Annotated in this window: 426 protein-coding genes, 16 tRNA genes, 9 rRNA genes, 2 other RNA genes, 4 pseudogenes and 5 riboswitches (2 of these 462 running past the window's edge); of the genes and pseudogenes, 235 read left to right on the forward strand and 222 right to left on the reverse strand. The window is 50.8% G+C overall.

Going from position 1 to position 461,373, the window contains the following annotated elements; genetic code table 11:
* Positions 1-1,288, reverse strand: the 5' portion of a protein-coding gene (locus VK70_RS20950) for an NAD(P)-dependent oxidoreductase (protein ID WP_025694562.1). It extends 104 nt beyond the left edge of the window; only the first 1,288 of its 1,392 coding nucleotides appear in the window; the start codon lies at positions 1,286-1,288; its stop codon lies beyond the left edge, outside the window.
* Between the two features lie 306 nt (positions 1,289-1,594).
* Between VK70_RS20950 and VK70_RS20955 the strand changes: the two genes are divergently transcribed.
* Entirely contained in the window at positions 1,595-3,286 is a 1,692-nt protein-coding gene (locus tag VK70_RS20955; RefSeq protein WP_025694563.1) for a PucR family transcriptional regulator, read from the forward strand.
* On the opposite strand, the gene VK70_RS20960 is transcribed toward VK70_RS20955, so the two are convergent.
* The 6 genes from VK70_RS20960 to VK70_RS20985 form a co-directional block, all read right to left on the reverse strand.
* The gene (locus VK70_RS20960; RefSeq protein ID WP_025694564.1) at positions 3,252-4,619 is read right to left on the reverse strand and encodes an aspartate aminotransferase family protein; all 1,368 of its coding nucleotides are present in this window, start codon (positions 4,617-4,619) and stop codon (positions 3,252-3,254) included. The two genes, VK70_RS20955 and VK70_RS20960, sit on opposite strands and share 35 nt — an antisense overlap.
* 33 nt (positions 4,620-4,652) lie before the next feature.
* Positions 4,653-6,116 carry a CoA-acylating methylmalonate-semialdehyde dehydrogenase gene (locus tag VK70_RS20965; protein WP_025694565.1) on the reverse strand — a complete coding sequence of 488 codons (1,464 nt, stop codon included), beginning with the start codon at positions 6,114-6,116 and terminating at the stop codon, positions 4,653-4,655.
* Between the two features lie 191 nt (positions 6,117-6,307).
* Complete coding sequence (locus tag VK70_RS20970) at positions 6,308-7,402, reverse strand: ABC transporter substrate-binding protein (RefSeq protein ID WP_025694566.1); 1,095 nt, start codon at positions 7,400-7,402, stop codon at positions 6,308-6,310.
* Between the two features lie 152 nt (positions 7,403-7,554).
* Positions 7,555-8,472: an ABC transporter permease gene (locus VK70_RS20975; RefSeq protein ID WP_052756023.1), complete on the reverse strand. Its 918-nt coding sequence runs from the start codon at positions 8,470-8,472 to the stop codon at positions 7,555-7,557.
* Entirely contained in the window at positions 8,472-9,284 is an 813-nt protein-coding gene (locus VK70_RS20980) for an ABC transporter permease (protein WP_046723719.1), read from the reverse strand. The genes VK70_RS20975 and VK70_RS20980 overlap by 1 nt, the downstream gene beginning before the upstream one ends.
* 3 nt (positions 9,285-9,287) lie before the next feature.
* Positions 9,288-10,070 (reverse strand): ABC transporter ATP-binding protein, encoded by a 783-nt coding sequence (locus VK70_RS20985; protein WP_025694102.1) that lies wholly within the window; start codon positions 10,068-10,070, stop codon positions 9,288-9,290.
* A gap of 345 nt (positions 10,071-10,415) precedes the next feature.
* Between VK70_RS20985 and VK70_RS20990 the strand changes: the two genes are divergently transcribed.
* Positions 10,416-11,273, forward strand: a complete 858-nt coding sequence (locus tag VK70_RS20990) for a DUF72 domain-containing protein (protein WP_025694103.1) — start codon at positions 10,416-10,418, stop codon at positions 11,271-11,273.
* A 55-nt stretch (positions 11,274-11,328) separates the two neighbouring features.
* Positions 11,329-12,864 (forward strand): alpha-amylase, encoded by a 1,536-nt coding sequence (locus VK70_RS20995; protein WP_025694104.1) that lies wholly within the window; start codon positions 11,329-11,331, stop codon positions 12,862-12,864.
* Positions 12,865-13,089: 225 nt separating this feature from the next.
* Here the strand turns inward: VK70_RS20995 and VK70_RS21000 are convergent, their stop codons facing one another.
* Positions 13,090-13,692: a biotin transporter BioY gene (locus tag VK70_RS21000; protein ID WP_025694105.1), complete on the reverse strand. Its 603-nt coding sequence runs from the start codon at positions 13,690-13,692 to the stop codon at positions 13,090-13,092.
* A gap of 141 nt (positions 13,693-13,833) precedes the next feature.
* Here VK70_RS21000 and VK70_RS21005 point away from each other — a divergent pair, with 141 nt between their 5' ends.
* The gene (locus VK70_RS21005) at positions 13,834-14,658 is read left to right on the forward strand and encodes an ATP-binding cassette domain-containing protein (RefSeq protein ID WP_046723721.1); all 825 of its coding nucleotides are present in this window, start codon (positions 13,834-13,836) and stop codon (positions 14,656-14,658) included.
* On the forward strand, positions 14,643-16,466 hold the full coding sequence (locus VK70_RS26725; RefSeq protein ID WP_052756024.1) for an ATP-binding cassette domain-containing protein: 1,824 nt from the start codon (positions 14,643-14,645) through the stop codon (positions 16,464-16,466). Before VK70_RS21005 ends, VK70_RS26725 begins: the two co-directional genes overlap by 16 nt.
* A gap of 223 nt (positions 16,467-16,689) precedes the next feature.
* On the opposite strand, the gene mprF is transcribed toward VK70_RS26725, so the two are convergent.
* The 4 genes from mprF to VK70_RS21030 form a co-directional block, all read right to left on the reverse strand.
* The gene (gene mprF, locus VK70_RS21015) at positions 16,690-19,332 is read right to left on the reverse strand and encodes a bifunctional lysylphosphatidylglycerol flippase/synthetase MprF (RefSeq protein WP_025694178.1); all 2,643 of its coding nucleotides are present in this window, start codon (positions 19,330-19,332) and stop codon (positions 16,690-16,692) included.
* Positions 19,333-19,542: 210 nt separating this feature from the next.
* Entirely contained in the window at positions 19,543-20,091 is a 549-nt protein-coding gene (locus VK70_RS21020) for a DJ-1/PfpI family protein (protein ID WP_025694179.1), read from the reverse strand.
* A gap of 352 nt (positions 20,092-20,443) precedes the next feature.
* Positions 20,444-21,328 (reverse strand): DMT family transporter, encoded by an 885-nt coding sequence (locus VK70_RS21025; protein WP_046723723.1) that lies wholly within the window; start codon positions 21,326-21,328, stop codon positions 20,444-20,446.
* A complete protein-coding gene (locus VK70_RS21030; protein WP_025695453.1) occupies positions 21,325-22,557 on the reverse strand; it encodes a multidrug effflux MFS transporter in 1,233 nt (410 codons plus the stop codon). Before VK70_RS21030 ends, VK70_RS21025 begins: the two co-directional genes overlap by 4 nt.
* 228 nt (positions 22,558-22,785) lie before the next feature.
* Between VK70_RS21030 and VK70_RS21035 the strand changes: the two genes are divergently transcribed.
* Entirely contained in the window at positions 22,786-24,513 is a 1,728-nt protein-coding gene (locus VK70_RS21035) for an MptA/MptB family glycosyltransferase (protein ID WP_025695454.1), read from the forward strand.
* A gap of 90 nt (positions 24,514-24,603) precedes the next feature.
* Here the strand turns inward: VK70_RS21035 and VK70_RS21040 are convergent, their stop codons facing one another.
* The 6 genes from VK70_RS21040 to VK70_RS21065 all read right to left on the reverse strand — a co-directional run bounded on the left by VK70_RS21040 (position 24,604) and on the right by VK70_RS21065 (position 28,977).
* A complete protein-coding gene (locus VK70_RS21040) occupies positions 24,604-25,347 on the reverse strand; it encodes an SDR family oxidoreductase (RefSeq protein WP_025695455.1) in 744 nt (247 codons plus the stop codon).
* Between the two features lie 185 nt (positions 25,348-25,532).
* Positions 25,533-26,120, reverse strand: coding sequence for a TetR/AcrR family transcriptional regulator (locus tag VK70_RS21045; RefSeq protein ID WP_025695456.1), 588 nt, complete (start codon positions 26,118-26,120; stop codon positions 25,533-25,535).
* Positions 26,121-26,414: 294 nt separating this feature from the next.
* A complete protein-coding gene (locus VK70_RS21050) occupies positions 26,415-27,026 on the reverse strand; it encodes an alpha/beta hydrolase (protein WP_025695457.1) in 612 nt (203 codons plus the stop codon).
* Positions 27,023-27,973 carry a ring-cleaving dioxygenase gene (locus tag VK70_RS21055; RefSeq protein WP_046723724.1) on the reverse strand — a complete coding sequence of 317 codons (951 nt, stop codon included), beginning with the start codon at positions 27,971-27,973 and terminating at the stop codon, positions 27,023-27,025. The genes VK70_RS21050 and VK70_RS21055 overlap by 4 nt, the downstream gene beginning before the upstream one ends.
* Positions 27,974-28,019: 46 nt before the next feature.
* A complete protein-coding gene (locus tag VK70_RS21060; RefSeq protein WP_025695641.1) occupies positions 28,020-28,415 on the reverse strand; it encodes a DoxX family protein in 396 nt (131 codons plus the stop codon).
* 85 nt (positions 28,416-28,500) lie between these two features.
* Positions 28,501-28,977, reverse strand: a complete 477-nt coding sequence (locus VK70_RS21065) for a MarR family winged helix-turn-helix transcriptional regulator (protein ID WP_025695642.1) — start codon at positions 28,975-28,977, stop codon at positions 28,501-28,503.
* 286 nt (positions 28,978-29,263) lie between these two features.
* Here VK70_RS21065 and VK70_RS21070 point away from each other — a divergent pair, with 286 nt between their 5' ends.
* The 3 genes from VK70_RS21070 to VK70_RS21080 all read left to right on the forward strand — a co-directional run bounded on the left by VK70_RS21070 (position 29,264) and on the right by VK70_RS21080 (position 31,315).
* Positions 29,264-29,896 carry a futalosine hydrolase gene (locus tag VK70_RS21070; protein WP_046724472.1) on the forward strand — a complete coding sequence of 211 codons (633 nt, stop codon included), beginning with the start codon at positions 29,264-29,266 and terminating at the stop codon, positions 29,894-29,896.
* 8 nt (positions 29,897-29,904) lie between these two features.
* Positions 29,905-30,744, forward strand: a complete 840-nt coding sequence (locus VK70_RS21075) for a 1,4-dihydroxy-6-naphtoate synthase (RefSeq protein ID WP_025694864.1) — start codon at positions 29,905-29,907, stop codon at positions 30,742-30,744.
* 283 nt (positions 30,745-31,027) lie between these two features.
* On the forward strand, positions 31,028-31,315 hold the full coding sequence (locus tag VK70_RS21080; RefSeq protein WP_025694865.1) for a hypothetical protein: 288 nt from the start codon (positions 31,028-31,030) through the stop codon (positions 31,313-31,315).
* A gap of 719 nt (positions 31,316-32,034) precedes the next feature.
* Here VK70_RS21080 and VK70_RS21090 read toward each other — a convergent pair.
* From VK70_RS21090 to VK70_RS21105, 3 genes are all read right to left on the reverse strand, one after another.
* Entirely contained in the window at positions 32,035-32,580 is a 546-nt protein-coding gene (locus VK70_RS21090) for a GrpB family protein (RefSeq protein WP_025694867.1), read from the reverse strand.
* A gap of 153 nt (positions 32,581-32,733) precedes the next feature.
* On the reverse strand, positions 32,734-33,117 hold the full coding sequence (locus tag VK70_RS21095; RefSeq protein ID WP_025694868.1) for a hypothetical protein: 384 nt from the start codon (positions 33,115-33,117) through the stop codon (positions 32,734-32,736).
* A gap of 322 nt (positions 33,118-33,439) precedes the next feature.
* Positions 33,440-34,309: a class I SAM-dependent methyltransferase gene (locus VK70_RS21105; protein ID WP_051505022.1), complete on the reverse strand. Its 870-nt coding sequence runs from the start codon at positions 34,307-34,309 to the stop codon at positions 33,440-33,442.
* A gap of 305 nt (positions 34,310-34,614) precedes the next feature.
* Here VK70_RS21105 and VK70_RS29275 point away from each other — a divergent pair, with 305 nt between their 5' ends.
* Positions 34,615-34,698: a putative holin-like toxin gene (locus VK70_RS29275; protein WP_220687457.1), complete on the forward strand. Its 84-nt coding sequence runs from the start codon at positions 34,615-34,617 to the stop codon at positions 34,696-34,698.
* A gap of 307 nt (positions 34,699-35,005) precedes the next feature.
* The gene (locus VK70_RS21110) at positions 35,006-35,827 is read left to right on the forward strand and encodes a class I SAM-dependent methyltransferase (protein ID WP_025694871.1); all 822 of its coding nucleotides are present in this window, start codon (positions 35,006-35,008) and stop codon (positions 35,825-35,827) included.
* A gap of 74 nt (positions 35,828-35,901) precedes the next feature.
* Here the strand turns inward: VK70_RS21110 and VK70_RS21115 are convergent, their stop codons facing one another.
* Genes VK70_RS21115 through VK70_RS21130 form a run of 4 tightly spaced genes read right to left on the reverse strand, consistent with a single transcriptional unit; the run spans position 35,902 to position 39,691 of the window.
* Positions 35,902-36,975, reverse strand: coding sequence for an ABC transporter substrate-binding protein (locus VK70_RS21115; protein WP_025694872.1), 1,074 nt, complete (start codon positions 36,973-36,975; stop codon positions 35,902-35,904).
* A complete protein-coding gene (locus VK70_RS21120; protein ID WP_025694873.1) occupies positions 36,972-37,793 on the reverse strand; it encodes an ABC transporter permease in 822 nt (273 codons plus the stop codon). Before VK70_RS21120 ends, VK70_RS21115 begins: the two co-directional genes overlap by 4 nt.
* Positions 37,783-38,592, reverse strand: coding sequence for an ABC transporter permease (locus tag VK70_RS21125; RefSeq protein WP_025694874.1), 810 nt, complete (start codon positions 38,590-38,592; stop codon positions 37,783-37,785). Before VK70_RS21125 ends, VK70_RS21120 begins: the two co-directional genes overlap by 11 nt.
* Entirely contained in the window at positions 38,582-39,691 is a 1,110-nt protein-coding gene (locus tag VK70_RS21130; protein ID WP_025694875.1) for an ABC transporter ATP-binding protein, read from the reverse strand. Before VK70_RS21130 ends, VK70_RS21125 begins: the two co-directional genes overlap by 11 nt.
* 248 nt (positions 39,692-39,939) lie before the next feature.
* Between VK70_RS21130 and VK70_RS26730 the strand changes: the two genes are divergently transcribed.
* Positions 39,940-41,037 (forward strand): FUSC family protein, encoded by a 1,098-nt coding sequence (locus VK70_RS26730; RefSeq protein WP_025694876.1) that lies wholly within the window; start codon positions 39,940-39,942, stop codon positions 41,035-41,037.
* A 48-nt stretch (positions 41,038-41,085) separates the two neighbouring features.
* On the opposite strand, the gene VK70_RS21140 is transcribed toward VK70_RS26730, so the two are convergent.
* Together VK70_RS21140 and VK70_RS21145 are read right to left on the reverse strand one after the other, a co-directional pair.
* The gene (locus VK70_RS21140) at positions 41,086-41,694 is read right to left on the reverse strand and encodes a flavin reductase family protein (protein ID WP_025694877.1); all 609 of its coding nucleotides are present in this window, start codon (positions 41,692-41,694) and stop codon (positions 41,086-41,088) included.
* Positions 41,691-42,608: a DMT family transporter gene (locus tag VK70_RS21145; RefSeq protein ID WP_025694878.1), complete on the reverse strand. Its 918-nt coding sequence runs from the start codon at positions 42,606-42,608 to the stop codon at positions 41,691-41,693. Before VK70_RS21145 ends, VK70_RS21140 begins: the two co-directional genes overlap by 4 nt.
* 125 nt (positions 42,609-42,733) lie before the next feature.
* Between VK70_RS21145 and VK70_RS21150 the strand changes: the two genes are divergently transcribed.
* Both VK70_RS21150 and VK70_RS21155 read left to right on the forward strand, forming a co-directional pair.
* The gene (locus VK70_RS21150; RefSeq protein WP_025694879.1) at positions 42,734-43,711 is read left to right on the forward strand and encodes an aldo/keto reductase; all 978 of its coding nucleotides are present in this window, start codon (positions 42,734-42,736) and stop codon (positions 43,709-43,711) included.
* Positions 43,712-44,014: 303 nt separating this feature from the next.
* Positions 44,015-45,472: a S8 family serine peptidase gene (locus VK70_RS21155; RefSeq protein WP_025694880.1), complete on the forward strand. Its 1,458-nt coding sequence runs from the start codon at positions 44,015-44,017 to the stop codon at positions 45,470-45,472.
* Between the two features lie 170 nt (positions 45,473-45,642).
* Here VK70_RS21155 and hcp read toward each other — a convergent pair whose 3' ends face one another.
* Positions 45,643-47,298 (reverse strand): hydroxylamine reductase, encoded by a 1,656-nt coding sequence (gene hcp / locus VK70_RS21160; protein WP_025695570.1) that lies wholly within the window; start codon positions 47,296-47,298, stop codon positions 45,643-45,645.
* A 145-nt stretch (positions 47,299-47,443) separates the two neighbouring features.
* On the opposite strand from hcp, the gene VK70_RS21165 reads away from it, so the two are divergent.
* Positions 47,444-48,130, forward strand: a complete 687-nt coding sequence (locus VK70_RS21165; protein WP_025695571.1) for a Crp/Fnr family transcriptional regulator — start codon at positions 47,444-47,446, stop codon at positions 48,128-48,130.
* Between the two features lie 99 nt (positions 48,131-48,229).
* Here VK70_RS21165 and VK70_RS21170 read toward each other — a convergent pair whose 3' ends face one another.
* The 4 genes from VK70_RS21170 to tnpB (VK70_RS21190) all read right to left on the reverse strand — a co-directional run bounded on the left by VK70_RS21170 (position 48,230) and on the right by tnpB (VK70_RS21190) (position 54,329).
* Positions 48,230-49,150: an HD domain-containing phosphohydrolase gene (locus VK70_RS21170; RefSeq protein WP_025695572.1), complete on the reverse strand. Its 921-nt coding sequence runs from the start codon at positions 49,148-49,150 to the stop codon at positions 48,230-48,232.
* Between the two features lie 15 nt (positions 49,151-49,165).
* Positions 49,166-49,783 (reverse strand): hypothetical protein, encoded by a 618-nt coding sequence (locus VK70_RS21175; protein WP_025695573.1) that lies wholly within the window; start codon positions 49,781-49,783, stop codon positions 49,166-49,168.
* A gap of 109 nt (positions 49,784-49,892) precedes the next feature.
* Positions 49,893-52,898 carry an ABC transporter substrate binding protein gene (locus VK70_RS26735; RefSeq protein WP_025695574.1) on the reverse strand — a complete coding sequence of 1,002 codons (3,006 nt, stop codon included), beginning with the start codon at positions 52,896-52,898 and terminating at the stop codon, positions 49,893-49,895.
* A gap of 342 nt (positions 52,899-53,240) precedes the next feature.
* The gene (gene tnpB, locus VK70_RS21190) at positions 53,241-54,329 is read right to left on the reverse strand and encodes an IS200/IS605 family element RNA-guided endonuclease TnpB (protein ID WP_082210253.1); all 1,089 of its coding nucleotides are present in this window, start codon (positions 54,327-54,329) and stop codon (positions 53,241-53,243) included.
* Between the two features lie 260 nt (positions 54,330-54,589).
* Between tnpB (VK70_RS21190) and gtfA the strand changes: the two genes are divergently transcribed.
* Entirely contained in the window at positions 54,590-56,044 is a 1,455-nt protein-coding gene (gene gtfA, locus VK70_RS21195; RefSeq protein WP_025699836.1) for a sucrose phosphorylase, read from the forward strand.
* A gap of 103 nt (positions 56,045-56,147) precedes the next feature.
* Positions 56,148-57,125, forward strand: coding sequence for a LacI family DNA-binding transcriptional regulator (locus tag VK70_RS21200; protein WP_046723728.1), 978 nt, complete (start codon positions 56,148-56,150; stop codon positions 57,123-57,125).
* A gap of 42 nt (positions 57,126-57,167) precedes the next feature.
* Here the strand turns inward: VK70_RS21200 and VK70_RS21205 are convergent, their stop codons facing one another.
* Positions 57,168-57,422 (reverse strand): YciI family protein, encoded by a 255-nt coding sequence (locus tag VK70_RS21205; protein WP_025693830.1) that lies wholly within the window; start codon positions 57,420-57,422, stop codon positions 57,168-57,170.
* 230 nt (positions 57,423-57,652) lie between these two features.
* Here VK70_RS21205 and VK70_RS21210 point away from each other — a divergent pair, with 230 nt between their 5' ends.
* Complete coding sequence (locus tag VK70_RS21210; RefSeq protein WP_144415284.1) at positions 57,653-58,675, forward strand: LLM class flavin-dependent oxidoreductase; 1,023 nt, start codon at positions 57,653-57,655, stop codon at positions 58,673-58,675.
* A gap of 62 nt (positions 58,676-58,737) precedes the next feature.
* Complete coding sequence (gene pepT, locus VK70_RS21215; RefSeq protein ID WP_025693926.1) at positions 58,738-59,970, forward strand: peptidase T; 1,233 nt, start codon at positions 58,738-58,740, stop codon at positions 59,968-59,970.
* 99 nt (positions 59,971-60,069) lie between these two features.
* Here the strand turns inward: pepT and VK70_RS21220 are convergent, their stop codons facing one another.
* From VK70_RS21220 to hxlA, 7 genes are all read right to left on the reverse strand, one after another.
* Positions 60,070-60,450, reverse strand: a complete 381-nt coding sequence (locus tag VK70_RS21220) for a winged helix-turn-helix transcriptional regulator (protein WP_025693927.1) — start codon at positions 60,448-60,450, stop codon at positions 60,070-60,072.
* Between the two features lie 87 nt (positions 60,451-60,537).
* Positions 60,538-60,708 carry an aspartyl-phosphate phosphatase Spo0E family protein gene (locus tag VK70_RS28040; protein WP_144415285.1) on the reverse strand — a complete coding sequence of 57 codons (171 nt, stop codon included), beginning with the start codon at positions 60,706-60,708 and terminating at the stop codon, positions 60,538-60,540.
* Between the two features lie 106 nt (positions 60,709-60,814).
* A complete protein-coding gene (locus VK70_RS21230) occupies positions 60,815-61,411 on the reverse strand; it encodes a response regulator transcription factor (RefSeq protein WP_025693928.1) in 597 nt (198 codons plus the stop codon).
* Between the two features lie 24 nt (positions 61,412-61,435).
* Positions 61,436-62,818, reverse strand: a complete 1,383-nt coding sequence (locus VK70_RS21235) for a sensor histidine kinase (protein ID WP_025693929.1) — start codon at positions 62,816-62,818, stop codon at positions 61,436-61,438.
* 3 nt (positions 62,819-62,821) lie between these two features.
* The gene (locus VK70_RS21240) at positions 62,822-63,454 is read right to left on the reverse strand and encodes an HAD hydrolase-like protein (protein ID WP_025693930.1); all 633 of its coding nucleotides are present in this window, start codon (positions 63,452-63,454) and stop codon (positions 62,822-62,824) included.
* A gap of 155 nt (positions 63,455-63,609) precedes the next feature.
* Complete coding sequence (hxlB, locus tag VK70_RS21245) at positions 63,610-64,167, reverse strand: 6-phospho-3-hexuloisomerase (RefSeq protein ID WP_025693931.1); 558 nt, start codon at positions 64,165-64,167, stop codon at positions 63,610-63,612.
* Positions 64,168-64,174: 7 nt separating this feature from the next.
* A complete protein-coding gene (gene hxlA, locus VK70_RS21250) occupies positions 64,175-64,807 on the reverse strand; it encodes a 3-hexulose-6-phosphate synthase (protein ID WP_025693932.1) in 633 nt (210 codons plus the stop codon).
* A gap of 249 nt (positions 64,808-65,056) precedes the next feature.
* Here hxlA and VK70_RS21255 point away from each other — a divergent pair, with 249 nt between their 5' ends.
* Positions 65,057-66,469: an MATE family efflux transporter gene (locus VK70_RS21255; RefSeq protein WP_025693933.1), complete on the forward strand. Its 1,413-nt coding sequence runs from the start codon at positions 65,057-65,059 to the stop codon at positions 66,467-66,469.
* A 166-nt stretch (positions 66,470-66,635) separates the two neighbouring features.
* Here the strand turns inward: VK70_RS21255 and VK70_RS21260 are convergent, their stop codons facing one another.
* The 9 genes from VK70_RS21260 to VK70_RS21300 all read right to left on the reverse strand — a co-directional run bounded on the left by VK70_RS21260 (position 66,636) and on the right by VK70_RS21300 (position 73,761).
* A complete protein-coding gene (locus VK70_RS21260; protein WP_025693934.1) occupies positions 66,636-66,914 on the reverse strand; it encodes a hypothetical protein in 279 nt (92 codons plus the stop codon).
* 404 nt (positions 66,915-67,318) lie between these two features.
* Positions 67,319-68,875, reverse strand: coding sequence for a histidine kinase N-terminal 7TM domain-containing diguanylate cyclase (locus VK70_RS26740; protein ID WP_025693935.1), 1,557 nt, complete (start codon positions 68,873-68,875; stop codon positions 67,319-67,321).
* Between the two features lie 200 nt (positions 68,876-69,075).
* The gene (locus tag VK70_RS21270) at positions 69,076-69,324 is read right to left on the reverse strand and encodes a type B 50S ribosomal protein L31 (protein WP_025689371.1); all 249 of its coding nucleotides are present in this window, start codon (positions 69,322-69,324) and stop codon (positions 69,076-69,078) included.
* A gap of 114 nt (positions 69,325-69,438) precedes the next feature.
* Entirely contained in the window at positions 69,439-70,452 is a 1,014-nt protein-coding gene (locus tag VK70_RS21275) for a potassium channel family protein (RefSeq protein ID WP_324607961.1), read from the reverse strand.
* Between the two features lie 95 nt (positions 70,453-70,547).
* Positions 70,548-70,940 (reverse strand): DUF350 domain-containing protein, encoded by a 393-nt coding sequence (locus tag VK70_RS21280; protein WP_025693937.1) that lies wholly within the window; start codon positions 70,938-70,940, stop codon positions 70,548-70,550.
* A complete protein-coding gene (locus VK70_RS21285) occupies positions 70,937-71,614 on the reverse strand; it encodes a hypothetical protein (protein ID WP_025693938.1) in 678 nt (225 codons plus the stop codon). Before VK70_RS21285 ends, VK70_RS21280 begins: the two co-directional genes overlap by 4 nt.
* A 1-nt stretch (position 71,615) precedes the next feature.
* Positions 71,616-72,812 (reverse strand): glutathionylspermidine synthase family protein, encoded by a 1,197-nt coding sequence (locus VK70_RS21290; protein ID WP_046723736.1) that lies wholly within the window; start codon positions 72,810-72,812, stop codon positions 71,616-71,618.
* Entirely contained in the window at positions 72,809-73,513 is a 705-nt protein-coding gene (locus VK70_RS21295) for a hypothetical protein (RefSeq protein WP_046723740.1), read from the reverse strand. The genes VK70_RS21290 and VK70_RS21295 overlap by 4 nt, the downstream gene beginning before the upstream one ends.
* A 32-nt stretch (positions 73,514-73,545) precedes the next feature.
* Positions 73,546-73,761, reverse strand: coding sequence for a hypothetical protein (locus VK70_RS21300; RefSeq protein WP_025693083.1), 216 nt, complete (start codon positions 73,759-73,761; stop codon positions 73,546-73,548).
* Positions 73,762-74,000: 239 nt separating this feature from the next.
* Between VK70_RS21300 and VK70_RS21310 the strand changes: the two genes are divergently transcribed.
* The 4 genes from VK70_RS21310 (at position 74,001) to VK70_RS21325 (ending at position 76,077) form a co-directional block, all read left to right on the forward strand.
* On the forward strand, positions 74,001-74,558 hold the full coding sequence (locus tag VK70_RS21310) for a TetR/AcrR family transcriptional regulator (protein WP_052756025.1): 558 nt from the start codon (positions 74,001-74,003) through the stop codon (positions 74,556-74,558).
* Positions 74,559-74,562: 4 nt separating this feature from the next.
* Positions 74,563-74,949: a DMT family transporter gene (locus tag VK70_RS21315; RefSeq protein ID WP_025694716.1), complete on the forward strand. Its 387-nt coding sequence runs from the start codon at positions 74,563-74,565 to the stop codon at positions 74,947-74,949.
* Positions 74,950-74,951: 2 nt separating this feature from the next.
* Positions 74,952-75,371: a YvaD family protein gene (locus tag VK70_RS21320; protein WP_025694715.1), complete on the forward strand. Its 420-nt coding sequence runs from the start codon at positions 74,952-74,954 to the stop codon at positions 75,369-75,371.
* Positions 75,372-75,441: 70 nt separating this feature from the next.
* A complete protein-coding gene (locus tag VK70_RS21325; protein WP_025694714.1) occupies positions 75,442-76,077 on the forward strand; it encodes an NAD(P)-dependent oxidoreductase in 636 nt (211 codons plus the stop codon).
* A 16-nt stretch (positions 76,078-76,093) separates the two neighbouring features.
* On the opposite strand, the gene VK70_RS21330 is transcribed toward VK70_RS21325, so the two are convergent.
* Entirely contained in the window at positions 76,094-77,419 is a 1,326-nt protein-coding gene (locus VK70_RS21330; protein WP_025694713.1) for an MFS transporter, read from the reverse strand.
* Between the two features lie 231 nt (positions 77,420-77,650).
* On the opposite strand from VK70_RS21330, the gene VK70_RS21335 reads away from it, so the two are divergent.
* A complete protein-coding gene (locus VK70_RS21335; RefSeq protein ID WP_025694712.1) occupies positions 77,651-78,616 on the forward strand; it encodes a Gfo/Idh/MocA family protein in 966 nt (321 codons plus the stop codon).
* A gap of 51 nt (positions 78,617-78,667) precedes the next feature.
* Here the strand turns inward: VK70_RS21335 and VK70_RS21340 are convergent, their stop codons facing one another.
* The 5 genes and pseudogenes from VK70_RS21340 to VK70_RS21360 form a co-directional block, all read right to left on the reverse strand.
* Positions 78,668-78,988, reverse strand: a complete 321-nt coding sequence (locus tag VK70_RS21340) for an ArsR/SmtB family transcription factor (RefSeq protein WP_046723741.1) — start codon at positions 78,986-78,988, stop codon at positions 78,668-78,670.
* Positions 78,989-79,423: an SRPBCC family protein gene (locus tag VK70_RS21345; protein WP_025697435.1), complete on the reverse strand. Its 435-nt coding sequence runs from the start codon at positions 79,421-79,423 to the stop codon at positions 78,989-78,991.
* 102 nt (positions 79,424-79,525) lie between these two features.
* Positions 79,526-80,452: an AEC family transporter gene (locus VK70_RS21350; RefSeq protein ID WP_025697436.1), complete on the reverse strand. Its 927-nt coding sequence runs from the start codon at positions 80,450-80,452 to the stop codon at positions 79,526-79,528.
* Between the two features lie 221 nt (positions 80,453-80,673).
* Positions 80,674-80,964 (reverse strand): DUF6509 family protein, encoded by a 291-nt coding sequence (locus VK70_RS21355; RefSeq protein WP_025697439.1) that lies wholly within the window; start codon positions 80,962-80,964, stop codon positions 80,674-80,676.
* Between the two features lie 336 nt (positions 80,965-81,300).
* A pseudogene (locus VK70_RS21360) lies at positions 81,301-81,824 on the reverse strand (hypothetical protein); the annotation flags it as partial.
* Positions 81,825-82,099: 275 nt separating this feature from the next.
* On the opposite strand from VK70_RS21360, the gene VK70_RS21365 reads away from it, so the two are divergent.
* Positions 82,100-82,414, forward strand: a complete 315-nt coding sequence (locus VK70_RS21365) for a hypothetical protein (protein ID WP_025697443.1) — start codon at positions 82,100-82,102, stop codon at positions 82,412-82,414.
* A 103-nt stretch (positions 82,415-82,517) separates the two neighbouring features.
* Here VK70_RS21365 and VK70_RS21370 read toward each other — a convergent pair whose 3' ends face one another.
* The 4 genes from VK70_RS21370 to VK70_RS21385 all read right to left on the reverse strand — a co-directional run bounded on the left by VK70_RS21370 (position 82,518) and on the right by VK70_RS21385 (position 85,022).
* Positions 82,518-83,366: an EcsC family protein gene (locus VK70_RS21370; RefSeq protein ID WP_025697445.1), complete on the reverse strand. Its 849-nt coding sequence runs from the start codon at positions 83,364-83,366 to the stop codon at positions 82,518-82,520.
* A gap of 169 nt (positions 83,367-83,535) precedes the next feature.
* Positions 83,536-83,805 (reverse strand): hypothetical protein, encoded by a 270-nt coding sequence (locus VK70_RS21375; protein ID WP_025697446.1) that lies wholly within the window; start codon positions 83,803-83,805, stop codon positions 83,536-83,538.
* Between the two features lie 123 nt (positions 83,806-83,928).
* On the reverse strand, positions 83,929-84,447 hold the full coding sequence (locus VK70_RS21380) for a DJ-1/PfpI family protein (RefSeq protein WP_025697447.1): 519 nt from the start codon (positions 84,445-84,447) through the stop codon (positions 83,929-83,931).
* A gap of 146 nt (positions 84,448-84,593) precedes the next feature.
* Positions 84,594-85,022 carry a winged helix-turn-helix transcriptional regulator gene (locus VK70_RS21385; RefSeq protein WP_025697449.1) on the reverse strand — a complete coding sequence of 143 codons (429 nt, stop codon included), beginning with the start codon at positions 85,020-85,022 and terminating at the stop codon, positions 84,594-84,596.
* Positions 85,023-85,457: 435 nt separating this feature from the next.
* Between VK70_RS21385 and VK70_RS21390 the strand changes: the two genes are divergently transcribed.
* Together VK70_RS21390 and VK70_RS21395 are read left to right on the forward strand one after the other, a co-directional pair.
* The gene (locus VK70_RS21390; RefSeq protein ID WP_025697451.1) at positions 85,458-86,018 is read left to right on the forward strand and encodes a zinc metalloprotease; all 561 of its coding nucleotides are present in this window, start codon (positions 85,458-85,460) and stop codon (positions 86,016-86,018) included.
* Between the two features lie 22 nt (positions 86,019-86,040).
* Positions 86,041-86,727, forward strand: a complete 687-nt coding sequence (locus VK70_RS21395) for a hypothetical protein (RefSeq protein WP_025697453.1) — start codon at positions 86,041-86,043, stop codon at positions 86,725-86,727.
* 214 nt (positions 86,728-86,941) lie between these two features.
* Here the strand turns inward: VK70_RS21395 and VK70_RS21400 are convergent, their stop codons facing one another.
* From VK70_RS21400 to VK70_RS21415, 4 genes are all read right to left on the reverse strand, one after another.
* Positions 86,942-88,363, reverse strand: a complete 1,422-nt coding sequence (locus VK70_RS21400; RefSeq protein WP_046723743.1) for a radical SAM protein — start codon at positions 88,361-88,363, stop codon at positions 86,942-86,944.
* A gap of 77 nt (positions 88,364-88,440) precedes the next feature.
* Complete coding sequence (locus VK70_RS21405; protein WP_025693663.1) at positions 88,441-89,241, reverse strand: prolipoprotein diacylglyceryl transferase; 801 nt, start codon at positions 89,239-89,241, stop codon at positions 88,441-88,443.
* Between the two features lie 19 nt (positions 89,242-89,260).
* Positions 89,261-89,521 (reverse strand): hypothetical protein, encoded by a 261-nt coding sequence (locus VK70_RS21410; protein ID WP_025693664.1) that lies wholly within the window; start codon positions 89,519-89,521, stop codon positions 89,261-89,263.
* 125 nt (positions 89,522-89,646) lie between these two features.
* Positions 89,647-90,231, reverse strand: a complete 585-nt coding sequence (locus VK70_RS21415) for an NAD(P)H-dependent oxidoreductase (protein WP_025693665.1) — start codon at positions 90,229-90,231, stop codon at positions 89,647-89,649.
* Positions 90,232-90,377: 146 nt separating this feature from the next.
* On the opposite strand from VK70_RS21415, the gene VK70_RS21420 reads away from it, so the two are divergent.
* Together VK70_RS21420 and VK70_RS21425 are read left to right on the forward strand one after the other, a co-directional pair.
* Positions 90,378-90,809 carry a MarR family winged helix-turn-helix transcriptional regulator gene (locus VK70_RS21420; protein WP_025693666.1) on the forward strand — a complete coding sequence of 144 codons (432 nt, stop codon included), beginning with the start codon at positions 90,378-90,380 and terminating at the stop codon, positions 90,807-90,809.
* A 176-nt stretch (positions 90,810-90,985) separates the two neighbouring features.
* Positions 90,986-92,056, forward strand: coding sequence for an SDR family oxidoreductase (locus VK70_RS21425; RefSeq protein ID WP_025693667.1), 1,071 nt, complete (start codon positions 90,986-90,988; stop codon positions 92,054-92,056).
* A gap of 34 nt (positions 92,057-92,090) precedes the next feature.
* Here the strand turns inward: VK70_RS21425 and VK70_RS21430 are convergent, their stop codons facing one another.
* Positions 92,091-92,471 carry a winged helix-turn-helix transcriptional regulator gene (locus tag VK70_RS21430; RefSeq protein WP_025693668.1) on the reverse strand — a complete coding sequence of 127 codons (381 nt, stop codon included), beginning with the start codon at positions 92,469-92,471 and terminating at the stop codon, positions 92,091-92,093.
* A 271-nt stretch (positions 92,472-92,742) separates the two neighbouring features.
* Between VK70_RS21430 and nudC the strand changes: the two genes are divergently transcribed.
* Entirely contained in the window at positions 92,743-93,585 is an 843-nt protein-coding gene (gene nudC, locus VK70_RS21435) for an NAD(+) diphosphatase (protein WP_025693670.1), read from the forward strand.
* 66 nt (positions 93,586-93,651) lie between these two features.
* Entirely contained in the window at positions 93,652-94,323 is a 672-nt protein-coding gene (locus VK70_RS21440) for a cupin domain-containing protein (protein ID WP_025693672.1), read from the forward strand.
* A 175-nt stretch (positions 94,324-94,498) separates the two neighbouring features.
* Here the strand turns inward: VK70_RS21440 and VK70_RS29380 are convergent, their stop codons facing one another.
* The 13 genes from VK70_RS29380 to VK70_RS21510 form a co-directional block, all read right to left on the reverse strand.
* Complete coding sequence (locus VK70_RS29380) at positions 94,499-95,308, reverse strand: histidine kinase N-terminal domain-containing protein (protein WP_025693673.1); 810 nt, start codon at positions 95,306-95,308, stop codon at positions 94,499-94,501.
* A gap of 126 nt (positions 95,309-95,434) precedes the next feature.
* On the reverse strand, positions 95,435-95,863 hold the full coding sequence (locus VK70_RS21450; RefSeq protein ID WP_025693674.1) for a hypothetical protein: 429 nt from the start codon (positions 95,861-95,863) through the stop codon (positions 95,435-95,437).
* Positions 95,864-96,064: 201 nt separating this feature from the next.
* Positions 96,065-97,153, reverse strand: a complete 1,089-nt coding sequence (tnpB, locus tag VK70_RS21455; RefSeq protein ID WP_046723744.1) for an IS200/IS605 family element RNA-guided endonuclease TnpB — start codon at positions 97,151-97,153, stop codon at positions 96,065-96,067.
* 107 nt (positions 97,154-97,260) lie between these two features.
* Entirely contained in the window at positions 97,261-97,872 is a 612-nt protein-coding gene (locus VK70_RS21460; RefSeq protein WP_025697512.1) for a DUF1835 domain-containing protein, read from the reverse strand.
* Between the two features lie 131 nt (positions 97,873-98,003).
* The gene (locus VK70_RS21465) at positions 98,004-98,513 is read right to left on the reverse strand and encodes an SRPBCC domain-containing protein (protein ID WP_025697511.1); all 510 of its coding nucleotides are present in this window, start codon (positions 98,511-98,513) and stop codon (positions 98,004-98,006) included.
* A gap of 18 nt (positions 98,514-98,531) precedes the next feature.
* Positions 98,532-98,888 carry an ArsR/SmtB family transcription factor gene (locus tag VK70_RS21470; protein ID WP_025697509.1) on the reverse strand — a complete coding sequence of 119 codons (357 nt, stop codon included), beginning with the start codon at positions 98,886-98,888 and terminating at the stop codon, positions 98,532-98,534.
* A gap of 286 nt (positions 98,889-99,174) precedes the next feature.
* The gene (locus VK70_RS21475) at positions 99,175-100,236 is read right to left on the reverse strand and encodes an LLM class flavin-dependent oxidoreductase (RefSeq protein WP_046723746.1); all 1,062 of its coding nucleotides are present in this window, start codon (positions 100,234-100,236) and stop codon (positions 99,175-99,177) included.
* 173 nt (positions 100,237-100,409) lie between these two features.
* Positions 100,410-101,968, reverse strand: a protein-coding gene (locus VK70_RS29600) for an IS3 family transposase (protein ID WP_411431684.1) whose coding sequence is annotated in 2 segments (ribosomal slippage) — positions 100,410-101,335 and positions 101,335-101,968 — 1,560 coding nt in all. Because the reading frame shifts where the segments join, the coding sequence is not laid out codon by codon here.
* Positions 101,969-102,058: 90 nt separating this feature from the next.
* Positions 102,059-103,285: a phosphorylase family protein gene (locus VK70_RS21490; RefSeq protein WP_144415287.1), complete on the reverse strand. Its 1,227-nt coding sequence runs from the start codon at positions 103,283-103,285 to the stop codon at positions 102,059-102,061.
* A gap of 293 nt (positions 103,286-103,578) precedes the next feature.
* Positions 103,579-103,803: a hypothetical protein gene (locus VK70_RS21495; RefSeq protein WP_025695421.1), complete on the reverse strand. Its 225-nt coding sequence runs from the start codon at positions 103,801-103,803 to the stop codon at positions 103,579-103,581.
* A gap of 2 nt (positions 103,804-103,805) precedes the next feature.
* Positions 103,806-105,032, reverse strand: a complete 1,227-nt coding sequence (locus VK70_RS21500) for a Ger(x)C family spore germination protein (RefSeq protein WP_025695420.1) — start codon at positions 105,030-105,032, stop codon at positions 103,806-103,808.
* 22 nt (positions 105,033-105,054) lie between these two features.
* Complete coding sequence (locus tag VK70_RS21505; RefSeq protein ID WP_025695419.1) at positions 105,055-106,590, reverse strand: spore germination protein; 1,536 nt, start codon at positions 106,588-106,590, stop codon at positions 105,055-105,057.
* Positions 106,591-106,665: 75 nt separating this feature from the next.
* Entirely contained in the window at positions 106,666-107,772 is a 1,107-nt protein-coding gene (locus VK70_RS21510) for a GerAB/ArcD/ProY family transporter (protein ID WP_025695418.1), read from the reverse strand.
* A 134-nt stretch (positions 107,773-107,906) separates the two neighbouring features.
* Between VK70_RS21510 and VK70_RS21515 the strand changes: the two genes are divergently transcribed.
* A complete protein-coding gene (locus tag VK70_RS21515; protein ID WP_025695417.1) occupies positions 107,907-109,004 on the forward strand; it encodes a GerAB/ArcD/ProY family transporter in 1,098 nt (365 codons plus the stop codon).
* Between the two features lie 79 nt (positions 109,005-109,083).
* On the opposite strand, the gene VK70_RS21520 is transcribed toward VK70_RS21515, so the two are convergent.
* The 3 genes from VK70_RS21520 to VK70_RS21530 form a co-directional block, all read right to left on the reverse strand.
* Positions 109,084-110,175 carry a type II asparaginase gene (locus VK70_RS21520; protein WP_081754832.1) on the reverse strand — a complete coding sequence of 364 codons (1,092 nt, stop codon included), beginning with the start codon at positions 110,173-110,175 and terminating at the stop codon, positions 109,084-109,086.
* Between the two features lie 300 nt (positions 110,176-110,475).
* Entirely contained in the window at positions 110,476-111,123 is a 648-nt protein-coding gene (locus tag VK70_RS21525) for a histidine phosphatase family protein (RefSeq protein WP_025695415.1), read from the reverse strand.
* Between the two features lie 108 nt (positions 111,124-111,231).
* Entirely contained in the window at positions 111,232-112,446 is a 1,215-nt protein-coding gene (locus VK70_RS21530; protein ID WP_025695414.1) for a chromate transporter, read from the reverse strand.
* A 129-nt stretch (positions 112,447-112,575) separates the two neighbouring features.
* Here VK70_RS21530 and VK70_RS27475 point away from each other — a divergent pair, with 129 nt between their 5' ends.
* Positions 112,576-112,746, forward strand: coding sequence for a hypothetical protein (locus tag VK70_RS27475; protein ID WP_233277721.1), 171 nt, complete (start codon positions 112,576-112,578; stop codon positions 112,744-112,746).
* A 27-nt stretch (positions 112,747-112,773) separates the two neighbouring features.
* On the opposite strand, the gene VK70_RS21535 is transcribed toward VK70_RS27475, so the two are convergent.
* Positions 112,774-113,688, reverse strand: coding sequence for a LysR family transcriptional regulator (locus tag VK70_RS21535; protein WP_025695413.1), 915 nt, complete (start codon positions 113,686-113,688; stop codon positions 112,774-112,776).
* A 145-nt stretch (positions 113,689-113,833) separates the two neighbouring features.
* Here VK70_RS21535 and VK70_RS21540 point away from each other — a divergent pair, with 145 nt between their 5' ends.
* On the forward strand, positions 113,834-114,574 hold the full coding sequence (locus VK70_RS21540; RefSeq protein ID WP_025695412.1) for an SDR family NAD(P)-dependent oxidoreductase: 741 nt from the start codon (positions 113,834-113,836) through the stop codon (positions 114,572-114,574).
* 363 nt (positions 114,575-114,937) lie between these two features.
* Here VK70_RS21540 and VK70_RS21545 read toward each other — a convergent pair whose 3' ends face one another.
* The 3 genes from VK70_RS21545 to VK70_RS21555 all read right to left on the reverse strand — a co-directional run bounded on the left by VK70_RS21545 (position 114,938) and on the right by VK70_RS21555 (position 119,410).
* Positions 114,938-115,969 (reverse strand): Cfr family 23S rRNA (adenine(2503)-C(8))-methyltransferase, encoded by a 1,032-nt coding sequence (locus tag VK70_RS21545; protein WP_025696075.1) that lies wholly within the window; start codon positions 115,967-115,969, stop codon positions 114,938-114,940.
* A gap of 242 nt (positions 115,970-116,211) precedes the next feature.
* Positions 116,212-117,696, reverse strand: coding sequence for an Lsa family ABC-F type ribosomal protection protein (locus VK70_RS21550; protein ID WP_025696073.1), 1,485 nt, complete (start codon positions 117,694-117,696; stop codon positions 116,212-116,214).
* Positions 117,697-118,003: 307 nt separating this feature from the next.
* A complete protein-coding gene (locus VK70_RS21555) occupies positions 118,004-119,410 on the reverse strand; it encodes an MFS transporter (protein ID WP_025696072.1) in 1,407 nt (468 codons plus the stop codon).
* A gap of 147 nt (positions 119,411-119,557) precedes the next feature.
* Here VK70_RS21555 and VK70_RS21560 point away from each other — a divergent pair, with 147 nt between their 5' ends.
* On the forward strand, positions 119,558-120,526 hold the full coding sequence (locus tag VK70_RS21560; protein WP_025696070.1) for an AraC family transcriptional regulator: 969 nt from the start codon (positions 119,558-119,560) through the stop codon (positions 120,524-120,526).
* Positions 120,527-120,651: 125 nt separating this feature from the next.
* Here VK70_RS21560 and VK70_RS27480 read toward each other — a convergent pair whose 3' ends face one another.
* Together VK70_RS27480 and VK70_RS21565 are read right to left on the reverse strand one after the other, a co-directional pair.
* Positions 120,652-120,852, reverse strand: a complete 201-nt coding sequence (locus VK70_RS27480) for an SDR family oxidoreductase (protein ID WP_081754885.1) — start codon at positions 120,850-120,852, stop codon at positions 120,652-120,654.
* A gap of 223 nt (positions 120,853-121,075) precedes the next feature.
* Positions 121,076-121,783 carry a DUF421 domain-containing protein gene (locus VK70_RS21565; RefSeq protein WP_025696069.1) on the reverse strand — a complete coding sequence of 236 codons (708 nt, stop codon included), beginning with the start codon at positions 121,781-121,783 and terminating at the stop codon, positions 121,076-121,078.
* A 124-nt stretch (positions 121,784-121,907) separates the two neighbouring features.
* Here VK70_RS21565 and VK70_RS21570 point away from each other — a divergent pair, with 124 nt between their 5' ends.
* Together VK70_RS21570 and VK70_RS21575 are read left to right on the forward strand one after the other, a co-directional pair.
* The gene (locus VK70_RS21570; protein ID WP_081754884.1) at positions 121,908-122,726 is read left to right on the forward strand and encodes a MerR family transcriptional regulator; all 819 of its coding nucleotides are present in this window, start codon (positions 121,908-121,910) and stop codon (positions 122,724-122,726) included.
* Entirely contained in the window at positions 122,719-124,176 is a 1,458-nt protein-coding gene (locus tag VK70_RS21575) for an alpha-L-fucosidase (protein ID WP_025696066.1), read from the forward strand. The genes VK70_RS21570 and VK70_RS21575 overlap by 8 nt, the downstream gene beginning before the upstream one ends.
* Positions 124,177-124,234: 58 nt before the next feature.
* Here VK70_RS21575 and VK70_RS21580 read toward each other — a convergent pair whose 3' ends face one another.
* From VK70_RS21580 to VK70_RS21635, 12 genes are all read right to left on the reverse strand, one after another.
* Positions 124,235-125,332: an ABC transporter ATP-binding protein gene (locus VK70_RS21580; RefSeq protein ID WP_051505105.1), complete on the reverse strand. Its 1,098-nt coding sequence runs from the start codon at positions 125,330-125,332 to the stop codon at positions 124,235-124,237.
* Positions 125,329-126,165 (reverse strand): ABC transporter permease, encoded by an 837-nt coding sequence (locus VK70_RS21585; RefSeq protein ID WP_025696062.1) that lies wholly within the window; start codon positions 126,163-126,165, stop codon positions 125,329-125,331. Before VK70_RS21585 ends, VK70_RS21580 begins: the two co-directional genes overlap by 4 nt.
* On the reverse strand, positions 126,166-127,041 hold the full coding sequence (locus VK70_RS21590; RefSeq protein ID WP_025696059.1) for an ABC transporter permease: 876 nt from the start codon (positions 127,039-127,041) through the stop codon (positions 126,166-126,168).
* Between the two features lie 21 nt (positions 127,042-127,062).
* Positions 127,063-128,226 carry an extracellular solute-binding protein gene (locus VK70_RS21595; RefSeq protein ID WP_025696057.1) on the reverse strand — a complete coding sequence of 388 codons (1,164 nt, stop codon included), beginning with the start codon at positions 128,224-128,226 and terminating at the stop codon, positions 127,063-127,065.
* 14 nt (positions 128,227-128,240) lie between these two features.
* The gene (locus VK70_RS21600) at positions 128,241-129,047 is read right to left on the reverse strand and encodes an HAD-IIA family hydrolase (protein WP_025696055.1); all 807 of its coding nucleotides are present in this window, start codon (positions 129,045-129,047) and stop codon (positions 128,241-128,243) included.
* A complete protein-coding gene (locus VK70_RS21605; protein WP_025696053.1) occupies positions 129,004-130,389 on the reverse strand; it encodes an alkaline phosphatase family protein in 1,386 nt (461 codons plus the stop codon). Before VK70_RS21605 ends, VK70_RS21600 begins: the two co-directional genes overlap by 44 nt.
* A gap of 149 nt (positions 130,390-130,538) precedes the next feature.
* Positions 130,539-131,120: a glycerol-3-phosphate responsive antiterminator gene (locus tag VK70_RS21610; protein ID WP_025696051.1), complete on the reverse strand. Its 582-nt coding sequence runs from the start codon at positions 131,118-131,120 to the stop codon at positions 130,539-130,541.
* Between the two features lie 130 nt (positions 131,121-131,250).
* Positions 131,251-132,153, reverse strand: a complete 903-nt coding sequence (locus tag VK70_RS21615; protein WP_051505103.1) for an aldo/keto reductase — start codon at positions 132,151-132,153, stop codon at positions 131,251-131,253.
* A 49-nt stretch (positions 132,154-132,202) separates the two neighbouring features.
* Complete coding sequence (locus VK70_RS21620; RefSeq protein WP_025696047.1) at positions 132,203-133,405, reverse strand: MDR family MFS transporter; 1,203 nt, start codon at positions 133,403-133,405, stop codon at positions 132,203-132,205.
* Positions 133,402-133,794 carry a MerR family transcriptional regulator gene (locus VK70_RS21625; protein ID WP_025696045.1) on the reverse strand — a complete coding sequence of 131 codons (393 nt, stop codon included), beginning with the start codon at positions 133,792-133,794 and terminating at the stop codon, positions 133,402-133,404. Before VK70_RS21625 ends, VK70_RS21620 begins: the two co-directional genes overlap by 4 nt.
* Positions 133,795-133,859: 65 nt before the next feature.
* Complete coding sequence (gene dpsA, locus VK70_RS21630; protein WP_036640968.1) at positions 133,860-134,729, reverse strand: dipicolinate synthase subunit DpsA; 870 nt, start codon at positions 134,727-134,729, stop codon at positions 133,860-133,862.
* A 39-nt stretch (positions 134,730-134,768) separates the two neighbouring features.
* Complete coding sequence (locus VK70_RS21635) at positions 134,769-135,065, reverse strand: sensor histidine kinase (RefSeq protein ID WP_081754881.1); 297 nt, start codon at positions 135,063-135,065, stop codon at positions 134,769-134,771.
* 204 nt (positions 135,066-135,269) lie between these two features.
* Here VK70_RS21635 and VK70_RS21640 point away from each other — a divergent pair, with 204 nt between their 5' ends.
* A complete protein-coding gene (locus tag VK70_RS21640) occupies positions 135,270-135,992 on the forward strand; it encodes a type 1 glutamine amidotransferase domain-containing protein (protein ID WP_025696041.1) in 723 nt (240 codons plus the stop codon).
* 43 nt (positions 135,993-136,035) lie between these two features.
* Here VK70_RS21640 and VK70_RS21645 read toward each other — a convergent pair whose 3' ends face one another.
* The 3 genes from VK70_RS21645 to VK70_RS21655 all read right to left on the reverse strand — a co-directional run bounded on the left by VK70_RS21645 (position 136,036) and on the right by VK70_RS21655 (position 137,779).
* Positions 136,036-136,476, reverse strand: coding sequence for a DUF6526 family protein (locus tag VK70_RS21645; RefSeq protein ID WP_025696040.1), 441 nt, complete (start codon positions 136,474-136,476; stop codon positions 136,036-136,038).
* A 29-nt stretch (positions 136,477-136,505) separates the two neighbouring features.
* Positions 136,506-136,847 (reverse strand): zinc ribbon domain-containing protein YjdM, encoded by a 342-nt coding sequence (locus VK70_RS21650; protein ID WP_025696038.1) that lies wholly within the window; start codon positions 136,845-136,847, stop codon positions 136,506-136,508.
* 83 nt (positions 136,848-136,930) lie between these two features.
* The gene (locus VK70_RS21655; RefSeq protein WP_025696036.1) at positions 136,931-137,779 is read right to left on the reverse strand and encodes a helix-turn-helix transcriptional regulator; all 849 of its coding nucleotides are present in this window, start codon (positions 137,777-137,779) and stop codon (positions 136,931-136,933) included.
* A 202-nt stretch (positions 137,780-137,981) separates the two neighbouring features.
* On the opposite strand from VK70_RS21655, the gene VK70_RS21660 reads away from it, so the two are divergent.
* Positions 137,982-138,809: an SDR family oxidoreductase gene (locus tag VK70_RS21660; protein WP_051505102.1), complete on the forward strand. Its 828-nt coding sequence runs from the start codon at positions 137,982-137,984 to the stop codon at positions 138,807-138,809.
* A gap of 64 nt (positions 138,810-138,873) precedes the next feature.
* Positions 138,874-139,746, forward strand: coding sequence for an SDR family oxidoreductase (locus VK70_RS21665; protein WP_155986923.1), 873 nt, complete (start codon positions 138,874-138,876; stop codon positions 139,744-139,746).
* A 111-nt stretch (positions 139,747-139,857) separates the two neighbouring features.
* Here VK70_RS21665 and VK70_RS21670 read toward each other — a convergent pair whose 3' ends face one another.
* Together VK70_RS21670 and VK70_RS21675 are read right to left on the reverse strand one after the other, a co-directional pair.
* Entirely contained in the window at positions 139,858-144,735 is a 4,878-nt protein-coding gene (locus VK70_RS21670) for an OmpL47-type beta-barrel domain-containing protein (RefSeq protein WP_046723751.1), read from the reverse strand.
* An 84-nt stretch (positions 144,736-144,819) separates the two neighbouring features.
* Positions 144,820-144,906, reverse strand: a riboswitch (cyclic di-GMP riboswitch).
* 183 nt (positions 144,907-145,089) lie between these two features.
* The gene (locus VK70_RS21675; protein ID WP_025699631.1) at positions 145,090-145,986 is read right to left on the reverse strand and encodes a DUF2167 domain-containing protein; all 897 of its coding nucleotides are present in this window, start codon (positions 145,984-145,986) and stop codon (positions 145,090-145,092) included.
* Positions 145,987-147,002: 1,016 nt separating this feature from the next.
* Here VK70_RS21675 and VK70_RS21680 point away from each other — a divergent pair.
* Positions 147,003-148,667: a histidine kinase N-terminal 7TM domain-containing diguanylate cyclase gene (locus VK70_RS21680; protein ID WP_025699633.1), complete on the forward strand. Its 1,665-nt coding sequence runs from the start codon at positions 147,003-147,005 to the stop codon at positions 148,665-148,667.
* An 8-nt stretch (positions 148,668-148,675) separates the two neighbouring features.
* Here VK70_RS21680 and VK70_RS21685 read toward each other — a convergent pair whose 3' ends face one another.
* A complete protein-coding gene (locus VK70_RS21685) occupies positions 148,676-149,914 on the reverse strand; it encodes an ATP-binding protein (RefSeq protein ID WP_025699635.1) in 1,239 nt (412 codons plus the stop codon).
* Positions 149,915-149,974: 60 nt separating this feature from the next.
* Here VK70_RS21685 and infC point away from each other — a divergent pair, with 60 nt between their 5' ends.
* Complete coding sequence (infC, locus tag VK70_RS21690) at positions 149,975-150,490, forward strand: translation initiation factor IF-3 (protein WP_046723753.1); 516 nt, start codon at positions 149,975-149,977, stop codon at positions 150,488-150,490.
* Positions 150,491-150,506: 16 nt separating this feature from the next.
* Here infC and VK70_RS21695 read toward each other — a convergent pair whose 3' ends face one another.
* Positions 150,507-150,791 carry an alpha/beta-type small acid-soluble spore protein gene (locus tag VK70_RS21695; protein ID WP_025695307.1) on the reverse strand — a complete coding sequence of 95 codons (285 nt, stop codon included), beginning with the start codon at positions 150,789-150,791 and terminating at the stop codon, positions 150,507-150,509.
* Positions 150,792-150,998: 207 nt separating this feature from the next.
* Here VK70_RS21695 and VK70_RS21700 point away from each other — a divergent pair, with 207 nt between their 5' ends.
* The 4 genes from VK70_RS21700 (at position 150,999) to VK70_RS21710 (ending at position 156,585) form a co-directional block, all read left to right on the forward strand.
* Positions 150,999-154,268, forward strand: a complete 3,270-nt coding sequence (locus VK70_RS21700; protein WP_025695308.1) for a DEAD/DEAH box helicase — start codon at positions 150,999-151,001, stop codon at positions 154,266-154,268.
* A 145-nt stretch (positions 154,269-154,413) separates the two neighbouring features.
* Positions 154,414-154,698: a transporter gene (locus VK70_RS27485; protein WP_081754817.1), complete on the forward strand. Its 285-nt coding sequence runs from the start codon at positions 154,414-154,416 to the stop codon at positions 154,696-154,698.
* 145 nt (positions 154,699-154,843) lie between these two features.
* The gene (locus VK70_RS21705) at positions 154,844-155,671 is read left to right on the forward strand and encodes a MerR family transcriptional regulator (protein WP_025695309.1); all 828 of its coding nucleotides are present in this window, start codon (positions 154,844-154,846) and stop codon (positions 155,669-155,671) included.
* A 149-nt stretch (positions 155,672-155,820) separates the two neighbouring features.
* Positions 155,821-156,585: an SDR family oxidoreductase gene (locus VK70_RS21710; protein WP_025695310.1), complete on the forward strand. Its 765-nt coding sequence runs from the start codon at positions 155,821-155,823 to the stop codon at positions 156,583-156,585.
* A 63-nt stretch (positions 156,586-156,648) separates the two neighbouring features.
* Here the strand turns inward: VK70_RS21710 and VK70_RS21715 are convergent, their stop codons facing one another.
* The 3 genes from VK70_RS21715 to VK70_RS21725 form a co-directional block, all read right to left on the reverse strand.
* On the reverse strand, positions 156,649-158,202 hold the full coding sequence (locus VK70_RS21715; RefSeq protein WP_025695311.1) for a malate:quinone oxidoreductase: 1,554 nt from the start codon (positions 158,200-158,202) through the stop codon (positions 156,649-156,651).
* A 276-nt stretch (positions 158,203-158,478) separates the two neighbouring features.
* The gene (locus VK70_RS21720; RefSeq protein ID WP_051505033.1) at positions 158,479-159,699 is read right to left on the reverse strand and encodes a sensor histidine kinase; all 1,221 of its coding nucleotides are present in this window, start codon (positions 159,697-159,699) and stop codon (positions 158,479-158,481) included.
* Between the two features lie 25 nt (positions 159,700-159,724).
* Positions 159,725-160,408, reverse strand: coding sequence for a response regulator transcription factor (locus VK70_RS21725; protein ID WP_025695313.1), 684 nt, complete (start codon positions 160,406-160,408; stop codon positions 159,725-159,727).
* A 145-nt stretch (positions 160,409-160,553) separates the two neighbouring features.
* On the opposite strand from VK70_RS21725, the gene VK70_RS21730 reads away from it, so the two are divergent.
* The 3 genes from VK70_RS21730 to VK70_RS21740 are packed head-to-tail and all read left to right on the forward strand — an operon-like array spanning position 160,554 to position 162,830.
* Positions 160,554-161,105: an FMN-binding protein gene (locus tag VK70_RS21730; protein ID WP_025695314.1), complete on the forward strand. Its 552-nt coding sequence runs from the start codon at positions 160,554-160,556 to the stop codon at positions 161,103-161,105.
* Positions 161,098-162,009: an FAD:protein FMN transferase gene (locus tag VK70_RS21735; protein WP_025695315.1), complete on the forward strand. Its 912-nt coding sequence runs from the start codon at positions 161,098-161,100 to the stop codon at positions 162,007-162,009. Before VK70_RS21730 ends, VK70_RS21735 begins: the two co-directional genes overlap by 8 nt.
* A complete protein-coding gene (locus VK70_RS21740; protein WP_025695316.1) occupies positions 162,006-162,830 on the forward strand; it encodes an RnfABCDGE type electron transport complex subunit D in 825 nt (274 codons plus the stop codon). The genes VK70_RS21735 and VK70_RS21740 overlap by 4 nt, the downstream gene beginning before the upstream one ends.
* Positions 162,831-163,101: 271 nt before the next feature.
* On the opposite strand, the gene VK70_RS26745 is transcribed toward VK70_RS21740, so the two are convergent.
* Complete coding sequence (locus VK70_RS26745; RefSeq protein WP_025695317.1) at positions 163,102-163,893, reverse strand: DUF2785 domain-containing protein; 792 nt, start codon at positions 163,891-163,893, stop codon at positions 163,102-163,104.
* An 18-nt stretch (positions 163,894-163,911) separates the two neighbouring features.
* On the reverse strand, positions 163,912-164,202 hold the full coding sequence (locus VK70_RS21750; RefSeq protein WP_025695318.1) for a MazG nucleotide pyrophosphohydrolase domain-containing protein: 291 nt from the start codon (positions 164,200-164,202) through the stop codon (positions 163,912-163,914).
* Between the two features lie 348 nt (positions 164,203-164,550).
* On the opposite strand from VK70_RS21750, the gene VK70_RS21755 reads away from it, so the two are divergent.
* On the forward strand, positions 164,551-165,375 hold the full coding sequence (locus tag VK70_RS21755) for an SDR family oxidoreductase (protein ID WP_233277722.1): 825 nt from the start codon (positions 164,551-164,553) through the stop codon (positions 165,373-165,375).
* A gap of 114 nt (positions 165,376-165,489) precedes the next feature.
* A complete protein-coding gene (locus tag VK70_RS21760) occupies positions 165,490-166,104 on the forward strand; it encodes a TetR/AcrR family transcriptional regulator (RefSeq protein WP_025695320.1) in 615 nt (204 codons plus the stop codon).
* Positions 166,105-166,379: 275 nt separating this feature from the next.
* On the opposite strand, the gene helD is transcribed toward VK70_RS21760, so the two are convergent.
* On the reverse strand, positions 166,380-168,806 hold the full coding sequence (gene helD / locus VK70_RS21765) for an RNA polymerase recycling motor HelD (protein WP_036639607.1): 2,427 nt from the start codon (positions 168,804-168,806) through the stop codon (positions 166,380-166,382).
* 306 nt (positions 168,807-169,112) lie between these two features.
* Here helD and VK70_RS21770 point away from each other — a divergent pair, with 306 nt between their 5' ends.
* The 3 genes and pseudogenes from VK70_RS21770 to VK70_RS21775 all read left to right on the forward strand — a co-directional run bounded on the left by VK70_RS21770 (position 169,113) and on the right by VK70_RS21775 (position 170,125).
* Positions 169,113-169,352 carry a hypothetical protein gene (locus VK70_RS21770; protein WP_025694968.1) on the forward strand — a complete coding sequence of 80 codons (240 nt, stop codon included), beginning with the start codon at positions 169,113-169,115 and terminating at the stop codon, positions 169,350-169,352.
* A gap of 95 nt (positions 169,353-169,447) precedes the next feature.
* Positions 169,448-169,507: pseudogene (locus VK70_RS29605) on the forward strand (hypothetical protein); the annotation flags it as partial.
* Positions 169,508-169,633: 126 nt separating this feature from the next.
* Positions 169,634-170,125 carry a GyrI-like domain-containing protein gene (locus VK70_RS21775; protein ID WP_233277723.1) on the forward strand — a complete coding sequence of 164 codons (492 nt, stop codon included), beginning with the start codon at positions 169,634-169,636 and terminating at the stop codon, positions 170,123-170,125.
* A gap of 172 nt (positions 170,126-170,297) precedes the next feature.
* Here the strand turns inward: VK70_RS21775 and VK70_RS21780 are convergent, their stop codons facing one another.
* The 6 genes from VK70_RS21780 to VK70_RS21805 form a co-directional block, all read right to left on the reverse strand.
* Positions 170,298-171,275 (reverse strand): phosphotransferase, encoded by a 978-nt coding sequence (locus VK70_RS21780; protein ID WP_082210255.1) that lies wholly within the window; start codon positions 171,273-171,275, stop codon positions 170,298-170,300.
* A 689-nt stretch (positions 171,276-171,964) separates the two neighbouring features.
* The gene (secA2, locus tag VK70_RS21785) at positions 171,965-174,241 is read right to left on the reverse strand and encodes an accessory Sec system translocase SecA2 (RefSeq protein WP_025695005.1); all 2,277 of its coding nucleotides are present in this window, start codon (positions 174,239-174,241) and stop codon (positions 171,965-171,967) included.
* Between the two features lie 234 nt (positions 174,242-174,475).
* On the reverse strand, positions 174,476-175,186 hold the full coding sequence (locus VK70_RS21790) for an ABC transporter permease (protein ID WP_025695004.1): 711 nt from the start codon (positions 175,184-175,186) through the stop codon (positions 174,476-174,478).
* Positions 175,183-176,028, reverse strand: coding sequence for an ABC transporter ATP-binding protein (locus VK70_RS21795; protein WP_025695003.1), 846 nt, complete (start codon positions 176,026-176,028; stop codon positions 175,183-175,185). The genes VK70_RS21790 and VK70_RS21795 overlap by 4 nt, the downstream gene beginning before the upstream one ends.
* Positions 176,029-176,166: 138 nt before the next feature.
* On the reverse strand, positions 176,167-177,102 hold the full coding sequence (locus VK70_RS21800) for a LytTR family transcriptional regulator DNA-binding domain-containing protein (RefSeq protein WP_025695002.1): 936 nt from the start codon (positions 177,100-177,102) through the stop codon (positions 176,167-176,169).
* 484 nt (positions 177,103-177,586) lie between these two features.
* A complete protein-coding gene (locus VK70_RS21805) occupies positions 177,587-178,414 on the reverse strand; it encodes a DNA-binding protein (RefSeq protein ID WP_052756029.1) in 828 nt (275 codons plus the stop codon).
* 189 nt (positions 178,415-178,603) lie between these two features.
* On the opposite strand from VK70_RS21805, the gene VK70_RS21810 reads away from it, so the two are divergent.
* Positions 178,604-178,963: a helix-turn-helix domain-containing protein gene (locus tag VK70_RS21810; protein ID WP_025700687.1), complete on the forward strand. Its 360-nt coding sequence runs from the start codon at positions 178,604-178,606 to the stop codon at positions 178,961-178,963.
* 191 nt (positions 178,964-179,154) lie between these two features.
* On the opposite strand, the gene VK70_RS21815 is transcribed toward VK70_RS21810, so the two are convergent.
* Both VK70_RS21815 and VK70_RS21820 read right to left on the reverse strand, forming a co-directional pair.
* Complete coding sequence (locus VK70_RS21815) at positions 179,155-180,528, reverse strand: amino acid permease (RefSeq protein ID WP_025700688.1); 1,374 nt, start codon at positions 180,526-180,528, stop codon at positions 179,155-179,157.
* Positions 180,529-180,664: 136 nt separating this feature from the next.
* Positions 180,665-180,745, reverse strand: a riboswitch (glycine riboswitch).
* Between the two features lie 219 nt (positions 180,746-180,964).
* Positions 180,965-182,437 (reverse strand): GGDEF domain-containing protein, encoded by a 1,473-nt coding sequence (locus tag VK70_RS21820; protein WP_025700689.1) that lies wholly within the window; start codon positions 182,435-182,437, stop codon positions 180,965-180,967.
* Between the two features lie 19 nt (positions 182,438-182,456).
* On the opposite strand from VK70_RS21820, the gene VK70_RS21825 reads away from it, so the two are divergent.
* Complete coding sequence (locus tag VK70_RS21825; protein WP_025700690.1) at positions 182,457-182,681, forward strand: hypothetical protein; 225 nt, start codon at positions 182,457-182,459, stop codon at positions 182,679-182,681.
* A 526-nt stretch (positions 182,682-183,207) separates the two neighbouring features.
* Here the strand turns inward: VK70_RS21825 and VK70_RS21830 are convergent.
* From VK70_RS21830 to VK70_RS21845, 4 genes and pseudogenes are all read right to left on the reverse strand, one after another.
* Positions 183,208-183,542, reverse strand: a pseudogene (locus VK70_RS21830) (alpha/beta hydrolase); the annotation flags it as partial.
* Positions 183,543-183,556: 14 nt separating this feature from the next.
* Positions 183,557-184,924, reverse strand: coding sequence for a sensor histidine kinase (locus VK70_RS21835; RefSeq protein WP_025699956.1), 1,368 nt, complete (start codon positions 184,922-184,924; stop codon positions 183,557-183,559).
* Positions 184,921-185,595, reverse strand: a complete 675-nt coding sequence (locus VK70_RS21840; protein WP_025699954.1) for a response regulator transcription factor — start codon at positions 185,593-185,595, stop codon at positions 184,921-184,923. The genes VK70_RS21835 and VK70_RS21840 overlap by 4 nt, the downstream gene beginning before the upstream one ends.
* Positions 185,596-186,192: 597 nt before the next feature.
* Positions 186,193-186,894, reverse strand: a complete 702-nt coding sequence (locus VK70_RS21845; protein ID WP_025699952.1) for an ArsR/SmtB family transcription factor — start codon at positions 186,892-186,894, stop codon at positions 186,193-186,195.
* A 93-nt stretch (positions 186,895-186,987) separates the two neighbouring features.
* Between VK70_RS21845 and VK70_RS21850 the strand changes: the two genes are divergently transcribed.
* Positions 186,988-187,608, forward strand: a complete 621-nt coding sequence (locus VK70_RS21850) for a flavin reductase family protein (protein WP_025699950.1) — start codon at positions 186,988-186,990, stop codon at positions 187,606-187,608.
* 424 nt (positions 187,609-188,032) lie between these two features.
* On the opposite strand, the gene VK70_RS21855 is transcribed toward VK70_RS21850, so the two are convergent.
* Both VK70_RS21855 and VK70_RS21860 read right to left on the reverse strand, forming a co-directional pair.
* On the reverse strand, positions 188,033-188,431 hold the full coding sequence (locus VK70_RS21855) for a hypothetical protein (RefSeq protein WP_025699949.1): 399 nt from the start codon (positions 188,429-188,431) through the stop codon (positions 188,033-188,035).
* A gap of 127 nt (positions 188,432-188,558) precedes the next feature.
* Positions 188,559-189,365, reverse strand: a complete 807-nt coding sequence (locus VK70_RS21860; RefSeq protein ID WP_144415290.1) for a DNA-binding protein — start codon at positions 189,363-189,365, stop codon at positions 188,559-188,561.
* 165 nt (positions 189,366-189,530) lie between these two features.
* Here VK70_RS21860 and VK70_RS21865 point away from each other — a divergent pair, with 165 nt between their 5' ends.
* Positions 189,531-189,887: a helix-turn-helix domain-containing protein gene (locus tag VK70_RS21865; protein WP_025697729.1), complete on the forward strand. Its 357-nt coding sequence runs from the start codon at positions 189,531-189,533 to the stop codon at positions 189,885-189,887.
* Between the two features lie 273 nt (positions 189,888-190,160).
* On the opposite strand, the gene VK70_RS21870 is transcribed toward VK70_RS21865, so the two are convergent.
* The 4 genes and pseudogenes from VK70_RS21870 to VK70_RS21880 all read right to left on the reverse strand — a co-directional run bounded on the left by VK70_RS21870 (position 190,161) and on the right by VK70_RS21880 (position 192,685).
* Positions 190,161-190,922, reverse strand: a complete 762-nt coding sequence (locus VK70_RS21870) for a leucine-rich repeat domain-containing protein (protein ID WP_025697728.1) — start codon at positions 190,920-190,922, stop codon at positions 190,161-190,163.
* 213 nt (positions 190,923-191,135) lie between these two features.
* Entirely contained in the window at positions 191,136-191,852 is a 717-nt protein-coding gene (locus VK70_RS21875; RefSeq protein WP_025697726.1) for a restriction endonuclease, read from the reverse strand.
* 33 nt (positions 191,853-191,885) lie between these two features.
* Positions 191,886-192,101, reverse strand: a complete 216-nt coding sequence (locus VK70_RS28055; protein ID WP_155986949.1) for a DNA/RNA helicase domain-containing protein — start codon at positions 192,099-192,101, stop codon at positions 191,886-191,888.
* A 231-nt stretch (positions 192,102-192,332) separates the two neighbouring features.
* A pseudogene (locus tag VK70_RS21880) lies at positions 192,333-192,685 on the reverse strand (helix-turn-helix domain-containing protein).
* Positions 192,686-192,826: 141 nt separating this feature from the next.
* Here VK70_RS21880 and VK70_RS21885 point away from each other — a divergent pair.
* The 3 genes from VK70_RS21885 to VK70_RS21895 all read left to right on the forward strand — a co-directional run bounded on the left by VK70_RS21885 (position 192,827) and on the right by VK70_RS21895 (position 198,481).
* On the forward strand, positions 192,827-193,219 hold the full coding sequence (locus tag VK70_RS21885; RefSeq protein WP_025698248.1) for a HEPN domain-containing protein: 393 nt from the start codon (positions 192,827-192,829) through the stop codon (positions 193,217-193,219).
* 264 nt (positions 193,220-193,483) lie between these two features.
* A complete protein-coding gene (locus VK70_RS21890; RefSeq protein WP_025698250.1) occupies positions 193,484-194,074 on the forward strand; it encodes an isochorismatase family protein in 591 nt (196 codons plus the stop codon).
* Positions 194,075-194,581: 507 nt separating this feature from the next.
* On the forward strand, positions 194,582-198,481 hold the full coding sequence (locus VK70_RS21895) for a reverse transcriptase domain-containing protein (protein WP_025698253.1): 3,900 nt from the start codon (positions 194,582-194,584) through the stop codon (positions 198,479-198,481).
* A gap of 85 nt (positions 198,482-198,566) precedes the next feature.
* On the opposite strand, the gene VK70_RS21900 is transcribed toward VK70_RS21895, so the two are convergent.
* The 3 genes from VK70_RS21900 to hsdR are packed head-to-tail and all read right to left on the reverse strand — an operon-like array spanning position 198,567 to position 204,726.
* Entirely contained in the window at positions 198,567-199,958 is a 1,392-nt protein-coding gene (locus VK70_RS21900; protein WP_233277724.1) for a restriction endonuclease subunit S, read from the reverse strand.
* A 20-nt stretch (positions 199,959-199,978) separates the two neighbouring features.
* On the reverse strand, positions 199,979-201,481 hold the full coding sequence (locus tag VK70_RS21905) for a class I SAM-dependent DNA methyltransferase (RefSeq protein ID WP_025698256.1): 1,503 nt from the start codon (positions 201,479-201,481) through the stop codon (positions 199,979-199,981).
* On the reverse strand, positions 201,481-204,726 hold the full coding sequence (hsdR, locus tag VK70_RS21910) for a type I restriction-modification system endonuclease (protein ID WP_025698257.1): 3,246 nt from the start codon (positions 204,724-204,726) through the stop codon (positions 201,481-201,483). Before hsdR ends, VK70_RS21905 begins: the two co-directional genes overlap by 1 nt.
* A gap of 511 nt (positions 204,727-205,237) precedes the next feature.
* On the opposite strand from hsdR, the gene VK70_RS29655 reads away from it, so the two are divergent.
* Entirely contained in the window at positions 205,238-205,381 is a 144-nt protein-coding gene (locus VK70_RS29655) for an HTH-like domain-containing protein (RefSeq protein ID WP_428829536.1), read from the forward strand.
* Positions 205,382-205,537: 156 nt separating this feature from the next.
* Here the strand turns inward: VK70_RS29655 and rlmH are convergent, their stop codons facing one another.
* Positions 205,538-206,017 (reverse strand): 23S rRNA (pseudouridine(1915)-N(3))-methyltransferase RlmH, encoded by a 480-nt coding sequence (gene rlmH, locus VK70_RS21915; protein ID WP_046723761.1) that lies wholly within the window; start codon positions 206,015-206,017, stop codon positions 205,538-205,540.
* A 154-nt stretch (positions 206,018-206,171) separates the two neighbouring features.
* Here rlmH and VK70_RS21920 point away from each other — a divergent pair, with 154 nt between their 5' ends.
* Positions 206,172-206,879: a DUF4386 domain-containing protein gene (locus tag VK70_RS21920; protein ID WP_025695424.1), complete on the forward strand. Its 708-nt coding sequence runs from the start codon at positions 206,172-206,174 to the stop codon at positions 206,877-206,879.
* On the opposite strand, the gene VK70_RS21925 is transcribed toward VK70_RS21920, so the two are convergent.
* From VK70_RS21925 to VK70_RS21965, 10 genes are all read right to left on the reverse strand, one after another.
* A complete protein-coding gene (locus tag VK70_RS21925; RefSeq protein WP_025695425.1) occupies positions 206,836-207,432 on the reverse strand; it encodes a Crp/Fnr family transcriptional regulator in 597 nt (198 codons plus the stop codon). The two genes, VK70_RS21920 and VK70_RS21925, sit on opposite strands and share 44 nt — an antisense overlap.
* Before the next feature lie 227 nt (positions 207,433-207,659).
* Entirely contained in the window at positions 207,660-208,040 is a 381-nt protein-coding gene (locus VK70_RS21930) for a VOC family protein (RefSeq protein ID WP_051505057.1), read from the reverse strand.
* 75 nt (positions 208,041-208,115) lie between these two features.
* Entirely contained in the window at positions 208,116-208,283 is a 168-nt protein-coding gene (locus tag VK70_RS27500; protein ID WP_081754833.1) for a CxxH/CxxC protein, read from the reverse strand.
* Positions 208,284-208,456: 173 nt separating this feature from the next.
* Entirely contained in the window at positions 208,457-210,439 is a 1,983-nt protein-coding gene (locus VK70_RS21935; protein ID WP_025695427.1) for an amino acid ABC transporter ATP-binding/permease protein, read from the reverse strand.
* Positions 210,436-212,328: a thiol reductant ABC exporter subunit CydD gene (gene cydD, locus VK70_RS21940; protein WP_025695428.1), complete on the reverse strand. Its 1,893-nt coding sequence runs from the start codon at positions 212,326-212,328 to the stop codon at positions 210,436-210,438. The genes VK70_RS21935 and cydD overlap by 4 nt, the downstream gene beginning before the upstream one ends.
* Positions 212,328-213,347 (reverse strand): cytochrome d ubiquinol oxidase subunit II, encoded by a 1,020-nt coding sequence (cydB, locus tag VK70_RS21945; protein ID WP_025695429.1) that lies wholly within the window; start codon positions 213,345-213,347, stop codon positions 212,328-212,330. Before cydB ends, cydD begins: the two co-directional genes overlap by 1 nt.
* 4 nt (positions 213,348-213,351) lie before the next feature.
* Positions 213,352-214,740, reverse strand: a complete 1,389-nt coding sequence (locus VK70_RS21950) for a cytochrome ubiquinol oxidase subunit I (RefSeq protein ID WP_046723762.1) — start codon at positions 214,738-214,740, stop codon at positions 213,352-213,354.
* A gap of 210 nt (positions 214,741-214,950) precedes the next feature.
* Complete coding sequence (locus VK70_RS21955) at positions 214,951-215,181, reverse strand: cold-shock protein (RefSeq protein ID WP_025694252.1); 231 nt, start codon at positions 215,179-215,181, stop codon at positions 214,951-214,953.
* An 89-nt stretch (positions 215,182-215,270) separates the two neighbouring features.
* Positions 215,271-215,471: a cold-shock protein gene (locus tag VK70_RS21960; RefSeq protein ID WP_025692494.1), complete on the reverse strand. Its 201-nt coding sequence runs from the start codon at positions 215,469-215,471 to the stop codon at positions 215,271-215,273.
* A 289-nt stretch (positions 215,472-215,760) separates the two neighbouring features.
* Entirely contained in the window at positions 215,761-216,999 is a 1,239-nt protein-coding gene (locus tag VK70_RS21965; protein WP_025694253.1) for a S1C family serine protease, read from the reverse strand.
* A 302-nt stretch (positions 217,000-217,301) separates the two neighbouring features.
* Here VK70_RS21965 and VK70_RS21970 point away from each other — a divergent pair, with 302 nt between their 5' ends.
* Positions 217,302-217,508 (forward strand): hypothetical protein, encoded by a 207-nt coding sequence (locus VK70_RS21970; protein ID WP_025692496.1) that lies wholly within the window; start codon positions 217,302-217,304, stop codon positions 217,506-217,508.
* Here VK70_RS21970 and VK70_RS21975 read toward each other — a convergent pair.
* The 22 genes from VK70_RS21975 to rpsF form a co-directional block, all read right to left on the reverse strand.
* Positions 217,477-218,283, reverse strand: a complete 807-nt coding sequence (locus tag VK70_RS21975; protein ID WP_025694254.1) for an MBL fold metallo-hydrolase — start codon at positions 218,281-218,283, stop codon at positions 217,477-217,479. The genes VK70_RS21970 and VK70_RS21975 overlap by 32 nt on opposite strands.
* 37 nt (positions 218,284-218,320) lie before the next feature.
* Positions 218,321-219,052, reverse strand: coding sequence for a two-component system regulatory protein YycI (yycI, locus tag VK70_RS21980; RefSeq protein ID WP_025694255.1), 732 nt, complete (start codon positions 219,050-219,052; stop codon positions 218,321-218,323).
* Positions 219,053-219,079: 27 nt separating this feature from the next.
* Positions 219,080-220,372, reverse strand: coding sequence for a YycH family regulatory protein (locus VK70_RS21985; protein WP_025694256.1), 1,293 nt, complete (start codon positions 220,370-220,372; stop codon positions 219,080-219,082).
* Complete coding sequence (walK, locus tag VK70_RS21990; protein WP_025694257.1) at positions 220,369-222,198, reverse strand: cell wall metabolism sensor histidine kinase WalK; 1,830 nt, start codon at positions 222,196-222,198, stop codon at positions 220,369-220,371. Before walK ends, VK70_RS21985 begins: the two co-directional genes overlap by 4 nt.
* A complete protein-coding gene (gene yycF / locus VK70_RS21995) occupies positions 222,198-222,929 on the reverse strand; it encodes a response regulator YycF (protein WP_025694258.1) in 732 nt (243 codons plus the stop codon). Before yycF ends, walK begins: the two co-directional genes overlap by 1 nt.
* 187 nt (positions 222,930-223,116) lie before the next feature.
* On the reverse strand, positions 223,117-224,652 hold the full coding sequence (locus VK70_RS22000; RefSeq protein ID WP_025694259.1) for a M23 family metallopeptidase: 1,536 nt from the start codon (positions 224,650-224,652) through the stop codon (positions 223,117-223,119).
* A 329-nt stretch (positions 224,653-224,981) separates the two neighbouring features.
* A complete protein-coding gene (locus VK70_RS22005) occupies positions 224,982-225,644 on the reverse strand; it encodes a hypothetical protein (RefSeq protein WP_046723763.1) in 663 nt (220 codons plus the stop codon).
* Positions 225,645-225,890: 246 nt separating this feature from the next.
* Positions 225,891-227,177, reverse strand: a complete 1,287-nt coding sequence (locus tag VK70_RS22010) for an adenylosuccinate synthase (protein WP_025694553.1) — start codon at positions 227,175-227,177, stop codon at positions 225,891-225,893.
* Positions 227,178-227,390: 213 nt separating this feature from the next.
* The gene (dnaB, locus tag VK70_RS22015) at positions 227,391-228,752 is read right to left on the reverse strand and encodes a replicative DNA helicase (protein ID WP_025694552.1); all 1,362 of its coding nucleotides are present in this window, start codon (positions 228,750-228,752) and stop codon (positions 227,391-227,393) included.
* Position 228,753: 1 nt separating this feature from the next.
* Positions 228,754-229,200: a 50S ribosomal protein L9 gene (gene rplI / locus VK70_RS22020; RefSeq protein WP_025694551.1), complete on the reverse strand. Its 447-nt coding sequence runs from the start codon at positions 229,198-229,200 to the stop codon at positions 228,754-228,756.
* Entirely contained in the window at positions 229,197-231,203 is a 2,007-nt protein-coding gene (locus VK70_RS22025) for a DHH family phosphoesterase (RefSeq protein ID WP_025694550.1), read from the reverse strand. Before VK70_RS22025 ends, rplI begins: the two co-directional genes overlap by 4 nt.
* A gap of 11 nt (positions 231,204-231,214) precedes the next feature.
* Positions 231,215-232,132: a DUF2232 domain-containing protein gene (locus VK70_RS22030; protein WP_025694549.1), complete on the reverse strand. Its 918-nt coding sequence runs from the start codon at positions 232,130-232,132 to the stop codon at positions 231,215-231,217.
* Between the two features lie 6 nt (positions 232,133-232,138).
* On the reverse strand, positions 232,139-232,441 hold the full coding sequence (locus tag VK70_RS22035; protein WP_025692509.1) for a MazG-like family protein: 303 nt from the start codon (positions 232,439-232,441) through the stop codon (positions 232,139-232,141).
* Positions 232,442-232,632: 191 nt separating this feature from the next.
* Positions 232,633-233,058, reverse strand: coding sequence for a CBS domain-containing protein (locus VK70_RS22040; protein WP_025694548.1), 426 nt, complete (start codon positions 233,056-233,058; stop codon positions 232,633-232,635).
* 204 nt (positions 233,059-233,262) lie between these two features.
* Entirely contained in the window at positions 233,263-234,297 is a 1,035-nt protein-coding gene (locus VK70_RS22045) for an LCP family protein (RefSeq protein ID WP_025694547.1), read from the reverse strand.
* Between the two features lie 325 nt (positions 234,298-234,622).
* Positions 234,623-235,492: an ABC transporter permease gene (locus tag VK70_RS22050; protein WP_025694546.1), complete on the reverse strand. Its 870-nt coding sequence runs from the start codon at positions 235,490-235,492 to the stop codon at positions 234,623-234,625.
* On the reverse strand, positions 235,492-236,472 hold the full coding sequence (locus VK70_RS22055; protein WP_025694545.1) for an ABC transporter permease: 981 nt from the start codon (positions 236,470-236,472) through the stop codon (positions 235,492-235,494). The genes VK70_RS22050 and VK70_RS22055 overlap by 1 nt, the downstream gene beginning before the upstream one ends.
* Before the next feature lie 15 nt (positions 236,473-236,487).
* A complete protein-coding gene (gene opp4A, locus VK70_RS22060) occupies positions 236,488-238,224 on the reverse strand; it encodes an oligopeptide ABC transporter substrate-binding protein (RefSeq protein ID WP_025694544.1) in 1,737 nt (578 codons plus the stop codon).
* A gap of 169 nt (positions 238,225-238,393) precedes the next feature.
* Positions 238,394-240,349: an endonuclease MutS2 gene (locus tag VK70_RS22065; protein WP_025694543.1), complete on the reverse strand. Its 1,956-nt coding sequence runs from the start codon at positions 240,347-240,349 to the stop codon at positions 238,394-238,396.
* A 562-nt stretch (positions 240,350-240,911) separates the two neighbouring features.
* Positions 240,912-241,184, reverse strand: coding sequence for a 30S ribosomal protein S18 (gene rpsR / locus VK70_RS22070; RefSeq protein ID WP_025692516.1), 273 nt, complete (start codon positions 241,182-241,184; stop codon positions 240,912-240,914).
* A 21-nt stretch (positions 241,185-241,205) separates the two neighbouring features.
* Positions 241,206-241,700 (reverse strand): single-stranded DNA-binding protein, encoded by a 495-nt coding sequence (gene ssb, locus VK70_RS22075; RefSeq protein WP_025694542.1) that lies wholly within the window; start codon positions 241,698-241,700, stop codon positions 241,206-241,208.
* Positions 241,701-241,750: 50 nt separating this feature from the next.
* Positions 241,751-242,035, reverse strand: a complete 285-nt coding sequence (gene rpsF, locus VK70_RS22080) for a 30S ribosomal protein S6 (RefSeq protein WP_025694541.1) — start codon at positions 242,033-242,035, stop codon at positions 241,751-241,753.
* Positions 242,036-242,255: 220 nt separating this feature from the next.
* Here rpsF and VK70_RS22085 point away from each other — a divergent pair, with 220 nt between their 5' ends.
* Positions 242,256-242,453 (forward strand): YjzC family protein, encoded by a 198-nt coding sequence (locus tag VK70_RS22085; RefSeq protein ID WP_025694540.1) that lies wholly within the window; start codon positions 242,256-242,258, stop codon positions 242,451-242,453.
* A gap of 392 nt (positions 242,454-242,845) precedes the next feature.
* Here the strand turns inward: VK70_RS22085 and VK70_RS22090 are convergent.
* From VK70_RS22090 to VK70_RS22130, 9 genes are all read right to left on the reverse strand, one after another.
* Positions 242,846-242,936 (reverse strand) — tRNA-Ser (locus VK70_RS22090).
* Between the two features lie 60 nt (positions 242,937-242,996).
* Entirely contained in the window at positions 242,997-243,677 is a 681-nt protein-coding gene (locus VK70_RS22095) for an ABC transporter permease (protein ID WP_025694539.1), read from the reverse strand.
* Entirely contained in the window at positions 243,670-244,590 is a 921-nt protein-coding gene (locus VK70_RS22100) for an ABC transporter ATP-binding protein (protein ID WP_025694538.1), read from the reverse strand. The genes VK70_RS22095 and VK70_RS22100 overlap by 8 nt, the downstream gene beginning before the upstream one ends.
* Positions 244,591-244,734: 144 nt before the next feature.
* Positions 244,735-245,670 (reverse strand): sensor histidine kinase, encoded by a 936-nt coding sequence (locus VK70_RS22105; protein WP_025694537.1) that lies wholly within the window; start codon positions 245,668-245,670, stop codon positions 244,735-244,737.
* Entirely contained in the window at positions 245,667-246,386 is a 720-nt protein-coding gene (locus VK70_RS22110) for a response regulator transcription factor (protein WP_025694536.1), read from the reverse strand. Before VK70_RS22110 ends, VK70_RS22105 begins: the two co-directional genes overlap by 4 nt.
* A 229-nt stretch (positions 246,387-246,615) precedes the next feature.
* Positions 246,616-246,706, reverse strand: a tRNA-Ser gene (locus VK70_RS22115).
* Between the two features lie 43 nt (positions 246,707-246,749).
* Entirely contained in the window at positions 246,750-246,962 is a 213-nt protein-coding gene (locus VK70_RS22120; protein ID WP_025691481.1) for a DUF951 domain-containing protein, read from the reverse strand.
* Positions 246,952-248,046: a mechanosensitive ion channel family protein gene (locus tag VK70_RS22125; RefSeq protein WP_025694535.1), complete on the reverse strand. Its 1,095-nt coding sequence runs from the start codon at positions 248,044-248,046 to the stop codon at positions 246,952-246,954. Before VK70_RS22125 ends, VK70_RS22120 begins: the two co-directional genes overlap by 11 nt.
* A gap of 13 nt (positions 248,047-248,059) precedes the next feature.
* Positions 248,060-248,317: a putative Se/S carrier protein gene (locus tag VK70_RS22130; RefSeq protein ID WP_025694534.1), complete on the reverse strand. Its 258-nt coding sequence runs from the start codon at positions 248,315-248,317 to the stop codon at positions 248,060-248,062.
* Positions 248,318-248,432: 115 nt separating this feature from the next.
* Between VK70_RS22130 and yyaC the strand changes: the two genes are divergently transcribed.
* Positions 248,433-249,038, forward strand: a complete 606-nt coding sequence (gene yyaC, locus VK70_RS22135) for a spore protease YyaC (protein WP_025691484.1) — start codon at positions 248,433-248,435, stop codon at positions 249,036-249,038.
* On the opposite strand, the gene VK70_RS22140 is transcribed toward yyaC, so the two are convergent.
* From VK70_RS22140 to rpmH, 12 genes are all read right to left on the reverse strand, one after another.
* Positions 249,013-249,513: a DUF4446 family protein gene (locus VK70_RS22140; protein WP_025694533.1), complete on the reverse strand. Its 501-nt coding sequence runs from the start codon at positions 249,511-249,513 to the stop codon at positions 249,013-249,015. The two genes, yyaC and VK70_RS22140, sit on opposite strands and share 26 nt — an antisense overlap.
* 21 nt (positions 249,514-249,534) lie before the next feature.
* On the reverse strand, positions 249,535-250,698 hold the full coding sequence (locus VK70_RS22145; protein WP_025694532.1) for an aminotransferase class V-fold PLP-dependent enzyme: 1,164 nt from the start codon (positions 250,696-250,698) through the stop codon (positions 249,535-249,537).
* A 104-nt stretch (positions 250,699-250,802) separates the two neighbouring features.
* Positions 250,803-251,645 carry a ParB/RepB/Spo0J family partition protein gene (locus VK70_RS22150; RefSeq protein WP_025694531.1) on the reverse strand — a complete coding sequence of 281 codons (843 nt, stop codon included), beginning with the start codon at positions 251,643-251,645 and terminating at the stop codon, positions 250,803-250,805.
* Positions 251,638-252,399 (reverse strand): ParA family protein, encoded by a 762-nt coding sequence (locus VK70_RS22155; protein WP_025694530.1) that lies wholly within the window; start codon positions 252,397-252,399, stop codon positions 251,638-251,640. Before VK70_RS22155 ends, VK70_RS22150 begins: the two co-directional genes overlap by 8 nt.
* A gap of 153 nt (positions 252,400-252,552) precedes the next feature.
* Complete coding sequence (gene noc, locus VK70_RS22160) at positions 252,553-253,368, reverse strand: nucleoid occlusion protein (protein ID WP_025694529.1); 816 nt, start codon at positions 253,366-253,368, stop codon at positions 252,553-252,555.
* 778 nt (positions 253,369-254,146) lie between these two features.
* Positions 254,147-254,866 (reverse strand): 16S rRNA (guanine(527)-N(7))-methyltransferase RsmG, encoded by a 720-nt coding sequence (gene rsmG / locus VK70_RS22165; RefSeq protein ID WP_025694528.1) that lies wholly within the window; start codon positions 254,864-254,866, stop codon positions 254,147-254,149.
* Between the two features lie 9 nt (positions 254,867-254,875).
* The gene (gene mnmG, locus VK70_RS22170; RefSeq protein WP_025694527.1) at positions 254,876-256,762 is read right to left on the reverse strand and encodes a tRNA uridine-5-carboxymethylaminomethyl(34) synthesis enzyme MnmG; all 1,887 of its coding nucleotides are present in this window, start codon (positions 256,760-256,762) and stop codon (positions 254,876-254,878) included.
* A gap of 47 nt (positions 256,763-256,809) precedes the next feature.
* Positions 256,810-258,186, reverse strand: coding sequence for a tRNA uridine-5-carboxymethylaminomethyl(34) synthesis GTPase MnmE (gene mnmE, locus VK70_RS22175; RefSeq protein ID WP_025694526.1), 1,377 nt, complete (start codon positions 258,184-258,186; stop codon positions 256,810-256,812).
* Positions 258,187-258,286: 100 nt separating this feature from the next.
* Positions 258,287-259,021, reverse strand: a complete 735-nt coding sequence (jag, locus tag VK70_RS22180) for an RNA-binding cell elongation regulator Jag/EloR (RefSeq protein ID WP_025694525.1) — start codon at positions 259,019-259,021, stop codon at positions 258,287-258,289.
* The gene (locus VK70_RS22185; protein ID WP_025694524.1) at positions 259,018-259,854 is read right to left on the reverse strand and encodes a YidC/Oxa1 family membrane protein insertase; all 837 of its coding nucleotides are present in this window, start codon (positions 259,852-259,854) and stop codon (positions 259,018-259,020) included. Before VK70_RS22185 ends, jag begins: the two co-directional genes overlap by 4 nt.
* 85 nt (positions 259,855-259,939) lie before the next feature.
* Positions 259,940-260,290, reverse strand: coding sequence for a ribonuclease P protein component (gene rnpA, locus VK70_RS22190; RefSeq protein ID WP_025694523.1), 351 nt, complete (start codon positions 260,288-260,290; stop codon positions 259,940-259,942).
* A gap of 272 nt (positions 260,291-260,562) precedes the next feature.
* Positions 260,563-260,697 carry a 50S ribosomal protein L34 gene (rpmH, locus tag VK70_RS22195; RefSeq protein ID WP_025337168.1) on the reverse strand — a complete coding sequence of 45 codons (135 nt, stop codon included), beginning with the start codon at positions 260,695-260,697 and terminating at the stop codon, positions 260,563-260,565.
* A 667-nt stretch (positions 260,698-261,364) separates the two neighbouring features.
* Here rpmH and dnaA point away from each other — a divergent pair.
* The 6 genes from dnaA (at position 261,365) to gyrB (ending at position 267,673) form a co-directional block, all read left to right on the forward strand.
* Positions 261,365-262,711: a chromosomal replication initiator protein DnaA gene (dnaA, locus tag VK70_RS22200; protein ID WP_025694522.1), complete on the forward strand. Its 1,347-nt coding sequence runs from the start codon at positions 261,365-261,367 to the stop codon at positions 262,709-262,711.
* A gap of 169 nt (positions 262,712-262,880) precedes the next feature.
* Positions 262,881-264,023, forward strand: a complete 1,143-nt coding sequence (gene dnaN / locus VK70_RS22205) for a DNA polymerase III subunit beta (protein WP_025694521.1) — start codon at positions 262,881-262,883, stop codon at positions 264,021-264,023.
* A gap of 47 nt (positions 264,024-264,070) precedes the next feature.
* Entirely contained in the window at positions 264,071-264,298 is a 228-nt protein-coding gene (yaaA, locus tag VK70_RS22210; RefSeq protein ID WP_025694520.1) for a S4 domain-containing protein YaaA, read from the forward strand.
* A 32-nt stretch (positions 264,299-264,330) separates the two neighbouring features.
* Positions 264,331-265,449 (forward strand): DNA replication/repair protein RecF, encoded by a 1,119-nt coding sequence (recF, locus tag VK70_RS22215; protein WP_025694519.1) that lies wholly within the window; start codon positions 264,331-264,333, stop codon positions 265,447-265,449.
* A 17-nt stretch (positions 265,450-265,466) separates the two neighbouring features.
* A complete protein-coding gene (gene remB, locus VK70_RS22220; RefSeq protein ID WP_025691500.1) occupies positions 265,467-265,715 on the forward strand; it encodes an extracellular matrix regulator RemB in 249 nt (82 codons plus the stop codon).
* Between the two features lie 47 nt (positions 265,716-265,762).
* Positions 265,763-267,673: a DNA topoisomerase (ATP-hydrolyzing) subunit B gene (gene gyrB / locus VK70_RS22225; protein ID WP_025694518.1), complete on the forward strand. Its 1,911-nt coding sequence runs from the start codon at positions 265,763-265,765 to the stop codon at positions 267,671-267,673.
* 121 nt (positions 267,674-267,794) lie between these two features.
* On the opposite strand, the gene VK70_RS22230 is transcribed toward gyrB, so the two are convergent.
* The gene (locus tag VK70_RS22230) at positions 267,795-268,658 is read right to left on the reverse strand and encodes a YheC/YheD family protein (RefSeq protein ID WP_025694517.1); all 864 of its coding nucleotides are present in this window, start codon (positions 268,656-268,658) and stop codon (positions 267,795-267,797) included.
* 285 nt (positions 268,659-268,943) lie between these two features.
* On the opposite strand from VK70_RS22230, the gene gyrA reads away from it, so the two are divergent.
* From gyrA to VK70_RS22260, 6 genes are all read left to right on the forward strand, one after another.
* Positions 268,944-271,502, forward strand: coding sequence for a DNA gyrase subunit A (gene gyrA, locus VK70_RS22235; RefSeq protein ID WP_025694516.1), 2,559 nt, complete (start codon positions 268,944-268,946; stop codon positions 271,500-271,502).
* A gap of 176 nt (positions 271,503-271,678) precedes the next feature.
* Positions 271,679-272,776 carry an HD-GYP domain-containing protein gene (locus tag VK70_RS22240; protein WP_025694515.1) on the forward strand — a complete coding sequence of 366 codons (1,098 nt, stop codon included), beginning with the start codon at positions 271,679-271,681 and terminating at the stop codon, positions 272,774-272,776.
* Positions 272,777-273,082: 306 nt separating this feature from the next.
* A 16S ribosomal RNA gene (locus VK70_RS22245) occupies positions 273,083-274,637 on the forward strand.
* Positions 274,638-274,853: 216 nt separating this feature from the next.
* Positions 274,854-277,780, forward strand: a 23S ribosomal RNA gene (locus VK70_RS22250).
* A 124-nt stretch (positions 277,781-277,904) separates the two neighbouring features.
* A 5S ribosomal RNA gene (rrf, locus tag VK70_RS22255) occupies positions 277,905-278,021 on the forward strand.
* The 16S, 23S and 5S rRNA genes sit together here, the layout of an rRNA operon.
* A gap of 362 nt (positions 278,022-278,383) precedes the next feature.
* Positions 278,384-278,797, forward strand: coding sequence for a hypothetical protein (locus VK70_RS22260; protein WP_025696522.1), 414 nt, complete (start codon positions 278,384-278,386; stop codon positions 278,795-278,797).
* A 106-nt stretch (positions 278,798-278,903) separates the two neighbouring features.
* Here the strand turns inward: VK70_RS22260 and VK70_RS22265 are convergent, their stop codons facing one another.
* Positions 278,904-279,425 carry a hypothetical protein gene (locus tag VK70_RS22265; RefSeq protein ID WP_025696520.1) on the reverse strand — a complete coding sequence of 174 codons (522 nt, stop codon included), beginning with the start codon at positions 279,423-279,425 and terminating at the stop codon, positions 278,904-278,906.
* 211 nt (positions 279,426-279,636) lie between these two features.
* On the opposite strand from VK70_RS22265, the gene VK70_RS22270 reads away from it, so the two are divergent.
* The 11 genes from VK70_RS22270 to VK70_RS22320 all read left to right on the forward strand — a co-directional run bounded on the left by VK70_RS22270 (position 279,637) and on the right by VK70_RS22320 (position 288,057).
* Positions 279,637-279,828 (forward strand): sigma factor G inhibitor Gin, encoded by a 192-nt coding sequence (locus VK70_RS22270; protein WP_025696519.1) that lies wholly within the window; start codon positions 279,637-279,639, stop codon positions 279,826-279,828.
* Positions 279,829-280,039: 211 nt separating this feature from the next.
* Positions 280,040-281,599 (forward strand): aminotransferase class I/II-fold pyridoxal phosphate-dependent enzyme, encoded by a 1,560-nt coding sequence (locus VK70_RS22275; RefSeq protein WP_046723765.1) that lies wholly within the window; start codon positions 280,040-280,042, stop codon positions 281,597-281,599.
* A gap of 107 nt (positions 281,600-281,706) precedes the next feature.
* Positions 281,707-282,348, forward strand: a complete 642-nt coding sequence (gene tmk, locus VK70_RS22280) for a dTMP kinase (protein ID WP_025694066.1) — start codon at positions 281,707-281,709, stop codon at positions 282,346-282,348.
* Between the two features lie 73 nt (positions 282,349-282,421).
* The gene (locus VK70_RS22285; protein ID WP_025691745.1) at positions 282,422-282,751 is read left to right on the forward strand and encodes a cyclic di-AMP receptor DarA; all 330 of its coding nucleotides are present in this window, start codon (positions 282,422-282,424) and stop codon (positions 282,749-282,751) included.
* A 105-nt stretch (positions 282,752-282,856) separates the two neighbouring features.
* Positions 282,857-283,300, forward strand: a complete 444-nt coding sequence (locus VK70_RS22290; protein WP_025694067.1) for a YaaR family protein — start codon at positions 282,857-282,859, stop codon at positions 283,298-283,300.
* Positions 283,301-283,318: 18 nt separating this feature from the next.
* Positions 283,319-284,293 (forward strand): DNA polymerase III subunit delta', encoded by a 975-nt coding sequence (gene holB / locus VK70_RS22295; RefSeq protein ID WP_025694068.1) that lies wholly within the window; start codon positions 283,319-283,321, stop codon positions 284,291-284,293.
* 252 nt (positions 284,294-284,545) lie between these two features.
* Positions 284,546-285,349: a PSP1 domain-containing protein gene (locus VK70_RS22300; RefSeq protein ID WP_025694069.1), complete on the forward strand. Its 804-nt coding sequence runs from the start codon at positions 284,546-284,548 to the stop codon at positions 285,347-285,349.
* 29 nt (positions 285,350-285,378) lie between these two features.
* Positions 285,379-285,747 carry a DNA replication initiation control protein YabA gene (yabA, locus tag VK70_RS22305; RefSeq protein ID WP_025694070.1) on the forward strand — a complete coding sequence of 123 codons (369 nt, stop codon included), beginning with the start codon at positions 285,379-285,381 and terminating at the stop codon, positions 285,745-285,747.
* A 65-nt stretch (positions 285,748-285,812) separates the two neighbouring features.
* A complete protein-coding gene (locus VK70_RS22310) occupies positions 285,813-286,580 on the forward strand; it encodes a tRNA1(Val) (adenine(37)-N6)-methyltransferase (RefSeq protein ID WP_036638405.1) in 768 nt (255 codons plus the stop codon).
* On the forward strand, positions 286,577-287,476 hold the full coding sequence (gene rsmI / locus VK70_RS22315; RefSeq protein WP_025694072.1) for a 16S rRNA (cytidine(1402)-2'-O)-methyltransferase: 900 nt from the start codon (positions 286,577-286,579) through the stop codon (positions 287,474-287,476). The genes VK70_RS22310 and rsmI overlap by 4 nt, the downstream gene beginning before the upstream one ends.
* Positions 287,476-288,057, forward strand: a complete 582-nt coding sequence (locus VK70_RS22320) for a hypothetical protein (protein ID WP_046723768.1) — start codon at positions 287,476-287,478, stop codon at positions 288,055-288,057. Before rsmI ends, VK70_RS22320 begins: the two co-directional genes overlap by 1 nt.
* 264 nt (positions 288,058-288,321) lie before the next feature.
* On the opposite strand, the gene VK70_RS22325 is transcribed toward VK70_RS22320, so the two are convergent.
* Positions 288,322-288,576: an AbrB/MazE/SpoVT family DNA-binding domain-containing protein gene (locus VK70_RS22325; protein WP_025693331.1), complete on the reverse strand. Its 255-nt coding sequence runs from the start codon at positions 288,574-288,576 to the stop codon at positions 288,322-288,324.
* A gap of 311 nt (positions 288,577-288,887) precedes the next feature.
* Between VK70_RS22325 and VK70_RS22330 the strand changes: the two genes are divergently transcribed.
* The 13 genes from VK70_RS22330 to VK70_RS22390 all read left to right on the forward strand — a co-directional run bounded on the left by VK70_RS22330 (position 288,888) and on the right by VK70_RS22390 (position 301,260).
* Positions 288,888-290,174, forward strand: coding sequence for an HD domain-containing protein (locus VK70_RS22330; RefSeq protein ID WP_025694086.1), 1,287 nt, complete (start codon positions 288,888-288,890; stop codon positions 290,172-290,174).
* 40 nt (positions 290,175-290,214) lie between these two features.
* Complete coding sequence (locus VK70_RS22335; RefSeq protein WP_025694085.1) at positions 290,215-290,985, forward strand: TatD family hydrolase; 771 nt, start codon at positions 290,215-290,217, stop codon at positions 290,983-290,985.
* A gap of 197 nt (positions 290,986-291,182) precedes the next feature.
* A riboswitch (cyclic di-AMP (ydaO/yuaA leader) is annotated at positions 291,183-291,417 on the forward strand.
* Positions 291,418-291,694: 277 nt separating this feature from the next.
* The gene (locus VK70_RS22340) at positions 291,695-292,825 is read left to right on the forward strand and encodes a resuscitation-promoting factor (RefSeq protein ID WP_025694084.1); all 1,131 of its coding nucleotides are present in this window, start codon (positions 291,695-291,697) and stop codon (positions 292,823-292,825) included.
* Positions 292,826-292,987: 162 nt separating this feature from the next.
* The gene (gene rnmV / locus VK70_RS22345) at positions 292,988-293,539 is read left to right on the forward strand and encodes a ribonuclease M5 (RefSeq protein ID WP_025694083.1); all 552 of its coding nucleotides are present in this window, start codon (positions 292,988-292,990) and stop codon (positions 293,537-293,539) included.
* Positions 293,536-294,420: a 16S rRNA (adenine(1518)-N(6)/adenine(1519)-N(6))-dimethyltransferase RsmA gene (rsmA, locus tag VK70_RS22350; protein WP_025694082.1), complete on the forward strand. Its 885-nt coding sequence runs from the start codon at positions 293,536-293,538 to the stop codon at positions 294,418-294,420. The genes rnmV and rsmA overlap by 4 nt, the downstream gene beginning before the upstream one ends.
* Before the next feature lie 69 nt (positions 294,421-294,489).
* Entirely contained in the window at positions 294,490-295,389 is a 900-nt protein-coding gene (yabG, locus tag VK70_RS22355; protein WP_025694081.1) for a sporulation peptidase YabG, read from the forward strand.
* A gap of 151 nt (positions 295,390-295,540) precedes the next feature.
* Entirely contained in the window at positions 295,541-295,816 is a 276-nt protein-coding gene (veg, locus tag VK70_RS22360; protein WP_025694080.1) for a biofilm formation stimulator Veg, read from the forward strand.
* A 172-nt stretch (positions 295,817-295,988) separates the two neighbouring features.
* On the forward strand, positions 295,989-296,165 hold the full coding sequence (locus VK70_RS22365; protein WP_025693323.1) for a small, acid-soluble spore protein, alpha/beta type: 177 nt from the start codon (positions 295,989-295,991) through the stop codon (positions 296,163-296,165).
* 230 nt (positions 296,166-296,395) lie between these two features.
* Positions 296,396-297,250, forward strand: a complete 855-nt coding sequence (ispE, locus tag VK70_RS22370; RefSeq protein ID WP_046724498.1) for a 4-(cytidine 5'-diphospho)-2-C-methyl-D-erythritol kinase — start codon at positions 296,396-296,398, stop codon at positions 297,248-297,250.
* A 96-nt stretch (positions 297,251-297,346) separates the two neighbouring features.
* Positions 297,347-298,174, forward strand: coding sequence for a pur operon repressor (purR, locus tag VK70_RS22375; protein ID WP_025698329.1), 828 nt, complete (start codon positions 297,347-297,349; stop codon positions 298,172-298,174).
* A gap of 185 nt (positions 298,175-298,359) precedes the next feature.
* Complete coding sequence (spoVG, locus tag VK70_RS22380; protein ID WP_025332586.1) at positions 298,360-298,644, forward strand: septation regulator SpoVG; 285 nt, start codon at positions 298,360-298,362, stop codon at positions 298,642-298,644.
* Between the two features lie 167 nt (positions 298,645-298,811).
* A complete protein-coding gene (gene glmU, locus VK70_RS22385; protein WP_025698328.1) occupies positions 298,812-300,212 on the forward strand; it encodes a bifunctional UDP-N-acetylglucosamine diphosphorylase/glucosamine-1-phosphate N-acetyltransferase GlmU in 1,401 nt (466 codons plus the stop codon).
* Positions 300,213-300,306: 94 nt separating this feature from the next.
* Complete coding sequence (locus VK70_RS22390; protein WP_046723771.1) at positions 300,307-301,260, forward strand: ribose-phosphate diphosphokinase; 954 nt, start codon at positions 300,307-300,309, stop codon at positions 301,258-301,260.
* Positions 301,261-301,386: 126 nt separating this feature from the next.
* Here VK70_RS22390 and VK70_RS22395 read toward each other — a convergent pair whose 3' ends face one another.
* Positions 301,387-301,587, reverse strand: a complete 201-nt coding sequence (locus VK70_RS22395) for a hypothetical protein (protein WP_025691375.1) — start codon at positions 301,585-301,587, stop codon at positions 301,387-301,389.
* 108 nt (positions 301,588-301,695) lie between these two features.
* Here VK70_RS22395 and pth point away from each other — a divergent pair, with 108 nt between their 5' ends.
* The 48 genes from pth to VK70_RS22630 all read left to right on the forward strand — a co-directional run bounded on the left by pth (position 301,696) and on the right by VK70_RS22630 (position 353,446).
* A complete protein-coding gene (gene pth, locus VK70_RS22400; RefSeq protein ID WP_025700456.1) occupies positions 301,696-302,256 on the forward strand; it encodes an aminoacyl-tRNA hydrolase in 561 nt (186 codons plus the stop codon).
* Positions 302,257-302,373: 117 nt separating this feature from the next.
* The gene (locus tag VK70_RS22405) at positions 302,374-302,604 is read left to right on the forward strand and encodes an anti-sigma-F factor Fin family protein (RefSeq protein WP_025691373.1); all 231 of its coding nucleotides are present in this window, start codon (positions 302,374-302,376) and stop codon (positions 302,602-302,604) included.
* Positions 302,605-302,766: 162 nt separating this feature from the next.
* Positions 302,767-306,291 (forward strand): transcription-repair coupling factor, encoded by a 3,525-nt coding sequence (gene mfd, locus VK70_RS22410; RefSeq protein ID WP_025700458.1) that lies wholly within the window; start codon positions 302,767-302,769, stop codon positions 306,289-306,291.
* Positions 306,278-307,309, forward strand: a complete 1,032-nt coding sequence (locus tag VK70_RS22415) for a peptidylprolyl isomerase (protein ID WP_025700459.1) — start codon at positions 306,278-306,280, stop codon at positions 307,307-307,309. Before mfd ends, VK70_RS22415 begins: the two co-directional genes overlap by 14 nt.
* A 290-nt stretch (positions 307,310-307,599) precedes the next feature.
* On the forward strand, positions 307,600-308,142 hold the full coding sequence (gene spoVT / locus VK70_RS22420) for a stage V sporulation protein T (RefSeq protein ID WP_025700461.1): 543 nt from the start codon (positions 307,600-307,602) through the stop codon (positions 308,140-308,142).
* Between the two features lie 135 nt (positions 308,143-308,277).
* Positions 308,278-309,957 carry a putative polysaccharide biosynthesis protein gene (locus VK70_RS22425; protein WP_046723773.1) on the forward strand — a complete coding sequence of 560 codons (1,680 nt, stop codon included), beginning with the start codon at positions 308,278-308,280 and terminating at the stop codon, positions 309,955-309,957.
* A 197-nt stretch (positions 309,958-310,154) separates the two neighbouring features.
* Positions 310,155-311,657 (forward strand): bifunctional methyltransferase/pyrophosphohydrolase YabN, encoded by a 1,503-nt coding sequence (gene yabN / locus VK70_RS22430; RefSeq protein ID WP_025695380.1) that lies wholly within the window; start codon positions 310,155-310,157, stop codon positions 311,655-311,657.
* 160 nt (positions 311,658-311,817) lie between these two features.
* A complete protein-coding gene (locus VK70_RS22435) occupies positions 311,818-312,090 on the forward strand; it encodes an HU family DNA-binding protein (RefSeq protein ID WP_025693280.1) in 273 nt (90 codons plus the stop codon).
* Positions 312,090-312,368: an RNA-binding S4 domain-containing protein gene (locus VK70_RS22440; protein WP_025693281.1), complete on the forward strand. Its 279-nt coding sequence runs from the start codon at positions 312,090-312,092 to the stop codon at positions 312,366-312,368. Before VK70_RS22435 ends, VK70_RS22440 begins: the two co-directional genes overlap by 1 nt.
* A 137-nt stretch (positions 312,369-312,505) precedes the next feature.
* Positions 312,506-312,790 carry a sporulation protein YabP gene (yabP, locus tag VK70_RS22445; RefSeq protein ID WP_025695381.1) on the forward strand — a complete coding sequence of 95 codons (285 nt, stop codon included), beginning with the start codon at positions 312,506-312,508 and terminating at the stop codon, positions 312,788-312,790.
* A complete protein-coding gene (gene yabQ, locus VK70_RS22450) occupies positions 312,787-313,350 on the forward strand; it encodes a spore cortex biosynthesis protein YabQ (RefSeq protein ID WP_046723774.1) in 564 nt (187 codons plus the stop codon). The genes yabP and yabQ overlap by 4 nt, the downstream gene beginning before the upstream one ends.
* 24 nt (positions 313,351-313,374) lie before the next feature.
* Positions 313,375-313,710: an FtsB family cell division protein gene (locus VK70_RS22455; RefSeq protein ID WP_025700129.1), complete on the forward strand. Its 336-nt coding sequence runs from the start codon at positions 313,375-313,377 to the stop codon at positions 313,708-313,710.
* A gap of 123 nt (positions 313,711-313,833) precedes the next feature.
* The gene (locus VK70_RS22460; protein ID WP_025700127.1) at positions 313,834-314,322 is read left to right on the forward strand and encodes a S1 domain-containing RNA-binding protein; all 489 of its coding nucleotides are present in this window, start codon (positions 313,834-313,836) and stop codon (positions 314,320-314,322) included.
* Positions 314,323-314,903: 581 nt separating this feature from the next.
* A complete protein-coding gene (spoIIE, locus tag VK70_RS22465; protein WP_025700126.1) occupies positions 314,904-317,414 on the forward strand; it encodes a stage II sporulation protein E in 2,511 nt (836 codons plus the stop codon).
* A gap of 108 nt (positions 317,415-317,522) precedes the next feature.
* On the forward strand, positions 317,523-318,263 hold the full coding sequence (locus VK70_RS22470) for a vWA domain-containing protein (RefSeq protein ID WP_025700124.1): 741 nt from the start codon (positions 317,523-317,525) through the stop codon (positions 318,261-318,263).
* Positions 318,247-319,188 (forward strand): serine/threonine-protein kinase, encoded by a 942-nt coding sequence (locus tag VK70_RS22475; RefSeq protein ID WP_025700123.1) that lies wholly within the window; start codon positions 318,247-318,249, stop codon positions 319,186-319,188. Before VK70_RS22470 ends, VK70_RS22475 begins: the two co-directional genes overlap by 17 nt.
* Positions 319,189-319,280: 92 nt before the next feature.
* Positions 319,281-320,705, forward strand: coding sequence for a tRNA lysidine(34) synthetase TilS (gene tilS, locus VK70_RS22480; protein WP_025700121.1), 1,425 nt, complete (start codon positions 319,281-319,283; stop codon positions 320,703-320,705).
* 58 nt (positions 320,706-320,763) lie between these two features.
* Complete coding sequence (hpt, locus tag VK70_RS22485) at positions 320,764-321,303, forward strand: hypoxanthine phosphoribosyltransferase (protein WP_025700119.1); 540 nt, start codon at positions 320,764-320,766, stop codon at positions 321,301-321,303.
* 110 nt (positions 321,304-321,413) lie between these two features.
* Positions 321,414-323,465 carry an ATP-dependent zinc metalloprotease FtsH gene (gene ftsH, locus VK70_RS22490; protein WP_025700117.1) on the forward strand — a complete coding sequence of 684 codons (2,052 nt, stop codon included), beginning with the start codon at positions 321,414-321,416 and terminating at the stop codon, positions 323,463-323,465.
* A 278-nt stretch (positions 323,466-323,743) separates the two neighbouring features.
* Complete coding sequence (gene nadA / locus VK70_RS22495) at positions 323,744-324,682, forward strand: quinolinate synthase NadA (RefSeq protein ID WP_025700114.1); 939 nt, start codon at positions 323,744-323,746, stop codon at positions 324,680-324,682.
* Positions 324,683-324,721: 39 nt separating this feature from the next.
* Complete coding sequence (nadB, locus tag VK70_RS22500; RefSeq protein ID WP_046723776.1) at positions 324,722-326,338, forward strand: L-aspartate oxidase; 1,617 nt, start codon at positions 324,722-324,724, stop codon at positions 326,336-326,338.
* Positions 326,328-327,203, forward strand: coding sequence for a carboxylating nicotinate-nucleotide diphosphorylase (gene nadC, locus VK70_RS22505; RefSeq protein ID WP_025699596.1), 876 nt, complete (start codon positions 326,328-326,330; stop codon positions 327,201-327,203). The genes nadB and nadC overlap by 11 nt, the downstream gene beginning before the upstream one ends.
* On the forward strand, positions 327,200-327,967 hold the full coding sequence (locus tag VK70_RS22510) for a type III pantothenate kinase (RefSeq protein ID WP_025699595.1): 768 nt from the start codon (positions 327,200-327,202) through the stop codon (positions 327,965-327,967). Before nadC ends, VK70_RS22510 begins: the two co-directional genes overlap by 4 nt.
* Before the next feature lie 38 nt (positions 327,968-328,005).
* Positions 328,006-328,887 carry an Hsp33 family molecular chaperone HslO gene (gene hslO, locus VK70_RS22515; RefSeq protein ID WP_025699593.1) on the forward strand — a complete coding sequence of 294 codons (882 nt, stop codon included), beginning with the start codon at positions 328,006-328,008 and terminating at the stop codon, positions 328,885-328,887.
* Between the two features lie 12 nt (positions 328,888-328,899).
* Positions 328,900-329,835, forward strand: a complete 936-nt coding sequence (locus tag VK70_RS22520; RefSeq protein ID WP_025699591.1) for a peptidylprolyl isomerase — start codon at positions 328,900-328,902, stop codon at positions 329,833-329,835.
* Positions 329,836-330,070: 235 nt separating this feature from the next.
* Entirely contained in the window at positions 330,071-331,009 is a 939-nt protein-coding gene (gene cysK / locus VK70_RS22525) for a cysteine synthase A (RefSeq protein ID WP_025699589.1), read from the forward strand.
* A 207-nt stretch (positions 331,010-331,216) separates the two neighbouring features.
* Positions 331,217-332,839 (forward strand): anthranilate synthase component I family protein, encoded by a 1,623-nt coding sequence (locus VK70_RS22530; RefSeq protein ID WP_233277725.1) that lies wholly within the window; start codon positions 331,217-331,219, stop codon positions 332,837-332,839.
* 2 nt (positions 332,840-332,841) lie between these two features.
* Entirely contained in the window at positions 332,842-333,423 is a 582-nt protein-coding gene (pabA, locus tag VK70_RS22535) for an aminodeoxychorismate/anthranilate synthase component II (RefSeq protein WP_025700715.1), read from the forward strand.
* A complete protein-coding gene (locus tag VK70_RS22540) occupies positions 333,420-334,301 on the forward strand; it encodes an aminotransferase class IV (protein WP_025700713.1) in 882 nt (293 codons plus the stop codon). The genes pabA and VK70_RS22540 overlap by 4 nt, the downstream gene beginning before the upstream one ends.
* The gene (folP, locus tag VK70_RS22545) at positions 334,298-335,173 is read left to right on the forward strand and encodes a dihydropteroate synthase (RefSeq protein WP_025700711.1); all 876 of its coding nucleotides are present in this window, start codon (positions 334,298-334,300) and stop codon (positions 335,171-335,173) included. The genes VK70_RS22540 and folP overlap by 4 nt, the downstream gene beginning before the upstream one ends.
* Complete coding sequence (gene folB / locus VK70_RS22550; RefSeq protein ID WP_025700709.1) at positions 335,161-335,523, forward strand: dihydroneopterin aldolase; 363 nt, start codon at positions 335,161-335,163, stop codon at positions 335,521-335,523. Before folP ends, folB begins: the two co-directional genes overlap by 13 nt.
* Before the next feature lie 10 nt (positions 335,524-335,533).
* Positions 335,534-336,082, forward strand: a complete 549-nt coding sequence (gene folK, locus VK70_RS22555; RefSeq protein WP_025700708.1) for a 2-amino-4-hydroxy-6-hydroxymethyldihydropteridine diphosphokinase — start codon at positions 335,534-335,536, stop codon at positions 336,080-336,082.
* Positions 336,049-336,246 carry a helix-turn-helix domain-containing protein gene (locus tag VK70_RS27505; RefSeq protein ID WP_324607963.1) on the forward strand — a complete coding sequence of 66 codons (198 nt, stop codon included), beginning with the start codon at positions 336,049-336,051 and terminating at the stop codon, positions 336,244-336,246. Before folK ends, VK70_RS27505 begins: the two co-directional genes overlap by 34 nt.
* Positions 336,247-336,275: 29 nt before the next feature.
* Complete coding sequence (gene dusB, locus VK70_RS22560) at positions 336,276-337,298, forward strand: tRNA dihydrouridine synthase DusB (RefSeq protein ID WP_025700707.1); 1,023 nt, start codon at positions 336,276-336,278, stop codon at positions 337,296-337,298.
* Between the two features lie 202 nt (positions 337,299-337,500).
* Entirely contained in the window at positions 337,501-337,980 is a 480-nt protein-coding gene (gene greA, locus VK70_RS22565) for a transcription elongation factor GreA (protein ID WP_025700705.1), read from the forward strand.
* Between the two features lie 311 nt (positions 337,981-338,291).
* Complete coding sequence (gene lysS / locus VK70_RS22570; RefSeq protein WP_025700703.1) at positions 338,292-339,812, forward strand: lysine--tRNA ligase; 1,521 nt, start codon at positions 338,292-338,294, stop codon at positions 339,810-339,812.
* A gap of 370 nt (positions 339,813-340,182) precedes the next feature.
* A 16S ribosomal RNA gene (locus VK70_RS22575) occupies positions 340,183-341,737 on the forward strand.
* Between the two features lie 211 nt (positions 341,738-341,948).
* A 23S ribosomal RNA gene (locus VK70_RS22580) occupies positions 341,949-344,875 on the forward strand.
* 124 nt (positions 344,876-344,999) lie between these two features.
* Positions 345,000-345,116, forward strand: a 5S ribosomal RNA gene (gene rrf / locus VK70_RS22585).
* Between the two features lie 375 nt (positions 345,117-345,491).
* Positions 345,492-346,949 carry an IMP dehydrogenase gene (guaB, locus tag VK70_RS22590; protein WP_025698738.1) on the forward strand — a complete coding sequence of 486 codons (1,458 nt, stop codon included), beginning with the start codon at positions 345,492-345,494 and terminating at the stop codon, positions 346,947-346,949.
* A 160-nt stretch (positions 346,950-347,109) separates the two neighbouring features.
* A complete protein-coding gene (locus VK70_RS22595; protein WP_046724500.1) occupies positions 347,110-348,468 on the forward strand; it encodes a D-alanyl-D-alanine carboxypeptidase family protein in 1,359 nt (452 codons plus the stop codon).
* 106 nt (positions 348,469-348,574) lie between these two features.
* Positions 348,575-349,456 (forward strand): pyridoxal 5'-phosphate synthase lyase subunit PdxS, encoded by an 882-nt coding sequence (pdxS, locus tag VK70_RS22600; protein ID WP_025691812.1) that lies wholly within the window; start codon positions 348,575-348,577, stop codon positions 349,454-349,456.
* Between the two features lie 19 nt (positions 349,457-349,475).
* Complete coding sequence (pdxT, locus tag VK70_RS22605; RefSeq protein WP_025698733.1) at positions 349,476-350,060, forward strand: pyridoxal 5'-phosphate synthase glutaminase subunit PdxT; 585 nt, start codon at positions 349,476-349,478, stop codon at positions 350,058-350,060.
* 83 nt (positions 350,061-350,143) lie between these two features.
* Positions 350,144-351,433, forward strand: a complete 1,290-nt coding sequence (gene serS, locus VK70_RS22610; protein ID WP_025698731.1) for a serine--tRNA ligase — start codon at positions 350,144-350,146, stop codon at positions 351,431-351,433.
* 65 nt (positions 351,434-351,498) lie between these two features.
* Positions 351,499-351,587 (forward strand) — tRNA-Ser (locus tag VK70_RS22615).
* 165 nt (positions 351,588-351,752) lie between these two features.
* The gene (locus VK70_RS22620; RefSeq protein ID WP_025698729.1) at positions 351,753-352,094 is read left to right on the forward strand and encodes a hypothetical protein; all 342 of its coding nucleotides are present in this window, start codon (positions 351,753-351,755) and stop codon (positions 352,092-352,094) included.
* 18 nt (positions 352,095-352,112) lie between these two features.
* Positions 352,113-352,265 carry a small acid-soluble spore protein P gene (locus VK70_RS22625; protein ID WP_025698728.1) on the forward strand — a complete coding sequence of 51 codons (153 nt, stop codon included), beginning with the start codon at positions 352,113-352,115 and terminating at the stop codon, positions 352,263-352,265.
* A gap of 89 nt (positions 352,266-352,354) precedes the next feature.
* On the forward strand, positions 352,355-353,446 hold the full coding sequence (locus tag VK70_RS22630) for a hypothetical protein (protein WP_025698726.1): 1,092 nt from the start codon (positions 352,355-352,357) through the stop codon (positions 353,444-353,446).
* Positions 353,447-353,524: 78 nt separating this feature from the next.
* On the opposite strand, the gene VK70_RS22635 is transcribed toward VK70_RS22630, so the two are convergent.
* Together VK70_RS22635 and tadA are read right to left on the reverse strand one after the other, a co-directional pair.
* A complete protein-coding gene (locus VK70_RS22635) occupies positions 353,525-354,103 on the reverse strand; it encodes a GNAT family N-acetyltransferase (protein WP_025698724.1) in 579 nt (192 codons plus the stop codon).
* Positions 354,104-354,109: 6 nt separating this feature from the next.
* Complete coding sequence (tadA, locus tag VK70_RS22640; protein WP_025698723.1) at positions 354,110-354,628, reverse strand: tRNA adenosine(34) deaminase TadA; 519 nt, start codon at positions 354,626-354,628, stop codon at positions 354,110-354,112.
* Positions 354,629-354,939: 311 nt separating this feature from the next.
* Between tadA and VK70_RS22645 the strand changes: the two genes are divergently transcribed.
* Complete coding sequence (locus VK70_RS22645; protein WP_025698722.1) at positions 354,940-357,261, forward strand: ATP-binding protein; 2,322 nt, start codon at positions 354,940-354,942, stop codon at positions 357,259-357,261.
* Between the two features lie 10 nt (positions 357,262-357,271).
* Positions 357,272-357,973, forward strand: coding sequence for a 23S rRNA pseudouridine(2604) synthase RluF (gene rluF, locus VK70_RS22650; protein WP_025698720.1), 702 nt, complete (start codon positions 357,272-357,274; stop codon positions 357,971-357,973).
* 118 nt (positions 357,974-358,091) lie between these two features.
* On the opposite strand, the gene motB is transcribed toward rluF, so the two are convergent.
* Both motB and motA read right to left on the reverse strand, forming a co-directional pair.
* Positions 358,092-358,898, reverse strand: coding sequence for a flagellar motor protein MotB (gene motB, locus VK70_RS22655; protein ID WP_025698719.1), 807 nt, complete (start codon positions 358,896-358,898; stop codon positions 358,092-358,094).
* Positions 358,891-359,685 (reverse strand): flagellar motor stator protein MotA, encoded by a 795-nt coding sequence (gene motA / locus VK70_RS22660; RefSeq protein ID WP_025698717.1) that lies wholly within the window; start codon positions 359,683-359,685, stop codon positions 358,891-358,893. The genes motB and motA overlap by 8 nt, the downstream gene beginning before the upstream one ends.
* A 198-nt stretch (positions 359,686-359,883) precedes the next feature.
* Here motA and VK70_RS22665 point away from each other — a divergent pair, with 198 nt between their 5' ends.
* Both VK70_RS22665 and VK70_RS22670 read left to right on the forward strand, forming a co-directional pair.
* Positions 359,884-360,177, forward strand: a complete 294-nt coding sequence (locus VK70_RS22665) for a hypothetical protein (RefSeq protein ID WP_025698715.1) — start codon at positions 359,884-359,886, stop codon at positions 360,175-360,177.
* A 223-nt stretch (positions 360,178-360,400) separates the two neighbouring features.
* Complete coding sequence (locus VK70_RS22670) at positions 360,401-360,694, forward strand: 4a-hydroxytetrahydrobiopterin dehydratase (protein WP_025698713.1); 294 nt, start codon at positions 360,401-360,403, stop codon at positions 360,692-360,694.
* Between the two features lie 98 nt (positions 360,695-360,792).
* Here VK70_RS22670 and VK70_RS22675 read toward each other — a convergent pair whose 3' ends face one another.
* From VK70_RS22675 to VK70_RS22700, 6 genes are all read right to left on the reverse strand, one after another.
* Positions 360,793-361,149 (reverse strand): c-type cytochrome, encoded by a 357-nt coding sequence (locus tag VK70_RS22675; RefSeq protein WP_025698711.1) that lies wholly within the window; start codon positions 361,147-361,149, stop codon positions 360,793-360,795.
* A 97-nt stretch (positions 361,150-361,246) separates the two neighbouring features.
* Entirely contained in the window at positions 361,247-361,753 is a 507-nt protein-coding gene (locus VK70_RS22680; RefSeq protein WP_025698710.1) for a GNAT family N-acetyltransferase, read from the reverse strand.
* Between the two features lie 220 nt (positions 361,754-361,973).
* Positions 361,974-362,465 carry a C40 family peptidase gene (locus tag VK70_RS22685; RefSeq protein WP_025698707.1) on the reverse strand — a complete coding sequence of 164 codons (492 nt, stop codon included), beginning with the start codon at positions 362,463-362,465 and terminating at the stop codon, positions 361,974-361,976.
* Between the two features lie 5 nt (positions 362,466-362,470).
* Positions 362,471-362,612, reverse strand: a riboswitch (cyclic di-AMP (ydaO/yuaA leader).
* Between the two features lie 355 nt (positions 362,613-362,967).
* A complete protein-coding gene (locus tag VK70_RS22690; protein WP_025698705.1) occupies positions 362,968-363,435 on the reverse strand; it encodes a C40 family peptidase in 468 nt (155 codons plus the stop codon).
* A gap of 21 nt (positions 363,436-363,456) precedes the next feature.
* Positions 363,457-363,596: riboswitch (cyclic di-AMP (ydaO/yuaA leader) on the reverse strand.
* Positions 363,597-363,826: 230 nt separating this feature from the next.
* Entirely contained in the window at positions 363,827-364,657 is an 831-nt protein-coding gene (locus VK70_RS22695; protein WP_025698704.1) for a hypothetical protein, read from the reverse strand.
* Between the two features lie 9 nt (positions 364,658-364,666).
* Positions 364,667-366,661, reverse strand: a complete 1,995-nt coding sequence (locus tag VK70_RS22700; protein WP_025698702.1) for a M1 family metallopeptidase — start codon at positions 366,659-366,661, stop codon at positions 364,667-364,669.
* Between the two features lie 206 nt (positions 366,662-366,867).
* Between VK70_RS22700 and VK70_RS22705 the strand changes: the two genes are divergently transcribed.
* A complete protein-coding gene (locus VK70_RS22705) occupies positions 366,868-367,374 on the forward strand; it encodes a YwhD family protein (protein ID WP_025698700.1) in 507 nt (168 codons plus the stop codon).
* Positions 367,375-367,499: 125 nt separating this feature from the next.
* Here the strand turns inward: VK70_RS22705 and VK70_RS22710 are convergent, their stop codons facing one another.
* From VK70_RS22710 to VK70_RS22725, 4 genes are all read right to left on the reverse strand, one after another.
* Complete coding sequence (locus VK70_RS22710) at positions 367,500-367,973, reverse strand: AbrB/MazE/SpoVT family DNA-binding domain-containing protein (RefSeq protein ID WP_025698698.1); 474 nt, start codon at positions 367,971-367,973, stop codon at positions 367,500-367,502.
* A gap of 64 nt (positions 367,974-368,037) precedes the next feature.
* Positions 368,038-369,234 (reverse strand): copper amine oxidase N-terminal domain-containing protein, encoded by a 1,197-nt coding sequence (locus tag VK70_RS22715; RefSeq protein WP_025698696.1) that lies wholly within the window; start codon positions 369,232-369,234, stop codon positions 368,038-368,040.
* A gap of 146 nt (positions 369,235-369,380) precedes the next feature.
* Positions 369,381-370,193: a DNA-3-methyladenine glycosylase gene (locus VK70_RS29610; protein ID WP_459167170.1), complete on the reverse strand. Its 813-nt coding sequence runs from the start codon at positions 370,191-370,193 to the stop codon at positions 369,381-369,383.
* Positions 370,181-372,256 (reverse strand): transglycosylase domain-containing protein, encoded by a 2,076-nt coding sequence (locus tag VK70_RS22725; protein WP_025695697.1) that lies wholly within the window; start codon positions 372,254-372,256, stop codon positions 370,181-370,183. Before VK70_RS22725 ends, VK70_RS29610 begins: the two co-directional genes overlap by 13 nt.
* Positions 372,257-372,394: 138 nt before the next feature.
* Between VK70_RS22725 and VK70_RS22730 the strand changes: the two genes are divergently transcribed.
* The 3 genes from VK70_RS22730 to argS all read left to right on the forward strand — a co-directional run bounded on the left by VK70_RS22730 (position 372,395) and on the right by argS (position 375,840).
* Positions 372,395-373,576: a beta propeller repeat protein gene (locus VK70_RS22730; RefSeq protein ID WP_046723782.1), complete on the forward strand. Its 1,182-nt coding sequence runs from the start codon at positions 372,395-372,397 to the stop codon at positions 373,574-373,576.
* Positions 373,577-373,714: 138 nt separating this feature from the next.
* The gene (locus VK70_RS22735) at positions 373,715-374,158 is read left to right on the forward strand and encodes a YwiB family protein (protein WP_025697861.1); all 444 of its coding nucleotides are present in this window, start codon (positions 373,715-373,717) and stop codon (positions 374,156-374,158) included.
* A complete protein-coding gene (gene argS, locus VK70_RS22740) occupies positions 374,155-375,840 on the forward strand; it encodes an arginine--tRNA ligase (protein WP_025697863.1) in 1,686 nt (561 codons plus the stop codon). Before VK70_RS22735 ends, argS begins: the two co-directional genes overlap by 4 nt.
* Before the next feature lie 249 nt (positions 375,841-376,089).
* Here argS and VK70_RS22745 read toward each other — a convergent pair whose 3' ends face one another.
* Positions 376,090-377,283 carry a S8 family peptidase gene (locus tag VK70_RS22745; protein ID WP_046723785.1) on the reverse strand — a complete coding sequence of 398 codons (1,194 nt, stop codon included), beginning with the start codon at positions 377,281-377,283 and terminating at the stop codon, positions 376,090-376,092.
* A 514-nt stretch (positions 377,284-377,797) separates the two neighbouring features.
* On the opposite strand from VK70_RS22745, the gene rpoE reads away from it, so the two are divergent.
* The 34 genes from rpoE (at position 377,798) to VK70_RS22910 (ending at position 404,448) form a co-directional block, all read left to right on the forward strand.
* Positions 377,798-378,361 carry a DNA-directed RNA polymerase subunit delta gene (rpoE, locus tag VK70_RS22750; RefSeq protein ID WP_025695939.1) on the forward strand — a complete coding sequence of 188 codons (564 nt, stop codon included), beginning with the start codon at positions 377,798-377,800 and terminating at the stop codon, positions 378,359-378,361.
* A 320-nt stretch (positions 378,362-378,681) separates the two neighbouring features.
* On the forward strand, positions 378,682-380,289 hold the full coding sequence (locus tag VK70_RS22755; RefSeq protein WP_025695938.1) for a CTP synthase: 1,608 nt from the start codon (positions 378,682-378,684) through the stop codon (positions 380,287-380,289).
* Between the two features lie 337 nt (positions 380,290-380,626).
* On the forward strand, positions 380,627-381,013 hold the full coding sequence (locus tag VK70_RS22760; protein WP_025691121.1) for a response regulator: 387 nt from the start codon (positions 380,627-380,629) through the stop codon (positions 381,011-381,013).
* A 224-nt stretch (positions 381,014-381,237) separates the two neighbouring features.
* Positions 381,238-382,092, forward strand: a complete 855-nt coding sequence (fba, locus tag VK70_RS22765; RefSeq protein ID WP_025695937.1) for a class II fructose-1,6-bisphosphate aldolase — start codon at positions 381,238-381,240, stop codon at positions 382,090-382,092.
* A gap of 261 nt (positions 382,093-382,353) precedes the next feature.
* On the forward strand, positions 382,354-383,607 hold the full coding sequence (locus tag VK70_RS22770; protein ID WP_025695936.1) for a UDP-N-acetylglucosamine 1-carboxyvinyltransferase: 1,254 nt from the start codon (positions 382,354-382,356) through the stop codon (positions 383,605-383,607).
* Positions 383,608-384,062: 455 nt separating this feature from the next.
* Positions 384,063-385,418, forward strand: coding sequence for a transcription termination factor Rho (gene rho, locus VK70_RS22775; RefSeq protein ID WP_046723788.1), 1,356 nt, complete (start codon positions 384,063-384,065; stop codon positions 385,416-385,418).
* 25 nt (positions 385,419-385,443) lie between these two features.
* Positions 385,444-386,742, forward strand: coding sequence for a radical SAM family protein (locus VK70_RS22780; protein WP_025695903.1), 1,299 nt, complete (start codon positions 385,444-385,446; stop codon positions 386,740-386,742).
* Positions 386,743-386,853: 111 nt separating this feature from the next.
* A complete protein-coding gene (gene rpmE / locus VK70_RS22785; protein WP_025695904.1) occupies positions 386,854-387,051 on the forward strand; it encodes a 50S ribosomal protein L31 in 198 nt (65 codons plus the stop codon).
* Between the two features lie 169 nt (positions 387,052-387,220).
* Positions 387,221-387,488: signal recognition particle sRNA large type (ffs, locus tag VK70_RS27510), an RNA gene on the forward strand.
* A gap of 137 nt (positions 387,489-387,625) precedes the next feature.
* Positions 387,626-389,380 (forward strand): DNA polymerase III subunit gamma/tau, encoded by a 1,755-nt coding sequence (gene dnaX, locus VK70_RS22790; RefSeq protein WP_046723790.1) that lies wholly within the window; start codon positions 387,626-387,628, stop codon positions 389,378-389,380.
* Positions 389,381-389,433: 53 nt separating this feature from the next.
* Entirely contained in the window at positions 389,434-389,745 is a 312-nt protein-coding gene (locus tag VK70_RS22795; protein ID WP_025698824.1) for a YbaB/EbfC family nucleoid-associated protein, read from the forward strand.
* 3 nt (positions 389,746-389,748) lie between these two features.
* Entirely contained in the window at positions 389,749-390,348 is a 600-nt protein-coding gene (recR, locus tag VK70_RS22800) for a recombination mediator RecR (protein WP_025698826.1), read from the forward strand.
* Between the two features lie 186 nt (positions 390,349-390,534).
* Positions 390,535-390,792, forward strand: coding sequence for a DUF2508 family protein (locus tag VK70_RS22805; RefSeq protein WP_036642307.1), 258 nt, complete (start codon positions 390,535-390,537; stop codon positions 390,790-390,792).
* A 30-nt stretch (positions 390,793-390,822) separates the two neighbouring features.
* Entirely contained in the window at positions 390,823-391,089 is a 267-nt protein-coding gene (locus VK70_RS22810) for a pro-sigmaK processing inhibitor BofA family protein (protein WP_025698828.1), read from the forward strand.
* A 296-nt stretch (positions 391,090-391,385) separates the two neighbouring features.
* A 16S ribosomal RNA gene (locus VK70_RS22815) occupies positions 391,386-392,940 on the forward strand.
* Between the two features lie 106 nt (positions 392,941-393,046).
* A 5S ribosomal RNA gene (gene rrf / locus VK70_RS22820) occupies positions 393,047-393,163 on the forward strand.
* Positions 393,164-393,204: 41 nt separating this feature from the next.
* Positions 393,205-393,281 (forward strand) — tRNA-Ile (locus VK70_RS22825).
* Positions 393,282-393,305: 24 nt separating this feature from the next.
* Positions 393,306-393,381 (forward strand) — tRNA-Ala (locus tag VK70_RS22830).
* 120 nt (positions 393,382-393,501) lie between these two features.
* A 23S ribosomal RNA gene (locus tag VK70_RS22835) occupies positions 393,502-396,428 on the forward strand.
* Positions 396,429-396,535: 107 nt separating this feature from the next.
* A tRNA-Ser gene (locus VK70_RS22840) sits at positions 396,536-396,627 on the forward strand.
* Positions 396,628-396,654: 27 nt separating this feature from the next.
* A tRNA-Met gene (locus VK70_RS22845) sits at positions 396,655-396,731 on the forward strand.
* Positions 396,732-396,738: 7 nt separating this feature from the next.
* Positions 396,739-396,814: transfer RNA gene (locus VK70_RS22850), tRNA-Val, on the forward strand.
* A gap of 32 nt (positions 396,815-396,846) precedes the next feature.
* Positions 396,847-396,922: transfer RNA gene (locus VK70_RS22855), tRNA-Thr, on the forward strand.
* A 13-nt stretch (positions 396,923-396,935) separates the two neighbouring features.
* Positions 396,936-397,012: transfer RNA gene (locus VK70_RS22860), tRNA-Asp, on the forward strand.
* Positions 397,013-397,029: 17 nt separating this feature from the next.
* Positions 397,030-397,102, forward strand: a tRNA-Phe gene (locus tag VK70_RS22865).
* Between the two features lie 7 nt (positions 397,103-397,109).
* Positions 397,110-397,195, forward strand: a tRNA-Tyr gene (locus tag VK70_RS22870).
* A 6-nt stretch (positions 397,196-397,201) separates the two neighbouring features.
* A tRNA-Lys gene (locus VK70_RS22875) sits at positions 397,202-397,274 on the forward strand.
* Between the two features lie 140 nt (positions 397,275-397,414).
* Entirely contained in the window at positions 397,415-398,512 is a 1,098-nt protein-coding gene (locus VK70_RS22880) for a PucR family transcriptional regulator (RefSeq protein WP_025696537.1), read from the forward strand.
* Positions 398,513-398,614: 102 nt separating this feature from the next.
* Positions 398,615-399,736, forward strand: coding sequence for an ABC transporter ATP-binding protein (locus VK70_RS22885; protein ID WP_025689011.1), 1,122 nt, complete (start codon positions 398,615-398,617; stop codon positions 399,734-399,736).
* Positions 399,737-400,031: 295 nt separating this feature from the next.
* Complete coding sequence (hprK, locus tag VK70_RS22890; protein ID WP_025696534.1) at positions 400,032-400,970, forward strand: HPr(Ser) kinase/phosphatase; 939 nt, start codon at positions 400,032-400,034, stop codon at positions 400,968-400,970.
* 12 nt (positions 400,971-400,982) lie between these two features.
* A complete protein-coding gene (gene lgt, locus VK70_RS22895; RefSeq protein WP_025696532.1) occupies positions 400,983-402,017 on the forward strand; it encodes a prolipoprotein diacylglyceryl transferase in 1,035 nt (344 codons plus the stop codon).
* 7 nt (positions 402,018-402,024) lie between these two features.
* Positions 402,025-402,678 (forward strand): pyrophosphatase PpaX, encoded by a 654-nt coding sequence (gene ppaX, locus VK70_RS22900; RefSeq protein ID WP_025696531.1) that lies wholly within the window; start codon positions 402,025-402,027, stop codon positions 402,676-402,678.
* Positions 402,675-403,202 carry an acyltransferase gene (locus VK70_RS22905; RefSeq protein ID WP_025696529.1) on the forward strand — a complete coding sequence of 176 codons (528 nt, stop codon included), beginning with the start codon at positions 402,675-402,677 and terminating at the stop codon, positions 403,200-403,202. The genes ppaX and VK70_RS22905 overlap by 4 nt, the downstream gene beginning before the upstream one ends.
* Positions 403,203-403,266: 64 nt before the next feature.
* Positions 403,267-404,448, forward strand: coding sequence for an acyltransferase (locus VK70_RS22910; protein WP_025696527.1), 1,182 nt, complete (start codon positions 403,267-403,269; stop codon positions 404,446-404,448).
* A gap of 111 nt (positions 404,449-404,559) precedes the next feature.
* Here VK70_RS22910 and gntK read toward each other — a convergent pair whose 3' ends face one another.
* The 4 genes from gntK to gnd form a co-directional block, all read right to left on the reverse strand.
* On the reverse strand, positions 404,560-406,104 hold the full coding sequence (gntK, locus tag VK70_RS22915; protein ID WP_046723792.1) for a gluconokinase: 1,545 nt from the start codon (positions 406,102-406,104) through the stop codon (positions 404,560-404,562).
* Positions 406,105-406,222: 118 nt separating this feature from the next.
* Positions 406,223-407,584 carry a GntT/GntP/DsdX family permease gene (locus tag VK70_RS22920; RefSeq protein ID WP_025694504.1) on the reverse strand — a complete coding sequence of 454 codons (1,362 nt, stop codon included), beginning with the start codon at positions 407,582-407,584 and terminating at the stop codon, positions 406,223-406,225.
* Positions 407,585-407,748: 164 nt separating this feature from the next.
* Entirely contained in the window at positions 407,749-408,420 is a 672-nt protein-coding gene (locus VK70_RS22925) for a GntR family transcriptional regulator (RefSeq protein WP_025694505.1), read from the reverse strand.
* 132 nt (positions 408,421-408,552) lie between these two features.
* On the reverse strand, positions 408,553-409,452 hold the full coding sequence (gnd, locus tag VK70_RS22930) for a phosphogluconate dehydrogenase (NAD(+)-dependent, decarboxylating) (RefSeq protein ID WP_025694506.1): 900 nt from the start codon (positions 409,450-409,452) through the stop codon (positions 408,553-408,555).
* A gap of 345 nt (positions 409,453-409,797) precedes the next feature.
* Here gnd and VK70_RS22935 point away from each other — a divergent pair, with 345 nt between their 5' ends.
* The 12 genes from VK70_RS22935 to trxB all read left to right on the forward strand — a co-directional run bounded on the left by VK70_RS22935 (position 409,798) and on the right by trxB (position 421,764).
* Positions 409,798-411,012, forward strand: coding sequence for an ATP phosphoribosyltransferase regulatory subunit (locus VK70_RS22935; RefSeq protein ID WP_025694507.1), 1,215 nt, complete (start codon positions 409,798-409,800; stop codon positions 411,010-411,012).
* Positions 411,013-411,099: 87 nt separating this feature from the next.
* Positions 411,100-411,735: an ATP phosphoribosyltransferase gene (hisG, locus tag VK70_RS22940; protein ID WP_025694508.1), complete on the forward strand. Its 636-nt coding sequence runs from the start codon at positions 411,100-411,102 to the stop codon at positions 411,733-411,735.
* A gap of 202 nt (positions 411,736-411,937) precedes the next feature.
* Positions 411,938-413,245 (forward strand): histidinol dehydrogenase, encoded by a 1,308-nt coding sequence (gene hisD, locus VK70_RS22945; RefSeq protein WP_046723794.1) that lies wholly within the window; start codon positions 411,938-411,940, stop codon positions 413,243-413,245.
* On the forward strand, positions 413,235-413,840 hold the full coding sequence (hisB, locus tag VK70_RS22950; protein WP_036640772.1) for an imidazoleglycerol-phosphate dehydratase HisB: 606 nt from the start codon (positions 413,235-413,237) through the stop codon (positions 413,838-413,840). Before hisD ends, hisB begins: the two co-directional genes overlap by 11 nt.
* Positions 413,841-413,843: 3 nt before the next feature.
* Complete coding sequence (gene hisH, locus VK70_RS22955; RefSeq protein WP_025695834.1) at positions 413,844-414,461, forward strand: imidazole glycerol phosphate synthase subunit HisH; 618 nt, start codon at positions 413,844-413,846, stop codon at positions 414,459-414,461.
* 136 nt (positions 414,462-414,597) lie between these two features.
* Positions 414,598-415,329: a 1-(5-phosphoribosyl)-5-[(5-phosphoribosylamino)methylideneamino]imidazole-4-carboxamide isomerase gene (hisA, locus tag VK70_RS22960; RefSeq protein WP_025695835.1), complete on the forward strand. Its 732-nt coding sequence runs from the start codon at positions 414,598-414,600 to the stop codon at positions 415,327-415,329.
* A 472-nt stretch (positions 415,330-415,801) separates the two neighbouring features.
* Entirely contained in the window at positions 415,802-416,560 is a 759-nt protein-coding gene (gene hisF, locus VK70_RS22965; RefSeq protein ID WP_025695836.1) for an imidazole glycerol phosphate synthase subunit HisF, read from the forward strand.
* Positions 416,557-417,282, forward strand: coding sequence for a bifunctional phosphoribosyl-AMP cyclohydrolase/phosphoribosyl-ATP diphosphatase HisIE (gene hisIE / locus VK70_RS22970; protein WP_025695837.1), 726 nt, complete (start codon positions 416,557-416,559; stop codon positions 417,280-417,282). Before hisF ends, hisIE begins: the two co-directional genes overlap by 4 nt.
* Positions 417,283-417,300: 18 nt before the next feature.
* A complete protein-coding gene (hisJ, locus tag VK70_RS22975) occupies positions 417,301-418,128 on the forward strand; it encodes a histidinol-phosphatase HisJ (RefSeq protein WP_025695838.1) in 828 nt (275 codons plus the stop codon).
* A 24-nt stretch (positions 418,129-418,152) separates the two neighbouring features.
* Positions 418,153-419,103, forward strand: coding sequence for a ribose-phosphate diphosphokinase (locus VK70_RS22980; RefSeq protein WP_025695839.1), 951 nt, complete (start codon positions 418,153-418,155; stop codon positions 419,101-419,103).
* A gap of 215 nt (positions 419,104-419,318) precedes the next feature.
* A complete protein-coding gene (locus VK70_RS22985; RefSeq protein WP_025695840.1) occupies positions 419,319-420,701 on the forward strand; it encodes a tetratricopeptide repeat protein in 1,383 nt (460 codons plus the stop codon).
* Between the two features lie 109 nt (positions 420,702-420,810).
* Positions 420,811-421,764, forward strand: a complete 954-nt coding sequence (trxB, locus tag VK70_RS22990; protein WP_025695841.1) for a thioredoxin-disulfide reductase — start codon at positions 420,811-420,813, stop codon at positions 421,762-421,764.
* Between the two features lie 113 nt (positions 421,765-421,877).
* Here trxB and VK70_RS22995 read toward each other — a convergent pair whose 3' ends face one another.
* Positions 421,878-423,719, reverse strand: a complete 1,842-nt coding sequence (locus tag VK70_RS22995) for an ABC transporter substrate-binding protein (RefSeq protein ID WP_158454085.1) — start codon at positions 423,717-423,719, stop codon at positions 421,878-421,880.
* A 136-nt stretch (positions 423,720-423,855) separates the two neighbouring features.
* Here VK70_RS22995 and VK70_RS23000 point away from each other — a divergent pair, with 136 nt between their 5' ends.
* The 9 genes from VK70_RS23000 to VK70_RS23040 all read left to right on the forward strand — a co-directional run bounded on the left by VK70_RS23000 (position 423,856) and on the right by VK70_RS23040 (position 431,349).
* Complete coding sequence (locus VK70_RS23000; protein WP_025695843.1) at positions 423,856-424,038, forward strand: hypothetical protein; 183 nt, start codon at positions 423,856-423,858, stop codon at positions 424,036-424,038.
* Between the two features lie 244 nt (positions 424,039-424,282).
* Positions 424,283-425,233 (forward strand): ROK family glucokinase, encoded by a 951-nt coding sequence (locus VK70_RS23005; protein WP_025695844.1) that lies wholly within the window; start codon positions 424,283-424,285, stop codon positions 425,231-425,233.
* Between the two features lie 52 nt (positions 425,234-425,285).
* Entirely contained in the window at positions 425,286-426,185 is a 900-nt protein-coding gene (gene rapZ, locus VK70_RS23010) for an RNase adapter RapZ (RefSeq protein WP_025695845.1), read from the forward strand.
* Between the two features lie 57 nt (positions 426,186-426,242).
* Complete coding sequence (locus VK70_RS23015) at positions 426,243-427,184, forward strand: gluconeogenesis factor YvcK family protein (RefSeq protein WP_144415355.1); 942 nt, start codon at positions 426,243-426,245, stop codon at positions 427,182-427,184.
* Between the two features lie 5 nt (positions 427,185-427,189).
* The gene (whiA, locus tag VK70_RS23020) at positions 427,190-428,119 is read left to right on the forward strand and encodes a DNA-binding protein WhiA (RefSeq protein WP_025699201.1); all 930 of its coding nucleotides are present in this window, start codon (positions 427,190-427,192) and stop codon (positions 428,117-428,119) included.
* A 96-nt stretch (positions 428,120-428,215) separates the two neighbouring features.
* Positions 428,216-428,485, forward strand: coding sequence for an HPr family phosphocarrier protein (locus tag VK70_RS23025; protein WP_025332700.1), 270 nt, complete (start codon positions 428,216-428,218; stop codon positions 428,483-428,485).
* A gap of 246 nt (positions 428,486-428,731) precedes the next feature.
* Positions 428,732-429,487 carry an SIMPL domain-containing protein gene (locus VK70_RS23030; RefSeq protein WP_025699203.1) on the forward strand — a complete coding sequence of 252 codons (756 nt, stop codon included), beginning with the start codon at positions 428,732-428,734 and terminating at the stop codon, positions 429,485-429,487.
* A gap of 35 nt (positions 429,488-429,522) precedes the next feature.
* Positions 429,523-430,608, forward strand: coding sequence for a DUF3298 and DUF4163 domain-containing protein (locus tag VK70_RS23035; protein WP_025699205.1), 1,086 nt, complete (start codon positions 429,523-429,525; stop codon positions 430,606-430,608).
* Positions 430,609-430,710: 102 nt separating this feature from the next.
* On the forward strand, positions 430,711-431,349 hold the full coding sequence (locus VK70_RS23040; protein ID WP_025699206.1) for a GDSL-type esterase/lipase family protein: 639 nt from the start codon (positions 430,711-430,713) through the stop codon (positions 431,347-431,349).
* A gap of 80 nt (positions 431,350-431,429) precedes the next feature.
* Here VK70_RS23040 and clpP read toward each other — a convergent pair whose 3' ends face one another.
* Together clpP and VK70_RS23050 are read right to left on the reverse strand one after the other, a co-directional pair.
* Complete coding sequence (gene clpP, locus VK70_RS23045; RefSeq protein WP_025690091.1) at positions 431,430-432,026, reverse strand: ATP-dependent Clp endopeptidase proteolytic subunit ClpP; 597 nt, start codon at positions 432,024-432,026, stop codon at positions 431,430-431,432.
* Between the two features lie 214 nt (positions 432,027-432,240).
* Positions 432,241-432,315: transfer RNA gene (locus tag VK70_RS23050), tRNA-Arg, on the reverse strand.
* Between the two features lie 261 nt (positions 432,316-432,576).
* On the opposite strand from VK70_RS23050, the gene VK70_RS23055 reads away from it, so the two are divergent.
* The 14 genes from VK70_RS23055 to VK70_RS28140 all read left to right on the forward strand — a co-directional run bounded on the left by VK70_RS23055 (position 432,577) and on the right by VK70_RS28140 (position 449,078).
* On the forward strand, positions 432,577-433,653 hold the full coding sequence (locus VK70_RS23055) for a sugar-binding transcriptional regulator (protein WP_025699208.1): 1,077 nt from the start codon (positions 432,577-432,579) through the stop codon (positions 433,651-433,653).
* Between the two features lie 91 nt (positions 433,654-433,744).
* Positions 433,745-434,755 carry a type I glyceraldehyde-3-phosphate dehydrogenase gene (gene gap, locus VK70_RS23060; protein WP_025699210.1) on the forward strand — a complete coding sequence of 337 codons (1,011 nt, stop codon included), beginning with the start codon at positions 433,745-433,747 and terminating at the stop codon, positions 434,753-434,755.
* A gap of 240 nt (positions 434,756-434,995) precedes the next feature.
* A complete protein-coding gene (locus VK70_RS23065; protein WP_025699212.1) occupies positions 434,996-436,177 on the forward strand; it encodes a phosphoglycerate kinase in 1,182 nt (393 codons plus the stop codon).
* A 26-nt stretch (positions 436,178-436,203) separates the two neighbouring features.
* The gene (tpiA, locus tag VK70_RS23070) at positions 436,204-436,959 is read left to right on the forward strand and encodes a triose-phosphate isomerase (protein ID WP_025690096.1); all 756 of its coding nucleotides are present in this window, start codon (positions 436,204-436,206) and stop codon (positions 436,957-436,959) included.
* Positions 436,959-438,503, forward strand: a complete 1,545-nt coding sequence (gene gpmI / locus VK70_RS23075) for a 2,3-bisphosphoglycerate-independent phosphoglycerate mutase (protein ID WP_025699214.1) — start codon at positions 436,959-436,961, stop codon at positions 438,501-438,503. The genes tpiA and gpmI overlap by 1 nt, the downstream gene beginning before the upstream one ends.
* 75 nt (positions 438,504-438,578) lie before the next feature.
* Positions 438,579-439,865 (forward strand): phosphopyruvate hydratase, encoded by a 1,287-nt coding sequence (eno, locus tag VK70_RS23080; protein ID WP_025699215.1) that lies wholly within the window; start codon positions 438,579-438,581, stop codon positions 439,863-439,865.
* 218 nt (positions 439,866-440,083) lie between these two features.
* Positions 440,084-440,317, forward strand: coding sequence for a preprotein translocase subunit SecG (gene secG / locus VK70_RS23085; RefSeq protein WP_025690100.1), 234 nt, complete (start codon positions 440,084-440,086; stop codon positions 440,315-440,317).
* A 170-nt stretch (positions 440,318-440,487) separates the two neighbouring features.
* Positions 440,488-443,310, forward strand: a complete 2,823-nt coding sequence (rnr, locus tag VK70_RS23090) for a ribonuclease R (RefSeq protein WP_046723802.1) — start codon at positions 440,488-440,490, stop codon at positions 443,308-443,310.
* Between the two features lie 279 nt (positions 443,311-443,589).
* Positions 443,590-444,111, forward strand: coding sequence for a sigma-70 family RNA polymerase sigma factor (locus VK70_RS23095; RefSeq protein ID WP_025699465.1), 522 nt, complete (start codon positions 443,590-443,592; stop codon positions 444,109-444,111).
* Positions 444,108-445,241 carry a DUF4179 domain-containing protein gene (locus tag VK70_RS23100; protein ID WP_025699466.1) on the forward strand — a complete coding sequence of 378 codons (1,134 nt, stop codon included), beginning with the start codon at positions 444,108-444,110 and terminating at the stop codon, positions 445,239-445,241. The genes VK70_RS23095 and VK70_RS23100 overlap by 4 nt, the downstream gene beginning before the upstream one ends.
* Before the next feature lie 248 nt (positions 445,242-445,489).
* Positions 445,490-445,969 (forward strand): SsrA-binding protein SmpB, encoded by a 480-nt coding sequence (gene smpB / locus VK70_RS23105; protein ID WP_025699468.1) that lies wholly within the window; start codon positions 445,490-445,492, stop codon positions 445,967-445,969.
* Positions 445,970-446,198: 229 nt separating this feature from the next.
* Positions 446,199-446,563: a transfer-messenger RNA gene (ssrA, locus tag VK70_RS27515) on the forward strand.
* Positions 446,564-446,926: 363 nt separating this feature from the next.
* Positions 446,927-448,786 (forward strand): hypothetical protein, encoded by a 1,860-nt coding sequence (locus tag VK70_RS23110; protein ID WP_025699470.1) that lies wholly within the window; start codon positions 446,927-446,929, stop codon positions 448,784-448,786.
* 196 nt (positions 448,787-448,982) lie between these two features.
* Positions 448,983-449,078, forward strand: a tRNA-Ser gene (locus VK70_RS28140).
* A gap of 135 nt (positions 449,079-449,213) precedes the next feature.
* On the opposite strand, the gene VK70_RS23115 is transcribed toward VK70_RS28140, so the two are convergent.
* Positions 449,214-449,915, reverse strand: a complete 702-nt coding sequence (locus VK70_RS23115; RefSeq protein ID WP_051505206.1) for a LysR family transcriptional regulator substrate-binding protein — start codon at positions 449,913-449,915, stop codon at positions 449,214-449,216.
* Positions 449,881-449,997 (reverse strand): helix-turn-helix domain-containing protein, encoded by a 117-nt coding sequence (locus VK70_RS29615; RefSeq protein ID WP_411431687.1) that lies wholly within the window; start codon positions 449,995-449,997, stop codon positions 449,881-449,883. Before VK70_RS29615 ends, VK70_RS23115 begins: the two co-directional genes overlap by 35 nt.
* Positions 449,998-450,219: 222 nt before the next feature.
* On the opposite strand from VK70_RS29615, the gene VK70_RS26755 reads away from it, so the two are divergent.
* Entirely contained in the window at positions 450,220-450,783 is a 564-nt protein-coding gene (locus tag VK70_RS26755) for an RBBP9/YdeN family alpha/beta hydrolase (protein ID WP_025699472.1), read from the forward strand.
* Positions 450,784-451,053: 270 nt separating this feature from the next.
* Here the strand turns inward: VK70_RS26755 and VK70_RS23125 are convergent, their stop codons facing one another.
* The 5 genes from VK70_RS23125 to VK70_RS23150 form a co-directional block, all read right to left on the reverse strand.
* A complete protein-coding gene (locus VK70_RS23125) occupies positions 451,054-451,449 on the reverse strand; it encodes a VOC family protein (RefSeq protein ID WP_025699474.1) in 396 nt (131 codons plus the stop codon).
* Between the two features lie 264 nt (positions 451,450-451,713).
* A complete protein-coding gene (locus VK70_RS23135; RefSeq protein ID WP_025699476.1) occupies positions 451,714-452,481 on the reverse strand; it encodes a DUF817 domain-containing protein in 768 nt (255 codons plus the stop codon).
* 16 nt (positions 452,482-452,497) lie between these two features.
* Positions 452,498-452,716: a helix-turn-helix domain-containing protein gene (locus tag VK70_RS23140; protein ID WP_025699478.1), complete on the reverse strand. Its 219-nt coding sequence runs from the start codon at positions 452,714-452,716 to the stop codon at positions 452,498-452,500.
* Positions 452,717-452,726: 10 nt separating this feature from the next.
* Positions 452,727-453,200, reverse strand: coding sequence for a DUF2975 domain-containing protein (locus VK70_RS23145; protein ID WP_025699480.1), 474 nt, complete (start codon positions 453,198-453,200; stop codon positions 452,727-452,729).
* A 200-nt stretch (positions 453,201-453,400) separates the two neighbouring features.
* The gene (locus VK70_RS23150) at positions 453,401-453,763 is read right to left on the reverse strand and encodes a winged helix-turn-helix transcriptional regulator (RefSeq protein WP_025699482.1); all 363 of its coding nucleotides are present in this window, start codon (positions 453,761-453,763) and stop codon (positions 453,401-453,403) included.
* 139 nt (positions 453,764-453,902) lie between these two features.
* Here VK70_RS23150 and VK70_RS23155 point away from each other — a divergent pair, with 139 nt between their 5' ends.
* The 4 genes from VK70_RS23155 (at position 453,903) to VK70_RS23170 (ending at position 457,745) form a co-directional block, all read left to right on the forward strand.
* Positions 453,903-454,775: an alpha/beta fold hydrolase gene (locus tag VK70_RS23155; RefSeq protein ID WP_025699484.1), complete on the forward strand. Its 873-nt coding sequence runs from the start codon at positions 453,903-453,905 to the stop codon at positions 454,773-454,775.
* A 14-nt stretch (positions 454,776-454,789) separates the two neighbouring features.
* Positions 454,790-455,305, forward strand: a complete 516-nt coding sequence (locus VK70_RS23160; protein ID WP_025699485.1) for a dihydrofolate reductase family protein — start codon at positions 454,790-454,792, stop codon at positions 455,303-455,305.
* Positions 455,306-455,515: 210 nt separating this feature from the next.
* Positions 455,516-456,781, forward strand: coding sequence for an acyltransferase (locus VK70_RS23165; protein ID WP_025699487.1), 1,266 nt, complete (start codon positions 455,516-455,518; stop codon positions 456,779-456,781).
* Between the two features lie 289 nt (positions 456,782-457,070).
* Positions 457,071-457,745: a TetR/AcrR family transcriptional regulator gene (locus tag VK70_RS23170; protein WP_025699489.1), complete on the forward strand. Its 675-nt coding sequence runs from the start codon at positions 457,071-457,073 to the stop codon at positions 457,743-457,745.
* Positions 457,746-458,069: 324 nt separating this feature from the next.
* Here VK70_RS23170 and VK70_RS23175 read toward each other — a convergent pair whose 3' ends face one another.
* Both VK70_RS23175 and VK70_RS23180 read right to left on the reverse strand, forming a co-directional pair.
* On the reverse strand, positions 458,070-458,906 hold the full coding sequence (locus VK70_RS23175) for an oxidoreductase (protein ID WP_025699490.1): 837 nt from the start codon (positions 458,904-458,906) through the stop codon (positions 458,070-458,072).
* A gap of 46 nt (positions 458,907-458,952) precedes the next feature.
* Positions 458,953-459,753 carry an SDR family NAD(P)-dependent oxidoreductase gene (locus tag VK70_RS23180; protein WP_025699492.1) on the reverse strand — a complete coding sequence of 267 codons (801 nt, stop codon included), beginning with the start codon at positions 459,751-459,753 and terminating at the stop codon, positions 458,953-458,955.
* Between the two features lie 574 nt (positions 459,754-460,327).
* Between VK70_RS23180 and VK70_RS23185 the strand changes: the two genes are divergently transcribed.
* Positions 460,328-460,744 carry a hypothetical protein gene (locus VK70_RS23185; RefSeq protein WP_025699495.1) on the forward strand — a complete coding sequence of 139 codons (417 nt, stop codon included), beginning with the start codon at positions 460,328-460,330 and terminating at the stop codon, positions 460,742-460,744.
* A gap of 210 nt (positions 460,745-460,954) precedes the next feature.
* Positions 460,955-461,042, forward strand: a tRNA-Leu gene (locus VK70_RS23190).
* A gap of 72 nt (positions 461,043-461,114) precedes the next feature.
* Here VK70_RS23190 and VK70_RS23195 read toward each other — a convergent pair.
* Positions 461,115-461,373: the 3' portion of a winged helix-turn-helix transcriptional regulator gene (locus VK70_RS23195; protein ID WP_025699947.1), read on the reverse strand. 134 nt of this gene lie beyond the right edge of the window; only the last 259 of its 393 coding nucleotides appear in the window; the start codon falls outside the window, past its right edge; its stop codon occupies positions 461,115-461,117.

A 461,373-nucleotide genomic window follows, 5' to 3' on the forward strand; every position in this document is an offset into this window, starting at 1 on the left:
CGCCTTTGCCGAAGCCGAAGACGATGTCACCAACGGCATAAATTTGCGGATCGGAGGTCCGATGGGTCTCCTCGTCGATCTTCACGACGCCCCATTCATGGTCCAGGCCGAGATGCTCGATCAGGCCGGTATGGCGCTTCTGCCCGATGGCCAGCACAACTGCTTCTACCGGCATAATGAATTCGGAGCCTTCCACCGGCACCGGCTTAAGTCTGCCGTCGCTGCCAGCCTCGCCGCTCAGCTTCATCGTTACACATTCAAGGCCCGTCACCTTACCGAGCTCGTCGCCGATAATGCGCTTAGGCAGCGTCAGCCAGCTGAACTCGACGCCTTCCTGCTTGGCGAATTCATACTCGAAGTCGTAGGCTGTCATCTCCTCGCGGGTGCGGCGGTAGACCATCTTCACATTGGCCGCGCCAAGCCGTACGGAGCAGGTTGCGGCGTCAATCGCCGTGTTGCCCGCGCCGATAATGGCAACGCGCTGTCCCATCAGCTGCACATCGGACACGCCCGTCTTCGTCGATTCCACCAGCTTGATCGCGTCGTACACGCCTTCCAGCTCCTCGCCAGGGATGCCCAGCTCGGGCACGTAACCCATACCAGCAGCAAGCACGATCGCGTCATATTCCGCCTTCAGCTCATCCACCGTTACATCAATCCCTACCTTTACGCCTGTGCGGATGTCCACGCCAAGCTTCTCGACCTGCTCCACTTCCCACAGGGAGACGGACTGCGGCAGACGGAAGGATACGATGCCATGTGTGTCCAATCCTCCGGCCAGTTCCCTCGCTTCGTAGATCACGACGGAGAAGCCTTCGCGGGCCAGCTCTCTGGCAGCCGACAATCCGGCCGGGCCGCCGCCGATCACGGCAACCTTTTTCCCGCTCGGAGCACCCGCCTTGAACAGCTTCACGTCATTATTCATTGCCCAATCGGTCGCATAGCGCTGGAGGAGGCCGATCTGGATCGGCTCAGAAGCGTCGTTCAGGACGCAGGCTCCTTCGCACAGCTCTTCGGTCGGACAGACGCGCGAGCAGCTTGCGCCTACCGGGTTGGATTCCATTATCGTATGCGCGGCGCCCCGCAGGTTGTCCGTGGCAATACGCTTAATAAAGGAGGGAATGTTAATGCCCGTCGGGCAAGCCTTGATACAAGGAGCGTCGTAGCAGTAAAGACAGCGGTTGGATTCTTCGGCAGCGCCCTTGCGGGTAAGCCCCGGTTCGGCCTCAGCGAAATTTCGCATGAACATGTCAGGTGAAAATGCAGTCAACGGTGAAGCGTGTTCCATCAGTTATCCCTCCTAGATGTATGTTACATAATATAACACAATTACGATTTTTGCCTTATAATTCTACATACTTCGACAGATTTATATAGTAAAATAAGCTGTATCCCTTTTAAAACAAGCTTATCTCTGCCTATTTAGGTTAGTTATTCTAACATTTATATTCACACTATAGTCAATTCATTTTTTCGTTACATTAGACATAATGTCTAATTTCAAAAGTGTATTTTTTACGTGAGGGAACTAGGCTCAAAATGGACTTCGGTACAAGAAAAATATACGGCGTCTGCCAAGACGAGGAGGATGACTATGGACTGGGAACTTGTGTTTACGATTCGGGAAGCGCTGAAAAGACCGCTGTTTGCCGACGCCAAAGTCGTCGGAGGAAGCTCGGGCCAGGGCCGGGCGATCCGCTGGGTGCATGTGCTGGAAAGCTCCAGCATCGAGAGCCTGATTCACGGACAGGAAATGATACTCACAACAGGCATCGGGATGAGCGCCGATCTCCCCGCCTCACTTGAGTTTCTGGAGTACCTGATCCACAAGAACGCCGCTTGCCTGTGCATCGAGCTGGGGACTTATTTCAACACCGTACCAGAAGAGCTGGTCTCCCTGGCGGATCAGCATGATTTTCCACTTATTGTCTTCAACCGCACGGTTCGGTTCGTCGACATTACGCTTGATCTGCATTCACTTATTATCAACCGCCATCACCGCATGCTCGGGGAGCTGGAGAGCATCTCCCGCGAGTTCCACCGGCTGACGCTGACCTCGCAGGGAACGGTAAAGGTGCTGCAGCTGCTGTCCAGAAGCACGCGCACGCAAATTCTCTACATGCAGCTCCAAGGCAAGCCGCAGTTCTTCCCTTCGCTGCCGCCGGAAGAGCAGGAGCCTCTGCTGCGCTTCTTCTCGGCTTTTTATGAAGAAATGGAAGGAATTCACCAACCGGACGCAGCCCCGAGCTTCCGCGAATTCGGCGGCAAGACGGTCGTGCTCAAGCCGGTCGGCGCTCTGGACCAGACATGGGCCTACATTCTGATGATATGCCCCCATAAACCGCAGGAGTTCGATTGTCTGCTGCTTGACTCCGCCTCGCTGTCCATCGCCCAGGAGCTGCTGCGCACACGCTACATGGAGGAGCGCAAGCTTTTTTCCGAAAATTTGTGGGTCGACGAATTGATCAACGGGCGCATTGACGATGAAAACCGGCTCAAGAGCTTGATCGGACCGGATTTCGGCGTTGTCAACGAGCTTGCTTACCGTGTATGTCTGATCGAGATCGAAAATCCCCGAAACGTAAAATGGAACAGCTCGGAAAATGAATGGGAGTCGATTACGTTTCACCTTTCACTTGTCCTGCGTTCCATTTTCGAGAAATATTCGCTCCGGCCGCTCATTACGCTAAAGAACAACCGCCTGACCGTCATTGCGCTGGACATTCAGTCCAAGGTACCCGGGCGGACCCGGCTGCAGCAGGCGCTGGAAGCCCTGCAGAATATCCGCTCCGACGAGAAGCTGAAGGATCTTCAGCTCGTCATCGGCGTCGGCAAATCGCATACTCAGCTTAAAAATGCTCCAACCGGCTACCGGGAAGCGGTGCAGGCGCTGTCGCTCTACCCCTGCCACCAGAAGCCGACCCTGTTCTACGAAGAGCTTGGCGTCTTCCAGCTGCTGCTGAGCCTGAACGACGGCAAGACGCTGCAGAACTTTATCCGCACCTATCTCGGTCCGCTGATCGACCATGACCAGCAGAAGGGCAGCGAGCTGCTGCTGACGCTGCGGGTCTATCTGGATCATGACGGGTCGAAGCAGATCGCGGCGCGGAAGCTGTTCATCGTCAGACAATCGCTGTACTACCGTCTGGACAAAATTACAGAGCTGCTCGGCGAGGACTTTATGTCGCCGGAGAACCGCATATCCATTCAGGTCGCGCTGCGGGCCTATCAGTTCCTGTACCCGGAGAAGCTTACTTTGCCCAGTTCCCGTTCAGTACCTCTGTGAACGTGTCCAGGATGAACTGGATGTCCTCGTCGGTTGAGGCGAGCGGCGGGGCGAAGGTCAGTACGTTATTGTAACCCGCTACCGTATCGCCGTTCTTGCCGATAATCAGACCCTTGGCCTTGCAATCGGCGATGATACCCTTCACCGTATCCAGCGGAGCCGGCTCCTTGGTCGTCTTATCCGCCACAAGCTCGACGCCGGTGATCAGGCCGAAGCTGCGGACATCGCCGACCAGCTTGTGCTCCAGCAGCCCGGACAGTCCGGCGCTCAGCCGCTTGCCGAGAAGATCGCCGCGTTCGACGAGGTTCTCCTGCTCCATGATTTCCAGATTCCGCAGCCCCAGGGCGCAGGCGGCCGGATTGCCGCCGAACGTATTGATATGCCGGAAGTAGCCGTAGTCGTCGCTGTTATCCTTGAAGACCTCGTAAATCTCCTTGCGGACGGCGGTCGCCGACAGCGGAAGATAAGCGCTGGTCAGCCCTTTGGCCATCGTCACGATATCCGGCTTCACGCCGAAGTTGTGGTGGCCGAATTTACGCCCCGACCGGCCGAAGCCGCAGATGACTTCGTCGATAATGAGCAGCACGCCGTGTTTCTTGCAGATTTCCTGCACGCGGTCCATATAGACCTGATGCGGCACAATGACGCCGCCGCCGGTAATCACCGGCTCCATGATAACGGCCGCTACCGTCTCTGCGCCCTCCCAGACAATGGTGTCCTCAATCTGCTGGGCCATCAAGAGGTTGAATTCCTCTACGGACTGCCCAGCGGGACGGCGGTAGCTGTCGGGCGGCGCCACATGCAGGAAGCCCCCGCTGAGCGGTTCGTATTTGTATTTGCGCTGGGCCTGACCTGTCGCGGACAGGGCGCCGAAGGAGTTGCCGTGATAGCCCCGGTAACGGGCAATGAACTTGTGCCGGTAATGCTGTCCGCTCTGCTGGTGGTACTGCCGCACCATTTTAAAGGCGGCTTCATTCGCTTCCGATCCGCTGTTGGAGAAGAAGATCACATACTCATCTCCCAGCCATTCGTTCAGCTTCTCCGCCAGCAGAATGGCCGGCATATGGCTCTGCGTCAGCGGAAAATAAGGCAGGCTGAGCAGTTGATTATATGCGGCTTCCGCCAGTTCCTTACGTCCGTAGCCCACATTAACGCACCACAGGCCCGACATGCCGTCCAGATATTTCTTTCCGTCGATATCGGTAACCCAGGAACCGCTGGCGGACGCGGCGATCATCGGCGGATTGGCTTCGCTGTAAGGCGAAATGTGATGCCACAGATACTTCCGGTCTTTGCTGATTGCAAGTTCGCTCTCTATCCCCGTTTCGAGCATTGCACTTATCCCCTCTCCATGGCCCGCGCGGCTTTAGTAGCGGGCTGTAATCATTTTTTTGCGTGTATAGAACTCTACGCCGTCGCGTCCGTTCGCATGCAGGTCCCCGTAGAACGATTTCTTGTAGCCCGAGAACGGGAAGAACGCCATTGGCGCGGGTACGCCCAAATTGACCCCCAGCATGCCTGCGTCGATCTCTTCGCGGAATTCGCGGATGGCCTTGGCGCTGTCAGTATAGATGCAGGCGCCGTTGGCGAACGGCGACTGATTGGTAACGGAGATCGCCTCCGCCAGATCCTTCACGCGAACGACGGCCAGCACCGGTGCAAAAATCTCATCCCGCCAAATCGTCATCCCCGGCTTCACATGATCAAATATCGTCGGGCCGATGAAATAGCCCGCTCCTTCAGTCGCGGCGTCTTTCCGGCCGTCCCGGACAAGCGTCGCCTGCTCCCGCTCCCCGGTTTCAATATACGACACGGTCCTTTCCTTGTTGGACCTCCGGATAACCGGCCCCAGGAACACCCCGGCGTCCAGGCCGCTGCCGATTTTGAGATTGTCGGCAGCAGCCTGGAGGCGCGTAACCAGCTCGTCGGCGATCTCTTCATGAACAACTACAACCGAGCAGGCCATGCAGCGCTCGCCGGCGGAGCCGAAGGCGGCGGAGGTGATGTTCTTGACCGCATTATCCATGTCGGCATCCGGCAGAACGATCGAGTGATTCTTCGCTCCGGCCAGCGCCTGAACCCTTTTGCCATGCGCGCTTCCGTTCTTGTAGACGTATTCCGCGACCGGCTGGGAGCCGACAAAGGATATCGCCTTGATGTCCTCATGCTCCAGCATTCCGTTAACGACCTCATGCGCCCCATGAACAACATTCAGCACGCCGGGCGGGAACCCCGCTTCCATGAACAGCTCGGCGAGACGGCCCACAAGAAGCGGCGTCCGCTCTGACGGCTTCAGCACGAATGTATTGCCGCAGGCAATCGCCAGCGGGAACATCCAGCACGGGACCATCATCGGGAAATTGAACGGCGCAATCCCGCCCACAACGCCGAGCGGATAGCGGTACATTCCCGACTCGATGCCTGTGGCAATGTCCGGCAGCTGGCTGCCCATCATCAAGGTGGGAGCGCCTGCGGCAAATTCGACGCATTCGATGCCGCGCTGAACCTCTCCGCGCGCTTCTTCAAGGCTCTTGCCATTCTCCAGCGTGATCAGTTCAGCAAGCTCTTCCGCATGCTTCAGCAGCAGCTGCTGGTATTCGAAGAAGTAACGGGCCCGGCGGGGCACAGCAACCTTTTTCCAGTTGTAAAACGCCGCCTTTGCCGCAGCAACCGCGGCATCCAGCTCCTCACGGCTGGACAGCGGTACATAAGCGATCACTTCCTCCGTTGCCGGATTGAATACTTCTTCCTCCCGCCCGGAAGACGACTCCACCCATTGCCCGTTGATAAAATTTCTCACTTTCTCAGTCTGTCTGACCAGCAGAGACATGCAAGGCACCTCTTTTTCCATAAAATTACCCCCGATAACCGGAGCTTGGCGCTTCAACGCTATCCATTGACATGACGGCTCTGAAAAAAACCGCCTCCGCAAAATCAGATCCGCTTCAGGCAAGGCGGGCTGTCAGGAATTTCGCGGAGGCTCCAGGATCAAGCCCAGAGGGGCTTATCCTGCGGATTGCATTATTTTGAAGCCATGTCCATAATTTCGTTCGTGTACGCCTCGGACAGATTGGCCTCTTTCTTGATTACACCGAACTTAAAGGCGATGTCTGCGGTTTGCTTGAATGCGGCTTCGTCCGTGTAGCCCAGCTTGGAGATGTCGAAGCCTTCCGGTTGAATCAGCTTGGCGACTTCCTCCATCATTTTCAGCTGATGCTCTTTCGTTGTGCTGCCGGCTTCCGCTTGTTCCATCACAATATCGACTGCCGCCGCCGGATCGGCGATGGCATCCTTCCAGCCTTTAAGCGAAGCGCGGACGAATTTCGCCGCCGTCTCTTTATTGGCTGCCAGCCATTCCTTGTTGGCGAACAGATTGTCTTCCAGCATGGCGACGCCCTCGTCGTTCATGTCGATGACATTCAGATCTTCGGCTTTGACGCCCGACTCAAGCACAACCTGATATTCGTTGTACGTCATCGCGGAAGCCGCGTCCAGCTCACCGCCGAGGAATTGGTCCATGGTAAAGCCTTGTTTCGTAAATTTGATATCCTTGTTCGAATCGAGCTTGTATTTGTCGAACAGCGCCAGCAGCTCGAACTCGTTGCCGCCCATCCAGTTGCCGACCCGTTTGCCTTTTAGATCAGCCGGGCTGTTGATATTCGCCGATTTCTTGGAGACCAGCACAAGACCGCTCTTTTGGTAAATTTGAGCGATTTGCACCAGCGGCATTTCCTGCTCCTGGCTCGTCAGCAAGCTCGCTACCCAATCGACGCCGATGTCAGCCGATCCGCCCGCAACCTGCTGCTCAGGCACGATATCCGGTCCGCCAGGCAGGATTTGAACGTCCAGACCTTCGTCCTTGTAGTAGCCTTTGCTGAGCGCGACGTAGTACCCGGCAAATTGAGCCTGCGGCACCCATTTCAACTGCAGCTTAACCGGAACAAGGTCCGCTGAAGGCGCCGTGCTTGCTGCCGGAGCAGCCGAGCTTCCTGTGGAAGCAGTTGGCTCACTTCCCGAAGAACTATTGTTGCCTCCACAGCCTGCAAGAATCGACAATACCAACGCCATTACCGCCAATAACAGCACACCGCGAAATTTTCTGTTTTTTACGCTCATCAAACGAATTCCCCCCGCTGAAAATTTTGAATAGATTTGAGAAAATGATTTCTGGAACAATGTGGCTACCTCATGATGCGCTGTATGCAAACGGCCGGTCCCGATTCCTCAGGGGTAAGCCTAGCGGCCGATTGTACCGTTTATTCCTTTGCCTATGAAGCCCGCCGCGAAGGATGCCAGCGAATGAACACCTTCTCCAGCCTTTCCACCACCAGGTAAAAAATGACGCCGGCAACCGCCGCAAGCACGATGCATGACCAGCCGAGCGGCATTTTGGCGACCTTAATGGAGTTGGACAGCAGATAACCGAGCCCTCTCGAGGAGAAAAAGAATTCGCCGACAATCGCCCCGATCATGCTTGCCGTCGCGTTGATTTTCAGCGCGGTGAACACATAGGGCAGGCTGTTCTTGATCCGCAGGTGGCGGAACACCGCAGATTTGGGCGCGGCGTACGAATGCATCAGATCCAGCGCCAGCGGATCGATTGCCGCCATTCCTTTATAGGCGTTGATCGCCATCGCGGCCATCGTCGTCGCCGTTACAATGGCGATGCGGGAGCCCAGCCCATCGCCGAACCACAGGTTCATGATCGGCGCAAGCGCCACGATGGGAACGGCGTTCAGCGCGGCTACCAGCGTCAGGCTGCCGCTGCCCCATCTTGGCCAGGCCGTGGCGGCCAGGGCAATGATGAAACCAAGCGCCGAGCCGACAAGCATGCCTAGCACCGCTTCAGTGAGCGTATATCCCGTATAGGACAGCAGCAGGCTGATATTATCGCCCATCGCCTTCGCAATCGCCGACGGCAGCGGAAGCTGGTATTTCTTCAAATCAAATATCTTATGGATGACCTGCAGCTCCCACAGCGCCAGAAACAGGACGCCCGCGAGCACAGGAAGGATGACGCGAAAGATCGCGGCTTTCCGCGCACGGCGGCGCGGCTTGCCGTTCTGCGCGGGGGCCGCCGAAGGCGGCGGAGCCGGTTTAGCCGTCATAGCGGCTTGCGGACGGCTTCCATCCTCTTGGCTGCGAGCAGCAACCAGCGCTGCTTCACCAACTGTGTTGCCTTCCATCAGCGGCTGCCCCCTTTCGGACGGAATTCAGGCTGCCAAGGAGCAACAAGCCGCTCGATCAGGCTCATGAGCCCATAGCTGGCCATGCCGAGAAATGCACCGACCAGAATGGTCGACCAGAACATGTAAGTATGCGAAGGACCGTAATACAGATTGCGCAGCATAATGACGCCGATTCCATGCTGCGCGCCCATCAGCTCGACGAGAATCGCGCCGGTAACCGCAAGCGGAGCAGCGATCTTCAGTCCGCTGAACAGGCCGGGAAGGGCGGCGGGAAGCCGAAGCTTCCAATAGACGGCCCAAGGTTTGGCCGCGTAAGAATGCATCAGCTCGAGAGCCGAGAGATTGACGCTTCTGAGTCCCCGCAGCATATTGAGCGATACAGGGAAGAACGTAATATAACCCGAGATAATGATCCGCGAAATCTGCTCGTCGCGGACGATGCCGTAGATGATCGGGGCGAGGCCCAGGATCGGAATCATCTGTGATGCCACTGCGTAGGGGAAGGTAAGCTGCTCAATCGTCTTCGATACGCTCATCAGCACCGCGAGCAGCACCCCTGCGGCGGCGCCGAGCAGGAAGCCGATGGCGGCGTTCCCGAAGGTCGCGGCCCCCTCTTTCAGCAGTGTGCCTGCGTACTGAAAGAGCGTCGCAACCAGCTCATGCACATAGGGCAGCTTCGATTGGGCCAGCGGCGTATGCACTACATTCAGCAGCACCCACGAAAGGGCCTCCCAGACAATCAGCAGCCCTGCTACCCAGACAAACAGAGGCAGGAACCGCCCTTTGGCCAGCATGCTGTTTCCTTTCATAAATTACACTCCCTCGAAGCTGTCGCGAATGCCTGCGATCAGATCAAAAAATTCCGGACTGTTTCTCATCTCGGCCGTCCGCGGACGCGGCAGAGGAATATCAACTACCGCCGACAGGCGGCCCGGATGCGGGGACAGTACGAAGACCCGGTCAGACAGGAAGATGGATTCGGGAATGCTGTGAGTAACGAATACAACCGTGTTGCCTACCTTGCTCCACACGGATAACAGCTCTTCATTTAGACGCTCGCGTGTGAATTCATCGAGGGCCGAGAACGGCTCATCCATCAGCAGGATTTCCGGTTCCATCGACAACGCCCGGGCGATGGCCACCCGCTGCTGCATCCCTCCGCTCAGCTGCCAAGGGTATTTGTCGGCGAAGCCCTTCAGGCCGACAAGCTCCAGCAGCTCCAGCGCCTTCTCGTCGCGGCGGGCTTTCTTGACGCCCATTAGCTCCAGCGGTAGCGTGATATTGTCCTTCACCTTGCGCCAGTCGTACAGCACGGGGCTTTGAAAGACGATGCCGTATTTCTGGGCGAGCCGCGCCTCCTTGGCGCTCTTGCCGGCGACCGTTACCCGGCCTCCCGTCGGCTCGATCAAATCGGCCATCAGCCGAAGCAGCGTTGTCTTGCCGCAGCCGGACGGGCCAAGCAAAGAGACAAATTCTCCCTTGGCGATATCCAGGCTCACCTGATGCAGCGCCAGAACTTCCGCCGTATCCGTCTGATAGCGCATCTCCACATTTTCCAATTCAATTTCAGGAACCTTTGCCGCAATAAGTGACATCGATATTCCCCCCATTCCCGAATTATTTGTATAAATGGCATGTAAGTTAACACCATATTGATATTTACGGAAAAGTCACATCGTCCATGTAGCTTTAACTAACATGTTACACTGTGCTCTTGCCCCTCACACTAGACAAAAAGTAAAATAGCTTTGAGGAATTTCCGTCATTTTGTCCAGCACGTCAGTTTGAGTAACACGATTTCACTTTTTCGAGGCTGATCAAGCCCGCAGCCGGGCTTTAGCCCCCTCTTTTTTGTTTTTCACCTGCTGTATTCAGTTTAAATAGAAGGTATCCGGGTACTACCCGCATTCATTTGTGTTAAGAATAGGAGGAGATCGCCTGTGATCAAGGTCGGTTTGACGGGATTTGGCGACCATGATGAACTGTATGGAAAGATTAAACCCGCAGACCGTTTGTCCGCATACAGCGCACATTTTTCCATCGTGGAGATCGACAGCTCCTTTTACGCCGTGCAGCCGGTTAAAAATTACATCAACTGGGTAAATCAGACCCCCGATGATTTCGGTTTTATTGTCAAAGCCTATCAGGGTATGACCGGGCATCTGCGGGACAAAAAGAATTACTTCGATACCGCCGAAGACATGTTTCGGGCGTTTCATACCTCCATTGAACCCGTCATAGAGGCGGGCAAACTGACGATGACGCTTTTCCAGTTCCCGCCCTGGTTTAACTGCACGAAAGAAAACGTGGATGTGCTGCGGGAGACGAAAGAAAGGATGCTGGATGTGCCCTGCGCGCTCGAATTCCGCAACTCCACCTGGTACAGCCCGGAATACCAGGAGCGGACGCTGGCTTTTATGAAAAAAGAAGGCTGGATTCATACGGTGGTTGACGAGCCTCAGGCCGGAATCGGCTCCATTCCGATCGTGTCCGTGGCAACTTCGCCGGAAGCAACTTATGTGCGGATGCATGGGCGAAACGCCCAAGCCTGGCATCAAAGCAGCCATCCCGAATGGCGCAAGCTGCGCTATTTGTACCGCTACAGCACGGAAGAACTGACAGAATGGCTGGGCCGGCTGAAAGAATTGGAGAAGGACTCTAAGAATGTGTATGTCGTCTTCAACAACAATTCGGCGGGCGATGCCACGCCTAACGCTAAAGAGCTTCAGGCTCTCCTTGGCGGAGAAGACAGCGGACTGGCGCCGCTGCAGCTTGACCTATTTGACCATCCGTCATGATTTGCATATATTAACTACGTCTATGCCGGATCAAACATTCAGGAGGCCGATCATGATGAAACGCAATCATACGATGATGCAGTTTTTTGAATGGCATGTGGCAGCCGACGGCCAGCACTGGAAGCGTCTGGCAAGGCTGGCGCCGGAGCTGAAAGCGGCGGGAATCGACTCCGTCTGGATTCCTCCGGTGACGAAGGGCCAATCTGCCGAGGACACCGGATATGGGATATACGATCTGTACGATCTTGGGGAATTCGATCAAAAAGGCACCGTCCGGACGAAGTACGGCACGAAGCAGGAGCTGATCGACGCGATTGCGGAATGTATGCGGCACGGTATTGCGGTCTATGTGGATGTGGTCATGAACCACAAGGCCGGCGCGGATGAAACGGAGGCGTTCAAGGTCGTTGAGGTTGATCCGGCCAACCGCCTAAAGGTCATATCGGGGCCGTTCGAAATCGAAGGCTGGACGAAGTTCACGTTCCCGGGACGCGGCGATGAGTATTCCTCGTTCAAATGGAATTTCGAGCATTTTAATGGTACGGACTATGACGCCAGGAAAGGACGGACCGGCATCTTCAAGATTATCGGCGAGAACAAGGATTGGAACCGCAATGTGGACGATGAGTTCGGAAATTACGATTATCTGATGTTCGCCAATATTGATTACTGCCAACCTGTCGTCCGCTCCGAAATGCTGGAATGGGGAAAATGGCTCGTCGATACGCTTCAGTGCAGCGGCTACCGCCTGGATGCGATCAAGCATATCAACTATGATTTCATCAGGGAATTCGCGGCGGAAATGACCCGCAAGCGCGGAGAGGACTTCTATATTGTCGGCGAATTCTGGAACCCGGATGTGGAGGCCTGCCGCCAGTTTCTGGATACGGTCGATTATCAGATCGACCTGTTCGATGTGGCGCTCCACTACAAATTCCAGGCCGCTTCGCTGGGCGGCAGGAACTTCGACCTGACGACTATTTTCCATGACACGCTGGTGCAGACGCATCCCACCAATGCCGTCACTTTTGTCGATAACCATGATTCCCAGCCCCATGAATCGCTGGAGTCCTGGGTCGGCGACTGGTTCAAGCCCAGCGCGTATGCGCTGATCCTGCTCAGGCTGGATGGCTATCCGGTCGTATTCTACGGCGACTATTACGGCATCGGCGGACCGTCGCCGATTAACGGCAAACGCAAAGCGATTGACCGGCTGCTGTACGCCCGCTACCACAAAGCCTACGGGGAGCAGAACGATTACTTCGACCATCCGAATACCATCGGGTGGGTTCGACGGGGTGTGGATGAAATTCCGGGCTCGGGCTGCGCGGTCGTCGTATCGGGCGGAGACGACGGCGAGAAGCGCATGTTCGTCGGAACGAAGCGCGCCGGAGAGTCCTGGACCGATCTGACGCTGAACCGGGACGACACGGTAGTGATCGGGAGGGACGGATGGGCCGTTTTTCCGGTAAATAGCGGCAGTGTGTCCGTATGGGCGCTGCCGGTGGAGCAGCCGGACGGAGACGAAAGCGCCTTGGAAAATACCCTTGAGACGGATACGACGGCAGAAGCGGCAGCCGGGGAGAAATAAGCAACAGAGGTTAGATGTGAAGAGCTCCGGCAGAGGGGAGCTCTTTTTTATTGAATTCGATTATCAATGCAGAAATATCGAACTCCGCTTGGAGTGTAGGCCGTTCAGGAAGCAGACATACGTGTGAAAAACGGAAAGCCCCGCTGTCCGCGCAGGATGCATGCGGACAGCGGGGCTATTTGTTATAAGTGCGTGATATACTTCATTTGTGGCTTAGGACAAGCCTTATTCGTGCGCGCTCTCGCCAACCCAATCCGAGCTTCTTTTGCCGACAATCCGTTCGATCGGATAGACTCTCCATACGGCGGTGACAACCGAAGCGCATAAAGCGGCCTTGAGGAAGTCTCCCGGCAGGAACGGCAGCATGCCCGCAGTCAGCGCTTTGGTCAGCGTGTCCAAGCTGGGAATGGAGTGAGCCAGCCAGGCTACACCGGTCGGATAGACAAGCAGGGAGCCGAACAGGAAGTTCACCCCGAGCAGCTTGCCGAAGGTGAATTTGCCCTGCGACATCCGCTCTGCGGACCATCCGATCAGGAAAGCCGCAAACGGCCAAGTGATGATGTAACCGGCGGTCGGTCCGACCAGGACGGACATTCCTCCTCTTCCCGCCATTACGGGAAACCCGGCGGCGCAAAGGCCAATGACGATCAGGACAGCGAGCGCTCCATATCTGGCGCCCAGTACGGAACCAGCCAGCATGACAGCCAGCGTCTGCAGGGTAATCGGCACCGTTGAGAACGGAAGCGATACTTTCATCGAGCTTAACGCGATCATCACACCTGCAAAGAGCGCGCTGAAAATAAGTCCGCGCAAGGACCATCTGTTCATGAGTTGATTATTCCTCTCCATTTTTTTAAATTAATATAACATCTCACGTCAAATACATCAATCCGTCAATCCGTTAATCCGTTAATTTGTTATAATCGATAACGCAAGTGTGAGACACTCTCTACGAAAGCGAGCGTAAATATGATTCATGCCAATCAATTGACCCTGTCGCTGCGGGACGGCCAGCAAAGCCTGACGGTGCTTCAGGATATTCATATACATATCAAAAAAGGGGAATGGGTCGCGCTGACGGGCGCCAACGGCAGCGGCAAATCCAGCCTTGTCCGGACCTTCAACGGTCTGCTCATCCCATCCGGCGGCAGCCTGACGGCGGCCGGGCTGGATTTGCGGTCGGCCGCAAACCGCAGTGCCGTCAAGCAAAGCATTCAGCTCGTCTTCCAGAGCCCGGAAGCCCAAACCATCGGCTCGACGCCGGAGGAAGACGTAGCCTTCGGCCTAGAGAACCGGGGAATTCCCCGGGAAGAGATGAAGGCGCGGACGCTGCACGCGCTGCGGCAGACGGGCCTCGGGCATAAAGCCGCTGTTCCCGTATCGGACCTGTCGGGTGGAGAGCGGCAGCGCCTGGCGATCGCCTGCTGCCTTGCGCTGGAGGCGGAGATGATTATCTTTGACGAGGCGACCTCCATGCTGGACCCGGTCTCGCGCAAAGAGATTTTCGCGTTCAGCCGAGAGCTGTGGCGGCGGGGAGTAACCGTGCTGTGGGTCACGCAGCGGATGGAGGAACTGGCGGCCGGGGAACGCGTAGCCGTTATGGACAAGGGGCGGCTGGTGTACGACGGCGATCCGCGTACGCTGTTTTACCGCTCCGGGCTGCCTGCCGCGCTACGCTGGGAAGATCCCCCCGTCATCGGCATTGGCCGAATGATGCAGGATAACGGCTGGCCGGCTGAGCTTCTGCCGCTTACGGAGCAGGAACTGGAGGAAGCGCTATGGCGGTACAGTTAACCGGGGTGTTCTACCATTACGGCCAATCCCCCGCCCTAAGCAATATCGATCTGCTGATTCCGGAGGGCGGCGTTACGGTTCTGTGCGGAGTAACGGGCAGCGGCAAATCGACGCTGCTGCGGCTGCTGTCCGGACTCGCGAAGCCTACTTCGGGCAGTATTGACTATCCGCCGGAAAGCTCTGCCGCCTCCGTCTCCATCGTCTTCCAGCAGCCGGAGAGCCAACTCTTCGCAGGAAGCGTCAGACAGGATGTCGAGTACGGCCTGGAGCAGCGTGATGTTCCGGAGCCCCGGCGAAGCGAGGCGGCGGCCCGGGCGATGGAGCAGGCCGGACTCGATCCTAAGCGATACGGCCAGCGGTCGCCGTTCCTGCTGAGCGGCGGCGAGAAGCGGCGGGTCTGCATCGCAGGCGCCATCGCCCCGCTGCCAAGGCTCCTGCTGCTGGACGAGCCGACGGCCGGGCTTGATCCCCCCGCCGCCCGCGCGCTGCTGGATACCGTCAAGGAATTGAAACAGGGCGGCTATACCATTGTGATCGCCACCCATGACCTGGACAGCTTCTTCCCCTTGGCGGATCAGGTCGCGGTCCTGTCGCACGGGGCCTTGCGGTACAGCGGCCCGGCCCCCGGCTTATGGACCAAGGCCCGCGTGCTCGAAGACGCGGGCCTGGAACCTCCGGCCTACATCCGGATCGGCCGGATGCTTATGCGCCAAGGCAGGCTGGACGCCCTGCCCGCCAGCGCCGGGGAACTGCTGGCCAGGCTGGACAAGCGCAGCCTGGTGTACCGCGGGAGCGGCGCCGCTTCCTCTCCCGGCGCCGGGGAATGGCCTTCTGCGGACAAGGACAGCCTTGCCTTGTCCGCAGAAGGCGGGCCCTTGCCGGCGGACGGCGGACCGCCGGCAGAGGGCATGCCGCCGCCGGCGAATGACGGCCGCCCGGCAAGGAGCGGAGGGCGCCGCGTTTCAGGCGACGGCAGCGCGGCGCAGTCTCCGGTGAGCGGAGCCGCCGCCGATGCAGGCGCCCGCCCTGCGGCAGATGCAGCCGCCTTGAAGTTCCGCAGCGGATCGGTCTTGCAACTGCTCGACCCCCGTGTAAAGTGGCTGACGATGATATTGTGGTCGCTGGTGATTCTGCAAATAAAGGGAGCCTTGCCGCTGGCGCTTGCCGCGCTGATGATCGGCGGACTGATAGCCGCTGCGGGCATTCCCCGGAAACGGACAATCTGGTTCTATCGGCCGTTCCTGCCGATGTTTCTGTTCCTGTGGCTGCTGTCCGCCTTTTCTTGGCGCGGCACGGATACGGGGATGCCCTTCCAATTCTCCGCCGAAGGAGCCTTAATAGGCGGTCTGTCCGTTCTTCGGCTGGGGCTGCTCATCTCGCTCGGCTTCCTGTTCACGGAGACGACATCGGGAGCGCCGCTGCGCGAAGGGCTGGAGTGGGCCATCAAGCCGCTGGGCAAACTGGGCGTCAGAACGCGGAATTGGTCGCTCGCCGTTTCCGTTACTCTACAGTTCATCCCCTGGGTTCTAGGGAAAATTTCATCACTGCAGCTGGCGCTCGCCTCCCGGGGAAACCGAAAGCGTGGACGGATGCGCTGGACGCCAAAGCAGATTTCATTGATGGCCGTCCCTCTGCTCCTCCAAGTGATCGGCATGGGCGATGAACTGGCCACCGCCATCGAAGCCCGGGGTTATGACCCGTCGAAGCCGCGCACGCCCTGGCTTGTTCTGAGCTGGCGGCGGCGGGATACGGCGGCGGTGCTTATCGCCATGCTCTCGGCGGCGCTGCTGTGGTGGGCCTCGGCCTAGCCCGAAGCTCCTTGAGAGCTGCGACCGGCAATATCGGAGAGAGAGGCAAGCCGATGCTCCAGTTTTTCCACGGGGTCATGGAGGCCATGTTGGAAGAAGATGGCGGCACCAGTTAGAATCGTCAACTCTCCGCGCTAATTTTGAGCCCGCGCTGATGCGTACATAAATAAGCATAAGCCTGCCGGAACCCATGAGGGCCACAGCAGGCTTATTGGCGTTTTCTTCATTTTGATTTCGGCTTGCGGGATACAAGCCTAACCAAATCCAGCGTCAGAACGGGCAGGGACAGGGAGACGGGATAAGCCAAGTAGCGGGGTTCCCATTCCGGTGAAAATTTTTCTTTATAGCGGCGCAGGCCCAAGAATCCGTACCAATGCCCTCCATGCTTGAACACGACATGGGCCATTTTCTCTTCGCGAAGCGCTCCTGGGTTCCGCCCTACGCTGGACAGGGGCGCGTTGCCAAGGTTAAACCGCTCGTATCCCTGAGCCTTCGCCCATTCCAGCAGGGAAATAAACAGGAAATCCATCGTTCCGTTCGGACTTTTCAGGCGGTGGCGCATCAGGTCGATTGAAATGGTAACTCCTCCGTCATAGCCTGGTGCGAGCGAGGCAAAGGCGATAACGGCGCCCCCGGCATCCCGAAGGAGGGCAATCGGCGCAAGCTGCAAATAGGATTCGTCAAACCATCCGAGCGAAAATCCTTTTTCCGCCCGGCCTCTCAGCCATTCCTCCGAAATCGAATGAAGTTCTTTCAGCAGCTCCGCCGCAAACGGAGGCTCCGCCAATTCAAACTTGCAGCCTTCGCGGACAAACCGGTTCTTTACGCTCCGCAAGTCGCTGTTTCCCTTGCCGCTTAGAGTGAACTTGTCCAGCGGAACCAGCGCCTCCTCGCCGAGCTTAAAGAAATGGTAGCCCTGCTCATGGTAGATCGGCAAGTAGTCAGGCGTCGCCTGGTAGAAGACGGCGGAAAGTCCGTACCGGTCGGCCTCGGTCCGGAATTCGCTGATTGCGTCGTTCACCAGACCTTTGGGTCCAAGCGGGTCGCCAAGCACGACAGCCTTGTCCCGCACTCTGGCGAACGGAAGCATGACCTTGCCGTCCTGCGCCCAGTAGAAGCTCTTGTCCCCCGTGAAGAGCATATGGGTCAGCGCGTTCCCGGATTCCGACTTAAGATAACGCCTTAGCCGGTCCATATCCGGCGGCGCGGTTAATGCCTCCGCACGGCGGTTGGGCCGAAGCGCCACAATCATCGAGAACAGCAGCCACGCGGTCACAAGTCCGCCCACAGCCGAAAAGGCAAAATGGCTGTGCTGCTGCAGCCACTCGGTCGGCGCGCCGGGCCGCAGAGCTTTAAAGAAGCCGCGATGCGAGTAGCTTGCCAGCAGATAGTAGCTCAGGGCGATACCGGAAGTCAGCAGCAGCCACCACAGCAGGCTTTGCCGCGAAATCGGCGCGCTGACCCGGTAGAAACGCGCCCTTGAAATCCATAGAAGAAAGGCCACTAACAGCAAAAAGAGCGCCTCTTCGTAATCAAATCCCTTGGTGAAGGCAAACACGGCGCCAAGAGCCAGCGTAATGCTTGACCAGATATAGGCTCTACGTATCCGCAGCGAGATGCCCCGGGACAGCAGCACCAGCATAAAACCGATGACCACGGCCAAATGATGCGATACCCGCATGATCGGAAGCGACAACAGCTCCTCCATGAAGCGCAGACGGTAGAGCAGCTCGGGCGTAGCCGCCGACAACAGCAGAAGGAGGCCGGCTGCAAGCACAAGCTTGCCGAGCGCCCACACGCCAAGATCGCTAAGGAAGGTATATTGTCCAGGCCAAGTCCAAATCCTCTGCCAAGTATTAAGGGGAGTTTCCAGCGCCGAGCTGCGCAGTAGCCGTATGCCCTGCTGTCCGATTTCAAGCGCAGCCAGCACAAGCCCGATCAGCCATGGAATAACAAAATAGAACAGCCGGAAAATGACGAGCACAGCCATCGCCCGCTCGCTGGAATAGCCCATCTGCTGAATTCCCAGCAGCGCGATAAGATCAAATGCGCCGATCCCTCCGGGAGCCATGCTGAGTATGCCCGCAATCGCCGCGATCACATACAGGCTCATCATCGGCTGAAAAGGAGCGCCGCCCAAAATATGCTTCGCGATCACCGAAAAGGTAATTCCCGCGCTTAGCCATTCCAACAGCGAGGAGCCTACCGAAGCGTATACCGTCATCCACGGCGTTTTTCCTTCTCCCCGGTTGATCCATTTGGCGAACAGCGAGGAGCGCTGCAGCATGATAAAGAAAGGCAAATACAGCGCCATACCCCAGACGGCGAATACAAGCCAGCGATGCTTATGAAACAGCCCCTCCGCCGGCAGAATGCCGAAAATGCTGGCCCAGGACAGCAGCGACAGGCCCGTAATCATCAGCGGAGACAAAAAAACGATCGCCGGTGTCAGGACCGCTGCGGGTACTCCGCTTTTTTTATAGAGCAGCGTACGTAGGCCGACTCCAGCCAGACCGGCAAATCCGATCAAATTATTAAAGGTATTGGCAATCCACGAATAGCGGAAGGTGCTCCAAACCCCGATTTTCATCCGATAGTGGGCCCGGATTAGAAAATCGTAAGCGCTCATCAATGCAACCGCCGCCAACGCCGTCCCCATCATCTGCATAATGCCCTGCGCCGGAATTAGCCTAAGTTCCCGCAGCGTCTTGGCAAGCCGGACTCCTTTCAGTTCATGCTGCCCTTCCCAATACACAAACGCGATAATCAGTACAGGGACAAGCACCCGTACCGCCTTGATGCGATAAATGGACGCCAGCAGCCTTATCAATTTTAATTGTTCTAATCTTGGTTTATGTGCATGCATATCTCTACCTGCCTTTGGTTGCATAAGCCGGGTCTTCGCCCTTTGCGGGCCAGAAATACGGCTGTCGTGAGTATTATATCCATTTGACGGCAGCCATTTCCAAATTCCCTGAAATCCTTTAAAAATCCTACCCCGAACAAGCCCCTTTATGCAACAAATGACGAAAAAACCATGCCAAAACTCGCTCCTTTTGTTTCGTTCATCCCTTTGTTATAAGGCCCTCCCCTTATACCATTGCCCGTCAAAAGAAAGGTTCAGCGCCTGTCCGAGCACAGTGCCAAATTGTATGAAATTTCTTCCGGTTGCCGTGATCAGATTCCCGTCCCGGACCACAGGCTCCCCGGAATAATTCTCCGCTTCAAAAACGCCTGTCTTTTTCCGATTTTCCTCGGTCATTCCGATCGTATATTTCTTCCCTTGCAGAAGCCCTGCTTTTGCCAGCAGAAACGGCGAACTGGAAATACTTGCAATGACGGAAGCATTGCTCCCTGTTTTCCGTATAAATTCAATTAAATCCGCCTCATTCTGCAATGCCAGTACATCCATACATCCTGTTAACAAAAGGCTGTCTATTTCCGCCTGGTTGGCCTGGTCAATCGTCGTATCGGGAATACATGTCAGCCCTGCCTCTCCCCTAACCGGCCGATCATTCAACCCTATCGTTACAACGGGCTTCTTCCCTTGCATAAGAATGGACAATGCGACAGTCAGTTCGTATTCGCTAAATTTCGGATACAATAGTACCGCCGTTTTTTTCACAGATTTCCCCCGCTCACCGCGATATAACCGCAATCATTATATATTATTTCAGACTTTTCCAAGTGTACCATAGCTGGCTCCATTGAGAAACTGGTACCCTAGCGGTACTGCGCGTCATGCTTGAAACCTCGTTGTTCACCCCCGGAAACGGCTATTCCCAGAATGCATCCTTCCATAACGGAGCTGCAAGTCGCCCTTAAGACTTTAGAAAAGCTTTATCCTAACCAAGAGTTCAAGATAACTATCTGAAATCTATAACAATAGCCGCGGCAGCATGCCGCGGCTAAACGTATTTCAGGCTTCAGATCTCAATAACTCCGCAGGCTTATTCGAGCGTTTCGGCAATACCGGCTTACGCCCCCTTTTGTCCAACGGCCTTTCTTGCCCGGCCGCCGATCAGCAGGATGCCCAGCAGAATGATCCCGAGCCCCCCCACCGTATTCAAATAGATCGGTTCATGCAGAAAAATGACTCCCCACAGCAGTCCGAACACCGGGACAAGAAAGGTTACGCTCACCGTTCTGACCGCGCCCACACTGGCGATCAGCCGAAAATAAAGCAGGTAGGCAAAAGCGGTGCATGCCAGCGCGAGGCCAAGCACCGACAGCGCCGCTGCCATTGTCGGCCGCTCCGGCGGCGGGAATACCGCAGCGAGCGGCAGCAGCCAGATCGCGGCTCCAAGCTGCTGGCCGATGGCGAGCGTCAGCGGCTGCACTCCTTTGCCGACCCGTGCGGCATAGAGCCCCCCGAATCCATAGGCCAGCGCGGCCCCCAGCGAGAACAAGACGGAATACAGCACGGTCTTGTCCAGCGGCTCCGGGCTCCAACCGACCAGAACCCCAACGCCGCCCAGCCCCAGAATAAGTCCAACCGACCGGGTCAGCCCGGGTCTCTCCCCGCCGGTACCCCAAGCTGCCAGGGCCGCAAAAATCGGCGTGGTCGCATTCAGAATGGCGGCCAGGGATGCGTTCAGGTGCAGCTCCGCCGCGCAGATGAGTGAGAACGGCAGCGCAGCGTTCAGCCCGCCCAGCAGGAGAAACGGCTTCCAGTGCCTGCGGATCTCGATCCGGCTGCGTGCAAGACTTGCGTAGAGCAGCAGGGCGGCGGCCGCGATGGCGACTCTAAGCTCGGTCGTCACGACCGGCCCGAAGACCGGCGAGGCTATGCGCATGAACAGAAAAGAAGCGCCCCAGACAAGGGCCAGAAGGAGCAGGGCCGACACATCCTTTCGGTTCATTCGGCACGCCCCTTTCTTCTCACCAGCAGGCTGTACGACAGTACGGAGCAAATGCCTGCGACCACAATCACCGTCCCCATAGGCAGCGCGGTTTCCCCGCCTCCCATGCCCACAAGCGGAGACAATAGCCCGCCTGTCAGCAGCGGAAGCAGTCCAAGCATGGCGGAGGCGCTGCCCGCATTGTCTCCCTGATCCTGCATCGCCAGCGAAAAGGAGGCCGTTCCCACAAGCCCCACGCTGGAGACGATAGCGAACAGCGCGATCAGCAGCAGCGGAAGCCCGCTGGCCGTTACAATCGAGTACATAAGGAGCAGCCCGCCCAATAAGCACTGAAGAAGACCCCATACTAGCAGCCTCGTCTCTCCGATCCGTCCCGACAGCTTGCCGGCGATTTGTCCAGTAATGATAATGCCGAGGCCGTTCACGGCGAAGATCACGCTGTATATTTGCGGAGATACGCCGAACATATTTTGCAGTACAAAGGATGATCCGGAAATATAGGCGAACATCGCCCCAAAGACAAAGCTTTGCGACAGGACATAACCCATAAACTTAGAATTGCGCAGCAGCTTCCCGAAGGTCATCAGCGTCTCCTTAAGCCCGCCCTTGGAGCGGCGGTCAGGCGGCAGGGTCTCCGGCAGGCGAAGCCAGATGGTCAGGCAAAAAATCACACCCGCTCCGAACAGCACGAAAAAAACGCCCTGCCATGTCGTAAACCGCAGCAGCTGCCCGCCGATCACCGGCGCCGCGATCGGTCCCAGGCCGTTAACGACCATCAGCAGCGCGAAGAACCGGGTCAGTTCCGAACCTGAGAAGAGATCACGAACGGCGGCCCGGGATATGACGACTCCGACTGAGCCGGACAGTCCCTGGATCAGACGCATTATTACCAAAAAGCCGATGGAAGGGCTGAATGCGCACAGCAGCGAGGAAAGGGCATATACAGCCATTCCGATCATTAGCGGGCGGCGGCGTCCGTACACATCGCTCAGCGGCCCGGAGAACAGCTGCCCAAGCGCCAGTCCGATCAAAAAACAGCTTAAACTGAGCTGTGCGAGCGCAGGCGAAGTTTCAAACGATCTTCCCAGCTCGGGAAGCGCGGGCAAATACATATCGATCGACAGCGGACCGATGGTAGCGACCGCGCCCAGAATGATAGCCAGCTGAAGCCTTAGCTTCCGGGAAGACCGGACGGCGGCTGGTTTAAGTCCACTTGCTTTCGTGTTCATATCCGTTGTTCTACCTTTCTGTTGTAACCAAATAAGGCCGTTTATGTATCTCTTCATACTACCCGAGGCAAGCCGAAATGTTCAATGTAAACTTTGAGAATATGTATCCCAGCCCGCCGCCGGTTCGTCTCACGGTTCTCCAAGATATGAAATCCATATTCAGGATATCTTCAGCTCCGGCTTCTATAATGGCTGTATTTTAAGACAAGAATGAGAGGAGAATAGCCCGTGAGCCTGATTAAAAATCATAAATGGACCGCCGCCCTGGCCTTGGCGCTGCTGATATCGCTGGGCATTTGCATATATTCCTTGGCAAAAGTGAGCGGCAGCGCCGCAGGTACCGGCTCCGGCATGCGGCAGTGGGGCGGCGAAGGAGCCTCCTTCCGCAGCGGAGAGAGAGGCGTATTTCCGGGGAACCGGAACGAAGCGCAGGCCGCTGGGCAGCAGAGCAGATGGGAGGGCGGTCTGCAGAGCACGGCGGGCGCCAGTGATTCCAGTGCGGAAGATGGCTCCGGGCAAGGACAAGACGGCGGCCAACAGAGCGAAGCGCCGGGCGATCCGCAGAATGCAGCGGACGGCGGCGGTTCCGGTTCCGGATTCACACGCCCTGCCGGGATGAACCCTGGCGGATTCGGAAGCGACAGCAAGTACGGAACGGTACTGGCCGTCTACGCGGCGCTGTTCGCCGGGCTGCTGGGGGCGGCCTTCTACTACGCGAAGGCGGGCAGGCTGCGCATTAACGAGAGCCGCAGAGGGCTCCTCGCCTTCTTGCTGCTTGCAGCGGGCCTGTGCCTGAAGCTTGCCGCCGCCCCCTGGATTTCCGGGTACCGGGGCGACATCCGCTTCTTTACAACCTGGGCGCAGGAGGCGGCACACGGCCTTGGCTCCTTTTACGAGAACAGCTCCAGCGATTACCCGCCGCTATACATATACATCCTGTACGCTACCGGCAAAATCGTCACACTGACGCATATCGAGCCCTTTTTCCTGACGCTGATCAAGCTGCCCTCCATAATCGCGGATGCGGTTACTGCCTGGCTGCTGTATAAGGCGGCTAGCCGCCGCCTCCCATTTGAGACGGCGCTCCTGATTGCCGGATTCTACATGTTCAACCCGGCGGTGCTGATCAACGCCACCTTCTGGGGACAAGTCGATTCCTTGTTCACCATGATCGTAGTCGCGGCCGTTCTTGCGGTGACCCGGCGGAAGCTTGGCTGGGGGGCCTTTTTCCTCACCCTCTCGATTCTGATGAAGCCGCAGGGCATCATCTATACGCCGGTGCTGCTGTTCGCGCTTCTCCGGACGGGCAAGCTTGGGCCTTGGTTCAAAGCGGCGGCGATCGCCGCCGTGACAACCGTTCTCGTCGCCCTGCCCTTCTCTGCGGGTAAAAACCCACTGTGGCTCTATCAGTTGTACAGCGGCACGGTGAACGAATACCCGTATGCATCGGTTAATGCCTTTAATCTGTTCGGACTGCTCGGGGCCAACTATGAGAATTCTTCATCTATATTCCTGCTCTTCAGCTACCATGTCTGGAGCTTGATCTTTATCGCCTCCGCTACGATACTGTCGGGCTGGTATTACTTGCGCAGCCGCAGCGCGGCGTTCGCCTTGCTGTCCGCCCTGCTGCTGATATCCGGCGTGTTCACCTTCTCATCAAGCATGCATGAGCGCTATCTATTCCCGGCGGCGGCGCTGGCGCTGCTCGCCTACATCTACTTCAAAGACAAGCGCCTTCTGTGGATGGCTTTTGGCTTCAGCGCGACGATCTTCCTCAACACCTATGCTGTCTACTACGGCTATACGAGCCGCGACGGCCACGTCGGCTTCCTGCTGTTCTTCTCGGCGCTGCTTAACATTACCATGTGCATCCTGCTCGTCAAAGTGATGCTCGACTTGTCGCGGCGGCAGACCACCCCTAATCTTGAAGCGGTTCTCCTTCCGGAGCGGCTGTAAGCCTTGCCCCCGGCCGGGTCCCGCTAACGTAAGGCAGCGGCATTCCCAGGACATGATTTCCTCGTCCCGGAGCTCCCGCTGCTTTTTTTCTTAAATAAATCCGCCATTAACACGAACGGTCTGTCCCGTCACCCACTGCGATTCCGGGCTGGCCAGGAACAGCACAACCTTCGAAATGTCCTCCGGCTCAGCCAACCGTCCTAATGAATTGGCACTGCCCACCGCCTTGATCTGCTCCTCCGTTTTGCCTACAGTAAACAACTCCGTGTTGACCGGACCGGGCGAAACCGCGTTAATGGTAATCCCTTTCGGTCCAAGCTCTTTTGCTAACTGACGGGTAAACTGCTCCACGGCTCCTTTCGTTCCGGCATAGGTGCTATAAGTCGGGAGCATATGGCCAATCACCGATGTGGAGAAGTTGATGATGCGCCCGTTCTCCTTCATATGCAGCGCCGCCTGCTGGATGGCAAAAAACGTCCCTTTGACATTAATCGCGAACTGCTTGTCGAAATCCTCCTCTGTAATGTTCGCAAGCGGCTTCGTAATTATAATCCCGGCGTTGTTGACGAGAATATCCAGCTGCCCGTAAGCGTCCAGCGTCTTCTTGAACAAGCTCTCGACTTCCGCCACCTTGCTGATATCCGCCTGTATCGCCACCGCTTCTCCGCCGCTCTGTTTGATTCCGGCCACCACTTCTTCCGCTTTTGCCGGACTGCTTGCGTAATTGACGACAACCTTCGCCCCTTGCTCCGCCAGCTCCTCCGCAATTTTCCGGCCTATTCCTCGCGATGCGCCCGTTACCAAAGCGACTTTGCCTGCAAGCTTCTTTTCCATCGTAAATCCCCATCCTTTTTTGGTATTGTGTGTCTTTGCTGTGCTTGATGATTTGATTATAGAATGACACAAAACAAATGTCAACTGACATAATTATATTTTTGTCATTAGTTATGCAAACAAAAAAATACGCCTCTTAGAAACAAACACCCGGAATAACCCGTTCTGTTTCTAAAAGGCGTATTTTACTTAAGGCCGGAAAGAATCAAGCACCATACCGTTTCGAAGTCTTCGTCGATCGTTTCGGACGACCATTCCTGGGCATGGGCAGGATGATGAAAGCTTTCTGTTGCCATGAACACAGCCTTTGCAATGGCATCTGCCGAATCCGGTTTGAATTCGCCCGCCTGCATGCCGCGTTCGATAATCGATGCAATCTGCTCGATCAGGCGATGGATGTGCATCGCGATCATGTCGCCTATTCTCACCGTAACGTCGGCGTACATGACAAACATCTCGGGATCATCCATAGCATGCATCCGCTTCTTCTTGATGAGCGTCTCCATCCACAAGCGCAATTGCTCAGCGGCGCTCCCCTCAGCCTTATCCGCAATCTCCTGCAGAGGTTCGGCAATGCTTTTATCTAGCCATCTCTCCGTAACGGCCTCCCGTAAAGCAGCTTTGCTCGCGAAATGCCGATATAGCGTTCCGTGACTGACTTCAAGGTATTTGGCTATATCTATAACGGAGGTTTTATCCGGCCCATAACGCCGCAGCACCTGTTCCGCGGCATCCAAAATCATGTCTTTCGTCAATGGCAGATCATTGGTCATATTACTAAAAGAGCAATCGTTCTTTGGTTTAGCTGCCGACTCATCATTTGATTGCTCGCACGCCCCCTCTAATTATTATCATAGCACAAGAAGCGGCTTCAACAAATAACAATATCTTTATTTTGTCATTTATTATAAATAGATGGTGCCTTATCAGGGTCACTGTCACGAAAAAAAGAACGCAGGACCAGCGCCCTCGCCTCTGATCCTGCGTTCTCCTATATGTTAACGGGCCGCCCTGCGCTTAAAAGGCGCAAGACCATCCCGGAGCTGCCCGGGCACACGCCCGGCGCATCATTTAAAGCTTTGACCGTCCAGCCAGTCCTTCGCCGCTTCCGCTTCGGCGGCGCTCAGCCGATGTCCCTGGTTGCTCCAGTGCACTGTCACGTCAGCGCCCGCGCTTGCCAGCAGCTCGTGAAGCTCCTTAGTCTCCGCGACTGAGACTAGGGGATCGTTAACGCCTGCGCCGATGAAGACGGAGACGCCGTCAAGCGGCTGGGGAGTGAGCCCCCGCAGCGGAACCATCGGATGCAGCAGCACCGCGGAAGAAAAGAGGTTCCCGTAATGCAGCAGCAGACTGCCCGCGATATTGGCTCCATTGGAATAGCCGACGGCCGTAAGCCGGGCGGGATCGAAGCCGTATTTTGCCGCCGCCTCGTCCAGAAAAGCTTTCAGCTCATGCGTCCGAGCGACCAGGTCGGCTTCGTCGAATACACCTTCCGACAGACGCCGGAAGAAACGGGGCATCCCGTTCTCCAGCACGTTGCCCCGGATACCCAGCAGGGACGAGCCCGGCGACAGCATCTCGGCGAGCGGGAGCATATCATGCTCGTTGCCGCCCGTCCCGTGGAACAGCACCAGCGTCGGCTTGGAGGAATCGGAACCTTGCTGGAAGATATGAATCATTTTTCCTTCACCTCAATTTCCCGCACCTCAAAAGGAGCCAGGTTGCTCTCAATCTCCGCCCGGTGCGGCTCATACCATGCAGGGAGCATCAGCTTTTCGCCCAGATGGTTCGGGTCCTCATCGTTGGCAAAGCCAGGAGGATCAGTCGCAATCTCGAACAGGATACCGCCCTCTTCACGGAAGTAGATGGCGTTGAAGTAATTCCGGTCCTGCACCGGAGTCACATGAAAGCCCCGGGTCTGTACGAATTCTCTCCATTCCAGCTGCTCCGCATCGTCTTTGGCGCGCCATGCGATATGATGCACCGTACCGCTTCCCCCGGCGCCAAAAGGCAGCGGGTCAGTCTTGATATCGATAATATTGCCGTACGGTCCTTCCGATTTGAAGCGCACATAACCGTCTCCTTCGGCGATTCGTTCAAATCCGAGCGTGTTAACCAGCGTATCTTCCGTGCTCGCCGGATTGATGCTGTACAGCACCGCTCCGCCGAATCCCTTAATGGCATGCTCTACCGGAATTCCGCCGAACGACCAAGCGCTCAAAGGCCCTTCTTCACGCTCCACCAGTTCGACCCGCAGGCCGTCGTAATCAGCCAGGGAAAGATAGGTCTCTCCGATGCGATGAACATTGGTATAGGGAATGTCGTAGGCGTTCAACCGTTCTTCCCAGAATCCGAGTGAGCCGACGGGTACAGCATAGGTCGTCACGCCGACCATGCCGCTGCCGATTCTTCCCTTACGTCCTATAGGCGAAGGAAAGAACGTAATGATCGTGCCCGGCGTGCCGCTTTCGTTGCCAAAGTACAGGTGATAGACCTCGGGCGCGTCGAAATTGACTGTTTTTTTCACGAGCCGCAAACCAAGAATGCCTGCATAAAAATCCGCGTTCCGCTGAGCGTCCTGAACGAACGCTGTAATATGGTGAATCCCTGCAGTTTGAAGTGTCATAATAATCTTTCTCCTCTCGGTATTAGAAATTAGTAGTTAAATCGGCTTAGAACAACAGATGATCCAGTGAAATCGAGCCTGGGCCCGCCAGCGCGACACCCGCCGCCACAACAAGCAATGTCAATGGATATTCATAACCGTTCGCAGTGGCCCAGAAACCATTAGACAAATGCACTTTCATCGCTCCGGCCATGGCCAGGATCAGCATCACAGCCCCCACCGGCGTGAACAGCCCCGCCGCGAACAATAGTCCGCCGCCAAGCTCAAGAATTCCGGCCAGCACCGCCATCGCCACGCCCGGCTTAATGCCGACCGATTCCATCCATCCGCCTGTTCCCTTCGGACCGTAGCCTCCGAACCAGCCGAACAGCTTCTGCGCTCCATGACCGATAAAAGCAACACCGATAAACAAACGAATCAACAGCAATCCTATACTAATCATTTTTAACTCTCTCCATTCTCTTGTGTTTAATAATCTTTACTTTAAGATATTTAGTAAAAATTTATGGGGCTTCCCGGCAATTAAGCTAGGAACCGGCCCCTTTACCAAGCAGCTTCAACCATTCGGTCGCCTGCTCCTTCTCCTCCGTATTCAGTCCGCCCATCATTCCGTGGAGCATCGCTACATGCTTCGGAAAAATTTCGTCGAACAGCTTACGGCCCTCTTCAGTAATCTCCGCGTAAGTCACGCGTCGGTCCTCGCTACAGGGAACGCGCTTCAGCAGCCCCTTCTTCTCCAGCTTGTCGATGTTATAGGTGATGCTCCCGCTGGTGACCAGAATCTTCTCTCCAATCTGCTGCAGCGGAATGCGGGTTCTGTGATAGAGCACCTCAAGCACCATAAACTCGGCGGACGACAGCCCGTAGCTCTTCATATCCTTGACCGCCCGGTCCATCAGACTCCGGTAAGCCTTGGACAGAACCACGAACAACTTCAGCGATGCCGCTTCATCCCGGCCGCGTACATCTCCGGCTACGATTAGCTCTTCTTTCGGTCCGCTCATTTCAATCACCTCCGTGTTCATTAAGTATCTTTAAGATAATTATCTTTAACTTAAGATAAATATACATCCTTATTTTTATTTTGTCAACACTCTCTGCAAAATAAACCTGAGGCGCTTTATGCATAGGCCGTAAATTGACCTTACCCTCAAAAGGGCGTATCCTTTTCTTTGCGAAAAAAAGATATTTTCTATATATAAGGAGGGCTGCGCGGTGACTTCCCGCTTTGACCCCGGCAATGCCGGGGAACAAGATTTATCCAAGCCAGGACAAGCCCTCCCGGGCGTCCTGATTGTAACCGCCGTGGAGGCCGAGGCGGAGGCCGTCCGGCGCGGTCTCGGCGGCGCGGCCGGTTTCACCGTCATTGCCGCGGGTGCGGGCCCTGCCGCGGCGGCGGCCGGAACTGCCGCTGCGCTTGCAGCCGGCTCCTACGGCTGCGTCGTCAGCGCCGGGATCGGCGGCGGCTTCCCCGGCAGGGCGGCGTTCGGCTCGCTGGTCGTTGCAAGCGAGCTGGTCCACGCCGACCTTGGGGCCGAGACGCCGGAGGGCTTCCGCAGCGCGGCCGAGCTCGGCTTCGGCCGCACGCATTACCCGGCCGACACGGGCCGGGCAGCGAGGCTCGCCGCCGGACTTGCGGCGGCGGGGCTTGACGTGAGCACGGGACCCGTGCTCACGGTCTCGGCGGCGACCGGCACCGCAGAGACGGCCGCCGCCCTCGCGGCGCGCGTGCCTGGCGCGGCCGCCGAAGCCATGGAAGGCTGCGGGGTCGCCGCAGCCGCGCTGGCGCGGAATCTCCCGGTGCTGGAGATTCGCGCGATCTCGAACCCGGTCGGTCCCCGCGACCGGGATGCCTGGCGCATCGGCGAGGCGCTGGAAGCGCTCGCCGCAGCCGGGCCCATCCTATCGGAGGTGCTGAAATGACCGCAGAACTGAATATTGCTTACTCGCCTTGCCCCAACGATACGTTTGTCTTTCACGCCTGGGCGCACGGACTGGTGCCGGGCGCGCCGAAGCTGAATGTCACCTACGCCGACATCGACATCACGAACGGTCTTGCCGCTGACGGCACAGGCCCTGAGCTGCTGAAAATCTCTTATGCCGCCCTGCCGTGGGCGCTGGAGCGGTATAAACTGCTGCCCTGCGGCGGCGCGCTTGGCCGGGGCTGCGGGCCGCTGCTGCTGACCAAGGGCGGCCCGCAGGACGCCAACAGCATGTCGTCGCTGTCCGGCCGCCGCGTTGCCGTGCCTAGCGAGCGCTCCACCGCCTACCTACTGTTTCGGCTGTGGGCGGCGCAGCAGGTGCCGGGAGGCATCGGCGAAATCGTCGTCATGCCTTTTCATGAGATTATGCCTGCCGTACGGGACGGCGCAATCGACGCCGGACTCGTCATCCACGAGGCCCGCTTCACCTATACCTCTTACGGGCTGCATATGCTGGTCGACCTCGGAAGCTGGTGGGAGAGCGACACGGGACTTCCAATCCCGCTCGGCGCGATCATCGCCCGCCGCGATCTGGACACGGACGCCGTCAGCGGCTGGATTCGCACCTCTCTCCGTCACGCCTGGGACAACCCGGAAGCCTCACGGGAGTATGTGCTCAGCCATGCCCAAGAACTGTCTCCCCAGGTGGCCAAGTCACATATCGATCTGTATGTGAATGACTTTACAATGGATCTGGGCGAGAACGGCTATGCCGCCATATCGGCCCTGCTGAACCGGGCGGCGGGTGAAGGGCTCGTCCCCCCAATCGATCCGGCGCTGCTGCGTTAGCTGCACGGCAGCCGCCAAACGTCAAATCCCCCGGGAATGCTTTATTCTGTCTGAAGCGCTCTCGGGGATTTTTTGCAGTAAACAAGCCTTTCCTCACAATGCAGCACCGGAAAAACGCATATCAGAACCTCCTAAGCTCCTGCCGCGTATACCGCATCATTTGCCCACAGCCTCTTTTGTAAGCCCTTTCTATCAAAATGTATATTACTCTACGTTATTCGTCGTGGCCTCGATAGATTTCCAACATAGAATGTACTATCAAATGGAAAAGGAGGTTATCAGGATGGCCATCTTGTTACCGCAGCAATTCTTCAACCTGCCAGCAGGCGTAGGCAAATCCTTTTACGAGAATCTTACCGGAGGGATTAACGCCGCTGTCACCGTACAAAACAACTCCACTTTCCCTGTCGATCTTGTGCTTTTCAGCGTAAACGCGCCTGTCATCACTTATACGATTCCCGCATTGAACAGCCTTACAATCGCAGTTAACCGGCTTCTGGTTGCCGCGCTTCGCGCTTCCGCCGCCGGAGCAGTCTTCGGCACGATCCAAGTCGCCACTTCGGATTTCTAATGATCCGCCGCTGACGGCAAGCTCCGCTGCCGCATTTGGTTTCCCCCATTCTACCCGCATAAGCTTTTAGCCCTCGGCCTTATAGGCTGGGGCTTTTTTTACGAAATCCCGCCTGTTAGTCTTCTCTACTTTAAGAAAGCCTTCAGCCTTTTTCGTGTTTCAAGCCCCAGCCACAACAGCAAAGATTGATAGAAATTAAGTAACAGCAAGATAACCAGCACTACGCCCTCATTATTCCATTCATTACTTATTAACTTGAAAATATAATATGACGAAAAGTTATACCCCGCACTAAGAATCCAAATAAATTCTGGACCTAAGAAACTAGGAGAGTCATGATAACTGATGTAATTTAATAAGCAGAAGAACCAAATTACAATTCCAATCATTGATATCAAACTATATGAAAATAAATTACCAAGAGCTTTGCCCGAATCTATTCCAAATATGAATCCGAATATAAAATATAATAAATTTAAAACTACATAAAAAATGATTGACCCCTGATTAGAAAAAAATGTATTTGAGACTTTATCCGAGTTAATTATCATAAAGACAACGAATATTAATAAGCAAATATGAAATGCCGTAGACATTACATTATTATATTTCAAGATTTTACTCCTCTCAGCAACTCTGCAATCGACTTACTTATTTTTGCATCGACAAATTTGGCTGCTTCCATTCCCAAACCTCCTTGCAGTTAAAATCATATACACTCACACATCTGTCTTTCCGGGCTTCCAGCCTGTTTCTTGCGACCAAACATGGGCTTTCTGCAAAATATCCCATACGATCGGACCTTTTCCTTCAACATATTTCGGCCGCTCGTTCTTATAAAGATTCATCAGCCGATGTTTTTCTTGAATATATCGTTGACGATCTTCAGAGGAATTTCGAAGGTAATCTCGAAAAAGCAATGTCAATTGCTCTGAATAACTCCCGGCCTGTCTAACATGAATATGAGTCCTTCTTTTACCTGGTATCTCGCGAAAATACTTTTTAGTTCTATCCGGATTCTCAGGTCTCAGCTCGAATCCATTTTTTTCGATCAATAATCTATAACAGGACTCGTCCTCCATGTTTTCGACTGAAATCTGAATGTCAATAATGGGCTTTGCATCCATACCTATAATGGAGGTTGAACCGACATGATCAATACGAATGGCCCGTTCCCCTAATGAGTGTCTTAGCTTTAATCCAATTTCAAGAAAAAGTTCTCTCCATTCAGCATTAAATGGGGCTATCCGCCACTGATCTTCCATAATGAGCCTCCTTTGAGTCATCCTCAATATATAAGTGTGAATTCGGTGTTATACGAAGGATTTTACTTCCTCGAATATTTATATAACATCATTCCAGAATATTTTATATAAAAACCACTGCGGGAGAAAAATGCAGCAGTGCATACTTAGGCATTAACTCACTTTTTTCCTAGCTACAGGTGCAATTGCCGTTAATACTGTAATAAATATTAATTGTACGAGGCCATAGATAATTGGGATAGCAAGCTCCCAAAGCCCCCAATCCCACGGAAAGCTTATCCAACCTCTTGAATTGTCAGAAAACCTAGCATATGTCATAAAAAGTAAGCCCGGAATAGTAGAGCTCGCTATCCAAATTTTAAATATTTTGAGTCCTTGACGATGTATCATCCAACAATTTATCAATGAGATTATTAGTAAAAAACTATATTCGACTATTATGAAATAATTAATTTCTTCAAAAAAAGAACTTTGATATATTACGCCAAAAAGCAAGTATAAAATTATAATAAATAAAAGTCCGAATATTCCTTTCATGTTCCCTCTCCTGTCTCTTTAACCCTGAATTTCGCAAACCGCAATAGGCGCTAATACGATCACCTCATGCTGATTATTCCCTTCAACTATCACTGCCTTGCTCTAATTCTAATCAAACTTATGGATAATACCACCAGTCCAAATATTCTAATCATTAATCTCCATTTCTTATTAAGAATTCCTTTATTGTAAGCCCTTACGCCCAAATAAAACCATTCCCAAAATTTTTGAGGGAATATCAAAGAAAATATCCCTACCAACAGACCAAACGAATATACATACAATGCCATAAGCTTCTCCTCATATTCTAGACTTGTTATTTTTATATTCTATGGAGAATTTTCATCACTTTTCTCTTAGCGATTACTGTTATTATTTCTGTCTTTTCTTCGTATTCTCGTCCAGTGACGTCTGAATAAAATTCAAGTTCTTCAAAGCCGATACAGCTAAGAATGGAAGAAAGCTCATCCACTGTGTATGTCTTATCCCAAATATTATATATTGGCACATCCTCAAGATCATCTACCACTATGGCTTGGTGTAAATGAACTCTTTCTTCCGAGTACCAATAATTAGAGCTCAGACACAAATGAGGAGTCGGTCTCCAAAAGCCGCTTTGATACGAATTCCACGTTCTTGAATCCGCATGATTTTTATATTTATTAGGTGTAAAAACATCAAAGACTAACTTTCCGCCGGGCTTTAGGCTACTGAAGATTTTATGCAACAATGCATTCCGTTCGTATTCGTTAAGAACCCCAAAATCACAATATATGAGCAGGACAACATCAAAGCAATTGGTAAAATCGAGGGTCAGATAATCCTGACAAACATAGTTGACATGCAAATTCAACTCCGATGCCTGGTTTTTAGCATATTCAATTGAACGGCTTGAAAAATCCACCCCCGTTACATTATTAAATCCAAGCTTAGCCAACCGATTGGTATAAAGCCCTGGCCCGCATCCTAAATCGAGCACTTTTTGTTGGGCGTTATTACCACAAATATATTCTTTGATCCATTTCACAGAAGCATCAATTGTATGGGGCTTCCTGCTTGCTGCATCTGTATTGGGATCTAAGTGAGCCTCCAGCATTTGTTGTGATATGTATTCGTCCACCCACATTTGTGAGCTACCCTTTTCGAATAACAGGGGTCTTTTGGTTTGTTCGATTATTTTATTTATCATCATGAAAGATTTCCTTCTTTCAAAAGAATATGATCGTTATGATAGAATTTCGTTGCGTTAACGCGTGTTATGTTTCCACATATACGACGCGACCCGGCCTTAGATATCTTATCTTAGGTCGGGTCGTATGTTGTCTGATATACTTCCATTCCTTACACCTGACGACCAAGAGGCGAATTCCCCACGGCGTAGATGCAATGTTAGGTGATGTTTGTCGTTCTTCAATCTATTTCATATGCTATAATTTTCTAGTACAGTAATCGGCTATAAGGGCGGTCGGCTAATCTCCCAGAAGGGAGGTGATGCCCATGGAGGTTAAAGATGCTCTCTCCTTAATGTTCATGTTCGGTATGTTCATTTTGGCATTGCTCACCTACATGAAAAAGAAATAGACCGCCCTGGCTAGGATAACGGTCTATTTCTGACCTGTCTTACGAGGCCGACTGCTCTTTATGCAGTTACTGTACTTTGGAGTCGTGTTCCAGCACGGCTCCTTACTTATTCTTACCTCAGTATAGCTCATATTATAACGATTTTATAGTAGTTATTTCTTCGAATATTACATAATTCCCCATGTAACCGCCTTTTTATTCTTTACTATTTTTCACCCTCCCCTACAAACACCGCATCATTTAACGCGGCCTCCGCATAAACTGGTATAATATCCATCAAAATACTTGGGGAACGGAGTGTGCGTTCATGATACCCGACGGAAATCACCATTCCAATATCATACGCTTCACCGGCTTTCAAAATGAGTACGACCGTTATCGGCCGGAGGCGCCCAGGCTTGTGACTGAACTGCTTACGGGCTATTTGGGAAAAAGACCCGCTCTCGTCGTGGATCTCGGCTGCGGAACCGGGCTGTCCACCTTCTTGTGGCGGACGGCCGCCGACGCCGTCATCGGTGTTGAGCCCGGCGATGATATGCGCGGCAAGGCTCTGGAGAAATGGAACGCGCTGGGCAGTCCGGCAAGCATATCGTTTGTCCCCGGCTATTCCAATGCTCTGGAGCTGCCTTCCGGCTCTGCCGATATTGTCACCTGCTCCCAGTCCTTCCACTGGATGGAGCCCGTGAGTACGCTGAAGGAGGTTTCGCGTGTGCTGAGACCGGGCGGAATCTTCGCCGCCTACGACTGCGACTGGCCGCCGGTGCTTGAGCCGAATATCGAAACCCGCTACAATGAACTGATCGAACAGGCGGATGTCATCATCAGCCGCCGGGTATCGGCTGAGGACAGGGCCGTCAAATGGGGCAAAGAAGGCCATCTTAGCCGCATCAAAGCGAGCAAGGAATTCTCCTTCGCCCGCGAGATCGCCTTCCACAACATAGAGCACTGCAGCGCGGAGAGGTACGTCGGCCTTACGCTCAGTCAGGGCAGTCTTCAGACCGTGCTGCGGCTCGGCGGAGGCGAGCTGGATGAAGAGATTGCCGATTACCGGGAGACGGTGGAACGCTATTTTAGGGGCCGGACTCTGGAAACGATATTCAGCTACCACGTGAGACTGGGAATCAAGTAAGCGCGGCAGCTTTAAAGAAAGAAGCCTCCGGAATACGCGCAACCTGCGTTCCGGAGGCTTTTGTTCACAAGCGCTTAATCGTTATTCATCTTAAACTTCAGAAACAGCTCATTGTAGTGTGCAAGCATGCGCTTGCCGAGATTGTCGTATACCTCAAGCTTGTCGGTGATTACTTTAGGCGGGTAAAAGCGCTCGTCCCCGGAAATATCCTTCGGCAGCAGCGCCAGCGCGTCCTTGTTCGGCGTGGAGTAGCCGACATACTCGGTGTTCTGGGCGGCCACTTCTGGCCGAAGCATGAAGTTGATGAACTTATACGCCCCCTCCACATTGGCCGCCGAGCGCGGAATGACGAGATTATCCGCCCACACGTTCGAGCCTTCCTCCGGCACGACATAATTCAGCTTGTCGTTCTCGTCCATAATCTCTGCGGCGTCTCCTGACCAGACAAGGCCGACGGCGGCCTCCTCATTCGCCAGCAGCATTTTGATTTCGTCGCCGACAATCGCTTTGACATTAGGCGACAGAGTGTTCAGCTTCTTCAGCGCCTCCTGCAAATGATCCTCGCTGGTGTCGTTCAGGGAATGATGCAGGCTGTTGAGCGCCATGCCCATCACTTCCCGCGCTCCGTCCAGCAGCAGGATATTATTTTTCAGCCGGCTGTCCCACAGATCGTTCCAGCTCTTGAAGGTTAGTCCGTGAGTCAGCCCGGGATTATAGATAATGCCGACCGTTCCCCAGAAATAAGGAACCGAGTAGCGGTTGCCTTCGTCAAACGACAGGTTCATGAACCTGGGGTCGATATGGGACAGATTCGGCAGCTTGCTATGGTCGAGCGGGAGCAGCAGGTTTTCCTCTTTCATTTTAGCGATGGCGTAGTCGGAAGGGACCACAAGATCGAAGTTCGTGCCGCCCTGCTCAATCTTCGTCAGCATCGCCTCGTTGGAATCGAAGGTCTGGTAAATGACTGTAATGCCCGTCTCCTTCTGGAACTGCGTCAGCAGCTCGGGATCGATATAGTCGCCCCAGTTATAGATGGTCAGCGTATTGCCGCCGGAGTAGCCTTCGCTTTTGTTCATCCAGGCTCCAAGGTACATCAGGGCAAAGGCCGCGATCATTATCGCCACAAAAGCGTTCACGAGCTGCTTCATCTAGGCACCCCCGCTTCAGCCGTCAGTTCCACTGAGGGCTTCTTGGCTTTTTTGGCCGTCAGGAAGTAGTAGCCTACGACCAGCAGCACCGTGAACAGGAAGATCAGCGTGGACAGCGCGTTAATCGACAGCGACACGCCCTGCCGCGCCCGCGAATAGATTTCCACGGAGAGGGTCGAATAACCGTTGCCCGTTACGAAGAACGTTACCGCGAAATCGTCCAGCGAATAGGTAAGCGCCATGAAAAATCCGCTGAAAATGCCCGGCCGGATGACCGGCAGAATGACCTTCGTCAGCACATCCCTGCGGGTAGCGCCGAGATCGCGGGCGGCGTCGGTAAGCGTCGGGCTCATCTCCTCCAGATGCGGAAGAATCATCAGCACCGCAATGGGCACACTGAAAGCGATATGCGATAGCAGAACGGAAGAGAATCCGAGCTTCACGCCCACTATCGTGAACAAGATGAGAAACGATGCGCCGATAATGACATCGGGGCTGACGATCAGTACATTGTTCAGCGACAACAGCGTATTCTTGGCCCTGCGGCTGCGGACATGCTGAATCGCCAGCGCGCCGATCACCGCGATAATCGTGGCGATGGCCGAGGACAGCAGCGCGATCACAAGCGTATTGATTACGATGATGATCAGCCGCGTATCCTGCACCACTTCCCGGTAATGATCAAGCGTAAAGCCTTCAAATTCATGCATCGTACCGCCGCTGTTGAACGAATAATACATCAGATAGAAGATCGGCGCATACAGCACGATAAAGACAAGCGCCAGATACAGATTGGACCACCGGTTTCTATTTTCCATGCCGCACTCCTTTCCGCCCGCCCGCAAGAACCATCACGAGAGCCATGACGACAATCAGGAACACGGCTACGGTCGAGCCCATTCCCCAGTCCTGCGTGACCAGAAAATGCTGCTCAATGGCCGTGCCCAGAGTGATGACCCGGTTGCCCGCGATCAGGCGGGTGATCATAAACAGGGACAACGCCGGAATGAAGACCGCCATGCACCCCGAGCGCACGCCCGAGACCGTGAGCGGGAACACAACCCGCCGGAACGTCGTCCAGCCGGAAGCGCCCAGATCGCGCGCCGCAGACAGCAGCGTCGGATTCAGATCCTCGAGCGCGCTGAAGATGGGCAGAATCATGAAAGGGATAAAAATATAGACCGACACAAACACAAAGCTGAAGCCCGTAAACAAAATCTGCTTCTCCCCGATGCCAAGCACATCCAAAATGCTGTTAACCGGACCGAAGGTGCCGAAAATGCCGATAAAGGCGTATGTCTTCAGCAGCAGATTGATCCAGGTCGGCAAAATAATGAGCAGCAGCCAGAGCTGCTTATGCTTCGTTCGTGTCAGCAGCCAGGCGGCCGGATAAGCGACCAGCAGCGAGAACACTGTAATTAGAAACGCATACCAGAACGAGCTGAGCGTCATTTTTAAATAAACCGGGGTGAAAAAATTAGCGTAATTGGACAGCGTCAGCTTCCCGTTCAGATCAAAGAGCGAGTAATAAAGGATGAGCAGCACCGGCGCAATCACGAACAGGGCGATCCATAAGTAATACGGGATAAGGTAGACTTGTTTCGCTTTACTTGTCATGCTGCTCCACCCCGCCGTAAGCCTCCAGACGTCTGTCGAACTCTTCCTCCGTTTCGCCGAATCTCATGACATGGATGGCCTCGGGGTCAAAATACAGACCGATCTCGCTCCCGACTTCGGCTTTGCGCGTCGAGTGAACGAGCCATTCCTGCCCGGATTCATCGTAACAGCTGATCTCATAATGCACGCCCCGAAAGAGCTGGCTGTCCACCCGCACACGCAGTTTGCCCTGCTCCAGAGGAACAATCTCCAGATCTTCGGGGCGGATGACGATCTCGATCGGCTCATTCGGCCGCAGGCCCGCGTCCACGCATTCAAACCGGCGTCCATTAAGCTCCACGAGATAGTCCTCAATCATCACGCCGGGCACGATATTCGATTCTCCGATAAAATCGGCCACAAACCGGTTGATCGGCTCGTCGTAGATGTCGTTAGGCGTGCCGCTTTGCTCGATTTTTCCCTTGTTCATGACAAAAATCCAGTCCGACATCGCCAGCGCCTCTTCCTGGTCATGGGTGACGAAGATGAACGTGATGCCCAGCCGCTGCTGCATTTCGCGCAAAATGTACTGCATCTCCGTGCGCAGCTTCAAATCGAGCGCGGACAGAGGCTCGTCTAATAGCAGCACCTGCGGCTCGTTGACGATGGCGCGGGCAATCGCCACGCGCTGACGCTGGCCGCCCGACATTTCGCTCACAGCACGCCGCTCGTATCCGGCCAGGTTGACGAAGCGCAGCGCTTCCTGCACCTTTTGCTCGATTGCCTGCTTCTTCAGCTTCTTGATCCGCAGTCCAAACGCCACATTCTCGAACACGTCCAGGTGCGGAAACAGGGCGTAATCCTGAAACACCGTGTTGACCTGGCGCTCATTGGCGGGAATGCGGTTGATAACCTTGCCGTTCATATAAATGGAACCGTCTGTCGGCTCGGCAAAGCCGGCGATCAGGCGCAGAATGGTTGTCTTGCCGCAGCCGGAGGGCCCGAGCAGCGTGTAGAATTTGCCCCGTTCTATATCAAAGCTGACTCCTTTTAGCACAGGCTCTTCATCGTCATATCGTTTAGTGACGTTCTCGAAAGAAATAATGGTTGGTTCCTGAATAGCTATGATTGACGACCTCCCAGCATATGAATTGAGTCGCTGCTTCCGCAGAATTCGACCATAGTCCAATAAGCCTATCATACCCGGTTTTTCGCTTCCCGGCATTCTTTATTTTTCTATGCAGCGGTCACGTTGTTCGTAATGTTGTAATAACTGCACACTAAACCCTCACCTTAAGGGTGATATAATGAAAGTAACTGAAAACCTTATATTTTTTTTAAAATTTTTCGAAAAGAGATGACGAACACATGAACGAGGGGCTGCAGGAGCGCCTTGAAAAATTTGGTTTTTCGCTATATATGATACGGGTTACGCTGGCAGCTTCGCTTTCCTGGATGGCTGTTCACGCTATGTACGGCAACGAATTTTCGTACTTCGCGCCGCTGGCGGCGATTCTGATTACCCAGGGCAGCGTCAAGGCTTCGCTGGAAAAGGGCATCTACCGGCTGCTCGGTATTGTTCTCGGCGGAACCGTCAGCTTAATGATCGGCCACTTCTTCAATGTCGGGCCGCTGTCGATTCTGCTGATTCTGCTGATTGGCCTTGGCGTGGCGACCGCCTGCCGGATCAACTTCCAGGCGATTACGCAGGTGGGCGTTACCTCGGTGCTGGCACTGACCTTTTTACAGGATCATTATGTAATGTTTAGAGCCACGGAAACGCTGATTGGCGTGGCCTTCGCTCTGCTTTTCAATGTAATTATCGTCCCGCCCAAGGGGTTCGTCAATGTTAAGAATACGGCCTTCGCAGGGACCTTGCTGCTCGCAGACGGACTGAACGGACTCGCGCCGGGGCGGGATGAGAACAGCCAAGCCGAAGCTTTGAAGCGGTCCGGACAGCTGCTCAAGGACAGCGCGCAGAAACAAAGCGAGCTGCTCTTTACCCTATCCCATGTTCCCTGCATTAATGATTTGTCCGTCATGAAGAAATCGATCTCCCATTTACAAACCATGCATAACTATGTGAAAGAAATCTCAGCTGAAATACGACTGCTGCCGCCGCATTACGCCTCCGCCGACTGGATGCAGAAGACGCTGAGCGCTACAGCCGACTGCATTGCTATCTTCGGGGCCAAGACTTTGTCGGATACGGAATGCCACAGCTCGCTTCCGGAAGCTCTCCGCCGCGCCCGCGAGCTTCAGCTCGCCAGCTTCTCCGAGCTTCAAGGGAACTGCCCGCTGACCGCCATCCGCGATCTCGGCGCCGTCTTCTCGCATCTAAACCGGCTGCTGGATGAGGTGGAACGCGCTGATCACGCCGTCATGTCGGCTGCTCCGCAGCGGACCCGCGCCCGTCTGGAACGCGCCGTGCGCTTTGCAAAAAAGGGACTCTCCCACAAGCTTTAAGCTTGGGAGCGTCCCTTTTTTTATATGAGGAGGGTAGAAGCTGCGCCGTTATTGATCTCCGTAAACCGGCCGCTCCAAGTCGAATATTCGTCCAATCGCGCCGTATGACGATCCGGCTAAGCGGCTGACCGGCTTCAGCTTGCCGATGTCGATCCGACCGTTATGGATGAGATCATCCCGTACATAGAAGCTCAGCACCTCGCCGATGAACAGATCGAAATGCCCCAGCGGAACATGCTGCTCAAGGCGGCATTCCATGGCAACCGGGCATTCCTGCACCCTTGGCACCGCCACCGTGCTGCCGGGAACGGCGGTTAGTCCTGCAAGCTCCAGCTCGCTGACAGACTCAGGCGCATTGATGGAGGCATGGTTAATCGCCTCGATGTTGTCCTCGTCCGTGACATGCACGACAAATTCCTGATTCGCCAGGATATTGCGCGCCGTATCCTTCAGAGTGCCGTCCGCACGCCGACCGCAGGAGAACATGACCATCGGCGGATTATCGTTCACAATGTTATAGAAGCTGAATGGAGCCGCGTTCACAACCCCTTCCGCATTAATCGAGGTAACGAACGCGATGGGCCGTGGCACGACGCTGCCGATCAGCAGCTTATAATTGTCGTGAACCGTCTGTTCATTCATTTTAATGATCATCATTTTCCTCCTTCAAGAGCTTCGTATCCAGCCGTTACCGCCGCCGTCCGGCGCCGTATCCGGAGATTGACCAGCAAGATGCTGATTACCACCAGTACCAGACCTATCACCAGATTAACCGTTATCTTCTCATTTAGGAAGAGGACGCTTGAGGCGATGGAGACAAGCGGGACCAAAAAAGTATAGGAGGCAACCTTTCCGGCCTCCCCTTCGTTAATCAGCTTGAAGTAAACAAGCCAACCGAGCGCAATCACAAAGATGGAAATGAACAGCGTGACGGCAACAAAACCGGCGTTCCAACGGATGGCTTTCCACGGCTCGGCCGCGCTGCCGGCTGCAAGCAGGATCAGCCCCCCGAGCGTGATCTGCATGGCCGTCATCCACAGCATATCGACCCGCACCGCGTTTCGCTTCATATACACCGTTCCAAGCGCCCAGCACAGGGCGGTGCCTAGAGCAAGAAGGATACCGAGCAGCGAAATGCTGCCGGTCAGGCCGCCCGCGCTCAAGCAGGCTACGCCCAGAAAACCGAGCGCGAGCCCGGCCATTTTTTGCCTATGCATCTCTTCCCCTAGCCACATCCAGGAGAAAATCCCGAGCAGCACCGGCTGCAGAAATACAATCGCCGAGAACAGCCCAGCCGGCACGTATTTCAGTCCAATCGTTTGTACGCCGTAATACAGCGCTATGCTTAATATGGCGGAGCTCAAATATACCGGCCACAGCTTCTTGAACTGGAGCAGCCGCGCTTTGGGCAGCGCGATCAGGATCAGCAGCACGCCCCCGATTACGGTGCGGATGCCCGAGAATAACAGCGGCGGCGCGTAGCTCAGCGCTATTTTGGATAAAGGCCAGTTAATGCCCCATACCAGAATGAGAAAAGTTAATAAAAAAACCGCAGATTTTTGCCGAGGCATAGGGCCCCTCCTTGTCATTCAGTCTTTTCTAATGATACAATATTTTCTAGCATGAATAAAATGAATATTTATCATATGGAGCATACCAAATTTGTTATGAACAAGGGGCAAAGGAGAGTGGAAGCATGAAATATGAATATCTCGGGGGAAGCGGACTACAGGTATCCAAGCTGGGGCTCGGCACGAACGCCTTCGGCAAGCGGGCGGATCAGGCCGCTTCCACGGCGGTGCTGCACACCGCGCTGGATAACGGGATCAACTTCATCGATACCGCCAATATTTATACCGGAACGGAATCGGAGCGAATTATCGGAGAGGCGCTGGCGGGCAGGAGGCATGAAGCCGTACTGGCGACAAAAGCCGGGCTGGTGAGAAGACCCGGCCCCGGCGGCAGCGGTTCATCCAGATTCCATCTGATGCGGGAACTGGAGGACAGTCTCCGCCGTCTCAAGACGGACTATGTCGATCTGTACCAGATTCATACCTTCGATCCGCATACTCCGCTCGAAGAGACGCTGCGGACGCTGGATGACATGGTGTCCTCCGGCAAAGTACGCTATATCGGCGCCTCCAATTATGCCGCATGGGAGCTGATGAAGGCGCTTGGCATCAGCGAACGGATGGGCTATGAGCGCTACGTTTCGCTCCAGTGCAGCTACTCGCTGGCCGACCGTACGCCAGAGCGGGAGCTCGTCCCCCTCTGCCTGGATCAGGGCGTCGGCATCATCCCGTATTTTCCGCTTGCCGGTGGCATCCTGACCGGCAAATACAGCGCGGGAGATGAGGCTCCCGCAGGCTCCAGAGCCGATACCGATCCGAACTTCGCCCGGTTCCTTACCGGCGAACGGATCGCACTCGGGCAGGAGACAGCCGCGCTCGCGGCGGAGCTGGAGACGACGCCTGCCGCTCTGTCCCTAGCCTGGCTTATGAGCCGCCCGGCGGTGTCCACCGTTATTGTCGGCGCTACCCGGGCGGAGCAGCTTCAAGAGAGCCTAAAGAGCGTCTCGCTTGCTCTGAGCGCCGAGACGCAGGAGAAGCTCGAAGCGGTAAGCCGTCCTTTCATCCACAGCGAGCCGTTTGCGGTGTACCGCCTGCCGGAGTAACGAGCGCGGCCAGGGCCGCTTTCGGATGTATGCTCCGGCAGCCCCTGCCTCGGGCGACGAAATTCCTTTATTGAGCTTAAGCCCGGCCAAAGTTAGCGTATCAACGCTTGGATGACCGGGTATTTTTCTGCCTGTTGTACGGTTTACGCCCCCCTGTTTAAATGCCTTCGTCCATTGGTAAATCGAGGAAAATAAATTCCTTTGTCATCGACAAATTGGGACAAGTTATTTACCCCAAAGCTGATATACTACAGTCAAAATCGGCTATGATCCGATTTATACCATTACAGGGAGGAACGGAATTTGAGAACAAAGGTCGCTGCTGTCGTAGGTTCAATGCTGATTGTCACCAGTTTGTTAGCCGGGTCCGGGTATGCCAAGCCGGCCAACCAGGCGCCCCAGAAACAAAAGTATGTGCTCGCATTTAAAACTTCACTTCCCGCAGACTATGAAACGATTGTAACGAAGGCGGGCGGTACAGTGCTTCGGGCCATCCCGGAATTGGGCGGACTCGAAGCGGAATCCGAAAGAACGGATTTTCTTGCGAATCTGAGCGGGATTTCCGGCATACAAGCGGCCAACCCCGAACTCGAGTACAAGCTGGATGAAGATATTGCGGCTGCCGACGGTCAGCCGGTGACTGATATTCCGCAGGACGCCGAGACGTATTGGCCTTATCAATGGGATATCCAGCGGATTACGAATAACGGGGCCTCCTACAAGCTGGAAACGGGCGGCACGACGAACCCTGACGGAACAGTCACGCACAAGGCGGTTGTAGGCGTCATCGATACGGGAATCGACGCCGAGCACCCTGACCTGAAGGCGAATTTCCTCGGGGGCGTGAACTTCGTCCCGGCAGGTGTAGACGCCAGTGAAACAGGCGATCCAAGCGACATCAGGGACCGCGAGGGTCACGGCACGCATGTGGCCGGCTCCATAGCCGCAGACGGCAAGGTCAAAGGCGTAGGTCCCGGCCTCGGTATCCGGTCGTACCGCGTATTCGCGGCAGAGGGCGGCGCTCCGACCTCATGGATCGCCGCAGCCGTCGTCCAGGCGGCCAATGACAAGGTCGACGTCATCAATCTGTCGCTCGGGGGTTACGACGGCATTGCCAGATACACTTATGGCGGCCTCAAGTACAACGATGTAGCGGATTTCCTCCTCTGGAAGCGCGCGCTGCAGTATGCCGTAGGCCATAACGTTACGGTCGTAGCAGCCGCCGGCAACGATTCGCTGAATCTGAACGACTCGCATGCTGTGGTCAACTATATGAACCAAACGTACGGCTACCTCGGCCTGACCTTCAAAAGCGCCGTAAAAGAAGTGCCGGGTACGCTTCCTGGCGTCATCAACGTCTCTTCGTCGAATCAATGGTCTTCGGACAAGATCGCGTTTTATTCCAACTATGGCAGCGCGATCGACGTCGCGGCTCCCGGCGGGGACAACGGTCCGGTCTATGACGCCAGCCGAAATCTGGACGAGCGGGATTTCCATTTCCGCACGCTCAGCACATGGCCGACCTATCTGGCTCCTTACTTCACCTCGAACCTGACGAGCTATGCGCTGCTGCACGGTACTTCGATGGCGGCTCCGAAGGTTGCGGGCATTGCGGGCGTCATCAAGGCCGCGCACCCGGAATATACGCCGGTCCAGGTACAAGCGCTCATTAAGCAGACGGCCAACGATCTAGGGAAGCCGGGGCAAGACCCTCTATTCGGCTCGGGCGAAGCCAATATCTTCAATGCATTAAGCCGATAATCACAGGCGCCGCCAATGAATGGACAAGCCCCAACCAGCCAAATTTAGCAAGTGGAATCTATCTCGTCTCTTCTAGAGACGGAATTGACTGAACAGGAACAGGCCAGCCGGAATTCCGGCTGGCCTGTTTATTGTTGGATCTAGTATCTGCTCGCTTATAGCTTTGACGTTTATACGACGGACAGGAAACGCTCAATGTCTTCGTCCACCGTCGTAATGCCGCCGATGCCGAACGTGTCGACCAGTACCTTCGCCACATTCGGGGACAGGAAGGCCGGTAGCGTCGGGCCGAGGTGGATGTTTTTGACACCCAGATAGAGCAGCGCCAGCAGCACGATCACCGCTTTTTGCTCATACCACGCAATATTGTACGAAATCGGCAGTTCGTTGATGTCCTCCAGGCCGAATACTTCCTTCAGCTTCAGCGCGATCACAGCCAGCGAGTAGGAGTCATTGCATTGACCCGCGTCCAGTACGCGAGGAATGCCGCCGATATCGCCAAGATCGAGCTTGTTGTACTTGTATTTGGCACAGCCAGCCGTCAGGATCACCGTATCGCTTGGAAGCGCCTGGGCAAAATCGGTATAGTAATTCCGGCTCTTCATCCGTCCGTCGCAGCCGGCCATCACGAAGAAGCGCTTGATCGCACCGGTCTTCACCGCATCGACCACCTTGTCGGCTACTCCCATTACGGCCGCATGAGCAAAGCCGCCGACAATTTCGCCGCTCTCGATTCCGGTCGGAGGCGCACTGGTCTTCGCCTGCTCGATGATGGCGGAGAAGTCCTTGGGAGCGCCGTCTACGCCGTCCGCGATATGCTTGATGCCGGGATAGCCCGTGTTGCCTGTGGTATACAGCCGGTCCTTGTAGCTGTCCTTCGGCGGCACGACGCAGTTAGTCGTCATCAGGATCGGGCCGTTAAAGCTTGCGAATTCCTCGTTTTGCTTCCACCAGGCATTGCCGTAGTTGCCGACAAAATGGCTGTACTTCTTGAAAGCCGGATAGTAATGGGCGGGTAGCATTTCGCTGTGCGTGTATACGTCGACTCCGGTCCCTTCCGTCTGCTTCAGCAGCTCTTCCATGTCCTTCAGGTCGTGGCCGCTGATGAGAATTCCCGGGCGGTCGCCGACGCCGATGTTCACCTTCGTAATTTCCGGATTGCCGTACGTTTCCGTATTGGCACGGTCCAGCAGCGCCATCACGTCAACGCCGTACTTGCCGCATTCCATAACGAGAGCGACCAGCTCGTCCGCCGTCAGCTCATTGTTTAACGTGGCGGCAAGTCCGCGTTCAAGGAAAGCTTGCGCGCTTGCTTCATGGTAGCCGAGCACCGCTGCATGCTCCATATAAGCGGCCATGCCTTTCAAGCCATAGGAGAGCAGCTCGCGCAGGGAGCGAACGTCCTCGTTCTCGGTTGCAAGCACGCCCACAGCCGCCGCCTTGGCTTCCAGCTCTTCGTCCGTACCCGGCGTCCAGAGCGCGGCGTCATGGCCTGCGAGCGGAACGTCCGCAAGCGAGCCATCCAGCCGCTTTTTCCAGCCATCGCGAATAACAATCCCTTCTCTGACTCTGGCAATAAAGCCGTCACGGTCAAAGTTGGCGTTGGTGATGGTCGCGAACAGGCTCTTGATGATGAACTGCTCCGATGCGCTGTCGGTTACTCCAAGCTCACGGGCCTTTACCGAATAAATGGAAATGCCCTTCACCGTGTACAGCAGAAGATCCTGCAGATTGGCGACATCGCTAGTCTTGCCGCATACCCCCTGAATCGTGCACCCCGTTCCTTTCGCCGCCTCCTGACACTGAAAACAAAACATACTGCTCATTGAATAATCGCTCCTTTTATTCATTTTCTTCCGTCTGCCATCTGTGTCTTTACTTGTTACTACCGATTGTAGTAGACTGACGACGAACAATCGGTAACGGATGTTACCGTTTATCTAAAATTATTTTAAAAATTGGGGGAATTTCATGAAGCCGGAGCCTGACGTGCTGCAGACCTGCCTGTTTTTCCGAGGGAAGAGTATAGAAGAGCTTGACGCGATGCTGGAAACGATGCGCTATACCGTCCGGGACTGCAGCAAGTCCGAGATGATTATCAGCGAAGGCGAGACCGCCGACCGGCTGGGGATTGTGCTCTCCGGAGTGGTGGAGGTTCACAAAATTCATCCCGGCGGAGGCGGCTTAACCATCGCCAGGCTGGGAAAGGGGCAGACCTTCGGGGAAGCGGTGCTGTTCCGGAGGGAGAACATATATCCGGCCACTATTATTTCTGCGGGGCGCAGCACCGTAATGTTCATCGGCAAGCAGGAGCTGCTTCGGCTGTTCGCCGCAGACACCGACATGCTGTCCAGGTATATGGAGAATCTGTCCGAGCGGCTCGTTATGGTTAACCGCAAGCTTGAAATCCTCTCGGCCGGTTCGCTGCGCCGCCGGGTTGTGCATGATTTGCTGCAACAAGCGGACCGGCAGGAGACGGATACCCTTCGGCTGCCTTTCAGCCGCAAGGAATGGGCCGAGCATCTGAATGCCGCGCGTCCTTCGCTGTCCCGGGAAATGGGCCTGCTGCGCGATAATGGCTGGATTGCGTTCAAAGGAAATACGGTTACACTGCTGGACCGGAAGAAACTGGAGGACTTCATGGAGCGGGAGGAATAAGACGGCGGGCGCGCACTTATATATGAATATACAGTCCACCGCAGCAATTTGCCGATTATGCGATAGAAATGAAAAAAATGACCCTCTTTATAAGGAAGGTTATTTCTCTTCGGGCTTCAGCACTCCGTCTGCGATTAACGCTTGTTCAAACAGCTGGACCAATTCGGCGTCATAGTGGATTCCCGACAGCCGTTTAAGCTCGTCCATGGCGATCTCGGGGGGAAGGCCCTTACGGTAAGGCCGGTCGGAGGTCATGGCATCAAAGGTATCGGCAATACCGATAATTTTGGCCTCCAGTAGGATTTCTTCTTCCTTAATCCCGTAAGGATAGCCGGAACCGTCCAATCGCTCATGATGCTGCAGGATGATTAGGCAGATATTGTTGTAATACAAATCCTTAACCATTAGGTACCCATCATAACAATGCCGTTTTACAATTTCAAACTCTTCAGCTGTCAAGCGTCCGGGCTTGTTCAGAATTTCTTCCGGAGTATGAATTTTGCCGACATCATGAAATGCAGCCGCAAAGTATAAGTCTTCAAGCTGATCCTTTGGCATTCGAAGCATTCTGGCCACCATTAAGCAGTATTTCTGCACTCGCCCGCTATGCTGGTAAGTATAGTTATCCTTTTCTTCTACTTGTTTGAGAACATCCTCCAGCTTCCTGATCCGATGGCTGATAAGATGAAACGCAGGCTTCGTTGTGTACCACAACAGCTTTAGCTCGGTAAGGGTACTGAAATAAACCGCTTCCTGCAGATAATGAGTGTAAAAATAATCGCCTTGACTGAGGATGATATTCTCATTGTCAGCCTTATAGCTGCATTTACCTTCAAGTATGTAGAAGAACTCCATGGTGTCGGCTTCTTCGCCGGGATAAAGATAGAATTGTTTGTCTGGCTTAATAGTCTGTAAAATTATTTCCGAGCCGTCACCTCTCGCCAATAGGAGGTGGTCAGAGGATAATTGATGTTCTTGCGCGATGCTGTCTCCTTCCCTTCCCAAGTTCAGGCCCTTCATAATTTCATTCCTCTCTTATAACTCTATTGCTATCGGATCGATCCAAACCTCACGATCGGCGATCTTCACCAGCTTCCAGGAACGCTCGGCGGCAACTCCCAATTGGGCGGCCTCGGAGATGGCTGCGTCTGCAATTTCCAAGGTGTCGTTATATAAATCCGTAATCAGCTTGTCGAGCTCATAGGTATATTTTTTAGTAAGTGCGGCAATCAAATCGTCATTAAGAGAGACCTTTGCGTTCAGCTTGTTTATTTTCTCCTCAACGGCTGCCGAATCTCTGCTTTCAGGGGTAAATAATTGATTGATAAGTTCATCGGAAGCGGTCTCTATTTCCGCAACCTCGGCTACTGCTTCGGCGTCCTCCTGATCCAGCTTGGCGCTCAGCTTCGCCGCAGTCTTGCCCAGCTCAATCCGCTTAATATCCCGTAAATAATCTTCTTGAAGCTTATCCGCCTCAGCGACTGCTTTTTCAATCTTGTTGTCGATTTGTTTATTGGCTTTGGCGATAATTTTTAGTGCTTCTTGCTGATCCTTGGTGAGGTTGTCCGCCACCGGCGAGGCAAAGACCGCACCGCTGAACAGAAACAGCGCCAGCATGAGAAGCGATCCGGTGGTCAGTAGCTTTTTGAGCATGTTTACTTTCCTCTCTGAGTTTGGATTCGATTTCATTTTCATTATAGTATCGATTATAGCCGTTTACCAGGTTAATCCGATGTGCAAAATGTATCGGGAATTCCTTTAATTATTTGGATTTTCTCTTGGGTTCTTCGGCAGTCAATCCCCCTTGCTTATACTCCCGAATCCAGGACTGAACCTGACTCTCGGGAATCGGCCGGCTGATGTAGTAGCCCTGAACCTTGTCGCAGCTCATCCTCTTCAGAAAATCCAGCTGTTCCTCCGTTTCGACTCCTTCTGCGGTGACGCTTAGACCCATATCATGGCCGATTGCGACTATGGAGCCTGCCAGCGGCATGCTGCTCTTCTCCTCAAGAATGCTGTCGATAAACGATTTGTCGATTTTGAGTGTAGTAATCGGCAGCTGCTTCAAATAGCTGAGGGAAGAGTAGCCTGTCCCGAAATCATCAAGGGCAATCCCGATCCCCCATTTCTTCAAAAACTCCAGCTTGGCGCTGATTTCCTCAAAAGATTCCATAAAAATGGACTCCGTAATCTCCAGTTCCAAATACCGGGGGTCAAGCCCCGTTTCACGCAAAATCTTCAGCACGGTATCTGAAAAATCCTCAAGCAGCAGCTGGATCACCGAAATATTGACCGAAATATGGTAAGGGCCCTTGCCCTGACGGTGAAGTCCTGCAAGAAAAAGGCAGGCTCTCCGCAGAACCCATTCCCCAATCGGCACAATTAGGCGGCAGTCTTCCGCAATCCGAATAAAGGAGAGGGGCGAGACAAATCCCAGAACCGGGCTGTTCCACCGAATCAGCGCCTCGAACCCCCAGAGATCTCCCGTATGCAGATTCACCTTGGGCTGGTAATGCAGGGAGAGCTCGTTGTTATGGATGGCTCCTCTCAAATGCTTCTCAATGATCATCCGTTCGTCAAAATACTGCTGCATTTTCTGTCCATACAGGACGTACGTTCCTTTGCCCGCCTGCTTGGCCTTATACATGGCAATATCGGCGTTCTTCAGCAGCTCCTCGGCGCTCTTGCCATCCCGCGGATACTGGGCAATGCCGACGCTGATGGAGACATGCACGGTGCTGTCGCCGAGCTGGAACGGCTCTTTGAAGCTTTGAATCATCGCCTCAGCGTAGAAGACAGTCTGCTCCGGCCGCTCCATGTCTTTCAGCAGGATAACGAATTCGTCTCCGCCGAACCGGTAATGCCTGCTCTGGTCCTGGGCTATCCCCAGCAGCCTCTCTCCGGCCAGCATAAGCAGCCGGTCGCCAAGGGTATGCCCCATCGTATCATTAATATATTTGAAGTTATCGATGTCCAAAAAGTACAGCGCGGCCTGGCCGCCCGCATTCTCTTCAATATACTCCTTCAGTTCCTCTGTTAGGGACAACCGGTTCGGCAGTCCGCTAAGCTCGTCGTTATAAGCGAGAAGCCGGTGCTTCTCCTCGCTGGTCTGAAGCAGCGTCTGGTTCTCGACCACCTTGTTGTACTGCTCCAGCAGTTCATCCTGCAGGGCGGTCAATTCCTCATAGGTCGACTCCAACTCCTGGTAGCTTATCTGAAGCTTGCTCTCGTATCCTTTAAGATCCGTAACATCCGTCATCGATCCGGCAAACCGGACATAGCCGCCCTGCTCGTTCTGCAGCACCTTGCCCCTGGCCTGAAACCACTTATATTCCCCCGATTTGGTCCGTATACGGTATTCGCTGTAATAGTATGCAGACCGTCCGGATAGATGCTCTCTCCGCTGCCGGTCCTCCTGTTCGAGATCATCGGGATGAATAATCCCTTTCCAGCCGACATAGAACTCGTCAAGCTCCCCGACTTCATAGCCCAGCAGTTCGTACCATCTGTCCGAGAAGTAATAGGTCATCGTCGTCATGTCAAGATCCCAGATTACCGCATCGGCGCCATACGCCGCCAGACTGAATCTCTCGTTGCTCTCCATCAACTGTTTCCGGATACCTCTGACCACCGAGGCATGGAACAGCAGCACGGCGATAAATACAATCAGCACGGAGAACACCGCGATAAGGATCAGCACAAGGCTCCGATACGTCTCGTAAAAAGAGAACGGCTTGTTAATCACCTCGCTGTCCGGAGGGAGGTCCTTCACCTTAATATGGAAGTGCTGCAATTGGTTGTAGTCAAACACATTGCGGCTCGTGCCGGCGTAAGAGACGGGAATTCTGTCCGGACTTTCTCCGTGAAGGACGCGCAGCGCCACATTCGCAGCTTTCTCCCCCAGAAGCTTCCCGCTGAGCAGGTTTCCGCCGAATGCGCCGTGATTGAGTCCGTATTCATACATGTAGTAAAGCGGGACCGTGCTGATGGCCGCAATTTCGCTTGAAAACCGGTCAAGCTCGGTAACTTTGCCGGTAACATCGCTATAAAAAGTTGTCGCCAGCAGAATGCTGTCGGAGGAAAGCGACGATACGGTCCGCTCGATTTCTTCTTCTGACATTTGGTTCATGCTGTGGAGCTTCAGGCCAAGGTTCATCGAATTCAGTTTCTTTATGACTAATTGGGCTGTAGACAAGCCGCTCTCCGAGTTATCGTACACCAGGTAGACATTGCGGATGGAGGGATTAATGTAAAGCGCCATTTTTATCGTTTCGGAAGGGTCGATATTCTCGATAACGCCGCTGATGTTCTTCTGGTCCTTGATTTGATCATAGCCGACCTCATTTATGCCGCTGAAAATAATGGGCGCGTCGCTTAACAGCTCTTTTCGGTTCTTGGCTGCAAAATCGAACGCGCGGTCATCCGTCGTTATAATAGCGTCGATATGTAATTTTGCGTATTTGCCTTTGATCAATTCGTAAAAACGCTGCAGATTTTCCTCGCTCGGATACCTTTTCCAATCCATGTATTCCGTATAAATGACGGGAGGAACCTTCGAGCTCTTCAGCCGCTCTTCAATGCCGATGTTCTGGTCGTCCGTCCAAGAGAATCCTTTATGATAGGAGTGCAGGATCAGCACATTCTGCTGGGGAGTGTTAGCTTCAACGGCCTTGACCTCTGCAGGCTGGCAAATCAGTGCGAAGAGCAGAAGCAGCCACAATACGCTCCACATTCGCCTTTTTTTAGAAAAAGCCATCCTTGTTCCCATATGCATAACCCACTCCTCAATGCCCATCATCATGCTCGCAGGAGCAACCGGGAAATTTCGACATCATATATTAATTCGCGTCCTAATTTATACCTCCTTCTATATGTCGGAAGAAAGTTGGAAATTTTGAACACTCCCCCACTTAGCTAACACTTGAAGTGGGGGATTCTTGGGTAATCCCTTCTACTGAGGGGAATTCATATCGATATTTTCTCTCGAAAAATCGTATACCAAGCGATCCCTGCGGTTCCCGCAGTTTTCCAAAGGAACATCTGTACTGGTCTCTTCCCACAGTTTTATGATGCCTTAGCAAAATATCTAAAGGAAAGGTGGTCTTGACGTTTAAACACCAAGGCTTTTGATGTTATGTGCTGCATTTTCATCTCGATCATGATGGGTATGGCACGATGGACATGTCCATTGCCGCACAGACAATTTCTTTACTTCGGGATGGATAGTGCCGCATACATGACACCTTTGGCTCGTTGGAGCGAACGTGTCAGCCACCTTCACCGAGCGTCCATACCATTCCGCTTTATACAAAATCTGACGGGCAAATTCACCCCAGGACGCATCGGCGATGGATTTGGCCAGCCGGTGATTTTTGAGCATGTTCGCCACGCTCAGATTTTCGATGCTGATCGTTTGGTTTTCACGAATCAGCTTCGTGGTGAGTTGATGCAAAACATCATGGCGGCTGCCCACGATCTTCTCATGGATTTGGGCAACCTTCTGTTTGGCTTTTTGCCAATTGGAGCCCCCTTGGTTACGGCGAGCCATGCGGCGTTGCCAAAATGCAAGTTTTTGTTCATATTTGCGAAACACTTTGGGATTGGCAACCCGCAACCCATCAGAGCAGACCGCTAATTCCTTGAGTCCAAGGTCAATGCCGATCTCCTTATCGGTCTGCGGCAGAGGATTCATTTCCACTTCGCAGAGGATGGATACAAAATATTTGCCTGCCGCATTTCGCCGCAGGGTAGCCGAAAGAATGCGACCTTCACACGCTCTGGAGTTGGCAAAGCGAAGCCAGCTAAGCTTCGGTAGTTTCAGTCGGTTTCCATCAATAGCAATGTTATCATTGGTATATTTGGTAGTGTAGCTTTGCACAGGATGCTTGCGGCTTTTGAAACGAGGAGCCTGATTTTGTTTCTTGAAGAAACGTTCAAAGCTGTCTGCCACGTTTCGCACCGCTGATTGCAAAGCAATGCTATCAACCGATTTCAACCAGTCAAATTGCTGTTTGAGTGCAGGAAGCTGTGTGGCACAGGTGTTATAGGACAACCCTTTGCCTGTTGCCGTATAGGTTTCGTTCCATTTGACTAAGAAATGATTGAAGACAAAGCGGCAACAGCCAAACATTTGATGGATGAGTTGCCGTTGTTCCGGATTTGGATAGATGCGATATTTGTAAGCTTTATGCACCAACATGCCACACAGCCTCCTTTCGTGTAGGATATTTCTATTATAGCACATATGTTCGCTTTGAAGCGCAAAAACCGCCGATGCATCTTCTCCCTATAGAGGAAGGAGTCTTCTCTGCTTTTTAGATAAATGGCCGCTTTTATTTTTTGTGAAGTTTTATATGCTAACCGGTTGACATACAATGTAACCGCTTTTATACTGAATATATCTTCTAGTCCCTTACTCGATTAATTCATTATTTTCAAGTAGATAAGGAGCCGATCAAATTGACTATTAAAAATGAGATTATGCTGATCACGTACGCCGACAGCATTGGCAAAAACCTGCAGGAGACCGCCGAACTGCTTTCCGCTCATTTTAAGGATATTGTTGGAGGCGTTCACATTCTGCCCTTTTACCCCTCCTCCGCCGACCGCGGATTCGCCCCGCTGACTTACGAGGAAGTCGATCCTGAGTTTGGAGACTGGGATGATGTCGCCAAGATTGCAAACGATTTCTATCTGATGTACGATTTCATGATTAACCATATTTCCCGCAGCTCGGCCTATTTCAAAGACTTTCAAGAGAACAAGGACAATTCCCCTTATCGCGATCTGTTTATCCGTTACAAGGACTTCTGGCCGGGCGGCGAGCCGACGCAGGAAGACGTTGACGCGATTTACAAGCGCAAACCAAGAGCGCCATACATTGATGTAACCTTTGCCGATGGAACAACCGAGAAAATCTGGTGCACCTTCGACGAGGAGCAAATCGACCTTAATCTGTATTCGGAAACGACGAAACGGTTCGTGAAGGAACAGCTTCAGGGTCTGGCCGAACGGGGCGCTTCGATCATTCGTCTGGATGCCTTTGCATACGCTACCAAAAAGCCGGGCACAAGCTGCTTCTTTATTGAACCCGATACCTGGGAAATGCTTGACGAGGTCAAAGCCATTCTGGAGCCATACGGAACGGAGCTGCTTCCGGAAATACATGAGCATTACAGCATCCAGTTGAAGCTTGCGGACAAGGGGTATTGGGTATACGACTTCGCGCTGCCGATGCTTGTGCTGCATGCGCTGTACAGCGGGAAGTCGGAACGGCTGACTCACTGGCTGAACATTTGCCCGCGCAAACAGTTCACCACGCTGGATACGCATGACGGCATTGGCGTTGTCGACGCCGCCGACCTGATGACCCCCGAGGAAATCGAGGAAACGAAGAACAACCTGTTCTCACAGGGCGCCAATGTGAAGCGGGTCTACAATACGATGGCCTACAACAATCTGGATATCTACCAGCTCAACTGTACCTACTATTCGGCCCTGGGCGACGATGACGACGCCTATGTGCTGGCCCGCGCCATCCAGTTCTTTACTCCCGGCATACCGCAGGTTTATTATGTCGGGCTCTTAGCCGGCAAGAACGATATCGAGCTGCTGGAGCAAACGAAGGTCGGACGCAACATCAACCGCCATTACTATACGAAGGAAGAAGTTGAAGAAAATCTCGAGCGTCCCGTGCTGAAGCGGCTGTTCGCGCTGATGAAATTCCGCAACAGCTACGGAGCTTTTGACGGTAATTTGACTGTGGTAGACAACGGGGGCGGCTCCAAATTAGAATTAATATGGACGAATGGACCGCTTCGCACCACATTATCCGCCGATCTGGCGACACGGGAGTTCACGGTTCATTATACGGATGAGCACTCCGGCGAAGAGACGCTGCTGGCCGGAGTGTGATATCATCCTAAGATTTAAAAAATGCTCCTGCGGGACGCGTTCCACCGCCTGCGGCGGTAAAGCGCGCTCCCTCTTTCAGGAGCCCGGGACAGGAGCGATTACCATGCCCACCATTAAAGACGTCGCTTTAAAGGCCGGGGTCTCGGTTACTACCGTATCCCGCGTACTGAATAATAGGGGATACTTGAGCGAAGAGTTGAAGAAAAAAGTATACAGCGCCATGGAGCAGCTCAACTACCGGCCCAATGAGCTGGCCCGCTCGCTCAGCCGCTCCAAGTCGAATATTATCGGACTGATTATTCCGCATGCGGCTCATCCCTTTTTTGGCGAATTAATCAGCCACATCGAGGAGCACGCCTATCTGCACGGGTACAGGCTGCTGCTGTGCAATTCCCATCTGAACAGGCGGAAGGAAGCGGAATACATCGACATGCTCCGCTCCAGCCGTGTCGACGGCATCATCCTGGGCAGCCACACCCTGGAGGTGGAGGACTACCGCCAGATTCATCTGCCCGTCGTCACGTTCGACCGGCGGATCAGCGCCGACGTTCCTTATATTTGCTCTGATAACTACAAGGGCGGGGAACTGGCAACGACGCTGCTCGCCGACAGGGGCTGCCGCAAAATCGCCCATATCGGCGGCCATCCCCATCCGGATCTGCTGGCGCTCAAACGGCTTGACGCCTTCAAGGAAATTGCCGCGCAGCGCGGCCTGCAGCATGTAGAGCTGCATACCGATCTGCAAGGATTTCATTTCCCGGAATATGAACGTCTGGCAGAGCGGCTGCTCGAAGAGCATCCTGATGTGGACGGCATTTTTGCCAGCAGCGACATCATCGCCGCTCATGCACTTAAAGTATGCCAGGCCAGAGGACGCCGGGTGCCTCAGGATATCAAGATTGTCGGTTATGACGGCATTTCGCTCCGCGGCCTATTCTCTCCCGATCTCACAACCGTATCCCAGCCGATTGCGGACATGGCCCAGAAAGCGGTCGATCTCATCATGGCCCAGGTGCAGGGCGATACCGTGCCGATGGAAAATATCTTTCCGGTGGAGCTGATTCAGGGCGGGACAACGTAGACGAGCCATCCCTCAATTTCTATTGGGGGATGGCTGTATTTCTTAACGCAGGCGCCATTCTTTTACCGTCACTGTTGAAGAGCCCCTCCGAATGAGCGGGTCCGCATTGCCGATTTCTTCGGCCTCGGCAAGCGATGAAGCCGATATTAGATAAGCGCCGCCCGTAGCGTCGCTAAAGGGGCCGTACATTTCAAGACAACCCTCCTTCTTTAACCGATCAAGATGCTCATAATGCCCCGCAATATCTTCGGGATTAAAATGTTCTGTTCTTGCGGTAATCAGCAAATACTTATACAATGTCATTCCTCCCCCAAGTTGATAAATCTTCCTCCCCATCGTAACAAAAAGTCATTGGTCGTGGCGACCTTGCTTTCTGCCGGACAAGCGGCTATTCAGTATAGCCCCTAAACTTACTTAAAGTATGTAAATATTGATTAGTTATGATATAATCGCTGTACTGCACTGGTTTGCAGAGATTAAGACCGCTTTATGATGTATATATACCGTATTGTATGGGAGGCTTATACATGAAGCAGCTTCAAGATATACCCGTATCCGTACTGGACTTGGCTCCAATCACGGAAGAAGGCACGGCGGCAGACGCGCTGCGGAACGCGCTCGATCTGGCGCAGCATGCCGAGGAGTGGGGCTTCCGCCGCTATTGGCTGGCCGAGCATCATAACATGCCCGGCATCGCCAGCTCGGCCACGTCGATCGTCATTGGGCATGTGGCGGCCGGAACGAAGAGCATCCGCATCGGCTCCGGAGGCATTATGCTGCCCAATCATGCCCCGCTGATGATTGCCGAGCAGTTCGGCACGCTGGAATCCCTGTTCCCGGGCCGGATCGATCTCGGCCTTGGCCGGGCGCCCGGCTCGGACCAGCCGGCTTCCCGGGCGATCCGCCGCGGCCTGGGCAGCGACGGCAGCGATTTCCCGGAGCAGCTCGCCGAGCTCCGGGCTTATTTCGATCCCGGCGCGGCGGACTCGCGGCCTCCGGGTGTAAGAGCTGTGCCCGGCGAGGGCCTGAACATCCCGATCTGGCTGCTCGGCTCCAGCGGCTTCAGCGCAAGGCTGGCCGGTCAGCTCGGCCTTCCCTTCGCCTTTGCCAGCCACTTCGCGCCCGATTATCTGCTGCCCGCGCTTCATCTGTACCGCACTAGCTTCCGGCCCTCCGGGGTGCTGGACAAGCCGTATGCCATGGTCGGACTCAGCGCTGCCTTGGCGGATACGACCGAAGAAGCCCGGCGGCTAGCAACCTCCTCACAGCAGCAGGCGCTCGGCCTTATCCGCGGCCGTCCCGGCAAGCTGAAGCCTCCGGTGGACAGCATGGAAGAGCTGTGGAGTCCGCAGGAGCAGGCTCTTGTCCTTGGCAGACAGCAGTACGCTGTCATCGGCGATAAAGCCGCTGTTCGGGAACGGATGCAGCAGATCCTGGAGGAGACGCAAGCTGACGAATGGATTGTAACCTCACAGATTTACGATCATGCCGCCCGTTTGCGTTCCTATGAAATTCTTGCCGAAGCCCTCTACACGAAATGGCCTGAATAGGGTTTCCCTGCCGGGCATGATAATATAAGGAGTGCTACGAAGCTACAGGGGAGATGAACAGCATGAAGCAAGAGGTTATGGAACGCTTTATTTCGTATGCCCGCATGGATACGCAGTCGGATGACGCCAGCGAGATCTGTCCTTCAACACCGGGACAATCGGTGCTGGCACGGAAGCTTGCGGAAGAGCTGGCCGAAATCGGCATGGAGGAAATTACGGTCGATGAGCACAGCTATGTGTTCGCCTCGCTTCCGTCCAACAGCAGCAAAGACGTTCCCGTCATCGGATTTCTCGCCCATTTAGACACCGCTACCGATATGTCAGGCGCAGGCGTGCGTCCGCAGATTGTGGAATCCTATGACGGCGGCGATATAGTGCTGAACAAAGCGCTGAATGTCGTCCTTTCGCCGGAGAGCTTTCCGGAGCTCAGCGGATATAAGGGGCAGACTCTGATTACGACTGATGGCACCACTCTGCTTGGCGCGGATGACAAAGCCGGCATCGCCGAAATCATGACAGCCATGCATTATTTGAAGCAGCACCCAGAAATTAAGCACGGCAAAATTCGGGTCGCCTTCACTCCTGACGAGGAGATCGGACGCGGCGCGCATAAATTCGATGTGGCCGCCTTCGGCGCAAAGTTCGCCTACACCATGGACGGGGGACCGCTCGGAGAACTGGAGTATGAGAGCTTCAATGCAGCGGCGGCACGGATTACCTTTCACGGCGTCAATGTCCATCCCGGAACGGCCAAGGGAAAGATGATCAACTCCGCCAAAATCGCCATGGCTTTCCACGAACGGCTGCCCGCCGGGGAATCGCCGGAGTTCACGGAAGGCAAAGAGGGTTACTACCATCTAACGTCATTCCAGGGTACTGTGGAAATCAGCCGGCTGAATTATAATATCCGGGACTTTGACCGGAAACGGTTCGAAGAACGGAAGACGTTTATCCGGACATTGGCCGATGAATTCAGACAGACTTACGGGGAAAACAGCATCGTGCTGGAGTTAAACGACCAATATTACAATATGCGCGAAAAAATCGAGCCCGTACACCATATCGTCGATATCGCCCATAAGGCAATGACGAATCTTGGCATTACGCCGCTTGTTCAACCGATCCGCGGCGGCACCGACGGCTCCCAGCTATCTTATATGGGGCTGCCGACGCCGAATATTTTTGCCGGGGGGGAGAACTTCCACGGCAAGTTCGAATATATTTCAGCCGATACGATGGTCAAGGCGACCGAAGTGATTATTGAGATTGCCAAGCTGTTCGAACAGCAGGCCTGAGCCACCTCGCGCCTCATGCAAGAAGCCTCCAAACCTTGGCTGAAATGCCAAGCAAGGAGGCTTCTTTATGCGTAATAGACGGTTGCCCAGACGGTTGCTTTAAGCCTTTTCCTCATCCGGTCGTCCGTCTTTCCAAATGACATTTTCCCCGTAGTTCTTGCCCCAGTCGTACATCATGCGCAGGACAGGCATCAGACTATGGCCATATTCCGTCAAAGAGTATTCTACTTTCGGAGGGACCTCCGCATACACTTTGCGCAGCACAAGCCGATCCTCCTCCAGCTCCCGGAGCTGGTTCGTCAGCATCTTTTGCGTGATATGGGGAATGAGCTTCTTCAGCTCGTTGAACCGTTTCGTGCCGTCCAGACCGAGATGCCATAGAATAATCAGCTTCCACTTTCCGCCGATGACGGCCAGAGTCAGCTCTTTTTCACAGTTAATTTCCTTAAGATTGATCCGGTCCTTGATCTCCGTCGCCATGTTTCCAGCCTCCTCTTGTAGATATCATACTACAAAAAAGAGACGCATGCCGCCCCGGAGAGGGCAAGTTCCGTGTGGACCTCACGTTCATGCAGTCGGCCCATGTTGTTGGTGTATTTTCCGGCGCAAATAAGTATTCAACAGATTATCTAATTCTACAGATTTATTAATCGTCCGTTGATCCTTAAACCCGTACATTTTTGCAAATAGATGGAGCACCACTCTCTTTTGTTCGATCATTTGTTCCAGCTCTTTCAAGTTGACCGCCTCCAAGTCGATTAGACGGTTGAAAGCCCGAATATAGAATGCTTTTCTATTATTATCCAGTTGCCCATAAAAAGGGAGGTCCAAATTTATGGCCCCCCTAAAAACTAATGCCCTGCTCCTTAAGCTTATCTTTTACGAATCGAATTTGTTTTTTTATTGTGCTAATGGACTTATGGAGCTGTCCGGCAATCTGGGTCTTATTAAGACCTCGCGATTTTAGATCGTATACTTGCCGTTCCGATGGAGTAAGAACTTGACTCAGCCTGATTTCTTTCAAATACTCGTTCCTTAAAACCTCAGAGCCGTCAGGATGAATATATATTTGGTTCATATGCGCGTCCCGAATTGCACGTAATATGTCAACGAGACTGCTTTTATTTATAAAATTTACGGCTCCGCTTTTAAAAGACTGGGCTATGACTTCTTGCTCTTTTATCGCAGTTAACGCAATGACCTTATGGCCCGCTTGACTTAGAACTCTAATTGCCATTAGACCGTCTAAATTCGCCCTGGATAAATTTATATCCATCAATATCACATCAAATTCAAGAGACTTTGCTGCTTCAATAGCATCGGGCCCATTATCAATAATCCGTACGACCTCAATATCATTTTCTTTATTAATGTACTTTGAAATATTTTTTTGCCAGAAAGGTTCATCCTCAACTAAAATTACTCTGATCTTATTTTCCATAATACAACATCCCTTTCGAGAATTTTATGCAGAAGTCACAATTCTCTTTTTGGGGAAGTGAAGGACAACGGAAGTTCCTATACCTTCATCACTGGTAATTGCAACTGTCCCTTGATGGGCTTTCATAACGTTGTAGCAGAAGCTCAGCCCTAAACCGTGATTTTTTGAATTTTTTTTGGTGGAAAAAAAGGGCTCCATGATCCTGGTTAGTTCTCCGTTTGAAATACCTATCCCACTATCCTCAATCTCAAGCGCGATCTCTGTTTTAATACGGTATAATTTCACCTTAATAAGCCCCTGATCACCTGGGTTAATAGCTTCAATGGCATTATTAAGAAGGTTTTTAATAACCTCGCCTAAAAGTACATCGTCACACTCCATTTCGACATCTTCTAAAAGGCTGACTTCGATTTGTATTTTTTGTGCTTTAATAACACCTTCAAACCCCTGAACAGAGGATAAGATGATGTCATTCAAATTGTGTTGGTCTTCTCTAAGAACAATTTCTTCCGTTTTGGATTTTATTCGCTCAATCATGTGGTCGATATGCTCAATGGCTGGCAATGCCGATTCAATAGCTTCCTTTGCTTCTATAAGATCTTTCTTCTCGGCAGCCTCCTGCGCGATAAGGAAAAAAAACTTGATTTTGTGAATTTCGTTTTTAATCGTGTGGTTAAGTACAGCCGTACCGGAACTCATGATTTGAAGAGATCGATCAAGAGCCTGCTGCTCGACTTTCACTTTTAATCCAAAGACCCCGGATAAAAAAACATAGATAACAAACAGCAAATACCCTACTCCAAAAATGACTGGAAGAGTCATGAGGAATGTTTCATTTTTTATTTTAAAAGCAGCAGGTATATTATTGAAAATATAGACACCTAAATAGCTCGGGATAACAATAACAAGTGCATTGAACTTGCTTTTTTTAATAGTTTGATTTTTCTCTGAAAACCATGATCTAAAAATTAGATAAGTAGCGACAAAATAGTAAGGAGTACACCAGATAAGCAAGAACATAAAATCAAGATCCAGCTCAGGATAAAATTTTGTCCTAAAAATCATTAGAATTACTGGTATAAATAATACGATGGCTAATCTGTTTTTATTTTTTGAATGGGTTACTTTTGCAAACGTTATAGCATACATTAAAACTGCATACGGTGCGATAGATTGCCCCAAAAACTGAAAATATATAGAGAGTTCGTGCAGGAAGAAAATCACGGTTTCTTGGATTCCATTGTTTTTAAATGCAGGGATAGTTTCGTCTTTAAGAACATCTGATAATGCCCCTATTGAGGCACAATAATTACAAAGCGCCAGCCATCGAATCGATTTGTTCTCTTTAGAGCGAGTGACAAGCAGCACTGTACCTATGATGAAACTGAAAAAGAAAATGAAAGACATCCTTTATTCTCCTTCAATGAAACTCAAGATCTCATCAGGCTTGGCAGCAATCAAAGCCGGCTTCCCTTGTTGCAGAAGTGCGGATGAATCATAGCCCCAAGTCACACCAATGCTTTTTATCCCTGACCGATTAGCAGCCTTGATGTCTCGCAGTTCGTCGCCAACATAAATGAGGTCCTCTTTTTTTAAGTTGAATTTTTTGCAAAACTGATTTAGGTCTCTAAATTTCGTAAAAGGATTAGATGAAAAATACTCGTAATCAAAGAAATCCATTTGATTGTTTGGAAGAAACTCGCGGGTAGCCTTTTGGGAATTGGATGTAATAAAGCCGATTTTAATATTCCGATCCTTTAAATCATGAAGCAGCTTTGAAATTCCCTTCACGGCTCTCATCGTAGGGAAAGCATCCTGGTAACCTGCTTTAATTAACATTCCAACGATGGGCATCTGGTGCCAAGGTACCCCTAATAATTTACAGCGATTTCGAATGGATAAGCGGCTAAGCTCTTCCACCTGGTCAGGTTGAATACTCTGAAATCCTTTAGTTGCAGCGATCTGGTTAAATAGTTGAACGGCTAGTGATCTGGTATTCACCAACACTCCATTAAAGTTAAACACAATGCATACTTCGTCCATATTACAATCTCCTTATCCAAAAATATCTATTAATTCAAACATATTCTACATAAAACAATGAGTCAACGGTACTAAGTCCTTAATATAAACGAAAAGAAACCCAGCGCCCTGTGAAAGACGTGGGTTTCTCGATTATCTGAACGCATGCCGCGCCGCTACTCCAGATTGGCATGCTTGCCGAACATTTGGGTTGCCGTTTGCCCCGTTCTATCCATTAGCCGCAATATAACGGCATCATAGAACAGGAGGAGCGTCTGCTCAAACAGCGAGGCCATCGGCTGAATCGTCGAGCCGCTTCCTGCCGCCTGATCTTTCGGCGCTCCGGGGAGCTTCACCGTATCATCGGCCAGACGTCCAATCGTCGACTCCGGGTTGATCGTAAGCGCGGCTACGCCTGCGCCGAGTGCCTTGGCTTTTTGCGCCATCGCAATCAAGCTCTGCGTCTCTCCCGAGCCGGAGCCGAGGATAAGTAAATCTCCCTCGGCGATACCGGGAGTCACCGTTTCTCCAACCACATAAGCATCCTTGCCCGCATGCATCAGCCGCATGGCAAACGCCCGCCCCATTAGACCGGATCTTCCTGCTCCCGCAAGGAATATCCGCTCTGCGCGAAAAATCTGTTCGGCGAGTTCCTCCGCTTCCTGCACGGGAATCAGGGATACGGACCGCCGCAGCTCATTGATAATTTCCTCTGCGTATTGTACGGTGTTCATCGGCCGCTTAAGACTGACTGACAAGACGCTTCATTTCAGCAGCAGCAGCCCTTTTGTCAGCTTGTCCGGTAATGCCTCCGCCTACGATGACAAGGTCCGGTTTCGCCTCGACCACTTCAGGCAGCGTGTCCAGCTTGATGCCTCCCGCGATGGCCGTCTTGGCCTGCTTGACCACACTCTTGATCGCCTGCAGATCCTCAAAGGAGTTCTTGCCTTCGGCTTGATGATCGTAGCCGGAATGAACGCAGATATAGTCAGCGCCGAGAGCATCTACTTCCGCCGCTCTGCCCTTGATGTCCTTGACGTTAATCAGGTCGACGAGAACTTCCTTCCCGCTTTTCTTGGCTTCTTCAACCGCACCTCTGATCGTGGAGTCGTCAGAAACGCCGAGAACGGTAATAATATCCGCGCCCGCTTCAGAGGCTTTCATCACTTCGTAACCGCCCGCGTCCATAATCTTCAGGTCGGCTAGTACCGTAAGCTGCGGAAAAGCGTCCTTGATCGCTTTTACAGCGTGCAGTCCTTCATTAATCACGATTGGAGTTCCAATTTCAACAATATCTATATAGTCAGCAACTTCAGCCACCACTTCTTTCGCTCCGGGGATGTCTACCAAATCAAGCGCCAATTGCAATTTCATAGGTTCATAGCTCCTTCGTGGTTATATAATTTATTGCTATTGTAGACAGTATATTTCCATTTAGGAAGTAGGCACTTTGCCGTGGTGTAGTCACCTGGAGGATACTAATGTGCAAAACGGCAGAAAATTTCAGAAAACCATAATCTTTTAGTCACGCGGGAAAAAGGGATGATTTTAACGAAAAGCTGTGCTATATTGTCCTTTGGAATCAACGGAGAATCCTGACTTTATAAAAAGAAGGTGACCTTCATGGCTGCTGACACCGCTGTGAACAAGACGGAAAATGAAAGCCCCTCCCATCAAAAAATCAGTCTCGTCAAGTTGACCTGGCCGATCTTCCTCGAACTGTTCCTGTTCATGCTGATGGGTACGGTAGACACGTTTATGATCAGCTCCGTGTCGGACGATGCCGTATCCGGCGTAGGGGCGGCGAACCAGATCATCCAAATCGCCATCCTCGTGCTCAGCGTAGTCGGCAACGGCGCGGCCATCGTCATCTCCCAGTATCTCGGTTCCAAAAAGCTGCTTGAAGCGGCTGACGTTACCGCAAGCTCCATTACGCTCAGTCTGGGCTTAGGGGCGCTGCTGAGCGTGATCTTCCTCGTATTCGGGGGAACCCTGTTGTCCGTCCTTAACATACAGGGCGATATTTTTGTCTACGGCAGGACGTACATTGTTATTGTCGGCGGTTTTATTTTTTTCCAGGCGCTGATTAACGCCTTTGCGGCCACGATCCGCACCCACGGCTATACCAAACAGACGATGCTGCTGTCGCTGCTGATGAACATTCTGCACGTGGCCTTCAACTATATTCTGATCTTCGGCCACTTCGGCTTCCCGGCGCTCGGCGTGCAGGGTGCGGCCATTTCAACCGTGCTCAGCCGCCTGATCTGCCTGTTCCTATTCTTCCTGCTGATGTACCGGATCATGGAAGTGCGTATCAAGTGGTCTTCTTATATTTTCCTAAGCAAAAGCTACGTCATAAAAATACTGAAAATCGGCATCCCTTCCGCTTTCGAGTCGATCATTTACCAGGCATGCCAACTCGTGTTCACGCTGTACATCACCTATTTGGGTGCAGAAGCTTTGGCGACCCGCCAATATGCGCTTAATATTTCAAGCTATGTATACCTGTTCAGCATGGCGGTAGCGATGGGCACCTCCATTATCGTCGGTCACCTTGTGGGGGCGCGGAGGTCGCAGGAGGCTTACAAGCGGGTGTTCCAAAGCGTTAAATGGGCGCTGCTCGCCACCGTACTCATTGACCTGGTTGCCATCGCCTTCCGCATCCCGCTCTTCGGGCTGTTCACGGACAACGAAAATATCATTCTAATGGGGGCACAGGTGATACTGCTCAGCTTCCTGCTGGAGACGGGGCGGACAACCAATCTGATCATCATCAATTCCCTGCGGGCATCGGGAGATGCCAGTTTCCCGGTATACATGGGGCTGATCTCCATGGTATGCATGAGTCTGCCCTTGGCCTATGTGCTCGTCTTCCAGCTTCATCTTGGCCTAGCCGGAGTCTGGCTGGCAAATGCGGCCGACGAGTGGCTGCGGGCGGTCATTATGTATTTCCGCTGGCGCAGCCGGGCCTGGGAGAAATATGCTCTGGTTGATCAAGGGCTTGCCGAAGGTGAATCGAAACCCGCATGGGGATGATCCCTTGCGTGGTACTCGTATCCAGCGTGTTAAGCGACCGGAAAGCAAAAAAGGCCTCGTCCTCCACTTAATCGCGGATTTCGAGGTCATTTTCGGCTTGTTTCCGTATGATACGAACACTTTGGGGACAGCCCATTGACAAGATACCCTGATCGGCCGCAGGAACTTAATCCAAATATCCAGCCAATCCCTTATCCATCAAATAATCCATCTCCGCTTCCAAAATACTCTCTACCGTCAGCTCGTCCAGCTTCACATCGCGGCGGCTGACCACGTAATCGACCAGATCATCGCTGTCGATGTCAACTTCACCCTTGGCGTTAGCCTTGGCGCTGTTAATAAAGGTCTGCTCGTGCTTCAGAATAAGGGCGATTGCCTTCGGATCGGCCTTCGTTTTGCCTGCGATGAATCGGATCATTTCCTGCTCGTTTATATTCTGGTTCATCAATATTCATCCTCCCGCTTGGACCTGCAAACCCATTGTAGCATAAGTCCGTCGCTTGCACGCATCCAAAAGAACGGGGCATTCCGCAAACTTCCATCATTGAATTTTATTGGTGAGACTTACCAGGCTGCTACTTCTGCCTCAGGCATAGGATCATTAATGTTAGATAAGCTAGATCTGCAAGTAAAAATAATATCAACGATTCATCAGACATATCCTTTAATAGAACCCACATATTCTCACCTTCACAAATTACATAATTTTCATCCTTATGGCAAATTATACCTCATAAATTAGGGAGTAATAAAGCTTTTTTTCAAAATAAAGTAAAAAATACTGAGATCTCCTGCAGTGAGGGAGAAGTCTCAGTGAGTGAATTCGATATATGAAATCCATTATGCGTATCAGGAGACTGAGAAATGGCCGCCCACAGTCACTTTATTCTTGCCGTTTGTCTTCGATAGGTATAAGGCTTCGTCGGCCTGACGGTACAGTTGTTCAAAAGGCGTATCCGGGTCTTCCGTATAGATCATCCCGATGCTGACCGTCAGATGGATACTGTGCCCGCCTTCCAGCATGACGGTGTACCCGACGACCGCTCTACGGATGGCCTCCGCCTTGTCCACTGCTTCCGCTTCATTCCGGGCGAACAGGCAGAGCACAAATTCCTCTCCACCCAACCTTCCCGCGATGGCTCCGTTTTTGCAGAAATTCAGGACTTTACGGGAAAATGATACCAGTGCTTGATCGCCGGCCAAATGTCCGTATGCATCATTAATCTGCTTGAAATCGTCAATGTCCATCAGCAGCATGGCCATCCCTTCCCCCTCCCTGTGCTCCCGGGAATTGAAAGTATTCAGGAAATGCCGGCGGTTATACAGACCCGTCAGATCATCAATGGAAGCCTGGTACTCCAGTTCGCGCTCATAGCGTTTTTGGTCGCTGCAATCGCTGATCATCAGCAGCATTGCACCCTCTTCGGGACTGCCTTCCAGCGGTATCAAGGATATACTGCAGTACAGGCTCTCCTCTTCGGCTGGCTCCAGTTCAATCCGGCCTCCCTGCCGATTCTCATAACAGCCTAAAATACTAGGATACTGCCGCAAAAAAGACAGAATACTGAGACCAAGCCAGTGGAACGGAACGGGACCGAACATTCGGGTCAGCAGCTTCTCTCCCGTCTCATTAATGCTCAGAATAACACCGTTCCGGTCTGTCAGTACCATTCCCTCTATCGCGCTGCCAAGTAAGCGATCGGAGACGGAGGGCACCGGCGAAAGCTGCGGGTAGCGATTGACGGCGAAATACACAACCGCCACGGACGGCAGCAGCGTAAGGACCGTAAATCCCGTGAAGGTGATCTTGAGAGCGGGAAGCGCAATGCTGGAAATCACTGAAATCAGCATTCCAAGCAGCAGCAGCACATTCAGCTTAAGCTTATGTTCCGGGACGTTCCTAAGTGACACCGCAAACAGATATGCCGCATACAGGCCAAAGACCTGATCATAAGCAATCAGCGCCATGCTAAGCAGTGTAGGCTGCACCATAATTCCGATGATTCCGCCTGTATTGACCAGCCCCACCGAGCTGCGTATCAGATGATGGTAGGGGTCGGTGAAGATGAATGCAATATCCAGGACGAGGGGAATGGACAGAAGCGTGAGCTTCCTCCGAAATCTGCTGGGCAATGGAGAGACATAATCCCTGACGGCAGCGTAGGCGAACAGAGGGATGAATAATAGAGGAAGCTGCTGCAAGTTCCGCATCAACAGCTTGATTTTGAATGAGGAAGCCATGATCTCTGCGGCGGTTAAGACTAGCGCAGAGGCGATCAAGAGCAGCAGAACCCAAGCATAGCGCCTGCCCGGCAGGCGTCTGAACCGGCAGGCGAAAATGCCCATATAAAGGCTGATTGTTCCGCTAAGCAGCAAATAGTACGGATATCCCTTCATCCACGGCATGAACATTTCTCCTATTTTCATAATCGCTTCGACTAATTATATCCTATAACTTCCAATAATTGAATTACCGCCGAAGCAAATTGCGTCTCTTTTTTTGATTGCTTATAATAGCCTGAATAGACCTAATGGAAAAAGGGCCAACCGCAGATGGCCGAAGCCTGGTGCGATTGGTCCTTTTTGGCCGAAATATGCGCCCTGCGTTATTTCTTGAGTTTCAGCCGCTGATTGAAGCGGTCGATACGGCCGCCGGTGTCGATATTCTTCTGTCTGCCCGTATAGAAAGGATGAGAAGCGGAGCTGGAATCGACCCGGATCACCGGGTACGTATTCCCGTCCTCCCATTCCATAGTCTCGTTCGAGGACTTGGTAGAAGCGCTCAGGAACTTAAAGTCTGCGCTCGCGTCATAGAAAATGACCGGCTGGTATTTCGGATGAATGCCTTCTCTCATCATTAATCCCTCTTTCCGCATGAATTGAACATCTTGTTATAATTTACCCTTCTTTCGGGCAAAGATTTCACCAGAATAAATATTTTAGTTAAATAGGGCTTTCCTTGCCGGCCGTTATCCTATTTTGCCCGCAATCTTCCGGTAGGTAGCCTCATCGGAGACGATATACAGCCTTGCCTCCGCCGGGATAGACTCATTCAGCTTACGGTTGATGCCCAGATCGTTCCGGTCGGCGATTAGAGTTGCCCCTTGGCGCAGCAGGCCCTGAAACGCATCCCCGTAGGTCTTCCATGACCTATCGACCGGCACCTCATAAATATCGTCGCCATGCGAGCGGCTGATGAGCTGAGCAATCACCTCGGGATTTCCCTCCTGCAGCGCGGCTCTTACCGCCAGCCGGGAAACGGCGTCATGCGACAGCACGAACTCGTTGACCTGAACATGCCGGAAGTTCTGCACGTTCTTCTCCTGCATGATTTCCACCGTGGTATGTACATCTGGCGCGATGCGCTCGATGCTTGAGGCGATCAGCAGCGATTTGCCGTCGACCAGCGCGGCCTCGTCGATCCGTACATCCCCGAAGATAATGGCTGCCCTCGCCTTGGGGAGACCCGCCTTCACCAGAATTTCGTCGGAGGAAGGATCGCCGCTAATGAAATGAACCTGATTCATCTGCTCCAGCGGATGCTGGCCCGATTCGTCGATAATGATAATCTGGCAGTCCGGCGTATAGCTGAGAATTTCACCCACTGCGGCCTGCGCCTTTTTACTCCAGTTGATCAGAATGACATGATTCTCTCCCAAAAACGGCAACTTGCCCGCCCTCCTCTGTCTTCCGATTTCCGCAATAGAATCGATAACCTTTCCAATGACCAAGCTGAGCAGCCCGATACCGAAAATGTATAGAAAAATCGTAAATATTTTGCCGATGGCGGTCTTGGCGAAAAAGTCGCCGTATCCGACCGTCGCCATCGTCGTCATGACCCAATAGAACGAATTGAACCAGTTGCCGAACGTGTCCGGTTCAAGCACATAGGCGACCGTCGCGCTGAACGCGACAAACAAGAGAATACTCAGGCCAATCGTTCTTTTCCTAACTTGGGTCATGATCGTGGACAGCTTTAACAAAAAGTGAATGGCCCTCGCCCCCTCGCACTTCGCAAAAGCCCGCATAGCTGCCCAACGATTAACGGTTGAGGACAGCCCTGCGGGCCTTCAAATGGTTAAATAATTAGACTGCTGACCGCGAACGCGGTTCCGACAAAGACCATGCACAGCAGCGTTCCCACTGCGACATTGCCCTTTTTCAGCTGGTCGGAAATTCTAAAGCCGATCGTGACTAGCTCGAAAATCCAGTAAGCCGCCACCAGACAGACATAGCCGACCGCGAACCAGAGCGCCATAAACCAAAGCGAAGAGTTCGTATAAGCCGCCACTCCGAGAATAATCGCCGTCGCCAGAAATTTACCGCCAAGCGCGAGTCCTACGGCCACATTGCCGTTCTTCAGCTCTTCCATATCCTTGAACGGGGTCATCCAGCTGAAGATCAGCATGCCCAGCAGTTGAAGCACGATAATGAAAATTACACTAACCAAAATATTGATAACGACCGTCAATCCGCCCACCCCCGAAATTTTGCATAAGCCAAATCATAATCCGCGAAATCATGAACCTCTTCCAGCACAACCCGCACCGTCTTTTTCTTGGCCATCGCGGTGTAGCGCTTATCGTCGATCGGCTGCTTGATCCGGTTGCCCGAAGGCAGCTCTACTACGGCAAAGTTTCTTGTCTTGCCTTTGTATTTCGTCTTATAGACGCCGATCAGGTCGACGTCCGTCGTAACCGACACCTTCAGGTTCTTCAGGTCTGCTGTGGCCGATTTCAAATCCTTGTAGGATTTGATCGTGGACCAGGCAGACAAGCGGACCTGGTTCTTCTGATCGGCATCCGTCGTGATTTCGGCGTCCATATACTGGAGCGTATAGACTTTGTCCCCTGTTGCATAATTGCCGTCATTGGGCAGCATTTCGTTATTGGGCAGGATCGTCATATCGCTGCCTATAAGATCGCCGACCGTCCCCTCAACCACCCGGTAATCCCATGGCACCCGCGCCACATCACTGGCTGTTGTCGCTCCCGAATCTCTGGAGAATATGCTGTCCGGATTGTTGGAGCAGCCGGCCAGAACCAGCACCGCCGCGATCAGCAGCAGGGAAAGCAAGCGCAGCGGGCGACCGCCGCGAAATCCCCGGCTGCGCGTTCCCGGCGTGTTATATACATTCTCGCGCAAATTATCTCACTCCCATTGCAATAAAATGGCTCGTATTTCCGGTGATGGGGCCTCCGCCCCGGCCCAGCAGTCCGCAGGGCTGTCCGTTGATCATGAACATTCCGGTCAGCAGGTGAAGCTCGCCCGCCGAAGTCTGAATCCGGGACAGCTCCGCTCTCTTCTGGTACACGGTAGGGAACAGCACGCTGCTGTCGAATCCGTCCTCATCTTCAAGCTCAAGGCTTCCGGTCTCGTCATACATGCGCACCGAACCGCCCTCGCGCCCGAACATCGACTTGGATACGAAGTCCCCCGAGAATACAGGCTTGTTATAGGTAGGCAGAACGTACTTGGCGATGGCTTCCCGCTCTTCCTCACTGAACAAAAAGCCCAGCTCATACATGCCCCAGACCGCAGCGATTAATCCTTTGGACTGGAGCAAAATGCTGTGGGGCGGGTTGAACAGCGTCAGGCGGCCGGTCTCGACCGCATAAGCCAAGGCGTCTCCGCCCTCATCCACCGCCATCCATTCCTTCGGGTAAAGGGCGAACATCCGATGTATAACGCGCCCCTGCCCGTCTTTGACCGTTCCGTCGTCAATGCTAAGCTCCAGACAGTCGACACACTCTATATTAAGGCCGCTGTGCCTAACCAGCGCTTCGATTGTGCCGGAATCCTCCAGATGGGTTCCGTAGTCCACGCAGGCCGCGGTATCCGGCCTCTCCTCGCCCCAAGCTGCGGCTACAAGCTCCGGCATCCTGCCATTAACCGTCGGAACGTCCGCCTGCTGACATACCCACGGCGTCGCGATCGACGCCTCCACATAGCCGGTCGGTGTATCGGCGTTCAGCTCCAGCAGCTTGATGCTGCCGCCCGCGTCCACGGCGAAGTCGAATCTCGCATACCGGCTGATCAGCCCGGGCGGCGGAAGCGGCAAGGTATCCAGCATCTCCCACAGCACCTCCGGGATGCCCAGCAGGGCGTACAGGTCATGTCTCCCGTAGATATAGCGCGCCGCTTTATCGAGAATCGCCCACAACCGGGCGGAAGCCTCCTCAAGCTCCCGGTATATGCTCTCGCGCATAACGGCGACTCCGTCCAGCCAATACTCTTCGTCCTCCAGATCGGCCCACGTAAAGCCCAGGCGGCCCAGTTCCTCCACCTTGGGGGCCCGGTCCTCGCCGGAATGCTCCAGCCACTGAAATACAGGCCCCGTCATCCGCCGAACCCGCTGCTCCTGCTCGAGCTCGACCGGGAGCCTGAGCCGAGGCTCGATTTCGAGCTTGATCTTGAGCTGGACGAGCTTAGGCCGCTCGATGTTCCGCCGATGCCGCCCGCCTTGGAAGACGTCGACCGTCTCGTAATGGTGCCTGTCGTGGAGGTCGAAGTCCTCGGCTTGACCACCGAACCGGTCACCGGCTTATTCTGAAACTTCGTACTGTCATAAGTACGCGGTTTATAGACCGTCCGCGTGCCTCCATAATAGGCCTTGCGATGTTCATACCATCGGCTCGGCGAATAGCTGGAGCCGCTATTAAACAGCATATGGTACAGCAGCAGATCATCCCAGCCGAAACCGGAGTTATAGCCGCCGTAGTTGTTGATGACCGTTGTCCCGTCCGATGTGGCGACGCCCGGCGCAGCGGTCGGCTGAGCCTTTTCTTCCGTCTCTTCGGGATACGGGATGTTCCAGTCGACGTTTTTGTCGAAATAGGCTTTAACCTCTTCCGTAGACCAGGACACGAGCGTCGGCTCGTTAGCCGATGAGCTGCCGCTTGCTGCTGAGGAGCCCGGTACAAACAGCGCATTGGCCAGCAGGGCGACGCCCAGCGAGGTCGACAGCACGCGAGCGGGTTTGCCGCTCAGGTTAATCTCTTTTTCCCCCAGCGATTCATTTCCAGATTGTTCTTCTCTACCCAAAGCGGGTGCCTCCCTTGATTATAATCTTGTCTTCATTCGGTACGCATGGGAACGAGCAGCAGCTCAAGCTTGCCTTCGTCCACATTCAGCCTGCCTTCCACCGTTTCAAATTCGCGGCCTCCGACTACCAAATAGTTGACATGCTCCAGCGCGGCGACCATATTAGCGCTCCACACGCGCTCCTCGATCGCATTCAGCGAGCCATCCGGCATTTTTTCATATAAAATAACGCTCATTCCGTGTTCCAAGAGAATATCATTCCTCTCATGATTCTTTTGTACCTTTAATACGCCGAATGTCGGCCTAATGTTTCATTTTGCAGCAGCCGGGCAATGTAAAACCTTCCCATAACAGAATAAGCGTCTTGTCCTCCGTAGGCAATCCTTTTCTTTGCGTTGACAAAAGGATATTCCCAGCAATAAAATATAGAAACTAAAATATTTTCCTCATTTTCTCGTTCCGTCGGAAGGGAGGCATTGCCCAAAATATGATGAAGCAAAGAATACTGGCTCAAGCCAAACAGCAAATTTTTAAAAGAGGCTTTCGGTTTACGATGGCGGAAATGGCCAAACAATGCGGGATCAGCACGAAGACGATATACGAATGTTATACCTCCAAGGAAGAATTAATCCGCGACCTTGTCGAGCAGGCCATAGATGAAGCCAAAGAGCGCGAACAGGCCATCTTAAGCGACCGGAAGCTGGGCACAATGGAGAAATTACAGGCCTTGCTTGTGCTGCTTCCGCAGGACTTTCAATTTTTCGATATCACTCACTTGTATGAACTGCAGCGGTATTATCCGGAGGTGTGGGCTATCTTGAACCTCTTTTTGGAGGAGCAGTGGGACGGAGTGAGGCAAATGATCGGGGAAGGCCAGGCTGAAGGTCTGCTGGAGAAGTTCAATACCTCCCTGTTTATACAGATGTATATCGGCGGACTGTACCGGTTGATGGAGCAAGCCTCCGCGAATCCGGGCGGGCTGACCCTTCGGGAAGCGCTGGACGAACTGGTAGATATTTTGGTAAACGGAATTAAAAGGAGGTAGCATCATGCATTGGTTTTTGCTGGTCGTTGCAATAGCCGCTGAAGTGGCAGGCACTACGTTCATGAAGCTCTCGGCGGGATTTACGAAGTTAGTTCCCTCCATCCTGCTCGTTGTCTGTTATCTGGTTAGCCTGTCCATGCTGAATCTTGCGCTGAAAGGCATCTCCGTGAGCGTGGCCTATGCCATTTGGTCCGGTGTGGGGACCGCTTTTGTGGCGGGGATCGGCTGGGCGCTATTCGGCGAACAGATTACGGCGTTCAAGATCGTATGCATTGTGCTGATCATTGCGGGTGTAGTCGGTCTGAATCTGAGAGAGGGAAGCCATGGAAAGACGGACAGTCCAAGCCCCCAGGAGGTTTCGACTAACATCACGGCGCTAAAGGAGAAGTGAAGATGAGCGGGAAGCTTAAAGGGTTGTTTTTGTTTACGGATCTCTCGTTTCTTGTCTACTGGTTGGCCACGGCGTTTCATTGGATTCCTCCCGAGTATGCTTATCAGGATTACAACAATAAGCTGCTCGTAGTCTGGAACTGGTCTTTTTTTCCGCTTGACCTATTGATCTCGGCGACTGGCCTGCTCAGCCTCTACTATTATCGCAAAAATAGTCCGGTATGGAGACCGCTTGTCCTGATTTCGCTCATCCTCACCTCTTGCTCAGGGCTGCAGGCTATAGCGTTCTGGGCCATCAAACAGGACTTTGACCTTGCTTGGTGGATTCCCAATCTGTACCTTCTCTGTTATCCGCTGTTTTTCTTACCAGGGCTGGTCCGCGAAATATCCTTTAGCGAGGTTTCAATGAATCGAAGAGCTTAGTCCGTTCCGTGCCGAAAAAGGTCGGATTGATTTCAGGAGCATTTACTCTACGTGTGGGAGGAGACTGTACTTGAAGACAACGCATCAGATTGCAATTATCGGGGGGACAGGCAAAGCAGGACGTTACCTCGCACAAAAAGCGCTGGAAAGCGGCCACAGCGTATGCATGCTTGTCAGGAATCCGGAAAAATTGACCTCTCACGATGACACAATACAGATGATCACCGGAGATGCCCGGGACGTAGGCTCCATTCGCTCTCTTCTGGATGGCTGCAATGTTGTCATTAACACGTTCGGACAACCTGTAAAAGCTCTGCCGCTATACAGCGAAATAACGAGTAATGTCCTTGCGGTAATGAGTGAATATGGAATTCGCAGGTATATTGGCGTTACCGGCGGGTCTCTGAACGTAGATGGCGACCGTAAGTCGTTGGTCAACCGGGTGGCGTCGAAATCTTTTGAAATCCTGTTCCGCAAGATGATCATGGATAAAAAGAAGGAACTAACTCTTCTGATGAGAAGTGATATCGAATGGACGCTTGTACGCTTGCCTTTTGTAGTTGAGGGCTCGGAAACGGGGATCATCAAGGAAAATTTAACGGATGTTCCGGGCAGAACGATGACGAATGAAGATATTGCAAGATTTCTCATTAACCAAATTGACGATACGAAGTATGTAAGAAAAACTCCCTGTATTTCGAACTGAGCCACGAATTCATTCATCATCCAAGGCTGGCGGCCCGCGCCTTCCCCCGCCGGTACCACTGTACAAGTCCGAGCGAAACGAGGCTGACCGTGAGCAGCAGCCAATACACATGCCGGTAAGCGCTCGCCGGTCCGGCATTCCGCTGGACATGCAGCAGCAGCCCGCACACCGCAACCGACACGGAACCGCCAAAGAATTGTATCAGCTGCAGAAGCCCCATGCCCGACCCGATCATTTCGCGGGGAAGCAGTTGGCTTGCTTCATTGTTCAGGGACGCCAGCGTCGCGGAAAACGAAGGCGAGAAGACGACATAACCGAACAGGATAACAAGCGGCGACGATGACAGCGAAGAGCTGAACAAGGTTAACACGGCTACGAGCAGGACATGGCCCAGCAGCAAAAAGCGAAGGTTGCCGTATTTGTCGATCCAATGCCCGACGAAGCGGGTCAGGAACGCGGACAGAATGGCTCCGGGCGCAATCATAAGGCCGATGGTCAGCGCCGATTGATCAAATACATTTGCCAGCGCCAGCGGCATCAGGAACAGATTCCCCAAATTCAGCACGAGTGCGCAGAAGCCGATAACGACCAGCTTGCCGTAACCCGGATTGGCAAACAGCTTGGGGCTGATGAAAGGCTGCTGCTTCCTCTTTAAATGCCAGGCGTGCGCGCCAAAGGAAGCCAGGCTGACCGCCAGCCAAACCGCCGACCGCCCGGTGATGGCGGCAAGCAGCGTAGCCGCGTTGACGATAAGCAAGATCGCTCCGGTTAAGTCGAAGGCCGCCTTACGCGGCTGCTCTTTGGGAAGCAGAAAGATAAGAACGGGCATCACCAGCAGCACCAGACAAGTAATGGCGAACAGGCCGTTCCAGCCGAAGTACTCGCTAATGAGACCGCCGACGATCGGCCCGAGGCCGAAGGCCATGGCGCTGCCCGCCGAGATCATCGCAATCGCCGCGCCGCGGCGCGGGGTCGGAATATACCGGCTCGCCAGCACAAGGCCAAGGCCCGCCATGACGCCCGCTCCTGCGGATTGCAGAATCCGGGTAAGGAGCAGCAGGTGGAAATTATGCGCGAATATACCCAGCACCGAAGACAGGCCCAGCGTCGTGAGCCCAATAATGACCAGCCTGCGGATCGGCACGAGATCGGAGAGCCTGCTGTAAATGACCGTCGACAGCGCGTATCCGATGGAATAGCTGGAGATAATCCATGACCCAAGGTCGGCTGAAATATGAAGATCCCCGATAATGCTGGGGAGCGATACGTTGAACATCGTCGTGTTCATCACTACAATAAAGAGGCAAAAGGTCCACAGCGGCATTACAACTTTGTCATTCATAAGCTAGTAGTCATTCCCTTGATTTATATTAATCTGCCATTAAAATGGCGCGCCCTATATACTACACGCTATGCCGTATCCTTACAAGATGGGGTTCGGAATGATTGGTCCACATAATTTGACAGATTAAGCGCCGGGTTATATACTCTAGGCGAATGTTTAGCACTTTTTTTAGAAAAACGCACATATGTGCTTAGAACCTATCCAACTATGCGGAACGGAGGGAATTTCATGAGTAAAGTCAAGTGGGCCATTATCGGACCGGGCGGCATTGCCCGGGAATTCTCCGAGGCTTTACAGAAACTGGGCGGCACACTGTATGCGGTGGGGTCGCGCAGTCTGGATAAAGCACAGCGCTTTGCCGAGCAATACGGAGCGGCCAAAGCTTACGGCGATTATAATGAAATGCTGCAGGACCCCGAAATCGATGCGGTCTACGTATCCACACCCCACAGCAATCACTATGAATATATTATTGAGAGCCTGAAGCAAGGCAAGCATGTGCTCGCGGAAAAAGCGATTACCGTCAACATTGCCCAGCTTCGGGAAATCGCGGCTCTGGCTGAGGAAAAAGGCCTGATCGTAGCGGAAGCGATGACCATCTATCATATGCCTTTGTATGCCAAGCTGCGGCAAATCGTCGACTCCGGCAAGATTGGCCCGCTCAAAATGATCCAGGTCTCCTTCGGCAGCCATAAGGAATACGACGTGAATAACCGGTTCTTCAGCAAGGATCTGGCCGGGGGAGCGCTGCTCGATATCGGCACCTACGCTTTGTCGTTTGCCCGGTTCTTCCTGTCAGCCCAGCCGAAAGAGGTCCTTACGACCGTCAAGCCATTCGAGACCGGGGTTGATGAGCAATCGGGTATTCTCCTGAAGAATGATGCCGACGAGATGGCGGTCATCTCCCTGACGATGCGGGCCAAAATGCCGAAAAGAGGCGTTGTCGCCGGAGAGAATGGATTCATCACCGTGGATAACTTCCCCCGCGCCTCCAAGGCCGTTATCCAGTATCTTGACGGAACTTCGGAAACGATTGAAGCCGGGGACACGGACGAGGCCATCCAGTATGAAATCAGGCATATGGAGCAGGCCATTGCGGCAGGCGTCAGCGGCACGCTTCAGTTGTCCTTGGACGTTATGGAGATCATGAGCAATGTCAGAGGGCAGTGGGGCATTACCTATCCTTTTGAATGAACCAAAAAAAACCGGTCAGTACACGAAATCATCGTGATTGACCGGTTTGGTTTAGTTCTCCTTTTCGGCGATATGCTTCAGGATAGACAGCTTGTTGCTCCAGAACCGTTCATAGTAGGACAGCCATTCGTGAAGCTCCTCAAGCGGCTCGGGCTGCAGCCGGTACAGCTTCTCTCTCCCGACCTTCCGGCCACTGACCAGCTTCGCTTCCGATAGGATGTGCAGATGCTTGGCAATGGCTGTACGGCTTACTGAGAAATGAGAGGTTATTTCAGAGATGGGCCTTTCTTTCTCGGAAAGCAGCCGCAGCACTTGCCTGCGAGTCGGATCGGCAATCGCCTGGAATACATCATGCTTCTCCGCCGCAGCCATTTAGGCTTCAACCGCCTTTTTCAACCGCTCCTGCACGATGGATACCCAGCCGCCGGCCATCCGGCCATGAATGACCGAGCTTTTCTCGCCCGCTTTTCCAATGAGCTCGTCAGGCTGCTTCCAGCCGCCATGAATAAGCGTAAATTCGGTCTTTCCTTCCAGTGCTTGCAGTTGAAAAGAAACCGTCCACCCCTCGGTATCCCAATCGAATGCCAGTCTATGCGGCGGATCAAGCGCTGTTACCTTGCACGGCGAAGGTCCGAAAGGAGATTGCAGATGAAATTCACGGCCGATTTCCGGCTGAAAATCATTGGGCATGAACCACTCGGCAATCCCTTCAGATGTTGCCACTTTATTCCAAACCTTCTCAATCGGCGCATCAATAATGACCGTTTGCACAATGTCCGGCAAGGCGCCTTGGCGTTTATCTTCCATGTATTACCCTTCTTTCGCGGCTTTTTAAAATAACACCTTTTGGTTTCATTTTAGATTATACAAAGCCTTTTGGTTTCATGTCAAACCTCGGATGAATTTACCTTATCCGCTCACCGACGCGATGAGCAAAGGCAGCACCAGGAAGGAGCCCAGCGTCGTCCATAGTATGCAGCGGGACACGAATGGCGGAGAGGCGCCAAATCGTTCCGCCAGAACGACCGCGTTAACCGCCACCGGCATAGAGGCAAGAATAAAGAGTACGGAGTGGAGCGTCCCGGTAATCCCCAGCAGTTGTAGCACTGTCAGCGCCAGCAGCGGACCGATCAGCATCCGCATCACCATTCCCGTCCAGAACACCGGCATTTCGCCCTTCTTACTCGGCATCCTGCCCACTTTCATCATCTGCGCGCCCAGAATCGCCAGGACAACCGGAGAGTATGCTCCCGCCGCCATGGTTATCCCCTTGTCCACTTCGGCAGGCAGATGAAGATCGAACGCCCTGAGCAGTATCGCCAGAGTGGCGGCATAAATCGCGGGAAGGGAGAGCACTGATTTGATTGCGTTTTTTACGGAAAAATGGGAACGTGCCGCAAAATAAACGCCAATCGTGTTGACGATAATCATCTGCCCAATGACATAAACGGATGCTTTATCCAGCCCCGCCTGTCCAAAAGCGAGCAGAACAAGCGGAAGGCCGTAGTTTGCACTGTTGGTCAAAGTGGAAACAAGTGTCAATCCTGCCTGATCGGGCGAAGAGAATTTCATTATTTTACTGATGCCGCTCGCCGTCCCCCACAGAAGCAGCAGGTTCAGCAAGGAGAACGCCGCCGTCAAATAGATGTCGTCAAATGAAATTTCCGCATGGGCCAGCGTGTCCAGAATTATGGCTGGGCTTAAAAAATACAGGTAAAGGGTAAGAAGCGGTTTCGTATCCAAGCGCTGAAAGCGCTCTATCAACGCACCGGCAATAATCGGAACCGACAGCGGGACAATGACTCCAAGCAGGGTGGACAGCACGGTTTGTATCACGGACAGGCACCTCATTATGTAGATTATTGCTTTCTACTATACCCCTCTGTTCATTACCCGTCCAAGACTTGTAAGCAATATCATTGATAGACACCGCCTATATCTCAAGCCGCTCTTATAACCTCCGGCAGTATGAAGCCGCTGCCCTAGCAGGTTGTATTCAAAAAGCCCTGAGCGCCTGCCCAGAGCCTTATTTTGCATTGGCCTCGTGAATCTTGGATTTACCCCTCCGGCAAATGCTCCTTGCAAAAAGCAGCCAGCTCTTCTTCCTCATCATCCTCAAGGTCGAATTCAAGAATCCGATGCGTCGTCGTTTCCATTACATCATAAGTAACGACGTTTACCTCTCCGCCGGCCTCTTTAACGACAGCCCGGACGCTGACCCCGTTCTCCGAATAAAGCTCGTCCTCTTCCGGAATATCCAGGTTAATCATAAACTCATAACGATTCCCTGCAATAATGCCGAACGGGTCCCGGATCTGCTCCACGGTGTAGCTCGATATCGCAAGCATTGATTTTCACCCCTTTCATCTATATTCGCCGCTGCGACTTCAGGAGATCATCATAGCACAGGCTTGGCAGCGAGCGCCAGATGAAGGCGGATCGGCGCTGTCAATCTCAGCTTTTACGAGTGCGGGCGTTAGCTAAACCTGGGATTGGAAAAATGACCGGGCGAAGCGTCCGATGCGTTTCGTCCGGTCATCCACCGCTTTGCCGGAGAATTTCACGAGAAATAAGGACATGGAATACATAGTAGTTCTTTTTAGAACTATCATTTGTAGAATGACGTCGTCATGCGTCGCATCGGAGAGAACGCCGCTGTCGTCAGACGACGAAAAATGGGGGGGTCACACGAGAAACATGGCGACAACAGTGGTGACCGCAAGGCCGATCAGCACGGGCCGCAAATTGCGGCGTGCCAGCTCAAACGGACTGACGCCGCAGATGGCCGCCGCTGGAATGAGCGCCCAGGGGATGAGCGTTCCGCCGCCGACCCAAATGGCGGCTACCTGGCCAAGCGTCGTCAGCGTAGCGGCGCCGGAGCCGATGGCTGTGGCGAACAGATGCGTAATGGAGCCGGCCAGCGAAATGCCGGAGAAGCCGGAGAGCGCAATGCTGTGGCCGAACAGATTCATGGCCACCGCGGCTCCGAGCGCGGGCAGGCCGACCCGGAGCGCCACCGGCAGCAGGAAGGCGCCCACCAGGGTCACCGCGGGCGAAGGCCAGAAAAAGAGGGAGGAAGGCAGCATTATGATGCCGATTCCCAATAGGCCATTGCCGGGGTGCGGAGAAACCGGGTCAGCGGGGAGACCATCGTCTCGTTGATGCCAGTAAATCTCAGTACCCGGCTCATCGCCACGATGATCGAAATGCCGTTAACTGGATTCCCATAACGGGACGCCCCCCCCTCATATCCAACTGATGCTACAAGGTATGCGAGAGCCCATATGCGGTTCATAGGCCTAAATACCTTTATAAAATACCGACAGCACAATCGATTCGACGGAATTAGACCAAAAGTCATACTTTATTCAGACTTTTTTTACTATAAACGACACAAATAATAATGCAGTCCTAAAAATTGCATGGTATTATTTGCTTAATTGAAAGCTTTCTTTTCACAAAATCTATTGGGGGGCGTAAACTATGAAAGTTGTATTAAAGAATCCGGGCGGGCTGACAAAAGAGGTAAAGGTCGGTTTCAGCTGGACAACCTTCTTTTTCGGTTTTCTTCCGGCTTTGTTCCGGGGCGATTTGAAATGGGCGATCATCTTGTTAATCATAGAATCGGTTATGGGTTCATTTACTCTTGGAGTCGGCGCCGTGGTAACCGGGATCGTATTCTCCTTTGTTTACAACAAGATTTACATAAAGGAACTGATTGAAAAAGGATACCGACCCGCAGACGATCATTCCAGAGCTGTTCTGGAAAGCCGGAAAATCCTTTCGCGGGCTGCTTAAACTTTCCCGCTCAGCAAAAACATCTTTGTTCGCCAACATACATAAACGCATCCGTTATAAGCCAGGTTCCTGTGTCAGCAGTTCAGGAGCCTGGCTTTTGATTTTAGAGCGATGTTTCGCCGATCTCCGCCAGTCTGGCGAGAATTCGCCGTTTGCGGTACAGCATCCGGGCCGCTTCCGATACCCCTTTCAGCATCTCGCGGTTTGTATACGCGCCAAATAACATTCCGGCAACGGGAATCGTCTGCAACAGCTTCTTCGAGCTCCAGTTGTCCCGGTATGCGGCGATGACTTCGCGCCAGCCCTGGATTTTCGATACGGCTGCGCCTTCGCCGCCGAAAGTCCCGCCGTCCCTGCCAAGCTCCAGGTTCAGCTCTTCCAGAATCGCCCGTTTGCCAATCGTTTCGGAGGAAGCGAGCTGCATCACCTTTACGGCGAAGATGCGCTCCTCCTTTTCCAGCGGGTTAAACCCGTAGCACAGGCCGATCTCCTGAATCACCTTCAGCGACAGGCCAAGGACGGCGGGAATATCCGCCGCCAAGGTAAACACGCCGCCAAAGCCCGTGGTCGCCCCCTGCGCCGTGGCGTAATTGCTCCGGCTTTTGGACAGCCGCCGCGCCACTTCATCCATCACCGCCAGCGGATACGGGCCTTCGGCCTTTCCTCCCGCCTCGCGGCTCACCTCGCTCATAAGCTCGCCAACCTTGCGTCCCGCCACGAGGTAGTTCCCGCCGTTCTGGATATAGCTTCCAAGCTCATCCAGGAGCAGGCCTATTTTTTCATGGACAATCTTGGGGGTAATCTTGTCCAGCAGCTTGAAGGGCAGCCGGGTCACTCGCTCCCAGATCATGAGCTGTCTCTGTTCCTTCTCCCAGCTTCTCACCTCTTCAAGCGCCGCGCGCAGCTCCGCCTGCGTTTCCATCCCTCCAGAACCAAGCGTTGTTTCCGTCATTGTCACGCCTCCTTTTGCAATCCTCGCAGCCTTAACGATTTTTCCGCTTTTCTAATATATACCCTAAAGTCCCCTCTTCCGGAATACAAAATGAAAAAGACCTCCGCCCACGACGGAAGCCTGTGTACAGAAACGTTTCTTCGGTTATGCCGGTTGCTTGCTATACGGATTAATGCTCCTGATTATTCAAAGAGGACAGTCTCTTCTTTTCTTCCTCCAGCATTTCCTCCGCCAAATCCACGCCATGCCCCTGAACCGATCCCTCCGGCGCGTGCTTGATCGCCCGTTCGGCATGCTTTAGACTGTTCTCGGCTTGCTCAATTACCTTCTCCGTCGGATGGCTCATCGCTTGGGTGACGGCGTTATGCAGTTTTTGCGCCGAATCCTGCGCCTGATCCACGGTGCTGTTCGTTCGCATACTGGACTCATAATGTCTCATTAATCATAACCTCTCCTTCTTCTCGCGTAGCTGCTATCCTTTCGTGTATAGGATGGCCTGAAGAGGATGATTTTTATGTAATCCGACAGGAGAAAAATCGTGGATTACGCTCTGTGGCTGTTATTAAGCCAGCGCCGTAACCAGACTTTTGCCGAAATCCCGCGCCCCGTCCGGTCCGTTGCTGGTGATGATATCGTCATGCGCCACCACATTTTGCACCACATAGTCCACGCTGTTGGCTTTCAGCTCATCAATCATGACATCCACCGGATAACAGGTCGCCTGGCGTCCGGCAAGCAGACCCGTCTTCACAACCGCGACAGAGCCTGCGCAGATGCCGGCAACGAGAATCTTCTGCTCATAAGCCTGCTTTAAATATTGGATCAGTTGATCATCGCCCCACAGGTAATCGATCGTCCCGGAGCCGCCGATGACTGCTACCACATTGTAATCCGAGGCGGAAACATCGGAGTATACAACTTCGGCGTTTACTTTTCCCTGGTTGTCGCCTGTGATCTCACCAGTTTTCGTGCTGGCCACCGTTACGGTGATACCGGCGTTCTCCAGCTCCGCCTTCGGATGAAACAGTTCATCTTCATTGAAACGGTCCGGCGGAATAATTAGCAGCGCTTTTTTACTCATTGGTAAAGGTCCCTCCCCAAATTTATCTTCACGAGTCACATTGTAACGCCGCCGGCGTGTCCTGTGAAGAATGCACTTTTTAGTACAGAGGTTACCAAAAGGTTACCTGCTTTCCGTCTTTTTGCGGCCTTGGCCCCGTGGCTTGTTTAGGCTTTTTTGCAGGTCCCTTCGCAGCTATCCGCGCTTACTTCCGTCTCGTCTGCCAGCTTCAGCTCCTGTTTAATCCGCTCGATCCGCATTTTTCCCCACTCGTACATCATCTCGACAATGGGCAGAAGCGTCATCCCAAGCTCGGTCATCGAGTACTCCACCTTCGGAGGAATATCGGGATACACCTCCCGGTGAACAATGCCGTCTTCCATCAATTCGCGAAGCTGCTGGGTTAGTATTTTATGCGAAATTTTCGGAAAAAGCTTCTGCAAATCGCTGAACCGGTGCGGACCCTCCACGCCAAGATGCCACAAAATGACAACCTTCCATTTTCCGCTGATGATGGATAGGGTAAGCTCCTTTTCACAGTGAAAATCGCCGTTCACGATTTTTTGTCTGATTTCCTCTCTTAACGGATCGGACATTCGGCCGCTCCCTCCTTATTCCATGGATACGCCATGCCTCTTGCGCCGGTCTGAGCCTTTAGGGCGTCTTCGTTATTATATACCATAACAGCAAGTAGCTTTGACGACATACGCATCGTTAATGAGTACATCTTCCTTTAATACCTACCGCACAAGGCCCTTTGAAATGACCGTTTGTCGTTTAGCACCTTTGGTGTACGATTAAACCGCCTACCAAGTACAGGTTTTTTTGATTTCCACGATAATGGATAGTAAGGACTCTCATCGTTAGTTTGTCTGAAGAAAATCTTTCTAAATTATTTATCAATATTTCACGCATAGCTTTTTTAAGGCGGGGAGTATTGATAAATACACCATTTTTCCCTCATTATAACATTTACACATGACTCTAATTTGATTTTGTTATTACACCAAAATCTTTAGAGGAGCGAGAAAATGAATACTAAATTTAAACGTGTTTTTGCAGTATCTCTGATCTTTTTTTTGTTCTCTTTTTCCACAGCATTTGCTTATTTATTAAAACCTTATGGATGGCCAAAAACTTCTGGGCAAACATATACGGTAAAGGTGAAATATAGCACTTCGGATGCGAATTATAAAACCGCCTGGTCCACCGCAGTTAATGATTGGAACAATAAGCAATCAAAAATTCGTTTTGATTTATCAGAGCTTTATACCAGTTCCGCAAATTCCGTTGGTACTATGATCAATTCTGACACATCTATCTATGGTGAAACTACCAATACTCTCACTAGCGATTCCAGTCAGATCACTAGCTTCGTAGCAAGATTAAATACAGCGAACAGCGAAATAGCTGGAAATGCTACCGTTCGAAGATCTACTTCCAATCATGAACTAGGGCATGCCTTGGCGTTAGCCGACAATAATGTAAGTGTGATTTTTCTTGCCATCATGAACCAATTAAGAGACAGAACAACTACATATACTCCGCAAACTGACGATGTAAATGGAGTTAATGCAAAGTACCCATTTTAACAAGAGAAGGTGTTGATCTGAAATGCTAAATAAATTCAAAACTTTTAAGTATCCTGTGGTAATCGCTATTGGTTGTGCAATATTAATTTGGGGTATGACTACATACGTACAAAAACAGAAAGAACAAGGGGCTATTGTTTACAGAGTCGAATCACATGCAGACCGTGCTTTAGCAGTTGATGTTGAAGGATTAGTAAACCACTCCGATTATATCGTAATGGGCCACTATGATAAGTTTGAAAAGAAATGGGAAGTTAGTGCTGACCCCTACACGGAAGGCGATATTTACAATTTTGTAGTTGACGAAATCATTCTCGGAGAAGTGCCTCAAAACATTCCAGTGGGAATACCTCATTATAAGCGGGTCGCAACACAAATTGAGGGCAAGACCTATAGTGCAGATTTTACTGAGCCTAATTATATCAATCCTAACTTTGACAGTAAGTATATTCTATTTCTCAAAAAGTATGAGCCTTTAAACCTTTACACACCTGCGTCTGTTCCTTATCACATTGAGATCGATTCCAATAACAAAATTGCTCTAAAATACAGCAATGGCGACGATCCAAAGCAAGTTAAAATCAATAATGATGAGATCATAGAATTCAAGCCCGACTCTTATGATCTCAGTAAACTTGATAAAATAACTGGCAAGTCCGTAGATGAACTTAAAACTTCATTAAAAGATACGGTAAAAAAACTTAAATAACCAGTAATTGTGTTCCAAACAAGAGTTGATTGTTACTGCTAACTAGAAGGGTTATCCAATTCTTTCTTGTGATATTATCTTTACTAATACCACTGAATTGGATAACCCTAATTTATCCTATACGTACATTTACGTTTATAAATATGCAAAAACAATCTACTTTTTCACAAACATTACCAACTTTCATTGGTGGTGAAATGTTAAAATGCTCCCCCTACTGAACTTCCCCATCCCATGCAGTCGTAATCTCGCCCCTTATCCCTTCCAGCAGCTGCTCCTTGCCGTCCCGGTAGAACAAATTGTAGGTGTCAAAAGGGATGATCCGCCCGTCGGGATGGGCGATATGCACGCAGGACTTCTTCACCGACCGCACGTCGAAATTATGCGCATCGAGAAACTGCATCACAATCACCCGGAACACATTGTCGTAGCTGATCTGCTCCGGCACGGCGGCAAACGGCAGACAGCAGAGCAGGCTTTTGAGCGACAGAGCGGAAGACACCGGCGAGTGGCCGGTGGAGAGCAGCTCGAACATTTTGCCCCGGATTTCCGGGTCCTGCTCGAACACAATCGTATTGCTGCCTCCTTCAAGCAAAATATCCGGATCGATCAGTCCGGTCAGCGGCAGCACCTCCCCGCCCAGCTTCAGCGCGTGGCCCATCGCAAGGGAGTCGGGATGACAGGGCACCGGCAAAATATCCGCCTCCCCGAACACCCCCGACTGGTCGATAATGCTGCGGCGCACCTCGCTTACCGTCAGCCGGTCCGTCGCCGGGTCATAGCCCTCCAGCCTTCCCGCCGCCTGGATCGGCTGAATCGTCACGCCGCGTACAGCCCTTTGCTTCAGCCCGTACTGGATGATCGAGCCGATCTCTCCGTCATTCAGCCCCTTCTTGAGCGTGACGACAAGCGTCGTCGAAATATTGAATTCGTTCAGATGGCGAATCGCATCCTCCCGGATGTGCCGCAAATCCGCACCCCTCAGCTCCTTCAGCACCGACGCCTCCAGGCTGTCGAACTGAAGGTAAATCTCGAAGCCCGGCATGTACGAAGCGAGCCGCCGCGCGAACTCCCGGTCCTTGGCGATACGGACGCCGTTCGTGTTCACCATGATATGCTTGATCGGACGGCTCTTGGCCATGTCCAGTATCTCGAAAAACTGCGGATGCGTCGTCGGCTCGCCGCCGCTGATCTGTACGATGTCCGGCTCGCCCTCATTCTCGACGATCCGGTCCAGCATGAATTCAATCTGCTCCAGCGACCGGTAGGACGTGCGGTGCGGCGACGACTCGGCAAAGCAGATCGGACAGCTCAGGTTGCAGTGATCCGTAATCTCCAGCAGCGTCAGGCAGCTGTGCTGCTCATGATCCGGGCAGAGGCCGCAGTCATACGGACAGCCATATTTAATCGGCGTATTCCACTGCAGCGGCATTTCCGAAGGCTTGATAAACTCCCGGGTTCTTTTGTAATAAGGCACGTCTGTGGAGATCAGCACCTTTTCCGGGCCGTGGAGCAGGCATCTTTTGACCATATATATCCGCCCGTCTTCCTGGATGATCTTGGCCTCGACTTTGCGGTAGCACATGGAGCAGATGCTTGTGGTCAGCTCATGATAGAGATACGGTCGGTTCGGCATGGGAGGACTCCTTTGCGGTTGGAATGGAATGGCTTGACTGGGGTGCTGGACTTCCGCAGCTGCCCGCCCCTGCGCGCTTAAACCCTCGAATCTCTACGGAGCGCGGGAGAACGGCGGACACGCCCTTTGAACCACAGCAGCCAGGCGTAATAGGCTAGACCTGCGAGGCAGGCAAGCTGAATATTGTTCAGTCCGAGATAAGGATGGGGCGTCGGCTTAATGAAATCAACGGCAAACCGGAACGCCAAATAGCCGAACATGAACCACTGGAACATCCGCCCCGAGAGGTAAAAGGAACCGGCCGCCCTGCCAAGAGGCGCACGGCTTCGCCGGTACAGCGGGATGAGCAGCAGCGCGAGCGCCAGCAGAAAGACCATTTCATACAGCTGGGTCGGATGCCGCCGGACCCCGTCGCCAAAGTCGATGCCGGTAAACCAGGTTGTCGCGGTGCCATACGTATGGTCGTCAAGACCCGTCAGGAAACAGCCAATCCGCCCGATGAAGAGACCCAGTAGGAGCGGATACACAAAATCATCCCCGGTTGACCGGGTCCAGCCGATCCACTTCTTGGTCAGCTCAACGCCGATCAATCCGCCGAGCAGACCGCCGACGATGGTCTTCCCGCCCCAGAGGAAGTGAAGCTGCCGAAGCTGCTCCCACGTCGCTGCCGGGTCCTCCAGCCAGAACAGCAGCTTCGCTCCGAGCGCCGCGCCCAGAATGGTGCCCGCCAGAATTTGCAGACTCATCAGCCGGGACATTTCGCTCGGACGCCGGGTCCACAGATACACCCGGAAGCCGATAAAGTACGAGAGCGACTCGAACAGCACATGCGGATGAATCCGCCAGGAACCGATAACGAGATATACGGGGAATTCCATCGGCGCGCTCCTTTGATTATTATGACAGGCTGAAGATATAGGCTCCGCAGATCGCAGCCAGCAGCACCGTTAGCGCCCCGATAATGGCCAGGATGGCCACGATGACCCGGAAGACCGCGCTTCGCCCTTTGGGCTGCGGCTTAACCAGCGACTCCGCGCAGTTCTCGCGGCATCTCCCGAGATCCGGATCATAGCATTCCTCGCACAGCGGCTTGCCGCACCTGGCGCATTGATGAACCGCCTGGCGGTCCGGGTGATTCATGCAACGGAAACCGGCCATACCTTCACCTCATTTGGAATTTGGAGTTTGGAGTTTGGAGTTTGCCTCTATTGTAAACGCTAACCTAGGCTTTCCGCCAGAGAAACCTTGACCCAATATATGGCTTGAGGTGACTGCCCGGAGAGTCACTGCGCCGAAAAATACCGTTCTACCATAGCCAGCTTCTTCGCCTGTTTCCCCTTCTTGCTTTCCATAGACCCGAACTCGAAGAATTTAACCTTACGGATGCCGACAAAATGGAACAAGCCGCGCTTCATCAGCACTTTATGCGCATTGTTCAAGGTTAGCAGCGGATAGTGGGCCGGTCCCTTCATCGTGGAAATGCAGACGGCGCGCTTCCCTTTCAGCAGCCCCTCGGGAAAAATCCGGTTCGGCCGGTCTCGATAGGCAAAGTTAGAGGCGAACATTCGGTCAATATAACCCAGCAGGATAGCTGGAGGTCTGCCCCAATAGATCGGATAGATGAACACAAGCTGGTCGGCCCAGCGGATTTGTTCTCTGTATTTTTCCAGCTCCGGGTCCTTGTGCATATCCCTTCTTCTTCGTTCTTTATTGTATACCAGCGACGGATCGAAGCTTTCCTCATACAAATCCAATACCTGAAATTCCCCGGAAGCGGCATTCTGCCTAATTCCCTGTATAACAGCGTTCAAGAAGGCGCCATTCAAACTTTCACGATTCGGATGGGCATAGACGATCAATGTGTTCACGATTCATCACCTCATAATTGGTTATCAAATGATAATTTTTATTTCACAACTATATTATGCGTTCCTTAATTAGTTGTCAATTGATAAATAGATTGCGCGTAAAAAAAATATTTGTCATAATAGTTCCACATAGATGAGGTGATAACATGCCATTACCCGAATTCGCCAATAAACTCAGGACGTTCGGAACCGAATTCTCGAAAATAACGCGCTATCTGCTTACCGCGACCAAACCGGAAGATGTAACGCTGCTTCAATATGAAATTTTGCATTTCCTATACACCGAAGACTCGGCCACCTTTGGCCAGATCAGCGCCTGCACCGGTATGTCCCTGCCCAATACGAGCCGCGAAGTCAAGAAGTTAATTGGGAAGAAGCTGGCTACCAAACGGGCCGATATCAAGGATAAAAGAGTTCATTTTGTCGAGCTTTCCCCCTCGGGAAAAGAATTGATGGCGGCGTCATTGGCAAAGCTGGAGAGGCTGATCTCTGGGCAATATGCCCATTTGAATCCGGAGGACGTGAACGAAGTGATGCAGGCGCTAGACCTGCTGTCGGAAAAGCTGCTGGGGGAATGAGATGGACAACGCGTACAAGGCTGGGATTTCTTTCGAGAGATCCCGGCCTTTTCTCTGCGGCACCGCCTTTTGTAACTCTCAAGTAACTATATGACTTCAAAGTGCGTACTTTTCAGTCATCGCCCGGCTGCGCACAATGAGGATGTAACCATTACAAGGAAGGAGAGGATTAAATGATGAACACTAATGCAGCGGCGCCGCGAAAAACGGCTCTTGTTGTTGGAGCTAACGGGGTGATCGGGCGCAATTTGATTGATTATCTTGCCACGCTTCCCGATTGGGATATCATCGGCGTATCACGACGCGGCGGAGAATCATCCGGCCGTGTCCGCTATATTGCCGCGGATTTACTGAATCCCTTGGAGAGCCGCGAGAAATTAAGCAGCCTGACGGAGGTGACCCATATTTTCTACGCCGCCTACCAGGACCGCCCGACATGGGCGGAACTCGTTCCGCCAAACCTCGCTATGCTCGTCAACACCGTTGAGGCCGTCGAGCCGGTTGCCGCTAAGCTCAAGCATATCAGTCTCATGCAGGGCTACAAAGTGTACGGAGCGCATCTTGGACCTTTCAAGACGCCGGCCCGCGAGAGCGACGCCGATCATATGCCGCCGGAATTCAATATTGACCAACAGAAGTTTCTAGAGAATCGGCAGCAGGGAAAAAGCTGGACTTGGTCGGCGCTCCGCCCTTCCGTCGTGTGCGGTTTCGCTCTCGGCAATCCAATGAATCTGGCTATGGTCATCGCCGTCTATGCCTCTATGTCGAAAGAGCTGGGAATCCCCCTTCGCTTTCCCGGCAAGCCGGGCGCTTACCATAGTTTATTGGAGATGACCGATGCCGGGCTGCTTGCGAAAGCAACGGTGTGGGCGGCAACTGACGAGCGCTGCGCGAATCAGGCTTTCAATATTACGAACGGGGACTTGTTCCGGTGGAGCGAACTTTGGCCCAAGATCGCCGCGTACTTTGAACTGGAGACGGCCCCGCCGCTGCCGATGTCGCTGGACGTCGTGATGCAGGACAAAGAAGCGCTCTGGGAGGCCATGGTAGAGAAATACGGCCTGGAGCCGAACAGCTATAGCAGCGTTTCCTCATGGCGCTTCGGTGACTTTGTGTTTTCCTGGGATTACGACTTTTTCGCTGACGGCACCAAGGCTCGCAGGGCCGGCTTTCATGAGTTTGTGGATACGGAGTCCATGTTCCTGAACATTTTTGAAGACTTCCGCCGCCGCAAGGTCATTCCATAACCCTTATACGCAAAAGAAACCGGTCTTTCGCACTTCATAGACCGGTTTCTTTCGCTGTTTGGACTTCGGACAAGATAACGGCTTGATCCCCGTATTTCCGTTCAACATGGGTATCCCCCCAACGGCACATGAGATGAAGGATTTCCTTGAGGCTCCAACCGTAGTCGGTCAGCTCATATTCAACTTTGGGCGGAACCGTATTGTAAGATGTCCGCTTAACGACCTCATCCCTCTCCAGTTCTCTTAGCTGCTGCGTCAGCACTTTCTGTGTGATGGCAGGCATCAGGCTCATGAACTCGCCGTTACGTTTCTTGCCAAACGTGAGATGGAACAAGATTACCGGTTTCCACTTGCCTCCAATTACTTCGAGTGTCGCTTCTACCGCAGTATTGTAAGTTTTCATCGGTTCCAGCATAAGTTCGAACACCTCCGACCTTAACAAGCAGTCCTTTTGATTCGGTCAGGCCTTTCTTAAAACCTAAATAGTCGATTTCCAGCTTTATTCTATCACAATTAGAAAAACCGATCATGCCAATATAAAACCTGCCGATTCGATCCGAGCCGACAGGTTTTTCGTTTGTCACTCTCTCCTTTTTTTGCTATTCTTAATAGAAAAATTTGGCCGAGTGAGCTGCCTACAGCGCAGGATTATGGCGCCAAGGTTCCGGCCCGGAAAGGTATAGGACATGCCCAAACCAAGAGAAAGCATCTACAAACGATATAATCCCGCCGTCACTGCCGACCTCGACTTTGGAGGGTCTGCGTATTGGTTCATTTTTAGCTCCGGCAGACTGCTCGTTACAGAGTCAGCCGGCATTATCGGCATTCCGCTTGCGCAATCAGCCGAGCAGCTGCGTATTGACCCGGTGCGCACTTTGTATCTCGGGACATTTGAAGATACCCCGAGCTTCGCCGCAGAGGTCCGGCCGGACGCTGCCGAACCGGAAGGCATGGTCTTCCGCCCGCTCCGCTCTTTGTATGACGAAGTGGACGAAGACCTGTTCCACCTGGCAGGCAAGGCGATCCAAATGCTCGCCTGGGATGATACGCATCAGTACTGCGGCCGGTGCGGGACGCAGACGATGTTATCAGAGATTGAGAGATCCCGGAAATGTCCGAACTGCGGGCTGGTCAATTATCCTCGCCTGGCACCGGCGGTGATTACTGCTATTCTGAAGGATAACCAGATTCTGCTCGCTCATGCCCGGCATTTTCAGAATAATATGTACGGGTTGATTGCCGGCTTTGTCGAGCCCGGCGAGACGCTGGAGGACTGTGTGAAGCGTGAGATCATGGAGGAAGTCGGAATTAAGGTCAACAATATCCGCTATTTTGGCAGCCAGCAGTGGCCTTTTCCCCATTCCTTAATGGTTGGTTTCCTCGCTGATTACGAAAGCGGCGAAATCACGGTGGACGGAGAGGAAATTGTCCATGCCGATTGGTTCGAACCCGGCAATCTGCCCGTCATTCCGGCAAATGTCAGCATCGCCCGGAAAATCATCGACTGGTACGTGGAGAACTATTCCTGAGGGTAACCCCCTCCCTCCGTCATGCATATGTTGGATAGACAAATGCCCAGGATGGAGGAACCCAGAATGAACTCTCCGCTCAATTCTCCGGCGCTGACGCTTAAGGCGGATTCCAATCAGCATATTAACTACCAGGCAGATGCGCACAATTACCTCACCCAAGTGTTCGGAGCCGAGCTCCCGGCTATCCAAACGGGGCTCTTCAACGTGCATATGACCAGAGGATTCGTCGTTCAGCCGCATTGGCATACGAACGCGACGGAGCTTATCTTTGCCATCAGCGGGGAAATCCTAACATCCGTATTTAATCCTTGTACGCAGCAGCTTATGACCTACAAGCTGACTCCCGGTCAGGTGTGCGTACTTCCCAAAGGATGGTTCCACTGGATTGTCCTCTTATCGGAGCAGGCGCACTTTTTAGCTATTTTTGACGTCCCTACCCCTGATGTCGTCTATGGCTCTGATTTCCTGAAAGCCATCCCTCCGGAAGTCCTGAACCGGGCCTACTGCGTAAGCGAGGAGGATTACAAGAAAGCGGTCGCTCCGCTGCAAGAATCCGTCATTTTAGGGCCACCTCCGGGCTGCGGGAATGTCCCGCCGTCGGTTCAAGGAATCCAGAAGCGTCCGCATCACGGCGGCCACCAAGCTGCAGCTTCTTCCCCGTGTCCCTCCCACGGTCAAGTATATCTGCACGGTTATGCCGGGCAGCCCTATAACCGTTATCCTTATTCGTACTAGGTACATGATCGCGCCCGGCCTTGTTACCCCGCTGGACAGCAAAACAGCCGTTTGGATTAAACGGCTGTTTTGCTTTATGATATACCCCGTTATAGACTATATAAACTTCTCGGTCCTTGGCCGGGCGGCCTTTTCTACGGCACGACATCCGATATTGGGGACTCCATCGATATCCTTAGTGCAGATTGGACAAATCATTCGCTGTGCCGGCGATATGTACGTAGGCGCGGTTCAGCTCCTGCATGGACAACGCTTGATGCCGTGCGAACTCACGGATATCCTGCACGGATTGATTCATCTGGGTAATGGACTGCTTCATCGCTTCCATCTGCTCGTGAATATGGTTTGCCAAGTCTCCGCTCGTTGCACCCAGCTTGCGAATCTCCGTGGCGACAACCCCGAAGCCGCGGCCCTCATCACCCGCTCTTGCCGCTTCAATCGCGGCGTTCAGACCCAGCAGATGGGATTGGTCGGCAATATGCTTCACCGATGTAAGAATCTGAAAGCTGCTCTCAATTTCGTTTAACATGGTCAAGGTATGCTCGGCAAGCTGGTCCAATCTTTCGGTCGTCCCTTCTGCCGAACGGGTAACTTCTTCTGAAGTCGCCGTCATTTCTTCTACCAGAGAAGACAGCTCCTGCGCCCCCTCCTGGAGCTTGATGTTGCGATTGTTGGAAGTGAGGGATGCCATAACGCCGATCACCTGATCGTCTTCCATGATGGGTACGGCCGTTGAGATATAAGGTACGCCGAAATTTTGCGCTCCCCGCTCTTCACGCTGCACTTTTTTAGTCTCCATCGCAGTATAGGATACTGTGCCTTTGAAATTTTCAACAGACGCTCCGACCGGAATCTTTAGATCAACCGTTTTTCCGGGAAGATAGGCCAGCACTTTATCTGTATCGGCCAGTACCAAAGCCGCATCCTCCGCATACGTGTGTTGAATTAAATCAAGTACATTTTGCAACTGTTCCATTTTTTCCATTTCAATCAACCGCCTGTATAATAGAATAACTGCCTTATTCCATTATCGTCCTGTTTTCGTAAACGGTTATACACTGATGGATTTTTTCTGAAAACTTTCAAAAATAGTGAGGCCAAAGAGAGCCTGTCATCTCTCAATCAGCCGATTGCAGGACGTATCCCAGCGCCACAGGTCGGATCGCCCCTCCAAATGCAGCCCGCCATACCACTCGTCTTTGCCTTTTAGCAAGAGGTAGTCCTCTTCTCCAGCCAAGACCTTCCGGCCCAGCGCAGTTAGCGTGATCCTGCAATCGGCAAAAGAGGGTACCGCTTGACCAAAGCCGGGGAAAGCCTGCAATCCTTGAATATGCAGCAGCGGGTAGGGCTCTTCCGACATGTTCTTCAGATTGCGCCAATATTCCAGATCGCCCATGCCCAAAATATGCAGTTGCTCTCCAACCCGCCCGAATAAAGCGTGCGGTGTATATTCCGCGCCTGCAGCGGCCTCCAAAGTAGCTTGCTCAATCAGCCCAAGTCCGTTATGAACAGATGGGATGCGGGTTGAACACTCCCCCACTTAGCTAACACTTGAAGTGGGGGATTCTTGGGTAATCCCTTCTACTGAGGGGAATTCATTTCGATATTTTCTCACGAAAAATCGTAGACCAAGCGATCCCTGCGGTTCCCGCAGTTTTCCAAAGGAAAATCTGTACCGATCTTCCTAGAGTTTTAAGGTTTTTGCCTAGCAAAATATCTAAAGAGAAGGTAGGGGTGACGTTTAAACAGCAAGGCTCTTGATGTTCTGTGCGGCATTTTCATCCCGATCATGAAGGGTATGGCACGATGGACATTCCCATTGCCGCACAGACAATTTCTTTACTTCGGAATGGATAGTGCCGCATACATGACACCTTTGGCTCGTTGGGGCGAACGTGTCAGCCACCTTCACCGAGCGTCCATACCATTCCGCTTTATACAAAAGCTGACGGGCAAATTCACCCCAGGACGCATCGGCGATGGATTTGGCCAGCCGGTGATTTTTGAGCATGTTCGCCACGCTCAGATTTTCGATGCTGATCGTTTGGTTTTCACGAATCAGCTTCGTGGTGAGTTGATGCAAAAAATCATGGCGGCTGCCCACGATCTTTTCATGGATTTGGACAACCTTCTGTTTGGCTTTCTGCCAATTGGAGCCCCCTTGGTTACGGCGAGCCATGCGGCGTTGCCAAAATGCAAGTTTTTGTTCATATTTGCGAAACACTTTGGGATTGGCAACCCGCAACCCATCAGAGCAGACCGCTAATTCCTTGAGTCCAAGGTCAATGCCGATCTCCTTATCGGTCTGCGGCAGAGGTTTCATTTCCACTTCGCAGAGGATGGATACAAAATACTTGCCTGCCGCATTTCGCCGCAGGGTAGCCGAAAGAATGCGACCTTCACACGCTCTGGAGTTGGCAAAGCGGAGCCAGCTAAGCTTCGGAAGTTTCAGTCGGTTTCCGTTAATGGCAATATTGTCATTGGTGTATTTGGTGGTGTAACTTTGCACAGGATGCTTGCGGCTTTTGAAACGTGGAGCCTGATTTTGTTTCTTGAAGAAACGTTCAAAGCTGTCTGCTACGTTCCGCACCGCCGATTGCAAAGCAATGCTATCTACCGATTTCAACCATTCAAATTGCTGTTTGAGTGCAGGAAGCTGTGTGGCACAGGTGTTATAGCACAACCCTTTACCGGTTGCCGCATAGGTTTCGTTCCATTTGGTTAAGAAATGATTGAAGACAAAGCGGCAACAGCCAAACATTTGATGGATGAGTTGTCGTTGTTCCGGGTTGGGATAGATGCGATATTTGTAAGCTTTATGCACCATCATGCCACACAGCCTCCTTTCATACAGGATAGTTTCATAATAGCACGTATGTTCGCTTTAGGCAAAAAACCGCCGATTCATCTCCTCCCTATAGAGGATCTATAGAGGATCTATAGAGGAAGGAGTCTTCTCGGCTTTTTAGATAAATGGGCCTCAAACGCCTTTTTCACAAAAGGCAGCACAGAGGTATCTTTCTCAAGGAACCGGATATGCTGCTCCGGCAGAGGTGAAGTATAGGCTTCCCACATTTTGCTTCCCAGCGCCAATTCCCGCTCTGAGACAGACCGCCAGGTACCGGATAATGCCTGTAGCTGCTTAACCGTAAGCTGCCCCAACCCGCGAAAGCGTTCAACCCCCGGGTAATCCCCGATGCACAGCAAGTTCAAATTCGTGTCCCCAAGCGTCTGCCCGGCAAGGCAATGAAGCAGATAACACAGCATCGTCTGATCGAACAGATCGTATTCGAACCATAAGACGATTTCGTTATATTTTTTCAAATCACGCAGAATTCGCTCCTGTTCCTCAATCTTCAAATATTCCTCGCGGGGAATCCCGAGATTGCGTTCCAGATAACGCGCCCGGATCTCCCGGTTCTGTCTCTCCGTCATATCGCGGAATACAGGCCCAACGGAATAGATTTCCCTCCAGGCCATAGCCTCGCCTTGAACCGCGCCCTGCCTGAGCTTATCCGCAACAGAATCCCCGTTAGTAATATGCAGCATGCTTTTTCCTCCTTCGAGAGCTTCCCCTGAGTACCGGGCGACAATTATGCGCCGCAGACAATTGAACAAGACCATCCCCGCACGGGATGGCCTTCTCTTTGAAGTAAAAATTAGCCCCGCTAATAAAGCGTTTATTGCAGGGACTGCAGGTACTCCGCAAGGCGGTCCCATGTTTCGGTGATGCCCTGCTCCATGCCCATATCCATAACCGTCTTCAGCGCTTCGGCGGATTCAAACCGCGCCCGGCTGATGATCTTCGTCTTCCCGTCCTGCTCGACAAATTCCATCGTAATGTCCGAGGGCGGCATTCCTTCTGTAATATTGCCTTCCGCATCGGAGAAATAATCGGTGTAGACAATTTTTTCCGGCTCCACGATGTCTTGATATACCGCTTTGCCCCAAGATTCCATCCCGTAAAAATCGCCCTGCTTCTCATCCACGCACTTCATGCAGTAATGCCAAACGCCGCCCGGGCGAAAATCGATGGTGCAAACCGGCAGTGTCCAGCCCCGGGGTCCCCACCAATGCTTCAAATGCTCAGCTTCCGAAAATGCCTTGAAGACGAGCTCACGCGGCGCATCGAATACCCGCTCCAGAACCAGTTCCTGACCTTCCACCCTCGTAATCATTTCATTCGGCATTGAAACTCCTCCTTAAGATTAGGTTTCCTTCGGTTCACTTTCCCCGGCTTGCGGCTTGTTCTCTTCGGCTTGCATCTTCTGCAGGTAAATGTCCAGATTGTCGAATCGCTCATTCCAGATGTTGCAATAAGCATCCAGCCAGGAAGCCAGCGCCCGAAACGGCTCACTGCGGAGCCTGTAGTTCCGGCGATTGGCCACTGCCTCGACTTCAACCAGTCCGGCCTCCAGCAGAACCCGCAGATGCTTCGAGGCTTGGGGCTGGCGCAGCCCCAGATGATCGGCGATTTCGCCTACAGTCAAGGGACCGCCGCGCAGCAGCTCGACCATGCCTAGTCGGTTAGGTTCGGCCAGTGCGCTGAATGTCATAATATTCATAATGCTATTGTTCCTCTGGCGAAGCGATTCTAACCCGGGATACGGCGGGGCCTATGCTTCCGGTACGGGTCATATCAGGCCACCTCATTTCAATTATTGTGTATCGGCTGCTTATACATATAATATACCCGATGAGGAATATTCGAATCAAGGAATGTTTAAATTTTTTAGGGCCATTCGTACAAAAAGCGCCTTCTGCATATTGAGACTGCTCATCGCATGAACTCAATTACACAAAAGGCGCCAATATGCGCTCTATCAACCGCTAATCCCCGGCACTGCCTGTCTACTCCCTCGGCTCGCCCGCCGCTTCCCAACGGGAGATTTCCTCCCGAACCCGCGGCGCGACCTCCGTTCCCAGCAGCTCAATGGCCCGCATAACGTCCTCGTGAGGCATCGTACCAAGCGGAGTATGCAGGAAAAAGCGAGTGATGCCTACGTTTTTTCGCAAATGGATGATCTTATTCGCCACCGTCTCCGGATCGCCTACATACAGCGCCCCTTCAGGGCTGCGCGCGGCATCGAAGCTGGAACGGTCATAATGCCCCCAGCCCCGCTCCCGTCCGATCACATTCATCGCCGCCTGAGTGGATGGGAAAAATCGGTCCGCCGCAGCCTCGGTATCTTCAGCAATAAATCCGTGCGAGTGCGAGGCGACGGGCAGACGCGAGACGTCATGACCGGCTTTGGCTGCCGCTCTCTTATATAGCTCTACAAGCGGCGCGAACTGAAGCGGGCGCCCCCCGATAATCGCCAGCACCAGCGGCAGTCCGAGCAGCCCGGCGCGGATCACGGATTCCTGATTTCCTCCGCTGCCAATCCACACTGGCAGAGGGTTCTGCACCGGACGCGGATATACACCCAAATTCGGAATGGCAGGGCGGTGTCCGCCTTCCCAGGTGACTTGTTCCGACTCCCGGATCTTGAGCAGCAGCTCCAGCTTCTCGTCGAACAACTCATCATAGTCATCCAGGTCATATCCAAACAAGGGAAATGACTCGATAAAAGAACCCCGGCCCGCCATGATCTCCGCGCGTCCATTCGAGATGCCGTCCAGTGTGGCAAAATCCTGAAACACCCGCACCGGGTCGTCGGACGACAGCACTGTAACGGCACTCGTCAGCCGGATTCGCTTCGTCTGCGCCGCCGCAGCAGCCAGCACAACCGCAGGCGAGGACGCCGCATAGTCTTTACGATGATGCTCGCCCACGCCATACACATCCAGCCCCACCTGATCGGCCAGCACAATTTCTTCTACGACCTCGCGCAGCCGCTGCGCGTGACTCATTACTTCTCCGGTATGCACATCCGGCGACGTCTCGACAAATGTGCTGATGCCTATCTCCATTTGCAGCGCTCCCCTCTTATACAAAGCTGAGTATCTTTATTTTGAACCTTTACGAAAGGGATAGCAAGCGCATGTTCAGCCAGGAGCTTCACGTAGGGCACAACAAACGAAAAAAGGGGCGCCCGGAATGAACTGCACCCCGTCAAGTAGACAGTACAAATAATAAAAGTGTATTAAGCGGCCTTGGTCCTGAATTCCATAGGACTGAGGCCGTTTAATTTTGCCTGTAACCGCTCGTTATTGTAAAAGTGAATGTAGTCATCAATGTCCTTTCGGAGTTCTTCAAAGGTTCGGTAGGTATGCAGATAGTACTTCTCGCATTTCAATGTCCCCCAGAAGGATTCCATCGGTCCGTTATCGATACAGCAGCCCACTCGGGACATACTTTGTTTCATTTCCGCTTTGTCTAGCATCTTCTTAAAGTCCAAAGAGGTATACTGAAACCCACGGTCGCTGTGGAGTAGTGGATGGCTCTCTGGCGTGGCCTGTAAGGCAGACTCCAACGTCTCAAAGACCAGCGGATTATTATTGGAATGGCCCAGCACGTAGGAAACAATCGACTTATCGTGCAGGTCTAATATGGCGCTTAAATACGCCTTTTTCCCGTTCCCGTATTTGAATTCTGTGACATCCGTGACCCATTTTTGGTTTGGAGCGTCTGCCTTGAAGTTACGGTTCAGCACATTCTCTGCGACCTGCTGAGGTGTGGAGTTTGCATACTTCTTTCTCTTTCTGCGGATGACGGACTGGATGCCTTGGAGTCTCATGAGACGGTACACTCGCTTTGCGTTAAGCGGTTTGTCCATCTGTCTTCGCAAATGCAGGGTTAATTGACGGTACCCAAAAGTCCGTTCTACCTTCTCGTACAAGTGGAGCATGGACTGTGTGAGTTTCTCATTTTCAGCCTCTCGGCCACTGGGTTTGCGATTCAGCCATTTGTAGTAACTGGACCGTGCTATCCCTGCGATGGCACATAAAAGCCGGATGGAGCAGGATTCCTCTTGCTGTACAGCCTGAATGGCCAGGTAGAGGTTCTCCTGACGAACGGAACTTAATGTCCCCTCCTTTCGAGTTCCTCTAACTTTTTTAGGAAAGCATTCTCCGCACGAAGCCGTTCATTTTCATATTCTAGCTTCTTCATGGCGAGTTTGTAGCGATCGGCATCTGTGAGCTCTTCCGGCGCCTTGGTGCGTCCTCTGCCGTCCCGCAGGGCTTCCTCTCCACCGACTTGGTACTTCTTTACCCAACCGTATACTTGCTGGTAAGACACCTGGAAATGGCTTGCCGCCTTCGTGTAATCTTGTCCGTTTGCAAGGCAGTACAGCACAATGTCGATCCTCTCCTGCCATGTTGTTGCACGTCCTTTGGTCATAGCCTTAGTTCCTCCTGAGTCAGCTGTAAAGCTGTTGCTATGACCATTATACTTCTTAATCCAGTTCGCGAGTTGGGTGCAGCTCGCAATCCGGTACTTCTCAATAATTTGATATTGCGACAATGCCCCTTCCAAATAATCTTTCACCGCTTGAAGTTTAAGCTCAGCGGAATACGTTCGGTTGTGGGTCCGGACTTCCAGACCCTCGTAACCGTACAACTCATACCTTCGCCGCCATTTCACGATAGAGTTCTTGGTGACTCCAAACTTCCGAGCAGCAGCCTTCACTCCAAGGAATCCCTGTTTAATTTCTTGGAGGATCGTCAATTTATCGAATGCCGTAAACTTCTTTTGTTCCATAAAAATACTCCCCATACAGTAACAGGTTTTATTATTTCACCTGTCTACTATATGGGGAGCATATCAGAATAAGCGCCCCTTTTCATGATTTTATTTTACTGTGATAGATAAATCCACGCCTTCGGTTTTCGTCTCTAGTCCAAATGCTTTCGAGACGAGATCCAGGCTCACATAGGTTTTGCCGTTAACGACCACCGCTGGGGATTCGACCTGCTGCTTCACACCTTGCGTATCGAGGAAGAAGCTGTTACCCGTTTTGAAAGTCGCTGTTTTCATATCATATTTGAACGTAATGGACTTTGTCTTCGGGTTGAAGGTTGCGCTGGACGCCTTCGTTCCGGAGAGCACGCCCGCTAGGCTGCGGATTGGAATTAAGGCTTTCCCTTTATAAGCCAGCATGTAAACATCCTGTTTAATGCCGTTCACATAGAGATTGAAGCCATTTACTTGGGTAATCGTGGCGAAATTAACTTGCTTGTCGATCGCCTTAATAACCTCAACCACAAATTCGCCCGTCCAGACACCGGCGTTTCTGCCGCTTGTAGGATTCCAATGCTCATCATGTCTGCCTGCATCGGACATCCCTCTGATGCCTACGAAAGGAACGTGAAAGCCGTTCGCTACTTGAGCCACGGAAGCCGTCTCCATATCCTCCGCCATCATGCCAAGAACCTCATTAGTCCACAGAATCCGGTCCACTTCATTATTGAATTGGTCGGCGCTGCCGATCGTCCCGGCATACACATGCCCATGCATGTACTTGTTCTGTACCGACATCGCGGCTTCGACCAGCTCCGGCGTGCTTTTGAACGTTTTGTATTTCATTAGGTTGTCGTCGTCATCCCGCACATCGGTCGTCATCATATTCCACGTTTCCGGCTTGCTGCCTTCTCCCGCCTTTCGGGTCGGGGAGATCGTGTTGATATAATTGATCAGCTCTTTACCGACGACAATGTCGTACAGATGCGTCTTCTCATCATGGCCTCCGGCTGTGCCCTGGTTAATGATCGCGCGCGGATGGAAAGTGTTAATAAGCAGCGTTGTCGATGTGGCCGCGTTGACCATCCCCATCTCCGTCCGGCTTACAACGACCGGGATTCCGTCAATTTTGCCTATGTAGTAGCTGTACATACCGACTTTTTGCGTTTTGTATTGGCCCATTGCTTTGAGCAGCGATTCGATTTCGACATCTAGCGCTCCCTGCACAGCGATTGGGGCCTTTTCAGTACTCTTCGCGGCGGCAGCCGACGGATGATAGGTGAAACTGCTGATTACTACCATACAAAATACGATTAACATTGCTGTGGCTCTTCTCACCTTTGCATTCCTCCAGTAATCCTTTGATATTAATATTTTAAATATTAATATAATCAATAGCGGCTAAGGATGTAAAGGAGGAATTTTCACTACCTATCCATTCTTCATTTGCTAGCTGCTGCACTATTGTACCGCTGCCAAATATAGTAATATCAGCGCCTTCGCCGCTATGCAGCTTGGAATCACTCGCGCCGCAAACTTAAGAACCTTCAATCCCACATGTAAACAAAGGATTGAAGGCTCTTCTTGTTATTTCCGTATCTGCCAGGATTCACCAGCCGCCCACACTATAGTCACTCCGTTTTCAACAATGAACCGAGTGGTTCCAGAACCGTTTCCACGGCTTTACTTGGATTGGGCAGGTAGATGTGTAACGAAACTAAAATGCTTAACGTTAAGCCCGTTAGGATAAGCACGGAATATACGACCACATCTTTTTTCTGTCTCTTTTTAATCAATAGGGGAAAGTCCACGCCGGCCAGCAGGATAAAGAGGAGTATAATCGCCATGATCTTCATCCTTATTTATGCTCCTCTTCCACCATGATCATCGATTTGCTCGTCAGACCTGTGCGGACCACCTTGGCATGAGGATGAATGTCCACTTCCACCCTGGAGAATTCATCATCCCATCTGTCTTTATACTCCCGGTTCCACGCTTTCGGGTAGGTCCGATATACGGCGGTGCCTAACCCGAATATGTCCGAATTGAACGTTTTTTGTGCCTTGCCTAGCGTTAATTCTATTCTTTTCTTAACGTCTTGCTCCAATAACTGTTCGACATATTGGATCACCTTCGGTTTACTAACATCCAATTGGGAGCTATTCTCATACAAATTGTTCTCCATATGGATTTCCACATTGATTTTGAGCTTGTTGTTCCTGAGAATCGGCTTGATTTTCGTTGTTGCCCTAATTGCCATCGCGCTGATCTTCCCTCCCCCTTTCTCCTTCGGAACGTCCACCGTCACAATACTAGTCTTCAATTCATTACGCAGCCACAGCACACCGCGTGTCTCCGCATCATCCAGCCAACCGACCAGTTTATCTTTGTGGAACACAGCTGAGCCGGAAATAGCAGCGTTCATCTCCTGTGCGGAAGAATTCCCTCCATCGCCAACCTCCGCGCGTTGCAGCATCACCTGGGCCGCGACGGGCTCGACCCCGTCTGTAAGCAGCATATGAATAAAGTCTTTTAAGTAGATCTGGAGCCCTATATGACGCTTCTCCTCTTCCCTGATCTCCTCGGCGGAAATCTTTTCCCATTTGGCATTGAGACTCAAAATATTCGCCGCTTCCCCTTCACTAATTAGAATAAAACTGCGCAGCCGCGATTCCCGGTAACGCACAAAAAAATCCAGAACGGGCGCAACCCCATCTCGGGCCTGCTTCTCCCCGATCACAATAATTCGGCTGTGGGAGAAAAACAATCTGCGGGGAAGTTTTTTCTGCAGCTTACGTATAGCGTCCATTATCGTCTCTCCCTCCTCCGATACGATAACGGTTGGTTTATTTCCACCGCCGCCAGCTCCGCTTCCCCCGCCGCCCCCGCTTTTTCCGGAGCCTCCGGCCGGCCCTAGCATCGTCGGAACGGCAATCTGCAGCGTTAACAGGTACTTCCCGTCGTCCCTCTTGTCAATAGCGGTCGCAGTCACAATCGACAGATCGTTTAATTCAACCCGGCTCCAACAGCCGGTTACCGGCATCATTGCGATGATTAACAGCAGAATCCCTATCTTTCTCATCATCACCCTCCTTCCATAAACAGGGCTAACCGCCACGCTTGGGGGGGCGTGGCCGCAGTGCTCCTTTCATGCGCCGGGTATTATTCTTGCTGACCTCAGTCGAACGGTTGATCATACCCCACCAAGGCACGCGCACAAGAACATCTTTCAGATCACTTGTATGCAGAGGAGCCATCGGTGATAAATAAGGAACCCCGAACGAACGCAAGCGCGCCATATGGATCAGAATGAACAGCACTCCGAGCAGCACACCATACAGCCCGAGCGTCCCGGCCAGAAACATCATGGGAAACCGAAGCAGCCGGATGGTAATGGCCTGGGAGTAGCTCGGAATGATAAAGGAAGCAATACCTGTGATGGATACGATAATGACCATTGGCGCGGACACGATCCCGGCGCTTACGGAAGCCTCGCCAATGACGAGCGCCCCGACAATGCTGACTGCTTGTCCAACCGGGCGCGGCAGGCGCACCCCTGCTTCCCGGAGTGCCTCGAACGAGATTTCCATCAGCAGCGCTTCGACAATCGCCGGAAACGGAACCGCCTCCCGGGAAGCGGCAGCGCTGAGCAGCAGGGACGTTGGCAGCATCTCCTGATGGAAAGTCAGCAGAGCGATGTAGAGAGAGGGCAATAGCAGTGCAATGATCAGAAATAGATAGCGGAGCATCCGGATTAACGTCGAGATTACATATCTTTGGTAATAATCTTCGCTGGCCTGCATCATTTCAAAGAAAGTAACCGGGACGATCAGCACAAAGGGGGTATTGTCAATGAGTATGGCGACCTTGCCTTCCAGCAGATTGCCCACGATCTTGTCGGGCCGCTCCGTGTAATTAACCTGTGGGAAGATAGAGAACGAGTTGTCCTCAATCAACTCCTCCACATAGCCGCTCTCCAAAATGGCATCGATATCGATCCGGTTCACTCGTTTCCTGACTTCCTCAACGATCGCATCGTCCGCGATCCCTTCCAGGTACGCAATCGCGACATCGGTCTTTGATAATTGCCCCAACTGCAATCCTTCTATCTTCAACTGCGGAGTTCTCAATCTCCGGCGAATAAGGCTTATGTTAGTAAGCAGATTTTCCGTAAAGCCTTCCCTTGGACCGCGAATGACAGCTTCTGTGGCCGGTTCTTCAACAGCCCGCTTCCCCCAGCCCTTCGCGCTGATGAACAGGGCCTTATTCACACCGTCAATGAGCAGCACCGTGTCTCCACTCAGAATATGGTCTAGGGCCTCCTGAATCCGTTCGCCAGAGTCGACTTGCGCTGCGGTAATGACCTGATTCTGAAGCAGAGTCTCAAGTCCGATCTGTGAAACCCTGGATTTCTGCAGCATAGTTTCACCATATTGGAGCAGAGGCCGAATGATATCCGAATCTACAATGACGGTGTTGACCATTCCATCCAGGAAAATAAGCGCCGCAGTTTGAGCATCGCCTAACTGGAATTCCCGGAATACGACATCGGTTGACCGGTCAAATATCGCTTTAAGCAATTGTATGTCCTGTGTTATTTTTCCGCTTATCATCTCGTTATTTGGCGGTGTTCCTTGCCCCATTTCTATTTCATCCTTTCTACGAAAGCCGCTAACCATATGCTCTCCAAAATCCTGATTTTACATCATCCATTTCGCTTATCCCTTCTGCTCCCTGCCATCCAGCCGCCTAACCTTGGCAATAATCAGCATCAGCAGAGGAAATAGAATGACGAAAGGAAAGGAGAAGAACGGCCAGATAGTGGATGCGAATACAGCATCCTCCATAATTGTTCCATAAGCAACGATGGAGAAAATAAAGAGCAGAATACCCACAGGAATGACGATGGAACGATAGTCGGAAAGCCTGCACCACTGAGCTAACCCAACCACAGTGCAGTAATAGCAGACGGCTATCTTCATAAAGCCTGACGTTATCCATAGCAGCACGCCAAGTATATCCATGTCCGTTAAGAAACCCAACTTTTCGATGTACTTGATAATTTCGTGAGTGGGAAAATTCAGTCTGGCAGCGATCGCTGGACCTAACACGAGAATAGAGGTCAGCACGGCTATCGTCAGGAGCATGCCGCCAAATATAATAGCTAGGATATAGGACTTCATCACCTTCTGAATATTGCTGATATTGGGCAGCAGCATCGCGAACAGAATGGTCTCGCCAAATGGAAGAAAAGCCACCGAGATGGAGCCTTTCACGACAGGAATGATTCCTTGGCCCATAAACGGAGTCAGATTGTCCCATTTGAACTCCGTTATCAGCAATATGATAGTGAACATGACGAGCAGTTCACGATAAGGCAAAATAAGCTGATTGACTCGCCCAAGCGTTTCTATCCCTCCCCGAACCGCATAAGCGATTACGCAGAGCAGCGGTCCGCTTACGACAATAGGCGGTGTACGCGGCAATGCGGTTATCGTCACATAATCGCGAAACAGCCCGATCACAAGCGACCCCAGATAAAACGGGTACAGCACGTACAGAAGACCGACTATTTTTCCAAACCATTTTCCTAATATGATTTCGCTGTACTGGATGATGCTCTGCTTCGGAAATAACAGCCCCAAACTGGTAAATAGAAGAACAACCATTATTCCAATCAAGGCGGCGAAAATGATGGTGAGCCAGCCGTCCTGTTTGGCAAAAGAAGCGGCACTAGCCGGAACGATTACAGCGACGCTTCCCACTAGGAACGTAAACATCAAAGCCCCAGCCTGCCCAGCACTAATCTTTCCACGGTCAACCATTATTGTCCCTCCAATATCCGAGCATACTTAGAATATTTTCCTAATAGCGGTTTAAATAACCGCTTCATAAAATGTTTATTTTTACCTCAACTGCAAATACTGGGTTTATTATTTTCCGCGGGGAGAGACATCACATGGCACAGGAGAAGATAAGCAGGTGGCAGCTCATTTCCATCATCATTTTGTTTGAAATCGGGACTACGGTGCTCTTTGGATTACGTATGCAGGCTAAACAGGATGAGTGGCTGGCTATCTTGACCGCGATGCTCGGCGGACTTGGGCTAATGTGGGTCTACACAAAGTTATGCGAATATTATCCAAACCGAACGCTTATCCAAATGATCCCCGAGATTGTTGGAAAATGGATCGGATATCCGCTATCGCTGATTTATATATTGAATTTTGCCTATGAGTCTTCACGGGTATTACGAGACTTTGGGGAACTCATCGTGCAGACGATCTTGACAGAGACGCCGATCCTCGTGGTTATGGCAGGATTTATGCTCAGTGTCGTCTACTGCATGCGCGGCGGGCTGGAAGCACTCGCACGTTTGGGGGAAATCTTGTTTCCGGTTGCCTTTCTTGCCCTTGTCCTGGGGTGGATTCTTATCTTCGCTTCCCAAATTCATCATTTTGAATATGTAGAACCCGTTTTCTCAAAAGGGCTAAGACCGATATTGAGCGCGGTGTTCCCCTTCCTTATCGTATTTCCATTCGGACAAACGCTGCTGTTCATGATGTTTACCATCAATTCGAATGACCGCAGCAGCATCAAAAAAGCGGGGATGATTGCGGTTCTTGCCTCTGGCATCATACTATCCTTAAATATGCTGGGACTCATGGCCGTATTTGGTCCTAAGGTTCTTGAACAAACGGAATTTCCTCTGTATACCGCTATAGGCATGGTAAGTCTGGGGGATTTTATTATGAATCTGGATGCGCTTGCGATTCTGATGATGGTGCTGGGGGGATTTTTTAAACTAGGGGCGTTTATGTATGGTACCGTACTCGGAACTGCGCAGCTGTTCAAATTGGAATCCTATCATTCCATCCTTATTCCATGGGGCATGATTATTCTGGCGATGTCCCTTATCATTGCGTCTACTTACACACAGCATATCAATCTTGGCTGGAGCATATCCATACCTTATATCTTTTTCCCGCTCTATGTCATAATCCCTATTATATTGCTGATCATTGCCGCTATTCGTAATATGGGGCGCAGTGATTGATTTCCACAAAAATAACGGGGTTATCCAGTCGTCATCTGCGATGACTGCTGGAGTAGCCCCGTCTGCTTAGAGACTCAAATTAATATTCGTCAAAGAAGGTTTGGATCACCGCCGGATTCTTAGTTTTCGTCAGAGCCAGCATCAGTAGAATGCGGGCCTTCTGCGGATTCAAGGAATCGGAGGAGACAAAGCCTGACTTATCGTCATTGGCGGAATGAGTAACGACGCCGCTGCCCGTACGTGTAGAACGGACAACCGCAACACCCTTGCTTACTGCCTTCGCCGCGCCCTTTTCCGAGGCCGTGGACAGCGAGCCGTTGCCGCTGCCGGCTACGACGATTCCCTTGGCGCCCGCGTTTATCGCGGCGTCGTACAAATAGCTGCCGTTATTCTGGTATTCGTACAGAATATCGACCTGAGGCAGCTCGGTCAAATTGGAAACGTCAAATACGCTGCTTGCCGTATGTTTGCGCTTGACTTCATTATAGAAATAAATCTTGTCGCCGGAGACTACCCCCAGATAGCCTTGTTCCACTGATTTGAACGTATCCGTGCCGGTCGTATTTGTTTTGGTGATATAACGGGCGGCGCCGATGCGGTCGTTCAGTTCAATCATGACGCCCTTGCCGCGGGCTTCTTTGCTGCTTGCTATTTTCACCGCATTATACAGGTTGAACGGGCCGTCTGCGCTGATCGCCGTAGCGGGACGCATCGCACCGACCACTACAACCGGCTTGTCGCTCTTGACAACAAGGTTCAGGAAATAAGCGGTTTCCTCCAGCGTATCCGTTCCGTGCGTTACGACAACGCCGTCTACATCATCCGTAGCGAGCAGCGCGTTGATGCGTTTGGCCAGTTTAAGAAGAACCTCGTTGTCTATATCGGGACTGCCGACATTGGCAATCTGCTCGCCGCTAACATCGGCAATCTGCTTCATTTCGGGAACAGCATTGATCAAAGTATTGATGCCGAGCGCGCCCGCCGTATATCCGGTCACATCCGTAGTGGAGGCGGAAGAGCCGGCAATGGTTCCACCGGTTGCAAGGATCGTGATGTTTGGCAGGGCGGTATTTACGGCGGTGACTTGCGGGCTGGTAGATACAATCTTGCCCGGAACCACAGAAGCCTCAGCGGAACTTACAGCAGCAGGGATCATTAAGGCAGCCGACATTATAGTAATTCCGATTTTCTTCTTCCAGTTAATAGATAAGTTCAATTTCGTTCTTCCTCCCCATTATGTAAAGTAAAAGTTATTGAATTACAGCCAGCTGTAACTTTGTTATTCGGTACTTCCCCCCTCCTTTTCCATACGTAAGAAAACCTGACAAAACAAAGTGAAATATACTCACAACTTGCTGACATACTTGCTATTTTAAATCTTATTATAAAATATTCATGAAATATGTGTCAATTTATTTAATTTTTTATGAATATTTTTTAAAATATCTCCGAAAACCTGTCAGCGAGTACCTTACTTGGCAGTCCGTAAACTCAATAGCTCTCCTAAGGCAATTCGGCCGGCAATTTCGTATCCGCTGCCCAGCCCTCTTGGTTTCACCACAACAATACCCAAGTTGGGGATTTCGCCCAAACCAACCCCTGGAGGGAAGCTGTGAGCGACGATCACTTGGTTGGTTCCGAAAGGCGGCGTTTTCTCCAACACAGAAGTCAGAGCAGTCAATGTATCCTCTCGCTCCGAAGGAGTTACGTCACCGCTTAAATGATAAATTCTAATCCAGAACGGATCGGTCTGAATCTTTCCTTCCCCAAAAGCCAGTTCGGCCGTTTCCCTGGTACGGCAAAAAGGACTGGTCAGCACCGGAAATTGAACAGGGATTTGTAATCTGCGAAGCGCCTCCCCAAGAGCGGCAGCTTGTCTTCTGCCTTCCCCGGAAAGATTTCTTTGGGTCGAACAATCCGTGAAGACCAAATCGGGCCGGTCTTCTCCTGCCGTGGCTTCACCATGCCTTATATATAGAATATATCCGCCCTGACGGAGTGACTCGAGCAACAATGGGTTTACCGGCCCGGCTGCTGCCGCATTTCCTGCCGCCCCCGCCATTTGCGTCGGAAACAGAAGAAGTAAACAAAGCATACATAGACAAACTAACCTTTTCATTACTACCGCTCCTCTCGCTGAGAACCCTTTTTATAAGGTGTAGTATACGCAGGAAAAAAATAAAAAACGGGTGATGAACGCTAGACGTTCTTTCACCCGTTCCTACGATTACATTAGCCCCAGCAGCATTCCTCCCGCAGCGCCGGTAAGCACAACCACCCAAGGCGGAAGCTTCCAAAAGACCAGCATCACAAACAACATGACGGCCAGAGCGAAATCCATCGGTTTCAAGATGGCGGTAGTCCACAGCGGATCGTACAGAGCAGCCAGCAAAATGCCAACGACGGCGGCATTAATTCCCATTAACGCCCCTTGGATTCTCGGGCTGTTCCTTATCCCGTTCCAGAACGGGAGCGCACCGACAACAAGCAGAAATGCCGGCAGGAAAATGCCAATCGTGGCGACCACCGCTCCTGTGATTCCCCCGGCCATAGCCCCAAGGTAGCCTGCAAAAGTAAATAGCGGCCCCGGGACCGCTTGCGCAGCTCCGTAACCCGCCAGGAAATCCTCTTGGCTCACCCACCCTGTGGGGACAACCTCCCGCTCCAGAAGCGGGAGTACGACATGCCCCCCGCCGAACACCAAAGAACCGGAACGATAGAAGCTGTCAAACATCGCGAGCCATCCGGCTCCCCCCGATTGTCTGAGCAGCGGGAGTGCGGCGAGCAGACCAACAAATACAACCAAGCAGAAGATAGCAAAGGCCCGGCTGACCGGAATTGGAAGCTCGGGTAGCCCTTCCGCCGCTCTCTTTCGGTACAACCACAAGCCGACGATCCCGGCAGCAATAATGATAAGCACCTGACTGTAAGCGGTATGCCAAGATAACGCAACTGCTGCGGCAGCCACGGCAATCGTCGCTCTACCCCGATCAGGAGTGAGCTTCTGTCCCATCCCTAGAATAGCATGGGCAACAATCGCTACAGCTACGATCTTCAGTCCATGAATCCACCCTGCACCCGCAATATCGTAACCTTGGAGCAGGAAGGCAAACGCAACTAACGCGATGACAGACGGCAGGGTGAAACCCAGCCATGCTACGAGACCTCCAATTAGTCCCGCTCTTAACACTCCGATGCCAATTCCAACCTGGCTGCTGGCGGGACCGGGGAGAAACTGGCATAGGGCTACAAGGTCGGCGTAGCTTCGTTCGTCCATCCATTTTCGGCGGCGTATGTACTCGTTATGAAAATAACCAAGATGGGCGATGGGTCCTCCAAATGAGGTGAGTCCCAGTTTTGTGGAAACCTTCAGAACTTCCAGAAGAGCCGAAAATCTCCCTTTTTGAGCATATTCCGCTGCCTCTTGCTGATTCGTATCCATATGTACGGATTACTCCTTTTCCTTAGTTGGTCGGGAAAGAGATTTAGTATGAAATCGACTCTATTCTATGCTATACTCCCTTCCTGATCTAGCCCTTTTACAGAAAATTTACAATCAGAAAGAGGTCTCGTGGACATTGGTCAAATGATTGAGAGCGATTGGAAAGCGGAAGTATCCTTCTTTCATCATATGACCGGAATTGACCCTGAATTTTTTGATAAGTATATGACCAGAAACTTGGATTTCGGTCTCCAAAAGGTTACAAAGATGCCGGAGCGTATTTCTGGTGATGATATGTAAGTGTAGCTGTAAGCAAAAAGACGACGTTCATTTTTGAATCCCGAATGAAGAGTCGTCTTTTTCACTGTGCAGTTCTTCTCTAAGAAAATGATATAGCCTATACCCTGCTGATTTCAATGCATGCCCTGTCGTTTTGCAGAGTATGCCAAAGGTCATCTCGATCAGACTGCCGCTTATCGTGCGCGTGACCGTATTTGGCGGAACCGGGTCAACCGTAATTTTGGGTACCAATGCAACGCCTAGCCCGCTCTCCACAAAATACTTCAGCGCCGTCATACTGCCGATTTCCATCGTGTCCAAAGTAATTCCTCCGGCTTCCTGCAGAACGATTTCCAGCTTGCGGCGGTAGGGACAAGTCGCAGACGTAATGAGCAGACGATGGTTCTGAAAATCCTCAGGAACAATAGACGCCTTATGGGCAAGCGGATGGTTTTCCGGCATTAACACTACAAATTCCTCTTTGAACAGCGGCTCGAACAAAAGCTCAGAACCAAGATCCGGTGCGGAGCAGAAAGCAAAGTCTATATCGCCCTTGAGCAGCTTCTCGCTTAGCAGCGGTGTATTGCCAAATTCCACGGAAACTCTTACTTTCGGGTATTGGGCCATAAACGACCTGAGTATGCCGGGTAAGCGATAGCTCGCCGTCGGCTCTGTCACTCCTAATCGAATATGCCCCGCGGTTCCCTTAAGCAGTCCAGCCATGTCTTCCTGCAGCTGCTCCATATTTTTAAGGATTGGCAAGCTTTTCTCCCAAAAAAGACGGCCCGCTTCCGTCAGTTGAATCTTCTTGCCGCGCTCGATCAGTTGAACCCCCATGTCCGACTCCAGCTTTTGAATCTGCATGGTGACGGTGGACTGCGCATAATTCATCTCTTCCGCCGCACGGATAAAGCTGCCGTATTTTACAATTTGGTGAAAGGTCTTCAATGTTTTGGCGTCCATTTTTCCCCTCCTATATCCCACAGTTCAAATAATTTGAATGATTTATTGATTTTATTCAATTATACAAAACACTCATCCTCCCTTACAATCATTCTTGCAGAGAGGCCACAGTAAAATGTATTTCCAATGATCAGGAGGGATTGAAATGAATCTGCACAATAAAGTTGTGTTAGTGACTGGCGGAGGAACAGGGATTGGCAGGGCCGCTTGTCTGGGGCTTGCTGATCGAAAAGCGATCGTTGCGGTCAATTATTCACGTTCCAGGGACGAAGCTCACGAGACGGTAAAGATGATCCAAGAGAAAGGCGGCACAGCCATCGCCATTCAGGCTGATGTCTCTAAAGATACGGAAGTACGCCAAATGATTGAACAGATTGTCCAGCAGTTCGGAACGGTGAATGCGCTCGTTAATAACGCTGGGATTACATCGCATAATTCCCTGGGTGATTTGGAGGCGGCAACCGAAGAGGTCTGGGATCGGCTGTATGACGTGAATGTAAAAGGAATGTTCTACTGCGCAAGAGCAGCAGCCCCCTATTTTAAAAAAGAAGGACAGGGCGCCATTGTGAACCTGGGCAGCATCGCGGGACAGACCGGCTCCGGTTCCTCCCTTCCTTATGCGGTCTCCAAAGCTGCAGTTCACGGACTGACAAAGTCTTTGGCCCGTGCTCTGGCGCCGGAAGTCCGGGTCAACTGCGTCGTGCCGGGAGCCGTTGCCACCAGATGGTGGGCAGGCAAGGAAGAACAGATGAAGCAGCTCGCCCCCAATCTGCTCCTTCAGCACATCTCCACACCCGAAGACATTGCCGGGTTCATCTGCGCCGTACTGGAACAAGAATCCATGACCGGGCAAATCATTACGGTGGACAGCGGGCAGACATTGTAAGAACGAGAATTTACAGGGAACGGCTCCTGCTGTTCTGATGAAAATAATGTTTTAGACTGATCCGCTATAGGAAAACAGCGGTGATCTAAGAACTGAATATAGTTATAATGAACGAAACCGACATCCTGTTGCTGACCTCTTTCGTTCTTATGGGGTTTAGTACGAGTAGCCGGGGTAGAACGTCTCTGCCCGTAGGGCTTGACCTCGTGTGCTAAACTGTTTACCTGACCAGAACTTTAATGACATGCAGTATCGGTACTGCTCCTGTCCTACTCGTCTGATGACTAAAACGGCAGCCGACTACAATGTTCGGCTGCCGTCGTGTCTTCTTTTAACTATCGTTCTCTGGTTCAACAACATTGGTTATTCCTTACCGTAAAGCTGTCCGCATGCCGCGTTAATGTCCGATCCGAATTGCGTTCGGATGGTCACTTTGATACCTTTTGACTTCAAGACCCGAACAAAGCTATCGATCTGGTTAGAATCAGATGTCCGGTAACTTTCTGGAGTAACTTCGGTTGAGTTGTAGGGAATCAGATTTACGTGATAAAGATGTTCTCCAGTCCCCCTTCCTCGTAACAACTCAGCAACCGCTTTCGCATGCGCCGTCGAGTCGTTGACTCCTCGGAGTAGAAGATAAGCAATATACACCTTCCTCCCTGTATGTCGGATATGGCGATCCAATACATGGAGGACGTCTCGGACTGGAAACCGGTCGTTGATCGGCATCAGCTCACTCCGTTGATCGTCGAACGGCGAATGCAGAGAAAAGGTTAGATTGACTTGGGGATACTCCCGTGTCAACTTGTCGATTCCCGGCAACAGACCGGTGGTGGAAATCGTAATTCGTCGATGTCCTAATCGAAAGAGGCTTGGATCGGTCAAAATATTCAAAGCATCAAAGATATGCGGGTTGGCGAGCGCCTCCCCCATACCCATGAATGAGACACTGTCTAAGCTGTGACCATTCAGGTGAAAGTAAAGCAATTGGTCGGTAATTTCGTCGGCCGTCAAATTTCGTTTCAGACCTATCGTACCGGTGGCACAAAATTTGCACCCAAACCCGCAGCCGCACTGTGTGGAAATACAATAGGACTCCCACCCACGTTCATAATGAAGTCGTACGGCCTCAATATGTTCGTCGCCAGCTACGGCAAACAACACCTTGCTGACCTGACTCGATGTGAGTTCCTTTACTGGAAAGATGCTACAGACCCGCGGACCAAGCGTCTGAATCAATTTTACACGCAGGGATTTGGGCAATATGACCATCCGTTCGAATTCGCCGACTTTTCCCTTGAAAATCGCTTCTGTAATTTGTGAATATCTATATGAGGGTTGCTTCAACTCGGACAATACTTGGCGAATCCTTTCATATTTCGAGACTGGCTTCATGTCTTCTCCTTACCGCCGGAGAAAACGTACAAGAGCAACCGTCAGCCAGCGCCTTAAATACGTCATTAACCAATTACGAAGAGAAAAGCACGATGCGTTTGCAGACGGATCGCTACGTGCATTTGTCGATAAAATGGTAATCCTCCGGCATTTTGTTTTTGTGAACCGCATCATTTGAAATGAACCGGTTCACAAAATCATCTACAACCTCAATCAACATCGCATTCATCCTCCAGAAAAGGTTAGTCTGTAAGTTCTACAATCTTTGTCGCGATATGCTTGCAAAACTCGCTGTCATGCTCTACGAAAAGGATGGTCGGAGCGTGCTTCAGAAGCAGCTCTTCGATTTGCATCCGGGAAATGACGTCGACAAAATTAAGCGGTTCGTCCCAAACATGCAAATGAACCCGCTCGGAGAGGCTTTTCGCGATGAGCACCTTCTTCTTCTGGCCGCCGCTAAAAGATGCGATGTCCTTTTCGAATTGCAATCGCGAAAAATCGAGCTTCCGTAAAATCGATTTGAACAAGCTTTCATCAATCCCGCTGTTTCTGGCGAATTCCGACAAATTGCCGTGCAAGTGCGAAGTGTCTTGCGAAACGTAGGATATTTTCAGTTGGCTCCCGATTCGTAACGCCCCGGAGTAGGGAATATCCTCGCCGCAAATTAGTTTGAGCAAACTGGATTTTCCTGAACCGTTGGGACCGGAGAGCGCAATGCGGTCCCCTTGCTCGACAGTAAAGCTGACGTCATGGCAAACTTTCTTCTCGGCATAATGAATCGATACGCGGTCAAGCTCGACGAGTTGGTGTTTGTGATAAGCCAATTGTGAAATTTTCAGGCTTTCCGAGCTTTCGACGTTTTTAAGCAACTGGGATCTATCCTCGATCGCGGATTGTTGTCTTTGCTCAATCGACTTGGACCTCTTCATCATTTTGGCGGCCTTGTGGCCGATGTAACCTTTATCTACCTTGGAGCCGGAGTTGCGTGTGCCGTTTTTTGTTTTTTCCACTTCGTGCGACCAGTTGCTCGTCCGGTTGGCCGCTTCGGACATCCGCTTGATGTCCTTCCTCAGCTTATCGTTCTCGGCGAGTTCGAATTGGTCCTGCCGTTGTTTGTTCTCCCACCAATCGGAAAAATTTCCTTTCTGGATTTCGATATTGGTCTTGTTGATCGCAAGAATGTGGTCCACGCAGTTGTCGAGAAACGCCCGGTCGTGCGACACCAAAATAAACCCGCTCTTGTCGTTCAAATAATCGCTAACCAGCTTCCGAGCATGCAGGTCCAGATGGTTGGTCGGCTCGTCAATGAGCAGAAAACTATTTTCCTTCAAAAACAAAGCCGCCAGCAGCACCTTCGTTTGTTCTCCGTTTGACAACGATTCGAAAGGTCGGTATAACACGTCCTCCGTCACTTTCAAAAGCGAAAGCTCGCGCTGAAGCTGCCAATACTCATAGTCCGGATAAATGTCGGCGACGACGTCGACAGTATGGTTTGCTTTGTTTTCAACGTGGAATGGAAAATAATCGAAGCTGACATTAGCCGAAATCGTTCCACTGTATTCGTACTTACCAAGTAACAGATTGAGAAACGTGGTCTTGCCCCGGCCATTTCTCCCAGTAAAGCCCAATTTCCAACCGGTATCCATTTGAAAACTAACGTTCTCAAAAATGTTGTCGTAATTGCCATCATAGGCAAACGTTAGGTTCGTAACTTTAATCAATGACATTTTTGGACCTCCTTATCAAAAAAATAGAGCTACAAGAAAGTTACCTTTCTTGTAGCTCAAAAAATACGGATAATCCACCCCGGAACAGGGATGAATAGAATATATTTTATGAGTGAAAAGAATAAGGTAACTTTCTTGCCAATAAAGAATAAAACAATCCACTTTATTCTTTAAACCAGGCAAGAAATATTACATTATCCTCTTCATCTCCAATCGTTAAGTGTAGCGGTATTTTATCATATCCTTTTCTTTGTTGCAACATCCCATAAAGTGGAAAATGCTTACCGTTGTCAGAAATGGTAATGCTTCATGAATCAGTTAATGCTTGTTCTCCTGTGGGTTGGCTTGCCGGAAGAAAACAGATCAGCGCCGCAATAAGAGCAGACGTTATAAATAACACTGATCCCAATATGGAGCTCGATATAGCATGAGCGAAATGCATCTTTGAAGGTTGACCCGTACGGATAGCTGCATCAAATACGGATATGAGAATAGCCAGTCCCAACGAGGATCCGCTTTGATGCGCAACATTAATGAGACCCGAAGCTGCACCGGTATCGTGAGGATCCACACCTGAGAGCCCCAAAGCGGTAAGCGGTTGGAAAACCATGCCGGCGCCAATGCCCATGATCGTCAAGAGGATGAACATTTGCGGAAAGAACTGGTCTTGCACGGCAACGATCCGGCTTATCCAGAGGGTACCCATGATGGCTAATAGCAAACCGGCCATCAGGACTTTCCTATTTCCAAAACGGTGCACCAACCCGGGCATCAAATACATCATCCCGAACTGGGCGCCTGTAAATGGTAGGAAGGCTAAACCTGCTTCCAGTGAGCTGAAACCGAGCACGTTTTGCAAATACTGAGGGATAAAGAAAAAGAGTGAAAAATTCCCGCACACCACGAGGAACCTTCCAAGATAGGCTCCGGACCGCTGGCGGTTCGCAAACAATCGGAGCGGGATGATCGGCTCCGTTGCCCGGGCTTCAATAAGAACGAATGCTGCTAACAAAATAATCCCGGCTGCAAGCGAAATCCATGTTTCGGGTTTCCCCCAACCTTTCTCGGCAGCCTGAACAAAGCCGTATACCAACGCAGTCATGCCGATGACGGAGACAATCGCACCCCAAAAATCAAAACGTCCGGTCCTCGTACCTGTTTTCTGTATATACCTCTGTACCAAATACAGCAAAGCAATCCCAATGGGTACATTGATAAACATCCCGACGCGCCAAGACAAAAAATCGGTGAAAAATCCACCAAGTAGGAGACCGATACTGCCGCCTGCAGCCGAAACCGCGCTGTACATCGCAATTGCTCTGGAACGTTCCTTGGCCTCAACAAAGCTCGCTGACAGTAATGCTAACGCAGCAGGCGTTGCTAATGCAGCCGCGAAGCCTTGGAATGCACGGGAAACCAGCAAAAATTCGGCTGTCGGCGCCAAACCAGCCAGCATGGAGGCAAGCGAAAATAATCCAATGCCTACATTAAGTATTCTTCTGCGCCCCAGAAGGTCACCTGCCCGGGCACCAAGCAACAAGAAACCGCCGAACGGCAAAATGTAGCCATTTTGGACCCAGGTCAAGCTGGTCGCTGTCATATGCAGCGAACGGCCGATTTGAGGGATTGCCGTTATCATAATGGAGGCGTCAAGCACAACAATCAGTTGACATGCGATGATAATGGTTAAAATCATCCGTTTTGACTGATGCATAAGCATCTTCCTTTCCTTTTCAGTTGTTTCGTGTTCCTGAATAATATTATGGATGGAATTGGAGGAAGGAAGTAGACCGTTACTGCATAAAACTTGCCTAAAGCTGCAAAATGATGTAGTTTAAAAAAGAATGGGGGAATGGAATTCATGCCGGAACAAAGAGTGGATAACCAAGCTAACTTTGGAAAGAGTGTTTCTATTCATAAGAAAGCATTAGATCAGCTTATTGCTATGGCGGATCGGATTACCCTGGCGGAGGGACGGACGCCAACGATCGTTCCGTTTCTTACGATTGTCAGGAGCAGTCGTGAAACGCCGAAAAGTCAGGGGGTGTTGACGCCTTCTTTTTGCCTGATCCTTCGAGGGACTAAGAAGCTTTACCTTGGTCAAGATATCTTTCATTATTCGGCGGGGGATTATTTGGCGTCACTCATCGATATGCCGGCTGCCGCGCAAGTCATCGACGCTACGGAAGAATCGCCGTATATCGGTTTACGTGTCGATTTTACGAGTCAAGAAATAGCTTCTGTGGTCATGGAGGCGGAAATCAGCACGGAGCCAAAGGAGAAAAATCGGAGTGCCGGTGCCTTCATCGGAAAATCAGATGCCGCGCTGCTGGACATATTTTTCCGGTTGCTGAAGATTGTTGATAAGCCTAAAGAAGTTCGATTTCTGTCCGAGTTGATTAAAAGGGAAATGATTTTTAACTTGCTGTCAGGAGATTTTAGGCACTTATTTTTGCAAAAGGCGCTCTTTGATCAAAAAGCGGACGGAGTCGGAAAGGCCATTCATTGGATCAAAGAAAACTACGAACGCTCTTTCACCATTGAGGAACTCGCCAAATCCTGCAACATGAGTATCTCTGGGCTGCATCATAAATTCAAAGCCGTCACGACAATGGGGCCCTTGCAGTACCAGAAGCAGCTTCGCCTTCTGGAAGCGAGACGCCTCATGCTGAGTGGTCCCATGGGGGCAACGACAGCCGCTTTGACAGTAGGCTATGAAAGTCCGTCACAGTTCAATCGGGAGTATCGGAGGCTCTTTGGTCTACCTCCTCTCCAGGATATGAAATCGTTGCGAAAAACTTCATATGCCGGGGGATTTGAGGATAGTTAACCTCACATTTGACTTTTCCAATTCACTCTTTATTATCCCTTCAAAAGTCGCAGCAAACGATTGAAAGTTTCTCCGGCATTGCCGCAGCCATAAGGATAATTCCCGATCATCTTATTTGGAAATGTTCAAGACAACGCGGTCGGCCTAACCATAATTTCGCTGATTAGGGTGTCATCAGGTTCATTAATGGCAAACGCGATGGCTCTGGCAATACTGTAAGGAGAAATCCCTTTGTCGCTTAGTTGATTGGCGATCGTCTGCACTTCCGGGCTGGTAATGCTGTCAAAAAGTTCGGTCTTCGTCAGACCTGGAATGCCGCATTCCACACAATTTATGGCCGATCAGGTTAGGAATTTATTTGAAAAGAATCAAGTTTACCCGAAGTAGCATTGATTTACATTAATTCCACTATCCTGCCCGTTCGCCGCCAGTCTACAACCTTATTTTCATTGGGCTCCTGCACAACAATGACCGCCCCCGTGAAAAAGGGGCGGTCATTTTACTATTTTATTTACGGCGGGATTCCCTACGCTACCTGACTTAACATATTCATTCTTTATCAATGGGTTTTTGAATGCCATCTTTATAAAAGTCAAAGACGAGCTGCTGCTGCGTTCCTCTTACGGCATAGAATACGTCGGAGATCCGCTTCCCCTTGCGCCGGAGTTCGTTCTCCAGCCACTTCTTGGTCAGTCCGTTATTCTCCAGGTTTTTTTCTATAAGTACTCCATCCATGATCAGTTCAACCGGAAAAGCTTGGGCGTTCGGGCGAAGCTTCAAATCCTTTTTAGTTACATATTGATACTCGTCTTTCTTTAATACCGACACCGTTCCGTTATCCTCAAGAACCGCATAATTTACTTCCTCTATGTTGAAAATTCCTTTTCCCCTCAATGCTTGATCCAATGAGTCCATCGTATATCTTACACGTCTCATGTTCTCTTCAAGAATTTTCCCGCTTTCAATAAGCGTGGTTGGAGAACCGGATATCCAGCTTCTCATTTTGCGGCTCTTCAGGGCAATGACGGATAAAAGAATGGATGTAACGGTAATGACAATGAGCGACAATGCCACATGTGACCATTGCAGTTTATCATTGAACGCCAAGTTAGCCGTAATGGACCCAAGTGTAATCCCGGTCACAAAGTCATGAAACGTCATATTTGAAATTGTCTGTTTACCGAGTAGTTTGGCTGCCAATAAAAGCAGCAAAATAGCAAAAATAGTGCGAAACAGAATATCTATATAGGCTTGCATCTCATGCTCCCTCCTTAAGCTCTCATTATTTCCATATCGAGTTGAAAGAAAACATGCTGCACTGAATGAGGATTGTTAAAGCTTGCTCATTACGTTACGTAATGAAATACAATAGGTATAGGAGGTGGGACGCATAGACAGTACAACCAAAACCTATTTGGTCGGTGAACTGGCCGCGGCAACCGGTGTAACTGTACGAACCCTTCAGCACTACGATAATATCGGGCTTTTGCCAACACCCGGCCGTACCGATGGCGGACGACGTTATTATACCGAGGAAGATATGCTCTGTTTAGAACAGATCATCTTTTACAAATCTTTAGGACTTTCCTTAAAAGAAATACGTGACAAGGTGGTTAAGCACCCCACGTTATCTCAAATCAAGCAAATACTGAATGAGCATGAGCTAGTACTCTATAAAAAAATAGAAGACGCGCATGCAAGCATTGCGGCAATCGAGGCATGCCGGACGGCCATCGCTGCGGGAAACTACCCATCGTGGCAGCTGCTGACCGGATTTATCCGAACCTTAAAGAACAGCAGTCTGATCGATTGGGGTCAATACACGTTTAATGACGCCCAGAAGGAAATCCTCGGCAAACGATTTGCCAACGAACAAGACGCCTTCGATTTGTATCATACATGGAGAGTGCTGGCCTTGAAAGCCGTGACTCTTGCCAAGTCCGGGGCGTCGCCGGATGATCCAGCCGCGCAAGACTTGGCCGCAGACTGCTGGAAAATGGTTCTGGAGGTGACCGGAGGCGATGCCGATCAAATCGATACTTTCGCACAGGTTCAAGGAGACCGGGCAGCATGGCCTGAGGGAGACCGCGATCTGATGGATGCGTCACAAGCCTTTATCGACCTGGCGGTAAAGCACTATTTAGCATCCCGATCCTCAGACATCGATGAACACAGAGGAGGTTCGAAAATAAATGAATAATACAACCTATCAACCAACCCAGGAGTCCCTGAATACTCACCCGGTTCCAGAATGGTTCGAAGATGCCAAGTTTGGAGTGTTTATCCATTGGGGACTATATTCGATCCCTGGTTTTGCACCCTTAGGCAGTTTAGCGGAGACGTTGAAGACCGATTATGACCGGGCATTGCTAAACTACCCCTATGCCGAAGGCTATTGGAATGCGATCAAGGACCCTAATACACCATCGGCTCAATACCATAAAGAGAAGTATGGCAGCATGCCCTACCAAAGTTTTAAAGAGATGTTCATAGATGGACTAAAAAAATGGGACCCTTCCGCTTGGGCAAAAACTTTCAGCGACGCCGGCGCAAAATACGTAGTGATCGTTTCCAAACACCATGACGGTTATTGCCTATGGCCTACTGAGGTTAAAAATCCGCATGAGCAGGACTGGTTTAGCAAGCGTGACATTATAGGTGAATTAGCTGAAGCCGTAAGAAAGGAAGGCATGCGCTTTGGCATATACTATTCGGGCGGAATTGACTGGACGTTTCGGAGAAGAATTTCAAGGACGTTCATGGATTATTCATTTTCCACACCTGGCGGTGATTATCCGGAATACGCGGATGCCCAGGTCCGCGAGCTGATAAAGCGGTATCGCCCGGACATTTTATGGAACGATATCTGCTGGCCTACTAACCAGGACACATTGTTCCGCTTGTTTGCCTACTATTATGAAGTCGTTCCAGGCGGTGTGGTAAATGACCGATGGAAACATGCAACTTCGGCCAACAAGATTATGGGTCTGAAACCTGTACGGGCCGTGATGGACATTATGGTTAAGCAAATGATAAAGAAAAATCCCGATATTCACTCTGCCCTTGTACAACCTCCCATACCCCATAGCGATTTCGCTACACCGGAGTATACGAAATACTCGGAAATCCAACCAAAAAAATGGGAGATGACGCGCGGAATCGGAAATTCATTTGGCTATAACCGCAATGAACGCGATGAAAACTATGCTTCCTTTGAGACATTATTATTAGATTTTTTAGATGCAGTGTCCAAAAATGGCAATTTGCTGCTGAATGTAGGTCCTCGTGGTGAGGATGCGCAAATCCCCGTTGAACAACTAAGTCGGTTGTCAAAATTCGGATATTGGCTAAAGCAGAATGGTGATGCCGTCTATGGTACACGGCCTTGGATACGATCGGCAGCAGTCACCGAGACAGGAGAGGCTGTCCGATTTACTGCAAAGGACAATAATCTTTACCTGATGATCCTTGGGAAGCTCAGCGGATCGAAAATAAAAGTAAAAGAAGTATTCATAGATGGCGAGGCATGCCTCCTTGCTGATGGCAGTCCGGTAAGGATAGAACGAGACGGCGATGACATGGTCCTAACCTTCACACGGCAGCTTGATCATCTATTTGTGCCTGTTGTTCAAATACAGAATATGCGATAGGGTTAACATAGTTCAGCTCCAGCAGTCATCTGCTGGAGCATTCTGCATTTAGGGTGATTTAACGTTTAACTTCCATTTTCTCATGTTTGAAAATTTTACAGCTGTCGCTTGGAAGATGTACAAACAGCCTTTGTCCAACGGCAATATCGGATTGTTTATTCACATACAACCGGATGGTTTCCCCTTCTGGAGCGCCAACCATGCACTCTTTTCTTTCTCCTGAAAATACGATGTTCCGCACTTCCCCTTGAAGTATATTTTCTTCTGTGGAACCTTCATTGCCGATTTGAATATCCTCAGGCCGAATAAAAATGATTACTTTATCCCCTTTTTGTATTTCATCCTGTTTTACCAAGCCTTTTAATTGAAAACCATCGCTTTGAATGGACGCGTGCCCGTTATCTTTGTCCACACATTGCCCGACAATTTTATTAGATACACCAACAAAGTCTGCTACAAAAGGTGTTTGCGGTTCATTATATATTTCAAGAGGCGTCCCTAATTGCTGAATGACTCCATTCTTCATCACGGCAATCCGATCCGACAATGTAAGCGCCTCTTCCTGATCGTGAGTGACATAAATCGAAGTGAATTTTAATTTGTCTTTTAAATTCATTATTTCAAATCGTAATTCTTCTCTCAGCTTGGCGTCCAAATTCGAAAGTGGCTCGTCAAATAACACGACCTTAGGCTGATAGATCAAAGCCCTTGCCAATCCAACCCTCTGCTGCTGTCCCCCAGATAATTCTCGCGGATATCGTTTGGCCAGATGATCCAATTGGACCAGACGCAGCATTTCCATCACTTTGACTTTACGTTCCTTTTTATTTTCTTTGCGGATTTTCAGCGGAAATTCCACGATCTCAAAAACAGTCATATGCGGAAAAAGGGCAAAATTTTGAAAGACCAAACCGATTTCTCTTTTATGTGATGGAACATGGGTCAAATCTTTGCCTTTGATATGGATTTCTCCATTATCCGGCGTCAAGCTGCCTGTAATCATGTTCAGCGTGGTTGATTTCCCGCAGCCGCTCGACCCGAGAAGAGTCAGCATTTCTCCCTCATAAATGTCCAAATTCAGCTGGTTCACTACCGTAGCATGTCCGAACTTTTTTGTAATATTTTTCAATGAAATCATGACTTTCTTATCTATCATAAACCTTTCACTCCTCCGCTTAAATTTTCCGGCTTGATTTGTTTCACGATTACACCAAGGATGAGGATGGAAGGGATGAGCAGGATAACGGAAATCGCGCTGGCTACTTCTTTATAGCCGTCTCCGATGGATAGATACGTCTGTATCGGCAAAGTGACCGTCTGCGGGCCGTAAGTCATCATACTTAAAGTAAACTCGTTAAAGGAAGTCACAAATACGAAAATTACCGCCGCCAAGATCCCGGGCATGGACATAGGGATAACCAAATATAGAAATCTCTGAAACCAATTGGCCCCGCAAACGCCGCCCGCGTCGATAACCCTTTGTTCCAAAGCCTCAAACGTAGCGGACATAATTAATACAACATAAGGAATGGTAATGGTGGAATGCGCAAGCGCCACACCGAAATGAGTGTTAATCAGATCTAATGTATAAAATATTTTGGCCGTTCCGAGCGCATAAGTTAATTCCGGTATCATTCTAGGGAGCAGTATCAGAGCGATCAGCAGCTCCTTTGCCCGCAGCTTTCTTTTTCCTATAGCCCAAGCAGTGGGAACTCCGATCAACAAACTGATGACTATCGTTAATCCGGCAATCATAAAACTATTCATCGTGACCTGCATCAGATCCGTCATCTGAAAAGCCCACTCGAACCATCGTATACCCCATGATTCAGGCAGCCACCTTGCGCCGAACCAGCCTTCTCCGAAAGCGGACACGATGATGACGGCAAACGGCGATAAAATAAACAAGGCAAATCCCAAAAGGAACGCGTAAATCACGACTTTCTTTCCCGTCCGGACGGCCCGAATGCTATGAGTGATCGGATTCATCTATGCCGCGCTCCTTTTCTTAGTCAATCTAAAGTAAATCAAGATAAAAATAATCTCGAGAATCCCCATAATAATGGCTAAAGCGCTGGCTCTGGGCCAGTTATTAAACACACCTGCTTCCGTGTAAATCGCAACTGTCAGGGGTCTGTAATTTCCACCGGCAATCAGCGGAACATTAAAGGCGCCGAAAGCAAGTAGAAAGGTCATCACCGAGCCGGAACGGATACCGCTCATGCTTAATGGCAAAGTAATATATCTGAACACTTCAAAAGGTTTGGCCCCGGTAATCGTAGCCGCTTGCTCTACGTTCCGGTCGATTCCTTCTATCGATGATAAGGTCATCAAGATCGTATGAGGGGAGTAAAGCCATGCATAAAATAAGATCAAGCCGTACAGGGTGTAATTGATTTTCAACGGTTCATCAATAATTGGCAGCACTTGCATAAGAAACAAGTTGACCCAACCGTTCTTGTCCCAGACGATCAGCAGGCCGAGAGCACTGATTAACGCTAGTACCGTTAGCGGCAGTAAAATCAATAGTCGGATGAATGTATGACCTTTTACCCGTTTCCTTAAGATTAAAGCGAGCGGCAAGGCGATAAGGACGGAAAGGATCGTTGTGGAAATAGCCAAAACAAAGGTAATACCGATAACGTTCCAGTATTTTGCCGAACTTAGTAAATCGATATAGTTCTGAAGGGAATAACCGGTATGATTGCTTATCGTTAAGCTGTTCATGAAAGTTATGCAGAGCGGATAAATAAAGAGGCCGATGAAAAAGACTAGCCCGGGAAATAGAAGCAATAAGGTGAGCAAATTGTCTTTTTTAAATTGCATTGATATGGAAATGAGGAATCCTGATGAGGGATTCCTCATTTCTTTCACCTCCAGCTGAAATTACTTAACCAAATCCATGCCTTTTTCTTTTAAGAACGTGTAAGCTTCATTATTATTCAATGGAATTCTGGATTTCTTAACGACATCCCATGACGGCACGTTGTTCCATACCGATTGAGGAACATTGTCATATTTATTGATTCCCATATAGATCCACAGCGTTTCCATCATGTTCACCTGCGTTTCTTCCGAAAGCATCCAGTTCACAAACTTAGCAGCCAGCTCTTTCTGACTGTCAGGCGCGTTAGCAGGAATCGCTAGATAAGCTGCACCGCCATAATGGCCGCTTGGGAAGAAGGTGGATTTTACGGATTTAGGAAGCAGGCCTTGGTCTCTGGACCAGAGTGTATAGTCAATTGCATATTCGGTAATCCAAACATCTTCCGAGGCAAATTGCTGGAACAATACCGGCGGTTCAGAAGCTAAAGGCTTAAAGAATGCTTTCGAGAATTCGCTGAATTTATTGATGCCGTTCGTCCATTCGGCTGTTTTTTGTAAAGTTTCAAAAGGCTTCGAGAAGTCTACTCCGTAACCGAGAAGGATATCGCGCTGCATGATTCTTCCTCCGCCGGACTTGGCGTCCGAACGGATCATACCGATGTGGCCGGCCCATTCGCCCCGTCTTTCATAGAATTCTTCCCAAGATTTCGGAGGATTCTTGATTTTGTCGGAGTTGTACAAGATTCCAAATTGATCATGCCAGAAAGGAGCCGCCTTACCGTCCGTTGCAATTCCTAAGGCTTCCTTTAATTCACTAGGCTCAATCAGCGAAATATTGGGGATTTCCGGGTTGTTTTCAAGCGTTTCAAACGGGATTCCAGCTTGAATCATATTGCCGATGCCATCCGGCTTTAACAACAGCACGTCGATATCGCCTTCACCTTGTTTCTGAGCGGATAATCTTTGCTGGATTTCAGCCCCGGACCCTGTGACATAGTTAATTTTGATGCCCAATTCGCTTGATGCTTTTGGAATCATTTCACTAAAAAACTTTTGTGTGTTTGCGCCGCCTGCGGTATCGATAAAAGTAATGGATTGATTTTGAGGCTCAGGAGACGGGTTACTTGCATTGTCTTTTGTACTTTCGGTAGGACTGCTTGAACAACCGGCAATCAGAGATACGCTTAATGTCATAATTGCGCACAGCTTCAACATGGATTTCATAGTTATCTTCTCCTTTATGTTGTATATATATTTAACAGTTGTTCCATATTTTTAACGATATAGTCAGGAATAATTCCAAGCATATTGTCCCGCAAATAGGGATTATGTTCATTAATCCAGACCGTTCGCAGCCCCGCTTGCACTCCTCCAGCCATATCCGTCATAAAATTATCTCCAACCATGACGCAATGATCGGGGTCAAGTCCATACCGGTTAAGCACACATTCGAACAAGTAAGGTGAGGGCTTCCCGATGTGCTCGATCTTCAGGCCGATCACCGTTTCAATCGCAGCGGTTAAAGAACCCGTTTCCGGTACAATCACCCCTCCGGTTCCTACATGATGCGAATCGCAATTCGCCCCGATGACTTTCGCTCCGCAATGAATATCATTGACGATCTTCTGCAGCTTGTCATAATCAAACGTTACATCTCTCCCGACAAGAATGACATCGGCCCGTATTGGATCGTCGATTGGAATAAGTTCATGTCCCGCACCTAGAACCGAGCCTTGCAATGCTTCGCTGCCCGCTACCTTAACCTTGACACTGCTACCGAATTTCTCCTTCAAGTAATGACCTGCGTTGTCTGTTACGGTAATAATTTCATCAGGTTCGGCTGGTATGCCGATGCGGCTCATTTTGGAAGCAATTTCTTTTGCCGTCTGAGTTGAATTATTGGTAACGAAGAAACAACGTTTCCCTTCATGTTTGAGGAGCTCCAACAGTTCTTTAGCCCCGGCAGCCGGCGTGTCGCCATAATAGATGCATCCGTCCAAATCAAAAAGAAATGCCCTCATGCTGTTCATTGCTGTATTGCCCATTCCTTGCTCCTTTGCCATTAGTTTTAAAATCGATGGCCTGCCCGTCCATCCCGGAAATATCACCTCCCATCATACTTAAAAGAGTCGGAGCTATATCGACAATTTGAATTTCGGGTATTTGAATGCCTGAAGGAATCGATTTGCCTGCGGCAACAAAGATACATTTCAATTCCTCATGATCAGGCAAATAGCCATGCATGCCTTGAAACTTCGTTCCTTCCATAAACACAAGATCTCCCTCGTGTTCAAAATGAATGAAACAATCCATCTTCGCTTCAAAAGCAAAGTCCGGACGCTGATCCTCCATTTCTCCCTCAACAGGCAAACCCAAGCTATCATAATCCTGCGGTTCAAAAAGTCTGCCTATCCCTTCCATTTCCTGCAAGCATTGTTTCACTTCCCGCATCAGTGCAGCTTTCATTGCAGGCTCTTCCTCAAAAATATACACGTATCCGGAACCGCCATTGGATACCGCCGCCACCTTGCTTTGCTCCGGCTGATTCGGATCGAACCAGCCTTTTTGTTTGAAGCATACATTGGGAAAAACCGTTTTCGTCGTATCGACGAATCCATGATCGGATACGATACATAGAGCGGTGTCTTCCCAGATCCCTTCTTCCTTTAGAGTCGAAACAAGCTCCCCGATTCGCTCGTCAATATACTCTAAGGACCAATACACTTCTTGCGATCGGGTGCCATAATCATGCTGGTAGCTGTCTGGAAGTAAATAATGAAGCAGCATGAGATTAGGTTTATGCCTCTGAATCAAATGCTTGGCAACTTCCGTCGTCAACCAATCCTGCATATGTCCCCGTGAATGATCTTTACTCCAGGAACCGTATTGCTCAACCGGCAATCCCGCTTCTTTAAGCTCTCTCCACAAACCCGGCGTAGCATAGGCTTCAAATAAATCCTGATCATAAAATTCAGGAATATTATAATCAATTGATTGGGCTTCCCTGGTAACGGGCCAGCATACGGAAGCCGTTGTCCATCCGAGCTGTTTGGCCGTGTCATAAATGGTCTCTCTTTGAAGAATCTCTTCCTTGCCCCAAGTGCTGTCGCTAAAATATTCGCCGACGCTTTTAGTTGAGCGATTCATTACCCAGTTTCCTAAAATCCCGTGCTTCCGGGGATAAGTGCCGGTAACGATGCTCGAATGAATAGCCCAGGTTGCCGTTGGAAATACGCTTTTCATCGCACCCGCCATTACACCCTGCTTGATTAAAGATCTTAGATGCGGCATTCTAACCTGCCGTTCCTGAAGGTAGTAATTCGCCATTCCGTCAATGCTGAGTAATATGATGTAAGAAGGCCGTTGACTGACTGCTCCAGAGCTCATTTTCTTCCCCCTTGGAGTTAGTTTTGCTTCAGTAAAATAAAAATGAACAGAAAAAGAGAAAGCTCAACAATAAACAGACATAGCCATGCTAAGTTCTGTTTATTGTTCAGAGCTTTCTCTCGACACGACTCTAAACAATTAGAGATATATTATATATCTTGAAAAGTTAATGACCACAAGCTTTGTTCACTGACAGAAAGCGAAGTTGCGCCAGCCTCAAGACATTCGGACGCCTCTTCTTTCGTATGAATCAGCCCGCTTGCGATGATGGGAATATGATCATAAGCGTCCGTAAAAGCAGCGATCGTCTTACGAACAACCCCAGGCATAAGCTCCACTCCATCAGGGCAAACATTCTCTACCGCCTTGAGTCCATTTTGCAGCGCTAAAGAATCAATAATAAATAAGTGAAGTATTCCGAATAAATTAGCTCTTTTCGCTTCAGCGATCAGATGACTTTTCGGCGTGACAATTCCGTCCGCTCCAATGTAATCTGCTATAAAGCTTACCGTTTCCTTGTCGGTATTGGATAAACCCTTAATCAAATCGACATGGACAAAAGCGCCTTTACCGGCTCTCTTGACTAACTGAACGGCGTTAATAATCTCCTTAACTGTTCCACCCATGAAAAAGATATTGTCCACTTGACTTTCGATTGCTTGTTCAACATCTTTCACATTGCGTAAAGCGGCAATAATCGGCTTCTGACCAACTTTGTGGAGCAGATTCATGATGACTACCTTTCTGTTTCGTTGATTCTGATAACAGAATAACCAATAAATATTATGAAAATATCAATGATTTGTAAAATTAACATAAAAATTATATTAACAAAATTTTATTTTTTTCCAGGCATCGTTTCTACCACAGCGTGTAACCGGCTTCAATCAGGATTTTATACCACTGTTCCCGGGTCATCTCCACGCCGTCGACCGATTTTATGGCCCGCTCAATCCGCTCCTTGTTGCCAGTGCCCAGTACGATGGCGGGATTTGACGCGTGCTTGAAAATCCATTTGTATACGACTTCGTCAATATGTTCCAGCCCAAGCTCCTGCCGAATGTTCTCCAGCACGTTGTTCATTTTTTCCTCAGCCGCATTAGTGGGATGGAAAATCCGCCCGCCCGCCAGAGGCGACCAAATCATCGGGGAGATGCCTTCTTTCAGGCAATGGGTCATTGTGCCGTTATGATAATTTTGGATGCCCAGCGGATGCAGCATGAATTGGTGCGTGACAAACGGAATATCCGTATATTTCTGCAAGGTGTCAAACTCAAGCGGACTATGGTTGGATAAGCCAAAATATTTGACCTTCCCCTCATCCTTAAGCTGCTGGAGCGTTTCGCTAAGCTCGGACGGATCGACCAGCAGATCGAACATATGAATCAACAGGATATCAATGTAACCGCATTTCAGCTTCTCCAAGGATTCGTTCACCTGGGCCAAGACATATTCCTTATCCGTATTGAAGAAGCGGGTCTTAATATTGGGATTTTTGGCATTCGGGACACAGATATCGCATTTCGTGACGATTTGTATTTGCTCCCGCAAGGACGGCTCCAATTGCAAAGCTTCTCCAAACTGTGCTTCGTTCCGATGATCGCCTCCGTAAATATCGGCATGGTCAAAGGTTGTAATGCCCCGCTCAATACACCATTCGATAAACCCTACCACTTGCTTGGTGCTCAGATTCCAATCATTCATCCTCATGCATCCGACAACCAGTTTGGAAATGGAAAGCTGCTCGTTTAATTGAATTTTCAACAATGCCACCCACCTTGTATAAGGATTATACATAATAAATCCGTTTTCATTATACATCCCCGCGAAAGCGTTTGCTTTCAATATTTTCAGGTTTTATTTTTAAAAACTTATAGTGAAAAATGAAAACCGATATAACCATTAGAATAATCGCCGCTAAATAGAGATGAACGTAGGATAATTGTTCAACAATAACTCCGCCAAGCATGGGTCCGAGCGCCCTGCCTAAGGTAGACGACATACTTACAAAACTTTGATAGGAACCTTTTGCATTCGATGGTGAAATCGCATTAATCATTGCCGGGATAGCAGGAAACACAAACATTTCTCCTAAGGTAAGCAAGACAATAGCAGCCATGAACCCGATATATTGTTGACTGAATATAAGGACCATGAAGGAAAAAACAAATAGCATAACGCCCACATAAATCTGTATTTTATAAGTATGAGCCAACTTTTTAATCATTAACGAAATCAGCGGCTGGCCTAAAATAATCAGCAATGCATTGATCGTCCATAAAAAGCTGTACTGTTTAATTGAAATATTAACTTTTGGTAAATAAGCCGAAATAGTACTTTGCCATTGGACATAACCGATCCACACGACGAAGTAAACAAAACAGATAATAAATACATGGATTAACCGTTTACCCTCATTACTATTTCTTGCTTCACTTAACCCGTTAGATTCACTTTGTGGAGGAGTGGCGCCCATATCTTTGTAAAATAATAAAACGATCATTAAAAAGGCGATGTACAATAGCAGATTCGCTATAAATATAAGAGAAATATTGATATCCGCAATGAAACCGGCAATCGATGTTCCGACAGCTACTCCGACATTAAGCCCTAAGTAAATGGCATTAAATACATAACGATGATCATAGCCAGATACACGGGTCGCAAGCGAATTAATGGATGTAAAAAGGATACCTGTGCCCAAACCTAAGATCGCTAAAAATACGGCGTAATGCGGCCAGCCATGATTAAAAACTAAACCAATAAGTGAAATTATGGAGATAAACAGTCCGAGTAAAACCGTCTTATAACCGCCGATCCTGTCGAACAATCGCCCGCCGAAAAAATTTCCGATTAATGTTGTAGTGGAATCGATTAGCAGCACAAAGCCAGCAACAGCCAGTGATTTCCCCAGATGATCGTGCATGTAAATCGTATTTAGCGGCCAAATAAAACTGATCCCGGCATTATTTAAAATAGACCCTGCTACTAACCATTTTAACTTTGACTTGTTCATTTGTTTATCATAGCCTTATACAGGCTCATTCGATCGATTATTTTGGTCCTATGATTCTCAATGATTTTTCTTTTTTCATCGAGTTCCCGTAAATGATTATCCAGTACCGCTAAACGTTTCGTTAATACGCTTATTAGTTGGTCATTCACAGTTATAGCGCTGTTTTCAATTACGCATCCCTCTTTTCCAAAATCGATAATCTCTTCTAACGATAGCCCCATGTCTTTTAACTCCTTAACAAATTCTATAAAGGCAAGATCTTCGTCACTATACTCTCTGATACCCGAACAGTTCTTATTAACTGCTGGAAGCAGACCTATTTCTTCATAGTAGCGAAGTGTGTGCGTAGACAACCCCGTTAACTGCGAAATATCGCTGATTTTATACATATGTTTTATCCCCCCTTTTTCAGAGTAGCAGTTAGAGTTGACTTTAAGTCAAGACAATATGAGCATCAGATCAACATTTGACTTATGGCATCGGCGATAATACGGCCTGCTGTCCTTGGAGCTACTATTCCTGGTAATCCTGGGGCAAGAATTGCCTTAATACCGTACTTCTCCGCAAAAAGGAAATCTGTTCCTCCGGGTTTTGAAGCTACATCGATTATGAGTGTAGAACGTTCCATATTAGATATAACATTCTTTGTCACTACCAATGCCGGGATGGTATTGAACAAAATATCTGCATCCTGAACGTGATTGTGCAGTTCTTCTATGTAAAATGGGGTCAGCCCCGTTTCGTATGCACGTGCAAAAAGGTCAGGTTCTCGAACTCCTACCTTCACCTTTGCTCCAAGCCCTTTTAATGTTCTGGCCAATGTCAATCCAATCCGTCCAAGGCCAAGTACTACATTAGTAGAGCCGTGAATTGTGATATCCGTATTTTGAATGGCCATCATAATGGCGCCTTCTGCTGTAGGAATTGAATTCAAAATGGCTACATCATCTCTAGCAAACAATTCAACCAACTTGATCTTGTACATTTCGCAGTAGTTCTTTAAATATGCATTGGCCGCCCCCGAAATAATCATTCCATCATTAGGGATAGATTCAAAAACATCAGCCGTTAATTTCAATTCATTCGTTGAAAAGGTGGACTCTACACCACCGCTCATATCCGTTCCACCTGCAGGCAGAATCACTATCCGTGATTGTTTAAACAATTCTAAAGACATCTTTACTTTTTGGACACCAGAGAATGATTCTTTCAAACTTTCAAATCCAGTTATACATAAAGTTGCATTTAACTCAGATAATTTCTTAATCACTTGAAGCTGTCGGCTATCTCCGCCAACAATGAGAATTTGAGTACCCGTAAGCATAGCCATTGTCCTTCTTTCCAATTTTTCATGACAATTTAATTATAGTGGAAGTTCAACTCTTATTTCGAGGAACCCGTCTTCTATGGATACACCTGTGCTGCCGCCCATCTGTTCCGCCAATAGGCTAACGATAGACAAGCCCAACCCTGTACTATTACTTCTTGCTTTATCACCAGTATAGAAACGATCAAACAGCCGCTTCACATCCATTACGGAAGGATTGTTCACAGGATTTTTAAACGATAGGACGGCTTTGTCTGCAGCCAGCACACGTACTTCTATATCTCCATTTGAGTGCTGAACACAATTACGAATTAGATTTTTGTAGGGAAGCATAATGTCGAGTAATATTAAATCATAGGAGTTGTTTTGAATTTCCTTTATTCCGTCAACGCCGGTTCAATAATCAGAACAGTAATCATTAAAAACCACCTGATTCCTTTCTGTTTTTCGAACTAGAATGTATAGACAGTAAATGACTAAGCATATGGATAACCTGTAACCGCGTCCTGTATTCCTTAATAGAGGAGAGAAAAAGCGATGAGCCAGCAGAAGAGAATTCTCATTCCGTTGCCGTCACATGATTTTGATACCACTGAAGTCGTGGTGCCTTGGCATAGATGCAAGGAGGCGGGGATGCAAATCGTCTTTGCTACGCCGGATGGAAAACGGGCCTACACCGACCCTTATTTGCTGACAGGCGTCATCTTCGGCCAACTGGGTGCAGCCAAAGAAGTAGTTGAATGTTATCATCAGGGGCTTGAGCAGGATGACGCATTTTTGCACCCTCTGAATTATGAGCAGATCGAAGCCGAACAGTTCGACGGCTTGCTGCTGCCGGGAGGTCATGCCAAGGGGATGGTGCCTTATCTGGAGAGTACGGTCCTGCAAGAGAAGGTTCTGCGTTTCTGGCAGTTGGACCGGCCAGTCGGCGCAATCTGTCATGGAACCATCGTACTTACCCGGACTATGGACCCGGAGAGCAGACGGTCCATCGTATATGAGAAGCGGATGACAAGCCTGATCAAGCCGCTCGAACGTACCGCGTATTGGTTGACCGCTTGGGCGCGCGGCCGCTACTATCGAACCTATCCTGAATATGTACAGGATGAAGTCACGCGACACTTGCGGAGCAAGGCTAACTATGTAAAGGGACCTTCATTCAACACCCCGTTTGTCGTTGAAGATGGACAACTGCTGACCGCGAGATGGCCCAAGGATGCGGAGCTGTTCGCGGAGACCTTTATACGGAAGGTAAAATGAAGGACATGTCCCTCTGCTTTAACGGCGCACTATTCTTAGCTCCCTAGATTCTGTAGTCGTCGCCTCTCCACTGCTGGATCGATTTTTTAATGGCATCGGGTGACAGCTGATCTACTGCTGCTTTCTTGCAAAGTGCAGGAAATTCGTCATCGGAGGCAAAACGCAAAGCTACGATTTGTTTTACGCTAAGCCTCGGATCCAGCAGCTTTTGGGTCAATACATAGTGCCGGAGATTCTCTTCGGCTCGTATCGCCCGATCCTGTGCTTTTAGAGGATAAGAGCGAACGATTAGAAAAATAACGATAAACATGATAGAAATAATCAGAAAAAGAACGGCAGGAAATACTTGATTCCCCGCATTCAATGATCTCACCAGCTCTACTACGGCAGAAATAAATAAACCTGCTGTCAACAGGGTAAGTAATACGTGAAAAAGAGGATGTATCCTGCGATGATTTGTATAGTTTTGAGATTGCTGACTCATTTCTCTCCCCCATTGTATGGTTTATCGGGTTATACCTTTTTTACAAATTCAGATTTTAAACTCATAGCTCCAAAACCATCAATTTTGCAATCAATATCATGATCCCCGTCAACTAAACGTATATTTTTCACTTTTGTGCCTACTTTTAAGACGGATGAACTTCCTTTTACTTTAAGGTCTTTGATTATGGTCACCGTGTCACCATCGTTTAAGATATTCCCGTTTGCATCTTTGGTAATCCTCTGCTCTTGAGCAGTCTCAGGCTCCAATTCTATAATCCACTCATGAGCACATTCCGGGCAAACATAAAGACTTCGATCTTCATACGTATATTCGGAATTACATTTTGGGCAATTGGGCAAATTAGACAACATTTCATTCCTCCATTCGTTACATACATATATATACTAACATATCATAACGAACTTGCAGCAATTAAACTTATACTTCCCCTTCAAACTCTAGCCGGAAAAAACCGGTCCAGCTTCTCCATCGTGCCGGTATGGGCTTGCGGAGTGAACACCGTCATGATCATGCTGTGATCCTCGGCCAGCGAAAAGCTGCTGTAATCCATACTCAGTACACCCAACCTTGGATGATGCAGCTCTTTTCTCCCTTCAGGGCTATGGATCACTTCATGCTGCGGCCACCACATTTCAAATTCCTTGCTTGATTTCAATAATTGCTCGACTAAATTGTTATACCAAGGATCGTCCGCGAACTTTCCATAAAAGCTCCTGAATTGAGCCAATTGCCCCTTAGCAATGTTCTCCCAATCGACGAACAGCTGCCGATACTCTTCCATCATGAACATCCGCCAAACGACATTACGCTCTCGATCATTCATGTCATCGCTATATCCAAATACTTCGGCGGCTATCCGGTTCCACGCCACAATATTCCACCGTCTCCCGACAATATAAGCCGGAAATCGATGGAGCTCATCAAGAATTAGCTTCGTTGCCGGGGAAATCGCCTCGTTGCTGCCTGCATCCGACTCCGGATCGCCAGGAAGCCACTGACCGGCTAATGCGAATAGATAGCTTCGCTCGTCCTTATCCAGCTTAAGCGTTCGGGACAGGCTTTCCAAGACCTGCTCGGATACGCGAATTTCCCGTCCCTGCTCCAAGCTTGTATACCATGTCAAGGAAATCCCCGATAATGCCGCGACCTCTTCCCTGCGCAAACCGGGAGTGCGCCGGCGCGTCGAATCACTTCTGAGTCCGGCCTCTTGAGGAGATAACCGCTTACGCCTTGTCTGTAAAAAATCAGCAAGCTCCTTGTGTCTGATCGAATCTTTCATGCAAATCCTCCTAATCCAAAACGGGCAGCATTTATCCTACGATATAAACTGCTATCATCACGAGCGCTACGAGAAACTGTCTTCTTCCTATTATACATCAAGTCCCATAATATGAGCTTATGCACGCACGGCAGCTTAAAGAAACCCCTTCCCCACCGCGGCGAAAAGCAAAATTATGCTCACAGGAGGCGAAAATCCGTCCATGATTAATATTGAGGATAAAACCGTTTTGGTGACCGGCTCCACAGACGGAATCGGCAAACTAACCGCTATCCAACTCGCTCAAGCAGGCGCTACCGTTCTGATGCACGGACGAGACCGCGAAAAATGCGCCGCCGCCCTAAAAGAGATCGCCAAACGGACAGGCAGCAGCAAGCTGCGGACCTATTTGGCTGATTTTTCTTCCCTTGCCGAAGTTCGGCGCATGGCCGAAGAGATCCGCAATCAAGAAAGCCGTTTGGACATTCTGATCAACAATGCGGGAATCGGTTCGGGAAAGCTCTCCAATAAAAAAAGAGCACTTAGCAAAGACGGCCACGAGCTTCGTTTTGCCGTCAATTACCTGGCACCCGTCCTATTAACCCAGCTTCTGCTTCCTACTGTACGGGCAGCCGCACCTGCGCGCATCGTCAACGTTGCTTCCATCGGACAAAAGCAGATTGACCTCAATAATGTCATGCTGGAGCGCGACTACGATCCTTTCGATGCCTACAAGCAGAGCAAGCTCGCTTTAATCATGTACACTTTCGAGCTGGCTCAGCAGCTCAAGCCGGACCGCATTACGGTCAATTGCGTGCACCCGGGGTCCCTACTCAATACAAAAATGGTACGTGAGAGCATCCCCTTCGGGTTCGGCAGCCCCAAATCGGGAGCGGACGTCCTCTTCCATTTGGCCTGTGCGGCCGAGCTTGATCAAGTAACCGGGCAATACTTCGACAAAAAGCAGCCGGCCCAGGCAGACATTCAAGCCTACAACAGCGATTTCCGTCGCAAGCTATGGGCATACACGGAGAATTTGATCGCGCCATAACCGCGTCTGATCGTTCAGTCGTAACCTTTTGCAATCTTAAATTCATTATTGGAGCGTGGTCGTGTTGGCACAAAGAAATGTTAAGAGAACAATGTCGGTTTTTATTACAGGGGCGACCGGAGGAATTGGCTCAGCATGCGTCAAACAGTTCACTCAAATGGGAGTTCGGGTCTTCGCGGGAGTCCGCGATACAAAGCGGGGCGAGCGGCTCCGGGCGTCAACATCATCTTCGGTGATCCCGGTCCAAATTGATATTACAGATCTAGCGTCTGTACAATCCGCCTTTGAAGAAGTGGCGACGATGACCGGGAACGAAGGGCTGGCCGGATTGATTAATAATGCAGGCTGCATCGTGCAGGGCCCTTTGGAGCTGCTCCCTATGGAACAAATCAAGCAGCAGTTTGAACTTAATGTTTTTGGACAAATCGCGGTAACGCAGGCTTTCCTTCCCTTACTGCGGAAAAATGGCGGGAGAGTCATCAACATCGGAGCTGTGACCGGAAAAACCGCGCTGCCCTTCTTCGGCGCACTGTCCGCCTCCAAGCACGCGATGGAAGCTATTACAGACGCTCTCCGGGTTGAATTAAAGCCTTGGAACATTCACGTAGCCATGATTGAGCCCGGTGCTATCGAAACTGCTATTCACGAAAAAGCCCACGACTCTTCCGCCCGGTCACTGCAGGAGGTTACGTCCGATAGGCTTGCCTTGTACCAAGATGCAATCACAAAGCTCGAATCGGTCATCGCCAAGCAGCCTTTATCCCCTACCGAAGTGGTCGTGAACGCCATCATCCACGCCCTGACATCACCCAAACCCCGGACCCGTTACGCTGTGGGCAAGGGCGCACGCATGATCATAACCCTAAGCCGTTTCCCGGATAAGCTTCGGGATAACCTATTGATCAGCAATCTTGGGTTACGGAAGACGCATGGGTGATAGCGGACAGGGACGGTATCTCTGTTCTAGAAACAAAACCGTCAGACGAGTGCCTCGCTGACGGTTGTTTGGTGTTCATGACCTGCCACATTATGTTAAGACTGCTACCTTTTATTTCTGGATTTTAACTACCTTTTCACCGATCACCAGTACACCGTTGACATATCCTCTAAAGTGCAAAGTAACCTCTGAACCCGTCCAATCAAAATCGGAACGTTCGAATTTGAATTGGCCGAGCTTTGCCTGCTGATAATAGCCATTATTACTGTTAAGGGCCTTCACACCATTTACGGTAGCGGTATTCAGATCGAATCCCTGACTGTTGTAGCCATTCGGCAAGTCTACACGAACAGTAAACACGCCTTTATTGCCCTTGATAATATTAGGAGTCACCGTTATGGAAGCTGGAAGATAAACCGTAAACTGTTTTTGTAATGTCGTGCTCAGCCCTACACCATCTGTAACGGTAACCTTAACAGTGTAAACTCCCGGTTTGTCGAGTAAAATTTCGCTGCCATTCGTTACGACCTGTTCCGCCGCTCCATCCGGACTGGAAACCGTCATCTTCTCGGATACTACACCTGAAAGAGCATCAGTTGCCGAGTAATCCAACTTTAGCGTCGCTCCGGCCTCAGCCTCTTTGCTGAGATCCATCGTGACGACCGGCGCAGTTCTATCGATTTTCACCACGGCTGTATTCGCAGCCTCGATGTTGCCGGCTATATCGGTCGAATAGAAAGCAACATTATGGATCCCTTCATCACTGACCGTGAACGTACTTCCCTTGACATATGCCGATCCGTCGATCGAATAGAACGTTGTGGCTACGCCGCTAAGAGTATCCGCTGCAGTTAATTGGACGGTCACATCTCCTTTCGTCCAGGCAGCAGGAACGTCAGCAGTGGTCATGGGTGCTGTCTTGTCGAGCTTCACTTCGGCTGTGTGTGCCGCTTCCTTATTGCCTGCTTGGTCAACCGAGTAGTAACTGATCTTATTAATACCTTCGTTGTCTACCGTAATCGAATTGCCCTCGTTATAATCGGATCCGTTGATCGAGTAGAACGTTTTGGCTATGCCGCTGAGATTGTCTGCTGCAGTCAATGTCAGTACGTCCGTTTGCGCAATCCATTCCGGGATATCGCTTATCTTTGTGCTTGGCGAGGTTTGATCAATCTTAACATAAATCGTCTGCGGTGCTTCCTTATTGCCTACTTTATCCACTGAGTAGAAGGAAACTTTATTTACACCTTCTTTGTCCACCGTTACAGAAGCTCCCGCCGTGTACTCGTTATCGTTCAGAGAATAGAACGTGTTCGCGACTCCCGTCTCGTTATCTGTTGCCGATAAGGAGATAATCTGGCTCAGGTTCGTCCAACCGGCGGGTGCTTCTGCTTTCGTCACCGGTGCTTCCGTATCGATAATAAGCTTGGCGATAACGGTGTTTGACGGTTCCGATTCACCAAACGAGTTACTGTACGATGTCACATAATATTCATGATCCTTATAGGACAAATCCGAAACCGTGAAAGACAAGTTATTTAGGTTTTGCGTCAGCAAAACCGGTTTGCCGTCAATGAGCTCATATATGTTATAGCCGTTCGCGTAGGTGACGAAATTCCAGGAAATCCGGGCACTCGTGCCGCTTAACAATTTAATGGAGGCAACCGGAGGCTGCATGACCGGGAAGACAATCGTATTGGATACCCGATTCGAAGGAGCAGACTCTCCAAAACGAGTGCTGTACGCAGTCACTTCATACGAATGCGATTCCTCTGAAAGATTGTACACTTTGTAGCTTAAAGCCGTTCCCTTATAGATTAACTGCCGGTCACCGCCAGTCACATCGTAAACATGATATTCGTTTGCCCAAGTGACCGACTGCCAAGAAAGCGTAATATTGTTGGCATTAAATACGGCCCCTACCAGGACTGGAGGCTGAACCACCGGCCAGGTCAACGTGAACTGGAGCTCGCTTCCTACTGTTGATTCTCCGAAACGATCGCTGTAGGAGCGAACAACATAAACGTAATCGCCCTCTGGTTGGTTCGTAAACGTAACGGCCGTTCCAGTTTGAGTTTTTTTCAGAACTTCTTGTCCGTCAATCACTTGATACAACTTATAGCCTGAAGCATAGGTAGTGGCATTCCAGCTCAAGGTAATGTCATTTCCGTTCGTAATAGTTTGCTTAAAGCCGCTCGGCGCTTGCATGACCGGCCAGACCAACGTGAAGCTAAGCTCGCTGCCTTCTGCCGATTCTCCGAAGCGGTCACTGTAGGAGCGCACCACAAAGTTGTAGTCGCCTTCCGGCTGGTTCGTGAGTGTGACAGCTGTTCCGGTCTGCGATCTCACCAACACTTCCTGTCCGTCAACAACCTTGTAAAGTTTATAAGCCGTTGCATAGGTAGCGGTATTCCATTTCAAGGAAATGTCATTTCCGTTCACAATACTTTTTATAAAATTACCCGGTGCCTGCATAATTGAAGGAAGAATCGTTAAGGTCACCTGACCGCCTTCGGGTGATTCTCCGAAACGGCTGCTTACGGCATTTACGATATAGGTGTGATCACCTTCCTGTACATTCGTCTGTGTTGCAGTCAGGCTTGTTACCGTATTCTTTAGAACTTTCTGTCCGTCGACAAGCTCATAGACTTTATAAGAGTTCGCGTAGGTCACAGCTCCCCAAGTTAACACGACGTCGTTTCCATTCTGGATTTTATATGCCAGATTACCCGGGGCGGCCAATGTGGGATAAATCAGCGAAACCGTGACTTCTGCCGCTTCAGGTGACTCGCCAAAGATCGTGGAAACAGAGTTGATCTCATAAACCAAGGTACCTTCCGGCTGGTCTCTATAAATCACGGAACTGCCGGTTACCGTACTCTTCAGAACCTTTTGTCCATCAATGATTTGATAGATTTTATAGCTCGTTGCGTAATTCGCTGCCGTCCATTTTAAGGTGATATCATTACCGTTCGTTATGGTGTAGGTCGGGTTTGTCGGAGCTTGCAGCGTTTGACCACTCAGCGTTACCGTAATCCGGCTGCCTTCCGACGACTCGCCGAAACGGGTCGAAACCGAATGAACTTCATACGTGTAATCGCCCGGCTTCATGCCGGTATACGTGACGGTTAAGCCGCTCACCGTGCTTTTAAGCACTTTTTGACCATCCACGATCTGGTAAACCTTATAGCTTGTCGCATAGTCGGATGCAGCCCAAGTCAAAGAAAAATCCGTCGCATTTTTAATCGTCTGGATCAGATTGGCCGGCGGCTCCATGGTCGGAAAAATGAGCGTAAAGGAAACCTGACTTCCTTCCGCCGATTCCCCGAAACGGGTAGAGAAGGAATGAACTTCATACGTATAATTCCCTTGCGGCTGATTGGTGTAAGTGACAGTAGTGCCGGCTACCGTGCTTTTCAATACTTTTTGTCCGTCAATAATTTGATAGACTTTGTAACTGTTGGCGTTTGCCGAAGTACCCCAGGTCAGGACCACATCATTAACGTTTTTGAGCGTATAGTTAACAGCTGCCGGCGGCTCCATTGTTACGGAGCCCAGAGTAAAGGAAACCTGGCTTCCTTCCGCTGATTCCCCGAAACGAGTAGAGAAGGAATGAACTTCGTAAGTATAATTCCCTTGCGGCTGATTGGTGTAAGTGACAGTAGTGCCGGTTACCGTACTTTTCAATACTTTTTGTCCGTCAATAATTTGATAGACTTTGTAACTGCTGGCGTTGGCCGAAGTGTCCCAGGTCAGGACCACATCATTAACGTTTTTAAGCGTATAGTTGACAGCTGTTGGCGGCTCCATTGTTACAGAGCTCAGGGTAAAGGAAACCTGACTTCCTTCCACCGATTCCCCGAAACGATCACTGTAGGAATGTACCTCATAGTGGTAATCCCCGGCCGGTTGGTTCGTATAGGTGACGGTTGTTCCGGTTACGGTGCTTTTTAGTACGAGCTGCCCGTCGATAACCTGATAAATTTTATAGCCTGTAGCATTTGAAACGGTACTCCATATTAAAACCACGTCGTTGACGTTTTGCAGTTTATAAGTTAGATTGCCGGGTGCCGTCATGGTGCCATCCCCGACAATTATCGTTAAACGGCTTCCTTCCGCCGATTCGCCAAAACGACTGCTGTAGGAATATACCTCATATACATATTCTCCAGCCTCTTGATTGGTAAAGGAGACGGTTGTACCGGTTACCGTGCTTTTTAATACTTTTTGACCGTCAGCTTGGATTTGATAGATTTTATAGTTCGTGGCATAACTGACTGCATTCCATTTCAGGTTGATGTCGTTGACGTTCGTCAGGCTAAACGTGAAGTTGCCTGGAGCCGCCATGACTGGATAGACGACATTAACGTCGACAGGTGCGGATAGCGGAGATTCACCAAAGGCGGAATTCACTGCACTAACCGCGTACGTAGCTGTTCCCATTGGAGCATTGACGACTGTATATGTACGTGTTGTCTGGGATTTTATCAAGGTTCTTTGTCCATCAGCTTGAACTTGATAAAGATTGTAACTTTGGGCATTCGCAGAAGTGGTCCAGCTCAGGACGATATCGTTGCCGTTTTGAAATGTGTAGGTTATAGTTGGCGCCGTCATGTCGGGATAGGTGATATTCACCGTAATTGGCGCGCAGGGCCCTGACTCTCCATCCGGACTTAAGGTTGAAACCACATAGGTATATGAACCTTCGGGAAGAGCGTTAATGGTAAAGGAGGTCGTTGTCATTGTCCCTCGCTCGATCAACTGGCCGTCCGTAATCTCATACACCTTATAACCGGTAGCCCCATACACGGAGCTCCATGTCAGCTTGACATCGGTTGGTGTCAGGAGCTGATAGGAAAGATTGCTTGGAGGCAGCACATTATTGTTTGTCTCAGCCGCAAACACATTTAAAGCGGGAAACAAGACCTGGATCATAAGCATCATTGAAACCAGGAAAGAAAGTCTTTTGGAGGATTTACGTTTTCTCATGTGTTCCTACCTTTCTTTGATATAAGGATAATAGACAAAAAAAATGAACCTCTGACAAGGCTCATAGTAAAACCTATGATTCCTTGTGGCAACCGGCTGCCTTCCACATGGATGTGGTTCAGGCCCTTGGCTTTGCGTCTCATGATTTCTCATGATTTGCCTTTTTCACTGGATTGTGACTGAAGCTCTATTTTTATAATAGGTATCTATTCCTGTCATGTGAATAGGCCATAAGAACCATGGTCAGTCTAATCTGGCATTTTCCTTTCCTGAACCCCCAGTCGAACTGGGGGTTTTCGTGTATAAAAAAATAACGGAGCCCCACATCGGTGCGGCTCCGTTTCACGTTCTAACTTATGATACGTTCTCTTCCGAATTGTCCGGCGTTGGCTCCGTCTCCTCGGTTGCTGACTTCTTTCTGCGGAACAGCTTGCTGAATAATTTCCCGACCGCCCCCAATGCGAGAAGGATAACGATCCCGAATTTCTTCGCTACAAGCAGTATTATAGCTATAAGTCCAGCCTTCTTCGCTACTACCAGCCCGGCTCCGCCCAATATAAGACCGGTTAACCCCAATTTCGATACCTTATCGGTAGCGGCATTAAAGTCCTCGTACTTCTTCCCAGCATTAATAGTAAGCTTCGGCAGAACCTTCTCCGTCAGGGTCTTCTTATCTTCGTTCAGATGCTCCGGATCGGAGATGAGTATAGCCGAAATCGTTCCTGTGCGGGTCAAGAGTCTGACGTTATAATTCAGTATTTGTTCCTTGTTATCGTCCTCGGCCAGCATCGACCAGGTCAAGTTATGAGTAGCTTCATCATAGAATGGTTCTACATCCCAGCCCGTTACGTAAATGCGCGTGCCTTCGGGACGCTCTTTATTGGCTTCCTCGGTCCCTTTTTTGTAGCTCTCCAGTATGTCGTCAGCATTGATCTCTTCTTTTTCGTCATCCTTAATATGTCCGGTTTCCTCGTAGCGGAAGAGAACCTCCCACATCTGATTTTCGTCCGCAGGGTAAATACTGCCCAACTCGTCGCCGCTTGGGGTGTCATTATTATCCTTAGCGATTTGCATGGTATCTTCCTTATTCAGGAATACCATAGAAGGGTCCAAATCAAGGGTAGCCATGTCCTCCAGCTTAACCGGCTGTCCACCTTCCACCCAGTTATAGCTCTGTTCCGCCGAAGCCGTACCGTTGAAAACGGATAGCCAAAGGGCAAAGACGATACTCAGAATCCTAAATCTTTTCATACTTCATGCCTCCAGTTGGTTTAGAACGATGCAACTTTCGGTATGGCGGAACCGATTCCCCTAAGTCAGATTGATGACATTATCCTATGATGCCCTAGGACTTGTTTCCCTCCATTCATATTGCCCGTATCCATATACTGGATCAATCATAGGTTTTTTTGTCTAAGATTGTCAATTGGGATAAAAATCCTACTTCACGCAAAAGTTAAATTAGAACTTTTCGCTCATTAAATTCCATCTTGGTAGTATGTTAGTATGATAAATTACTTAGTTATAGTATAAGCATCATGGGAACTAAGGAGGGATTGCGCCTCCTGTAAGCGTAAACCGAACCTCAGGTAACATTGTTTCCGGCTTGGTCCACCTGCTTAAATGCCTTATACAACGCCTGTTTCCACAGGTTGAACCAAGCCTGCCCGGTTATTGTGGTAGGTAGAATAAGCAGAGTTTGTGCACAGCAACAGATTTGACCTGGTCACCCTACGCTTGCCTTCCGTACATTAATAAAAAGAATGTAAAGCTTTATAACTTACAAAATTTAGCCAGGTTGGTCACAAAACTGTCGAAGTTTTGAAGCGTAATTCCAAGTGACGGCAATTCTTTGAACCAAGTGACATTATTGGTCCTTCCTCACGTAGCCCGAAAGGGCCCATTCCTCGCTCAGCAAACGCCTAATGCCGATATTTTTCGGCGTCACCCGGCTCCATATGCTCCTGTTTTTTCTGGAATAAATTGTTATTTTACTCATAGACCCATAAAATAGTTGTTGATATAATCCCACTAAGCTAATCCGTTTTATTGAACGGGTAATAGCTGTTCCATTGCGACCTTGGACGTGTGAAAGACACAAACTGCTCGTCACCCAAGACTATTGATAATATTAATCAAATCTAGAAAAACACCGGAGCATAAATGTTGTATTCTGTTCACGCTAACTATATATTAAAGTTAAGATATAAAATCCAGTTGCCAAAAAAGATTCCATATGACTATTCTTAGCAAGAAGGTGTACTATATTGGGTTTTGAGGTGTGGGTTGATTTAATATTGTTCTTCGCTTTGTTTGCTCTGTTTGCATACATATTTGCTTCTGTTACAATCACGAACCTGCACAAAGTCTATCTATTATTCCACTTTTCCATGATGCTATGGCCTTTCTGCCAGTTTGCCATCAAAACCACGGAGAACCCCACTTTTCAATTATTTTATGTAAAGCTCGCGTTTGTGAGTTCGCCTTTACTAACTACGGGATGGCTTCTGTTTACGATTTTCCTCACCGGCCAATCGAAATTTCTGCGAAGAAAAATAAGCTTATTCCTTTTTGGGCCTGCCTTATTAGCGGCGCTCGGTGTGATCGTCAATCCAAACGGTTGGTTTGTCCTCCCTGTGAACGGCGGTTACATCCAAAGAACCTATGGGCCAATTTTTTGGTTTAATATTACGATCCTGATGATCCATTTTATAGTTTCGCTATATATCATCTATTTAGCTCTTGTATCAAATAATACGCCTCGGATCAAAAAACAAGTGAGGCACATGCTGAGAGGGATTTTGGTGGTAGCCGTGTTCACCTTGGTGGACATATTCCTAAATGTTATCCTATCCAAATCTCTACCGGTCATCCCGGGCATGGCATCTCTTGGTGTATTGCTATCTGCTATCATTTTTGTTATTGCCATTCACCGGGATAAAGTGTTTGATATTGTGACCATCGCTCATCAAGATATTATTGATACGATTGAGTATGGGATTCTGGTGCTGGATGACAATGAAATCGTGGTAGAAATCAATCAGTCGCTCCTTCCCCATATAAACCTGCGTATAGGTGATCGATTCGTTATGGCGGACATCCTTCCGCAAGAACCGGCTGACGAGCATATCGAATGTTTTCTGCATACATACCGGGAACGTCCGCTTGAGAGAACAGAAATCGAGTTATTACATCCTAGAATCAATCGGTACATCAGCATTCATGCTGCGCCCATCTTGGTTAGCGGTCTAATGGTTGGGCAGATTATCACGTTTCAGGATATAACCGAGCTCAGGCGTCTCATTGATGAAACCAACCTTCATAATAAGATTCTGCAAGAACACAACGAAGCATTAATCAAAATACAAGCTGAGCTGTTCCAAACGAACCGAAAACTTAATCAGATGGCAATAACCGACAGCTTAACCGGCTGCTATAATCGTCATTACTTGACACAGCAGTTAGAGAACGAAGTGATGAAGAACAGGAAATTTCAAATTTCCTTTGCCATTCTTCTATTGGATATCGACTTTTTCAAATTGGTCAATGACAATTACGGCCACTTGGTCGGCGATGAAGTGATCTGCAATACGGTGGAAGTCATCAAGCAATCACTGCGACGGACTGACATTTTAGCGCGTTACGGCGGAGAAGAATTTATTATCTATTTGCCCAATACGGATGAATCGCAGGCCAAAATCCTAGCTGAACGGATCAAATCCACAGTCGAATCAAATAAAGTAGTTATCGAAAATATAGCCCATTCTGTATCGATTACGATAAGTATGGGACTTCTATCCATTAATGATTTTTCGGTTGAAAATAGACTGAGTCCCAAATCTTATATAAATGATTTGTTTGAATCTGTGGATAAGGCCCTATACCAGGCAAAAAATGAAGGGCGTAACCGGATTATTAGTGTTGTACGATAAATAAGTGTTTAAGTGGGGATCGTTATAAGAAATGTTGTGCCCTTGCCTTTTTCACTGTCGACTTCTATTGTCCCTTTAACTTTATTGATTGTACTGTAGACCATGAGCATACCAAGACCCGTTCCTTCTGCTTTGGTAGAGTAATAGGGCTTGCCCATACGTGATATTTCTTCCTTTGTCATTCCAACTCCGCTATCCTGGATACTGATCATGATATTTTGCTTTCTTTCCGATATATCAATGAGCAGAGTACCGCCGCCCTTATCTTTCATTGCTTCAATACCATTTTTAAATAGATTAATTAAACATTGCTGGATTTGGTTCCTATCATAATTTGTATTTAATGAGTTATTGAAAATAAATTGGACCTCTACTTGATGTATTGTGGCATAGGGTATAATTAGATTTTTTGTATACTCTGACTCGGCCTTCAGGTTGGAATAAACCATATTTTCCGATTGCGGCTTAGCAAATGAAAGATAATCACTAACTATTTTTTCGGCTCGATTTAGTTCTTGTAAAGATAGTTCTATATATCCTTTTTCAACCGGTGTTATGGTATTTGATTTATTTAAAAGTTGCAGAAAACCACTGGTAACCGTAAGAGGATTTCTTATTTCATGTGAAACACTAGCCGCGAGCTCACTAACGACATTTAATCTTTCAGATTGTAAAATCCGGTCACGATTTTTAATATTGGCTATGATCCGCTCTATTAAGAGCATAATGATACTCATCACTCCAACATGAGTCGTTAATGCATGAAAGGTGAGAATCCAGAATTGTCTATCTAATGTCCCCACAAGGATGCTTAAAATCATTAGGTAAAAGCCCATGGTAAGAAAAGAAATAGCGGTTGCACCTATAATTCGGCTTTTAGAATCCAGTTTTATAAACTTTTTACTGAATAAGGGCACAAGAATAAATACAGCGGTTGAAAAAAGAAATGAATAAATCACTCCATCGCCGCCTAAATAAAACCGGTAGATATTTAATATTAGATATAACGGCAGAACACTCTTGTAACCTCCAAAAAGGGCCACGATAATAAACGGAATGTATCTTAAATCAAAAATAAATCCCATTTCCAATTTAATAGGTTTGGTAATACAAAGGATCATCGTCACTGCCGATAGTAAAATGAGAATTTTTCTATTATAGGAATGGGGCCTGTTTTCAAAAAAAATGAGAACGATTAAAACGGGAAAGAGTAAAAACAAGAAATTCAACAGTAAGGTTTCAAACAAGGCATAACTTCCTTTCGGCTATTTATATCTAATCATGTTTTCATGGGAGGCTTCGTTTACGTGGCAGTATTTATTAATGAACAAATTAAAGCATCCGAGGTGGTGCTGACTGGACTCAGAGGCGAGAATTTAGGCATCGTCTCCAGAGAGGAGGCGCTGGCTATGGCCCGATCGGAAAAAGCGGACTTGGTCTGTACCTCGCTGATGAGCAGTCCCACGCCCTGCAGCCTGGTTGCGAAGGGAACGGGAAAAGCGGCCGCTCGAAAGGGCGCGGCCCCGAACAAGGCAGGCGCAGGACGGGGAGCGGGCGGGAGCGGCAAGGAGAAAGTCAAGGAGCTTCGCTTCACCGCTCATATTGAGGAGCATGATTACGACACGAAGCTCCGCCAGGCGGACAAGCATCTACGCTCCGGCAAACCGGTACAGCTCTTCGTGAAATCATCCGGCGCCAAAGAAGGGCTTGCCGCCAAGGCCGTGCTGGAGCGGCTTGTAGCCGATCTTAAGGAAATCGGAGTGAAGGAGACCGGCATCCAGACAAGCGGCAAAGGCTCACAGGTGAAATTAAATCCGCGCTGATTGTCTCTAAGCCCTGTTATCGCTGCTCCCTGGTCGCTAATTGCTCTTGGGCAAGGCGGATCATTTCGCGAACCATGGAGCCGCCAATTTTGCCGCCGACATGGCCTACCGATTCCGTCGTCAGAGTCCCATTTTCGCCTGGCTGGAGAGGTACACCAAGCTCCTTAGCCACTTCATACTTCACATCATCCGGCCGATTCGGATCAACGGCATATCCTTCGTTGTGCATTACATTAGCTTTGAAGGTCTGCATCTCTTGCTCCACCCCCGGCACCACATATTTCCTCTTTCTTCTGGCCATCCTGATCCACTCCCTTGATGTCTTTTCCCCTAACATGCCCCGAGGCATAAATCTTCATCCCTGTTCAGCCTCAATAACATGACGCTCTGCTTTTAGGACGGTTGATACACCCTTCACCATAGAGCCTACAATATACATTATCAATAGGGAATGCTAAAATGGTCACTAACAAACATCTGTTCTACAAATTTAGGAAGGTGCCGGCCGATGAGCGTACAGTTAACCAAACAATCGATCAAGCAATGGTGCGGGCCCTATGCATATCAGAAAGGCGACCGATTATGCCGCACGAATAAAATCCATTTTATACGATTCGACACCGAAGCGAATGAATATACAGCCGAAGTAAATGGCCCAAGCCGCCATGAGGTTCAACTTACGTTTGACTGGAACGGTAAGCCGAATGCGGTGTGTACCTGCCCCGCCCTTGGCTCATTTGACTCCTTTTGCCATCATATTGCCGCTGTTCTGATCCGTCTATATGACATACAACTAGCCGGCGATTCGACCGCTCCACTGATTCCTGCCGATGCTGTCCCCGGAATAACTCCCGGACGCGCTGAAGCTGTCCCCATCACCGAGCGCATTCTGAGACTGTTCGACGACAAGCCCATACGTCCCATTCACAACAAGACACTTACGGAAACGAGAACCCCTCTTAAAGTGGAGTTTATTCTCAAGCTTTTAGCCTTTGGCAACAATACCGTCCTGTTCGGCATAGAGCTTAAAGCAGGCCCCAAAGCCTTATACATCGTTCAAAATATCGCTTCCTTCCTGGATCAGCTTGGCCGGGGGGAAAGCTATTCTTTCTCGCCAAGATTCAGCTACAGTCCGGAGCTTCACACCTTTGGGAAAGAAGACGAGGCCCTCCTACGGGCCTTAATGGAAATGATTCGGGACCGCGCCTCCTACCGCGAAACAGACCGCCTGCACTCCGTCTATGCCTCGGGCAGAAACAGCGACCGCCTGCTGCTCATTCCGCCGCAGGCATGGGCCAGCCTGCTTCCTCTGCTGACGCAGGCGCCGAACGTCACTCTTATGGACGGAGACATCAAGTATGACGGCATCTGCCTGTCGGATGAGCCCCTGCTGCTCCGCTTCGAGTTGGATGAAGCAGGTTCAGGGGGCTGTTCGTTGCGTATTCATGGTCTTGAGGAAATAACCATTATGGAGCCATATGGAGCGGCCTTTCTTCAAGGGAAGCTGCTCCCGCTCCCGGCAAAACAAGGCAAGCGGCTTGCCGAACTAAAGGCAATTCTAGGCGATTCCGGTGCGGACGACATTGTCATTCCTGGCGGTCAAATGCAGGCTTTTATGGAAAAAGCCGTCCCCGGGTTCATGAAGCTGGGCAGCGTAAGCATCGCCCCGGCCATCGCCGAGCGTGTCACGCAATCCCCGCTTCGGGCCAAGCTGTACCTTGACCGGGTGAAGGATCGGCTTCTGGCTGCCGTTGAATTTCAATACGACGAGGTCGTTATTAATCCCTTGGAAGATCACCGCACGCAGCAGGAGTCGCCTCGTATTCTCATCCGCGACATGGAGGGGGAGCGGCGGATCATCGATATGATCGAACATTGTCCGTTTACGAAGACGGAAGCCGGATACTTCATGAACGATGAAGAGGCTGAGTTCGACTTCCTCTATACGGTTGTCCCGCAGTTGGAGAAGCTGATGAAGGTGTACGCAACGACAGCGGTGAAACTGCGGGTGCATAAGTTACATACGCTTCCGAAGGTCAGTGTGCAGGTATCCGCAGCCGAGCGAATGAACTGGCTTGAATTTCGCCTGAATATGGGGTGGATTCCGGAAACTGAAATCCGCAGCCTGGTGAAATCCTTAGAGGAAAAGCGGAGATATTACCGTCTGCCGAACGGTTCCTTGCTGCCGCTGGACAGCGCTGAGCTTCAGGAGCTGTCGAGGTTCCTCAAGGACACGGGGCTGCTCTACACGGATATAATTGAATCGAAGTTCCGGGTCCCCTTGACCCGCGGTCTTCACTTGATCGACCATGAATTTGGCGGCTTGAAGCTCGACAAGCCGATTCGCCAGCTTCTATATAACCTGCGAAATCCGGACAATCTCGACTTCCCGGTCCCCGCTCCTCTCACGATGGTGCTGCGGGATTATCAAAAAATAGGCTACCAATGGCTGAAGACACTCGCCCATTACGGGTTCGGCGGCATTTTGGCGGATGACATGGGACTGGGCAAGACTGTGCAGAGCATCGCCTTTATCGTTTCCGTTCTGCCGGAGATTCGGCAGCAGCGCATCCCGGCCCTCGTGATCTCGCCGGGGTCGCTTATCTACAATTGGCGCAATGAGCTACGGAAGTTTGCGCCGGGCATCCGCGTGCTCATTGCGGACGGCAGCCAGACCGAGCGGGCGGAGAAAATGCAAAGGCTGGAGGACGCCGACGTCGTCCTTACCTCATACCCCCTCCTGCTGCGGGATGTGGATCTCTATGCCAAGCAGTCGTTTCACACGCTCATTCTCGATGAGGCCCAAGCGTTCAAGAACGATGCGACGCAAACGGCACGAGCGGTCAAATCGATCCAGGCCGGTTGCCGGTTCGCCTTGACCGGAACCCCTGTCGAGAACCGCATCGAAGAGCTGTGGTCGATCTTTAGCGTCGTCTTCCCGGCATTGTTCCCGGACCGGAAGACGTTCGGCAACTTGACGCGCAAAGAGGTAGCCAAGCGGGCGCGGCCTTTCATGCTGCGCAGGTGGAAGAGTGAGGTGCTTCAAGACCTGCCGGACAAAACCGAGTCAATCAAGCCTACCGAGCTGCTGCCCGAACAGAAGAAACTGTACGCCGCTTATTTGGCCAAGCTGCAGCAGGACACCTTAAAGCATCTAAGCGTGGACGGCTACCACAAGAGCCGGATCAAAATTTTAGCTGGCCTCACAAGGCTTCGGCAAATTTGCTGTCATCCCGCCCTTTTTGTCGAAGGCTACAAGGGGGGCTCGGCGAAACTTACGCAGCTGATGGAAATCGTCGAAGAGTGCCTGGCTAACCGAAAACGCATGCTGATCTTTTCTCAATTCACGGAAATGCTCGGCCTGATTGGCAAAGCACTGAGCAGTCAGAGCGTTCCGTTCTTTTATCTGGATGGGTCAACGCAGGCCCGTGAGCGCGTCGAGTTATGTGAACGGTTCAACGATGGCGAAATGGACGTCTTCCTCATCTCCCTGAAGGCAGGGGGAACAGGACTAAATTTGACGGGCGCGGATACCGTTGTCCTATATGACCTGTGGTGGAACCCGGCAGTCGAACAACAAGCGGCCGACCGCGCCCACCGCATGGGACAGAAGAACACCGTCCAGATCATCCGCCTGATCACCCAAGACACAATGGAGGAAAAAATGTACGAGCTCCAGCACAAAAAGAAACACCTGATTGACGAAGTGATGGGGCCCGATCAGGAGGCGGCGTCCGCTCTTACCGAAGAAGAGCTTCGGGAGATTTTGATGATATAAATGGAAAAGGGTACATGCGGCGGGGGCATGTTCTTTTTTCAATAATGCCATGACATACCGAGGACGTGAGCAATCAGCGAAGCATGAACCTTGGTCTAGGCATACGCATAGTATGAACAAAAGTTATTATGAAGGAGTGAATCATATGGCATTTTTACCAATGCCCGGAACACCCGCTCAAACCCTGTCTCCTCCCCCTGCCTTCATCCCGCCAAAACCTCCTGCCTATGGATCTTATATCATTGACTGCATCCATAATTATACTTATGTCTGGTTATGGAATGGGGACAGTTTCTGGTATTACCCAACTCGCGTGGAGTACGGAGAAGTTTCAGGTTATCGCTGGAGCGGGGAATTTTGGTTTTATTATGGAATTGATCCAAGATTTATAAATGCGGTTTCTTGTCCTCCGATTCCTACGCTGTATTAATATTGGAGCAGTAAATGGGCTCTTGTGATACGGTTCTCCGCGCGTAACGGAAAATTTCCATTATTAGGATTCCCTTTGCGTGTTCCCTCGTACAAAATATGATAGTCTAAGGAGCAGCCGTTTCACGAAAGGAGTCCGTTTCGGTATGTTAAAAATCAGCGCTTTCTCCAAGTTGACCCGGGTCTCCGTTAAAACTTTACATTTTTACGATAACCTGGGCCTGTTAAAACCTGCCGTTGTAGATGAAAATAATGGCTACCGATATTATACCGAAGAACAGCTTCTAACTGTTAAGCGTATCGTCGCCTTGAAAGAACAAGGCTTCACATTAGAGCAAATCAAGCCCATGCTGGAAGAAAACGTTCTACCGGAAACAGTGAAGAACCAGTTAACGGATAAAAAGAAAGAACTTGAGCAAGCCATCCATGAAGCACAAAATCAGCTTAACGAGATCGATAGAAGGCTGACGCGTATTGAAGAATCGGAGGAGCATCATCAACATACACCGGCTGCAATTCGATATGTAGAACCTCAACTCATCGCTTCCATACGCGACACGGTCCCACGAACACAGTTGTGTCTGCTGTTGGACGAAATTTTGCAGTACGTCCGTTCCTGCGGAGAGGATGAAGGGCGCTTACTGACGATTGTATGGCATGATTTCGGCAGCAGGAATTCAGATCTGGTCGATATCGAAGTCGCACTGCCTCTAACGAAGGTTGTTCCAAGCAGGGGAAGAGTGAAGGTCAGTATCCTCCCTGAATTGAAGGCTGCGGCTTCCCTTGTCCACCATTGCAACCCCTACCGCAATGATTGTCCGGCTGTCACTGAACTCCTGTCATGGATACAATCCCAAAGCCTGGTCCCTTCCGCAAAAGAACCTGTCCGCGAAACCTATTTAACTTCAGACAAGGATATGTACGGAACGTTACGGCTGGCTGAGCTGCTCATCCCAATCGAGCATATTGATTAACACTCACTTCGATCCCATGGTTCATTCTGCAAATTGCAAAATGGAGCATGGTTTTTTTATGTAAAAAAAGATTCGCCAGTCTCCTTGACTCTCCCCTTAACTGGAGGGTGTAAATTAGTGCTGCACAATAAAAAGGAGGAGTGGAACCAATGAAACGGCTGGAAGGAAAAATAGCTTTGGTCACAGGAGGAAGCAGAGGGATCGGGAAAGGGATTGCCCTGAGATTGGCAGAGGAAGGGGCTCTGGTTATAGTTCACTATGGTAACCGCCGTGATGCAGCGGAAGAGGCCGTTCACCTCATTGAAGAACAAGGAGGGCGAGCCATTCCAATCGGTGCAGGACTAGAGACCTCCCTTGGAGTGAAGCAGTTGGTTGCATCCTTGGAGGAAGCACTCCTTCGCCATACCGGAGATAACCGGTTCGATATTCTTGTTAATAACGCCGGTATCGGAACTTCACAACCATTTGAGGAGACAACGGAAGAAGCATTCGACGAATTATTTGCAGTAAACGTAAAAGCGCCGTTCTTCCTCGCCCAGCAGGCATTGCCGCTGCTGCGTAACGGAGGACGCATCATCAATATCTCTTCAGGTGTTACACGAATCGCATATCCCCAAATTATGGCCTACAACTTGACAAAAGGAGCAATCAATACATTTACCCTGCATCTTGCCCAGTTACTGGGACCGCGCGGCATTACGGTTAATGCTGTTCTCCCCGGCATCGTCGATACGGACGTCAATGCCACTTGGCTGCACACACCGGAAGGGCAAAAGTATGCATCAGAAATGTCGGCCCTCGGCCGGATCGGGCAGCCTTCAGATATTGCGGACATCGTCGCTTTCCTCTCTTCTTCGGACAGCCGTTGGGTAACGGGACAAATGGTTGATGCTACCGGCGGTTCACATCTGTAAGCATAGTTAAGAGGAGCAAAACCATGGTTCTGCTCCTCTTAACCTTGACATTGGTTCGGATTATCATGGGCGGAATGCCGCTTCCCCTACTCCTGGCAAACTTTTATTAAGTGTCTTGTTCTCAGGCTTCCCTATCCCATTCGTTAGCCCGAGCGACCGCGCGGTTGAAGTGTGAATTTTGCGTATAAGCTCCGGGTTTTCAGGCAGTGACAGGCCATAAGAAGAAATCATTTCTTTAAGCTTCGGTTCCCATGCTTTGATATGCTTCGGGAAGCATTTTTCTATGACCTCAAGCATGACGGACACGGCGGTGGAAGCACCCGGAGAAGCGCCAAGCAATGCAGCGATCGAGCCGTCGGCGGCATTAATCACTTCCGTGCCAAATTGAAGCGTTCCTTTGCCGGAAGCCGTATTTTTAATAATTTGCACACGCTGGCCCGCTACTAATAACTCCCAATCCTCGCTTTTGGCGTTCGGGACAAATTCCCGCAAAGCTTCCATACGCTGTTCTTTCGATAACATCACTTGCTCGATCAGGTATTTGGTCAGCCCAAAATTTTTGGCGCCTGCCGCCAACATCGTTACGAGATTATCCGGTTTTACCGAAGTGATCAAATCAAACATGGAACCAAATTTTAAAAACTTGGGCGAGAAGCCGGCAAACGGGCCAAAAAACAACGACTCTTCCTTGTCGATGAATCTTGTGTCCAGATGCGGAACAGACATTGGGGGAGCGCCAACCGCGGCTTTACCGTATACTTTGGCATGGTGCTGTGCGACAATATCCGGTTTCCGGCACACCATAAATAGTCCGCTTACCGGAAATCCTCCAATGCCTTTTCCTTCGGGAATACCGGATTTCTGCAGCAAATGCAGGCTTCCTCCCCCGCCGCCGATAAAGACGAATTTGGCCGTATGGCGCCCTACGGTACCGCTGTCCAGATTCCGCACTTTCAATTCCCACGAGCCGTCGCCGGTACGTTTAATATCATCCACCTGATGGTTGAACTTCAGATCGACGTTGTTGCTTTTCAAGTAGTCAAACAAGATGCGCGTCAAAGCGCCGAAGTTGACATCCGTTCCCGATTCGATTCTTGTTGCTGCTATCGGCTGATTGAGTGTCCGGTCTTTCATCATCAGCGGAATCCATTTCATCAGTTGTACCGGGTCATCGGAAAATTCCATCCCTTGAAACAGGGGACTTTTGGAAAGCGCTTCAAATCTTTTTCTTAAAAAAGCTGCATCCTGTTCCCCTTGTACAAAACTCATATGGGGCACAGGCACGATAAAGTCCTGCGGATTCCGTATCCGGTGGCTGTCCACCAGATAAGACCAGAACTGCTTGGAAACCTGATACTCTTCGTTCACCGTTATCGCTTTACTAATATTGACCGATCCGTCCGGTTGTTCAGCGGTGTAGTTCAGCTCGCACAGCGAAGAATGCCCCGTCCCCGCATTATTCCATTCGTTAGAGCTTTCCTCTCCTGCGCCCCCGCGCCGCTCAAACACGGTGATTTTCCAGTCCGGCGCTAATTCTTTCAGCAGTGAACCCAAAGTCGCACTCATGATTCCGGCACCAATTAAAATAACGTCGGTTTTCGTTTGTCCGTTGCTCATTTTTACCGTCCTTATACCCTACGATTTGCAGGAAGGATGTAAGGCGCTCCTGCTTAGGCGCCACACAGCAAGCCAGCGCGCGACCAAGTCGCACACCTTTTCTGGATCAATGTTGCCCTGATCTTAGTGTATCACTATTGTTATTAGATTTTAATATTTATCTAATTTTTTATTGGAATAGTGTTGACTAAATGATGCCAGTGGGCACTGTGAGCATGGGACTTTCTGAGTCCAGCTTCCATTTTGTTCTGCTTCAAATAGAGCTTGAAAGTATTCTTAGTGTTTTTTCCTGGGGAATAGCAGTGCCACGCGCGTGCCCTGACCCGGCTTGGAGAATACGTGAATGGTCCCGCCATGGACGTCTACAATCCACTGGGCAATCGATAAACCCAGACCCATGCCCTCCTCGGCCCGCGATCTGACTTTATCTCCGCGATAGAAACGGTCAAAGATATGAGCAAGATCCTCACTCGCAATTCCGCGGCCACTATCCGAAACGCTTATGGCCACATGATGGGATTGATACCTTGCGATTAAGCTGATGACTCCGCCGGACGATGTATATTTCAGCGCATTATCCAGCAGAATGATCAACAGCTGGCGGATGCGGGCCTCATCTCCCCATAGCGAAAGCGGCGTATCCATTTCAGTTTGAATCGAAATCTTCTTGATATCCGCCAGCAGCCTGAAGTGATCCGCCAGTTCTGCAAGCATAGCATCCAAGGCGAAGAGGCCGGGCTGAATTTCAAGCCGGTTGGAATCTGACCGGGCCAGCGTGAGAAGATCGTCCAGCAGCTTGCCCATTCGTCTCGCCTCCTGCAGAATGACCGCAACCTTCGGGCTTTCCTGCTCGATCGTGCGGGTTGGAGATTTCAAAATGAGCTCGCTCTGAGCGCGGATAATGGCTGTCGGCGTCCGCAGTTCATGGGAAGCGTCGGCTACAAACCGCTGCTGCTTGTCCCAAGCGCTGCGTATCGGAATTAAAGCGCGGTTCGCCAGAAATATACCCGCCAGGATAAAAATGATCGCCCCAGCCAGCACACCGAGACCAATATCTCTTAGCAAGGAATCGAGTGTACGCTCTACATCCCTGATGTTCTTCACCAGGCTAACGGAAGTGATGACCGTGCCGTTCGTTTCCACCGATACCGGAATTTGCAGAACCCGATAGCGGTTCCCCTCCACGCTTACCGTTTTAGCCCTCTCCTCATTCTCCCTTTCATGGAATTTTCCCGCCTGATCCAAGGGAAAAGCCTTCAGAGTGATTTGCCCGGCTGGCTGGCCATTGGCATCCCAGAATAAGTAGGCGATCCTGTCATCCTGCTCCTGGTCCGGTTTCTGAGGCTTCAGCAGGTCGTGCGTGGTGTTCATGGACTGGATCCGGCTTTTTGCCTGCAGAAGAGACTCATCCGTCTCATGGAGCAGACGGTATTGCATGTGTATATACAGCAGTACACCCAGCACCGCAAATACAAGCAGGAACACGGTAGCATTCAAAATAACGAGCCTTCTGCGGATACTGTTAAACATGAGCTTCACCGGGCAGCATATAGCCGATGCCTCTCACGGTCCGGAGAAAGCCGTCTGCTCCTCCGGCCGCGAGCTTTCTGCGCAGATGATGCACGTAGACGTCAACAGCAGACGTAGCGGCCCCGGAATCGAACCCCCATACCCGGTCGATGATCTGCTCCCGGGTCAGTATCTGGCCCCGGTTGCTGAGGAAATACTCTAGCAGCTCAAATTCAGTCGCCGTCAGATCCAGCGACGTTTCCCCGCAATAAACCTCCCTTGTCGTCTGAATCAGCCGGATGGGCCCGCAGCTTAGCTCGCCCTCCTGGCTAATGGTTCCGCGCCTTCTCAGCACGGCTCTTGACCGTGCAAGCAGTTCCGAAACCGCAAACGGCTTCGTGATATAATCATCCGCTCCGGCATCCAGACCGGCGACCAGATCCTCCGGGGCGTCTTTGGCGGTCAGGAGGATGATCGGCACAAGCATCGACCGGGAGCGCAGCCTTTCGACTATTTCAATGCCTGACATGCCGGGAAGCATACAATCCAGGATAATCAAATCATAGATCCCCTGCTCAGCCAAATAGCAGCCTTCATCTCCTGTATCCACGCCGTCCGTCTCGTAGGATTCCCCTTCAAAGATGTCGCAGATCACCTTAAGGAGAGAAGCATCGTCTTCTACTACAAGTACACGCATACGTTTATATCCCTTCCTGCAAATGGAATGTAGAGTCCATGAACTATTTTTAAGAAAATTTAAAGAATGCAAAACTATACTCAAATCATCAGCACAGGAAGAATACCATTGCATATCAATCTTAAGGCGTATTGGAGGAATCTACATGGCCAAAATGAAAAACAAATGGATCGTGCTCTGTTCGGCCGCTGTCACAGCCGTATATGCCGCTGGTTATATAACGACAGCAGATCAGGCTTCCGGTCAGCAGTACCCGCTGAGTGACCCGGGCGGCATTCAATCAAACCGTATATTCACAGATAACACTTCATCTGCGGATGTGTCAACAACACCGGCGGCATCTGCCGTTCCCGCTGTCCCGTACTCCGGCAATTCCGATGCTTCGCAAGCGACGGATTCGTCCCCAAGCAGTATCCCCGCCAGAAAGAGCATCTTCAAGGACGGCACGTATACCGGGATGGGAAGCAACCGCCGAGGTTCCATCCAAGTGATACTGACGATTACGAACGACAAAATTACCGATGTGGAAATCAGCCGGTTCGGCATGCATTACTCGGAGAGCGATGTGGCCGGTCTGCCTGCCGAGGTCCTGCGCAATCAAAGCTCTCAGGTAACGAACGTATCCGGCGCCACTTACAGTACCGCGGCCTTTCAATCCGCCGTCCAGGATGCCCTGATGAGCGCAAGGAATGCTTGATATGGATGTGCTGAGAAGAACCAAGCTCTGTATGGATACGGTTGTCGATATTCAAATTGTCGTTCGCGATGAGGAAGAAATGGATCAGGCGGAAATAGGCATGAACCGCGCCTTTGAAGCTTTCCGGAAGATCGAGCTGGCCTGCAGCCGCTTCAGCCCGGACAGCGAACTGATGAAAGCCTGCCGGGAAACGGGGACTCCGGTTCAGGTGAGCCCATTCCTGTTCGAGCCCATCCGATTCGCAGTCGAACTGGCTGCATGGACAGAGGGTGTCTTTGACCCTACGATAGGGAAAATCATGGATAAGCATGGCTTCAACCGCCATTATTTAACAGGCGAACGGCTGAACAGCCGCTCAGCCGATTCCGTTACCTATCGGGACATCGTGCTGAATGCAAGGGATCGCACCCTGCTGCTGCACAAACGGCTCGTAATCGATCTGGGCGCAGTAGCCAAAGGCTTTGCGATCGATCTGGCCGCAAGCGAGCTGAAGGCATTCCCTGGATTCATCATCAACGCGGGGGGCGACCTGTACGCCGGAGGAATGGATAAGCAGGGAGAGCCGTGGAAGATTGGCATCCGGCATCCCCTGCATAAGGAGCGAAGCATACAAGTCATTGAAGTATCCGGCCAAGCGGTGTGTACCTCCGGAAGCTATGAACGCCGCAGCGCCAACCAGGCCGGCATGCATCACATCATCAATCCGGTCTCGGAGAGTTCCCCGAATGACTGGATCAGCTGCACCGTCATCGCTCCATACGCCATGCAGGCAGATGCATTCTCCACCGCATCGTTCCTTCTCGGCACGGAGGGCGGAAAGACGCTCATAACGCAGGCAGAGCTTCAGGGCATCTGGATTACACCCGATTTACAAATTGATACTGCCGGGAGGGAAGAAGCATGACTTTCAAGCAATGGATAAAATCACCTAAGGCCTACGTGGTAGCCACCCTAGCCGCATACCTGCTGATCGCCTCTTTGGGAGCTCTCGATCCAAAAGGCCTGATCAATGGCGCGGTTTCCATAGGCGTTTCTTTAGTTCTGGATATCCTTTTTTCCTTGATCGAAAAGCGCAAGCGGATTTTGCCGGACGGAGCGGCAGTAACGGGTCTCATTATCGCCTTAATTCTGGGCACTGCGACCTCCTGGCCCGAGGTGGCGCTGACTGCGGCTATCGCCATATTGTCCAAACATTTTCTCATATACAAGAAAAAACCGGTATTTAATCCGGCCGCCTTCGGACTGCTTATGTCCGTCATTATCTTCGGAACAGGGCAAAGCTGGTGGGGGGCGTTCGGGGATCTGCCGGTATGGATGGTTGTATTCCTGCTCATTGGCGGATACGCTGTAACGAACCGGGTTAATAAATTTCCTCAGCTGTTTTCATTCTTTGCCGTTTATTTTGTGCTCCAGCTGCTGATGGGTCTGTTTCATGCGGGTGACGCTTCGGATGCGCTCCGGCCCCCTTTTATAAATGCCGCCTTGTTCTTCGGCTTCTTCATGCTGACGGACCCGCCGACATCGCCAATCAAGGTGAAAGACCAGATCATTTTCGGCTGCCTATCCGCCCTTGCGGGAAGCGTGGTGTACGCTTTGTTCGGCGGCTTGATCTATCTCTTTATAGGGCTGCTGACCGGTAACCTCTATAAATTCTTAATCAGCCGATTCTCTGCCGATAACGCTAAAGCCAAGCGCCCTGCCGTTTCAAGCCCAAAGAGCGTTTGACATTAGATAGGGCCGTTTTCCTTACTTCTCTATCACTCTGATAATCCAATCGGCTCTATCTAACGGCATACTTTAAGGCCATCTAATAGGGATGACCTTTTTCTTTAAGCGAACGCTTCTCTTTGGCTGCTTCTGTGTTCCCCGTACTACTAAAAGGGCGAAATTCTTCGCCCTCTTTAAGTACTCTTCAGATTTTTGAAGTCTACTATATGTACATCTAACTAAGCTGGTAGCATATCAATCTTAAACTTGGAACAAAAAATCATAAATTCTATGCCTGTAAACGAAACGGATTGAAGCGCTTCTCCAGTTCCAGAAGCCGATTCAGTTCCATTCCCGTTTCTTCGAACTTTTCCCTCTGATCATAGAGCCTTGTATACAGGCAGCGAAGGAAGTGCTTACGGTTCGTGTTGAGGGTGTAGCTTTCCACGCTCCTCGTTCGCGCCGGCTCCATTTTCCCCAACCACTCGCAAATCGTGGCAAAGGAAACCTTTTGACTCTGAATCATAGAGACGATCGCCGTAGCGAGCCGTTCGTCCTCTTCTCTCTGATAAACCTCGGCGGGTCTTTCGAGCAAGGCCTGTACGCCCGTCCAGATTTCGGCACATTCCTCCGCTCCCGCATAGCGACTCACCGCACATTCATCCAACGCATCCGCAACATGCGCAGCGGCATGCGCCCATCCCTTTACCTCCACGTATCCGCGAAAATCGTTTTCCAAATGGCAATAGCGAACCAGTGCATTCAGAGCGAGGTCATAGCTTTCTCTAGTTAAGTATGGTTCCCGATTATCGCAGGTAAGCAACAGGGCAATCAATAGAGAGGTAAACGTGCGCTTAAAGACGCTGTCCGTCTCCTTCTCCCCGATCCCGTAAAACAATCCGCTATCTGAAACGGATTGCTGAAGCAGTTCTTCCATTTGGGACTTCCCGAGTGCGTTCTCCTCCAGCAGCCAATTGAACAGAGCGGAGTACGCTTCTTCCCGAATTTCGGAGTCGGGAGACCCGAGCAGGATCACCGTCTGCTGAACGAGCGTCCACACATCCTTTTGTTCCTCTTCCATTCTGTCGTTGCCCCCCTTCTATTCCCATGTTCGTTTCTCATTGATTGCCATCTTTTGCGTGAATGCTTGTTCGAGATCAATCCCAAGCTTGTTGGCAAGATCGAAGATATTCCATACCACATCATACATTTCAAACCCCAGGTTCTCCCGCTTCTCTTCATCAGGAGAGAAGGAAACATTCAGAACCTCTTTCGCCAGCTCCCCCACTTCGGTCATGAGGTACAGCGTTCTCTGCTCGATGGTACTCGTGTCGAATCCTTTGACCTTGCTGTATTCCCTTACGTATTGCTGAAATTCTGCTGCGTTCATCTGTGAAAATGCCTTTGATTGTGACTCAGGAAGCTTCATACTCATCCTCCTAATAATTCATACGATAACTTTATCACACTATCCCCTCTGGGTGATGTTGGAAAAATCCCATCCTGGAACATCTCTCAAAAGCTTTCAAATCCACCTTTGACAAGAATGTTATAGCAAAACATGTCCCAGAAATTTCAGCAATTTATCCCGAAAAGAATGGGTCATTCGTTGATTTCCAGAAGTGGCTTACGTAATCATTTGACAAACAAGTTACTGCATAATAGAATCAGAATGAACATTCGATCTAATCTTTTGTTAGGTATAGAATGAATGTTCAATTTATATATTGGAGGTTTTATGATGAGTAAAACAGTCTTTATTACGGGGACCAGTTCAGGATTGGGTAAACTAACGGCGATTCGATTTGCTCAAATGGGATGGAACGTCGCGGCCACCATGCGTACGCCCGAGAAAGAAACTGAACTTACGGCTTATGACAATATTAAAATTTTCAAATTAGATGTCACAAAAGTGGAGCAGGTTCAAATGGCCGTGGAACAAGCCATAGCCGCTTTCGGGAAAATTGACGTCGTCGTCAATAATGCCGGTATGGGTACTTACGGCCCGTTGGAGCTAGCCCAAGAGGACGCGATCGATTGGCAGTTCGCCGTTAATGCGCGGGGACCGATCAATGTTATTCGTAAATTTTTGCCACATTACAGAGCCAATGGAGGGGGCATGTTTATCAATATCAGCTCCTTCATGGGGATCACGACAGCGGTGCCGCTTGGATCGCTTTACAACATGTCCAAATTCGCCTTAGAAGGATTGACGGAAGGTCTCTATTACGAACTGAAGCCATTCAATATCGAGCTTAGATTGATCGAGCAGGGCGGGTCTACAGGAAATAATTTTAAAGAAAGCGTCACTTGGAACAGGGATGAGAATATTAAAGATTACGATGATTTGATGACGGAAGTGCAAAATTTAATGAATACCGCCGATACCAGTGGCCGTCTGGATGACCCTCAAATCATTGTGGATGCCATTGTCGCTCTGGCGACGGGGGAAAGCAAGAAATTCCGTACCGTTATCGGCGCAGCAGGCAACGACCTGATGGCTCTTAGAAACTCTGTGCCCATCGAAGATTATTTGGAAACCATCGCTAAAAATTATATGTAACGATATTATAACCTTCTCCCGCTACTACCATAGGCTGTATTGACTGAAGAACGTATTAAGTATATTCTAGATTAGAATGAACGTTCGATTTGATGCTGGGAAAGGAAGAGCTGAATGTTTGAAAAATATAACAAGGTGCAGCGGGCCGTTCTCGACACGACACTTAACATTATCATTCGGAAGGAATTACAGGCTACCTCAATGGCGCTAATAGCCAAGGAATCTGGCGTATCGACCGGGAATATTTATCATTACTTTCAAAGTAAAGAAGATATTGTAAACGAGTTGTACAAAGCAATTGTCACATTCAACGGAGAGTATGTGCGCGAAGGTTTATTGCAGGGCAGAACGATTCGTGAAAAGTTCGAATTAGGTTGGAATCGGGTTGTCGACTTAGGTAAAAAATATCCACAGGGCTTTCAATTTATTGAGCAGTATTCGTTCTCGCCTTACATTTATGATGAGGTGAAGCAGGCAGCCTATACAGATGGCTGGTGCGGGCCTATGAACAAGTTGTATGAAGAAGCCATTCAGCAGAAGTTGTTTACCCCCCTGAATCCGAAGCTGATGGTGCAGATGCACTACGGGACATTAGTTTACATTTTGAAAGCCCATCTGCAAGGGATCTTCGAATTAACCAGCGACAGCGTGCATGAAGTAATCCGCTCCTGTTGGAAGGGTGTGCAACTCGGGGATGATAAGGTTCAGCTTAACGAAACAATCGGCTAAAAAATGCGAAAGGAGCTTGCCTCGGCAGCTCCTTCGTTGTTTATAATTGGGTAATCCAAAAGCCCCCTCCAATATAAGATGAACTTTAAAAAATGACATCAGGGTAAGGAGTAACGAAGGGGAAGTTTGGAACTGTAGGAGCGATAGCGATCGCCTTTGTCTCCGGATTTCAACCGCGAAGATTGGTTTAAATGAAGAAATCTGGAGACAACAGCGGCCGGAAGTCCAAACGTTCCTCGTAGTTGCGACTGGTATCTGATGGGAAAATCTTAAGTTCAGCTTATATATTGCTCTACCTCATACAAGGACGTATCCAACGCCTGAATGAATGGCGTCCAATCTCCTGTCGTATATAGCAGAAGCCGATGCATGGCACGCGTACATGCGGTATAAAACAGCTTGCGCTCGCTCTCCCGATGATACGTCTGCGAAGAAGCGTCATAGATGAGAACGGCGTCGAATTCAACGCCCTTAGCGAGGTATACCGGGATGATCAATGTTCCCTTCTCGAAGGTGGGCGTGCTCTTCGTCACAAGCTTCAGCCCCTGGCATCCCTGAGACGTCAAGAGATCATAAGCCTCTTTGCTTTCGGCCGCTGTCTTCGTAATGACGCCGATGGAGACGAAGCCCTCCTCCTGAAGCGCCGCGAGATGCTCAGCTATTCGCGCTGCCCGCTTCTCGCAGCTGCCCGCCTTGGAGAGAAGCGGTTTCCTGCCACTTCGTTCAAAAGGTACGATCTCCTTGGCGCCCTGCAGCAGAGACTTCGTGAATTCCACAATCTCGCGGGTTGACCGGTAACTGCGAACCAGGCGGAACAACCTCGTGTCAGATTCCCCGTACAGCCGGATGAGCGGCGAATCTTCACCGTACAGCTCCGTTGCCTGGGTAAAAATGGCCTGACCGAAATCGCCAAGCACCGTCATGCGGGCACGGGGAAACATTGTTTTGAGGAACTCATATTGAAACATCGAATAATCCTGACCCTCGTCCACGAATACATGGCGAATCTCCGTGTTCGTCCGAACGCCCTCGATGAGCTCTTTTAAATACAGGTACGGTGTCGCATCTTCATAAAAAAGCTCGAGCCGGCCCAGCTTCTCCTTGGTCTGTTCACAGATTTCCGGCCAGAGCGAGGGAATTTCAGCTTCATTCGTCATCTTTTTAAAAGCATCCTCTTCTTCAAACAATTGAATGTACAGCTGAGCCATATCGATGAATAGCATCCGCTTCACGCTTCGCTTCAGCGGTTTAAACTGCTCCTTCACGATCATCCGGCGCAGCAGCTCTTCCTCCCGCTCGGCATAGTCGAAATCCCCCTCGTCCGGTCTGCGCTTGCTGTTCAGCCTTTCGCGGATCTCTTCATACTGCTCGGCAAAATCAAACACGCCCCTCTCCTTGTGCAGTGCATGATACGCCTCAGCGTACTGATCGTTGTCGAGATAATCGAGCTCTTCCTGTACCCAGAGCGCCTCACGTTCCTTGCTTTCCAGCAAGGTCAATTCACGCAGCTGCCACTCCTTCAGCATAGCGATGCGATTGGTCATGCGAATAGAGGGATCATAGCTGTAAAATACGGATTCCATTTGCTTGGCCGTGATCAAATCGCGGTCCCGAAAGCGGATGCTTGTGAAACGCATGCCCTGCTGCTCCAGCCACTGCGCATAATTCCGGAGAGCTTGCAGAAAATCTGCCGATGCCTTGTACTCAATCCCTTTTAGCCGGGCCTCATACCCATGGCTTGATGCTTCTGTCAGCACATATTCGATTTGGTCAAAAGGGTCCTCTATACGGAACGTCCCGCCAAGCCAGTGGTCCAGATATTCCTGAAAGGTCGTCTGCTGCATGTTTTCTTCACCGAGCTCGGGAAGAACGGTCGATACATAGCTGTTAAACATCGGATTAGGCGAAAAAAGAACGATTTGATCCGCCTTGAGCCGCTCGCGGTGTGTATAAAGTAAATACGCCACCCGCTGAAGCGCTGCCGAGGTTTTCCCGCTGCCGGCCGCCCCCTGCACGATAAGCATCCGGCTTGTGTCATCGCGGATAATGGCGTTTTGCTCCTTCTGGATCGTCGCGACGATGCTCTTCATCTGATTGTCCGCACCCTTACCGAGCACCTGCTGCAGCAATTCGTCGCCGATCGTTACGCTCGTGTCGAACACGTTCTGCAGCTCCCCATCGCGGATCTGATACTGCCGTTTCAGCTTCATCGTGCCCGAGATAGTTCCACCTGGCGTGTCATATCCGGCCGCTCCCGGGGAATAATCGTAGTACATGCTTGCGATCGGAGTACGCCAGTCATAAACCAGGAAATTCATGCCGTCTGAATCGACGAAGGATGACACCCCGATATAAACCTGCTCGCTGAAGCTCAAGCCATCCTCATGGAAAACGATGCGCCCAAAGTAGGGAGATGACAGCAGCCGTTTCATGTTGTTCCATTGCTGCACGCGCTGCTTGTGGCTTCGCTCCCGTTCAGACAATAACGCTTCTTGCTGCCTGATACTGTAGAAGGTTTCTTCAAAATCTTCGTCCGTGCTCGTGTTGACGGTAACTTCCTGCCAAAATTGTTTGCGGATGTCCGCCACCTGACTATGCAGCCCGGCAACCTCCGGCTCCAGTTCGGATATTCTCGCTTGCAGCTTTTCCGTAACCAGATCTAGCCGCTGCTGCTCTTGCTTCCAATCCTCCGCGCTTATCATCTTCCTGCATGCACTCCTTCATTCGAATTTGAAGAAAAAGAAAGTTTGACAAACCGTAATGTCGTGTGGTAAGGTTAAAGTGTAAATAAGATGGGATTACTATTTGGTTTTTTAAATAACATCAGTAGTTCTTCAATCATAGCATAGTGCTTCTTTGTGCGCAAACTTTATTTATGCATAGTTGAACCCCCGGCGGGATGCCGGGGGTTTTTGATTTAATCACGTGGAAACTTTATCGGTTGACATTTTATGGAGGATACTGTATAAATTCAAAGCCAATACGAAAGACAGAAAAGGAGGATCAGCATGCTCAGAGTGATCAAAGTCAGATTTACGCTCTTTTACGGTGAAGCGCCTGAAGCAAAATGTTACGGGTACATGGAGTTGAATCAGGATGGCAATATGATCGCGCTCTACAATAGGTACGGTGAGGAAATAAACATGTATGGCGGACATGAATTTGTTAGGGTACGGACACTTGGCAAATTTGATGACGCAGACCGTGATAATTTCTATTCCTTGTTAGAAAGTGATGGTGTAGGATAATCTGCATGATAGGCTGACGATTCCGGTGCCAAGGCACTACGAAAAGTCTTTCAGAATACATTCGGCGCAGACGGCTTACCCTTCCCGCATTTGAACTGCAACAAAGCGGTGCAAAGGTCATCGACATCGCTTTGAAGTATGGTTACGAATCGCCCGAGGCATTCTCCAGAGCATTCAAAAAAATGCATAGTGAGATGCCAATGTCAGCGCGCAACAAAGGCGTGTCACTAAAAGCCTATCCTCGGCTATCCTTTCATATTTCGATTCGAGGAGATGTGGAAATGAACTACAAAATCGAGGAAAAACAAGCCTTTGAAATGTTCGGTGTTTCGACTCTGGTCAATGCCGATGACGAGAATCCGTTTATTGAAATACCTGCTTTTTGGACCAGATGTATCTCCGATGGAACTGTTAATCGTATTCGTACCGTTGCAGGACTAGGAGATACTTCCCAGATCCACGGGGTATTATACAACAAAAAGCAAGAAAATTTATCCTACATGATCGGTTATTTCTTACCCCAGAGCGGCTTGCCGGATGGGTTCGAGAAGCTTCAGATCCCCCCACAAACTTACGCAATATTCTCAACCGGTCTTTACGCCGACGGACAGAGCAATATTCAAGATTTTTGGAAGCGTATTTGGGGAGAATGGTTTCCGAGCTCTAATTATGAATCCGCAAACGGTCCCGAGTTGGAAATGACTTACGATCGCGGTAACAACATGTATGAAATGGAAATTTGGATTCCTGTCGTTAAAAAGTTCGGATCTTAGTACAGAGAGCAGCACTAGTGACTACCACTATGAGCTGCTCTCTTCATGAAAATCCAGGTAAAACTTGCCGTTACTTATGCTACGGTTCTCCTTGTTGTCTGTAACGGCAAATTTATTAGAGGCCATCCGGATGGATGGCCCGTTCAAAGATTCACCTAAAATCTTGGTTCATTTATAAATAATCTGTAAGAATCTGAAGGGCACTCTGCGTATTAAACTCCATGATTTGTTTAACTAATTCTGCGTCTGGATATCCTCTTTGAAGCAACCGGTGGGGACCAGCACTGTAGGAAATATGATGATACAACTTATAGAAAGCCATCCTATGAGGGTCCAGCTGAGTATGCTTCAAGTAACGCCTGTAGTTGTCGAACCGGAACTCCATGAAGCTGTGCTCGTATTCAGGATCGAAAAACAAGGCACCTTCGATATCGATCAACCACGGACGCAACTGATTATCCACCAGAACATGGTTCGGTCCCAGCTCCGCATGGATGAAGCTGTAACACGATCTTGTTACAATTTTTGCAGCTAAATCTTCTATTACTTGAACAAACTTGCCGTGATGATTCTGAAATTCCGAAATATTAGCGGACAAATACTCCAGCTGCCGGTAAGCATTTGTCAACATGGGTAAATGACACCCGGAAGGCTCTTCCGGTATCGGTTCATCTAGTTTTCCCCAATGCGCCCTAGTTTGTTGATGCATTCTGTTCAGCATCCCGGAAAGAGGTTCGAATACTTGATCTTGAGTCGCGAGATCGGCTTGAAAGAAATCCGAGGCTTCCCTCCCTTCGATGTACTCGACAAATGCGAAATCCACCTCACCTTTGAGGTCTCCCGGTTCAAAGTGATAGAGCTCCGGTGTACGAATTTGAAGCTTCCTCAGAAAGGCGTTAACCATTTGAAATTGTCGTCCTCCGAAACCGGAAATGGGCTCAGGTTGTTCCTCCTGCTCCAGTTCTTCGCGAAAGTAGTCAACCGTACATCCCAAACATACAGAATAAAGCGAAAACCATTCGAACAACAAACCGAATAAACGACTTTCTGCGCTCCGCCGCGCAGTTGCACTGCCTCTTCCGGATGATAACCCCTTCCAAAAATTCTTTCCACCCAAACCCCGAGTTTTCCCTGTAATAAATGACTCCATCCGTCCATATTCCGCTCTCCTTCTATTGAATTATTGCATGATCAATATAAGTGATTTGGAAAAAAAAGTATAGACTGTTTCTTGGCGATTTGTTATGATGTTGAATAAGGTCTTTGCAAAAATAGCCATATGAAAAGCCCAAGGAATTTGATTCCTGGGGCTTTTTAGTATCACAAACGAAGTATTTAGAATAAAACCGAAAGCTCCAGGCAAAGATCAATTAACCCTCGTTTCATCCAATCAGCTATTTGATCAGCCGTTCCCTCACCTATCAGGAGCTCGTATGCTTCCCCATTTATTAAGTCAACACAAACTACGTTTTCTCGACTCACCACCACTTCAAATATATTCGTCCAACTTTAAACTGCCATCGGCATATAAATCGCCCTCTCAAAATGAGTGCAAAAAAGCCGCCATAGCTTTGGCGGCAGTGGTTGGTATGGTTATACCGATTATAAAATTGAGAAATCCACGCGGACAAGATATATAATCAGATTCTAGGGAAACAGATTTAATCCAAAGTACTTCAACTTTGAATACATCGCCATGGGGCCTGTACGCCCTTGCGATGTATTTTTTATTGCCGAAGTCAACACGGAGTCAACGCTTCGCTTCAACATTTTCAGCGCAGGATGAATCGAGCGTTCGCTCGTATTCGTCCCGATCATCCTTGAAAAAGCTACGCTGCATCAATATTTTGACAGTCTGAATATCGGCCTCATAATCATGCGAATCCAATAAGCAAATACAGTCGTTCCGGTCCATGAGCTGCGCTTATTCTGGATATATTGATCACTGATAATATAAGTCCGAGTGGAGGCAGGGCTCTTCAAACCGAGCTTTTCCCACTCTGCCGGATCATTCGAACCTCCGAGCCTTTCAAGCATATTTTCCGACGCACTATTTACTTTAGAAGGAATTTGCTCGTAGGCTTCGGTGATTTGCGCATGAAATTCGTCGATCGGATTGCGGCTGGCAAGGCTCTCCAAGTGGATGCTTTCGCGAAGGTAAGAAATGTACGCCAGATGTTCAGCCCAGAACTCGTCGATATAAAAAAGCCGGACCCGCTGCTCTGAAGGACTCATCGGCTTCTCGCCTTTCAAAATTCGGAGCCGCTCCTCGTATAGAAGCCGCCTCTGATCCTCCACCATATCCGAATAACAGTTCAGTTCCTTGTGGATATCGAAGTTTTGGCCCATAACAATATGCTGAATACTTATGATCTTGCTGCTGAGTACCGGCTCTTCAAGAGCCTCATCCTGCCTGGGAGCGCGAACCGCTTTATAAATGCCGAAGCGAAGCAGCAGCTCGTCCTCCAAGCTTACATAAAAAACGGAAGCTCCCGGGTCGCCTTGGCGGCCGGAACGCCCACGCAACTGGTCGTCGATCCGCACGCTTTCGTTCACATGGGTGCCAATCACGTATAACCCGCCCAACTTGGCGACTACCTCTGCTTGCGCGGGGTCGCCGCCGCCGAGCCGGATGTCAACGCCGCGTCCCGCCATATTTGTAGACACCGTCACGGCGCCGGTTTCTCCCGCTTTGGAGATGGTGTCGGCTTCTTCCGCGTCGTTCTTCGCATTCAGAACATGGCAAGGCACGCCGGCAGCCGCCAGCGCCTCCGCCAGCAGGGCAGATTCTTCGACGCTTGACGTACCAATGAGAATGGGACGTCCCGTCCTATGGACGGATGAGATTTCATGTACGAGCGCTTTAAGCTTGGCTTCTTTATGAGTATAAATCCGGTGCGGATAGTCGATCCGAATGTTTGGCCGGTTCGGCGGAATTTGCACGACCTGCAGCGCATAAATGTCTTCGAAGTCCATTGCGGAAGCATATGCGGTAGCCGTCATTCCGCAAATCTGCGGATACAGGCTGATGAAGTGTTGAATGGTGATCGTCCCGAGAATTTTCCCGCCGGCAATGGAGTGCAGCCCTTCTTTGGCCGTAAGCGCGGCTTGCAGCCCGTCCGGCAAATACCGGTTCTCCGCTACGCGGCCGGTATATTCTTCGATCAGCTCGATTTTGCCGTTCCGGACGATGTAATCGACTTCTTTCTTTAATAACGATTCCGCATGCAGCGCGCAATTTAATGACGTCAGCAAGTGACCGTTATGGCTATCGTACAAATTGCCGCATCCCAGCAGCGATTCCGCTTTCGCAGCGCCTGCTTCATTTAAGTAAACGTTCCGCTGAAACTCGTCGAAGTCGTAATGCTCTGCTTGCTTGAGCTGCCGAGCCACTTCTGCGAAACGAAAGTCGTCGCTCCTGGAAGAGGCCGAATCGCCGCTGATGACTAGCGGCACCCGCGCTTCGTCGAGAAGCAGCGAATCCGCTTCGTCGACGATAACGTAGTGGAAGGGGCGATGCACGGTATCGGCTTCGCTTAGTGCGATTGTGTCGCGCAAGTAATCGAATCCCGCTTCTTTGGCCGTAACATAGGTTATATCCTTGGCGTATGCTTCCCGTTTCTCGGACAGGCTCATGCCGGCTTGAACCGAGTTTACCGTTAACCCGAGGAAACGATAGATCGGGCCCATCCACTCCGCATCCCGCTTGGCCAAATAATCGTTAAAAGTCAGCACATGAACGCCTTTGCCGGTCAGTGCATTTAGATATGCAGGCATAACAGCAGAGAGTGTTTTTCCTTCACCGGTATGCTGCTCGATCAAATATCGCTCGTGCAGAGCGATGGCAGCCATAATCTGGACATCGTAAGGCTGTAATCCGAGCTTTCGCTTCGCTGCTTCGCAGACTAACGCATAAGCATCGACAAGCAGCTCATCTAAAGGCTTGCCCGATTTCGCTTTTTCTTGCAGCCGGAGGGATTCCGCTTGAAGCTGCCCATCGTCCCAAGCATGCAAATTCCGGTTCCTGATGAGCTCCGCTTTGTCCCGATAGAACTTCAGCTTATTCTGGGTATCGCGGTCTTTGAATTTTTGCATCAACTTGACAGCTAAATTCATCGGAATTTGATTCCTCCTCAGTAGAAATACGCGATTCTATAATGGCTAAAGTATAATCAAACTCTATAAAAATAGAAAAGATCGGATAATCCACATAAGGAGAACAGTTAAATCTCCAATGCCTCGGACACAGGCTTATTCAATTATTGTTGGGTAAACTGTGTAACAATCTAAGATACGGAGACGAGTTACTCAACGGACAACCGACTGGTGGTTTTTTTGTAAAATTTTTTTCTACTCATCCTTTAACCGTCGTTGATACAAAACAACAGACACAATCGTTAATACAACCGTCCATGCCAAAGTAATGAGGAGGGGTTTTAATAAATCTTCCATCGTAAAGCCTGTATTGCTTATACCTAGCAAATGCACAAGCTGACTGCTTGGCGCATAATCCAGCACTTTGAAGATTGGATAATCTTTCACAAACATCGCTCCCCAAGGCGCCCCCATGAATACGAAAGCCACAGGAAGTATAGATAATGATGCTTCAAGCAACGTCTTTGAGAATAAACCACATATCGTCCCGGCTGCTGTATAGAGAATAATCGAAAGAATGATTGTTGGCACAAACGCCCATATACTAGCTGGCACAGAGCCAAATATAAACGTAGAAATAGCCAGAACAACAGCAGACATTACAAAGACTAATGAACTTTTACCAATTAGCACATCCATGGCCGTGGCCGGAGTCAACATTAACGACCGTAAAGTGTTACGCTCCTTTTCTTCCGCAATCAAACATGCTTGTGCGAAACATGTTAGTATTACAAACGAAGTATTAAAAAGAAAACCGCTGGCTCCAGGCAAAGACGAACCTGCCTTCCGAAAAAGAAGTGCGAGAATAACTGGAAAAATCAACATAATGGAAACAGCATAATTACGTGAAAATTCTTTATAATCCTTCACAAATATCGCCCGGACACGTTTTAATGAGATACTCATAGTAACTCACTTCCTGTCATTTTAATAAAGATATCACCCAGACTTGGCTCTTTCGTTTCTATTCGATCAATGAACCCTCGTTTCATCCAATCAGCTATTTGATCAGCTGTTTCCTCACCGATTGGGAGCTCGTATGCTTCCCCATTATTTAAGTCAACACAAACTACGTTTTCCCGATGCTGTTTTTTTAGTTCCCTTGGTGAGCCCATTGTTTGAATTTGTCCTTGATACAGAATCGCTACACGGTTACATATCAATTCTGCCTCAGCCATATCATGTGTTGTTAAAAAGATCGTTGTCCCATTCTCATTTAAGTAGCGTAATCCTTTATAAATATGTGCTGAGTTTACTGGATCTAAAGCCGAAGTAGGTTCATCTAAAAATAATAATTCTGGCTCATGGATAATCGCGCATGCCAACATGACACGCTGACGCATCCCTTTCGATAAGAGATTGACTTTCTTTTTGCGCTCTCCGCTTAAATTTACAAACTGCAGCACCTTATCGATCGAAGATCTAGGAAGATCATATAACTTACGATACAGCTCTAGATTTTCCTCAATCGATAACCTCTCATATAGACCACTGTTATCCGTCAAAATGCCAAAGCGCATCTTTTGTGCAGACTGCTGCATCATCTCCGCTGGCTGGTTGAATGCACTTGCCTGTCCACTTGTCGGATTTAACTGCGCCGTTAAAATCTTAATTAATGTTGTTTTTCCTGAACCACTCGGACCTAGGAAACCAAAAATTTCACCTTTCGGAATTGAAAAAGACACATCTGCTAACGCATCCTTATTTCCAAATCTCTTTCGAATACGTTCTACTTGGATAACATCCATAAACGCCACTTCCTTAGAGTTGATGACTTAAACATATACAGATTGCATGCTTCCAGCCATCAAAACCCGCCGAAATGTAGCTGTTATCGCCTGAATGGTACCATTGAATGCTTGATTGGTTCAGCATTACTCCGGAAATTAAATGTTAAGGAGTACTTTTAATTCATGCAATTTTGAACGAGATAACGGAACCACGGCATCTTTATCTGTATTTAATCGCAAGCTGTAGCTATTCTTCGTCCATGTAATAATCTCTCTAACTTTTTGCAGATTAACGATGTATGATCGATGGCACCTATAAAACCCGAAATTTAACAATCTCTGCTCGAGCTCGGTTAGCGTCAAACCACAATCATAATTTTCCCCACCCGCATGAACAAGGATCGAACCATCTATACTTTCTATAAAATCGATTTCAGGCGGATTAAATAAAATCACTTTGTCATTTCTTTTTGTAGAGATCTTCTGCAAGGTTATATTGGCTTCATCTTGTTTCTGTACTTCCTGCTTATTCTCTTCTGAGTCCCGAATATCCAATTGATGAAATCCCGATTCGTTCAATCGATAAATGGCATCACAGGAAATAATGGCATCCTCTAAATTCGAAGTTAAAATTAAAATCTGCTTTTCTTTCGAAAGGTCATCTAAAATCCGTTTAAAATGACGACGATCTTGTTCTTCCAAGTAAAAATAGGGTTCCTCCAGTACAAGTGTAGGCTGATGTGCAAAAAAGACACGCAGCAATGTCACATACATCCTTTTCGATGAGCTTAGATCCTTGATTTTTACCTTCCGTTCTTCTTTTATAGCAAAATAATCCATTAAGAAAGCGACACGCTCATTCTTCTCCGTTACTTTGATTAGAAAAGTGATTAGCTCTTCCACCGTTAAACGCATATACTCGCTTTGCCCAGCCCGAAATAAATAATATTGGGAATGATTCACTAATTGATTCATTAAAAGCTGCTTTCGCTTCAAGTCCGTTATAATGCCAATCGCTTGGTTCGACGTCATATTTAATTCGATCTTCGGTAGAAATAATTCCCCATCATAATACATTGGTTGAAATTGCATGCCGTCCTCCTGGTCAGTGCCGCCTATAGGATATATATAACAATTATAATGTTGGGATACTTTTTTGTCAGTTTCTATCGAAAAATACAACGGCATGTCTTCTCTAAGACAATCAGTATATATTTTGACCATAGAATAGATATCAACAATGCATAGGTTGGGAAAATACGATGAGGTGGTTCTGCAAGTGGAATCAGGAGATGGACGACTGTCATGGAGCGGAGCGGCCGGTAATATGAGCTCTGCTAGCCGATTCTTTATCGCTAGCACAACTAAACTCTACGTAACCACAGCCTTATTGAACCTAAGAGCGCTAAATAAAATCGCCTGCGCACATATATTCAAACCCATGCCCCGCAAGGAAAGCCGCAAAAAAACTTGCCCCTACTTATAGTACGGTTCACCGCGATTTAGCTTCACCGCTTACTTTTTTGGGTATTAAGCCTGTGATTTGCAGCTCCCTCCGATGAGGAAGACGAACAGACTAAACCGGCTGCTGGTAAACCTCCATCAGACATCCCCTCAAGCATTCCTCAAACTGCCGAATCCGTTCCTCTGTCGCCCCTTCCCGCAGCGATTCGAATAGGGCCATACATTTTTTAAAATTCCTGTCATTCCACGACTGGTGAGCCAGAATCAATGCCTGCATCACGTATTTCAACGCTTTATCTTGTCTGCCTGCCTGCTTATGGTATAAAGCCAAGTGATAACAATAGCTATAATAATGCGAGACATTGCCTGCATCCTCATACTCCCCAAACTCAGCAGCCTGCTCCGTAAACGTATCTAACAGATTATCCACATTCAGATTATGCCGCAGCGCAGCCTGCAATATCGTACCCAGCCCCGGCAGCAGCTCCTCCGGATTGTCCTTTAAAAAACATACATATTCCGCCAGCCGCTCCGTCTTCCCCGACAAAATATCCAGCGCATATCCATTTGCCCTCGCCAGGAACCTGAACTCCTCGACAATCTGCATGCCGTCTTCCCCTAAATCCTCCATCCAGCCCAGTTCCGCATATTTATCGATGGATTCTCTGGCCTGATCATACTGGCCCTGCTTCTGGCAAGCAATCCCCCGCATCAGTTGACTGAACCCGTAATAGTAAACCAGCGGACGCGCCATATCTACCAGCGGTACAGGCAATTTCTTGGCCTTGAAATACTGCCGCTCTTCATAAATGCACTGTGCATAGCTGTAGAGAATATCCGATGTGTTCAGTAGCTTGTCCCAATTCTCGAAGTGAAAAGCCATTTCCAACATTTCGACAATGATATCCGGCTTGAGGGATTTTAGGATGGAAGAGCGCAAGGGCGGGGCCTCCTTCGTATCAAGGTGTAAATTTATTGTTTAGAGTAACATCGAATTTTATTGTATGTAATGGGAAATGCTACCTCATAAAAATGATTATCTATTAATGTTATTTAAAAGTCAATTAACATTTATAGTGTGTTAATAAGACATATTTCCTCAGGTAAGCTTGTTATGAGGTGAGTTAAGATGCCGGATGAGTCCAAATCCGAACTTGTAAGAAAAATCGGAGAGAGAATTCGAAGACTGCGTAAAGAAAAGGGCTTGTCCCAAGAACAACTGGGAGAACTTTCAGGTTTACATACAAACTATGTGGGACAAGTCGAACGTGGGGAGAAGAACCTAACTCTCGAAACACTGGAGAAAATGGTCTTCGGTCTGGACATATCGTTAGAGGAATTATTTCGATATATAGGACCGATGGAGAAAAAAGATGCCCTTGGGCAGATTGCTGAGTTGCTCATTGAGCGTCCATTGAATGATCAGATGTTGGCTCTAAACTTATTGAAATCCATTTTTGATTGGGAAAAAGAGAAGTATGATCTTTAGTATATAATCTGTTCTGTATTTTACATAGATGAAGCCCCTCCATCAATTAAATGATAAAGGGGCTTCTCCTATGCCAAGGGATATCCTTCGGCCTAAGAAGAATTTTACTACCTCCGGGTCAAACGAAAAAACATCATTTTCTTGCTGCCCTTTGATGGTTCCTCTCAGTCAATGCGTTCATAACAGCAAATCTATTTAATGTTCGTCGCTATATTGCTGCTTTTTTCCTTTTTGCTTTTATTGGGATATAGCATAAATAATAGAATAAACCATAGCGGGGTGAACAATAAAGCCGGACGTGTTTCGCTAGCGAACAGCATAATGATGAGAATCCCGGCAAACAACGCTAAGACAACATAATTAATAAATGGCGTAAAGGGTGCTTTGAATTTTGATTTTGCCTGTAATTCCGGCCGGGTCTTCTTATATCTGATATGGCAGACGAGAACGACGCCCCACACCCAAATAAAACAAATGGCACTTATCGTTGTCACGATTCCAAATGCCTGCTCCGGAATAAGTTTGCTCAAAAGAGCGCCAACGGATATGACAAGCGTGGATATGAATAACGAATTCCCTGGCACATGATTTTTATTCAGTTTGGCAAAATGAGAAGACGCCTGCTGTTTCTTGCTTAAACTATAGAGAATCCGGCTTGTTGAGAACATCCCGCTGTTGCAAGCTGAAGCGGCTGAAGTTAATACGACAAAATTAATAATCCCCGCGGCAATCGGAATCCCTACTAAAGTAAAGGTTTTAACGAAAGGACTTTCGGCCGGGCTGAGCTCCGTCCATGGGTTAATGCACAGCAGGACGAACAACGCGCCAACGTAGAAAAATAAAATCCGTAGAGGAATTTTATTGATAGCCGATGGGATGTTTTTTTCCGGATTGGATGTTTCCGCTGCCGATACCCCCACTAATTCCACACCGACATAGGCGAATACCACCATTTGAAAGGAAAATAAGAAGCCTGAAATGCCGTTCGGAAAAACGCCCCCGTGTTCCCAAAGGTTTGTTACCGTTACCGATCCTGCATCCGTCTTAAATCCCATGATCAGCAAAATGACCCCAATGCCAATCAATGCAAGAATCGTGATCACTTTGATTAAGGCAAACCAAAACTCCAGTTCTCCGAAATTTTTTACCGTTAACAGGTTGAGCCCTAATAAAATGATTAAGCAGACGATGGCAGGTACCCATTGCGGGATATCGAACCAATACTGTACATATACGCCAACTGCAATCACATCAGCCATAGCCGTCATGATCCAGCAAAACCAATAGGTCCAACCCGTTATAAACGCGGCCCGAGATCCAAGATAGTCTTCAGCAATATCTGTAAAAGATTGATAACCCGCTTTAGACAACAGAAGTTCTCCCAGTGCTCTCATCACGAAAAACACGGCGATCCCCACGATGAAATACGTAAGCATGATGGATGGGCCTGCCTGTTGAATCGCTTTACCCGATCCTAAGAACAATCCCGTACCAATGGTGCCGCCGATGGCGATAAGTTGAACATGCCGATTTGCTAGCTCTCTCTTTAATTCTGGTTGTGCCATACCTAGTTCCCCCTTATGAATACAATACCTTGGTGCCAATAAAAAAAGAGACTGGACGTCCTCCAATCTCCCGGTTCATAAGAATATCGAATAATACTTATCCTGCTAACAACGATCAGCATAACAAATACATATTCAGTACTCTTCTGTCCTTTTGCCTGAGATTGTGAACCCTTCGGCGCAGCGGAATTTCCGCGGTCTCTCCAGAAGCTGCTCCTGCTATAGTGTGCCCATAGCAATCATAGCTTGCTAAGTATTAAGTTAGTGAAGCGGTAATGCCTTCTGATATTTTAACATATTACATACTATGTAAGTGTTTTATCTGTGATGAAAATCACAACAACTTTCCTAAGCCCTCATGATTCAAGACTAATGTCCTGTAAGTTAGGATTTCCCAAATTGCCGTTACTAAAGCTTTGTACAAGACAGCGTATATCTAGGGTGAGAAGCTACCACCACGTTTCGCCAGGTACATGTTTTGGTCAGCTCTTTTGATCAAATCAGTCACGTTAAGGGCATGATCGGGAAAAACTGCTATGCCTACGCTCAGCGAAGTGTTGATGACATTTCCCTCTAGCTCGAAACGTTGGGGGATACCCTGTATAATAATACCGGCGATTTCATCCAATCGGCCGATCCATTCACTTGGAGTGGCGATACTTATCACGAATTCATCACCGCCGAATCGCGCGCAGCGCATACCTTCATGCTGTAGCAGAGTCATATGTTCCGCGACGGCCTGCAGCAGCAGATCTCCCGTATGGTGACCATACAGGTCATTAACGATTTTGAACTTGTCCAAATCGAAGAATAGGACGGCCACCTGCTCCTGCCTCACTGCGGCAGATGAAAGCATGATAGTGAGCTCTTGTTCGAACGTCCTGCGGTTGAGCAGTCCCGTTAGGCTATCGTAGCTGGCCAGGTATTCCGACCGTTCGAGCGCATGCTTCAACTGCTCAAGCAGCTTCTCACAATCTAGCAGAAACATCACCTGCCTGACAAAGATCAGCACAATAATACTCGTAAGGCCTGCAAAAAAGATACTGTTCAAAGGCTGCCCAGCACTGAAGAGCCCGACGAACAGGAGAAGACCGATATAAGGCACGGAAAAACGGAGAATCCGGACGCTGCGCGTGTCACCAGTCAGGATCGGTCGCGAAGCCGGATTCAGCGAATACAAGCCAGCCAAGGCCAAGCAGAAGGAGGCAGATGCCCAGAATGGATCGATCCATGTCTCTAGCGAATCCATATGATGTATGTCGATGAGAAACAAATATAGCAAATCTCCAAAAACGTAACATACGAATCCGCCCATTAGAAACAATAGTGCCTTGCTGTTAAACCTCCGCTCACCGTTAAGCAGCCAAACGACCAATATAAAAAACCTTAGAACTGAGGTCACAGGATAGATCAAATCTACCCCAAGTGTAAAAAAATCCAGGTCATCGTTTCCGTAGTAAGCCGGTTTCACCAGGTACCCCCAGCTAATGACTGATATACTGATGAGCAGAATGGCGGAATCGAGTAGATGCCGGGTCCTTTCGCCAGAGCTCTTCAGCCGGACATAAAGCGCGATCAGGTATAGAAAAGAGCTCGAATACCAAAATAGATCGGCGATGCCGATTTCGGGAGCTTCCATCGACCATACCCATTCGTAGGACCCCCAAATCGTCTGAGCAATCAATTCACAAGCGACCCCGATTGCGATGATAACCCAAAATCGCTTTGAAGTCCCAATTTGCTTACGGATGACAAAAACCAAAACCATAAATGATATTGCAGGTGCCAGCATGTTCATGCTGTAAAGCCCAAAGGTGTAGTGGCTTTTCCAAACAGATATAAAAGCCTCTACAGAAACGAAAAGAATAGAGAATATAAGTAGGTAGAAAGTGAAACGGTGCAAATGCATTGGTATCTCCCTCCTTCTCATGCGTGTTGTACCTCTGCAAAAAGAAATTGCTGCCGTTGACAAGGAACTCGGAACGCTGGATGCCTCCTGGCAGCTAGAACAAAGCTCTGCCGATCCGGTTCCTCTGCATCAAGTAAAGCAGGCTATCGACAGCACCGATGTGAATACGCAAATGAACCTGCTTCAGACGATCGTGAAGCAGATTCATGTGAAGCTCCGTATACCATCGTCATCCGACACCTAATAATGAATAAGTCACTTCCGACACTACGCCTTTTACTCAGTTCTCCACCAAAAAACATGCCGCTACTTATGATATCGTAACAGTTAGGGCGAAATTTAAGGGGCCTCAACTAAGTGTGGCTATTTAATAAGCTTAAATCGGATTCTCCCGGAAGGCCAAGATTTGTCTTATAAGCTCTCCGTTCATCTTCGTGCTCCTGCCCCTAACTAATAGATTTATGAAACAACGACACCATCATGCAACGCAAAAAAGAGGCAGTTATCCCCTATGCCGGGGATACGCCTCTGAATGGTTAGGTCACGGCCATGCTTTGGCCTTGTTATATGCATCTTATATAAATTTATTATGGGATGGGGAAATAGTCAAACACTGGTTATGTAGAAGTATTGCCTCTTAAAATTTCTCTCAGCACATTTTTAGCAAGCCGTATCTTCTCGTCATTGGCATCACGAAGAAACTCTAAGGGTATCCCTCCGTCATTTGATGACTTCTGAGATACCCTCTGGATTAGGAATCTTTGGTGCGCTTAGTTTATCTCTTGCATAAATTGCCTAAAGTTCTCAGCGATTTCTTTAAATCGGACATGGTGTAAATAATGGCCGCTTCAAACGTCAGCACTTTGCCATGGCCGGAATTTTGGATTTGCCCTTCATGGAGTGCTAGCCATTCTTCCTTATTGGCATTGCTCGCATCTACGAACAAGAGGAGGGGAAGATTGGTGGGAAATGATAAATGCTGAGCCCCTTTAAAATTAGCAGAAATATTTTGCATTTCGTTCAAGGTAGTGTCATTATACGCGTTTCTAAGAGTAAGCATTCTCATCTGCTCTTTGGTTTCCTCATCAAAGGGCAGTTCGGCATAAAAAAAGGTTGCGGTTACTCCGTCGGCGCTGTAATGGGCAAGGAAACAATGACGGTCGTTCCTCGGCCCGGTTCGCTCTCCACTCGGATATCTCCTTGATGAAGAGAGACGATCTGTTTAACGATGGCTAGTCCCATACCGCTGCCGCCATACTTACGACTATGGGAGCGATCCGCCTTAAAAAACCGTTCGAAGATACGCTTCTGGTCCTCGGGGGAAATCCCGATGCCGGCGTCGGATATACGAACGCTCACGTTTTTGATCTCTTGTTGGATGCTGACGCTAATAACGCTGTTATCCGGGGAAAATTTTATGCTATTGCCGATTATGTTCGTCCACACCTGGTTTAATAGATCGTGGTCGGCCATGATTCGAACGGCCTTCAGGTCGAGTTCGAAACGGATGTTGCGTGTCGACCATTGCGGCTGGATCGCGACGATAACCCGTCTGATCTGTTCGTCCAGGCTGAACGCGGTCAACCTCAGTCGTTGCGACTGCGATTCAAGCAAACTCAGCTTCAGCAGGCTATCGCTCATCTTGGACATCCGATCGGCTTCAGACATGATAATATCGAGGTAACGGTTGCGCTCATCCTGAGTGATGTCTGCTTGCTTGAGCGCCAGAGCATAACCGGATATAGAGGTGAGCGGCGACTGAACTTCGTGAGACACGTTCGATACGAACTCCCTGCGCATCCGCTCAAGCTCCTGCAGATCGTGCGTCATGTCTTCAAAGCTTCGAGCCAATGTGCCTAGCTCGCCCTTCTGCTTAATATTCAGCTTGACGTTGAAATCCCCGCCCGCTATGCGTCTAGTCGCTTTTGTCAGCTTTTTAATCGGTCGGACTAGGAACATGGCAGCTACCAGAATAAACAGACTTCCTGTTGCCAACGAATAGGTTAAAAAGTTCAAAATCCATTTCGTGATAAAAGGTGCGGAAGGGGGGCTGATCGGCTCTAGAAACATGGCTTTAGTGCCTGTTTCGGTCGAAAAAGGCATCCCTAAGAGAGTTGTAGAAATCCCGCTCGGATTGACTTGAACGACTTCTCCGGCCAGTACTTTTTTTACTTGTTCCATAGTCACGGCGGCAGGATTGTGTCCGTTAAGCGTTCCGTAAGACTGGAACTCTCCCGTTTCTTCGTAAATTCGAAGATGATAGTAGTTGAGCTGATTCATTCCGCTTACGAACGCATCCGCCTCGCTTAACGGAAGCGCCTGGTAAATCCGGGCAATGTCCTGGCCGAAGTAAAGCAAGGGGATTCTCAGGTTTTCGTCCAATTTATCTCTGAATACCCAGGTTGCCACAAAAAAAGAAAGGACCGCGCCCCCGATTACGGAGACTAGAAAGGTCAGGACGACTCGCGTATATAAGGATCGGATCATTCGGAAACCTCAAGCCGGTAGCCAAGCCCGCGCACTGTCTCGATACGAAAACCGGGCGTGGCCGCGAACCGTTCGCGCAGGCGTTTGATATGCACGTCTACCGTTCGGTTATCTCCGGCGTAATCGATCCCCCATACTTGATCGATCAACTGCTCGCGCGTATAGACTTGTTCGGGCGTTCCGGCGAGCTTGTACAGCAATTCGAACTCCTTAAGCGGCAGTGTGAACGACTCTCCTCCTTTCATCACCTTATAGGTCTTCCGATCAAGAATAACGTCGCCCAACTGAATCATTTGCGCGGAGCCGATCCGGTACCTTTTCAGCAAGGTCTTGACACGAGCCGTCAACTCCAGCGGATCGAATGGCTTCGTCAAATAATCGTCCGTCCCAAGCTCGAAGCCCTTCACTTTCTCCCATGTTTCGCCTCTCGCGGTCAGCATAAGCAACGGAAGATCCGGATTGGCTCTTCTGAGCTCCTTACATAACGTCCACCCATCCATAATCGGCATCATAATATCAAGCACGACAAGATCGACATGCGTCGAAGCGTAGATGGCCAGCGCTTCCTTGCCGTCCGCGGCTTCGGCTGTCGCGAATCCATCGTTGCGTAGAAACAAGCAGACGAGCTCGCGAATGTTCGCATCATCGTCAGCAACTAGTATTGTAGGCATTTCTTCCCTCTTTCCCTGTTTTTCATCTCCTATTGAAGGATTCTACGGTTCTCTGTAACGGTCATAACGGTGAAAGTCACGAAAGGAGCATGCCGCAGCTGCTCCTTCGTCGCTTATTTGGATCAATCCCGTTCAGATAGAACAATCTGCTTTAACTGGATGACCAGACTCTTAAGCTCCTGTTCCTGTTCCAAAAAGGCGCACAGCGCCTGGATGAGCGGCCTCTTTAGCTGCGGCTGGGCAATCTCAGCGCCTAACAGATGAATAACCTCCTGTAGATCCTTCCGCCGAGCGCTCCCGTTCGGCCAGACCTCCAGTGCAGCCGCGGGTAGCCGGGGTAGAACTTCTCTGCCCGAGGGGCCGGGGCAACGAATGAAGTAGACGACAAATCATTGGCTGCGACCTCGGCGGGTTCAGGCTGAGCCGCGTTGCAGCTGATTATTTTATAACTATCGTTATGTTTCGGCGTTATTTATGGTGCGGTTCATAGCGCTATCTGTAACGGCAAGTTTTCGCACCTATCACAGCTAATTTACCTTAATGTCTGAGAGTCTAGTTTTGGCGTCGGAAACTTGGGTTCAATCGGTTTTTAATTATTCAACTTTGTTTGTCCTCAATATCCAATGAAAATACTTCTTTAAAGCCTGTTTTACCCTCAGAAGTAATTTTTATCGCTCGTGTTTTAGGTAGACGTTGCACCCAATTTAGCTCTAAAAACTTCTCCAGGAGGGCATTTCCTAACGCTCCAGCAAGGTGGTGGCGTCTTTCACTCCAATCCAGACATTTGTGTGAAAATGAGCAGCGTTTGTTCTTAACATTTTCAAAATCAATTTGAAAGCTTGTAAAGAACTTCTTCCCATTTTCAGTAACAGTAAACTCTTCCTTTTCTTCACGCAGAATACCCGTTCTAAGCAATGTATTTGTTAATTGCACCCCTAAACTCCCGGCGAGATGATCATAACACGTTCTTGCGTAACGCAGCGCTTTATCTTCTGAAGATTGTTTTAAAGACTTTATTTCAATTGGTGGAGCGATTGATAATAATGATTCCATAACCTGGGCAACTTCTTGATTTTGAATCCCATAGTACCGATGTCTCCCTTGTTTCTCAACGGCAACTACGTTCGCATTAACCAATTTTGCTAAATGGAAACTTGCCGTTTGAGGCTGGATTCCTACCATATATGCTAACTCACTTGCTGCATGAAACTTCCCGTCTAGTAAGACAGTTAATATTGCTGCGCGAGAAGTTTCGCTCACAAGAGAAGCAATCATAGCTACATTCGAGTTTGCTTTCATTTTGACCCCCACTTTGCAATCCATACTTCGACGATAATTGAACTATTTATATTATACAATTAGGGAGGATGTATAAATAGGAGGAGAAATACAATGAAAAATACGAAGCAGATTCCAAACGCAGAAATGATTAAACCTAAGATTCTATATTATGGAACTCCTGTAATTTTGCTAAATACATTGAATGAAGATGGAACAGTAAATATTAGCCCTATTTCATCATCATGGGCATTAGGAGACTGTATTGTATTAGGAATTGGTCTTGGGGGGAAAGCGATTGAAAATTTAGAACAACTTCCTGAGTGTGTAATTAATATTCCCAGTCCTTCTCTTTGGGAGAATGTTGAACAACTAGCCCCTTACACAGGGAAAAATCCCGTTCCTGAAAATAAGAAAAAATATGGATGTACATATCAAAAAGACAAATATGCTATTAGTGGATTAACTCCCATTGAGTCTAAGACGGTAAGACCTACACGAATTATGGAATGCCCACTACAAATTGAGGCAAGAGTAAAAAACATTCGAATTCCTGATCATTCCCCTAACTTTGCCATTATTGAGACACAAGCTGTGCATATACATGCTCACAAAGAAATTATCATTGAAGAAAATCATATCGATCCCCAAAAATGGAGTCCTCTAATATATAATTTTCGTCATTATTTCGGTCTAAGTAATCAGCTCGGTAAAACCTTTCGATCTGAAATTTAAATAATCAAGTACGGCAGCAAACGTCTGGCTCATCCCCTCCGCGGCAACTTCATTCATTGTCTAAGCCCTTTTATGGAGGTTTTATCCGGAAAGCTTGCCGTTACTTATGGTACGGTTCAGCGCGCTGTCTGTAACGGCAAGTTTTAAGGCCATCCTTTGCGAGGTAGTTCTTTCTTTGATCTCGCTTTGTTTAATTATCTTTTCCGTTAGCGTCATGGGAAATGCATCTTTTCTCGGTATCTTTTGCAGGATTCACAACCCCCGGATTTTCTCGCGAGCCTACTTCAATATCCATAAAAATATCTACGGGATCCTCACTACCCACTGCAAGCCCGAACCGTTGATTCTTGGATGATAGCAGCAAACACGAAAAGTCGCACAACAAAGAGAACAGTCCGCAGGCTGTTCTCTTTCGCTGTCTGTCTTAGAAGCACGTGAACGAGCGAATCCGATTCAAATCAATGCCGAAGTACGCCCAGAAGAAACCGAACCATCTGAACCCTGCAATAGAATTACGCCCGACGAATACCGGGAAGAACCAGAATTGCTCGCCGTTGTTCAGCCAAATGTATGTGTTGCGGAACAGGCAGTGTCTGATCGCGCCGGGGTCGATGGCAAATGTGGTGGCCGACATTGGCGGTACGAATTGCGGTGGAGGGGCCGTCGGCGCTTGAACACCTCCCGGTGCACCCCCCGGAAGTCCCGGAGTCCCCGGAAATTGTCCGGGAAATCCACCTGGAACCCCAGGTCCTCCCGGCACGCCAGGTCCGCCCGGGAACCCTGGAAATCCTTCGCCGGTTCCCGGCGTTGGAAAAAATCCCATATGTGATCGCTCCTTTCAATGAGTAGGCATAATCATCATATGCATTCGCGGAAATGGCGCTTGGGCGAATGCCCATAAAAATCCCCGCCCAGCCGAAGCTGAACGGTAGTGAAAAAAATTAGTGAAATTAAGTCAGACATCCCCTCAAGCGTTCCTCAAACTGCCGAATCCGTTCCTCTGTCGCCCCTTCCCGCAGCGATTCGAATAGGGCCATACATTTTTTAAAATTCCTGTCATTCCCCGACTGGTGAGCCAGCATCAATGCCTGCATCACGTATTTCAACGCTTTATCTTGTCCGCCTGCCTGCTTATGGTATAAAGCCAAGTGATAACAATAGCTATAATAATGCGAGACATTGCCTGCATCCTCATACTCCCCAAACTCAGCGGCCTGCTCCGCAAACGTATCTAAAAGCTCATCCACATTCAGACCATGCCGCAGCGCAGCCTGCAATATGGTATCTAGTCCCGGCAGCAGTTCCTCCGGATTATTCTTCAAAAAAACTACATATTCCGCCAGCCGTTCCGTCTTCCCCGACAAAATATCCAGCGCAAATCCATTCGCCCTCGCCAGGAACCTGAACTCCTCGACAATCTGCATGCCTTCCTCCCCTAAATCCTCCATCCAGCCGAGTTCTGCATATTTATCGATGGATTCTCTGGCCTGATCATACTGGCCCTGCTTCTGGTAAGCAATCCCCCGCATCAGATGACTGAACCCGTAATAGTAAACTAGCGGACGCGCCATATTTACCAGAGGTACAGGTAATTTCTTTGCCTTGTAATACTGCCTCTCTTCATAAATACACTGTGCATAGCTGTAGAGAATGTCCGATGTGTTCAGCAGCTTGTCCCAATTCTCGCAGTGAAAAGCCATTTCCAACATTTCGACAATGATATCCGGCTTGAGGGATCTCAGGATGGAAGGGCGCAAGGGGGGGGCCTCCTTTTTTATCCATTTTTAATTGATTGTATAGTTGTTTGCATGGCTGGTCAATATAAATAGTACTTTTAAGTACAATAAATCGAAATAATGATTTATGTTTGATGATCTGTAATGGTCAGCGTACCTCTTCTACCCTTAAGTGGAGGTGATCCCATGAATTTACCAGAAAGCGTTGGCAATCGGATACGTGAGCTAAGAAAAGCAAAGGGATGGACACAAGAACAACTGGCTGAAGCAGCATCGCTTCATTACAGTTATATAGGCGGGGTAGAACGGGGCGATCGTAACATTTCTTTGGAGACGTTAGAGAAAATAATCGCAGCCTTTCAAGTTCCAGCCATCGAGATTTTCCGTTTTGAAGAAAACACCGACCACCGTAAAGCGCTGGATGAACATATGACCTTGATTAGCAGTAGGAGTGCAGAGGAAATAGCAGCAATAACCAAGATTACAAGGGAAGTTATTGCTGCTATGGGGATTGGATCGAAACATTCCCGACCCGGAACGTGAATTCCTAGTGAAAAAACGCTCATTGCATTAGCCCGTAAGCTATTGCTCATTGTTTATAGACACCGACCTTTTAAAGACGAGACTCGATCATCCAACCATTTTGATTTTCACAGAAAAAACCACTCGTAAGCAATCAGAGTGGTTTTGTTCATTTCTTTTTATAAATTGGGGCCAGATTACAATAGTCAAGAAAATGAAGTATTAACTATAAAAAAGTGAATGTCTTGAAATGGAGCCATCAAGCTTTTCCTCCTACCCGAGAGAAGTTTGAATCTACTCCGGCTGAGTTTCATTGTTATTTTCCAAATATACTATGACGCCATTGTTCTCCAGCTGTTGGATAACCTGCTCCGCTTGCTCATTCAGCGGGTTGTTTACCAAAGATACTTCTTTTAATTGTGGCATTGTTTCGAGCACTGCAATATCCCGGATGAGATTATTATCCAGATAGAGATGCTCCAATGTTGGATGATTTTTCAACGGCGTCAAATCTTGAATTTTATTGCCGCTCAGCAAGAGCCATTCTAACTTCAATTTCTGAATGGGACTTAGATCCTCCACCTGATTGTTACTGGCAAGAAGATCGGTCAGCTTTTGTAAATTCTTCAACGGCATTAGACTTTTTATCTTGTTATCGTCAACAACCAGTGTTTGCAGAGCACTTAACCCGGAAAGCGGTGAAAGGTCTGTAATCTGATTCCCGTCAACAGCTAAAAACGTTAACTTTTTCAACTTGCTCAGCTGTGTAATATTCCTTATCTTTTGGCTGGGCAGAAATAAGCTCTGCATGTTGACGGCATATTCAAGACCTTGAAGACTGGTAATTTTAGACTTGGACTCCATAGCATACAAAGACTTCAACTTCTGCAAATCAACCGCCTTCAGCTCTTTATTCGCCGGCAGCTTTAATTCCGCTCGAATGACTTTCGCCAAAGCCGGGTCCGTAATGACGGATGCTGCCCAAATGGATGTTGCCGGTAACAATACAAGAACCAAACTAATCATGATGATATTTTTTACTAGTTTAGTAGGCACACAGACTCTCCTTTTAAGCAAATCGAACAGGTACCGTTCCTTTTCTTTATCGGATTTCACTGCACAAATGTTTTGCTTGATAAAGATATGGTATTCTCCAAAGAGTAATCAAAAAACTTGCCCCTACTAGTGATACGGTTCACCGCGCTGGCTGAAGGGGCAATTTTTGAACAGAGACCATCCTGCAATGCTAAAGATGGTCTCTGTTTATTTTTACATCGCCTTTGTCTTCCGGCAGCTTGGATAATTACTGCAGCCCCAGAAAGCTGTGCCTTCCTTATTCTTACGCTGAACCATTGGAGCCCCGCATGCGCAGGTTACGGCTCTGACTGTAGAACCGGCAACCTTTCTCGGTTTTGCTTTGGTTTTAGCAGGCTGCCAATTGCCCCAGGCGCGGAGCTTGTTCTCGACAAGGCCGCCATGCCAGTAATCGACCTTGAATTGCTCCGCCTCCCGCTTCGCACCTGCTGTAAGATCGGAAGTAGTGACCAGCAGAGACAGGATGCAGTCATGGTTTCTTTTAGCGCCCACCAGTTCGCGAACCGTCATGACCTGCACTTTGTTGTGGTCGGCATAACATTTAGCCTGAACCGCAGTTTTTTCGCCGCGTTTATCGACAATGACCAAGTCTACGCCTCCATCCTTGCCGCCCACTCCCACTTCTTTGACGGTATAGCCTTGATCCCGGAAATACAGGGACAGCAATCTTTCAAACTCAGCGCCGTTTATTTGTTCCAGGGGTGTCTTCAAAAGTACTTCATCCGGTCTGCACGTCGTAGAGGAACGGTTAAAGGTGGGGGTAACACTTTTCTTAACAGAGGTTTGCCGCTTGCCTGCACTGCGCTTTTTCTTCTTCTTATTTCCTTGTATCAGACCGGACAACACGGATAAGACGAGTATAGCTGCTATAAATCCAATAATCGATATCATTAGTTGCTCCTTAGTAAATTAATATAATTGCGGCTACTCTGCCATTATGCGCTTTAACTGCCCTTCCAGGTACTCCCTCAGTTCGGGATTCCGGCAGTATAGGTAGCATCCCTTCATTCCTCTGGATATTAACACCTTGTAGATATTTTTAATGAGCGAAGTAAGCTGCTGGTTGTTATTCTTCAGTCCGCGCTTCCCCATCGTATCCTTGTATTCATCATAATCCGCGTAAATGCTCCCAATTCCGATTCTCCCGGAAGGCCAAGATTTGTCTTATAAGCTCTTCATTCATCTTTGTACTCCTGCCCCTAACTAATAGATTTATGAAACAACGACACCATCATGCAACGCAAAAAAGAGGCAGTTATCCCCTATGCCGGGTATACGCCTCTGAATGGTTAGGTCACGGCCATGCTTTGGCCTTGTTATATGCATCTTGTATAAATTTATTATGGGATGGGAAAATAGTCAAACCATTAGCTATGAAGAAGCGTTACCTCTTAAAATTTCTCTCAGCACATTTTTAGCCATCCGTATCTTCTCGTCATTGGTATCACGAAGCAACTCTACAATGTCTTGAATATCGCTCTCCGCCGACGTAACCATGAACTCTTCATCCAGATATGCAAATAACTGAATCAAGTTAACTTCAAGAGATTCCGCAATCTTATACAAATTCAATAAAGATACATTCTTCTCACCGCGTTCAATCTGTCCTATGTATGAAAATGAAATCCGCCCTTTTCCCCAAGAGCTTCCTGGGACAATCCCCGCTCTTTGCGAAGAGCACGAATCCGGGTTCCAACGAGCTTCAATATTTCCTTGTCCTCCATGGTGTTCACCTCTCATGTCAAAAGTGTAGACAAGTTTCATTCAGGTAAACACCAAACGTTAAATATTATTATTTATTTTGATATTTATAAGTATTATAATTGTGTAATACTTTTCCTTTTCTAGATTAGGAGGCAATCGTCATGGAGAAAAGCTTGCAAGACAAATTAAACGATTACTATCATCTTGCTCAATATCATATGAAACTAGCCCATATCATGAGAAATCACCATCAGTTCGAAACTGCTCTCTTCCTTTGCCATTCGGCACTCATCTCCATGATCCGTGCGCTATATATTTATGAGAATAAGGTAGAGTCAGATTCAGAAATATCATTAATTGATCTTTTGCTGCTGATACACACGGATTATTATCCAGGGCTTGATATTGTGGTGTTTATTGGCGAGCTGAATTATATCGTTAGTGAGGGCGATAAGGGATTGGAAGTTGTGAAGGTGGAGGATGGGGATCGGTTGATAGTAAAGACGGAGGAAATATTGGGGAAGTTGAGCAAGAGAATGAAGAAACATTGCTGAGCGAGAATTCTTCGCCACTAACACTTTCAAATACTACTTCGTTAATTTCTGACCATCTTTCATAAAAAATAGTATTATGGAATTATTATAACCTTTTTGATTGATCTATTAATTATAGATTAAAATGAGATTTTTAAATAATTTCCATTTACTCGCTCAAATGTTTTAAATAAACATAGCGTCAAGTAAGCAATAGTTCATAATTTTATACAGAGAGTCATAATGATGGTCAAACTCAATTTTGTTCACGGAGTGTGATGATTCATGGAAGAGTTATTATTTCATTTTCCTCAGACAGCCTTAATCGTCATTGATTTGCAGAAATGGCTTGGAAACCGCTATGCCCCTCATTCAGCTGAGCAAGTCGTCAGCCGTGCCGCCTCTATGGTAAAAGCGTTCCGAAACGCAGGTGCATTCGTGGGGCTCGTGCGTGTATCCAGCAAGGACTTCAAGGATATGCCGCGTCCTTTGCTGGATCAGGCTCCTCCTGCAATGAACCTGCCACCCAGCTGGGATGAAATTGTGCCAGAGATCGGTGTCACGGACACCGACCACGTGATTACAAAGCGCCAATGGGGTGCCTTCCATGCGACGGACCTAGATCAGCAGTTGCGCCGGCGTGGCATTACGACGATCGTCCTTTGCGGCATTGCTTCAGGTATTGGCGTGGATACCACAGCGCGAGAAGCCTTCGCCCACGGGTATCAGGTGATTTTTGCGATAGACGCCATGACCGGCTCCAGTGAGGAGGAGCATGAGCATGTGCGCTCCGTGATCTTCCCGCGGCTTGGCAGAATTCGCACGTCGGCGGACATTCTAGCCTGTGCCGCCCTTCACTCTTCGACTCCTGAATAAAGAAGCTATCGAAATCAGAGTCAGGTATCCTTAGGGAAAAATAGCCGAAAGGCGGCCCCCTGCGGTTTCATACGGGTAGCCGGGGTAGACCTTCTCTGCCCAAGGGCCAGGGGCAACGAATGAAGTAGACGACAAATCATTGTCTGCGACCTCGGCGGGTTCAGGCTGAGTCGCGTATGTAGCTGATTATTTTATAACTGTCGTTATATTTCGGTGTTATTTGTGGTAGGGTTCACAGTATCGCTCTAACAGCAAATTTTAGGGGTGCCCTGGAAATTATGATGATCATACTGAAGAGATTAAATATTAGAATTGTTTTGTAAAGTGGACCTAAGTAGTATTCTCTTTAATTATAGACAATAGTTCGCTTATAATAACGACAAAACTATAGCTTTATATTGAATTTAATAGGAGGTACTAGTACGTACAGTAATATAATTACGGGAACTATTTAGGAAAAAAATTGTTTCCTTTTGCTCAGTGGACACCCTATAATTTGGAGGAGTTATGTCAATCATTGCTAATAAATACGAAACCATTTCACCGAAGAAGGAATACTTAATAGATCAAGTTGTCCTCGCCCAAGCATGGAAGAAATCGCATAATTTTATCCGAAGACACAACTGGTATGCAGACGTACTAGAATTGGATTGCTCAACTATTAATCTTGAGAAACGATTAGAGGTTTGGTTCCATGCTTTGCAAAATAATGAATATAAACCAACAGAGATGCGGCTTGTACCCACTCCAAAAACTTCAATTTGGGAATTTCCTCAAGGCGAAACCGAAAAAGCCAAACAATGGGGACCAAAAAAAGATGAAAGCTTTAAACTAAGACCTCTTGCTCACATCAATATTCAGGACCAGACCATAGCTACAAGCGCTATGCTTTGTTTGGCTAATGCAATTGAGACTCTGCAAGGACCTACCGAAGAAACAGATTATATGGAAGCCCAACAAAAGAAAATATTTAGCTACGGGAACCGCCTGCATTGTCAATGGGAACCAACTGATGAGGGAAAATTAATAGCAAAGTTTGCCTGGGGAAATTCAAAATGCTATCGAATGTACTACGAAGACTATCAACATTTTTTAAAACGTCCTAAAGTTATTTGCCAACATTATGGCTCTGCGAGTCAACCCAGTAAAAATCAATATGTGATTTCATTAGACCTTAAAAGTTTTTATGACTGTGTAGAGAGAGACGCTTTAATTAAAGAAGCTGAAACGCTTTATAAAAAATACCTAAATGACTATACTCTCGATGCTTCTTTACAGAGCGACCAAGAGTTCTGGGCAACATTAAAAGTAATTTTCTCTTGGAAATGGAATACAACTGACGAAGAGAAGGCTGTTCAGATATTAGGGAAAGAAAATCTACCAACAGGTATTCCACAAGGCCTTGTCGCAGGAGGCTTTTTTTCAAATGTTTACTTAATACGTTTTGATCAAAGAGTTGGTAACTCACTTCATAAGGAAATCAACTTAACAGAAACACCTTCAATTAGTTTTACTATACGTGATTATTGCAGATATGTTGATGACATAAGATTAGTTATTGAAGCAGATGAAGATCTTAGTATCGAAGATTTAAAAAATAGTGTGCTGAAGCAAATTAACAATTACCTTGATGAGCATTTGGATGAAATAGGAGCGCCCGCCAAATCACTCGCCCTTCACCCTGATAAAGTGAAAATTCAGAGTTTTAGGGAAATTTCCAGTCAGAGTGACCTTTCAAGTCGTATGCAAATGCTACAAGGTGCATTAAGTGGTACACCAGATGTGGATTCATTAAGACAGATAGTCGGAGAATTAGACGGTTTTCTTCAGCTTTCAGAACAACTTAACGATACTACCAGTAATTTAGTTAATGATCTCCCACTATCAAAGATTGCCATCCTGAATGTAGATGTAAACTCAGATACCTTAAAACGATTTGCCGCTAAGCGTCTGGTTGATGCTCTAAGGCTCCAAAAAGAAATGACTGTTGAAGACGAGAATGTTTTTATCACAAATCAATTTTCAGAAAATACTTCTGAGAATAGAATAGATCACGATTTTGAAATATACGCCAGAAAATTAATAGCCGTTTGGTCAAAAAATCCTGCGTTATGCTCACTATTAAAGTTTGGTTTTGATCTCTATCCGGATGCCTCGCTGCTAAGAATTGTTATCGAGGCCCTTGAATTGAAATTATTCATAAAAAAGTCTAATGATAGAGACGCTAACAATCAAAAGCTTGCCATGGAGTATGTTTCTGCAGACCTTCTCTGTGCCAGTGCTGTATGGCTCGGCTACCGTTCAGAAGAAAGCTATCCAACGAATCTTGACATCATTAGTTTTCGTGAAGAGCTCGCTATCTTTGCAAGAAGAATACTAGATTCAGCCGATCAATTTTGCTGGTATACAAAGCAGCAAGCCGCTCTTTATCTTGCCTCTTTAGGGCAACCTTATGTTTTCAATACAGTTCCCCCGGAACTGTATTACTATAACTTAATGCATCAATCCTTACTATACGAAACAATGAGCCAGGCAGATACAATAAAATTTGAAGACTCACTTATCACTGCATTAGTTGTTCAACAGCTAGATCCTAACCAAGCCAGATTTGGTTCCTGGTTCTCTGTCACCTATAAAATATTGAAGAAGGAGCAACAAGTAGCAGCTTTAAAACTCCTTTCTATCAATCGACCGGACCTCATGCAACATATTATTAAATCATTAGCAATAAAACCGGATGTTCGCGCAAAAGTCCCAGAATTATTAACGCTGGCTTATAGAAATGCTATTAAAAGAAATATAGATTTGTCTACTACAAAGAAAAAAGTTATGAATCTCGTATCCCTTATTACAAGTGCTGGCAACCCATTCCATCAAGAAAATGCTCTACTTTTACTTATTGAAAAGCTGCTGAGTCCAAAAAAGGAAAAAGACAATGAACCAGACTTTTTCAATCTTTTAAATAGTGAAAACGGTCTTTCCGTTGAAAATGTACAGGTTGAGTTTAAAAGCCTTGAATCTATGCAAAATCTCAAAAAAGAATCTTTTAAAATTACTTTTACTGACTCTTCAATGACTAAAAAATCACCTGACCGATTGTTTAAAACTCCTTGGGTTAAAGAGGAGCATCGATGGCTATATAACCTGGGAAGTATATTAAGATCGTGTATCACAGGGGAATATGATTTTACGACACATTCCTTTTTGATTCGGCAAGATCATTCTACTCCTCACGGTTATAAAGGATTCAGGTCGACCTGGTTTACCCGCCGTTTTGGTATGTCTGTATTTCCTCAAGGTGTTTTTACTGATCTATTACCGTTGTCGCCTTGGATCAGCGAGCTATTGCTGCGTCTTTTACAGTGGCCGGGTATCTATTATTTTGAGAAACATTTGCACGGGCTTTCTGATTCTCCGACAAGAAAAGAATTATTGAAAATCATTCGAAAAAGAATCGAAGATCAACGACTAATTTATGGTAAGCTTTCAAACACGCCTACCTATATTTTGCCCGTATTAAACAAAAAGCGTAATAACGATGAGTTATTTCGAGCGGTCATCGTGCAATCTTTGCTCCCTAAGAGTTCGGACTTTAACACCGGAAATCCGTTATACTGGTCACCTCCGTTTCGAAAAAAGCACCGCTCCCACGTAGCTGATGTATGCAAATTACTTAATCATCATCTGACAACCTGGCAGTCTGCCATCGAAAATGTAAGCACCAAAAATAGAGAAGCAGCCAATGTGGTTGACTTAATTGTCTTTCCGGAGCTCTCAATTCATCCGAATGATATCGATCTTCTGAAAAGATTATCTCGAGAGACTAAAGCCAGTATTTTCGCGGGGGTCTGTTTTCAAGAGAGAAAATCCGATAAATCTATTATTAATCAAGCAATCTGGATTCTGTACTCTGATGAAGATCCTAATGTAGCTGTATGGCAAGGCAAAAAAAATATGACTACAAACGAGAAAGCTATGAAAATCCAAGGATACAGACCGTATGAAGTTTTGATTGAATTTAAAAAAGGAGATCAAGCAATACGTGTTGCTGGTGCCATTTGCTATGACTCTACCGATATGGCGTTAACAGCCGATCTTCGTGATGTTTCAGATATATTTGTTATCTCGGCGTTAAATCAGGATATTGGTACTTTCGATAATATGGTAACTGCCCTTAATTATCACATGTATCAGCCGGTCATACTTGCCAATACAGGCGAATTTGGGGGTTCAGCTGCTCATGCTCCATTTAGTGGACATGAAAAAGTTATAGCTCATGTACATGGAAGCAATCAGCTTGCAATCAGTATGTTTGATATTGATCCTACATTGTTTAAATCTAAAACCAAACCAAAATCAGTTCCAAAAATTAAAACGCCTCCAGCCGGGTACCCAGGTCGTTCATAAATCGCTAATAAGTAAGGCTCTTGAAGCGAACATTATATCATTCGTTCATGAGCCTATTTATGTTGGCATTAATCTTGTATAAATCTTATTTTTTCTGTGAATTCAATGTTTCTTTTAGAAGTTCAATGGCTGATTCTTCAGTCGCGTTATTGGTTCCTAATTCACCACGGAATGCTTTTTGTAGGATAGACTCCTTTAGGTCGCTTAAATTTTTACTATTGATAATTTTGATTATATGATCTTCATTATTAAGAAGTTCATTTATCACATTAAGTAATCGTTGCTGTTCTTCTTTTGGAGGAACCGGAATTATAGTGTTCGATAACTCTTTGATATTTATATTATTAATACCAGTAGAAGACTTAGCATATGAAAAAAATTGTGATTTTATCCCCTCAGATCTTAATAACCATAACAAAAATTCAGGTATAATCCTTTCAGAGGGGCGTAAGCGAATTAAATATGATGCGAAGGCAAAGTTTTCTTCCTTTTTAGTTACTAAAGCACATTTTCCAACCAAATCTCTGCTTCCATTTGATCGAATAATTAATATGTCTCCATCTGCAACTACGTTAGATTCCGAATTGTCTGGTAGAAATTTAAGATCATCTAATAGAAGGCTGCTATCTCCAATATTCGGTATTCTGAGAACTGGTTTTCCACTATAATTATAGTCACTTTTTTCAGAGGTTCCATATTTAAAACTTAAAATCACATCTTCTAATCTACACCTAGACCATGTACTTGGTATTGAAGAACTAACAATTCGTGACTCTTCATTGTACATTTGTGGACTTTCAATATTAATGTTCGTGTCTCTCCAACCATTCGTCAACTCTCCCCGAAAAGCCTTATCTAGAATGGCCGCCCGCCGAAGTTCAAAAGACTCTTTCGCCTCATCAATAAGACGCTTTGCTTCATCAATTTTTGTAAATAGTGAATCAATTTTGTCGGAAATTTTTCTTTGTTCAGAATAAGCTGGTAATGGGAACGGTATCTGGCCCATCTTAAATTTATTAATTATAGAAATAGTTGTAGATGATGATCTTGAAATTAAAGCTTGTCTAAAGGACTCACTAAGTGAGAAATAATAAGTATATTTTGGAACAACAGTATTCTTAATTCCAACAAGCGAATTTATTTGTTGATTTGTAGTGCAATCAACAAGGGTAAATCCAGCCTTTCCTATTGAACCTATACAACAAACTAAAGTAGAATTCTTTGGTATAATTCTACTTTTAGCTTTACCTTCCTCACTTAAATATTCACTCGCCAAAATAACAGAGTCCCCTTGGTCAAGATCTCCCGGCTTAATGATTGGAAAACTGCCACCATAATACTGGGGAACTTTTTTTGAGGGAGTTGATCCTGTTATAATATCATGAACATTTTCTAGTTTTACCCACACCCAATTTTGCGGGAGCTCATAAGGCTGCTGTTCCTCCGGTACCAGCGCTTCTTTCAACAATTCTTCCATACTCTTTCCCCTGGTCTTGCTCATGCCTTATATCCCTCACTAGCCTCAGCCACTTGGAGAAGCTCTTGCTCTTGGTCGGTTTTATAACCCCCATCATCTTGTGTAACCATTGGCCCTTCCGCTTCCTTCAATTCATTAATCACTTCATTCAATAGCAGTATTGCGTGTTTCAACTTACCTACCGCTTCTTCCGCTGATTCAATTGGATCAGGCAAATTATCATAGATGGAGAGTGATTCATCGGCAATTAAGCCGATATCGAGGCTATCTCCTTTTTTCGCAATCTCTTCACGAGTAAAGACGTTAAAACGCTCATCCTGAACTTCACTACGGTGCTCCGCTGTGTAGGCGGCAACAAATCCCTCAAAATGTTTCTCGGTCAACGGATTCCGTTTCCCGAAGGAAGGCATATTAGTCCGCAAATCGTATACCCATACCTCTTTTGTATTTCCTATATCTGACCTACCACGGGTAAAGAACAATACGTTCGTCTTCACACCCTGTGCATAGAAGATGCCTGTAGGCAGACGTAAAATCGTATGCAAATTACATTTGTCCATCAAGTCCCGACGAATTTCGGCGCCAGTGCCGCCTTCGAACAGGACATTGTCCGGCAGCACAACAGCGGCCTTCGCTTTATCGTTACTCTTTAACGCCCGGTAAATATGTTGCAGAAAGTTCAACTGTTTGTTGGAAGTCGTGAACGTGAAGTCGGTCCGGGTAATTCGTTCGCCACCCTTCTTCGTTCCAAACGGCGGATTGGTCATGATGACATCATAATTTCTCAAGTCTTCGCCAAGTGAAGATAATGTATCGCCAAGTACAAGCTGGCCGTGTATGTCATGCAGCAGTGCATTCATTGTTGCCAGCCTGTGGGTATCTTTAACAAGCTCCACACCTGAAAAGGCTTGATACTTCTGAAAATTCACATCGATTTCAGGCAGAGCAAAATAATCATCGGTCTGCGAACGAACATGACGGTCTGCAGCAATCATGAATCCGAAAGTACCGGCTGCCGGGTCATGGCAGCGCTCCCCTGCCTGCGGGTTAACGAGTTGTACGATAATATCAATCAGCACTCGTGGGGTAAAGTACTGCCCGGCCCCGGATTTCAATTCGCTGGCGTTCTTCTCCAGCAATCCTTCGTACAAATCTCCAAGACCCTCTTGCTTGGCACTGTACCAATCAAGCGCATCAATTGACTTGATAATTTTCTCCAAATTTTTCGGTTCGCTAATATAGGATGTAGCATCTGTATAAATTTCTTTGAGCAGCTCATTGTCGGCCTGGCCAAGTTCGAGCAGCAACAATTTATAAAAGTTCTTTAGCTCGATTCCATCCTTGGACACAAGGTCATCCCAACGGTAACCTTCCGTCACGATATAATCCTGGCCCGTCTCCTTCATCATTTTCAAGAACAGTAAATAGGTTAATTCGGTCACGTATTGGTGATACGTAATTCCGTCATCGCGAAGCACATTACATAGATTCCATAGTTTTTGAACGATTTCACGGTTATTCATTAAGCTTGCTCCTTCTTAACGTAGCTGTATAAGTTCGTGTTGATTTCTTTCACAATTTCAGTCAACTGGCCGCTGAAGATACGGTCTAATTGCTTGTATCCCCCATGACTTGTGAAAGGTTCATAGTTGAAAGCCTGTTCCGGATCAGGTCCGAGAACGGGTTCTTGCAGCAATTGTTTCTCAATCCGTTCCAGCCACTTCTTCTGAATCGTTGGCCAAACCTTCATCTGATAGATCTTTTTCATGGCATTACGTACACGTTCCTCGTGACTGACAAGCGGATCTCCAAGCGCTTGCTGACGTATGAACGCAATAATATCCGCTGTAATATCTTCATTTTTCGCTTCACGCCAAGCGGTCTGCAAATTTTTCAATGTATATCCCGCTTGCTCGAGTTCAAGACGCAGTTTCTTCAGTTCCTCTCGTGTCAATTCCGCCGGACGCTGACATACAATCATCAAGGCCGGAATTTTATTTAGATTGTCTCTAATAAAGTTTCCGAATCCTTGCAAGTAGTCCTCGGGTTTATCCGCATTGCCGTAACCACGTGTCACACCTAAAAATTCATCCTGATGATTCGAACGATAGGCTTTATTCTCTCCGTCTTGATTCTCGTCCAGATATCTGAATAGAGCCTCGTAAGGGGCTAAGTTTTCCTGCAATTCGTTCGGCTCCAGTTGCTCTACCCAAGAAACAAATTCATCTATGGAACGACCGTCAGCAAGCAGTTTGAAATTTTCTTCACGAGTTGGAGTGAAACGGTGTTTTTTGCGCTGAATTTTCGCTAATATTTGCTCCTTATGCCGATTGAGATCATTATCTTCCTGAATATGGCCTAGTTCCTCAACCAACTGTGTAATTGGGATTTTCGGATTCACGACAACTGGCTTCATTGCTGTATAGTCTTTCAAAGATTCATAAAGACCTACTGCGTCAAATATTTTGAAATGATCTTTACCTATCTCGTCACATCTTCGGGTTGCACGTCCGAGCATTTGTTCATACAAGATCCGGGATTTTACTCTCCGCATAAATACCAGGTTTGTGATTTTTGGTACGTCAACGCCTGTTGTGAGCAAATCAACAGTAACCACTATATTGGGAAAACGTTCGTTTTTAAAACGTTTGATAGCGCCAAGCGGATCATCAATGGAGCCTGTAATTTTCATAATCGCATTGTCTTCGACACCGCCATAACGTTGATCATACTCATGTTTCAACATATTTACCAATTTATCCGCATGATTATCCGTTACTGCGAAAATTAAAGTTTTCCCATCATCATCGGGTGCAATATAGTTAGCCAACTCTCCTACTACCACTTCATTAAAACTGTCGGTAAGCACACGTTTATTAAATCCAGATATATCGATATTCACTTCATCTTCCAAGTACTCTTGCGATAAAGTACCAGATACAGAATCATATACTTCAACTTCTGATCCTTTTTCAAAGGTAATTCCATTGCGCTTAAGTACCGTATCAAATTGATAAGGTGGCTCATGATCAATCAGATAGCCTTCAATAACCGCTTCCGAATAGGTGTACGTATAAACAGGAGGACCAAAAATCTCTGTTGTATGCAGTGCAGGCGTTGCAGTCAATCCTATCTTCACAGCATCAAAATAATCTAGCACCTGACGATATTTGCTCACATAATCCGCATGATCGCGAATCTCAATTTCAAGCTCACTCATTTCTTTGTCGAGCGTATAGCCCCGGTGAGCTTCATCGACAATAATACAATCATATTGTGCTATACCTGGCTTGTCATCACTTGACTGACTGTAAAAGAGACGTTTTAACATTCCCTGAACCGTCGCAATATGAACTTTTGTCTCAGGATTTGGATTTTTGTCCTTCAGCGCTTTCAATTCGTAAATTTCCGTAAATGCATGCGCACTCTCAAGCTTGCTGTCATGAAAAGCAGCTTCTGCCTGTTCACCAAGCGCCTCGCGATCGACCAAAAAAAGAATCCGGTTAAATCTCTTCACTTTGATCAAACGATAGATCAACCCAATAGCCATTCGCGTTTTGCCCGTTCCCGTTGCCATCGCGAGTAACACATTCTTCTGACTGGCTTCTAAAGCTTCTTCAACCTTTTCAATGGCTTTAATTTGGTAAGGACGGAGACGTAAATAATCAAACTTCTCATCGCGGAGTGCCTGCTCTGCTTGTTCAATATTTTGTGTTAATTGAATGCTGATTTCCTCTGGCTTGAACCAATTCTGCAATGCACGTGGATGATTGGTCGAACAGCGCGCATCCAGAAACCAAATACCCGACTTCTGTTCAAGTTGCTTCAAGTATGGTCTTCCATTCGTTGCAAACAGAAATGGGACAAAATAATCACCCCAAGGTTCAAAAATCTGTTCATCTCCATTTGGAACGACAAGTCGAGCATACTTTTTAGCTTGTTCAATATCTGACGGAATATCTTTGCTTGCCCGTTTGGCCTCAATAATACCAACAAACTGTAAACCAACAAACAAAGCATAATCAGCGAACCCCTGCTTGAGTGGCCATTCCGCAATCGCCCGATTTTTGCCCTTCTCTGGCCTTGCTCCTTTAGCAAATCGCAGATTTTTTGAGTCCACTTCCCAGCCTGCATCGGTTAGTTGTTGATCAATTAGAATACGCGTTTCTTCTTCTGTTAACTGAAGATTGCTGCCGGCTCTCATAGAACGTTTACGCCTGCGGTCTTTATCTTTGCCATTTACATAGAGTTGTTCGGAACGGACTCTTTCAAGTTCTTCCTCCATTTGTGCAAGCTTGTCTTCATAGATTTGCGTAATTTCTTCTAATTCAGCTTCTGAAATAAAACTTTCTTCAGTGGGTTCTTGGTAAGCCGGTGCTTTAAACTTCCAGTCCCCATATACCTCCATAAACCATACTGCCAATCGAAATGCCATTTGCAGCAAAGCTTTTGCCTCTTCAGTATCGCCGTATGCTGGATTATGGACTGCATCATTTCCTTTTAAGCGAATGGTATGAAATAACTCTATCATTTCACGAGGCACGCTTTGCTGATATTTAAATAAATTCAAACGAAGTGCCTGTGTTGTCGTTTGTTCCTCCCGGATTTCTTCAAACGCCGAGATGTACTTTGCCATGGTTTCGGCAAATGTACGTATTTTGGAGATAGCCGTATTCGGATCTTGATAAATATTACGTTCTGCAGTTTCGGCTACCTTATCAAGCACTTCCCATTGTGAAGCTAAAAAATTAAAATTTTGCGATGCCATGTCAGCTCACCTGCTTCTGCTTTTTAGAATATGACTATAAAACTTATGTACCAACCACTTGAAAAACATAACAGTTTAATACTAGGATCATTTTACCATGAAAATAAGCCTACCAAATAGCTTCTAAATGTCGCTCCATTAAGGTCTGACGCGTTTTTTCGATTGTAACTGATTTACCCTCAAGTTCACTAACTTCGCCATCATTCAATTGAAAAGCTCGCTATCCCCATACTTCACACCTCATTATCATCAAAAGCCTAGCATTGATTACTCAATAATATATTTTCTTTCCCCTGGGCATTTTTTAATAAGCAACTTTAGCGATCTATAATAAAGCTACTTAATTTTAAGGGGTTTGGCTATCTGATTATAGAAGTAATGATACGGAACTGTGTACAAAACAAACTCCTTAAATAAGGATGTGTTATTTTTGAATGCACAAGAATTAGGAAGAAGGCTGGCTCAGATGTATAACAGCGCACCTCAAGGCTATCAGGTAACATAAATTCATCTGTTTGGTATTAAGTTTGCTGACATCATTCTTCGAAATAGTTATAGCGTAAAAGAAATTGTAAGTCTGTCTGGACTAAATACTTCTTACGCATTCGAAGTCAGCAAAGGTATTAAGTTATCTAAATATGTAATTCCAAAATGATAGACACTATACTGGAACCGAGACACTGGTAGTAAACCATTATCTGCCTACACAAACTCGGCTGTGCAGTAATCTTCCCTAGGCAGGGTAGTTGCCCAATCCTCCCACCCTACCCCTCTGGTTCTCCAGCAAGTTATTGATGCCAAAAATTTCGCCCTACTTATGATACGGTTCCCCCCGATTGATCTTCACCGCACGATAAATCTGCTCCACCAGCACCAGGCGCATGAGCTGATGGGGCAGCGTCATGCGCCCGAAGCTGAGCCGCTGCTGCGCGCGGCTCAGGACCGCATCGGAGAGCCCGTGGCTGCCTCCGATGACGAACACGACATGGCTCGTCCCGTAGGTGCCGAGCCTGTCGATCTCTGCGGCAAGCTCCTCCGAGCTCCAGAGCTTGCCGTCGATGGCGAGCGCGATAACATGCGCGCCCTCCTTCACATGCGCGAGAATGCGCTCGCCCTCGCGCGCCTTCACGCCCGATACCTCGGCTTCGCTTAAGGTATCGGGCGCTTTTTCATCCGCCACCTCAATCATCTGGAACTTGAGGTAGCGTGTCAGCCGCTTCGCGTATTCGGCGATGCCCTGAACCAGGTACTTCTCCTTCAAATTGCCGACCGTAATGAGCTGAATGAACATAAAGATCCGAACTCCCCTTTCTTCGTCCTCTAATGATAAACAAGGATCGATGAATACACAAACGCGAGCCTTCCCTTAACTTAAGTCAAGGAAGTCCCCTTTCCTCCTTAGTACAATGTAACTATGAAGAATTCTTATGAGGAGGTTTATTCGAATGTCGACTCCAGCGGCCCGGGCGACCGGGATTTCACTCATTTTGATGGCGGCTGCTGCCGCATTCTCGTACGGATATGTACATGGAGGTCTTGTCACAGAGGGAGATCCGGACGCTACATTTGGCAGCTTGACCGCCGCTCCCCTGCTGTTCAGGGCTGAGATTTTGGCATGGACTCTGATTATGATCTGTGACATCGTGGCTGCATGGGGATTATATAAGGTGCTGAAGCCGATGCAGCCGGGCCTGTCCCTGCTGGGCGCATGGCTGCGCCTGTCGTATACGGCGGTCTTGGGTGCGGCCGTCTCCAGTCTTGTCGTCGTTTCACTGCTTACAGGCAGCAGTACCGGGGCATTTCCGGGCTTCACGGCGAATCAGCTGGAGACGGAGACGATGCTGTTTCTGCAGGCTTTTGAAGCGGTATGGTCGGTTGGTTTGATTATTTTTGGCGGGCATCTGCTGATTGTGGGGGTTCTGGCTCTCCGAGCAGGGAATGTACCGAAGATTATCAGCATCCTGCTGCTGTTGGCCGGAGCCGGTTATATCGTCATCCATGTGTGCCGCACGCTTTGGCCTGAGGCCGAGGGTCTCGTGAAGGGGCTAGAATGGGTGTTTATGCTGCCGATGACCGCCGGGGAACTGGGCTTCGGGATCTGGCTGCTGTTCAAAACTCCGTCTCCGCGCGTTCACGGTGAAGCCGCTTCTTGATCCGGCTCAGCGACTCCGGCGTCATGCCGAGATAGCTTGCCAGCTGATGCTGAGGGACACGGTCGATGAGTCCGGGTCTTCGGAGAAGCAGGGTCTTATAGCGCTCTTCGGGGGAAGAAGCGATAAAAGCGGCGAACTCCTCCTGAACCTGACCGAAGCTCTCCTCAATCATCCGGCGCGTCATGGATTCCAGCTGCGTGTATTTGGCGTACATTTCCTTTTCGGTGTCTAGCGGGCCGACGACTAATACGCAATCTTCCAGACAGGTCAGGGTGTACTCCGACGATTTATCCGGTTTATGTACATTGAAAATAGCGATCGCCTGCTCCTCCGTGTAGAAGTTCGAGGTTATGTCCCGGCCCGTCTCATCCACCGCATGCTGCCGTACGCACCCATTCAGGACAAAATAACATTTGCCGGGAATCTCCCCCTGCCTGAGCAGAACGGTTCCCTTCCTGTATTCTTCTACCCGAATTTCATCCAAAATCGCGTGCTGCTCTGCTTCGCTCAAGGAGGTCAGCCGGGCCATATATTTCAGTAAAAGATGCTTCATTTTTTCCAGCCTTCCTCCTTCAGTTTATGAGTTACCGCGTCAAGGGCACCTCAAAATTATCCGAGTGAAAATGGCTGTAGTACCGCCCATTCTCCGCCGTAAATTTCAGCACGCAGTAGTCCGGGTCGGTCACGCCGAGCGGATAATAGTCCGTATCGCCTTCATGCCAGATCAGGTGTGCCTTTGATAATATCGTGTGTCCTCATATGAAAGTGTTGGCCTTGAGACTAGCTAAGCTCCTTATCGCTATGCTCCACCAGCTGCACTTCAAAGCCGTCCGGGTCCAAGACATAAAAGAAACGCAGATGTGGATTGGGCGCGACCGGCCCGCGGACAATCGGGATGCCCTCGCTCTTTAGGTATTCCATTGCCTCATCCAGGGACTCCACCTCAAAACCAATAGACACGCCGGATTCCGGCTTCAGTACCGATTCGCTGCCCTGAATCAGCTCAATTTTCGGCTGCCCTTCTGCTCCCAACATGGCGATTTGCCTGCCTCTGCTCTCGAATCTGCGCTGAACCGGGAGTTTGAGAATCTCGTGATAGAAGTTCAGGGACGCCTCCAGATCGCGCACCCGGAGCATAATCCAATTCATGCTCAAATTCATGCGGCTATCCCCCTTTATGCCAATTGCCCCTTATAAAAAAGCACCCGCATAGGTGCTTTTTCTTGTTCATCTTATTTACACCACCAAAAACTCCGCGTTCTTCTCGCATTCCGCGCATTTGGCGGGCGGGTCCCAGTCCGAGAATTCGGTATCCTTCAGATCCACGACGTCGGGCGCGTCCTCGTATTCGTCGACAAACATATCGATGGCTAGCTCCAGATGTTCTTTACAGACAACATACATGTAATGCAAGCATCCCTTTCCCTTAGCTCATTAAAGCGTAATACTCCTCTTACTGTTCTACCACAATTCCGCCGAAAAAGAAATCCAAATTACCCGCAAAAGCGGCCGCCTGACGCAGCCTTGCCTTTACGGGTCTATGATTGGCATTACTCTATAAAAATGCTGCGTTTCGCTCAATCCGCCGACGTGGCGCGCTGCGCCGCATACCCCGGCCGGTCCAGCTCATACAATCTGCGGTAGCGGGGCTCGGAGGCCATCAGCTCGGCGTGGGTGCCGCGCATTTCGATTCTGCCGTTCTCCATAAAAATCACCTCGTCCATCCGCTCCGCGCCGACGAGATGATGCGTTACCCAGATCAGCGTCTTGCCCTCCATTGCGGCAAAAATCGTCGACAGCAGCTCCCGCTCAGTGCGCGGATCGAGACCTACCGTCGGCTCGTCAAGCAGAACGACCGGCGTATTCTGCAGCAGAATACGCGCCAGGGCGATCCGCTGGCGTTCACCGCCGGAGAATCGCTGGCCTGCTTCACGTACCCGCGTGTCGTAGCCTGCGGGCAGTGAGGCGATCAGGTCGCCCAGCTTCGCCAAAGCACCCGCCTGCGCGATTTGCTCCTCGGAAGCCTCCGGGTCGCCAAGCCGGATGTTGTTAGCAACTGTCGTGTCGAACAGATGCGGACGCTGGTTCAGCACGGAGATTATAGATGGAATCTGGTCTCCGTAAGAAGCGGCGGCACGTCCGTTAATCGTGACTGACCCTGCGGTTGAAACAAGCGCTCCCTGAATCATCTTCAGCAGCGTCGATTTGCCCGCGCCGCTGCGGCCGATGATGGCAATTTTTGCCCCCTGGGGGATGTCCAGCGTCAAGTCCCGGACCGACCATTCCCCCGCTTCACCGTAACGGTAGCCTGCGTTGCGCAGTGATATATGCGCTACCGATAGCCGGGAGAAGGTCGCCGCATCCGACAAACCGAATTCAAAGCCGTAACCCTCGTTCCGAACCACCTGCCGTCCGCCACCATTAGCTAAGGAGCCCACGTCACCACCTCGCAACTCTCCAGCCTCCGATTGTTCCATCTTACCTTGAACCACTCTCGCTTGACCCGGCTGCGCCGAATTTACGTTCGTGCCTCCAGCGGCAGACGGATGCCAATCGGCATGGCCGGAATCGCCACCGCCTGACGCATCACCCGCCGCCAACCCCGACTGCCTTTCCTCCACATCCCCAAGCCGCTCCAGCGAGTTACGATATTGCGGGATTTTCTCAATAGCCTCCGATACCGGCAGGAAAGCGTCCGCAACTGGAAAGACCACCAGCGCGAAGGCGGCGATCAATGTGCCAGGAATGGCTCCCTGCGAGAATTCGCCGCCCGCCCACCAGATCATGGATAAGACACCCAGGCCGACCACCGACTGGCCCAGGAACATACGCAGCCGCGCCCACCGCCGCAGCGCGGCGTCCGTGCGGGCGACCGCCCGTTCATCCGCCTCGTAGGTTTCAACGAACTGACCCTGCCGTCCGCTGATCATCCAGTCGCTCATGCCGAGCACGGCGTCTGTCAGCTTCTGGTACAGCCGGTTGCGCGCCTGCTTGACTTCGCGCTGACGTTTTTGCGTCACGAGCAGCGAAATAAGCGGCAGCACGGCGACCAGCACCAGGATGTACAAGCCGACCAGCGCCGCGAACCGCACATCGAACGTGCCGATGGCGATGACCGCCGCAGCGTAGATAATTAGGGAAATGACGGCGGGAAATACAGTGCGTAGGTATACATTTTGCAAATATTCAATATCGTCAGCCAGCATCCCGAGGATATCGCCAGTGCGGAAGCGCGAGGACAGGAATAATGCCTGCGGCTCCAGAATGCGGTACAGCCGCTGGCGCATTTGGGACAAAATCCGCAGAATCGTATCATGCCCGACCAGCCGCTCCACATAGTGGATAACCGCCCGGCTTGTACCGAACGCGCGAACGCCGACAATCGGAACATAGATCATGAGGATGTTCTCCGGCGGGATGGATGCTTTGGAAATCAGGAAGCCGGAGGTATACATCAGCGATGAAGCCGAGAATACGGTCAGCGCGCCCAGCAGAACAATTAGCAGGAAACGCCAGAAATAGGACGACACATATGGAGCAAACCAGCCTTCCCGTCTCAATGAATCCCCTCCAGTTGCGCTTCTACAAGCTCGTAATAGATGCCTTTGCGTTCAAGCAGCTCCTGATGGGTGCCCATTTCGGCAACCCTGCCCTGCTTCATGACAATAATCTGGTCCATGTCCGCCATCCAGTGCAGACGGTGCGTAGCTAGGAAGACGAGCTTGCCCTCAAACAGCGGCAGCATCGTTTCCTTCAGCTCATACTCCGTCTCGATATCCAGATGCGCTGTCGGTTCGTCCAGCAGCATGATCGGGCGATTGCTCAGCAGCGCCCGCGCCAGCGCAACCCTCTGCTCCTGCCCGCCACTTAAGGATCGCCCCCCGCCGCCAATCATCTCATCCAGTCCGCCAGGCAGCGAGGCGGCAAGCGGCGATAGACCTGCGGCTGCGACCGCCCTGGTAACGGCTTCCTGTGAAGCCTCCGGGTAATAGAAACGGACATTATCCGCCAATGTTCCGCTGAAAATGTACGGCTTCTGCGGAATATACGACGTCTGGCGCCGCCAAGCATCGTCAGTCAGCGAGCTCACTTTGCAGCCGTTAACCGTTATACTGCCCGCGCCAGGATGCAAAAACCCGGCCAGCACGTCGATCAGCGTCGATTTACCGGCGCCGCTTTCACCGATGATGCCGATTTTGCCGGTGCCGGTGAACTGCAGATTGATTTCCTCTAGCGAGGAAGAGCCGCCTTCCTCATACCGTACACCAACGCCCTGAAGAGACAGCGTACTGCTGCCGTTCCAGGCAAATGTGGACTCCGGCAAGACAGAAGCGCCTCCCCCGGAAATTGCTTCAGAACTCCCCCCGCCGGGGGAGTTCCCATCCAGTTTACCCGCCGAAGCGTACCCCACGTCATTTTTACGGAACCGGCCTTCCGGCTGCGCCTCATCTCCTGCTAAAGCAATCGAAGAAGTTGGCTCCCCTCGCTCCAGCGCTACCGCCTTGACCGGTTCACGGTCAATAATGCTCTTCATCGCTTCGCCCGCTTCCTTGCCGTCAAGCGTGGCGTGGAAGTCCGCGCCAACCAGCCGCACCGGCAGGAAGTATTCCGGCGCCAGGATTAGGATCGTCAGTCCCGTAACCAGCGTCATCTCCCCGTTCACCAGCCGCAGGCCGAGACTGACGGCCACGGAAGCGACGGACAGCATGGTGAAGAAATCAAGCGCGAACGATGACAGAAACGCCACACGCAGCGTGCGCATCGTTGCCGAGCGGTAGCGGTCGCTCACCTCGGCAATAGCCTCGCTGTGGCCCTTGCTGCGTCCGAGAAATTTCAGCGTCTCCAGCCCCCGCAGCGAGTCCACAAAGTGATTGGACAGCGTACGGTACGATTCCAGCTGCCGGTCCATCTGCTTACGCGCCGTCATGCCGATCAGAATCATGAACACAATAAGGATCGGCATCGTTAAAGTCAGTATTATGCCGCTCATGCGGTCCTGCGTACACACATAAAAGAGCAGCAGCACAGGCGTTACCGCCATGGAGACCATGCGCGGAATAATCAGTTCCAAGTAGGTGCGGAACTTGGTAACGCCCTCCAGTACGAGCGTCACCAGGGTTCCCGTTCCTTGATCCCCGGCCATTCTCGGCCCCAGCCGAAACAGCCTGTCCATCATCTCACGCCGCATGGCGCTGCCCGTCTTCTCGGCGAACCGGTACGAGATGCTGCTCATCAGCAGGCCGCAGGCATGCCGCACCAGAAACGCAAGAAGGAACAACAGCGCAGTGCCCCATTGTTCCTTCAGCGGCTTCCCCGCGAACAGCGCGGAGATAACTTCTGCCAGCGATGCCGCCAGCAGCAGGATGGACAAGCTTTGCACCAGGGTAAGGAAGCCTACCGCCAGAAAGACCGGCCGCACTCCTTTATACCCAAGCAAATTTCTATCCATTAATATTCGAGAGTCTCCTTATCGCTAAGCCGTTTGTGGAAGATAAAATAGCTCCAGATCTGATAGCCCAGCACGAACGGCAGCATCGTCAGCGCCACGATCGTCATCACTTTAAGCGAATACTGACCGGATGCGGCGTTCGTGATGGTCAAGTTGTAAGCTTCGCCAAGCGAGCTGACCATAACCCGCGGGAACAAGCCCACGAATACGGAGATAACCGAAAGGCCCAGCACCGCGCCCGTCATGGCGAATGCCCACCCGTCGCGCTTTTGCTTGCTGAAATAACCCGCCAGTAAGAAAGCGACCAGTCCCAGCGCCGCAATCGCCCACAGCAGCACGCCGCGTACTTTGAAGATATCCGTCTGGAAATAAGTCATGATGACAAAAGCCAGCAGCAGCACGCCTGTCGGCAGAAGCAAAGTACGCGCCCGTCTGCGCGCCCGTTCCTGCAGCTCGCCGAAAGTGCGCAGCGCCGTGAACAGCAGACCGTGAATATTGCACATCAGGACAACCGCAAGGCCGGCCAGCACCGTATAGACATTGACAATGTCACCGAAGAAGGCTGCGTGCATCTGCATATCGCCGTCAATCGGCAGACCTTTGATGAAGCTCGCAAATACTATCGCGAGCAGGAAAGGCGGCAGGAAGCTGCCGATCAGGATGGACAGATCCCAGGTCGTTCTCCATCCGGCGGTTTGCGCTTTGCCTCTGTACTCAAACGCGACCCCGCGCAGGATCAGCCCGAACAGAGCGAAGACAAACGGCACATAAAACCCGCTGAACAGCGTCGCGTACCATTCGGGGAAAGCGGCGAACATCGCCCCCGCCCCGGTAATCAGCCATACCTCGTTCGCATCCCAGAAAGGACCGATCGAGTTGATCATAACCCGGCGCTGTCTTTCATCCTTCGGCAGCATTTGCGACTGCATTCCCACACCGAAGTCGAAGCCTTCCAGGAAGAAGAATCCGACGAAGAGAACCGCAATCAGCACAAACCAAAGTTCATTAAGTGAGATCATGGTATCACCCCTTCTTCTTGTTATACGGGTCCGTCGAATGCGATTCTTCTTCCACAGTGTACGGGCCTTTTTTAACAACTTTCACGAACAGATAGATCAGCACCACAAAGAGAGCCGCATATATACCGTTGAAGGTGATTAGCGAGAACAATACCTGGCCCGGCGTAATGTTGGGCGAAACACTTCTTTCCGTTGTCATCAGACCGAATACCGTCCACGGCTGGCGCCCGAATTCCGTCATGAGCCAGCCGGCCGTATTCGCGATCGGCGGCAGCACAAGTCCGGACAAGCAGATGCGTAAAAATCGGGTGTTCGGCTGATCGAACTTTTTACGCCGCATCAGATACACAGCCCACAGCGTAATGAAAATCATGGCCATGCCTGCCACGATCATAATCCGGAAGCTCCAGAAGGTCGTGCGTACAGGCGGTATGTAATTGCCCGGACCGTACTTTTGTTCATACTCGGACTGCAGCTCGATCATCCCTTTGACTTCACCGGAGAACTTGCTGTAGGAGAGGAAGCTGAGCGCATACGGAATCTTCAGTTCATGAGTGCTTGTCTTGTTCTCAGGATCAATGTTGGCGATAACCGTCCAAGGCGCCGGGTCGCCGCTCTTGCCCCACAGGCCCTCAGAGGCGGCCATCTTCATCGGCTGGGTCTTAACCAAATACTGCGCCTGCCAGTGACCCGCAAAGGCAACACCAATTGAACTGATAATGCCGACGATCGCCGCGATTTTGAAAGACTTTTGAAAGAACGACACATCTTGCTTTCTCAACAGCTTGATTGCACTGATGCCGATAATCAGGAAAGCTCCGGTTGCAAAAGCGCCCAGTACGGTGTGCGGAAACTCAACCAGAACCTGGCCGTTGGTAATCAGCGCTAAGAAATCATTCATCTCTGCCCGGCCGTTGTTGATCGTAAATCCGACAGGGTGCTGCATAAATGAGTTCGCCGCCAGAATCCAGAAAGCGGACAGCGTGGTCCCAATCGCCACAAACCAGATGGACAGCAGATGGATCTTCTTGGAAACCTTCTCCCACCCGAATATCCAGATTCCAATAAACGTCGATTCAAGGAAAAATGCGAGCAGCGCTTCAACCGCTAGCGGCGCTCCGAATACGTCTCCGACAAAGCGCGAGTAATCCGACCAGTTCATGCCGAACTGGAATTCCTGCAAAATCCCGGTAACTACCCCGATCGCAAAGTTCACGAGAAAGAGCTTGCCCCAAAATTTTGCCATTCGTTTGTATTCTTCGTTGCCGCTGCGGACGTACATAGTCTCCATAATCGCGATGATGAATGATAATCCAATCGTTACCGGCACAAAGAAAAAGTGAAAAATCGTTGTCGACGCAAACTGCATGCGTGACAGCATAACTGTGTCCATGTTCTCCCTTCCTTCTCCCGTTTAGTTGCTTTCTATTTTGTCAAAATTTTAAGAGGTGAATTGTGATGTTTATCACATCTATAATCATTTTTATCGGTAAAAACCAATAAATTTGTGACATTAATCACAAAATTTTTGACAAAAGCAAAAAAAATAAGACGGTTTTCCGTCTTAACTGCTTCTCTATTGTCTATATTAAGTATACCCCATTTAAGAAATGGAAATACCCTTCTTCAATGCTTTAGGATTGCCGTTTGAGTTGAGCAGTTGGGGAAGCATTCTCATACTCTGCTCCATCGGCGCGCTGCACAAAGGACAGGTCGGCGCAACATCAAACGTAAAATTATCTCTCATCCATCCGTTGCAATCATCGTTCGTGCAGGACCATACGGCGGTATTCTCTTCCGGTATTTCTTCCACTGGTTTCTTCCGGTAGTTCATTGCCGTTCCCCCTCCATTTCTCTACATGCAAAGTATGGTTATTATTAAAAAAAGACCGTCCCGATTCTTAGGCGGGACGGTGGTTGTTTTTACAGTTTTACAACGTTCTCGGCTTGTGGTCCACGGTTGCCTTGAACAACGTTGAATTCAACGCGTTGGCCTTCGTCCAACGTTTTGAAGCCGTCGCCGACGATTGCGCTGAAGTGTACGAATACGTCGTTTCCGCCTTCAACTTCGATGAAGCCAAAGCCTTTTTCTGCGTTAAACCATTTAACTGTACCTGTTTGCATTGGTATATGCCTCCAAAAAATAAATTAACATGTTATTTTTATCTTTGAACAAAGAAAAAATTCACACATTGAAAAAGGCTGTATCTCTAACTTGACAACCCTTTTCAATGTGAAAATTCAGGCCTCAAATTAAAATATGACTAATATCATAGTAGCACATCATGGAATCAATGGCAAGTTAATCACCCGGAAATTATCCAGTTTTTACCGCAAAAGGCTGGCTTCCAAATTAGGCTCAGCCAGCCTTTCCTCAGCAGCGCTTTACTAGTATATACTGCTCCCGCCGGAATTATTCCCCCGGCTTCTCTTTTAGAGTAACGGTAACTTCCTGCTCTACGCCATGACGGTAAAAAGTGATGACGAGCGGATCACCGATCTTGGTCTCGTTGTACAAATATTTGCGCAAGCTCAGCGTGGAGTCGATAGTCTGGCCGTTAAATTTCGTAATGACATCGTTCAGCTTGAGTCCGGCTTCCTTGGCCGGACCGACGGCATCAAGAACTACAACGCCTTCTTTGACGCTGCTCGGCAGATTGAGCGCCTTGCGTTGGTCCTCGGCAAGCGGAACATACGGATTATTCAAATCGATGGAGTACACGCCCAGGTACGAGCGCGCGATCTTCCCTTTAAGAGACAGCTCCTCCGCGATCTTGATGACATGATTTGCCGGAATGGCAAACCCGAGCCCTTCTACGCCAGTGTCGGATATTTTCATCGTATTAATGCCAATTACCCGGCCGTTCAGATCAACGAGCGCTCCGCCGCTGTTGCCTTCGTTAATGGCGGCATCTGTCTGGATAACCTCCTGCTCCCAATCATAGACGCCGTCCTGGTTAAGGGATACCGGGATGCTGCGGTTCGTGTAGCTGACAATGCCCGAGGTGAGCGTATCGCCAAGACCGAGCGGGTTGCCGATTGCAATCACTGTTTCTCCCAGTTGAAGCTTGGAGGAATCTCCTAACTGCGCAATGGTGTTAATTCCTCCGCCATCTATGGAGAGGACCGCAATATCGCTGACTTTATCCGCGCCGACAAGCTCGGCTTTGCGGGTCTCGCCGTCCACTGTAACAACCTCAAGCTTGCCCGCTCCGGAGATGACATGGTTATTGGTTATAATGAATGCCTTATTGCCGGTCTTCCTATAAATCACACCCGATCCGAGCGCCGACTCATCCAGCGTTTCTTTCGTTTCCTCTTCTTTATGATTGATGATGCTGACAACCGCCGGACGGACAGTAGCCGCCGCCTTGATAATCCGCTCATAAGGATCGCCGCTGCTTGGCGTGATATTCTGAATGAAGGCAGGCATCGCACCCTTTGGATGAGACAGCTGGCCTGTAACGAGACTGAACAGCAGAACTGCGACCACTGCGCTGAACAGGGAGCAAATCGCGGACACTTGCATCGTTGACAAGCTCCGTCCTCTGAAGGGTCTCGACCAGCGGCGGGGCATTGGGCGTTTTGAGACTTTTCGTTCTCTCCGTCTGGATACTTTGGTTGAATAGAAATCATCATCAAACAGACCCATTCTGTCATCCTCTCCCCTGTTTAACTCTCGCGTATCTGTATGGGCCTGCCTTCCTGCAGGGCCCTCGTTCTCATTATAAGACTGCATTCCGGGGCAAAATGTTTCACCTGCTAGTGACCCTGAAGTACTCATTCTCGTAAAAGCGGAATACTTTGTAGCCTATCAGACTATAATTCTAGAAAAGCGGACTGAAAAGCAGTATGCAAGCGGGCCTCTTATACCCTCTATTGTACCATAGCGCCGCTATCGGCGCCGTCTTTATGAAAATAAAAAAACAACAAATAGTGGAAGGAGAAACAGCTATGGATTCTTTTACTTCAAGTATGGATTTGGCGCAGTTTATCGGTAAACTAGGAGATTTGAAAGACGAACACTATCATATGACACTTGCTCTAACCGCAGCGGTCGAACTGCTGATTGACAAAGGACTGATCACACGCCAGGAGCTTGAGCGGAAAATGTCTGATCTTGACGATCTTATGATTCGCTCACCGTATCCCATGGCGTAGGCCGGTCGTAGTAGGTGTCGCATAGCCTGAACTCGCTGTCTTTATAGAAACAGCCTCTGTCTTCCATCGCTCCACGAACGGACATTCTCGCCAGCTCGATCATATTATGATCCCGGCTTAAATGGGCCAGATAGGTCCGCTTAGTGCGTCCTGTCAGAATCTCGCTGAGCGCCGCGCCCGCCGCGTCATTGGACAGATGGCCCATATCGCCGAGTATCCGCCGTTTCGTATTCCACGGATACCGCCCCATCCGCAGCATTTCGATATCATGGTTGGCCTCAAGCACCAGTACGTCGGCATCCGAGATGGCTGCTCTCACCTTGTCGCTGACATAGCCGAGGTCGGTCGCTACGCTGAGCTTCTCCCTGCCTTCATAGAAGTTATAGCCGACCGGCTCGGCGGCATCGTGGGAAATGGCGAAGGATTCCACCCGCATATCTCCAAAATCTTTATATTGCCCGGTCTCCAGAATGTGCCGGTTATGTTCCTCGATGTTCCCGATTCCCTTCTCGATTGCGCTCCATGTATTGCTGTTGGCGTAGATCGGCAGATTGAATTTACGGGCAACCGCGCCGAGACCCTTGACATGATCGGAATGCTCATGCGTCACGAGTATCCCGTCAATCTCCTCTCCCCGCAGCTCGCGCATCGCCAGCAGCTCCTCAATCCGCCGCGCGCTCAAACCCGCGTCGATCATCAGTGTCGTCCCGCCGCCCCGTACAATCGTGGCATTGCCGGTTGAACCGCTGGACAGCACCGTAAATGAAATCCCCATGTCACTTGCTCCTCTTTTTTCGTAATCCGTTATTTCACTAAGGTGTCTTGGGACTGATAATGTCGGCGCTGATGCCATTGACGTAATAAGATTTTCCATCCTCCAGCAGGAACCGCCACATTGGCGCCGCTACCTGGCTCTCGGAATTAAACAGCTCTCCGTAATAGCCCAGCTCGATTTCCTTCACCGCCGCGCCCTGCGGGAAGAACTTCTCGATCAGACTGCCCAGTGCCTTCGAAGCCGGCAGCACCTTCTGCGCTTCACCTTTTCCGCCTTCCCCGATATCAATCTGCGGCTTGCGGTAAGCGACGATTCTCTGATTATTGTAGACCAGCTCCAGCCTTACGCTGAACAGAGGCCATTTGCCGTCGACCAGAGGATGCAGTACGAATTTGCCGACCTCGCTTTCCAAAGGATCGAACCGGTAATTTCCAATATCGGGAATCTGGCTCTCCAGCTCCCCGCTCAGCTCGGTAAAGGAAAAAATCAATTTGCTGTCAACCGGCCGGGTGAGCTGAACCATCCCGTCACCCTCACCAGCCGAATAGCGGTACGTAATATCGGGAAGCTGTGGCGTAGCCGCCGGAATGGGGCACAGAATGCGGATATCCTTCTGCTCCATGATTTGCTGGGTTGAGCCGGAAAGCGAGGTGAAGTCAAGATTGGCGCTGACCTGCTCCCGCAGGTCCATCCACAGCTGGTAGCACAGCAGCAGATTCAGCAGCAGAAATGAATAGATCAGCACATTTTTGGCTCTCCCCCAGTCCATGCCCTTCCTCCTTTTAACCATGTAGTATTACTTCAGCGTAAGCGAGCTTCCGTTACTAAAATCGACCTTCCAGACCGGAGTCAGCTCGAGCTTATCTCCTTTGACTACCGGCAGATAGACCGGGTACAGGTCGCGAATCGCCGAAGATTGGCTGATCTCCGCAAGCTGCCTCCGCAGAGCGTCCCCGCCGGGAAGCTCCACGATCTTTTTCGAACCTTTATCATCCTCACCGTACATCAATGACCGTTCGTAGGTCGTGACCGTCCCCTGCTGCAGCCGCAAATCGATAAGCCCGTAATGCAGCTTCGGCTGATCCAGAACCGGGTACGCCCCGTATGGATAGGAGCCGTAGTACTGCTGGAAGGAAACAAGCCGCTCCTGATTGCTTTCCACCGCTGCCTTCAGCTTGTACGTCCCGTTCCACCCTCCATGCTGATTGACAAAATCAACCGCCTCCAGCACATCCTTGGCATCGGTGCTCTCCCCCGCCGGCAGCGCCGCAGGGTCGCTGTAGCTCATCCAATGATGTTCCTGATCCACTTGGAGGCTGCGCTTGCTGTCCGTATAGATTTCCGAGCCGTCCTTTTCCCGAATATACCGGGTGCTCCCGCTATCGAAGAACAGGCTGCTCTGCATTTGCTCTACCGTATATAGCTTGGAGGGTAGCTCAGCCGCCACGAGCGACAGATTGCTATCCGGAACATAATAACTGCCGTCTGACGTTGTGTAAGGCGTCCATGATTTACCGAAATCCACATGCTGCTGTACATCCTGCATGGTAAGATCGGCTTTGGCCGCTTCATACACGATGTCACCCCTTGTGCTGAAAAAAACGGCATGTGCCTTCGAATCGTTCTTCCCACTGTATATCCAGATCCGGTCGACGCTCTCCCCGGCGAACAGAGAATCCGGAGAGAGCTGCATCACTCGCTGGAGCAACGCTACGGGAATACCCGAACGGAATGACAGCTCGATTCCGGGATTCTCACTGCGGATCTTGTCCCAGTTGAAGCTCTGAACGGAGCGGCGCTGGAAGCTCTCGAAGCTTCGTCCCTTCAGCCGGGTGAGGATTAGATTGTAAAAGGTGGAGCTTGGGTAAAACAGCGTATGTTTGTTATCTCCCAGATGAATGATCATTTTATCAGGAAATAGCAAATTCTCAACTTTTTCCTCAGGCCCCATATTGTCAGTCTTCACATATAAGTTCTCCGAGAAGACCGCGGAATCGCTGCCAGGCAGACGATAGATCAAATAATAACTCTCCACCAGGCTGCTCAGGACGAGCAGCGCCAGAATCCAGGACTTGATCCGTTCCTTCACGCTTCATCCCTCCTAAGCTTCTCCAGAGGCAGCGTAAAGGTAACCTTAGAGCCTTTGTTCAGTTCAGATTGCAGCGATATAGCGCCACCGTGAGCCTTAACAATTTCCCGGGCAATGGAAAGTCCGAGTCCGGTTCCCCCCATATTCCGCGAACGCGCCTTGTCCACCCGGTAAAAGCGCTCGAAAATGCGCTCAATATCCTTCTTCGGAATGCCGATCCCGGAATCGCAGACAGAGATTTCCAGCATTCCTTCGGAATTGCGTCCCGCCTCAATCTCGATGCGGCCGCCTTCCGGCGTATATTTCAGGGCATTGGACACCAGATTGCCGAGCACCTGGTCAATCTGATCCCTGTCGAGCCAAGCCGTGGAGATTTCCCGGCGGACGACAGTGCGGATGGAAATCCGCTTCTGCCGGATTTGGAAGGAGAAGCGGTCCGCCACATCCTCCAGCATCTCGGCAATATCGGTCTCCTGATAGCGCAGCTGCGCTTCCCTGGAGTCGAGCCGTGACAGATGCAGCAGATCGGTAACGAGCCGGATCATCCGCTCCGTCTCGCTGCGGATTACGCCGACAAAGCGGCCTGCCAGCTGCGGATCTTCCAGCGCGCCGTCATCCAGCGCTTCCGCATAGCTCTTGATCGTCGTCAGCGGCGTACGCAGCTCATGCGATACATTCGCCACGAATTCGCGGCGAGACGCTTCCAGGTTCTCCTGCTCGGTGACGTCCTGGAGCACCGCGATCGTTCCAGCGATTCCGCCCTCGCGGCGGTGTATCGGCGTGAACGTTACCCGCACGATGTTCGGTTCCTCCTCTTCGGAAGATTTCAGCCTCAGCATCGTGGACTGTGCCGTGCCGCCGAACAAAGCGAGCGTCTGATCGCCTTCGAGGCCAAGCAGCCTATCCAGTGCAAACCCCCTGGGCAGCGGCTCCTCCGCCCCTAGCATCAGGGATGCCCGGAGGTTCATCAGAATGACGCGGCCGGTTTCGTCCGTCGCCACCACGCCGTCGCTCATATTCGTTAGAATGGAAGCGAGCTTCTCCTTCTCTTCCTCGTTCTGGGACAGCGCGTCCCGCAGCCGTCCGGTCATATAATTGAACGCCTTGCTCAGCTGCCCGATTTCATCATTGCCGAAGATTGGCATTTTCCGGTCGAAGCTTCCTTCGGCCACCGCCGTGGCGTGCCGCGTCATCTCCTTGATCGGCTGCGTAATCGTATGGGCAAGTATAACGCCGAGCACCGCCGTCAGGGCCAGCGCGATGAGAAGTCCGGAGATGAATACGCTGTTGATCCGGCCCATCGTCGCATACAGATCCTTCATATCGGCGGCGATGTAAATGGCGCCTACTACCTTCCCGCCTGACCATACCGGCTTAGCCACGACCTTCTTCCGCACATTATCGTCGCCAATAATGTACTCCTCGTTGTCACTGATGCCCTGCAGTGCGCGGCTGACGACCGTCTGTGTATTGCGCCGCCCGACATAGTCGCTCTGCGACTGTACCGAGGTGGTGATGATTTTGCCGCTCGCATCAAGCACCTGAATTTCCGCGCCGTTGATGTACAGATTGTTGACCATGCCGCGCAGGCTGTCCACCGACGATTCTTCACTCGTTCCGCCGGCTTCGCTGCTGAATTTATCAGCTGTCAGAATCGACAGCATTTCCGCCCGGGCCTTCAAATCCTTCGTGAAGTTATCGGTCAGCGAATTCTTCATCGAACTTACAAAAAAAACGCCGATCAGCTGCATCGCGATCAGAATCAGCAGCACGTAAATAATAATCAGCTTCGCCTGAATTGTCCGGAAAAAGGACATGGCCTGCATCACAATCCTCCGCTTTTGGGACTGTGCATCAAATATCCAAGCCCGCGCCGTGTAAATATATATTCCGGCTTGCTCGGGTTCTCTTCGATTTTCTCTCTCAGCCGCCGGATCGTTACATCGACCGTCCGCACGTCTCCGAAATATTCAAATCCCCAGACCGCCTGGAGCAAATGCTCCCTTGTCATGACCTTCCCGGCGTTGCGGACCATATAATAGAGCAGTTCGTACTCGCGATGCGTCAGATCGAGCGGCTCCCCGCCCTTGTAGACCGTATACATGTCGGTATCTATAAACAAATCGAAATGGTGAACGCCCTGCTTGCCTTCACCCGGCTCACTCTGCGTCTCTGCGGGAGCCAGCTTGTGCTGGCGCCGCATCTGCGCTTTAACCCGGGCAAGCAGCTCGCGCGTACTGAACGGCTTGGTGACATAATCGTCCGCCCCAAGCTCAAGACCCAGCACCTTGTCGATCTCCCCGTCTTTGGCGGTTAACATGATGATTGGAATATCCAGGTGGGCTGACCGCACCTCACGGCATACATCCATACCGTCCTTGCCGGGCAGCATGAGATCAAGCAGCATGAGATCGGGCCGTTTGGACAAGGCCAGGTCCACAGCGCTTATACCGTCAAAAGCGCAAACGACCTCATACCCTTCTTTTTCCAAATTGAACTTTAAAATATCGGCAATAGGCTGTTCGTCGTCCACTACCAAAATCGTTCCCATCCCCATAATCCACCGTTTTCACCCTTCTATGTTACTATTAAAGCTTCTTCACTCATTTTAGCATACCTGTCCGCTCGTCACATCCTACGAAGTACGCAGTCAAGCCCTCAGGCAGTGAAAATGGATGTTTCTTCCTAATAAATAATGAAGCCGTCCGGGAATTTACCCGAGCGGCCTATGGAGTCATGACAAATTACTGCAAATATTTTAGCGGGTTCATGGCTGTGCCATTCTTGCGGATTTCAAAATGCAGATGGGTGCCCGTGGATCGCCCGGTATTACCCATAATTCCGATCGCGGAGCCCTGCTCCAGCTTCTGGCCGGCGGAAACGGAAATTTGGCTTAAATGGCCATAGTATGTTGAATATCCGTTGCCGTGATCGACAATAACAACATTACCGTAACCGTTCTGTACTCCGGCAAAAGATACCGTTCCGGCGTCGGCGGCCTTAATCGTCCGGTTGCCGGATACCATATCAAGCCCTTTATGCGGCCGTCCCCAGCGTTCGCCGAAACTGCTGGAAATGATTGCGCCGCTAACCGGCCAAGCGAATGATCCGGAAGCTTCATAGGCTACCTTGGTGCCGCGGTATACAACCTCAGGCAGCGGAGCCTTGAGAACCGTCTGGCCGAGCCATTCTTCCTTGACGACCTCGCCGTTCTCCTTGGTCAGCCGGTATTGCATCTCCTTCAGCCCTGTCTGGCCCGGACGCACCACCTTCGTCTTGCCTTTGGGCAGAAGATCGCTGGTACGCACGATCACTTCGGGTTCCGTCACGATTTGCTCAGCCGCCTTCTCCGTCGTTACGACGGTAACCGGCGGCTGCGGCACCGTCAGCTTAAGCTCATCACCGATCTGCAGCGTCAGTTCCTTCACGTCCCGGTTATTCTGGAAAATTTCCTGCTGCGTAATTCCATATCGGCTGGCAATGCTGGAGATCGTGTCTCCTTCTTGCACCGTGTATACGAGCGGCGCCTCTACGCCTTCGGTAAGCAGCTTGACTGCCGCCTGCACATCCAGCACCTTATTCGGGTCGGCCTTTACCGGTTCCACGGATACCTGCTCGCGTATATCCGCCGACTCTACCTTATCTCCTGAGGAAGCTGGAGCGGATAACGCCGCCGCTGTCTTGGTCAGCTGCGGAACACCGGATGCTTCCTTCTTCCCGGATATGTAGTAAGCTTTTACTTGCTGAAGCACAGCCCCGGCCGTTTCCTGGTCTTTAACGATACCGATAGCTTTACCGTCTACGACCAGTTGAACGCCGACGGCGTATGCTTTGAGCAGGCCGTCCAACTTATCCAGCGTTCCCTCGTTGTCGATCACCGGCTTATAGCCGCTGGCCGCCGCCGTGGTAATGCCGTCCGTCTGCAGAACCATAACCTCATCCGGGTATTTGTTCTGATACTCCTTGCGCTTCTCCTCAAATAAAGCCTTCAGCCGCTCCTTGTCGGAGAGCGTTCCGATTTCCTTGCCGTGCAGCAGAACCCGGTAATAGACCTCCGTATTAGCCTTCACATAATACTTATGCGCCCCGATGAACGAGACCGTGAGCAGCGCAATACCGGCGGATGCCGCGAGCCATGTCATAAGCAGACGCCGCCGTGATCGATGAACCACTGGAGCGGACATCATGCCTTCCCCGGCATTGTCATTCCGCTCAGCTACAGGCATGGAAGCTTGCCCTTGCTGCTTCTTCAGCCCACGTATTAACTTCAATCCTTTCACGAAACTCTCCCTTTCAGCCTGCCCTTTGTAGTATCGCTTTGCAGCCGGAACTTTGGTAAGACCGCTTAATCTATATTTTGCCGATGGAACGTATTCTACGTACGAAAATCGAAAATTTTATTGGAATCATATGGCAAAAGGTTACAAAAAATTAACCAAATTCGGTCCCTGTTTACTTTACCACAGCCTGCGGAAAAATTTCAACTTTCGCTCAAGAGGTAACATCTGGGCCATCCCTTTAATGCGGTACCATGCAAAAGAGCCGCCCCTCACCGTCTATAGCGGCGTTGGGCAGCCTTTTTTCCCGAGATATATTATGGTTTGCGTGCTTACTGTCCGCCCGTGCCGGTAGTCAGTATCTTCATCAGCTTGTCATATTCCTCCTGCGTGACATACTTGGAAATTACCGACTGAACCTCCGTGACTTCCTGCGCCGTCAATCCGTTCTCCATGGCTGCGGATATCTTCTGCATCTCGTCCTGGGGAACCTTGTTCATCAAAATATTGAACACACTGACTTTTTCATCGGACGGCAAATTGTCCTTCAAATCCTTCATCGCCTCCGGAGTCATAACCAGCTGCTGATCCTGCGCGCTGCCGCTCTGATCCTCGATTGATGCCTCACCCATGACAGGCAGCGCGTTGTCCAGCGCCTTGTCTTCCCCAGCGCCTCCTCCGGTACCAGCCGTCGCCGTAGGAACGGTCTCGCCGCTGCCGCCCGTACCGGACGGCTCCTGCGTCTTTGAGCTATCGGCTGCCGCAGAGCTGCCATCATCTTTGACCGTATCTTTGGAGGCCCCCTTGCCGCTTGTGCCCATAAGGCTGCTTAGCATTCCGCCGAAGCCCGGAGCCGGGGTATCCACTTTCAGGCCGAGCCCGGACATGACCGACTGAACATACGCATTTACGATAACGCTCGTTGTCAAAATGGACAGACTGCTGGCCAGCACTACGATTAAGCAGATGCCCAGCGTACGCTTCACAAATTTCATTCCCATCTCTCCCTTGCATCTATACGTCCGTGATTCTGCCGCTTCCATATCAATACGTCTTGCTTGCCATCTTTCCAGTATTGACCAATATGGACTCCGTGAAACGTCCGTCCGTTTATTCATGCGGAAGCTGTGCCACGGTAGATGCGCCAAGATCGAAATAGACACGCAGAAAAAACCGCAGAAAGCCATTGCAGGCTCTCTGCGGTTCTTATAAACGTATAATATATGGGATATCGCTGCTAATTATTCGTAAATCGGCAGAACTTGGTTCGTCTGGTCGCGGTTGCGTCCGACCGAGAAGATCGCGATCGGAATACCGGTCAGCTCGGATACGCGCTCCACATACTTGCGCGTGTTCTCCGGCAGATCATCCAGCGTCTTGGCCGAGGTGATATCCTCATCCCAGCCCGGCAGCTCTTCGTAAACGGCTTCGCATTCGGCCAGCATTTTCAGGCTTGCGGGATAATGGGTAATAACCTCGCCGCGGTATTTGTAGCCGGTGCAAATCTTAACTGTCTTTAAGCCGCTCAGCACGTCCAGCGAGTTCAGGGACAGCCCGGTCAGACCGCTGACCCGGCGGGCATGACGGACAACGACGCTGTCGAACCAGCCGACGCGGCGTGGACGTCCGGTAACGGTGCCGTATTCATGGCCGGTCTCGCGGATCAAATCGCCGATCTCATCATTCAGCTCGGTCGGGAACGGACCGTCGCCGACACGCGTCGTATACGATTTGGCCACCCCGATGACCTGCTTGATCTTCGAAGGACCCACGCCGGAGCCGATGCAGACACCGCCTGCGGATGGATTGGAGGACGTTACGAACGGATACGTTCCTTGGTCGATGTCGAGCATAACGCCTTGAGCGCCTTCGAACAGCACCTTATCGTTCGCGTCGATGGCGTCGTTCAGCACGACCGAAGTGTCCGTCACATAGCGGCGCAGCACTTCCGCATACTCCAGATACTGCTTCAAAGTCTCTTCCACATCAAGCGGCTCTCCGCCATATACTTGGGTGATAACCTGATTCTTCTCATTCATCAAGTGACGCAGCTTGAGCTCGAATTCTTCGGCATCCATCAGATCGGCGATCCGAATGCCATTGCGGGCCGCTTTGTCCATATACGCCGGGCCGATGCCCTTGCGGGTCGTTCCAATTTTGTTCGGTCCCTTGCGGTCTTCCTCGAGCGCATCCAGCACCATGTGATAAGGCATGATGACATGGGCGCGGTCGCTGATGACCAGGTTATCCGTATCAAATCCGTTCTCGTGGATATAATTGATTTCTTCAATCAGGGCGGCCGGGTTAATTACCATCCCGTTGCCGATAACACAAGTCTTTTCTTTATAGAAGACGCCCGACGGAATCAGGCTGAGCTTGAATTTCTTGCCGTCAATCAGAATCGTGTGGCCGGCATTGTTGCCTCCTTGATAACGGGCGACCACATCTGCGCTCTCTGCCAGAAAGTCCGTGATTTTGCCTTTGCCTTCGTCTCCCCATTGTGTTCCCACAACGACTACCGTTGACATGTTCATTCCTCCGTAGGTGCTGCTCGGAGCACCATTATTTTTCTTATAGGGCTCATTACATACCGCTATGTACGCAGCCCTGAGGGACGCTTTAGACAGTTTAATCCGCTAAAGCACAATTACCAGTGTACCAGCCGTCTTTTTTAAAGTCAAACAAAAACGAACGATTGCACAAAAAAATGTACAATCGTTCGGAAATTGTCATGATTATCCCTAACCTGCGAACGGTTCGGAGTGAGCGCGCTCGTAGTTGACGAACTTGTTGAAATTTTTCAGAAATACCAGCTCTACCGTGCCGACAGGACCGTTACGCTGTTTGGCGATAATAATCTCGATAATGTTCTTCTTCTCGGTCTCCTGATTGTAGTAATCATCCCGGTACAAGAACGCGACAATATCCGCGTCCTGCTCGATTGAGCCCGATTCCCGAAGGTCCGACATCATCGGCCGCTTGTCCTGACGCTGCTCCACGCCCCGGCTGAGCTGGGACAAGGCGATTACCGGCACATCCAGCTCCCGCGCAATCTGCTTCAGCGTCCGCGAGATATCCGATACCTCCTGCTGGCGGTTCTCTCCGCCCTTGCCGCGGCCTTGAATGAGCTGGAGGTAGTCGATCACGATCATGCCCAGCCCTTTTTCTTTCTTGAGTCTCCGGCATTTGGCCCGGATATCGGCGACGGTTACACCCGGCGTGTCGTCAATATAGATTTCCGATTCCGACAGCGAGGCAATGCCCATCGTCAGCTTCGACCAGTCATCATCGCTTTTGAAGTCACCGGTACGCATGATGTTCGCATCCAGATTCGCTTCGGCGCAGATCATCCGCTGCACAAGCTGGGCGGCCGACATTTCCAGACTGAAGATGGCTACCGTCTCCCTCGCGCGCACCGCCACATTCTGGGCGATGTTCAGCGCAAAGGCCGTCTTTCCGACCGACGGGCGGGCAGCGACGATAATAAGATCATTGCGCTGGAAGCCGTTGGTCATCCGGTCGAGGTCGGCGAAGCCGGAAGGAATGCCGGACGTGCCTCCTTTATTCTGGTGAAGCATCTCCACCCGGTCAAAAACCTCCATCAGCACATCGCGGATCGCAATGAACCCGCTGCCGCTGCGCCGGTTGGAAATTTCCAGAATACGGCGTTCGGCGTCGCTCAGCATATCGGCGACATCCTCGCCGCCGGTATAGCCTTCGCTTACGATCTGCGTCGCGGTCCGGATCAGTCTGCGCAGCATCGCTTTCTCTTCAATGATCTGCGCGTAATAATCCACATTGGCCGCGGTAGGAACGGCATGCGCGAGCTTGGCCAGATAGCTGACTCCGCCGATCGTCTCAAGCTCTCCTTTATCCTGAAGCTTGGCTGTCAGGGTAACCAAATCAATCGGCTGGTTCTCTTCTCCGAGCTGTACCATCGCCTCAAAAATGATTTGATGCGGCTTGTCGTAGAAATCTTCGGTATTCACCCGCTCCATGGCGGCAATCAGCGCTTCATCCTGCAGCAGGATAGCGCCGATTACCGCCTGCTCCGCTTCCAGATTCTGCGGGGGAACCCGATCGAAAAAGAGATCTCCGCCCATACTACTCCTCCGTTACCTGAACCTTCAGCACAGCCTTGACTTCCGTATGGAGCTTCACCTGAACCTGTGTTGTTCCCAGGTGACGAATCGGTTCTTCCAGCTCGATTTTGCGCTTGTCGATGGTGATTCCGTTAGCCTTCGCCAGCGCTTCGGCAATCTGCTTGCTTGTAATGGCACCGAACAGCCGGCCGCCCTCTCCCGCTTTTGCTTTCATCGTCAGTTCCAGCCCGCTCAGCTTCTGTCCAAGCTGCTCGGCTTCCTCTTTCTCCTGCTGCTTGCGGCGCTCCTCGGCAGCCGCCTGATTCTCCAGCGTCTTCATATTCCCTTCGGTCGCCGGACGGGCCATGCCCCGCGGCAGCAGGAAGTTAGTGGCATAGCCTTCCGATACCTCTTTGATTTGGCCCTTCTTGCCTTGACCTTTAACGTCTTTAATGAATATAACCTTCATTCGAACAGACCTTCTTTCGCTTCGATTTCAGCCAGCACCTCCAGCAGTCTGGCCTCTGCTTCCTTGCTTGTTCCTTCAAGCTGTACAGCCGCGTTAGTCAAATGACCGCCGCCGCCCAGCTTCTCCATGACGACCTGTACATTCATCCGTCCTAGCGAACGGGCGCTGATGCCGATCAAGCCGTCCGGACGCTCGCTGATGACAAAGGAGGCGAGCACATTGGTCATGCCCAGCAGCGTATCCGCCGTCTGGGCGATCAGGAGCTGCGGTATTTTCATGCCGGGCGCCGTGACCACCAGCGCAATATGATCATAGACCATGCGGGCATGCTTGATAATTTCCGCTTTCGAGATGTACTCTTGCAAATCTTCCTTCAGCATCCGCTGAATCAGAATCGTATCGGCGCCTAGCCGGCGCAAGAAGCCCGCCGCCTCGAACGTCCGCGACCCCGTATGAAGGGCGAACTGCTTCGTGTCCACCGTAATGCCGGCCAGCAGCATCGTCGCTTCCAGTGTGCTGAGTTTGACCTTCTCATGGATGTATTGCAGCAGCTCCGTGACCAGTTCGCAGGTGGAAGACGCATAAGGCTCCAGATAGACAAGCACCGCTTCGTTGATGAACTCCTCGCCCCGCCGGTGATGATCGACAACGACAATCCGGCTGGCGTATTGAACAAGCCGCGGCTCCATCGTCATCGAGGCCTTGTGCGTATCGACTACGATCAGCAGCGTATGCTCGGTCATGATCTGCAGCGCCTGCTCTGTCGTGATGAAAGAGCTGTACAGCTCTTCGTCTCTTCGAATCTGCTCAAGCATGCGCGTAATAGAAGGATTCGGCCCGTCAAGCACGATATCGGCTTCCACGTTATACATTTGCGCTGCCCGGAGCAGGCCGATCGAGGCTCCCACGGCATCGATATCGGGATTGCGGTGTCCCATAATGATGACCCGGTCGCTTTCCTGAATCAAATCGCGCAGGGCATGAGCGATTACGCGCGCCCGCACCCGTGTGCGCTTCTCCGCCGCATTGGTCTTGCCGCCGTAGAACGACAGCCGCTGACCCGCCTTAACAGCCGCCTGATCGCCGCCCCTTCCGAGCGCCATATCCAGACTCGACTGAGCGAGAGCGCCGAGCTCGCTCGCCGACTCCGCTCCGAAGGCCAGACCGATGCTCAGCGTCATCGGCACCTTCAGATCAGCTGTCATTTCCCGTACCTCGTCCAGAATAACGAACCGGCTCTCTTCGAGCGCTTGCAGGCTGCGGTAATTCAGCAGCATCATATAACGCTCCGAGGAAAGGCGGCGCAGATAAACCTCAAACTGCTTAGCCCAATCGGTAATCTCGCTCGTTACCTTGGCGATCAGCGAAGTCCGCTGCTGATCGTCCATTCCCTGCGCGGCCTCATCAAGGTTATCCATCAGCAGAATGCCAAGAGCCAGCTTCTCTTCCTCGTACCGCTGCCGCAGATCGATCAGCTCGGTGATTTCATACAAATACAGAAGCCTCTCGCTTGGAATAACGACCGCCTGGTAATAGCGCTCGTCAACTTTGATTTCCGCGCGAAGTTCCTTCTGGACTCCCTCCTTGCCCGCTTCCCGTTTCGCAGGAGCCCCGCCGCCTACGAGGGGCGTCAAATCCGGGAGCAGCTCCAGGAGCGGATCGTTCACCAGCGATTTACGCGCAAAAACACTCCCGGCATAACGGTTGTTCCACTCCACCGAGCGGTCCTCGCCGTATAGAATAATGCCCAGCGGCAGCGTTCCGATCGCTTCCCCTTCCACCCGCTTGATGCGGAAAGAGAGGCCGTTAATGTATTCCACAAGATTACGCCGAAACGATATTTCAGCCTTAAGCATTGTGAAGCACAGCGTCCCGGCCAGAAACAGGCAGACGACACCCAAGACCCAATTATAAACGCTGACTATAATAATCAGGACCAGCAGCAGCAAGAACGCCCAGACGATGTGATAGCCGTGCCAGCGCTTTTGCAGAAATTTTGGCATGAGCTCTCACCCTATCGTTTCGATTTGGCCACCATTTCCCGCAGCGGCACCACCAGATCAATAATCCCGATAATCCACAGCGGAGGCAGCATAATGGCCATTACCGCCAGCATAACCGGAATAACCCTGTTCCAATTCCGTTCATGGGCGATAAAGAAGAAGAAACCAATCGTCTGGATGATAAAGCAAACCCGCAGCAGCGGAACCAAGTTGGCCGTAATCATTACCATAAAGCTGTTTTCCGATTTAAAAAAGAACAGTTGAATCACTGTAGCGATTAAATAATACCAAATAAACGATTTGGGAATTCTCCAATCACGCGCAGGCTTTAGCTTGGGTACCGCATATCCCATACTGTTCAGAATCGGCCGGACGATCGAATGTGTGATCACCGTAATTACGAAGGAAGACATAATCAGCGCCATCGGAATCACCTGGATGAACGCGCGGCTATTTTTGCTGAGGTCCTCTGAACTTCCTCCCAGAAAGTTCCCCACACCAAATTCCTGCATCGGGGACAGCGTCATCGTCCGCATCTCGTTCAGCACATCGTATACATAATTATACAGATCGAACTGGAAGAGAGTCTTTCCCAGAAGGAGCAGCAGCAGAAATTCTCCCAAAAGGGTAATCGTTCCGGCAAGTATCGTCGAAGAGGCTGTGGCTTTTTTCTTATATCGCCATCCCATTACGAGCGCGGGAACAATCAGGTATGCGGCAATCAGTATATAAAACGGGCTGATCAGCCCCAGCACAAGCCATACGGGCGCAATCGTTAAAATAAACTGCCTTGTATTCAGCGTAGTGAACAGCAGGGCCGCCGGAATAATCATAAACAGTGTCGTGATGATGAGAAAAGGGGTTGACAGGGATAACAGCAGGAGCAGGTATACAATACTCCAGGCCACGGATGTCCAGCGATATTTCAACAATGTTCACCTCTTACGCATATGTTCTTCTAACGCAGATATATCCTGATACCAATCTTCCAGCTGATGGCCTTCCTGCCGGTGCTTCCTCAGCTTCTCCAGCAGCACCTCGTCCATATCACGGTACGAAATGCCAAGCCTGCGGCCCAGAATATAAGAGCTCATGATCAAACTCGCCAAGCTGTCGCTGACACGGGCGGTACTGCCTTCCCACAGTGCTTTAAACAGTCTGGAAACCTGGTCGATGACTTCGGTCTTCAGCCATTCGATGACCTTGGCCCGCTTGGCTACATCCAAATCCTTCGGCATATTGGACACGTCTCTCTACCTCCGGGAAAAAGCTTTATTCTCCATTATAGCATAAATGCCCATTCGCTACACTTCCCCCCCCTTGAGCTTCGATACCTTCTCCTGGCGCGCTGTAATTGAAAAAGGCCCGCATTCCCTTTTGCCGGAATACAGGCCGCACGATCGAACCTTCTGTACCGGAGTGATCTCGCTTACAAAGATTCCAATGATTGACGGGAGACGAACTTCTCGCAGTACCCGATAATTTGGCTACGGCGGACAATCCCAATGAAGCGGTTCATGTCGTCAACAACCGGCACAAAATTCTGAACCTTGGCCAGATTAATCAAGTCTTCCATATCCGCGTCGATGGACACCGGCTTGTTGTTCATCCGTAGCGGAACATCCTTCAGCAAAAATTTGGACGCATTGTCGAACGTAACCTTCCCATGCGAATCCTTCATGTACCAGAGCAGATCGCCTTCTGTCACTGTACCGGCGTACTCGCCATTGCTGTTCAGGATCGGAATAGCGGTGTATCTGTGATGCTCCATTCGCTCAAGCGTCTGGCGCAGGGTGGAATCCAGCGTAACGCAGGCCACCTCCTGCTTCGGAAGCAAAAAAAACGCAATATTCATCTTCTTGGTCCTCCTCAAAAAGTCCCCAAGGAATGATAGTCCTCCCCACTCTTAGTCCAGGGAGTCCGTTTTATTTATACGTATCGGCTGAATCGCAGTTCCATTACCAGTATACCATAGGAACAACAAGCAGCAGCCGGTAACTGTTCACCAGGGCTGCTGCTGTCTCTTTTACAGTAAATAGCGGTCCGAAGCCGTCCTGTCTTAGTGGGCGGCCGATGTAGCCTTGGCTTCCAGCGCGTTGCCCGCTTTTCCCGGCTCGATCAACTGATCCACCGGTGTTCCGGCGTTCATCCAGTTGTCAATCATCACCTTCGCCTTATCCAGATCCTCTTCGTTTACAACATCATAATAAACGCCGCCGATGCGGGTGCCCTCGCCCATAACGGTGAAGCTGGAAATATCGGCTTCCTTGCCGCCCAGAAACTTCTTGGCCAAACCGGTAATCATGGAAGGCGGCATATCCGTCTTGAAATTGTCTCCCAGTATGTTGAGCAGCTCCGTCACATTGCCGATTTGGTTAAGCGACAGCATTTTGCTCGCAAGCACATCGAGGAATACCTGCTGGCGTTTCGTACGGTTAAAGTCGCTGTCCTCACGGTAACGCACATAATTGAGCGATTCCTCGCCGTTATAAAGAGACTTCCCGCCCACAATCGTAAATTTCTCATGGTCCTTGCCTTTGTTCTCGATCGTCTTCTTAATCGGCAGCGGCAGTCCGCCCAAAGCGTCAACGGTGTCCTTCAGGCCCTGAAAGTTAATGGTCGCATAGTACTGAATATCATGCCCAAGCAGCGCCTCCAGCGTATCCTTCGCCATCTGCTGGCCGCCAAAAGCGTATGCGTGCGTAATCTTGTCCTTCTTATCGCCGTCATGACCGATAATTTCGGTATAGGTGTCCCGGGGAATCGAAATAAGCAGCACTTTATAATCCTCGGGCCTTACCACCGCATAGATCATCGTATCGGACCGGGCCGTTTCCGTCTTGCGCTGATCGGTGCCAAGAAGCATCACAGAAAAAGGATCGCTCTTATAGGCTATCGGTTCAGGCTTCACGGAATTATCTTCATTCGTCGTGAGCGGCTGGTAAGATTTCTGTGCCAGCGTGCTTTCTACCCTGTCCGACAGAAACAGATCGAAGGCCAGAACAGTCAGCGGCTTCCGGAACACAAACCCTCCGGCGATAATGACTAAAAGTACAATTAAGGCGATATATCTTTTTTTCCACTTTTTTCTCACAATAGATTCCTTCTTTGTATAATAGAGTAGAGTTAATAGGTGCTATATATTGGAATGGCCGTCCGGACACATTGAATGGAGCGGTCATGGATTGGTGCTGCGGGCAGACTTGCTCTTCACCGGCGTTCGACCCCTGGTTATTGCAGAGCGTTCCTCCTTTCCAGGGCAGCTTGTACAAATACAAACTCTATTGTAATCACTCTGAACCTAAAAAGAAACAACAATAACCGACATATTTGGAAAAAAATATATTCGTTTCATCCTTTACAGCTATATAGACGAAGGTAACGGCATTTTGATTCGATTCTTCACAAAATCTTAAAAATCATAAACGTTCCTCTTGAACTTTGAACGCTTCCTTTACCCCTTCACCGATAAAATTGATCGAAAGAATGACTCCGGTAATGAGCAGCCCGGCGGGGAGCCATACCCACCACTGTTCCCTGATTACTTCCGGAGAAAGCGCGTCCGCCAGCATATTTCCCCAGCTTGGCTGTCCGATGGGTACGCCGAAGCCCAGAAAGCTGAGACTCGCTTCCACTCCGATCATGGCCGCAGCCGTCCACATCAGATTCGTAATAAAGACACTCAGCAGGCCAGGCAGCAGATGGCGCGTCAATATCCGCAGCGTCCCGGCTCCCAGCGCGCTTGCGGCCAGCATGTATTCATTTTCTTTCTCGGCCAGCGTCTTTGCCCGGATGATGCGGGCGAATCCCCCCCAGCCCAGCAGCCCCACCGTCCAGATCAGCGAGGGAATGCCGCCGCCTGGATAGATGCTTTTTACAACAATAATAAAGATTAAAAAAGGAAATGACAAAATAACATCGGTGATCCGCATCAGCAGCGAATCCGCCGATCCGCCAAAATAGCCGGCCAGAACCCCCACCACGGTTCCCGTACCGGCTATGATTGCGGACACGCACAGACTAATCCACAGCGTCGTCCGGCCTCCAAATAACAGGCGGGAGACAATATCACGCCCTCCCTTGTCGGTGCCCAGCCAATGTTCGGCGCTCGGACCTTTATTCAGACCCCGCAGATCGATCTTCGCTGGATCGTGGGCGGTAAGCCAAGGAGCAAGCAGACACAGCGCCAACACAGCGAGAAGAAACAGCAGCGAGATAACAGCTAACCGGTTCGCGGCAAATTTTTGGACGGCGTCGCTAATGAGCGAAGCCGGCGCGTTCTTGAGCATTATGATCTTCCTCCGTTATAACCCGCGCGTATGCGGGGATCGAGCCATCCGTACAGCACATCCGCCACAACATTCCCGGCGACGATCATGAAGCCCGTCATTAACGTAACCGCCATCATTACCGCGTAATCCCGGCCGGACACCGCAGCCGTAAACAGCGTTCCGATACCCGGATAAGCGAACAGATTCTCGATGACAACCGAGCCTTCCAGCAGGGCTCCTATATCCATTCCAAGAAAAGTAATAAGCGGAATGAGCGAATTGCGCAGAATATGCCTGTTATATACCGAGGACCTGGATATGCCTTTGGCTACAGCCGTGCGCACGTAATTTTTGCCACTGTTCTCCACGATTTCATTACGCAAAAACAGCGTGTACGCCGCTGTATTGAACAGTCCCAGCACAGCCGCAGGCAACAGGGCATGAACAAGCCGGTCTCCCAGCGCTGACAGTCCTCCTGATGTTACAACCGATGCCGTGCCGCCAAGAGGCACCCAGCGGAGAACTACCGCAAATATATAAATGGCGAAAATGGCCGCAATAAAGGTCGGAACCGCATAGGTAACATAAGCAGCCGTCCGGATCAAGCGGTCGAGCCAGCTTCCCGGATTGCGTCCGGCGATCATTCCCAGAGCCAAAGAACTTCCATATGTAATGAGAAGCGAGAGTGCGGTCAGGAGCAAAGTTGCGGGCAGACGCTGGCCGATCAGTTCACCGACAGGCATTTTGTATAAGAAGGATTGTCCGAAATGACCTGTAGCCGCATCTTTAAGCCAGCGGATATACTGAATAACCACTGGATCGCCGTACCCCAGCCTCTCGCGCATTTCCGTAATATACCGGGGATCTTTATTGCCCGGATTCAGCCCTCCCCCAAGGCCGTCGCCCGGCATCTGCTTGGCCAGCACGAACACCAAGACGGAGATCACCAGCAGCAGCGGCACCGAGCCCGCTAGTCTGCGAAGCGCAAATTTCAGCACTATGCCCGTGACCCCCTATTCGCTGCCTTTGATCCACCACTTATAAGGATCGATTATTGGGCTAATCGCATTAATCTTCACTCCCTGAAGCCGCTTGTTTACCGCAGTAATCGTCACGCGCTCCGCAATGAAAATCATTGGCACCTCGTCATTTATTAATTTCTGCCAGTCGTAATACACCTGCTTGCGGTAATCGCGGTCGTATGCCTTCAAGCTGATCCCGTCGCGGATCAATTGCTCATTCTCCTTAGAGGACCACCGAGGATAGTTCCACAGATCATTCTCCCTCCATAGTCCGGTAGGATCGGGATCATTGGATAATCCCCAGACACCGTTAAACAGCTCGACCGACCGATCATCCTCTTCCACCATCGTATAGAAGGTATTCATTTCCTTCAGCGCTCCGCCGTTCAATCTTACGTCCAAACCGACGGCTCTCCAGTTCTGCAGCATAGCCTCGGTGCGCGGCTCATCATTGGTACCGCCAACCATGCCGTCGAAATGAATCACGAGCTTCGATCCCTTGGGATCTTCCCGCAAGCCGTCCCCGTCCAAATCCTTATAACCCGCTTCATCCAGCTGCTCATTGGCCTTCCCGGGATCATAAGGGTACCGGTTGATTTGATCCTCCGGAATTTTCGCCCAGCTCTCGCTGGAAATCGGCGTTTCCGCCAGCTTGCCCAGCCCATAGGAGAAGCCGTCTATAATCCCCTGGCGGTCGAGTGCGTAGTACATCGCCTGCCGCAGCCGTTTATCGCTGAACTTGGGGTTATCCATAACGATCTTTTGCGCCTTGTCGTCCCAGTGTCCGAACTTAAAGCCTATATACTCGTAAGACAAATCCGGGGATTTCATCAGCGTAATATGATCCAGCTTGTTCAGGCTTTCATAGGCATCACGCGGCGCCTGCTCCATATCGATTACCCCCTGCTCGAACAGGCTCGTAATCATCTTGTCGTCAAATACTTTGTACAGCACTCCGTCTAGCAGCGGCTTGCCTTTGTAGTAATTGTCAAAGCGGGTCATCTCAACAAATTCTCCCGGCTGGATGTTCGTAACCTGGAACGGTCCGATACCGATGGGAGCTTTGCGCACCTGACCGCAATTTGGCATATCTTTTACCGCTACTCCTGCAAAATATCTCTTATTCATCGGATAAGCCCATAGATTATCAATGGTATTGACGCGCGCAGCCGTTACCCTAAGCTCCAGCGTATAGGGATCAATGACCCGGATGCCCGATATTTGCTTCGCCTTTCCGGTATGATAGGCATCAGCGCCTTCAATCATTTCCACACTGTAATAGCGCGGTCCGGTGTAGTCCGGGTCGGCAATGACCTCAAGCGCGAATTTCCAGTCCTCAACCGTCAGTTCATCGCCGTTCTGCCAGTGCACACCATGCTTGATTTTGAAAGTGAAAGTTTTATGATCTGCCGATTCCTGCCAGCTTGCAATGCCGGGAACAGTCGTTAAATCATCCTTGACCGTAAACAGCGGCTCCGTTATGAATTCCAGAACGCGGAGATCATCTTCTCCTTCATAAAAAGCCGGTTCGAACAACCCCTTAAACGGGGAAGGGAAACCGTAAGTCACCGTGCCTCCCGCTCTCGGTTCGCCTTCATTACCCGCTGCAAGAGAGGAAGGCTCATTCCCGCTTCGATTATCCGGAGCACCCGCCCCGCCGCAAGCCGTTAGCAGCATCATTACGAAGAGCAGCGGTGCGAGGATCCTAGCTATATATCGGTTGTTCATGAAGTCCTTCCCTTCTTCCAAAATGACTGCGAACGCTTTCTTATCCAGCGGCCAATAAATAAACCATCGGTCAATTTATATCAAGTTTATAGACGGATAGATGAATTTTTTTCTTTAACAAAATTTTAAACATCATACAATGCAATATACATTGCGTCAATATTATTTATTACTCTCTATCATTCCTCTCCTTTTCTTTGATGATCATTACACCTTCCACATGTTTGCGCCGCATTAAATTCCGTTTCTTCCGGTCTTCTTTCGTCTCCAGCACAATATCCAGATCATAATTTTCCGGGTATAGCTCATCTTTGGATAGATACGGCTTCAAGCGTTTATGATTAATCTGCAGTTTATGCTTTTGGACCATGACGCCTACCATGCCTCTTGCATTCCGTTTCTCATATACGATTCCCGTTCGGCCAAGCGAACTGACATAGACTGCGTCGCCGACTTCAAAAGAATGCGGCTGTACCTGGCGATCCTTATGTCCTTCCTCTGCATGCTGCCGCTTGCTTTCTGCCATTTCTGCCGCTTCTTTCTCTTCTTCCCTTCCTTCATGGTCATACCACAGCCGCATTTCTTGTTCGCCCAGCTGTCCGCGGCTCTGACCGCCGGCAATTTGACGCGAGCGTTCAATAACTCTGGCGTCGATCCCGAGCTTCTCGGCAATTTGCAGCGCATAGCTGTGCCCCGCTTCCCCTATTGTCAGCTTATATAGCGGGCGGAGCGTAGACGGGTCAAATTCCATTCGCGCATTTTGGAACTGCGGGGCGGCCGAGGCAAACACTTTTAACTCATTAAAATGTGTTGTGACAATGATATTGGCACCTTTGCGGCTCAGCTCCTCCAAAATGGCGATCGACAGAGCGATGCCCTCCCCCGGGTCGGTGCCCGCCGCCAGCTCATCGATTAGCAGTAAAATATTCGGTCCTGCGGCGCGCAGCATCTCGTCTACCCCCTTCATCTGGGCGGAGAACGTACTGAGGGACTGCGTCAGGCTTTGCCCGTCTCCAATTACACTCATTACATCGGCAAAAACGGGAAGTCGGCTCTCTTTATCCGCCGGAATCAAGAGCCCCGACTGAGCCATCAGCACAAGCAGCCCCACCGTCTTCAGCACAACCGTCTTTCCGCCCGTATTCGGGCCGGTGATTACCAGCGACCGATATCCCTTGCCGAATTCAACATGGATCGGAACCATACCGGCAAGCATCGGATGTCTGGCTCCGCAGAGCCGCAGATCCCCCCGGTCATTGAAGGTTACAGCTTCGCCCCCTATCACAGCAGCATATTTCGCCTTAGCAAAAATAAAATCATACACCCCCGTAATTTCGATATTCAGCCGCAGGGCATCCTGCTCCCGTTCGATCAGCCCGGTCAGCATGCTCAAAATGATGCCCTCCTCCCGCGCTTCTTCAGCCGACAGCATTTCCAGTTCCCCTTGCAGAGCCGCTACTTCCTCCGGTTCCACATACACCGTCTGCCCGCTTGTGGACTGATCGAGCACTGAGCCCTTCACCTGCTTATGGTACTCACGCTTGACCGGGATCACGTAACGGCCTCCCCGCTGACTGTACAGATTTTCCTGCAAAATGGATTGGTGGCGCGACATGACGCTCTCAATTTTCTTGAGCAGCCGTTCTTTGGTTACTCTCAGCCGTTTGCGCACCTTCTCCAGCCCCTTGCTGGCTCCGTCGTCAATTACGCCGAACCGGATACAGCGTTCGATCTCCGCTTTGACCGTCTTTAGTTCCGCCAATGAGGATGCATAAGCGCCGATCCGCGGCGCTGTTTCTTTGGAAGCCATATACTTGCGCAGCTGGCTGCAGCTGTTCAAGAATACGCCCACAGACGTAAAATCCTGCTCATTGAACAGATATCCCGTTCCCAGAAGCGATATCACCCATTCAATCCCTTCTAGCGAGGGGATCGGCACACTCGACCCTCTTATTACTAATTCCTTCGCCTCCGCTGTTTCTTCCACCGCTCTGTGGATCGCCGTAAGCTCAGTCATTGGCGCAAGCTCTGCAATGAGCGCTTTTCCGACATAGGAGACGGCATACCGTCCCAGTTCCTCCTTGATCAAATGATATTCGAGCGTTTGCCGGCTTTGTAAATGCATGTTTTTTTCCTCCTTTTTTGGGTATCGTTCATCGTTCTGGAATTCGTCCTTAACGCAAAAAAGGGCAAAGAATGCCGCAGCGGCATTCTTTGCCCTAATCCTTACACTGCTCCCTTGTCCTGGGCATGGGGCTAAGGATAGCTCCATGCCCCAAATACACGAACAAAACCGTGCTGCAAGAGCACGGTTTTGTTCGTGTAGACGGGATAACAGCCGTAAAGAGGCTATTGACGCGTCGCGTGTTCTTAACTAAATCATTCACCATAGGCTATAAGGGCACAGCCATGCCAGAAACACGTGTTAACATGCGTTTCGGACACGCTCAAATAAGCGTGCGTTTCAGCGGCTAAATAACAGCCGCCGTTCTGCCTTCAGGTGATATGAAATTGCTTAGTTAAGAACGCTCACCGACATCAAAATTTCCCCTTCGTTATAGGATGGTTTAAATTTACTACATTTGGCTGGCCGCGTCAATCGGCCGGTGCAAGGGCTAACCTGCCCCCTTACCGACTTTACGGCAGCAAAAAAGACAGCCGGTAACCCGGCTGTCTCTGGGCCTGTCTTATTCAGTAGTGTAAGGCAGAAGCGCAATTTGACGCGAACGTTTGATTGCGATCGTCAGGGCGCGTTGGTATTTTGCGCTCGTGCCGGTTACACGGCGAGGCAAAATTTTACCGCGCTCACTGATGAATTTCTTCAGCAGTTCCGTATCTTTATAGTCAATGTGAGTAATTTTGTTCACAGTGAAAAAACATACTTTACGACGTTTGTTGCGGCCGCCACGGCGTGGAGGTCTTTTGTCGTTATCTCCGCCTTCTCTTTGTTTAAAAGCCATTGTCTTTTCAGTCCTTCCGTATTAAAATGGCAAATCATCATCCGATATATCAATCGGCTTACCGTCGCCCGAAAAGGGATCCTGATTATTGTTGCGCGAGAAACCGCTATTTCCACTGTTTCCGCGTCCGCCGCCGCCGTATGAAGGTGGCTCGGGCATATCCCCCCCGCCGGATGCGTTTCCGCTCTCACGGCTCTGGGAAGATTCCAGGAACCGGACATTATCGGCAATAACTTCGGTTACGTATACACGCTTGCCTTCGTTATTCTCGTAATTCCGTACTTGGATGCGTCCCTCTACCGCCGTCAGCCGACCTTTGCGCAAGTAATTGGCACAGGTCTCCGCCAGCTGTCTCCAGGTTACGACCGGAATGAAATCCGCTTCACGTTCGCCGCCTTGGCTTGTAAAAGGCCGGTCTACAGCAAGCGTAAACTGGGTTACGGCAACGCCGGCAGGCGTATAACGCAGCTCAGGATCGCGGGTCAATCGGCCGATCAGAATGACACGGTTCAACATCTTTGGTCCCCTCCTTGGAGCGATTTCCTTACAAAGCGAACTTCGCGCTATTAGGCAACGTCGTTCGTGATGAGATAACGAATAACTTCGTCGGAAATTTTCATCAGACGTTCCAATTCGGCAACTACTGCAGGCTCTGCATTGAAGTTAACCAGAACATAAACGCCATCACGGAATTTCTTGATCTCATACGCAAGACGTTTCTTACCCTGCACATCGTGCTTCGTAATTTCCCCGCCGTTAGAGATGATGCCTTGGAATTTTTCGACTGCTGCTTGAACGGCTTCTTGTTCAATGTCAGGACGAACAATGTACATCACTTCGTATTTGCGCATAACTTTCACCTCCTTATGGTCTAAGGCCCCTGATCGGGTCAGGAGCAAGGATCGAGCACAAACTCGAACTATAATAATATACCAAATCTGCGGACCCGATGCAAGCTCTATTCCTTTTCACCCTGTCTGATTATCGACTACCCTCGGGCTACATGAAGCCGCGATGCAATGTGCACAATAGAACTGCAGTTCATTTTTAATGCGGAAAGGAGGCGGCAAAATGGGCGAACAGACCGAATTTGAAGAAGGCCAACGGGCCCCAAATCCCGGAGTCTATACGGAGGTAGGCGAGGCACGAAGCTTCCATACGGAGATTCAGCATCCAAAGTCGATTAAGATGAAAAAGGGCGATATGTTCCCGGAAACCACGAACAAAAACCGCAAATGGAAAAAAGTCGAGAAAGCGCGCGTGCATTAATTTTTTTACAGCCATGTATAAAACAAGCTCCGCCATCCCATACTATTCTCAGGCAGCACAAGAGAGAGGTGTGGTTCCGTTGGACAATGAAGCCCGACAAACTCACAGGAATTCTGTTGCAGCAACTATGGTTGGCCAAGGAGAGTGCTGACGGCAGAGTCTCATTAGACAGAAGCCTTTAGTGTTCCTTACTCGCTTTAGCAGCTTTCTACAGAGAAATTCCAAAAATCATTCAAGTGCTGCCTCGGAAGGGCCCGTAAGGGTCCTTCTTTGCTGTGTTCAGCAAGTCATGCCTATGTAAAAATTACGGATTCCCGCCTTCCTCGTCCCCGGCAATAAATCAAAAAATCCTCCGCCCGCCGGACGAAGGATTGTGATTAACTGATAGGTAATGGCGGAGAAGGTGGGATTCGAACCCACGCACGCTTTGACACGCCTAGCTGATTTCGAGTCAGCCCCCTTGGGCCTCTTGGGTACCTCTCCATTGCCGCAGAAACACACAGGTAATATCTTACCATAAATCAGTTTCTTCCGGCAAGTGATTTAAGCGACATCGTCCCGTTCTACCCTGCGAATGGACAGATAAGCGATAGCTATTCCAAGCAGGCCCAGGGATACCGAGACAAGCGCCAGATCTCCCAAGCGGAATTTACCGAAGCCGGATGAGATAAGCGTGACAATCAGCACCGCGCTGACTATGGTCGCCGGCACCGATTTTTTGCGCATTCCCACATACAAGGGGATCAGACCTATACCCGCTGCGTATACAGCACTCGCTCCGGTCTTAATCAACTCCGAAATGAGCAGGTTAGCGGTGATTTCCTCCGAAATGGCGCTCACGAAACTGTTAACGCCCACTATGATCGCCCCGAGCACGATATTTGACACCACAATATTAAGGAAAGTGAACAGCAGCACGATGATGAGCTTCGCATACATCAGCTTCATCCGTGAAATGGGATACGTAAACAGCAGGGCCATCGTATTGTTCTTATACTCGTCAATAATCAACCTGCTGAGCAGAACGGAAGCAAAGATGATGAATGTACCGCTTATAAAGATATGCAGCCCTTCAAAAGCCTCCGGATAGGTTGCAAATTCACTTTGGTCAATGAAGACGACTAGTATCATGAAGGCGAGGATGGCCAGATTGGCGATGAGTACACCTTTCAGCATTCCAGCCAGCTTATGCTTGCGAATTTCCAGAGAAATAAGCTTACGCAATGCCCTCACCCCCGATCAGGCTTAAGAAATGATCTTCCAGTGAGTGTTTATTTTTGCTGATACTTTCTATTTCCACATCCTCCATCACCAGCGCCTTATTCAGTTCATGCTGCGAAACTCCTTCATCGTAAATCCGGATGATGCCGGAATCCATCACTTTAAAATTCGACAGATGCAGTTTGTGCTCCAGCACATAAACCGCTTTACTGACCGAACGGGTGACCAGCTCAATATACTCCGTATTTCGGCTGAGAATGGAGTCCATCGCCATCTCCTCAAGCAGTACGCCCTCGCGAATAACGCCGATCGTATCGGCAATCTGTTCAATTTCGCCAAGGATGTGGCTGGAGATTAGCAAGGTCATTCCATATTCCCGGCTGAGCATCCGAAACACATCGCGCAGTTCCTTAATGCCGACCGGGTCCAGACCGTTAATCGGCTCATCCAGGATAAGCAGCTCGGGTTTCGTCATTACCGCTCTAGCAATGCCCAGACGCTGCTTCATGCCAAGAGAGAACTCCTTCACCGGCTTCTTATCTACTCCCGTAAGTTTTACCAGCTCCATAACATCGTCAATCGCCTGGCGGTTGTAATAGCCCATATATTCACCATGCAGCAGCAGATTTTCACGGGCAGTCAGTTTATCGTAAAAAACGGGGTACTCGATAATGCTGCCCATTCGTTTTAGCATCTCATAGGAACGGCTGGTCATACGTTCACCGAAAAATTCGATTTCGCCTTCCGTCGGCTTTACGAGGTTTGTAATCATCTTCATCACGGTCGTTTTGCCCGCGCCGTTCGGTCCCAGAAAGCCGTAGATTTCACCCTGCCTAATTGTCATGTTTACGCTGCTTACGCTATGTTTCCCCTTGTACATTTTGCTTAAATTTCGCGTCCGAAGAATTACCGTCACTTCCGCTGCCCCCTTTGGATTTCTCTTTCTGTTCCTGGTTTTTATTGTATAGAGCGGAATTTTCTTTTTTATTAATGTAATCTTACGAAATTCTTAAGAAGCGACTCCAGACAGGACCGACATCTCCTGACCGCCACGGCCGATTCACAGATTTATCCTCGGAAAAACGACCGTAAAAGCCGTCCTCACATAAGGCTTGCTCACGAGCGAAATCTTACCGTTCATCTGCTCCGTTAATCTTTTAGTGATCGTCAGTCCAAGACCGCTTCCCTGATAGACCCGGTTCCGTGAATCCTCCAGCGTATAAAGGCGCTCGAACACTTTATCCTGATGGCCCTCGGTAATCCCCTTTCCCCGGTCCCAAATTTCAATACTCACGGTGTCCGTATCATGATTAAGCTTCAGCCCAAGCACCCCTCCGGCGGCTCCGTACCTGATCGCATTGGACAGCAGATTGGACAGAATCCGGTCCAGCGCCTCATTATTCCCCCGGATGTAGCAAGCTTCATCTGGAATCTCAATCGATACATCAATACCTTTGCCGCTTAGGATATCGTAAAAGGCCAAAATATTCCTGCGGCACACTTCGCCGGCCTCTACCCTTGACAGTGAAAGCTGATGATCGCCCGATTCGAGCTTGGCCAAGTCAAAAAAGGTGTTCATCTGCGTGATTACCTCCCCAGCCTTCCAGTGGATCATTCTCAGCATTCGCTCCCGTTCTTCGGCGTCCATATCTGCGTCCTGCAGCAGTGTTTCAATATACCCGAGAACGACGGTCAGCGGCGTCTTCAGGTCATGCGACACATTCGCCAGCATCTGGCGCATGGATTTCTGCAGTTTATTTCTCCGGGCGATGCCTTCATGGTTGAGATCCAGCAGCCGGTTCACATCTGTCAGCAGCGTTTGCAGTTCGGGCGAGCTGCTGAACACCAGCAATCGTTCCTGTGAATGCTGTGAAATGATCTGGTCCAGTTTATCGTGGATATACTTCAACTGGCGCGAATGATGACGCGACCTCCGGTACTGCATCACAAGACCCAACAGAAGCAGACCGATCACAGCTCCAAGCACCGCAGTCATTGCACCGTATCTCCCAGCTTATACCCGATGCCCCATAAGGTTTTGATATATTCAGGGTGGGAGGGATCGTCTTCAATCTTCTCCCGCAGCCTTCTCATATGTACGTTAATCACATTCTCGTCTCCGTAATACTCTTCCGCCCATACCATCCCATAAATCTGCGCCTTGGTGAACACCCGGCCCGGATGGGTCATAAACAGCTTCAGGATTTGAAATTCCTTGGCCGTCAGCTTCACCTCTTCCCCATTTTTCAGCGCCGAGAAATTATCAAAATCCACCGTCAGCCCGCGCAAGGTAATGCTATGCTTCGGATTGGCTGTCCCTTCGGACGGGCCGCGGCTTGAGGCATATTCCGCCCGGCGGATTGCCGCCTTCACCCTCGCCGCAAGCTCAATCATCGAGAATGGCTTACTGATATAATCATCCGCTCCAAATCCGAGTCCGAGCGCTTTATCGACATCGGTATCTTTTGCGGACACAATCATCACGGGTACCAAACTTGATTTACGAATGCTTTGAAGAACATCCACGCCGCTGCGATTCGGCAGCATTTGGTCCAGCAGAACAAGGTCAAAGGGACCTCTATCGCGAAAAGCTTGCTCCGCCGCCTCTCCGTCGAAGGCGCTCTCGACCTGGTAACCCTCTTTCACTAAATACGAGCGAACCATCTCACTGATGGCTTCGTCATCCTCGACCAACAATACACGATGCTGCAACAAGATTCCCTCCCGCAGTAAATTCCTCGGCCGGCTGACAGGTTATAATAGCCCGACTCATACCCAGCCTTACCAAAAAAGTTTCTTTCAGCATATTCGTTTACATAGTATAAACTTACCAGAATTATTAGGGTACGGGAGATCCACAACTTATAAATTTATGACAAAAAAACCTCCCGCCTAACAAGGCAGAAGGTTAATTTCATCTCGTTTATTAACTTGGCTTTAGTGGCGGAGAGAGTGGGATTCGAACCCACGCACGCTTTGACACGCCTAACTGATTTCGAGTCAGCCCCCTTGGACCTCTTGGGTACCTCTCCGCAGCAAGCTCTATTGTACCATTTAACAAGGGTAATTGCAAGCTTAATTATTATCCACTTTTTTCTCGGCTGATCGAAGCACCTTTTTTAAATTCTTCTCAAATTTAGCCCGGGGAATCAGTACACTGTGCTGACAACCCGTACACTTAATTCGAATATCCATCCCCATGCGGATAACTTCCATTTCATTCGTCCCGCATGGATGCGGCTTCTTCATCTGTACGATATCACCCAGTTGAAAGCTTTTACGTTCCATCAGGCTTCCCCCCTTTTTCTTTGGCATTCCCAGCCGCCTGCTCCAGCAATCCCGTTCTTGCCGAACGGCGCGCTGTCTGCTGCTCCGATGCTGATCCAGACGGCTCCTCATCAGCTAACGCCTTTGTCTCTGACTGTGTGTCTGACTCGGAGTGAGCTTCGGCTGCTGCCTCCCCCTGTTCTTGTTCAGCCCGCTCCGCTACCTTCTGCGCCTGCTGCTCAAGTGCTTTTTTAATATCGCTCTGAATCTGACGCTGTGCGACATCCCTTTTATTAGGCAGGGTATTGGCGGTTACGCGAACCACATACTCAGAAGTGCTCATCGATTGAATCCCCAGAATGTTCGGAAATGCGACGACATTGGGATTACGTTCTTCAATGCCTTCAAGCGCCTGACGGATGAGGCCCAGCGTTTCTTCCAGACTCTGTTCGATTTTTACCGGAACATCAACAACGGCCAAGGCATTGGCCATCGAGAAATTCGTCACGTTCGCTATTGTACCGTTTGGAATGATATACATTTCGCCATTACTGCCAAGCAGTTTGGTCGTACGCAGCCCGATCATCTCGACTGTACCTTTGAATCCGCCAGTTGCAATCACATCGCCTACCGCAAATTGATCCTCCAGAATAATGAAAAAGCCGGTAATCACATCTTTGACCAAACTTTGCGCGCCAAAACCGATAGCCAGGCCAAGTACGCTTGCACTTGCCAGCAGCGGACCGAGCTTAAAATTAAACTCCGATAGTATGATCAGAATCATGATGAAATTGCAGACAATCGTTACCGTATTTTTCAGCAGCTCGCCAACTGTTGAGAAGCGCCGCGTATTAGCCAGTATCCCTCTGCTGCTCTTTCGTTCCAATGAACGATCAATAACGCCGTATACAACCTTAATCAATATGCGCGTCAGAATGAATAGAAAAATAATGCGCAGGCCCGCAAACAAAACATTAGCCCACATATCCGCATTGGTTACCCAGTTCCATATTTTATCCCTAAACTGAACCGCCTTGTTTACCGCCTGACTCATTGTCCCTTCCGAAGTATCGGCACTCAGCAGCCAGCCAAACCAGTGATGCATTCCCTCCTCCTCCTCACTCAGAAATCAATCTGTACCCGCCTTCATGGTCATCCCTGCCGTATATACCGCGGATTTCGATTGTCTCTTCCTTTATAATCTGTTCAACCTTAGCGAGCTCGCGGCGAAAAAATTGAATCGACATGGCGCAGCCAGCGGTAATATCTTTTGGCGTCGGACAGGTGTCAATCTCAATTTCAGCATATTCCAGCAGCATCTCGGCGCGCAGCGCCTGCTGGGTAGAGTCAAACGCTATCAACAGTTCCTCGTTCATTGGTCACACTCCTCATAGGCTTCAGGGCTCATCTCTTCTTCCTGAAGTATAAAACTGTCCTTCTATCCATATACTAGCTAGCATCAAGTAGAAATGTCCTGGAAAGGAAGATTGTATGTATTATTCCTCTAATCCAACGCCACTACAAGAAATGTCTTGTTTAAAAATATCACATACGGACCCTGAAATCTATTCTGCGATCATTCACCGGCTGCTGTTTCATTTCTCCCGCGCCCGTGCCGGCGCTCAGATTGTCGTTGTCTGCATCGGCACCGACCGTTCGACCGGAGATGCGCTCGGACCGCTTGTGGGCACCGCCCTGTCGCGCTTTCACAGCCCGCTGTTCTCTCTATATGGGACGCTCGACAATCCGGTGCATGCCGTCAATCTGGAGGAGACGCTGAACCTGATCCGTGAGCGCCATGATAATCCCTATATCATCGGCATAGATGCCTGTCTGGGACATTCCACAAGCGTTGGTTCAATTCAAGTCGTTGAGGGCCCTCTGCGCCCCGGAGCGGGTGTAAACAAACAACTGCCGCCGGTAGGCGATATCCATTTAACTGGCATCGTTAACGTCGGCGGCTTTATGGAATATTTCGTATTGCAAAACACACGGCTTAGCCTTGTTATGAAGCTATCGGAGATTATCGCTTCCAGCCTCTTTTCGGCTATGAAGCAGTGGCACGTGCACTCTAAATCCGCTGCAGCGCAAGAGTAACCACTTCTTGTTCCTCGGGTGAAAGCGGATATTGCGGTTCTCCTTCATTAAGCGTCTTGGCGTAAATATAGGAGTTGTCACGGTTGTGCAGACTGGTAAGCACCATGCCGGTTCGGCGGTCATCGAGAATGGCCAGCGAGAAACTGAGGTCATTTCCGCGGTCTCCAAAAGCATTATAGCGTTTCAGAGCAATATGTCCCTTGATGCCCTGTAATTTTAACTGAAGCGCTTCTATCGCATTCTTTTGCAGCTGCTGGGTTTCTTCCAGCAGGTCGTTCTGCGTTTTCAAATCGACCAACAGGCTTTCCAAATCCTCAATTCCCGAACCGGACATCATGGCATCATACTTTCGCCGCATGGACCGCAGTCTGCTTCCCTGCACAAGAATAAGAATAAACATAACGAGCAAGAGAATGGCCATCCCCGGGATAAACCATTGCAGTTGATCGCTTATAAATTGGTTCATTTCTGACATCGATAAGACCGTCCTTTTTCTTTATCTGCTGCGCCGCTCGCTATAGAGTTCCCTCATTGCATGCAGCATCATACCGACATCTTGTTCTGTCGTATCCACACCTACACTCACTCTTACCGCCCCGCTCTGCAGCGTACCGGCGGCTTTATGCGCCAGCGGCGTACAATGCATTCCTGCCCTTACAGCAATCCCATACTCCCTGTCAAGGCGGTGGGCAATTTGTGCCGATTCTTCACCCTCTATAACAAATGACAGAAGTCCCGTACGCGGAGCACCTTCGGCCGGGCCAAGAAATCTCATCCCGGTAATATCCCTCATCCCCTCCATTAGGGATTGAATAAGGTTCCATTCATGCCTGTGTATATTTTCCGTACCCAGTGATTGTACCTTCTGTACTCCTGCAAGCAGTCCCGCAATCCCAACTGTATTCTGCGTCCCCGCTTCATATTTGTCCGGTCTTACGTTCGGCTGCTCACTATTCTCCGACTGACTTCCCGTACCTCCGTGCATAAGCGGCTCCAAATCGAGTTCCGGCGAAATATACAGCCCCCCTGTTCCCTGTGGTCCAAGAAGACCTTTATGCCCGGGAAAAGCTAGAAGATCGATATTCATTTTGCCTACATCGATATCCAGTGAACCGGCGCTTTGAGCGGCATCCACCAAAAATACAGCGCCATGCGTTTTGGCAATATCACCTATTTCGCCAATGGGCAGAATACTTCCAAGCAAATTGGAACTGTGGCTGCAGATGACCATTCTAGTATTGGACTTGAAAGTCTTTTTCAATTCCTGCAGATCAAGCTGTCCTTCCGAGTCCACCTTTAAATAATCAACCTCAATCCCCTTGGTTCTGCGCAAATATTCCAGTGGCCGGCGTACCGAATTATGCTCAGTCATCGTTGAAATGACATGATCCCCCGGGCGGAGTGTCCCTTGAATCGCCATATTAAGCGACATCGTCGTATTATGTGTAAACGCGATATCCTGCGCATTGGTAACTCCAAACAATTCCGCTAGTGCCATTCTCGCCCGAACCAGCACCCTTCCGGTTCCCATAGCAAGTGAATAGTTACCTCTTCCGGCGTTGGCTCCAGCGTGCTGCAGAGCATCCATCATCGCTTGTGCAACCTCTGGAGGTTTGGGCCATGAGGTTGCAGCATGATCCAAATAGACAAACTCCTTCAAGTTCTCGCCCCCTTAATGTTGAACATACCGTTCCTTCGTGCAAAAAACATATCCATCATTATCCTTTACGGATAGATCAGGATATGTTTTCCAAGAAGTATTCATTAATTTCCGAGCAGTTCCAGCAGTCGTTCCAAATCCTGAGCACTGTAATAATTCAATTCGATTTTACCTTTGTCCTTACCCTGCTTAATTTTTACTGTCGTCTTGAACCGTTCACGTAAAATTTCTTCTACATTTTCGATGTACGGGTCGCGTTTAACGATCTTTGTCTTTACCCCTCCGAGCGGTTTACGGTCCAGGTTTTTCACCGCTTCTTCCAGTTCCCTTACACTCCATTGCTGATCCACACATTGCTGAGCTAACTGCTTGATCAGTTCCGGTTCTTTCAATCCTACAATTGCACGCGCATGTCCCATCGAAATTGTTCCACGTGAAACAAATTCCTTCACCTCTTCCGGAAGCGTCAGCAGCCGCAAAAAGTTAGCAATATGCGGACGGGATTTCCCAACCTTCAAGGATAGCTCTTCCTGTGTAAGTGAGAATTGATCCATCAGTCCTTGATAAGCAACAGCTATTTCCATAGCGTTCAAATCCTCACGCTGCAGATTTTCAATTAGTGCAATCTCAGTCACCTGTTGGTCACTGAAACTGCGGACAACAGCCGGAATCGTTACTTTTCCGCAGTACTGCGAAGCGCGGAATCTTCGTTCACCGGCGATAATCTCATAGCCTTTAAGTACGCTTCGCACTATAATCGGCTGAATAACCCCATGCTGGCGAATAGATTCGGCCAATTCCTGGATGCTCTCTTCATTAAAGTCTTTACGAGGCTGGTAAGGATTGGCACGAAGCTGTGAAAGAGGAATTTCTACCACTTTATCATCTTCATTAATGGACAAGGAAGGGATTAGGGCATCCAATCCTTTACCCAGACGCTTACTCATAAGATAACACTTCCTTTGCCAACTCATAATACACTTCCGCACCTTTGGAGCGCCGATCATAAGTGATAATGGATTGTCCGTGAGATGGCGCTTCACTTAACCTGATGTTACGTGGGATAATCGTCCGGTACACTTTTTCCTGAAAATACTTTTTCACTTCTTCAATAACCTGTATCCCGAGATTGGTTCGGGCATCCAGCATCGTTAGCAAGACTCCCTCAATTTGTAAATGAGGATTTAAATTTTTCTGTACCAGCCTCACTGTATTTAAGAGCTGGCTCAAACCTTCCAGCGCGTAATATTCACATTGGATTGGAATAATAACGGAGTCGGACGCAGTCAGCGAATTGATCGTCAGAATCCCCAGAGACGGCGGACAATCGATAATAATATAATCATAGTTCTGCTTCACGAGGCCGAGCGCTTTCTTAAGCCGCAACTCTCTTGATATGGTCGATACCAATTCAATTTCCGCGCCTGCCAGCTGAATGGTGGCTGGTATAATGTGAAGACCGTCAACCTTTGTCTCTTGAATCGCTTCTTGAGGAGGAATGTCATCAATCAGAATATTGTATATACAATTTTCCACATCCGCTTTATTTATCCCTACACCGCTTGTGGTGTTACCCTGCGGATCAATGTCAACAAGCAGTACCCTTTTGCCCAAAGTAGCCAAACCGGCTCCTAGGTTCACAGAAGTCGTTGTTTTACCGACACCGCCTTTTTGATTTGCTATGGCAATAATTTTGGACACATATTTCACCTCGAATAGTTGGGAAAAATCTTGTAGTCATTTCACATTGATGAGATAGATTTGCATTTCCTTTTTTAAAAACCAGACCTACATGGATAAGTCGCAGAAAAGGCGGCCATTCACCTCAGGGCCGCCTTCAGCTTTGCAATCATTTTATCTTTTTGGAATTTGGATAACGATCTCATAATGGTCGCCGCGATCGTTCTCAGAAGTTTTGATTTCCATTCCCGAACCGGTTACCATATCAATCGATTGACGAATCGTGTTGAGCGCCAACCGCACATCTTTTGTATAAGAGATTCGTTTTGTTTTTTTGATCTTGGATGCTTCCTTATAAAAGGCTATTCGCGCTTCGGTCTGCTTTACGTTCAATCCTTTGGATATAATTTCTCCAAGCACTTTAAGCTGCATTTCCTCGTTATCCAGTGATAAGAGCGACCGCGCATGTCTTTCCGTGATTTGCCTTTCCATCAAAGCGGTTTTAACCTCTTCCGGCAGTTGGAGCAACCGGATTTTGTTGGCAATGGTGGATTGGCTTTTGCCGAGCCGCTGCGCGAGACTCTCCTGGGTCAATTGATGCAAATCAATCAGCTTCTGATAAGCAACAGCTTCTTCAATGGATGTGAGATTCTCCCGCTGCAAATTCTCAATAAGAGCAATAGAAGCAGCCTGCGAATTGTTGAAATCGCGCACGATTGCCGGAATAGTCTCCATTCCCAGCTTCTTGACCGCACGCCAGCGCCGCTCCCCCGCAATGATCTCATAATGGGAATCTACCATGCGAACGACAATCGGTTGAATCACTCCATGAGTTTTAATCGTCTGGCATAGTTCATCAATCTTCTCATCATCAAAAATAGTACGAGGCTGATAAGGACTGCTGACTATATCATTGACCTGGATTTGCTTAATTTCTTCTCCGCTGCTTCGCTCGGTAAATCCAAACAGTCTGGTGAATTGTTCTTTCATTCCGTTCATTACCACCTAATTTCATTATAGTACGATCTTGACCTTGATTCGGAATAACAATCGTACAAATCAAAAAACTTTATGCGGTTCAGGCACAGCTCAGCTCTATGCCGGGCGAAATGCTCCTCTAATGTTTCTTGAAATTAACAAACAACTAAGAGGTTCAGTTCGGTCCTGCATCATAATGCTGCAAGAATGAAAAAACATCAACGTGCCCAGACGGCGCCTTTGGCACCGCATCGTTACTATATTATTCTATCACTTTTCTGTCCATAATCCTATTCTTCATATGGACCTATTTTCCTTCTAATAGAATGAATAAACCGCAGTTTTATAAGATGAACTTCACATTTCCTTATCCGATTCCATTCGCAATTACGAGGAATGTCTAGCTTCCGGCCTTCGCCCCTTGCCATCCTGAGATGGCTTGATTTTTACGGTGTTCGCGGATGAAATCCGGCGACAGCCTATGCATTCGAAGCTTGCTATAGTCCGGAATCATTCGGGCGGCCGCTACCGCTCTTCAGTCCCAAACCTCCTCGTCGCTGCTCTTTTATCCACACCTTATTTTTCAGTTTCACTGTATATCTTTATGTAAAATGTGTAATCAATCTATTATCAGCATGGGCCAGAATTAATCTCTATTATGAGCTTACTCCAACACTCACTCTATAAGTGCCAGTTCGGCTTCGCTAATAATTACATTAAGCCGCCTCCCGTGTGAGGAAGACGGCCTTTGATTGCAAACCCCTGTTTCCAAATGTTTCACGTGAAACATTTAGAGAAGCGGAGTTTTAGCGGGTATACCTGCTTTACGTGGATATTTAGCCGGTGTAGCACCGGTCTTGCGAATAATGATGATATGTCTGGCTGAATCCTCCACAGGCAAATTGAACGATTCTACCTTTTCCAACTGACCACGCAGTTCTTTAAGACTGAACTTGGACTCGCTTATTTCCTCCATAGGATCACTGCCCTTCATAGCGGCAAAAATACCATCCTTACGGACAAAGGGCAAGCAGAACTCATTCAGCAAAGCCAGCCTTGCAACTGCGCGCGCCGTTACCAAGTCGAATTGATCCCGATGCGACGCTTGTCTTGCAATGTCTTCTGCCCGGCCGTGAACCAGTTCTACCCCTTCCAGCTTAAGCTCATCACAGACATGCTGGAGAAAGGAAATACGCTTGCTAAGTGAATCAACAATGGTCAGCTTGATATGAGGAAAAGCAATTTTAAGCGGAATACCCGGAAATCCTGCGCCGGAGCCAATATCAGCCATCCGCTCAACTGCAGTCATATCCACAAAAAAGGCAAGTGACAGGGAGTCATAAAAATGCTTTGTATATACCTGTTCGCGTTCCGTAATGCCTGTAAGATTCATCTTTTCATTCCAGCTAATAAGCTCCCGGTAATAACTCTCAAACTGTTCGAGCATGGAGGAAATTGAAATCTCCCGCTCTTCCAGCCGCCGGGCAAACTGTTCTTGAATTGCATCCATGGAACTCACTTATCCTTTCGCCGCGGTCACCCGGTTATAGTGCTCCAAGTGGACCAGCAGGATAGAGATATCGGCCGGTGTTACGCCGGAGATCCGTGATGCCTGACCAATGGAAATCGGACGGATCTTCGCCAGCTTTTGCCGGGCTTCGATGGCCAATCCGTGAATATCGCTGTAATCGATATTTTCCGGAAGCTTTTTCTGCTCCATCTTTTGCAGCCGCTCCACATGCTGAAGCTGCTTCTCAATATAACCGGCATACTTGATTTGAATTTCGACTTGCTCCTTCATTTCCTCATCCAGTGACACCGGCGGCGGAGAAATCCGCTCAACAAAGGCATAATCTACTTCCGGCCGGCGCATCAGGATAAGCAGATTGCTGCCGTCGACAATCGGCGCCGATCCTTTTTCTTCCAGTACATAATTTACTTCGGATGGCTTCACCTTTGTATCCTGTAATCTTTGGATTTCCTGTTCCACCTTCTGCTTCTTATCAATAAATGCCGCATAACGTTCTTCGGAAATCAGTCCGATTTCATAACCAATTGGGGTCAGACGAAGGTCGGCATTATCGTGTCGAAGCAGCAGCCGGTACTCCGCCCGGGAAGTAAGCAGCCGGTAGGGCTCGTTCGTGCCCTTGGTCACAAGATCGTCGATCAGCACGCCGATATAGCCTTGGGAACGGTCCAGAATGACCGGTTCTTTCCCTTGGGCCTTGCGGGCGGCATTAATACCGGCCATTACACCCTGGCCCGCTGCTTCCTCATACCCGGAAGTGCCGTTGATCTGACCGGCCGTGAATAGACCTGGCAGACGCTTCGTTTCCAAGCTCGGCCACAGTTGGGTAGGCACCATGGCGTCATATTCAATAGCGTATCCGTTACGCATCATTTCTACTTTTTCTAGCCCTGGAATCGAGCGCAGAATGGAGAGCTGGACATCCTCCGGCAGGCTGGTCGAAAGGCCCTGAACATAGTATTCCGCCGTGTTTTTTCCTTCCGGTTCAAGGAAAATTTGATGTTTCGGCTTGTCGCTGAAACGAACCACCTTATCCTCAATGGATGGGCAATAACGGGGTCCAGTTCCTTCAATAATGCCGGTAAACATCGGAGCGCGATGCAGATTGCTATTAATAATCGCATGGGTCTCCTCCGACGTATACGTCAGCCAGCAAGGAAGCTGCTCGTTGTCCGAAGATTTCGTCTCGTAGGAGAAGAACTTCGGATGCTCATCACCCGGCTGGATTTCCGTCTTGGAGAAGTCAATCGTATCCTTGTGCACACGCGGCGGAGTGCCCGTCTTGAAACGCACCAGTTCAAAGCCCAGCTCGCGCAGGTGCTCCGAGAGCTTAATCGATGGCTGCTGATTATTCGGACCGCTCTCATAGGTGGTCTCGCCCATAATCACCTTGCCCCGCAAATAAGTGCCCGTAGTCAAAATAACACTTTTACTCCGGTAAATCGTTCCAGTCTTGGTAACTACTCCGGCACTAACGCCATTCTCTACAACGAGCCGTTCCACCATTCCTTGACGCAGTGTCAGATTTGGTGTCTTCTCCATCGTTTCCTTCATGGTATGCTGATACAGAAACTTATCGGCCTGAGCGCGCAGCGCGTGAACAGCAGGTCCCTTTCCGGTATTAAGCATACGAAGCTGAATGAAAGTCTTGTCAATATTGCGGCCCATTTCACCGCCCAAAGCATCGATTTCACGGACGACATGCCCTTTGGCCGGTCCTCCGATCGACGGGTTGCAGGGCATGAACGCAATCATATCCAAATTGATCGTCACCATTAAGGTGCTGCAGCCCATACGGGCGGCGGCCAGAGCGGCTTCGCAGCCTGCATGCCCCGCGCCGATGACGATCACGTCATAGCTTCCTCCTTCATAACTCATTACATTTCCTCCTTTATATTAAACACGGCTCTCTACGGCCGTATGTCTTATTTTCCTAAGCAAAACTGTGAAAAAATTTGATCTAGCAGCGAATCTGCCGCCGTATCGCCGACAATCTCTCCAAGCTGTTCCCAGGCAAGCCGGACGTCAATCTGGATCATGTCGATTGGTATCAGCTGTTCCGCTGCTTCATAGGCATCTTGAAGCGACTTATGCGCTTTTTTAAGCAAAGCGATATGACGCACATTGCTGACATAGGTCAAATCGCCGGACTCCAGCTTGCCTCCGAAGAAGAGTTCGGAAATAGCCTCCTCCAACTGGTCAAGGCCCTTCTCTTCCAGCACGGACATGGAGACGATCGCAGATTCATCGAAATACTGCAGCAGCACACTTTTGTCCAATTTCGGCTGTAAGTCCATTTTATTCATGATACATAAAACTTGTCTACCGTGGATTTGTTCCATTAAAGTCAATTCGTCCTCATGCAGAGGCTCGCTGGCATTCAGCACAAGCAGAATAAGATCGGCCTCACTGACGGCGGCTTTGGAGCGTTCCACCCCAATTTTCTCCACCACATCCATGGTTTCACGGATACCGGCCGTATCCAGCAGCTTAAGCGGAATGTTGTTTATCGTGACGAATTCTTCGATGACATCCCGGGTCGTTCCGGGAATATCCGTCACAATCGCTTTGTTTTCCCGGGCCAGCGCATTAAGCAGCGACGATTTCCCGACATTGGGACGGCCGACAATAGCAGTCGTAATCCCTTCGCGCAAAATTTTTCCTTGAGTCGCCGTCTTAAGCAGCTGGTCAATCCCTCCCATGACTTCACGGCTCTTGTCTTTGACATATTCCGCCGTCAGCAGCTCAACATCATGCTCCGGATAGTCGATATTGACCTCAATATGAGCAAGCAGCTCCAGCAAACTTTGTCTAAGAATGCCGATCCGCTGCGACAATGAGCCCCCAACTTGCTTCAGAGCGACGGAGAAAGCGCGATCGGACTTTGAGCGAATAAGGTCAATTACCGCCTCGGCCTGGGACAAATCGATTCGGCCTCCGAGAAATGCCCGCTTGGTAAATTCACCGGGCTCCGCCAGGCGGATCTGCTGCTGAAGCAGGACATCCATCACTCTGCGCACCGAGATGACACCGCCGTGCGTACTAATCTCCACCACATTTTCAGTCGTAAAAGAACGCGGGGCCCTCATGACAGTGACGAGTACTTCTTCCATAATTTCGCCATTGCCTGGACTTACGATATGTCCATAGTGAACGGTGTGACTCTCTGCTTCCGTCAGTGGAATCCGGCTGCGGAACAATGGTGCTACCTGAGTGATGCTGTCCGGTCCGCTTACCCGGATAATTGCGATTCCTCCCTCGCCCACTGCCGTCGAAACAGCGGCGATTGTATCACTGAGCATGTCTACCTTCACCTTTCTTCATCATATAATCAAGCACCATATATACGTTAAAAAAACAATGACCCCTTACAGTGTCAAGGAGTCATTGCGGCTATAGTCTCTACTTCAATGTGATAACGACGCGGCGGTTCGGCTCTTCACCCTTGCTGTAGGTGTTCACCTGGCGGTGATCCTGAAGTCTGGAATGGATAATCTTCCGCTCTTGCGGCGACATAGGCTCCAGCACAACTTCTTTGCGGGTACGAACGACCCTGCCTGCCAGGCGATCCGCCAGATCCTCGAGCGTCTTCTTGCGCCGTTCACGGAAATTCTCCGCATCCAGCACTAGACGGATAAAGCTGTCGGAATAACGATTGGCAACGATATTAGCCAAGTATTGCAATGCATCGAGAGTTTGTCCTCTTCTGCCAATCAGCAGCCCCAAATCCGGACCGGTGATTTGCAGTGTATCGGCATCCTTGGAGTGAATGACTTCCACATCTACGTGAAGTCCCATGCTCCCGGCGACATCCACTATGAAATGAATCGCCTCCTGATAAGCTTCCTCTACCGGTTTTTCGGAATCCTGGCGGGGCGCGCCCCCGATCGCCTCTCTTGTCGTCTGGGTTTCATTCTGCTGAGGCAGTGACGGAGCACTCGCCGCTGATACCGGCGCGGGTTCAGGAAGCAAGGTAAGCTCCACCTTCGCGTCCTTCGCACCGATTAATCCCAGGAATCCTTTTGAGGGCTGTTCAAGCACGGTGACCGTAACTTTGTCCTTTTCGGCCGCCAACCGGGCAAGTCCGCGCTTCACAGCTTCTTCAATGGTTTTCCCTGTCGCGACGACTTTGTTCATTTCGACTTTTTAGCCTCCTTCAACTTCGCTGTCTTACCGCTGCTGTCAGAATCAGCGACTGCCGTTTGGGGAGTAGCCTTTCCCCGATACAGGAAATAATTCTGACCGATGGTATACAGGTTGCTGAATACCCAGTAAAGCGGCAGTGCGGACGGGAAGTTGTAAGACATAATAAAGATTAAAACCGGATAAACCATCAGCATGAACTGCATGGGGCCCTGCTGCTGCATCGGATTCATCGACGACATCATTTTCGTTTGCAGGAATGTCGTTATCGCGGCAAGCGCCGGTAGGATGAACAAATGGTCGGGCTTTCCAAGCTGCAGCCACAGGAACGAATGCTCCCGCAGATGGGGATTATAATAAATCGAGTTGTAAAGAGCGATAAAAATCGGCATTTGTACAATCAGCGGCAGACAGCCGGCCATCGGATTGACTTTGTTCTCCTGGAACAGCCGCATCGTTTCCTGCTGGACTTTTTGGGGATCGTCTTTATATTTTTTCTGGATTTTCTGAAGCTCAGGTTGAATGGCCTGCATAGCACGCGAGCTCTTAATCTGCTTCATTGTCAGGGGTAAAATAAGCGTACGGACGATAATTACCATTACAAGAACGGCAAGCGCGTATTCACCGTTAAACCACTTTGCAAACAGTTCCAAGGCCTCGGCAAAGTAAAGGACAACATTCCTTTCCCAAAAGTTCCCTTTCTGCAAATCCTCAACTGTATGCGTAACCGTGGCCGATTGACCGCACCCCGATAATACAGCCATCATTAGAACTAATCCGGTGATGAGGAGAAACCATTTTCCTCGTCTAGTCTTCAATAGAGACACTTCATAACCCCTCTCTTAAACATTCCATTGCACCGTAAATCATACCATAATTATGAGGACAAATAAACAAGCCCCGCCGCCCCATCTATTTGCGCGAAGCCTTGAGCAGCTTGGCTTTGCGCAGCACGTGCAGCACGCTTTTTTCAAGCTCCGCATAGCTCATATCGAGAGCTCCTTTTCTAACGATGAATACCAGATCCAGCCCGCCGGCGATCTCGGCTTCGTGGTGACGTACAATCTCCTTCACGAGTCTTCTCATCCGGTTGCGGACAACAGCGTTCCCAACCTTTTTGCTGACCGATACGCCAACCCGGAACCGCTCCAACTGCTTTCGATTGAACCAGTACACCACAAACTGATGGTTCGCAAACGACTTCCCATGTCTGTATACGCGGCTGAAATCGGCGCGGTTTCGTAAACGCAAGCTTTTATGCACGGGAATCTCCTTGTTTCAAAGACCGTAAGGGTCCTCAAAATTTTTCTTCTTATTATTATAGTCACTGGAGAGCTTCATTAAACGAGGCAGCACCAGCCTTAAATCGCCATCCCCAACGCAGGCAATCGGTAATTTCCCCCATTATGCAAGAAGAAACGGCTAAGCTCCCAGAAGGAACACTACCCGTTTCCCCAGATATATAAGAAGATAAACATGAAGCTTATCCCCTTATATATAAAAAAGACCACCGTAGTGGTCTTACCTAGACTGACTTACGCACTCAGAACTTTTCTGCCTTTCAGGCGGCGAGCAGCCAGCACCTTGCGGCCGTTTTTCGTGCTCATTCTTGCGCGAAACCCGTGCACCTTCTTACGCTTGCTTACATTCGGTTTGAACGTCGGTCTCATGTATTGCACCTCCCTTGCAGGAACTTAATGGACTGTCTATAAACGGCTTGGCCGTCCCAGGTAGGACAGTATCTACAAGATCATCATTTTCATTTATCTGAGAAATTACCTCACAGAAAACACCTTTATATATTAAAACATAAATCAGCAGTAAAAGTCAACTGAAAACTTGCTCCCTCTTTTCCCTCTCCTAAATTAGCGTTTATCCACAGCTTCCAAGGCAAATTTAATAATCCACAATTCCTCAAAGTTATCCACCTGTGCCCAACAAGCGGCAAAAAAATCCTCGGTACATGGACAACCTGTGTATAAAAAAATAAATGATTGCCGGATCATGTCGAACGCTGAACAAATTATCAACAATATGTAGTATTGTGGCTATTAATTATACACAAGTGGTTGAATTTGTGGATAAAATCCGTGGGTTCATTGAAAATCAAGGGGAGTTTTGCTATGATGGTATTACTTTTGATTGTGAATAGATTTGAATGTCCTCCATATTATCAACAAGCTGTGGATAAAGTTGTGAACAATTCAAGTTTATCCATATTTTTTTGTCTTCTCTTCCTGCGTATTGGGGATAATATCTCCCCATCATCTTATTTTCTTCGATATTTCCACTTCATGGCTTTAGCCACATTTGGAAGATTTAAAGGAGTGACAGTGTGTGGACAGCCATACTTCCGAACTATGGCAGCAGATTTTATCGATTATTCAGACCAAACTAAGCAAGCCAAGTTTCGACACCTGGTTTAAGGCGACCAAAGCGATCTCATTCAATTCCCAATCGCTTGTTATTTCGGCGCCAACGACCTTTGCTGTCGAATGGCTTGAGAGCAGGTATACGAAGCTGGTTGGAGCTACGGTCCTCGAAATGACCGGGAAGCAGGTGGACGTCAAGTTTGTTATAGAAGAGAACAAGCCTGCGGAGCCTGTCGTGCAGATTTCGTCCGGGCCGCCCGCTGTATCCCGTGATGAAGCTCAGACGCATATGCTGAATCCCAAATATACGTTCGATACGTTTGTCATCGGTTCCGGCAACCGGTTTGCTCACGCGGCGTCCCTTGCCGTGGCGGAAGCGCCTGCCAAAGCTTACAATCCCTTGTTCTTATACGGAGGGGTGGGACTCGGCAAAACTCATCTGATGCATGCGATCGGTCATTATATTCTGGAACATAATCCGAGCAATAAGGTGATTTATATTTCATCAGAGAAGTTCACCAACGAGTTCATCAATTCCATTCGCGACAACCGCGGAGAAAGCTTTCGCAATAAGTACCGCAACGTCGACATCCTGCTGATCGACGATATTCAATTCCTGGCCGGCAAAGAATCAACGCAGGAGGAATTTTTCCATACGTTCAACGCGCTGCATGAGGAACGCAAGCAGATCATCATTTCCAGCGACCGTCCGCCAAAAGAAATTCCGACTCTGGAAGAGAGACTGCGCTCCCGGTTTGAGTGGGGACTGATAACGGACATTCAGCCGCCGGATCTGGAAACGAGAATTGCGATTCTGCGCAAGAAGGCCAAAGCCGAGAACCTTGACATTCCAAATGAAGCGATGATGTATATCGCCAATCAGATCGATACCAACATCCGTGAGCTGGAAGGCGCTCTCATTCGGGTGGTTGCCTACTCATCCCTGACCAATCAGGACGTGACGACACATTTGGCGGCCGAAGCGCTGAAGGATATCATCCCGTCCAGCCGGCCGAAGATGATTACGATACAGGATATTCAACAAAAAGTCGGCGAATATTACAACTTACGGCTGGAGGATTTCAAAGCGCGCAAGCGGACGAAAGCCGTCGCTTTTCCAAGACAGATTGCTATGTATCTTTCCCGTGAGCTGACTGACTACTCCCTGCCCAAGATTGGCGAAGCCTTTGGAGGCCGGGATCATACGACCGTCATTCATGCCCACGAAAAAATAAGTCAAACGCTCAAAGTCGACCAAGAGCTGTACAAAGTGGTAAACAATATTTCAGAGAAAATTAAAAATCCTTCATAACAAAAGGAATAAACAAGCCTATACACAATCTATTCACATGTGCGTAGGCTTAATTTTATGCGATCCGGGCAACTTATCCACATATCCGGCGCCCCTACTACTAATACTATTTAAAAGCTTTAATATTCTTCATCTAACGCTTCCCCATTTTTCAGCTAGGAGTGAAACTATGAAAATCAGCATTCTTAAAAATGAACTCAACGAATCCATCCAACACGTATCCAAAGCGATATCCAGCAGAACAACGATCCCCATTCTGACAGGCATCAAAATGGAAGTCAGCTATCAGGGCGTTACGTTAACCGCAAGCGATACGGATATTTCCATCCAATCGTTCATTCCCGCGGAAAATGACAGCACGCAGATCGTTAAAGTGGAGCAGCCGGGAAGCGTAGTGCTTCCTGCCAAATTTTTCGTTGAAATTATTAAGAAGCTTCCGTCCACTGAGATTCACATGGAGGTTAAGGCAGGCTTTCAGACTTTCATTGCTTCAGGCGCGACGGAGATCCAGATGGTCGGTCTTGATCCGGAAGAATTTCCCGTTCTGCCGAATATTGAGGGAAATGAAACGATCTCTTTGCCCGGCGATTTGCTGAAAGAAATGATCAAACAAACGGCTTTTTCCATCTCCAACCAGGAGACAACGCCGATATTAACAGGTATACTATGGAATCTGTCCGACGGGGAGTTGAAATTTACGGCGACGGACCGCCACCGGCTGGCAACAAGAGCCGCCAGACTGGAAGGTACAGAGGATATCCATTTTGGCAATGTCGTTATCGCCGGCAAAACGCTGAATGAACTGAGCAAAATCATTCCAGATCAGAACATGCTGGTAGATATCGTTGTGGCCGACAACCAGGTGCTCTTTAAGCTGGACCGGGTTCTTTTCTACACACGCATCCTGGACGGCATTTACCCTGATACTTCTAGAATTATTCCGAGCGTCTACAAAACAGAACTAACTTTGGATACAAAAAAATTAAGCGAATCGATCGACCGGGCTTATTTGCTGTCCCGCGAGGAAAAGACGAACATCGTCCGGCTGCAGACATTGGAACATGGAGGCATCGAAATTTCCTCAAGTTCCTCGGAGCTTGGCAAGGTGCGGGAAGAGCTTGGAGTGATAGACTTCAAAGGAGAAGAGCTGAAAATATCGTTCAATTCCAAATATATGCTGGACGTGCTGAAAGTTGTCGACAGCGAGCAGCTGACAATCGCTTTTACCGGCATGATGAGCCCGATTATTCTGAAGCCGCTGGATGCAAGCAAGGCACTCTACGTCATTTTGCCTTATCGTACGACCAATTAACGCCACAATTCCCTTTTGTGGATAAATGGCCTGAGAGGAAAGAAATCATGAAAAAAATAGTTATCCACAGTGGATATATTAAACTGGATCAATTTTTGAAGCTTTCGGACTGCGTATCCACAGGCGGGATGGCGAAGGCTCTGCTGCAGGAGGGCCATGTGCTTGTGAACGGAGAACCTGAGGATCGCCGAGGCAGAAAGCTGTATCCGGGTGATAAAGTCGAAGTAAAAGGGGAAGGCCTGTTCGAGGTAGCCGGAGGGGAAGAACAACAGTAGCCTGCCGTACCCTATATGGGAGGAACGCTTTCGTGTTTGTTAACAGAATCAGCCTGCGGCATTACCGCAACTACGGATCGCTGCTGCTTGAGGGCCTGGGGGATGTGAATCTGATCCTTGGACAAAATGCCCAGGGCAAGACGAATCTCGTTGAGGCGCTCTATTGCCTTGCGATGACCAAGAGCCACCGGACCTCCAAAGACCGCGAGCTGATCTCCTTCGATGCTCCGGACGGGGCCGCTCATATCGAGGCGGAGGTTCAGCGGAAGTACGGAAGTTTGAAGCTCGAGCTGTCATTGTCCCCGCAGGGGAAGAAAGCGAAAATTAACGGTCTGGAGCAGCGGCGCCTGAGCGAGTTTGTCGGTTCGCTGAATGTCGTTATGTTTGCGCCGGAGGATCTGGAGATTGTCAAAGGCACTCCCGGTGTGCGGCGCCGTTTCTTGGACATGGAAATCGGTCAGGTTCAGCCAAGCTACCTGTTCCATCTGCAGCAGTACCAGAAGGTGCTCCTCCAAAGAAGCAATCTGCTAAAGCAGCTGTGGGCAAAAAATGGGGCAGGAGGGGATATGCTGGAAATATGGGACGCCCAGCTTGCGGAGCATGGTGTTAAAATCGTCAAAAAAAGGAAACAATTCATAAAGAAGCTGCAAATATGGGCTGAAGAAATTCATAAAGGGATTACAAACGGCGGTGAAGAGCTGAAATTACGCTATGTTCCTTCTTTCGGAGAGCGGGAGGAGGAAGATGAAGCTGTCTTATTAGACAAATTTATGTTAAAGTTATCACAAACACGTGAACAGGAAATCCGGCGAGGAATGACGCTGACAGGTCCCCATCGGGACGATCTGTCCTTTTTTATCAACGGCAGAGAAGCTTCCGTCTACGGCTCGCAGGGGCAGCAGCGCACGACCGCCCTTTCGCTTAAGCTGGCCGAAATCGAACTGATCCATGAGGAAATTGGGGAATATCCCGTCCTGCTGCTTGACGATGTCCTGTCCGAGCTTGATCCGTACCGTCAAACGCAGCTGATCGAAACTTTTCAAAGCAAAGTGCAGACTTTCATAACGGCCACCGGAATTGAAAGCCTGAATGCCGATAAATTAAAAGGTGCAACCCAGTATCGGGTCCACAGCGGGATCATAGAGTCTTAAACGAGCGGAGGAAGACCATGTATATTCATTTGGGCGGGGAAAAGATTATCCGGTCTTCGGAACTGATTGCCATATTCGATATTTCGATTGAGAAATCCTCCAAACTGTCCAAACAGTTCGTAGCCGCCGCTTTAAATGACAAAAGACTGGAGCGTATCGGCGAAGAAGAAGCGAAATCCATAGTCGTCACTCAGAACGTTGTGTATTATTCCCCCATTTCTTCTTCCACACTCAAAAAACGATCCAGAATGCTGCTTGAAAGTTAAGGCCCCGTGCGGGCACAAGTGATAATCTGAAAGAAGTAGGTGAAGGCATGTCAATGAATCAACCGACATATGATGAGAGCCAGATTCAGGTGCTTGAAGGGCTGGAAGCAGTCCGTAAGCGTCCGGGCATGTACATTGGTTCGACCAGCGTAAAGGGCTTGCACCATCTCGTATGGGAAGTTGTCGATAACAGTATTGACGAAGCGCTGGCCGGTTATTGCGACAAAATCCAGGTTATTGTGCATGAAGACAACAGCATTACCGTCATCGATAACGGACGGGGGATTCCTGTCGGAGAGAACCCGAAGCTGAAGAAATCGACGCTTGAAGTCGTCATGACCGTTCTGCATGCAGGCGGTAAGTTCGGCGGCGGCGGATATAAAGTTTCGGGCGGTCTGCACGGAGTAGGTATCTCGGTAGTAAATGCTCTCTCGGAAAAGGTTATTGTTACCGTCAAGCGCGAGGGGCATGCGTACCAGCAGGAATACCGCCGGGGCGTGCCTCAGTATGATATTAGGACGATTGGCGATACCGATGAAACGGGCACCAAGACGACCTTCCTCCCGGACCCGGAGATTTTTACCGAAACGACTGTGTATGACTATAATACGCTGCTTACCCGGATTCGCGAGCTCGCCTTCCTGAACAAGGGAATCGAAATCTCGCTTACGGATGAACGGACCGGTGCATCGAGCACATTCAAATATGATGGCGGTATTATTGAGTACGTGAAGTTTCTGAACGAGAAAAAAGAAGTGCTGCACGAGGAACCCATCTATGTTGGCGGTTCCCGCGACATGATTCAGGTCGAGGTTGCTCTCCAGTACAATGATTCATACACCGAGAATATTTATTCATTTGCCAATAACATTCATACCCACGAGGGCGGCACCCATGAATCCGGATTCAAAAGTGCTTTGACGCGGATTATCAATGATTATGCGCGCAAAAGCGGCATTATCAAGGATAACAGCTCCAACCTGACCGGAGATGACGTGCGTGAAGGACTGACGGCAATCATTTCCGTGAAGATTCCCGAGCCGCAGTTCGAAGGCCAGACGAAGACAAAGCTCGGCAACAGCGAGGTTCGCGGGATTGTGGAATCGTTGTTCGGCGAGAAGCTGCAGGAGTTTCTTGAGGAGAATCCTGCGATCTCCCGGCGCGTGCTGGAGAAGTCGCTGCAAGCCTCCCGCGCGCGGGAGGCAGCGCGCAAAGCCCGCGAGCTGACGCGGCGCAAGAGCGCGCTTGAAGTCAGCTCGCTGCCTGGCAAACTGGCGGACTGCTCGTCCAAGGACGCTTCCATCAGCGAATTGTTCATCGTCGAAGGCGACTCCGCCGGCGGTTCGGCGAAGCAGGGACGCGACCGGCACTTTCAGGCGATATTGCCGCTGCGCGGCAAAATTCTGAACGTGGAGAAGGCGCGCCTGGACCGCATTCTGTCCAATGCCGAAATCCGCGCGATTATAACCGCTCTGGGAACGGGGATCGGCGATGATTTCGATCTGTCGAAGGCCCGTTATCATAAGGTTGTCATCATGACGGATGCGGATGTCGACGGCGCCCATATCCGCACTCTGCTGCTGACCTTCTTTTACCGGTACATGCGCAAAATCGTTGAAGCGGGCTTTATCTACATCGCCCAGCCGCCGCTGTTCAAGGTGGAGCGCAACAAGGTTGTCCGCTACGCCGGATCAGAGAAGGAACGGGATGAAATTATCGCCACCTTCGGCGAGAACGCCAAGTTTAATGTTCAGCGCTATAAAGGTCTTGGGGAGATGAATGCCACTCAGCTATGGGAGACAACGATGGACCCCGAGAGCCGCAGCATGCTGCAGGTAACGATTGAAGACGCCATTCTGGCCGACAGCATTTTCGACACCCTGATGGGAGATAATGTGGAACCGCGGCGCGATTTTATCCAAGAGCATGCCAAGTCGGTTAAAAATCTGGATATTTAGTTATTCTGCACTGGCCATGCCAGTAGCTATCGTTAGCAGCCTCCGGTTGCCGCCCAGCGGGCGAGCGACTTCGGGGGCTGCTTTTTTAAGTATGGCGGACGATTATGAAGAGATCCGAGGGTTAATGGCTGCGCGCAAGCGGCTTGCGGCGTAAGGATGTGCTCGGGCTGCTAAAGCCGGCACGGCCGTAGGCGGCGGCATACTGGTGGATTTTTCGGTAAATGGATTTGTCGTCGAACATCTTAAATACTACGAGAGAAGGCAGTGTATTAACCTCAAGAATCCATAGATCGTAGTGATCATCCATGGCGACATCCAGCCCAATTTCCTTCATGCCTGGAAAAGCCGTCTCCAACTGATGTCCAGTATCTACACCAAGATTTTTCAGATGGGTGATCATTGCTAAGCGCTCGTTCTGCTTCATATGCTCCTTCAGCAGCGCTTCGACAGATAATACTCTGCCTCCGTTATGATAGTTGGTCACAATTTTTTGCGGAGCCGCCACTCTGCCGATCAGTCCGGTCGTTTCCCAGCGTCCTTCAGGGCTTTTTTGGACAAGTACACGCAGATCGAACGGATGTTTCTTGTAGCACAGCAGGCTGATACCTCTTTGAATCAAATAGAAACGTCCCTGTGTTCTTTCGGCTATCGCTTGATGTAGTTCCTCGATGGAACGATACGCCTGTGCTTTTGTGTCATAACGGAGAATATACAGAATACTGGAATGGGAGTCTTCCCCTTCGTTTTCTCCGGACTTTTCCGTGCCGCTGGGGGTCAAGTTCAAGCTCCGCCGCTCAGCTCGCATAACCCCGCTTCCATAGGTTCCGCGGTCGGGTTTGATATAGACGGTTTCATACAGGCCCAGCATCTCGCTGAGCGCTTCAGGATCATATTTACGGGTATCGGGAATATAAGGCGTTAAGGAATGATTAAGCAGAATGACTTCGGTCTTGGCCCATTTGCTGGGAACCCGTTGAATTCTCATGATATTCCTCCTCTACACTGCTGAAATATAAGGACAAGTGTTCTAAACAATGGTATAATCGAAGGATATGGGATAATGTCTTGGGCGGACTTTTGGAGCGGTTAGGCAGTGTTGCTCCATACAGTCTATGAGCCGTCATTATTTACGGACAGGGCTAATACCCGGGCACCAGGAAAGAAAATCTCTTATATGAATAGTTAAGCTAGTACGTTTAATTGTGCAGTTTTTGTGAAAGGAATATAATATAGGGTAGCGGTTTTTTAACTGAAGGAGGTCCAGCAACTCATGGCTGAACAAAATAACCCGCAAATCAGGGACCGGGACATCGGTGTGGAAATGCGCGATTCTTTCATGGATTACGCAATGAGCATCATTGTAAGCCGGGCTTTGCCGGACGTAAGGGACGGACTTAAGCCGGTGCACCGGCGCATTTTGTTTGCGATGTCGGAGCTTGGAATGTCACCGGATAAGCCGTATAAGAAATCGGCGAGAATCGTCGGTGAGGTGATCGGTAAATACCATCCGCACGGCGACTCGGCCGTTTATGAGACGATGGTCCGGATGGCCCAAGACTTCTCCATGCGCTACATGCTGGTCGACGGGCATGGCAATTTCGGCTCGATTGACGGCGATATGGCCGCGGCGATGCGGTATACCGAAGCCAGACTTTCCAAGATTGCGATGGAAATGCTGCGCGATCTGAACAAAGATACGGTCGATTTTATACCTAACTATGACGGCGAAGAGCATGAACCGGCCGTTCTGCCTTCACGTTTTCCCAATCTGCTGGTTAATGGGGTATCCGGCATCGCGGTAGGGATGGCTACCAATATACCGCCGCATAATTTGGGCGAGGTCATCGACGGTGTACAGGCTATGATCCGTAATCCCGAAATTACGCCGATGGAGCTCATGGAATATATCAAGGGGCCGGATTTTCCTACGGCCGGTTATATTTTGGGCCGCGAAGGCATCCGCCAGGCGTATCGTACGGGCCGTGGCTCGGTCACGATGCGCGCAAAGGCTTTGATTGAGGAAGAGAATAACGGCAAGGCGCGCATCGTTGTTAACGAGCTGCCTTATCAGGTTAATAAAGCGCGGTTGGTGGAGAAAATTGCCGAGCTGGTGCGTGAGAAACGAATTGAGGGCATCACCGATCTGCGGGATGAGTCGGACCGCAACGGAATGCGCATCGTTATCGAGGTCAGACGGGATGTTAATGCGAATGTAGTGCTTAATAATCTGTACAAGCACACTTCAATGCAGTCTTCATTCGGCATTAATATGCTGGCCATTGTCGGCAATGAGCCGAAGGTGCTGAATCTGCGCGACGTGCTATACCACTATTTGCAGCATCAGATCGAGGTTATCCGCCGCCGGACGGAATTTGAACTGAAGAAGGCGGAAGCACGGGCGCATATTCTGGAAGGATTGCGCATTGCGCTGGATAACCTGGATGAAGTCATCGCGTTAATCCGCGCTTCGCGTACGGTTGATATTGCGCGTGAAGGCTTGATAGAGACGTTTAGTCTCAGCACCGAGCAGGCTCAAGCGATTCTGGACATGCGGATGCAGCGTCTGACCGGTCTGGAACGCGACAAGATCGAGAACGAGTATAACGAGCTGCTCGCCAAAATAGCCGAGTACAAGGCCATCCTGGCTGACGAATCGCTCGTGCTTGAAATTATCAGCAATGAATTGCAGGAGCTGCGGGACCGGTACGCCGACGAGCGGCGGACGGAGATTACCATCGGAGAAGAGAGCATTCTGGATGAGGATCTTATCCCGCGCGAAGAGGTTGTCATTACAGTATCGCATACCGGCTATATTAAGCGGCTTCCGGTAAGCACTTACCGCAGTCAAAAACGCGGCGGCCGCGGCGTAGTGGGCATGGACACGAAGGATGAGGATTTTGTCGAGCATCTCTTCGTCAGCAACTCGCATAACTATCTCATGTTCTTTACCGATAAAGGTAAGGTGTACCGCATCAAGGCCTACGAGATTCCGGAGCTTGGACGGACGGCGCGCGGGACGCCGATTATTAATCTGCTCCAGATTGAGCAGGGCGAGAAGATCAGCGCCGTTATCCAAATCGAGGAAACGGACAGCGATAAATATCTATTCTTTGCCACCCGTGAAGGCATTGTGAAGAAGACGCCGCTTGAGGATTACAACAATATTCGTAAAGGCGGACTCATCGCAATCAATCTGCGGGAAGAAGATGAGCTGATCGATGTGAAGCTTACCGACGGCAAGCAGAAGCTTATTCTGGGCACGGCAGACGGAATGTCTATCACCTTCTCCGAAGAGGATGTCCGTTCCATGGGTCGGAGCGCAACAGGAGTCAAGGGTATTACCCTGGATGAAGAGGATCATGTTATCGGCTTGGATTGCATTGACCAAGATCTGGATGTGCTGATCGTCACAACCAAGGGTTATGGCAAACGTACGCCTGCCAGCGATTACCGTCTGCAGACCCGCGGAGGCAAGGGGATCAAGACCATCAATCTTACGGAGAAGAACGGCCCTGTGGTCAGCCTCAAGGTCGTTAAGCAGGAAGAGGACCTGATGATCATTACGACGGGCGGAACCTTGATCCGTATGAGCATGGACGGCATTTCGACCATGGGCCGTTATGCGCAGGGCGTGAAGCTGATCAATATCCGCGATGAGGATGCCGTATCCACCGTCTGCCGCACCGACAAGAGCGAAGACGGGGATGAGAATACGCAGTCCGATGAGACTGCGGAAATCAATCAGGAGCCGAATGAAGCCCCGGAAGTCAATGAGACTGCTAACTCTGCCGAGTCCGATACGGAGGATGACGGAGAGGCTTTGGAATAGTGTAAAGTAACGAGAGAGTGCCGCTAGACTAATTTCTGGTGGGCGCTCTCTTTTTTTTGTTCAAAAAAATATAAGTCTTATTCCTTTCATACTAGTCGCTTCTCCATTTCCATAATATAATTAGGTAATAAGTACCTATTTGTCATGAATGGGGTAGAGTAAAAGGAGTGGAGCGTATGCCGAGCATATCGGTGGCGGAAATAAGGCCGGGTTCAAAAGTGAGTAAGGACGTCATTACGCCTTTGGGAGGCTTGTTATTTGCCAAAGGGAAAATACTGCTGCCGCGCGATATGGAGGTTCTGGAGGCTTTTCTGATTCAGCAGGTCGATATTGAATGCTCCGAGGAGGACGTCCAAGCCTTGGAACCGTCCAAAGCTCCTTCTAAGGGTGCGGTTAAAGCCGGAGCGGTCATTACAGCTTCTGCGCTGGCCAAGAGCGGCTCTCAGCTGCATGAGGAATACGATCACATGCTGACGCTCATCAAAAAATGTTACAGCTCAGCCGACGCAGCGGTTCTGCCGATCTATGAACTTCGCAGCAGGCTGGAGGCCATGATCGCCCATATCAAGGATTATCATGTTCTCAATTTTTCCCCGCGTACGCTTAACGAACAGGATTACATTTATCATAACGCCGTACTTTCTGCGCTCACATCTTATAAGATTGCCCAGTGGTGCGACTGTCCCCAGAAAGAGTGGCTGCAAGTGAGTTTTGCCGGTTTGCTGCATGATATCGGAAATGCAAAGATTGACAGTTCAATTATGCAGAAGCCTGAGCCGCTTACGATTACTGAAAGAAATGAAGTGCAAAAGCATACAACATATGGATATCAGATTTTGCGAAAAGTAACGGCTATTAACGAAGGGGTCCGGCTTGCAGCTTTGCAGCATCATGAAAAAATTGACGGTTCGGGCTATCCGCTTCGGCTGCGGGGGAGTCAAATTCATTTATATGCGAAAATTGTCGCTGTGGCGGATATTTTCCATGCAATGACGCTGGAGCGGACATACAAGAAGGCGCAGTCGCCATATCTCGTTCTGGAGGAAATTCAAAAAGAAGGGTTCGGCCAACTGGAACCATCCATTGTACAAACCTTCATACACAAGACGACGGAGCTGCACAATGGAACGAAGATACGTCTAAACGATGGCCGGCCTGGTGAAATCATCTTCTCTGATCGAAGCAACCCTACACGCCCATTGGTAAGCGTAGAGGGTAAAATCATCAATTTGGCACACTCACGTCATCTCTATATCCAGGAGATCTTGGAGTAAGGCGGAAATTTAACGAGTTAATAAAAAAAGTGTTGCATAAAATAATCAAACATGATATATTCTAATTCCGGCCAAGAAATACGAGTTCTGGTTCGAAAGAAATTTCAAAAAAGAGCTTGCATTAAACGGTCGGATATGATATATTATAAAAGTTGCTGCTGAGGCAAAGTTGAACGGCGGCAAACAAGTTTGATCTTTGAAAACTGAACAACGAGTGAGTGGGAATTCGCTTTTGGCGAGTTCCAAAATTGAGAATGCAAATTCTCGTCAGATGTTTCAAAATGAGCGAATCGCTCTTTCAATACTTTATTGGAGAGTTTGATCCTGGCTCAGGACGAACGCTGGCGGCGTGCCTAATACATGCAAGTCGAGCGGAGTTGTGATGGAGCTTGCTCTTGATCAACTTAGCGGCGGACGGGTGAGTAACACGTAGGCAACCTGCCCCTTGGACTGGGATAACTACCGGAAACGGTAGCTAATACCGGATAATTCCTCTTAGCTCCTGCTAGGAGGCTGAAAGGCGGAGCAATCTGTCACCGAGGGATGGGCCTGCGGCGCATTAGCTAGTTGGTGGGGTAACGGCTCACCAAGGCGACGATGCGTAGCCGACCTGAGAGGGTGAACGGCCACACTGGGACTGAGACACGGCCCAGACTCCTACGGGAGGCAGCAGTAGGGAATCTTCCGCAATGGGCGAAAGCCTGACGGAGCAACGCCGCGTGAGTGATGAAGGTTTTCGGATCGTAAAGCTCTGTTGCCAGGGAAGAACGTTCTCTAGAGTAACTGCTAGAGAAGTGACGGTACCTGAGAAGAAAGCCCCGGCTAACTACGTGCCAGCAGCCGCGGTAATACGTAGGGGGCAAGCGTTGTCCGGAATTATTGGGCGTAAAGCGCGCGCAGGCGGCTGTTTAAGTCTGGTGTTTAAACCATGGGCTCAACCTGTGGTCGCACTGGAAACTGGACAGCTTGAGTGCAGAAGAGGAAAGTGGAATTCCACGTGTAGCGGTGAAATGCGTAGAGATGTGGAGGAACACCAGTGGCGAAGGCGACTTTCTGGGCTGTAACTGACGCTGAGGCGCGAAAGCGTGGGGAGCAAACAGGATTAGATACCCTGGTAGTCCACGCCGTAAACGATGAGTGCTAGGTGTTAGGGGTTTCGATACCCTTGGTGCCGAAGTTAACACAGTAAGCACTCCGCCTGGGGAGTACGGTCGCAAGACTGAAACTCAAAGGAATTGACGGGGACCCGCACAAGCAGTGGAGTATGTGGTTTAATTCGAAGCAACGCGAAGAACCTTACCAGGTCTTGACATCCCTCTGAATACGTTAGAGATAGCGTAGGCCTTCGGGACAGAGGAGACAGGTGGTGCATGGTTGTCGTCAGCTCGTGTCGTGAGATGTTGGGTTAAGTCCCGCAACGAGCGCAACCCTTGACTTTAGTTGCCAGCAGGTAAGGCTGGGCACTCTAGAGTGACTGCCGGTGACAAACCGGAGGAAGGTGGGGATGACGTCAAATCATCATGCCCCTTATGACCTGGGCTACACACGTACTACAATGGCCGGTACAACGGGAAGCGAAGCCGCGAGGCGGAGCCAATCTTATAAAGCCGGTCTCAGTTCGGATTGCAGGCTGCAACTCGCCTGCATGAAGTCGGAATTGCTAGTAATCGCGGATCAGCATGCCGCGGTGAATACGTTCCCGGGTCTTGTACACACCGCCCGTCACACCACGAGAGTTTACAACACCCGAAGTCGGTGGGGTAACCCGTAAGGGAGCCAGCCGCCGAAGGTGGGGTAGATGATTGGGGTGAAGTCGTAACAAGGTAGCCGTATCGGAAGGTGCGGCTGGATCACCTCCTTTCTATGGAGAATCGTTTCCCGCAGCGGAAACATTCAAATACGGAAGCTTGACTTCCGGCAACGCTCACTCGTTGCTCAGTTTTGAGAGTTCAATCTCTCAAAAGCAAGAACCTTGATCCTTGAAAACTGGATACCGAAACGAAAATTGCGTTTTAGAACATCTTTTAGCTGAAACTTGTGTCAAGCGATTGATCAAGTGAAGTAAGAGTGCTTAGTTGGTTAAGCTACTAAGAGCACACGGAGGATGCCTAGGCGCCAGGAGCCGACGAAGGACGTGGCGAACAACGAAAAGGCCTCGGGGAGCTGTAAGCAAGCTTTGATCCGGGGGTGTCCGAATGGGGAAACCCGGCTGTGGTAATGCACAGTCACTTCCATCTGAATACATAGGATGGATAGAGGCAGACCAGGGGAACTGAAACATCTAAGTACCCTGAGGAAGAGAAAACAAGAGTGATTCCGTCAGTAGCGGCGAGCGAACGCGGAACAGCCTAAACCGAAGAGCTTGCTCTTCGGGGTTGTGGGACGTCTTACACGGAGTTACAAAGGAATAGGGTAAACGAAGAGGTCTGGAAAGGCCCGCCAGAGAAGGTAACAGCCCTGTAATTGAAAGTCTATTCCCTCCAAGACGGATCCCGAGTAGTGCGGGGCACGTGAAACCCCGTATGAATCCGGCAGGACCATCTGCCAAGGCTAAATACTCCCTGGCGACCGATAGTGAAACAGTACCGTGAGGGAAAGGTGAAAAGCACCCCGGAAGGGGAGTGAAACAGTGCCTGAAACCGTGTGCTTACAAGAAGTCAGAGCCCATTTTAGGGGTGATGGCGTGCCTTTTGTAGAATGAACCGGCGAGTTACGTTTAACGTGCAAGGTTAAGGCGAGGAGCCGGAGCCGCAGCGAAAGCGAGTCTGAATAGGGCGCTTAAGTACGTGGGCGTAGACCCGAAACCGGGTGATCTACCCCTGTCCAGGGTGAAGGTGCGGTAACACGCACTGGAGGCCCGAACCCACGAACGTTGAAAAGTTCGGGGATGAGGTGGGGGTAGCGGAGAAATTCCAATCGAACTCGGAGATAGCTGGTTCTCCCCGAAATAGCTTTAGGGCTAGCCTCGGTGAATAAGAGTAATGGAGGTAGAGCACTGATTGGGTGCGGGGCCCGCAAGGGTTACCAAGCTCAGTCAAACTCCGAATGCCATCTACTTGTCGCCGGGAGTCAGACAGTGAGTGCTAAGATCCATTGTCAAAAGGGAAACAGCCCAGACCATCAGCTAAGGTCCCCAAGTGTGTGTTAAGTGGGAAAGGATGTGGAGTTGCACAGACAACCAGGATGTTGGCTTAGAAGCAGCCACCATTGAAAGAGTGCGTAATAGCTCACTGGTCGAGTGACTCTGCGCCGAAAATGTAACGGGGCTAAACACACCACCGAAGCTATGGCTTGATGCTTGCATCAGGGGTAGGGGAGCGTTGTATGCGGGTTGAAGGTTGACTGTAAGGACAGCTGGACTGCATACAAGTGAGAATGCCGGTATGAGTAACGAAAAGATCAGTGAGAATCTGATCCGCCGAAAGCCCAAGGTTTCCTGAGGAAGGCTCGTCCGCTCAGGGTCAGTCGGGACCTAAGGCGAGGCCGACAGGCGTAGTCGAAGGACAACAGGTTGATATTCCTGTACCACCATAATCCGTTATGAGCAATGGGGGGACGCAGGAGGGTAGTGACGCGGACTGATGGATGTCCGTCCAAGCAGTGAGGCTGATGTGTAGGCAAATCCGCGCATCGCAAGGCCAGGCTGTGATGGGGAGCGAAAACTATAGTAGCGAAGGTCATGATCTCACACTGCCAAGAAAAGCCTCTAGCCAGGAGAAGGTGCCCGTACCGCAAACCGACACAGGTAGGCGAGAAGAGAATTCTAAGGCGCGCGGAAGAACTCTCGTTAAGGAACTCGGCAAAATGACCCCGTAACTTCGGGAGAAGGGGTGCCTCGGTAGGGTGAATAGCCCGAGGGGGCCGCAGTGAAAAGGCCCAAGCGACTGTTTAGCAAAAACACAGGTCTGTGCGAAGCCGCAAGGCGAAGTATACGGGCTGACGCCTGCCCGGTGCTGGAAGGTTAAGGGGAGCGGTTAGGGGTAACCCGAAGCTGTGAACCGAAGCCCCAGTAAACGGCGGCCGTAACTATAACGGTCCTAAGGTAGCGAAATTCCTTGTCAGGTAAATTCTGACCCGCACGAATGGCGTAACGACTTGGGCGCTGTCTCAACGAGAGATCCGGTGAAATTTTAATACCTGTGAAGATGCAGGTTACCCGCGACAAGACGGAAAGACCCCATGGAGCTTTACTGCAGCTTGATATTGAACTTGGGTACGATCTGTACAGGATAGGTGGGAGCCTTGGAAGCCGGAGCGCCAGCTTCGGTGGAGGCGCCGTTGGGATACCACCCTGATCGTATCTAGGTTCTAACCTGGTACCCTAAGCGGGTACGGGGACCGTGTCAGGCGGGCAGTTTGACTGGGGCGGTCGCCTCCTAAAGAGTAACGGAGGCGTCCCAAGGTTCCCTCAGAATGGTTGGAAATCATTCGAAGAGTGCAAAGGCAGAAGGGAGCTTGACTGCGAGACCTACAAGTCGAGCAGGGACGAAAGTCGGGCTTAGTGATCCGGTGGTACCGCATGGAAGGGCCATCGCTCAACGGATAAAAGCTACCCTGGGGATAACAGGCTTATCTCCCCCAAGAGTCCACATCGACGGGGAGGTTTGGCACCTCGATGTCGGCTCATCGCATCCTGGGGCTGAAGTAGGTCCCAAGGGTTGGGCTGTTCGCCCATTAAAGCGGTACGCGAGCTGGGTTCAGAACGTCGTGAGACAGTTCGGTCCCTATCTGTCGTGGGCGTAGGAAATTTGAGAGGAGCTGTCCTTAGTACGAGAGGACCGGGATGGACGTACCGCTGGTGCACCAGTTGTTCCGCCAGGAGCATGGCTGGGTAGCTACGTACGGACGGGATAAGCGCTGAAAGCATCTAAGCGTGAAGCCCCCCTCAAGATGAGATTTCCCAATATGTAAGACCCCTTGAAGACGACGAGGTAGATAGGTTGGAGGTGGAAGCACGGCAACGTGTGGAGCTGACCAATACTAATCGGTCGAGGGCTTATCCAAATTCACCCCAAAAAGTGAAGCGGAGGCTTCGAAGAGTATGCCGAATACTTTTCGGGGACCCCGGGCACAGGGGGAAACGCAATGTTTCGTTTCGATCCAGTTTTCAGGCGATTGAGGCCTGCCGTTTGGTGGCGATGGCGGAGGGGTTCCACGCGTACCCATCCCGAACACGACCGTTAAGCCCTCCAGCGCCGATGGTACTTGGACCGAAGGGTCCTGGGAGAGTAGGACGCTGCCAAGCACATGAACCACTGCTGATACTTCAGCAGTGGTTTTTGTATTTCTTTTTAAGTTCTGGATTACAATACTGTTCCGGTAACAGGAGGGATGATTATGACCAATGAAGAGAATGCAAAGACTGAATTGATCAGGTGTATATGCGAAATCCGGACCTTAATCTCATTGATGCAATAGTGAAGGGATTATGAAGATCGGCATCATTGAATGACATTTTTGTTACCGACATGTCAATAGATATAAGTATAATAGAAAAGTGCAAATTTAAGCATAACCTTAATACGAATGAACTACTCATAACATTCATATGTTGAATTGTTTCCTGTGTCTTTAGTTGCAGGGTTGAGGGTAAGGAGGATTTAAGGTATGAAGCGAGCCCGAACGTTGTGGACGCTCCTTATTTTATGTATGGTAACTGTATTGCTGGCCGGATGCGCCGCGAAGGAACCTACATGGGAATCGTTCGAGGGTGCCCTTAACGAGAAGAGCTTTCCCGTACCCAAGGAGGCCAACTCGCCAGATCGAACGACAACGAATACTGCTATGGACTACGTGCGTTATTCCCTTCCTGGGTTAAAGGAGAATGATAATATTCCGGAGCCTTATTCTGAAGCGATACAAGCCTGGGGCTGGGATGAATTGCCTGTAAAAAACACGGCTAGCTCGCACGTATTCCAGAAGGATCAGCTTATTGTTCATTTAACTATTCATGACGGCTATTTCATTATTATGGTCCCAAAGGATAAAAAGGCCGGCGTCAAAAGCCTCAACAGCCAGTAGAAATAAAATCACCACCTTGATAGATGGTGATTTTATTTTTAGGGACACAGGCCACGTACATTACGTAAATAGGATTCAAGAAGAATAGAAGGGATATGTACAGTTGTTACTGCGAATAACAGGAGACGTCCGCCCGATTAAACTTAAGCATGTCATCCTGTCTCTTCCAGCCTGTCCGCAGCAGAGCGTAAAATCTCGGAAACAGCAGCCATACATGCAGAAAGGCTAAGGAGAGCGTAAAGGCGTACGGCGATAATACGGCAAATAATGCTGTAAAGGAAAGACCGATCCAGAGACTATGAAGCTGTACCCTGCGGAAAAGACTGCAGCTGATATATTGATCCGGCATATAGCCGAGCCACGGAAGCCTGAAGGAGTTGCGCCAACGTTTGGCAACCGGGTAACCCGAAATCAAGAGGACGGATCGGGAGACGACATATTGAACCCAAAAGATAACCGGAATGGCAATTAGAAAAAATAACAAACTGGCAGGGGAAACGAAAACGGTTTCCAATAGAATAAACAGAATAGGAATCGCTGCATAAATCCGTAAAGCATTGACGGGTATGCTTATTTTTTTAAGAAGCTTATATTGGTAAAAAGTCGCTCCTTTATTAGTCGGTTCCATACTTTCCCTCCAGCTTTGGGCTTATCTCATATCTTATATCCATACTATCGGCATTCTTGATGAATTCTTTAAATCATATAAGTCTAGGTCGCCTGTGGGCTGTACAAGCCGCGATGGAAAAGGGATTCAAGGGTATGAAAAAACTATGAAAGGGTTTAAAATGATAGGAAGTGAAGCATACTGTTCTTAAAAGGGCCAAGGTGGGATTAGTATGGAACAAGATCACACGAAAACTGAAGTCTGCATTATATGCGGGCAGGAAAAAGAAGAGGGAATCCGCATCGTTTCGCAGTTTATTTGCGAGGATTGCGAGGCGGAAATGGTAAGGACTGAGGCGGAGGATGCCAAATACCGCTTTTTTATCGGACGAATGAAAAAAATCGGTCTGCAAAAGAACGCTTGATCGACGCCCGGTTGCCGTACAATTGTTTTGCCGTGATGGTATTAGAAGGTTGTCTTCGCTTATACAGGTTTTTAACGCAGCGGCTTTTCCTTGCATAGAAGTAAGGGGGAGCCGTTTTGCTGCGCGTACAGGCGGTAAATTCAAGGCATAGGCGGGGAAGCGGTTATGGGTTAAAATAGAGTTAAGCCGGTGTGGAAGGAATTGCGATCAAATGAAAGAGACAGAGCGTGCAGGCGCGCCATTATATGAAATGCTGGAACGCTATAAAGCGGAAGGAAAGAGCTCTTTTCATGTGCCGGGTCATAAAAATGGGCAGGCATTTAAGATGGAAGGAAGCGCCGGCTTGTTGGATGAGGTCATGACGGCGGATATTACCGAGATTTCGGGGAGCGATGATCTGCATCATCCAGGCGGCGTCATTCTGGAAGCGCAGAAGCTTGCTGCGGACTGTTTCGGGGCCGAGGAAAGCTTCCTGCTCGTAGGCGGCAGTACGGCCGGGAACCTAGCGCTAATCCTGACGGTATGCGCTGAACCGGGCACCGTGCTCTTGGTGCAGCGCAACGTGCATAAATCGGTTATTCATGGGCTGATGCTGGCGGGAGCGCGTGCGGTATTCCTTGAACCGCAGATGGATGACGCCAGCGGTCTGGCGGTTGCACCGTCCGAAGAGACGGTGCGCAAGGCACTGGCGGCCTGGCCGGAGGCCGCCGGCCTGCTCGTGACCATGCCGAATTACTACGGCATGGGAAGCGACCTCGCGCCCCTCGCGCGGGCCTGTCACGACAGCGGCGTGCCGCTGCTGGTCGACGAGGCGCATGGGGCGCACTACGGGCAGCACCCGGAGCTGCCGCCGGGTGCCTTAAGCTGCGGCGCGGACGGCGTCGTGCAGTCCACGCACAAGATGCTTGCGGCGATGACCATGGGCGCCATGCTGCATGTCCAAGGGCCGCGGCTTGACCGCGCCCTGCTGCGGCAGCGGCTCGCTATGGTGCAGAGCTCCAGCCCATCATACCCCGTGATGGCTTCGCTCGATCTGGCGCGCCGGCTGCTCCACACGCGGCGCGCCGACGCCTTCACGGCGGGGCTGGCCGCCGTGGAAACGCTGCGGCGCGGCTTGGTGGAGCTGCCGCGCTTTAAGCGGCTGCGGCCGGAGCCGCCGCAGCCCGAGACCGGCGGAGGCGAAACGGAAGCCTCCGCCTCAGGGCTGGCGCCGCGAAGCACAAGCGGCGCCTACCGCACACAGGACCCCTTCAAAGCCGTCATATATGACGCCACCGGGGTCCTGAGCGGATTCGAGCTGCAGGCAGAGCTCGAGAAGAGAGGCTGCGTACCGGAAATGAGCGATGAACGGCATGTGGTGCTGCTGTTTAGCCTCGGTTCAAGGGTGGGGGATGCCGATCGGCTGCTTGCGGCGCTGCGGGAGATTGACAGGGAATTCCCTCCAGGGCCGATCTCCTCCACTTCCGTCCATGTTTCCACGTGGAACAATTTTGCCAACAGCTTCATTTCGGAGCCGGTGCAATTTTCTCTGAGACCCGTTAGGGAGGAAGAGACAGAACCTATCAAGCTTGAAATGAGCGAGGGCAGAATCGCGGCGGAGATGGTTGTTCCTTATCCTCCGGGCATACCGCTGCTGTATCCAGGCGAGGTTATTACCGGGGAAATAAGCCGAAGGCTGCAGAGTTTGGCGGCTGCTGGGACCAGATTTCAGGCCGCGTCCGATCCGGCTTTGCGGACGATACGAGTATTTTTAAAGCAAGAAGAGATATAAAACAACTCCACAAAGTGTAGGTTTGGCTGACAAAGTCTATTCAGGTACTTTACGTGGACCCCGAGGCACTATTGAATTTTGAATGAAAGAAAGGCGGAGAAGCGTAATTGGGCCGGAAAGGATTTTTTATTACACTTGAAGGCGGAGAAGGATCGGGTAAAACAACGATTATGGGCAGGCTGGCCGCTTATTTGCAGAACCGCTCCCTCCCTTATCTGATTACCCGCGAGCCGGGCGGCATTGAGATCGCCGAGAAAATCCGCTCTATCATTCTTGACCCTGCTCATACGGCGATGGACGCGCGCACCGAAGCGCTGCTCTATGCAGCATCCAGAAGCCAGCATTTGGCCGAAAGAGTGGAGCCGGCGCTGAAGGAAGGACTTATCGTGCTGTGCGACCGCTTTGTGGACAGCAGCCTAGTATACCAGGGCTACGCCAGAGGACTGGGTATGGATGAGGTACGGGCGATTAACCAGTTTGCCACCGGCGGCCGGATGCCGGACCTCACCTTCTATCTGGATATCGAGCCCAAGGTGGGTCTGGCAAGAATTTCGGCGAACGGAGAGCGGGAAATCAACCGGCTGGATATGGAGAGCCTTGCTTTTCACGAGAAAGTAAGAGAAGGATATCAGTTGATTGCCAAAGCGGACCCTGCTCGGATTGTGACTTTGGATGCCAATCGGCCGCCGCATGTTGTAGAGCGTGAGCTTGTAAGTACACTTGAAGATAAGCTGTTAAAGGACTTCTAGGAACTTTGTCTAATATAATGTATTACAGCAGCCGTTTTGCCGATTAACAATAACGCAAAGAGGAGATGGAAAAATGAAACTGATTGTTGCAATTATCCAAGACAAGGACAGCAACCGTCTGTCCAGCGAACTGGTCAAGGCCAATTTCCGCGCAACCAAGCTGGCAAGTACGGGCGGATTTTTGCGGGCGGGAAATACCACCTTTATGATCGGGGTGGAAGACAGTCAGGTTGAAGCCGTACTCGGCGTTATTCGCAACAGCTGCAAGGTTCGCGAGCAATTGGTTACGCCGGTAACCCCGATGAGCGGAACTACGGATTCCTATCTTCCGCTTCCTGTCGAGGTGCAAGTGGGCGGAGCGACCGTGTTCGTGCTTCCTGTCGACCGGTTCGAACATTATTAAAGAGCAGAAGAAATGGCCAGACCGTCCTGTAAGACGGCGGCCGTTTCCTGTAATATTTTATGTCTATAGATTAAGAACGGCAAAGAAAGGCGGTGGGCAAACCTATTGAAGATTAATCCGAACTTCAGGCCTTTGAAGAACGAACTGCCTTTAAGCGACAATATGAACAGGCCGATTCAGCAAAAAACGTTCTCCGATGTGTTTCAGCAGCATGGCGAACAGGCGAGCCGGGATGAAATCACCCGCCGAATTCAGGAGATTCAAGTTCAAGGTGAGCGCCTCTCCAAATCAATGACGATACGCGAGCTGACGATTTACCGGGTCATGGTCAAAAAATTCCTGGAAGAAACGGCGCGACGCGGCGTAACGCTCAAAGAAACAAAGGGCTGGGACCGGAGAGGACGCGGCAAAAGATACAAGCTGCTGGAGGAAATCGATTCCGCTCTACTGACCCTTGCAGACGAACTTTTGGAGAGCGAGCAGGGGCGGATCGATCTGCTGAGCAAGGTTGGAGAAATCCGCGGGATGCTGATCAACCTTTCTTTTTGATGGCTATAGGAGGATATTATGCCTTTTGGTGATATATTGGGACAGACAACCGCCAAGCGTATATTGCAAAATTCGCTGCGCAAAGATACGCTAGGTCATGCTTACTTATTCAGCGGCCCCGCGGGCAGCGGTCAGATGAAGACGGCGCTTACGTTGGCTCAAGCGATTTTTTGTACGACACTGAAGGACGACGCCTGCGGCGAGTGCCTGGAGTGCCGCAAGGTGGAGCATGGCAACCATCCGGATCTCAAGATCCTGTCGCCGGAAGGCAGCAGCATCAAAATCGATCAGATCCGCGACCTGCAGCGGGTCTTTTCCTATCGGGCGGAGGGCGGCAATCCCAAGGTATACATTATAGATGAAGCGGGAAAAATGACCGTCCAGGCGGCCAACAGTCTGCTTAAATTTTTGGAAGAGCCTCCTGTGCCTGCGGTAGCTATTCTGATTGCGGATAACAGCCAATCGCTGCTGCCGACCATTCAGTCGCGAACACAGCGCATCCCGTTTGCTCCGCTGTCCCCGGAGACGATGCTGCAGGTATTGTCAAATGAGGGAGTTTCCGCTCCCCTTGCACGCTGCGCGGCATCTTTGACATCGGGATTAGAAGGATGCAGAGAGCTTTTAACACAGAATTGGTTTGCAGAAATAAGAAATCTAGTGTTACAATTAGCGAAGGAGTCTTTGGGCAAGAACGGCTCGGCGGTGGCGACCGCGGGTCAGAAGCTGTTCAAGACCGGGCTCGGTGAGCATTTGGATACCTGTTTCAGTATGTTCCATCTATGGTTTAAAGACATGCTGTACTTCCTGTACCGAAAACACGAAAGCATCGTTTTTATAGATCAATTGGACTTTATTTCCAATTACGCCAGAACGCGTACTTCTTCGGAGTGGGTAGCCTATATGGAGTATGCCGCTGAGAGCAAGAAGAAGCTGCGGTTCAATGTTAATGCCCAGCTATGTCTGGAGCAGTTTTTGATACGTCTGGAAAGCTGAAGGATGCCGTCTGTTTATGCTTTCTGAGAAGAAGACTTCAAGAAGCAAATTTTGGCCTGATTTGGCCTTATTTTTCTAACGAGAAACAAATGCCTATAAGCGATACAGCGTATCACTGCTGCGAAAGCATACGCTTTGCTAAAGTTGATGCAGCCGTTTCTTCTTGCGCTAACGGTCAAGGAAGAACAAGCATGGAACATCATGGAGCGGACTTGCTGGGGGTTCCTTCACCGGCAGACAAGGAGGTTAATTTTGTTATACAGCGTAGTCGGTGTCCGCTTCAAAAAGGCGGGTAAGATATATTATTTCGATCCTTTAGACTTTCCGATTGAATGTGAGCAGTGCGTGATCGTCGAGACGGCGCGAGGGGTTGAATATGGCAGGGTCGTTGTAGGCAAAAAAGAGGTTCAGGAAGCTGATGTCGTACTGCCGCTTAAGAAAGTCATGCGTATCGCCGGAGATGTAGACGCGCGCGTGGTAGAGGAGAACAAGCAGGCGGCGAAAGATGCTTCTTCAACCTGTTTAAATAAAATCCGCGATCATGGCCTTAAAATGAAGCTGGTGGATGTGGAATTTACGTTTGACCGCAACAAGATCATCTTCTACTTCACTGCGGAAGGCCGGGTTGATTTTCGGGAGTTGGTCAAGGATTTGGCCAGCATCTTCCGTACCCGTATCGAGCTTCGCCAAATCGGTGTTCGCGACGAAGCCAAGATGCTTGGCGGTCTCGGACCATGCGGAAGGGTACTCTGCTGCTCTTCGTGGCTGGGGGATTTTGACCCGGTGTCGATCAAGATGGCTAAGGATCAGAATCTATCGCTTAACCCGACCAAAATATCCGGACTTTGCGGAAGATTGATGTGCTGTCTGAAATTTGAGCATGATAACTACGAAAGTGTTAAGGAAGAAATGCCTGCGGTAGGCAAGCTGGTTATCACTTCCCTGGGTGAAGGCAAGGTGGTCGGCTTAAATGCGGGTAACCGCACGGTGCATGTTCAGTTGTTTGAAATGGGTAAAGTAAAAGAACTTCCAATGGATGATGTTGTCGTCAAGTAGACCATTAAGGTTACTTTCGGGGTGGAAACTTGGAAAAGAAAAATATATTCGCACACATTCAGGAGATAGAAGCGCAAATGGAAACGATGCGCCTTAATCTTGGAGATTGGAAGCAGGCAGTTAAAGAATTGATGGAAGCGAACCAGCGGCTGACGCTGGAAAATGAGCAGCTGCGCAAGATTTTGAAGAAAAAAGCTCCGCCCGCTTCTTCTTCGGAGAAACGGAATTCCGGCAAGCTTCCCGTCCAGAACGAAGGCGGCCAAGATGAAATTGTCGGCGAGGGCTATGATAATCTGGCACGGCTATATCATGAGGGCTTTCATATCTGTAATGTCAATTTTGGACATCTGCGTACGGAAGGTGACTGTCTGTTCTGCCTGTCTTTCCTTAATAAATGAGAATATTCAGCCGTAGGAGGACGCCACCTACGGTTTTTTTGAATTTTTGGAATAGGGGACCAATCATGAGCAACCGTTTGAATGAGGTTCCGCTGCTTCCTTCGGAGCGTGTGGACGATCTGCTTACGCATAATCTGCATATTATTCAGAGTGATGAGGTGTTCAGCTTCTCTATGGATGCCGTTCTGCTGGCCCGATTCGCTTCCATACCTCCCCGTGGTCGGGTATTGGATTTATGTACAGGCAATGGAGTGATTCCGCTGCTGCTGACGACTCGCACGGCTGCAGTTATCGAGGGAATCGAAATCCAGCCCCGTCTGGCCGATATGGCCCGCCGAAGCGTAGCGATGAATGCGCTTCAGGAGAAGATCACGATTCATGAAGGAGATTTGCGGAAGCTGCATCTTACGGCAGGATATGGGGTGTACGATGCGGTTACAGTTAATCCGCCGTATATGCCGCTGAACGGCAGCGATCTTAAGCTGAACACTCATCAGGCAATGGCCCGCCATGAAATCGGCTGTACGCTGGAGGAGGTTATTCAGGCATGCGTCCGGCTCGTCCGCACCGGCGGGAAGGTAAGTATGGTTCACAGGCCGCAGCGGCTGGCCGATATCATCAGCTTGATGCGGCAGAACAGGCTGGAGCCGAAATCGATTCGCTTTGTGCATCCGCGTGCGCATCTGGAGGCGAACATGGTCTTGATCGAAGCTGCGCGGGACGGCAAGCCGGAAGTGCGGATACAGCCGCCGCTGATCGTATACAATGAAGACAATGAATATTGTCCGGAAATTCTGGATATCTATTACGGTTCTAAAGAGGTAAAGCCATGACGATTCAATGCCAAAGCAGCTTTCAAAATAAGGAAACGGACGATCAGCGGAAGACAGGCACCTTATTTCTGGTAGCGACACCGATCGGCAATCTGGAGGATATGACGTTCCGGGCTGTCCGGACGTTGAAGGAATGCGATATTATCGCTGCCGAGGATACCCGGCAGACGCGCAAGCTGCTCAGCCATTTCGACATTTCTCCCAGCCAGCTGTTCAGCTATCATGAGCATAATAAGGCAGCGAGCGGACCGGAATTAATCCGCTATATAATAGAAGGTAAAAATCTGGCGCTGGTCAGCGACGCTGGCCTGCCCGCCATTTCCGACCCAGGCGCCGATCTGGTGGCACTCGCGGTGAGTGAGGGAATCCCGGTAGTGCCCGTACCTGGAGCGAACGCCGCATTGTCCGCACTTATTGCTTCCGGCTTACCGACCACCACGTTTACCTTCGTCGGCTTCCTGCCCCGTGAGCGCAAGGATATCCGCGCTGTGCTTACCCCGCTGCGCGCTGCCCAGGGCACGCTGCTCTTCTATGAGTCGCCGCACCGGGTAGTGAAAACGTTGGCCCATTTGCAGGAAGCTTTCGGCAACCGGCGAATTGTTCTGGCCCGTGAGCTGACGAAGCGCTACGAGGAATTCCTGCGCGGCACCATCCAGGAATGCGCCGAGTGGCTGGCGGAACATCCGCCGCTGGGCGAATATGTGATCGTTGTAGAGGGAGAGAGCAAAGAAGAAGCGAAGGAAGCCGATTCCGCGTGGTGGCGACCGCTCAGCATTGAGGAGCATGTCGCCCACTACGAGGCCGCCGGCTCCACCCGTAAGGACGCCATGAAAAAAGCCGCGTCCGACCGTGGCGTTGCCAAGCGCGATATTTATAACGCGCTGCTGGAGGAATAGTGGCACCAAGCACGGAGGAGGCGAATCCCGAATGGAGAGCGCGGAAGAACGCTGAAGCACAGTCCGCGCCAAGTCGCACTAAGCACGGAGGAAGCGAATCCCGGAGGGAGAGCGTGGAAGAACGCCGCAGCAGCAGTCCGCGCCAAGCCGAACCAAGCACGGAGGAAGCGAATCCCGAAGAGAGAGAGCGGACGAACGCCGCAGCAGCAGTTCGCGCCAAGTCGCACCAAGCACGGAGGAAGCGAATCCCGAAGGGAGAGAGCGGACGAACGCCGAAGCAGCAGTCCGCGCCAAGTCGCACCAAGCACGGAGGAAGCGAATCCCGAAGGGAGAGCGCGAAAGAACGCCGCAGCAGCAGTCCGCACCAGTCGCACCAAGGACGGAAGAAAGCGAATCCCGAAGGGAGAGCGCGGAAGAACGCCGAAGCAGTCCGCGCCAAGTCGCACCAAGCACGGAGGAAGCGAATCCCGAAGGGAGAGCGCGGAAGAACGCCGAAGCAGCAATCCGCGCCGAGTCGCACCAAGCACGGAGGAAGCGAATCCCGAAGGGAGAGCGTGGAAGAGAGCCGTCAGCACGCATGAAAGGCCCCGAGGCCGGTTCCACAAGGAACCTAGCCGAGAAGGGCCGCTCCACCGCCCCAAGCCGCTAGACCCCGCCAACGTTCCGCATCTATCCAACAATTGCGGGTGTCCAGAGGGCGCGGCCCTTGGGGTCCTCCCCTTTGGGGAGGATTTAGGAGGGGCCCCCACACATAAAAAAGTTGCCCCCCGCATTCACGGGAGGCCAAGGAGTATAAAAAAGGTTAGAATTAACAATTTGATTAGTCCTATTATAACTGATTTATTTTAATTTGTCACAGGGGCAGGGATAGTTGAAATACATTCATTGCAAACAATTTTTCCTTTGAAGTAAGTAACATTCTCAGCGTTGCCGCAGAAAATGCAGGCAGGCTCATATTTTTTCAACATGATCCGTTCACCGTCGACATAGATCTCGAGAGCATCTTTCTCTCCAATACCCAGCGTGCGGCGCAGCTCGATCGGAATAACAACCCGTCCCAGTTCGTCTACTTTTCTTACAATGCCCGTTGATTTCATCATAACAATCGTTTCTCCTCTCAAATAATCAAAAAATGTCACGTTTCGACAATCTTCTCTGTTTTATGATACATATAATACCAACCATTCCCAAAACAGTCAACCTCTTTTTAACGGGTGAATTATTTTTTAGCTGTAATTGCCTCTCAGGAAGGGTTTATCTTCAAATGGTTGGATAACTATTCATAATATATAATAAAAATGTCGAAATGGAAACCTAAAAATCTACTTTTTTCGACAAAATATGACGACATAACTTTTCCTCATATAAAAATATCAGAAAATTCGTTGATAAGGACAAAGGAGTTGATTACATGCAGCAGCCGCTCACTGAAGAAAAAGTATTTAAAGACCCGGTTCACAATTATATTCACGTACAGGATTCGATCATTTGGCGCCTGATTAATACGAAGGAATTTCAGCGTCTGCGCCGCATCCGCCAGCTTGGGACGACCTACCTGACCTTCCATGGAGCCGAGCACAGCCGGTTCTCCCATTCGCTTGGGGTATACGAAATTACGCGGCGCATTATCTCCCAATTTGAACGCAGCGGTTATAAAGATTGGTTCCCGGAGGAAAGGCTGGTTGCGCTGTGCGCGGCGCTTTTGCATGATCTGGGACACGGACCGTTCTCCCATTCTATAGAAGAAGCTTTTCAAATGAATCATGAAGACTGGACCTGCCGCATTATATTAGAAGATACTGGAATTACCGAGATTTTGAAGGAAGTAGAGGAAGATTTTCCGCAAAAAGTGGCTTCGGTCATCCGCAAAAACTATGAGCATGATATTGTTGTCAATTTGGTGTCGAGTCCGCTGGATGCCGACCGGATGGATTATCTGCTGCGCGACGCTTATTACACCGGGGTTAACTACGGCACGATCGACATCGACCGTATTTTGCGGGTGCTTCGTCCTTATCACGGGCGGGTAGTGGTGAAGGAATCGGGGATGCATGCGATTGAGGATTATTTAATGTCGAGGTACCAAATGTACTGGCAGGTCTATTTCCATCCGGTCACGCGCAGCTCGGAAATTATTTTGCGCCAGGTATTCCGCCGGGCCAAGCAGCTGTTCAATGAGGGTTACTCCTTCCGGTTTATGGTTGAACCGCTGACTGATTTATTTCGCGGCGAGGTGAGTGTGCAGCAGTATTTGCAGCTGGATGAAGCACTTGTACAGGCAACGTTTATGCAGTGGACCTCGGAACAGGATGAGCTGCTGAGCGACTTGTGCAGCCGCTTCATTCATCGTAAACTGTATAAATATGTAGAAATGGAAAGTCTCGACATGGAGACAATTGATGACATTCGCCGCAGCTTCGCCTCGGCTGGACTGAACCCGGAATACGACCTGGAAGTTGATTTTCCGACAGATTTGCCCTACGATGTATTTCGGCCGGAAGAGGGCTTTCACGGCAAGCAAATTCTGCTGCTCGATCGTCAAGAAAGGCTGCGCGAAATCTCCGAGGTGTCGGACATCGTCCGCTCTATAAGCGGGATTCACCGCGGCCGTTATCATCTCTATTATCCGCAGGATAAGCTGGAAAAAGCGCTGCCAATGCTTTCTGAATCCATTAAGGAATTATTTGATTTACACTAAGAAATGTACGCCAAAAACCGCAAAAAAGGGGGAAGCGGATATGCAGCTTTTCGACACTCATACCCATTTGGATGCTTCACATTTCGACGGCGACCGTGAAGAGACGATTGCCCGCGCCCTGGAGGCGGGAGTAACCAAAATGGTCAATGTCGGCTTTAACCGGGAAACGATTCCGTCCACACTGAAACTCGCCGAATCCTATGATTTTATTTATGCAGCGGTAGGCTGGCATCCGACGGATGCCATTGATATGCAGGACGGAGACCTCGATTGGATTGCTTCGCTGTGCGGGCATGATAAGGTTGTCGCCATTGGAGAAATAGGGCTCGATTACTACTGGGACACTTCGCCTAAGGAGGTCCAGCATACGGTGTTCCGGCGTCAGATCGGTCTTGCACGCGAGCTGAAAATGCCGATTGTCATTCATAACCGGGATGCTCATGAGGATGTGGTCCGCATTCTCCGTGAAGAAAAGGCAGCGGAAATCGGCGGGATCATGCACTCCTTCTCGGGCAGCTGGGAGACAGCCAAAATGTGTCTGGATCTCGGCTTTCACCTTTCCTTTGGCGGGCCGATTACGTTCAAGAACGCCCGGGTGCCGAAAGAGGTGCTGGCGCAGGTTCCGCTGGACCGTCTGCTGATCGAAACGGACTCTCCTTACCTAACGCCTCACCCCTACCGGGGCAAGCGTAATGAGAGTGCTCATGTGAGATTGGTGGCAGAAGCTGCAGCTGAAATTAAGGGCATCGAAGTGGAAAAATTGGCGGAAATTACGTATGCGAACGCACTGGAACGATTTGGCATTCGGTGAAAACGGGAGAAAACTAGCTAAAAAAGTGAGGATGAGCGAAGGATTAAAGTTTTTTAACGAAAAAACGGTTGTTTATTACAATAATTTAACCAATTTTTTGCGTAAATCTGGTTGATTGACGCTTTACAACATGCATCGAAACAGGATATCATCGTTTCAGTGCAGTGAGCTGTTGTTACTGTGACAGCCACTGATCATAAATCGTCTCGCTGAGTCTCCGTCTGGAGAACGGGGGAACCGATATCGCCTTGCTGAATGCTCTTAGCCCGCACATTGGACACAACAAGTTGCGTCGCAGGCTGTATTTGATTTCTTCACGTGGTCTTTGGGGTGAATTTGAAGGCAGCCGCCATGAGCGGTTGACCTGAGATAGGGCGTCTCTCTTTCGTCCAAACCCGACAGCTAACCCCGTAAGCGCAAGTAAGAGAGGAAACCTCGTGCGTTGGCCGTTTATTCGGACATTCCCGAAGCCACGAAAGAGTCCTCTGATCAAGACTCTTTTTTAGGCTTCTTTTTGTTTGAAATAAACGTGCTCTGCCTGTGAACTGTTATATAACAGGCGGATGCATGCCATGCCGGGCAGGCGATTTATGAGCAGGATACGACCAGACTTGAATCATATCGTGTTCTGTCACAATCTCTATTAGCTTCGCCGGGTACAGCATCGCGATTTATATTTCAGGCGGACTATGTAAGGAGGATGTAGAAGATGGGCGTATTCCAACCAGAGGTATCCCATGATTCGCAATCATCCAGCAGGTCTAATGCATTTAGGTTATGGTGGGAGCAAGTGAATATACGCGCATGGTCTTTGCGCGCGTGGTCACTGGCGGGCGTGATCGGGATAGCAATCGCGCTGCTTATTACACTGTATGTACGCTCTCAAAGCAGCAAACAAATCGTTTTAGAGATAGACGGGAAGGTTCATACTCTGGAGACGCGTGAAGCGCTTCTAGGGGAAGTCCTGGCCAAACAGCCGATTCCGCTCAAACCGTATGACAAAATTTCGGCGGGCCTTAGCGATCGAATCGAGGACGGCGACAGGATCGTTATTGACCGGGCGCAGGAGTTAATCCTGACTGAAGGCGGAAAGACAAAGACGCTGTATACGACCGAAGATACAATCGGTCAGGCCATTAGCAGCCTGGGTATCACCCTGGGTACCCACGACAAGGTATTTCCTTCGCTAGACACCGCAGTTACCGCCAGAACGGAAGTCAAGGTTATCCGCATCAACAAGCAGGTTGTGAAGCGGACGAAAAGCTTGCCTTTCCGAGTAATCAAGACGGCGGACCCCTCCCTCATCGCAGGGAAAGTACGAGTAGCGCAAGCCGGCAAGCCGGGCGTAATAGTCCAGCATATTGAGAAAACCTATCAGGACGGTAAGTTGGTCTCAATGCGCATGGTTGGCAAAGAAGTGCAGACGGTGACTAAGAATAAGGTTGTCGCCGTAGGTACGAAAGCCGTTCCCAAACCCGCTGCCGTGAACATTTCTTTCTCCAGCTCCAGCAAAGCAGGCGTAAACTTCGAATACAAAAAAGTAATCAAGAACGTTTCAATGACCGCATATTCCTCGGAAGAACCGGGAATCGGCACGCGAACAGCTTCCGGAACACGCGTAACGGAAGGCCGGACCATTGCAGTGGATCCTCGTGTGATTCCAATCGGTTGGTGGGTATACATCGAGGGACTGGGATTCCGCCGCGCAGAGGATACCGGAGGCGCTATCAGAGGCAATAAGATTGACGTTTATTATGATTCATTGAGCCATGCGCGCAGTTTCGGCCGCAAGTCGCGCGCCGTTTACGTCATCGGTCCGGTTAAACCGGAGCTGGATTAATGACCGTATTTATTTTGCAAATTCAGCGGCAATACGCTATATTGATGTAAGCTCATCACTTATATAATCTCAGCCATAAAGAAGGGGAGCGAATCCTCTTCTTTTTGCTTTATTTTTAGGGTAAAGGCGGCCGCGCGGCCGCTGTGGGAGGAACGCTAAACAATGATTAAAGAATTGATTGTCGTGGAAGGCAAAAGCGATACAGCCGCTGTCAAAAGAGCGGTCGATGCCGACACGATTGAAACCGGCGGTTCAGCGGTGGATAAACGGGTAATCGCCAAGATCGCCCTTGCGGCAGCGCGGCGGGGTGTCATTATCCTGACCGATCCGGACCATGCGGGAGAACGGATACGCAAGATTGTCTCATCGAAGGTGCCGGGGTGCAAGCATGCTTTCATTCCGGAGGAGGACGCAACGCTAAAGGGCGATATCGGTGTCGAGAACGCCTCGCCGGAAGCGATCCGCCATGCGCTGGAGAATGTGCATACTTCCTTCGAGGGAGCGCCGATTCTGATTGAGATAGAAGACCTCATGGCTGCGGGTCTGATTGTGCATCCTAAAGCTGCGCAGCGGAGAATGGCGCTTGGCAATATACTTGGCATCGGTTACTGTAACGGCAAGCAGCTGTACAAGCGGTTGTCCATGTTTGGAATTACGCCTGAAGAGTTTGCAAAAGCGGTTGCGCAAATTGAGCAGGGAGGTCTATCCTCATGAGCGGAAGGGAAGAAATTTCGTCCCCGAGACGTACCAAGGAGATTATTGCGGCTCACGGATTTTCGTTCAAGAAAAGCTTGGGCCAGAACTTTTTGATCGACCAAAATATCTTAAATAAAATTGTAGACGCAGCCGGTCTGGGTAAGGATACCGGAGCTCTTGAGATCGGTCCCGGCATCGGCGCGCTTACTGAACGTCTGGCGCAGACAGCGGGGGCTGTGACGGCCGTAGAGATCGACCAGCGGCTGATCCCGATTCTGCAGGAGGTGCTGTCTCCGTATCCGCATGTAAAGATACGCCATGCCGATGTGCTGAATGTGAACCTGCATGAACTGTTCGCCGAGGATTTCGCGGAAGTTGGCAAGGTCAGCGTAGTCGCTAATTTGCCTTATTATGTGACGACTCCGATTCTGATGAAGCTGCTGGAGGAAAAGCTGCCGCTGGCGAACATTGTTGTGATGATTCAAAAAGAGGTCGCCGAGCGGATGGCGGCGTCGCCGGGAGGCAAGGATTACGGCAGCCTGAGCATTGCCGTGCAGTATTACAGCGAGCCGGAGCTGATCTGCACGGTGCCGCACACCGTATTTATTCCCCAGCCGAATGTGGAATCGGCCGTCATCCGGCTGAAGGTCAGAGAGCGTCCGCCCGTCGAGGTGAAGGACGAGCGGCATTTTTTTGAAGTGGTGCGTGCCTCCTTTACACAGCGGCGCAAAACCATATCCAACAATTTGAAAGCCCGCTTCTTTCCTGGTGAGGGTAGAGAACGGCTGGAGGCGCTGCTCGGTGAGGCCGGAATTCAGCCTTCCCGCCGCGGCGAGACGCTGAGTCTGGCGGAATATGCGCGCCTAAGCGACGTGCTGCTTGCGGCAGGAATTTCATAGAACTTAAGCGGCCAAAAGATGAACCATCCGTGACCTTTGCCCATACGATGGGTTAGAGGTGATGTTCTGATGAATTTGGGAGATTTGGTCGTTCGAAGATCTTATGGCGGTGATGTGACTTTTCGGGTGGAGCATATAGTGCGAAATCAGGCCATCATCAAAGGAACCGAATTTCGGCTGCTGGCGGACGCTCCGCTGGATGATCTGGTTCAGGTGCCTGCCGAGGCCATGACGGAGCAGGGACAACGCGCACGGATCAAAGCGGCGGAATCGCTGACGGAGCTGAGAAAGGATCAGCAGGAGCGGATCAGGCTTGGCTTCCTGAGTACGGCGGGGATTTGGGAGCAGACGCCCAAGGAAGCTTCTTACTTTGAGCTTCCCGGAAAAGTGCTGCATCTTGACGGCGATCCGGCTTATTTGAATAAAAGCCTCAGCCTGTATGAGCAGCTGGGCATTCCGTCTGAAGGTCATCATGTGCGGGAAGCGGAGATGGCCTCCATACTGTACCGGCTGCTGCCCAGAGTCCGTCCCAATATTGTGGTGCTTACCGGTCATGACGGTGTGCTTAAGTCGCTGCCAACTTACGATCTGCACAGCTTAAGCAGTTATAAAAATTCGCAAAATTTCGTTGCCGCCATTCGGGTGGCCAGAGATTACGAACGCCACTATGACGCGCTGACGGTAATCGCCGGCGCCTGCCAGTCGCATTTCGAAGCGCTGCTTGGGGCCGGCGCGAATTTTGCCAGTTCCCCGGGACGCATTCTGATTCATGCGCTGGACCCGGTGTATGTCGCGGCAAAAGCCGCTCTGACTTCCATAAGGGAAACGATCAACTTAAACGACGTGCTGAATCATACGATCAGCGGCAGCCAGGGACTGGGCGGGATCGAAACCCGAGGAAGCTTGCGGATTGGCATGCCGCGGCTGCAGGATTTATCTACGCTGAAAGTAACACCTTCCGCCATATAAAAGGCCCGGAGCCTAAGACCTCTTGCTTGTCCATTCGCCCCTAAAAATATCGTTGACAAACATAACTGGAATCTACTATAATATTTTGTTTGATTTGACATATTGTAATAAAGAGGTTATAATGGACAAGGAAAGAGGTGGTCTTCAGGCAATGGCTAATAACGCGCTGTTGGAAATTAAACGCAGTCTCGAAGCTCATGTCGGTTCTAAGATTACGTTACGAGCAAACGGTGGTCGGCGCAAGACGGTCGAGCGCACCGGTGTCCTGGAAGAAACGTACCCTTCTGTATTTATTGTCAAACTGGATCAGGAGCAGCAGTCATTGGGGCGCGTCTCCTACAGCTATGCCGATATTCTTACCGAGTCCGTGGAGATTACGGTATGTAAGGACGATGTTCGGATGCCGCTCATGCATGCCAAAGCGTAACTCTTTATTCATAAACAGCCTTTCCTTGCTTTAGGGAAGGCTGTTTTATATTGTACGCCCAGCATGGGCTTCATCTTTAGGGTGAATGAGCGGAAAGCGTATGTTCAAGGGAGAGGCAATCCATACTAAGACGGCATTAACTCATCATTATAACCCATAAGGAGGATGCCGCATGAGCCGCAGAAGACGTAGCATGATGTCCGAGGAGCTGAAGACGGAGCTGGCAAAAGAGCTCGGCTTCTATGACACCGTGGAGCGCGAGGGCTGGGGAGGAATCCGGGCGAAGGATGCCGGGAACATGGTGAAGAGAGCGATTCAGCTTGCCGAGCAGGCTGCCCGGAAATCTTAGGGCAAGAAATAGCCGAAAAGCGGCAAGGAAGACGGGGGCTCCCAAGCAGGGCGTCCCCTTTTTGCCTTATACGAGAAACGGATGCCCTCCTTCTGCGGGGACGGCGCAGCCGCTTCTTTTTTATTATAGCGCTTTCATCTACAGAGTGAACTCGGAATGGACTTCGTTACAAGATTTTCATATAATATGTTAAGTTATTTTAGGGGAAAAATGAGAGTAGGGTGAACGCCTTGAAAATGTATGAGAAAGCGCCGGCCAAAATCAATCTGATGCTGGATGTGCTGCACAAGCGGCCGGATGGATTTCACGAGGTGGAAATGATTATGACCATGGTGGACCTCGCGGACCGGCTGGAGATGTCCGAGCTGCGGCGGGATACCATTATTATATCAAGCCAGGCGGGTTATATTCCGCTGGATGAGAAGAACCTGGCGTTTCAGGCGGCGAAACTGTTAAAAGACCGTTACGGGGTGGAACAGGGTGTACATATCCATCTGGACAAAAAAATACCGGTTGCCGCCGGACTCGCCGGCGGGAGCAGCGACGCCGCGGCTGCGCTGCGCGGTCTGAACCGGCTCTGGCAGCTTGGCTTGCCCGGCGAAGAGCTGCAGGAGCTTGGCGCCGAGCTTGGCTCGGACGTGCCCTTCTGCGTCACCGGAGGAACTGCCCTGGCAACCGGCAGAGGGGAGCGGCTTACCCCCATCGCAAGCATGCCCCAATGCTGGGTGGTGCTGGCGAAACCGCCGATTAATGTATCGACGGCAGAAGTTTATGGCAAGCTCCGGGCGGACCGCATTGCCGTTCATCCTTCCGCTCGGCTTATGCGGGAGGCGATTGAAGCCGGGGATTTCCAGGCGGTGTGCGGGAGGCTCGGCAACGTGCTGGAAGAGGTAACCTTGAAGCTGCATCCTGAGGTGCAGCAGCTCAAGGAAGCGATGATCCGGCTCGGCGCCGAAGGCGTGCTGATGTCCGGCAGCGGCCCGACTGTATTCGGGCTTGTGTCCAAGCAGTCCAAGGTGGCTAGAATTTATAACGGGCTGCGCGGATTTTGCAAGGAAGTCTATGCCGTACGTTCGCTGACTTGACGGGGGTAGAACTAATTATAATGGCTTCCCTTGTGTAAACCCGTACAAAAGTGATATATTTCTCTATAAATATTCGGTTTTGACGAGGAGCCTCCCGTGAAGAAACTTAAAAGAAGTCAGCGTTTAGTGGATATGACCCAATTTTTACTTGAAAAGCCGCATGAACTTCTGCCGCTGTCCACCTTTGCCGAGCGGTATGGAGCGGCCAAGTCCTCAATCAGCGAGGATCTGGCGATTATCAAAGAGGTATTCGAAGGCGAAGGCATGGGCGAGCTGCAGACTCATGCGGGAGCGGCGGGAGGAGTTAAGTTCATCCCCCGTATGCCTATGGAGATGGCGCTGTCTTTTGTCAGCGGGCTGATCAGCGAACTGGAGCATAGCGACCGGATTCTGCCTGGAGGATATTTATATATGTCGGACCTGCTCGGACAACCGTCTCTAATGGAGCAGGCGGGCAAGATTATTGCCACCGCATTTTACGGCGTACCGATTGATACCGTGATGACGGTGGAAACGAAAGGGATTCCGCTTGCTTACGCGACGGCCGCGCAGCTGGGACTGCCGGTGGTGCTGGTGCGCCGGGATCATAAAGTAACGGAAGGCTCGGCGGTCAGCATCAATTATGTGTCGGGCTCGCATAAGAGTATTCATACGATGTCGCTGTCCAGACGCGCGCTTAAGGAGAAGTCGCGTGTGCTGATTGTCGACGATTTCATGAAAGCGGGCGGAACGGTTGGCGGAATGGTTGATCTGCTCGGCGAATTCAACGCGGAAGTGGCCGGCGTCGGGGTTCTGGTGGAATCCGATGCGGTAGGGTCCGAGGAACGTCTGCTGCATGACTACGTCTCCTTGGTCAGACTAGGCGAGGTCGATCCGAAAGAGCGGCGTATATCGGCGTATCCAGGTAATTTTTTTACCGTTTAAGTATCGAGAAATATGTCGATTTCGTGAGAAAACCATCGGAATTCGGCAGAAAAGCGTTGAAAACACTGTTTTGTCAAATTTATCTGCTAAGTAAGGGATTTTCTGGTACGGAAAAGAAGGAGTTTGCGTAACTGTGTGGAATTATACACCCAAGTCTCTGATGGAAAAAGGTGGTGAACACACACATGCAAATTACGGATGTAAGACTCCGCCGCGTCAACTCTGAGGGGAGAATGAAAGCAATCGCATCCATTACCATCGACAACGAGTTTGTTGTTCATGACATTCGCGTCATTGATGGCAACAATGGAATGTTCGTTGCAATGCCCAGCAAGCGCACGCCGGATGGGGAATTCCGTGATATCGCGCATCCGATTTCTTCCGGAACGCGTGAGAAGATCCAAACCGCAGTTCTTGCTGAATATGATCGCGCGGCAACGGAAGAAGAAGTGATTGAAGAAGGAGCATAATAAACGGCTCCTTGGTATGGCGGCTCTCATTATCGGGCATAGGTGTCGGATATGCAATTCGAATTGGGGTTCGAAGAAAAGAGAACGATCCTTTGGATGGTTCTCTTTTCTTTTTGCCCGGAATGAGATATATTCAGTAATGAGTTTAGAGTAGGAGGTTGGCATTCTTGAAAAGAATGGCTGTTGTTCTAGCCGCAGGCCAGGGCAAGCGCATGAAATCAAAGTTATACAAAGTGCTGCATCCCGTTTGCGGAAAGCCTATGGTTGGGCACGTACTTGATACAGTTAAAGCAACCGGCTGTGAGCGGAGCATTGTCGTTGTCGGACATGGCGCTGAGGCGGTTCAAGCTTATTTGGGCGATTCTGCGGAATACGTGCTGCAGGAAGCTCAGCTCGGAACGGGCCACGCCGTAAAGCAGGCCAAGGATTTGCTGGGCGGGGAAGAAGGTACGCTGGTTGTCGCATACGGTGATACGCCGCTCATTACCCCGGAAACACTGATCAAGCTGATGACGCTGCACGAGGAACGCAAGGCGGCGGCTACTATTTTGACGGCCGTTATGGAAAACCCTGCGGGACTTGGACGGATTATACGCACTGAGGACGGAGAGCTGCTGAAGATTGTGGAGCAGAAGGATTGCACGCCCGCCGAAGATGCCATACGTGAAATCAATACCGGAATTTATTGCTTTGACAACGCCAAGATGTTTGCTGCTTTGGACAAGGTGACGAACCATAATGCCCAGCAGGAGTACTATCTGACCGACGTCATCGGTATTCTGCGTGAGCAGGGAGAACTTGTGCTCGCCTTCCAAACGGACGATGCCGTAGAATCGATCGGTGTGAATGACCGCGTGGCGTTATCTGAAGCCGAGTACCATATGCGCGAGCGCATCGCCCGCCGTCATATGCTCGGCGGTGTAACGATTATAGATCCATCATCTACTTATATAGGAGCCGAAGTCACCATCGGAGCGGATACGGTGATTTATCCGGGAACGCTGCTCAAGGGCAGTACCGCGATCGGGGAAAGCTGCATCATAGGCCCCTCCAGTGAAATTGAAAACAGCCGGATTATGGACGGAGCTCAGGTCAAGCATTCCGTACTTAACGGCGCTGAGGTCGGCGCACGGACTTCCGTTGGGCCTTTTGCCTATTTGCGCCCGGGAAGCGTGCTTGGCGAAGACGTCAAGATCGGCGATTTTGTAGAGATCAAGAAAGCCACGATCGGCGACGGCTCTAAAGTTTCGCATTTAAGCTATGTCGGAGACGCTTCTGTCGGCAAGAACGTAAATGTCGGCTGCGGGGCGATCACGGTCAACTACGACGGTTTCAATAAATCGATAACCGAAATCGGGGACGACGCTTTTATTGGCAGTAACGTCAACCTGATTGCTCCCGTTAAGGTGGGCAAAGGCGCTTATGTTGTGGCCGGTTCCACCATTACCAAGTCGGTCTCCGAAGGGGATTTGGCCATTGCCAGACAGCGTCAGGAGAACAAGCCGGGCTATGCGGATAAAATCCGATCCCGGGCAAAAGCGAAAAAGGGTCAATCTCATCCATCGTAAGTGCGTATGATGCGCCTGGCCCCGGATATTTTCCGTGCCACGGCACATTTGACAGATAAATTCAATTGAACCGATCACGGAGGGTTTAACTTTTATGGCTTATCTTGATTCCAAGTTGAAAATTTTCACCTGTAATTCCAATCCCAAGGTTGCGCATCAAATTGCCGACTACATCGGGATTCCGATGGGCGAGTCGCATACGACAAGCTTCAGCGATGGAGAAATTCAGGTCAGATTGTCGGAGAGCGTGCGCGGCTGCCACGTCTACATTGTTCAATCCACCTGCGGTCCTGTGAATGATAACCTGATGGAAATGCTGGTCATGATCGACGCGCTGAAGCGCGCCTCGGCCAAGAGTATCAACGTGGTTATCCCGTATTACGGCTATGCCCGTCAGGACCGCAAGGCCCGTTCGCGTGATCCGATTACGGCGAAGCTGGTGGCAGACCTGATTGAAACGGCGGGTGCGCACCGCGTGATTACCATGGACCTGCACGCCATGCAGATTCAGGGCTTCTTCAACATTCCGGTCGATCATATGCTCGGCGTACCGATCCTGGCGCAATATTTCCGCTCCATGCAGATCCCGAATCCGGTCGTTGTGTCTCCGGACCACGGCGGTGTGGTTCGGGCGAGAAAGCTGGCCGATTTCCTGAACGCTCCGCTCGCTATTATTGATAAGCGCCGTCCGGAACCGAATGTCAGTGAGGTTATGAATATTATCGGGAACATCGAAGGGAAGACGGCGATCGTTATTGACGATATCATCGACACGGCGGGCACGATCGTGCTTGGAGCCAATGCTCTAATGGAAGGCGGAGCCAAAGAGGTATACGCTTGCTGTACGCATCCGGTCCTTTCCGGTCCGGCGCATGAGCGGCTGGAGAATTCGCCGATTAAAGAGGTTGTCGTTACCGATACGATTCCTATTCGCAGCGAGAACCCGACTTCCAAGCTGAAGGTGCTTTCCGTGGCCCCACTGCTTGGCGAGGCGATTATCCGGGTGCATGAAGAGCTGTCCATCAGCAAGCTGTTCGAGATCGAATAGAGATATGCAGAAATATAAGGCGATGGACAAGCGCACAGCTTACAGCCTTATATTTCGAAGGCAGGGTTACAGCTCCTTTTCGGGAGATGTAACCCTTGTCGGCTTGTGGGCCGCAGCTATAGTTATTCAAAATCCCGGCCGCGAGATAAAGGTGAACAGGCTGCGGTTATAAAGCGTCCCCTGCAGCTCCGCAAAGCTTGCGTCTACGGCGGTAAGCACGCCGATGTCAACATGTACATCGCCGCGGTACACCTCGACAGGTATGGCATATTGTAGATGATACTGAAAATGGCGGTGAAGCGTCAGAGGCTCGCCCTGCTGCAGCATATTAACATCACCTGTCTTTGGAATGGGATGGACGTTTCTCTGGAATTAGAATTAGACGTTCCGGGAACGCTTATACTTCTATTGTATCAAGAAAGGGAAGGTTTACAAATGAAATGGATCGTCGGTTTGGGCAACCCTGGACCGGAGTACGCCAAAACAAGGCATAATGTCGGATTTATGGCTCTGGATGAACTGGCGCGAAGATACGGAATCGCCTTTAATCAGAGTAAGTGCAAATCGGTTATCGGAGAAGGTGTCATCGGCGGAATCAAGACCGCGCTGATTAAACCGATGACGTATATGAATCTGTCCGGGGAGGCGGTGCGCGCCTATATGGACTACTATAAAGTCCCCTTAGAAGACATGATTGTCGTTTACGACGACCTTGACACCGAAGTCGGCAAAATCAGGCTGCGGTATCAAGGCAGCGCTGGCGGCCATAACGGAATCAAATCGATCATTCAGCATACGGGCACCCAGACCTTCAATAGAGTAAGGATGGGTATTTCGCGGCCGGAGCCCGGGTACGCGATTGTCGATTATGTGCTGGGCAAGTTCCCCAAGAAGGATAGTGACAAGCTGTCATTGATGATTGGCAATACCTGCGACGCCCTTGAGTATAGTCTGAACAACACCTTCGAACAGACCATGGCTAAATTCAACGGGTAAAAAGGCGCAGAGGAACATGCTTCTGAAAATACCGGGCAACGGCATGATCCTACCGGGGCTAACCGAAGCCTGAACGGGATATACTGAAGGTATACTTTACCTTCAGGAGGCATATAAATGGCAATACACTACGTATGTAGACACTGCCGGACTTTTCTCGGAAGCATCCGCAGAAGCGCGGCCACCGAGATGCAGCTCGGCCTTCATTCCTTGACCCCTGCGGAACGCAGAGATATAATAGCGTATGATTCAGACGGCGAAATTACGGTTAAAGTTACCTGCAATTACTGCAAGGAGGCTCTGGAGAACAATCCGGAACTTAGCCTTCTGGCCAGTCCGCTTCAATAGGTGAAGCGGCGCTGCTTCTATCGTCATCCGCAAGCCTTGGCCTCAAAAGCTGAGGCTTATTTTAAATATAAGACTTTATCATTGCAGTAAGTTATTATTTTGCGCTTCTGAAGCGTTAAATCAAATTTCGCTGGAAGTGATTCAGTAAGTGAGGTGCGCCTTTTGTTACAAGGTCTTATTGAGGCTTTTTCCAAAGATTCCGATTTCCAGTCGGTAACCCGAGGCGTCGCCGCCGGAATGAAAGAGCAGCTGATCTCCGGATTGTCCGGTTCAGCCAGGCAGATCATGCTGGCCGCGCTTCACGAGGAGACATCCCGCCCTATATTAATCGTGACGCACAACATGTTTTCGGCGCAAAAAATTGCCGATGATCTACAGGAAGCGCTTTCTCCTGATCGGGTGCTGCTGTATCCGGCCAATGAATTGGTCGCAGCGGAAACGGCCGTATCCAGTCCGGAGACGGTTGCCCAGCGTATCGAGGTGCTGAACAAATGCTCGCGGGGCTTCCGAGGCATTGTGGTCGCGCCTTATTCTGGCGTTCGCCGGCTGCTGCCTTCCCCGCAGGCTATGGCGGAAGCGCAGATAACCGTCTCCCAGGACGGGAGCATCCAGCTTGAACATTTCTTGAACACGATGATCGAAATGGGTTACGAGCGCGTCGAACGGGTGGAGAATCGCGGGGAACTAAGCGTTCGCGGCGGCATTCTCGATTTCTATCCCATGAATACCGAACTGGCATACCGGGTGGAGCTGTTCGACGACGAGATCGACTCCATCCGGACATTCGATCCATCCGATCAGCGCTCCATCGACAAGGTTCGGACAGTGACCATTACGCCTGCCAAAGAAATTATCGCGGGTAAGGCGCAGCTGGAGGCCGCGGCGGACAAGGCGTCGATCATGCTGGAGCGCCAAATAGAGAAGACGGCCGACCGGCAGGCCAAAATACGTCTGCGCGAGGAAATCGGCCGGGAGATTGAACATTTACGCGAAGGGACTTATTTTTCGGAGATTTACAAATATATTTCACTGCTTCATCAGGAGCGCTCGCATCTATACGACTATATGGAGCGGGATACCCTACTGATCCTCGACGAGCCGGCCCGTCTGCTGGAAACGGCCAAGCAGCTCGAGCGTGACGAATCGGAATGGAACCTGCATCTGCTGCAGAACGGGAAAACGCTGCCTGACCTGCATTTATCCGTTGACAGCGACACGGTTATGTATCAACGTCCGTTTCAAAGCATTTTCATGTCCATCTTTCTGCGCCAGGTGCCGCATGTTCAGCCGCAGAATATTGTCGGCTTTATCAGCCGGAGCATGCAGGATTTCCATGGGCAGATGAATGTGCTGAAATCGGAAATGGAGCGATGGCACAAGTCGGGGGTTCAAGTCGTCATGCTTGCCGGCAGCGAGGACCGTATGGAGCGGATTCGCCGGGTGCTGCTCGACTATGGGATTGAAGAACCGGCTATTGTCCAAGGTAACTTGGGGTCGGGCTTTGAACTGCCTTCAGTTCATCTCGCGGTCATATCGGAAGGCGAATTGTTCTCCCAGAAGCAGCGCAAAGCGCGTAAAACGTCCAAAAATATGGATAACGCAGAGCGCATCAAAAGCTATACCGAGCTGAAAATCGGCGATTACGTCGTACATCAGAATCACGGCATCGGCAAATATATGGGCATCGGCACGCTGGAAGTCAGCGGCATCCATCGTGATTATATGCACATTATGTACGCTGGCGGCGACAAGCTCTCGGTGCCGATTGAACAAATTGATCTTATTCAGAAGTATGTCGGTTCCGAAGACAAGGAGCCGAAAATATACAAGCTTGGCGGCAATGAATGGACACGGGTAACAAATAAGGTCCGTTCTTCGGTACAGGATATTGCGGATGACTTGATCAAGCTGTATGCCGAGCGGCAGAGCGCTCCGGGCTATGGATTTGATAAAGATACGCCGGAGCAGCAGGAGTTTGAGGAGATGTTCCCTTACGAAGAGACGCGGGACCAGATCCGGGCCATCGGCGAAATCAAGAAGGATATGGAGCAGAACCGCCCCATGGACCGGCTGCTCTGCGGCGATGTCGGCTACGGCAAGACCGAAGTAGCAATCCGCGCTGCCTTCAAGGCGGCGATCGAAGGCAAGCAGGTGGCCGTGCTGGTGCCGACGACCATACTCGCCCAGCAGCATTACGAGACGTTCCGGGAACGCTTCTCCTCGTATCCGATCAACATCCAGGTGCTCAGCCGATTCCGCAGCCGCAAAGAACAGAACGAGACGATCAAGGGCGTCCGGCAGGGAACGGTGGACATTGTAATCGGTACGCACCGGCTGCTGTCCCAGGATCTGGTGTTCAAGGATCTGGGTCTGCTGATTGTCGATGAAGAGCAGCGTTTCGGCGTCACGCATAAGGAGAAATTGAAGAAGCTTAAGACCAATGTGGACGTGCTCACCTTGACGGCGACGCCGATTCCCCGCACCCTGCATATGTCAATGCTGGGCGTCCGTGATCTGTCGGTTATTGAGACGCCGCCGGAGAACCGCTTTCCTGTGCAAACTTATGTTGTTGAATACAGCCAGACGCTCGTACGTGAAGCGGTGGAACGCGAGCTTGGGCGCGGTGGACAGGTCTATTATCTGTACAACCGGGTACAGGGCATCCAGGAAATGGCGTCCCAGATTCAGATGCTCGTTCCCGAGGCTCGGGTCGGTATCGGACATGGCCAGATGTCGGAATCGGAGCTGGAGAAGACAATTCTCGATTTCCTGGACGGCGAGTATGACGTGCTGGTAAGCACCAGCATTATCGAGACCGGCGTTGATATTCCGAACGTCAATACGCTCATTGTGCATGACGCGGACAAAATGGGCCTGTCCCAGCTGTACCAGTTGCGGGGCCGGGTCGGACGGTCCAACCGGATTGCTTATGCCTATTTCACCTACCAGCGCGATAAGGTGCTGACCGAGGTGGCCGAGAAGCGTCTGCAGTCGATCAAGGAGTTCACGGAGCTTGGTTCCGGCTTTAAAATCGCTATGCGCGATCTTTCGATCCGGGGCGCCGGCAATCTGCTGGGCGCGGAGCAGCACGGATTCATCGCGTCCGTGGGCTTTGATCTGTACTCGCAAATGCTGGCGGAGGAAATCCGCAAGCGAAAGGTCAGCGTCCTGGGCGAGGAAGATCATTCTCTAAAAGAAGGAAATACTGTCATTGATTTGGCAATTGACGCATACCTGCCTTCCGAGTATATTTACGACAGTGTGCAAAAGATTGAAATCTATAAGAAGGTGGCGTCGGTCTCTACTTTCGAGGATGCGGCAGAGCTGGAAGACGAGCTTCTGGACCGGTTTGGCGAGCTTCCAGAGGCGGTCGTCAATCTTTTATCCGTGGCGCGGCTTAAAATTTACGGTAAAATGTTCGGGATTGACTCTTTGAACCGGCGCGGCGACGAAGTGCTGCTAAATTTTTACGAGGACCGGATTGCATTGATCGATACAGGCAAGCTTGCTAAAATTGGAAAAGACTTTGAAAGACGTGTACAATTTGATAAGGATGCCAAAGCGACCATTCGCATAAAGACCAAAGACCTTGACGATAAGGAACTGCTTGCCTTGCTTGAGCGATTCCTGGAGGAAGTCAAACCGTCTTTTAAATCGAAGGGAGAATTACACAATGCGGTCAAGTAAATCATGGAAGGTGCTGCTTGTCTCGCTGACGGCGGCCCTTTCGTTGTCCGTGCTTGCTGGATGCAGCAGCAATAGTAAGAACGATGCCGAAGATAACAGCAAGGCTATTGCCACTTACAAAGGCGGGGCGGTAACGCAGAAGGAATTCGACACCGATGTGAAGGTGATGAAATTCCTCTCGCCGGAGCAGGCGCAGTACCTGGAGCTGGATGGTTTCAAAGAAACGATCCTCAAGCAGGAGGTTGCTTTCGAATATTTGGCTGGCCAAGCTTCCGACAAGGCCAAAGAAGAAGCGAAGAAGCAGGCGGATAAGCAGCTGGATACCTATAAGCAGGGACTTGGCAATACCTATGCAAGCTCGCTGAAGGAGCAAGGCGTTACGGAGGATCAAATCCATGATTATATGGTACGCGTGCTGACGGTGTATCAGGACATGCTGCTTAAAGTGACGGACGATGAAGTCAAGAAGCAGTTTGAAGCGACAAAAGGAGATTTCACGGTCGCTACGCTGCGCCATGTGCTGGTTGGCTTCACCGATGCGAACAAGAAAGAACGCAGTAAAGAGGATGCGCTGAAGCGTGCTAAAGAAGTGCAGGCGAAGCTGAAAGGCGGAGCGGACTTCGCGGCGGTAGCCAAGGAGTATTCGGACGATCCCGGCTCCAAGGATAGCGGCGGACTGTATGCGGACAAGACGCTCGGAACCTATGTGGAAGAGTTCAAAAAAGCCGCTCAAACGCTGCCGCTGAACACCATTAGCGATCCGATCGAGACCACTTACGGCTACCATATCATGAAGGTGGAGTCGCGGAAAGAGAAGACGTTCGACCAGCTGACGAATGAAGAGAAGGAAACGCTCAAGAGCACCGTCGCTTCGAACAAGCTGCAGCAGTTCATGGAGAAGGACCTGAATGGCATTATTGAAAAAATCGATCTGCCGAAGAGCAGTGCCTCTCCGGCCGCGAGCGCGGGGGCTTCGCCAAGCGCATCCGCTCCGGCGGCATCGCCTAGCGCTAAGTAAAACGAATAGTCCCGTTATCCCGGAAATTAAGCGGGATAACGGATTTAACGATACCGCCCAATCCGGGCGGTATCGTTTTTTTCTGCTGCCGACGGTTCGCTGAAGCGGTGTATGCGGTAAGATAAGGGAAATGCTGCAAATCAGGCGGACGGCGCCCCGCATCATGTATAAGGAACTGGGAACAGATGAATACTATGGTCAGACAATCATGATAGATCGCTGGGATTATCCGATCCCTTCCCGAGCAGTAGTTGGCAAAATACTTCTTTAGAAAGCGGGGCAACATGTGAATGAAAGCTACTGGTATTGTACGACGCATTGATGACCTTGGACGGGTTGTCATTCCCAAAGAAATAAGACGGACTCTCCGCATCCGTGAGGGAGATCCGCTGGAGATTTTTGTGGACCGGGACGGCGAGGTTATACTGAAAAAGTACTCGCCAATCGGCGAGCTGGGGGACTTTGCGAAGGAGTATGCGGAATCACTGTATGAGAGTACGGGCCATATTACGCTTATTTCTGACCGCGACACCTTCATTGCATTGGCTGGAGGCTCCAAAAAGGATTATCTGGACAAGCAGGTCGGCGCTTTGCTGGAGAAATGCATGGACAGCCGCAAGACGATACTCGAAGCGGACAGCGGTATGTACGAAATAACGAAAGACCATCAGGATGCGCTTTCATCCTATGTGATTTCGCCCATCATTTCCGGCGGAGATCCAATTGGAGCCGTCGTCCTGATGAATAAAGACGAATCGGTTAAAATGTCGCAGCTGGAAATAAAAATGGCCGAAACGGCCGCCGGCTTTTTGGGCAAACAGATGGAGCAGTAATCACCCTCTCCCTTAAAAATCCCGCTTTCCATTTCGCCGCAGGGCGAAGCCGAGAGCGGGATTTTGTTGTGCCGGGCTATGTTGCGGTATAATATAGAAATTCATTCTATCCAAACCTTATGAAGCAGGTATCTCATGAAATCACAAGCGACGGGTTCAAAACTGCTGCAAGGCGCTTTTATTCTAAGCGCCGCCGCTCTGCTGTCCAAGCTGATTGGGGCGCTGCAAAAAATCCCGCTGCAAAACTTGGGCGGAGATGCCGTATTTGGCATTTACAACACGGTCTACCCAATCTATACTCTGCTCGTAACTATTGCGATGCTTGGGCTGCCATCCGCCCTATCCAAGATTGTGGCTGAGGCGGAAGCCGAAGGAAGCCCCGGCGAGGGCCGGGCTGTGCTACTGCGGGCGTCGCTGGTCAGCAGCGCGGCAGGGCTGCTCCTGGCCACTGCGACGTATGCGGGCGCGCCGCTGATTGCCGGCTTCATCGGCAGCGGACATGTGGTCTCGGCGCTGCGGACGGCGGCCTGGGGGCTTGCCGTTGTGCCGTTGCTGGCCGCGTTCCGGGGGTATTTTCAGGGGCTGCATAATATGATGCCAACCGCAGTGTCGCAAATATTCGAGCAATCGGCCCGGGTCGCCATAATGATTGCGCTGCTGCTCTTTCTGAGCAGCCATGGAGCAAATGCGGAGATCATTGCGGCAGGAGCCATGCTGGGATCAGCCGGCGGCGCCCTGGGCGGACTTGCTGTCATGCTGCTGTACTGGCGCCGCCACCGCAAAGCTATGGCAGGCGCGGCGGCGGAAATCTCAGCGGCGTCGGAGTTGGCGCCGCCAACCTCTGTGGAGTTCTTGCCTGAGACCGGCTCTAAGGCAAGCAAGGTTGAGGGCCGCAGCATACGGAAGCTGCTCGCTTACGGCGTGCCGGTCATGCTGGGGACGCTGGCGGCTCCGCTGATCAGCCTGGTGGATGTCTTCACCATGCCCCGCCTGCTGGCCTCCGCCAGCGGCGAGGCACAGGCCATGGTGCAGTTTGGCATTTACAACCGGGGCCTTCCGCTGGTCCAGCTTGTAACGATGCTGGCAGGCTCGCTCTCCGTCCTGTTCATTCCCGCCTTGGCCGAGTCCAAGTTCCGGGGGAATTTAAGCGAGATCGAGAGCCGCTGCCGCCTGTCGCTGCGCTGGTTCTGGCTGCTCGGCCTCGCCGCTGCCGTCGGCCTTGCCGTGCTCGCCGAGCCGGTCAACATCGCCTTGTACGGCGACGCTTCCGGCAGCGGCACGATCCGCTGGCTGGCCTTCACCGCAGCCGACGGCACGGTCGCCATCATCTCCGCCGCGCTGCTCCAGGGCCTGGGCTGCGTGCGCGCCCCGGCGCTGCACTTCCTGGCCGCCGCTGCGCTGAAGGCGGCCCTCAACCTGCTGCTTATCCCGCAGCAGGGCATTGCCGGCGCGGCCATCGCCGCCGTCGCCGCGCAAGGGCTCGCAGCCGCGCTGAACGTGCGGCTGCTCTGCAAGACCGCCGGTCTGCGGCTTCGCCCCGCAGATTGGCTGGCGCGGCCCGCGCTGCTGCTCGCGGGCCTTGCGGCTGCGGCCGCCGCCGCCGGATGGGGCGGCGGCGCTCTGCTGGGTGCGGCTGGGGTAACCGGCCGCACTCTGGCGCTGGCGCAGAGCCTGCTCGGCGTGGCCGCAGGCTGCCTCGTCTTTGCCGCGTTAGCCGTGCGGCTGCGGCTGCTGGACGAGGACGAGCTGCGCCAGCTGCCCGGGCTCGGCCCGAAGCTGGCCCGGGCGATCCGGAAGCTGGGCCTGTTCCCGTAAGGCCCGGGGATTGGTACACGAAACCTGAATGATTCAGGTTTGAAGATTATATAGCCGCCTCTTGCGAAGCGGCGGAGCAGAAATGGCATCTGCCATCCGCCGTCTCGGGAATGTACCGGGTAATCTGACAGGCAAACTGCCCCTATTCCCGGTTTAAGTCATTCCCGTATAGAGAGCGGTACAAGGAGAGTAAAGGCATGAGCGCAATATTAACGGTAGTCGGCCTCGGCTCCGGCAATCCGGACCGGCTGACGCTTGGCATAGTGAACAAGCTGCGTACGGCTTCCAAAGTTTACGTGCGCACTAAGGAGCACCCCGTGATGCAGGCTTTGGAGGAGCTTGGCGTGGAGTCGCAGTCCTTCGACACACTGTACGAATCCTTCTCCTCTTTTCCCGAAGTCTATGAAGCGATCACTCAGAAGCTGCTTGAAGAAGCGCGTTCAGGCGATGAGAGTACGGAAATTGTCTACGCCGTACCCGGACACCCGATGGTTGCGGAATCCGCTGTTTCTAAGCTGCGCCTGCTCTGCGCGGAGGAGGGTATCCGCTTAAGTCTTCTTGGAGGAGAGAGCTTTCTGGATGAGGCATTCGTACGTCTTGGCTTCGATCCGATCGAGGGCTTTCAGCTGCTGGACGCTTCCGGGATCACGCGCTCGCAGCTTCGTCCCGAGCTGCATACGCTGATCGGACAAGTGTACGACACCTTTACAGCCTCAGAGGCAAAGCTGTGCCTGATGGAGCTGTATCCGCCTGAATACGAGGTGACGGTCGGCCATGCGCTCGGCGTGGAGGGCGAGGAGCGAATCGTCAAAGTGCCGCTGTACGAACTGGACCGCCAGGAGGGTTACGGCAACCTGTCGCTCATCTACATTCCGGCAGACCGCTCCGAGAGCTTACGGAACCGCACCTTTGACCGCCTGCATGAAATTGTCGGCATCCTGCGCAGTCCGGAGGGCTGTCCGTGGGACCGCGAGCAGACCCATGATTCGCTCCGCAAAAATCTGATCGAAGAAACCTACGAGGTGCTCGAAACGATTGACGAGGACGATCCCGAGCATATGAAGGAGGAGCTGGGCGACCTGCTGCTGCAAATTATGCTGCATTCCCAGATGGAAGAAGAGCTTGGCACATTCACTGTGTTTGATGTCATTGAGGGGCTCAGCGGCAAGCTGATCTTCCGTCATCCGCATGTCTTCGGCGACAAGGACGCCCGGGATGCGGAGGCTGCGCTCCAGAACTGGGAAGGCATGAAGGCGGAAGAGAAGCGGCGCAAAGGCATTAAGCCGGAAGCGGAGTCCGCGCTCAGCGGAGTTCCCCGCGATTTGCCGGCGCTTATGAAGGCGTACAAGCTGCAGAAAAAAGCGTCCAAAGTCGGCTTCGACTGGGACAATATCCAGGATGTACTCGCAAAGATCAGCGAGGAGTTGGATGAGCTGAAGGAAGCGATTAATGCCGGTGCTCCGGCGGAGGAGCAGATGCTCGAACTCGGCGACCTGCTGTTCGCGGCGACTAACGCCGCCCGGTTCATTGATGCCGATCCTGAAGAGGCGCTGACCCGCACCAACCGCAAATTTGTCGAACGGTTCCAGTACATCGAACGCCGTCTGCGGGACAAAGGAATCTCGCCAAAGGACAGCAGTCTGGAGGAAATGGAAGCTTTATGGCAGGAAGCCAAGGCTGAAGAACGGGCGAAGCAGTAGCCGATGCAGCCCTCAGGCGCGTCATATTAAAACGGCTGTACAGCAGGGATTTGACAACGTATCCAGAATACCAGTAAGATGAAACGGCGGTTTCGGGGAAAATATTGTCTGCCGGAACGCGTTTCATTACTTTTCTTATTCCCGGGAGGAACTACTGACAATGAACAAAACAGACCTGATCAACAACATATCCGAGAAGCACGGATTGGCGAAAAAGGACGTTGAGCTTGTGCTTAACGGATTCCTTGGCGAAATTACCGAGGCGCTGGCCAGCGGCGACAAAGTACAGCTGATCGGCTTCGGCACCTTCGAAACGCGCAAGCGCTCCGGACGCACCGGCCGCAACCCGCAAACGGGCACAACCATTGAAATTCCAGAATCGACTGTTCCGGCGTTCAAAGCGGGCAACAAGCTTAAAGAAGCTGTCAACTAATGCGTCTGGATAAATTTTTGAAAGTGTCCCGCCTAATCAAGCGCCGTACGGTGGCCAAGGATGTGTCCGAACAAGGCCGGGTGCTGATTAACGGGAAGGAATCGAAGCCGAGCAGCAGTGTGAAAATCGGCGACGAAATTACAGTTCAATTCGGCCAGAAGCTCGTAACGGTTCGCGTGGAGAAGCTGGTCGAAACGACCCGCAAGGACGAAGCGGCCGGTATGTATACGCTGCTTCGCGAGGAGCCGATTGCCAAGAGCAACGGTCTTGATTGGTAAGAGATGATTTAACATTGTTATTCGAGCGTTTTCCTGCATCCTGCGGGGGGCGCTTTTTTTGTTAAGCCAGCTCCCGGTGATGTTCTAAAGTTTCCGTCCGCGCCATAGATTAGGAACTAGAAGGAGGGGTACATGCCATGATCGAACCTGGAAAAAACGTAAAGCAGCATGATTTGCATATGCGCAGCCGTAAGGCGGTGGATTTAACGGGCGTGCAAAATGTGGAGAGCTTTGACAGCGAGGAGTTTAAGCTGCAGACGGAGCTTGGAATTCTGGTCATTCGCGGAACCCATTTACATATCAAGAACCTCAGTCTGGAGAACGGGCTGTTGTCGGTGGAGGGCAACGTCCATTCCTTGATTTATCTTGATCCGGGGGCGAAGGCGAATAATAAAGGGCTGCTCGGCAAGCTGTTCAAATGAATCCGGCCGTCCAGTGGATCACGCTGCTGTACATGATCGTAGCCGGGGCGGCGATGGGACTAACCTTTGACGGCTACCGGGTACTGTCGCTGAAGCTGCGGTTTCCCGGATGGCTGAACGCGGTTCTCGATCTCCTCTATTGGCTGGCGTCCGCTCTCATCGTATTTCGTTTGCTGTACGCAGGTAACCAGGGGCAGCTGCGCTTTTATGCTTTTCTCGGATTATTCGTGGGTGTGTGGGCATATTTTTTAATCTTCAGTGTCACGGTGCAGAAATTTGTGGTAATGTTAATTCAGACGGTGGAATGGATATGGAAGCTGCTGATGAAGCTGCTGGGAATACTGATTGGAATGCCGCTGCTGTGGTTATGGAAGCTGGCGCTCGGAATTTTGCGTTTGCTTGGCCGTATCTTGGGCTTTGTGCTGAAGCTGCTGCTTCGGCTGACCAAGCCGCTCTGGATTTTTCCCGTCAGATGGTTGTCCCCGGCCTATCATCGGCTGCTGCGCAGCGCTCCATTTACCAAACTCGCCAATTTTATTGCCGCAAGAAGAAAACGCTGACCCTGAAACGGGAGGAACGCTTGCATGAACAGATTTTCCCCGGAAGAGAAACAGGCTGGCGGAGGGTCCGCTGCCGCGGGCGCAAAGAGAAGAAAGCTGATCTGGGTCGCCTTAATGGCGGTATTCTTTGGCTGGGCGGGATATATTTTCTTCGCTCAAAGCGCCTTGATTTCGGACAAGAGTAAGGAACTGGCCCGGAAGCAGGAGAGCAGCAAGCAAGTGAATAACTCGCTGAACCAACTGAAATACGAGGTGTCCCGTCTGAACGACAACGAATATATCGGACAGCTCGCCCGCAAATGGTTTAACATATACCCTAAAGGCGAAGTTCCGATCCGGACAGAGCAACCGAAGCAGTAAGCCGGCAAAAAGAGGCTTTTCACTCTGTTGCCTTGCTTTGCTCTTTACTGTATAATCAAATCACCGCAGACTGGATCTTGACATCTTTGTCTGTATATTTTTAAGGGAGGATCATTTTATTCTATGGCAATTGAAGTGGGCACCAAGTTAGAGGGCAAGGTGACAGGCATTACGCATTTCGGAGCGTTTGTAGATCTGTCAGGAGGTGTCACAGGTCTCGTTCACATCTCGGAAATCGCCGATAATTACGTCAAGGATGTCAACGATCATCTGAAGATTAATGATGTGGTAACTGTTAAGGTGATCAATGTCGACAAGGACGGCAAGATCGGACTTTCCATCAAGCAGGCTGTCGACAAGCCCGCATCGGAAGTTCGTCCGCCAAGAGCCCCAAGACCGGATCGTCCAAGCGGTGGAGACCGTTTCGGCGGCGGAGGCGGTGGCGGAGGCTACAATCGTGAACGGGGAGGGCGTCCATTCAAGCCTGCAGCCGGTAAACCTTCATTTGAGGATAAAATGTCACGCTTCCTTAAAGACAGCGAAGAACGTATCTCTTCTCTCAAGAAGAATACGGAGGGCAAGCGCGGCGGCCGTGGAGCCAAACGCGTATAACATCATACTACAACCGTTCAAATAACCGCAGGGGCCGAACCTTATGCGGTTTTTTTCTGTGTCTGCCCGGCCGCAGCCCCGGGTCAAGCCGCCGCAGTATTCCTCTCGAAGGGATGTTTTTTGCAGATTATTGAAAGCGCATCCTTGGCTTGCCCCGGTATATCTAATATTTTGTCGGGCCGATAGAAATTTGCGACAGCATCTTTAAGATTTCCGCTAAAGCCTGGAGCATTCGCTGACGAATCGAAACGGACTAATTGTGGAAAAAATTGGATGGTCAACCGGTTTACAGACCGCCGCGCAAGGGAATAAACGGTTTTGCGGCTGCTTGGGCGGGAGCCTTTTTTTGTCGGAAATTTCTTATGGCCAGCCCTCTTGTTCTGACAAACTTTCTACTTTGGCCGCGCTTATAATGAGTACCACAAGAAGAAACGGCTTCACCTCTTTCAAAGCTTATGCTTTTGAGGTCGGCGATAGACGTATCGTTTCAGGCAGCCGTTTCTCGCGGAAATATAAGGCCAATGATAAGAGCGCAGCTTATAACGGTCTTATGTTTTAAATTTAAACGGGTGGTGCTGATCATTATGGGTAAAAGCAATGTGGTGAATTTTCCGGAGTGGACAAGAGTGGAAGATGGCGCTGAGGAAGAGAAGGCACCATGGGGGGAGAGGTTCAAGGCTTGGGGAAAGCGTCAGCGTATTCTTCGTATGCTGGACACGAGAAAATGGGTGCTGCTGCTGAGCTGCATGGGTTTTCTGCTGGGAAGAGCGATGATATTGGACGAGCTGTCCCCGTTTGCCGCCGCTTTTTTCGCCATTATTGTTTTTATGCGCAAAGATTGCACCCTTCCGGTCGGAGCGGCGATTCTTGCGGGCAGCCTGTATACTCCGTTCCCCGGCGCACTCATTATTATGGCCGAACTCATCGTCTTTATTCTTCTCTATAAAGGGATGGAGGCCTTCCAACGAGTTGATCTGGCCTATGCGCCGGTTATGGTATTCGTCTCCTCTTTCATGGTCGGGCTGTTTCAGACGATTATCGGTCCAACGCTCTCCTGGTATCCGCTAATGATGACGACGCTGAACGCTCTGCTTTCTTTTGTGCTGACGCTCGTCTTTCTGCAGGCTCTGCCCGTGCTTGCCTATAAACAAAAAAGCCGCGTACTGCGAAATGAGGAGATCTTATGTCTTATCATTATGCTGGCTTCCATTATGACCGGTCTGGTAGGCTGGAAAGCGGGCGGCTTATCGCTGGAGCATATTCTGTCACGCTACCTGATCCTGCTGTTCGCCATGGCGGGCGGGGCCCCCCTGGGAGCGGCGGTGGGCGTCGTGTCGGGCCTGATTCTCAGTCTGGCCGATATCGGCGCGATCTATCAGATGAGTCTGCTCGCGTTCTCCGGCATGCTGGCGGGCATGCTACAGGGTGGGCGCAAAGGCGCGGTTGCTCTCGGCATGCTGCTCGGCTCAAGCATCCTGTCCGTCTATTTTAGCGGTCCGGGCGATATGATGACCTCTACTTGGGAGACCTGCGCGGCAGTGGTGATGTTCCTCGCAACCCCTCGCGGCATCATTAAAGCGATCGCCAAATATGTGCCCGGCACGACGGATCACAGCCGTACCCAGCATGAGTATGCGCGGAGGGTGCGCGACATTACCGCGGATCGGGTGACCCAGTTCTCCCAGGTATTCCGGCAGCTCTCCACCAGCTTCGGGCAGATTCCGTCCGCAGGCGAAGCGGGCAAATCGAACCGGGAAATGGAGCATTTCATGAATGCGGTCACAGAGGAGACCTGCGCGAACTGCATCCGCCGCTCCCACTGCTGGGATTCAAAGTTCTATCAGACGTACAAGTATATGACCGACATGATGACCGCCGTCGAGGAGAATCCGGACATTCGGGCGTCGAGGCTGCCTGCGGAATGGGCCCGGATCTGCGGCAAGACGGACGAAGTGCTCGAAGTCATGCGCAGCCAATATTATCTTTACGAGCATGATATGCGCTGGAAACGGCAAATATACGACAGCCGCAAATTTGTGGCCGAGCAGCTTTCCGGAGTATCGCAGGTCATGGAGGATCTGGCGCGGGAAATCAAGCGGGAAGGGCAAGCGCTCTACCGTCAGGAAGCGCAAATTCGCGAAGCGCTGGAGAAGCTCGGCCTCTCCATCCACAGCATCGATATTGTCAGCCTCGATCCGGGCCGTGTGGAAATCGAAGTCGTTCACGCCTACAACCGTGGCTTTGACGAATCCCGCAAAATGATTGCCCCGCTGCTGTCCGACATATTGGAAGAAAATATTTCGGTGAAGAGCGAGACGGCAATGCACAGCCGTGATGGACTGTCGACGGTTGTCTTCGGCTCGGCGAAGGCTTACGAAATCAGCACAGGCATATCCGGCGCGGCCAAAGGCGGGAATATGATGTCGGGAGACAGCTTCAGTACGGCAGAGCTGGGCAACGGAACGTTCGCGGTCTCGATCAGCGACGGAATGGGCAACGGGGAGCGGGCCCGGATGGAGAGCAGCGCCGCGCTTGGCATGCTGGAGAAGCTGCTGCAATCCGGCATGGACGAGAAGCTGGCGGTGAAGTCCGTGAATTCGATTTTGCTGCTCCGCTCGCCTGAGGAATTTTACGCTACCGTGGACATGGCGCTGATTGACCAATATTCGGCGCAGACCACCTTTATGAAGATTGCCTCAGCGCCCAGCTTTATCAAGCGGGGAAGCGAGGTCATCCCGATTACGGCAAGCAATCTGCCAATCGGCATCATTCAGGATATCGAGGTAGAATTCGTAACGATGCAGCTGCAAGCGGGCGATATTCTAATTATGATGACCGATGGTATTTACGATGCGCCCGGCTATGCCGTCAACAAGGAAATATGGATGAAACGAATGATCCAGGAGCTGGAAACCAGCGATCCGCAGGAGATTGCCGACAGTCTCTTGGAGAAGGTTATCCGCTACCAAGGCAATGAGATTCATGACGACATGACCATTGTGGTCAGCCGTGTCGATCACTTCCAGCCGGAATGGTCCACGCTGCATGTGCCGGGACTCTCGCGGATGGAACGTCCGCGCACCGTTAGCTAAGCACCATTTTTCCTATATTCTTTGGCTTCCGCCACGTTTGGAATCTCTCAATCCGGATCATACTAGCTAGGGAAGAGAGAATTCATTTACGAGGCGGGAGGAAGAAAGATGAAGCAAATTTTACTCATAACGGACGGATGCTCCAATGTAGGAGAAAGCCCGGTAATGGCGGCGGCGCATGCCCGTCAGGACGGGATAACGGTGAATGTGATCGGGGTCGTCGATTATGGAACGATCGGCGAGCTGGGGAGCAGGGAGATCGATGATATTGCCAAAGCGGGCGGCGGACTCAGCCGGATCGTCGGTACGCCGCAGCTGGCCCAGACCATGCAGATGATGACCCGCAAGACGGTGGTTCAGACGATTCAGCAGGCGGTTAATAAGGAGGTGAAAAAAATACTGGGCGAAGGCTCTCTGGAGGACCTGCCTCCGGCCAAACGCTCGCAAGTCGTTACGGTGGTGGATGAGCTCAGCGAGACGGCGCCGCTGCGGCTGGCGCTTCTAATCGACGCCAGCGCAAGCATGAAGCCGAAGCTCGCAGCGGTGGAGGATGCGATCCGCGATCTGGCGCTCAGCCTTGAAGCGCGGGAGGGCGTTAGCGAAATTTCCGTATTCCATTTTCCGGGCTCTACCAGCGAGGCGGCTGTGCTCGATATGGATTGGAGCAGCAATGTGTCGGACATCCGTAAGCTGTTCGGCAAAATCCGCATGAAGGGGGCGACGCCGACAGGCCCGGCGATTTTCAAGGTGCTTGAACATTTCGGGTATGATACACTAGATGAACATCAAGGCCGCCTGGCGGCTCATTCAGATGAAGGAGAAGGGATGCCTGGTGGGTACGTTGTCTAATCCGCCCCGTTCTCCGGGGGAAGTCATTACCGGCAAATGGCGGGGCAACCGTTATGTCGTGAACCGGCTGCTTGGAAAGGGCGCAAACGGTACGGTATATTTGGTCAACCGGCAGGGGAGAAGGGAGAAGTATGCGCTCAAAATCGGATACGACACGCTTGATCTTCAGTCGGAGATTAACGTGCTGACTTCGCTTCAATCCTGCCGAGTGCGGCGGGATCAGCGTACCAGGGGGACGTCGCCGATGTCTGCCTACTTCCTGGAGGCCGACGACGCTTCGGAAGGCGGATTTCCTTTTTACGTTATGCGCTATGTTCAAGGTACGCCGCTCCACTATTTTCTGTCCCGTAAAGGTTCCTCCTGGCTTGGTCTGATCGGACTGCAGCTGCTGGACAGACTATGCGGACTGCATGAATGCGGGTTTATCTTTGGTGATCTGAAGCCGGAAAATGTCATGGTATCGGAGTACGGCGAAGCCGAGTTGATCGATTTCGGAGGGGCGGGTCCTATCGGCCGCAGCGTGAAGCAGTTTACGGAATGGCATGACCGCGGCTACTGGAATGCCGGCAGCCGGATCGGGGATGAAGGCTATGATCTGTTCGCCTTCGCCGTGCTCTGCTTGCGGCTGCTTGACGAGCCCGGACTTCAGAATGCATCGCGGCAGCTTCCGCAGACAAGAAGCGGAGACGATCTGATCAAGCTTGCGGGCCAGCTTCCCGATAAGAAGCTCGCCTCTTGGCTGAGGCTCGCGCTGAAGGGCGGATTTTCCACGTCGGCGGAAGCCAGGGACATGTGGAAGAGCCATGTTTACACATCACGTCATTATAAGCCGGAGCCGCTGGCGACTCCGGGCTGGCTGACCGGCGCCTTTGCGCTGTCGCTGTGCCTGCTGGCTTTTACCGTCTACTGGATTTATCATTTTTAATATTCTATGATTATACATACGGACGGCATCTCGATTTATGCCGTCATCAAGCTGCGGACTAGACCGCGGCCAGGCAGGAAAGGAAGCCGGATATGGTCGAGTGGAATGAACTGGTGGATTCGGTGATGGAAGCCGCGGCAGAACACAGGCTGTGGGGTCCAAGAGACGCCATTGTAGTCGCAGTGTCCGGAGGGCCGGATTCTGTGGCTCTTTTGCATGTTCTGCATGAAATATCCCGGAGCCGGATGCCGCTTACGCTCATTTGCGCCCATGTGAACCACGGTTTCCGCGCCGAATCGGCGCAGGAAGCGGAGCTTGTGCGCCGCACGGCCGAAGCACTCGGAATCCCCTTTGAACTCGCCGAATTCGATATTCCTTCCTTTATGAAGGAAAGCGGGCTCGGTCCGCAGGAAGCAGCTAGGGAGAAGCGTTACCGCTTTCTAATTGATACGGCGAAGCGCCGGGGGGCGCGTTCCGTCGCGCTTGCTCATCATGCCGACGATCAGGCCGAGACGGTTCTGATGCGTCTCTTGCGGGGCAGCGGTCTGTCAGGGCTTGCGGGCATGCGCTGGGCAAGGACGGAAAAAAACGTGGAACTTATCCGCCCATTCCTCCGTATTAACAAAGCGGCGCTCATGGATGTGTGCCGGCAGCGAGGCTATCTTTATGCCGAAGATCCCAGCAACGCGCAAACCAAGTACAGACGCAATGCGGTCAGACTGGAAGTGCTTCCATTTTTGACGCGCTACAGTCCGAGACTGAGCCGGTCGCTGACGCAGCTGGCGGAAATCGCCGGCGCCGAGGATGATTTTATGGAAGATGCGGCCGCTAAGTGCTTCGCTGAGATCGCCTTGCAGGAACAGGGTAAATGCACGCTGGACAGAGCGGCTTTTGCCGCTGTGCACTCCGCTTTACAACGGCGTTTGATTAAACTAATATTAAATTATCTGTCAGCGGATACGCCGGAAACCGATTTTCCGAAGATTGAAGCAGTGCGGCGGGGAATACTGCAAGATATGCCCACCGCGTGGAGTCTTGATTTGGGGCGCGGTATAACCTGTATCCGGCAGTATAATACCATTTATTTCTTGTCCGCTCCTTTGGATCATCAGGCAAGCTACGCCTATTGTCTGCCTAAGCTCCAGCCTCGTCTTGAGCTTCGCGAGATTAACAAGGCGCTCGTAATGACGCTGGCGGAGCGAGGGGATGAGACGGTTCTGAGGGGAGAAGGCGGCAGGATGTCGGCCCGGTTCGATTATAAAGAGCTGGTCTTCCCGCTTACGATTCGTTCCCGGTTGCCTGGAGATACCATTAAAGTCATGGGATTAAACGGAAGCAAAAAGGTAAAAGATATTTACATTGATGATAAAATACCTTCTACCGAGCGTTCACGCATTCCCCTTGTATGTGACGGACTCGGAAACATTGTCTGGATTCCGGGCATTCGCCGTTCGGTTCATGCCGCCGTCGGGGATCATACGGCTTCGGTTCTGCTGCTGTCGCTTGAAGACCTGTAGAGGATAACCGTAATGGCCGCAGACAGTTTTTCATAGTATAACTTAGGAGGTTCGCAGGTTGCAGAACGATATCCAGGAGATTTTGATCAGCGAAGAGGAGATTCAACAGAGAATCAAAGAGCTTGGCGCCAAGCTGAGCGATGCATATGAGGGACGCAATCCGCTGGTCATTTGCGTGCTGAAGGGTGCGTTTATTTTTATGGCCGATTTGGTTAAAGTCATTACGGTGCCGGTCGAGATGGACTTCATGGCCGTATCAAGCTATGGCGCGACAACCAAATCTTCGGGCGTAGTTAAAATTATCAAGGATCTGGACGTTCCGGTTGATGGCCGCCACGTGCTGATCGTTGAGGATATTATCGACAGCGGTCTTACGCTGAGTTATCTGATTGAGCTGCTTCGCAACCGCAACGCTGCATCGGTATCCGTCGTGACTCTGTTCGATAAACCGGCGGGTCGTACCGTTAGCCTTGAGGCAGATTATACCGGTTTTGTCATTCCTGACGAATTTATTGTAGGATACGGACTTGACTATGCCGAAAAGTATCGGAATCTCCCTTACATCGGGGTATTGAAGCCGGAGGTCTACTCTAAATAATTCATACACAGCCTTGGTCTTCCGGAATATTTACCTGAAGCCGCCTCGCGTTTGAGGTGCTCCGACAGGCTATGGTACAATAACTTAAGTGTTGCGAGAGGAGGTAGGGGATGAATCGGTTCATCCGAAATTCTGGTTTTTATTTGATTTTATTTCTAGTCGTGGTGGGCATTGTCCAATTCGTCAGCAATGGAAATGAAGCCGCCGATTTCCCCAGATATGACCAGTTACGGCAGGAGCTTAAGAGTAACAATGTGAAGGATTTGACGGTTCAGTTCGAAGGCAACGCCTTTAATGTAACCGGCTCTTATAAAGAGAAGCCGGAATGGGCTAAATCGCAGAGCTTCTCCACATATATTCCTCCTACGGACGCGGCTATCGAAGAACTGACTGCAGCCAGTCAGGCTAACAACATACCATTCGTCCAGAAGAAAATGGAGGGCGACAGCATTTGGCTGACCTTCCTGTCTTCGATCATTCCGCTTGTTATTATGTTCATCCTGTTCTTCTTCCTGTTCAATCAGGCGCAGGGCGGCGGCGGAAAGGTGATGAATTTCGGCAAGAGCAAAGCCCGTCTTTACAATGAAGAGAAGAAGCGGGTCACCTTTGAAGACGTAGCCGGGGCCGACGAAGAGAAGCAGGAGCTTGTCGAAGTCGTGGAATTCCTAAAAGACCCGCGGAAATTCGCTGCCGTGGGTGCGCGCATCCCTAAAGGGGTATTGCTCGTAGGTCCTCCGGGCACAGGTAAAACACTGCTTGCCCGCGCGGTGGCAGGTGAAGCCGGGGTTCCGTTCTTCAGCATCTCCGGTTCCGACTTCGTCGAAATGTTCGTCGGCGTCGGCGCTTCGCGGGTACGCGACCTGTTCGAGAACGCGAAGAAGAATGCGCCTTGCATCATCTTTATCGACGAAATCGACGCCGTCGGCCGTCAGCGCGGCGCCGGACTTGGCGGCGGGCATGATGAACGCGAGCAGACGCTCAACCAATTGCTCGTTGAGATGGACGGCTTCGGCGGCAACGAAGGCATTATCATCGTCGCGGCTACCAACCGCGCCGATATTCTTGACCCCGCTCTGCTTCGTCCGGGACGCTTTGACCGTCAGATTACGGTTGACCGCCCTGACGTGAAGGGACGCGAGGCAGTACTGAAGGTTCACTCCCGCAACAAGCCGCTGACCAAGGACGTGAAGCTTGACGTGATCGCCAAGCGCACAACCGGCTTCACCGGCGCGGATCTGGAGAACCTGCTGAACGAAGCGGCGCTGCTCGCCGCCCGCCGCAACCGCAAAGATATCTCCATGCGGGAAGTGGATGAGGCCATCGACCGGGTCATCGTCGGCACCGAGAAGCGCAGCCGCGTGATCAGCGACCGCGAGAAGCGGATCGTCGCTTACCACGAGGCTGGGCATACGATCGCCGGATATTTCCTGGAGCATGCCGACATGGTTCACAAGGTGACGATTATCCCGCGCGGACGCGCAGGCGGATATGTCATCATGCTTCCGAAGGAAGACCGTATGCTCGTTACGAAGCAGGAGCTGCTTGACAAGGTTACCGGGCTGCTCGGCGGCCGGGTAGCCGAGGAAATGTTCATCGGAGAGATCGGCACAGGCGCATACAGCGACTTCCAGCAGGCTACGCGCATTGTGCGCAGCATGATTATGGAATACGGCATGAGCGAGAAGCTCGGTCCGATGCAGTTCGGCACTTCCCAAGGCCAGGTATTCCTGGGCCGCGATATCGGGCACGAGCAGAATTACAGTGATTCGATCGCTTACGAGATTGATCAGGAAATGCAGCGTTTTATCAACGAATGTTATGAGCGATGCAGAGAGCTGCTGAAGAAGCACTCGAAGGAAATGCATCTCATCGCAGGCACGCTGCTGGAGAAAGAGACGCTTGAGCTGGAGCAGATCAAAGAGCTGATCGAGCAGGGCTATCTGACCGAAGACGGCAAGCCGGTTGACGGCCAAAGTCTTGCCAATGAAGGAGCAGAGCCAATTATTGATCCAATCGGCGATGTAAAAGTCCGCATTCAGGGCAAAACCAGTGAGCCTCAGGCTACGCTGGGAGATTCGCCCAAAGATATTCCAAACAATCCGCAGCAAGATGGAGAGAGCGGAAATGATGAGAATAAGGGCGGCGGAGCAGGCTTGAGCTAATCCGATATTCTGCCGCAGGGCAGGCACCAATAAAATCCGGAGAACGAATTTGTTCTCCGGATTTTTTTTAATCGCCAAGAGGTAAGCTGCCGGAAATAGCCTCTTCTGTAAGAGCGTATCCATTAGATTGACACGGCAAAGAACGTTGTGTACATTAGTGATAAATATTACGAACTATATACCGTTTACATGATGCTGAATATCTTCTTACAATCTGCTTCATTTCAGATTTGATACACCGGAGAATACGCCGTTAAACATAAGGGGGAACGTGTACCGTGGAAGCTCTGGCGCTGGAGCGCAAGCAAGAACAAAACCGTCAACTGCGTGAACGTCTCGAACAGCTTAAGAAGGAACGGAATGCCATCATTTTGGCTCACTATTATCAGCGCGATGAAATTCAGGAAGTTGCCGATTTTCGCGGCGATTCTTTTTTGCTGGCTCAAAAGGCCGCCGCAACGGAAGCGGAAGTGATCGTATTCTGCGGCGTTCATTTTATGGGTGAAAGCGCCAAGATCCTGGCTCCGGACAAGACAGTTCTGATCCCTGACGAGCGTGCCGGCTGCCCTATGGCCGACATGGTCAACGTGGAGGGACTTCGCAAGCTGAAGGCGAAGCATCCGAATGCCAAGGTGGTTACCTATATCAATTCCTCTGCCGAAATTAAAGCGGAGACGGATATATGCTGTACCTCTGCCAATGCCGTCCGGGTCATTGAGTCGCTGGACGCGGAAGAGATCATTTGGGTTCCAGATAAGAATCTGGGGCATTATGTTCAGGAGAAAACCGGCAAAAAGCTGATTATCTGGGAAGGCTACTGCAACACACATGACATGCTTACCGTCAAGGATGTCGTGGAAATGAAGGCCAAATACCCAAATGCTCAGTTTGTCGTTCATCCCGAATGCCGTCCGGAGGTCGTGGCTATGGGTGATTTTGTCGGCAGCACGACCGCTATTATCGATTACTGCAAGAAATCGGACTGTCAGGAATTTATTGTGGGAACCGAGGATGGGACAGGCTACCAGCTTCGTAAGGATAGTCCGGATAAGGACTTCCATTTTGCTTCCAAATTCCTGGTTTGTCCCAATATGAAAGTCAACAATCTCAAAAAATTGGTAAAATGTCTGGAGACGATGAAGCCGCAAATTTATGTGCCGCCAACAGTCGCAGACAAAGCCAGACAATCTCTAGAGCGCATGCTACAAGTCAAGTAGCATGCGCTACTCTTTCATTGAAACAGGTGAAAAGTGGTCATGATTCCACAGTATTTGGTTGATTTCGACCTGCGGGAGCTTCCCACCGTAGAAACGGATTGCATTGTCATCGGCTCCGGCATCGCCGGACTGTTCACAGCCATCAAGGCAAGCGAGGATCGGCGGGTCGTAATGATTACGAAGAAATCGCTGATGGAGAGCAATACGCGTTATGCCCAGGGAGGCATCGCCGCCGTAATCGCGGAAGACGATTCTCCGCTGTACCATCGGCAGGACACTCTGATGGCCGGGGCCGGACTGTGTTCCTCGGCTGCTGTAGATGCACTCGTCAATGAAGGACCGTATGGGGTTCGTGAACTGATCCGGCTTGGAACGCTGTTTGATAAGGAGAACGGTGTATTGGCGCTGACGCAGGAAGGAGCGCATAGCCACCGGCGGATTTTGCATGCCAACGGAGACGCTACCGGCTATGAAATTGTGCGCGCGCTGGTGCAGCAGGTATTGGAACATCACAATATTGAGGTGTGGGATGATCACTATGTGATCGACCTGGTTACGGAAGATGGTGAGTGCGTCGGAGCGCTTGTACAAAAACCGAATGGAGAGCGCCTCTTTCTGAAAGGGGCCGCGACGGTTCTCTGTTCAGGCGGAGCGGGGCAACTGTACCGCTATACAACGAATCCCGAAATCGCTACAGGCGATGGAGTGGCGATTGCTTACCGGGCGGGAGCGCATATCCGCGATATGGAATTTATTCAGTTCCATCCGACGGCGCTCAGTTATCCCGGCGCTCCACGGTTTCTGATTTCAGAGGCGGTCCGGGGTGAAGGAGCTGTGCTGCGGAATATCCGGGGCGAACGTTTTATGGAGCGGTATCATGAGCTGCTGGAGCTTGCGCCGCGCGATATCGTCGCCCGGGCGATTGTCAGCGAGATGGAAGAGACGAAATCAACTTTTGTATACCTGGACATTACTCATGAATCTGCGGAAATGGTGAAGCGCCGGTTCCCGACGATATATGAGACCTGCATCGGCTACGGTCTGGACATTACAAGCGACTGGATTCCAGTGGCTCCGGCTGCCCATTATATGATGGGGGGCATCAAGACCGACCTGAACGGGGAGAGCAGTGTTCCAAGGCTTTTTGCCTGCGGCGAAGTATCATCCACAGGCGTACACGGCGCGAACCGGCTGGCCAGCAACTCGCTCTCGGAAGCGGTCGTCTTCGGGCAGCGTATTGTTGAGCGGATCCGCAGCCTGCCGAAGCTGGATAAGAGAGATCTATCGGCGGGCTGTGATTTGGGCCGCCATGAACATTCGACGCAGGCCATTGTGGAACGCCGTCTGAAGCTGCAGAAGATCATGGTCCGCTATGTCGGACTGCGGCGGAATGAGGAAATGCTGTCCAAAGGGCTCGAAGAGCTGAAGCGGCAGCTGCCGATTTTTGGAGGGGCGCTCACGAAGCGCGAAGAATTTGAATTTGCCAATATGCTGACCTGCTGCCTGCTTATCACGGAATCGGCGATTACACGTGAGGAGAGCAGAGGAGCCCATTACCGTGAAGATTTTCCGCAGCGGGATGATGAGCATTGGCGGAAGCATTTGCTCCAGATTCGCGAACTGGGCATAGTGGAGGAGACAAGCGATGATGTTTAACGGATATAACGAACAACTGGTGCAATCCATCAAGAACTGGCTGAGGGAGGATGTCGGTTCCGGCGATGTAACCACTCTGACGACGATTGCGCCCGGACATCAGTCCAAAGGAATTATTCATGCAAAAGAAGAAGGCGTGGTCTGCGGCATTCCCGTCGCGGAGCTGGTATTCGAGGTAGTCGATCCAGGCCTGTCCTTTACCCCATTCGTGAAGGAAGGCGAACATGTAGCGAAGGGAACCGTGATTGCAGAAGTGGAAGGCAGCACCCACGCGATTTTGACCGGAGAGCGGCTTGCGCTGAATTTAATGCAGCGGCTTTCTGGGGTGGCGACGCGGACAGCCTCGTTCGTGCAGGCGCTGGACGGACTGCCGGCAAAGCTGGTGGATACACGCAAGACTACGCCTGGACACCGGATGCTGGAGAAGTATGCGGTTCGCGTCGGCGGAGGCGCCAATCACCGGTTCGGTTTATACGATGCCGTTATGATCAAGGATAATCATATTAAAGGCGCAGGGGGCATTCAGAAGGCCGTCAGCAGAGCCCGGGCCAACATTCCGCATACCATGACGATTGAAGTGGAAACGGAAAGCTTGGAACAGGTGGAGGAGGCGCTGGCCGCAGGCGCGGATATTATTATGCTCGATAACATGTCTCTTGAATTAATGACAGAAGCTGTGCGTAAAATTAAGACGAAGGCGCCGCATGTGAAGACGGAGGCTTCGGGAAGTGTATCGCTGGAAACGGTGCGCGGCATCGCAGAAACGGGTGTCGATGTCATTTCTGTCGGACGACTCACGTATTCCTTTTCCAGTTTGGATATCAGTCTGGATCTGAATGAGAAGAAGGAGGACGCTTTGTCATGATGCTGGCCGTGGATATCGGCAATACGAATATTGTGCTTGGGGTTTACCGGCAGCGGGAACTCCTGCACCATTTCCGGCTGAGCACGGCGCGGCAAGCGACCGCGGATGAGTACGGGATTTTGATTCACAATTTATTTAATATGTCGGGTCTGTCCGTTAAAAATGTGGAAGGAGTCATCATTTCTTCCGTCGTCCCTCCGCTCGTGCATGTAATCGTGGAAATGTGTGTCAAATATATTGGCAAAGAGCCGCTGGTAGTCGGGCCCGGAATCAAGACCGGGCTCAATCTGCGTTACGAGAACCCTCGGGAGGTCGGCGCGGACCGTATCGTGAACGCCGTGGCCGCCATTGAGCGCTATCAATGTCCGCTAGTCGTCGTCGACTTTGGCACCGCCACAACATTTGACTGTATCGACGGAAACGCCAATTATCTGGGAGGCGCCATTGTGCCGGGCATCGGCATTTCCACCGAGGCGTTATATCTGCGGGCGTCCAAGCTGCCGAGAATCGAGCTCGAGAAGCCCAAGAAAGTAATCGGCCGAAATACCGTGCATGCGATGCAGGCCGGGATTATTTTCGGCTACGCAGGACAGGTGGAAGGCATTGTAAGGCGCATTAAGGCCGAGATGAATGCTCCCAGACTGAAGGTCATCGCGACGGGAGGACTGGCGCCGCTAATTGCGGGCGAGACGGACTGCATTGATGAAATCGATTCGATGCTCACCCTGGAGGGGCTGCGCATTATTTATGACCGCAATCAATAACAGCGGGATTCAACTTATAACAGGAGGGCTGATTACCCATGCAAAATAAAAAAGACCGATTGGTACGGGGAACGGCACTTAATGGCAGGGTACGGGCTTTTGCGGTTCGCACAACGGAACTTACAGCCGAGCTTCAGCGCAGGCATGATACGTATCCGACGGCTACGGCCGCGCTCGGACGCACGGTTACCGCAGCCGCCATGATGGGCGCCATGCTCAAAGGCAAGGAAATGATCAATATCCAGGTCAAAGGCGGCGGTCCGATCGGGCAGATTGTCGCAGAGGCTAACGCTGAGGGAGAGGTTCGCGGCTATGTCCAGAATCCTCATGTTCATCTGCCGAGCAACAGTCTGGGCAAGCTGGACGTGGCGGGAGCAGTCGGTACCGAAGGCTTCATCCATGTCATTAAGGATCTCGGTCTCAAGGAGCCTTACCGTGGCAGTGTGCCGATTGTTTCCGGTGAGCTCGGCGACGATTTTACGTATTACTTTGCCGTCTCCGAGCAGACGAACTCTGCGGTGGGACTAGGTGTACTAGTCGATACGGATAACAGCGTCAAGGTGGCTGGCGGATTTATTATTCAGCTGCTGCCGGGCCTGAGCGATGAGGAGATTACGGAAATTGAGCATAACTTAAGCTCGACTCCTTCAGTTACAGCGCTGCTCGATCAGGGTGTGGAGCCGGAGGAGATGCTGCGCCGCATTTTGCCCGATACGGAAGTGCTGGACGAAATGGAAATTAGATTTCAGTGTCATTGCTCCCGCGAGAAAGTGGAGCAGACTCTGCTCAGCCTCGGCGCATATGAATTGGAGCAGATGATCGAGGAAGATGGTCAGGCCGAAGTGGTATGCCATTTCTGCAACGAAGCCTATTCTTTTAACAAGGCGGAGCTACAGGAAATTCTCAATCAAGCGAAATAGGATCGTGTGGGAATGACAAGACAGGAACGCGCTTTGCGCAACTCCGTTCTCGTTCTGGCTGGATTGGTTCTGCTTCTGTCCGTCCTTCTCATATGGGAATGGCGCAAGGGAAAAGGGACGGAAGGGAACGGCGGAGACGGAAAAAGAATAGCGAAGGTGGCCGGCCAATCCATCTCGCTGCGGGAGTGGAGAGATGAGCTCCAAAATAGATACGGCGATGAAGTGCTGCTAGCCATGCTTAACCGGATTGCGGTAGAGACGGAAGCCAAGAAGCTCGGAATCTCCGTCTCAGAGCAGGAGGTCGACCGGGAATTGCGGACGGCGGCTTCCGGTTACGGCTCGGAGGAAGAATATTACTTGCAGATGGAAACAGAGCTTGGCATGACCAAGGAGGAAGTCCGGGAAGAAACCAGGTACAGGCTTATGCTCCAAGCGGTGGCAACGGCCGGAATTGTAATCGGGGAAAGGGAGATCGATGAGTATTTGCAGCAGGACCCAAGCCTTCTTCACCCGGTTAAGGAGATCGAGCTGTCAATTATTAAGGTAAATTCCGAAAGGGAAGCGGAACAGGTGCTGAACCGTTTGGAAGACGGTGAGGATTTTGCGGAATTGGCAAAGCAGCTTTCGATTGATGAGGACAGCAGGGTTCGAGGGGGCCGGGTCGGTACAGTGGAGGAAGACAATCCTTATTGGCCGCAGGAACTGCTGAAGGCAGCGGCGGAGCTGGACCCTGGCACTGCTGCCGGTCCGTTTCAGGTAGATGGCGGTTATGCCGTGATTCGGACAGACAAAGTAACCGTCCCGAAGATGCCGAGCGAACGGGAAATAAGAGAGCAGGTCCGCATGGAGCTTGCACTGGAGCAGGCTCCTCCGCTGCAGAAGGTCGAGAGCGATCTCCGCGCCAAATATGATGCCGCAATAGATATTGACAAGGGACTTCAAGATTGATAAGATGAGATCAATGTAAAACCTACTGATTTAGTCGGAATAGCACGGCAGCTTGCATCTGGGCTGTGCAGCGCGCAGCTTGGCATGCGGCGTTTCCTGAACTTTCGGGCAGATCCGGTATGACCATGTTAATTTTAAGGCGGCCGCTGATGACCCAAGGGGCAAATGCTGAAGACTGATGTCACAAGTTACGCAATCTTTTATCTCGTTCATTATTCTAAGGAGGTTTTTGCCCATGTCTAAAGTGGTCAACAATGTAACCGAACTAATTGGAGGCACCCCGCTTGTGCGCCTGAACCGGATCGTACCGGAAGGTGCTGCGGAAATCTATGTGAAGCTTGAATACCAGAACCCGGGCTCCAGCGTTAAGGACCGGATTGCGGTCAGCATTGTGGAAGAAGCCGAGAAGCAAGGCCGTCTGAAACCAGGAGATACGATCCTTGAGGCAACCAGCGGCAATACGGGTATCGGACTGGCAATGGTAGCGGCGGCTAAAGGATACAAAGCCATTATCGTTATGCCTGAGACGATGAGCTTGGAGCGCCGCAACCTGCTTCGCGCCTATGGCGCGGAATTGGTTCTGACACCGGGATCGGAAGGCATGAACGGCGCGGTCAAGAAAGCCGAAGCCATTCTGGCTGAGAACCCGAACTACTTTGTTGCCGAGCAGTTCAAGAATCCGGCCAACGTGAAGATTCACCGTGAAACGACGGGACCGGAAATCGTTGAAGCGATCGATTCGATCGGCGGGTCGCTGGACGCTTTCATCGCGGGTATTGGCACAGGCGGAACGATTACAGGCGCCGGTGAAGTGCTGAAAGAGAAATATCCGGATATCAAGATTTACGCGGTAGAGCCTGCGGCTTCGCCAATTCTTGCGGGAGGCAAACCGGGACCTCACAAAATTCAAGGTATCGGAGCCAACTTTATCCCTGATATTCTGAACCAAAATGTTTACGATGAAATTATTCATATTGAAAATGATGAAGCGTTTGATACAGCGCGCCGTGTAGCCAAAGAAGAGGGCATCCTGTCCGGCATTTCTTCGGGAGCTGCGATTTTTGCAGCGATCAAAGTAGCCAAGGAACTGGGCGCCGGCAAACGCGTGGTTGCAATCGTTCCGAGTAACGGCGAACGTTACCTCAGCACACCGCTGTACAACTACGAAGCTTAAACCTATTTCTAATAGGAATAATATTATAATTGTACGGACAAGAGCCTTTGACTTCCGCCTTTTAGCGGTTGCCCAAGGCTCTTTGAATTTGGCCAGCGTCCTTTCCAGGCAAAAATAAGCGCTTCTTGTCGGATAGACTTTTCAAAATTGCTGAAAATAAAGTATACTGACAGGCAAATAGCTATTGAGGCGTTTAGGAGGATGAACTTGGAGATCGTCACGGGTTGGAAGGAATGGGAGCAGTGGGCCGGCGAGGGCTGGAATATCCTGCCTCTAATCATACGGTCGCAGCTTGACCCGGGCGGATTGCCGCACTCTTGGAAAAAAGCGTGGGAAATCGCATCGCCTTACTCTGTGGTGCTGGAGAGCGGAAAGGGCGGGCGTTATACGTACGTTGGACTTCGCCCTTCATCCGTGCTGGCAGGCAAGGAGGGACATGCCGAGGTACTGCGGATTGCCGCCGGAAGTGCGTCAAATGCGGGCAGTGCGGCAGGAGATGGGACCGAGGGGCTGGAAGGCGCGCCGCTTGAGGTGCTGCGGGAATGGATGGCGCCCTTTAAAGCACCCCGGCCTGAGGATTCCGGGCTTCCGCCGTTTACAGGGGGCTGCGTCGGCTTCCTGTCGTATGATGTGGTCCGCTCGCTTGAACGGCTGCCTTCTTCCTCGGAGGATCATCCGGGATTTCCTGATTATCTCTGGATGCGCCTGGACGAGATGTGGATCTACGACCACGAGCAGCACCAGTTGTACTGCGCACTGCATCCTTCGGTTCCAGCCAACGTCTCGGCTGCCGCTTCCGCCGCAGAACTTAAAGCGCTCTATGAAGAGACGTTGGAAAAAGCAGAGGAAATGCTGGAAAAGTGGCGGCAGATTTGCGAAGCAGCGGAAGCGGCTGAGGAAGCTGAACCGGACACTTCCAGTGTTCCGGATATCCCCGCAGCGACCGAATCCGGTGAATGGCCGGGGATGTTCTCGGCATTTACCAGAGAGAAGTTCCAGCAGGCTGTGCTGGATATCCAGGAATACATCCGCCAAGGCGATGTATTCCAGGTGAACCTGTCGCTGCGGCAGGAAGCGCCGCTTACCTCCTCGCCGGAAGAGGTGTACGAGTGGCTGCGCAGGCTCAACCCGTCCCCGTACATGGGGCTGCTGCGCTCGCCTGGCTTCGCGCTGTCCAGCGCTTCGCCGGAGCTGCTGGTCAAGCTGCACGGGGACAAAGTGAGCGCACGGCCAATCGCCGGCACCCGGCGCCGGGGCCTGACTCCCGCGGAGGACGCCGCCATGGAGGCGGAGCTGCGCGGGAGCGCCAAAGAGACGGCCGAGCATATTATGCTCGTCGATCTGGAGCGCAACGACATCGGGCGCGTCTCCGCTTATGGCACGGTCAACGTACCGGAGCTCATGACCGTGGAACGCTATTCGCATGTCATGCACCTCGTTTCCCAGGTCAACGGGCGGATTGCGGAGGGTAAGGATGCCTACGATGTGATCGCGGCCCTATTTCCAGGCGGGACCATTACCGGTGCGCCGAAGGTAAGGACGATGGAGATCATCGAGGAATTGGAGCCTGTCCGGCGTGGTCCGTATACCGGTTCGATGGGCTGGATTGACTACGGCGGCAATATGGAATTAAATATTATTATACGAACGTTGGTTGTAAAGGACGGAATCGGCTATATTCAGACGGGCGCGGGCATCGTGATCGACTCCGATCCTTACCGCGAATACCGGGAATGCCATAATAAAGCCAAGGCCATCGTCAAAGCGGTTCTTTGCAGTGAAGCGATTCGGGAATCGCAGCCTGGCGGCGGCGCGGAGGGAGCAAAATAAACATGATTTTGGTTATCGACAACTATGACTCTTTTACGTATAATCTCGTGCAGTATTTAGGGGAGCTCGGTGAAGAGGTCAAGGTTTATCGCAACGATGAAATCACCATCGAAGAGATTGAGCGACTGGCGCCGGATCATATCCTGATCTCTCCGGGACCGTGTACGCCGAATGAGGCGGGCATCAGTCTCGAACTGATCAGCCATTTTAAAGGCGTGATCCCGATCTTCGGCGTTTGCCTTGGCCATCAGGCGATCGGACAGGCATTTGGCGGCAATGTTATTCGAGCGGAGCGGCTGATGCATGGCAAAACCTCGCCGATCCATCATAAAGGCGGTTCTGTCTTTGAAGGGTTGGAATCACCATTTACGGCGACCCGGTATCATTCCCTGCTCGTAGAGCGCGAGAGCCTACCCGATTGTCTGGAAATTACTGCTGAAACGGCGGAAGGTGAAATTATGGGACTCCGTCACAAGGAGTATCCGATTGAGGGCGTCCAGTTCCATCCGGAGTCGATTATTACCGATCACGGCCATACGATGCTCCGCAATTTCCTGAAACGAAAAGCCGGGAAGACGGTATGAATTATATAGGATTGAATGGCGGCGTCGTAGACGCCGGAGATGCCGTGGTTTCCGTCAGGGATCACGGCTTTTTGTATGGCATCGGCTTATTCGAGACGTTCCGGACGTACGGGGGCAGGCCGTTTTTGCTCGAGCGGCATCTGGAGCGTATGGCGGAAGGCTGCCGTCAGCTTGGCATTCCTTATAAGCCCGATCCTGTCGGCCTAACGGATTGGATCGCGGAGCTGATGAAGCGGAACGGGCTGCAAGAAGCCTACATCCGTTACACCGTAACCGCCGGCGAGGATGTTCTCGGCCTTCCGGCGGGAGACTATACCCGTCCCAATCAGGTGTTGTTCACTAAAGCGCTGCCACAGCGCCCTGTCGAGTTGGATATAAATGGCAAAGAGCTGCAACTGCTCAAGCTGCCTCGGAATACGCCGGAAGGCCCGGTACGCTTCAAGTCGCTGCATTATATGAACAATATTTTGGCCAAAAGAGAACTGTCACTCTACCCGTCCGCTGCCCGAAGTGCGGAAGGCCTGATGTTAACCGAGCGCGGAGAAGTGGCGGAAGGCATTGTCAGCAATGTGTTTTTTGTGAAAGAGGGACGATTGTTCACACCGGATGAGTCGGCAGGCATACTCCCGGGAATTACCCGGGAAATGGTCATGGAGCTTGCCGGGACCGAAGGTCTTGAGGTGGAGACAGGATTGTACCCTTGGGAAATGCTGAGTACGGCGGACGAAGTCTTTTTGACCAATTCTATTCAAGAGATCGTGCCAGTAACGATTCTATGGAAAGAGAATGAACGCATGGTAGTCGGAAGCGGATCGGCAGGACCCGTCACCTCCGTGCTTCTAAAGAAATACAGACAGAGAGCGGGAGTCGAGCAATGAAGCCTATACTGTATACGCGAAAATATACCAGCGGTCCTATGGAGCTTACCTTGGGGACGCGGACATTGATTATGGGCATCCTGAATGTCACACCGGATTCCTTTTCGGACGGCGGATTATGGGACAAGCCCGAAGCTGCGGTCAGGCATGCCTTGCAGATGGTGGAGGAAGGCGCCGACATGATCGATATCGGAGGCGAATCGACGCGTCCCGGTCACGAACCGGTGAGCGCTGACGAGGAGCTGTCGCGCATCCTTCCCGTTATTGAAGCGATTCACCGCGCCGCGCCGCAAATTCCGCTATCGATCGACACCTATAAGGCGGAGGTGGCGAAGCAGGCGATTGCCGCCGGAGCGCATATCATCAACGACATTTGGGGCGGCAAGGCTGATCCTCTCATGGCAAAGGTCGCCGCAGAAGCTGATTGTCCGATTATTTTGATGCATAACCGCAAGGACCGGGATTATACCGATTTGCAGGCTGAAATGATCGCTGATCTCCGCGAGAGCATCGATTTGGCTTTACAGGCGGGAGTCCGGGCGGAACAGATCATCCTTGACCCCGGCATTGGTTTCGCCAAGGATTATCATGAGAATTTGCGGGCAATGATGTCGCTGGACTCTTTGACAGAGCTCGGCTATCCGGTGCTGCTCGCCACATCGCGCAAACGATTCATCCGCATGGCGCTTGACCTGCCGGTTGACGATGTCGTCGAAGGTACGGCGGCAACCGTAGCTTTTGGCATTGCTCAGGGCTGTCAAATTGTGCGCGTACACGATGTACGGCTGATCAAACGGACGGTTACGATGTGCGACGCCATGCTCTATTCCGACGTTAATAATGAAAGGTGGCATCCCCTATGGACAAAATGAAACTTCATCGAATGGAATACTACGGTTATCATGGCGTTTTTGAAGAGGAGCGCAGGCTGGGTCAGCGTTACTACATTGATCTGGAGTTCGAGCTGGACTTAAGCGGAGCAGGGCGAAGCGACGATCTGCAGCAGACAGTAAACTACGCCGAAGCGCATGCTTTGGTTAAAAATATTGTCGAACAGGAGTCCTATAAGCTGATTGAAGCTTTGGGCGAACGTATTGCATCTGCGGTACTTGACACTTATACTATTATCAACGCGGTAACGGTGAAGGTGACCAAACCGCATCCGCCGTTCGACGTTCATTTCCAGGGAGTGACCGTGGAACTGCATAGAGCGAGAAAGTGAGAACCGATCTATGAATAATCATTCCACCTCTGAACTGTCAGAGGCTTATATTGCTTTAGGGGCCAATTTGGGGGACCGCGAAAAAAGTCTAAATGAGGCCCTCACTCTGCTCAATGCTCATGCCGATATTCAAGTCTTGCGCTGTTCCGGCGCATATGAGACCGAGCCTGTCGGTTATGCGGACCAACCGAATTTTTTAAACATGGCGGCGGCTGTACGCACATCGCTGATGCCCGAAGCGCTGCTGAAAGTGATGCTGGAGATTGAGGATCAGCTGGGACGGGTGAGGACAATACGTAACGGCCCCCGGACGGTAGATTTGGATTTGCTGTGGATGGATGGCAAGGTGCTTGACACTCCTCTTTTGATTCTGCCGCATCCCCGTATGCAGGAACGCGCATTCGTGCTTTTTCCGCTCCGCGATATTGTGCCGAAGGACGAACCGTCCGGTCTGCTGGAGTTGATGACGAAAGCGCTGGGCAAGTTAGACGGAAGGGAAGGAATCAAGTTGTGGACAACAAGCGTATGGGGAGAAGGATTCGGGCATACCGAAAGCTAAAAGGCTATACACAGCAGGAACTTGCGGACCGTGCGGGCATTTCACTCGCTGTGCTCGGGGCGGCGGAGCGGGGAAACCGATGCTTGGAAGATCAAATTTTAGATAAAATTGCGATAGTTTTGGAAGTCGGGGTCAAGGAATTGACCGACTCATCCTCAATATAACATCCTCAATAGAAAAGGAAGTGAATCGTATGCTTAAAATCGGCAACATCGAAATGAAAAATCAGGTTGTGCTCGCCCCTATGGCAGGTGTATGTAACCCGGCTTTCCGGCTTATCGCCAAGGAGTTCGGGACGGGCCTCGTCTGCGCCGAAATGGTAAGCGACAAGGCGATTGTGCACGGCAACAAGCGAACGCGCGAAATGCTGTTTGTCGATGACCGGGAGAAACCGCTCAGCCTGCAAATTTTTGGCGGCGACCGCGAGTCGCTGGTGGAAGCGGCAAAGGTTGTCGATAAAGAAACGAACGCCGATATCATTGATATCAACATGGGCTGTCCGGTGCCTAAGGTTACAAAATGCGACGCTGGAGCGCGCTGGCTGCTTGAGCCTGACAAAATCTACGAAATGGTCTCCGCAGTGGTTGACGCCGTCGACAAGCCGGTTACCGTCAAAATGCGGATCGGCTGGGACAGCGAGCATATTTACGTCGTAGATAACGCGCGCGCGGTGGAACGGGCCGGAGGCCAGGCGGTCAGCGTGCACGGGCGGACGCGTGAGCAGCTCTACACCGGACACGCGGATTGGAGCTACATCCGTCAGGCTAAGGAAGCCGTGTCCATTCCGGTCATCGGCAACGGCGATGTGCAGACGCCGCAGGATGCCCGGGCTATGCTGGATCAGACCGGATGCGACGGCGTGATGATTGGGCGAGGCGCGCTCGGCAATCCGTGGATGCTGTACCGCACCGTCCAGTATCTAAGCACCGGAGAGCTGTTGCCCGACCCATCCCCGAGAGAAAAGATCGAGGTCGCCATTTTGCATATGGACCGGCTGGTCGATTTGAAAGGCGAAGCGGTGGCTGTACGCGAAATGCGCAAGCATTTGGCCTGGTATTTGAAAGGTCTGAAAGGCGCGGCCCGTGTAAAAGATGTCATTATGGAAGAAACGAAACGTGACGAAATGGTACGGATTTTAAATGATTTTGTCGACCGGGTCTCAGTAGAAGAAACAGGTGATGCGGCAGGCGCTGAAGCCTCTGTTTCCGCGGTATAACGCCTGCTGTCGCGCTTGATTTGAAACCACCTGGCAATACGAATGCTGTCATTGACATTTTGTAACGGTTCCCATATAATTTCACAGTATAAATTCGCCGTTCCAAATTTTGAAGCAATGCAGCGAAGGGTTCTTATCCCTTTAGATTCGCATATAGTTATGGTGTTTTCAATAAATGTATACGACAGGAGAATCGGTTAAGATGAGCGACAAAGAAGTCATTCTCACTCCGGATGGTTTGAAGCGTCTGGAAGAAGAACTGGAGAACCTCAAATCCGTCAAACGCCGCGAAGTGGCCGAGCGGATCAAAGTGGCTATCGGATATGGAGATATAAGCGAGAACTCGGAGTACGAAGATGCCAAGAATGAACAGGCTTTTATTGAAGGCCGCATCATTACCCTGGAGAAAATGCTCCGCAACGCCCGCATCATCAACAGCGATGAAATTGACACAGATAGTGTCAGTGTCGGGGTAACCGTTACCGTTGAAGATATGGAGTTCGGGGATATCATGGAGTACACGATCGTCGGCACTGCCGAATCGGATCCGCTCAATAATAAGATTTCCAACGAAAGCCCGGTGGGCAAAGCCATTATCGGAAAGAAAAAAGGTACTGTCGTCGACGTTACCGTGCCCGCAGGCGTTATTCAATATAAAATCATTGATATAAAAATGAAATAAGATTGGACCTGAGCAGTTAAGGTCGCATCACACTGCGGTGGCCGGCCGGGATGGACCATGCCGGATCATGCAGGCGGGGAACCGTTTGAAAAAGCTTCCTTAGGGAAGCTTTTTTCAGGATATAAGAAAGTGTAAGCTGCGGGCTTAACTTTTTGAGAGGAACGAACGCCGCAACCGGTTATACTGGGTATGACCCGCAATGTAATTATCGTTATATGTTCAAAGGAACGGTACTGTCAGAGCGATATGGAGACAGCCGTTTCTTCTTACGTCTAAAGAGGTTCAAATCTGTTTTGAAGGGATGACACGCAATGAGTGAAGAAATCAGCAATCAAGAGGCCACGGAAAGCGAGCTTAGCGAGCTGCTGCAGATCCGCCGTGCCAAATTGGACGAGCTGCGCGGGCTCGGGATCGACCCGTTCGGCAAAAAGTACCAGCGTACGCATAACGCCGGAAATATTTTGGCCAAATATGATGGAATGACCAAGGAAGAATTGGACGAGCAGGCTGTTCAAGTAAACATCGCAGGTCGAATCATGGCCAAACGGACGATGGGTAAAGCCAGCTTTGCCCACATTCAGGATCTTAGCGGAAAAATTCAAATTTACGTCCGCCAGGACAGCGTGCCGGAAGTCCAATATGCGGCGTTCAGTGTGCTTGATCTCGGGGATATCATTGGCGTGACCGGCACCGTCTTCAAGACGAAGACCGGAGAGACTACCATTAAGGTAAGCGAGCTTGAAGTGCTGTCCAAATCGCTGCTCCCGCTTCCTGATAAATACAACGGCCTTAAGGATGTCGAACTACGCTACCGCCAGCGTTATGTCGATCTGATCATCAACCCTGAGGTTCAGCAGACATTTATCACCCGCTCGCGGATTATCCAGTCGATGCGCCGTTACCTGGATTCGCTCGGTTATTTGGAAGTCGAGACGCCGACTCTTCACGCCATTGCAGGCGGTGCCGCAGCCCGTCCATTCATTACCTTCCACAACACGCTGGAGATGGAACTGTACATGCGGATCGCGATCGAACTGCATTTGAAGCGGCTCATCGTCGGCGGCTTGGAAAAAGTATATGAAATTGGCCGAGTCTACCGCAACGAGGGGATTTCTACCCGCCACAACCCTGAGTTCACCATGATTGAACTTTATGAGGCTTATGCCGATTACACGGATATTATGCGTCTGACCGAGAGCTTGATCGCTCATATTGCTCAGGAAGTGCTTGGTACGCAAAAAATCAATTATCAAGGCCACGAAGTCGACTTGACTCCGGAATGGCGCCGCGTATCGATGGTGGATGCTGTCAAAGAGGTGACCGGTGTCGATTTTGGCGTGCATATGACTGACGAAGAAGCCCATCGTCTGGCTAAGGAACACCGTGTTCCTGTAGAGAAGCACATGACTTTCGGTCATATTCTTAATGCTTTCTTTGAACAGTTTGTCGAAGAGACGCTGATTCAGCCTACATTTGTAACGGGCCATCCTGTCGAAATTTCGCCGCTCGCCAAGAAGAACGATCATGATCCCCGGTTTACCGACCGGTTCGAGTTGTTTATCGTGGCCCGCGAGCATGCCAATGCGTTCAGCGAGCTGAACGACCCAATTGACCAGCGTCAACGGTTTGAAGCTCAGCTTCAAGAGAAGGAGCAGGGCAATGATGAAGCGCATGAAATGGATGAGGACTTCATCCGGGCGCTTGAATACGGCATGCCTCCAACCGGCGGCCTTGGAATTGGCGTCGACCGTCTGGTCATGCTACTGACCGACTCGGCATCCATTCGCGATGTGCTGCTGTTCCCGCATATGCGCAACCGTGCAGGGGAATAAGACAGCGCGTTTCCTCATATTTTAGAAGCTATAACCCGGGAGGGCGGTGAAAGCCGGCTTTTCCGGGTTTTGTTTTTAGATATTTTAAAAATACTATTGCAATATATAAATAGATATGGTATATTCTAATTCCGGCCAAGAAATACGAGTTCTGGTTCGAAAGAAATTTCAAAAAAGAGCTTGCATTAAACGGTCGGATATGATATATTATAAAAGTTGCTGCTGAGGCAAAGTTGAACGGCGGCAAACAAGTTTGATCTTTGAAAACTGAACAACGAGTGAGTGGGAATTCGCTTTTGGCGAGTTCCAAAATTGAGAATGCAAATTCTCGTCAGATGTTTCAAAATGAGCGAATCGCTCTTTCAATACTTTATTGGAGAGTTTGATCCTGGCTCAGGACGAACGCTGGCGGCGTGCCTAATACATGCAAGTCGAGCGGAGTTGTGATGGAGCTTGCTCCTGATCAACTTAGCGGCGGACGGGTGAGTAACACGTAGGCAACCTGCCCCTTGGACTGGGATAACTACCGGAAACGGTAGCTAATACCGGATAATTCCTCTTAGCTCCTGCTAAGAGGCTGAAAGGCGGAGCAATCTGTCACCGAGGGATGGGCCTGCGGCGCATTAGCTAGTTGGTGGGGTAACGGCTCACCAAGGCGACGATGCGTAGCCGACCTGAGAGGGTGAACGGCCACACTGGGACTGAGACACGGCCCAGACTCCTACGGGAGGCAGCAGTAGGGAATCTTCCGCAATGGGCGAAAGCCTGACGGAGCAACGCCGCGTGAGTGATGAAGGTTTTCGGATCGTAAAGCTCTGTTGCCAGGGAAGAACGTCCTTAAGAGTAACTGCTTAAGGAGTGACGGTACCTGAGAAGAAAGCCCCGGCTAACTACGTGCCAGCAGCCGCGGTAATACGTAGGGGGCAAGCGTTGTCCGGAATTATTGGGCGTAAAGCGCGCGCAGGCGGCTGTTTAAGTCTGGTGTTTAAACCATGGGCTCAACCTGTGGTCGCACTGGAAACTGGGCAGCTTGAGTGCAGAAGAGGAAAGTGGAATTCCACGTGTAGCGGTGAAATGCGTAGAGATGTGGAGGAACACCAGTGGCGAAGGCGACTTTCTGGGCTGTAACTGACGCTGAGGCGCGAAAGCGTGGGGAGCAAACAGGATTAGATACCCTGGTAGTCCACGCCGTAAACGATGAGTGCTAGGTGTTAGGGGTTTCGATACCCTTGGTGCCGAAGTTAACACAGTAAGCACTCCGCCTGGGGAGTACGGTCGCAAGACTGAAACTCAAAGGAATTGACGGGGACCCGCACAAGCAGTGGAGTATGTGGTTTAATTCGAAGCAACGCGAAGAACCTTACCAGGTCTTGACATCCCTCTGAATACGTTAGAGATAGCGTAGGCCTTCGGGACAGAGGAGACAGGTGGTGCATGGTTGTCGTCAGCTCGTGTCGTGAGATGTTGGGTTAAGTCCCGCAACGAGCGCAACCCTTGACTTTAGTTGCCAGCAGGTAAAGCTGGGCACTCTAGAGTGACTGCCGGTGACAAACCGGAGGAAGGTGGGGATGACGTCAAATCATCATGCCCCTTATGACCTGGGCTACACACGTACTACAATGGCCGGTACAACGGGAAGCGAAGCCGCGAGGCGGAGCCAATCTTATAAAGCCGGTCTCAGTTCGGATTGCAGGCTGCAACTCGCCTGCATGAAGTCGGAATTGCTAGTAATCGCGGATCAGCATGCCGCGGTGAATACGTTCCCGGGTCTTGTACACACCGCCCGTCACACCACGAGAGTTTACAACACCCGAAGTCGGTGGGGTAACCCGTAAGGGAGCCAGCCGCCGAAGGTGGGGTAGATGATTGGGGTGAAGTCGTAACAAGGTAGCCGTATCGGAAGGTGCGGCTGGATCACCTCCTTTCTATGGAGAATCGTTTCCCGCAGCGGAAACATTCAAATCTTAAATCTAGCCGAATTGGCTAGTTGCTCACTCGTTGCTCAGTTTTGAGAGTTCAATCTCTCAAAAGCAAGAAACTTGATCCTTGAAAACTGGATACCGAAACGAAAATTGCGTTTTAGAACATCTTTTAGCTGAAACTTGTGTCAAACAAGTGAAGTAAGAGTGCTTAGTTGGTTAAGCTACTAAGAGCACACGGAGGATGCCTAGGCGCCAGGAGCCGACGAAGGACGTGGCGAACAACGAAAAGGCCTCGGGGAGCTGTAAGCAAGCTTTGATCCGGGGGTGTCCGAATGGGGAAACCCGGCTGTGGTAATGCACAGTCACTTCCATCTGAATACATAGGGTGGATAGAGGCAGACCAGGGGAACTGAAACATCTAAGTACCCTGAGGAAGAGAAAACAAGAGTGATTCCGTCAGTAGCGGCGAGCGAACGCGGAACAGCCTAAACCGAAGAGCTTGCTCTTCGGGGTTGTGGGACGTCTTACATGGAGTTACAAAGGAATAGGGTAAACGAAGAGGTCTGGAAAGGCCCGCCAGAGAAGGTAACAGCCCTGTAATTGAAATTCGATTCCCTCCAAGACGGATCCCGAGTAGTGCGGGGCACGTGAAACCCCGTATGAATCCGGCAGGACCATCTGCCAAGGCTAAATACTCCCTGGCGACCGATAGTGAAACAGTACCGTGAGGGAAAGGTGAAAAGCACCCCGGAAGGGGAGTGAAACAGTGCCTGAAACCGTGTGCTTACAAGAAGTCAGAGCCCATTTTAGGGGTGATGGCGTGCCTTTTGTAGAATGAACCGGCGAGTTACGTTTAACGTGCAAGGTTAAGGCGAGGAGCCGGAGCCGCAGCGAAAGCGAGTCTGAATAGGGCGCTTAAGTACGTGGGCGTAGACCCGAAACCGGGTGATCTACCCCTGTCCAGGGTGAAGGTGCGGTAACACGCACTGGAGGCCCGAACCCACGAACGTTGAAAAGTTCGGGGATGAGGTGGGGGTAGCGGAGAAATTCCAATCGAACTCGGAGATAGCTGGTTCTCCCCGAAATAGCTTTAGGGCTAGCCTCGGTGAATGAGAGTAATGGAGGTAGAGCACTGATTGGGTGCGGGGCCCGCAAGGGTTACCAAGCTCAGTCAAACTCCGAATGCCATCTACTTGTCGCCGGGAGTCAGACAGTGAGTGCTAAGATCCATTGTCAAAAGGGAAACAGCCCAGACCATCAGCTAAGGTCCCCAAGTGTGTGTTAAGTGGGAAAGGATGTGGAGTTGCACAGACAACCAGGATGTTGGCTTAGAAGCAGCCACCATTGAAAGAGTGCGTAATAGCTCACTGGTCGAGTGACTCTGCGCCGAAAATGTAACGGGGCTAAACACACCACCGAAGCTATGGCTTGATGCTTGCATCAGGGGTAGGGGAGCGTTGTGTATACATTGAAGGTTGACTGTAAGGACAGCTGGAGCGTACACAAGTGAGAATGCCGGTATGAGTAACGAAAAGATCAGTGAGAATCTGATCCGCCGAAAGCCCAAGGTTTCCTGAGGAAGGCTCGTCCGCTCAGGGTAAGTCGGGACCTAAGGCGAGGCCGACAGGCGTAGTCGAAGGACAACAGGTTGATATTCCTGTACCACCATAATCCGTTATGAGCAATGGGGGGACGCAGGAGGGTAGTGACGCGGACTGATGGATGTCCGTCCAAGCAGTGAGGCTGATGCGTAGGCAAATCCGCGCATCGCAAGGCCAGGCTGTGATGGGGAGCGAAAATTGTAGTAGCGAAGGTCATGATCTCACACTGCCAAGAAAAGCCTCTAGCCAGGAGAAGGTGCCCGTACCGCAAACCGACACAGGTAGGCGAGAAGAGAATTCTAAGGCGCGCGGAAGAACTCTCGTTAAGGAACTCGGCAAAATGACCCCGTAACTTCGGGAGAAGGGGTGCCTCGGTAGGGTGAATAGCCCGAGGGGGCCGCAGTGAAAAGGCCCAAGCGACTGTTTAGCAAAAACACAGGTCTGTGCGAAGCCGCAAGGCGAAGTATACGGGCTGACGCCTGCCCGGTGCTGGAAGGTTAAGGGGAGCGGTTAGGGGTAACCCGAAGCTGTGAACCGAAGCCCCAGTAAACGGCGGCCGTAACTATAACGGTCCTAAGGTAGCGAAATTCCTTGTCAGGTAAATTCTGACCCGCACGAATGGCGTAACGACTTGGGCGCTGTCTCAACGAGAGATCCGGTGAAATTTTAATACCTGTGAAGATGCAGGTTACCCGCGACAAGACGGAAAGACCCCATGGAGCTTTACTGCAGCTTGATATTGAACTTGGGTACGATCTGTACAGGATAGGTGGGAGCCTTGGAAGCCGGAGCGCCAGCTTCGGTGGAGGCGCCGTTGGGATACCACCCTGATCGTATCTAGGTTCTAACCTAGTACCCTAAGCGGGTACGGGGACCGTGTCAGGCGGGCAGTTTGACTGGGGCGGTCGCCTCCTAAAGAGTAACGGAGGCGTCCCAAGGTTCCCTCAGAATGGTTGGAAATCATTCGAAGAGTGCAAAGGCAGAAGGGAGCTTGACTGCGAGACCTACAAGTCGAGCAGGGACGAAAGTCGGGCTTAGTGATCCGGTGGTACCGCATGGAAGGGCCATCGCTCAACGGATAAAAGCTACCCTGGGGATAACAGGCTTATCTCCCCCAAGAGTCCACATCGACGGGGAGGTTTGGCACCTCGATGTCGGCTCATCGCATCCTGGGGCTGAAGTAGGTCCCAAGGGTTGGGCTGTTCGCCCATTAAAGCGGTACGCGAGCTGGGTTCAGAACGTCGTGAGACAGTTCGGTCCCTATCTGTCGTGGGCGTAGGAAATTTGAGAGGAGCTGTCCTTAGTACGAGAGGACCGGGATGGACGTACCGCTGGTGCACCAGTTGTTCCGCCAGGAGCATGGCTGGGTAGCTACGTACGGACGGGATAAGCGCTGAAAGCATCTAAGCGTGAAGCCCCCCTCAAGATGAGATTTCCCAATATGTAAGACCCCTTGAAGACGACGAGGTAGATAGGTTGGAGGTGGAAGCACGGCAACGTGTGGAGCTGACCAATACTAATCGGTCGAGGGCTTATCCAAATTCACCCCAAAAAGTGAAGCGGAGGCTTCGAAGAGTATGCCGAATACTTTTCGGGGACCCCGGGCACAGGGGGAAACGCAATGTTTCGTTTCGATCCAGTTTTCAGGCGATTGAGGCCTGCCGTTTGGTGGCGATGGCGGAGGGGTTCCACGCGTACCCATCCCGAACACGACCGTTAAGCCCTCCAGCGCCGATGGTACTTGGACCGAAGGGTCCTGGGAGAGTAGGACGCTGCCAAGCACATGAACCACTGCTGATCCTTCAGCAGTGGTTTTTGTATATTGTATACGCTCTGTGTAAACCCTAAATTCCTATCGCTATAGCAGAAGAATTTGTGCGCTGTTGATGGACAAATGTGTAGGGATTTATTTGTTCCGAGCCCTTTTTTTCAGGAGAATTCTTGCTCATGTTATGTTCTTGACAGTATATAAACCCTTTGCTAAGATGGCAATAATATATTTTTGGGCATGCCGCTCCAACCTACTTTGAAGATAAGAACCATTATACTGCCAGCTCAGAACATCTGTCTTCCATGGATGGACTGAGATGAAGGTTGTTCTTTTTTATAAAGTTTGCGGGCCGTAGAAACAAAGAATACAAGGAGGAATGACTCAGGTGTGGGAAGATAAGTTTGGTAAAGAGGGACTGACTTTTGATGATGTGCTGCTGGTGCCGCGCAAATCGGAAGTGCTGCCCAAGGAAGTTGATCTGTCCACAGTGTTAAGCAAGAATGTAAAGCTGAATATTCCGCTCATCAGCGCCGGTATGGATACGGTCACTGAGGCAGCTATGGCGATTGCCATGGCGCGCGAAGGCGGTATAGGTATTATCCATAAGAATATGTCGATTGAGCAGCAAGCGGAAGAGGTTGACCGCGTTAAGCGTTCTGAGAGCGGCGTTATTACGAATCCTTTTTCACTTACCGCGACTCATATGGTTTCCGATGCTGAACGTCTAATGGGCAAATACCGTATTTCCGGCGTTCCGATTGTGGATGATAACAATAAACTTGTAGGGATTATTACGAATCGGGATTTACGGTTTATTCATGATTTCAATATTCCGATCAGCGAAGTCATGACTAAGGAAAATCTGGTCACTGCTCCTGTCGGCACAACGCTTACGGAGGCTGCGGTTGTACTGCAGCGCCATAAGATTGAGAAGCTTCCGCTTGTTGATGATAACTACATCTTAAAGGGTCTCATTACCATTAAAGATATCGAAAAGGCCATTCAGTTTCCTAACGGTGCGAAGGACGCTCAAGGCCGTCTGCTGGTTGGCGCAGCCATCGGTATTTCTAAAGATACCTTTGAACGGGCTGAAGCGTTGGTTAACGCCGGAGTCGATCTGATTGTCGTCGATTCGGCTCACGGCCATCACATCAATATTATTGAAGCTGTGCGCAAACTGCGTGAGCAGTATCCGGATTTGACGATCGTGGCGGGAAATGTAGCGACCGGCGAGGCTACGCGCGATCTTATCGAAGCGGGGGCTTCCGTAGTAAAAGTTGGTATTGGACCCGGCTCAATCTGTACAACACGGGTTATAGCGGGTATTGGCGTTCCGCAGATTACGGCCATTTACGACTGTGCATCTGTTGCACGTGAGTACGGAGTACCGATTATTGCCGACGGCGGCATCAAATACTCCGGTGAGATTACCAAAGCTATCGCAGCCGGCGCGCATGCCGTTATGCTGGGAAGCCTGTTTGCAGGTACGGAGGAGAGCCCTGGGGAGTCCGAGATTTATCAGGGGCGTAAATTCAAGGTATACCGCGGCATGGGCAGCATGAGCGCCATGAAGCAGGGCAGCAAGGACCGCTATTTCCAGGACGACGACAAAAAGCTCGTACCGGAAGGCATCGAAGGCCGCGTCGCTTTCAAGGGTCCGATGTCCGATACGGTGCATCAATTGATTGGGGGTTTGCGTTCCGGCATGGGTTACTGTGGAACGGGGACGCTCTCCGAACTGCGTAATGACACATCCTTTATCCGGATTACCGGAGCCGGACTTCGTGAAAGCCATCCTCATGATGTGCAGATTACAAAAGAAGCCCCTAACTATTCATTATAAGCGGCACATGATTTAAAATATGAACGGACTGGACGAATTTCGCCTGGTCCGTCTTTTTTTGAAGATACCCCTGTGTTAGAATAGAACAAGCAATTGAGATGATGTTTATAAGGAGAGTTTAAATCCATTGAAGTTCAAGCGTAAATCCAGTGTGAAACAGATGGCAGTGAAGACAGTAACAGCGGGTTTGCTTTTAAATATGCTTGTGTTATCTCCTATTCCAGCGATGGCCGAAAGTGTGCAGACACCAGCTCCAGCAGGGGCGGGTACAGCCACGGGAGCGCCTGCCGCATCGGGAACGGCAGTAACCATTCCTTCTGTCAAGTCGCTCGGTTTGAATTTGAGATCGGCCGTGCTGCTTGAGCCGACAACCGGACAAGTCCTTCTGTCGCTGAATGCGGATGTGCCGCTTCCTCCGGCCAGTATGACGAAGATGATGACGGAATATCTGATCGCCGACGCGGTCAAGAATGGCAAGCTATCCTGGGATCAGAAGGTAACCGTTGATGAAAATGCGGCGAAGCAGATCGGTTCACGTATTTTTTTGGCCCAAGGAGACCAACATACAATTGAAGAACTGTACATAGCCATGGCTGTTGGCTCTGCGAATGATGCCACGGTTGCTCTGGCTAAAACCCTCTCCGGGTCGGAACAGGAATTCGTTAAATTAATGAATGAGACGGCCCAGAAGATGGGGATGAAAACCGCCTATTTTATCAACTCCACCGGACTTAGCCGTGAGGATATGCCGGCCAAATTCCGTCCGGACACGGATAAAGAAACGGTAATGTCGGCGATGGATGCAGCGATTCTTGCCCAGCATATCGTTACTGATCATCCGGATTTCTCAAAATATACGACCATTCAATCCTACAAGTTCCGCGAACGTGATGCGGCGCCAATGATAAACTACAACTGGATGCTCGAAGCGAATAAGAATATCGCCAACTTCAAAGCTTATGCTTATTCAGGCCTTGACGGGCTGAAGACGGGACATACCTCCAGTGCGGGCAACTGTTTTACGGGTACTGCCGTACGGGATGGCATGCGTCTGATCAGCGTAGTCATGGGTGCGAATTCCGAAGCCCATCGCTTTACGGAGACGAGGAAGGTGCTTGATTTCGGATTTAACAATTTTGAAGTCAAGCAGGTGGTGTCAGCCAAAGCGACCGTCGCCGGCAATGAAACGGTCCCCGTTGAGAAGGGCAAGAAGAGTGAAGTGCCGGTAGTGACTGACGCAGGCGCTACTTTCGTCGTTCCCAAGGGAACAGCCTCTCCGCAGATTACGACAACGGTACAGATCAATGACCCGTCGACGTTGGTTGCGCCAATCGCCCAAGGTACGAAGGTGGGGAAAGTAACCTATACTTATAAAGTTAACGGCATAAACCCCCAGCAAAAAACGGTCAATCTGATTACATCCGAGGAAGCGGAGAAAGCTGGATGGTTCACGCTGCTCTTCAGGGCAATTGGAAGCTTTTTCAGTGATATTTTTTCGGGAATTAAAAATTTATTCTAAAATTAACGGATAAGTACTTAATTCCGAGTAAATGGCTTGTATATTTATCCGCCATGCGGTAAAATAAAAAGTTAGATTAAGATAGATTATCGGGAGGCTTGAAGAGATGGAAACAGGAACATCTAGAGTTAAAAGAGGTATGGCCGAAATGCAAAAAGGCGGCGTTATCATGGACGTCATGAATGCGGAGCAGGCAAAAATTGCCGAAGCCGCAGGCGCTGTGGCTGTAATGGCATTGGAGCGTGTACCTTCTGATATTCGTGCGGCAGGCGGCGTAGCTCGTATGGCCGATCCTACCATCGTGGAAGAGGTCATCAAGGTTGTAAGCATTCCCGTTATGGCAAAAGCCCGTATCGGCCACTATGTAGAAGCCAAGGTGCTGGAATCCCTGGGTGTTGACTACCTGGATGAAAGTGAAGTGCTGACGCCGGCGGATGAAGTGTTCCATATTGACAAACGTGAATTCACCGTGCCTTTCGTTTGCGGAGCGAAGGATCTGGGAGAAGCGCTGCGCCGTATCAGCGAAGGCGCGTCCATGATCCGTACCAAGGGCGAGCCGGGAACCGGCAACATCGTGGAAGCGGTGCGTCATATGCGTTATATCAACAGCCAAATCCGCAAGGTTCAAAATTTGTCGAAGGACGAGCTGTATGCCGAAGCCAAAAATCTTGGCGTGTCTTATGACCTGCTGCTTGAAGTTCATGAGCTCGGCAAGCTGCCTGTCGTTAACTTTGCTGCCGGCGGTGTAGCTACTCCGGCCGATGCCGCGCTGATGATGCACCTGGGAGCGGACGGTGTATTCGTAGGCTCCGGTATTTTCAAATCGGACAACCCTGAGAAATTCGCCCGGGCTATTGTTGAGGCGACTACTCACTACACGGATTATAAGCTGATCGCCGAAGTGTCCAAGAACCTTGGTACGGCGATGAAAGGCATTGATATTGCAACTCTGACCGCTGCCGAACGGATGTCGGAGCGCGGCTGGTAATAGAGAGAAGGGCTTTGGAATGAAGATAGGTGTATTGGCGCTTCAGGGCGCCGTAACAGAACATATTACGAGCATCGGCAAGACGGGAGCCGAAGGAACGCCAATCAAGCGGGTTGAGGAGCTAGCCGAGGTAGATGGACTGATCATCCCTGGAGGCGAGAGCACGACCATCGGCAAGCTGATGCGTAAATACGGCTTTATTGAAGCGATTCGCGAGTTTGCAGATAAGGGCAAGCCGGTCTTCGGGACCTGTGCCGGACTTATTGTACTGGCTAAAGAAATTGCGGGCGGAGAGCCGGCGCATCTTGAGCTGATGAACATTACCGTTGCGCGGAATGCCTTTGGAAGACAGCGGGAGAGCTTTGAATGTGATCTGGATGTAAAAGGGATCGAGGAGCCGATTCGGGCGGTATTCATTCGGGCTCCGCTCATCGAGAAGGTGGGCCCGGGCGTAGAGGTGCTGTCAGTCTATAATGGAGAGATTGTTACCGCGCGCGAGGGCAACCTGCTCGTATCTTCTTTTCACCCGGAATTAACGGATGATTACCGGCTTCACCAGTATTTTGCGGATATGGTGCAGACCACCCGGACAGCCGAACAATAGAACTGTATATATAACATCCTGACTCTTTCAAAGCCTTCACCGGCTGCTTGAAAGAGTTAAGGCTGTTTCAGGAGGGAAATGTCGTGTTAGATGTTAAAATATTGCGCACCGATTATGCCAAGGTGGAGCAGGCGCTCGATAAACGGGGCAAATCGCAGGATTTGATCTCCGGATTTCCGGCGCTCGATCTTCGCCGCCGCGAACTGCTGCAGGAGACCGAAAGTCTGAAGAACCGCCGGAACACCGTCTCGGGTGAGGTCGCAAAGCGGAAGAAGAGCGGAGAGCCGGCCGACGAGCTGATCGCCGAAATGCGAAATGTATCCGACCGGATCAAAGAACTGGACGATGAAGTGCGTGACCTGGAAAATCAAATCTCTGAGCTGATGCTGAGCATTCCGAACATTCCCCATGAATCGGTGCCAATCGGCAAATCCGAAGAAGAAAATAAAGAGGTTCGCCGCTGGTCGCAGCCGCGCGAATTCGGGTTTACACCCAAATCTCACTGGGAGCTGGCACAGAACCTGGATATCCTTGATTTTGAGGCCGCTGCGAAGGTGACGGGATCACGTTTCGTTTTTTATAAAGGTCTTGGAGCCCGCTTGGAACGCGCAGTGATTAATTTTATGATGGATCTGCACAGCGGAGAGCATCATTACGAGGAAATGCTGCCGCCGTATATTGTCAATAAGGACAGCCTGTACGGCACGGGACAGCTTCCTAAATTTGAAGAAGACTTGTTCAAGCTGCGCGACACGGAATATTATCTGATTCCAACGGCCGAGGTGCCAGTAACGAATTATTATCGGGAAGAAATTCTGAACGCATCTGACTTACCGAAATATTTTGTCGCTTATAGCTCCTGCTTCCGCTCGGAAGCCGGCTCGGCGGGACGGGATACCCGAGGACTGATCCGCCAGCATCAATTCAATAAGGTAGAGCTGGTTAAGCTGACATCGCCTGAATCCTCGTACGAAGAACTTGAGAAAATGACAGCAGACGCCGAAAGCGTACTTCAACTGCTGGAACTGCCTTATCGTGTGCTTGCGCTCTGTACGGGCGATATGGGCTTTACGGCAGCGAAAACCTACGATCTGGAAGTATGGCTGCCGGAAAGCGGCATGTACCGGGAAATCTCGTCCTGCTCGAACACCGAGGACTTCCAGGCCCGGCGGGCCAATATCCGTTTCCGCAAGGAACCGAAAGCCAAGCTAGAATTCGTGCACACGCTCAACGGCTCAGCTTTGGCGGTAGGGCGCACGGTGGCCGCGATTCTGGAGAATTATCAGCAGGAGGACGGCAGCGTTCTTATTCCGGAGCGACTCCAGCCTTACATGGGCAACATTAAGGTGATCCGGCCAAAAGCAAACCAATAATTGGAGTTGCTTTCGTAGAGGTAAATATGGTACAATCTCTTATGCATGTGATATTTACTGCATATGGAGAGGTACCGAAGCGGTCATAACGGGGCGGTCTTGAAAACCGTTAGAGTGCAAGCTCACATGGGTTCGAATCCCATCCTCTCCGCCATATCCTTATACCTTTGAATAATTGAGAATATAAGCCGTTTCCTTCGGGGGACGGCTTTTTTATATGCAGCGACAGCCCTTGTTAAAGCAGACATGGATGCAGGAAGCAGAGAATAAAAACACATCTTTCTCCGCAATGTATTAGGGAAGGAGGAGGATCACATTTATGGATCAACAACTACAACTGGACCAGCAGCAGCTCGTATCCGCTTGGCAGGAACGTCTTCCCTCTTTTATGGATGACGGGGACAGCTATACCGTACAGGCTGACGAAGGCGATAAGAAGAGCCTGCTTATTCATTTCAACGCTGCGGGACGCCAGAAATATACGCTGGACTTCCGCTGTACGTATGTAGACAGCCGCGAGGTAGCGGTAAACCTGGTTGACGTCGAGCGGGACGGTCTGCATACCGATGAATACACCGATGCCGTGCAGCAGCTGGCACAGCGGTACACGCGGCAGATACACGAGTGCGCCCAAGCGCTGAAGCCCTTGACCAATCACTAATCATAAGGAGGAAGTGACATGAGCAAACCGAAGACGATCCAGGTTCCCGGAACACAAACGCCTGGGGATAGAGAAAAGCAGCGTCATGAACAAGAAGGTCCCGAGCCGCTTTCCGGCTCCAAAAAGGTAAAGCAAGCGAATCACGTCAGTCATAATAATCCGCAAGGATAACATTTTACTGAAAATGGTTTATCTGTGAAAGTAAATCGTTTATCATGAGAAAGGGGGAGTATTTCTTCAATTGGGAGAGGAGAGAAAAAATGTTTAAAAAATGGAGCCTTTCCGCAGCGGCGATGCTGCTGACGGCAGCCGTAGTTCTGCCTGGTTGCGGAAACAAGCAGCAGGAACCAAAGGAAGCGCTGCAGGGCGCTGCCAGCAAGATGGCTACGATGACTTCATATGAAATGAAGAGCAAGGTGGTTATCAACAATCTAACGATCGATGCGCCAACCGCACAATCCGATGCGATGACGACGCAAGTGCTCAGCATGCTCAAGAACGCGGAGATTACGGTCGATGGCGTGTACCAAGCAGATCCGATGCAGACGGAATTGACGCTGGTGCTGAATTTAAAAGGCGATATGGCGATGAGCTTCACTGTTCCGATGGTGATGACGGCGGAGAAGCTGTATGTGAAGATTCCAAGCATTCCGTTCCTTCCTATTCCGGAAAATGTTGTCGGAAAGTTCGTGATGCTTGATCTGAAGAAGCTTGCCGAACAGGAAGGCGCAGAATTTAATCCCGGTATGCTGGATACGCAGAAGACCCAAAAGCTATCCAACGAGGTTTTGAGCGCACTGATGGCGGAATATGACGAGAGCAAGTATTTTAAAGACATCGATGCCAAAGATGCGAATCTTCCAGAAGGCGTTGACGCCAAACAGGTGATCCAGTTCCAGATTACCAATGATAATGTGAAGGAAGCTACGACCATCTTCGTGAATAATGCGCTTCCGAAAATTCTTGATATTCTGTCCAAAGAGGAGTATAAGAACGCGCTCCAGATCGACCAGAAGCAGTTGGATGAAGCCAAGGCTGATCTGCAGAATGGCGAGAAGAAAGCGGAGTTCGACAAAGAACTGGCTAAGCTGGATCAGTATCTGACCATCAATCAGTTCCATTTTAACACCGCGATCAACAAGGATGAATTCCCGGTATATCAAGATCTGACCGTAGACGTCAACGTAAACAATCCGGATGACGGCACGAAGGTAGGGCTGTCGCTGACTGGCAGCACTCAATACAGCAAGATCAACGAGAAGCCGGCATTCAAAATCGGTATCCCGCAAGGCGGCGACGTTATTACCGAGGAAGAGTTGCAGAAACAGTTCAACACACTTGGTTCCAACTAAGTAAGAAGCGCCAAAACCCCCAACAGCCCCGCACAGAGCTCTTACGCTTTGTACGGGGCTGTTTTTACGCTCGAATGGTTACATCGGCCGATCTCCCTCGGAGGTTACCTCGTCCGCCAAAAGGGCGTAGGTCCGGTGATCCTGCCACTGTCCATCAATCTTAAGGAAACGGCGGGCTATCCCTTCCGCCTGAAAGCCGTTCTTCTCCAAGACTCTTCTGGAGGCATCATTATGCAAGAGAATGGCCGCTTGCAGCCGGTGCAGGCCGAGTGCCTGAAAGGCATAGTTCGCCGCTAGGCCGACAGCCCCCGTCATGTAGCCCCGTCCCTGCTGGGCATGATCGATAAAATAGCCAAGATCGGCGAACTGGCCCACCCCGCGCACAATATTGTTGATTGTAATCTGTCCGATCAAACGTTTCTCTTCAGAGGAGTAGATTCCGAACATGTACGCTCTGTCCAGCTCCTCTTCCTCCATACGCTGAAGAATGAGCTGCTTCTGGCCATTCAGTGTAAAGAAGCTTTCTTCCCTCTTTGGCTCGTAGCGGCTGTGGACGACGCGGTTGCGCAAACGCAGTTCCAGCAGGCTCTCCGCGTTCTGAGGCCGGATCGGGGCCAGATAGATGCCGACAGATTGATTGGTTAAAATGAAAGACATTGCCGCTTATTCCTCCCTGACGCTCTTTTGTAGGCGTATCTGCCGCAGACGGCGGAAAAAGGAGGTGAGGAGTTCTGCGCATTCTTCCTGCATGATGCCAGATATGACTTCGGTCTGGTGATTGAACCGCGGTTCCTCCAGCAGATTCATTAATGTGCCTGCGCAGCCCGCCTTGGGATCTGGTGTGCCGTACACGGTGAGCGGAACCCTCGATTGTACGATTGCTCCCGCGCACATCGGACATGGTTCGAGTGTAACGTATAAGGTGCATTCCAGCAGGCGCCAAGAGTTCAGCACTGTGCTAGCTTCCCGAATCGCCACCATTTCCGCATGCGCGGTGGAATCCATTGTTGTTTCGCGCAAATTATACCCTCTTCCGATAATTTCGCCCCGCCGGACGATGACGGCGCCGATCGGAACTTCGCCCAGCGCTTCCGCTTTGCGCGCTTCCGCGATTGCCTCGCTCATCCACCGCTCATGTTCCTCTTGCTGCCCAAGGCATGCTCCGTTGTCGCATTTGTTCAAAGCTTCTCTTCCTTTCCGCTTCAGGCCGGATTGTTCTACGAACGAGCATTCGTTCTTAACAAATTGTGAATAACTCTGTGGAAAACCCGGTTCTTGTCCACAGTTTTATACACATGAGAGATGTTGATTTTGTTTATATGTGTATAACTTGTGGACGGTTTCTATCCTATTGTAGATAAAGAGACGGCGGTTTTCAATATTGGATAAACGGAAAGCTTCATATAAATCCTTTTCAAATGGATGGGCAAAAGGTATGATATTTATTGAATGATCAGTTGATTTACCAGTCCTTTAAGAGGTGAATAAGAAGTTTGTCCATTAAAACGAAGCTTTCAGCAATTATTTTTGGCTCCGTGCTGCTCATTTTGGCGTTGAATTTGACCCTTAACTCCTACGCGACTCGCAATAATATGCAAAGCGAGATCGAGAGAAATATGAAGACGGCGGCAAAGCAGATTGCGGTTTCCGTAGAACAGAGCAACTCCAGCTCCAAATATGCAGAACAGCTGCTGGCGCAAAACTTGCGGATGGCTGCTATTTTGATATCCAAAGAACTGGACCCGGATGTTGGTAACGTTTCGAATGCCGAGTTGAAGACACTGGCCTCAAAAGTGGGCGTTTCCAATATATCGCTGCTTGTCAGAACCAACGATAACATTGTGGTTAAGAAGTCGTCCGACCCCAAAGAACTCGGCTTGCCCACTAAAGGCTGGGGGTTTTGGTATACGGCTTTGGTCGACCTGTTCGAAGGCCGGGAAGTATCGGTAGCCAAAGGGCAGAGGATGGAGCATTTCTGGTCCGGTCCTTTTGAATACTCTTCCTCCAACCCCGAGTTCATCGAGAAATGGGGCTATTACTATGACGGGCGAAGCAATTACATTATCGACCCGTATATTCGCAGCACTTCAATCAGCAATTATGTCAGAATAATGAGTCCGGAAGAAATTGTGAAGCAGACCATGGAGGTTAACCCTGATATTTTGGAAATTACGGGCATCAATCCCTCCACCTTCGGCACTTCTACCATGGCTCCGGACGGAACAGACAGCGTTAATGTCAAACTGCGCAACCGGCCGATCATGTACGGCACTTATTGTTTCGGTAACGTTGAGCAGGACAAAAATGCGGTGCTGCAAGCTCTGGCTAAACAAGAGCCCGTCATGATAGATACGATGGTGCGCGGAGCAAGGGTGCTCAAGAGCTTTATTCCCGTTACCCTGCCGGATTCAGGCGCCTATGTCATTAGCGTGGTGATCGACTACTCGGTCATATCTTCGGCTATCAAGGAACAATTGTGGAATAACATTCGGAGTTCTCTCCTGCTGCTTGCGGTCTTCCTGGTGGGCAGCTACATCCTGGCAGGCTTTATTATTCGGCCCATTCAGGCGATACTTGCCAAGGTTCAGGATGTTTCCCGGGGAAAGTTCGATCCGCCGCTTGAGGTAGGAAGCAGAGATGAACTGGGGCAGCTGGCGCTGCGGATCAACGCGATGACGCGCAATCTTGCCTTGCACACAAGCCGGCTCAGACAGACAGTGGAGGAGAACCGGAAGGTTAAAGAGCATCTGGAGTCGGTAATTAACGGCACTTCCGATGCCATTCATACGGCGGATATGAGCGGAACGGTGATCAGCGTGAACCGGGCTTTTGAAGAGCTGTATGGTTGGAAGGAGCGGGAGGTCGTGGGAAGCACCATCCGTCTCGTTCCGGACTCCGTTCTGAAAGAAGAGGAGACCCGGCTTCAGTGGCTAATCAAGGGGGCACAACTGGCCCCGACAGAGACGCTTCGGTTGAAACGGGACGGGAGTGTAATTGAAGTCAGCGTAAGTACCTCGGTCATACGGGACGAGGAAGGCAAGCCGGTGTCCTTCGTGCATGTTTCCCGCGACATGACGGAGCGCAACCGGATGGAAGAGCTATTGAGACAATCCGAGAAGCTTACTACCGTCGGCCAGCTTGCCGCGGGCGTGGCGCATGAAATCCGGAATCCGCTGACGACGCTCCGGGGATTTTTACAGCTGCAAAGGGAGAAAAATATGCTTGTCCCCCTGCATGTGGATTTGATGCTCTCTGAGCTGGAGCGGATCAATCTGATTGTCAGCGAATTTCTTATATTGGCCAAGCCGCAGGCGGTGCGGTTTCAGCAAAAGGACGTCCGCCATGTTCTGCATGATGTGATCTCCTTGCTGGACAGTCAGGCTCATTTGCATAATATCGAGGTTAAGGACCGGTTTGAAGTAAGTCCGGCAATGGTACACTGTGAAGAGAACCAGTTGAAGCAGGTATTCATCAATATTATCAAAAACGGGATTGAATCGATGTCTTCGGGCGGTACGATAACGCTCGAGCAGAACCGGGTCGGAGATTCCATCGTTATTGTCATTACCGATGAGGGGGAAGGCATACCCGAGCATATTTTGCCGAAGCTTGGTCAGCCGTTCTTTTCAAATAAGGAGACGGGAACGGGACTTGGCCTTATGATCAGCCAGCGGATCATCCAGGGGCATAAAGGAATGATGGAAATTGAAAGTCAGGTTGGGCAGGGAACCTCGGTAACGATCGTGCTGCCGGCAGCCAAAGAGAGCGCGGAACCTATCAATGAGAAGATAGTCGAAGGAGAAGAAACGGGGTGATAATACCAGCATGAGAATCAACAAGTTTATCAGCGAGACCGGCTTCTGCTCGCGGCGTGAGGCGGACAAGCTGGTGGAGAGCGGCCGGGTGACCATTAATGGCGAACGGGCCGTGCTGGGCAGCCAGGCTGAGGCGGGAGATGATGTGCGGATAGATGGAAAAAGATTGGTGAGTGAATCCCGGACCGTCTATATCGCCCTGAACAAGCCAGTAGGCATAACCTCCACGACGGAGAGTCATATTAAAGGGAACATCGTCGATTTTGTCGGGCATCATGAGCGGATCTTCCCAATCGGACGGCTGGATAAGGATTCGGAAGGACTGATCCTGCTGACCAATGACGGGGATATTGTCAACAAAATACTGCGTGCCGAAGGCCGGCATGAGAAGGAATATGTCGTCACCGTCGACCGCCCGATTACGCCTTCCTTTATTGCTGGAATGTCCAGCGGGGTAAAGATTCTCGGTTCGAAGACACTGCCCTGCCAGGTTACCCGGATAACGGAACGGGTATTCCGCATTGTTCTGACCGAAGGCAAGAACCGGCAGATCCGCCGGATGTGCAGTGCTTTAGGGTATGAGGTCCGGCGGCTGCAGCGCATCCGAATTATGAATATCCGCTTGGGCAGCCTGCAGGTAGGCGCGTGGCGTGATCTGACGACGGCGGAGAAGGCGGAGCTTGGAGATATGCTAAGCTACAAGCTTCTGTAACCGAACAGAGCGCCGTTTGCTGCAAGCAATGACTAACACAATAAAGAGCTGTTTTCAACCCCGATGCAGGCGGTTGAGAACAGCTCTTTTTAGTAAACGAATTCCTCGTAATTGATCATCATTTGGCGGATGGCGGGTTTCCCTTATTTTCCTGATACTTCCGGATAACGGCCACTTCTACCCGGCGGTTCTTGGCCCGTCCCGCCGCAGTTGAGTTGGTGGCAATCGGATGGTATTCCCCATAGCCAATCACGCTGAATTTCTCCGGATTCAGATAAGGATTCACCAGCAAAATCTTCATGAACTGCAGGGCACGGTTGGCGCTGAGGTCCCAGTTGGAAGAGTATTGGCTGTTGGAGATCGGAATATTATCCGTAAATCCTTGAACGATCACATCATAATCGGGAAACTGTTGCAGCATTTGCGAGATGGCTCTTGCAAGCTGCTGCGATTCCGGCTTAACTGTAGCTTGTCCGGAGGCGAACAGAGCATTGTCACTGATCGTAATCGTGAGCTGTGATTGGTTCAGCTTCGTGCTCAGCAAATTGGTAAGGCCGTTGTTCTGGATATACTGGTCGAACTGCTTCTTGAGCTTCTCCAGATCTTCCTGCTCCTTCTGACGCAGCTTGGCAATCTCCGATTCGCCGAGACTCTTATCAACCACATTATCCATTTTATTAGCTTTACCCGCATCCAGATTACTGTCGTTAGGTGACATGGACGAATAATCCAGGACGCCAGACCCTCCGTTAAGGGCACTGCTGAAGGCTTGGGCCATCTGCTCAAATTTCTTCGCGTCCGTCGCACTCATGGCATACAGCACAAGAAACAGGGCAACCAAGAGCGTCATCAGGTCGGAATAAGGAAGGAGCCATGATTCATCGGCATGCTCCTCATGCTCCTCGTGTCTCCCTTTTTTAGTCACCCGCAGCACCTTCCTTCTTATCCAGCTTTTGGCGCTCCAAAGGTGTCAGAAACACGGAAAGCTTCTGGTTAATCGCAATGGTGGATACTCCCGACTGGATGGACAGAAGACCCTCAAGCATCATCATTCTGATTTGAATTTCCTGTTTAGAGAGCCGCTTGAGCTTATTGGACATCGGATGCCACAGCACATAACCGGTAAAGATACCAAGCAGCGTAGCGATAAAGGCCGCGCCGATCGCATGCGCCAGTGCTTCCATCGCGCTCATGTCCGCCAGGGCGGCGATCAGACCGATAACGGCGCCAAGCACCCCGAGAGTAGGAGCATACATGCCGGCCTGGGAGAAAATAAGCGCGCCGACTTTATGGCGTTCTTCGGTCGCGTGGATATCCTCAAGCAGCACATCTCGGACAAACTCCTGGTCGTTACCGTCGATAATCATCCGCATGCCGCTACGCAGAAAATCATCCTGAATCTCTTCCACTTTGGACTCCAGCGCCAGCAGACCCTCCCGCCGGGTAATGGAAGCCCAATCCATGAACATGGTGATGACCTCGCCTTTATCAATCAGTTTCTTTCCGCCGAGGAACAAAATTTTGAACAGTTTCGGAACTTTTTTGATTTCCGACATTGGAAAGGCCATAAACAGGGAAGCGGCGGTACCTACGAAAATAATCGTAAAGGCGGCAGGGTTATTGAGGGAAACTAACGGAGCCTTTTTCAGAAACATGCCCAAAACGACTGCTACGATACCAAGCACTAAGCCAATAATTGATGAAATTTGCATTGATACACCTCGTCCATGAGTTTTAATGATCTCGCCATGCCGCGTCTATCATCCATGAATGGCGGCGGGCCAACAGGCGAAAAGCAATAAGGTCTATTCTTATTTATCGACAGGCTGCCCTTTTTTGTGAAGGCATTTCGGCTATAATGGATGAGGAAAGGAAATTTTCATATGTCTATGAAGCGGAGTGATGGCGATATGGGCGTAAAGCACGGAAGAGATTATGGGGATATATTGCGCGATCTGACGAGAGCGGTGGAGAGTATACCGGACAGTTATCTGTTTTTTGAGATGGAGTCGGAAGAATGGCGGGAGCTGCCGCAGGAGTCGAAGCTGGAGGTATGGGAGGCGCTGGCTGAGGATTTATTCTTCGCCCTGGGGAATGAGCCGGTCATTCATGTCGGCAGCGGGGTCGTCATTTACGACAAGGAGGCGCACCGCATCAATATTTTGGTCGGCGACGAAGATATGGAATCAGTCGAACTGATTTAGTCCGAAACACGGATGGAACAGCCGCCCATTTGCCCGGAGTCTGCGGTCCATGGTAAAATTGATGGTGCCCAAGGTTATAATTTCAGGGATTCATGAATACATTAAACCGAAAAATAAACCTTTTTCCTGGCGCATCCCTTGGACGAAAGAACCTGAGGGATGTTTTGTTTAGCGGAAGGGCTAAGGTAACGCGGGGGCTGTTTATCAAGGGAGGAAACATAAAGTGCTATTAACCGATGGAGAACTGCGTGAGCAGGTAGGCAAGCTCGAAGGCTGGAGGCTGGAAAGTGGGGCCATGGTGCGCAAATATATGTTTAGCGATTTCATGAAAGGCATTGCGTTCGTGGACGAGGTCGCCACCATCTCGGAAGCGTTCGACCATCATCCGCATATTACAATCGATTATAAAACGGTAATCCTGCGGCTTGCGACAAGTGAGGAAGACGGCACCGGAATTACCGCGCTCGACGTACGCGAAGCCCACGAGTTTAACGAAGCATTCGAGAAGACCCGTTAATTTTTGATAGCGGCGATAAGGGAAGATTTTTGGAAAAATACGCCTCTGCGCCAGGAAAGCTTTAGCCTTCCTCTGCAGGGGCGTATTGTCTGTCATAGTCACTTTTTCTCGGACAGCCACATCGCGATATTGGCAATTTCCTCAGGGGCCAGCTTATCCTTGAAAGAAGGCATTTGCCCTCGTCCTTTGGTAACGATGCTGTATATCTGCTCCGCATTATGATTGTTTCCTTCTTGCTGCAGACTCGGTCCGACCCCGCCCTGAAGCTGATCGCCGTGGCAGGTAATGCAGTTGGCCTTTACCGTCTGTTCCGCTTTGGCAGGCTGGGCCTTAACGGTCGGCATTGTAGGATGATTCTGCTCGGCAACCTGCTCCCGGCCAGGCAGCGTGAACATTAGGACAACCGCGAAGGCGCAGGCAGCGAAAAACAAACCGCTCATGATCCATTTTTGCATCCCATTCGTCCCCCCTGTATAAGGCTGCTGCACTTATTATAACGGATGGTGAAGCGTTATCATAGCGTTTGTGTCAAAAAAATGAACGCCCGTTAGCCTAGTTCAAATTTTTAGCGGAGGACTTATCATAGACCATACAGTAAAAGGGTTTTTCGCCATTTGGCGTGCGGCGTTCGTACGTATCGGTGATCGTGAAACCGCATTTGCGGTAAGCGCGAATCGCTCTTTGATTCCAGGTCAGAACCTCCAAATCCACCTCACGGCTGGGGTAACGCTTCAGCGCTTCCCTCACAATCGCTCCTACAAACAAATGGCCGAGGCCATGACCGCACAGGTCGGGGCGCATACCGATACCAAGCCGGACTGTTCCCACCATCGGAAAGAGCTGTGCAAACCCGCAGAGATTATCCTTTTCATCCAATACTGAAACATACTGCTCCCTTCGGATTCGCGGATCTCCGAATTCAATGCCAAGGGCCTCCATTTTATCCCACGCCAGCCAGCCGTAAATATTATAGGGCGCCTTATACTGCCACCCGCAAATGTCCTTGGCATGCGCACTTGTCATGGGAACGACGTGAAAGATAACGGGAGAGCTAATCATACGTTCAGCGACCTCCTTTCCTCGCAAGGAACCTTTATACTTAAATTATATACATAAAAAGGGGAGAGCGACGCAAAAACTTTGAGATATAGGAAAATTTGGAAACAAATAAAGAAATTATCCGGAAAATGGGCATAAGCGCTGCGGATATGTTTAGGATAAACGAACAAAACCCCCTCGCCGGAAAGCATTATCCGGGAAGGGGTCTCATATAACAATGCTATTGCACATTATCATCATCTTGAGAATCAGCGGCCGTATCTTGATAAGCATCGGAGCTCATAACTCGTTTGGCGCCAACATAACGGTTAACGTAGTAGCTGTCATTCAGGGAACTGATGGTAACGCCTTTCGAAGAGGAAGCATGAGCAAATTTATCGTTACCGACATAAATACCGACATGGGAAATGCCTCGTCCGGAAGTGTTGAAGAATACAAGATCTCCGGATCTCAAATCGCTGCGCGATACCGTTTTGCCCATTTTGAATTGGGAGCCTGACTGATGCGGAAGATTAATGCCGACCTTATCGAACACATACATCGTAAATCCTGAACAATCAAATCCGCTGGTACTCGTACCGCCGGATACGTATCTCGTTCCAATCGTACGGTCGATCACTTGATCCATTTTGGAATCGGCGAATGCGCTGCCTGCTCCAAGCGCGAGAATGATGGATAAACTCAGAAATGCTGCTGCCAACTTCTTCTTCAAGGGACTGGACTCCTTCCACATGCCTGCGAGGTTAGCTTAAGGATTCGGTAGAAGGTCCCCTATGACCCCTCATGAAATAGGAGGTCAATTCACCCAAAGATGGTTCCCCCGCTTCCCTACTGTTAGGGAACTCGGCACTTGCAATAGTGTTCGAATTATAGTGACTAATCATGACAAAATTTTCGTTAAATAACGATACTGATTACAAAAATGTTACTGAAAACTCATTGCGACTATTGTAACAAACCTTTTGTCGCTTGGCAATCACTTTTAATATACTAAGAAAGCAATCTAGCAGTGATTACACTTATAGATTAGCAATAGATTCGATTAGGAAACATAGGTAAGCGCCATTTTTTAACATTAATACTTTAAAATTTCTTTTTTCATTTTTGAAAAAGTGTTTCAGGCTGTTGAAACCTGTGTACAGGTTAACTATAGGGAAAAGAAAAACCCGAAGCTTGATTACATACATAATCATGCTCCGGGCGGCTATCTAAGTTTAATCGTAAGTTACAGATTGATATGCTTTTGTGCTCATAACCCGCTTGGCGCCAACATAACGATTGGCCCAATAGGACTGGTTCATCGAACTGATGGTTACGCCGCGTGAAGAAGAGGAATTCGCGAATTTGCCGTTGCCGACATAAATGCCGACATGGGAGACGCCGCTTCCGACCGTATTGAAGAACACCAGATCCCCTGCACGCAGTTTGCTGCGTGATACGGAGGTTCCTACTTTGTATTGCGCTTTGGAAGTACGAGGCAGGGTAAGGCCCATCTTTTTATAAACGTATTTAGTGAATCCGGAACAATCAAAGCCGGCTGTGCTCATTCCGCCGGTTCTATATGAGGTTCCCAATGTTTTTGCAATAACCGTATCCATTTTGGAGTCTGCGAAAGCGCTTCCGGACCCTAAAGTGAAAGCCATCACAAGGCTCAATGCAGCAGCTGCAAGTTTCTTCTTTATGTGTCGACCTCTCAAAGCTTATGTTCTCCTTCCAAATGCCTGCGTGGTTAGCTTAAGGATTCGGTTTGAAGGTTCCCTATGATCTCTTTGCTGCTAGATCAATTCACCCAAAAAATGGTTCCCCCGCTCCCCGGTGCCCGGGGATTTGGCTTGTTGTGCACCAGTATATCGACTCGATTCAACATCATATGACAAAATAACAGAAGAATTTGAAAGATTACAAACTTGTTACCTTAACACAAAACTCATTGTATCAGAGGAATTACAGTTTTGCAAACTTTTTTCGGCGGGCAGGCTGGCGGAAATTGAGAAATAAAAAAGAGTTCAGATTCCTGTCACGGAATTCGAACTCTTTTTACCAATTTTATTAGCAGATAACAGGATTTTCTTTTTATGGAGCCGCTGTTTTGCTGTGCCACAAATGATACTGCGCCGACAATCCCCACATATCGAACAGAGTGGAGGGCAGGGGCGATAGCTGCCTGATGAACAGCGCGGGCAACCCGGGGCATAGCCAGCCTGTTACTGCGCAAATCAAGGAGATCAGGAAGCCGCCTGCCCCCAGCAGAGCCTGCAATGCAGAAGCTTGGAGGATGCAGCGCAAGGCCACCAGCAGTGATGCGAACACACCGGAGCCGCCGGTATAACCGAACTGCATATAAAGCAGGACCAGACGGATAATAAATACATACAGCAGCCATGCGAGAAGCCAGGGAAGAATACGTAAGAGCAGCGCCGGTTCCCAGTAGGACGACAAAAGCAGCTTGTAACCCTTCGGCAGGAGCCAGTACAGGGGGAGAAGGATCAGGACCCATTCGGCGGCGCTGAAGAGCAGAACGGGCAGCCCGTACTTTTTCATTCCGGGAAAAAAGAACAGTCCGCGTTCTCCCCTGCTCTCCTGATGCAGCTCATGCAGCAGACCCGCGCGGATGAACGGCGCAGCCAGCAGGCGCACGGCGGCCAGAATCAGCAGTGTCCACAGCCAGCGCCGCACATCGGGATTGGCAGACAGGCTCAATTGAGCCTCGATATAGTACAGCATCCTTCCTATCGCGCTGCCACCGGCATTTTCGGAAGGGTAGCGCAGCAGCGCCGGGACAACCGCCGATCTCACAAAACGGTACATCAAGTATCCCCATAGCAGCCGGTAGATGAACAGCAGAATCAGAATATACAGCTGTTCCTTGACACTGCCCCAGCCCCGGGTTATCCAAATTCTCATTTCCTCACCTCACCAGACGAAAGTTCCGAGCACAGTTTCGATTGCGTTTGTCAGGCTGAGGGTCCAGCGTGAAACGAAGGCTGCGGGGAGAGAGGCTTTTCTGAAGTTGTTCATATGCTTGTTCTCCAGCAGTACTTCGTGACCCGGGTCCACCTCGGCTGAAACAAGAGGAGCCGCAGAAGTGAGCCGGAACGTGATTTCGCCTCCTTGGCCGTTCCACGTTTTCTGCAGCGTCCGGCCGTCAGAGAAGGTGAACTTGACGTTTACGCCGGTGTATTGGCTGCCCTTATTAGCGATGGTTGTCAACGATTCGTAACCGCCTTTTTTGTTCTTGCTTACGGTAATGCCCTCAACGGAGAAGTCGGGAGCATCCCCGCCGTATACGTAATGTTCGAAGTAACCTTGCCACGACTTTTTGGTCGCCTTCTCCACCACTTTTTGAAAATCGGCAGTAGCAGGATGGTGGAAGCGATATTTGCGGGCATATGAGGACATAATGGAATCCATCGTCTTCAAGCCGACCTGCCTTTCGATATCCTTGAGCACCAGCTTGCCCCGCACGTAGACGTTCTGGGTGTAGGCTTTTGCTCCGCCGTATTTCCAGGCATTCAGAGTCAGCGGCTTGGGGTCAGTGACAAGACTGGCCTGCAGCGGCAGATTGGAGGCGATCCCATACTCCTGTTCCATCAGCCTGTCCTCGGCATAGGAGGTGAAGCTCTCATCAAGCCAAGCTTCCTCGAATTCATTGCTTGCAACCATGCCGTAAAAATACTGGTGTCCGATTTCGTGAATCACCGTCCGCTCCAGCGAGGTGTCGGCAGTGTCTCTATTCGCGGCGAAGGCGGTAATCAGGGTGGGATATTCCATGCCTCCCGCTCCGTTGCCCTCTTTAGGCGGCACGACGATAGACAGCGTTGTATAGGGATACGGGCCGTACCATTTGCTGAAAGCGGTCAACGCGGCTTTGGCGGCCTGGAAATAGCGCTCCTTCAGATCTTTGTGCAGAGGGTCCAAATACAGCTTGATCCGCACGCCGGGCACTTCCGCCGCAGAGAACGCCTCCTCCGCATAGATGAAGTTAGGGGAAGCAGCCCAGGCGAAATCGTGGACATCGTCGGCATAAAACTGATAGATTTTGCGTCCTTCCGCGATTTTGGGGTTTTTGACAGGGAATCCGGTTGCGGCCACCGTATAGTTTTTGGGGACCGAAATAGCTACGCTGTATATGCCGAAGTCGCTGTAAAATTCAGAATTGCCGTGATACTGGTGAAGGTTCCAGCCTTCATCCTTCACGCCGCGCGTTCCAGCCGGTTCGTAGACGCTAAGCTTGGGGAACCACTGGCCGGCCATGACAAAATCCCCGGATTCGCCCATACGGGCGAAGATTTTCGGCAGCCGCACTTCATACTGCAGCTTGAGCGTCACGCTTTCCCCGCCGTTTACCGGCTGCGGAAGATGGACTTTGATCAGCGTCCGGTCGCCCGGATTGCCGTCGTCGGGCTGAACGTACTGCATCCGGTGCAGAAGGGACACGCCGTCTTCCGTGCGCACATCGGTCAGCGTCATGGAGCCGAATCCGTCCTCAGGCATGCTGTCGCCGCGCAGCTTGCCGCCGGATTCTTTCATGAATGTCGTCTTGTCCGAGGCAAAGGCATTGGGATAAAGATGAAAATACAGGTCGCTCACCGGCTTCTGGCCGGGATGGGTCCACGTTACCGTCTCGGCGGCGGTCAGCTGTCTTTCATCCGGAGCGAGCTGTACGCTGATGTGATACTCCGCTATTCTCCGGCTAAGCGCCTGTGCGGCCGGCGGCGTCACCGGCAGGTTGGGGAGGGCTGGCTTTACAGCCGTCCCCTGACGGGTACTAGCCGGGGACTTGGCCGCTTCAGGAGCGGCGGCGGAGCGGGAGTCCAGAGGTGATCCGGATAACGCCCATAGCGCTCCTCCAAGCAGACAGAGGGCAGCCAGGGCAGCGAAGAGAAAGGTGGTGCGGAATCGTCGCATCATACTGTAATTCCTCCCGTTGACAAGCTTCTACGGGATGTATATGTTGGCATCCGCCGTATTATTAGCTAAAATTAAATTAATCAAGAAGAAACGGCTGACGGTGTTCTTGAAGGACGCAAGTGCGTTTCTCGTAGAAATATAGGATACAAAGATAGGCGCGAAGCCGATAAATGACTAAATTGCACAAGGGAAGGGAGTGCGGCATGGACAACAAGCAGCCGGACAGCAAGAAACAGATTGCCTTGAATATTGTAAACGCGAAGAGCAAGCATAAAGGCTTCGGAGCAGGCTCAATCGACTTGAACAACGTGTCGCCTGTCATTATCGACGGCGACGAGGCGGTCATCGACATTGGTGCCATGCATGCCAAGAGCAAGGTGGAGAAGGGCATCAAGTTCTCCATGAACCGCGAGGATGTGCCGGAAGGCAGACAGGTGTGGGTTGTGTGGGTGGCGGTTGAACGTACGCCGGAAGGACAGCACTATGCCGGCCTGACCGCCTGCGAGATGTGGATCGACAGCGAAGCGAAGCGCGGCTGGAAGATTCTTGCCGATCATGTGAACAAGCTGGATTCGGCGCTTAAAAGGCGGATCATTGTAGAGGGGCTGGGCGCACAGGAGAAGGCGGCGCTCAAATCGCTGCTCGTCTCGCATAATGCGGAATGGTGGAATGCGTCGCCCGAGGAATTAAAGCAGGCTCTCGAAGGCTAAAGAGACGGCGGGAGATTAGGGGTATTACCGGTATGGATACCCGCTGCATGCATAGAAGGCTTCGCCTTTCCTTGGCTTTAAGGAAGGGCGAAGCCTTTAAATTTATATGGAACCGTGAGCTGCATCTACCGGCCGCTGGTGAACTTTCGCTTAAGCTGGCTGACTCTTGCCTGGCTGATGCCGAGTATCCCGGCAAGCTCCTTCTGATTGGCGCCCGGATGTTCCAGCATCGTTTGCTCCAGCCGCTCGCGAAGTTCTTCCGATTTGGTTCTCTTTTTGCCTGTGCCAAGATCCGAAGAGGGAACATGAATTTCCTCACCCGGCTCCTGCTCCGCCGCATGATCGCTCTGATCGTGATTCGCAAGCTCCTGAAGACAACTGTTGCAGATGAATTGGTCCTTAAAATAAGTGACATTGTCCAGACTCCTGCAGAATGTGCATTCCGTTGAAGTGTATTTACGCAGCACAATAATGTGATCGTCCAAAATGAAAAACTCAATCGGATCCCCAATATCAATATTACGCGTCATACGGATTTCTACGGGAACCACAATGCGTCCAAGATTGTCCAAACTCCGGATCATACCTGTATCCTTCATTTCATGTCCCTCATTTATATCTTCAGATTTGGTTGTATTTAATTATTATAACAGTAAATGTATTTTAAGATAAAGGGGAAAGCGTGTACGTAAAATGAACCTTTTGCCCTCCAGTGAAAGAGGTCCATTCAAAAGAAAGCGTGTCCTCCGAGCGTCCGGTAAAGCTAAGATTGTCGCCGGGATAGTCGATTTCGGTGTCGGGATATGTCTCCAGCCAGGCCTGGTCGTCCACGCTGAGCAGTTGCTTATACAGCTGAACGCTCTGGCCGCTGCGGCGGTCGATGAGAATGAGCGTGCCTTTTTGGAAGGGCCGTACCAGCAGAAAGTCGGTATCCATGAATTCCACCGCGAAGGCGTCGTTAATGCCGGTAATCTTCAGCAGATCATAGGTTTTAAAAATATGCCCGTCCGGATTCACAAGCGTAAGCTTCTGCCCGTCGACCATGACCACATTGCCCTGAAAAGCAAAAACATCCCGCTTCAATCCGGCCATGCGCGGATTCCTATAGTGGGTCTTGGCCTGGCGCACCAGGGAGCCGCCTGAAACAAGCGCGCGCCAGCGGGTGTTGTTGATATGCGGCTCGCCGCTGGCATTCTCGATCTCAACGGCATAGCTGGCCGAGTTGATCCTGCGCGCGGACATACTCACCCAGTCGAGATCGTTAACCTGGATCATACCTGCGCGGAGGGGCACTGCACCGCTCTGTCCGCTGTACAGGACGCCATACTCCCGGTTCAACCAGAACAGCTCGCGTCCCGTTGACGTCTTGATATACCTTGGCGTATATGGGACCGCAAATCGATTGCCGCCTTTCCAGACGACCGGTACACCGAAAGCTTTGGAGAACAGCTTCTCCGGCACATAGGTTACCCCGCCCCGGATCAGCGTCTCTGCTCCCAGCATAATCACCTTCCCTGCCGCAGTATAGGCTTTGGGCTGGCCCGCTTTCAGACTGACGGCCTGATAAAGTCCCGTCACTTCAAGACTGGATTTATCAGCGTTCCACAGCAGTTGAAGATCCAGATAGGATGAAATGTCTTTCAATGGCACGTATGTGGTTCCGTTCTCCTGAAAGCCGGAATGCTCCAACGACAGATCGTTTAGGATGACGGATTCCGCTGCGGACGGGACGGCGGGCGAAGTGGAAGCACTCGAGGCGAAAGCTGCCTCAATCGGCGCGGCGGCAAACAGCAGGGTGGTGAGAGTGGAAGCGGCTAACAGAGCGGCGGTTCGTCTGGAGGCTTTGCTTCGGGTATTCATGACATAACCTCTTTCTCTTTAAAAATGGCTATAATTCACTTTAACATCAAATTATTGGGAAATGCTATGCGATAATGGACGTTTCCAGCTTTAAAAAGGTTGCATAATGAAAAGCCCCTCCATTTGTTCACGCAATAAGGAGAGGCTTACTCGGTATTTATAATATTACGGCCGGTTCCCTGTCCAGATAAAGGGCTCGGCCTTGCTGTCATGAGCGGAGACATAAGGGTTATCCCTAATGTAGAACCGCCAGGGGAGGCAGGCATACTCTTCCGCGTAGGGGATGTTGATGCGCGCAGCCTGGACAATCGGAAGGCTGCGGGGATCGTCGCCGCTCTCCAGCCGGAGCGGCCCGCCGGGCTGGTCAAGACGCAGCCCGTTAAGGCTTCGGTCGATGCGCAGCGCCCGGCACAGCTTGCCTGGTCCGCCCGAGAGGTCGGACGGCCTACGGATGGCGGTTCCCGGTAGGCGGCCATAAGCTGCGCATCCCGGGGAGTCAGCGGCTCCACCGCGCGGATTAGCACCGCGTGGGGATCATTCTCCTCCGCTGTAACTATATTGAAGCAGTGATGCATTCCGTAGATAAGATAGACATAAGCGGTGCCGCCCACGCGGAACATGGCATCGGTGCGGTTCGTCCGCCTCCCGCCATAGGCATGGCTGCCTTTGTCCTCCGCTCCGCCGTAGCTTTCTGCCTCCACGATTCGGCAGCGAATCTCTCCGTCCTCCGTGAGGCGGACGAGATGCTGGCCGAGCAGCAGCGGGGCCGCCTTGATCGCGGGCAAGGCCAGGAGGGAAGACAGCGGCTTTACCGGACCGCTGCCGTCATTTCTATTCACGGATACCACGGGTGGAGAGCACCTCCCAATCGAGAGCGGGTAGAAGCCGCTGCTTGCTTGATGAGTATCATCGTACCGGTCCTTGGCCCGCTGTGCAAGCACGGGAATTAATTGAGCCACCAACGCTTGATATCGCTCCACCAGGAACGGTCCTTGTCGGAGCCGCCGCCCTGTTTTGCCTCCGGCCCCCCGGCCTGTCCCGCTTCTTGGCCGTTTCCGTGCAAATCGCAGTAAGCGGTTGGCTCGGTACCGCTGATAAAAGTCTCCAGCACTTTGTCGGGACAGGCCGCAGTGGCCAGCTTGCCGGATTCCGGACTGATATAGACGCTGACGACGCCATCAGGAATCTGAAAAATTTTCGGCGGGACGTTCTCCAGCGCCTTTTCCGTGTACTGCGCAAAAATCGGCGCCGCCCGTCTACCTTCGGTCGTCGTAATATCGCGGCCCTTGTCGTAGCCGACCCAGACGGCGGTGGACAGCTCCGGCGTGAACCCGACCATCCAGGCGTCGGTATCGGTGGTTCCGGTCTTGCCGGCGACCGGACGTTTGATCAGTGAGGCTACCCGGTTGCCCGTTCCTCCCGTCTCGAACACGCCTTCCATCAGCCGGGTCAATACATAAGCCGATGCCGGCGAGACGACGCTTTCCCCTTCCGTCTTGGGAGCTTCGTATAGTACGTTCCCTTTGGCATCTACGATCTTAAGAATAGCTGTTGCCGGCATCTTGACACCGTCGTCCGCGATAACCGAGAAAGCCCCGGCCATTTCCAGCGGGCTGACCGGCGATGTGCCCAGCGCCAGCGAAGGCACGTCCGAAAGCGGGCTGACGATACCCATTTTGCGCGCCATCTCGATTACCTTTTCCGGCCCCACCTTCATAATCGTGTTGACCGCGTAAATATTATCAGAGGCCGCAATCGCCTGCCGCATGTTGATCTCGCCGAGGTATTTGTCCCCGAAGTTCCGGGGCTGGTACGTCTTGCGGTTATTATCATAATGGAACAGGGTCGGCTGACTGTTGAAGACGGAAAGCCCTGTCATCTCCTTCCCGGCCAGCGCAGTCAGGTACATAATCGGCTTGAAGGAGGAACCTGGCTGCCGGGTCGTTGCGAGGGCATGATTGAACTGGTTCGCCCGGTAATTGACGCCGCCGACCATAGCCTTGATATAACCGGTACGGGGATCGATGGAGACGAGCGCCGTCTCCAGGCCGCCCGCGCCTGCCATCCCTTGCGCCACCGCTGCTTCCGCCGCCCGCTGCATGTCCGGGTCAAGCGTGGTATACACGCTCAGTCCTTCCAGCTCCAGCTCATCGGTGCTGATGCCGAGCAGCTTGGCCGCCGCAGCGCCGACATAGTCGCGGAAGTAAGGCGCGGACAGCTCGGCTGTCTGCTCCTCGCGGGGCTTCAAAGCCAGCGTTTCCCCGGCTGCTCGGTCGGCCTCGGCTTGTGAGATCTCACCCATCTCCACCATAGAGGACAGAATGATCTTTTGGCGCTTCTTGGCGTTGTCCAGGTGATTATACGGCGAATAATACGTCGGCCCCTTCGGAATGCCGGCCAGGAGCGCGCTTTCCGCGAGGTCGAGCGAAGCGGCGGATTTGCCGAAGTACATCCGGGAAGCCGCCTCGATGCCGTATGCGCCGTGACCGTAATAGATCTCATTGAGGTACATCCGCAAAATGTCATCCTTGCTGTACTTCATTTCCAGCTGCAAGGTGTACATCGCTTCTTTCGCCTTGCGCGTCCACGTTTTTTCATGGGAAAGGTACAGATTTCGCGCCAATTGCTGGGTCAGCGTGCTGGCGCCTTGGGCCCGGCTGCCATTTTCCAGATTGACCAGCACCGCCCGGCCCATGCTCCTAAGATTAAAGCCCGCATGTTCGTAAAATTTACGGTCTTCCACCGCCAGCGTCGCCTGGATCAGCAGAGGCGATATATCCTTTAATCCCACCGGATCATGGCTGCGCCCATCGGCAGAGAAGACAGCAATCACATTTCCATGGGAATCCATCAGTCTGGAGCGGGCGTCTTCCGGAATCGGCGGCAGGTCCTTCTGGTATAAATAGCCGAGCAGCGCGCCAGCGGAGATTAGCAGCAGGACCGCGAGGGCGGTTATCAGCAGGAGTATCCTGCGCCAGCGGCTTTTTTTCCGTACAGGCTTGTCAGAAGATTGTAACGCCATGACACCATGCTCCTTTATCGCAATTGGGTTCTTCTTCTCATTATGGGAAAGGAAGAGTTCGGATATTCAGATGGGCATAGAATAAGGGTAATATATAGAAGAGGACCCAATACGGCAACAGACCACGGAGGTGCGAACATGAATTTGACAAGCGCAATTGGCCGGAAAAAAATACGTACGAAAGTGCTGCTTCTTCTCGTTGCTGCAATACTGGCGGTATCCGGTTGGAGTACGGGGGTAACACCGGCTTTGGCGGCTTCCGCTCCCGTCTGCGGGACGGGCGATCACGGGCTGCTGAAGGAGCTTCAGCAAAAGCATATGGACGCCGGCAGCTCGCCGCTTTCTTTTGCCGATATTCAGTTTCTTAGCGCAACTACCGGCCGCGCCGCCGGGAACGGCTTTATGATTGGCACTTCCGATGGCGGCTGCACGTTCCAGAAGATTTATGAAGGGCAGTGGTCGTTTCGGACAATCGAATTTCCTGACAACGTATACGGCTGGGCGCTTGCGTCCGTCCAGGAAGGACAGCCGGTCTATTTGATCCGAACGACGGACGGCGGCTCGCATTGGAAGCGGCTGTTAAGCGGGCCTGTATCCTTCACGAAGATTCAGTTTACGGACCGGGGGCACGGCTTCGCGTACGACCGGGCGTTTGCCTACTACACGGCGGACGGAGGGGAGAACTGGAGCAAAATTCCGACGCCGCCCAACACCCGCGGCGCTGTGTTCACCAGCCGGAGCAGCGGCTGGGCGGTAACGGTTGTTCCGGGAGCCGGATACCGGGTAATGAAGACCACGGATGGCGGCAAGAGCTGGGCGCTCAAGCTGAAATCGGCCTTCAGCGACCCGATCGGCGCCGAGATTTATGCGGACGGCCGTCAGGTATGGGCGGTTCTGTACGGCGGCTCCGGCATGTCCCAGACGTCATATTCCCTGTACGCCAGCACGGACGGCGGCGGGAAATGGCGGCGCGTTATCGCCCAGTCCACTGCGGGCGGCGGGCCTGCGCCGGGCAGCGGCAGCGAGGGGCTGGCCAAGGGCCCGGTCTCCGGCAAGCCAGGCAATATGCAGCTTGCGGGCGGCGGAGCCTTCCTGCTCGGCTACTCGCCGGCTGGAGAACAGGTCGGCGTGGGCCGCTCCTATACGGGCGGCAAGCAGTGGAGCAATCTGCCCGGCATACCGGGGTTTGACGGCGTAATTTCTTTCACCGGCGCGAAGGAAGGCTGGCTTGCCGTCAGGGGACTGGAACGGTCCTCGCTGTATGCCACGCAGGACGGAGGCTCTACCTGGAAGCTGAAGCTCTTTTTTAAGACGAAATAATACAGCATTAGGGGGGCGGAATCCGGGCGATAATGTGATTAGCGATTGAATTGGTCCGGCGAACTGGATATAGTAGTACAATGGGAAAGATACCGGAATTAACGCCCAAACGAAGCAGGCAGAACGGGAGGTGCCAGGTTGCCTGATAACCTTACGCATAAATATGGCGTCTCCGTCACACTCATAAGCCGGCATGAAGGCGAGACAAGCATTCTTAACGTAAGCGGCGAGGCCACGCAAAAGGGACCGCAGCTGTATATTCGTTTTGAGGAACCCGGTCAGGGACCGGATGGCGCCGATGCGTCCGTTCGGACGACGGTCAAGATTCTGGATGACGAGCTGCGGATTATCCGCCACGGCGGCGTCCAGTCGGAGCAATCTTTCCGGAGCGGCGCGCGTTTGCCCGGATTTTACCGGTCTCCCTATACCCAGTTTAATCTGTCCACCGAGACAAGGATGCTGGAGATCTCACGGCAAGAACGTTCCCTGACAGTGAAATGGGAATACGATTTATACGTGTACGACGAGTTGTCGGGACAGTTCGCCATTAGTTTGCATATACAGGAGGAACCTTTAGTATGACACAACGTCCAAATCCGCTTGCCCTCATTAATGAAAGGGTGAAAGAAGCCATCGCCGATGCGGTTGTCGCAGCAGGCCTGGTTCAGCGGGAAGAGCTTCCGGCTATCGTGCTGGAAGTGCCCAAAGACAAAGCCCATGGCGATCTGGCGACCAACGCCGCTATGCAGCTGACCAAAATTGCCAAACGTAATCCGCGCCAAATCGCCGAGGCGATCGTGGAGCATCTGGATGCAAGCCAAGCCTCGATTGAAAAAGCGGAAATCGCCGGCCCCGGCTTCATCAACTTTACGCTGTCCAAATCGTATCTTTATCCGGTCATTGCTCTGGCCCTGGAGCAGGGTGCCGATTACGGCCGCACGGACGCCGGCCAAGGACAAAAGGTTGAGGTTGAGTTCGTCAGCGCGAACCCGACGGGAAGCCTGCATCTGGGCCACGCCCGGGGGGCGGCCGTTGGCGATGCGCTGTGTAATGTGCTGGATTTCGCCGGTTACAAGGTCACGCGCGAATACTATATCAACGACGCGGGCAATCAGGTTTCCAACCTGAGCCAATCGATCGAGGTCCGGTATTTGCAGGAGCTTGGCCAGCAGGCCGAAATGCCCGAGGACGGCTATTACGGCGAAGACATCAAGGGCTTTGCCAAAGAGCTTGCCGCTGACAAGGGAGATTCGCTTCTGGAGCTGTCGCCCGGCGACCGCGCCGCCTTTTTCCGTGCCTACGGGCTGGAGAAGGAACTAGATAAAATCAAGCGTGATCTGGGACGCTTCCGCGTCGCCTTCGACATCTGGTACAGCGAGACCTCGCTGTATGAGACCGGGGAAGTGCTGCGGGCGCTTGACCAGCTCCGGGACAGAGGGGAAGTGTACGAGCAGGACGGCGCAACATGGCTGCAGACGACGAAATACGGTGACGACAAGGACCGTGTGCTGATCAAGAATGACGGCACCTATACGTACCTGACGCCGGATATCGCTTATCACAGCGATAAGTACGGCCGCGGCTACGACAAAATGATCAATATTTGGGGCGCCGACCACCATGGCTATATTCCACGGATGAAAGCCGCGATGGCGTCGCTTGGCAATGATCCGGACAAGCTGGTTGTGCTGATTGCCCAAATGGTCAGTCTGTTCCAGGACGGCGAGAAGGTGAAAATGTCCAAGCGGACCGGTAAGGCGGTTACCATGGAGGATCTGATGGAAGAAGTCGGCGTCGATGCGATTCGCTATTTCTTCACCATGCGGAGCATGGATTCCCATCTCGACTTCGATATGGATCTAGCCGTCTCAACCTCGAACGAAAATCCGGTGTTCTATGTACAATATGCGCATGCGCGCATTTGCAGCGTATTCCGTCAAGCTGAGGAGCAGGGTATCACCCTGGCGGAACTCGCCGCAATTGATTATTCCAAGCTGACGGCAGAGCATGAGTACGCCCTGCTGCGCAAAGTCGGCGAGCTTCCAGCCGAGATTGATTTGGCTGCGGAGGGCTACGCTCCGCACCGCCTGATCCGCTATGTGTATGAGCTGGCGTCGCTCTTCCACAGCTACTACAGGGCTGAGCGTGTAATCACCGAGGATGCCGCTCAGACGCTGGCGCGCCTCGCGCTGCTGGGCGCCGTTCGCCAAGCGATTGCGAACGTGCTGCGCCTTGTCGGCGTGACGGCGCCGGAACGGATGTAGCGTCCGGAAAGGGCCGCTGCTCGCGCGGTCTGCCGCGCCAATCATAAGCTTGATGCCGTCCTACGGGGCGGCATCTTTTAATTACTGGAGAAATTTTTGAGCGGATTGCTGCAAAATTTCTCCAGCTTTTAAGCGCTGGAGGCGGTTTCACTGGGGGCCAGAGGGAAAGGCTTTGACCATGCGAGGCGCAGCCGGAGCCTTGGGCCGCCTCATCCGAGACGCGAGACGCGGCCGGTGCCGTGAAGCGTCTCATCCCGTAGAGGCTGGGCCTTCGCCCGCCGCTATCCGGCGGACCCGCGTCCGTGCCCGCAGCAGGCGCATCGCGTCCACGGCGCCGCCGCCCAGCGACGCCCGGCGCTGGCCCTTGCGCAGCCGCAGAGGAGATGAGGTGCGGCGCAGCAGCAGCTTCAGCTGCCGGGGCGTAAGACCCGGGCGCAGAGCGAGCAGCAGGGCGGCGGCTCCCGTCACATGCGAGGTCGCCATGGAGGTGCCGCTCATTTCCCTGTAGCCTTCCTTGGGCCAGCAGGAAGTCACGTTCTCTCCCGGTCCGTATACATCGATATACGAGCCGCGGTTACTGAAAGAGGCGACGCGGCGCTTGTGATCGATAGCTCCGACGGCGATGGTTTCGCTGTATCGGGCCGGGTAATCGCCTCCCCGCTTGCCGTCATTGCCCGAGGAGGCGATAATCGGGATGCCGGCGCGGTATGCTTTGACGACAACATCATGCAGCGCTTTGCTGCGGGTCTTCATTCCGAAGCTCATATTGATGAGGTCGATCCGGTTCTGGACGCACCAATCAATGCCCAGAACAATGTCGGAAACATAGGCCGAGCCCGTATGATCGAAGGCTTTGACGGGGTAGATCAGGGAGCGCGGCGCCACGCCCATCATGCCCCGTGTGCCGCCCGCCGCAGCGAGCGTTCCGGCGATATGCGTGCCGTGCCCGTTGTCGTCGAGCGGCAGAATGCCCCGGTGCAGCAGATTCACCCCGGAGGCGAGTGAAGCTCTAAGGTCGGGATGAAGGTAATCTGCACCGGTATCGATGACGCCGATTTTAATATGAACGCCGGTCGATCTTGACCATGCTTGAGGGGCGCGGATCGCCTTTACGCCCCAAGGCAGGTAATGGGAAGTCTTGGGCGAGGTAGGGGATGCGGCAGAAGAATGGATCTGTATGCGCAAATCTTCTTCAATAGTGAGAGCTCCGGTGTATTTATGCATCAGCTTCACGGCGCTGGCGGCAGGCATAACAAAGGCTCGGATCAGCGGAGAAACTTTGACTTTACGCAGTCCGGGCCGGCTGGGCTTTAGAGACTTCCACTGCGATAGCGCTCCGGCATACTGACGGGGATTGTGAAAAGTGACGATGCGGCGTTCTTCGTTTGCGGGAGCGGCCGCTATTTCTTTTATCACCGCTTGCCAAAATTCGTAATAGTCCATTTTTCGCTATCCCCTCCTGTTGCCATGCTCCGATATTTTATGAAGGAGTGGAGGAGCCCGCATGGGAACTTGCCCTTTTTTGCCGAAATAGGCCGTCTAGCGTGTCAAAAGAGTACGGAACACATAAAATATCGAAAGAGGTAAAAGCCCTCTTTGAAACAAACGCCGCCGGAGCCATTCCTTGGCGTGGATACAGTCAGGTGCGGAGGAAGCCTCCTCCGCCTTTTTTCAAAACAGCAAGATTCATTATGAGCGGCGCAGCCGTTTCTGCTTCTGTCCGCCTATCCCCGACATTCGGTTGGACAAGCCTTCTGGAGATGCCGGGAATACCCCAGAAATCTCTTAAAGACGCCGATATCGTTCTATAAGGAGCGGGGTTCGCCGTATGCGCTTGAATTCACTTGCATTTTGTTCCCAAATAGGTTTTACTTAGGTTTGTCAATGGATATTAATGATATAACGCCTGAATAAAGCCATAGCGTGAACAATGCGTGAGAGGAAGTGTCTCTGAGAAGTGAGTACGCCACTTAATTTGAAGCTCGATCCTGAGAAAATCAAAGAAATGCCGATGGTAGACTTGGCTTTTCTAATTCTGAAGGCGGCTAATACGCCGTTCTATTACCGTGACCTGATGGCCGAGGTGGCCAAGCTGCGCGGAATGTCCGATGAAGCAATCAACGATACGATCGCCCAGTTATATACCGAAATTAACATTGACGGGCGCTTTGCCTGTGTCGGAACAAATCTGTGGGGCCTGAAACGCTGGTATCCGCTGGAACGCTCCGATGATCCGATCGGCAACTCCAAACGTCCGCGCATCATTAATGATGACGACGACGATATGGAGGATGACGATTTTACCGAGGAAGAAGATGCCTACTCTGGCGACGAAGAAGACTTCGACGTGATCGACGAGGACCGCGACGACCTGTATTCCGACGATGACAGCGAAGAGGAAGTCGATGAAGATGTCGTTATGGATGATGAAGATCTGGAAGACGAGGATTTGGACGATGAGGACTCCGAGGAAGAGACCGACGAAGACAGCGCGGATGAGGAAGATGACGACAAATATTAAGGAACTTCCATCTCAATAATTCTTCCTTGACATCAATAAAGCCGACAGAGTAAACTATTTGATGGGCTTATGGTGAAAGGTAATTCTATATTTCAAAAATAAAAAGTGCCCCGGCTCTACGGGTGTCACTTTTTTGTTTTTTTAGATGGCATTTTGATGCCGGATCAACGCCGTTTTTTCAGCTATTCGAATGATGGCGGGAGTTTTTTAGGCGGGACTCAGCGACTTTTGAATTTCTTCGTTTTGACGATCTGAAAACGGGTTACGATAACATCATACGTCGCCTGAATCACACGGATTTTATTTAGGAGGGTTATGCAGTGACAAAGTATATTTTTGTAACGGGTGGCGTGGTATCCTCCCTGGGCAAGGGAATCACGGCCGCTTCTCTAGGCAGGCTGCTCAAAAACAGGGGTCTCAAAGTGACGATTCAAAAATTCGATCCGTACATTAATGTGGACCCGGGAACGATGAGTCCGTATCAGCACGGCGAGGTATTCGTTACGGATGACGGTGCGGAGACCGACCTCGACCTTGGACACTATGAGCGGTTCATCGACATCAACCTGTCCAAGAACAGCAACGTGACGACAGGTAAAGTCTACTCCTCGGTGATCAGCAAAGAAAGACGCGGCGAGTACTTGGGCGGCACTGTTCAGGTCATCCCCCACATTACGAACGAAATCAAGGAGCGCGTATTCCGCGCCGGCCGTGAGACCGGTTCGGACGTCGTCATTACGGAGATCGGCGGCACCGTCGGCGACATTGAAAGCTTGCCCTTCCTGGAAGCTATCCGTCAGATCAAGAGCGATATCGGCCGTGAAAATGTAATGTATATCCACGTAACCCTCATTCCTTATATTAAGGCTGCTGGTGAAGTGAAGACGAAACCGACCCAGCACAGCGTCAAGGAGCTGCGCAGCATCGGGATTCAGCCGAATGTGATTGTCTGCCGAACGGAATATGAGCTTTCTGCGGACATGAAGGCCAAGATTGCGCTGTTCTGCGACATCGACGCAAATGCGGTTGTGGAATGCCGGGACGCTTCGACACTGTATGAGGTTCCGCTTAATCTCCGCGACGAAGGACTTGACGAGATTGTCGTCAACCATCTGAAGCTGACTACACCGGCGCCGGATATGCGCGAATGGGAAGCCATGCTCGCGCGCATCAACAAGCTGGAGCGCAATGTGGAGATCGCGATTGTCGGCAAATACGTGGCGCTGCATGACGCTTACCTCAGCGTGGTGGAGTCCCTCTCCCATGCGGGATTTGACGCCAACTCCGAAGTCAGCATCCGCTGGGTGAACGCTGAGGAATTGACGGACGAGAATGTGGCCGATGTGCTGCGCGGCGTCGGTGGAATCCTCGTTCCGGGCGGCTTCGGCGATCGGGGCATCGAAGGCAAAATTTCCGCGATTCGCTATGCCCGCGAGCAGGGTGTTCCGTTCTTCGGCATCTGCCTGGGAATGCAGGTATCCGTCATTGAATATGGCCGTTCCATCCTGGGACTCACGGGAGCCAACAGCTCGGAGATCGATTCGGTAACACCGCATCCGGTCATCGACCTGCTGCCGGAGCAGAAGGATATCGAGGATCTTGGGGGTACCATGCGCCTGGGCCTTTATCCCTGCAAGCTTCAGCCGAACTCCCTGGCTATGTCCTGTTATGGGGAAGAGCTGGTATATGAACGTCACCGTCACCGGTACGAGTTCAACAATTCCTACCGCGATCAAATCGAAAAAGCCGGCCTGCTGATTTCCGGGACTTCCCCGGATGGGCGTCTGGTCGAAATCGTGGAGCTTCCGGGGCATCCGTGGTTCCTGGCGGTACAGTTCCATCCGGAGTTCACCTCCCGTCCGAACCGTCCGCAGCCGCTGTTCCGTGAATTTGTCAAAGCCTCGCTCACCCATGCGGAGCAATTATAAGAAGCAGTCTAATTTTTCTTATCCGGACCTCCGGAACATCAAAGAGCTTCCCTTGCGGGAGGCTTTTTTACGTTTACAGAGTATTCGGGAGTCCCTCCACAAGGACCAGAGTGTACTTTAAGTCATGCTTCGGATGTCCGAGACACGCTTTGCAGGTATTTTTGGCTTGGGCTCGGCAACCCTCATTTGTACTGTTTTAGGACGCGCAATTACGCATTTTTACCAGTTAGCAGGATTTTGGCGGTCAAGCACGAATTATAGTTCATCGTAACGGATTTATGAGAAGGACCGACGGAGCGGTGTGGTGAATCTGCGTTATACTGAAGGAGGGTTACGAATGGAGAAAAAGAAAGTATTAATTGTCGATGACCAAAATGGGATTCGAATCCTGCTTATGGAGGTTTTTAATAGCGAAGGATACACGACTTTACAGGCAGCTAACGGAAAAGCGGCTTTAGACATCGTACGCAGCGACTGCCCCGACCTGGTCCTCCTCGATATGAAAATCCCGGGAATGGACGGACTGGAAATTCTGAAACATATCAAAGAGATCAATTCAGGGGTTAAAGTAATCATGATGACCGCATACGGTGAACTGGACATGATCAAGGAAGCGACGAAGCTGGGAGCGCTTATGCATTTCACGAAACCCTTCGATATTGATGAAATGCGGGTGGCGGTTAATCTGCATTTACGTAGCGGATCTATCGACCAGTGCAGCTAAAGTGGGGACTCTGCGGTGAGCGGAGTCCCTTTTTAGGGGGAGTTCCTAGGGAATAAAAAGAGGATGAAGTCATCATATCAAGGGGACGTGGACGAATTTAGTCCCGCTGGGACGTTTTTTTATCTACCCTATTTAGTATTTGAGACAGGTTGTGCTATAATAGGCCTGTATGTGATGTCGGCTTCATTAAAAATAGCGATAAACTATCTTTAGGAGGATGAATTATGCCATTGGTATCAATGACAGACATGTTAAGCAAAGCTCTTGCAGGAAAATATGCGGTTGGTCAGTACAACATCAACAACCTCGAATGGACCCAAGCGATTCTGGGTGCCGCTGAAGAAGAGAAATCCCCGGTTATTCTCGGTGTATCCGAAGGCGCAGCGCGTCATATGGGCGGCTTTAACACTGTGGTGAAAATGGTAGAAGGCCTGATTCAAGATATGAAAATTACCGTTCCGGTAACTATTCACCTTGACCATGGTTCGAGCTTCGACAAGTGTAAAGAAGCCATCGACGCCGGATTTACTTCCGTTATGATCGACGGCTCCCACCATCCGATTGAAGAAAATATTGAAATGACTAAGAAAGTCGTTGATTACGCTCATTCCAAAGGCGCTTCCGTAGAAGCCGAAGTCGGTACGGTTGGCGGACAGGAAGACGACGTTGTGGGCGGCATCATGTATGCCAAACTGGAAGAGTGCGTAGCTATCGTAAAAGAAACCGGCGTGGATGCCCTGGCTCCGGCGCTTGGTTCCGTACACGGCCCTTACCACGGCGAGCCTAACCTTGGATTCAAGGAAATGGAAGAAGTTCGTGACGCGGTTAAAATTCCGCTTGTTCTCCATGGCGGTACAGGCATCCCGAAACATGACATTGACAAATCAATCTCCCTGGGAACTTCCAAGATCAACGTGAACACCGAGAACCAAATCGCATTCGCTAAGGTTGTTCGCGAAGTGCTGGCAGCTAAACCGGATGCCTATGACCCTCGTACATTTATCGCACCGGGCCGCGAAGCGATCAAACAAACCGTTATCGGCAAAATCCGCGAATTCGGTTCCAACAACAAAGCGTAAATCGTTTATAATAGGCAAGTTCGCTTGATTCGGTTATAATGAACTGAATAGCGTCATATGGAGAGTACACCGCTTAGCCGGTGTCTTTCCGTTTAAATACAGACAATTAATGCCTTATAACCCTTATGGTTTAATCCGGTATGGCGGGCAGCGGGGCCGTGATGCAGGCGGCTCCGCCGCGCCCTCCTGTCATTATTCAACATGCCGCAGTTCGTATTGCCAACAGTAACTGCAATACATCTAGGGGGAACCAGATATTCGATGGAAAAATTAATGATTGGCGGTGGGCGTCCGCTGCAAGGCATGGTGACAATCAGCGGTGCAAAGAACAGCGCGATTGCGCTCATTCCTGCGGCGATTTTGGCTGAATCGGAAGTTATTCTGGATAATTTGCCCTCCCTTAGCGATGTGGCCGTCTATTCTGAAATCTTGCAAGAGCTTGGCGCTGAAGTATCATGGTCGGGCAGTCAGATGCGAGTCGATCCTTCACGGGTTGTTTCCATTCCTATGCCTAACGGGCCTGTCAAGAAGCTTCGGGCGTCTTATTACATGATGGGTGCGCTCCTTGGACGCTTCAAAGAAGCGACCATCGGACTTCCCGGAGGCTGCAATTTCGAGCCAAGACCTATCGACCAGCATATCAAAGGATTCGAGGCGCTCGGCGCGAGCGTAACCAACGAACATGGCGCCATTCATTTATATGCTAAAGAGCTGCGCGGCGCAAAGATATATCTGGATGTATCCAGCGTAGGCGCGACTATTAATATTATGCTGGCGGCTTCCCGGGCCAAAGGCTCTACCATTATCGAAAATGCGGCTAAAGAGCCTGAGATTATAGATGTAGCGACTTTACTTAATTCCATGGGCGCTGTCATTAAGGGCGCCGGAACCGAAACCATCCGGATCGAAGGCGTAACAGAGATGCACGGCTGCCGTCACTCCATTATTCCCGACCGGATTCAGGCAGGGACCTACATGATCGCGGCGGCAGCGACGCGCGGCGATGTGCTGATAGACAACGTTATTCCCAAGCATCTGGAAGCGCTGACGGCCAAGCTGCTGGAAATGGGCGTTCAAGTGGAGGAACTGGATGAGAGCATCCGGGTAATTGGCAAGATGGCTTACGAGCCGGCTGATGTTAAGGCGCTTGTCTACCCCGGGTTTGCTACCGATTTGCAATCGCCGATGACCAGTATGCTGACGCAGGCGAAGGGTGTTAGCGTGCTTAGCGACTTCGTCTACAGCAACCGCTTCAAGCATGTTCCGGAGCTGCTGCGAATGGGGGCGAAGATACGCGTTGAAGGAAGATCTGCCATAATTGAAGGCAGCAGGCTGAATGCGGCCAAAGTTAAAGCGGCGGATCTTAGGGCCGGTGCTGCGCTGGTTATCGCCGGATTGACCGTAGAAGACGGCATCACGGAAGTGACCGGTGTCGAGTATATCGACCGCGGCTATGATAATCTCGTACCCAACCTTCGTGAACTGGGTGCTGAAGTGTGGCGGGAGAAAGAGTAATCCTCGAGAGCTTTTATACCTGGAGCGGAGCGCATGGTGTTCCGCCAATAACCAATCATGGTTATTGGCGGCCGCCGTGCCGATCCGTTAAGGAATCCCCCGATTTTCATAAAATTTTTGACAACCTGCATATCTTCTTCTGTTTTGGGTAATGCTATCCTAATGAGGATTTTTGCCATACAACTGCAACTAGTTAAGCGAAATCAAATATGTAGCCAAATCAGCTATCATATGATGTTGTGCAACAAATTCCTCGCTTCTGAATTCAGACATATGCTAGTTGCCAGCATAATGTCCCTGCGGTTATCCACCGGCGCTCATCGCGTCCTGTTGCCGCTCACCCACCCTCTTGCATTCTGTCACCTATTTTTTCTGAAATGCCAGGATTGCTCTGTCACTATTTTTGAGTGATACACTTTTTTCGAATTTATCTAAATTGAATAGGTGGTTATTATATGGATCTTCAAATTTCCGACTTGGAAGAAATGAAGCTGACCGACTTATACAAGTTGGCAAAGAAATATCAGATTCCCTATTATGGGCAGATGAAGAAGAGGGAACTGATCTTTGCTATTCTGCGCGCACAGGCGGAGCAAAGTGGTCTGATGTTTATGGAAGGCGTATTGGAAATATTGCCCGAGGGCTACGGTTTTCTTAGACCGATCAACTATTTGCCAAGCGCTGAGGATATTTATATTTCGGCTTCGCAAATCCGCAAATTCGATCTCCGTACCGGAGATTTGGTATCCGGCAAATGCCGGACCCCCAAAGAGAATGAACGTTATTTCGGACTGCTGCAGGTCAATGCCGTCAATGGCGAAAATCCGGCCAGCGCGGCCGAACGGCTTCATTTTCCGGCGCTTACGCCGCTATATCCCCAGGATAAGCTTTCGCTTGAAGCCTCGCCTACCCATTTGTCCACCCGCATCATGGATTTGCTCGCACCTGTCGGCCTAGGGCAGCGCGGATTGCTCGTCGCTCCTCCCAAAGCCGGCAAGACGCTCCTGCTCAAAGAAATTGCCAACAGCATCTCCACGAACAACCCTGAGATCGAACTGTTTGTGCTGCTGATTGATGAACGCCCCGAGGAAGTAACCGATATGCAGCGTTCCGTCAAAGGCGAAGTGGTCGCCTCGACGTTCGACGAGCTTCCTGAAAATCATATCAAGGTGGCGGAACTGGTGCTTCAGCGGGCACTTCGTCTTGTCGAGCACAAAAAAGACGTCGTTATTCTGCTGGACAGCATCACCCGCCTTGCGCGCGCCTATAATCTTGTTGTGCCTCCTTCGGGCCGGACCCTTAGCGGCGGGATCGATCCGGCGGCATTTCATCGGCCTAAGCGGTTCTTTGGCTCGGCGCGGAATGTCGAGGAAGGCGGAAGCCTGACCATTCTCGCGACGGCGCTGATTGATACCGGCTCACGGATGGATGACATTATTTATGAAGAGTTCAAGGGTACGGGCAATATGGAGCTTCATCTTGACCGGAAGCTTGCGGAGCGCCGCATTTTTCCGGCTATCGATATCCGCCGTTCCGGTACGCGCCGCGAAGAAGTGCTGCTGAGCAAGGAAGAACTGGATACCATTTGGGCGATCCGCAAAAGTATGAACGACTCCTACGACTTTGTGGAGAGCTTTATTAAAAAGCTGCGCGACAGCAAGACGAACGCCGAGTTCCTGGCTTCCTTCGATGTTTCGGGCGGCAAAGATTCGGCAGCCGCTACCGCAAGCAGCGGAGGCACATCGAACAGCGGGGCTTCCGCTCGGCGGCCGATACGCACAAAGACCGCTCCCGTAACGACTACCACCTAAGAAATAAGTTCAAGAGGAGAATACTATGCATCTGGTATATGCCGACGGGCAAGGAAACGTATACGATCATCCCGAACTGCACGGGCTGGCCCGCAGCGGGGATATGATTGTCGAACTGCTGGAGGAAGAATTAATTCCGCTGCCTGAAGGGGCAACGCTTTCTCTACTGCCGAATACGAGAGCCGTCGGGATGAACCCGTCTACCGGTGAAATGCTGCCGCTGCCGGAAGGCTCGCATGCGGTAGGAGCGCTGCTTCCGCAGGGCTTTACCCGTCTCTGTGTGCCGGGATATGTCAAGACGGATAAATCGTACAAGCTGCCGCTGTTCGGTTATTCAGCAGTCGTGTGGAAAGACGGAGGCTTTTACGTGGCCGCTGAACAGACCGATGATTCTTACAAATGGAATCCGCTCAACTGCGACCGCGATGCGGTGCGCAGCGGGGTGAACAGCTTGACTAGCAAATATCCGGAGAACCGTCTGTACGGGCATCTCTCCAATTGCGCACTCGGCTATGAATGTCTCACCTCATCCAATACGTTTCTGAACCGCTGGGAGGGGGGCGTTCCGGTATCCTATTCTTGCAATGCGGGCTGTTTCGGCTGCATTTCCGAACAGCCGGATGACAGCGGCTTTGTCTCGCCGCAGACGCGGATGAATTTCCGGCCGAGGGTAGAAGAAATTGTGGAAGTTATGCTGGAGCATTTGAAGACGCCGGAATCCATTATCAGCTTCGGCCAGGGCTGCGAGGGTGAACCCTCTACACAGGCGAAGCTGATTATTGAAGCCATTCGTGAAGTCCGGTCCGTTACCGATATGGGTTATATCAATATTAATACGAACGCCGGCCTTAGCGATCATATCCGCGGAATTGTCGACGCCGGACTCGATTTGATGCGTGTTAGCACCATCAGCGCGCTGGATGATCATTACAACGCCTATTACAAGCCTCGCGGCTACACGCTGGCCAATGTGGAGAAATCGCTAAAGTATGCGGCGTCGCAGGGTGTTTACGCTTCCATCAACTATCTGGTATTTCCGGGGGTCACCGACCGGGAGGAAGAGGTTGAAGCGATGGTGGAATTTGTGAGGCGTACCGGCCTCAAGCTCATCCAGATGCGTAATCTTAATATTGACCCGGAGAGCTATCTTGAGCTGATTCCGCCGGCCCGAGGCGAGATCCTGGGAATGAAGACCATGCTTGAGATCTTTCGGGAGGAACTGCCGGAAGTGGTGATCGGCTCGTATACGCATGTACCTCCGGCTGGGGAGGCCAGGTCCAAGAAAGCCGTTGCTGGGGTTTCGCCGCAAATCCGTAATATTTAATTCAAAGGGAAATCTATTGCTTCCAAGCTATGTTCGTGATAAACTGTGTCTATGTGTCTTATATTAACTCTGGGTCCGCCTGAGGCTCAGGGCAAAAGAGGTGAAATCTAAATGCAAACTGCAATTCAACCGAAATATAATGTCGTAACCGTAACTTGCGCCTGCGGCAACACGTTCGAAGCTGGTTCTGTGAAACAGGATCTGCGCGTCGAAATTTGCTCCGCATGCCATCCGTTCTTTACTGGCAAGCAGAAGTTCTTGGATGCCGGCGGCCGCGTCGACAGATTCAAGAAGAAATACGGAATCTAATCCGGTTTGCCGCTGGTCGGCAATGATCGGTAGAGAGCCCTCCGTCTTATGGCGGAGGGCTTTATTTTTTCCTTAATGAAGACCTGAAAGCTGCGGACCTATAAGGACGACGAAGCCGGTTTTCTTATCCAGTTGATTTTTGCTTTGGCGTAGGCTATACTTATCTTCGCCGTGCTAGACGGGGAGGTAGCGGTGCCCTGTAACTCGCAATCCGCTATAGCGAGGTTGAATTCCTGTTAGAGGTGCTGTCGATGTGAGGTTTGGTCCCTACGCGCTGTGTTGACGGTTGGGTCCTCCGCAATGAGCGCTTGTGAACCTGGTCAGGTCCGGAAGGAAGCAGCCATAAGCAAGTTTGCTCTTGTGCCGGAGGGCAGCCTAGCCCGAGCAGCCGCGTAGGGTTGCCGCTCGGATCGCAGTCATCAATAACAGGTGCGCGGTTTAAATTATGAACATATCAAGCATCTTTGCGACAAGCGAAGATGCTTTTTGTTTTTGGTCTTAAGGCGGAGAATATAGTATAATGATGAAGCGATAAACGCCCGGGAAGCGGCGGTTGAAAGAGGGTAATGCTTAATTGGAACACATCGCGTTGTACCGTGCCTGGCGGCCTCAGGCGTTCCAGGACATGGTCGGACAACAGCACATTATCCAGACGCTTCAGAACGCGATTCGCGAACAGCGGGTTTCACACGCCTATCTGTTCAGTGGCCCTCGGGGTACCGGGAAGACGACTGCCGCCAAAGTATTGGCCAAAGCGGTCAATTGCGAGCGGGGCCCGGGACCGGAACCGTGCAATGAATGTCCTTCCTGCTTGCGGATTGCTTCGGGCGCGGTAATGGATGTGCAGGAAATCGACGCTGCATCCAACCGGGGCGTGGAGGAAATCCGCGACCTGCGGGATAAAGTGAAGTACGCCCCTACCGAGGTGCGGCGTAAAGTGTATATTATTGACGAAGTGCATATGCTGACTACGGAGGCGTTTAATGCCCTTCTGAAGACACTGGAGGAGCCGCCTGCGCATGTCATGTTCATTTTGGCGACAACAGAGCCTCATAAACTGCCGGCGACGATTATATCACGCTGTCAGCGCTTTGATTTTCGCAGAGTTTCGCTTGAGGAACAGACAAACCGGCTGAAGGTTATTTGCGAGAAGGAGGGCATATCCGCCGAGGATGACGCGCTGCAGTATATTGCCCGCCTGTCGGACGGAGGGATGCGCGATGCGCTCAGCGTTCTGGATCAAATCTCTTCCTTTACCGACGGACATGTAACCTATCAGCAGGTGCTCGGGATGACCGGCGGCATACCGGCGGAGCAATTTGCCCGCTTGGCCAAAGCCATTTTGGAGAGCGATATGGGTGGGCTGCTTGAATTGGTCGAGCAGCTGATGCATGAGGGGAAGAGCGCCGACAAATGTCTCGAAAATTTGCTGTATTACTTCCGCGATCTGCTCATGATCAAGATGGTGCCGGGTTCGGCCGGGCTGACCGACCGGGTGCTGAATCCGGCGGAATTCCAGGATATGGCTTCGGCCTTCTCGCGTGAGCGGCTGTTCGACATTGTAGACACGCTGAACCGTTATTTAGGCGAGATGAAATATGCCACGCATCCGCAGACGTTGTTTGAGGTGGCGCTTATGAAGCTCTGCAGTCCGCAGGAGAAGGAGAGCAGCTCCGGAGTGCAGGCGCATATTAATGGCGGTGCCGCGCCGGTCGATCATGGGGAGCTGGATGTGCTCAAGCGGCAAATTGCCGCTCTGGAGAAGAAGCTGGAGCAAGCGCTTCAGTCCGGCGGTGTGCCTGGAAATGGCCGGGACAGCGCTGCTTCGAAGCCGGCTGGCGGCCGTGCTTCCGCCGCTCCGCGAATATCCTCCGCCTCCAAGCTTCCGCCGCAAATGGATAAATTCATAGCAGGCAAGGATAGCGGGGATTTTGCGAACACCTATAAACAATGGAGTCAGGTGCTTCAGGCCGTTAAGGAAGAGAAGGTAACGGTTCACGCCTGGTTTGTCGATGGCGAGCCCGTATCAATGACCGACGACGCGGTGCTCGTGGCGTTTAAGAACACGATACATCGGGAAACCACCGAGAAATCGGCCAACAAGCAGGTTATCGAACGTGTGCTGGAGGCTCGTCTGGGCAAGCCGTACCGTTTGGTTACTGTCATGCTTCGGGATTGGAATGAAGCCTCTGCGAAATCGGCGCAGTCTGCGCCAAAGGAAGAACTTCGCCTGGAACATGAACATGAGACTGGAGAAGCCGCCAAGGAACCTTGGATTGACGAAGCCATTCAGCTTTTTGGTGAAGACCTCATTGTCATCAAAGATTAACCCGCAGCATATCAATCGCGCAGGTTGCGCGCATTAACAAGGAGAGATAACAAATGAACAATATGAACCAAATGATGAAGCAAGTCAAAAAAATGCAGGAGCAGATGCTGAAAGCCCAAGAAGAGCTTGGTAACAAAACGGTGGAAGGCTCCTCCGGCGGCGGAGTCGTAACTGTTCAGATTAACGGACACAAGAAATTGCTGTCCATCGAAATCAAGCCGGAAGCAGTAGACCCGGAAGATGTGGAAATGCTCCAGGATTTGGTTCTTACGGCAGTGAATGACGCTTTGACCAAAGCGGAAGAACTGGCCAGCTCGGATATGGGCAAATTTACCGGCGGTATGAAAATTCCAGGCTTGTTCTAACGGATGTATTACCCCGAACCGCTTGCCAAGCTGATCGATGCTTTTACGCGTTTGCCGGGAATCGGCCCCAAGACGGCCGCGCGGCTTGCGTTTCATGTGCTGAACATGAAAGAAGACGAGACGATTGATTTTGCCAAAGCGCTTGTCAGCGTAAAACGCAATCTTCACTATTGCTCGGTCTGCTGCAATATTACCGATACCGACCCGTGCCGGATTTGCCAGGACAAAACGCGCGACGTCTCGGTCATTTGCGTGGTACAGGATTCCAAGGATCTTGTCGCCATGGAGCGGACCAAAGAATTCAATGGGTATTATCATGTGCTGCAGGGCGCTATCTCCCCAATGGAGGGCGTCGGACCCGACGATATCCGGTTAAAAGAACTGCTTACAAGGCTCAGTGATGAAAGAGTGCAGGAACTTATTCTGGCTACAAATCCCAATATTGAGGGAGAAGCGACGGCGATGTATATTTCCCGGCTTGTCCGTCCTTTTGAAGTTAAAGTAACAAGAATCGCTCATGGTTTGCCTGTTGGCGGCGATCTCGAATATGCCGATGAGGTCACCTTGTCCAAGGCGCTGGAGGGCCGGCGCGAGCTTTTTTAATGCCATAGCCGTATTTAGAGACAGAAGTCCGTTAAGGGCTTCTTTTTTTATGGAATTTTTAAGAAATCCGTATCCGTCAATGAGAACGTATCACTTCCTGGTTCTAAGTTTGTCCTTGTTTCGATATGAATGAGAATGTACGGCAATCAACTTTATCCGTCATAGACAATTCATTACAAAGGAGGAATGAAGATGGGCTGGTGGAGCGGGTGGCTTCGGAAGGACGATAACGGACCGGGGGAGGATCAAGATGAAAGTTGGGATGTGTTTACTGATGTGAGGAAGGCTCAAATAGAATGGGAAAGAGCTCATCTGATGTTTGACGAAGCAGTCGGTCAGGACCAGATTGATTATGCTATTTATATTTTGGAGGCCGCAGAGCGAAAATATCAAATTCACCTGAAGCATGCCAAAAGAATTGGACTAAAGAGCAATCAGTTATAAGAAGCGTTCGAAGATGAGGAGGCAGCGGCAATGAGAACAATAGCGGCAATCATACTGATACTCTCCGCAGTTCTACTGATCGCAGTCGTTTTTAAAAAAAGATTGGGCTGGGGGTGGCTGGGCCTTTTCGGCTCCCACCTGATTCTGGCCGCAGTGGGGCTGTACATCGTCGATTTCACTCAATTGGCGGGAACGGTGTACATTCCGCTGAACCCGGTGACGATAGGAACCGTATCCGTTCTAGGTCTTCCAGGAGTGGTCATGCTTGTGGGTTTAAAAATTACCTTATTTGGGTAGTTGACGCGGATTCGCGTTATGTGATACATTAATATTCGGCTCTTCGGACAACATATGGAACAGCAGGTTATCGAAAAACGCTTTGAAAAAGAAATTAAAAAAAGTGCTTGACGATAACAACTAGACTGTGATATATTATAAAGGTCGCTGCAAGAGACGCGGTGATGAACTGAAAGAGACTTTGATCTTTGAAAACTGAACAACGAGTGAGTGGGAATTCGCTTGGCGAGTTCCAAAATGAAGAGAAGAAATTCTCGTCAGATGTTTCAAAATGAGCGAATCGCTCTTTCAATACTTTATTGGAGAGTTTGATCCTGGCTCAGGACGAACGCTGGCGGCGTGCCTAATACATGCAAGTCGAGCGGAGTTGTGAGAGAGCTTGCTCTTGATCAACTTAGCGGCGGACGGGTGAGTAACACGTAGGCAACCTGCCCCTTGGACTGGGATAACTACCGGAAACGGTAGCTAATACCGGATAATTCCTCTTAGCTCCTGCTAGGAGGCTGAAAGGCGGAGCAATCTGTCACCGAGGGATGGGCCTGCGGCGCATTAGCTAGTTGGTGGGGTAACGGCTCACCAAGGCGACGATGCGTAGCCGACCTGAGAGGGTGAACGGCCACACTGGGACTGAGACACGGCCCAGACTCCTACGGGAGGCAGCAGTAGGGAATCTTCCGCAATGGGCGAAAGCCTGACGGAGCAACGCCGCGTGAGTGATGAAGGTTTTCGGATCGTAAAGCTCTGTTGCCAGGGAAGAACGTTCTCTAGAGTAACTGCTAGAGAAGTGACGGTACCTGAGAAGAAAGCCCCGGCTAACTACGTGCCAGCAGCCGCGGTAATACGTAGGGGGCAAGCGTTGTCCGGAATTATTGGGCGTAAAGCGCGCGCAGGCGGCTGTTTAAGTCTGGTGTTTAAACCATGGGCTCAACCTGTGGTCGCACTGGAAACTGGACAGCTTGAGTGCAGAAGAGGAAAGTGGAATTCCACGTGTAGCGGTGAAATGCGTAGAGATGTGGAGGAACACCAGTGGCGAAGGCGACTTTCTGGGCTGTAACTGACGCTGAGGCGCGAAAGCGTGGGGAGCAAACAGGATTAGATACCCTGGTAGTCCACGCCGTAAACGATGAGTGCTAGGTGTTAGGGGTTTCGATACCCTTGGTGCCGAAGTTAACACAGTAAGCACTCCGCCTGGGGAGTACGGTCGCAAGACTGAAACTCAAAGGAATTGACGGGGACCCGCACAAGCAGTGGAGTATGTGGTTTAATTCGAAGCAACGCGAAGAACCTTACCAGGTCTTGACATCCCTCTGAATACGTTAGAGATAGCGTAGGCCTTCGGGACAGAGGAGACAGGTGGTGCATGGTTGTCGTCAGCTCGTGTCGTGAGATGTTGGGTTAAGTCCCGCAACGAGCGCAACCCTTGACTTTAGTTGCCAGCAGGTGGTGCTGGGCACTCTAGAGTGACTGCCGGTGACAAACCGGAGGAAGGTGGGGATGACGTCAAATCATCATGCCCCTTATGACCTGGGCTACACACGTACTACAATGGCCGGTACAACGGGAAGCGAAGCCGCGAGGCGGAGCCAATCTTATAAAGCCGGTCTCAGTTCGGATTGCAGGCTGCAACTCGCCTGCATGAAGTCGGAATTGCTAGTAATCGCGGATCAGCATGCCGCGGTGAATACGTTCCCGGGTCTTGTACACACCGCCCGTCACACCACGAGAGTTTACAACACCCGAAGTCGGTGGGGTAACCCGTAAGGGAGCCAGCCGCCGAAGGTGGGGTAGATGATTGGGGTGAAGTCGTAACAAGGTAGCCGTATCGGAAGGTGCGGCTGGATCACCTCCTTTCTATGGAGAATCGTTTCCCGTAGCGGAAACATTCAAATACGGAAGCTTGACTTCCGGCAACACTCACTCGTTGCTCAGTTTTGAGAGAGCAAACCTCTTTCAAGCGTTTGGTGGCGATGGCGGAGGGGTTCCACGCGTACCCATCCCGAACACGACCGTTAAGCCCTCCAGCGCCGATGGTACTTGGACCGAAGGGTCCTGGGAGAGTAGGACGCTGCCAAGCGCAATCTTATGGGTTTTCCGTAAGAGTATATGCAAGACTAAGGGCCTTTAGCTCAGCTGGTTAGAGCGCACCCCTGATAAGGGTGAGGTCGGTGGTTCGAGTCCACTAAGGCCCACCACTTAATAATTGAATTCCCTTTTATGGGGCCATAGCTCAGCTGGGAGAGCGCCTGCCTTGCAAGCAGGAGGTCAGGAGTTCGATCCTCCTTGGCTCCACCATAACATGCAAGAACCTTGATCCTTGAAAACTGGATACCGAAACGAAAATTGCGTTTTAGAACATCTTTTAGCTGAAACTTGTGTCAAGCGATTGATCAAGTGAAGTAAGAGTGCTTAGTTGGTTAAGCTACTAAGAGCACACGGAGGATGCCTAGGCGCCAGGAGCCGACGAAGGACGTGGCGAACAACGAAAAGGCCTCGGGGAGCTGTAAGCAAGCGTTGATCCGGGGGTGTCCGAATGGGGAAACCCGGCTGTGGTAATGCACAGTCACTTCCATCTGAATACATAGGGTGGATAGAGGCAGACCAGGGGAACTGAAACATCTAAGTACCCTGAGGAAGAGAAAACAAGAGTGATTCCGTCAGTAGCGGCGAGCGAACGCGGAACAGCCTAAACCGAAGAGCTTGCTCTTCGGGGTTGTGGGACGTCTTACATGGAGTTACAAAGGAATAGGGTAAACGAAGAGGTCTGGAAAGGCCCGCCAGAGAAGGTAACAGCCCTGTAATTGAAATTCGATTCCCTCCAAGACGGATCCCGAGTAGTGCGGGGCACGTGAAACCCCGTATGAATCCGGCAGGACCATCTGCCAAGGCTAAATACTCCCTGGCGACCGATAGTGAAACAGTACCGTGAGGGAAAGGTGAAAAGCACCCCGGAAGGGGAGTGAAACAGTGCCTGAAACCGTGTGCTTACAAGAAGTCAGAGCCCATTTTAGGGGTGATGGCGTGCCTTTTGTAGAATGAACCGGCGAGTTACGTTTAACGTGCAAGGTTAAGGCGAGGAGCCGGAGCCGCAGCGAAAGCGAGTCTGAATAGGGCGCTTAAGTACGTGGGCGTAGACCCGAAACCGGGTGATCTACCCCTGTCCAGGGTGAAGGTGCGGTAACACGCACTGGAGGCCCGAACCCACGAACGTTGAAAAGTTCGGGGATGAGGTGGGGGTAGCGGAGAAATTCCAATCGAACTCGGAGATAGCTGGTTCTCCCCGAAATAGCTTTAGGGCTAGCCTCGGTGAATGAGAGTAATGGAGGTAGAGCACTGATTGGGTGCGGGGCCCGCAAGGGTTACCAAGCTCAGTCAAACTCCGAATGCCATCTACTTGTCGCCGGGAGTCAGACAGTGAGTGCTAAGATCCATTGTCAAAAGGGAAACAGCCCAGACCATCAGCTAAGGTCCCCAAGTGTGTGTTAAGTGGGAAAGGATGTGGAGTTGCACAGACAACCAGGATGTTGGCTTAGAAGCAGCCACCATTGAAAGAGTGCGTAATAGCTCACTGGTCGAGTGACTCTGCGCCGAAAATGTAACGGGGCTAAACACACCACCGAAGCTATGGCTTGATGCTTGCATCAGGGGTAGGGGAGCGTTGTATGTAGGTTGAAGGTTGATCGTGAGGACAGCTGGACTGCATACAAGTGAGAATGCCGGTATGAGTAACGAAAAGATCAGTGAGAATCTGATCCGCCGAAAGCCCAAGGTTTCCTGAGGAAGGCTCGTCCGCTCAGGGTCAGTCGGGACCTAAGGCGAGGCCGACAGGCGTAGTCGAAGGACAACAGGTTGATATTCCTGTACCACCGTAATCCGTTATGAGCAATGGGGGGACGCAGGAGGGTAGTGACGCGGACTGATGGATGTCCGTCCAAGCAGTGAGGCTGATGCGTAGGCAAATCCGCGCATCGCAAGGCCAGGCTGTGATGGGGAGCGAAAATTGCAGTAGCGAAGGTCATGATCTCACACTGCCAAGAAAAGCCTCTAGCCAGGAGAAGGTGCCCGTACCGCAAACCGACACAGGTAGGCGAGAAGAGAATTCTAAGGCGCGCGGAAGAACTCTCGTTAAGGAACTCGGCAAAATGACCCCGTAACTTCGGGAGAAGGGGTGCCTCGGTAGGGTGAATAGCCCGAGGGGGCCGCAGTGAAAAGGCCCAAGCGACTGTTTAGCAAAAACACAGGTCTGTGCGAAGCCGCAAGGCGAAGTATACGGGCTGACGCCTGCCCGGTGCTGGAAGGTTAAGGGGAGCGGTTAGGGGTAACCCGAAGCTGTGAACCGAAGCCCCAGTAAACGGCGGCCGTAACTATAACGGTCCTAAGGTAGCGAAATTCCTTGTCAGGTAAATTCTGACCCGCACGAATGGCGTAACGACTTGGGCGCTGTCTCAACGAGAGATCCGGTGAAATTTTAATACCTGTGAAGATGCAGGTTACCCGCGACAAGACGGAAAGACCCCATGGAGCTTTACTGCAGCTTGATATTGAACTTGGGTACGATCTGTACAGGATAGGTGGGAGCCTTGGAAGCCGGAGCGCCAGCTTCGGTGGAGGCGCCGTTGGGATACCACCCTGATCGTATCTAGGTTCTAACCTGGTACCCTAAGCGGGTACGGGGACCGTGTCAGGCGGGCAGTTTGACTGGGGCGGTCGCCTCCTAAAGAGTAACGGAGGCGTCCCAAGGTTCCCTCAGAATGGTTGGAAATCATTCGAAGAGTGCAAAGGCAGAAGGGAGCTTGACTGCGAGACCTACAAGTCGAGCAGGGACGAAAGTCGGGCTTAGTGATCCGGTGGTACCGCATGGAAGGGCCATCGCTCAACGGATAAAAGCTACCCTGGGGATAACAGGCTTATCTCCCCCAAGAGTCCACATCGACGGGGAGGTTTGGCACCTCGATGTCGGCTCATCGCATCCTGGGGCTGAAGTAGGTCCCAAGGGTTGGGCTGTTCGCCCATTAAAGCGGTACGCGAGCTGGGTTCAGAACGTCGTGAGACAGTTCGGTCCCTATCTGTCGTGGGCGTAGGAAATTTGAGAGGAGCTGTCCTTAGTACGAGAGGACCGGGATGGACGTACCGCTGGTGCACCAGTTGTTCCGCCAGGAGCATGGCTGGGTAGCTACGTACGGACGGGATAAGCGCTGAAAGCATCTAAGCGTGAAGCCCCCCTCAAGATGAGATTTCCCAATATGTAAGACCCCTTGAAGACGACGAGGTAGATAGGTTGGAGGTGGAAGCACGGCAACGTGTGGAGCTGACCAATACTAATCGGTCGAGGGCTTATCCAAAACAACGCAATGTTTCGTTTCGATCCAGTTTTCAGGCGATCAAGCCTGAATGAATTTGAAGACCCATCTTTAACGATTCAGTAAGTAAGAAACGTTAGGATTTGTTTGGAGAGATACCCAAGTGGCTATAAGGGGACCCTCTGCTAAGGGGTTAGACTGCGTAAGCGGTGCGAGGGTTCGAATCCCTCTCTCTCCGCCATTATTTCAAATTCATTAATATTAGTATGGCGGCGTAGCTCAGCTGGCTAGAGCGTACGGTTCATACCCGTGAGGTCGGGGGTTCGATCCCCTCCGCCGCTACCATACATACGGAGGCTTAGCTCAGCTGGGAGAGCATCTGCCTTACAAGCAGAGGGTCGGGGGTTCGATCCCCTCAGCCTCCACCATTTGACAATTTAATAATGACATATGACATCTTGCCGGTGTAGCTCAATTGGTAGAGCAACTGACTTGTAATCAGTAGGTTGGGGGTTCAAGTCCTCTCGCCGGCACCATTGTCACAAACGCGGAACCGTGGTGTAGAGGCCTAACATGCCTGCCTGTCACGCAGGAGATCGCGGGTTCGAATCCCGTCGGTTCCGCCATTTTTATGTCAACTTATGGCTCGGTAGCTCAGTCGGTAGAGCAGAGGACTGAAAATCCTCGTGTCGGCGGTTCGATTCCGTCCCGAGCCACTTTCATGGAGGCTTAGCGAAGTGGCCAAACGCAGCAGACTGTAAATCTGTTCTCTTACGAGTTCGGTGGTTCGAATCCATCAGCCTCCACCAGTATTTGAGCCATTAGCTCAGTTGGTAGAGCACCTGACTTTTAATCAGGGTGTCGAAGGTTCGAGTCCTTCATGGCTCATCCAAGCTAACCATCACTTTAGGGTGATGGTTTTTTTGCTATTTGAGATTATCGAAAGTTGCAAAAAAAGCACTTTTTTTCGGAGAGCGGTAAATATGATAGAATAGGCGAAAAGAGCAAAGTGGTGGAGTAAGTTGACAATGGACACTGAAACGTTGCGGCAAAAATTAGAGCAGCTCACCGGTAATAAGACAGGAATCAAGCAATTTGGGAGGCAGCAGTCGGCTTCCCTTTTTGGTGCTGGACAGGAGGCGCAAGAGCGGTCGGTAGTATATGAGGGAAGTCTCTGGGTTCCCCTATATGAAAGTGAAGGGAGAGTCACTGCCCTTTGGATTGAGAAGGAGGGGCTTTCCTCGGTAGAGCTGCAGCTGGCCCAGTTCGCCGCTGAGAACTACGCCGCCGCGCTGAAGGCTTCGGGCTTCAAGGAAGAAGGAGAAACGGAAGCACGGCAGCTTAGCGTATGGTTGAATACACAGCTTGAGCTGGATGATGACGCCGGCGAAATTCCCGATGATATTGCTTTAAAGAGCCGCCTGTTTACCGACATGATTCCTTTCCTGCTGGTCAGCGAAAGTACACATGGTTCCGAGATCGCATACCGGTCGCTGTTGAAATTGATACGCAGTTATTTCGATAGTTCGGCACTGCTTATCCCTTTGCAGGAAAAGGAATGGCTGATCCTGATCCGTAAAGAGCTGCTAACCGGCACGGAAGACAAGGAAGAGCTTGAGGAGAGTGATGACGAGGAGCTATTGGCACAGGCCTGTATGGGGCTTCACGAATTGATCGCCTCGGAGTGGGTCGGAGTATTTCATGTAAGCGTGTCCTCCTCAATCATTCCAGTCAAAGGCTTGGCGGGAGCGATCGCGCTGCTGAGGGAGACGATCAGCCTGGGGCGTATTTTTCAGGTGGGGGAGTATATTCATTTGCCTTGGGGGCTTCAATTGGAGCGGCTGGTCAACAGCATTCCCGACGGGCGGCGCCGGCAACTGCTTGGACAGTTTGGGGACTATACGGCCGTGCTGGCCGAGAAGGAGATGCTGCTGACACTGGAAACTTTTTTTCAGATGGATTGCAATGTCAGTGAAACCGCGAAGAAATTATACATTCACCGTAACACTCTGCTCTATCGTTTAGATAAGATCAAACAGGAGACGGGTGCGGATGTACGGAGTTTTGGAGATGCGGCGATTATGAAGCTCACCATGCTATTGTATAAAGTGACGAAAAGGAAATAGGTTTTTTGTGAACGTTACAAATAGCCAGTTCGGGTGGTCTGGGGTAAGATAGTGACAGGAATTATTTCCGAACTCTATTACTAATCCGAGGGGGAAATTCAAATGGCAGGCGTACGTTTAGAGCATATTTTCAAAAAATACCCGGGTTCCGATAAAGCAACGGTAATCGATGTTAATCTTGATATTAAAGATAAAGAGTTTCTTGTATTGGTCGGACCTTCTGGCTGCGGTAAATCCACGACTTTGCGGATGATTGCAGGACTGGAGGAAATCTCCGAAGGCAAGCTGTTTATCGGCGACCGTGTCGTTAACGACGTGGCTCCTAAAGACCGCGACATCGCGATGGTATTCCAATCCTACGCCCTGTACCCTCATATGAGTGTATACCAGAACATGGCGTTCGGTCTAAAGCTGCGCAAGGTGAAAAAAGACGAGATCGACAGAAAAGTGCGCGAAGCTGCCAAAATTCTCGATATTGAACATCTGCTGGAACGCAAACCGAAGGCGCTTTCTGGCGGTCAGCGTCAACGTGTCGCACTGGGTCGCGCAATCGTCCGTGATCCTCAAGTGTTCCTGATGGACGAACCTCTTTCCAACCTTGACGCCAAGCTGCGCGGACAAATGCGCGCCGAAATCACGAAGCTGGTTAAACGTCTTGAAACGACTTGCATCTACGTAACGCATGACCAAACTGAGGCTATGACGATGGGCGACCGGATTGTCGTTATGCAAGCTGGCATCATCCAACAAGCCGCTTCACCTGAAGAATTGTACAATAATCCGGAGAACCTGTTCGTGGCCGGATTTATCGGCTCCCCGACAATGAATTTTATTTCGGGTACTTTGTCCGAAGTTAACGGTACTATTCGTTTCCTCGCGGAGAATCTGGATGTCGAAGTTCCAGGGGGCAAAGCTCAGTTGCTCCGCAGCAAAGGTTACATTGGCAAGGAAATCATCTTGGGCATTCGTCCGGAAGACATTCACGAAGAGCCGGTATTTCTGGAAGCTTCGCCGAACACCATCTTTACCGGTCTGGTGGACGTAACCGAAAACCTCGGTCATGAAATGCTGCTGTACCTAAGCGGTGTAGGCAAAGATTCTGTTATCGCCCGCGTGGACGGACGTTCAACGACACGTGAAGGCAGCAAGGCTAAACTGGCTATCGACATGAACAAAGTGCATATGTTTGACAAACAATCGGAACTGAACATTCTGCTGGGATAAGAGCCAGCTTCAGGTTCTTTGAGAGGCCGCCCTTTCGGGCGGCTTTTTTGATGAAGTCAAGATTCGGAAACTTCACGGCCCCAATTATTGCAGAGTGTTCACGGTCTCGATATTTTTGGCAAAAAGACAGCGCCTCTAGAGCCGCCTTCCCCGGCATAATGATTGCAATCAACTCCGTTATCCTTTAAGATAGCAGGAGAATTACCTGCCGGTAGGAAGATTATACAGACGCTGCCGGTTAAGGGAAGCAGGACAAGCGGGAATGTACCGCAGGCGATGAAAGGAAGAAACAAATATGGCCAAGAAGGTAAAAGTATCGGAATTGGTACAACATTTCCAACTGGAAGTCATTTCCGGACAAGAAGGTCTGAAAAGGGTGATTACGGTCGATGACCTAAACCGCCCCGGCCTCGAAATGGCCGGATATTTCGAATATTATCCTGAAGACCGGGTACAACTGCTGGGCAAAACGGAGCTGGCCTTCTTCTCAATGCTTCCTGCCGAGGAACGGATCAGCCGAATTCGCCGCATTTTTGACGACCAGACGCCCTGCATTGTGATCACACGCAGTCTGGATGTTCCTCAAGAGCTGATTGACGTCAGTAATGAAAAAGGACTGCCCGTATTGCGCAGCTCGATGGCGACGACGATTTTTTCCAGCCGTTTGACCAGCTTTTTGGAAGGGAGACTGGCTCCTACAGCGACCATTCACGGGGTTCTGTGCGACGTATATGGCGTCGGTATGCTGATTACCGGCAGTAGCGGCATCGGCAAGAGCGAGACGGCCCTGGAACTGGTTAAGCGCGGACATCGGTTGATTGCCGACGATGCGGTGGAAATCCGGCAGACCTCGGACAACCAACTGCACGGGACCGCACCGGAACTGATTCGGCACCTGCTGGAAATCCGCGGGGTCGGCATTATTAATGTTATGACGCTGTTCGGCGCCGGAGCGATTCGCAATCACAAGCGGATTACGCTTGTCGTCCGATTGGAAGCATGGCAGCAGGATAAACAATATGACCGGCTTGGACTGGACGAGGAAACGACGCGTATTATCGACACCGATGTTCCGCTGGTAACCATTCCGGTTCGCCCAGGCAGGAACCTTGCTGTTATTATCGAAGTGGCGGCGATGAATTACCGACTGAAGCAGATGGGCTTCAATGCGGCGCTGCAATTCACCCACAAGCTTACGGCTACTATATCCGAAGACATGGATGATCTGGACTAGGAGGAAGAGAGTATGTTTCCGTTGGCTTTAGATCCGATTGCCTTTTCAATCGGCGCTTTAAGAGTTCACTGGTATGGCCTGATTCTTGGATTCGGCGCTTTAGCGGGGTTATATCTTGCAATCCGCGAAGGCAAACGATTCGGCATACCGCAAGAATTTTTTATGGATATGCTGCTGCTTGGAGTTCCTTCGGCGATTATCGGCGCGCGTATTTATTTTGTAGCTTTTAAGTGGGATGAATACAGAAATAATCTTCTGGATGTCTTCAAAATATGGAACGGTGGTATCGCTATCTACGGTGCGCTAATCGGTGCCATTATTTGCGGTATCATTTATTTCCGCTACAAAGGCTATTCTTTCTGGCGTATTGCCGATATCTGCGCTCCTGCATTGCTGGCAGGGCAAATGATCGGGCGTTGGGGCAACTTTGTGAACCAGGAGGCTTATGGCGGCCCTGTTCAAGAGACCTTTCTGCGGAGCAATCTGCATCTGCCGGATTTTATTGTGAATCAGATGTACATAGAGAAGGATTTGGCGTATCATCATCCAACCTTTTTGTATGAATCGCTGTGGAGCCTGGTCGGCATTGTACTGCTTATAGTGCTTCGCAGACAGCGGTTTATGCGCGCCGGAGAATTATTTCTGTCGTATTTCATTTGGTATTCCATCGGACGTTTCTTTATTGAAGGGCTGCGGACGGATAGTCTTGCATTCAAAGGCAGCAGCGGTCTTGCCTCGTTCATGAACGGTTTATGGAGCCCGATGAAGGGACTCGGCTTCGAGCAGGGCTACCTCGACCCGAATTACGGGAATATCCGCGTTTCCCAGCTGCTGTCGCTGCTAATTATCATTGCTGCGGTTCTGCTTATTATTATCCGCCGGACAACAGGAGCGGCTAAGGACCATTATTCCGACCCGATTGTGTCCTCCAAGACACATGCAGCCGATCCTGTAGCAGCGGAACAACCGGGCACCTCGGAGCAGAACGCCTCCGTTCCCCCATCTGATCCAAACCATCCGCCGTTGGAGGAAGATAAAAAGGAGTAGTCACTTTATGATTGAATGTGTTCTATTTGATTTGGACGGGACAATTGTCAATACGAATGAGCTGATTATCAGCTCGTTCATGTACGCACTGCAGCAGCATGCGCAGCCTGCGATTACCCGGGAGCAGATGATTCCCCATATGGGAACCAGTCTCCCGGACCAGCTGAAGGCGTTCACCAATCTCGAAGATATCTCGGCTCTGGAGACGTCCTACCGCCACTACCAGCTCGAGCATCATGACGAATTGATTCAGTCTTTTCCAAAAGTGAATGAAACGCTGGAAGAGCTGCGCCGCCGGGAGATCAAGCTTGGGGTTGTAACGACCAAAATCCGGCCTACGACGATCCGCGCGCTGGAGATGTTCGATTTGCAGCAATACATGGATACGGTTGTAACGCTAAACGATGTAACTAAGCTCAAGCCCGACCCGGAGCCGGTGCTGACCGCGGTTCGCAATCTGGGCGTAGACCCGGAGAAGACGCTGATGGTTGGCGACAGCGGAGTTGATATTCAGTCAGCCAAAGCTGCGGGTGTGCTGGCAGCCGGGGTGGCATGGTCGCTGAAAGGTGAGGATACCCTCCGCAAATATGGGCCGGATTATATTCTTCAGGATATGACGGACCTGTATGAGATTATAGGCGGGGGAACAGCAAAACCGTGAGCAGAAAGGTGACCAGCTATCCGGTGGAGGGGCATAATTCACTATGGTCCATTTACCGGACGGTCAGCCCGTGGAAGGGTATCCGAAATTTTATTTTTATCCAGATTGCCCGCTATTGTCCGATTCTTCCGCTTAAGAACTGGATCTACCGGCGTGTACTCGGAATGAAAGTAGGCAAGCATACAGCCTTCGGGCTGATGGCGATGGTGGATGTGTTTTTTCCGGAACTGATTACCGTAGGTGAAAATTCGATTATTGGTTACAATACGACCATTTTGGCGCATGAATATCTAATCAAAGAGTATCGTCTGGGTGAGGTTGTTATCGGCGAGAACGTGATGATTGGGGCCAATACGACGATTCTTCCTGGCGTAACCATCGGAGACGGAGCAGTTGTGGCCGCAGGCTCGGTCGTGCATAAGGATGTGGCGGCGGGAATGTTTGTCGGCGGAAATCCGCTGCGGGAACTAAAGGGAAGCCGCTGTCCGGAGACGGCAGAGGAGCAGCAACAAGAACCGCGCTAGCTGGTGAAAGAGGAATCGAAGGAAAATTGTCTTGTATTGGCGGGAGGAGTTACAGGAGGAGAATATGGAACAAAAAGAACGCATTCCGCAGTTGGATATTTTTCGGGCAATCTCCATCCTTGCCGTACTGGCGATCCACGCAACTTCGCGAACGCTTGCGGAAACACTGAATACACCGCTTTTTCACCCGTTTTTGTTCATCAATAAGTTCAGCCAGTTCGCCGTGCCTTCCTTTGTGTTTTTAAGCGGCTTTGTGCTGTTCTACAATTATATCGACCGGCCGCTGACCGGAAAGACACTGGGTAAATTCTACGGCAGAAGACTGCTCTATATTATCGTGCCTTATGTCGTATTCTCGCTGTTTTATTTTGTGCTTAAGCTGTATGCGGGCAATCAGTGGAGCATGGCCCCTCAGGAAATGGCAGTCAAGATGGCTAAATATTTGCTGACCGGTACCGCTTATACGCATTTGTACTACGTTGTTATCATTATCCAGTTCTATGTGCTGTTTCCTTTGCTGCTGTGGTGCCTGCAAAAAAGCCGCCGGTTGGCGGCCTGGGCGCCGCTTATCGGGCTTGCGCTTCAGTGGGGGTTCGTGGTGCTCAACAAGTACATGGTCAATCACGGCTACTGGCACGTGTCCAAAGGAAGTCTGGTGATTACCTATTTCTCGTATTTTCTGCTCGGGGCGGCGATCGCGGTCTTTTATTCTTCGCTGAAGCCGTGGCTCGTTCCGTCACGTGAAGGATTGCGGTCAGGCAAGTGGCTGCTGTGGGCGCTGCTGTGGGTGCTTTGGGTCGCCGCAGGCATCGCTCACGTGGAGCTGTGGAACAGCAATTATACGCAAAAAACAGTGATCAACAGTTTCTGGTTCGAAGGAACGTTGAATGCTCACGCGCTGCTGTCCTGTCTGGTGGTCTTCCAGATTTCCTTTTTGTTATATGGTACGGGACTAAGGCTCTGGTCTAGACTGCTCAGCTCAGTTGGTGCTTTCTCGTTCGGCATTTACCTGGTTCATCCGGCTGTTCTCTATTTATACCGGAAGATCGACTTCCACGGCGGCTATCTTGCCTATGCGCTGGCGATTGCCGGCGGCTGGCTTGCCGCGCTGCTTCTTTCCTGGGTTATTGTGGCGATAGCTTTCCGGTACATCAAGTACGCATGGATTCTATTCGGCTCGGGCCCGAAGCGTCCAATGAGGCAGCCACCGCAGAATCTGCGGCAGGAGTATGGAGCGATGGATTGAATAGAAAAAAAGAAGGGGCGTTCATGGTCACGATGGGTGACTTGAACGCCCCTTTTTGGGTATTTAGTAGATGCCCCTAATGTAGACGACCGGATTTTATTGATATAGAGCTTATTCCCTGGCCTGCTCGCGTTGGAATTTGGCAATCGCCGCATAGTTGCTTTCCAGACTGCGGAACAGCGAGATGAAAATAGGCAGCAATTGCTTGTATACGCCTGAGTCGGCTTTATTCGGCAGATGGCGATGGGTTGTGCCGATCATGCCAAATACGGCGCTCAGGGAATCGATTCGTCCGATCGCGTACAGACCGAGTACGACTGCGCCCAGGCAGGAGCTCTCAAAGCTCTCTGGAACGACAACCTCCTGGTCGAAAATATCGGCCATCATCTGCCGCCACAAGGCGGAGCGGGCAAAACCACCGGTCGCCATAATCCGCTGCGGGCGCCCCATTTGCTCTTCCACCGCCAGCATAACGGTATACAGATTAAAGATGACGCCTTCCAGCACGGAGCGGATCATATGCTCCTTGCGGTGGTTCATGGTGAGTCCGAAGAAGGAGCCTCTGGCATCGGCGTTCCAGAGCGGAGCGCGCTCCCCGGTCAGATAAGGATGGAACAGCAGGCCTTCGCTTCCGGCCGGCACATGTTCGGCAATCCGGGTGAGCACATCATAAGGATCGATGCCAAGCCGCTTGGCCGTCTCCACCTCAGATGCGGCAAATTCGTCCCTAACCCAGCGGAAAAGCATGCCGCCATTGTTGACAGGACCGCCGATAACCCAGTGCTTCTCGGTCAAGGCGTAACAGAAGATCCGTCCTTTCGGATCGACTACCGGTCGATCGGCTACTGTGCGGATCGCTCCGCTCGTGCCGATGGTGGCAGCCACGACGCCCGGCTCAATGGCGCCTACACCGAGATTGGAGAGAACGCCGTCGCTGGCGCCGACGATAAAGGGGGTATCCGGCAAGAGCCCGATTTCTTTGGAAGCTTCCGGCAGCAGTCCGCAGGCGGCATAGGTCGTCGGTACAAGGCGGGACAGGCGGCTTTCATCAATCCCGGCAATATTCAGCGCCTCCTTATCCCATTCGAGCCGCTCCAGATTCATCATGCCGGTGGAAGAGGCGATGGAGTGGTCCACGATATAATCCCCGAATAGCTTAAAGAAGATATATTCCTTGATCGAGATGAATTTATGCGCTTTTTCGAACAGCTCGGGCTGCTCCTCGCGCATCCACATCAGCTTCGTGATCGGGGACATGGGGTGAATCGGCGTGCCTGTGCGCAGATAAAGCTCATGTCCGCCAAGCTCATTCTTCAATCGCAGCGTCTGCTCGGCGCTGCGATTGTCGGCCCATGTAATGCATTTCGTCAGCGGATGGCCGTCCTTGTCAACGGCAATGACGCTGTGCATGGCGGAACTGAACGAGACGAACAGGATATCCTTGGCCTCCACCCCGCTCTGCCGCATAACAGCCGAAAGGGTGTACATAACGGATCGAAAGATTTCCTCGGGGTCCTGCTCGGCAATGGACGGCGAGGGGGTATATAGCGGATATCCGTGATCCGCCTTGGTTACGATGGTCCCGTTCTCTGTGAACAGCACAGACTTGGTGCTCGTTGTCCCCATATCGACACCAATCATATATTGAGTACTCATAACTCAGACCTTCTTTCCAAAAATGATGCGAAGGGGCCGGACTGATTCTCCGCCTCTAAAGAAGAATCAGGGCGACGCCTTCGCAAAGACTTCGGGTAAGTGCTTTCCTTATATTGAATTATATAAAGACGCTCAAAATCAAGATGAAGATGAGCGCAACGACAGACAAGAGGGTTTCCATAACCGTCCAGCTTTTCAAAGTCTGAACGACGGACATGCCGAAGAATTCCTTAATCATCCAGAAGCCGGCGTCATTAACATGCGAGAGGATGAGCGATCCGGCGCCGGTCGCCAGAACGACAAGCTCGATAGGGGCGCCGGAGCTTACAGCAAGAACCGGGGCGACGATTCCGGCCGCCGTCGTCATCGCCACGGTTGCGGAGCCGGTAGCGACGCGGATCAACGCGGCGACAAGCCAGCCGAAGAAGATCAGGTTCACATGGGTCTGCGTTGCAAGCGAAGCGATGGCTCCGCCGACGCCGCTGTCGATCAGCACTTGCTTGAATGCTCCGCCTCCGCCGATAATCAGGATGATTGAAGCGGTCGGCGCGAGACATTCGCTTGTGAAGCGGGAGATATCTTCTTTCTTGAAGCCGCGGGCAAAGCCGAGCGAGAAGAAGGAGAAGACAGCCGAGATCAGTAGGGCAATGACTTCATGCCCGATAAATTTGGCGAATGGCGTAAATACATTTACCGCTTCCGGATCAAGAATGTCGGCAATGGAGCCGATCAGCATCAGAATAACGGGCATCAGGATTGTCAAGAGGGTAATTCCAAAGTTTGGGAGAGTCTTCACGCTTTTGGTGGCAAACTGTTCGGCCAACTCCGTTGGCGGCTGCACCTGAATGCGTTTACCGATAAATTTGCCGAACAGCGGTCCGGCGATCACAGCGGTTGGCAGGCCGACGATTATGGCATACAGGATCGTTTTGCCCAAATTTGCGCCGTAAGCGTCAATGGCAATCATCGGCGCGGGATGCGGCGGCACAAGTCCATGAACTGTGGACAGACCGGCGAGTACCGGAATTCCAATTTGCAGCAGCGACATTTTGGTTTTGCGGGCGACCATGAACACGACCGGAATAAGCAGGATAAGGCCAACTTCAAAGAATACGGGAATCCCGACGACAAAGCCGACGAGCATCATGGCCCAGTGAACCCGTTTTTCTCCGAACCGGTCCACAAGCGTAGTGGCGATGCGCTCGGCGCCGCCGGATTCGGCCATCATTTTCCCAAGCATGGTCCCAAGGCCAATGACGATCGCGATTGTGCCAAGGGTGCCGCCGAGACCGCCGGTAATTGATTTGATCAGTTTCTGATATTCCATACCGGCAAGCAGACCCAGAGCCAGCGCGGAAAGAAGCAGGGTGACGAACGGATTCCATTTGTATTTGGCAATCAGTGCAACCAGAAATACAATAACGAGCAGTGTCCATACCAGCAGCGTCGCATTATGGCTAAGTCCGAACAAACTGTTCATGATAATCCCCCTTTAAGTAGTGGATGCCAAGGTTGTGGAGTGGCATCAGATATTTTCTATTATTTTACTATAGAGCGTTTTCAACAAGCAGTTTTACTCATTGGTATACTTGTCGACAAGAAAAAGCGTACATTAGACAGAGTTCGGCTGATGATTTTTTAAGGTTATGGAAGAGCGTGCCCGAGCGTCAGCATTGAATCGGCAAAATAGTTCTGAACCACCTGGCGGATCGTTTCCGCATTCTGCGACCGCAGTCCTTCAACGATGCTTCGGTGTTTGTCTGCGACCCAATTCATTCGCTCCTCGCCTTCGGCGAAGCCCTGCTCGGTTGTCACCAGGATGACGGTCATAACGATCTGGCGGATGCTGTTCCATAAATGAAGAATCCGGGTATGTCGGGCCTGAAGGATAATCGCCTCGTGAAAAGAAAAATCCTGATAGGCAAATTCCACGTAGTCGTTATATTTGACGGCCAGCTTCATCCGGTCAATCGTCTGCTCAAGCTGCTGTATCAGCGCATCCTGGGGGCTTCCCGCAAGCCGCTGCTGGGCAAAGCTCTCGATAAGATAGCGTACGTCGTATAACTCTTTTACATTCTCAAGATTCAAACCGACAATTACGGCGCCCATCCGTTCCAATCGGATCAATCCCTCGGCGGCCAAAGATTTAAGCGCTTCCCGGACTGGGGAACGGCTGGTTCCGAATTCTTCGGCGATCCGGTTCTCCGAGAGAACCTCTCCAGCTTTAAGTTGTTCATTTATAATTTGAAGCCTCAGCCGGCAGGCGATAGACTCTCCAAGCGAGACACCCTGCAGCCAGGCGGTAGGATACTGCATTTCACACGACTCCTCTGTGGACGATTTTGCTGTATGCCAATATTCGTTATTTACGATAATAGCACACATGCGCATCCGGGTTCTATGTATGAAATGCAGTACTTGGGTTATGCTCCAGCCTCAGGGAGAACGTTACTCCTCTTTTACAACGGCATGGCCGCCAAATTCATTTCGCAGAGCGGCGACTACTTTGCCGTGGAACGTATTCTCCTCAAGTGATCGATAGCGCATCAGCAGGGAAAGCGCGATTACCGGCGTGCTGGCCTCAAGGTCAAGCGCCGTCTGCACCGTCCATTTGCCCTCACCGGAGCTCTGCATGACTCCGCGAATGCCGGAAAGCTTCGGATCTTTGGAAAAAGCGCTTTCGGTAAGCTCCATCAACCAGCCTCGAATAACCGAACCATTCGACCATACCCGGGCAACATCCTCATAGTTAAAGTCGAAGGGGCTCTTCTCCAGAAGCTCAAAGCCTTCGGCGATCGCCTGCATCATCCCGTACTCAATGCCATTATGGATCATTTTTAAAAAGTGGCCGCTGCCGCTTGGACCGGCGTACAAATATCCATTCTCCACGGCAAGGTCACGGAATAGCGGTTCGATGGTGCCGAATATCTCGGGATTGCCTCCGATCATGAAGCAGGCGCCATGGGCCGCGCCCTCGGTTCCGCCTGAAGTTCCTGCGTCGAAAAAGTGAATGCCGGACTCGCCCAGCTTCTCAGCTCTGGCAATGGAATCCTTGTAATGGGAGTTACCTCCTTCGATGACAATGTCTCCTTCATCCAGCAGACCGGAAAGAGTATTCACAACGCCGTCGACAGGTGCCCCTGCGGGAACCATTACCCATAGGATGCGCGGGCGAGGAAGCTGTGCGGTAAGTTCGGCTATGCCGGGGGCCGCGATGGCTCCAAGCCCTTCAAGCTGGCGGACAGGATCCGGATTGAGATCGCTTACGATAACCTCATGACCATGGTTCAACAGATTCAAAGTCAGGTTGTAGCCCATCTTGCCGAGTCCTATTAGACCCAATTTCATCTCTAATCACCCCTTTAACCGTTTTCATTAATTCAAGTATACTGGTATACAACTTCTGTTTGTATCATACGCCCGAGGCAAAAATTTGTAAAGAGGAATTTGTAAGCGATTACTGGTATTCTTTTTTTAAATAGATGAGTCGGTCGAAAAAAAGATATAATGGAAACTATAATAAGGGCACAATAGTCGATTTAAAGGCTGTAATTGACGAAAAATAACCTGTCATGGTACGATATTAGAAATGCTTTACTTTACTACCACTTTACCATAGTAAAGAATGGTGTGAGCCTTTTAAACAATATCTATTGCTTTGATTTTCTAATAACCGATGAGGTGAATTTCAATATGTCCAAACCGAAGGGCTTTGAGAAGCCCATTGGCTTCCGGGACTATCTCCCGCATGCCGTGAGCAAATTGCGCAAAATTGAGAATGATGTACTGAATTGCATGGGCCAATGGGGCTATCGCCAGATTATGACGCCTACACTGGAATATTACGATACGGTTGGGGTTGCCAGCTCTACCTCGGACCAGAAGCTGTATAAGCTGCTGAACAATCGCGGCCAGGCGTTGGTGCTGCGTTCGGAGATGACGGCTCCGGTGGCCCGCGTTGTCTCTTCGCTGCTTAAGGACGAACCGCTGCCGCTGCGTTTGTCCTACCATGCCAATGTTTTTCGGGCGATAGAGGAGGAGGCCGGACGCGAGGCTGAGTTTTATCAGACCGGTGTCGAGCTGGTGGGCGACGATTCTCCGGAAGCCGATGCGGAGGTTGTGGCTCTGGCCATTGCTTCGCTGCAGGCGGCGGGAGTGGGAACGTTCAAGATCGCCATCGGCCATGTCGGCTTCCTGAACGGACTGTTCCAGGAGGTGGCTCCGGGGCTGCCGGAAGTGCAGGAGGAGCTTAAGAGCCATTTGCTGGGCCGCGATTATGTCGCTTTCCGTGATGCACTCGGCCGGCTGAGCCTGACCGAAGAGCAAAAAGAAGAGATGGACGGGCTGCTGCGGCTGCGCGGCGGCAAGGAAATCTGCGGTCAGGCGCTGGAGCTTAGCCGGCATCCGCTCGCCCGCGCCTCGATTGAGCATCTGTGCAAGGTGTGGGAGGTACTGGAGGCTTATGAAGTATCCCAGCATGTGCTGATCGATCTGACCATGGTCGGAGATTTCACTTATTATACGGGTATGACGTTCGAAGGCTATGCCGCCGAACTCGGGTTCCCGGTTTGCAGTGGCGGACGTTACGACAATCTGCTGCAGCAGTTCGGACGGTCGGTTCCTTCAACGGGCTTCTCACTGAAGACGAATCGTATTCTTGACGGCGTCAGGGGAACGGAAGAGAGACAAGAGCTGCCGACTCTTGTTCAATATGATGTATTGCGGCGCAAGGAAGGACTGAAGGAGTCGATACGGCTGCGGGCCGAAGGCCATGTCGTGGTAACCCGGCTGGTATCGGAGCCCGGAGACCTAACAACAGCCGATACTGAGGCCGGGACGGGTACAGCGGACGGCAAGCGGTATAGGGAGATTTACACATTTGTATCATTTGTAAAAGAGCGCAGCTGAGATTGACGGCGTTCAGCCGTAACGGATAGAGGCGTGAAGCTTAACCATTATATATTAAAAAAACAACTGAAAGGCGGACATAAGCAAATGGCGCAGATACTTAAAGTGGCTATGCCCAAGGGCCGCATTTATGACAAGGCGGCGGAGCTGTTCCGCGCTGCGGGACTGCCGATTCCTCCGGAGGGCGAGGCATCACGCAAGCTGGTCATTCCGCTGCCTGAAGCGGGGATGGAATTTATTTTGGCGAAGCCGGTGGATGTACCCACCTATGTGGAGTACGGAGCGGCGGATATCGGCATCGTCGGCAAGGATGTTCTGCTGGAGGAGAACCGGGATGTGTACGAGCTGCTGGACCTTGGTATCGCCCGCTGCCGGATGTCGATCATCGGATTGCCGAACTGGGAGCCGGGTATTCACCAGCGCGTGGCGACGAAGTACCCGAATGTCGCTTCACGGTATTTCCGGGAGCAGGGCCAGCAGGTTGAGGTCATCAAGCTGAACGGGTCTATAGAGCTGGCGCCGCTGATCGGGCTTGCCGAACGGATCGTCGATATGGTGGAGACGGGGCAGACCTTGCGCGAGAACGGACTGGTCGAGCAGCAAAGCATCTTCGGGATTACAAGCAGGCTTGTAGCCAATCGGGTCAGCTACCGGATGAAAAATGCGGAAATCCAGCAGCTGTGCGACCGGCTGCAGAGCGTTATTGCTGAACCGGCCCGGTAATTGCGTTAATACGTATGCTGTTCCGGCGTACGTTATGGACGTAATGACAGTTTGGCAGCCGGGTCACAGCTGAATGCGGCAATAAGCGGCTGCTGTCAGGCGGCCATAACCTGGTATATTTTTCAGAAGGACCGAAGAAATGAGAGGCGTAAAGCGGGTGGCCAAGGGAGGGCAATCCGGCGATATATAAGGAGGAAAACCAGTGAAGGTGCAATCCAGCAGGGATTTCAAGCTGCAGCGGGATGTCGATTACGGTACCCCAGAGCAGAATAAGGCCGTTAAGCAAATTGTGGCCGACATCAAACAGGAGGGCGACGCCGCCCTTTTCCGCTATACGGAAAAATTCGACGGAGCTCGGCTCAGCCGTGACAATGTACGGGTAACCCAGGAGGAGCTTCAAGCCGCTTACGAGCATGTTGAAGAATCTTTTGTCTCGGCGATCCGGGCCGCAGCGGACAACATCCGCGCCTTCCATGCCAGACAGAAGCGCAACTCCTGGATGGATCTACAGCCCGATGGCACGATTCTCGGGCAGATTATCCGGCCGCTGCAGCGCGTGGGCGTATATGTTCCCGGAGGCAAGGCATCCTATCCTTCCTCCGTGCTGATGAACGTGATTCCCGCCCAGATCGCGGGAGTGCCGGAGATCGTGATGGTAACGCCGCCGGCAACAGGCGGGAAGGAAGGCATCGACCCGTACATTCTGGTCGCCGCCGCCGAGGCTGGCGTGAATGAAATCTACCGTGTCGGCGGCGCCCAGGCGGTAGCCGCGCTGGCCTTTGGCACGGAGTCGATAGCCCCGGTCGATAAAATCTGCGGACCGGGCAATATTTACGTCGCGCTGGCCAAGCGCGAGGTGTACGGCGCCGTCGATATCGACAGCATCGCCGGACCGAGCGAGATTGTCGTGCTGGCGGATGACACCGCCGAACCTGCCTATATCGCCGCTGACCTCTTGTCGCAGGCGGAGCATGACGAGATGGCTTCGGCTATTCTCGTAACGGCTTCGCAGGCGCTGGCCGAGGCGGTCGCCGCCGAGGTGGAGCGGCAGCTTCGGGAGCTGCCGCGTGAGGCAATCGCCCGGGCCTCTGTGGAAAATTACGGCGCCATTATCGTAGTGGAGACGCTGGAAGAAGGGATTTCCGTAGTCAACCGGCTGGCGCCGGAGCATCTGGAAATCGTGGCACAGGACCCGATGGCGCTGACCGGGGCGGTCCAGAACGCCGGGGCGATTTTCCTCGGGCCTTATAGCTCGGAGCCGGTAGGCGATTATTTTGCCGGACCGAACCATATTATTCCAACTAACGGAACGGCGCGGTTCTCGTCGCCGGTGGACGTGGACGATTTCATTAAGAAATCGAGCCTGATTTATTACAGCAAAGAGGCGCTCTTGCGCGACGGCAAGACGATCATTGAACTGGCTCGCCGCGAAGGGCTGGAGGCTCATGCCAGAGCGGTGGAAATCAGACTGGAGAACGAAGCGAAGGGTGGAGAAGCGGATGGAGAATAACGGGCAGCAAGCCAGGCAGGCGGGTCTTTCCCGCAAAACGAACGAAACGGACATTAAGCTGTCGCTGACAGTGGATGGAAGCGGTCAGGCGGAGCTTGAGACGGATGTCCCTTTTCTGAACCATATGCTCGATCTGTTCACGAAGCACGGCCAGTTCGATCTGTCTGTCCAGGCGCGCGGCGATATCGAGATTGACGATCACCACACGGTGGAGGATATCGGCATCTGTCTCGGCCAGGCTCTGCGCGAAGCGCTCGGCGATAAGAAGGGCATCAAGCGCTATGCGAGCGTATTTGTGCCGATGGACGAAGCGCTGGCGCAGGTCATTATCGATATCAGCAACCGTCCGCATTTTGAATACCGGGCGGAGTATCCTTCCCAGCAGGTGGGCAGCTTCTCAACCGAGATGGTGCATGAATTCCTGTGGAAATTTGCGCTGGAAGCGCGGCTGACCCTGCATGTCATCGTGCATTACGGCTTCAATACGCATCACATGATCGAGGCGGTATTTAAGGCGCTCGGACGTGCGGTGGACGAGGCGACAGCGATTGATCCCCGGGTGAAAGGCGTTCCATCCACGAAAGGAGTGCTGTAGCCCATGACCGTTGCTATCGTCGATTACGGGATCGGCAACCTGCACAGCGTCAGCAAGGCGATTGAGCGTTTGGGTCATGAGCCGCTTGTGACCGGGGAAGCCAGTGAGATTCTGGCTGCGGACCGCGTTATTCTGCCCGGCGTCGGCGCGTTCGGAGACGCGATGGATCATCTGCGGCAGAGCGGACTGGATAAGGTTGTAAAAGAGGTTGCTGCTGCGGGACGGCAGCCGCTGCTTGGGATCTGTCTCGGCATGCAGCTTCTGTTTACCCGAGGCGAGGAATACGGCAGCCATGAGGGGCTTGATCTTCTGCCGGGAACAGTGGTGCGCTTCGAGCCGAGAGAAGGCTATAAAGTGCCGCATATGGGCTGGAACAAGCTGCAGTACCTTCAGCCGGAGAACCCGCTGCTCAAGGGGCTGAAGGAGGGACATGTCTATTTTGTTCACTCTTATCATGCGCTGGTCGAGCAGAAAAGCGATTTGCTGGCCGTGACGGATTACGGACACCCGGTTACAGCCATCGTTGGGCGGGGCAATGTATTCGGCATGCAGTTTCATCCCGAGAAGAGCGGGGAGCTGGGAAGGAAGCTGCTTGAGCAGTTTTTGAAGCTGGAAATTTAGCGGGGCGGGGTACTGCCTCATGAAGCATGCGGCTTTGTGCGTCTTAGGCATCCTGGGCAGGAGGTTCAGAGAGCCAGGGCGTGCGGCCGCGTCAAATTGACATGATTTTAGCAAGGAGAAAGCGGGGAACGGCGAAATGTCTTCTTTTATCATATATCCGGCGATTGATATCCGGAACGGAAAATGTGTCAGGCTGCTGCAGGGCGATTATAATCAGGAAACGGTTTATGGCGACAGTCCGCTCGCTATGGCCAAATCATGGGAAGAGCAGGGCGGAGAGTTCATTCATCTTGTCGACCTGGACGGCGCGAAAGCCGGGCATCCCGTCAATGTCGATATTATCGGATCCATCGCCGCTGGCGTTAACGTGCCGGTTCAGGTTGGCGGGGGGCTGCGCACGCTGGAGGACGTGGAGAAGCTGCTGTCGCTCGGCGTCAGCCGCGTCATCATCGGCACCGCTGCCATCAATGACCGGGAGTTTACCGAAACCGTATTGGCAAAATACGGTGATAAAGTCGCGATCGGCATCGATGCGCGGGACGGCTATGTTGCCACTCACGGCTGGCTGAACACGTCCGAGGTGCTGGCTACGGATTTGGCGAAGGAGCTCGCGTCTAAGGGCGCGGAAACGTTTATCTACACGGATATTTCCCGCGACGGAATGATGCAGGGCCCGAACGTGGAGGGCATTCTCGCCATGGCGCAGGCCAGCGGCAAGAGCGTCATCGCCTCCGGCGGAGTCACCGTTCAGGACGATCTGCTTCGCCTCAGCGCGCATAAGAACAGCGGTATCGGCGGAGCCATCGTTGGTAAGGCGCTGTATACCGGCAACATCAAGCTTGCCGAAGCTTTGGCCGCTTTGAAGTAAGCCTGGCCCGAGGGCCAGAGCCGCGGCACGCGAGGGTTTAGGGTTTTGAAGGTTGTGTCGCAGGCGGAGCGAAGCCCGCCGCCCCGAAGGGGCCAAGACCGCGGCACGCGAAAGTTTTAAGGGGTTTAAGCTTTTGAGCAGGCGGAGCGGAGCCGCCGCCCCGAAGGGGCCAGAAGCGCGGCACGCGAAGGTTATAAGAGGTTTAAGCTTTTGAGCAGGCGGGGCAAGCCCGCCGCCCCGGAGGGGCCAAGACCGCGACACGCGAAGGTTTAGGGTCTGAAGTTTTTGCCCTTTACAGCAGGAGCGCCGCAGTCCAAGCGGTCCCACAGGGATAAGCGGTCGCACCACAAAAATAAACTAAGCAGCGCCTTCGCCCCTGACCCCGCCAAACTTCCGGGTGTCCAGAGGGCGGAGCCCTTGGGGTCCCCCTTGGCTAAGGGGGATTTAGGGGGATCGAAAAAGGAGGATAATCATGCTGGCCAAACGCATCATACCCTGCCTGGACGTTAAGGACGGCCGGGTAGTAAAAGGCGTTAACTTTGTAAACCTGCGGGATGCCGGCGATCCGGTGGAGCTCGCGGCGATTTACGACCGGGAAGGCGCGGATGAGCTGGTGTTCCTGGATATTTCCGCATCGGTGGAAGGCCGGGCGACGATGGTTGAGGTCGTGCGCCGGACGGCGGGCGAAATTTCCATCCCGTTCACCGTAGGAGGGGGAATATCGGCCCCCGAGCATATGAAGACGATCTTACGGGCCGGAGCCGACAAGATCGGCATCAACACGGCCGCTGTAAACAATCCGCAGTTGATTCTCGAAGGAGCGCGGCGGTTCGGCTCCCAATGTATTGTAGTGGCGGTAGATGCCAAATATAATGAAGCTTGGGGCGAGTGGGAAGTGTACACCCACGGCGGACGCAAGCCTTCCGGAATCAAGGCGCTGGAGTGGGTGAAGGAGGCCGAGAGGCTGGGAGCGGGCGAGATTTTGCTTACCAGCATGGATGCCGACGGTACCAAGGACGGCTTTGATATAAAACTCACATCTGCTGTCAGTGATCTGGTGGATATTCCGGTGATCGCGTCGGGCGGAGCGGGAAAGATTGAGCATTTTTACGATGTGTTCACTGCGGGCAAGGCGGATGCCGGGCTTGCGGCGACCATTTTTCATTATAAGGAAATTGGGATCGGCGACTTGAAGGCCGACTTAAAACAAAAGGGTGTGGAGATCCGATGAACGAACAGCAAAATAATGCGACAACTGAGCAGCAGGAAATTTTGGAAGGAATACGCTGGAATGAAGCCGGGCTTCTTCCGGCTATCGTGCAGGACGACACTACCCTGGAAGTGCTTATGTTCGCTTACATGAACCCGGAATCGCTGAAGCTGTCTCTGGAGAGCGGACAGACCTGGTTCTGGAGCCGTTCACGGGGGGAGCTGTGGCATAAAGGCGGTACTTCGGGCAATACACAGGCAATTACCTCGATTCACTACGATTGTGACAGCGACACTCTGCTTGTGAAGGTCAAACCGGAAGGACCGGCCTGCCATACAGGCAAGGTTTCATGCTTTTACCGTGAGTTTCCGCTCGGGAGCAAAGCTGGGGCAGCCAAACCGCAGACGGATGAATTATATAGCGGCGGCAGCAAGTCAACCGAGGCCCGCTTTGCCGTGCTGGCTGAACTGGAGCGTGTTATCGCGGAGAGAGAGGTGGAGCGTCCGGAAGGAGCCTACACTACGTATCTGTTCGACAAAGGCGTTGACAAGATCCTGAAGAAGGTCGGCGAAGAGACGGCGGAAACGATTATCGCGGCCAAAAACAAGGACAATGCCGAGCTCCGGCTCGAAGTCAGCGATCTGATCTACCATTTGCTCGTCCTGCTGCAGGAGCGCAAGCTTCCGCTCGACGACATAATGGCCGAGCTGAGCGCGCGCCACGAGCGGCCCCGCCGCGATTAGTACAGAAGGGAGCCTCCCATGCATATCGATTATCACACCCATCACGAGCGCTGCGGACATGCCGTAGGCAAGCTCGAAGATTACGTTCGCCGGGGCATCGAACTCGGCCTTAAGCAGCTCGGTCTGTCGGATCATCTGCCGCTGATTCATGTCGATCCGGCGCAGTATTATCCGGAGATGGCTATGCCGCTTGAGGAGCTTCCCCGCTATGTCGAGGAATGTCTGGCCCTGAAGGAGCGTTACCGGGGAGTCATCGATATCCGGGTAGGGCTTGAAGCTGATTATATCGAAGGCTATGAAGAGGAGATCCGCGAACTGCTCGCTCCTTACCCTTGGGATTACCTGATCGGCTCGGTGCATTTTCTCGGCGAGTGGGATATTACCGATTTCCGGCAGGTTCACGGCTGGGAAGGCCAAGATCCCCTTGCGGTCTACCGGCGCTATTATCAAGCGATAAGCATGGCTGCATCTTCGGGGATTTACGATATAATAGGGCATATGGATGTTATCAAAAGATTCGGCTACGGACCGGATACACCAGAAGGGCAGGCGGAAGTGAAGGAGCTTGAGCTGAGCGCGCTGCGGAGAATAGCGGATGCGGGAATCGCGATGGAACTGAACGCCTCCGGCCTGTTCAAGCCGTGTGCCGAGATGTTCCCGGCTCCGCATGTGCTGAAGCAAGCTCTTGAGCTTGGCATCCCGCTGACGCTGGGCTCGGACGCCCATGATCCGGCGAAGCTTGGTGAAGGCCTTGCGGAGGCTCGCAAGCTGCTTTGGGATACGGGATTCCGTGAACTCGCGGTGTTTGATGGCCGCCGCCGGGAAATGGTCTCTTTTGAAGGATAATGAATATAAATTAAGGAGGGCGCTATGCAGCACCATACATTGCGTATTTTTTCCGGGTCGTCCAATCCGAAGCTGGCTGCGGATATTGCCTCAAGGCTTGGCGCGGAGCTGGGGAAGATTAAGCTGACCCGCTTCAAGAGTGGCGAGATTTATGTGCATTACGAAGAAAGCATCCGGAATTGCGATGTCTTTTTGGTGCAATCTCTCTCCCATCCCATCAATGAGCTGTTTGTCGAGCTATTGGTAATGATTGACGCCGCGAAACGGGCGTCGGCGCGAACGGTAAATATTATCGTTCCGTACTACGGCTATGCCCGTCAGGAGCGCAAGTCGGCACCTAGAGAGCCAATCTCCGCCAAAATGGTTGCAGATGTGCTTACGACAGCCGGCGCGACGCGCGTACTTACCCTCGATCTGCATGCGGCGGCGATCCAGGGCTTCTTCAATATCCCGGTGGATCACCTGACGGCGCTTGATCTGATCAGCGGGTATCTGAAGGCAAAGAATTTGCCCGATGTAGTGGTGGTATCGCCCGATGCCGGTCGCGCTTCCACGGCCGAGAAGCTGGCAAGCAAGCTGGACTCGCCGTTCGCCATTATGATTAAGAAGCGTCCGGCCCATAACGAATCGGTCATAACCCACGTCATTGGCGATGTGGAGGGACGGACTCCGGTCATTATCGAAGACCTGATCGATACGGGAACCACCATTGTTAACGTTGTTGAAGGATTGAAGGAGAGAGGGGCAAAGAACAGCATCGTCTGCGCCACGCATGGATTGTTCTCCGGTCCGGCGATCGAACGGCTGGATCACCCCGGAATTGAGGAAGTGGTGGTAACCGATTCCATCGAGCTGCCTGCTGACCATTCCAGCCGCTTCACCGTTCTCTCGGTCGCTCCAATGCTGGCGAGGGCCATAAGCATTATTATCGAGGGCGGTTCTATCGACAAACTGTTTGGAGACGCGGGAATATAACATTCCCCCGTCTTTTTTTATCTCCAGAATAAAATAGGATACGGTTTCAGGCCTCCCGTTCAACTTGAAAACCCCTTTCGGTTTTATGGTATACTGTGTGGAGACAGCCGGGGCCAACACTGGAAACGGCAAACGTGAAGTTTGGAGAATCGCTTGCAAAGCGCATCTTCTGTTGGAAAGAGGGTTAGGGAGCTTACAAGGAGGTGCCAGCTTCCATGATAGAAAAGATTTCAGAGATCGATGGCGGGACAGGAAACGTTATCCCCGTCGCTCTGAACGCTAATTTTTTCTTTGAAAGAGCCGTCCGTTCGCTGGATCGCTTTCAATATGAAAAAGCACTGAAAAATTTCCGCAAAGCGGTTGAATATGAACCGGATAATCCGGTTAATCATTGCAATATGGCGGGTATATTGTCGGAGATGGGGGATTACGAGGCGTCTAACGCCATTCTGGCCCATGTACTGGAGCAGGTGGACCCCTCCATGACGGAATGCCATTTTTATATGGCCAATAACTTCGCCAATATGGAAAACTTTGAGGAGGCCGAGCGCTCGCTCGTGACGTATCTTGAGGAGGATGCGAACGGCGAATTCCTCGCGGAATCGGAGGAGCTGATGGAGCTGCTGCACTACGAGCTCGACCGTCCCGTTTCGCTGAACCGGATCCGCAGCCGGGAAGGGGCGGTCGAACATGACCGTGCCCGGAGCTTGCTGGAAGAAGGAAAATTTCCGGAGGCGGTTCGTCTCTTGGAACAGATCACCGAGGGAACGCCCGATTTTTTGGCGGCGCATAATAATTTGGCTTTGGCGCATTTTTATATGGGCCGGTTTGCCAAAGCGAAGGAATGTATTGCGCGGGTGCTGGAGAAGGAGCCGGGCAATTTGCATGCGCTCTGCAATCTGGCGATTTTCCTGCAGTACGAAGGGGATCGGAGCACGCTGGATGGGCTGCTGCAGATGCTGGAGGTGACCGTTCCATTCCACCGGGAGCATGTCTTCAAGCTTGCGACGACGATGGGGATTCTGGGACGGCACAGAGCGGCTTATGGTCATTTCCGCCGTCTGCTGAAAGACGAAGAGATCAGCGGTGACGCCGGGCTGTATCATTACTGCGCAGCCGCGGCTTGCAACAGCGGACTGCGGCTGGAGGCCGAGCGCTGCTGGAGGCAGGCCGCCAAGCTCGACCCGGAGTCGGAGGTGCCCCGGTTCTTCTTGAACCAGCTGCATCAGTCGACGGCGGAGGGTTCGGAACTGCCGGCCGTCAGCTATAACTATCAGCTCCCATTTCAGGAGCAGCTTAAGCTGTGGAAGGCCAACAAGGGCAGCTTTGCGGAGCAGGTTAGAGTAAATCCGCTGCTGCGTTCGTCCTTTTTCTGGGCGCTGCGATACGGAGATGCCAGCTTGAAGCGCCAGGTCACCGAAGCGCTGACATGGATCGGCGACGAGGAGATGGCGGGAGCCCTCAAGGAACTGCTTAGCGAGCCGGTACAGGACGGAAAGCAGGAAGAGTCGGGTCTTCTCCGCCTGCAGAAGCTTATCGGTATGGAGGCGGACAAGGAACAACGCCCCGAAGGAAAAGAGAGGCTTCCCCGCGGCTAGTACTCCGGGTGAGGAGCCCCGGGGCCGTCCCCTTTGGACATAATAGGGATAACAAGCTTGGCATACAGCCAAACTTTATAATAATCCGTTTGCGAGGAGGGCACTTAAGATGTATAAATCGATTGTAATCGGAACAGGTCCAGCCGGTCTGACCGCCGCTATTTATCTGGCGCGTGCGAATTTGAACCCGCTGGTGATTGAAGGCCTGCAGCCGGGCGGACAGCTGACAACGACGACCGAAGTGGAGAACTTCCCTGGATTCCCCGAAGGTATTCTCGGACCGGATCTTATGGACAATATGCGCAAGCAAGCGGAACGCTTCGGGGCCGAATTCAAGAGCGTCTGGGTAGAGTCCGTCGATTTCTCGCAGCGGCCCTTTAAAGTGAATGTGGATGGGCTTGGCGTACTGGAAGCGGAAACGGTTATTATCTCGACGGGCGCTTCCGCCAGGTATCTCGGAATCCCTGGAGAGCAGGACAATGTGGGACGCGGCGTCAGCACCTGCGCTACCTGCGACGGCTTCTTCTTTCGCGGGAAAAATATCATTGTCGTCGGAGGCGGCGACTCCGCGATGGAGGAAGCGGGCTTCCTGACACGGTTTGCAAGCAATGTTACGCTGGTGCACCGCCGCGAAGAGCTGCGGGCGTCCAAGATTATGCAGGACCGCGCAAAAGAAAACAGCAAAGTTTCATGGGCGCTGAATCGCACTCCGCTGGAAGTTGTGACTGGCGAGACCGGAGTGAAAGGACTGCTTGTCCGCGATAACGAGAGCGGTAAGGAAGAACTCATTGAAGCCGCGGGGGTCTTCGTGGCGATTGGCCACACGCCAAACACCGCTTTCCTTGGCGGCCAGATTACAACTGACGCGAACGGCTATATCGTGGTCCGTCCGGGCACAACAGAGACGAACATCCCCGGTGTATTTGCCTGCGGCGACGTTCAGGATACCCGGTACCGTCAGGCCATTTCAGCGGCTGGTTCGGGCTGTATGGCGGCGATGGACGCCGAGAAGTATCTTGAAGGCTCGATGGTGCATGACTGGAGCGAGACACTGGATAAATAATAAGACCAGGAGCCTTAAAGCGGAGCTAGTCCGAAAGTAGGAGGAGCCAAGCTTCACCCTGAAACGGGGAGCTTGGCTTTTTGCGTGAAATCATGCTGCCCAAAGCCTATTTCCTATGCAAGGGAATGCGGCTGGAACCAGACGGTGCGGAAGTCGAGCCAGCCGCATGAATTCAGATTGATTCCCTGGATGGAGGAATGGAACCGGGTGTTACTCTTCTTGTGAAGCAGAAAAAGAACGCCGTACGATTGGCGCAGCAGCTCCTCCAGTTCATAGAGTCTGCGCCAGCGGCTGTCCGGGTCGGAGTCGGACATCACCGCGCGAGCCGAAGCTTCTACAGTCTCCCTCATGCCGTCCGGCAGGGCTGAAGGAAAAAATCCTTTTTGCAAGTATAATTCCAAATCCTGGATTTCATCCTTGCCGAGAACGACCTCATATAGCTGGCAATCATCCTCTGGCGAAAATCCCGGACCGGCCATATCCTCCGCCTTGCGCACCTTAATTTCCATGCGGATGCCGAAATCGCAGCAGCGCTGCTGAATCCACTGTGCGTCGGTGACATGGCGGATGCGGGTCGACAACAGTATCGTCTCTCCCCGATAACCGCTTTGCTCTAATAGCCGGTAAATTTCCGCCGCATCCGGCGCCGTTTCCTTTCGAGTACCAAGGTCTGCGGCTTCGCTGCGCTGAATGCGGAATCCCCGCGCCGGATAAATACGGTTCTCCCCGAGATCGGCGATCATCTGCTTACGGTCAATGATCAGATCAAGCGCCCGCCGGAAGGCGAGGCTGCTCTGGGGTCCTTCCTTGCGCTGGTTAAAGACCAGCATGCTGCAGCCCGGAGAAATCGTCTCCACCTCACGCCATTCGGCATCCGGGCCGGCGCTTTTTCGCAAATATCCATTATAGACGTTCTGCTCCGTGCAGGAGGCATAGGACCAGTCCGGCTCCTTCAGCATCCCTGCATCCTGCTCGGACAGGTGTATGATTTCGACCCGGTCGATGTGCGGCCTGCCCCGGAAATGGGATGAAAAAGCCTCCAATACGCAGATGCTTTCATCATGCCGGACCAGCTTGAACGCCCCGGTCCCCACCGGCTGTCTCATAAAGGCGGCTTCATCGGCCCCGCAGAGGTCTGCGGGAAGGATGGAGGACGCTTTGACGGAAAGAAGGTGGAGAAAGAGATAATTGGGTTCTGTGAGCGTAATGTGGACTGTTTTGCGGTCAAGCATGCGGATATCGGATATTCCCGTAAACATCCAGCTCTGCCCATAGCGCTCCGGATTCAGCCGCAGCCGGTCGAAGGTATAGATGACATCCTGAGCCGTCACTTCCCTGCCGTGATGGAAGCTTACGCCTTTTCTCAGGTGGATGATCCATTCGCTGCAGTCGGGCGAGCTTTCCCAGAAATGGGCAATGGAAGGCCGAAAGGTTTCGCTAATCGGATCGAAATCGACCAGCGTATCGTAAATATGCCCGATAATATGCGAGTCGAAAGCAAAATAAATCGAAGCGGGGTCAAGCGTTACAATAGAGCGCTGCACGGGGAACCGGAGCGTATCCAGCACGGTGCCGGTACCCAAGGTCCGGGTAAAGCCCATGCCGCCTGAGAGCCATTCCAGGAATCCGTTCTTTACCTGCGCGGACTCACCGAAGCGGTCGATCAGTTCAAGCGCCCCTTTGACATCGCCTTTTTTCGTTTGGGCTATGGCTTCTTCAAGCAATATATCCTGCGCGTCGGCGAGAAAAGTGAGCATAGAGGAATTCCCCCGCCCAAGCCCGGGCTGCCAGCTAATCCATCCAAGATCGGAAAGCTTGCGGAGGACGATCTTAACGTTGCGCGGTGTACAGTGCCATATTTCGGTCAGCGTCTGAACCGTGGCGGGAAAGGGAATATTCAGTTCGCGGTCGGCGTAAGACGATCGAAGCTCGAAGAATTGCAGAGCGGCCAGCAAAGGGCAAACCTCCTTCATTCAGCAAAAAAAGGTGAAGCGGATAATTCGGATTATACCCTTTTTACCCCTTTTGGAAAAGGTATACTAAAAATAACATCCGGATGTGAGATACGGCAAAGAAAGGGGCAGGATCATTGTGACTGTGATTCATCCTGCAATAGCGGAAATGCTGATGGAGAAGAACCGGGAAGAGCTTGAATGTCTGGCGGATAGACAGTGGAGAATACAGGCTGCCGAGAACGTTAAGAGCAGGCAATTGAAGCGAGAGAGAGGGACCCTATGGTCCTTGGCTTTAAAAAGAATTAGCAGAATGTTGTGATGCGTTAAGACGGCGCATACGGCCCGTCCAGCATCGAATGGGGTATCGACGACACCACCCACAGGAAAATGAGGATGACGAATAATATCCTGACGGCCTTTTTTCCTTTTGACCACAACTCCAAGAACTTTCGGCGGCGCATCCTACCCGGGTGTGCCGTCTTGCCTTGACCGCAGGGAAGGCTTCTATTATAGTGGGTATCGTGGGATTTACTATTTTAGCATAGGAAAAGGTGGCTTGTTACATGTCGGAAAATATCTACGTAGGCGTGGATTTGGGCGGAACCGCCATTAAGGTGGGCATCTGTGATAGTGAAGGCCATTTGCTGCATACCTATGAAGGGCCTACCGGAACTGAGATCGGTGTCGATACTGTCATTGACAACATCGAGAAATATGTTCGTCAGATTGTGGCTGATTCGCCATATGAATGGGACCAGCTAGCCGGTGTTGGAGCGGGAGTCGCCGGTTTCACGAACATTCGTGAAGGCATCATTATTCTTGCGCCTAACATTGGATTCAGAGACGTGCCGATCCGCGCCATTCTGGAGAGTCGATTGAACAAGCCGGTCAAAGTAGATAACGACGCCAATGTGGCGGCGCTTGGAGAAGCCTGGAGCGGAGCCGGGCGTGGCGTGGACAACTGTGTCTGCTACACGCTGGGAACGGGCGTCGGCGGCGGCATTATTATTAACGGCAAAGTTTATCAAGGTTTCTCCGGTCTTGCCGGGGAGCTCGGCCATATTTGCGTCGTTCCCGATTTGGAAGCGATCCAATGCGGATGCGGGAAGATGGGTTGTTTGGAAACGGTTTCCTCGGCAACGGGCATCATTCGGATGGCAAATGACGCGGTAGCGCGGGGCGACCGGACGACGCTGTCCGCAGTAGAGAAAATCGCTGCGAAGGAAGTGTTCGATGCGGCTAAGGCCGGTGACGAAGTAGCGCTGCGGATCGTGAACCGGGCGGCATTTTACCTTGGCAAATCTATGGCGGCAGTCGCGGCAGTGCTGAACCCCGAAGTCTTTATTATCGGCGGCGGCGTGTCCAAAGCCGGTGAAATTCTGTTCGAAGAAATCCGCCGTGTATACGCTCAGGTTACGCCTGAACCGCTGCAGAAGGATGTAAAGATCATTTCCGCACAGCTCGGCAACGATGCAGGCATTGTCGGCGCTGCCGGTCTTTTGCTGCGTTCTTAAGAAACGGAAACGGAAAATTATTCATACACTAATTCTAGGGAGGGGAAGCTTGATGACCGAAGAGGAGAATACTCCGTCGGCGGCGGCCACCCTGATCATAATTACCGGAATGTCGGGAGCGGGCAAGACCATTGCCGTGCAAAGTCTCGAAGACCTCGGATTTTTCTGTGTTGACAATCTTCCGCCCGTTCTTATCCCTAAGTTCGCGGAACTGATTGAGCAGTCTAAGGGGAAAATCGCGAAGGTAGCGCTTGTTATTGACCTGCGGGGCCGCGAGTTTTTTACCGCTTTGTCGGAATCGCTAAGCTTTATCAAGGATCACTTTACGATCGGCTGCGAGATTCTGTTTCTTGATGCTACCGATTCCGTACTGGTGCAGCGCTACAAGGAAAGCCGGCGGCGGCATCCGCTCGCTCCGAAGGGCCTGCCGCTTGATGGTATCCGGCTCGAACGCAAAATGCTGGAGGAGCTCAAGAATTCGGCTACGCAGGTTATTGATACGAGCAATATGAAGCCGGCCCAGCTCAAGGAGAAGATTGTCTCCCGCTACTCTCATCTTGGAAAAAGCACGCTCTCCGTTAACATTACCTCATTTGGCTTCAAATATGGCATTCCGATTGATGCGGACCTCGTGTTTGATGTGCGTTTTTTGCCCAATCCGCATTATGTGGATCATCTCCGGCCTCATACGGGACAGGATAGCGATGTTTACGAATATGTAATGAAGTGGCCCGAGACGCAGGCATTTCTGAAGAAGCTGCTGGATATGCTTCAATTTCTGATTCCCCAATACCGTAAGGAAGGCAAGGCCCAGATCATCATCGGCATCGGCTGCACGGGCGGCAAGCATCGCTCGGTGGCCATTTCGGAATATTTGGGCAAAATGTTGGGGGTCAGCGAGACGGAAACGGTATCGGTCAGCCACCGGGATGCCGAACGCGACCGGCATTAGGAGAGAAGGGGTATAATCGTGGCTGAACATTCGGGACAGCGTCCGCGGGTCGTCGTTATGGGCGGCGGAACCGGACTGTCCGTTATGCTTCGCGGCTTGAAAGAGATGCCGCTTGATATTACGGCTATCGTAACGGTAGCCGATGACGGGGGAAGTTCAGGCATACTCCGCAGCGAGCTGCAGATGCCGCCGCCGGGTGATATCCGCAACGTCCTGACGGCAATGGCGGATGTCGAGCCGTTGATGGCGGATATTATGAGGTATCGCTTCAGCAGCGGGGAGGGTCTTGCCGGACACAGTCTCGGTAATCTGATCTTAGCCGCGCTTACCGATATATCGGGTGATTTCGTCACAGCCGTCCGCGAGCTGAGCCGGGTATTCGCCGTAAGGGGAAGGGTGCTTCCGGCGGCCGGGGAAGCGGTAGTGCTGAATGCGGAAATGACGGATGGCCGCATCGTGACCGGAGAATCCAAAATTCCGGAAGCCGGCGGCAGGATCAAGCGGGTCTATCTGGAGCCGCCCGCTGTCGAGCCGCTGCCTGAGGCACTGGAGGCGATCAGGTCTGCCGATGCGATACTGCTCGGTCCCGGCAGCCTGTATACCAGCATTCTGCCGAATCTGCTTGTGCCGAAGCTGGCGCAGGCGGTTGTCGCCTCCAGTGCCGTCAAGATGTTCATCTGCAACGTGATGACCCAGCCGGGGGAAACCGACGGCTATACGGTAAGCGACCATTTGCAGGCGGTGTACGATCATATCGGAATGCACTTGTTCGATTATGTCATCGTTAATAATGGTGAAGTTCCGCCCGAAGTGCAGCGCAAATACGCTGAACAGGGCGCCCGCCCGGTCGAGCTGGACATGAAAGCCATAGAAGATCAGCGCTATAAGCTGATTGCCGACAAGCTGGTATTATTCCGCACCTATTTGCGGCATGATACGGATAAGCTGAGCCATCACATTTATCAGCTGGTTCAGGATTGGATAACACGAAAGAGGTGAGAACCTTGTCTTTTGCGGCACTAACCAAAAAAGAACTGACGATGGTCGAGAGCGGGCCCTGCTGCGAGAAGGCGGAAATGTCGGCGCTGATTCGGATGAACGGATCGGTGCAGCTTTCTAACAAAAGGATTGTTCTCGACATCTCAACGGAGAATGCCGCGATTGCAAGGCGGATTTATTCCTTGCTTAAGAAATATTACCACGCTCATACGGAGCTTCTCGTGCGTAAAAAAATGCGTTTGAAGAAAAATAACGTATATATCGTCCGAATCCCCGCTGGCGTTGAAGAGATTCTGAAAGATCTCAAAATCGTCTCGGAGGGCTTCGTATTTACAGACGGAATTGACAAAAGCATTGTCCGGAAGAACTGCTGCAAACGCGCATACCTGCGAGGTGCCTTCATGGCGGGAGGTTCGGTGAACAATCCGGAAGGCTCATCTTACCATTTGGAGATCGCCTCCATGTATGAGGAGCACTGCAAAGCTTTGGTCGAACTGGCGGGGGAGTTCCATCTTAACGCACGCTGTATTGAGCGCAAGAAGGGGTTCATCCTGTACATCAAGGAAGGCGAGAAGATCATCGAGTTCCTGAATCTGATCGGCGCCCATCAGGCGCTGTTCAAATTTGAAGATGTCCGGATTATGCGGGATATGCGGAATTCCGTCAACCGGATCGTCAACTGCGAGACCGCCAATCTTAACAAAACAATCAGCGCGGCGGTGCGTCAGATTGAGAACATCAAGTTTCTGGAGAAGGAAATCGGCCTGGACAACCTGCCAGACAAGCTGCGGGAAGTAGCGGAAGTCCGGCTTGCTCATCCCGATATCAATCTGAAGGAAGTCGGCGAGATGCTGAAGGGAAGCGTCAGTAAGTCCGGCGTTAACCATCGGCTCCGTAAAATCGACGAGCTGGCGGAGAAGCTGCGCGGCGAATGATATTTTTTTCTAGTGTCGTTTAGGTTATAATGATATAATATGATAAAATTTACTGTGAAATTTTTGGGCACATCTTAATTAGGGGGTAAGCGTTTCATGACAAAGCACCCGGTAGTCGTCCGGTTAAAGACGGGGCTCCATGCTCGGCCGGCAGCACTGTTCGTACAGGAAGCGAACAAGTTCTCATCAGAGATTTTCGTTGAAAAAGACGATAAAAAAGTTAACGCCAAAAGCATCATGGGGATTATGAGCCTTGCAATCAGCTCCGGCACGGAGATTTATATCAGCGCAGAAGGCGCGGACGCCGATCAGGCCGTAACCGCTTTGACGAGTCTTGTCAGCAAGGAAGAGCTGGAGAATCAATAACAATATCCGCAGCACAGCCCTATTTATGGTATGGCCGAGAAGAAACGGATGCTGTCCTCTCTGAGGAAGGTATCCGTTTTTCGTTGAAATACAGGTCAAAGATAAGAGTGAGCTTATACTTTTTTGAATTCCCAAAAAGCCCTTCGGGGCTTTTTTATATTGCGTATCGATGCAACATTTGCCATGCTGGCCCGTCTAGTAGGTATATTGATAATCATGCAAAATCTACAGAGGAGGATGGACCAAATGAAGGGATGGATCAAGCCGGCCGTGGCGATGTTTGTTGCGGGAAGCCTAATGGTAGGAGGGATGACGCTGAGCGGTTCATTGGATAAGCCTGAGAAGGCCTACGCTGAAGAGGTGCAGAAAAATACAGTCAGTGTCGTAGGAAAGGGAGAATTGTCGATGAAGCCGGATATCGTCTATCTGTCGATCGGAGTCGATACATCAGCGTCAACCGCCCAGGAAGCCCAGAAGACCAATGGAGCGAAAATTCAAAAATTGACGGCGCTGCTTAAGAATACGTGGAGCATTAGTGAGAAGGACATCCAAACTGCGGAGTTCTACGTTCAGCCGAATTACACGTATAACGAAAAAGAGGGCCAGCAGGTTAAAGGTTATAACGCGCATCATGTTCTGCGGGTCGCCTATCGCGATCTGGCCAAGGTGGGAGCGCTGCTGGACGCCGCTTCCGAAGCAGGCGCGAACAATATCGGCAACGCCCTTTTTGCGGTGGAGGATACCTCGGCCTTTGAAGCGCAAGTCATTGAAAAGGCGATGGCCAACGCCGACGTGAAAGCGGCCGCGATCGCCAAAGCTGCCAAGAGGACGCTCGGACAGGTGCTGACCGTCAGCCAGAACGACGGAGGCACGAATCCGGTATTCCGTGAAGAGAACGCCAAAGTTATGTTCAGTGCCGCTGACAGCGCAGGCGGAACTGCAGTCCAGCCGGGAGAGGTAAAGATTACGACGCAGCTTAGCGTTATCTATCAATTAAACTAGCAGGGACGCGTGCTCAGAAAGGAAGGTAACATGCAATGAAGAGCAGACTTGCACGCAAATGGGGAGCCGGAATGATCGCATTCGGAATGCTGCTGGGAGGGACGCTTCTTCCTGAAGGAACGGGCTTGGCGGCACCGGTTAAGACACAGGCCGGATATACCCTAATTACCTTGAAATTGAACGGAACCGTTACCCCACAGCAGGGCATTTACCGGGAGGGAAAAGTATGGATTCCAATAACATTTCTGAAGAATGTACTGGGTATGCCGATCTCTTATAGCAAGGCGGAAAGTGCCTACACGATCGGGCAGGGAGTCCGCCAAACGAAGCTGATGGTCTCAGATTACGGAATTTATCTGGCAGTTAACGGCTATTACATCAACGAGTATGAAGGCCGCAATTTTAATAATCATCTCTACGTCCCATTCGGTCTGCTGAGCGACTATTTGGGCTACCGTGGAGACTTTAACCCCTCATCCGGCAGGCTGAACCTAATGAACAGGCCGCTGAACGCGCTGACGATAACGACGGAGACATACGCCAAGGAGACAGAGGGAGCAGCCATCCAACTGGATTATCCGCAAATTTCAGGACTCGCGAGCGCGTCTGTGCAGCAGAGCATCAATGATGCGCTAAAAAAGGCAGCCATGAGCTTTGCAGCCGACGCCGGACAAGCGATTACCGAAAAAAACGAACAGGACCGTCCGTACGAGTTCGACTCGAATTACGTGGTGACCTATAACCAGGATGGCGTGCTTAGCCTGGTCATGAGCCAATACAGCTATACCGGGGGCGCCCATGGAATGACGGTACGCCAGGCGTTTACTTTTTCGCTTAGGGACGGCAAGCGTCTGCTGCTCGGCGATTTGTTCGGAGCCAATCCGAACTACAAAAAGCTGCTGAACGAGAAGATCGGCAAGCAGCTCAAGGCGGATGCAGGTTATTTTGGCGGCTTTAACGGCCTGAATACCGAGAAATATTTCTATCTTAAAGATGGCCGGGTCGTGCTCTTCTTTCAGTTATATGAATATACGCCATATGCCGCAGGCTTCCCAGAGTTCACCTTCACCTTTAAAGAACTGCTTCCGAATGGAAACAGCCCGTTCGCCGGCATGAAATAGTCTTCGGATACCGGATATTTCCCCGTTGCGCGCGCCGTATACCGTTCATATGCTAAATGGTGACCGAGCTATATAGCGCGATAGCGCGAGAGGGGGGATACCATGGTTTACCACTATACGGCGATCGGCGATTCGCTGACGACCGGATTCGGAGCGATGCCAGGCAGCGGCTTTGTTCCCGTATATAGGCGGATGTCGGAGGTTTCGCTTCGTAATTTTGTCGCCTATACGAATCTGGGGATTAACGGCTTGACTACAGCCGAACTGGAGCAGCGTGTCCGGTATAACCCAATGTTTCGCCAGTCGCTTCGCGAAGCGGATATTATCACGATTTCGATCGGGGGCAACGATTTGATCCATGCCGCCAAAGCGGCGGCTGGACGCGCTAACCCGCCATCTTCCATTTTCCAGGCTGCCCTGAAGGAATCCCGGCAGCATTTTGCCGGCATTATGGGGCAGATTTATCATGCAAAGGCCGGGGCGGGCAAGCCTTACATTATCCGGATCGTCGGATTATACAATCCGTATCCTCAGATGGCAGAGGCTTCGGGATGGGTGCGGCAGTTCAACCGCCAAATGGCTCAATATAATAACCGGGTATGCGGCTTTGCCGATATTTACGGAGCGTTTGCCGGACATGAGCGGGAACTGCTTTCTATCGATAATCTCCATCCTAACGGAAAAGGGTACCGTATCATTGCCGAGCGGCTGCATAACCTTGGATATGGCAATCTGCAGTGAATCTAAGGACGAAAAACACCCCTTGCTCACGTTCATGGGCAAGGGGTGTTTGTGTGTTCGTGAAGGTTTGCCAGGTGTTATTACACGCTGACAGACTGCGGCTTTTCGATAACTTTATCAACAAGGCCGTATTCGGCGGCATCCGCGGCACTCATGAAGTAGTCACGGTCTGTGTCCTTCTCGATGCGCTCAAGCGGCTGACCGGTGCGTTCTGCCAAAATACGGTTCAGCTTATCGCGCATTTTCAGGATGCGGCGGGCACGAATTTCAATATCCGTAGCCTGCCCTTGAGCACCGCCCAGCGGCTGGTGAATCATAATTTCGCTGTTCGGCAGCGCATAGCGCTTGCCCTTCGCTCCGGCGTTAAGCAGGAAGGCGCCCATGGAAGCGGCAAGTCCGACGCAGATCGTGGAGACATCCGGCTTGATGTACTGCATCGTATCAAAAATCGCCATGCCGGCAGTGATGGACCCGCCTGGGCTGTTAATGTATAAAGAAATATCTTTTTCCGGGTCCTCGGCGGCCAGGAAGAGCATTTGTGCGATGATGGAATTGGCTACCACGTCATTAACCTCAGTTCCAAGGAAAATGATGCGGTCCTTCAACAGGCGGGAGTAGATGTCATAAGCCCGCTCGCCTCGACTGCTTTGTTCTACGACCATAGGAATATAACTCACGTGGAAAACCTCCTTAAATTAGATCTTCAAAAATGGATTTCGTTAGAGCATTTCTTCTTAACTGTTACCGTATTACCCACATGATAAACAAATTCAAACAAAAAGTCAAAGAAAGTCAAACGAAAAGTCAGAGAAAGTCAAACCCGTCATAAAAAAAAGCGCCAATCCATGGCACTCTGTGTTAAATAATCAAGGTTTGGTTAAACAAATAATGTGGCGCGCCCGCCAAGAATCGAACTTGGATCTCAGGCTTCGGAGGCCTACGTCATATCCATTGGACCACGGGCGCAACAGAAATTATTATAATATAAAATTTCGACTAATGCAACACTTATTAATCATACAGGTCATAGAGACCGGATCTTCGCCGCAGATTACTGCAGGTTCATGTATAAGAAGAAAAGAGGGTGCGAATTCTACTTTCGGAGCCCTTGCGTTCAGGGGAATATTTGGGTAGAATACTTAGTGGGACTTAAAAAGTTATCCCGGGACGTTTTAAGACCATAGAGAAGGGGCTAGAAGAGAAAGACGAAGTTGCAGGAGTGAAAGCATGCGTGACCTATTAGAAATCCAAAAGCAGCTTCTGCCTGATCTCATGGAAACCCTCAAACGACGGTATACGATTCTTCATCAGATCCAGTTATCCGATATTATCGGCCGCAGAACACTCGCCGCATCGCTTGATATGACCGAACGGGTGCTGCGCGCGGAAACGGATCTGCTGAAATTGCAGGGGCTCATCGAGATCGAGAGTGTCGGCATGCGAATCAGCGATACCGGAAGGAAACTGCTTGACTTGCTTGAGCCTGTGGCCAAGAGCCTGTTTGGCTTGGATGATCTGGAAGAGAAAATTCGTTTGCGTTACGGTTTGAAGAAAGTCATCGTGGTTCCGGGCGATTGCGAAGTATCGACATTTGCCAAGAGAGAGCTTGGGAGGGCCGGGGCGAAAGCGCTTCTCAGCGTACTGCATGCAGATGATACGGTTGCCGTCACCGGCGGCTCGACGCTGTACGAATTGGCCGAGCAGATGACCTCTCCTCTATCTGTATCCTACCGGGATGCCTTGATTGTGCCAGCTCGCGGGGGCCTTGGAGAGAGCGTTGAATTTCAGGCTAATACTATTGCTTCGACGATGGCCAAACGGATTGGAGCTCACTATAGGTTGCTGCATGTGCCCGATTTGCTCAGTGAGGAAGCCTATCAGTCTCTGGCCCATGAACCGAACATTTCAGAAATCGTACAGATTATCCGCCGTTCGAGAATTATCGTGCATGGTATCGGTGATGCCTTGGAAATGACCCGCCGCCGGAGACTAAGCGAGGGGACTGTGGCCAAGATTAAGGACGCCGGCGCTGTTGCCGAATCCTTCGGTCACTACTTTAACGAGCAGGGCGAAGTGGTGCATTCCATGCTGACGATGGGGCTGCGCCTCGAGGATATCGTGCGGACGGAAATTGTAATCGGCATAGCCGGAGGCAAGCGGAAGGCCAAAGCCATTCACGCTGTGCTACGGTTCGGCCAGGAGGACATACTTGTCATAGACGAAGCCGCCGCGGCTGAAATCGTCAAGCAAATTGATGAACAGAACGCCGCAGCCACGCAATCTTCGCACTATGACGAGCACTAGCATTATTTTGCATCATACTTACATTGTTGTCTTGACAAACCCAATGGTTTGTCTTGAATAAATAAAAATGAATTTTAGGAGGAACTATTCAATGACTGTAAAAGTAGGTATTAACGGATTTGGACGTATTGGCCGCCTCGCATTCCGCCGTATTCAAGACGTGGAAGGAATCGAAGTTGTAGCGATCAATGACCTTACCGATGCCAAGATGCTGGCGCACTTGTTGAAATATGATACATCGCAAGGTAAATTCCAAGGCGACGTGGAAGTTCACGACGGATTCTTCAAAGTGAACGGCCAAGAAGTTAAGGTTCTGGCTAACCGCAACCCTGAAGAACTGCCTTGGGGCGACCTGGGCGTAGATATCGTTCTGGAGTGCACAGGCTTCTTCACTTCCAAAGAAAAAGCTGAGCTTCACCTGAAAGGCGGAGCGAAAAAAGTCGTTATCTCCGCTCCGGCTACAGGCGACATGAAGACTGTCGTTTACAACGTTAACCACGACATTCTCGACGGCTCCGAAACCGTTATTTCCGGCGCTTCCTGCACAACAAACTGCCTGGCTCCAATGGCTAAAGTCCTGAACGACAAGTTCGGCATTGTTGAAGGCCTGATGACTACAATTCACGCTTACACTGGCGACCAAAACACGCTGGACGCTCCGCATGCTAAAGGCGACTTCAGACGCGCCCGCGCTGCTGCTGAGAACATCGTTCCTAACACGACTGGCGCTGCCAAAGCAATCGGCCTGGTTATTCCTGAGCTGAAAGGCAAACTCGACGGTGCCGCTCAACGCGTACCGGTGCCTACTGGCTCCCTGACCGAGCTGGTTACAGTTCTGGGAAAAACTGTAACTGCTGACGAAATCAACGCAGCAATGAAAGAAGCTTCCGATCCAGAAACTTACGGATACACTGAAGACGAAATCGTATCCTCCGATATCAAAGGTCTGACTTTCGGATCCCTGTTCGACGCTACACAAACCAAAGTAATTACTGTTGGCGACAAACAGCTCGTTAAGACTGTTGCTTGGTATGACAATGAAATGTCCTACACCGCTCAACTCGTTCGTACGCTCGAACACTTCGCAAAACTGGCTAAATAATAATTCGAGATTTTATATAGCATCATCCATAGAGCGGAAACAGCAGTTTATTGTTTCCGCTCTTTTCCGAAATATTAAATAATCGCAGCATGCTATCGACTAATTCTATGATATAAGCTTTTTCGGAAAAACGGATGCCGTTCCTATAGAATGACGCAGCCGTTTCTTCTTGATGCAAACTCTGTGCGTTTGCCCAGAATTCCAAAAGTGGAACAATTTCGGGTATGGAGGGAAATAGTCATGAACAAAAAGAGTGTCCGTGATGTAGAAGTAACAGGCAAACGCGTATTCGTCCGCGTGGATTTCAACGTGCCGCTCGAAGACGGCAAAATTACCGACGATACGCGTATTCGCGAAACGCTTCCTACAGTTAAATATTTGATCGAGAATGGAGCCAAAATTATTCTGGCGAGCCATATGGGCCGTCCGAAAGGCCAATTTGTCGACTCCATGCGGCTGACTCCAGCTGCAGAGCGCCTGTCCCAGCTGCTCGGCAAACCGGTTGCCAAAGCGGACGAAGCGGTTGGCGACGCGGTAAAAGCAAAAATTGCCGAACTGAAAGACGGCGACGTTCTGGTGCTTGAGAATGTCCGTTTCTACCCGGGCGAAGAGAAGAACGATCCGGAGCTTGCGAAGCAGTTCGCCGAGCTGGCCGATCTGTTCGTCAACGACGCATTCGGCGCGGCGCACCGTGCGCATGCTTCGACTGAAGGCATCGCTCATTACCTGCCGGCTGTATCCGGACTTTTGATGGAGAAGGAATTAAGAGTATTGGGTAAAGCCCTCTCCAATCCGGAGCGTCCGTTCACCGCGATCATCGGCGGTTCGAAGGTTAAGGATAAGATCGATGTTATCGACAACCTGCTGACTCTGGCAGACAACGTGCTGATCGGCGGAGGCTTGTCTTACACGTTCTCCAAAGCTCAAGGCTACGAAGTCGGAAAATCCCTGCTCGACGAAGAAAAAATCGATACCGCTCTTGGCTTTATCGAAAAAGCAAAAAAACTTGGTAAGAACTTCCTGCTGCCGGTTGACGCTGTGGTAGCTGACAAATTCGGTGCCGATGCCAACACCAAGACCGTTGATATTTCCGAAATTCCAGCCGACTGGATGGGACTGGATATTGGTCCGAAGACTGCCGCGTTGTATGCTGACGTGATCAAGAACTCCAAACTGGTTGTTTGGAACGGACCTATGGGCGTATTTGAAATCGACATTTTCGCCGAAGGCACCAAAGCGGTGGCTGAAGCTTGCGCGAAAACTGAAGGATATACCGTTATCGGTGGCGGCGACTCCGCTGCAGCAGCCGAAAAATTCAAGCTGGCCGACCAAATGGACCACATCTCCACTGGTGGCGGAGCATCGCTTGAATTCATGGAAGGCAAAGCTCTTCCTGGCGTAGTGGCGCTGAACGACAAGTAAGACGATAGAGGGAGGCAAGCTCTGCTATGAGTAGAACACCAATTATTGCCGGCAACTGGAAGATGTTCAAGACTGTTCCGGAAGCCGAAGGCTTTTTCGCCGAAGTTAAAGGCAAGGCTGAAGTGGATGGCGTGGAAACGGTAATCTGCGCTCCATTCACCAATCTGCCGGCTCTGACAAAGGCCGCTCAAGGCACAAGCATCAAAATCGGCGCACAGAACCTGCACTTCGAGGACAACGGCGCTTATACGGGTGAAATCAGCGGTGTTATGCTGAAGGATCTCGGTGTAGATTATGTCATTCTCGGCCACTCCGAGCGCCGCGCTTATTTCGGCGAAACGGATGAAATCGTGAACAAGAAGATGCACGCGGCATTCCGCCACGGCATCACTCCAATCGTATGCGTAGGCGAGAAGCTCGAAGAGCGTGAAGCCGACCAAACGAAAGAAGTTTGCAAAGTGCAAACTGAAGGCGCGTTCCAAGGTCTTAGCGCGGAGCAGGCAGCTCAAACCGTTATCGCCTATGAGCCAATCTGGGCTATCGGTACCGGCAAATCCTCCACTTCGGCTGATGCCAATGAGGTTATCGCTTACATCCGCAGCCTGATCAAGGACTTGTATGACGAAGCGACTGCCGAAGCTATCCGCATTCAATATGGCGGAAGCGTTAAGCCGGAGAACGTTACCGAATATATGGGCCAAAGCGACATCGACGGTGCTCTCGTCGGCGGCGCAAGCCTGCAGCCGGGTTCCTTCGTTCAACTTGTTGAGGGGGCGAAGTAATGTCAGCACCAAGACCAGTAGCACTGATTATCCTGGACGGTTTCGGACTGCGCGATACTGTGGAGGGCAACGCCGTTGCTCAGGCGAAGAAGCCTAACATCGACCGCTACCTGAAGCAGTACCCGTACACGACTCTTAGAGCTGCCGGCGAAGCCGTAGGACTTCCGGAAGGCCAAATGGGCAACTCCGAAGTGGGGCATCTTAACATTGGTTCAGGCCGGATCGTATACCAGGACTTGACCCGCATTGATAAATCCATTCGCGAAGGAGATTTCTTCGAGAATGAAACGCTGGTGGGAGCGGTGAAACACGCCAAATCGACCGGCAAAAAGCTTCACCTGTACGCGCTGGTATCCGACGGAGGGGTACACAGCCATATCAATCATCTGTACGCCATGCTGGAGCTGGCCAAAAAGGAAGGGCTGAACGATGTATTCATTCACGCCTTCATGGACGGCCGCGATGTACCGCCAAGCAGCGGTCAGAAATTCATCGAAGCTCTTCTTGCCAAGATCGAGGAAGTTGGCGTAGGCAAAATCGCTACGGTATCCGGACGTTACTTCGCGATGGACCGCGACAAACGCTGGGACCGCGTGGAGAAGACGTACCGCGCCATGGTTTATGGCGAAGGACCGAAATTTTCGGACGCATTGCAGGCGATCACAGCTTCGTACCAGAATTCCGTGTATGATGAATTCATTGAGCCTTGCGTTATCGTGGACAGTGAAGACAAGCCGTTAACAACTATTGAAAGCGGCGATTCCGTCGTATTCCTGAACTTCCGCCCGGACCGTGCCATTCAGCTGTCCCAGGTGTTCACGAACGCCGATTTCCGCGGCTTTGATCGCGGACCGCTGTTCCCGAAGGATCTTTATTTCGTCTGCCTGACCACATTCAGTGAAACGGTTCAGGGCTATGTGGCCTACGGACCGAAGAATCTGGATAACACGCTTGGCGAAGTGCTCGTACAGAATAACAAGAAGCAGTTGCGCATTGCGGAGACCGAGAAATATCCGCACGTAACCTTCTTCTTCAGCGGCGGACGCGACGTGGAACTGCCGGGAGAGACCCGTATTCTCATCAACTCCCCGAAAGTCGCGACTTATGACCTGCAGCCTGAGATGAGCGCTTACGAAGTGGCCGCGGCCTGTGTGGCCGAGATCGAAGCGGACAAACACGATGCGATTATTCTGAACTTCGCCAATCCCGATATGGTTGGACATTCCGGCTTGCTGGAACCGACGATCAAGGCGGTTGAAGTGACAGACGAATGTGTTGGCAAAGTGGTAGACGCCGTTTTGGCCAAAGGCGGGGTAGCTATCATCCTTGCCGACCACGGCAACGCGGACATGGTATTCGATGAAGAAGGCAAACCGTTTACGGCGCATACAACCAATCCGGTTCCGTTCATCGTGACCGCTGAAAATGTTGAGCTTCGCGAGAACGGCATTCTTGCGGATGTGGCGCCAACGATCCTTGATCTGATGGAAATTCCGCAGCCTGCGGAAATGACCGGAAAATCCATGATCGCCAGCCGTAAATAATAGGGCAGACTGTAAAGTGCAGGACCAAGCTTTAAGCAAGACCAAAATTTCGTTAATGAAGGAGAATGAACTCAAATGACTATTATTTCCGACGTATACGCACGCGAGGTACTTGACTCCCGCGGTAATCCTACTGTAGAAGTTGACGTTTACCTGGAATCCGGCGCTAAAGGCCGCGCTATCGTTCCTTCCGGCGCTTCCACCGGCGCTCACGAAGCCGTTGAGCTTCGCGACGACGACAAATCCCGTTACCTGGGCAAAGGCGTTCTGAACGCAGTTAAGAACGTTAACGAAATCATCGCTCCTGAAGTGATCGGCATGGACGCTCTGGACCAACTGGGCATCGACAAAGCCATGATCGCTCTGGACGGAACGCATAACAAAGGCAAACTGGGTGCTAACGCCATTCTGGCTGTTTCCATGGCTGTAGCCCGCGCTGCAGCGGACGATCTGGACGTGCCTCTGTACACTTACCTTGGCGGATTCAACGCTAAGCAGCTTCCGGTTCCGATGATGAACATCGTAAACGGCGGCGCTCATGCCGACAACAACGTTGACGTGCAAGAGTTCATGATTCTGCCTGTAGGCGCACCAAACTTCAAAGAAGCTCTGCGTACCGGCGCTGAAATCTTCCACAACCTGAAGTCCGTACTGAAAGGCAAAGGCCTGAACACTGCAGTTGGCGACGAAGGCGGCTTCGCTCCTAACTTCACTTCCAACGAAGACGCTCTGTCCTCCATCATCGAAGCGATCGAAAAAGCCGGTTACAAACCGGGCGTAGACGTATTCCTGGGTATGGACGTTGCTTCCACCGAGTTCTTCAAAGATGGCAAATACCATCTGGAAGGCGAAGGCAAATCCTTCACTTCCGCTGAGTTCGTAGACCTGCTGGCTTCCTGGGTTGACAAATACCCGATCATCACGATCGAAGACGGCTGCTCCGAAGACGACTGGGAAGGTTGGAAGCTGCTCACCGAGAAACTGGGCAATAAAATCCAACTGGTTGGTGACGATCTGTTCGTAACCAACACCGAGCGTCTGGGCAAAGGTATCGAAGAAGGCATCGGCAACTCCATCCTGATCAAAGTTAACCAAATCGGTACGCTGACTGAAACCTTCGACGCGATCGAAATGGCAAAACGCGCAGGCTACACTGCTGTTGTATCCCACCGTTCCGGTGAGTCCGAAGACAGCACGATCGCTGATATCGCCGTAGCTACCAACGCCGGCCAAATCAAAACGGGCGCACCTTCCCGTACAGACCGTATCGCCAAGTACAACCAACTGCTTCGCATCGAAGACGAACTGGGCGAACTGGCTCAATACAACGGCCTGAAATCCTTCTACAACCTGAAAAGATAATAAGATTCACCCGAATCTTATGAATAGCTAGAGCAATAGGGACTGCTTCCCGGTCATTGAATGATCGAGGGGCAGTCTTTTTCTATTGATATGCCTGGTCATTGCAGCCGAATTAAGTTGTATTGCTCCCGGCTGTATGATACAATAAAAATGCTGTTTATGAATCGTGAGTATTAACTTTCTATAGATAGTGATGCTTAGCGTAGGAGGTGGAATGAATGGAAATTTTTTTGAAAGTGTTGCTTCTGATTTTTTCTATCGGTCTGATTACGGTGGTTCTGCTGCAAAAAGGCAAAAGCGCAGGCCTCGCGGGCGCCATCTCCGGCGGAGCTGAGCATCTGTTCGGTAAGACGAAAGCGCGCGGTATGGAGCTGGTACTCCAGCGTGTGACGGTAGGACTAGCGGCGGGATTCTTTATCCTGTCCATTATCGTCGCCGTTGTGATTAAATAAAACAGACGAATGGAACCTTCGCTCTTCTTACGATGGAGCGGAGGTTTTTTTGTAATCGGCGGAAAGGGATGCCAAGGATTGATTTCGTGTATACTAGGGTATGAAGTATTATAGACGATAGCATACATATCAGCCGGCGGCCTGCGCCGCGGTGGGCCGAGGTGACGAAGATGATAACGCAAGAGAATTTGCTGGACTTCATGCGGGAAACCGCTTATAAACCAATGACTTATGAGGAACTTATTGATCACTTTCATTTTACGGGAGAAGAGGAGCTAAAGGCATTTAACGATCTGCTAAGCACCCTGGAGCAGGATGGGCGGATCGTGCTTACACGTACCGGACGGTACGGTGTGCCGGAGCGGATGGACCTGCTGCGCGGCCGCCTGCAGGCTCATGCGAAGGGCTTTGCTTTCCTGATTCCCGATGACCGGGAGCATCCCGATGTATACATTCATGCAAACGATATTAAAAGCGCCATGAACGGCGACATCGTGCTTGTCCGCGTAACCTCGCGAAGCCATGGCGGGGGCCGGATGGAAGGCGAAGTCGTGCGCATCGTCCGCAGGGGCGTGCTGCAGACTGTTGGCGTATTTCAAAATTTGGAGACTTACGGCTTTGTGCTGCCGGATGATAAGCGGATTAACCGCGATATTTTTATCCCGAAGGAATCATTTAACGGCGCGGTTGACGGGGAAAAAGTCGTTGTCCGCATCGTGAACTATCCAGAGGGACGCGCGGCGGCGGAAGGGGAGATTATCGAGATCCTGGGACATAAAGACGATCCCGGCGTTGATATTTTGTCCGTCATCCGCAAGCATCAGCTGCCGGAGATTTTTCCCGAAGAAGTCATGGCAGAGGCGAACGGAGCGCCGGACTCCATTACGGAAGAGGAAATTGTGAAGCAGGGCCGCCGCGACCTGCGGGACTTGAATATTGTAACCATTGACGGTGAAGACGCCAAAGACTTGGATGACGCGGTTAATGTCGCCCGTCTGGAGAACGGCCATTACAAGCTTGGCGTGCATATTGCCGATGTCAGCTATTATGTGCGCGAGAACTCGGCGCTGGATAAGGAAGCGTATGACCGGGGGTGCAGCGTCTATCTTGTAGACCGGGTGATTCCGATGCTGCCGCACCGTCTGTCGAACGGCATCTGCTCTTTGAATCCGCAGGTGGACAGGCTGACGATGTCCTGCGAGATGGAATTCGACGAGAATATGAAGGTCGTGAAGCATGATATTTTTACCAGCGTAATTCGCACCAAGGAGCGGATGACTTACACCAACGTCCGCAAAATTCTGTTATATGAAGAGCCCGAACTGCTGAAGCGCTACGCTCCGCTGATTGAGGATTTTCAGCTGATGCGCGAAATTGCGATGAAGCTTCGGGATGCGCGGATGAAGCGGGGAGCCGTTGACTTCGACTTCCAGGAAAGCAAAATCATTGTTGACGAGAACGGCAAAGCCGTTGATATCGTAAAAAGAGAGCGCTCGATCGCCGAGCAAATCATCGAGGAATTCATGCTGGCGGCGAACGAGACGGTGGCCGAGCATTTTCACTGGCTGAAGGTGCCGTTCCTATACCGGATTCATGAGGACCCCGATCCCGAGAAGCTGCAGAACTTCATGGCGTTCGCGGCCAACTTTGGCCATCACGTTAAGGGGCGCGGTAATTCCGTGCATCCCCGTGCGCTGCAAAAGCTGCTGGAGGACATTCAGGGAACGAAGGAGCAGACCGTTATTAGTACGATGATGCTCCGCTCCATGAAGCAGGCGAAGTATGACGCGGAGAGCACGGGCCACTTTGGACTGGCGGCAGAATATTACTCTCACTTTACGTCACCGATTCGGAGGTACCCCGATCTGGTTATTCACCGGGTCATTCGCGAGGTACTTGAGGGCGGCGGGGCGCTCAGCGAGAAGCGTCATGAGTATCTGGCGAGCCGGATGCCGGACATCGCTCAGCAGTCCTCCGAGCGCGAACGCGTAGCGGTGGAAGCGGAACGGGATACGGACCAGCTTAAAAAAGCGGAGTACATGCTGGACAAGGTCGGCGAGGAATTCGAGGCGATGGTCAGCAGCGTGACCAGCTTCGGTATGTTCGTCGAGCTGGAAAATACCGTCGAAGGGCTGATCCGGCTGAGCCATCTGACGGATGATTACTATCACTTCGACGAGGGTCATATGGCGCTCATCGGCGAGCGCACCTCGAAGGTGTTCCGCATTGGCGATGAGGTGAAGATCCGCGTCGCCAAGGTGAACATGGACGACCACACGATCGACTTCGAGCTGGTCGACATGAAGCCGCGCGCGGCAGGCGAGCGCCGCAGCGGGGGCTTTGGCGGTGGCGGCCGGAACGGCAAAGGCGGCCACGGCGGCAAAGGCAGCCGCGACCGCAGAGGCGGCCACGGCGCGACGGCCGGAGGCGGCAAGGGCCGCACCGGCGGTAAGGGCGGAGTCGCCGCCGGTCCGGGGGGCCGCGGCAAGCGCGGCCGCAGCGTACACGGCGCCGGTCAGGCCGGAGGCGGCGCGGCATCCGGCGGCGCCGAGCGTGGCGGCCGGGGGCGCAGCGACGACGCGAAGGCTGGCCGAGGCCGAGGCGACGGCGCTATCGCCGCCGGCGGCGAGCCGGGCGCTGGCGCGCGCAGCCGGAAGGGCGAAGCCGGAGATGCCGGCGGTTCACGCGGCATCAGCTTCGGCTTCGGCTCCGGCAAGGGCGGCTACGGCGCCCCGCCTAGCGGGCCGAATGGGCGCGGCGACGTGTACACCGGCATCGGCGGTGACACGAAGTTCCGCGCCCGCGAGGACCTTGGCGGCGATTTCGGCGGCGGTAAAGCGGCTGGTGGAAAAGGCCGCCGCAAGAAGAAGTCGAAGAGCGGCGTCTTCATCGGGGAATCCGTAACGCCGGGCAGCGTCGAGGCCGCCGCAGGTTCCGGCTCTAAACACGGTAACGGTGAAGGAAGGAAGCGAAAGAAGAAAAAGCAAAAGTAACCTGAACATAAAAGCGGAAGCGTCAAGCTCCGTATGGGATTCCGGAACGATTACACGCTTCTTGGATAATGACCGCCGCCGAGGAGTCGGGCGGGTTATCGGCTGCGAAAGACCCCATTGCCGTCGCTAGATGGACAATGGGGTCTTTGTTTTGTGCTGTCATCCGATGTGGGATGGCGGAGGACAGCCGTGTACATGATGTTTTTTAGAGTATGTACAACGTTTTATGGCGCTGCTCCGTCTTATCTGTAGAAAGGCTGGAGAGGAGAGGGGGAGGCCATGTTCAGTGCGGAGATGACAAAGGTCACTTTGGCCGGCGTGGGGACCGAGGCGCAGTTTAGCGATGCTGTCAGGCTGCACCGGGAGCTGCTGTATGGGATTGCCTGCAGCTACTTGCGCAACCGAAGCGACGCGCTGGAAGCGGTCCAGGAGGCGATCTGCCGGGCTTGGATTAAACGAACAACGCTGAAAGATCCCAATGCGTTCAAATCATGGATCATTCGGATTCTAATCTACGTCTGCATCGACGAGCAGCGGCGTAGAAAGCGCACGGTTCCGCTGGAGGACAAGGATCTGGCCGGACAGGTGACGGATATCGGACACGGGCGGCTGGAGATGCTGTTGGTGCTGGAGCGTATCAAGCCCAAGTACCGCCATGTGCTGCTGCTCAAATATTATAATGACCTGACGATCCCGGATATAGCGGCGATTCTGCAGAAACCGGAAGGAACGGTGAAGACCTGGCAGCATAAAGGACTGAAGCAGCTGCGTGCGATGATGGAAGAGGAGGAACGAGCATGACGATGAACCGGGAAGAGCGGGCGATGCTCGCGGAGGCGGCGGACCTGCATGGAAGCAGGCCGCATGGGGACGACGCGATTCAGATGCGGGACATCGAGGAAGCCATCCGGCGTGCCGGAGGAAGAGTAAGGAAACGGAGGCATGCCGGGGGTCTTGCAGCAGCGGTCGTCGCGGCAGCGGTGGCGGCTGGGTTGTTCGCAGGGCCCGGTAGCCCTTTGCCCGCAACGTTCCAGGCTACGGAGGCCGGTCCGGCCAGTGATGTGCCGAAGGGGCTGGCGCCATTTTTCTCGTGGAATCCGGATACCATTCCAAGTACGCTGAACTACGCCTGGAGGCATCGCTATGTTCAGCCGCTTGATGTAAAAGCCAGTCAGGACGGATACGGCATTGTCGTCCATGGCGTGATTGCCGACCGCAATCAGATCATGCTGCTGTATACAGCGACGTCCGCGCCCAATCGGGAGATCTACGGGATCTCTGATCTGAAACTGAGCAGCAGTTCCACCGGCGCGGCGATGGACAACGGAAACTATAGCTCATACATCAATCAGCGGGAGCGGAGCAATCTGCAGTCTTACCGGGGAATCAGCAAAATCAGCCTCGACCCCGCCGCCATCGCCGACCGGCCGAACCGGATCTGGGCCGATTTTCAGATCGGGGCGGTGCCGGCCGGCCGGACGAAGGGATGGAACCACTCGGACATGTCCATCGTCAAATTCTCACCAAGGCTGAAAGTGGCGATCGACCTCGATCCGAGGTTCTGGCAGGCCGAGCCGGTGACGGCGCTGTCGGAGCAAACCGTGACCACTCAGGGTCACGCCCTCCGGGTCAAACTGGAGGCCTATCCGATCAGCACCAGGGTGACCTTCCTGATGGATGACACGCTGCTTAAGGATGCCGATTTCAAACAGTCCTTCGTGCTCTCAAACGAGTACCTGTTCTCGATGTATACCCTGGATAAGTGGAATCGGGAAGTGCAGCAGATCGGGTCCTCGGTTGGCGATTGGATGGAGGAAGGGTTCCAAATCGTGATAGACAGCCGTTTTTCCATGGATAAGCCGAAGTCTGTCCGACTAAACTTCCCGAAGGCGCCGGGAACGCCGGATCTGATCTTTAACCTTAGTCCGTAAACCGGCGCTGCTTGCTGTGGTGAGGCATTGATGCCGAAGTGAATGCTGCCATACCTGAGGCGAGGTAAGCCCATGCTCCCTGTAATCCGGATGCTGTCCGGATGCCGCTGGCGGGCTAGGGCTTTCCTTGCGTTTATAGGAACGCTTTTGATACAATATAAGTCTAGTGCCTACGGTCCTGAACGTATCATGAAGCGGCTGGATGCGGGGGCGACTTGTTTTAATATTCGGTTCAAGGAGTGATTGTCATGGGTAAAAAAGCAGACGGGAAAGTGCTCGCCCAGAACAAAAAAGCTTCCCATGATTATTTTATCGAAGACACCTACGAGGCGGGCATGGTGCTGACGGGAACGGAGATCAAATCGCTGCGCAATGGCCGCGCAAATATCGGGGATGCGTTCGCCACGATCCGCGGCGGCGAGATTTTTGTGCATAACATGCATATCAGTCCATTCGAGCAGGGCAACCGCGCCAATCCGGACGATCCGACACGCACGCGGAAGCTACTGCTGCATAAAGAACAGATCAGTAAGCTGCTCGGGCACTCCAAGCAGGAAGGGTACACGATAGTACCGCTGAAGGTCTACGTACGCAACGGCTACGCCAAGTTGCTTCTGGGCATCGGCAAAGGGAAGAAACAGTACGACAAACGCGACTCCGCCGCCAAACGCGACGCGCAGCGCGATATCCAGCGGGCATTGCGGGAGAAGCAGAAGGTCGCAAGATAAACGACAAATCTGGAGTTGGAACCTCGGGCGCGCTCTTGTTCAGGCAGCGTCGGTGGCAATCTTCGCCTAAGTTTCCTGCAAGATCTATGTGATTATGCTGCAAAATATGATATACTCTTTTATGTAAGACTTAATGCTTCAGATCTCTTTTCGCCTTATGGCGTGAAGGATAATGGATACGAATCGCTCTTGCCGGCGGTTCCCTTGATCCAGGAAGCCCTTTTAATGAGGGGCCGTTTTTGGATTCGACGGGGGTAGTTCGAGCATGAGTAGCGAGTAGTGGGGACGCGTCCGCTTCATCAACGCTAAAGCCAATTAAACGGCAAACAAAACAACAACTTAGCTTTCGCAGCTTAATAACCTGTGAGCTAGCTCCTACCTTCCATCGCCCATGTGGCGGGCTAGGGGCTCAATTTTAGTGGGATACGCCGCTTGGTCTCCGCCTGGGGTCAACGGAAGAAGATAATCAGGCTGACCCTTTCGAGATCCGGTGACGGGGAGCTTGATCGGGTGACATCAAATCTGTCACTACACTCGTAGAAGCTTATGTGGCGTTATCTTCGGACAGGGGTTCGACTCCCCTCGGCTCCATATGGAGTAAGTAAAGACACCTTTAGGGGTGTCTTTTTATTTTTGATGTAAGGGAAACAGGGGGATAAATTATCGGTTATGAGGTTCTGCGTATTTTTGTTGTCACATTTTTTCATTGGAGGTTCGTTCGTTAACCCGAATGAAGAATGATTGTTTTCATTAATAAATATTATTTCAACTCATGTCCCTCATGTTAGGTTATAGTTTAGTAAGCTCAATATTATTTGAACAAACTACACAAATAAGAAAGTATCTGGATAATCAGTTTACAAATATCTAGTAAAAACAAGGTGTTATTTTATTATACTTACATAAAAATTCTGCGTTTTTTTCGATATTATATATAGGCCTGGGGAGGGGACTGCATTGATTTTCAAAAAACTTCTTTTAATAGATAAACTACTGATATCAGAACTATATCGAAAGAATGTACAGAGTAGTTTTTGGATCAAGCTAGTAAGATTTGATATTTTAGTTTTAATTATTAGTTTTTCTATTATTTTTTTGCCTTGGCCGTTAGAGCTACTAATTTTTATGATTGTGCTTATACCATATCTAAGGCTAACTATAGTAAAAACGAAGAGGCTGGTGAATTGGAAAGAAAAAATAGATAATTGTTTGTTTATCTATATGAATAATAATGATTACGATCAGAGTGCCCGTGAAAGATATTTCAAAGAATTATTCTCTATTGTTGTTAGATATATAATTATTGTTGTGTTCATACTTATATTTTTGTACAATAAATTCTCTTACTACTTTCCAGCTTTATCCATGGAATTACGGAACTCAATTGAGCTTTATTTAATGATATATTTTCTGAGTGTCCCCTTGTTTTGCAAGTTATCCATAAAAGCTAAAAGTTTACGCAAACAATTGAGTGTGCTTTTTCTCACTAACCCGGTAATTTTATTGTTTTTGATTTTTTTATTGATAGGGCAAATACCTGTACAAGATCCACGGGATATTCTCTTTTTTGGATCTGGACCGGTAGGTAGTTTTCTCTTGATCTTCACCCAAGCAGGAATAGATAAAAAATTTATTGTAGATTGTCTAATATATGCAATAATACAACAAGTTTTATTCTCAGTCATCCAACCAGCATATAGAGTAGAGAGAGGAAAGCTAGCAGTAGAGATAATAGCATTTACCTTTGGTGTTATATCATTAGTGGGGCTTTTCGTTTCTACAGAGATTTCTTCCATATTATATAAATATATTGAGAAGACAGCATATTTAGGAGAAGATTATTTTAAGGCAATAGGTATAGCAAATCCCCAAGAATTTAAACTCTTTTTCGAGACAACATTTAAATATATTTTACTGCCATCATCGTTCTGTTCAACAATTCCTTTAATAATATTTAAATTTAGAGAGTATTCTAATAAAAACAAAGGAAATAAATTGTTTGAGAAAATTTCAATCATTGAAGATAGTCTAGAAAAATCAAAAAATTTAAAAAAGGCAATTTATTTTGGGGGTAGCTCTATAAAAAACTTGATTTTGGTGAGCCCAAATTTCCAAAGTGAACATGAGGTATTAATAAGCAAAAAATATAAAAAGACGAGTCGATTAGTAAGAAGGTATAGACGAATTAGAAGGAAGATCGGGGAAAATTTATACAAAAAATTGAATTCATTAAAACTTATGTGTTTAAAGTGCAAATTGGGAATATTAGATTTAAAAGAATCATTCAAGGAAGCAGCAAAAATAATATCTACTAATTGGAAAAATAAAAGAAGATCATTTTGTATCTCTATATTTTTTGTTTTTATTATTGGTACTGCAATTTATTACTTCTTGTTAAAATTTTATACAAGAGAGAATATTGACTTTATTAAATCCACCTTTTTGGGTCTAATTACAATTATATATAACGAGTATGTTGGATGGTTTAGAGGTAATTATGATTTAGCGAATTATTCAATATTAACTATTTATTATGGAGTATGCACTTTATATTTTTGTATAAAGAAAATAAGAGCAAAAAAAGTGGTCATACTAGATAAGGGCAACACTATAAGAATTGTAGTGCACTTAATATTATTTTCGTTTTTGTTCTTGGTAGGGCTTCGAAATTATTATAACTATATTTTTCATTTAGTTCTAAGTTTTACAATTTTTCATTTGTTATGGTTCTTAAGTTACTTGAACGATCTTACATTAGAAAAGAGCCATCAAAAAGATAATAAGCAATTTTATAAAACTGAGGATAAAAAAAGTTAAATTTAAATCAAGTGGAATAACTTATACATTCATAAGTGTAAGGAGAGCAGTAAGGAATATTCTTATCTATTATTGTGAATGCGACTAGATCTTTCTCAATAATAACGTAGGTAAAAATGTATGAATATAAGTTGATAGTAGATAGGATGAATATTGGCTAATAAAGAATCAGGCTACCCAAAGGGAATCCGGTGACGGGGGAGTTTCTCGGGTGACATCAAAACTGTCACTACACTCGTAGAAGCTTATGTGGCGTTATTTTCGGACAGGGGTTCGACTCCCCTCGCCTCCATATGGTAAATCACAACTGAAAGCAGCCAACGCAGAAACTTTCTCTTCGTTGGCTGCTTTTACTATCACGGCCTCAGCCGCCAGCGATAGAATTACATCACCTTGTTTGAAAACTTTTTTATATAAAGAGGGCTAGCTACTTAAATAAAGATTGTCCAGTAGAGATGAATCTTTGAGCGGCTGGCGATGTTTCGTTCATATAAGGGCAGTAAAGGCCTAAGTGCCTCCAAATAGCAGGCTCCAACTCTCTAACCTCAACATCGGGAAGTGTGTCCGGCAACGCCAATTGAGGAAGCACTGTAACGCCAAGCCCTTCTTGAACCATGTTTAATATGGTAGCCAGTTCCATTACTTCAAATTGTACGAAAGGAGATAAATCGGATTGCTTGAAGATCTCTCGAATGATAAGTTCGCATCCGCCTGACGGCATGATGAATGGAGCGTCCGCAAGCTTTTGTAAAGGAGTCGTCGGGTAGTTTGTGAGCGGATGATCTTTGGATATTACTACAACCATCTTATCTCTGGTGATAGGAATAATGGTGTCGTCCCAGCAAAGCTTCGCTATAAACCCCATGTCAATAACTCGATTATTGATCCATTCTTTAACTTCATGGTCTGTCCCCTCAAATAATACGATTTCTATCTTGGGGTACAATTGTTTGAAAGTAGCGATCATTTTCGGCAGCAATCGAGCGGTCGTACTGAGGAAACTGCCGATGCGGATGGTGCCGATCCCAAACCCCTTCTCGGCAGCCGCCTCTTGTTCGATTATGGATATATTATTTATTATGTCTCTGACTGGTTTAAGAACACGCTTTCCAAAATCCGATGCAATCACGCCTCGTTTCGCGAATAATCAACGGCACTCCCAATTCGGACTCCATGTTAGCTATCGCATGGCTGACAGCGGATTGAGTCATGTTAAGCGCTTCTCCAGCTTTTGTAAAACTCCCGGTTTCAATTACTTTAGAGAATACCTTGAATTATGTAAATGTCATGAGCTTCTCCTCATGTATATTATGAATTAAATCAATTTGCTTTATTGTATAATGACATTTATCTTTAAACAAGAAGAATAAAGATTAGTAGAATTGTGAATGATACTGTCATGATTTTACACGGCATTGTGGAGGTTTTTTATCATGAGCAGAAGCTTTCTCGTTTTGTACGGAGTTGGCGGCAGTGGACCCGATCATTGGCAAAGATGGTTGCAGCAAGAGCTGGTGAAGCAAGGTGAAAAAGTCCGTTTTCCTGACTTTCCAAACAAAGATCAACCTAACAAGGATGTTTGGCTCGACTATTTGGCTTCTGTTATTGAAGAAATTCCACAAGATGAAGAAGTAATCGTTGTGGCTCACAGCTTAGCGTGCATCATGTGGTTTCACTATACGGCTTCGTGTCCGAAACGAAAAGTACAGCGAGCCATTCTTATAGCGCCGCCTTCGCCATTTTTGGAATATGAGCCGGTAATGACGTTTTTTCCTATACCGGAAAACATGCTTGAAATTGCAACGGTTGCGAAAAAGACGTTGTTTGTTTTGTCCTCAACAGACCCTTATTGTTCGGTAGTAGATGCTTCTGAATATTTAGATTTAGGGGTTCCTTGCGTTATGTTGCCGAAAATGGGACACATCAACGTAGATGCGGGCTACGGTCCATGGCCGTGGATTCTCGATGTATGCTTGAACGAGCAAGTTACAGTATGAGCAAAGTGATTCATATCGACTTATCAGTGATTATGATCAAGAGGTCAAAGCTCACAGGGGAATTCCTCGAACGATCGAGCTGAAATTTCTTCAAGCAGCTAATACTTGACCCCGGCGAATTGTGGATTTGCTCCACCACGGTTCGCCTCCATATGGAGTAAGTAAAAGACACCTTGAGGGGTGTCTTTTTTGATAGGTACAAGTTTGAATCGTTAGAGATAAAGAAGCTAAGACTTCATCAGCCGTTTTCGCGGAGTGGACGGTTTAGCTCTATTTTGCATGCTCATCTGGCTGATGAATACCAAAAATATTTCCTTCTGTATCAATGTAATACCCTTGCCACGCCATTCCTGGCAGTGCATACTTTGGCAACGCGAGCTTGCCTCCAAGATTTAGAATTTTTGTTTCGGTAGAATCGTAGTCTTCCACTCCCATAGTACATGCATACCCATTCACAGCCTGACCGGGTTGTGTGGAAGCACCTTGACGTTGCATCAAAGCCCCGTTGATTCCGGGTTCATTTGCATCGCCTGTCACAGCTCCCCAATAGGGCATTCCAGCATAATCACTCCAATCCTCAAATGTCCATCCAAATACCTCACCATAAAATTTCTTAGCACGTTCAATGTCATCTACATGAATTTCGAAATGAACTAATCTGCCCATGATTTCCTCCTATATTTTGACTTCTTGCCTTCTTCTATTATACTTTCCGTTTTCACAAAATATATAAAATTTAACTGAAAATTTTTTTCGTGGTCTGTACGAGACTCGGGTGACATCAAAACTGTCACTACACTCGTAGCAGCTTGTATGGTATTACCTTTGCACATGCGTTAGCCCCACCTCTCCCCATACTAAAAACCCGCTCTCTGAGCGGGTTTTTTACATGTAAGGACTTAAATTATAGCCAAATTGTCGCAGGCGTACCTACCGTGGATTCCTCCCCTTAACCTGCTTTAACTCCGCTACGATAAGAAAGCTAACAATCACTAATAAGAGCCATGAACTCACCTTTCCCAGATGAACGAGACTCCATGCATCGGTTTGGTTTGGATATTGCCAAGCTCCAAAGAACGTTGCGATATTTTCGGCGATCCATATAAAAAATCCGATAAGCACAAAAGAAAGCGCGAGCGGCATACGGTAACGAGTTCCACCAACCTCATATGTGACCCAAGACTTACAAAAGACGATAATCACAAGTCCGGATAACCACCAACGAATATCCATCCAATAATGGTGGGTAAAAAAGTTCAAATAAATCGCTGCAGCAAGAGGTACAACTACCCAAAACCGTGGCCACTTCACCAGTTCAACCTTAAACCTTCTCCACGCCTGGCAAAGATAACTAGCTACGCTTGCGTACATGAATCCGCTATACAAAGGCACTCCAAAAATTTTGAAATAGCCTTCCTCCGGATACGACCAGGAGCCCATATGTACCTTGAAAAGTTCAAGCGCGAGCCCGATCAGGTGGAACAAGGTAATCACCTTTAGTTCATCCCGTGTTTCAAGCCCGGAGCGCACCATCCACCACTGCATAAGAAGGCAGATGATGAGCAGCCAGTCATACCGTGGCAGGAAGGGGAGCGGCAGGATTTGTGTAATAGCCAAAGAGGAAAAAATAACAACAGGAAACAAACAGGATAGGGCCTGCTCTGAGCCAAAACGAACGAGTTGTTTTAGTGCTCTCATGATTTGGGTCTCCAGCTTATTCGGTATCTTCATCACTTCGGTATTCTAAAAGATCTCCGGGTTGACATGCTAAAGCCACACAAATCGCCTCTAAAGTGGATAATCGAATCGCCTTTGCCTTTCCATTTTTCAATATCGAAAGATTGGCCATCGTGATTCCAACCCTCTCCGAAAGTTCCGTAACGCTCATTTTCCTTTTAGCCAGCATCACATCAATATTGATTATAATTGCCATTGTTTTCACCTCAGACCGTTAAATCATTTTCTGATTTTATATCTATGGCATTTTTTAATAGCTTTTGAAGAACGGCAGCAAAGACCGCAACCACAATGGAGGCAAAAACAATGACCATTCCGAGTACGATGAGACCTGGAGCGTCGTCTTTCTCAGCTATGAGATATAAGAGTGGCATGCCTGCCGCATACAACATACTGATTGCGACTGCACAGTATTTGATAATCTTTAAAGCTCTTACGGATAATTCCGAGAAAGCGTTGTTTTTGTCAATATAGCTTAAAAGTCTAAAAGCCTGAACCAATGCAATGAAAAACGGTATCGCTGATACATACATAACGGTGAAAAGGGGATAAAGCCAATAAGCCGGATAATGTTCTGCTGCTTCTTTAGCTATGGCAGGCAACCCAAATATACACAAAGCAAGAATTGGCAATCCAATAAGAAACACTGCTACCTTTAAAAAGAGTGTCTCCCGTTTCATAAAAAGCACCTCACTTGTTTATTGTCAAATAGGACTTTAACACATTATTTATCGTTTTACAATAAATAATTATTGATTTTAATTATATTAGAGGGGTTGGGGGAGGATAGGAGGAAGCGGCAGAAAAAAAGCAGGGACCCAAGGCCTCCTGCTTTTTCTCAACATTTTGATCTACGTATTCATCACAAACTCCTGTATATTCAAAGACTTCCTGCTTCTTCGGGGCTAATATTTTCCGCCTCTTTCCCGGGACAGACGCCATTCTCCTGAACCCACGCCCACATCGCGGCAAAAATAGGCTGCAGACGCTGCCCGCGTTCGGTAAGTTCATATTCGACGTGCAGCGGTACACCAGGATAAAGCGTACGGGTGACAATTCCCTTATCCTCTAACAGCCGCAACCGGTCTGTCAACGTTTTCGGACTGATGGGGTGCAGCTTACGGCGTAATTCCCCAAAACGTTTGGTACCGCTAAACAGTTCGAGTAATAGTAAAAGCGTCCACTTTCCATCCAGAATCTCAAGGATAGGTTCAATAGCACCTGGGCAAGATCGATCTATCATACGGCTTTCCCTCCATAGTTCATTTTTTGAAACTATTGCACTTTTCTGTAACTACTTTTCAAATGTACCACACTGCGATTACTATTGGAATCAAGGGGAGAAAAAATTGAAAAGAGTGGCGGAGGGGAGGAAACCGCAAATGGAAAAACCGTTTGAAGTGGACCGGATGGAGTATCCATTCACCGATCGCTGGCTGCCTTACCGTGACGGTTATATTCATTACATCGATGAAGGGCAAGGACCGACGGTTCTTCTCTTGCACGGTAATCCGACGTGGTCTTATCTTTATCGGAACGTCATCAAAGAGCTGCGCAGGGAATACCGTCTTATCGCTCCGGATTATCCCGGATTCGGCATGTCGAAGGCCCCAGCCGGCTATCGCTTTACGCCGCAAGAGCAATCGGCAGCCATTCTTGACCTGATCCGCCGCTTGGATCTTAAGGATTTTGTATTAGTGGTTCAGGATTGGGGAGGTCCGATTGGTTTGAATTACGCGGTAAGGCACCGGAAAAATCTCCGGGGTATCGTCGTGATGAACACCTGGGCCTGGCCTGCAAAAATATTGCCGATGAAAATGTTCTCGCTCGCCATGGGAGGTCGGCTATTCGGGTACTGGCTTCAGACACGGCGCAATTTTTTCGCCAAAGTCATTGTTCCTCACGGTATTTACCATACCGATAAAGTTACGGACAGCTTGAAAAAAGCTTATACCGACCCGTTCCCGACCCCGAAGTCCAGGATACCGACATGGGTCTTTCCCGGGCAGATCCGCAAGGCGCGATCATGGCTCGCTGATATTGAATCGAAACTGCCGAACTTGTCCGATTTGCCCGCGCAAATTCTATGGGGATCGAAAGACAGCGCCGGCTTCCCGCCCGAACAGATGGCCAAATGGCAGAGATATTTACCGATGAACGAAACCGAGATTCTGGACGATGCCTCACACTATGTGCAAGAGGATCGGCCGGATCGGGTAGCCGCTTCAATCCGAAGAATATGGATAAGAACATAAGGAGGCGTACGATTATGAAAACGACTTTGTGGGCGACATTAACCGCTAACGGCAATTATGCGCAGTCCAGCCCCGAGAACCCGCCGAAAAAGGAAGCGCTGGACGATTTCGCGGCACACGCCATAGCAGCAGGAAATTTCATTGTCGGACGCCGGACTTTCGAGGGTATGCTCGAAAACGGGGGTGTCGGCGATGGGCCCTTTGCCGATCTAGATGTCGTAGTGGTTTCCGGGAACGCCGGAGACCTTCCGGGGGTAACGATTGCGAGATCGCCGCAGGAAGCCCTGAACTACCTGCAGCAAAAAGGACATCAAACCGCTCTCATAGGGGCCGGCGCTGATCTGCACAATGCCTTTTTAAGTCAAGGGCTTGTGGACGAGGTGATTTTTAATGTGGCGCCTGTAATGGAGGGTAAGGGGTTAAACCTTCTGATCGACAAAGATAACTATCAATATAAACATGTACAATTGCTGGACTGCAAGCCTCTCGGCAGCGGCGTGGTACAACTGCGCTATGCGATTGGCCGGTAAATGGGGTAAACTTAACGGAGAAAGAGTCATTTCAGAGTATCTACTGGAATGGCTCTTTTTTATTGTATCTCTCGAATGATCCGGACTAGAAGGGGATTTTTTATGGCGGTGATTATTTATTGGAAATTCGTCCTTTTAAGCTTCTGCTAATATTGATAGGTTAGAATCGTTTAATGTTAAGCAGACCAGAAATGAGGGGGAGGACAACAAATGCCGCAACGTACAGTGACGTCATCGGATTTGCAGGTTACCCCGCAGACCGACTTGCTCCCGACGAAAAAGAAAGAACGGATAGAAGAAATAACCTTGTTAAGGGCGTTTGCGTTTCTCGCCATTACCATGCAGCACAGCATAGCGGAATATATTTACCGGAGCGATATTTTGCAGTCCGATGCAATCATGCTGGCGATGCTGTTTGATTTCACGCGCTTCGGGACGCCGACATTTGTGTTTCTTTCCGGGCTGCTGCTGTTTTACAACTACAATGGCAAGCTTTCCTATTGGCTTTATATTCGAAAAAGGCTGGTAGATATTTACCTACCGTTTGTATGCTGGACGGTCATTTACTGGATCGCCGTACAGGGGGTTGCATTCGGTCAACTGGGAAATCCGGCAGACTGGCCGAGGACGCTGCTTCATGAGTTGTTCCTGCCGACATACGGTTATCATCTGTGGTTTATTCCAATGATTTTTCAATATTATCTCTTGTTCCCGCTGTTTACGCTCGCGATCGACAAGGTGCGCCAAAAACTTCAAGCGATGCCGGGAGGAGCGTCCTTCCGCCGCGTGTTTATGATCGTTGCCGTGATGGGTGCGTTATACGCCATCCTGATGTGGTTATCCAGTTACCGGATGCCGGACTGGGCAGATGATTGGGGCGGGTTCTGGGGGAGCGTACTCTCTTACCGGTCGTACTATTTTGTTTTTTATATCTTCTACTTTCTGCTTGGCGCGGTTTGCGCCTTAGGACTCCAGCGCTGGCGGCGTTTTGTGGAAGATGGCTTTATCTGGTTCGGATTTGCATTTATTGCGCTGTATATCTGGCAAGGTTATGAGATCCTTAACCATTCCACGGAAACCATAAACCTGAACTATGCCGGATACTTGAGACCGTTTACCTTCGTTCTTATCGTAACCCAGCTGATGCTGTTGTACGGTGTTGTACGGATCGTGCAGACGAGGGGAGGAGCAGCGTGCAGGCTCTTCCGCTTTATCGGTACTTATTCCTTTGGCGGTTTTCTCGCGCACGCCTTTGTTCTGATGCTGATCAGCTTCATCACCAGGCCGCTTGCGCTTACCGGCTACCATCTGCCCGCGGCGGTCCTTACCTTTGTGCTAACGGCGGCGGGTTCGATCGCGCTTGCCAAGCTGCTCAGCAAGCTGTCTTTCGGGCGGTGGCTTATCGGACCGGTAGGGAAGCAGGCGAACCGAAATCGGATAAACGCCAGGTCGGCGCAGCAAACCTTTCCTCGATGAAGGCCGCGTATCGCGTATATGGAGAAACGTTGTCAATGTGAGCGGCTTTTTCCAAGCCGAAGAAATATCCTGGAGCCCTTTCTATATCATCCCCAATATGAACAATCCTTGTTCGATACCCTATGTGTTTACCGGCCTCCTCTTTTTTTTCCGTCAGTTCATTGAATCTATCTTTCAATTTACTAACTGTTATACAGAAAGGATTTAAAATATATATTTTGTACCAATTGTTTAAATTGGTGGTTTTCTAATGTATAATAAAATGGATAGTTCTCAGGGAGGATGCTTTATGAAAAAACAAGTAAAAAGCCAGCAGGAGATAACAAGAATCAAATTACTTAAAAAACTTATTTCGTCCGTAATGAAGGATGGTTTTCAAAACCTAAGGATGGATGATATTGCAAAAAACATGGATGTAAGCAGAGGCACTATGTATAAGCACTTCACTTCCAAACAAGAAGTCATTGAAGGCGTTGTAAGTGTATTTGTTGATTATATTGAAGAACTAGATGATCCTAATTTGAATAGTGATGAAGAGTCTTTTGGTGTATGGTTCCAGCAATTATTTGAGCAATCCGTATCACTTGTTGGAAAGATCTCTGATGTGTTTTTAAAAGACCTTCAATTAGCTTATCCGGATTTATATGACCGCTTAAAAGGCGCTTTATCCAAACGTGAGCAGCAAACACTAAAGTTTTATCAATACGGAAAAGACAAAGGTATTTTTAATCAAATTAATGAGAAATTCATTTTACTTCAAGATGATATATTGCTTCGGGAGATACTTAATGTTAAGTATTTGCTTTATAATCAAATATCCATTCAACAAGTGTTGTATGATTACTATCAATTTAAAAAAGTTCAATTATTTAAAGCGGAAAAGGTTAGCATCGTTGATGATTCTAAAATACATCCGATCATTGATCATATAGTTGAAAAGTTTAATCGGACATTACAAGTTTAAGTAGTCATAAAAAAAGTCATAAATAGACTGAATCCTGTGTCTTTTATGACTTTTTTCATTCTAACCGGTCATATGGAAAAGGGATCTCAACATTTTGTTGAAGATCCCTCTTTTCTCTATTGATTAATATCGATTGTCACTACACAATAATATCTTTTTCGGTATGGAATGTCTCACGCTGGTACCTTCTGACGTACCGGCTTTTGTTTTTTAAGGAGCAAAAGAATAACTACAACAGTTAATAAAGCCGTAAAAAATAAAGCTATAGTGCAACCTAAAGGTGTTGTTTTGTCCTTCTCCTTAAAGTGATTCTGTGGTTATTTATCAATCAGCCGGGAAATCGGACGACCTGCTTACATCTGCCCATTTCTCAGCTTCCAAGGTGCGTTCTTTCGAAGATTTCAGGGCACTCTCGAGTGCCGCCGCTCCCAGTATAAGGCGAAGCGGAGGTTCCTCCTCGTCTGTTAGTTTTATAATGATTTCAGCTGCACGGGCAGGATCGCCGGGCTGCTTACCATCTGTTTCTTCTCTCATTTTGTTTATTGCACCTACCGTCGGTTCGTAATCCGGACCTACTTGCGCTCTAATCATAGATGATCCTTGCCAATCGGTACGAAATGCCCCGGGTTCAATAAGAGTGACCTTAACACCAAAGGGCTTCACCTCATTGTTTAATACCTCTGAAAATCCTTCCACAGCATATTTTGCCGTTTGATATGCCCCCATACCAGGGGTTCCACCAACACGTCCTCCAATCGAGGAAAATTGAATAAAATAGCCGTTGCGCTGTTTACGGAAAATAGGTAACGCTGCTTTTGTTACATTCACGACACCAAACAAGTTTGTTTCAATTTGCGCCCGAAAGTCATCATCGGTCATTTCTTCGATGGGTGAACTATTTGCATAACCTGCATTATTCACAACGACATCAAGAGTTCCAAACTCATCAATAGCCAACTTTACAGCTGCCTGGGCAGCTTCTCGCTCCGTCACATCCAGTGAAAAAATTCGAACCTGATCGCCATATTCGGATTTTAAAGACTCGAGTTGTTCATGACGCCGAGCCGTAGCTACAACCCTATGGCCTTTTGCTAGCACTGCCTTTGTAAGTTCCCAGCCAAAACCTCGTGAACTCCCCGTAATTAGCCAAACCTTGGACATGTTATCAACTCCATTTGTTTTTATTTAACTCAGACATCTTTTATATTTAGAAAGCCCCTCGGATAAAGCCTCCATCTATCCGAATAGTAGATCCGCTTAAATACTCAGCATAGTCACTGCACAGGTATGCCACAGCAGCAGCAATTTCTTCCGGGTATCCAAACTGTCCACGGTCATTAGGAATTAAGGATTCTACAGCATTGTGTTGAATCTCATCCCAGGTTTCTCCCCATCCACGAGAAGGACCGATATTCTCCACGAGTTCCTTAACCGCATCAACTAAAATAGCGCCAGGCGAGACGATATTTGAAGTAATTCGGGTACCTTTAAGCTCGCGAGCAAGGGATACCGCAAGATTGTGTCTTGCCGCGAGGGTTGCATTATATTGGGGATGGGTATTCATAGGTTGAAGCGCAAGACCACCACCAATAGTTATGATTCTCCCCCAATTCTGTTCACGCATTTGGGGCAGTAGTCGTTGAATCATACGGACCCCAGAAACCACATTGACATTGTAAGTTTCGGACCATTCATTTGCCGTAGCTTCCATCCAGTTTAGATGACGATAAAACCCTGCATTATTAACCAAAATATGAACGGGTCCGTCTGCCAAGGCTGCTTTCGCTACTTGATCCGCTCCCGCATCTGTCGTTAAATCACCAAGGGCAGCAACAGCAGATCCGCCATCAGCCTTAATAGATTCAACCACCGCTTCAGTTCGAGCTTTATCACGACCATGAACGACCACACTTGCTCCCTCAGCAGCCAGCATTTTTGCCATTGTGATCCCAAGTCCACTACTTGACCCTGTTATTAGTGCACGTTTTCCACTTAAATTTAAATCCATAAAGCTTTATCTTCCCTTCTAAATTTGTTGTGATTTCTAATTAACATTCCCCTCTATCTTGCCTTAACTGCATTTTCATCCCCTTCGGTTCAAGATGTTATTATCATATCACTCATGAAGTACAAAGTAAACAAAATGTATATATTTTGTTCATATGATATAATAGAAAAATGATTAACGTTTTAGGAAGGATAAAAGCAATGCCGTGAATTTAAAATTAGGACCTAAACTAATCCATCTCTTACTCAAAGATTAATATAAAGAGAAGGCATCAAAGTGAATGGAGCGATCAAATTGAGTCAGGAGAAATCGGTAACGAAACGTTACTCCCGAAAAATAGTCGGATGGGAAATAGCTAAAAGGAGTGGAAGCTCCTAAAACCAAAGAAGAGCAAGAAAGACTTGGCTCCGTGCAAGGAGGGAAATCAGATTGGAGTGTCTATGAATGGGCTAAACATACTTATGATATGTGGACTTGGAAGTACCAAGAGAATAAACAGGCTGGGAAATGATATAATAGTGTCGAATAATATCATAGGTTGTAGTTGAGTTATCCTATTTGTAGGAGGCTGCACATGAAGAATCTTAATATGTTCATCTCTCCTCCTCTTCAGTTTGAGGTGTTAGAGCATGATCAGGTAATTGCTAAAGTTAAACTGGACTACACGAATCAAACTGTTGATGTTTGGCAAGATAACGAGGTGACGCCTGTTTTTTTACCTTTTCCCGGTAAGCAAAAAGTGCTTGTTGGTGATGTGCTGGACTACTTCGAGTCTCGATGTCTACCACGTTCTCGGCATCATATTGAAAAAGTGTTGCAATCATTAGGACTGCGGGAGTATGTACCTACCGATATAGTAAAACAAACACATGGTGTGCTATATGATGACTACGTGTGGATTAGATTCTCTGGTGAGGAGTTGACTTGCGCTGATGTCCATCCCCGTTTTGCAAGTGAACAAGGACTTTCGTCAGACCTTTGTAAGCAGTAGTAAAGGTGATCAATTGAAATGGAAAATGGGAAACCTATGGGGGAAAGCTAATAAATTCGGCTATGAAGGTTTGGCAGAATGGGGACGAAATCCATTTTGGAACAAAAATAAGCAAAAACGAAATGGTCTTTACACGGCGCCGACTGCAATCTATAATAACCCTTTTCGTCTTCGAAGGCACCAGCCTTGAAGCGAACAAGCAACACCTATGCGGACGTGGCGGAATTGGCAGACGCGCTGGATTCAGGTTCCAGTGGGCTAACCCCCCGTGGAGGTTCGAGTCCTCTCGTCCGCACCACTTATACAACCCCGAGAAGCCTTGGTATTCAAGGCTTCTTTTTTGTTTTGTCCAGATTTCTCCGGGTTTCGTTTATTGGTCTTCTTTCTCCCCTTTCTCCTGCACTGCCGTTTGCAGCCGTATATCGTCAACTCTGTTCTTGTAGGTTATTCCCCACTTCTTCATATCAAGGATGATCGGCTTCAACGTCACTCCGAATTCAGTCAGCGAGTATTCCACTTTAGGGGGCACCTGTTTATAAACTTCGCGGTGAATAATGCCATCCCGTTCAAGCTCGCGGAGCTGCAAAGTAAGCATAAATTGCGATATTCCCGGATAGAGGCGCCGGAAT

The organism is Paenibacillus durus ATCC 35681 (assembly GCF_000993825.1).
GTDB lineage: Bacteria > Bacillota > Bacilli > Paenibacillales > Paenibacillaceae > Paenibacillus_AQ > Paenibacillus_AQ durus_B.

Bases quoted from the DNA above. Each gene is read 5' to 3' on its own strand.
- VK70_RS20955 (WP_025694563.1), top strand. From the start codon at position 1,595: ATGGACTGGGAACTTGTGTTTACGATTCGGGAAGCGCTGAAAAGACCG.
- VK70_RS20960 (WP_025694564.1), bottom strand. From the start codon at position 4,619: ATGCTCGAAACGGGGATAGAGAGCGAACTTGCAATCAGCAAAGACCGG.
- VK70_RS20965 (WP_025694565.1), bottom strand. From the start codon at position 6,116: ATGTCTCTGCTGGTCAGACAGACTGAGAAAGTGAGAAATTTTATCAAC.
- VK70_RS20970 (WP_025694566.1), bottom strand. From the start codon at position 7,402: ATGAGCGTAAAAAACAGAAAATTTCGCGGTGTGCTGTTATTGGCGGTA.
- VK70_RS20975 (WP_052756023.1), bottom strand. From the start codon at position 8,472: ATGGAAGGCAACACAGTTGGTGAAGCAGCGCTGGTTGCTGCTCGCAGC.
- VK70_RS20980 (WP_046723719.1), bottom strand. From the start codon at position 9,284: ATGAAAGGAAACAGCATGCTGGCCAAAGGGCGGTTCCTGCCTCTGTTT.
- VK70_RS20985 (WP_025694102.1), bottom strand. From the start codon at position 10,070: ATGTCACTTATTGCGGCAAAGGTTCCTGAAATTGAATTGGAAAATGTG.
- VK70_RS20995 (WP_025694104.1), top strand. From the start codon at position 11,329: ATGAAACGCAATCATACGATGATGCAGTTTTTTGAATGGCATGTGGCA.
- VK70_RS21000 (WP_025694105.1), bottom strand. From the start codon at position 13,692: ATGAACAGATGGTCCTTGCGCGGACTTATTTTCAGCGCGCTCTTTGCA.
- VK70_RS21005 (WP_046723721.1), top strand. From the start codon at position 13,834: ATGATTCATGCCAATCAATTGACCCTGTCGCTGCGGGACGGCCAGCAA.
- VK70_RS26725 (WP_052756024.1), top strand. From the start codon at position 14,643: ATGGCGGTACAGTTAACCGGGGTGTTCTACCATTACGGCCAATCCCCC.
- mprF (WP_025694178.1), bottom strand. From the start codon at position 19,332: ATGCATGCACATAAACCAAGATTAGAACAATTAAAATTGATAAGGCTG.
- VK70_RS21025 (WP_046723723.1), bottom strand. From the start codon at position 21,328: ATGAACCGAAAGGATGTGTCGGCCCTGCTCCTTCTGGCCCTTGTCTGG.
- VK70_RS21030 (WP_025695453.1), bottom strand. From the start codon at position 22,557: ATGAACACGAAAGCAAGTGGACTTAAACCAGCCGCCGTCCGGTCTTCC.
- VK70_RS21040 (WP_025695455.1), bottom strand. From the start codon at position 25,347: ATGGAAAAGAAGCTTGCAGGCAAAGTCGCTTTGGTAACGGGCGCATCG.
- VK70_RS21045 (WP_025695456.1), bottom strand. From the start codon at position 26,120: ATGACCAATGATCTGCCATTGACGAAAGACATGATTTTGGATGCCGCG.
- VK70_RS21050 (WP_025695457.1), bottom strand. From the start codon at position 27,026: ATGATTCATATCTTCCAGCAAGGTTCCGATTCCTCCAAGCCGACGCTG.
- VK70_RS21055 (WP_046723724.1), bottom strand. From the start codon at position 27,973: ATGACACTTCAAACTGCAGGGATTCACCATATTACAGCGTTCGTTCAG.
- VK70_RS21060 (WP_025695641.1), bottom strand. From the start codon at position 28,415: ATGATTAGTATAGGATTGCTGTTGATTCGTTTGTTTATCGGTGTTGCT.
- VK70_RS21065 (WP_025695642.1), bottom strand. From the start codon at position 28,977: ATGAGCGGACCGAAAGAAGAGCTAATCGTAGCCGGAGATGTACGCGGC.
- VK70_RS21080 (WP_025694865.1), top strand. From the start codon at position 31,028: ATGGCCATCTTGTTACCGCAGCAATTCTTCAACCTGCCAGCAGGCGTA.
- VK70_RS21090 (WP_025694867.1), bottom strand. From the start codon at position 32,580: ATGGAAGATCAGTGGCGGATAGCCCCATTTAATGCTGAATGGAGAGAA.
- VK70_RS21095 (WP_025694868.1), bottom strand. From the start codon at position 33,117: ATGAAAGGAATATTCGGACTTTTATTTATTATAATTTTATACTTGCTT.
- VK70_RS21105 (WP_051505022.1), bottom strand. From the start codon at position 34,309: ATGATGATAAATAAAATAATCGAACAAACCAAAAGACCCCTGTTATTC.
- VK70_RS29275 (WP_220687457.1), top strand. From the start codon at position 34,615: ATGGAGGTTAAAGATGCTCTCTCCTTAATGTTCATGTTCGGTATGTTC.
- VK70_RS21110 (WP_025694871.1), top strand. From the start codon at position 35,006: ATGATACCCGACGGAAATCACCATTCCAATATCATACGCTTCACCGGC.
- VK70_RS21115 (WP_025694872.1), bottom strand. From the start codon at position 36,975: ATGAAGCAGCTCGTGAACGCTTTTGTGGCGATAATGATCGCGGCCTTT.
- VK70_RS21120 (WP_025694873.1), bottom strand. From the start codon at position 37,793: ATGGAAAATAGAAACCGGTGGTCCAATCTGTATCTGGCGCTTGTCTTT.
- VK70_RS21125 (WP_025694874.1), bottom strand. From the start codon at position 38,592: ATGACAAGTAAAGCGAAACAAGTCTACCTTATCCCGTATTACTTATGG.
- VK70_RS26730 (WP_025694876.1), top strand. From the start codon at position 39,940: ATGAACGAGGGGCTGCAGGAGCGCCTTGAAAAATTTGGTTTTTCGCTA.
- VK70_RS21140 (WP_025694877.1), bottom strand. From the start codon at position 41,694: ATGATGATCATTAAAATGAATGAACAGACGGTTCACGACAATTATAAG.
- VK70_RS21145 (WP_025694878.1), bottom strand. From the start codon at position 42,608: ATGCCTCGGCAAAAATCTGCGGTTTTTTTATTAACTTTTCTCATTCTG.
- VK70_RS21150 (WP_025694879.1), top strand. From the start codon at position 42,734: ATGAAATATGAATATCTCGGGGGAAGCGGACTACAGGTATCCAAGCTG.
- hcp (WP_025695570.1), bottom strand. From the start codon at position 47,298: ATGAGCAGTATGTTTTGTTTTCAGTGTCAGGAGGCGGCGAAAGGAACG.
- VK70_RS21165 (WP_025695571.1), top strand. From the start codon at position 47,444: ATGAAGCCGGAGCCTGACGTGCTGCAGACCTGCCTGTTTTTCCGAGGG.
- VK70_RS21170 (WP_025695572.1), bottom strand. From the start codon at position 49,150: ATGAAGGGCCTGAACTTGGGAAGGGAAGGAGACAGCATCGCGCAAGAA.
- VK70_RS21175 (WP_025695573.1), bottom strand. From the start codon at position 49,783: ATGCTCAAAAAGCTACTGACCACCGGATCGCTTCTCATGCTGGCGCTG.
- VK70_RS26735 (WP_025695574.1), bottom strand. From the start codon at position 52,898: ATGGGAACAAGGATGGCTTTTTCTAAAAAAAGGCGAATGTGGAGCGTA.
- tnpB (WP_082210253.1), bottom strand. From the start codon at position 54,329: ATGTTGGTGCATAAAGCTTACAAATATCGCATCTATCCAAATCCGGAA.
- VK70_RS21200 (WP_046723728.1), top strand. From the start codon at position 56,148: ATGCCCACCATTAAAGACGTCGCTTTAAAGGCCGGGGTCTCGGTTACT.
- VK70_RS21210 (WP_144415284.1), top strand. From the start codon at position 57,653: ATGAAGCAGCTTCAAGATATACCCGTATCCGTACTGGACTTGGCTCCA.
- pepT (WP_025693926.1), top strand. From the start codon at position 58,738: ATGAAGCAAGAGGTTATGGAACGCTTTATTTCGTATGCCCGCATGGAT.
- VK70_RS21220 (WP_025693927.1), bottom strand. From the start codon at position 60,450: ATGGCGACGGAGATCAAGGACCGGATCAATCTTAAGGAAATTAACTGT.
- VK70_RS21230 (WP_025693928.1), bottom strand. From the start codon at position 61,411: ATGGAAAATAAGATCAGAGTAATTTTAGTTGAGGATGAACCTTTCTGG.
- VK70_RS21235 (WP_025693929.1), bottom strand. From the start codon at position 62,818: ATGTCTTTCATTTTCTTTTTCAGTTTCATCATAGGTACAGTGCTGCTT.
- VK70_RS21240 (WP_025693930.1), bottom strand. From the start codon at position 63,454: ATGGACGAAGTATGCATTGTGTTTAACTTTAATGGAGTGTTGGTGAAT.
- hxlB (WP_025693931.1), bottom strand. From the start codon at position 64,167: ATGAACACCGTACAATACGCAGAGGAAATTATCAATGAGCTGCGGCGG.
- hxlA (WP_025693932.1), bottom strand. From the start codon at position 64,807: ATGAAATTGCAATTGGCGCTTGATTTGGTAGACATCCCCGGAGCGAAA.
- VK70_RS21255 (WP_025693933.1), top strand. From the start codon at position 65,057: ATGGCTGCTGACACCGCTGTGAACAAGACGGAAAATGAAAGCCCCTCC.
- VK70_RS21260 (WP_025693934.1), bottom strand. From the start codon at position 66,914: ATGAACCAGAATATAAACGAGCAGGAAATGATCCGATTCATCGCAGGC.
- VK70_RS26740 (WP_025693935.1), bottom strand. From the start codon at position 68,875: ATGCCGTGGATGAAGGGATATCCGTACTATTTGCTGCTTAGCGGAACA.
- VK70_RS21270 (WP_025689371.1), bottom strand. From the start codon at position 69,324: ATGAGAGAAGGCATTCATCCGAAATACCAGCCGGTCATTTTCTATGAC.
- VK70_RS21290 (WP_046723736.1), bottom strand. From the start codon at position 72,812: ATGACGGGGCCTGTATTTCAGTGGCTGGAGCATTCCGGCGAGGACCGG.
- VK70_RS21310 (WP_052756025.1), top strand. From the start codon at position 74,001: ATGATGAAGCAAAGAATACTGGCTCAAGCCAAACAGCAAATTTTTAAA.
- VK70_RS21315 (WP_025694716.1), top strand. From the start codon at position 74,563: ATGCATTGGTTTTTGCTGGTCGTTGCAATAGCCGCTGAAGTGGCAGGC.
- VK70_RS21320 (WP_025694715.1), top strand. From the start codon at position 74,952: ATGAGCGGGAAGCTTAAAGGGTTGTTTTTGTTTACGGATCTCTCGTTT.
- VK70_RS21330 (WP_025694713.1), bottom strand. From the start codon at position 77,419: ATGAATGACAAAGTTGTAATGCCGCTGTGGACCTTTTGCCTCTTTATT.
- VK70_RS21335 (WP_025694712.1), top strand. From the start codon at position 77,651: ATGAGTAAAGTCAAGTGGGCCATTATCGGACCGGGCGGCATTGCCCGG.
- VK70_RS21340 (WP_046723741.1), bottom strand. From the start codon at position 78,988: ATGGCTGCGGCGGAGAAGCATGATGTATTCCAGGCGATTGCCGATCCG.
- VK70_RS21345 (WP_025697435.1), bottom strand. From the start codon at position 79,423: ATGGAAGATAAACGCCAAGGCGCCTTGCCGGACATTGTGCAAACGGTC.
- VK70_RS21355 (WP_025697439.1), bottom strand. From the start codon at position 80,964: ATGCTTGCGATATCGAGCTACACCGTGGAGCAGATCCGGGACCCGTTC.
- VK70_RS21365 (WP_025697443.1), top strand. From the start codon at position 82,100: ATGAAAGTTGTATTAAAGAATCCGGGCGGGCTGACAAAAGAGGTAAAG.
- VK70_RS21370 (WP_025697445.1), bottom strand. From the start codon at position 83,366: ATGACGGAAACAACGCTTGGTTCTGGAGGGATGGAAACGCAGGCGGAG.
- VK70_RS21375 (WP_025697446.1), bottom strand. From the start codon at position 83,805: ATGAGACATTATGAGTCCAGTATGCGAACGAACAGCACCGTGGATCAG.
- VK70_RS21380 (WP_025697447.1), bottom strand. From the start codon at position 84,447: ATGAGTAAAAAAGCGCTGCTAATTATTCCGCCGGACCGTTTCAATGAA.
- VK70_RS21385 (WP_025697449.1), bottom strand. From the start codon at position 85,022: ATGTCCGATCCGTTAAGAGAGGAAATCAGACAAAAAATCGTGAACGGC.
- VK70_RS21390 (WP_025697451.1), top strand. From the start codon at position 85,458: ATGAATACTAAATTTAAACGTGTTTTTGCAGTATCTCTGATCTTTTTT.
- VK70_RS21395 (WP_025697453.1), top strand. From the start codon at position 86,041: ATGCTAAATAAATTCAAAACTTTTAAGTATCCTGTGGTAATCGCTATT.
- VK70_RS21400 (WP_046723743.1), bottom strand. From the start codon at position 88,363: ATGCCGAACCGACCGTATCTCTATCATGAGCTGACCACAAGCATCTGC.
- VK70_RS21405 (WP_025693663.1), bottom strand. From the start codon at position 89,241: ATGGAATTCCCCGTATATCTCGTTATCGGTTCCTGGCGGATTCATCCG.
- VK70_RS21410 (WP_025693664.1), bottom strand. From the start codon at position 89,521: ATGGCCGGTTTCCGTTGCATGAATCACCCGGACCGCCAGGCGGTTCAT.
- VK70_RS21420 (WP_025693666.1), top strand. From the start codon at position 90,378: ATGCCATTACCCGAATTCGCCAATAAACTCAGGACGTTCGGAACCGAA.
- VK70_RS21425 (WP_025693667.1), top strand. From the start codon at position 90,986: ATGAACACTAATGCAGCGGCGCCGCGAAAAACGGCTCTTGTTGTTGGA.
- VK70_RS21430 (WP_025693668.1), bottom strand. From the start codon at position 92,471: ATGCTGGAACCGATGAAAACTTACAATACTGCGGTAGAAGCGACACTC.
- nudC (WP_025693670.1), top strand. From the start codon at position 92,743: ATGCCCAAACCAAGAGAAAGCATCTACAAACGATATAATCCCGCCGTC.
- VK70_RS21440 (WP_025693672.1), top strand. From the start codon at position 93,652: ATGAACTCTCCGCTCAATTCTCCGGCGCTGACGCTTAAGGCGGATTCC.
- VK70_RS29380 (WP_025693673.1), bottom strand. From the start codon at position 95,308: ATGGAAAAAATGGAACAGTTGCAAAATGTACTTGATTTAATTCAACAC.
- tnpB (WP_046723744.1), bottom strand. From the start codon at position 97,153: ATGATGGTGCATAAAGCTTACAAATATCGCATCTATCCCAACCCGGAA.
- VK70_RS21460 (WP_025697512.1), bottom strand. From the start codon at position 97,872: ATGCTGCATATTACTAACGGGGATTCTGTTGCGGATAAGCTCAGGCAG.
- VK70_RS21465 (WP_025697511.1), bottom strand. From the start codon at position 98,513: ATGCCGAATGAAATGATTACGAGGGTGGAAGGTCAGGAACTGGTTCTG.
- VK70_RS21470 (WP_025697509.1), bottom strand. From the start codon at position 98,888: ATGAATATTATGACATTCAGCGCACTGGCCGAACCTAACCGACTAGGC.
- VK70_RS21475 (WP_046723746.1), bottom strand. From the start codon at position 100,236: ATGGAGATAGGCATCAGCACATTTGTCGAGACGTCGCCGGATGTGCAT.
- VK70_RS21495 (WP_025695421.1), bottom strand. From the start codon at position 103,803: ATGAAGATCATGGCGATTATACTCCTCTTTATCCTGCTGGCCGGCGTG.
- VK70_RS21500 (WP_025695420.1), bottom strand. From the start codon at position 105,032: ATGATGAGAAAGATAGGGATTCTGCTGTTAATCATCGCAATGATGCCG.
- VK70_RS21505 (WP_025695419.1), bottom strand. From the start codon at position 106,590: ATGGGGCAAGGAACACCGCCAAATAACGAGATGATAAGCGGAAAAATA.
- VK70_RS21510 (WP_025695418.1), bottom strand. From the start codon at position 107,772: ATGGTTGACCGTGGAAAGATTAGTGCTGGGCAGGCTGGGGCTTTGATG.
- VK70_RS21515 (WP_025695417.1), top strand. From the start codon at position 107,907: ATGGCACAGGAGAAGATAAGCAGGTGGCAGCTCATTTCCATCATCATT.
- VK70_RS21520 (WP_081754832.1), bottom strand. From the start codon at position 110,175: ATGTCGGCTGCCTTAATGATCCCTGCTGCTGTAAGTTCCGCTGAGGCT.
- VK70_RS21525 (WP_025695415.1), bottom strand. From the start codon at position 111,123: ATGAAAAGGTTAGTTTGTCTATGTATGCTTTGTTTACTTCTTCTGTTT.
- VK70_RS21530 (WP_025695414.1), bottom strand. From the start codon at position 112,446: ATGGATACGAATCAGCAAGAGGCAGCGGAATATGCTCAAAAAGGGAGA.
- VK70_RS21535 (WP_025695413.1), bottom strand. From the start codon at position 113,688: ATGGACGCCAAAACATTGAAGACCTTTCACCAAATTGTAAAATACGGC.
- VK70_RS21540 (WP_025695412.1), top strand. From the start codon at position 113,834: ATGAATCTGCACAATAAAGTTGTGTTAGTGACTGGCGGAGGAACAGGG.
- VK70_RS21545 (WP_025696075.1), bottom strand. From the start codon at position 115,969: ATGAAGCCAGTCTCGAAATATGAAAGGATTCGCCAAGTATTGTCCGAG.
- VK70_RS21550 (WP_025696073.1), bottom strand. From the start codon at position 117,696: ATGTCATTGATTAAAGTTACGAACCTAACGTTTGCCTATGATGGCAAT.
- VK70_RS21555 (WP_025696072.1), bottom strand. From the start codon at position 119,410: ATGCATCAGTCAAAACGGATGATTTTAACCATTATCATCGCATGTCAA.
- VK70_RS21560 (WP_025696070.1), top strand. From the start codon at position 119,558: ATGCCGGAACAAAGAGTGGATAACCAAGCTAACTTTGGAAAGAGTGTT.
- VK70_RS21565 (WP_025696069.1), bottom strand. From the start codon at position 121,783: ATGCAAGCCTATATAGATATTCTGTTTCGCACTATTTTTGCTATTTTG.
- VK70_RS21575 (WP_025696066.1), top strand. From the start codon at position 122,719: ATGAATAATACAACCTATCAACCAACCCAGGAGTCCCTGAATACTCAC.
- VK70_RS21580 (WP_051505105.1), bottom strand. From the start codon at position 125,332: ATGATAGATAAGAAAGTCATGATTTCATTGAAAAATATTACAAAAAAG.
- VK70_RS21585 (WP_025696062.1), bottom strand. From the start codon at position 126,165: ATGAATCCGATCACTCATAGCATTCGGGCCGTCCGGACGGGAAAGAAA.
- VK70_RS21590 (WP_025696059.1), bottom strand. From the start codon at position 127,041: ATGAGGAATCCCTCATCAGGATTCCTCATTTCCATATCAATGCAATTT.
- VK70_RS21595 (WP_025696057.1), bottom strand. From the start codon at position 128,226: ATGAAATCCATGTTGAAGCTGTGCGCAATTATGACATTAAGCGTATCT.
- VK70_RS21600 (WP_025696055.1), bottom strand. From the start codon at position 129,047: ATGGGCAATACAGCAATGAACAGCATGAGGGCATTTCTTTTTGATTTG.
- VK70_RS21605 (WP_025696053.1), bottom strand. From the start codon at position 130,389: ATGAGCTCTGGAGCAGTCAGTCAACGGCCTTCTTACATCATATTACTC.
- VK70_RS21610 (WP_025696051.1), bottom strand. From the start codon at position 131,120: ATGAATCTGCTCCACAAAGTTGGTCAGAAGCCGATTATTGCCGCTTTA.
- VK70_RS21620 (WP_025696047.1), bottom strand. From the start codon at position 133,405: ATGAACAAGTCAAAGTTAAAATGGTTAGTAGCAGGGTCTATTTTAAAT.
- VK70_RS21625 (WP_025696045.1), bottom strand. From the start codon at position 133,794: ATGTATAAAATCAGCGATATTTCGCAGTTAACGGGGTTGTCTACGCAC.
- dpsA (WP_036640968.1), bottom strand. From the start codon at position 134,729: ATGCTTACGGGTACTCAAATTCTCATTGTTGGCGGAGATAGCCGACAG.
- VK70_RS21635 (WP_081754881.1), bottom strand. From the start codon at position 135,065: ATGCTTCCCTACAAAAATCTAATTCGTAATTGTGTTCAGCACTCAAAT.
- VK70_RS21640 (WP_025696041.1), top strand. From the start codon at position 135,270: ATGAGCCAGCAGAAGAGAATTCTCATTCCGTTGCCGTCACATGATTTT.
- VK70_RS21645 (WP_025696040.1), bottom strand. From the start codon at position 136,476: ATGAGTCAGCAATCTCAAAACTATACAAATCATCGCAGGATACATCCT.
- VK70_RS21655 (WP_025696036.1), bottom strand. From the start codon at position 137,779: ATGAAAGATTCGATCAGACACAAGGAGCTTGCTGATTTTTTACAGACA.
- VK70_RS21660 (WP_051505102.1), top strand. From the start codon at position 137,982: ATGATTAATATTGAGGATAAAACCGTTTTGGTGACCGGCTCCACAGAC.
- VK70_RS21670 (WP_046723751.1), bottom strand. From the start codon at position 144,735: ATGAGAAAACGTAAATCCTCCAAAAGACTTTCTTTCCTGGTTTCAATG.
- VK70_RS21675 (WP_025699631.1), bottom strand. From the start codon at position 145,986: ATGAAAAGATTTAGGATTCTGAGTATCGTCTTTGCCCTTTGGCTATCC.
- VK70_RS21695 (WP_025695307.1), bottom strand. From the start codon at position 150,791: ATGGCCAGAAGAAAGAGGAAATATGTGGTGCCGGGGGTGGAGCAAGAG.
- VK70_RS21700 (WP_025695308.1), top strand. From the start codon at position 150,999: ATGAGCGTACAGTTAACCAAACAATCGATCAAGCAATGGTGCGGGCCC.
- VK70_RS27485 (WP_081754817.1), top strand. From the start codon at position 154,414: ATGGCATTTTTACCAATGCCCGGAACACCCGCTCAAACCCTGTCTCCT.
- VK70_RS21705 (WP_025695309.1), top strand. From the start codon at position 154,844: ATGTTAAAAATCAGCGCTTTCTCCAAGTTGACCCGGGTCTCCGTTAAA.
- VK70_RS21710 (WP_025695310.1), top strand. From the start codon at position 155,821: ATGAAACGGCTGGAAGGAAAAATAGCTTTGGTCACAGGAGGAAGCAGA.
- VK70_RS21715 (WP_025695311.1), bottom strand. From the start codon at position 158,202: ATGAGCAACGGACAAACGAAAACCGACGTTATTTTAATTGGTGCCGGA.
- VK70_RS21725 (WP_025695313.1), bottom strand. From the start codon at position 160,408: ATGCGTGTACTTGTAGTAGAAGACGATGCTTCTCTCCTTAAGGTGATC.
- VK70_RS21730 (WP_025695314.1), top strand. From the start codon at position 160,554: ATGGCCAAAATGAAAAACAAATGGATCGTGCTCTGTTCGGCCGCTGTC.
- VK70_RS21735 (WP_025695315.1), top strand. From the start codon at position 161,098: ATGCTTGATATGGATGTGCTGAGAAGAACCAAGCTCTGTATGGATACG.
- VK70_RS21740 (WP_025695316.1), top strand. From the start codon at position 162,006: ATGACTTTCAAGCAATGGATAAAATCACCTAAGGCCTACGTGGTAGCC.
- VK70_RS26745 (WP_025695317.1), bottom strand. From the start codon at position 163,893: ATGGAAGAGGAACAAAAGGATGTGTGGACGCTCGTTCAGCAGACGGTG.
- VK70_RS21750 (WP_025695318.1), bottom strand. From the start codon at position 164,202: ATGAACGCAGCAGAATTTCAGCAATACGTAAGGGAATACAGCAAGGTC.
- VK70_RS21755 (WP_233277722.1), top strand. From the start codon at position 164,551: ATGATGAGTAAAACAGTCTTTATTACGGGGACCAGTTCAGGATTGGGT.
- VK70_RS21760 (WP_025695320.1), top strand. From the start codon at position 165,490: ATGTTTGAAAAATATAACAAGGTGCAGCGGGCCGTTCTCGACACGACA.
- helD (WP_036639607.1), bottom strand. From the start codon at position 168,806: ATGATAAGCGCGGAGGATTGGAAGCAAGAGCAGCAGCGGCTAGATCTG.
- VK70_RS21770 (WP_025694968.1), top strand. From the start codon at position 169,113: ATGCTCAGAGTGATCAAAGTCAGATTTACGCTCTTTTACGGTGAAGCG.
- VK70_RS21775 (WP_233277723.1), top strand. From the start codon at position 169,634: ATGAACTACAAAATCGAGGAAAAACAAGCCTTTGAAATGTTCGGTGTT.
- VK70_RS21780 (WP_082210255.1), bottom strand. From the start codon at position 171,275: ATGGAGTCATTTATTACAGGGAAAACTCGGGGTTTGGGTGGAAAGAAT.
- secA2 (WP_025695005.1), bottom strand. From the start codon at position 174,241: ATGAATTTAGCTGTCAAGTTGATGCAAAAATTCAAAGACCGCGATACC.
- VK70_RS21790 (WP_025695004.1), bottom strand. From the start codon at position 175,186: ATGAGTATCTCATTAAAACGTGTCCGGGCGATATTTGTGAAGGATTAT.
- VK70_RS21795 (WP_025695003.1), bottom strand. From the start codon at position 176,028: ATGGATGTTATCCAAGTAGAACGTATTCGAAAGAGATTTGGAAATAAG.
- VK70_RS21800 (WP_025695002.1), bottom strand. From the start codon at position 177,102: ATGCAATTTCAACCAATGTATTATGATGGGGAATTATTTCTACCGAAG.
- VK70_RS21810 (WP_025700687.1), top strand. From the start codon at position 178,604: ATGCCGGATGAGTCCAAATCCGAACTTGTAAGAAAAATCGGAGAGAGA.
- VK70_RS21815 (WP_025700688.1), bottom strand. From the start codon at position 180,528: ATGGCACAACCAGAATTAAAGAGAGAGCTAGCAAATCGGCATGTTCAA.
- VK70_RS21820 (WP_025700689.1), bottom strand. From the start codon at position 182,437: ATGCATTTGCACCGTTTCACTTTCTACCTACTTATATTCTCTATTCTT.
- VK70_RS21825 (WP_025700690.1), top strand. From the start codon at position 182,457: ATGCGTGTTGTACCTCTGCAAAAAGAAATTGCTGCCGTTGACAAGGAA.
- VK70_RS21835 (WP_025699956.1), bottom strand. From the start codon at position 184,924: ATGATCCGATCCTTATATACGCGAGTCGTCCTGACCTTTCTAGTCTCC.
- VK70_RS21840 (WP_025699954.1), bottom strand. From the start codon at position 185,595: ATGCCTACAATACTAGTTGCTGACGATGATGCGAACATTCGCGAGCTC.
- VK70_RS21845 (WP_025699952.1), bottom strand. From the start codon at position 186,894: ATGAAAGCAAACTCGAATGTAGCTATGATTGCTTCTCTTGTGAGCGAA.
- VK70_RS21850 (WP_025699950.1), top strand. From the start codon at position 186,988: ATGAAAAATACGAAGCAGATTCCAAACGCAGAAATGATTAAACCTAAG.
- VK70_RS21855 (WP_025699949.1), bottom strand. From the start codon at position 188,431: ATGGGATTTTTTCCAACGCCGGGAACCGGCGAAGGATTTCCAGGGTTC.
- VK70_RS21865 (WP_025697729.1), top strand. From the start codon at position 189,531: ATGAATTTACCAGAAAGCGTTGGCAATCGGATACGTGAGCTAAGAAAA.
- VK70_RS21875 (WP_025697726.1), bottom strand. From the start codon at position 191,852: ATGATATCGATTATTGGATTTATAGCAGCTATACTCGTCTTATCCGTG.
- VK70_RS21885 (WP_025698248.1), top strand. From the start codon at position 192,827: ATGGAGAAAAGCTTGCAAGACAAATTAAACGATTACTATCATCTTGCT.
- VK70_RS21890 (WP_025698250.1), top strand. From the start codon at position 193,484: ATGGAAGAGTTATTATTTCATTTTCCTCAGACAGCCTTAATCGTCATT.
- VK70_RS21895 (WP_025698253.1), top strand. From the start codon at position 194,582: ATGTCAATCATTGCTAATAAATACGAAACCATTTCACCGAAGAAGGAA.
- VK70_RS21900 (WP_233277724.1), bottom strand. From the start codon at position 199,958: ATGGAAGAATTGTTGAAAGAAGCGCTGGTACCGGAGGAACAGCAGCCT.
- VK70_RS21905 (WP_025698256.1), bottom strand. From the start codon at position 201,481: ATGAATAACCGTGAAATCGTTCAAAAACTATGGAATCTATGTAATGTG.
- hsdR (WP_025698257.1), bottom strand. From the start codon at position 204,726: ATGGCATCGCAAAATTTTAATTTTTTAGCTTCACAATGGGAAGTGCTT.
- rlmH (WP_046723761.1), bottom strand. From the start codon at position 206,017: ATGTTCATTCAGCTCATTACGGTCGGCAATTTGAAGGAGAAGTACCTG.
- VK70_RS21920 (WP_025695424.1), top strand. From the start codon at position 206,172: ATGTCGACTCCAGCGGCCCGGGCGACCGGGATTTCACTCATTTTGATG.
- VK70_RS21925 (WP_025695425.1), bottom strand. From the start codon at position 207,432: ATGAAGCATCTTTTACTGAAATATATGGCCCGGCTGACCTCCTTGAGC.
- VK70_RS21930 (WP_051505057.1), bottom strand. From the start codon at position 208,040: ATGAATTTGAGCATGAATTGGATTATGCTCCGGGTGCGCGATCTGGAG.
- VK70_RS27500 (WP_081754833.1), bottom strand. From the start codon at position 208,283: ATGTATGTTGTCTGTAAAGAACATCTGGAGCTAGCCATCGATATGTTT.
- cydD (WP_025695428.1), bottom strand. From the start codon at position 212,328: ATGGATAGAAATTTGCTTGGGTATAAAGGAGTGCGGCCGGTCTTTCTG.
- cydB (WP_025695429.1), bottom strand. From the start codon at position 213,347: ATGATCTCACTTAATGAACTTTGGTTTGTGCTGATTGCGGTTCTCTTC.
- VK70_RS21950 (WP_046723762.1), bottom strand. From the start codon at position 214,740: ATGGACACAGTTATGCTGTCACGCATGCAGTTTGCGTCGACAACGATT.
- VK70_RS21955 (WP_025694252.1), bottom strand. From the start codon at position 215,181: ATGAACTACCGGAAGAAACCAGTGGAAGAAATACCGGAAGAGAATACC.
- VK70_RS21960 (WP_025692494.1), bottom strand. From the start codon at position 215,471: ATGCAAACAGGTACAGTTAAATGGTTTAACGCAGAAAAAGGCTTTGGC.
- VK70_RS21965 (WP_025694253.1), bottom strand. From the start codon at position 216,999: ATGGGTCTGTTTGATGATGATTTCTATTCAACCAAAGTATCCAGACGG.
- VK70_RS21970 (WP_025692496.1), top strand. From the start codon at position 217,302: ATGGATTCTTTTACTTCAAGTATGGATTTGGCGCAGTTTATCGGTAAA.
- VK70_RS21975 (WP_025694254.1), bottom strand. From the start codon at position 218,283: ATGGGGATTTCATTTACGGTGCTGTCCAGCGGTTCAACCGGCAATGCC.
- yycI (WP_025694255.1), bottom strand. From the start codon at position 219,052: ATGGACTGGGGGAGAGCCAAAAATGTGCTGATCTATTCATTTCTGCTG.
- walK (WP_025694257.1), bottom strand. From the start codon at position 222,198: ATGCAGGCCATGTCCTTTTTCCGGACAATTCAGGCGAAGCTGATTATT.
- yycF (WP_025694258.1), bottom strand. From the start codon at position 222,929: ATGGGGATGGGAACGATTTTGGTAGTGGACGACGAACAGCCTATTGCC.
- VK70_RS22005 (WP_046723763.1), bottom strand. From the start codon at position 225,644: ATGAAATTTGTGAAGCGTACGCTGGGCATCTGCTTAATCGTAGTGCTG.
- VK70_RS22010 (WP_025694553.1), bottom strand. From the start codon at position 227,177: ATGTCAACGGTAGTCGTTGTGGGAACACAATGGGGAGACGAAGGCAAA.
- dnaB (WP_025694552.1), bottom strand. From the start codon at position 228,752: ATGGGCGGAGATCTCTTTTTCGATCGGGTTCCCCCGCAGAATCTGGAA.
- rplI (WP_025694551.1), bottom strand. From the start codon at position 229,200: ATGAAGGTTATATTCATTAAAGACGTTAAAGGTCAAGGCAAGAAGGGC.
- VK70_RS22025 (WP_025694550.1), bottom strand. From the start codon at position 231,203: ATGCCAAAATTTCTGCAAAAGCGCTGGCACGGCTATCACATCGTCTGG.
- VK70_RS22035 (WP_025692509.1), bottom strand. From the start codon at position 232,441: ATGCCGAAGGATTTGGATGTAGCCAAGCGGGCCAAGGTCATCGAATGG.
- VK70_RS22040 (WP_025694548.1), bottom strand. From the start codon at position 233,058: ATGAATATTGCGTTTTTTTTGCTTCCGAAGCAGGAGGTGGCCTGCGTT.
- VK70_RS22050 (WP_025694546.1), bottom strand. From the start codon at position 235,492: ATGCTCAAGAACGCGCCGGCTTCGCTCATTAGCGACGCCGTCCAAAAA.
- opp4A (WP_025694544.1), bottom strand. From the start codon at position 238,224: ATGAACAACCGATATATAGCTAGGATCCTCGCACCGCTGCTCTTCGTA.
- VK70_RS22065 (WP_025694543.1), bottom strand. From the start codon at position 240,349: ATGCATTTACAAAGCCGGCAAACGCTCGAATATCATTTGATCAAGGAG.
- rpsR (WP_025692516.1), bottom strand. From the start codon at position 241,184: ATGGCTTTTAAACAAAGAGAAGGCGGAGATAACGACAAAAGACCTCCA.
- ssb (WP_025694542.1), bottom strand. From the start codon at position 241,700: ATGTTGAACCGTGTCATTCTGATCGGCCGATTGACCCGCGATCCTGAG.
- rpsF (WP_025694541.1), bottom strand. From the start codon at position 242,035: ATGCGCAAATACGAAGTGATGTACATTGTTCGTCCTGACATTGAACAA.
- VK70_RS22085 (WP_025694540.1), top strand. From the start codon at position 242,256: ATGGGCGAACAGACCGAATTTGAAGAAGGCCAACGGGCCCCAAATCCC.
- VK70_RS22105 (WP_025694537.1), bottom strand. From the start codon at position 245,670: ATGACTGCGGTGCTTGGAGCTGTGATCGGTCTGCTTCTGTTGGGTCTT.
- VK70_RS22120 (WP_025691481.1), bottom strand. From the start codon at position 246,962: ATGGAACGTAAAAGCTTTCAACTGGGTGATATCGTACAGATGAAGAAG.
- VK70_RS22125 (WP_025694535.1), bottom strand. From the start codon at position 248,046: ATGCATCACTGGTTTGGCTGGCTGCTGAGTGCCGATACTTCGGAAGGG.
- VK70_RS22130 (WP_025694534.1), bottom strand. From the start codon at position 248,317: ATGAACGAGGAACTGTTGATAGCGTTTGACTCTACCCAGCAGGCGCTG.
- yyaC (WP_025691484.1), top strand. From the start codon at position 248,433: ATGTATTATTCCTCTAATCCAACGCCACTACAAGAAATGTCTTGTTTA.
- VK70_RS22140 (WP_025694533.1), bottom strand. From the start codon at position 249,513: ATGTCAGAAATGAACCAATTTATAAGCGATCAACTGCAATGGTTTATC.
- VK70_RS22150 (WP_025694531.1), bottom strand. From the start codon at position 251,645: ATGAGTAAGCGTCTGGGTAAAGGATTGGATGCCCTAATCCCTTCCTTG.
- noc (WP_025694529.1), bottom strand. From the start codon at position 253,368: ATGAAAGAACAATTCACCAGACTGTTTGGATTTACCGAGCGAAGCAGC.
- rsmG (WP_025694528.1), bottom strand. From the start codon at position 254,866: ATGGATGCAATTCAAGAACAGTTTGCCCGGCGGCTGGAAGAGCGGGAG.
- mnmG (WP_025694527.1), bottom strand. From the start codon at position 256,762: ATGAGTTATGAAGGAGGAAGCTATGACGTGATCGTCATCGGCGCGGGG.
- mnmE (WP_025694526.1), bottom strand. From the start codon at position 258,186: ATGCTCAGTGATACAATCGCCGCTGTTTCGACGGCAGTGGGCGAGGGA.
- jag (WP_025694525.1), bottom strand. From the start codon at position 259,021: ATGAACAAAGTCGTCGCGACAGGGAAAACCATTGAAGAAGCTGTGAAG.
- rpmH (WP_025337168.1), bottom strand. From the start codon at position 260,697: ATGAGACCGACGTTCAAACCGAATGTAAGCAAGCGTAAGAAGGTGCAC.
- dnaN (WP_025694521.1), top strand. From the start codon at position 262,881: ATGAAAATCAGCATTCTTAAAAATGAACTCAACGAATCCATCCAACAC.
- yaaA (WP_025694520.1), top strand. From the start codon at position 264,071: ATGAAAAAAATAGTTATCCACAGTGGATATATTAAACTGGATCAATTT.
- remB (WP_025691500.1), top strand. From the start codon at position 265,467: ATGTATATTCATTTGGGCGGGGAAAAGATTATCCGGTCTTCGGAACTG.
- gyrB (WP_025694518.1), top strand. From the start codon at position 265,763: ATGTCAATGAATCAACCGACATATGATGAGAGCCAGATTCAGGTGCTT.
- VK70_RS22230 (WP_025694517.1), bottom strand. From the start codon at position 268,658: ATGAGAATTCAACGGGTTCCCAGCAAATGGGCCAAGACCGAAGTCATT.
- gyrA (WP_025694516.1), top strand. From the start codon at position 268,944: ATGGCTGAACAAAATAACCCGCAAATCAGGGACCGGGACATCGGTGTG.
- VK70_RS22240 (WP_025694515.1), top strand. From the start codon at position 271,679: ATGCCGAGCATATCGGTGGCGGAAATAAGGCCGGGTTCAAAAGTGAGT.
- VK70_RS22260 (WP_025696522.1), top strand. From the start codon at position 278,384: ATGAAGCGAGCCCGAACGTTGTGGACGCTCCTTATTTTATGTATGGTA.
- VK70_RS22265 (WP_025696520.1), bottom strand. From the start codon at position 279,425: ATGGAACCGACTAATAAAGGAGCGACTTTTTACCAATATAAGCTTCTT.
- VK70_RS22270 (WP_025696519.1), top strand. From the start codon at position 279,637: ATGGAACAAGATCACACGAAAACTGAAGTCTGCATTATATGCGGGCAG.
- VK70_RS22275 (WP_046723765.1), top strand. From the start codon at position 280,040: ATGAAAGAGACAGAGCGTGCAGGCGCGCCATTATATGAAATGCTGGAA.
- VK70_RS22285 (WP_025691745.1), top strand. From the start codon at position 282,422: ATGAAACTGATTGTTGCAATTATCCAAGACAAGGACAGCAACCGTCTG.
- holB (WP_025694068.1), top strand. From the start codon at position 283,319: ATGCCTTTTGGTGATATATTGGGACAGACAACCGCCAAGCGTATATTG.
- VK70_RS22310 (WP_036638405.1), top strand. From the start codon at position 285,813: ATGAGCAACCGTTTGAATGAGGTTCCGCTGCTTCCTTCGGAGCGTGTG.
- rsmI (WP_025694072.1), top strand. From the start codon at position 286,577: ATGACGATTCAATGCCAAAGCAGCTTTCAAAATAAGGAAACGGACGAT.
- VK70_RS22325 (WP_025693331.1), bottom strand. From the start codon at position 288,576: ATGATGAAATCAACGGGCATTGTAAGAAAAGTAGACGAACTGGGACGG.
- VK70_RS22330 (WP_025694086.1), top strand. From the start codon at position 288,888: ATGCAGCAGCCGCTCACTGAAGAAAAAGTATTTAAAGACCCGGTTCAC.
- VK70_RS22335 (WP_025694085.1), top strand. From the start codon at position 290,215: ATGCAGCTTTTCGACACTCATACCCATTTGGATGCTTCACATTTCGAC.
- VK70_RS22340 (WP_025694084.1), top strand. From the start codon at position 291,695: ATGGGCGTATTCCAACCAGAGGTATCCCATGATTCGCAATCATCCAGC.
- rnmV (WP_025694083.1), top strand. From the start codon at position 292,988: ATGATTAAAGAATTGATTGTCGTGGAAGGCAAAAGCGATACAGCCGCT.
- rsmA (WP_025694082.1), top strand. From the start codon at position 293,536: ATGAGCGGAAGGGAAGAAATTTCGTCCCCGAGACGTACCAAGGAGATT.
- yabG (WP_025694081.1), top strand. From the start codon at position 294,490: ATGAATTTGGGAGATTTGGTCGTTCGAAGATCTTATGGCGGTGATGTG.
- veg (WP_025694080.1), top strand. From the start codon at position 295,541: ATGGCTAATAACGCGCTGTTGGAAATTAAACGCAGTCTCGAAGCTCAT.
- VK70_RS22365 (WP_025693323.1), top strand. From the start codon at position 295,989: ATGAGCCGCAGAAGACGTAGCATGATGTCCGAGGAGCTGAAGACGGAG.
- spoVG (WP_025332586.1), top strand. From the start codon at position 298,360: ATGCAAATTACGGATGTAAGACTCCGCCGCGTCAACTCTGAGGGGAGA.
- VK70_RS22390 (WP_046723771.1), top strand. From the start codon at position 300,307: ATGGCTTATCTTGATTCCAAGTTGAAAATTTTCACCTGTAATTCCAAT.
- VK70_RS22395 (WP_025691375.1), bottom strand. From the start codon at position 301,587: ATGCTGCAGCAGGGCGAGCCTCTGACGCTTCACCGCCATTTTCAGTAT.
- pth (WP_025700456.1), top strand. From the start codon at position 301,696: ATGAAATGGATCGTCGGTTTGGGCAACCCTGGACCGGAGTACGCCAAA.
- VK70_RS22405 (WP_025691373.1), top strand. From the start codon at position 302,374: ATGGCAATACACTACGTATGTAGACACTGCCGGACTTTTCTCGGAAGC.
- VK70_RS22415 (WP_025700459.1), top strand. From the start codon at position 306,278: ATGCGGTCAAGTAAATCATGGAAGGTGCTGCTTGTCTCGCTGACGGCG.
- spoVT (WP_025700461.1), top strand. From the start codon at position 307,600: ATGAAAGCTACTGGTATTGTACGACGCATTGATGACCTTGGACGGGTT.
- VK70_RS22425 (WP_046723773.1), top strand. From the start codon at position 308,278: ATGAAATCACAAGCGACGGGTTCAAAACTGCTGCAAGGCGCTTTTATT.
- yabN (WP_025695380.1), top strand. From the start codon at position 310,155: ATGAGCGCAATATTAACGGTAGTCGGCCTCGGCTCCGGCAATCCGGAC.
- VK70_RS22435 (WP_025693280.1), top strand. From the start codon at position 311,818: ATGAACAAAACAGACCTGATCAACAACATATCCGAGAAGCACGGATTG.
- VK70_RS22440 (WP_025693281.1), top strand. From the start codon at position 312,090: ATGCGTCTGGATAAATTTTTGAAAGTGTCCCGCCTAATCAAGCGCCGT.
- yabP (WP_025695381.1), top strand. From the start codon at position 312,506: ATGATCGAACCTGGAAAAAACGTAAAGCAGCATGATTTGCATATGCGC.
- yabQ (WP_046723774.1), top strand. From the start codon at position 312,787: ATGAATCCGGCCGTCCAGTGGATCACGCTGCTGTACATGATCGTAGCC.
- VK70_RS22455 (WP_025700129.1), top strand. From the start codon at position 313,375: ATGAACAGATTTTCCCCGGAAGAGAAACAGGCTGGCGGAGGGTCCGCT.
- VK70_RS22460 (WP_025700127.1), top strand. From the start codon at position 313,834: ATGGCAATTGAAGTGGGCACCAAGTTAGAGGGCAAGGTGACAGGCATT.
- VK70_RS22470 (WP_025700124.1), top strand. From the start codon at position 317,523: ATGAAGCAAATTTTACTCATAACGGACGGATGCTCCAATGTAGGAGAA.
- tilS (WP_025700121.1), top strand. From the start codon at position 319,281: ATGGTCGAGTGGAATGAACTGGTGGATTCGGTGATGGAAGCCGCGGCA.
- ftsH (WP_025700117.1), top strand. From the start codon at position 321,414: ATGAATCGGTTCATCCGAAATTCTGGTTTTTATTTGATTTTATTTCTA.
- nadB (WP_046723776.1), top strand. From the start codon at position 324,722: ATGATTCCACAGTATTTGGTTGATTTCGACCTGCGGGAGCTTCCCACC.
- nadC (WP_025699596.1), top strand. From the start codon at position 326,328: ATGATGTTTAACGGATATAACGAACAACTGGTGCAATCCATCAAGAAC.
- VK70_RS22510 (WP_025699595.1), top strand. From the start codon at position 327,200: ATGATGCTGGCCGTGGATATCGGCAATACGAATATTGTGCTTGGGGTT.
- hslO (WP_025699593.1), top strand. From the start codon at position 328,006: ATGCAAAATAAAAAAGACCGATTGGTACGGGGAACGGCACTTAATGGC.
- VK70_RS22520 (WP_025699591.1), top strand. From the start codon at position 328,900: ATGACAAGACAGGAACGCGCTTTGCGCAACTCCGTTCTCGTTCTGGCT.
- cysK (WP_025699589.1), top strand. From the start codon at position 330,071: ATGTCTAAAGTGGTCAACAATGTAACCGAACTAATTGGAGGCACCCCG.
- pabA (WP_025700715.1), top strand. From the start codon at position 332,842: ATGATTTTGGTTATCGACAACTATGACTCTTTTACGTATAATCTCGTG.
- VK70_RS22540 (WP_025700713.1), top strand. From the start codon at position 333,420: ATGAATTATATAGGATTGAATGGCGGCGTCGTAGACGCCGGAGATGCC.
- folP (WP_025700711.1), top strand. From the start codon at position 334,298: ATGAAGCCTATACTGTATACGCGAAAATATACCAGCGGTCCTATGGAG.
- folB (WP_025700709.1), top strand. From the start codon at position 335,161: ATGGACAAAATGAAACTTCATCGAATGGAATACTACGGTTATCATGGC.
- folK (WP_025700708.1), top strand. From the start codon at position 335,534: ATGAATAATCATTCCACCTCTGAACTGTCAGAGGCTTATATTGCTTTA.
- VK70_RS27505 (WP_324607963.1), top strand. From the start codon at position 336,049: ATGGGGAGAAGGATTCGGGCATACCGAAAGCTAAAAGGCTATACACAG.
- dusB (WP_025700707.1), top strand. From the start codon at position 336,276: ATGCTTAAAATCGGCAACATCGAAATGAAAAATCAGGTTGTGCTCGCC.
- greA (WP_025700705.1), top strand. From the start codon at position 337,501: ATGAGCGACAAAGAAGTCATTCTCACTCCGGATGGTTTGAAGCGTCTG.
- lysS (WP_025700703.1), top strand. From the start codon at position 338,292: ATGAGTGAAGAAATCAGCAATCAAGAGGCCACGGAAAGCGAGCTTAGC.
- VK70_RS22595 (WP_046724500.1), top strand. From the start codon at position 347,110: ATGGCAGTGAAGACAGTAACAGCGGGTTTGCTTTTAAATATGCTTGTG.
- pdxS (WP_025691812.1), top strand. From the start codon at position 348,575: ATGGAAACAGGAACATCTAGAGTTAAAAGAGGTATGGCCGAAATGCAA.
- pdxT (WP_025698733.1), top strand. From the start codon at position 349,476: ATGAAGATAGGTGTATTGGCGCTTCAGGGCGCCGTAACAGAACATATT.
- VK70_RS22620 (WP_025698729.1), top strand. From the start codon at position 351,753: ATGGATCAACAACTACAACTGGACCAGCAGCAGCTCGTATCCGCTTGG.
- VK70_RS22625 (WP_025698728.1), top strand. From the start codon at position 352,113: ATGAGCAAACCGAAGACGATCCAGGTTCCCGGAACACAAACGCCTGGG.
- VK70_RS22630 (WP_025698726.1), top strand. From the start codon at position 352,355: ATGTTTAAAAAATGGAGCCTTTCCGCAGCGGCGATGCTGCTGACGGCA.
- VK70_RS22635 (WP_025698724.1), bottom strand. From the start codon at position 354,103: ATGTCTTTCATTTTAACCAATCAATCTGTCGGCATCTATCTGGCCCCG.
- rluF (WP_025698720.1), top strand. From the start codon at position 357,272: ATGAGAATCAACAAGTTTATCAGCGAGACCGGCTTCTGCTCGCGGCGT.
- motA (WP_025698717.1), bottom strand. From the start codon at position 359,685: ATGCAAATTTCATCAATTATTGGCTTAGTGCTTGGTATCGTAGCAGTC.
- VK70_RS22665 (WP_025698715.1), top strand. From the start codon at position 359,884: ATGGGCGTAAAGCACGGAAGAGATTATGGGGATATATTGCGCGATCTG.
- VK70_RS22675 (WP_025698711.1), bottom strand. From the start codon at position 361,149: ATGCAAAAATGGATCATGAGCGGTTTGTTTTTCGCTGCCTGCGCCTTC.
- VK70_RS22680 (WP_025698710.1), bottom strand. From the start codon at position 361,753: ATGATTAGCTCTCCCGTTATCTTTCACGTCGTTCCCATGACAAGTGCG.
- VK70_RS22695 (WP_025698704.1), bottom strand. From the start codon at position 364,657: ATGAGAATTTGGATAACCCGGGGCTGGGGCAGTGTCAAGGAACAGCTG.
- VK70_RS22700 (WP_025698702.1), bottom strand. From the start codon at position 366,661: ATGCGACGATTCCGCACCACCTTTCTCTTCGCTGCCCTGGCTGCCCTC.
- VK70_RS22705 (WP_025698700.1), top strand. From the start codon at position 366,868: ATGGACAACAAGCAGCCGGACAGCAAGAAACAGATTGCCTTGAATATT.
- VK70_RS22710 (WP_025698698.1), bottom strand. From the start codon at position 367,973: ATGAAGGATACAGGTATGATCCGGAGTTTGGACAATCTTGGACGCATT.
- VK70_RS22715 (WP_025698696.1), bottom strand. From the start codon at position 369,234: ATGAATACCCGAAGCAAAGCCTCCAGACGAACCGCCGCTCTGTTAGCC.
- VK70_RS22725 (WP_025695697.1), bottom strand. From the start codon at position 372,256: ATGGCGTTACAATCTTCTGACAAGCCTGTACGGAAAAAAAGCCGCTGG.
- VK70_RS22730 (WP_046723782.1), top strand. From the start codon at position 372,395: ATGAATTTGACAAGCGCAATTGGCCGGAAAAAAATACGTACGAAAGTG.
- argS (WP_025697863.1), top strand. From the start codon at position 374,155: ATGACACAACGTCCAAATCCGCTTGCCCTCATTAATGAAAGGGTGAAA.
- VK70_RS22745 (WP_046723785.1), bottom strand. From the start codon at position 377,283: ATGGACTATTACGAATTTTGGCAAGCGGTGATAAAAGAAATAGCGGCC.
- VK70_RS22760 (WP_025691121.1), top strand. From the start codon at position 380,627: ATGGAGAAAAAGAAAGTATTAATTGTCGATGACCAAAATGGGATTCGA.
- fba (WP_025695937.1), top strand. From the start codon at position 381,238: ATGCCATTGGTATCAATGACAGACATGTTAAGCAAAGCTCTTGCAGGA.
- VK70_RS22770 (WP_025695936.1), top strand. From the start codon at position 382,354: ATGGAAAAATTAATGATTGGCGGTGGGCGTCCGCTGCAAGGCATGGTG.
- rho (WP_046723788.1), top strand. From the start codon at position 384,063: ATGGATCTTCAAATTTCCGACTTGGAAGAAATGAAGCTGACCGACTTA.
- VK70_RS22780 (WP_025695903.1), top strand. From the start codon at position 385,444: ATGCATCTGGTATATGCCGACGGGCAAGGAAACGTATACGATCATCCC.
- rpmE (WP_025695904.1), top strand. From the start codon at position 386,854: ATGCAAACTGCAATTCAACCGAAATATAATGTCGTAACCGTAACTTGC.
- VK70_RS22795 (WP_025698824.1), top strand. From the start codon at position 389,434: ATGAACAATATGAACCAAATGATGAAGCAAGTCAAAAAAATGCAGGAG.
- recR (WP_025698826.1), top strand. From the start codon at position 389,749: ATGTATTACCCCGAACCGCTTGCCAAGCTGATCGATGCTTTTACGCGT.
- VK70_RS22805 (WP_036642307.1), top strand. From the start codon at position 390,535: ATGAAGATGGGCTGGTGGAGCGGGTGGCTTCGGAAGGACGATAACGGA.
- VK70_RS22810 (WP_025698828.1), top strand. From the start codon at position 390,823: ATGAGAACAATAGCGGCAATCATACTGATACTCTCCGCAGTTCTACTG.
- VK70_RS22880 (WP_025696537.1), top strand. From the start codon at position 397,415: ATGGACACTGAAACGTTGCGGCAAAAATTAGAGCAGCTCACCGGTAAT.
- VK70_RS22885 (WP_025689011.1), top strand. From the start codon at position 398,615: ATGGCAGGCGTACGTTTAGAGCATATTTTCAAAAAATACCCGGGTTCC.
- hprK (WP_025696534.1), top strand. From the start codon at position 400,032: ATGGCCAAGAAGGTAAAAGTATCGGAATTGGTACAACATTTCCAACTG.
- lgt (WP_025696532.1), top strand. From the start codon at position 400,983: ATGTTTCCGTTGGCTTTAGATCCGATTGCCTTTTCAATCGGCGCTTTA.
- ppaX (WP_025696531.1), top strand. From the start codon at position 402,025: ATGATTGAATGTGTTCTATTTGATTTGGACGGGACAATTGTCAATACG.
- VK70_RS22910 (WP_025696527.1), top strand. From the start codon at position 403,267: ATGGAACAAAAAGAACGCATTCCGCAGTTGGATATTTTTCGGGCAATC.
- gntK (WP_046723792.1), bottom strand. From the start codon at position 406,104: ATGAGTACTCAATATATGATTGGTGTCGATATGGGGACAACGAGCACC.
- VK70_RS22920 (WP_025694504.1), bottom strand. From the start codon at position 407,584: ATGAACAGTTTGTTCGGACTTAGCCATAATGCGACGCTGCTGGTATGG.
- VK70_RS22925 (WP_025694505.1), bottom strand. From the start codon at position 408,420: ATGCAGTATCCTACCGCCTGGCTGCAGGGTGTCTCGCTTGGAGAGTCT.
- gnd (WP_025694506.1), bottom strand. From the start codon at position 409,452: ATGAAATTGGGTCTAATAGGACTCGGCAAGATGGGCTACAACCTGACT.
- VK70_RS22935 (WP_025694507.1), top strand. From the start codon at position 409,798: ATGTCCAAACCGAAGGGCTTTGAGAAGCCCATTGGCTTCCGGGACTAT.
- hisG (WP_025694508.1), top strand. From the start codon at position 411,100: ATGGCGCAGATACTTAAAGTGGCTATGCCCAAGGGCCGCATTTATGAC.
- hisB (WP_036640772.1), top strand. From the start codon at position 413,235: ATGGAGAATAACGGGCAGCAAGCCAGGCAGGCGGGTCTTTCCCGCAAA.
- hisH (WP_025695834.1), top strand. From the start codon at position 413,844: ATGACCGTTGCTATCGTCGATTACGGGATCGGCAACCTGCACAGCGTC.
- hisA (WP_025695835.1), top strand. From the start codon at position 414,598: ATGTCTTCTTTTATCATATATCCGGCGATTGATATCCGGAACGGAAAA.
- hisF (WP_025695836.1), top strand. From the start codon at position 415,802: ATGCTGGCCAAACGCATCATACCCTGCCTGGACGTTAAGGACGGCCGG.
- hisIE (WP_025695837.1), top strand. From the start codon at position 416,557: ATGAACGAACAGCAAAATAATGCGACAACTGAGCAGCAGGAAATTTTG.
- hisJ (WP_025695838.1), top strand. From the start codon at position 417,301: ATGCATATCGATTATCACACCCATCACGAGCGCTGCGGACATGCCGTA.
- VK70_RS22980 (WP_025695839.1), top strand. From the start codon at position 418,153: ATGCAGCACCATACATTGCGTATTTTTTCCGGGTCGTCCAATCCGAAG.
- VK70_RS22985 (WP_025695840.1), top strand. From the start codon at position 419,319: ATGATAGAAAAGATTTCAGAGATCGATGGCGGGACAGGAAACGTTATC.
- trxB (WP_025695841.1), top strand. From the start codon at position 420,811: ATGTATAAATCGATTGTAATCGGAACAGGTCCAGCCGGTCTGACCGCC.
- VK70_RS23005 (WP_025695844.1), top strand. From the start codon at position 424,283: ATGTCGGAAAATATCTACGTAGGCGTGGATTTGGGCGGAACCGCCATT.
- rapZ (WP_025695845.1), top strand. From the start codon at position 425,286: ATGACCGAAGAGGAGAATACTCCGTCGGCGGCGGCCACCCTGATCATA.
- VK70_RS23015 (WP_144415355.1), top strand. From the start codon at position 426,243: ATGGGCGGCGGAACCGGACTGTCCGTTATGCTTCGCGGCTTGAAAGAG.
- VK70_RS23025 (WP_025332700.1), top strand. From the start codon at position 428,216: ATGACAAAGCACCCGGTAGTCGTCCGGTTAAAGACGGGGCTCCATGCT.
- VK70_RS23030 (WP_025699203.1), top strand. From the start codon at position 428,732: ATGAAGGGATGGATCAAGCCGGCCGTGGCGATGTTTGTTGCGGGAAGC.
- VK70_RS23035 (WP_025699205.1), top strand. From the start codon at position 429,523: ATGAAGAGCAGACTTGCACGCAAATGGGGAGCCGGAATGATCGCATTC.
- VK70_RS23040 (WP_025699206.1), top strand. From the start codon at position 430,711: ATGGTTTACCACTATACGGCGATCGGCGATTCGCTGACGACCGGATTC.
- VK70_RS23055 (WP_025699208.1), top strand. From the start codon at position 432,577: ATGCGTGACCTATTAGAAATCCAAAAGCAGCTTCTGCCTGATCTCATG.
- gap (WP_025699210.1), top strand. From the start codon at position 433,745: ATGACTGTAAAAGTAGGTATTAACGGATTTGGACGTATTGGCCGCCTC.
- VK70_RS23065 (WP_025699212.1), top strand. From the start codon at position 434,996: ATGAACAAAAAGAGTGTCCGTGATGTAGAAGTAACAGGCAAACGCGTA.
- tpiA (WP_025690096.1), top strand. From the start codon at position 436,204: ATGAGTAGAACACCAATTATTGCCGGCAACTGGAAGATGTTCAAGACT.
- gpmI (WP_025699214.1), top strand. From the start codon at position 436,959: ATGTCAGCACCAAGACCAGTAGCACTGATTATCCTGGACGGTTTCGGA.
- eno (WP_025699215.1), top strand. From the start codon at position 438,579: ATGACTATTATTTCCGACGTATACGCACGCGAGGTACTTGACTCCCGC.
- secG (WP_025690100.1), top strand. From the start codon at position 440,084: ATGGAAATTTTTTTGAAAGTGTTGCTTCTGATTTTTTCTATCGGTCTG.
- rnr (WP_046723802.1), top strand. From the start codon at position 440,488: ATGATAACGCAAGAGAATTTGCTGGACTTCATGCGGGAAACCGCTTAT.
- VK70_RS23095 (WP_025699465.1), top strand. From the start codon at position 443,590: ATGTTCAGTGCGGAGATGACAAAGGTCACTTTGGCCGGCGTGGGGACC.
- VK70_RS23100 (WP_025699466.1), top strand. From the start codon at position 444,108: ATGACGATGAACCGGGAAGAGCGGGCGATGCTCGCGGAGGCGGCGGAC.
- smpB (WP_025699468.1), top strand. From the start codon at position 445,490: ATGGGTAAAAAAGCAGACGGGAAAGTGCTCGCCCAGAACAAAAAAGCT.
- VK70_RS29615 (WP_411431687.1), bottom strand. From the start codon at position 449,997: ATGACTCAATCCGCTGTCAGCCATGCGATAGCTAACATGGAGTCCGAA.
- VK70_RS26755 (WP_025699472.1), top strand. From the start codon at position 450,220: ATGAGCAGAAGCTTTCTCGTTTTGTACGGAGTTGGCGGCAGTGGACCC.
- VK70_RS23125 (WP_025699474.1), bottom strand. From the start codon at position 451,449: ATGGGCAGATTAGTTCATTTCGAAATTCATGTAGATGACATTGAACGT.
- VK70_RS23135 (WP_025699476.1), bottom strand. From the start codon at position 452,481: ATGAGAGCACTAAAACAACTCGTTCGTTTTGGCTCAGAGCAGGCCCTA.
- VK70_RS23140 (WP_025699478.1), bottom strand. From the start codon at position 452,716: ATGGCAATTATAATCAATATTGATGTGATGCTGGCTAAAAGGAAAATG.
- VK70_RS23145 (WP_025699480.1), bottom strand. From the start codon at position 453,200: ATGAAACGGGAGACACTCTTTTTAAAGGTAGCAGTGTTTCTTATTGGA.
- VK70_RS23150 (WP_025699482.1), bottom strand. From the start codon at position 453,763: ATGATAGATCGATCTTGCCCAGGTGCTATTGAACCTATCCTTGAGATT.
- VK70_RS23155 (WP_025699484.1), top strand. From the start codon at position 453,903: ATGGAAAAACCGTTTGAAGTGGACCGGATGGAGTATCCATTCACCGAT.
- VK70_RS23160 (WP_025699485.1), top strand. From the start codon at position 454,790: ATGAAAACGACTTTGTGGGCGACATTAACCGCTAACGGCAATTATGCG.
- VK70_RS23165 (WP_025699487.1), top strand. From the start codon at position 455,516: ATGCCGCAACGTACAGTGACGTCATCGGATTTGCAGGTTACCCCGCAG.
- VK70_RS23170 (WP_025699489.1), top strand. From the start codon at position 457,071: ATGAAAAAACAAGTAAAAAGCCAGCAGGAGATAACAAGAATCAAATTA.
- VK70_RS23175 (WP_025699490.1), bottom strand. From the start codon at position 458,906: ATGTCCAAGGTTTGGCTAATTACGGGGAGTTCACGAGGTTTTGGCTGG.
- VK70_RS23180 (WP_025699492.1), bottom strand. From the start codon at position 459,753: ATGGATTTAAATTTAAGTGGAAAACGTGCACTAATAACAGGGTCAAGT.
- VK70_RS23185 (WP_025699495.1), top strand. From the start codon at position 460,328: ATGAAGAATCTTAATATGTTCATCTCTCCTCCTCTTCAGTTTGAGGTG.